The organism is Acinetobacter sp. ANC 4470, assembly GCF_002135335.1.
GTDB lineage: Bacteria > Pseudomonadota > Gammaproteobacteria > Pseudomonadales > Moraxellaceae > Acinetobacter.
On sequence record NZ_NEGC01000001.1, the window covers coordinates 346,030 to 696,939 of the forward strand.

Here is a 350,910-nt window from a genome sequence, read left to right on the forward strand (position 1 = left end):
AAACATATAGATCATCAACTCAATGATGATGATCTAAAAGGTTGGTCGGATATTGTCATCCGTGTAAAACAAAATTTAACCCCTGAGTCCATACTGTTCCGACATGCGATACGCTTATCGACCGTACTTTTTGTCGGTTATATCTTAGTTGAAATTACCGATATACCTTCAGGTTTTTGGGTATTACTCACTTCGGTATTTGTATGTTTACCTAATTTCAATGCCACGAAAAGACGTTTACATTTACGTATATTAGGAACATTTATTGGCGTTATTGTCGGTTATGCCATCCTGTATTTTATTCCATCTCTGGTCGGTCAATTATTAATTTTAACCGTCAGTGGCGCTTTGTTTCTGGTTATACGTAGCAAACAATATGCTCAAGCGACTGCTTTCATTACAATTTTAGCGCTCATTAATTTTAATTTCGATGGTGTTGGTTATGAAGCAGCACTGCCACGTTTATTTGATACGATTGTAGGCTGTGTTTTAGCATGGTTGGGGGTAACTTTTATTTTCCCTGATTGGAAATTTCGTAACCTACCTCGGAGTATTCAACGGTCATTACAATCTCAATGTGAATATCTTTCTGAAGTAATTAAGCAATACCGAGAAGGACGTAACAACAGCTTAAATTATCGCTTAGTGCGCCGCGCTGCGAATAATACCGATGCTGAAATTGCTTCACTTATTTCAACATTAGAAACTGAACCGAATTATGATCCAACACATAAAGCTTTAGCATTTGAATTTTTATGTTTGAATCATACTTTCTTAAGTTATATTGCAGCTTTAGGTGCACATCGGGAACAGATAGAAGACGCTGAAATTCTTAATCTACTTGATCGTACATTTGAAGATATTCAAGCCGTATTATTACGCGATGAAACACCAGATGAAACAGCACTCAATGTATTGAAAACAGTTCAGCAACGCTTAGCTCAATCTGAAGAAAACTCATCTAAATTACTTATTATTGTTCAACAAATTTCGCTGATGTTTAGTATTTTGCAACAATTCAACACATTAAAACAGACCTTAAGTGATGAGCAAAATCAAACAGCATAAGACTTATTTCAACTTCTATGCGTAACCATGCAGACAAGCATATTACGCCATAGTATTATTTCTAAGAATTGAGAGTGAAAAATCACATAATTTAACTTCATGATGCATAGATCACTTTGTGGTAAGGACATAATTTGAAATCTTGGCTCACACGTATTAAACAAGCGACCTATAACACCACCTTTATGTATAACCTGCGCATGGTCATTGCGTTTTCAGGCACCGCCTTTGTTCCTTATTTTATGGGATACCAACTTGCAACCATTCCGCTCACCCTTGGGGTCGTTGCTGCTGGTTTAAGTGATATTGATGACCGTTTTTCGGTCCGTATCATGAACCTGATTTATACCTATATTGGCTTTTTTATTACTGCTGCATCTGTTTATTTCTTATTTCCTTACCCGATTTTATTTGCTTTAGGCTTGATTATTTCCTGTGTTGGCTGGATCTTACTCGGCTCACTGGGTCGTCGTTATGCCACCATTTCCTATGGCTGCTTAGTCATTTCCGTATATTCGATGTTAGGTGTTGGATTATTTGATCATTGGTATACTCAACCCCTACTTTTGGTGGCTGGCGCAGCATGGTATGGTCTAATTTCAACCATTAGTTTTTTATTGTTCCCCGTTCGCCAAGTCCAAGACAAGTTATCGCAGTGTTATTCATCCTTAGGTGATTTTCTCTTTGCAAAATCGAACCTGTTTGATGTGGATATGACACCCAGCAGCTATCAACAAAGTATGATTGAACTGTCCTTAGAAAATGGCAAATTAGTTGGCATTTTTAATGAAATGAAAACCGCACTACTGACCCGTTTGAAAGGTGACCGCGGACAAAAAGATACCCGTCGTAGCTTACAATATTATTTTGTTGCCCAAGATATTCACGAGCGTGCCGATTCAGCGCATATTGATTACCAGAAACTGGTCAAGATTTTTGAACACAGTGATATTTTATTTCGCTTCCAACGAATTTTATTTATTCAGGCCAAAGCCTGTAAAGATTTAAGCCACAGTATTTTGCATCGTGAAACCTATCAACACAACAAACGCTTTAAACATGCTTTTGCCAATTTAAAGCTGTCTTTAGAAAAGTTACGTACAGAACAACAATATGATCAAGTCTGGGTCAATGCGCTATTTTCGCTCTATCAAAATTTAAAGGCGATTGATGCTCAACTGCGTAATGTAGAAACTGAACGTCATATTAAATTTGATAAAAGCAAACATATTGAAAACCAACTCAAAGATGATGACTTAAAAGGCTGGGATGATATTGTTATCCGAATCAAACAGCATTTAACCCCAGAATCGATACTGTTTCGCCACGCGATACGGGTCTCTATTGTCTTACTAATTGGTTATGTTTTTGTCCAAGTGAGCAATATTGAATATGGTTATTGGATTTTGCTGACCGCACTTTTTGTCAGCCAACCCAACTTTAATGCCACTAAACGTCGTTTACGTTTACGCATTGTCGGTACTTTGGTGGGTATTCTTTTAGGTTATGCCATTTTGTACTTTATCCCTTCCATTGAGGGGCAATTACTACTGCTCATTTTAAGTGGTGTGCTTTTTTTTGAATTACGCAGTAAACAATATGCTCAAGCCACTGCTTTTATTACTATCCTTGCACTGATTAACTTTAACCTCGATGGTGTAGGTTTTGCAGCAGCATTACCTCGTATGATAGATACATTAATTGGTTGTGCATTGGCATGGTTTGGAGTCAGTTTTATTTTTCCCGACTGGAAATTCCGTCGTCTGTCACGCACCATTAATCGCTCCCTCACTGCACAATGTGACTATTTAGCAGAAGTGACTGAACAATATAAACATGGGCGTAATAATGGTTTAAAATATCGTGTGGTACGTCGTGCTGCACATAATAATGATGCCGAAGTCGCATCACTCATTTCAACCTTAGCCACAGAACCTGATTTTGATCCAACTCAAAAAAGCTTAGCTTTTGAATTTTTATGTTTGAATCATACCCTATTAAGCTATATTGCAGCTTTAGGTGCACATCGTGAAAAGATAGAAGATCCAGAAGTGTTAACGCTTTTAGATCTCGCTTTAGAAAATATCCAAGGATCTTTATTAAAAGATGAAGTAGCTAACCTCAATGCGCAAAATATGTTGGATACAATACGTCAACGCTTAACCGCAAATAGCAATGATGATCAGAAAGCCCTGATTGTGTTACAACAATTATCTTTAATGTTAAGCATCCTGAATCAACTTAGCCGTTTGAAGCAAAGCTTGAGTCATGACCGTGATGATAACGCCACCGAATTAGCCTCATTATAAAGTAGGATAATTTTGGAACAATATACTCACTGAATCGCTATAAATAATGCTAAACTTTTTACAGTTCTAAATTTGTTATTTTCATTATGACCACGAAAAATTTATACGCTTATACCCTTCAACCTGTGAACTATGAAATTTCAGAGGCTGAACAACGTCAAGCTCAACTTACTATTTGGCGTAGTACCAACAAAATCAGCACTAAATCATGGATTATCATGGCTGTCGTTGCTGCGTTATCTATTGTCGGTATTATCTTATTAAAAAACTATTCGACTATTTTTTGTTGGGTCGCATTGGTCGGTATTGTTGCTTACCTATTGGTTCGTAAATTCGGTTTGGAATGGTACGTTAAACGTAAAATGAATGAATTTCCAGTTCAGGAAATCAAAGGGATTCGTTTAGGCGTACAACCACACGGTCTAATTATGCGCCAAAAGATGGGGGCTCAAGAAGGTATGGGCGCTATTGACTGGAAAGATATTTATGAATGGTATAACACCCCAGACTTTTTGTTGATTAACTTCAAAGTGAAAGGTCAACAAGGTGCTTATATTCTGCCAAAACGCATGGATTCAAGAAACTTTTCATTTAATACCATTCGTAAGCATTTAACTGAAACTGTTGGTGCAGCCAAACAAGTTTAATACATACCGTAATGCACATTTTTTGAATAAAAGACCTCCAAAACATTGGGGGTTTTTTAATGCAACAAACATAAATGAGAATGAGAATGTATATTAATTTCAAAATTCATAACATCTACTCAAAGTTCAGTTATAATTCGCGTTAATACTATTCACCGCTCACATCGTTTTTCAGCTATGTTAAAAAAAATCTTTTTTCAGATCCACTGGTTCCTCGGAATTACCGCTGGATTGATTCTCTCTATTATGGGCGTCACAGGTGCCATTTATTCATATGAACAACCGATTCAAAAATGGCTGAATCCAGATAGTTATACCGTACAAGCTGAAAATCGTGAAAAATTAACACCGGCAGAGCTGTATCAGCATTTCCATAATACTGACCCAAAAATCAAAATTAACAGTATTACCATTGCCAAAGATCCTACGACCTCTTCGAGTGTGAATATTGTCAAAGAAGGTGCGCGTAAAGGTCATAACATGATGATCAACCCCTACACTGCCGAAGTTTTACCCGAAATTAAAGGTCGTGAGTTCTTCCAATTTGCCCAACAATTGCACCGAAATTTGACTGTAGGTCCTGTTGGAAAGCAGATTACTGGTGCATCTACCCTTATCCTTATTCTCTTTGTTTTAAGTGGTCTATATCTACGCTGGCCTAAAAAACACTCTTTAAAACAATGGTTCATGATTAAACCTAAGCTCAAAGGTCGTAATTTTCTTTGGGATTTACATGCAGTAGTCGGCACTTGGGTGGTGATTTTCTATTTAATACTCGCTTGTACAGGCTTGTATTGGTCTTATGACTGGTGGCGTAATGGCATGTTTAAAGTATTGGGAGTGGAGCCTCCTCAAGCAGAAGTACAAAAAGACAAAGGCAACCGTCAAAATGCAGGTCAACAGCGCAATAAAAATGAAGTAACTCATGGTGAAGCTGATTCAAAGCATCAAGATGCGAAAAAAGCATTTTCACCAACGCAAATTAATCTCGCTTTAACCCAAACTTGGACAGGCTTCAATGCACAAGTCGGTCGTGACTATTCTACCCTGACAGTCAATTTACCGAAAAAACCTGATGGCAAAATTGAATTAAGTTTTGTTGATGCCATTCCGCAACATGAACGTGCACGTAACAAAGCTACATTTGATTATCAAACTTCAAGCATTGAAAAAATGGATCTCTATGAAGATCAAAAACTAAATGAAAAAATCATGGGCAGCATGTTACCTGTTCACCGTGGTAGTTTCTTTGGTCCTGTGTACCAATTTTTCGCCATGCTTGCTGCGCTGGTCATGCCATTGTTCTTTGTCACAGGTTGGATGCTTTATCTCAAACGTCGTAAACAAAAGAAACTAACTCGACAAGCTCGCCTTGCTGCCACTGCAGTCACGATCGATCCCAATGCAAAACCTTGGCTCATTGCTTATGCAACACAAACAGGTACGTCAGAACAACTTGCTTGGCGGACTGCAACCAGTTTACAAGAGGCTCGTCAGCCTGTAACAGTCAAAGCCTTACAACATCTAAGCTTGGATGATTTAAAAAATACTGAACAAGTCCTGTTTGTCGTCAGTACCTATGGTACGGGTGAAGCACCCGATTTAGCATCAAGTTTTGTGAAAAAAATACTTCCAATACAAGCTGATTTAAGCCATCTCAACTATGCTGTTTTAGCCTTAGGTTCTCAAGAATATCCTGAAACCTTCTGTAGTTTTGGCCATGCTATAGATGATTGGTTAAAACAAAATGCTGCGAAGCAATTGTTTGCTGCCATTGAAGTGGATAATGCCAATCATCAGCAGATCCAAGCATGGAATACGGCTTTAGCAAAAGTGACTCAACTTGAATTACAAGCCATGAATATTGAAAAAACATTCGATTCATGGACATTAACTCAACGTGATGTACTCAATCCTGACAGCCTAGGTGCAGCAGCATTTAATATTGAACTCAAACCAACTCATGAAGTACATTGGCAAGCAGGTGATATTGCTGAAGTTCAACCTGGTAATAGTGCTGAGCGTATTGCCCACTTTATGCAGCAATATCACATTGCTACGCACAGCCCAGTTGAATCACTGAATATCAAGATTGAACAAGCATTATGGGATAAAGATTTAACCACTGAAGTTGAACCTTTTGCCAATTTAGAACACTTGCTTGAGCAATTACAGACTCTACCTTCGCGTGAATATTCTATTGCCAGTATTCCATCGCAGCAGGTATTGCGTTTGGTGGTTCGCCAACAATCAGATGATCAAGGTCAACTCGGTTTAGGCTCTGGATGGCTAACTCAACATGCAGCATTAAAGAGTGAAATTGCACTGCGTATTCGCACCAATGAGTCATTCCATCTGATTGATGATAATCGTCCTATTATTTGTATTGGTAACGGTACAGGTCTGGCGGGCTTAATGAGCTTATTGCATGCACGTACACGTCAAAACTACACACAAAACTGGTTAATCTTTGGTGAGCGTCAACGTGAGCATGACTTCTTCTATCAAAGCACCATTGAAGCATGGCAAACCACAGGCATGCTACAATGCCTTGATTTGGCTTTTTCTCGTGATCAAGAAGCCAAAGTGTATGTGCATCATAAACTTCGTGAACAAGCACAAAAACTTAAAACATGGGTCAACAATGGTGCTGCGATTTACGTTTGCGGTAGTATTCAGGGTATGGCAAGCGATGTTGATCAAGCCCTGATTACTATTCTAGGTGAAGCAACGGTTGACCAGCTTCGCCAAGAAGGTCGTTACCGTCGTGATGTCTATTAACTCAAGAAGAAACCATTAATCAAATCAAAAACCGAGCCTCAATGCTCGGTTTTTTTAAATCAACACTAGAAAAATATCGAACTTCAGTTAGACTGCAAAATATCTCATCTACACTAAAACAGCCTTTATGTCTGAAAAAATAAAAAAAATCTTCAGTTTGATCTTGGGCTGTATTCTATTTGGTGACGGTTTATTTTTAATTTTACAAAATAAAATCCATCTAGGTACTTTATTACCGCTGCTGCTTGGTTTGATATTACTGATTCATGCTATTTTTTATCGTTCCATTCAGTGCTTTTTAGCGCAAAAAGTACAATTTAAAACTCTATATCAATGGGTCTGGAGTGGTTTTTTACTTTGGCTCATCACTTTGGCTATTTTTTTCGCTTATATTCACCAACACACCCAACAACAAAATACCGAACAAACAGTACAAGCCATTATTATTTTGGGTAGTGGCATCCAAAATGGTCAACCCTCTCCGACTTTAGCGAAACGTTTAGATCAGGGCGCTGAACTGGCACAACAACAGACAAAAGCCATTCTTATTGTCACAGGTGGCATTGGTTATACTGAAAAAGAGACTGAAGCTGAAATTATGGCCAAATATTTATATCAACAGTATAACATTCCGCTACAACGCATTTATTTGGAAGATAAAAGTACCAGTACTGAATTAAACTTATTCAATGCAAAGACCATTTTAAAGTATCAGAACATTCCACTCTCTGCGCCAATTGCCATTGTGACCAGTGACTTCCATACATTGCGAGCAGCCGCCATTGCCAAAAAATTGGGTTATCAAAACATCATCACGATTGGTGCAAAAACTCCCTTAACGACGCGTTATAACGCATGGCTAAGAGAATATTTTGCTTTTATCAGTGGTTGGATATTGCAAGAATACTAAAATTAATTTAAACGGATATTGCGCGGTAAAGGAAGTTTCGTGTCTTTAAATAATTCTGGTTTTTGCACATAAATTTGATAAAGATATTTTTTTAGGTCTAAGAGTAATTTTTCAGGTGCAACCAATACGTTTTGCCCTTCTGGAGTTAAATCCATCGATATACAGGTTTTTTCTTGACGTAAAAAAGGAATCACTTTCTCAACAAAATCTTTGAGTGAAATTTCCTGAATTTGATAATTTTGCCAGTTATCTTTGATCAGTAACTTGGCTAAGCTTTTATGCTGCCACACTGCAAAAGCACGCTGACCTGTTGGAGTTGCACATAAAGCCCATCCATCGTCAAATAAAGCACTCAAAGAGCCTTGAGCAACGATCGTTTCAATGAATTGTTTATAAATATCTTGAGCATTATAGCCCTTATTTTGATTTTTCGACGCAGCTTTGCGTTGATATTGATTTCTCATAGTTTTTCAATATTCAAAATTACTATAGACTTGAGATTCTATGGAAAAAACAGAATTTGAGCAAGAAGAATATATGGTGGGCGCTGACGGGATCGAACCGCCGACATTCTGCTTGTAAGGCAGACGCTCTACCAACTGAGCTAAGCACCCTGAAGAAAAAATCCAAGAATTGAACTTTTGATGCAAGACCAACGCTATGCTTAGTCTATGCTAATGTCACACATTTTTCAAAATTAAGATCTTTGAAAAATGGCGCAGCGGACGGGACTCGAACCCGCGACCCTCGGCGTGACAGGCCGATATTCTAACCAACTGAACTACCGCTGCATTGTAAACTTATCACTAAGTTTTATATCCGAAGATATGGTGGGCGCTGACGGGATCGAACCGCCGACATTCTGCTTGTAAGGCAGACGCTCTACCAACTGAGCTAAGCGCCCTTAAAGGGTCTAACATTTTCGATTTTAAGATGGCGCAGCGGACGGGACTCGAACCCGCGACCCTCGGCGTGACAGGCCGATATTCTAACCAACTGAACTACCGCTGCATCACAAAAAATCTGGTGGGCGCTGACGGGATCGAACCGCCGACATTCTGCTTGTAAGGCAGACGCTCTACCAACTGAGCTAAGCGCCCTTAAAAGGTCTATCATGTAAATGGCGCAGCGGACGGGACTCGAACCCGCGACCCTCGGCGTGACAGGCCGATATTCTAACCAACTGAACTACCGCTGCACTTACATAATATCGCTATTAAAGTACAAACAATTTATTAAGAACTAAAGTGGCGCAGCGGACGGGACTCGAACCCGCGACCCTCGGCGTGACAGGCCGATATTCTAACCAACTGAACTACCGCTGCACTTAAGTACCTAACGTAAAGACTTGGTGGGCGCTGACGGGATCGAACCGCCGACATTCTGCTTGTAAGGCAGACGCTCTACCAACTGAGCTAAGCGCCCTTTACGACTTCATCGTTTGTGTCGTGCATTATAGAGAATCTATACCGCCTGTCAAACGCTTTTCTGCCTGTTTTGAGTTTTTTATGTTTGAGTGATTAAAAAATAGATGATTCGCTATAAAAACAAACAATTTCTGCAACTTATTTAGGGTTTTACTAAAAAACCCCAGATCTATCGTACAGTTTTTATTCAAAAATATTTATGCTTTTGAATAAACTGTAAATCATCTTATTCTTAATCAACATTCATAGAACATTTTTTGTTTTTAATCGCGACAGGTATTGTTTTATCTATTGGTACTTATTTCCAAGTCCGCTAAATTTAATTTATGCTCTGAAATAAAAACCAAAGCATCTTCAGCAATCAGATCAAATAATTCAATCACATCCTGATTACGCATACGAATACAGCCATGCGACATAGGAATGCCCATCGGTTCAGTATCTGGCGTACCATGTATATAAATATAGCGTTTAAAGGTGTCACATCCCTCACCTTGATTAAAATTATCTTCTAAGCCACTTAACCAAAGAATACGAGATAAAATCCAATCTCGTTCAGGAAATTGTGCTTCTAGGGCTTCATCATAAACCTCACCCGTTTCTTGTCTGGCAATAAATACTGCATTTTGAGGCGCTGTTTGACCAAATTTCAGTGCAATCTTGTGCCAACCTCTGGGTGTCTTCCCTGTATTTTCTTGCTCACCGATGCCATTTTTACCTGAAGAAATGAGATAAAATTTATTATGCTTGGGTAAAGTTAAAGTTTGCTCAACCAAATCAATCCAGATATCTGCGTGTGCTAAAGAATATGACATTATGTGTATTACTCAGGCTCTTTAATCTGTGGTTCTTTGATCTGTATAGTCGAAGGTTCAGGACGTAGCCACAGCCAAATTGCTACGCTTAACATAATCAAATCTGTAAACACTTTGACCAAAACAGGCGCATTGGTCAATAACATCAACATAGCGCTGATCAACATCATGATACTGGCAAACCATTTCGCTTTGCGCGGCACAGTCCCGCTTTCACGCCATGCTCTTAAGGTTTGACCATACTTAGGATGATTGAGCAACCATTCATCCATTTGTGGCCAACCTTTTGAAGCTGACCAAGCTGCTAAAATAAGAAATACTGTTGTTGGCATACCCGGTAAAAGCGCTCCGATAAAGCCTAGAATGACAAAAATCACCACTAAACTCCGCCAAAACAACATTTTCATAGCACTGCCTTATACAACCAATTGCGGTAGTATAAAGTGTTTTATCTTTGATCCGTTGTAATTCTGCACTTTTTAATTTAGCGCTAGGTGTTTCTATGTTTGCTTTAAATCAAGCTTCTGATCTTCATGAACCTTGGCTACAATTTAAAAATCTATTGGTTAGACAGTTGGCATTTTGCGTATGCAGTCCAAATACTTTAAGTTCCATTCCTCCTGAACTGGAGCTAAAGCATGCCTTTGAATTGCATAACACTGAAACATGGACAACGCATTTTCAATATTATCACGCCAGACTACTTTATTTAGATCAACATCCTCAAGCGTTAGAAGTCTTTTTACAACAGCTAAAAAGTACCCGTTTAGGTCTACGTTTTGAAATGTTTATCTGGTTTTGGTTGCTCGATCACAGCTACCACCCCTATGAATTGCTGGGTCATAGTATTCAAAAAATTGCGGGTTCTAAAACCTTAGGTGAGCTCGACTTTCTATTACGAAATACAGAAACCAATAAAATTGAACACTGGGAAGTGGCTTTAAAATATTATTTAGCTGAACGAGATTTTTCTTTAGCCTATTGGTACGGCTTAAACCGTAGTGACACATTGCTGCGAAAGTTAAATCACTTTAGCCAAAAACAATTTCAATTTAAAGATGCACTTGAATATCAAATTGAACAACGCTTTGTGGTATTAAAAGGTCAACTTTATCTTCCTATTGAGCATTCACAAGATCCGATTCCAACTTGGGTTAATTCACAACGTCGCTTAGGCTGTTGGGGAAATATGATTCCTGCTCAAGACCCAACATTTTATCGCCTACAACGTCAAGAATGGATTTGCCCGCAAGCTGATTTGAGTAGTGAAACTGCACATTGGTGGATCAATGGTTTATATCAACAACAAAATCAACCCAATGTCTATATGTTTAGAAATGCACCGCTACTTTCTCAATGTTTTAAGAGATAACGTGATGAGAGATGAGTTTGGCTGTGTCGAGATTGAAAAAATGAATTGCGTTATCGCAATGACTGTAAAATACCAACGAATCCGAATGCATAACAATTAATTACTTTTCTACCATCAAAAACTCATACTTTTTACACTGAGCATTAATTAACCTAAAACCACATCAAAATAATGATTCATACTTGGAGATAATGATGAAAAAAATTCTAGCTGCGTCCCTCATTATGGCTTTTGTTTTAACGGGTTGTAATACGTTTAAAGGTTTTGGTAAAGATGTTTCAAAAGCTGGCGATGCAGTCACTAATACTGCTGAGAAAACGCAAGACAAAATGTAATGTGATCAATTTCAAAGAACCTTATCTCCAGATAAGGTTCTTTTATATTTAAAACGCCCCTTACCTTATCAACATGATTCCCCTATTATATTCGGCACATTTTCGATTGATTTAACCGGTATGAACCACTCAGAAACTTTAGAGCTTAGTTTACAGTTATTACGTCAACCTTCTGTAACGCCAGTCGATCATAGTTGCCAAAATATTATGGCGGATCGTTTAGAAAAGATTGGTTTCAATATTGAATCAATGCGGTTTGAAGATGTCGATAATTTATGGGCACGTAAAGGAACTGAGGCTCCAGTTTTATGTTTTGCAGGACATACCGATGTTGTTCCAACGGGCAGCTTAGATGATTGGAATTCTGATCCATTTGTACCAGAAATTCGTGATGGTAAGCTTTACGGTCGTGGTAGTGCAGATATGAAAACTGCACTTGCAGCTATGGTGGTTGCATCGGAACGTTTCGTCGCAAAACATCCAAATCATAAAGGCTCTATTGCCTTTCTGATCACTTCTGATGAAGAAGGCCCCTCAATTAACGGTACAGTGAAAGTGGTTGAAGCCTTAGAAGCACGTAATGAGAAAATGACGTGGTGTCTGGTCGGTGAACCATCAAGTACCAATCAATTGGGTGACATTGTTAAAAATGGTCGTCGTGGTTCGCTCAATGCCAAGCTTACAGTTAAAGGCAAACAGGGGCATGTTGCCTATCCTCACCTTGCCATTAACCCCATTCATACTGCCTCTAAAGCCTTAGCTGAACTATGCGATACCGTTTGGGATAATGGCAATGAATATTTCCCTGCAACGTCTTTTCAAATTTCGAATATTCAATCTGGTACAGGTGCAACCAATGTTGTACCAGGAACCATGCATACGCTGTTTAACTTCCGCTATTCCACTGAAGCGACCGCAGAAGAACTTAAAGCACGTACTTTAGAAATTCTTGATCGTCACAATGTAAATTATGATATTGAATGGACATTATCTGGCTTACCATTCCTCACTCCAGTCGGTGAACTGGTCAAAGCTGCCCAACATGCCATTCGTAATGTCACTGGAATTGAAACAGAACTTTCAACCAGTGGCGGTACTTCAGATGGTCGCTTTATTGCCCCTACAGGTGCACAAGTGCTTGAACTTGGTGTTTTAAATGCCAGCATTCATCAAATTGATGAACATGTAAATGTCGCTGACTTAGAACCACTTGCTGAAATTTATGAACAAATATTAGAAGGTTTATTGGCGAACTAAAATTCCCAAAAATAAAAAGGAACTGTAAACAGTTCCTTTTTTGTGTCTCGTATTTGCAATACGCAATAAAATTAAACGCCTAAAGATGACTGAATTTGGGCTAGATTGGGTATATGAAAAATTTGATCAGCCATACGCACATATTGAAATACAGCTGGATCATTTAAAGCATATTCTTCATCAATAACTTCAGAAATACGCAAACGAATGGTTTTTGGCATCTCATTACACATCAATGCAAAACGCTGACTCACATCATCGCCTTCAATAACCAAAGCGACCCCAGTTTTATGTTCAGGATTATTTACAGCATAGACAGGCAACTTGAGCTCATGCCATTCCACAAATGGAACGTCGGTAGCGCTATCGAGTGCTGACAAGACAATGTTTTGTGGTAATAACATTGACTTTTTACCATGACATTCAATAATATAAGAGTCAATAAAACCAGTCGATACAGTAATAAGATGATGTAACTCTTGTTGTGTCATTTTCTCAACAGCAGAGTTTGAAACACTATTTTGGCTCATTTAATTGCCCCATGATCGGCTGCTAACAAATTTTCAACATTGCTGAGCAATTCTGCTTCTTGGAATGGTTTACCCATATAGTCTGTTACCCCAAGACTGAAGGCACGCTCACGATGCTTTTCACCTGTTCTTGACGTAATCATAATAATTGGTAAATTTTGATGCACTTCGTGATGGCGAACCAAATTCGTGACTTCAAAACCATCCATACGCGGCATTTCAATATCGAGCAACATTAAATCAGGTTTCACATTTTCAAGTTGTTCAATCGCATCCACACCATCCTTAGCAGTCACGACATCATAACCTTGACGCTCAAGTAAACGTGATGTCACCTTACGAACTGTCACCGAATCATCGACAATCATAATTAAGCGACGTGCATTATTGTGTCGTGGCGAATCTCGTTGATCAGAGATATCCTTAATGCGTTGTGTGGCTTGAATTTGTCGAGCAATGTTTTGACCTTCTAAAATCAAACAAACTTGACCATCACCTAAAATTGTTGCTCCAGCAACAACACCAACACTTGAGAACTGTTGACCAATTGGTTTCACGACAATTTGTGCACGCGAACCAATCAATTGATCGACCAACAATGCAATGGTTTGATCATTATTACCCTTAATAAGCAATACAGGTAAAGAATGTGCAATATTGCTTAAACGTGGTAAGGGCTGGTTTGAAACAAACTCAGATAAATAACGCAGTTTATAACTGGTATTATCAATTTTAAAGAAGTCATCTTTACTGTTGAAATACTCTTCCAATGCCGATGGTGCAATTCGCACAATACGTTCAATTTGAGCAAGTGAAATTGCAAATTGTTGATCGCCTGCTTTCACCATCAAGGCATCACTCACAGATACCGTGGTTGGTACACGAATGGTAAACGTTGTCCCCTGACCAATATTGGAGTCAACAGAAACATGTCCCCCTAACGCTTTAATTTCACTTTGGACCACATCCAAACCAACACCACGACCAGAAATTTGGGTCACTTCTTTGGCAGTACTAAATCCAGGATGGAAAATAAATTGCAGAATTTCTTGTTTATCGAGGAATTGATCCGCTTTAATTAAACCCAAGTTAAGCGCTTTTTCTTGGATTTTAGACTCATCAATACCCTTACCATCATCACTAAACGATACCAGTACATCTGTACCTTGACGGCTAATATTCAGTTCAATATGACCGACTTCTGATTTCTTAGCATGCAGACGCTGTTCAATATCCTCAATACCATGGTCAATCGCATTACGCAGCATATGCTCAAATGGTGTGACCAAACGCTCAAGAATAGTACGGTCCAACTCACCTTCAGTATTATTCACAATCAATTCGGTCGGACGGTTTAAGGTCGATGAGGTCTGACGAACAATACGTTGTAAACGAGGCAATAGACGATCAAATGGTACCAGTCGGGTACGCATCAAGCTTTCTTGAATTTCCGCTTGAATACGTGATTGCTGCAACAGCAAGCCTTCTGTATCACGAATTTTTTCTGCCAAGGTCGTTTTAAAATCGACCAAGTCAGATGCAGATTCCGCCAAAGATTTCGATAACTGATTTAAAGATGAATATTGATCCATCTCTAATGGGTCAAAATCAGCATAACGTGAATTTTCTGAACCATGTTTAGCAATAATTTGTGATTCTAACTCACCCTCCATTCGACGTAATTGATCAGCTAAACGCTTCATCGCCAATTCCATCTCATTTAAGGTATTACCAAGTTGCCCCAAGTCCATTTCAATACGCGAACGGTTAATCGCATTTTCACCAGACAAATCGATCATTTTCTCCACCAAATCGGCAGAAATACGGATCATTTCATTACTATTGTCTTGTTGAGAGCTTAAGTCCCACTCCCCCAACATTGCTGGTGGTTCAGTACCATCACCTTGAATAAATTCAAAGATTTTAGGGGTAGATAAGCTATTCGCTTGAGTCACGCGATTTGGTAACTGAGCGGTGACATTCACCAACTCAATGGACTCCAAACTTAATCTTAAACTGTCGAAATTACTATAATCACGCTCAAAGATGGCTTGTTTCAACCATGAGAAGGTCGTTTGTAATAATAAATCGTAAGCATTCGAGTTAAAATGATGGACTGCAAACTGCTCGAACGTGGTTTCTAATTGATACGAAATTGCTGCGACAGGTTCATTTTCAACCATACGCGCACCACCTTTAAGGCTGTGGGCTGCACGTTGTAATTGAAGAAGTAAGCTACGATCGCTTCGTTGCTCAAACCATTTTGTTAAGAACTCATCTGTAGACGCTAGAATTTCTTCAGCTTCTTCCAAGAAAGTTTCTGCGGCAATTAAGCGAATACTTTCTTCTGGGTCTTCAAAATGCGCTACATTTGATACAACAGAGTCTTGCTCTGTCTCAATTTCTACCACAGCTGTTTCAACTGGCGCTGCTAATGTATCAACTTCAGCCGCATCCATTTCTATAATAGGTACGCCTGTAGACTTACCTTGTGCTATCTCTTGAATATTACGCAAAATTTCAATCGATTCACGACCAGCATAGTCAATATGATTGTCACGAATAATTTGAATTCGATCAGCAATATCATCTTGTACCAAACGAACTATACTAATGAGTTGTGGTGTTACCTCAATTTGTTGACGAATCACACGCTCATAAATTGACTCTAACTCATGTGAAATCAAACCAATATGCGTCGCTTGAATCATATTTGCACCACCTTTTAAGGTATGCAAATAACGCATTAAATTATTCAATGAAGCTGTGTTGGTTTGATCCTTCGCCCAAGTATTCAAATCTTGGTCAATCCCCACCAACAACTCTTCTGCTTCTTCTAAGAAGATATCCAGCAAATCAGTATCAAAATCATGATTCGCATCGGCTGCATGCATTTGAGCACGATCAGAACGGATTCTTTGTGAAATCTGCGCAAGATCGACAGCTGCTGACTCCGTACTGCTTGCTACAGATAATGTGTCAACCTCAGATTCATTCTCATCAAACTGTTCAACTTCTTGCTGAACGAAAGCAGAAAGGTCACTCAATACTTTCTGAACGTCCGCAGATAAAATGACGCGCTCTCCAGCAGCTAACGTGTCAAATAAATGGATGAATTCTTGATGAGCTTGTGCAAATAACTCATATGCATAATCAATATTTAAAAGTTCTGGCTTTAATGCCAATGTTTCATAACTTAACTTTAATTCATGGATAAATTGATGAATTCCAATCGCAGCACGATTATCGGTGTGATCTAATAATTGTTTTGCTTGTTCAGTTAAAGCCTGTATATATTCTGGGTATTCAACTTTTGCACGCTTCTCAAACTCGAACTCAGCATCCAATAACAAATCAATATTCAATGCGATAAGCTTAGAAACTAAGCCTTGAGGATTAACACCTTCATCTAATTCAGTTGAAGCAAAACCGTAATTATTCCATGCACTATTAAATGTGTCATAAATGGCATCTAGTTTTTGCGTTTGACCCTGTCTTAAGATATGTAAATAATCACGGACAAACTCGACATACTGAATTAACAATGCCGTTTGATTCGATGTAGAAACAATATCGTCTTGCAATAGGGTTTTAAATAAATTTTCTACTTTGGTGCTGGCTTCAAAAATCTGCTCAATTTGAGCCATTGATGAACTACCACGTAAGGTATGCAAGGCACGAATAAGCCCATTATAATCTTGAGTATGTGCTTCTTCATTTTTCAAGAACCGATCTATCGTTACCAAATGCTCTTCAGCTTCCTCAATAAAGATAGCAACCGTTTCTTCTATATAATTATTATCTTCTACTTGACTATCTTCTGCTTCAGAATCAACTACACTTGATTCTTGATCTTTAAATTCTAAACCGGTAATACCATCTTCTGCCGTCAAACGTGTAGAAAGCTCTAGTAACTCTTCTAATGCAGGCTCCAGACTTAATTTTTGTTGTATCTGCTGACCCAATAAAACCAAAGGTCGCAAATCGATATCAGCAAGCTGAACGGTCTTAAAAATAGGGTATAACTTATATTGATAAATCTTAAATACTGTTTGAGCAAAGTATTGAACTTTGTCATCTAAAGGAATTGCACCTGAAATAGCTCGATTTAAAGTGTCTTCAACAATCCAAGCCAACTCACCTGCAGATTTTGCTCCAACCATTCTCCCAGACCCTTTTAAAGTATGGAAATGACGGCGAATTGTGCTCAACGTTTCTTGATCACGTGGATTTTCAAACCATGTGGTAAATAAAGTACTTAATTCAACGAAGATCTCTTCTATTTCTTCAACAAAAATTTCTAAAATTTCTGCATCTTGATCAAGATAACTATCTTCAGGGAGCGTAGTCGTTTCAACTAAATTTTTTAATATTTCTTTCATAGCTTAGGCTTCTTACGTTTATCTGCCACCAATGAGGGCGCTCAAACTTAATTATCACCATCACACGAGACCTAACTCTGAAGCTAAGTTTATCTCGTCGATGTTTTATCTGTGATTTATTGATGTGCCTTACTCGAAAGTAAGGCACATTACCCCATAGCTTTAGCTTTACCTTAGTCCGGTAATTTAAAGTCAGTTACAGATTCACGTAATGATTCGGCCATATTTGCCAATTCAGATACTGAACGTGCTGTATCGAATGTTGCTGTTGTCGTTTGTGATGTAATTTCTTGTACAACATTCATCGTGGTTGCAATATGACCTGCAGAAGCAGACTGTAGTTTTGCAGCATCAGAAATGTTAGCAATCAATTTCGCCAAGTTACCAGATACGTTTTGAATTTCATCCAACGCTACGCCCGCATCTTTAGATAAGTTCGCACCACGAACAACCTCAGATGTAGTTTGTTCCATTGAAATTACAGCTTCGTTTGTATCTGTTTGAATGGTTTTTACCAGACCTTCAATCTGCTTGGTTGCTGATGCTGAACGTTCAGCTAGACGCTGTACCTCATCCGCTACCACCGCAAAACCACGTCCTGCTTCACCTGCCATAGACGCTTGAATTGCAGCGTTTAATGCCAAGATATTGGTTTGATCGGCAATATCGTTAATTAAGGCAACAATGTTACCAATTTCTTGAGAAGATTCACCCAAACGTTTAATACGTTTTGAGGTTTCTTGAATCTGTTCACGAATCGTATCCATACCTTCAATTGAACGGTTTACGACATCAGCACCGTTGGCAGCAATTTTTACCGAACGTTCTGCAACCACCGCAGACTCTGTTGCATTTGAAGATACTTGGTCAATAGATATTGCCATTTCATTAATTGCAGCAGATGCACCCGCAATTTCTTGCGCTTGGTGTTCAGATGCTTCAGCTAACTGGTTAGTAATGCCCTGCGTATTTGCAGTATATTGTGCAACTTCTTGAGAAGTATCGGTAATACGTGAAACGAGGTCACGTAATTGGTCAATCGCGAAGTTAATCGAATCGGCAATCGCACCCGTAAAATCTTCAGATACTGTTGCATATGAACGAAGGTCACCATCTGCTAAGTCAGCAATCTCATCGAGTAAACGTAAAATCGCATTCTGGTTACGGTCATACTCTTCTTGTAAACGTGCTACGCGCTGTTTATCAGATTCACCACGCAAACCAAGTAATTTGAATACACAGAATAAGAAACCGCCTAAACATAAAAGTAAAAACAGACCAGGAATTGCAATCGTTAAACTTGAACCAACCGATAATTTATACAAGTCTGCTAACAATTCATCTGATTGTGCAAAAATTGCAGAAGAGGCTTGGCGTACTTTAACAATCTGTGCTGAGTTTTTAAGAATAGTTGCAGACGCTGATTTCAATACATCATCATATTCAGCCTTAATACCTGTTAATGATTCAAGTAAAACTGGATCAGTAATACGCTCTACACCTAATTCAGCACTACCATTGAGCTGCGCATCAAGGTACGAACCAAATGTTTCAGTATCGGCACTAAAGTCATCTGCTGATTCACGAGAGTTATCACTACCTGTCAGTACCGAACTGATAGAACGAAGAATACGTTCCGCAATAAATACCTGATTTTTCGCAATAACCACCTGATTACTTGGCATGTTTTGACGTGCCATTTGGTCAACCATCAGGTTATATTCAGCCTGAATACCAGGAATCGTTTCCCCAATCGCAATATTCGTATCATAAAGTTGATTAATCATTTTCTGTTGCGCAGCAATTAAATCAATCTCTTCTGATACTTTTTTCCATTGCGTCTCTACATCAGCCAGTGGCTGAGTACGAGCATGAATATCTTTTACAATTACCAGATTCTTAGCAAATGATTCTTGAGATTTTTTTAATTTATCAATCGATTCTTTCGTACCTGATGCTGTTGCTTCAGTCGCTTGACGTGAAATCGTTTGTGATAACAAACGTAAATCACCAACACTACGCGTTAACTCATTATTGCGCGGCACACTATAGAATAAATACAATAATAGGAATATTGCTAAGACAAGAGAAAAAGCTGCACCCAAAATTAATGGTTTGGACTTTTCACTGTCTCCAAATACACGTGATAATTGATCTGTCTGTGATTGAATCTTAGCGAAAAAAGTATTACCAATCTTACGATTGCTGCCTTCACCTGTATTTTTCTTTTTAAGTTTAAAGCCCATCCAGCTTCTCCCCGACTTTCGCCATCATTCTTCAGCGCGCGACTATTAATTTATAAATTTTATAGATGCATTCATGTATTTTGGATTTTGCAATAAACGACTAAATAAGAAAACATGCCAGTGTTGATTATGTTGATAAAAATATCCCTGACAATACTCTTTTAAATTGCTGTCTAACTCACTATTTTTAGAAAAAAAACTTTTCTTATTAAAGTGCTGAATCCCTAAAACTTGATCTACAACTAAACCGACATAATGGTCATTATGACTAATACACAATACTTTCTGAGTAGGTGAAAACTGACTTCTATGCCCAGAAATATATTGAGCTAAATCAGCTACTGAAAGTAAACGCCCCCGAATATTAGCCAACCCCATCACCCATGATTGAGTATTTGGAACTGGCGTATATTTAGGTGGATAAATCACCTCAGTTACTTCACCTAAAGGGGCAACGAAATATTGCCCCATCATCTCAAAAGCAATACCTGACCATCGGTTTACTTCATTTTCAGTTGTAACGTAGTTTTTGTTACCACGTTTAGCAAGCCGAAGTAATTCGATAAATCCGTTAGCTGCCATAGAGCTTTATCCTGCATTGAGGTGGCTTTTAATCACATCAATTAATTGTTGTTCATCTACAGGCTTGGTTAAATAATCACTTGCCCCTTGACGTTTCCCCCAAACTCGGTCTGTTGCTTGATCCTTGGTACTAACAATCACAATTGGAATGTGTTTTGTCGTGTCTCCACGTGCAATTTGACGCGTTGCTTGAAAACCATTTACCCCTGGCATCACCACATCCATTAACACAAGATCTGGCAACTCTGCTTGTGCCATTGTGACACCATCAGCGCCATTTGCCGCTTCAATAACCTCAAACCCATGTTTGGTTAGAATTTCTTTAAAACGGAATGTTTCTGTTGGTGAATCATCAACTATAAGGATACGTGACATGCTTGTCCCCAAAAAAAATTAACTTATGCTGTTACGTGTGTTCGAATTGCGTTTAATAATTCATCTTTACTAAAGGGTTTGGTTAAATATTCATCCGACCCCACAACACGACCTTTTGCTTGATCAAATAAGCCATCTTTACTTGACAGCATAATGACCGGAATATTTTGATAATTTTGAGAATTTTTGATTAATGCGCAAGTTTGATAACCATCTAAACGAGGCATCATAATATCTACAAAGACAATATCAGGATTTGCTTCTGCAATTTTTGCTAAAGCTTCAAAACCATCTACCGCAGTTACGACTTCAAAACCTTCACGTTGCAATAATGTTTCTGCTGTACGACGAATGGTTTTTGAATCATCAATCACCATAACTTTTAGATTTTGGAATTTATCGTCCATTTAGTGACCCTTCCCATTTTTAGAATGTACCAACAATTTGAGTAGAAAGTTCTATTACAAGTTATAGACATTTTTAACATATCTTTACTTGCATTTTCAACGACCATTTTCCAAACAAAGACTCATTTTTTTGCTTTTACCACAACAGCTTCACACTTTCTATCGACCAACGACTTTTTTTTGACTCAGAATAGTTTTTTATTCTCAATTTTGAGTCTAATATAGCATTTTATTACTTCAAAATAAGTAATTTAGTTAACATACATATTGGGGGATACAGTGCAAAGTCAGTTTAAACAAAAACTCGCTTTCATTGCGCAAAAAACAATGACTAGAAAATTCATTTTTCTATTTTTAATGATTTTTCAATCTACATCTATGTATGCTCAAGCTCCACTTAAAGCAACATGGTATCGTTACTATGATAGTAAAGGCATAGCCAATATCAGTACAAATGTAACACCCAACCACATTCGCCATGGTTATGAAGCCTTAGATCAAAACATGCAATTGATTCAGCGTAATCGTGCGTACAATAGTGAAGCCGATGTAAAAAAAGCGCCGTTACGTGCCGCACAAGCACAACAAAAATCAGCAGACTTAAAACTTAAAAAAGCCTATACCAACAGTCAAGTTGCCATCAAAAAGCGAAATGACGCATTGCTGCATATTAAAAAACAACTAACCTTTCAACAAGATCAGTTAAAACAGCTGCAAAGTGATCGAATCTACTTTAAACGCCAGCAAATGGAACATTTACGCAAAGCTGAAAACATTCCTGTTACTTTAAAAAACAGCTTAGATTACAACCAAAAAAACATTGAAGAAAAAAAGAAAAATATTAATTCATTACAAGCGAACTATCTCAACACTCAAACAGAATACGACAACATTATCGCTCGTTTAAAAACACTTGATTAAATTTACGCCCATAATGTTTAAGCTTATTATTTTTAGCACCTTTTCGTTCGACTGCAATTACCGACTTAATCCTACTCACCCCCTACGTGATACATTAAGCTTTTTAGTTCCATCATCAACACGATGAAAGGCGTTAGCCCTCGCTCAGTATGGATATGCTGATTGATGATGCGATTGTGGTGCGTGAAAACATCACCCGATATACCACTATGAATAAAAATTAAATTACAGCGACACCAAATAAGTCTAAAAATGAACTTGCCGTATTAACCACCACACTGACCATTGTTGCGATGTTTTTCCTATGGCATTTATAAATAGCATTACTGGGTACTTTTTCTATCAATATTTTAGCAAGATTCCCCCCTTATGCTCTTTCTTCCCTTTCACTGACTAAGATATTCCTCACCTTAGTTTATGCTCTCCACTCACTTAGATGCCCTCAAAACTTGTATGATGCCTCAGTTTCACAAAGTGTCTCACCAGTTAATTTGCATGTAAGCGACATTATGAAATGTTTACCTCATTTTTTATCGTATAATCTGGCTTTCATGCTTATATTTCTAGGACAGTTTCCATGCGCGCGAGTCGCTTTTTGTTTGCTACGTTAAGAGAAACCCCAAACGATGCTGAAGTTATTTCACATCAGCTCATGTTACGTGCGGGGATGATTCGTAAATTGGCTTCGGGTTTATACACTTGGTTGCCAATGGGCGTACGTGTGCTAAATAAAGTGGAAGCGATTGTACGTGAAGAAATGAACCGTGCGGGATCTCTTGAAGTCTTCATGCCGGTGACTCAACCGTCAAGCCTTTGGGAAGAATCAGGTCGTTTTGTGCAATATGGCCCAGAACTATTACGTTTCAAAGACCGTCATAACAACGATTTTGTACTGGGTCCTACCCATGAAGAAGTGATTACCGATCTTGCACGTAACGAATTGAAAAGCTACAAACAACTTCCGATCAATTTTTACCAAATTCAAACCAAATTCCGTGATGAAATTCGTCCACGTTTTGGTGTGATGCGCTCACGCGAATTCATCATGAAAGATGCTTATTCATTCCATGTAGACCAAGCATCATTACAAGAAACCTATGACGTGATGTACGATACCTATTGCCGTATTTTCACCCGTTTAGGTTTGAACTTCCGCCCAGTACAAGCTGATACCGGTTCGATTGGCGGTTCTGGTTCACATGAATTCCATGTCTTAGCTTCAAGTGGTGAAGATGATATTGCGTTCTCAACAGACTCTGATTACGCAGCTAACGTCGAAATGGCTGAAGCAGTTCTTGTAGGTACACGTACTACAGCAACGCAAGAATTAAAACTGGTTGATACACCAAATCAAAAAACCATTGCTGATGTTTCTGCATTCCTAAAATCAGATGCCAAAGATTCAGTAAAAGCACTACTGGTTCAAGGCGTTGCTGATGAGCAAGGTCATGTTCCTGTCGTGGCATTGTTCCTTCGCGGCGACCACGAATTAAACGAAATTAAAGCTGAAAAACATGCTGCAATTGCCACACCTTTAACCTTTGCAACAGAAGAGCAAATTGCTGCACTTGGTTTAGTGACTGGCTTCATTGGACCACAAGGTCTCGTTGAAAAAGGCTTAACGGTGATCGTTGACCGTGCAGCATCTGTACTTTCAGACTTCGTTGCAGGTGCAAACCAAGCGGACAAACATGCAACTGGCGTAAACTGGGAGCGTGATGCAACATTCACTGAGGTTTATGACTTACGTAATGTGGTTGAAGGTGATCCATCTCCAGATGGCCAAGGCACACTTCAAATTAAACGTGGTATTGAAGTGGGTCACATTTTCCAATTGGGTCAAAAATATTCTGAAGCACTCAACTGTAAAGTGTTAGGTGAAGATGGTAAACCGCTTGTAGTCACAATGGGTTGCTACGGAATTGGGGTAACACGTGTGGTTGCTTCTTCTATTGAACAAAACTTTGATGACAAAGGCATTATTTGGCCGATAGCGATTGCACCTTTTGAAGTTGCGATTGTGCCGATGAATGCACATAAATCACCGCGTACCGTAGAAGCTGCTGAAGCACTGTATGCAGAATTACAAGCGGCTGGTTATGATGTACTTCTAGATGATCGTAACGAACGTCCAGGGGTTAAATTCTCTGATCTAGAATTGACAGGTATTCCACACCGCATTGTGATTGGTGAGAAAGGCTTGGATGCAGGCACTTTTGAATACAAAGGTCGTACTGATGCTGAGTCTGTAAATATCAGCAAAGAAGAACTTTTAGCTAAAATTGCCAAATAATCCCTCATAATCCTTCAATAAAAAATCCCGCTTAGTGCGGGATTTTTTACATCTATTTTAAGGCGGGACAGACTTAGCAGAATTTCACACCACCATAACAGTTTGGTCGAAAATTTTGCCCTTGCAGGGTCAAATTAGTTAAAGGAAAATCTAATGTCGTCGAATTCATTGGTACATTTCCTACAGCTAGATCTCCACCAAAAACACAACTACCCAAAATTCGCCCACAATCTCGAGGATTATCAGTCAAATCCTTATTAATCCCCGCAATGGTCTGTTTCAACACCTCATTGGTAATTGCAACCTGTGTGGTTGGACTTAAACTGCCTAGCTCAACTTCATCCTCCATTGCCAACCACCAACCCTTATTCGCTCCAACCGCTGCACCTGACCATAAAATACTTTGTGATTGTAATGATAATGATGCAGGGTTATTTAAATACAGCGCATGAATCAATCCTAAACTCTGATTGACGGTAATATCCGTTTTTAATCCTGTAATGTTTCCAGTTACCTTTTTCTCCAATGGTAACAATCCACCTAACACTTTTGCTGTCAAGTCCCCTGCAAAATCAATTTGTCCCACTGTTCCAGTTCCTTTAAGCTTCACATCTGTCATCCGAGATCCAGAAACAATGGTAGACCCAATGGTAAACGGGGCTGCGGTTGAACTGAGTTTTAAACTATAATTATTAGAAGTGTAGTCTAATGTTGTGGGAATACCCAAGATGGTTCCTTTTACCTTCCCCTTAATCTCAAGATTAGTATCTGCATAGGTCATTGTTCTCTCAGCCGTCTGGGCTATACCAGAAGCCGCTTTAGTTTTCATATAACCACTAAAACTATTTAAACCGTTCGGTGTCGCACTGTTTTCAGTACCCAGAGTCATTAAGCCTGAAATTTTTTCCGCGCTGAGCCTAAAGCCTAAAACCTCACGACTTGCAGCAGAAGTTGGATTTTTAATTGCAAATTGAATAAAAGGATTCGTAATTTTTGCTGAAGTTGCAGTCCGCTGATCTGCAGTATAATTTGGATCAGCAGGCAACCCGCTCAATGAAAGATTATCAATATCAAGATCGCATTTTCCCGCACCATTACTCCCCCCACAACCAAGCTGAAGCCTTTTAATATTTGCATTCAGCTCCATTTCGGCATTTAAACCCAACTTATAAAACCCAATATTGGTTTGGTTGTAATTTACACCTAAAGCATCCGTCTGATTGCTACCCTGCAAATATTCCAAATTCAATAAAGCTTGACCATCGACTTTCGATAATTCTTGATCGTCCAAACTCGTCATAGCATGGGTCATTGTAGTCAAACTTAAAGTAGAAGCTGCAATGCTTGCCATTATTGTTTTTTTCATTATATTTCCCTGTATTATAATGAGTTATCTAGGTGTAATCCCAAAAGTACTTCGCATTACCCCTCCTGTAATTGCAAATTCCGCCACTTTTTGCATACTACCTGATGGTGACATCGCCATTTCAGCTCGAAACACACGCCCTACATTTCCCGCATCGATTTGTGCTTTTGTTAATGCTGTAGATGGATGATTGAAATTTATTTTATTATCCAAAACAATCGTATCTTTTTTAACATGAATTGCTGATTCAAGACCAACGTGACCTTGCATTTTATTTAAATTGACACTTGTTGAAGTAACAGAACCATTGCTTTTCACATCATCTGTAACAAAGCTCACATAACTCCCTAATACAGATTGATTATTTTTTTCTGCTGTCGTTAAGGGATTAAATTCAAAATTTGCTTTTAGACTTAAAAAATTAGTATCAGGCGTTGCTGTTGAAGAATTCATACCTGGAATAATAAATAATTCCCCCTTACCATCGAGTTTAAAAGCGATTGAACTTAATACATCATCTTTACGGGCAAAGTTATCTATTGGAACAACTTGACCACACTTACTCGAACCACTTTGACAGTTATATAAAGAACCTGGTAGTTGTCCTATTGCAATTTCTGCTTTGGCTGCAAATAATAAATTATCCGCTTTAATATAAATTCCATCATTTTCAAAACCAATCACACCATCTGATTTTAAATATGAATCGATATTTCTTAGACCCGCATAATAGTTAACTTCTTCATTATGCAAACCTGTAGCTCCATCAACAATAATAATAGAAGTTGTACTTGGTGCATTGGTTTTTTTATCAATACCATATCCTTCTGTCGACATCGCCAAGTTATAACCCAAACCAGATTTTGTCGTATTGTTATAGCTATAATTTTTAGAAAATAATGCTAAATTTGCATTTAAATTAAAGATAGGTAAGCCAATTCCCCATTTACCAGAGGAACTTGTAATTTCCGCAATGGAGTTATCAGAAATAAAACGGGCTTTACGCGCAATCGCTTGAAAATCCATGCCACGAATGGCAATTAAAGCGATATTTTGCCCCTTATCTGCTGGTACCATATCATATTTTAAATCTGTGCTCGTTGCACCTAATACCTTTTTAACATTTTCATTAACAATAAAACTTAAGCTTTTCACTTGCGCTGTATTGATATAAAGATCACCAAAATCAATATATGCATTACGCGTATTCAAGTCTGACACAACGGTCGAATTACGAATGGTTAAAGGCGATAAATTCGAAAATTCAAGCGCATAACTTCCATGCCCTGTATGTCCAATTTCTAGAGTTGTAGGGCTATCACCAACACCTAATAAAGCATTTCCTTCTCGAGTGAAGTCGGCAGAAACCCCCATATGTAGACCACCTGCACCTGCAAACTCATAACCTGTCGCCGTCTTTGTGGTTTCAGTAAGATTTGCTGATGCCCGATCAACAGAATTAAACTCTGCTAGACCAGTCTGATTTGCATTAAAAAAGACCTTTCCATTGGTCACGGCACCTGATGCCCCCATACGAATTAAATTCTTCTGGTTACTTGGATCTGATCCATAACGTAAATCAATATTCACACCAGGATTCTTTGCCCCAGTTCGACTTGAATCAACATCCGTTAAGTCCGTCACTCGAGCTAAATTTACAATATGATCAGTTTGACCATCTTTACTTTTTGTGGTTATCGCTATCCCCTCATTCGAGTCTAGATATAAATAACCATCAGCAGAAAAATTAAAATTAAAATCCTTTAATGTTAGCGATTGCCCATTTAAACCATAACCGATACTGGCATTTTGTAATTGAAAATCTAAATGAGCTATTTCATCACGATTAAACAAACCAGCAGATGTTTGCAGATAAACTCGTAAAGGTGAAATAGTTGAAAGACTTAATGAGCCTAAATTTTGTGAAGCAGTGGTACAGTCAGCAGCCCCACACAGTAACATCAAATTTTCAACCGTTGCCTGAAAGGGTGAAATACTGGCTTGAATTTTTATACCTGCACCACGATCTGTTTTTCCGACATCAAAATCAAGGGTACTTTTAATTGTACTGTTATTTAAGCCTTTAATTTCAACATCATGAAGCCCTAACTTCATACTTCCTGTATTGGTATAATCCACCCAATTGGCTTGATCAACAGTAACCTTAGATACCTCATGAGTAATTGATATACCATCTTGCCCTGTAACAGTACTCAATGAAGAATCATTTAATCGCTCTAAAGCATAACTGTGTTGTGCTAAAAAAATACATACAGTCAGTAGTTTTAATTTTGTTATTTTTTTCATTCTAACATCCTTATTTTTCGAAAATTTTATTTAGCAACGGCTGCTTGTTGTTCCTGCACAGTTATAACTAAAGATTTTCAAATTACCTGACATATGCAAATTCCCATGCACATTTACGCCCATAAATCCTGTTTCAGCACCTTGATCGAAACTAGGCACTGCATTCCCATTATTATATGTGGTATAGGTACTTTTATTTAAATAGCCTTCTTCACCATTACTCTCAACAGCTAAACTCGCAAAACCTAAATTACGTATTTTTAATGGCTTATTATCATAAAATGTCAGGTTCATCGCAGTTTGCGGATTACCGTCTTTATTAATAATGGTAGAACCATCTAAAGAAAGTTTATCAATTTGAATCGTGCCTTGAATCTGTTTAAAAACCAACCATTTTTTATTATCTACCGCTCCTACTTTCTCAATCTGATTATTTGGAGAGAAAGCAAAACGACATAAAACATTGGCTACACAATCATACTGATAATATGCGCCAGTAGTATTTCCTGCATTAATAAGTGCAAGATTAGAAATATCTTTTTTACTCATGTCATTTGCATATTGATGATTTAAAGACAATGTCCAGCTTAAATCCGCACCACCCTGTCCAGTCACATCTAATAATTCTGTATTATCGAGACTGACCAATTCTGCATGAACCGTACAAGTAAGTAATAAAGCAACAGAAATAGCTATTTTATTTAACATTTCAATTTCCTATAAACCTGTAGTTTTAAACTTAAGATGTTGAATCAACACACCATCTATAGCCACAGAACCCAAATTAACTGCTGTTCCTGTAGGGTTTCTAAATACAACGCCTGTGGCATCTGCTCCAGTATTAGCTTTTAACAAATTAGTGGTGGGATCACGCGTTACACTACCAATAGAAATACTGCTGTGCGTCGCATTGTTTCCTTGATAGTTAATGGTATTTGAACCCGAGGTTAGTGTAGAAGTATTAAATCCGCACACATGGACATTACAAGTAGACCCCTGATACTCACTGGTCGCAGATAAACCACTATAAGGCACATCATAATTTGTATAAATTTTCTTATAAATATTAGGCACATTAGGTATGCGGGTAACTTCTAAAATAATATTGTTACCTTCAGAACCGACAACAAAGGGTTGATACATATTTCCTAGAACTAAATTAATATTCGGACTATACAAATACATCCCTTCTTTATCATTAAATAAAGGAGCCTCTGAATTTCGCTGTAATGCTGGAGTCGAATACGTTCCATCATCTGTCGTTGCTGTACTCAATCGAATGGCTTTTGCATCTAAACCTGCATCAGTAAATTTTAGGTTTGCAGGGTTATCATTGGTATTTAAGCGTAAAACACTGGCCATTCCCAGAGTTAGATTATGTTGAGCTGTTGGTGATGACATGGTTTGAAAAAGTCGTATTTGTGAACCACTCAAACTTAGTCCATTTGCGACATACTGTAATCTTAAACGCTGGTTTTTATCTAAATCGATATCGTTGCTAGGATCACCCGCTACCGGCTTTGCCACTGGCGCACCTGTAATCGGATTAATGGCATTACTTGAGTTCCAACTGCGTGAAAATGCATCTAACCAGAAACCTAACTTAATATTATTATCACTTTCATCTGCAGTGACTTGAGCTAAAGGTGCTTCCAAAGCTAAATAACTAATATCTCCAGCAACATTGGTACTTGAAAATTGTTGAATATTATTGGCTGTGCCAGCACGAAATAACCAAGGGTTAATAGAACTTCCCCAGTTAAAACCAACATTACTAAAACGCTGGTTTAAGTTACTATTACTCGCAGACAATGCTAAACCATAAATAAAAATGTCTGCTTTGGTTCTTTTAGCTGCGGCTTGAGCTGCTGTTAACGTGAGGTTGGCATAATTTTCACCAGTCGGAATAATCCGTATAAAACCGGTATCTTTTTTTGATGCTTGTAGTAAGGCTGCTGAATCGGTTAAAACACCATAACTTGATGCAGCCGACAAATCATTCGCCCCCTGAAAAACCATTTTGAAATTTTCAGGTAAGAGTGCCATGCCCTCACCCGTTGTGTCTGCAAGGTGATCATCTGACAAAGATTCAAGCGCATAAACTGATTGGCTAATCAAAACAGCAATTACACTTGCCAAACAAGACTTTTTAAATCCTGCATTCCAACTTTGAGTCATCACGACCTTCCTTTTTTATCAGATGCTCCGCATCATTATTTTCACATCATCCTAAGCTTGGTAGGTCAAATTTTTATTTATTTGTCATTACAACAATGTTCTTACCAAGTCTGTACAACTTTTTATTATGCTGAATATTTACCCAATTGCAAAAAAAACTGGGCAAATGTAAGTAGTTTCCGATGAATGAAGCCCACAAAAAATAAGCGGACCAAAATGATCCGCTTATTCAGTTATTTATACTATTTACGCTTTTGGTAAGGTTACACCTGTTTGACCTTGATATTTACCACCACGGTCTTTATATGAAGTTTCGCATACTTCATCAGATTCAAAAAACAACATTTGAGCAACACCTTCACCTGCATAAATACGTGCAGGTAAATTGGTTGTATTTGAAAACTCTAAGGTAACATGACCTTCCCACTCAGGCTCAAGTGGTGTCACATTCACAATAATACCGCAACGTGCATAGGTTGATTTACCTAAACACACCGTCAAAACATTACGTGGAATACGGAAATATTCTACAGTACGCGCTAAGGCAAATGAATTTGGCGGGATAATGCACACGTCAGATTCAATATCAATAAAGCTTTTATCATCAAAGTTTTTTGGATCGACAATTACTGAGTGAACATTGGTAAATACTTTAAATTCACGCGCACAACGTACATCATAACCATAGCTTGAAACACCATAAGAAATGAGTTTCTCACCTGCGTCATCATAGCGAACTTGGTTTTCTGCATACGGTTCAATCATGCCGTGATTTTCGCTCATTTCACGAATCCAACGATCAGACTTAATTGCCATTCTTTCTATCCAAAAATAGTTAAATCAATTATTGCGCTGTACTTTAACTGAAATCGGCTGTAATGGAAATGATGATCAGGCGATGATGTCATTTTTTACCAAATGTACATTTTCATCGCTGTATTTTAAAGACTTAAAATAGCAGAGTAACTTAGTGGAATAGAGAAACTAATCAAGACCAAAGATGCTGTTTTTTGCAAATTAGATTGGTTTAACCAACGCACATTATTGGAGGCTAAAATTGAACCAATAAAAGTCCAAAATAAAGCAATCGGCACAATCAAAAGCAAAAACAGCCCCATATGCACGAGGTAAGCCTGCATGGTCAGCCAAGCCGTACTTGGGAAAATAGCAGATGCAAAAAGCAATGCTTTAGGATTCAATAAAGTCGCACAAAACAGCTCACGTGCACGAATGGTGGGCTGGTTATAACTAGCTTCTATATCAGCCGTTTTCCAAAGTTTAATGGCAAGTACAATAATATATAGCGCACTCAACAGTTTGAGGAATGTCGGAATAATTGGAAATTTACTTGAAACTGTACCAATGATCATTCCCCAAGTGGTAATCGCAATTAAATAGCCAATTGATTCTGCTGGAATAAGTCGTAATGATTGGCGTACACCTACCTGTATACCAGAAGATGCAAGCAATGTATTTGTTGGGCCAGGTGTCAATAAAATAGTGACGACCAAACCAATGAACAGCCATGAAATCATATGCGACCTCTCTATAGAGTGCGCGAAGAGTAAATAAGTTTATTGTACTTAGCAAATACGAAATTTTGTATCTTTTCAAAAATACTAAAATCATTAATATAAATGCAGGACAATCATCAACTTAACAACAAACATCTAATATGAATTAAAAGTCATTTGTTAATAAAAATTTCAACCACCACATTTTAAGCCCCTATAGACTGAATTAACCAATCGTTAAAAGACTTATTTCATAAGTTCTTTTTGATTAATTCGTGTCGTTCGTAAAACCCAAATTAAAAATAAATTTTAGCAGGTGTTGGATTTATGGATGTAGCATGAATGCCACACATTCCTGTGCAAGTAAAAACAGCCCAACCAAAATTGAGCTGTTTGAAATAGTATTTTCGTGTCTTTTAGAAAATTCGGTTTTGAGGTTTTTCCGCTTTAGACAGTTGGTCAGCAATTTTTTGCGCTATAGCAATATAGCTTTCCGCTGCGTCATCACCTGCAATTACAGACGGTTTGCCTGCATCTGCATTTTCACGAATTTGAACATTCAAAGGTAAACGTCCAAGTAAAGGAATTTGGTACTGCTCTGATAATTTATCGCCCCCACCTGTACCAAAAACCTGTTCTTCATGACCGCAATTTGAACAAATATGGGTCGACATATTTTCCACCACACCCATGACTGGAATTTGAACTTTATTAAACAGTTCAATGCCTTTAATGGCATCCATTAATGCCACATTTTGCGGTGTTGTCACAATGACAGCACCTGTCACAGGAATACGTTGTGCAAGTGTCAATTGAATATCACCTGTCCCCGGTGGCATATCAATCATCAAAACATCTAGATCTGGCCATAAGGTTTGGTTGAACAATTGCATCAATGCACCTGTTGCCTTTGGACCACGCCAAGCCACAGGGGTATTGTTATCTCCAGTTAAATGCCCAATCGACAAAACAGCCATGCCGTAAGCATCAATCGGAACAAAATTTTCTGCTTCGATCATGGGGGTACGACCTGCATTTCCTAACATGGTTGGAATACTTGGCCCATAAATATCGGCATCTAAAACACCCACTTTTAAACCCAGTTTTTGCAATGCCAAAGCCAGATTTACTGTTGTCGTCGATTTACCTACACCGCCTTTACCCGATGAAACCAAGATGACATTTTGAATGCGTGGATGCTTAGGCACATCTCTTTGTTGTGGTGCTGGTTTTTGAATAGGCGGATTGTTTGGGTCTTCATCTTGCGGTTTTTTGATTTCAGCTTGGGTTGTTTGACCTGAAGCATCCACCACAGGTGGAAGTTTTACAGTTTGATGTACTATCGTTTCAGCTTGTGGTTTACTTGAACAACTATGCCCTGCTTTACCATGATCATGAGTAGCGCGATTTTCTCCGTGTACATGTTTTTGCTGAATCACATGCATATTGAGTTCTTGGATGCCGCATTTTTCAAGTGCATCAGCCAGATCATCATGAATTTTCTGCAGTTGATCTGCTTCATCAGGATAAGTATTAATAGTAATTTGTAATACTCGCCCCTCAACATTCACTTGGCTAATTCGGTCTTTCAGTGCGTTGTTTGAATCTGGCAATAAATAGCCTTCTAATACCGTTTGGATTTCATCTTCCTTCACTTCCTGCGAGGGCGAAAAAACAGATTTAAGCGAAGAAAGCCATGACATACGTTTACTCCAAGTGCGGACATACAACTGAATGTTATAGTTTAGCTTTAAATGCAGCGAAGGTTAAGCAAAGTTCTACCCAGCTTCGTGAATGTTGCTAAAAATCCAACCTAATTAGTCGGTTTTCATCATAAATACTTAAACTTGAATCAATTTCGACGATTAATTCAAAATATTTTATATAAAAAGTCTATTTTTTCATTTTTGATCATTACAGCTAAATGAAACCTGATGAAGTGGTAATATCCAATTGAATTTTGGCTAAACCAATCTTGATTATTTTTAAAATTTATAGCTTTGCTTTGAGGCTATTTTCTTTATCCAAACCATATTTTCCTATTTAACCTAACACTTTGATGTAACAAACCGTCATATTTTGATCAATTATGCTTACTTTTTTTATACGTTTAAATGATTGATAACACTTATAGTTTATTTTGTGCAGCACTTTAATTTTACGCACCATATATTTAATAGCAATACTCCGTACTGGTAAATATTTGGTGAGACCTATGTATCCATAACATGGTTTAGTTCCTATAAACTTCTTTTATTCGCACTTTCTGGTACTTACCATCAAGCATCTATCTAAAACAAAATAACTTGAAAATATAACGAGGTATTTCATGTCTAAACACTATGACTATATTGCAATTGGTGGTGGCAGTGGCGGAATTGCATCGGTGAATCGTGCTGCATCTTATGGCAAAAAATGTGCTTTGATTGAAGCCAGTGATCTGGGCGGCACATGTGTAAATGTCGGCTGTGTGCCTAAAAAAGTCATGTGGTACTCAGCTCAAATTGCTGATGCCATTCAAAAATATGGTTCTGATTATGGATTTGACACCAAACTCAAAAGCTTCGATTGGAAAAAACTCATAGAAAATAGACAAGCTTATATCAAAAGAATTCATGCTTCCTATCAATCTGGTCTGAGTAAAAATCAGGTCGATGTTATTCATGGTTTCGCGATGTTTGTTGATCACAAAACCATTGAAGTCAACGGTGAAAAATTTACAGCAGACCATATTTTAATCGCCACGGGAACGCAGCCTTCTCGCCCTGATATTGAAGGTGCAGAACACGGAATTGATTCAAATGGTTTCTTTGAATTACAAAAATTACCAAAACGTACCGCAATTATTGGCTCAGGTTATATAGCGGTTGAACTAGCGGGTGTTTTAAATTCTTTAGGTTCCGATGTTCAACTTTTTATACGTAAAAATTTGCCATTACGCAGTCTAGATCAATTTTTAGGTGAAACATTACTAGAAAGTATGCGCAGTGATCACATTCAAGTTCACACGCAAGCGACTCCCGTTAAAGTGTCCAAACTCGAAGATCAGTCTCTGCTTTTACATCTAGAGGATGGCACGCAGCATATTGTTGATTGTCTGATCTGGGCTGTAGGAAGGGAGCCCAACACGAAAGCACTTAAACTAGAGCGTACAGCTATTCAATTAAATGACTCAGGCTACATTCAAGTTGATCAATTTCAAAATACCTCTCAATCAGGTCTTTATGCTGTAGGAGATATTACTGGCAAAGCAGAATTAACGCCTGTTGCCGTTGCTGCTGGTCGTAAACTTTCAGAACGCTTGTTCAATGGCAAATCTGAAGAATATCTAAATTATGAGAATATACCGACGGTTGTATTTAGTCATCCCCCTATTGGGACTGTTGGTTTAACCGAAGCGCAAGCGATTGCTCAATTTGGTCAAGATCAGATCAAGGTATATAGCTCGTCCTTTACATCCATGTATACGGCGGTCACGGAACATCGACAAGTTTCAAAAATGAAATTGATTTGTTCTGGCGCAGAAGAAAAAATTATCGGTATTCATGGCATTGGTTATGGAATGGATGAAATTCTGCAAGGTTTTGCCGTAGCACTAAAAATGGGTGCCACCAAAAAAGATTTTGATGATACGGTCGCCATACATCCTACTTCAGCTGAAGAATTCGTCACTATGCGTTAGTTTATCTTGAGTCATATGGCTATCTCGTATAGCCAATATGAACATAACAATCACGACACACAACATCGGAAATAATAAGCTGATCACAAGCACTTGGCTTTTTGACAATTTACCCAAGCTTTTAGGCATCTTTTTCAACCACCGAACCTATAGCTGAACGATATAACAGACACCATAACAACGAAACGTGGTTATTCTTTTGCTGATGTAACAGAACCCTCTTTACCTAAAAACCTTAACCCCACGCCTGGTTCCGTCGCAATATACTTAGGATGAATTGCATCATCCTGTAATTTACTGCGTAATTTAGCCACTAAAATACGTAAATAATGCGTATCTTGCTGATGTGTAGGCCCCCATAATTCTTTTAAAATCTGCGGTTGGGTAATTAATTGTCCCCGATGTTGAGCAAGCAGCATCAAGAGTTGAAATTCTTTACGGGTTAAAGACAATAACGCATTTGATAAAAATACCTGCCGTTGGGCAAAATCAATTTTTAACACCCCATCATCAAAAATAGCGGACTCTGTTGTCTGTGCAACCTGATTCCTTAGCATGGCCCGTATACGTGCCATCAACTCTTGTACACTAAAAGGCTTGGTCACATAGTCATTCGCCCCTGCATCTAAAAGTGCAACTTTTTCAGTCTCATCCGCACGTACTGAAAGGATAATGACAGGTACTTGTGACCACGCCCGCAACTCTTTTAAAACCTCTTGCCCATCTAAATCAGGTAGACCTAAATCCAGAATCACCAAATCTGCACCTTGTAAGGCGAGCATTTCCAATCCCGTCTGCCCAGTTTCTGCCAAAAAAGTTTTATATCCTTGCGCGCGTAAGGCGATATCCAAAAACTTGCGGATTTGTGGTTCATCATCAATGATTAATACATTCACGGCATTGCTTGGAATATTTAAATCATTCATCTTCATTTATTTCTCATTTACGCCATGATCTACTGTATAGGCAATACAATGCGAATACAGGTTCCCCGATGATTTTTTGCTTCAGTTGCTGAAATCTGGCCCATATGTGCCCCAATAATGGCTTTTACAATGGTCAATCCCAAACCCGTGCCGTATTGTCCACGATCGCCACGTTGCATGGTATAGAACATATCAAAAATTCGATTGCGTTCGTCTTCAGGTATACCCAAACCCTGATCACTAATGGCGATTTGTACCTGTTCATCACTAACTTTTTTAACTTCAATTTCAACAGCTTCATCTTCAGGTGAAAACTTCGCTGCATTTTCCAATACATTAAAAATGGCTTGTTCAATTAAGGCAGCATGTACAAATAAACTGACCGCCTCTTCAGGCATGCTAATACGTACCTGAACTTTGGGTAAATATCGCTTTAAACGGCGCACTGCTGACCCGACCAATTCATCTATTCCAATCCAGTCCCGCTTTAAACTTAAGCCTTCATGTCCTAAACGAGTCATATCCAATAAATTTTGGATATAACGATCTAAACGCTCACCTTCCAAATGAATCGCTTCAAGTAAACTGTCTTGATCTGCCTCATCCATCGAGTGTCGATAATGACTTAAAGTATCTGCAGCTCCAATCATAGAGGCTAAAGGTGAACGTAAATCGTGTGAAACAGAGGATAATAATGCTGAACGTAATTTCTCAGTTTCAGACGTCACATTAGCAATTTCCAATTCTTTGGTCAGTTGTGTTCGTGAAATGGCCTGTGCGATATATTCAATTATGGTTTCAGCTAAACGTTTTTGTTCAACACTCAGCATTTTCATATCATTGGGGAACTTCAACCCAACCACACCCAAACATTGTTTCGATGCCAAAAGCGGCAAAAACCACCATTCATTTTCTGTCAAGGTTTGGGTAAAACGACCCGAAGGTTGCTGATTAGAGATGCTCCATTCGGCGGATATCTTCTCTTTATCTGAAAATGTGAAGTGATCTTTACCCATCAAGTCTTGGTTAGGGCAATAGAGTAGAACATCTGCTTGCAGATTTTTTTCTAAACTTTGTTTTGCAATTTCATTGACTTGTTCATCATTCACCGCAGTTGATAATTTCTGCCCTAAATCCTGCATGATGCTGTTATAGCTATTGGCTGCTTTTAACGCGGTCACTTGCTCACGTAAACGAGATGCCAAACGACTTGCGATGAGTGCCGCTGCAAAAAATGCCACAACGGTGATCACGCCCTGATGTGCCGAAATCTGAAAGGTATATCGAGGTGCGATAAAGAAAAAGTTATACACAAGGAAAAAAATGATTGCGGAACATGCTGCTGCGGTCATGCGTGTTTTGGATGCGACAAAGACTACAGCGGTAATAAAGATGATTGAAAATTCTTCAAGACCTAGATACTTTTCCCCCAAGCCGGCAATGATAATACTGATAATCGTCGTGAACAAAACCAATATTGATTCTTTAAAGCTTAGAAATAAACTGATTTGAGTTACAGAATGAAGCTTTTTTTGTCCTGCTGGAATTGGAACAATACTCAGCTCAAAATGTGGATGATGCTTTAAAAGCTGTTCAATTAAATTGGATTTAAAGTTGAAGCTATATTTTTTAGCTGGCGTCTGCGCCACCACTAAAGTTGAAATACCCCGTTCAAGCGCAAATTCTGACAGTGTTTTAGCATGTTGCTGACCGTATAAAATTTCGGTCATCCCGCCAAGCTGACGACATAAATTCAAGGCCCGCTCTATTTCCCTGCTTTGTGCATCTGCTTGATGGATCTGTTGATTATCTTTTTGCTGCTGATGCTGATCCATAAAAGCAACCACTGTCCAAGTGGCTAAACGGTTTTCAGCAAGACGACATCCTGCGCGTACTAAAGCTTCAGACTGCCCTAAACCATCGACCATAACGAGTAAATGATTTTTAAGGGGAATTGGGGGCAGCCCTTGTAAGGCAAAATTTTCACGGACATCGCTATCGACATGACTGGCAACCGTTTGCATGGCCAGTTCACGTAAAGCGGTTAAATTTGAACTATTAAAAAAGCCCTGCAATGCATGTTGAACTTGCTCGGGAATATACACTTTGCCCTGATTTAAACGCTCTAACAATTCATTAACAGGTAAGTCAATTAAGCGAATATCTCGAATTCGATCAAAGACTCGGTCTGGTACAGTTTCTTTGACTCGAATACCTGTAATTTGATAAATCACATCATTTAAACTTTCTAAATGTTGGATATTCATAGTGGTAAAAACATCAATACCAGCATCAAGCAGTTCATTAATATCCTGCCACCGTTTTTCATGTCGACTTCCGGGCATATTGGTATGGGCAAATTCATCGACCAAAACAATTTTAGCTTTCTTTTCAAGAACTGCATCTAAATCCATTTCTTCAAGATGATGCCCTTGATATTGCATCTTTTTTCGAGGAATACAGGGTAATCCCTCAATTAAACCTTCAGTTTCTACACGACCATGTGTCTCGATATAAGCAATAACAATATTTTGCCCTTGCTGAAATAATTCACGTGCTCGAACCAGCATGGCATAGGTTTTTCCTACCCCCGGGGCAGCACCTAAAAATATGGTTAAGCGCCCCGATTGATAGCGCTTGGCATGTTGCAATAAAACATCTACTTTATTCTTTCGATTTTCAGTCATAGATTAATCTTTAATTAATAAAATCATTAAATTTAATCAATACAATTCAATGATTTATTTTTATTTTTTATTGAAACGGCGAAATCCTACCATATAAAGTTTAATGGTAGGACTCCGTTGTGAAAAGATATGACAAACAATTTTTGTAAATATACAGCAATTATTCTTTTATCTGATCCAAAGCCAAATTTAACTCAAGTACATTAATACGCTCCTTCCCCAACATGCCAAATGTTGGCTTTAACGTATATTCCTGAATCAGTTCAATTACTTGCTGATCAGATAAATGTCTAGCTTCTGCAACACGTTTCACCTGAATCATGGCAGATTTCAGACTGATTTCAGGATCAATCCCACTGCCTGAAGCAGTCACCAAATCACTCGGAATCTGGCTACGATCAATATGATCCCTAGCTTCAATATCCGCTATACGTTGCTCAATAATTTTCGTCAATTCAGGATTGGTTCTTGCCATATTACTTCCTGCCATTGCCATAGGATCATAATTGGCTGCCGATGGACGAGCCTGAAAATACTTCGGATCAGTAAAGGGTTGCGCCACTAAACTGGAACCTAAAATCTTTCCATCTAATTCAATCAAGCTGCCATTGGCTTGAGCTGGAAATAAAAGCTGTCCAAGTCCTGTCGCGATTGCACTATATAAAAAACCACACAAACCTAAACTGACGATGGTCAGCCCGATTGAAGAACGAAGCAATGAGGCATATGAAGGTTGTAGCAAGTGTTCTGTATTTACAGTATTCATGTTCCGCTCCTTATACAACCAATATTTGACTGATGACCAGATCAATGGCTTTGATTGCAATGAATGGCAATATCACCCCACCTGCACCATAAATCAGCATGTTACGGCGTAATAATTGTGTTGATGTTGAAGGTTTAAATTTCACACCACGTAAAGCGATTGGAATGAGTAATGGAATAATGATGGCATTAAAAATCAGTGCAGAAAGGATGGCACTTTCAGAACTGCCCAATTGCATTACATTTAACACACTCATTTGTGGAATGGCAGCAACGAAAAGTGCAGGTAATATCGCAAAATATTTTGAAATATCATTGGCCAAAGAGAATGTAGTCAATGCACCACGGGTAATCAATTGTTGTTTTCCAATTTCAACCACAGCCAATAATTTGGTCGGATCAGAATCTAAATCCACCATATTGCCTGCTTCTTTGGCCGCTTGCGTACCTGAGTTCATCGCCAAGCCAATATCAGCCTGTGCAAGTGCTGGCGCATCGTTGGTGCCATCTCCAACCATTGCAACTAAAAGCCCTTTGTTTTGTTCAGCACGAATACAGTTCAATTTATCTTCAGGTCTGGCTTCCGCAATATAATCATCCACACCTGCTTCAGCGGCAATTGCAGCAGCAGTCAACGGATTATCCCCTGTCACCATGACTGTTTTAATACCCATTTCACGCAAACGTGCAAACTTTTCTTTGATGCCTGGTTTAATCACATCCGACAGTTCAATCACGCCCAGTAAGTTTTGACCACGAGCAACAACTAAAGGCGTTGCCCCTTTCGACGCGACTTGTTCAACACGAGTTTTGAGTTCGATATGTTGGGAAATGTCTTGTACTGTAAATTTTAAAATCGCATCCAGAGCACCCTTACGAATTTGCTGACCATCGACCAAATTCAAACCTGAAATACGGGTTGATGCATTAAATGGAATAAATTCAGCCTGTTCAGGTTCCTGAACCCTTTCACCCTGTTCTTTAGCCAGTGCAACAACAGATTTACCTTCAGGTGTAGGATCGGCAAGTGAAGTTAATACCGCAGCTTGGCGAAGTTCTGATTCAGAAATACCCGCTAATGGATAAAATACCGTCGCCTGACGATCACCATAGGTAATAGTTCCTGTTTTATCCAGAAGCAAAACATCAATATCACCTGCAACTTCAACCGCTTTACCTGATTTTGCAATCACATTGGCTTTTAAAGCACGGTTCATTCCCGCAATACCAATCGCAGGCAGTAAGCCGCCAATAGTGGTCGGAATAAGACACACCAATAAAGCCACCAACAGAATAGGATTGATAGAAATATTCAGAAAATGACCAATGATCGGCAAACTGATCACCACGATGACAAAAGTCGCAGTCATGACGGTCAGTAAAATACCAAGTGCAATTTCATTTGGTGTTTTTTGACGATTTGAACCTTCAACCAAAGCAATCATACGGTCTAAAAAGCTATTACCAACTTCTGCTGTGACTTGCACGATTATACGGTCGGTTAAAACTTTAGTACCGCCAATCACACCTGAACGATCTGTTCCTGCTTCACGTAGCACAGGTGCAGACTCACCTGTCACCGCTGCTTCATTAATGGTGGCAAAGCCATGAACAATTTCACCATCAGAGGGAATTAGTTCACCTGCACGAACTTCAATTAAATCATTCGGTTTTAATGCAGTCGCAGCAACTTGTATGCCATCAACATCTTGTAAATTTGCGATACGTCTTGCGGTTAAATTTTGACGCGCCTGTCTCAGCGATGATGCCTGACCACGCCCTTTGGCTTCGGCAATGGCTTCTGCATAATTGGCAAACAACACGGTAATAAATAAAATCAGCGTTACAAGAAAACCAAAAACAAGGTCTGCTTTGCCTAAAATCGTACTGATAAAAGTCACAATCGTGCCAAGCCACACAATTGACATCACTGGGTTTTTAAATGCATGTTGTGGTAACAGTTTAATAAATGCATTTTTCCATGCTTCAGCTTGAAAAAGCGTTGAAGTATTTTGTTCAGAATGTACTGAGTTTTTCATGAATTTCACTCCTTACCCTCGAACCAATAACAAATGATCAGCGATTGGTCCTAAGACTAAGACAGGCATAAATTGCAATAAGGTCAACATCACAACGATGGCGATTAAAGTTAAAGCAAAGGTAGGGGTTTCAACTTTTAAGCTACCATTACTTTCAGGTGCCTGACTCTTGGCAGCTAAACGTGTCGCAATAATCAGAGGAATAATTAAAGTTGGGAAACGTCCGAGCAGTAAGGCAATGCTACAGGTAACATTCCACCACACGGTGTTATCTGCTAAACCTTCAAAACCTGAACCGTTATTGGCAAATGCGGAAACATATTCATATAAAACTTGCGAAACGCCATGATATGCAGGATTGCTGTTACCTGTGAGTTCAGGGAAAAATAAGGCAATCGAGGTTAATCCTAAAATCACAATCGGTTGGATCAGAATAACCACGGCAAGCAGTTTAATTTCACCCGCTTCAATTTTTCGACCAAAAAGCTCAGGTGTACGCCCAGTCATTAAACCTGCAATAAACACAGCCAAAAATAAATAAATGATGAATTGCTGTAAGCCACAGCCGATACCACCCCAAATCGCATTAATCAACATATTTGAAAGTGTAACCAATCCTGTCAGTGGCGATGCAGAATCATGCATCATATTGACTGAACCATTATTCACTTGCGTGGTTAATGCTGCCCATAGCGCAGAAGATGATTCACCAAAACGCATCTCTTTACCTTCCATCGCAGAAATTTGCGATGCGGTTTGAGAAAGACTTTCTGACCAGATTGCACTTGATGCTGAAATTACCGACATTAACAACATTGAGCCAAAAACAAAGCCTGCAAACTTTGGACGTTTGGTGAAAAAACCCAACATGAAAATGACAGAAATAGGAATGAGTAAAATCGCCAACATTTCCATAAAATTGGAGAATGGTGTTGGATTTTCTAGAGGTACAGCACTGTTCGGGCCATACCATCCACCACCATTACTACCAAGTTGCTTAATCGCAACCATAGGTGCAACGGGTCCCAATGGAATTTTTTGTGTTTTTAATTCTGAAGTCTGATCAATGACCTGAACTTCTGGCCCACCCTGAAATGTCGCAGGTACACCCTGACTATTTAAAAATATTGCCCAGACCATACAAATGGGTAATAAGAAGCGGAATGTTGGACGAATGACATCTGCCCAATAGTTTCCGACATCGATGCTTTTAATTTTTTCACTAAAACTTTCGTCAGATAAATGTGATTCTGTCGCGGTTTGAGCATTTAAGCGATCAAAAAATAACGCACGAACGGTTGCAACCACCATTGCCAAGCCCATCATCGGGGTAATGACTTGTAAACCAACAATTCCAACCATTTGCGATAAATAGGAAAGCTGTGCCTGACCTGAATAATGTTGTTGATTGGTATTGGTCAAGAATGAAATCATGGTGTGTAAAGCCAAATCCCATGACATATTAGGTGCATTGTTTGGATTTAAGGGCAACCAAGCTTGCACCATAAATAGTCCCCAAACGACTAAAGCTATTACGATACAACTCAGTATAAAACTTAATATATAGGTCTTAACATGCATCCCTTGTTTAGGGTTTGTCCCCAAAATTGCATAAATCGGTTTTTCGATCCAATTGAACAGTGGATCAATCTTCATTGCACGATTGTGCATAATGGCAGCAAGATATTTTCCGAGTGGAAAAGCCAAAAGCGTGACAATGACTAGAAGTAGAATGAGCTCTAACATGGCAACTCCCCTTGAAATAAAGTCACCATGTTGATTTGCGTTATATTTTTAAATGTCTTGCATTGTAAGCATATGATTTGATGCTTTATTTGTTGATGAGCTATGAATTTAGCGTCCATCGTTTCCATCCTAAACATCGGGGATATTCCACGATGTAGTATGAAAAAAAATGGCGTAAACTCTCTATTGAATAAATGACATTAGGCGTAAAATTTACGTAAAATTCTGAATCAAAATAGCAACGTTATAATGCTCTGAACTTTTAGAATTTTGAACATCAAATCTGATTTTAAAAACTCCAGTATTCACATTCCATCCATACTTATCTCGCTAAAGTATTAAATATAAGCTTCCATCAGTGCTCCGCATTAAAACGATATCGTTATATCCAAACGATACTTACTATTAAATAGTGTGATAAAAGCAACAAATAAACATTCTAACTTTCACGCTAAATGATTATTTTATAATCAAACGAAAATCTAAACCCTCACCCATAAATTTTCATTTATTAAATTATTTTTCAAATACTTACAATAAATAAATTAACAAAATTTAGACAAAAAAACCAAATATATAAAATTTTATTCTTATTTATTTTTCTAGAGCATTTACTCTTTTTTTTATTGTGCTATTTTTGTCACATGGAGTAACAAATGATATCCGGTTAAAAGACTAATGTTACCAAAATGAATACTGAGCCTAAATAACATAAAGCAGTAGTAATAAAATTTGTATCTCAAGGAAAGACACAGAATGAAATTAAAAACACTTAGTACAGCTATTATCCTTGCAACCGTACCAATGACAGGTGTATTCGCAGCTGCTTTGGACCGTTCAGGTCAATCAATTGCTGCATTTTTACAGCCTGGCAACTACTTTGAAGCAGGCATTTCTATATTAGACCCATCTGTTTCAGGTAAGGCAAAAGCAGCTTATGGTGGCGGCAATCTTTCTGATATGGCTGGTGATTATTACTTTCCAAGTGCTGCTTTAAAAATTCAAGCAACTGACCACTTTTCTGTTGGTTTGCTTTACGATCAACCATTTGGTGCAGATGCTACATACTCAGTACACGACCCATTGGTTGCTCTAGGAACTGGATTATTCCATGCTAATGGCGAAGCCACAGCAGTTGATGTAACGACCCAAAACTTGTCACTTATTCTAGGTTTCCAACCAACAGAAAATTGGAATATCTATGGTGGTGCTGCTTATCAGACCATTAAAGGCGATGTACAATTACGTGGTGCAGCATATGGGACAGCCACTACCTTTGGTGGTTACAATGCTAATATTGATGAAGATGGTGCAGTAGGCTGGTTAGCTGGTGTTGCATATCAAATTCCAGAAATCGCCCTAAAAGCATCTCTAACATACCGTTCAGAAGTCGAACATACTGTTAATGCTAAAGAAAGTGCTATTCCTGCCGGTGCTATTCCTGCCATTATCAATAATCCTGCTCTAGCAGGTAAAGCAGCAACAGGCTCAACAGATATCACAACACCTCAATCTATCAACTTAGATTTACAAACTGGCATCATGGCAAACACTGTAGCATTTGCTAATGTTCGCTGGGTAAACTGGAAAGATTTCGCACTTCGCCCTTATGCTTTTGGTGTTGCTAGCGCTATTGCAGGCCCATCTGTTGGTCAACCAAATGGCTTTGACTTGGTTGCTTACACAGATGACCAAATCTCTGCAACAGTAGGTGTAGGACGTAAACTGAATGACAAATGGGCTGGTACCTTCTCTGTAGGTTGGGACTCTGGTGCGGGTAACCCAGTATCCACTCTTGGCCCAACTGAAGGCTATTGGAACCTTGGTTTAGGTCTACAATATAGCCCAACAGCGCAAACCTTCATTGCTGGTGGTGTAAAATACTTCTGGCTAGGTGATGCAGAAGCACAACCGGCATCTATGTTCGGCACATCAAATGCGATTGCTGATTTCGAAGACAATGATGCGCTTGCATATGGTCTAAAAATTGGTTACAAATTCTAATTTAAGCTATTAACTCTTTCAAAAAGATCATAGTTCGCTATGGTCTTTTTTACATTATGCATATTGTTTTCTAAACTTAATCTTCTATATGTTCTAAATTTAATCAAAAGGAATCACTTATATTCCTTTCATTTTTAAAACTATTACTCTATTTTTTTACTTATAAATCATTCATATATAAAATTATTCTTAGTACTTTTACTCTATTCAAGTTCATTTTTTGAATTACACAGTTCATTTCCCAGTCAGAGCTGAGCATTTACTCTTTTTTTATTTATGTTATTTTCCCGTAACTTTTGAAAAATATTAAGTGGCACAGGGGAAAAAATTTATGAAGCTTACAGCAATTCATTCAGCAATTTTACTTAGTTTAATTCCGACTACAGCAACTTTTGCTGCTGGACTTGATCGTTCTGGTCAATCCATTTCAGCATTTTTACAACCAGGAAACTATGCCGAAGCAGGTCTTTCAGTTTTAGATCCAGAAGTTCAAGGTAAAGACAATGCTGGCAATAAAGTCAGCGATATGGCTGATGATTACTACTTCCCAACAGCTGCTATAAAAGTACAAGCTACAGACAAAATTTCTTTGGGTTTGCTTTACGATCAACCTTATGGCGCAGATTCTCAATACGCAACTGATGCAGGTGCATTTGGTACTGGTACGGAAGGTACAAGTGTTAAAGTTCGTACCAATAACATTACAGCATTATTTGGTTATCAACCGACTGAAAACTGGAACATTTATGCAGGCCCTGTATATCAAACGGTAAAAGCGGATGTATCTCTACGTGGTGGTGCTTATTCACTACTTTCTGGTTACGATATTAATCTAAAAGAAGAAGAAGCTTATGGCTGGTTAGCAGGTTTTGCCTACCAAATTCCTGCAATTGCGCTAAAAGCAGCTGTGACCTATCGTTCTGAAATTAAACATGATTTAGAAACAACAGAAACTTCAAACGTCTATATTCCAAATCTAATTGACTTACGTTCAGTTACAAGTCAAACAGAAGTCGTAACACCACAATCTGTCAACGTTGACCTCCAATCAGGCATAGCTAAAGATACTTTAGCATTTGTGAATATCCGCTGGGTGCACTGGGATCAATTTGCTGTAAGCCCACAAGCTTTAGCTACTGCTAGTAAACTGGCTAAAGGTAAAGCACAAAACCTCATCGACTATACGGATGACCAATGGTCTGTAAATGCAGGGATTGGTCATAAATTTAACAACAAATGGTCTGGTACAGCTGCTATTGGCTATGACTCTGGTGCTGGCAATCCAGTAACGACTTTAGGTCCAACTGAAGGCTATTGGAGTATTGGCTTAGGCGGTCAATATAGCCCTGCTGAAAATTATTTCATCCAAGCGGGTGTTAAATACTTCTGGTTAGGCGATGCTGAGGCTCAAACGGGTGGAACAGTTGCTGGTAGCTTTGAAGACAATACTGCACTTGGTTATGGCATGAAAATCGGCTACCGTTTCTAATTGCGTTATGCGTTAAATTAGAATTCAATAAGAAGGGCACCATTGGTGCCCTTCTCTATTTCAACTTAATTAAAATTAAGCAGGAATATCACGTATCGAAGCATGACGAATAGCTTCTTTTAATGCCTCATAACCCTGAATAGATGGAAATTGTGGAAATTCAGCAATCACATTTTCAGGCGCATCAAATAAGAAACCATGATCAGCTTCACCCAACATAGTTGTATCATTGTATGAATCACCTGCCGCAATCACGCGGAAATTCAAACCATGTAGAGCTTTAACCGCTTGACGTTTTTGATCTGGTTGGCGAAGTTTGTACGCTGCAATCATACCATTTTCATCAGTTTCTAATTTATGACAAAAAATAGTTGGCCAATCCAGCTGTTTCATCAATGGATGAGCAAACTCATAAAATGTATCTGAAAGAATAATCAATTGAAAATGAGTACTGACCCATTTCACAAATTCTTTTGCCCCAGGGAAAGGCCCCATATCTGCAATAACATCCTGAATATCATTTAAGCCTAATCCGTGCTCTTTTAAAATATTCAAGCGTTGCGTCATCAACACATCATAGTCTGGGATATCACGTGTAGTCGCTTCTAATGCTTTGATACCGGTTTTTTTTGCGAAGTTAATCCAAATTTCTGGAACTAACACACCCTCAAGATCAAGACATACGATTTCCATGGGTTCTCCTAATGCCAGTGAAAAAATTTGCGTTATCATAGCTTAAAAAATGATTTGTTAGGTGCTGTTTTTTAAATCTATTTAATTCATAAGTATTTATTTTTTATTGCTAAGCAGATTATTTCAATTCTATTAAAATCATGGTGAATTAAATTAATATAGGTTTTTAAGTATCCAAGCCTATAGCCAGGAACTATCATGACTATTATCCCCACCATTGACCTTGTCGATGCACTTGCATCTGAATATACCGATAAATCTCCAAGTGAAATTTTAGCACTTGCTTTAAGCCAAGAAGGTGAAATTGCAATTTCATTTTCAGGTGCTGAAGATGTAGTTTTGATTGATATGGCGTCTCATCTCGGTAAACCTTTTCGTGTCTTTAGTTTAGATACGGGGCGTTTACATGCCGAGACCTATCAATTTATCGAAAAAGTACGTAAACATTATAATATTGATATCGAAATTTGCTTTCCTGAAGCTGAAGCGATCGAAAACTTGGTCAAACAAAAAGGTTTATTTAGCTTTTTTGAAGATGGTCATCAAGAATGTTGTGGTATTCGTAAAGTACAACCACTGCGTAAAAAACTTGCCACATTAGATGGCTGGATTACAGGTCAACGTAAAGATCAAAGTCCAGGCACACGCAACGAGATTCCAGTCATTCAAGCCGATACTGGCTTTTCAGGCCCAAACAAACAACTGATCAAATATAATCCTTTGGCAAACTGGAGCAGTAGCGACGTATGGAACTATATTCGTATGATGGAAATCCCTTATAATACACTACATGAACGTGGTTTTATCTCGATTGGCTGTGAACCTTGTACCCGCCCAGTTCTTCCAAGTCAGCATGAACGTGAAGGTCGCTGGTGGTGGGAAGAAGCAACTCATAAAGAGTGCGGTTTACATTCTGGCAACTTAAAAAAATAAAATTTTCAAAAAAACCACTGTATATCAGTGGTTTTCTACTACTCAGCATTACACAGAAATAAATTTCTTTATATTTGAAAAGCGATATACTAAAAAGAAGTTTTTTTATAATTCTAACAAACCTGTTCATAGTTCAAACATGAACAGCCAATAAAATTGCAGTGAGGCATCCAACGCTATGCGTCCTTTACACCCAATTGATTTTATTTTCCTGTCGCTAGAAAAGCGGCAACAACCGATGCATGTTGGTGGACTCTTTCTATTTCAAATCCCTGATCATGCACCTGAAACCTTTATTCAAGATCTTGTTGCAGATATTCGTAACTCAAAATCAAGCCCCATCGCACCTTTTAATAATAAACTGAATGGACTCTTTTGGGATGAAGACCAAGAATTCGATTTAGACCATCATTTCCGTCATATTTCACTCCCACACCCTGGTCGAATCCGTGAATTACTGACTTATATTTCACAAGAACATAGTGCCCTGATTGATCGTGCCAAGCCACTTTGGACATGTAATATTATTGAAGGGATTGAGGGTAATCGCTTTGCCATGTACTTTAAAATTCACCATGCCATGGTGGATGGTATTGCAGGCATGCGTTTAGTTGAAAAATCTCTCTCACTGGATCCAAATGCGAAAAGTATTGTGCCACCTTGGTGTGTTGAAGGTCCACGTGCTAAACGCCTAAAAGAACCAACGTCGAGTAGATTCAAAAAAATTATAAGTGGACTCAAACAACAATTTGAAGCGACCCCTACAGTGTTCCGCGAGTTATCTCAAACGATTATGAAAGATATGGGGCGTAATCCAGATTACGTCTCCAGCTTTCAAGCGCCTAGCAGTATTTTAAATCAACGGGTCAGTTCTTCTCGTCGTTTTGCTGCACAGTCATTTGAGTTACAACGCTTAAGTAAAATTGCTAAAGCCCTAGATGTCACTATTAACGACGTAGTATTGGCGATTTGTTCTGGTGCTTTACGTGAATACCTGATTAGTCAACAGGCTTTACCGAAAAAACCACTCATTGCAATGGTTCCTGCATCTATCCGTGATGATGATTCTGAAGTATCAAATCGTATTACTATGATTTTAGCCAATTTAGGGACGCATAAAGAAACACCTTTAGAACGCCTGCAAATTATTCGTCGTAGTGTTTTAAATGCAAAACAGCGTTTTAAGCGCATGAACTCAAGTCAGATTATGAATTATAGTGCGTTGGTTTATGGTGCAGCTGGCTTTAATATCGTTTCAGGCATTATGCCTAAGCGCCAAGCATTCAATATTGTGATTTCTAATGTACCTGGACCACGTGAGCCATTGTATTGGAATGGTGCCAAACTAGATGCACTCTACCCTGCCTCTATTGTCTTAGATGGGCAAGCACTCAATATTACCATGACGAGTTATTTAGACAAATTGGAAGTGGGTTTAACAGGTTGTCGAAATGCATTACCTAAAATACAGAACTTACTGACTCATTTAGAAGATGAAATTCAGCGATTTGAACAGATCATAGATCAAGAAAGCCCAAAGTTACAAGCAATGAGTTAATCACAATTTCCAAAAAATAAATCTTAAATAAATTAAGGGGCTCAACATTAGCCCCTTAATTTTTAATAGTTCGGCATCGATTTAATAATTGGTGGCAGACTGAACGAACCATAGCAGTCGTAATTTGAACTTCTTTACCTTGTTCATCCACAATATAACCACTATGGGTAGGTTTATGATCTAAAACTTTTGAACCTTGTTTAATAATTACTTGGCTTATACTCATGTCATACCTCTTTTTTTGCTAAGCCAAAAGGAAAAATTTGGCTTTGGCTACTGTGTATGACTAGTATTAAAAATTACACTTAGAAAGTAAAATTTCAGATGTAACAAGTGTTTAACGATATTCTGTTACAATTTCAACTCAGAATGATATCGTATTGCTCTTGCGTATATAAATTTTCCACCTGAAACTTGACCACACGCCCTATAAAGTGCTCTAAATCGGCTACTGCTGGTGCTTCGGTTGTTAACAATCGGTCAATCACTAACGGATGAGCAATAACAGTAAAGCCACTTTTTGATTCAAAAGCACGTGCATATCTTAAAATTTCTCGAAAAATTTCGTAACACACTGTCTCTGCCGTTTTCACATAACCGCGACCCTGACATGTTGAACAAGATTCACATAATAAATGTTCTAAAGATTCACGGGTACGCTTACGTGTCATTTCAACCAGACCCAGTTCCGAAACTTGCGTGATCTTGGTTTTTGCATGATCACGTTCAAGCATACGCTCGAACTGGTTCATTACTTCTTCACGATGCTGTGCTTCTTGCATATCAATGAAATCAATAATGATAATGCCACCCAAGTTACGCAAGCGCAGTTGCCGTGCTATGACTTGGGTCGCTTCCATATTGGTTTTAAATACCGTATCTTCTAGTGTTCGCCCCCCCACATATGAACCGGTATTAACATCAATAGTGGTCATGGCTTCGGTCTGGTCAATCATCAAATATCCACCAGACTTAAGCGCTACACGGGTTTGTAGTGCCTTTTGGATATCTTCTTCTACATTATATAGATCGAAAATAGGGCGTTCGCCCGGATAGTGAATCAGCCTAGTTTGCATACTCGGTACAAATTCAGCGACAAATTCTTGTAATTTGGCATGAATCTCACGTGAATCAACTGAAATTTTAGCGGTATCTTCGTTGGCTAAGTCTCGAATTACCCGTTGTGGTAATGGTAACTCTTCAAAAATCAATGAAGGCACCACAATACTTGTTTGTTTACGCTGAATAAACTCCCAAAGTTTCGCCAAATATGCCATATCTTGGGCAATATCCAATTCGGGAATACCTTCGGCAGCGGTACGAACAATCACACTACCCGGAAGCTGATGTGCCGTTTGAATAGGCTCAATCATCGAACGTAAGCGATTACGCTCCTCTTCAGACTCAATGCGTTGTGAAACACCAATATGATGACCATAAGGCATGAGCACTAAATAACGCGAAGGAATAGATAGGTCTGTACTTAAACGAGCGCCTTTTGTTCCCAGCATGTCTTTCATCACTTGAACAGTGAGAATTTGACCCGGTTGCAGCAATTCAAATACATCGGGTGTCGGCTGATTGCGTGGCCAAATCATATCATTGATATGTAAAAAGGCAGTGCGAGATAAACCAATATCGACAAATGCAGCTTGCATCCCTGGTAACACACGGACTACTTTGCCTTTATAAATATTTCCAACTAGACCACGTTTAACCGTGCGTTCTACAAATAGTTCATTGACCGTACCATTTTGAATTAAAGCCACCCGACATTCCATAGGGGTGACGTTAATTAGCAACTCGTCAGACATAATAAGACTCAAAACATTATAAAAATTCTTTTTTCAGCGGTTAATTTAGTGCCTTAACTGCTTTTAATAACTGTACTGTTTCGTACAAGGGTAAACCAACAACATTACTATAACTTCCTTCGATACGAGGAATATAACGTGCTGCAATCCCCTGAATGGCATAAGCGCCAGCTTTACCTATAGGTTCACCTGTTGCCCAATAATCTTCCATATCATTGTGGCTTAATGCTTCAAACTCGACCTGAGTTCGTACCACTATACTTGATTTTTTGCGACTTGTACGTACGCAAATACCTGAAAATACATCATGTTTACGCCCTGAAATGGATTGCCACATTTCAAAAGCATGTTGCTTAGATTCAGGCTTAGCTAAAATTTGATCATCAACCCCAACACTAGTATCAGCAGCAAGAATAATGGCTTCTGGGAACTGATCTAAAACCGCTTGAGCTTTCGCACATGCCAGTCGCTCAACATATGCGGCAACCTTCTCACCAGCTAAAACAGACTCATCAATTTCTGGACTAAAAACATCAAACTCTAGTCCAAGTTGTTGCAGAAGCTCGCGACGACGTGGAGAACTTGAAGCAAGAATTAAATCCGCCATTTTTTCAGTACAAAATAAATCAATGGAAAAACCAAAATGCTGCTCAACAAAGGTTGCCAGTGCCTTGCAATTGAAAACTGCAACCCACCCATAATTTGCGCAATCCAAGTGATGAATAAGTGTGCCAACACTGCTAAAAAGCTAATCACCCACAGATTAGCAAAAGTCAAAATACGTCGTTCACGGGTTAAAAACCTTGCGACAAAGGTAATGACAACAAAACTTAAAGCATTCATGCCTAAAGGCGCATCAACCAAAAGATCGGTAAAAATCCCTGTCCCAAAAGCAAACCAAATACCACACCATGTCGGCTGGCACATGGCCCAAAATAGAACGACCAACAGCATAAATAATGGCCGCGCACCCGAAACAGCATAAGACAATGGATAAACGATGAGTACTGAACAAATAATGACTGAAAGAATAATAGCAATTAACGGATCACGATTTTTTTCAGAACGTAGTTTAGCGATTAGCATAAGGTTGCTCCATCGCTAAAGAATCGGAAAATAGTACAGCCACATGATGACCACCGGCCAACTGTGCTGCTGGAATCACATCAATTTTGGAAAATTCACCTGAATTATGTCGATTCACCTTAGATACCGTTCCGACCAAATAACCCGCAGGAAAATGTGCACCCAGTCCAGAACTATAGACTTTCTCACCCACTTTAATATTGGCACTGGTTGGAACATATTCCATCTTCAAATAACCTAAATCACCAGTACCCGAAACAATGGCGCGCATTCCAGTATGTTCTAAACGCACAGATAAAGAATGCTCTTTATCCGACAACAACATAACCCGACTACTATGTGGATAGACATTAATGATCTGCCCCATAATGCCTTTGTCATCAAGTACGGTTTGACCCACTTTCAGCTGACTACTTGCACCACGGTTAATCACAATAATATGCCTGAGTGGATCTGCATCTGTACCAATCACTTCTGCGATTTCCATACGCCCATCAATAATTAGTGGCGTATCGAGTAAACCTCTTAGACGAGTATTTTCAGCAGAAAGTTCAGATAATTTTTGCAAACGAACTTGCGCCTGTAAAAGTTCAGCATGCATCGCGGTATTTTCACGACGTAACTGCGCCTCAGACTTGGTTTGTTGATTGAGCCATTCTCGCGATAACACTGGATAACTTGCTAAGGCATATATTGGATTATACGCCGCATACAAGACATCACGTGCGGGTTGAATCACATGTGGCATGTGCCAATTAAAAAAGAGCACAACCCAACATGTGATGACCGCAATGATAAATGAGCGAAAAGATGGCGGTTGTCTAGAAAACAGATTTGTTTGCACCCGCCGCGTCCTTTTCTTAGCCTACAAATAGCATGTCATGATTTGGATTATCAAAGAACTCTAAGACTTTACCACCACCACGAGTCACACACGTTAATGGATCTTCAGCAACAACCACTGGTAAGCCTGTTTCTTGTGCAAGGAGTTTGTCTAGATTACGCAATAATGCACCGCCACCCGTCAATACAATGCCACGTTCTGCAATGTCCGAAGACAATTCAGGCGGGGTTTGTTCAAGTGCCGATTTAACCGCAGAGACAATATTTTGTAATGGATCAGCAATCGCTTGAGCAATTTCAACAGAAGTTACAGTAATTGCACGAGGCACACCTTCTGCCAAATTACGACCACGCACTTCAATTTCAAGTACTTTTGAGTCAGGATCGATCAAAGCCATACCGACTTCTTTCTTAATCACTTCAGCAGTCGTTTCACCAATGACGCAACCATGCGCTTTACGTACGTAGTTAATGATTTGTTCATCAAATACATCACCGCCTATACGAAGCGAGTCTGCATAAACACAGCCTTGTAATGAAATAATGGCAATTTCAGTGGTACCACCACCAACATCAACCACCATCGAACCGCATGCTTGCTCAACAGGCATACCCGCACCAATTGCCGCAGCCATAGGTTCTTCAATTAAACGCACATCACGCGCACCTGCATTAAATACAGCTTCACGGATGGCACGGCGTTCAACCAAGGTCGATTTGCACGGTACACACACGACAACACGAGGTGCTGGTGGGAATAGACGTTTTTCATGCACTTTACTGATAAATTGATGCAACATGGTTTCGGTCACTTCAAAATCGGCAATCACACCATCTTTCATCGGACGAATTGCAGAAATATTCGCAGGCGTACGACCCAGCATTTGCTTTGCATCAAGACCTACCGCGGCAACAATTTTTTGTGAACCACTATGACGAATTGCCACAACAGTCGGTTCATTTAATATAATGCCTCGTCCTGGTGCATAAATAAGTGTATTTGCTGTACCTAAATCAATGGCTAGATCGGGCGAAAACAAGCCAATTAGTCTTTTTAGAATCACGGAGACGTTCTCGATTAAACTTTATGTGGACGCAAGGTGGCAACTTTAACTAAATGTGATGATTTGAACAAGTCAATCGCTTATTATAACGCACGATATTTTGATTTTTTTTAATACTGACTCAGGTGATGTTATGTCTACATCGGATGCACAGCATTCTGCGGATTTAAATGCACAAACAGTTTCAGCAATCGCCAATCTTGCTCGATTGTCGCTAGATGCTACGCAATCTACTGAATATGCTCAAAGTCTAAATAAAATTTTGGGCATGATGGAAACCTTAAAGAGTATCGACACTGATGGTGTTGAGCCACTTAAAAGCCCATTTGATCACCCACAACCCTTACGTGAAGACGTGGTTTCTGAACAGAATCATCGTGAAGAATATCAAGCTGTTGCACCTGCAACACAGGATGGCTTGTACTTAGTTCCTCGCGTGATTGAATAATTTTTATTCAGTTAAGCCCATTTAATCAAATTTAATGTAAAGAATTTTTTCTCATGACTGATTTACATCGCTTATCGATTCGTGAAATCACTGAGGGTTTAAGCCAAGCTAAATTCTCATCTCGCGAACTGACTGAACATTATTTAAAACGCATTGAAAAAATCGATGCTCAAGTGCAAAGTTTTGTAACCGTGACACCAGAACAAGCATTGGCTCAAGCAGATGCTGCTGATACCCTGCGCAAATCTGGCATGGCAAATGTACTGACAGGCGTACCTATTGCCCACAAAGATATTTTTTGTACCCAAGGCATTAAGACCACTGCGGGTTCTAAAATGTTGGATAACTTTATCTCTCCTTACGACGCCACTGTTGTAGCGAAAGGCAAAGTTGCTGGTCTGGTGACTTTGGGTAAAGTGAACATGGACGAATTCGCCATGGGTTCTACCTCGGAGTCATCTTACTTTGGCGCAACTAAAAACCCATGGGCACTGGATCATGTTCCGGGTGGTTCGTCGGGTGGTTCTGCGGCAGTCGTTGCTGCTGATCTTGCACCGTTTGCTACTGGTACTGACACAGGTGGCTCAATTCGTCAACCTGCGTCATTCTGTGGCCTTACAGGGCTTAAACCAACCTATGGTCGTGTATCACGTTTCGGTATCATCGCCTATGCATCTTCTTTAGATCAAGCGGGTCCAATGGCTCGCTCGGCTGAAGACTGTGCTTACCTGATGAACGTGATGGCAGGTCATGACGCAAAAGATTCAACGTCTATGGAAAAAGACGTTGATGATTATGTTGCAAACCTAAATGGCACAGCGGTAAAAGGTTTACGTATTGGTATTCCTAAACAATACTTTAATGTTGCTGGCTTAGATGCTGACGTTAAAGCACGCGTTGAAGAATCATTAAAAAAATTGCAAGACATGGGCGCGACGTTGGTTGAGATTGATCTCAACATGACTGAAGCTTATGTACCCACTTATTATTTGATTGCCCCTGCTGAAGCTTCATCTAACTTACAGCGCTATGATGGCGTGCGTTATGGCTACCGCTGTGAAAATCCGGTTGATTTAACCGATTTGTACAAACGTTCACGTTCAGAGGGTTTTGGCCCTGAAGTACAACGTCGTATCTTGATTGGTACTTATGCGTTGTCTGCTGGTTATTACGATGCATACTATGTCAAAGCACAAAAAGTACGTCGTCTGATCCAACAAGACTTCTTAAAAGCTTTTGAATCTGTTGATGTGATTGCCGCCCCTTCTGCGCCAACCACAGCGTATAAAATTGGTGCGTCTTTAGACCCTGTTGAAATGTACTTAGGTGACATTTACACCATCGCTGTGAACTTGGCGGGTCTTCCTGCAATCAACGCACCTGTTGGTTTTGACAAAGATCAATTGCCCGTTGGCTTACAACTGATTGGTAACTATTGGTCTGAATCGCAATTGTTGTCTGTGGTGCATCAGTATCAACAAGCGACTGATTGGCATACGCAACGTGCGGCAATTGCTGAGGAGAATGCATAAATGACCAATATCTCAAAAACAGCTCAAAAGAAAGCTAAATCACTGTTGATTGATGGTTGGGAAGTGGTGATCGGGATTGAGATTCATACTCAACTCGCAACAAACTCTAAAATTTTCTCAGGTTCATCAACCACGTTTGGTCAAGACCCAAATACACAAGCCAGCCTTGTTGATTTGGCCATGCCGGGTGTGTTGCCAGTATTGAACAAGGAAGTGGTTGATCTTGCCATTCGCTTTGGTTTGGGGATTGATGCTTATATCGACAAAGCGTCTGTATTTGCACGTAAAAACTATTTCTATCCAGATTCGCCTAAAGGCTACCAAATTAGCCAAATGGACAATCCAATTGTCGGCTTAGGTCACATCGACATTCAACTTGAAGATGGCAGCATTAAGCGCATTGGCGTGACGCGTGCGCATTTAGAGGAAGATGCTGGTAAATCAATCCACGACCTATTTGAAGGTATGTCAGGCATTGACTTAAACCGTGCTGGTACGCCTTTACTTGAAATTGTGTCTGAACCCGACATGCGTTCGGTTGAAGAAGCGCTTGCCTATATCAAATCGATTCACACTTTGGTGCGTTGGTTGGGTATTTCTGACGGCAACATGGCGGAAGGTTCATTCCGTTGTGACTGTAATGTGTCGTTGCGTCGTCCGAGCAATGAATTTGGTACACGTTGTGAACTTAAAAACCTCAACTCATTCCGTTTCATTGAACAAGCGATCAATGTTGAAATTGAACGTCAAATGGAAATTTTGGAAGATGGCGGTAAAATCGACCAAGAAACACGTCTTTTTGATCCTGTGAAAATGGAAACCCGTTCAATGCGCTCGAAAGAGGAAGCGAACGATTACCGCTATTTCCCTGATCCTGACTTGTTGCCTGTAATCATTTCTGATGCTCAGATTGAAGCTGCACGTGCGACTTTACCTGAATTGCCTACGACACGTCGTGAGCGTTTCGTGGCTGACTTTGCAGTGACTGAATACGATGCTCATGTATTGACACTTTCACGCGAAATGGCAGACTTTTATGAAGCTGTTGTGACGGCTTCTGGCGGTGCGGCTCAAGGTAAAGTGGCTGCAAATTGGGTAATGGGCGAATTCTCAGGCGCTTTAAACAAAGCCAGCCTAGACCTTGCTGAATCCCCTGTTTCGGCTGAACAGTTGGGCGGCATGATTGCGCGTATTGTGGACAACACCATCAGCGGTAAAATTGCCAAACAAGTCTTTGGCTTTATGTGGGATGAAGGCAAATCTGCCGATGCCATTATTAGCGAAAAAGGCTTAAAGCAAGAAACCGACACAGGTGCAATTGAAGCGATTATTAAAGACGTGCTTGCAGCCAATGAAAAGATGGTTGAAGAATTCAAAGCGGGTAAAGAGAAGGCCTTTAATGGTCTTGTTGGTCAAGTGATGAAAGCGTCTAAGGGTAAAGCGAACCCTGCTCAAGTGAATGATTTGATGAAGAAGTTGATTCGTTAAGCTAATCGTTCTTTAAAAGAAAACCCGCTTTAGAGCGGGTTTTCTTTTAATTCAATTTCTAAAAAATCTGCTTGATTAGTTTCATTTATACCTAAATTTCTACTTCTATTAGGTGTTGTCAAAAGAACACTAATTTCATCATAAATATAAAAATCTAGCTTCTCAAAACCTTCCATTTGAATTTGAAAACCATAATTTTTAAAAAGAATATGTTTTAGTTGAACTTTCTCACGACTTCTTGGGAATAGCTTTGGCTCTAAGCTATTACGAAAAACATCAATTACTTCTATTCTTAATTCCTCATTTTTCAAATTTATTAAATAGTACTGATAACAAATTTCTTTATCTAAATTAGATAAAGGTACAGAATTGAAAAAGCAAACTATGCTCTTAAAGTTAAAAAATTTGTTTTCAATAAATCCCCAAGCACTAAAAAATAAATCTTCAGATTTCATAAATTCTGAATAGCAACTTTCACTTAGTAACTTATCAAAATATATGGAATTACCGAATACCTGATAATCACCGTACAGATGGTTACTATCTAACTTATAAAATTTTGAAATTATTAATAAATCAATAAGTATTACATTATTTCTAACCAAATCTTTAAATGGCATATGTTCAAAGAAAGAGTAGTAAGATAAATACCATCTGTATTCATCAAACTCAGTATAAGTATTCAAAAAAAGGAGTTGTTGTAGTTTTGGTGGAATTAAAGATCTCAGGATATTTGTATACTGTTTTTCTAAAGTAAAATCGCCCCATTCCTCAATTTTATTACTTGTATTTGGTATTCTATTTATTTTCATATTTATCAGTTTAAACAATTGGAATAAACAAATGAAATATTGATTCAACTCTTGATGCTGTAATAGCTGATATCTTTTATCCTCTAATTCCAATTTATAACCATCAACAAAAATAGATCTATAAATTTTATCGACTTTACTTTTATCATTTTCATTTAAAGAGCATAAATTATCCTGCTGGTGCTTAAACTGATTTAACAAACTAAAAAATAGACTATCAAACTGCTGAAGATTTTGCGTTTTTTGGATTAATTGCTGAGACTTTGCAGAATCTTGTTGTGCCTTACGACTTAATGCAAGTTCTTCAGAGTTAAAGTCTAAAGATTTTTTATTTTGATAAAGTGTATATAAAAGAAGACAAACACTGATAAAAGTTAATAAAGGATTTAAAGTTCCTCCAACAAAATCACCAAATGCTCCCCAATTAGAAATATAGTCGTTAGTTATATAAGGTAAAGTTTGAATCTGCTCATTCACGAACTGAAATTGAGAATCCTTAGCTAAAGAAACTTCTTGATAAAATTTCCAGTAGATATCTTTAACTAATCTATAAATTCCATATATAGAAACAATCCCTATAACAATAGCAATAATCCACTTTACAATTTTAGAGCTCATATTATTCTTTATTTTCAACATAACTTATTAATTATACATAATTATTTGGTTCCCATTTCTTCTTTAATTAAATACACTCTTTTTACAAACACCCTACTCTAAAACAACATGACTATCAAAAAAGTATCTTCTATCATCAAACTCGAAGACTTCGGACGTATTCAACTTTCAAAGCCCTTCTTTATGCGTGATTTCTGAATCCCTCTAAATCTCCCTTTAAAAAAAAGGAGACTTTATCATGTGATTAATTTGATACGCGTAGTTCCCTCTCTTTTTTTAGAGGTTGAGCGTAATTACGCGCAAGAGGGAGAGGATTTAAACTAACGAATCACACCCAGTTTATTAAACAAATCAGGCGTTAAAAAAGTCATCACCAATTTATTCAAATCCAAATAACGCACCACACCTTTTAATTGCTGCTTTACTTCAGGGTTTTTAATAATTTCTTCACCTGTAATACTGCCTAACTCTTGGAAGCTATCACCGACCGCCTGTAAACCTTCCGCCTGAATCACCGCTTTAGTCTGCACAGAACATTGTTCAACTAAAATACGCTGTAATACTTGAGCCAAGTTTTTATCGAGTTGTTCTTTTTGTACATCCGTCACATTGCTAAAACTTTTTAAGTCAGGATGGGTCGATAGTGCTGCAAACGTCCATTGCAACACCGCAGTTTTATCCGTTGCAGTCGTCGCTTTCACTAAACAAGCACTGAGTTGATCGACTGTTTGTGCAGCCATCGCGATTTGTGTCGTACCGAACAGAGCCGCTGCCATCAACACAGAGCGGCTTAGAGAAGAAAATCTACGCTGGGCAGAAACATCAACATAACGTGACATAAACTCAATTCCAAATAACAATCAGCTTCTTTGTATCACAGAGCCTATGTATTCACCTGTTAGACTCTGTAACCTAAAGGCAGAGATCATCGAATCTTGTATCAACACAATTTCTTCTCGTATTTACGTTACTGGCGATAAAATTGGCAATTGACCATGTAGTGTCGGTTTCTTATTCCAATACCAGTAAAAATAACCATCCTTCTGCAACATCGTATGCGTGCTTAAGGTATTTTTATCTAACTGTCCCCAACAGGCTCGTGCAGAGTTACGATTATTATGCAAATCAATATACTTCTGCCTTTCCAATTTAGGTCTTGGCGGAATATATAAAGCATGCCCTCTAGGTACCCATAAATCTGCTAAATAAATTTTTCTTTTTTCTGGCCAGTAACGAGCCACCGAAATAACCAAAGGAAGCTCACGATCTGTAGAGGCAAAAATATGCGGAAAATTATGATGCTCTAAGTCAGTACAAACAAATGGAAATAAGGTCTTTCCTTCACCTGCTTGTTTACCACCCTCTAAATAAGGACACCAATGCCCTGCAAACACACCATATTCATATTCAATATCTGAAAGTATTGGCACTGGACTATGAATTTCAATGGCTTGCCCTTTTTCTATTAAAGTAATACCAAATGCAGCAGCATTGTCTCTCGTTACCCACATCGGCTCATATTCAAATTCTTGTATCTCAACATCAAACTCTAATTGCGTATGCTCCCCATAAGGTGGCTCAACCTTCGTCCCTAAAACATGAGGAACACTGTATTCACGCCCGACCTTATATTTAGGGCTAATCTTTGCGAGCTTTAATGGCACCACACCGTCAGGTAATTTTGTTAAATACGTTGGTCGCCCATCATCATTATAAAAATAAGGGGTTTGTATAATATTAATTTTGGTTTCCTCCTTCACCCGATCCAGTAAGGGAGATTCAAAATAAATTGAATGATTTACGACTTCCTCCATATTCATTGTCCTTATTATTTTATTTTTTCATCCAAGAAAAGATAATTTTTTCCTCAAAATATTACTTCAACTGTTTCAACATATGCTTCGCCCCAGCATGATTATGATTATTCGCCAAGTTCTGTAAAATACTTTTAGCTTGAACCTTGGAGCTTGAAAAACGACTGCTGTAACTCGGCACACTGGTTAAACAACGTGCAACCAGCATCCCCGATTCCGCATAGACATTTGTACCGCCAGCATTGGGTAACTTGCCAAAATTATACGCACGCTGCGCATTATTACAGGCATTCAACTGATTTTTCCCTTTGTTCAAATCACGACGTGCAACAACAAAAGCTTTAAGCTGCTGCTGTTGAAGCGTATCGACAACCTTCTCAACTTGTTTGACAGGAGCTTCAACTATAGGCTTCTCTTCTTTTTTAACTTCACTTTCTTTTTTAACTTCGCTTTCTTTTTTAACTTCATTTTCTTTTTGAATAGCAGCTTTACTGGTTGTGGTTTTCACAGTCTGATTATTCACAGCGCTCTTTTTTACCACAACATCGGTTGGTATATTTTTATAAAATCTTTGACTTTCTTGAACTGTCATCACTTTACTTTGTAAGCTAACCACACGCGTTTCACTGCCATCAGGTAACTTACGTTCAGCCGTTGGCTCAATTGAAACGATCCAGCTTTGCCCATTACTTTGCACACACTTATACGCGCCAATCCCTTGCTTAACATGAGCATTGCCAGATAGACGTTTTTTAGCCGCTGAGTCCTTGACTAAAGTCATGGCACTTTTATACAAAAGTGAAAAATCGCCACCTTTTGCGGAGCAATAATTGGTTAAATATTTTCTTGGATATAAGGATTGCACTTCATTATTGCTTTGCTTAGCTCCCCAATGATAAACATATTCCTTCGCTTGCCCATTTGAATGATTGATATTTTTTTGAGCAATTAATTCCTGAGGTGAAGTAAAATTCTTAACTGAATCTGAGCTTAGACGTTCAATGCTGGTACAACCATGTAAAGCGATGCCAACTCCACCCATCAAGATTAATGTTCTGAAATTCACGTATCAATGCCCAATTATGCTATATAAAAGAAAATATATGAAAAGACAAAAAATAACAAACACAAAACTTTGATTTTATTGTCAATTTAACTTAATTTTGTTTTTACTCTCCACTCAAAACAAACTACAAATAGCCAACGACTAAAGGTTTTAAACTTAAAATAACAACCAGATAACAATTAATTCACCCTTTTTAACCTTTCATCATTGGCTGAGCCTTCACGCCATTTAACATGTCTTTATGCACGAACTAAGCGATACATATTCATGATGAATAGATATTTACATCATTTAAAAATAGATATTTAACCAATTTTCTCAATGCTCTTAGGCGCGAACTAAAAATAGATTTAAAAAAACTCGCATTACGCGAGCTTTTGTATTCTTCAAATCTAATGATCTAAAGTCGACTCGAATGCTTTTAAACGCTTATAAATTGAAAGTAATTCAATAATCGTCGGCCAAGATTCAATTAAATATTGGAATGACTGACGTACATTGCCAAATACATTTAGAATTTGCATCATCAGACCGAGCGTAATTGCCCCTGCGGCAATACTGGGAAATAGCACAAACAAACCGTACAGATTATCCAATTGCATATACCAAATACGCACCATATTAAAATAAGCATAGTGAAAATATAAACGGAAATAGTTAAAACGAACTTTACTAAACAGCTCTTTTAAAGTGATTGGGTCAGCACGATCAGCATAATCTTCCCCATACACTAATTCTTTACGATAGGCAGCTTCAACTTTTTGATTATTAAACTCTAAGCCTGGTAATTTATAACCAACTAACATTAATACGACTGTACCTAATACAGCCCAACTAATAGCTGCCCAAACCAAAGCATACGGAATCTCACCAATCACAGGCAGTTCTTTCACATGTGAAGATAACTGTAATAGCACAGGTAAAAAAGCCATTAAAGTCATTAAGGCTTGAATTAAACTGACCCCTAAACTTTCAGTGGTTTTGGCAAAGCGCATGGTATCTTCCTGAATACGCTGCGATGCCCCTTCAATATGCCGTAATTGCTCCCAATATGCAGTGTAATAATCATTCATGGCTGTACGCCAACGAAAGATATAGTGACTGACAAAGAATAAATTAAACACGGCAATGGTCACATAAACCATAACCACATACAGAAATGTCATGGTTTCACTATAGAGCAGTTGGACGTTACCACCACCATTACCCAGCATCTTCTGAATTAAGTCATAAAATGGGCTATACCAAGCATTGACCACAACATTGACTTGTACTGAAAACCAAATATTAAACAGAATAAAGGCGGATCCCCAAACTGACCATCCTTGCCATGGGTTACTGGATTTAAAGCGCCAGAACAAAGCAAAAATAACAGTTGAAACAAAGAACCATAGATAAAACCATAAAAATGAAGGTGCCCAAAAACGACTTATACCAATAGGTAATTCAGCACTGCTATAGCCTGATGCAAAGCCTAAAAATGTTCCCCAAGCACTGCCACCGGAATACCATAAACTGATATTGATTAGAAACCACAGCAGCAGCGACAAAAAGAACCACTTCGGATTCGGAAAAAAAGATTTAAACATTCGGTTTGGGGATTCCTTTATTTTTTAATGAACAACTTTGCCCATTAATCAAAACTAAATAGGTTCTGAATCAAATAGTGCTATCAGCTATTATTCTAGTCTTTTCATCTTTGTAGCAACTTATTCACTGTTTGTGAAATGTTTTTTCGCGTGTAACATTTTCAATATAGCGGCACATCAAGCAACAAAACATATCTTTTAATTCACTCATTGTTAATTTTTCCACCACCACTCAGCATATAAACATTTTCTTGGATAAAAAAGCTACCTTGGTCGCATCCGAAAAAATCTTACTTATTATGTGGTACAGCAAAATATAATCACAAACTTAGAAAGCCTAGATTTGACTATTTTTTCTGAAATTGAATTTACATTTCAAACTCAAATAAATGATCTCTAGCCGCTAGTTCATATGCTATTCACCTTTAATTAAAAGGATCTTAAAATAAGATTCAGATTTAAACAGCTTAAAAAAGGATGAAAAAATCGATTTTTTAGAGTTAAGCCATACAATCGTATCATTCTATAAGCTGTATATTTATTGACAAATATTACTCTAATTTTTTGATTTATCTCTCAATGTTGGTAGAATTGGTTAAACAACCAACATATTATGTTATTATTGAAATACATTTTGGCCACCGCAGGGGACGCAATATGGAAAAAATCATTATTGAATTATTACAACCAATCATTCTAAAAAAAGAAAATTGTAACCCTTTGGTTTTTAAAGAAGGCACTATTTTAAAAGTACTCATGCACACACCTAAAGGCTTATTGGTCTGTGATGATTCAAATTTTAATTTTACAGTTTCTTTAACTGATAAAAATAAAGTATGGCGTGAGCTGTAAATTCAATTAGACCGTATCAAGTGTAGAGCGATATTGCATGATTTCAGTTTGGGTGCAATTCCCCCCAACGTTACTCATGTAATTTATTGCAATAAGTTAAAATACTTTTCAAAATATTTTTTTAACCGTGCTAAACATCGCTTGGATCATGCTTTCTTTCGCTTTTAAAATACAAAATGAGCAAAAGATTTAAAAATTTAGTTTGTGAACCCATAATAATGCAAAATCAGCTACGTGAAAAAATCATTCAAATCTGCAATGAAAAAATTGCAAAAAAAGGCAGTAATGTTGGACTGTCTTTTTATGCTTTTTTCGCCAATAAAAATGACAATCCTGAACTTCTAATGCAGGCTGCTGAATGGTGGATTAAAACCCATCAACTGGATCATTTTGAGAAAGCGACAAAAATCAAACAGATGATTGAAGAGGGAAAATAAGCTTTATACTGATTTGATCAACTCTTCAAAATTTTGCATATGAGTAAAAACACCCTCTTTGCGTTGATATTGATCAATTTGAGGAACAAGGCGCTGAAAGTGTTCAGATTGTACATGTGCATCTAAAGCAGCACGATCGACCCACTCTTCAACAAAGACAAAATGTCCTTGATCTCGCAGATCATGATAAAGGTCGTAAGCGATACAACCTTGCTCCAATTTGGTCTTTGCCACCAACTCTTGGTACAAAGGTAAAACCAAATCAATTTTATCAACTTGAATAAAGTCTTCTGCGAGGAGTTTGAGCATATTGGTTCCATTATAAATCGAAGCTTAGTATTTAAAGCCCACTCATTCATATTCCAATGATATTAAGACTTCAGCGTACTCATAAAACTAGTGACTGAGAACAACCAAATAAACAACATGAAACTACGCTCCTGCGTAAAGTGTGCGACATCTGTCCCATGTACAATATTATGACGGGTCATGGTTACAGTTGAACTGCTATCCATTTTATAAGCTTCTAATTCAGTAAAATAAACATTCAACTCGCAAGCAATTTTCGACTTATGCCACAAGCTTTTTATTTCATGCCCCTTTAAACCGGGAACGATTTTATAAACATCCATAAACTTGGTTTGGTTCTGTTTTAAATAACCTTTGGCAATAAGCACATCGGTCAACAAACCTTCCAATTGCGCATATAAAAGCGGAATACAGCCTGCAAAACATTGAATTTCATACAGTTTAAAGGCTTCTTTAATCACCAGACGACGTTGATCTTTATTGTCACCAATTTCAAGTGCATCAAAAGCCTCAAGCAATTCAACTTGGAAATATTCAGTTTTGATGACATCTAAAAGATTAAAGTCGACATCACTTTCATGCTGATTAATCAACGTCCAAATATGCACTAAATTCAACGCATCATTGGCAATTTTACTGTCAACAGGCTGATCTAATTGATTCGCCAAAACATCAAAATAAGGCTCATTGGCTGCAAGACCTTTTAACATCTGAATAAGGTGTTTATGTTCAGCAGCAGACATTGATTGTAGATATTGATCAGCATCTTTTAAAATGCTTTGCCCGAGTTGTTTACCCTTTTCATGTTGAGGAATTCGGGTGACTTCTTGTTGTTCAAAATCATCAAAACTATCTTCGAAATCGGCATCAATCATTTGCTTGCAACTCTTACGCTATCACTTTAAGACGCTATTATCGCTGTTATTCAGCTGGCAATATATAAAAATCTACTTTTGAATAGAATTCAGTTATTCCGTTGTGCATCTCGCACACAAGTCATGTAAAATCGATAGCCTTGCATTAACTACAACTACGAATGAGAGAGTTATATCCGTGCGTAATATTTTAGTCACTAACGCCCTTCCATACGCCAATGGTCCTATCCATATGGGTCACTTACTCGGTTATATCCAAGCAGATATTTGGGTTCGTGCCATGCGTGCAATGGGACACAACGTGACTTACGTTTGTGCGGATGATGCTCACGGTACTGCAATCATGCTACGTGCCGAAGCGAACGGTATTACCCCTGAAGCGCAAATTGCCAATGTTCAAAAAGAACATATCCGTGATTTTGATGGTTTTGGTGTGCATTTCGATCACTACGACTCTACAAATAGTGATGAAAATAAAAATCGCTCGGAAGAAATTTATATTAAAAACCGTGAAGCAGGCAACATTGCCGTTCGCCCTGTAACGCAATTGTTCGATCCTGAAAAAGGCATGTTCTTATCAGATCGTTTCATTAAAGGCACATGCCCGAAATGTAAAGCGGAAGATCAATACGGCGATGCCTGTGAAGTTTGCGGCACAACTTATAACGCAACTGAACTGGTTGATCCACGTTCGACTTTAAGTGGTGCGACACCTGTAGAAAAATCGTCAGATCATTACTTCTTTAAACTTCCAAATTTTGCTGAATACCTACAAAAATGGACGCGTGATGAAGGTCGTTTACCTGTTTCTATCGCCAACAAACTGGATGAATGGTTTGAAAATGGCTTGAATGACTGGGATATTTCCCGTGATGCACCGTATTTCGGTTTTGAAATTCCAGATGCACCAAACAAATATTTCTACGTTTGGGTCGATGCACCGATTGGTTATATGTCGAGTTTTGAAAACTATATTAAAGCTAAACGCCCTGACTTAAGTTTTGACGATTACTGGAAAAAAGATTCTAAAAATGAGGTCTACCACTTCATTGGTAAAGACATCGTTTATTTCCACGCATTGTTCTGGCCTGCAATGTTGGAAGGTGCAAACTACCGCACACCTACAGGTTTATTTGTAAATGGTTTCTTGACGGTCAATGGTCAAAAAATGTCGAAGTCACGTGGTACGTTCATTAAAGCTGAAACGTATTTAGAGCATTTAAATCCAGAACATTTACGTTATTACTTTGCCTCTAAACTGTCGGATAAAGTTGAAGATTCTGACTTAAATTTAGAAGATTTTGTACAAAAAGTGAATTCCGACTTGGTGGGTAAAGTGGTGAATATTGCCAGTCGTTGTGCAAAGTTCATTAACACAAGTTTTGATAATAAACTGTCTGCAACATGTGCAGAGCCTGAATTGGTGCAAAGCTTTATAGATGCAGGAAATTCGATTGCACAAGCGTATGAAGCGCGTGAATTCTCTGCGGCTATTCGTGAAATTATGACGCTTGCGGATAAAGCCAATCAATATATTGATGAGAAAAAACCGTGGGCATTGGCTAAACAAGAAGGTCAAGAACAACAAGTACATGATGTATGTTCTGTCGGGATTAACTTGTTCCGTCAATTGGCCGTTTACTTGTCCCCTGTACTGCCAACTTTGGCAGCGCAAGTTCAAGACTTCTTAAAACTTGAAAGCTTTGATTTTGCATCGGGTAAAGCAGTTTTAGTCGATCATGAAATTGCACAGTTCCAAGCCCTAATGCAGCGTGTAGACCCGAAAGCAGTTGCTGCAATGGTCGATGCCTCTAAAGACTCTTTAGCGGCTGCGGCTGAACCTGTGAAAGTTGAAAAGAAAAAAGAGAAGAAAGCTGCACCTGCCAAAGTTGAACCTAAAGTTGGCGAAGCAGAGATTATTGGCATTGAAGACTTTATGAAGGTTGACCTGCGTGTTGCTGAAGTTTTAGATGCGGCTCACGTTGAAGGCTCTGACAAGTTGCTTCAATTGACTTTAAATGTCGGTGAAGCTGAACCACGCAATGTATTTAGTGGTATTCGTGAATACTATGCACCTGAAGACCTTAAAGGCAAATTGGTGGTGATGGTGGCAAACCTTGCTCCACGTAAAATGCGTTTTGGTATTTCAAATGGTATGGTACTCGCTGCGGGTAATGGCGAAGGTGTTTGGGTGATTTCACCTGAATCTGGTGCTAAACCGGGTGATAAAGTGTCTTAAGGTTTGGATCTTAGATAAAAAAAGCCTCTACATTGTAGGGGCTTTTTTATTGGATATCAGTTTCCCCTCATCCCTTCAGAAACGGTACTTCTCATCTCCCAAAGGGAGAACGACTCTTCATTAGATAAATTCTACAGTCCTTAATCACATGACCTGCGACATGGATGTCGCCCGTTTACTAGGGGTACAAGGATGTACCCTCTAGTGAACAAAGGGGTTTTGTTACTTTTGCCCAGTCAAAAGTAAAGATCATCTAAATTTTATTTTATAAGGTAGTATCTAATACTATAAATATTAGATATTTAACATCAATCAATCATTCGAATGTTAATCCAAGGGGCTTCAAATGCAAATTGAACAATTAAATACGATAGCTACTTTTTTCGGTGCTTTAGTCGCTCTAATAATATTTATAAATTGGAAAAAACAAAAAGGAAGTGAGGTTATTTCTAATGAAGCAAAAGAGGCTTTTCATCTTGTAAAAAGTTTACCTCATCAAACCAATATTATATTAGAAAACATGCTTAAAATGGCTATTGAAAACGCAACACCAAATGTACCTAACGATTTTGAAAAATATAGATTTGAAAATTTTAAGGATTTAAACGTAGAGATCATTAAAAAATTAGACTTAATAACTTTCAACAATAAAGACCGAAAAACGCTAACCATTATAGAAAACTATATGAACAGTTATAAAAATTTTGGAATTTTATATTTTCGTCCAACGACAACTAAAATCGTGTTAGAACTTCACACACGATATAAAGACGACTTGAATTGTTTAAAAACCGAACTCTACAAATACATACTGTATAAAAAAACGATATAACACAGCCCTTTTGACCGTATTCATTTCATTTACATCCACTAAAAACTAGATGAAAAAAATTGGTTCACGTGCTAAAAAATAGACAATTCAACAAAATTTGTGAATCTTTATAAATGAATAAATTACTCGCTTCCGCTTTAATTAGCTCAAGTCTCATCAGTATTTCAGCCTTTGCAGTTTCCCCACCAGTCCAAATCCAACAACAAAAACAAGTTTCAGGCTATTACCAATATCAAGCTGGTGATGTACAAATCACTGCCCTGCTCGATGGCACCAATTTCATGTCGCCTAAACTATTTCAAAATATTCCCGAAAAAGAAGTACATGACATTTTAAAGAAATACGCTGCCGACCAAGCCAAAGGCATACAGACCTCTGTGAATGCCTTTTTAGTGAATACAGGTCATTCATTAGTTTTAGTGGATAGCGGTGCTGCGAGCTGTTTTGGCGCGCATTTGGGTTCAGTATTAAGCAACTTAAAAGCATCAGGCTACAAACCAGAACAAGTCGATACCATCTTGCTTACTCATCTGCACCCAGACCATGTGTGTGGTATTAGCCAAAATGGAATCGCTAACTTTCCAAATGCAACGGTTTATGTCTCGAACGATGAAGCGAACTATTGGCTAAATCCGAAACAAGTCGACAAACTTCCAAAAGACAAACAAGCAGGCTACTTAGGAACTGTTGAAAAAATTAAACAAGCCATAGCACCTTATCAAGCCAAACAACGATTTAAAACGTATCAATTGAACGATGAACTTCAGGGCTTTAAGGTAATTAATACTGCGGGGCATACTCCTGGGCACTTTAGTTATGAGCTAAAAACCAAAGATGAAACCGTGGTATTTATTGGCGATATCGTGCACTCACATACCGTACAATTCGACAAACCTGAAACAGCGATTGATTATGATATTAATCCGAAAAAAGCGGTTGAAACACGCTTAAAGCAGTTTGCTGAATATGCAAAAGGTGGACAAACCATTGCAGCTCCACACCTTCCTTTCCCTGCGATTGGACATATTTATTCGGCAGATGGTAAGCGTTATCAATGGATTCCTGTACATTTCAAAGACTAGTCTAAAACTCATACAACGTTATATACGTTTAGAAAATTATTTTAGATCAGTACAGAGTTATTTAAAATTAAATCGCAATATTTTTATCCTTTAAATACCCCACAACTATCCCTCGGCGGTTGTGGTTATAGGGAGAAATTATCCTGTTAAATTCTTTAAAGTATCAGTAACATCAGCTTGATAACAATTGCGTCCTTGTTGTTTAGCTTGATATAAATTTTTATCAACCAGATCTAAGAATTTCATTTGATTGCACTGTTCCGTTGGAACAATAGTTTTTACACCAATACTACAAGTCACAAAGTCTGAAATTGTAGATGCACAATGTGGTAATTTGGCATTTTTTAAAGCCTGCATTAAGTTTTCAGCAACTTGAATGGCAGCATCTGCATTGGTTTCTGGCAAAACAATCGCAAACTCTTCACCGCCAAAACGTGAAACCAAATCACGTGGACGACTACAGCAGGTTGACCATAATTGGGCAATCTCGCGTAAACAGTGGTCACCGTTAATATGACCATGTCCATCGTTATATTGTTTAAAATAATCTAAATCAATTAATAGCACTGACAGCGGCTTTTGTAACCGTATTGCACTTTGCCATTCGCGCGCAAAGAATTCATCAAATAAACGGCGATTGGCAATGCCTGTCAAGCCATCCTTATAGGAATATTCCTCCAACTGACGCTGTAATATTTCTAATTGCTCTTCTTGTTTTTTACGTGCGGAAATATCAAACATAAACCCCACCAAAGACTCAACCTCGCCATTTTCTTTACGGATCACATGAACCACATCTCGGATCCAAATATATGATCCATCTGCTTTTAAAGCGCGATAATCTGCTTCATGGTCAATACCCGCAAGCGATTGTGCAACACACATACTAAATGTTTTGTCACGGTCTAATTCATGCATACGATCGGCCCAATCTTGTACTGTTTTCCAAGACTCTTGTTTCCAACCCAATAATTTTTCAATTTGTGGACCAATATAACTGAACTGTTTACTTTCCCAGTCGATACTCCACGGAATAGCAAGGGTTGATTCAATTAAAGTTTTATAAACGACTTCATTATATAATTGATTATTTTTAAATGGACTATTTGACATAAGCTGGCTCATTTTGATTTCAATCAGCATAGTTGTGTAAGTCACTTTCACATCATACACACTACTGATTTTACATTTTGTAGATATACCTCAGCCTAGTTAGCATAAGATATCCTTACTTAAATCTGTACTACCGCCCCTGAGTACAGTTAATTTTACCACTCACATGTTAGTATATTTTTTAATCAAACAAATTAAAAGCGAAGCTTGATTTGTATCTTAAAATATTAAGCCCCAAATCATCATTCAGAGCATAAATTACAATTGAGCTAGCTTTACAGTTACATATTTGCCTATAGTATGGTGGGGCAATTTTTCATGAGTTTCAAAAAAACATGGCTGTTCATTTTTTTCATACATCAGACTGGCATTTAGGTCAGTTTTTCTACAATCACTCACGTCAGTATGAACATGAACAGTTTTTAACTTGGTTACTTGAGCAAATTAAACAAAAACAACCCAATGCCTTACTTATTGCAGGTGATATTTTTGATGTCATCAATCCTGCATCTGCTGCCCAAAAGCAACTGTATCAATTTTTAGCCGACGCGCACGAGCTTGCACCACATATGCAAACTCTGATGATTGCCGGAAATCATGATTCTGGTTATCGCATAGAGCAAGTTGAACCGTTACTTGAAAAATATAATGCCAGAACTGTCGGCGTGATTCGTTGGAATGAAGACAAAACCTTAGATCTAGATCGTTTACTGCAACCTATTTATGATGTAGATAAAAATATTGTCGCTTGGTGCTTAAGCCTGCCCTTTTTACGTAGTGCAGAAATTACCGGTTTTAATGAACACACCAGCAATAGTCAAAATGCCATTAGCTACCTACATCAACAACTCATTAGTGAAGCCAAAAAACGTAAAACCGATGATCAAGCGCTGATTTTAATGTCGCATGCTCACATGCAAGGCGGTGAAACGTCTGACTCTGAACGCCCGATTATTATTGGTAATGAAGAAGCACTTTCAACAACACTGTTTGATGAGGTGATTGATTACGTGGCGTTAGGACATTTGCATAAACCGCAAAAAGTTCAGCATTCACATATCCGTTATAGTGGCTCACCCATTCCTTTGTCTTTTAGTGAAATTAACTACAAACACCAAGTGGTTGAAGTCACCATTGACCCAACAAAGCCTGCTGAATCTCAACTTCAGTTTGAAGCGCTACACATCCCTCGCAGTATTCAATTACACCGCATTCGAGGTGAGTTGAATGAAGTTTTTGCCCAACTCAAAGCATTAAAAAGTGGAAAAATAGACAGTATTGATCAACGTGAATATATCGACATTGAATATCATACCGATACCCCACCACAACCCAATTTAAGACAACAGTTTGAAGATGTCTTGCCTAAAGAGCGTTATCGTCTGGTTAAAATTTCACGCCAGTATAAAAATAATGAGCTACAAAATAATGCTGCAAAAATTCAGCTTGAGCCGCCAACGCCAGAAAAATTATTTGAACAAATTTGGCAAAATAAAGGCTATACACAAGATGATGCAGTACTCAAAGATTTTCAGACTTTGATTCAAGAAGCGCGTCATTCAATTGAAGATAAAAACAGCATTTAAGGATCTGTCATGAAAATTTTATCAATACGTATAAAAAATCTGGCATCTCTTGCTGGCGAACATTTTATTGATTTTGAAAGTGAACCTTTAGCCAGTGCAGGCTTAATTGCCATTATTGGAAAAACAGGTGCAGGTAAATCGACGATTTTAGATGCCATGTGTCTTGCGTTGTTTAATCAAGTGCCGCGCCTCAAAGGCAGTGACGGTAAATTGGTTGATGTCGATGGTTCAGAACTGCTGAGCAACTCCCCTTTAACCGTGCTGCGTCGGGGTACAGGACATGGCTTTGCGGAACTTTGTTTTGTCGCGCAAGATCAAAAACATTATCTGGCACGTTGGGAAATTAAACGTGCACGTGAAAATGCCGCAGGTAAATTACAAAATGTGCAACGTTCTTTAACCTGTCTGACTGATGGCGTGGTGGTTGCCGATAAGACCAAAGCCGTCGAAAGCCATATTCAGCAGATTACACAGCTTAGTTTTGAACAATTTACCCGTGCAGTACTCTTGGCTCAGTCCGAAGTAACCGCATTTTTAAAAGCACGTGACAATGAACGTGGCGCTTTACTTGAATATTTAACCAACTCCAATATTTTTGCTAAAATTGGGCAATTGGCTTATGAAAAAACCAAAACTATCGCCAATCAACGTAAAGATTTAGAAAATGTGCTCGGTCATATCGAAATTCTATACGATGAAGCAATTGCGGAACTGAATCAGCAATTTACAATAGTCGATACTGAATATAAAAAATTAGAAACCGAAAAAAAGATTTTAGAACAGCAGCAACAATGGTTTGAACACAAGCAAAAATTAGACACGGATATACAATTTCGTCAGCAACAACTTTTAGTGCAACAACAGCAATTTGAACAACTTGCACCTCAGCGCATACAACTGAAACAGCTTGAAGCCTTTGCCTCTATTCGACCAAGTGTGATTCAACAACATAAAGTGCAGGCTGAATTACACACGCTGCACCCGCAAATTCAAAGCAGCGAACAACAATTCATTGTCATTGAATATGCTTTTCAGGCTGAAGAAAAACAGTTTAAACAGATTGATGAGCAACTCAAAACACAACAAGCTTTTGAACAAACCCATCATCAAGCCATTGAAAAAGTCAGAATCTGTATTCAAGAACGTGAATTTATTGGTCAGCAATTTAAAAAGATCCAAGCAAGTTTGCAACAGCTCAATCAAGAGCAACATCCCTTATTGCAACAACAAATTCAATTTCATACAGATATAGAAAAACTCAAAAATCAGCAACAAACGCAAGTTAAACAACTCAATCAGTCTGCACATTTCATCAGTTTGGATGCTGGTCTATCGGCACATTTGACCCAGCTACAACGTTTTATTCAACAGTACCAAAACGTTGAACAGCAATTTGGAAATATTGCCGCTGCAACAACTGCTTTAAATGAAAAACAGCAACAACTTCATGCACTACAACAGCAATTTGGTCATGAAGATCAAATCAGTATCAAACTTGCTGATCAACGTCAAAAGCGTGAGCAAACATTACAGCAAATACATCATATTGGTTTAATTCAAACTCAATTCAAACAATTCAGCCAAGTTTGTGTAGAACGGAAAAAAGTTAAAACCTCGAACAATGAGTTGACCCAAAAGCTTGAGCAAGCAACACAACAGCAACAACAGACTGAACAAAAATATCTAGCGCAGAAGCAAGAACGTGAAAGCTTACAACGTGTATTACAGCAACAACGATTGTTACATACAGAGAATATCGAAAAGCTCCGTGAGCAACTGATCGACGGTGAGGCTTGTTTGGTCTGTGGCAGTACACAACATCCATTTAAACAAGAACATTCTGCCCTTTCACAAGAACTTTTAAACTTACAAGAACAGCAAGAGCAACAAGCGACTCAACTTGAAAATCAGTCTTTTGATGTCTGGCAAAAAGCACAACAGCTTTTCACCCAACACAATACGGCTTTAACGCAAAATACAATGCGTTTGAATGAGTTACAACAGGAAATCTCGCAACTCGAACAACAATTAAAATCCGCTTTGGATACGATGCAAATCTCACTCGATTTCAATTCAATTCATGAAGATACGGCTCAACAATTGCTTCTATTATCAGAAAAAAGCCAGCAAGACATTCAACAGCTTGATCACACTGTAGAGCAACTCAATCAAGCACAAAAAAATCAACGTGAGCAATTACAAACGATTCAACACATTCAGCAACATTTATCGACTGTCCAACACGCTGAACAGAATATTCAACACCTCATTGATTTGCTCTTACCCGAGCAAAAACATACTTGGAAAACCCAGACATCCATCACAGCTAAAAACATTGAACAGCAACTGATTCAACGCTTACAACTGCTGCAAACTGCTGATACTCTAAACAAACAACTGGATGAAAAAATTCAAGTTCTCAAGCAAATTGAACAAAACATTGACTTTAAAAATGAGCAGATTCAAACCACTACAACAGAAAAATTAGACTTTGAACGCCAAGGGCAAAATAACAAAGAATTGGCAATGACACTTATTTTTGAGATGTCACAGATTCAGGTTGAAAAACCACATGAATGGTTAATTCAATATGACGAACAACGCAAAAACCTGCAAATGCAATTCAACCAAGTACGGCAAAATATCGACCAATCACGTCAACAGTTTGAAGAACAAAAACGCCAACGTGATCAACTCAAAATACAGCTGACACAACTTGAAATACAACAAACAGCCTTTGCACTTGAAATCCAACAATGGCTCAACCAGCATGCTGATTTTGATGCAATCTTGATTGAACAACTGCGCCAAATTCCCAACGAACAGCAACAACAGATTCGTTTAAATATTCAAACTGCCGAACGTAGCTTAAATGATATTCAATCTGCGCTAAAAACTATTAGGGAACAACTGCAACAGCATGCCATGCAACAGCCCAATATTGAATTTGAACAACTACAAACTAAAATGAGACACTTGTTCGAAAATCTGCAAGCAACCTTAGACATGCGAGATGGTTTCAAACTCAAACTGGAAGTTCATCAACGTAATATCGACAAACAAAAGCAATTTGCAGATCAGATTCAAGCGATTCAACAACAAGAACATCGTTGGGGTAAAATTTCTGGCTTAATTGGCGATGCTAAAGGCAAAGACTTCCGTGATTATGCTCAGCAATATAATTTAGATATTCTGCTTGAACATGCCAATCAACAACTCACCATGCTTTCTCAGCGTTACACTTTAAAGCGCTTGGAAAACTCATTGAGCTTAGCAATTGTCGATCATGACATGGATGGTGAAACCCGTTCCGTCTCTTCCCTTTCAGGTGGTGAATCGTTCCTGACTGCGCTTGCCTTATCGCTCGCGATTGCCAATATGGCATCGGGTTCAATGAAAATTGAATCGTTATTTATTGATGAAGGTTTTGGAACTTTAGATGCCTCATCGCTCTACATGGTGATGAATGCTTTAGATCAACTGCAAAACCAAGGGCGAAAAGTTGTACTAATCTCGCATATTCAAGAAATGCATGAACGCATTCCTGTACAAATTCAGGTCAAACCATTGGGTGCAGGCGCAAGTACCATTCAAGTGGTAGGTTAAGCAAAAACAAACAAGGCTGTAAAGTCGCAGCCTTGTTTATTCTTTATTTTATACTTTGTTAGAATAATCTCGCGCACCGAAAAGTGCCGTACCAACACGTACCATCGTTGAACCTGCTGCAATGGCCTCAACCATATCTCCAGACATGCCCATACTTAAAGTATCCCAGTCTTCAGGCTGTGCATGTTCCTGTTTAACCGCATCAAAAAGTTGCTTCGCCTCTGCAAAAGCATGGCTATTATTGGGTGCTGGAATCACCATTAAGCCACGCAATTTTAAATGCGGCAATTGGCTAATCTTTTTCACCAACTCTGCTACTTCATTGGGCTGACACCCATCTTTGCTTTCTTGGGCATCAATGTTGACTTGTAAACAAATATTCAGTGGTGCTTGATCGGCTTCGCGCTGACTGGATAAACGCTCAGCAATCACTAAACGATCCACGCCATGTACCCATGCAAAACTTGCAGCCAAATGTTTGGTTTTATTGCGCTGAACATGCCCAATAAAATGCCATTCAATGGCTAAATCATTTAGATTTTCAATCTTATCCAAGGCCTCTTGTAAATAATTTTCACCAAATGCGCGTTGCCCTGTTTGGTACATTTCACGTAAGGACTCACTGGGATGAGTCTTCGAAACAGCCAATAACTGTACGCTTTCTGGCTCGCGCTGGGCTTGTTTACAGGCATCTGCTATATGCTGTAAAACTTGATTTCGTGATGCTTGAAGACTATTCATTGACGAGGTTCTCATTTCATTCAGCTTTTTTTCACTTTCCTTTTAAACTAACTGTTGGTTAAGCTCTGGGAAAGCCTTATTATTCTAACAAAATAAATAACATTTAAATGATCTCGGGGAAATTATGGACATTACTGAACTGCTGGCCTTTTCTGCTAAAAATGGGGCATCAGACTTACACTTATCAGCGGGCATGCCGCCACTTATCCGTGTCGATGGTGAAGTCCGTCGTATCAATTTACCAGCTTTAGAACATAAAGAAGTACACAAATTGGTGTACGACATTATGAACGATAAACAGCGCCGCGATTTTGAAGAAAAACTTGAAACAGACTTTTCTTTTGAAGTTCCTGGCGTAGCTCGTTTCCGTGTCAACGCATTCAACCAAAACCGTGGTGCAGGTGCGGTATTTCGTACCATTCCATCAAAAGTTTTAACCATTGAAGATCTTGGTATGGGGCAAATCTTCAAAGATATTTGTAATTTCCCACGCGGTATCGTTTTGGTTACAGGACCAACAGGTTCGGGTAAATCAACTACTCTTGCCGCAATGGTCGATTATATTAACGATCAGCGTTACGACCATATTTTAACGGTCGAAGATCCTATCGAATTTGTACACGAATCGAAAAAATGTTTGGTCAACCAACGTGAAGTACATCGTGACACACATGGCTTTAACGAAGCTCTACGTTCAGCCCTGCGTGAAGACCCTGACATTATTCTGGTCGGTGAGATGCGTGACCTTGAAACCATTCGTTTGGCATTAACTGCTGCGGAAACGGGTCACTTAGTCTTTGGTACACTGCATACCACTTCTGCGGCAAAAACCATTGACCGTGTGATTGACGTATTCCCTGCTGAAGAAAAAGACATGGTACGTGCCATGCTTTCTGAATCATTACAAGCCGTTATTTCTCAAACACTACTCAAGAAAAATGGTGGTGGTCGTGTCGCAGCACATGAAATCATGATTGGTATTCCCGCGATTCGAAACCTCATTCGTGAAAACAAAGTCGCGCAAATGTATTCTGCCATTCAGACTGGTGCCAACTACGGCATGGTCACACTGGATCAAAGCTTAAAAAGCTTGGTCGCTAAAGGCATTATCAGCCCACAAACTGCGCGTACTATGGCGAAACAACCAGAAGCATTCTTATAAGTTTAAACGGATTTAGGATCTTATTATGGATTTTAACGACTTACTGAATTTGATGATCCAACAGAAAGCATCAGACTTATTTATTACTGCTGATGTTGAACCATCAATGAAAATCAATGGTCAAATTTTACCCATTGCTAAAACCAAGCTGACTGGCGAAATTACGGGGCAACTTTTAAACTCAATTATGAGTGAGAAACAGCGTAAAGAGTTTGCAGAAACCCGTGAGTGCAACTTTGCCATCAATAACCGTGACAAAACTGCGCGCTTTCGTGTCAGTGCTTTTCAACAACGTGATCAACCCGGTATGGTGTTACGTCGTATCGAAACCGTCATTCCCACCATGGATGAACTGAAGTTACCAGCGATTTTAAAAGAATTGGCAATGACCAAGCGTGGCATCATCATTTTTGTAGGCGCAACGGGTACGGGTAAATCAACCTCTTTAGCCTCGATTATTGGTTATCGTAACCATAATTCTAAAGGTCATATCATCACCATTGAAGACCCGATTGAATTTATCCACCAACACGCAGGTTGTATCATCACCCAGCGTGAAGTCGGGATTGACACCGATTCATTTGAAATCGCATTAAAGAACACCTTACGTCAAGCACCCGATGTGATTTTAATTGGTGAGATTCGCTCGCGTGAAACCATGGATTATGCGATTGCCTTTGCTGAAACGGGTCACTTAGTGTTTGCAACCCTGCATGCCAACAACGCCAACCAAGCGATTGATCGTATTATTCACTTCTTTGATGCTGACCGTCATAACCAGTTGTTTATGGACTTATCGCTTAACTTAAGAGCAATGGTGGCCCAACAACTGATTCCAAGCGTTGATGGTAAATCACGTCGTGCTGCGATTGAAATTCTAATCAATTCACCATTAATTTCTGACTTGATCCGCAAAGGTGAAGTACATGAAATTAAAGAATTGATGAAGCGTTCGCGTGAACTTGGCATGCAAACCTTTGACCAAGCTTTGTTTGACCTCTATAAAGCCAAACAAATTACCTATAAAGATGCATTGAAACATGCCGACTCACCAAACGACCTTCGTCTGCAAATTAAATTATCTGAAGAAGGTGCTGAGCGTTTATTGCATGCAAATTCAAATATCACCTTCGATGGTCAAGCTTAAAAACAAAAAAACAGGCTTCATTTGAAGCCTGTTTTTTTAACTAATTAGAAGTCAGTCTTATTTTTTACGATATGCGTCTTGGCATTCTTGTGAATCACAGTAACCGTAAAGATTTAATGAGTGACCCGTTAAAATAAAACCATATTTCTCAGCCACTTCATGCTGTTGATGTTCAATCACATCATTAGTGAATTCAACCACTTTGTTACAGTTTTGACAAACAATATGATCATGGTGATCTTCTTGCATAATTTCAAAAACTGAATGATTATTTTCAAAATGATGACGTTGGATAATACCAGCAGCTTCAAATTGTGTTAACACTCGATACACAGTTGCTAAACCGACATCTTCACCCTGTTCGAGTAAAGTTTTATAAATGTCTTCTGCGCTTAAATGGTGTTGTCTTGAATTTTCTAATAATTCCAATATTTTAATTCGTGGAAGCGTAACTTTAAGTCCAGCTTTGCGTAAATCTTGATTTGAAATAGCCATATAAAAAGGTCTCTCAACAAATTTAAAGTTGGAATATGCAACAAAGTTTAGATGCAGTATGATCTATCCGTGGATCAAATGCATCATAATTAATTTGGGATAGTGTAGCAAAATGCAAAAAATCATGTTGACGTTGTTCGTCACTTCACTGCTCGCAGGCTGTTCGACCTTGGGCGTTTATAAAGTTGATATTCCTCAAGGAACGCCCTTAACTCAAGCACAAGCTTCAAAAATTCAAGTCGGTATGAGTCACCAACAAGTTCGCTTTTTGCTCGGCAGCCCTACAGTGTCAGATCCAATGAATCCTTTACGTTGGGACTACATCTACAACTATATACCAGGAACGTATGCTAAAAAAGCCAAAATTCCTGCAGCACACGGTCAACATTTAAGAATTTACTTCGATCAAACAGGCACGGTACAAAAGATTGAAGGCTTGGAAACTATTCCAGAATCTCAACCCGGCTTACCAGGATCAAAAGAAGCGATTCTAAATGCGCCTCCACTATAGACGCTTTAAAATAAAAATAAACCCCTCAATGAGGGGTTTTTCTTATCACTTCAATTGTTTAAAGCGATTTCCGCGGCAATAACGTCCGACTGGATTTTCTGCAGCACGTTTTCGACGAATATCCTTTGGATTAATGGTCAGTGCTCGATAAATCTCGACACGATCACCCACCTGTAATACCTGATTTAGATCTTGCAATCGTACCCCAAAGATTCCCAATACAAGTGGTTCAGGTAAATCCGTCTGCGCCCGAATAGCACTTTGCTCAATGGCGTCTAATGCAGTCATCCCTTGTTGAAAAGGAACAGCCATCAGAAACTGCTGATCTTGAGCAGCGTATGCCACCCAAACCTGTTGTAGCTCACTCATTAGAGCAATTGTCCAATGATCGAGATCATCGCCAAGATAATCGATACAGGGAGCACCACACGCACCGCAATACGCCACAGGTTATAAAACAACTCATTACTGAAATTCATCGACTTACGTAGATGGCTAATTTTCATAATCCATCCTGCAAAAACAGCATAGATTAAACAAATGACCAATCCCCAAAGCATCAGTAATGTATTAAAAATCGGACTGATTACAGGAATCGCCCAAACAAATACCGCAGCTAATATAACCAGCCATTGAATTACGATATTTAATTGACGTTGTAAGAGTTGCTCACGTGCCATATTCAGTAACAGTGCCGATGTACTCACCACAGCAAGTACAAAGGTACAACTTGAAATTTCAGTCTTTGCGGCAAAGAAAGCAAATGCAATCACTGCACACAATTGCGCAATCCAGATGGGTAATGCGATTTGAGTGGCAGTATCTTGCTGCTTAAGTGCCGTCAAACTACTTTGCCAATACAAGCCTATGCCTAAACCACTGGCAACCAAGGCTAAGCCTGTAGCACTGCCCCATTCGCTAAATTCAACAGCGGTCACATGCCAATTAGGCAGTGCAGTTCCCAAAATATTCGCGAGGATGAGAGAAGCCAACACCGCAACAACACTTAACATGACAATAATTTTTCTAGGTGCAAAGGAAAGTGCAATGGCGACAATCGCTAAGCCCACGAACAAAAGATTTGGCGCCATCCCATTGAAGGCAAAATCCCCCAATAATTGGCTCGCATTAGACAGCATGCCCCCTGCTAAAAAAGGGATAAAAATAACGGCCAGCCAACCGACCAAACGCCATTTTTGCGACGCATCCGCATCACGCGTCAAACTAGACAATGCATTTAAAGCCGTAGTTTTTGAACGCTTAGCTAAGGCAATTTCTAAATAACAGATAGGTAACGCTAAAATAAGCATCGTTCCTAACCATAACAACCAAAAATCAAGTTGACGATCAACCTGAATTCCGACACTCGGTGCTAACGTGGCAATGATGATAAAAGATAAACAAAATGCCATCAGCGGCGATAGCCATCGTGACATAGCATTGTCCTGCATGATGCGTTCCTAAAAAAAGTCTTCCGCTATTTTGCCTTTGTCATGCGGGAAAATCAAAAAGAAAAAGCAAACCATTATTACTAATGATTTGCAGCGCAAAATTATGACTACTTTTAATTATTGTTATCTCGTTTATTTTTTATGAAAAGAAACGAGCAAACCAGTTTTTACCTTTCTTCTGTTCTTTTTCTTTGATAATTCCCATCATATTTTCTTTCACAGCTCCGACATAATCGGCATCATCGTGCTGAATATGGTTAATCAACCATTTTGACAGTACTTCATGTAACTCCCCCTCAATCGCCTGTCCCATTTCAAAACGATCACGGTAAGCTTCAATTTTCTTAATAAATAAATCATGCACACGTTTATGCGGTACGCGATATTTATAACCCGCTTCTTCTTGCAAAGACTCTTCAAAGGTAAAATGTGATTGAGTATAATCAATAATATCGTCAAAAATTTGTTTAATACGCGCACGATTTGCATGGTCAGCAAAATCATCAATCTCATTAATATAATCAAGAATTCGTTTGTGCTGATCGTCAATCACATCGATACCAGTATTATATTCTGGAACCCATTTCATTTTCATTACGACCACCTATAAAATATATACGACTAATCACATAAATTCATAATATATTGATTTTAAACAAATAAAAATAAACCAAAATGGTTGGTTTTAAACATTAAACTCTTAAAAACCTATAAACACATGATATATATTGTTTTTATAATTAATACCAATCAAAACGATAAAGTATTTTTTAACCAATATCGTTGCAAATAATCCAACAAACTTGATGTTATTATTTTACAAATCACCATATTTATTAAAATATATAAAAAATAATTAATTTAAGTATTCTTTTATAAAATTTTTCACAACCAATAAAAATATTATAAATAGCTCATATTTTAATAAAATAGTTTTAAAATATTTTACTCACTGAAAAAATCAATAAAGATATTTAATCAGTATTGCTACAAATCTATACTGATTATTTTTTATACTCTAATGTTGATCTGCTTTGGTTATTCTTTTTAATGCTGGATTTAATCTTTCACGTTCTAAGCGTTCAACATGAGTTTGTTGTTTTCGGATTGGAGACCCATACTGAAATAAAATCATCTCTCCAGGCTCAAAAGCTGTCCAAAGTTCATTTTGGGTTAAAGGCTCGGTGGTAATCACAGCGACTCGATCTTCAGGCGTAGTGACTTGACTAAAATCTACTTCTACATCGAGATCAATCAATTGCGCAGGTTTAAATGGATACTCTCGTACTAACCAATGCAATTTTGTAATCGCATAAGTAAATAAGGCCTGACCATTGGATAAACAAAAATTAAAAGTCCCATGCTCTGCTATTTTCGGAGAGACTTCTGCCAACAAATCAAAAATTTGATCAAGTTTCGGTTCATGATAACCAAATCTTGCAACAAACCGATCAAGTAAGAAACAGAAAGCACGCTCACTATCTGTATTACCAATGGGAGTAAAACGTCCTGATAGTAATGGATCAAAATTATGTAAATCACCATTATGGGCAAAAATCCACTGACGTCCCCACAGTTCGCGACTGAACGGATGTGAATTCTCTAAGTTAATTTTGCCCTGCGTCGCTTTACGAATATGTGCAATCACATTACGCGATTTAATTGGATAATTACGCACCAGTTCCGCAATCGGAGATTCGACTGCCGATTGATTATCGACAAAAAGTCGACAAGCTTTATCTTCAAAAAAGGCAATACCAAAACCATCACAATGGTCTGAGGTAATCCCCGCACGTTGAGAAAAACCACGAAATGAAAAAGTCACATCTGTTGGCGTAGCACAATTCATTCCGAGCAACTGGCACATAGTTTTAATCAAACGGCAAATATATGATTTTTCTATTCTGCATGACTCAAGATAACGTTGCAAATCTCAATTTAGAATCCCTATAACTATTTTATGTATTAATTCAATAATAACCGTCAGGATATACAGCTTTATTTTCAGGACAGGATACTACGTGCAAATAAAAAGCCTCATAAAGAGGCTTTTTAATCATCTATTTATTACTTGGCACGATTGGTAATTAAAGTACCTACACCATGATCAGTGAAAATTTCAAGCAAGGTTGCATGAGGGACACGTCCATCGACAATGTGCGCACTCACCACTCCACCTTTCACAGCATCCAGTGCACATCCTACTTTAGGAATCATGCCACCATAAATCACACCTGTTTCAATCAAGCGATCAACTTCTTGTGTGGTTAAGCCTGTAAGCAAATTTTTATTTTCATCCAGTACACCCGTGATATTGGTCAATAGAATCAGTTTTTCCGCACCAAGTGCTTCTGCAACTTTACCTGCAACCAAATCTGCATTGATGTTATAGGTATTACCTTCTTCATCTACGCCCAATGGTGCAATCACAGGGATAAAATCACTATTGGTAAACATTTCTAGAACGTCAGTTTTAACAGCAACCACTTCCCCCACTAAACCAAGGTCAATTTGTTGCACAGTGCCATCTTCGGTAACTTTTTCCATCAACAATTTTTGTGCACGAAGTAAGTTACCGTCTTTACCCGTTAAACCAATCGCGCGACCACCATGTTTATTGATGAGGTTGACGATCGATTTATTCACACTACCGCCCAAAACCATTTCAACGACTTCCATGGTCGCAGGATCAGTGACGCGCATCCCATCAATACGATCAGATTCACGACCGAGTTGTTTTAAAAAGGAATCGACTTGTGGACCACCACCATGCACCACAATTGGATTTAAACCCACAGTCTTTAGCAAGACAATGTCTCGTGCAAAAGAGCTTTCAAGCTCTGGATCGGTCATTGCGTTGCCACCATATTTCACTACTAGCGTCTTACCCGCAAAACGTTGAATATACGGCAAAGCTTCAGTCAAAATTTGTGCTTTGTCGATGCCAGTATGTTGATGTGGCATTCGCCTCTCCTTATTGAGCATCTAAAATGTCTTGTGCGATTTTCGGATATCTGTCACTTAACATGGAAACAAATGTATCTCGAATCGCATTTAATCTTACAGGATTGTCCGCATCAAAGCGCACTGTAAAATACTCACCCGTATTCGATGCTCGAATAATGCCAAATCCATCTTTAAAATCAAGTCGTACACCATCAATTTTACTTAATTGTGCGCCAAAATCATGACTTTTAATCTCAACATCGTGTAATACAGCGGCAGGTACTTCATTATGGGTACTAATATACATATCTTCAGTGCAACAACGTTCTGGATAAGCTTTCAGTGCTTTTGATAATGTCAAATCAGGTTGTTGACTTAAATATTCGAGTACACGTAAACCCGCATATAAACCATCATCATACCCAAAACCTCGCCCGTCATTAAATACATAATGACCAGCATATTCTCCTCCAAAAACTGCATTGCCTTTGGACTGTGACATATAGGTACGTAAGAAAGAACTTCCCGTACGAATCATTTTAGGCTGCCCACCTAATTTACGAACGGTGTTCGCGACCATGGTCGAGCATTTTACATCAAAGACAACTTCATGTTCTGGATGTATTTTTAAACACATTTCAGCAAATAAAGCCAATAAGCGATCTGCTGAGATAATCGTTCCACACTCATCAATCAAGACTAAACGGTCACCATCACCATCCAGTGCAATACCAATATCAGCCTGTTGCTCAAGTAGCGTTTTTCTTAATTCAACTAAATGCTTTTCGTGAGATGGATCTGGTGCATGATCTGGAAAATGACCATCCGCATTACAACGAATTGCGATGACGTCGCAGCCTATTTTTTTTAGCACTAAAGCCGCACAGCGCCCAGCCGAACCATTTAATCCATCTAACACCACTTTAAACGGACGTTTTAACTGGATATCTTGCAAAAGCATATGTTGATATTCAAGACAATACTCAATAACAATTTCATGTTGCACAGGCTGCATGGTTATTTTTTGCGTTGAATCAAAAACATGATTCGCACTAATCGCGACTTTTTGAATCATGTCTGGACTAGGTGGTTCATTCTGAATAATCCATTTAACCCCATTATCCGTTTTAGGGTTATGACTTGCTGTCAGCATAACGCCATTTCCGTCAAATTGACGGGCAATAAAATATAATAATGGCGTCGAACAACAACCTAGAATAGTTGCCTTGATTCCATTTTCTTCACAAACTTGTTTTATTATTTCTGCATATTGTGGGCTGGTTAAACGTGCATCATAACCAATGGCAAGTTGAGTCTGCCCAACCTTCTGATATTGAGCAACCAATCCATAGGCAATCGCTTTAACAAGTTCTGGTGTCAAAAGAGATATTTTTCCACGAATATCATAGGCACGAAAAATTTGTGATGGAAAATTTTTATTTTTAAAATTCATAATAATTTATTCGACTCACCATCACTCATAAGATGAAAAAATTATGGGATACTTTATTTAGGTCAGAATGCATAAGCAGTAAATCATTTTTAAACACAAGGCTAATATTTTAAAAGAAATATACATTTTTAAGCAATGGTAAAAAAGTTTTACAAAAAAAAATGATAATTATTTGAATTTTATTCTTTTATTATGAATTTAATAATTTTACCCAATAGACTTCTATTTAATAACCAATCACTTATGCAAAAAGCCAAATAATTTAAAAGCTCTCAAACCAAACGCAATTAGTACCATTAAATACAATTTTTTATTTTAAAATTTATATTTAACTCATTTGTAGTTAAGAAAAGTTAATTAAAATGAAGAATACCCCTGATAAATAAAACTTTATTTATCAGGGTTAAATTTTTTCTAAATAATTCTAGCCTTGACCCGTGTGACCAAAACCACCAGCACCACGTTCCGTTGCAGCAAACTCTTGTACTTGTTCAAATTCTGCATGTACCACAGGAACAAGAACATATTGAGCCAAACGCTCACCCGGTTCTAAAGTAAATGCTGTTTGACTACGGTTCCAAACCGATACCATTAATTCACCTTGATAATCTGAATCAATTAAGCCAACCAAATTACCTAAAACAATACCATGTTTATGACCTAAACCTGAACGCGGTAAAATTAAACCTGCAAAGCTAGTATCTTCAATATAAATGGCCAAACCTGTTTTAACCAATACCGTTTGACCTGGTTCAATGACAGTCACTTCATGTACACAAGCACGTAAGTCTAAACCTGCCGAACCCGAAGTCGCATAGGTTGGCATAGGCCATTCATTACCTAAACGTGTGTCGAGTACTTTCACTTGAACTTTCATCTGTTCTTTCCTAATTGCATGGTTTAAAGGGTGTATTAACGCTTGATCAGCGCACGTAAATTTTCGAGATAATGCTGTGCTTGCAATTTTGGATCAATATTGCCTGCCAATTTTTTCTTACGACCCAGCCAGTCCAAATCATCTTGTGGTAACTCATCAAGGAAGCGACTTGGTGTCATTTGCTTCATTTGACCACCATTTTTACGCTGTTCTGCCAGCGTCATGGTTAAGCCTTGTCGTGCACGCGTAATCCCCACGTACATTAAACGACGTTCTTCTTCAACTGTTTCTGCCGCAATTGAATTCTTATGCGGTAAGAGTTCTTCTTCCAAACCAATCATATACACATAAGGAAATTCAAGCCCTTTCGCTGCATGTAGCGTCAACAGATTGACCTTGTCAGTATCTTCTTCTTCTTGTTGTTGCTCCAACATATCCAGCAATACCATCTTGCGAATCACACTTTCAATGTTTTTTTCATCGACATCTTCAGCACGATTAATCAAACTTTGGATACTGCTATAGAGCACTTCAATGTTATCCAGTTTGGTTTTCTCTTGCGCGGGCGTTGCGGCTTGCTCTTTGATGTAATCGATATAGCCTGCTTCATGCATCATCTGACGAATGATCGGAACAGGTTCATCATCTTCCGTTAAATTACGGGTAAAATTACCAATAAAATCGGCAAATTCAGCGAGTTGAGTGGTGGCCTTTTTAGGCATCACCATCGTCAAGCGCTGATCACCCGCTGCGGTTAATAACGACAAATGATTTTCTTGTGCAAATAATCCTAACTTTTCTAAAGTCACGGGGCCAATCGCACGTTTTGGCGTATTGATAATCCGTAAAAATGCACTGTCATCTTCTGGATTAATGATAATGCGCAAATAACTCATGATATCTTTAATTTCAGCACGACCAAAGAACGATTGGCCGCCTGACAATTTATATGGAATTTGCATTTGACGTAGCTGGGTTTCTAAAACTCGTGCTTGGAAATTACCCCGATATAAAATCGCATAATCTTTCCAATTTTTACCATTCATCAGTTTATGGGTAATCAGATCCTTCACTACACGTTCAGCTTCATCATCGTCATTACGGCAGGTAATCACGCGAATCACATCGCCATGACCTTTATCTGACCACAGTTTTTTATCAAAAAGATGTGGATTATTACCAATGACCGTATTGGCAGCTTTAAGAATACGACTGGTTGAACGATAATTTTGCTCAAGCTTAACCACTTTTAAATTCGGAAAATCATCTTTTAAAAGAGCCATATTTTCAGGCTTCGCACCACGCCACGCATAAATGGATTGGTCATCATCACCTACAGCAGTGAATTGCCCCATCACACCGACCAGCAATTTCACCAAAATATACTGGGCCGTATTGGTATCTTGATATTCATCGACCAATAAATAACGCACACGGTTTTGCCATTTGTCACGTACTTCGGCATTTTCTTGTAATAAACGTGTAGGCATGACGATCAAATCGTCAAAATCGACCGCATTATAAGCACGTAAATTACGCTCATACAGTTGATACAAATGCGCAAATTTGACATCGTCCGCTGTTTCACACGTGGTATGTGCTTGTTCGGGTGGAATTAAATCATTCTTCCAATCCGAAATCATTTTCATTGCCTTGGCAATCAGTTCTTTGCTTTCTGCCCCAGATAAATTATCGCGGTGCATTAAGTCCATCAAAATGCGCTTACAATCATCGGCATCTAAAATGGAAAAATTATTTTTTAACGGCGTATGTTTGAGTTCTAAACGCAGTAAATTCAAACCAAAAGTATGAAAAGTCGAAACTGAAAGACCTTTAGCCTCTTCACGAGACAATAACTTCCCGACACGCTCTTTCATTTCACGTGCAGCTTTATTGGTAAAGGTCATGGCTGTAATACGATGCGCAGGAATACCGCAATTCTGAACCAAATGCGCAACCTTCCGTGTAATCACAGATGTTTTACCTGAACCAGCCCCTGCAAGTACTAACAAGGGTCCTTGAGTATATTTCATGGCTTCAAGTTGCTTGTCATTGAGTTGACTTGCCGACGACATAGTATTTCCTCGTTTTGATTCGAGCTAGATTATAGTCATCTATGTCAAACTTGCATAACCTAAAATACAAATTTGACATTCATAAAAAAACCACCCGAAGGTGGTTTTTTTATTCACGAACTAAACTTATTTAGTTTCGTAAACAGAAATCTCTACGCGGCGGTTTTGTTCACGACCAGCAGCTGTTGAATTATCAGCAATTGGAGAAGATGAACCATAACCACGTGCAGTTATACGTGAACTTGAAATACCTTGTGAAGCCAAGTAGTTTTTCACAGAGTTCGCACGGTTTTGAGACAATGGGTTATTGATTGCATCACTACCTGTATTGTCAGTATGACCATGAATAACCAAAGCAAGTTTACTTGAAGTACCATCTTCACGAAGAACTTTAGCAACGTCATTCAAGGCAGATTGGAACTGTGCTTGAATTGTAGAAGAGTTAGTCGCAAATGTTACGCTTGGCATAACAAGATTAATTGAACCATCTGGATTACGACCTACATCAACACCCGTACCAGCCAATTCTTGACGAAGACGTTTTTCTTTCTTATCAAGCAGTAAACCTGCACCGCCGCCCACAACTGCACCAATCGCTGCTGCTTGACCCATTTTGTCTTTGTCAGCATTAGAATATGCAAGTCCTGCACCCAATAAGGCACCTAAACCAGTACCAATGGCAGCTTTGTCATATTCCATATTTTGACAACCCGAAAGTGCCAAGGCCCCAACTACAGCTGAAATAACTAGTGCACGCATCGCATGCCTCCTTCTTGTGTTTTGTTGTATGGTGAAATCATGTATTAAAAAAAATCGGCATACCATTGATTTTTTGTAAATAAAACTATCAATAGTTACATTTTGTAATATTTTATATGAGTGTAGCTAGTTATTTAAGCACAATTTCTTCATAGTGGCATGAATAGACTTTTTTTATTTCAAATTCTACAATTATATTAAAAGCTGAAAAAAGATTAGGCGACTTCATCTTAGGACTGTTTTATATGTCATCGCAAATTAAGAAACAACCTCTACTAAAAAAAATATCTCGAGGACTAACAGTTGGGTCCGTCATTACTGGAAGCACTTTTTTTCATGGCCCCCCTGTTCTTGCACTCGGCTTAACAAAATTAGTCAAAAAATCACGTAAAGTCGATGAAACTAATATTCAGATTACCAACAGTTGGTTAAGTGTCAATAATTGGCTGATTGATCATGTGTTACCCCATTTGAAATGGGACATTAGTATTGATGATGATTTAGAATTGAACATGCAAGGGCGTTACCTGATGACCTGTAATCATCAAAGTTGGGTTGATACCACAGTTAATCAATATTTTGGCTTAACGCGTATGCCGCTAACGCGTTTCTTTACCAAGTGGGAACTAATCTTTATTCCTTTCGTTGGACCAGCCTTTAAAATTTTAGGTTTTCCAATGATGAAACGTCATTCGAAAGAACAGATTGCCGCCAATCCTGAACTTAAAACACGTGATCTTGAAGAATCTCGCAAAGCATGTGAACAGTTACTCAGTCAGCCCTTTACCTTACTGAATTATTTAGAAGGCACACGTTTTACTCCAGAAAAACAGGCCAAACAGCAATCACCTTATAAGCATTTACTTAAAGCTAAAGCAGGTGGTTTAGCGCTAGCTTTAAACATCTTAGGAGATAAAATTGATGCTTTGGTTGATATGACCATTATTTATCCTGATGGAGCACCAGGTTATGATGATTTTTGGTTAGGGGATGTCAATCGTATTGCCGTCAATTTGCGTAAAATTAACATTCCACCTTGGGTATTAGGTGGTAGTTATGAAGATGATATTGAATACCGTGAACGCTTTCAGCAATGGGTACATGAGTTATGGACTGAAAAAGATCAACTCATTGAACGCATGAAACAACAATATCAAACAACTCAGTCCTAAATTGATGAAGCTTTAACCTATGACGCAGAACACGATGAAAACCAAATCTAAATATCACCATTTAGATCCGAAGAGTTTGTCCTTCAAACTATTTCTGATTTACGACATCTTTATGGTGTTTATTATTATTTTCAACCTGTTCTGCTTATGCGCCAATCTGTTCCTGATGAGCAATATAGGCACTTGGTTTTTTCAAAGCATTCATTTAATTGATGTACTGAACTTTTATCGCACGTATTTACACCCTTGGGTCATCAATACAGAAGCTTGGTTTATAATATTTCTGATTGCCGAGCTACTGATTCGTTGGGGTATTGCTATTATACAGCGCCATCATCAGCGCTGGTTTTTCTTTCCTTTCATTCATTGGTATGAAGTTCTTGCGATTATTCCGTACCTGCGCTTTTTACGTTTATTCCGTGCTGGCATCATTGCCTACCGTTTACATGAAATGGGCTATAAGATAGTACCAAAATCACTACAGCTTAAGGGTCAGTTTTATTACAACGTGGTGATGGAAGAACTCTCGGATCGAATTGTGATTAATGTCCTTGATGGTATTAAAAATGAACTGGAAACCAGTTCGAGCCATAAAGTGATCATTCATGATCTGGTCGAACATCACCGTGTGTTATTTGCCACTGCCCTTGCCGATATTTTACAGGACACCCTGAGCACAGAATTACAGGCTCAGCGTCATTTCATTGCCAAAAATGTCGGTAGCATTGTCAATCAAGCGATTGAGGACACGCCTGAACTCACTCAGCTGCTTAGACTCATTCCTTTAGTCGGTGGTCGCATTGAACAGCAAATTCAGAGTATTGGACAACGCCTTGGGGAGAATATCACGCAAGGCTTGATTGATCCTTTTACACCCAGTGTTGCTCAGAAAGATAGTGAGCAAAAGAATGAGCAAAATATTTATCACTATATTGCGAACAAAATCAGCACACTTGAAATTGAAGATAATCCACACTTGGAAAAACTGGTCGAATCAGCCGTTTTTGAAAGTCTGACGGCAATCCGCAAACAAGTCAAAGTCAAACAGTGGTTAATCCAAATGCAGCAACAGGATCAAGTGAAAGAATGATCATGAGATAAAAATATTGAAAACACAGCTAGAGAAAACATTCAATTTGTTCTAGGATTTGCTCTATTTACAACATTACTTCGACATAAAATGAATAAGTCAGAAGTCTTAAGGAATAATTATGGCTGATATACGGATAAAAGGCAGAATGGTCAATGCGATTCGCATTAGCTTAGACACCAATGATCATAATGCAATCCGCCAGCAACTCGCGCCAATGCTACAAAAAGCATTTCCACCGGGTACATTAGTTGTGATTGAAAGTTCAGTTGAACAAGAACTTATTGCCTTAATTCAACTATTGCTCAGCCTAGAAGTACAACCTATGGCTGTGACTGAGGGTTTACTTGCTGACCAAGCTCGCGCAATTCAATTCCCTGTTCTACCAGCAGACCATAAACCATTGCAACAGATTAAAGCCACGAAAGAACAAGTGGTTGAGGTCAAACCTGAACTTTCTGATGAGCAAGCAGCGATTCCTGCAAAAGAAGAGCTAAAACCGACTCGTATCGTCAATCATGTGACCTCTTATCACGATGAAATTTTACGCACAGGTCAATGTCTGGTACAAGATCATGGTGATATCATTCTAAATGCAGGTATTAATAGTGGTTCCGAAGTAATTGCTTCAGGAAATATACATATTTATGGTAGCGTCCGTGGTAGAGTCATTGCCGGCGCAGGTGGAAACCATGCAGCACGCATTTTCTGCCACTCCCTAGAAGCAGAGTTGGTCTCTATTGCAGGCACATATTGTGTAGCAGATGACATTCCACAGCATGTCTTAAAAAAATCTGTACATATTTACCTGAATGACCAGCAAGAGCTTGTATTTGAAATTCTAGAATTTTAATGTATAAATAAACACCAAAAGCCCCATATCAAAAAGGGGATTTGAACCATAACAGGAGTGGATTCGGTGGCGAAAATTGTTGTCGTAACATCAGGCAAAGGTGGCGTAGGTAAAACTACGACTAGTGCATCTTTTGCAACAGGTTTAGCCCTTCGTGGTCACAAAACTGTTGTGATCGATTTTGACGTAGGTTTACGTAACCTAGACTTAATTATGGGGTGTGAACGTCGCGTTGTTTATGATTTTGTCAATGTTTTAAATAATGAAGCTCGACTTCAACAAGCACTTATTCGCGATAAAGATATTGAAAATTTATACATCTTACCTGCATCACAAACGCGTGATAAAGATGCCTTGACCGATGAAGGTGTTGCACGTGTGATGGATGAGCTTTCCCAAGAGTTTGACTACATCATTTGTGATTCACCAGCGGGGATTGAACGTGGTGCAATTCTTGCGATGTACCATGCTGATGAAGCCATCATTGTGACTAATCCTGAAATTTCTTCAGTACGTGATTCTGACCGTATTATTGGTATGCTTGATAGCAAAACCAGAAAAGTGGAACAAAACGAAGGACGTATCCGTAAGCATTTGTGTATTACACGATTCAATCCAGAACGTGCTGATAAACAAGAAATGTTAACTATTGACGATATTTCTAAAGATATTTTACGCGTACCAACTATGGGTGTAATTCCTGAATGTGAGATTGTGTTACAAGCCTCTAACGAAGGAAAACCTGTTATTTTGTTTCAAGAAACTCCCGCAGGTCAGGCATATGACGACTTAGTCGCACGCTTCTTGGGTGAGGAACGTGCTTACCGTCATATTGAAGTCAAACCTAAAGGTTGGTTAGCAAGATTATTTGGAGCGTAAGAAATGGCAGGATTCTGGAGTAAATTATTCAGCAACGATGATAAACCTTCAAGCGCTCAAACTGCTAAAGATCGCTTAAAAGTAATTGTTGCCTCAGAACAAGGTTTAGGTAAACGCTTAAGCCAAGATAAAATTGACCAAATGAAAAAAGAAATCATGCAAGTAGTCAATCGTTATGTCCGCGGTGTGGATGAACAACATATTCAAATGTCTGTTCGCTCTGAAGCAAATATCGAAATGTTAGAAATGAATATCAATTTGCCTGAAGAGCGATAATCTGAATTCTGATTAGTCAAGCAAATTGAATCAAGGCAAAATATGGGACTGGATAAGCAAAGTATTACTTTGCCCAGTCTCATATTTTGCCTTTTTATTTTATTCATACCAAGGAGATTGCGATGGCATTATCTCAGCCAGCAACGTTCAACGAAGAATGGTCAGACGAGCGTGTATTTGCCTATTTAGCTCAGCTTCCTCCTGCAGGCGTGAATGGTGATTTTCACGTGCTCTACCACGCATTCAAACATATGCGCCCAAATGACTACGAGCGTTTATTGACTCAATTCGTGGCCGATGGTCGTGATGTCAATGCCACCAATCCTGAAGGTCAACGCATTCATGATGTGATTGCTGAATATCCGCGTCAACGGGATGGATTTTTAGAAGTTCTTGCAAAATTTGCATAATATTTAAAAATAAAAAAGCCCATCAGTTTGAATAAAATAGATGGGCTTTTTTTATGGTGAAGTTTAAGCATCACATTAAGTCAGCAAGATCATCAACACAGGAAAGGTAAATGCAAAACATAAGGTTTGCAAACTAATAATCCCCGCCATGAGTTGACTATCTCCATTAAAATAGCGCGTTAAAATATAGGCTGCAGATGCCGTGGGCAAAGAACAGAACACCACTAGAATAATCGTTTCAAAATCATTTAAATTCAGCATAGAACAGATAAAATAAGCCAAACATGGCACCATAATTAAACGCCCTAAGGTATTCAATAACAACCGTATATAATCATGTTTAATCTGAGCAAACTGTAAAGCAGCGCCAACGGAAATCAATCCTAAAGGCAAACTCATACTGGCTAAAAATTTAAGCAATTGCTCCAACCCTGAAAATAAAGACAGGTGTAGTAAGTTAAAAATAATGCCCACCGCACAGCCTAAAATTAACGGATTTTTGATCACAGAAAATAAAATCTGCCTATGTTTTAGCCCTTGTCCTTGTGAAAAAGCCAACACTGAAATCACATTCACCAAAGGAATTGCCAAAGCGATCATCATGGCGAACATTTGCATGCCTTGAGCGCCAAACAGCAACGACATAATGGATAAACCAATATAAGTATTAAAGCGGATCTGGCTTTGTACATACACGCCAAAGCGTGCTACTGGAATATGAAAAAATGCCCTCGCCATCCATAAAATCAAACTGCTCATGATAATAATTATCACGAGTGCCAGTAACACTTGAGTAAGCGTTAACCATTGAAATTTCACATAAGCAAGGTTATTAAAAAGTAATACTGGAAACAAAATTAAATAATTGAGTTTTTCAGCACCCCGCCAAAATTCATCAGTTAAAAACTGAGTACGTTTAAAAATATAACCCATTGCAATTAAAATAATTAATGGAAATAAAGCCACTGCGACATTCATTATTAGCCTTCATCCCTGAATTATTGAGTCAATATTGTTGACTACAATAACTTCCCTAGTTTTCCATTAATATTGATTTAATTTTACCGTATATTTTTTTAATTTCCAGAAAAAGGCCTGCATAAGCAGGCCCTAAATTCAGCATGAAAATTTAAACTAAAATTTCACGTTTACCATTGGCACCCATACCACTAACGATACCATTTTCTTCCATTTGGTCAATGATACGTGCGGCACGGTTATAACCGAGACTAAACTTACGTTGTAACGATGAGGTTGAGGCCTTACGGGTTTCCAAAACAAAAGACACGCATTGATCATATAAAGCATCACGATCCGAACCACCATCACCATCTTCAAAACCACGTGAAGTCGGTTCTTCGTCGTATGGATTCAAAATTTCATCAACATAATTTGGAGCAGCACGTTCACGCCATGCATCACAGATGTTGTTCACTTCATCATCGGAAATAAATGCCCCATGCACACGCTCAGGCTCAATTTTACCCGGCGCAAGGAACAGCATATCACCATGACCTAAAAGGTCTTCTGCACCGCCCGCATCCAAAATGGTACGCGAGTCAATTTTACTGTTTACCCGTAACGCCACGCGGGTTGGAATATTGGCTTTAATCAAACCGGTAATCACATCGACCGATGGGCGCTGTGTAGCAAGCAATAAGTGAATCCCCGCAGCACGAGATTTTTGCGCCAAACGGGTAATCATTTCTTCAGCTTTTTTACCGACCTGCATAATCATGTCAGCAAATTCATCGGCCACAATCACGATTGAAGGTAATGGTGTTAAACGTGGCGCACGCTCTCCTATAACCGAGTCACTCGCTTTCCACGTTGGATCAATGAGATCCTCACCATTAGCAATGGCTTCCTCTACCTTACGATTGTAATCTGCAAGTTTACGAATTTTTAAGTAAGACATCAGCTTATAGCGACGTTCCATTTCATTGACACACCAATTCAAGGCATTGACGGCATCTTTCATGTCCGTGACCACAGGTGTGAGCAAATGTGGAATATCGTTATAGTTGGCAAGTTCGAGTTGTTTCGGGTCAATCAAAATTAAACGTAACTCATTCGGTGTATATTTCAACAACATCGATAAAATCATCGAGTTCACTGCCACCGATTTACCTGAACCTGTTGTGCCTGCGACCAGCATATGTGGCGCTTTACCTAAGTCAGCAATGACTGGATTACCCGAAATGTCTTTACCCATTGCCATCGAAAGAATGCTATTTGGATCGGTAAAAGCAGGAATGGTCAATAACTCGATCAGACGCACCATTTCACGTGTGCTGTTCGGCACTTCAATCCCAATATATGGTTTGCCCGGAATCACTTCAACCACACGTACAGATGCCATCGACATTGAACGCGCAAGGTCACGTGAAATATTGGTGACTTTGGATGCTTTAACGCCCGGTGCTAAATCCAGCTCAAAACGAGTAACCACTGGTCCCGGCTGTGCTTCTATAACTTTGGCTTTGACATTAAACTCTTGCAGTTTAATCTCCAAAAGTTCAGATAAACGTGCCAATTGTTCGGCAGTGAAGTTAACTTTTTTATTCGGATCAACTTTATCTAGTAAATCAAGTCCCGGAAGTGGCGACAAATCTTTACGACGTGCAACGACTTGCATAGCGAGTGACATTGGACGACCTGATGCATCGGTTAACGGTGCATCAAAATCGAAGTCATCTTCAACAGGTTTGTCAGCTTCAACTGGTTTACCTGCTGTCTCCTGCCAAACTTCACGGAACACATCTTTATTAGATGAAATTAATGCTTTTTCATCTTCTGAAATAATGGGTTGTGCTGGCTGAGTATTAATTTCTGCACGTACAAATGCGGATGATTGAGCATAACTGCTGCTTGTACGAACTGGAGCAGCGTGTTCTCTATCATCAATAACTAACTCATCCACCAACAAATCATCAAGTTCGTCAAATTCATCATCTAATGCCGTATTTTTAGGTGTGGTATGCAATAAAGGCGAAGCTGCGATTGCTGATGATGCAATCGCAATCTTTTCTGTTGTCATTGTTGGTGCAAATTCAGTCTCTACAGGATTAAATGGCGTGTGAACATCTATTGCCGTTTTTCCACTTGGCACTGCTGCAAGTAATTCATCAAAGATTTCATCATCATCCCAGTCTAAATTTTGCTTAGTATCAAATGCGACGGTTGATGAGGGCTGTTCATGCACAACCGCTTTAAAATGTTCATTCGGCGTATGTAGTTCAGATTCTGCTGCTGCTTTTAATAAAGCATCAATATCTTGTTTATGTGATTGGTTTTCATCTGAATTTAATGCACGCCAAACTTCACCCGTAGGTACAACACGTTGAGTATTCTGTTCTAAACGATGAGCTTTTTCTAAAACTTGGTTAAATTCCTCATCATCTTCATCATCAATAAGTTGTTGCTGAGTATATTGTTCTTTTTCAACCATATCATCGAACAAGCGCTCCGCAGCCTGATCTCGTACCATAGAGGATACAATTTGTACTTCACGGTGTTCTGGCGCAGCTGTAATGTTTTCTACTGCAACTTTTGCTTGAGTACTTGTCACTGAGTTTTTAACTTCAGGGGCTGTACGATCAAATGCAGATTCCGTTTCAGGAACATTTTTATAAAATAAATCTTGCAAATAAGCAGGTGTTACCTTGAGTGTCGCCCATGTTTTATTCCACTTCACACCAAATGCGAGGGTAAAAAGCACAAACCAAAAGACCACAAGGAAAGCGGTTGCCCCATAAATGGTTAAAATTTGTGAAAGACTTTCACCCAATTCATAACCAATAATGCCACCCGATGAATTATCTAAAGTATCGGCAGGAACTTGCCAATACAAATACAATAAACTCGAGGTTGCCAATAAAATAAAAAATTGCGCTGCATAGCGAAACGGTTTATTTAAAAAACTATAAGGCCACCAGACTTGAATAGCTTCAACGAATAGAAAGATTGGAATAAGTAAGCTTGCCCAGCCCAAGAATCCAAACAATAAATCTGCTATCCATGCGCCTGCGACACCACTGGCATTTGAAACCTGTAGAGTATCACTGGAAATATGCATCCAGCCTGGATCAAAAGGCGTATAAGTCACTGTTGCTAGGAATAAATAAATTCCAAATGAGACTAAAAATAATGTCATTATTAAGCGCTGTGCATAAACACTCGACACCGCAGTCATATACTGTCCTGTAACCAATTTTTCATTCATGTTTTTGTAAGAAACTAAGACAAAATAGTTTCGCAATTAGACTCGATATTATGCACCTGTTCCAATAAAAAAGATGCAACATTATGTAGAGGCTATGACTAACAAACTCTATGAATTGAGTATCAAGCACAGCACCCTTCTTGTATATAGCTCAAATCGATTTCAATGATCAATAATATCGACATTGAACTGCCACAACTTGTATCGAGTTTCACGTATAATTCCACAAATTTCTAAATAAAAAAAGGATGCCGCGAATGGGCGCTCGTCACTCACGTTTAATTATTCTAGGTTCAGGCCCTGCGGGTTATAGCGCAGCGGTCTATGCTGCACGTGCCAACTTAAAGCCAACACTGATTGCAGGCATACAATTGGGTGGTCAATTGACCACTACAACTGAAGTTGACAACTGGCCGGGCGACCCAGAAGGTTTAACAGGTCCAGCACTCATGGAACGCATGCAAGCGCATGCTGAACGCTTTGGCACAGAGATTGTATACGACCACATTAATGAAGTTGATTTAAGCGTTCGCCCATTCGTTCTTAAAGGCGATATGGAAGAGTTCACCTGTGATGCTCTCATTATTGCAACAGGCGCAACAGCGCAATACTTGGGTCTTGAATCTGAATCAAAATTCATGGGTCAAGGCGTAAGCGCATGTGCAACCTGTGATGGCTTCTTCTACAAAAACCAAAAAGTTATGGTTGTCGGCGGTGGTAATACTGCGGTTGAAGAAGCACTCTATTTATCCAATATTGCAGCTCACGTGACTTTAGTTCACCGCCGTGACACTTTACGTTCAGAAAAAATTATACAAGATCATTTATTTGAAAAAGTAAAAGAAGGCAAAATCAGCATTCTTTGGAATAACCAAGTCGATGAAGTTTTGGGTGATAAAACGGGCGTAACTGCGGTACGTTTAAAATCAACCACAGATGACACGACTCAAGATGTAGACGTTCAAGGCTTATTTGTTGCCATTGGTCATAAACCGAATAGCGGTATGTTTGAAGGTCAACTCAACCTCCGTGATGGTTATATTCAAGTACAAAGTGGTACATCAGGTAATGCAACCGCAGCTTCTATTGCTGGGGTATTTGCAGCGGGTGATATTGCGGATAGTATTTATCGTCAAGCCATTACTTCAGCAGGTTCAGGCTGTATGGCTGCATTGGATGCAGAAAAATATCTTGACGCTTTAGGCGGCTGATTAAAATAAATCAACTCGATTAAAGAAAAAACCGTCCTCTCTGGGCGGTTTTTTTATATGATAAAAATCTCAACGACTTTTACTGCACCTTAATTTTTCAATCAGGTTAAATTTATGCACACCTTAGCACCCTCAGAGTTTATTTTTCCAGACCCGATTGAGTCTGATCCCGATGAACAAGGGCTGATTTGCATAGGTGCCGACCTCTCCCCATCTACCCTGTTTGAAGCCTATACTCATGGTCTGTTTCCGTGGTTTTCTGAGGATGAGCCGATTTGTTGGTGGAGTCCTGAACCACGTTGCATTATTCGTCCTCAAGATTATCATCCAAGTAAATCCTTAGTCCGTAATATGAAAAAATTTGATTATAAAATCACGATTAATCATGCTTTTGAACACGTAGTTCGCTCCTGCTCCCTACCTCGTAGTTATGCTGAAGATACTTGGATTTCTGAAGACATTATTGAAGGTTATTGCCAGTTATTTGATGCAGGGTATGGTTATAGCATTGAAGTTTGGGATGAAAATAGAATCGTTGGCGGTTTATATGGCGTCACCATTGGTCATGGCTGTTTTGGCGAGTCGATGTTTAGCACTCAAACCGATGTTTCAAAAATGGCTTTTTATACATTAATGCGCATTGGTCAGGAAAATCATCTGCCTTGGATTGACTGTCAATTAGTCAATGATCACCTTTTAAGCTTGGGTGCTTGTACACTTTCTCGCCAAGCGTACCTTAATTCGTTACAAGATGTTGTTAAACAACCCCCTATCGATTGGAAAAAATATCAAGAAGGTGTATTTTCAAGTAAAACAATAGTGCAGCAAGCACGATTAATTGAATGACAATAATAGAGGGATCTTGCTATGAATTCGTATCACCCAAAGTCCCGATTAAATGATTTACAGTACTATATTACGCCACCACATAGCTGTAGCTACTTAGAAAACAAGTCCGCTCGGATGGTTTTTTTAGATCCTGCACATCGAATTGACGTGGTCACGCTATCCGAATTATCACGTACAGGCTTTCGTCGCAGTGGCGATTTTGTCTATCGTCCTGAATGCCACTTATGCCGACAATGCCTATCTTGTCGTGTACCTGTAGCTGAATTTCAGATGAGTAGTTCGCAAAAAAAAGCATGGAAACGCAATCAAGACCTCACAGTGAAAATCACACGTACTGCGGATGCCTCCAAAATTCATTACAATTTATATGAACGTTATATTAATGAGCGTCATGCAGATGGCGATATGTTTCCACCTAGTCTAGATCAATTTGAAAAATTTTTAGTGCATAGCTGTACAGACAGTTTTTTTCTAGAATTTTGGAAAGACGATAAGTTAATTAGCGTCTCCAGCTGCGATCCTTTAGACGATGGTATTTCCGCGGTCTATACTTTTTTCGATCCAGATGAAAGTCGCCGATCTTTAGGTGTTTTTGCGGTGCTTAAACAAATTGAACATGCAAAAACTCTAAGCCTACCCTATGTTTATTTAGGCTATTGGGTGCCTCATTCAGATAAAATGAATTATAAATCTCAATATGTGCCTTTAGAATTATTGATTGATGGGCAATGGCGACGTTTAAATCGCTTACTCAATCCAGAAGAAATTCAACAATTGGGAAACTCACTCATGACAACATTGCCTTCTGGCTGGAATAACCCAATTATTAAATAAGCATTTATTTATCATTTAAACAGTTGTGAAAAATCATCACTGCATGATTTGACCATAATAATGGCATGCTCACGAGTACCTTTCACATGAGGATAATAATTTTTACGTAAATCAATTTGATGAAAACCTGATTTTTCATACAGTGCGATAGCCGCTTGATTACTTTCGCGCACTTCTAGAAAAATTTGCAGCGGATCATTTTTCAATTGTGCAATCGAAGCTTCAAGTAATTGATAACCTAAACCTTTGCCTTGTTGACTCGGATCAATAGCCATCAGTAAAAGATTTGCTTCATCTAAGACAGGTTGTAAAATACAAAAACCAACCACCTGCCCTTGTTGCTCAATCACGGTACTATGATAAGAATCTATAGACTCTTCAAACTGTTTTGCTGTCCATGGATGGGTTTGTACCAATTGCTCAATTTGCGTAATGCGACTTACATCCGCTTTTTGCATCAAACGAATCATCTTCGTTCATCTTTTAAATAACAGAAACTTCGCATTATAGAAACTTTAACTAAAAAATCGAGTAAAAAAATGGGCAATATCGATTGCCCAAAAAGTCAACATAGACTAAAAACCTAATTTAGCTTTCCAAGTTGTTAATAAATCTACTGTATCCAAATCATTTGGGTGAAAACCCAGTTTAAAATAAGCCAACATTTCCTTACCCATACCATAAATAACACCTTTGGATGGACTATAAGCATACGTATAAATATCTTTTAAGGATGCAAGATTTAGCTGCTGATCTTGTTTTAATAAACGTGCAACAAAATAAGATTGGGTAATAAACAGAACCACCATTGCCATGGTTAAAGAGCTTGTACGTAAGGCATATGCTTTTAACCCTTGACCGAATACCCCTTCAAAAACATCATAAGCCACGGCTTTATGTTCATTTTCTTCTACTGCATGCCATGCCCACATGGTTGCCATGGTCTTATCTGTCATTAATTCTTGAATATACTCATTACGTAGTAATTCCGATGCAATGGTTGCAGTGAAATGCTCAAGTGCTGTCGTCGCTGTTAAATCAATCATTTCCTGCGTAATACCCACTGGTTTTGACAGTTTCACGAATATTTTACGGAATGTTTGAATAACAGTATCAGTCTTGGCTTCTAAAGTGGCGATATCGTGTCCATATTTTTGCGCTGAAGCATTAAAACCAATATGCTCATGCGTATGCATGGCTTCTTGACCAATAAAAGCACTAATTTCTTTTTGTAATTCTTGGTTTTCTTTAATCATAGGGTGATGACGAACAGTCCGAACACTATCAATAAAAAACTTTTCACCTGCTGGAAATAAAGCAGAAAGTGCCGTCATAAAATGAGTTAAACCAACTGAACCATTCATCCAGTATTCGGGTACGTTATTAAAATCAAAATTCATTCGGCGTACGGGAAAACTTGCGCCTGCACGATTTGAAATATTCACTTTAGCATTCATGACTCTTACTCCTATTTAGCAGAACAATATTGCTAAATTCATTTATGTTTGTTTTTCTTAATTCTTATATTACGTGTTTAAAAATTTGCTATAAGTGCAGATAAGGTCATGAAAATATCAGTTAGGGACAGCTTTAGTAAGTATTGTCTTACAATTTGTTTTATTCATTTTGCTTAAGTCTAAAATAAAAAAGCGCCCCAAAGGAGCGCTTTTTTATACTATAAAGCGATTATAGAGTTACTTTCGCAACAACACCAGCGCCTACAGTACGACCACCTTCACGAATCGCAAAACGTAGACCTGGGTCCATTGCGATTGGGTGAATTAATTCTACTGACATTTCTACGTTGTCACCAGGCATAACCATTTCAACGCCTTCTTGTAACTGAATAGCGCCAGTTACGTCAGTTGTACGGAAGTAGAACTGTGGACGGTAACCGTTAAGGAATGGAGTATGACGACCACCTTCTTCTTTAGAAAGTACGTATACTTCTGCATCGAATTTAGTGTGTGGCTTGATTGTACCTGGTTTAGCAAGTACTTGACCACGTTGAACGTCTTCACGCTTAGTACCACGTAGAAGAACACCACAGTTCTCGCCAGCACGACCTTCGTCAAGCAATTTACGGAACATTTCTACGCCAGTTACAGTAGTGACTACTGTATCTTTAATACCAACGATTTCAACTGATTCGCCAACTTTAACGATACCAGATTCAACACGACCAGTAACTACAGTACCACGACCAGAGATAGAGAATACATCTTCGATTGGCATCAAGAATGCTTTATCGATTGCACGTTCTGGTTCAGGAATGTAAGAGTCAAGAGCAGCAACCAATTCGATTACAGCAGATTCGCCATAAGGACCTTCGTTACCATTCAATGCTTGAAGCGCTGAACCACGGATGATTGGAGTATCATCACCTGGGAAGTCATAAGTAGAAAGAAGTTCACGAACTTCCATTTCTACTAATTCAAGTAATTCTTCATCATCAACAAGGTCACACTTGTTAAGAAATACAAGAATGTAAGGTACACCAACCTGACGAGACAAAAGGATGTGCTCACGAGTTTGTGGCATAGGACCATCAGTCGCAGCACATACAAGGATTGCACCGTCCATTTGAGCAGCACCAGTGATCATGTTTTTAACATAATCGGCGTGACCTGGGCAGTCTACGTGAGCGTAGTGACGAACTGCAGAATCGTATTCTACGTGTGAAGTATTAATGGTAATACCACGTGCTTTTTCTTCTGGTGCAGAGTCAATTGCTGCGTAGTCTTTAGCTTCACCGCCGTAGGTTTTTGCACAAATTGTTGCAATCGCAGCAGTTAAAGTTGTTTTACCATGGTCAACGTGACCAATTGTGCCCACGTTTACGTGTGGCTTATTACGTTCAAACTTAGCTTTAGCCATGATGATCTTCCTCGTTTACGTCGAACACGGTTTTAAACAACTCAGCATCGACCTATCGTCTAAAAAACTAGACACCTAAATACTTAAAAAGCAGACTAATAAGCCTGCTTTGGAAAATTGTGTGAACAAGTCACTAAACTGTATATTTGGAGCTCTTATCCAGATTTGAACTGGAGACCTCTCCCTTACCAAGGGAGTGCTCTACCACTGAGCTATAAGAGCAAATTTTTCGCTTCAATGGAGCGGGAGACGAGGGTCGAACTCGCGACATGCAGCTTGGAAGGCTGCCGCTCTACCAACTGAGCTACTCCCGCACGATGTTGGCACATCCACTTTTGAAGTCTTAAAATTGGTGGTGAGGGAAGGATTCGAACCTTCGAAACTTTCGTAGCGGAGTTACAGTCCGCCCCCTTTGACCGCTCGGGAACCTCACCATTTTACACTTACTATCAGTGCTATTCTTTTACTTACATCCTCAACATTAAGATGGTGCCGGCACCAAGAGTCGAACTCGGGACCTACTGATTACAAGTCAGTTGCTCTACCAACTGAGCTATGCCGGCGTTTCTTAGCGTTTCATACGTTTCGTATCGGAACGGTGTGCAGTTTAGCAAAACCCTGAATCCTTGCAAGTGTTTTTTTCAAAAAAAACATCAAAAACTTATAAAATCAAACCATTTGACGATAATTCAACCGCTTTGATCACTGCACGGGCTTTTATTTGCGTTTCATTCCATTCAGATTCAGGATTTGAGTCCACAACCAGCCCTGCTCCTGCCTGAACATAGACTTTATTTTCACGAATCACACAGGTACGAATGGCAATCGACATATCCATTTCACCATGCCAACCTAAATAACCCACTGCACCACCAAAAACGCCACGTTTTACGGGTTCAACTTCGTCAATAATCTCCATCGCACGGATTTTTGGTGCACCAGACAATGTTCCCGCAGGAAAAGTTGCCTTAAAAACATCCAATGCATCAACATCATCGCGCACTTCACCCTGCACATTCGAGACAATATGCATCACATGTGAATAACGCTCGACCACCATTTGATCAGTCACTTGTACTTTACCAATTTTAGATACACGACCTACATCATTTCGACCCAGATCAATTAGCATTAAATGTTCGGCAATTTCTTTTTTATCGGAAAGTAAATCTTTTTCAAGTGCCAAATCTTCTTCTTTGGTCTTACCCCGTGGGCGCGTCCCAGCCAATGGGCGTACCGTCGCAATACCATTTTCCAAACGCGATAAAATCTCTGGAGATGATCCGACAATATGAAAGGGTTTTTTATCGTCTAAAGTTTGCCCTTGCACCAAAAATAAATAAGGGGATGGGTTTAAATGACGCAGTGCACGATAAACCTGTAAAGCCTCACCATCAAAATCTGAGACCATCCGATGCCCCGGTACCACTTGCATTACATCACCGGCACGAATGTATTCTTTGACTGTTTCAATCGTTTCCAAATACTTGGCTTTACCTGTCAGCGACTCAAAATGTGGTGCGGTATGTTTTTTGGCTTGTAGGCTAACCGGTTGAGCCAAGCTCACTTCCAACGCATCTAATTGTTGTTGTGCCTGAGCATAAGCCCCTGGATTATTGACATCGGCATGCACAATGAGGAACAAAGTATCTTTTAAGTTATCAAATACGATGACCGTTTTCGACAACATCATCCAAATATCTGGCAATCCGACTGGGTCAGCTGCTGGAACATTGGTTAAACGCGGCTCAATATAACGCACAGCATCATAACCAAAGTAACCCACAAGCCCACCAGTAAAACTTGGCAAGGCAGGTAAATCTTGTTGCGTCGGCACATGAAATTGCGCTTGAAAATCACGAATGTACTGAAATGGGTCGCTACACACTTGTGTTTCAAGTGAACCATCTGCTTGTTGAATGGTTAATACACCCTCATTACAAGAAAAGACCGTCGATTCACCTAAGCCAATAATGGAATAGCGCGCCCAATTTTCCCCACCCTCAACCGATTCAAACAAATAAGCATGTTGGTGCTCTTTAAAACGTGCAAAAACTGAAAGTGGTGTTTCTGTATCTGCTAAACGCTGACGATAAACAGGAATAAGATTATAGCCAGCAGATTTTAACTGGTCGAATTGAATTTGCGTGGTCATGAGTATTCTCTATGTTTTCGATATGGCGTATTTAAGTTCGTTTTCATGCTATCTGACCTAGTCTCGCCATCGAAAAACCATACAATTTCTCATTCCAATATCCTTATTTTAAATTATTTCGCGAGCAACTCTCTTAAATCATCGACCACTTGCTGTGGTTGGCAATCATGAATATCTTCACCATGATTATAGCCATAGCTCACCACAATACAATCAACCCCCGCACGTCGTGCTGCTTCTACATCATTGCTTGAATCCCCAATCATTAATGTTTCTGCCGCAGTTACCCCATATTGATCCACACAAAAGAGCAGCTGACGTGGATGTGGTTTACGCTCTTCAAAACGATCACCACCAATCACATCAACAAAATAATGTGTTAAACCCAAATTTTCAACAATCATACGTGCCGGTTGTTCTGGCTTATTGGTCACACAGATCATTTGCTTGTTGTTCTTTAAACCCCATTCTAAAAAATCAATCACCCCATTAAACGGCGTGGTATCCACACAGGGCTCGGCATTATAAATTTTTAAAAAAGTTTCTAATAATTGCTGATGCTGAGCAGGATCGACCTGACCAGTTAAATACTGCAAAGTGCTCTGACAGAAGAGTGCGGTTCCCTTACCAATCCAAGTTCGCACTTGTGTTTCAGTGACATTGGGCAGTTGCAAAGCATTTAGACTCATATTCATAGCCCGATATAAATCGGATGCAGAGTCAACCAAGGTACCATCTAAGTCAAATAAAATAAGCTCACGACTTGCCAATTGTGCTACCGACATCTTATCCCTCTCATCATTTATTCACACAAAAATATCAACTCAAATAATGAAGGCATGCGATTGCATGCCTTCATTATTATTTTGCACAGGCTTATTTAAATAATAACCATGCAATGATTGCAAAAATAATCAATGCAATAATCGCAATTAAACCCAGTGATGCATTTTTTTGCTCCACTTTGGCTTGTTCAACCCGCGATACAGGTTCTTCAACCGCAATCGGTTGCGGTTCAGGCTGTGCCTTAATATCGATACCTGCTGGAATTGGTGCAGGCTTTGGTATAGCAACCTGTTGTGGCATGCCATCTCGACTAACTTGAACATCACTGTCACGCTCAGTTAAGCTTGGCATACCTTGCTCATTCATTTGCTGAGCCGCTGTTTTAGGTGCTTGTTCCACTTGTGGCACTTCAGTTCCAGATACAGCAACTGCTTCTGAAGGCTGTTCAATCGCAGAAATTTCTTCTGGTTGCGCAAGTACAGGATCAACCACAATCTCAGCCGACGCCATTGTTACAGCGACAATATCTTGTGCAGGTGCAAGTACTGAGAATTTCAAACTGGCAAATTGTACAATATCGCCTTCTTCTAACACGCTTTCCTGTTCAATGCGTAAATCATTGACGAATGTGCCATTGGATGAGTTTAAGTCTTGCACCCATAGGACTTGTTCTTTGAGCAAGAAAGCCGCGTGCTTGCGTGAAATTTCTGCGGCTTGCAATACAATGTCTGCGCTCTGATGACGACCAACCAACATATCACGGTCGATGCTAATTTCTTGTCCCGTTAATTCACCGGTAATTGCTTGTATTTTCCAGGCCATAAATTTTCACTCATCGTTTTTGATTATCATAACACAATGAATATCCACTGCCATTTAGGCAACCCAGCTGACTCGAAGGAGAAGCTCCGGCATGCTGATATGCATAAATATTATCTGGATTCAAATAAACCATTTCATTGGTTTTTACCACTGAAGTTAACTGATTTTTTTGCTCAGTATGCAACTTATTCTTGGTGACTGAAGCAGAGGACAACTGATTATTCTTCGCTATTGGTTTCGCGGGTTGCGCAGAAGGCGCCTGAACAGGCTTCGACTGCCGTGGTGGCTCAATCGCAACTGACTGCAATGGTGGCTCAATCGCGACCGGGGTAGTAACGACAGCAGACTTACTGCTGTTCTGCTCTGCGGAGGGCACCTGTTGATAATTTTGCGGTACTTTCGGTGCTGAAGGTGTCACAGGAAGACGTTGCTGATAAATATCGTCAATATTTTCTGGTAACTTGGCAAAAGTACCATCCTGATCCATCGCCAACTGTAAGCTATACAATTGACTATAGCGCTGCTGCGACAAACGATTCACATCTTGACTATCGCCAACAATCGTCGGATGGATAAACACCAACAGATTACGTTTTTCATTGGACTTTGCATCGGCACGGAATAAACGTCCAATACCAGGAATAGCACCCAACCCTGGCACTGACTGGCGACTGTAAATCGAATTATCGGAAATCAAACCACCCAACACGATGGTTTGACCATGTTCTGCTAAAATGGAAGTTTTAATGGCTCGTTTACTGGTAATTAAATCCTGAGCTTCGCCTTTTGGCTGTACCGCTGAAACTTCTTGTTCCACCTCTAAACGCACCGTACCATCGGCACCAATATGTGGTACCACTTTTAAGGTGACACCAACATCTTTACGTTCAATGGAGGTGTAAGGATTGACTGTCCCCCCTGTACCTGTACTGACCGATCCCGTCACAAAAGGTACATTCTGCCCCACCACAATATAAGCTTCTTCATTATCCATTGTGACAATAGATGGTGTAGAGAGTAAATTAGACTTGGTTTTACTCTTTAATGCCTGAATAAGTGCACCGTATAATTTACGCGAACCATCGGCACCTTCTTTATAATCACCCAAAATAAGTGACGTTCCTGTACCCAATGCCGATGCAGCACCTGCTGCTCCACCCGCAACATAACCCGCAGCAAGTTCAGCGATACTCGCACCCACATTGCTAAAATTGATTAAGCCAATACCACTATTTAAGTCACCCAATGCCCACTGCACACCCAGTTGATCGGCATCACTGCCCTCAACCTCAATAATCGCAGCTTCAATAAGAACCTGTTGACGACGTATATCCAATTGTTGAATGGCAGATTCAATTTCACGCATGAGTTGTGGATCTGCCTTCACCACTAGGGCATTTTGACTATCGTCCGCAATAATACTGACCCCATTGGCATTAAAGCTGGTGATTGAATTTTGATTATTATTGTTAGAGCCACCACCCAAATTAATGCTTGGCGTGGCAATACTTGATGAGCCACTGCTTGAATTACTTGAACTGTTATTGCCTGAATAATTCGTCGCATTATTATTGCTAGAAGATGATGAAGTATTGGAATTTGATGAGCTGGTCACCGCCTGACCCGTGACCAATCCTTGTAAAATTTCAGCCAGATTTTTTGCACTGGCATATTTTAACCGGAAGACTTTTAAGCCCCCCAAACGATCGGCTGTAGGCACATCCAACATTTCAATCATTTGACGAATGCGTTTACGCGTTACCGTATCACCTTTTAAGACTATACGATTGGTTCGCGTATCGGCAACAATTCGGATACGTGAGCCTTTTAAGTCTCTTGCCGCGCCCGTAGAACTCATTGACTCCAGCAAACCAATCATTTCTTCAGCTTGACTCGATTGCAACGCAACCGCCTCAATATCATTTTGCCCAGTTCCATCTAAATTACGGATAATGGTTTCAAGCTGATAAATATTGCTAGCACGGTCAGAAACAATCAGTGCATTGGTTCCTGCAACTGCAGACAAATGCGCAAACTGCGGCATTAAAGGCCGCAGCGCTGGAATTAAATCATTGGGATTGGTATTTTCCAGCCAGATCACCCGAGTGACAATTTGATCACCCGTTGCGCGTTGTTTGGCATCGTATGGAATACCAGAGCCTTTCACATTACTATCTGGAACAAGTTTGATGGTATTGCCTGAAGGAACAGCCACAACACCATTAACATTCAAGACCCCTAAAAATAAGTCATAGACTTCAGCTTTATTTAAAGGTTTATTGGAAATGACCGTCACATTGCCACGTACACGTGGATCGACAGCAAAGTTTTTCCCTGTAATATCGGCAACTTCATTAATAAATGCTGTTAGATCTGCGTCACGTAAATTAATTTTCCATGTTTGTGCATAGCTTGCCGTACTCACCATAGCCATAAGTGGTGCAGCAGCGAATAAAGCCCAAACTGGACGATGATGATTAAATAAAGCCATAAAATTTCGTGCTTCCTAATCCTATAATGTGACGATGCATCACTTAAAAATCCTGTTGTATGGTCATCACTTGATCACCACGCTTTATTTCTATTTTAACTTGACCTTCACGTCGAGCCTGTTCTAGCAATTGGGCATCACCTTGCCCCTGACCGACAGCCTGCCCATTTAAGGACATAATCCGATCACCTGGTTGTAAACCCAGTTTGCTGCGTAACGCTGCAGGTGTTCTTGAGGTCACTTCATAACCCTCGCCCGCAGCATTCACCCCCATATCTTTTAAATATTGTTCCCGATCTTGCTGTATTTTTTGTACGGCTTGTCCTAATGCGTTCTGCTCCTGACTCTGCGGCGTTTGAGTCACTTGATTATTAGCAGATGATGCATTTGCTACAGGCTGAACGATCGATTGATCCAAACCATTTTCAATACCTTTGAATTTTAACTCGCGAGTTGTCCCATTACTCTGACGCAACACCGCTCGATCCCAATACACTTCAGCAAGTTGGTAAGATGTGTTGGCAATATTTTCCCCCACCCGATAGCGATCAGCGACCTCATTGACCTTAATCACCGCAGAAGAAAACTGACTTGGGTAGCCCACCATCACTCCTTGCAATGCCAGATTAATACTTTCATCAGTAGCCGCTGCCCCGCCTACTTCTTGAAATAATGCAAATGAAGTAATATTCGGAACTTGCGGTTGTTGCGAACCCAATGCAATGCGTTCGACTTGCATCACCTGAGGCGGTGCCACGAACAACCAAAAAATACTCGCCAACTTCCAGCACAAATATAGAATAAGCAAAATTAAAAATACGGGTGCTGCTCGATCTGCTTGCTTCCAATTCAATTGTTGAATTTTTTCAATCCACTCATTCATTAGAAGCTACCTTTAAATAAAGGTTGACGCGAACTAATCACATACGTATCTAAGCCTGCTTTACCTTCATAAGAAGGAATGTTCATCAATAAGCGCTGAGTCAATTGAACATCCAGCATCAAATTTTGATCAACTGCCAATGCAATCAACTTTTGGTCGCGCTGATCACGAATATCAAACATCAGCTTGTTATTTTCATCTGACAGTTTTCCTTTCAATGATGGCATATTCATTCGATCTTGGCGCTGAGCATAGCTGTAAATCAGTTCACCACCCGCCCACTGTAACTGACCTTCAGCCTGTGCAAAGCCCTGCTCTTTTTTAAAATTAAAATCGATATTCTGTAATTGAATAGTATTTGTCGGCCATTGCCAATCCACCACATTCTTTAAGGTTTCAGGTGCAATTTCCCCATTCAAATCATGAATCATTATTTTTTTGCCAAAACCATAACCGACAATACCATCGAGTTGCGTATTCCCACTATGAACGTCTATCTGTGCCCCCAAACGTAACAAAAACAAATCTAAAGGTCGTGTTTTCCAACTCAACGATCCTGTTAAATTTCCTTTACGCCAATCTGCTTGCCCTTGCCAAATATTACCGCTTACATTTTGCAAGACCTGGTTGTTTTTATAAAATTTTGAAATGAGCCAAGCCGCTGGAATTTGGAGTAATACAAAAATAAAAAAAATGAGGATAGCAAAGATCCACCACGCCATATATTTGGGTTTTTTTATCATCCCACCACGACCAACATATCGATTATTCTTCCTTGAGCTACTATATTATCTTTCTACACACATTATGCATACTTTTTCCACAACGCCAATTCCAAGATATAAAAAAACCAAGCATAAATGCTTGGTTTTTTCAGTCTAATCTGATTGGATGACATTCTGATGAATTTTGCAATCAGATAAGAAAATCTTCCAGTTTTGCACCACTTTCTAATTCAGCAACCAACCAACGCGGTTGTTTACCACGACCCGTCCAAGTGTCAGAAGGATTCTGTTTGCTACGGTAACGTGGCTCTACAGACTTACGTGTGCTTTTCTTACGTTTCGTTGCACCAAACTCTAAAAGCTGTTCAATCGTTAAACCTACATTATCTGCAATCGCTAAAATTTGCTGATAAGCATCTTCAATCGCTTGATCCTTTTTAGAAGCAATTAATGCTTCTGCTTCAACCTGCAAGTGTTTTAACTCTTCAACAGATAAATTACTAATGTCTGGCATCATATTAACTCCAACTAGATTTTATATTTATTTATACAACGTGGCATAATATTTTTATTATCCAAGATATACAATATAAAATTTTAAATTACCAACAATATTTCAACAGATTTTACACTTCTATATATTACTATTGCTATATTTCTAGATATTTTTAAATTTGATGATTAACCATTAATTCAATTTCTATCACTTTCTGCCGAATTATTTCAGGGATTGGCATTTTAAGCATATTCTCTTTGTCCACACAAACAATAACCGCCTCGCCTAATGCAACAATAGCTTGCTGCTGTTCACTGTATAATAGATAACTCATTCGAAGTGCACTATTACGCATTTCTTCTACACGTACGCCAATTTTAAGTTGATCAGGATAAAATACTGGACGAATATATTTGCACTGATTTGATGCAACCACTGTATAAACATCATGTTGAAAAACATTGAGCTCATCCATATAACGAATGCGAGCACTTTCCATATAACGATAATACAAAACATTATTTACATGAGCAAAAGCATCCATATCCCCCCATGCGACTGGCTGTATATGAACAATGGGATAATCTGATAGCATCAACATTAATTTACTCGCTATATTTTAATTTCTACAAAATTTGCATTATTTTCAAAGATTGAATTTAACTGTTTAATCAATTCGTCCTGACCTTTTAAGGTAGATTTAACCCGCAAATAATTCATCATTACGTTATCTGGATATAATTCAAGCATTTTTTTCGCTTCTTCTTCTCGCGCTGTCGCCGTATATATATGCCATTTCGCAAAGGAAAATACGGGTAAAGAAGGATATTTATTTTCCCAATACTCAATCCGCTGCTCAACCTTTAGATAATCAGGGTTTTGCTTTAATAATTGCTGTTGGAACCACAAATAAAAAACGTCTTGATTAAATTGTTCATCTAATAAATGTAATGCCAAATCTTCATGTTGCCAACTAAAAGACGGCATACGAGATAATACTTTCAACCACAAGCTCTTTATCTCATAATTTCGATTATAAATTTGATCTGCTAAGTCTAAATAACGCCGTTGTAAATTTTGTAAACTTTCTATATCCGCTTGATCAAAAGCAAGTAATAACTGTTGTAGCCATGCTTGTTTGGTTTCTGTACCTAAATGTCCATATTTGGTTGAGCGTAAATATACCCACGGAAACTGTACAGCAAATTTTTCCCATAACGAGGTAATACGTAAATCATAGGCCACCTTTACATCACTTAACCAAGGTGAAAGCTCATGCTGATTTAAAAACTCAAGATGAGTGAGAGCTTGTTCACTGTCATTTTGGGCAAGGTAAATTTCAATCCGTTGAATTTCAGCCAATTCAAATGCCATGGCATTGGTTTGATTTAATTGTGCAAGTGCTTCTGGATAGTGTTGCTGCATCCAATAGAGTCGCGAATCAATAATCCCTTTTAATAAACCTGATTGAGAAAAAACACCTTGAATAAACGCATGTTGCTCTTGAGCTGCTTCTAATAACCAAACAACAGCCAACTGTTCATAAGGATGTAGATTTTTAAAATTAAAAACAGTTTCTAATTTACGTTGCTCTTTGGTTAAATAACGTTTAATCAACAACCAAAACAATTGCGTCATTAAACACAGCACAGCGAGAGAAATAAAAATGATCCAAATATTGGTTTGAATTTGCCATTCACGCCAATATAAATACACATAACCTGCACCATAACCGTAACTTAAAACACTCAGTACTGCGATTATAATTAAACTAATAAAAGCATATGCAAGTAGAACCTGTTTCATGAATGTCTTACCCCAATAATGCACGCGTATTTAAAATTGGCGTAGGAATAACCGTAAATCCTTTTATTTTTTGGATGTTTTGAATCAGTTGTCGCGATTTCTGATCGGGTATCTGATTCAGTAGTTCAATAATTTCCACCAGCGATTTTTGATATTCCAAATACTGACCTTGCTGCAAAGCTTGCTGTGCGAGCAATAGTCGCAATTGCGCTTCTTTTAATACTAAAGGTCTTTGCATTAAAGCCACAGCGGGCTGTTTCGCAGGCTCAATCACAATCCAACGCTGCCAAAAATATTTACTTTGTGGTTGGCTTGCATCTAATTGTGGCATATTAATTTCTTGTGTTAATGCTTGATCAAGCTGGCGTATCAATACATTTAGTTTTTCTTGCTGTGCAACTCTAGCACTAACAAATTGCTGAATCGCTTGTTGGTCTTTCTGAATGACCTGATGCAAACTTTGCTTCAATGACGGTGCCAAAGCATATTGCTCTAGATTACGATCAAGATGCATGAGTTTATCTAAGGCTTCATTAAACTGTTGTTGCTTTAGCATAAATTCAATTAAATCAAGTTGCTGCTTAACCACAAGAATCGGGTCTATACTCAAAGGTTCTATTGTTTTTAAATCATGCTCACCTGAACTGACTGACTCACCTTTAACATCGACATGACGTTGTAAGGCCACAAGCTGGTCATTTAAATTTGCATTGCTTTGTTCAATACGGTGCAGATTATTGGCTAATTCTGTCTGTTGTGCAGTGATTTTAAATACGTCATAACTTAATTTTAAAATCCAGAGCAGAGCTAAAACGAGTAATAAAATGAAAATTTTCTTCATGTGTTCCCTTACACAACTGCAATCTGCTGCAAAATTGAATCTGTTTTTAAATCAGATAATCGCGTGATATTAAAACATGCTTGATGATTTTTTTTATAATCTGAAACAACTTGATACAAGCGCTCCCCTAAAACCAAGTAATGCCCTTTTGCAACAACCTCATCTCCAGCTCGCACAAGATCAATCCAATTGATCCAGCTCGCTTCACTACTCACCACCATATAATATTGTTTCTCTTGTGCTAATTTAGCCAGTAAATGAGGAATCTTTTGCTCGGTCAAGACAGGACAACGGCGCTGATATAAAATAAAATTGAGAACATCTATGCCTTGTTGCTGCAAGCGATCCATCATAAACAGACGACCGCCTTCACCGCGCCAAAAAGCAATACATGTCCCCGCACTCAAAGCTTGTAAAATGGGCAGCTGTAACATTCCCTCTGATGTTTCCACCAAAGGAACTTTAGCAACAATCCCATACAGAGCTAACGCTTGAGCTGTAGCTTCCCCGACTGCAATCCACTGTATATGCTGAATAGCCTCAAGTGATAAAGAAGCTTTGGTTAAATAATCCATCCCAATTTCAACTGCTGTTGGACTGACCACAACAATCAACTGAGTAGAAGGCAATCGTTGATAGAGCTCAGATAGAGTGTTCGACCAAGGTCGAGCAACCAATTCCAATAAAGGCAAATCTAACACTTCAACTTGCGCCATGCGTAATGCATGACTCAAGTTTTCGGCACGAGTTTGGGGACGCGTATTAATAAACAACATCTTAATAAAACGCTTTAAGCAAATCACCTGCGCCTTGTTCAAGTAACTTCTGAGCCAGCGTTTCACCCAACTGTTCTGCTTGCTCAGGAGCCCCCTTAAGTTCAACTTTCAACAAGGTTGCACCATCGACACTGCCAACACGACCTTCAATATGGAGTTGACCTTGATTTAAAAAAGCATAACCTGCTATTGGAACTTGGCAACCGCCTTCCAAATATGCATTGAAAGCACGTTCTGCACGGACACAAATATCGGTCTCATCATGTAACAATGGTAAAATAAGATCTAATACAGCTTGATCCGCTGCACGACATTCCAAGCCCAATGCACCTTGTCCAACGGCAGGTAAACTAATTTCAAGTTGCAGGGTATGGCGAATGCGATCTGCTAGGCCTAGGCGCTTTAAACCGGCACTGGCCAAAATAATGGCATCGTACAAACCTGTATCTAATTTAGATAAACGCGTACCAACATTACCGCGTAAGTCAATAATGTTAAGATCTGGGCGCTGTTTTAAAATCTGGCATTTACGACGTAAGCTTGAAGTACCGACTTTGGCCCCATGCGGTAATTCAGCAAAACTGTTATATGTATTTGAGACAAAAGCATCCAACGGATCTTCTCGCTCACAGATCACCGCAAGCGTTAATCCTTTAGGTAATGCCATAGGCACATCTTTCATAGAGTGAACGGCTAAATCAGCACGACCATCAAGTAATGCTTCTTCCAACTCTTTCACAAATAAACCTTTGCCGCCAATTTTAGCCAAAGGCGTATCTAAGATTTTGTCACCTTGCGTCACGAAGGTCACCAACTCGACTTTAAGATCAGCATGCATTGCCTCTAAACGGGCACGAATATGTTCGGCTTGCCATAATGCAAGCGGGCTTTGTCGAGTTGCAATCTTCAAAATCTTCATAAATTTTAGAAACAGTCAATAAGTGCGTTGTTCTAAACTTAACGTGCTGACTTAAAAATGCAAGTAAATTTGCGCACTTGTTGTCAGCAAAATGATGAAAATCAGATCTACATTTTTTGTATTCGCTCTCTTAAATAAGGTAAATGACGCCTACTGACGGCCAAACGCTCCTCCAATTCACGACAACGGACTTGATACTGCCCTGAACTAATCACTTCGAGCCCATCCAAAAAATGTACTGAAACCAAGGCATTTCGATGAATTCGAATAAATTGATCACCAAATTCATTTTCTAAGTCTTTTAATGTTTCATCAATCAGTAAATTGCCATGCTTATGCCGTACTGTGACATATTTTTGATCTGCTAAAAAATAATAAATATTTTCCACAGGTACCAATTCTACGCCCCGGTAGGTTTTCGCCACGATTTGATGGCGTTTTATATTTAATTCGTCCATATCTTCTTTTTGTTTTAACGTACTCATTTGTGCTTGAGTCAGTTTTGTTAAATGATCTAAAACCTGTTGCAATTCCTGCTGCATCACGGGTTTTAATAAATAGCCCTCTGCATGTGATTTAAATGCATCTAAAGCATGTTCGTCATAGGCAGTACAAAAGATAATGGCAGGCATAAAATCAAGCTGACGCAAATATTGTGCACAGCTCAAACCATCCATTTCAGGCATTTGAATATCTAAAAGCACAACGTCTGGCTCGTGAAATTGCGCCAGATCAAGCGCCTGTTGACCATGTGTGGCTGTTGCAACGACTTGATGCCCCAGTTGAGTGACTAAACGTGATAAGCGCTCTACCGCGAGAGGTTCATCATCACAAATTAGGATGTCCATTTCTCCTCCTTTCCCAGTCAACATCATTTTTTTTATAGGTTAACTATGCTTTCTTATTTATATCGATATTGCACAACTGTGGTAAATATCCCCTTCCCTGCATATGTCTGAAAAACCACACCGCGTCCATAATAAGCTTGTAGACGTTGTTTTACATTATCAACTGCAATTCCATGTCCTTGTCGTAATGTTATTTTATCCTGTGTATAAGGATTAGTAATGACTATATTGACTTGATTTTGCAATATTTCGATCAATATACTTATCGTACTCTTTGTTAAAAATTTTTCAACTCCATGAAAAATACTATTTTCAACTAAAGGTTGTAAAGTTAATAACGGAATTTGTATGCAAGAAAAGAGAGCTTCATCATCACATTTCCATTCTACTTGCAGTCTATCACCCAATCGAATCTGTTCAATAGCTAAATAACGCTGACAAAGCTCAATCTCATCTTTTAATCGAACCAACTTAAGTTCTTGAAAACTTGCACGAAATAACCGCGATAAATTCAATAACATTTGTTCAGCTTTATCGGGGTCAATGCTAATTAAACTAATCACACTATTTAAACTATTAAACAGGAAATGTGGATGAATACGGGCTTGCATGGCTTGAATACGTGCATTGAGCTCACTATTTTGTTGCCGTGCCCATTGCTCTCGTAAATATAAATAGCGAAAACAAAATGTTCCAATCAGTATCCCATACCCCAGATGCAACATCACACCATCAAGTAAAATATCTGCCGTTAAATGATGGAAGTGAAAATTTTGTCCGAAATAGATCAAGCCATTGAGTGCCACAGTGGTCAGCAACAAAATAATTTGTAAAAGAATAAAACCGGCACATAACGCTTGTGCAAAACTTAAGGGCTGAAATTTTTGTTGAAATCGTTCAATCAATGCAACAAAACACAGTAAAACCCAATTGATAAACAACATATATTGCAGCAATCGGTCTACACTTAAAGCGCCCCATGATTGCGCTTCTGCTAAAGCTAAAATCATCGCTAAAATATTACTGGCAATAAATAATTCGATTAAATGTTGCCAACGCCCGATTTTCGTAAAAAAATAAGCATATGTCTTATTTCCCTGTGTATGAGCAAAAGTTTGGTCGTCTTGTCCTTCGGCAAGTGAACCTGAATTTGTTATACTGTTCTTAGTTCTAATGCTTTTTATCTTATTGAGCCGACATGACCACATCTTCTAATTCCTCAAATCCGTCACAAACCCAAACTTCGGGTATGTGGGGCGGTCGTTTCTCTGAAGCCACTGACGCTTTTGTTGCTGAATTTACAGCATCTGTACAATTTGACCAACGCTTTTATAAACAAGATATTGCAGGTTCTATTGCACATGCAACCATGCTCGCAAAAGTTGGCGTGCTAACTGAGCAAGAACGTGACGACATCATCACCGGCTTAATGGCAATTCAAGCGGACATTGAAGCAGGTAACTTTGAATGGCGCATTGACCTAGAAGATGTGCACATGAACATTGAGTCTCGTCTGACTCAACGTATTGGGATCACAGGCAAGAAATTACATACCGGTCGTAGCCGTAACGACCAAGTCGCAACCGATATTCGTTTATATGTACGTGACGAAATTGACGCGATTTTAAAATTACTGGAAAAATTACAAAAAGGCATTTTGGGCTTAGCGGCTAAAAATACCCAAACTATTATGCCAGGCTTCACACATTTACAAACGGCACAGCCTGTGACTTTTGGTCACCACTTAATGGCATGGTTTGAAATGTTAGTACGTGACAGCGAGCGCTTGATTGACTGTCGTAAACGTGTCAATCGCTTGCCATTAGGTTCTGCTGCACTTGCAGGGACAACCTATCCGATTGACCGTGCTTATACTGCGGAACTATTGGGTTTTGAAGATGTATGTGAAAACTCACTGGATGCTGTATCTGATCGTGACTTCGGCATTGAATTCAACGCTGCTGCATCACTGATCATGATGCACTTGTCGCGTATGTCGGAAGAAATGATTCTTTGGACTTCAGCGCAGTTCAAATTTGTCAACATTCCTGACCGTTTCTGTACTGGCTCTTCCATTATGCCGCAGAAGAAAAATCCTGATGTTCCGGAACTCATTCGTGGTAAAACGGGTCGTGTGTATGGCGACTTAATGAGTCTTTTGACCCTGATGAAAGGTCAACCGTTGGCTTATAACAAAGACAATCAAGAAGATAAAGAACCCCTGTTTGATGCGATTGATACCGTTCGTGGTTCACTGATGGCATTTGCAGACATGATTCCTGCGCTTGTACCTAACATTAAAATTATGCGCGAAGCTGCACTGCGTGGCTTCTCAACCGCAACGGATCTTGCTGACTATTTGGTTAAAAATGGCGTGGCATTCCGTGATGCCCATGAAATTGTCGGTAAAGCGGTCGCACTGGGTGTGGCTGAAGCTAAAGATTTATCTGAACTTACACTTGAGCAATTACAACAATTCTCAGACTTAATTTCTGAAGATGTCTTTGAAAAAGCACTGACGCTTGAAGCATCTGTGAATGCACGTAACCATATTGGGGGTACTGCACCTGCTCAAGTTGAAGCAGCAATCGTACGTGCTTACACCCGCTTAGAAAAACTTTACGCTTAAGGAAGAATGAGAGATGTCTCGACAGGTTTTTTGCCGTAAATATCAAACAGAAATGGAAGGCTTAGACTTTGCACCTTTTCCGGGTGCAAAGGGTCAAGAATTTTTTGAAACTGTATCTAAACAAGCTTGGCAAGAATGGCTAAAACACCAAACGACGTTGATTAATGAAAAACGTTTAAATGTGTTTGAAGCAGATGCGAAGAAGTTTTTAGAAGAACAACGTGAAAAATTCTTGAGCAATGATGAGTCTGTTGAAAAAGCCGAAGGTTGGACTGCCGAAAAATAAGGCAGTGCATTGATTTTGATTCGCAAAGTGCCTAGAAGCCAAGACTGAAAAGCAATGCTCATATCGCTTTGAATAAAAAAGCTCCATTTTAATGGGGCTTTTTTTGCTCTTTAAAAAGCGCTACAAAGCAAAATCACATCTCCAATAAAACGATACATTTCAATACAATAAGTTACATGATTCCAGAGATTTATTCTCCTATAATCAATTCCAAGAAGATGGTTAAACATCTTATAAAAATATAAGTATTTTCAATTTCAATCCTAGGTTTCCCCCAAAATCTAGGATTTTTTTTGTCTAACACGGCTACCTTTATTTTAAAAGCAATAAATTGAGGTGAAAAAAAACGCCCTGACATAGGCGTTTTAACTGAATTCTTCAAGCTTAACTTAAGGCTGTTTTAGATAAGGCCACGCGGCTTTTAAATAAATAAACATTGACCATAATGTTAGAATTACAGCGGTATACAGTAGCAGATAAGCTAAAGTTTCAAGCGGTTGCCAATTCAACAAGAACACTGAAATTGCAATCATCTGAAAAGCCGTTTTATATTTACCCACAGTTGATACTGCAACACTGGTACGCGCACCGAGCTCTGCCATCCATTCACGTAAAGCAGAAACCGTAATTTCACGTGAAATAATCACAATCGCGGCAAATGCCATCGACATACTGGGTTGCCATTGCACCAAAACAATCAGTGCAGCTGCGACCATAAGTTTATCTGCCACAGGGTCAAGAAAACGACCAAATGCGGATGTTTGATTGAGTGAACGCGCCAAATAACCGTCGAACCAATCCGTTATAGCAGCAATCACAAAAATAGCCGTTAAAATCATGTGACGAGTCATGTTACTGTCTTGCTCAGCGACACCGATTGTAGGTGGCCAATATGCCACCAACAAAAAAACGGGTATTAAAGCTATACGCGCCAAAGTCAAGATATTTGGAATATTCAGGATTCGACCTGTAGTCATAGACACCGCCAATTTTCCCCTTTATGTACGATGAAAAATCACACATATTCTGAGAATGGATTCATCGTTAATTCAGACTCACTTTATACGAATTGCTATAAAGTGTCACTAGGCAAACACGGTAACTGTCTGCCTAGAAATTGCAATCAGTCTATTTTCAGCATCCCACAGATGTGCATATTCTGTGGAGTAACCTTCTGTGGCATAGTCAGTAAATACTTTATATTTAAACCAATCATACAATTGATGCTGTACAGGATGCACATACGTCACATGCCATGTCAGCGAACTGGCAGGTGACAGCGTTTGAAACATCGGCAATACACCCGGTGGCCAAATATCCAGTAAGGTCATCAACGCTGCAACTGTTAGTTCATCATTTTCATGCTGAGCTGGGTTAAAACGGAACCAGCCACCAAAGTCAGGTTTCGCACTGGCGGTACACGGATAATTACCTTCAGCCCAACACACATCAAATTGCTGATAGCACTGCGGCATCGCGGCATGCTGAGGAAGTTTAGCTAAACTTTCAGGGTTCGGATAATCTGGAGCAATACGTTCTTGGTGTACCTGAATGCTCGATTCGCGCTGCATACCAAAACTGGCAATTAAAATACTTTGTACCGCATCATCTTGCCATAAACGCACTTCAATGGTGGTGACTGACTTGCCTTGCCTTAAAATTTCAGCCGTGAGTCGCACTTTACTTTCTTGCACTGGGCCGACAAAAGTGACACTGGTACTGAGTAAGCGTTTTGCTGGATCGGCTATGGTCACCAAAGCCTTTTGCATCATCATCCCTGCAACTAAACCACCATAAATGGTGCGTCCTTGTAGCCAACCCTGCGGAATATTGACCCATTCATCCTGTTCAATTTCTGTGAATAATTGGCGTAATGACATCCTTCATCCTCTATTGTTTTTGCTTTACGCTATCTTTCACTGATTTTGTATTGCTGTGAATGATCAATGACTCATGCGTCAGTGAGCATTTTTGCCAATCTGCCCTAAAGAGCTTCATGCAGAATTTTATAAATGGTTCTGGCCATGACTTCACCCAGTCCCGATACCAGCATGAGTTCTTTTTCTGAAGCTTTCAGCACACCTTGAATACCGCCAAAATGGGTCAATAAATCACGGCGACGTTTTGGCCCTAATCTTGGAATAACTTCTAAGACTGAACCACCGCGTTTTTTATCACGTTTAGCGCGGTGTTTGGTGATGGCAAAACGATGCGCTTCATCCCGCACCTGTTGAATCAAATGCAGTGCTTTATGGTCTTCGGGTAATTGAATTTTTGTACCATCGGTAAAATGTAGTGTTTCCAACCCCGGTTTACGCCCTTCACCTTTGGAGACACCCAGCATAAACGCATCTAATCCAAGTTCTTGCATGACTTGCATCGCCATGTGCAATTGACCTTTACCGCCATCAATCAAAAGTAAATCGGGTAACATGGCTTTTTTATAACGACGCGTCAGTGCTTGGCGCATGGCTGCATAGTCATCGCCACCAGTAATATCCTCAATGGAAAATTGACGATAATCACGTTTACGTGCACCGCCTGCATCGAACACGACACAAGAAGCAATGGTGGCTTCACCCATGGTATGCGAAATATCAAAACATTCTATTCGGTCAATCGGTCGCCCCACCACTTGCTCAAGTTGATGAAAACGTTCATTCAATTCAAAATGGTTAGCCAGTTGTCCTTTGATGGCATGCTGAACATTCATATTGGCCAGCTCAAGCCACTCAGCACGGGTTTCTCGCACCTTATGCTTAATCTGTATTTTCTTGGAGAATTCTTGTTGCAGTGCTTGTTCTAATTCTTTGCTGTTTGGCAATTCTGCATTAATAATCAACTCATTGGGAACTTCATCGGCCACCTGAAAATAAAAGTTCGCCATAAAATCAGACAACATTTGCCCTAAATCATCACCCAACATATCAGGGAAATAACTTTTTCCCCCCAACATTTTACCGTTGCGTACATGCATAATTTGTACACAAGTTACCCCTGCGTGATAAGCGATCGCCAAAATATCGGCTTCCCCTTTGACTTTATAAATCGCTTGTTGCGACTGTACATCACGTAGCAATGCCATACGATCACGATAAAATACCGCTTTTTCAAACTCCAAAGCATCTGCCGCAGCTTCCATTTTAGTAATCAGTTCTTGATTGAGTTCTTTAGTATCGCCCTGTAAAAAACGTATCGAATTTTGGACATCTTCTTGATAGTCTTCAGCCGAAATTAAACCTACACACGGCGCAGTACAGCGTTTAATTTGATATTGTAAACATGGACGTTTACGCTGCGAAAAATAGCTATTTTCACATTGGCGCACGTTAAAAAGTTTTTGTAACACCAACAAAGTATCGCGGGCATTATAGGCACTTGGATACGGTCCAAAAAATTTACCTTGTTGATGTTTGCCCTTACCGCGTCCACTGGCAATTCTGGGATAAGGTTTATCACTGGAGATAAAAATATAAACGTAGGATTTATCATCGCGCAACATAATGTTATAAGGTGGACGATGTAATTTAATTAGGTTTTGTTCAAGCAATAAGGCTTCAGTTTCCGAACGAACAATCAGCGTTTCAATATTATAAATACGTGCCACCAACGCCTGTGTTTTAGGATGTTCGATGGTCTTTACAAAGTAGGTCGACACGCGATTTTTTAGATTCTTGGCTTTACCGACATATAGTAACTCACCGTCTTTGCCGAGCATGCGATAAACACCGGGCAAAGTCGTCATATTGGCTAAAATTTTTTCTATATTTGCACGTGCATTTTCGTTCACGGTAGACTTTTTAATTTAAATGATCTTTCATGATGTAAGACTGATCCTGCAATTTTCAAGTCTACTGTTGCAAAAATGGCTTATTTATCGCTATTTTCAAAGGATGATCACAAATCAAATGTTTTATTGATGCTATTCAATGCACTTTCATTCAAAAAATCACATTGTAATGAGCCATCGGCAGTCATCACTAATGTTTCATTTTGAGTATGATAGATGGCTCCATAATCTCGATTTTCATAGCTAAACGTTGCATACTTTGTAGGATCTGCAATGAAAGGTTCATATTGTTTCCAAGGAATATTATTCCACACTCCTTGGTTGACCACTGTCCCGCTATAATGACTTAAAGAGTTCGGATTAAAATCCATATAATCCTGATTACTCAGCACTGCCAACTTTTGCCAACACACGGCATCCGATTTAAATGTGGCTGTATTTCCAGAATCAATCAAGCGATGCAAATGTTGTAAAGTTGCATCACTGACATTCGGTGTACTCTTCGCCTGACGCAGTAAATATTTTACATAATCAGTCATATAAAACCCCGATAAACCAATTTTTTTCAATTGATAGGTGAACTTTAATGGATGACTGGATGCCAAATTACTGGGTTGATAAGCTAAAGTCGTATCATTAAAACTGCTATTTTCACCTATCCAATAACTACCATCTGCTTTTTGAGGCGGCGAAATAGTAGATATTGCATCTTCAATCAAAAAATTCCGAATGGCTTCCGTTTGATAAAGTGGTTTTTCACTATAGTGAATAGATAAATGATTCATTTGATCAATGTGATATTTTTTTTGATTCAAATGAGTTACATCAACATCTGCTTGAACCTCATAACTATAAAAAGTTTTAGTCGCAGACTGCTCAACGACTCCTGATGAATCCCCCGATCCCCCACCGCCACAAGCGGTTAAAAATAATGTCGATAGCAATACAGCACTTATATTTTTCATCTTATGGCTTAACTTCATCTTATTTATCAGGATTATTAATGAAATTCTTTGCTAAAAACAAGCTGTGAAGCTATAAAAAATTAAATGACCGACTTTATTGGGTGATCTGCAACGCTTATTGATCACACCATTTCCTGAATCAATTTTAAATTTCAGTCAAATTGATCTTAAAAAGTGAAGCAAACGCCTAAAATAAAACGTTCAATCTTTGTCATGCGAGTTATTTTATTTACAAAAGCATGACTCACTTTTCTATCAATTGACTTTTCTGACCAAAACAAGCAAATAAAAAACTTGTAATTCAAGACTTATACCCGATATAAATAGTCACGAAATTATTAAAAAATCTTAATTTAAACAAAAAGTTCATCATATTTTTACAAAGCAAAGTAAAAATAAAGCCATCTACCACACAGGTTTGTTAAAGAAAAATTGATGACCCTTGCGTCACGGCTTGATACAACTTGTTATGTTCTTTTTAGATATAGTTATCGTAAGATTAGCGAAGTTCAATGTATGCAAAAACTGCGTACATACTTCAAAACATCAACTTAAAAGTCCTCCAAAATAAAGGAGATCAGGCATGATCCACGCTGGCAATGCCATTACCGTCCAAATGCTTTCGGACGGAATTGCAGAATTCCGCTTTGACTTACAAGGTGAGTCGGTCAACAAATTTAACCGTGCAACTATTGAAGATTTTAAAGCCGCTATTGATGCTGTAAAAGCAAATAGCGACATTAAAGGTTTAATCGTGACCAGCGGTAAATCAACATTCATCGTTGGTGCAGACATCACTGAGTTTGGTGAAAACTTTGCTCAGGGCGAAAAAGCAATTGTGGATTGGGCAATGCCTGTTCACGAAATTTTCAACAGCTTTGAAGATTTAGACATTCCTAAAGTTGCTGCAATCAATGGTATGGCATTGGGCGGTGGTTTTGAGATGTGCTTAGTCTGTGACTACCGTGTCATGTCTGAGCAAGCACAAGTCGGCTTACCTGAAATTAAACTTGGGATTTTCCCTGGTTTTGGTGGTACGGTGCGTTTAAGCCGTGTCATTGGTATCGACAATGCAGTTGAATGGATGGCGATGGCTAATCCTAAAAAAGCTGCTGCTGCTATTAAAGATGGTGCTGTTGATGCGGTGGTTGCTGCTGACAAACTTAAAGATGCTGCAATTGACTTGGTTAAACAAGCACTTACTGGTCGCGTAGACTGGAAAGCAAAACGTCAAGAAAAACTTGATCCTGTGAAATTAAGCCCAATCGAACAAATGATGGCGTTTAACTCTTCTAAAGGTATGGTGCTTGCAAAAGCAAACCCAGCTCAATACCCAGCGCCAAAATTATTATTGGATTCTTTACAAGCAGGTGCAAGCCTTCCACGTAACGAAGCATTAAAAATTGAAGCTGAAGGTTTCGCTAAAGCTGCGGTAACACCACAAGCAGGCGCATTGATTGGTTTATTCATCAATGACCAAATTGTGAAAAAAACCTCGAAAAAACATGAGAAAGGTGCGCATCCTGTAAACCTAGCGGCTGTATTGGGCGCGGGTATCATGGGTGGCGGTATTGCTTACCAAGCGGCAAGCAAAGGCACACCAATCATCATGAAAGATATTGGTAATCCACAACTTGCACTCGGTATGTCTGAAGCGAACAAATTGTTGACCAAACAAGTTGAACGCAAAAAAATGACTGCTGCAAAAATGGGTGAAACCCTTGCACGTATCCGTCCAACTTTAAGCTTAGATGAGTTTAAAGAAGTAGATATCGTGATTGAAGCGGTAACTGAAAATCCTAAGATTAAAGCTGCGGTACTTGCGGACACTGAAAAATCAGTTCGTGAAAATACCATCATTGCATCAAATACCTCTACAATTTCAATCACACGTTTGGCTGAATCACTACAACGTCCTGAAAACTTTGTTGGTATGCACTTCTTTAATCCAGTTCACATGATGCCTTTGGTTGAAGTGATCCGTGGTGAGAAGACTTCTGATGAAGCGATCGCGACCACTGTGGTTCTTGCGCAGAAAATGGGTAAAACACCTATCGTTGTCAATGACTGCCCGGGCTTCCTTGTAAACCGTGTATTGTTCCCTTACTTTGGCGCATTTGACCTTCTTCTTAAAGATGGTGCTGACTTCCAACAAGTCGACAAAGTCATGGAAAAATTCGGCTGGCCAATGGGCCCTGCTTATCTTATCGATGTTGTCGGTATTGATACAGGCGTTCACGGCGCAGAAGTGATGGCTGAAGGTTTCCCTGACCGCATGAAGCCAGACTTCAAAGGTGCGATTGAGTTAATGTACGAAGCGAAACGTCTAGGTCAAAAGAATGACGTTGGTTTCTACAAATACGAGCTTGATCGTAAAGGCAAGAAAGCAAAAACCATTGATCCAACAGCATATGAGCTTGTTGCATCTATGGCGACCACTGAAAAACATGAGTTTGATGCTCAAGAAATCATTGATCGCATGATGCTAACTTTCTGTAACGAAACCGTTCGTTGCCTAGAAGACAACATCGTTGCGACTGCTTCTGAAGCGGATATGGCAATGATCATGGGTGTTGGTTTCCCTCCATTCCGTGGTGGTCCATGTCGTTACATCGACCAAACGGGTGTAGCTGAATACGTAGCACTTTGCGACAAATATGCACACTTAGGTAAAGCATATGAAGCGCCACAAATGTTGCGTGACATGACTGCTAACAACAAAAAATTCTACGGTTAAGGAGCAACGTGAATGGCTACTTTAAATCCGCGTGACGTTGTCATCGTTGATGGCGTACGTTCAGCAATGGGTAAAACCAAAAACGGTATGTTCCGCAATGTACGTGCTGACAGCTTATCTGCTGAATTGGTTCGTGCTTTAGTTGCTCGTAACCAGTTTGATGTAAACGAAGTTGAAGACTTGATCTGGGGTTGTGTAAACCAAACTTTAGAACAAGGTATGAACATTGGTCGTAACATTGCGTTATTGGCTGACTTACCAAAAACTGTTGCAGGTCAAACTGTTAACCGTCTTTGTGGTTCATCTATGCAGTCTATTCATACTGCTGCGGCTCAAATTGCGACTAACCAAGGTGATGTGTTTATCATCGGTGGTGTAGAGCATATGGGTCACGTCAATATGATGCATGGTATCGACCTCAATCCTGAAGCATCTAAGCATTACGCGAAAGCATCGAACATGATGGGCTTAACCGCTGAAATGTTAGGTCGCATGAATGGCATTGGTCGTGAAGAACAAGATGCATTTGGTGTTGAATCACACCGCCGTGCTTGGGCTGCTACGCAAGAAGGTCGTTTCAAAAATGAAATCGTAGGTGTGGAAGGTCATGACCAAAATGGCTTCAAAATCCTATGCGACATCGACGAAGTGATTCGTCCAGATGCTAACCTTGAGTCATTCAAATCGTTACGTCCTGTATTTGATCCGAAAGGCGGCACAGTAACTGCGGCAACTTCATCAGCTTTGTCTGATGGTGCTTCTGCAATGTTGCTGATGTCTGCTGAACGTGCTCAAGCATTAGGTCTTAAGCCACGTGCTGTGATTCGCTCTATGGCGGTTGCAGGCTGTGATGCTGCGATCATGGGTTATGGTCCAGTACCAGCAACGCAAAAAGCACTTAAACGCGCTGGTTTGAGCATTAGCGACATTCAAACATTTGAATTGAATGAAGCATTTGCTGCACAAGGCTTGTCTGTGATGAAAGGCTTAGGCATTTATGACAAACAAGACCTGATCAACTTAAATGGTGGCGCAATTGCACTTGGTCACCCATTGGGTTGTTCTGGTGCACGTATCACCACGACATTGCTTAACGTAATGGAACAGCAAGATACACAAATTGGTCTTGCGACCATGTGTATCGGTCTTGGTCAAGGTATCGCGACTATTATCGAACGTGTTTAATATTTAGTTAAATACTGAGATAAAAAGAACCCCGCTTATTGCGGGGGTTTTTTTATCTTTTTTTAAAATTAAGATGCTGAAATATATTCATTTAAAGTAAAATTTTATTAAAGTTTAATATTATTTATGCATAATGCTCCAGCAAATTCATCAAAATCAAATCAGAGCACTTATGAAAAAAATGGTATTACCCCTTATTGCTAGTTTGGCATTTACTGGTTGTGCAACCACAAAAATCTCCCCTGAAGCGCGTCAACATTTAAATCAAACACAGTCTGAGATTCAAGTAAAACCCGTTGCAATTTTAGTCAACTCATGTTTGCTTACCAATGAGCTTGGTAAAGATTTAGTACTGAACGAACCATCCCAGCTCACAAGTGAAAAGTTTATTCAAACACTTACACAGCAATTAAACCAACACGGTGTAAAAGTAAGTGAAACAGCTGCTCCATTCATTTGCGGGGCAATGTCTGAAGATCAACTCAAAAAATATGAATTTCAAGCAACCCCAAATACAAAACGAGCATCAATCAACACATATCCTCTTCTAAATTTTGGCAATCCCAATATGACTGCAGAACAACGTGCAGCCGTTTTGGCATTAAATCAATTCATTGCTAAGTCAGATGAAGTTAACTTAGCAAATGCTCAAAATAAAAAGGCGAATCTAGCAAGCCCGAAATTAGATGATGCGATGATTAATACATTAAAAGATTGGTCACAATCTAATTACATTTTTGTTGCATCACTAGATGGACTAGATGCTTCAGTAGGCTCAAAATTCGCGTTTGGCGCGTTAAGTGTAGGCGTAACACTTGCAACAATGGGAGCAGGTGCAGGATTAGTGACAGCATATTTACCCAAAGAAGGTCAGCATTATTCTGTACGCCTTTTGGATTTAGATAAACAAGGATTTGTATGGAATAAATATGACATGCTTAAGGGCAGAATTTTTTCTGCTAAAAACCATACTGTACAAGCTGATGCAATTTTAAATCCGTTATTTGAAACTACAACAAATTAATAGCAATATCACCATTTAAAGCAGTATAAAAACTTTCAGCTAAATGAAATATAGCGAGTAGTAGAATATGCAAATCATCTATTCTACTTACTCACTTTATCATTAACTGAGTCTTCTATTTCGCATCAGTTGAACTTAACTCTAATTTTTGTGCCAACAACGTCGCAAAATGTTGTTTAATCCGATTGCCCTCTGCATCCACCCGATGTAACTCACCTACATTTTCATTGTATTTCACAATGTTCCAGCCCTCGTAAAGAGCACTTAACGCCCCTGCTTTAAACGCAAAAGGAAAGTCAGCCTGCACGGCTATATCTGACGTATCCATCGCACAGACAATCAAGTTAAAACCATTTACTCCAGTTGCTTGTTGCATCTGAGCAATCAGAGGTTTCACCGTTTTAGCTTCCAAAAACATCATCACCACAGTACAGCAAATAAAATCATAACTGCCTGTAATGCTTTGGTCAGCATTTAAATCCCGCTGTTGTATATGAATCTTTTGAATGCCTTCGGCATCAATAATCTGCTGCAACTTTTGCAAACTACTAGGATTGACATCCCAAGCATCCACCTCAAAGCTATGCTGACTCAACTGACTTAAATACAGCGCATTACGCCCCTGCCCGCAGCCCACATCTAAAGCACGACCACCTTGCAAATATGGCGTAGCAGCCAAAATTTCTGAGTGCGTGGGTGCAAGTTGATATTTCTTATAAAAATAATCTTGTGGCGTACAGTAAAATTGCAGCTGACATTCAATGTCATCACTGGTTGAAACAATTTTGTGCCATGCTTGAGGCGCAATAAAAGGCGGTTGTTGCTCAGCAGTAAAGATCAACTCAGATTGCACAACACCTGCCTCATCTAAAAAAGCAAACCTCAATTCACCTTGATAAATCTTTAACTTTGCCCAAGTGCCCGCTTTGGTATTGTGTTGATTTTTAAACCCTTGTGGAATGGTCTGGGCTGTCCACACAGGAAGTTCTTTATAACAAATCAATTCTTGCATAAGCTAATTTCCCACTTTGCGTTGCCCAATGCATATTTTTCATTGAAGCGATTTCATGATCATAGTCAGTTCATGCTCGGATTGAAATCCATTCACTCAACGTATTGAAATATCGAATCTGTATGCAACAAAACAAATATTGCCGTTTAATTTATGGATCAGCTCAACACACAACTATTCCATATATTTATCATCCATAAAAAATAAGATGCCAATTTTCAATCCTATTCTCAATACTATCTAGCTATTCATAAAAACCGCTCTACCCCATCTCTTCAAACTTTTTCATTTTGACGCCTTTTTGAACGTTTTAATGTTAGGCTTAAGGACAATTAAAAATTCAGTTTGCATAAATTTCAAATCATTAGGAGTAAATAGATGTTTTCATTACCAGTAAAAACAATAATCAGTTTAGGAATGATTGGAACAATACTCACAGGTTGTGCAACCAAAACCCTTATCACCAAAGACACGCAAACCTATACCAGAACTAGCAAAGTTACCCTAGTTGAAGACACTGTGGTTGCCTTTGGCAAACCTGCTCAAACAACAGCCAATTTACCGCAAAATAGTTTAGTGATTGCTGGACAAAAAAATAGCTATATTTTGACTCAAGGTGGCGCACAGTTTGTCAACTTAATCAGTAAACTTGATCCCAGCAATATCCAAATGACCAAAGAGCTGCAATTTTTCTCTGAAAAAAATGATGGTCATTTTTCAGGAATTTTGCCTTTATCTTATGTAAAGCTACAAGAAGATATTAGCAAAAAGGATTTAGCATTTTTTATCACCAATGGGGCTGAAGAATGTTCAACTTCAAGTGATAGACGCATGAATGCTCAACGTTTTTGCTTTAATTTAAAATTAGCAGGCGTGGTCTATCCTGTTGCGAATAATATTGCTTCGCTCAAAGCGTTAAGTAAACCTTATCAAGTAACGATCTATACCAATACTCAAGAAAGTTATAAATCAAGTTCAAAAATGAATCCCTTAGAAAAATTGGTTTTACTGCCATTTGCAGTCGCAATTGATGTTATTTCTTTACCTTTCCAAGCTGCTGAAAAAATTTTTGATTAATTAAATTTAGGGCAGAATATTTTAGATATGATCAAACATGTTGAATGCTTAAATATTTTGGAAAAATCCTCACTTTTTGAGGATTTTTTTAGGAAAAAATAAATTGCTTGTCATAAATTTTAAATCTGAATAGCATAAAAAATGTTATTTTCTTCTTTAGATCATGAAATGTAACCACTTCGAAACATTGTGTTATAACTCTGTAATTTTAGTGGAATATTCACACAAATAAATAACTATAATTCATTAAAAATCATAAAAATAACTTATATCAGGCTAATATAACCGCTACAAAAAATTCTTTTACTTTCTAATGGATATTCAACATGAATGCTATTAAAACTGCGATCGCAATCACTTTAGTTGCAGGTACTACATCAGCTATGGCGACTACAACTGTAGAAGCTATTCCAGCTACAAAACTTACCACTGTTAAAGCAGATGCGGTTCAAACTTTAACTATGGCAAAAGACCAAGTTAAAGCTACAACTGTTGCTGTTGCAAACCAAGCGACTGAAGTGAAAGATGCAACTGTTGCTAAAACAACTGAAGTAAAAGATGCTGCTGTAGTTAAAACTGTAGCGGCTAAAGACGCGACTGTTGCTAAAGCAATTGAAGCAAAAGATGCTGTGGTAGAAAAAACTACTGAAATAAAAGATGCTACTGTAGCGAAAGTAACTGAAGTAAAAGACAGCGTTACTGCTGAAACTACAGAAGTAAAAGAAGCTGTGACCGAACAAGTTGCTCAAGCTGAAGAAAAAGTTGCAGCTGTAAAAACTGAAGAGAAAAAATCATTCTTCTCTTGGTTTAAAAAGAAAGCTGCGTAATTTCAGCTTAAAATTAAAGTATTCATCAATACTTTATATAAAAAAGGATGCTATTTATAAGCATCCTTTTTTATTTCTACAAAATATTTATGTTTCTATCTTCATATTCAAACGAGCGAACTGCTCTATTTGGCATCGTTATCGTTTTTTGTTACATGCTGATTTCATCATTTTCCTAATTGGCGCTCAATTGTACCCAGTGAAAATTGCTCTCGGCTAATTTGTACATTGGTTGCATTACGGTCTATGCCAAAGGGCGCGAGCATAATATACAAACCTTCTCGGGGATCAGGAGATTGTAAGCCTCTTGCAATGGTTAAAACATATTGCTGCAATCCCAATGGTAAGCCGTTTAAATCTGGCATTGCTACCCCCTCAGGCATAAGATCTAACGTGGTCACAACTGCTGGATCAACCTCAAAATTTTGGGTATCCAACTGTATTTTCATGACTTTATGCTGTAAAGCTCTTACTTCTTGAGGATCTTCTTGATATTGAATAATCCCAGTTTCAGCTCTTAATTCAGGTTCTGCCAATGTTCTTAACATAGGTAATTCAACTGTATCAGCAAAAGTAGCAGATACAGGAGAACTTACAGCAAGTATGACAATAGCAAAAGATACATATTTTAGGAGACTCATGGCAGCTCTACTCAAAAAAATAAAAGTAAATAAACAACCTTCAACACCCATTATTGTACAATAAACGATCTAGCAAATAACCTGTACTCTGATCAATGGTCTTGGAGAAATTCTGAATTTTATGAAAAATAATATCATTCTACCTCTTTAAAGCGATCAAATTTTGCATCAAAAAATAGAAAAAATTTACAATTAAAACTCTAAAAATCATAATCTTATATTAAAAATACAATATAAGTACTAACCTATAAAATAACACACTAAAGCTTTATTTTTTCAGCGTTCCTATACGCAGAAGTACAGGAAATGTTACATCTAAGTTTTCGGGTGCAGCATTTAAAGTATTTGAAATCAGCTGAAGTGGATCATCAGAATTCTGCTCTTGATAATGTTTCAATGCTGACCATGTGTTTAAATAACTTAGCAATTGCTGCGCTGTCCATTGATATTGCAAAGAGAGCGTTGGCACAGCCTGTTCTTGAAAAGGAAATGGAATGGTTTGATATCCCTCATCAATATAACGGCGCTCACTGTCCCAATAGTCCTTTAATGTTTCAAAATACAACTGCTGAACCAGACTATTCAGGGTAGTATCTTTTAGCTGAATTAAGCCATAACCAATCACAGCCATCACACCTTGCGGTTTAAGCACGCGTTTTACTTCGGTGTAAAATGCCTCAAAATCAAACCAATGAATGGCTTGAGCAACGGTAACCAAATCTATAGATTGTGCAGGAATACTGGTCTGCTCTGCCGCTTGCACTTGATAGCTGACATTTTCAAAATAAGGCGCTTGTTGTAACTGTGCATCGCTAATATCGGTTGCCACCACATGATCAAAATATGGTGCTAATAATTGGGTAAATTGCCCAGAACCTGCCCCACAATCCCATGCGAACGTTCGCTCAGGCACATGCTGTAAAATTTCTTTTAGAATAGATATAGAATAATTTGGACGGGCTTGTTTATAGCGCAGACTATGCTGAGAAAAGAGATCTTTCATTGTTTTAATGTTCAAATCAATTTTTATAAAATGACTATACTCAGAAATATAACCAACTATCATGTAACTTGTCTAACAATTTTAAGCATAAAAAAGCCCCAAACAATGTTTAAGGCTTTTTTGAATATGGTGGCGAGACCCAGGTTCGAACTGGGGACACACGGATTTTCAATCCGTTGCTCTACCGACTGAGCTATCACGCCAATGCCGTGTATTAAGCCGTATCTCAGGACATTAGTCAATATAATTCATTACATTTTTGTTTGATTGAATATTTTTTGCCCAAAAAAAAATCCCTGATAGGATCAGGGATTGAAATCTTTAAATAGATTTTGAATATGGTGGCGAGACCCAGGTTCGAACTGGGGACACACGGATTTTCAATCCGTTGCTCTACCGACTGAGCTATCACGCCAATGCCGCGTATTAAACAGTTTAAGTGTTTTTCAGTCAAGTCGCTTTTGCGCTTTTTAAAACAAACGTTTATTTTTACAGCAAATCATAAGTTGTTTGATTATTTTTTGTTTAAAACTTGTCCCATGATTAAACGATTTGCCTTGCTTGAGCCATAAAAAAAGCAGCTCAATCGCTGCTTTTTTTATGGCTCAAGCTTAAATCTTTTCTAAATTTGCCAAGCAGCGATGAATTGCACCACATCCAGGTTCAAAAACTTTAACGTCTTTTACTTCTTCCATTCGGCAAACTTCACTCACCAGCCTTTCCGCAACACCACGCCCACGGTTGGCAGGATGAACCACTATATTTTCCAAGGTCTTACTCTCCCCTTGTCCAGTACACCAAATTGCCCCAATCACTTTAGTGTTAAATTCTGCTGTGTAAACTAAGGTATACTGAGCCAAGTTTTGCTCTAGTTGTTCAATGGCATCCTGCCCATCACTAAATTCTGGGCTGGTGTCATACAGTCGCTCAAGCTGGCTGCGCACTTCGTCATTTTCTAGTGAAGTATAAGCATGTATGGTAATAGGCATTGATTAACCCTCCTGAGCAATCTAATATGCGGTGATTTCGTCACCGCGAAAAACATTTTACATCATCATTTTTGACGTTTTTGAGGAACGTGTCTATGACGCAACGTATCAGTGAAGTGGTAAGAAACACCAACGAAACCAAAATTCGAGTTCGTGTGAATCTTGATGGTACGGGTCAAGGCACCCTCAATACAGGTGTTCCATTTTTAGATCATATGATTGATCAAATCAAGCGACACGGCTTATTCGATATTGATATTCACTGTGATGGTGATCTCGATATCGATGATCATCACACCGTAGAAGACTGTGGTATCACGCTTGGTCAAGCATTTGCACAAGCCTTGGGTGATAAAAAGGGCTTACGTCGTTATGGTCATTTTTATGCACCACTAGATGAAGCTTTAAGTCGTGTCGTAGTCGATTTATCTGGTCGTCCCGGCTTATGGATGGATATTCCATTCACTCGCGCACGTATTGGTACCTTTGATGTTGATCTATTCTCTGAATTTTTTCAAGGCTTTGTGAATCATGCGCTGATGACATTGCACATTGATAACTTGAAAGGTAAAAATAGTCATCACCAAATTGAATGTGTATTTAAAGCCTTTGCACGTGCACTGCGTATGGCCTGTGAAATTGATCCACGTGCAGCAAACACAGTTGCTTCAACCAAAGGAACGTTGTAATGACCCGTATTGCCCTTCTTGATTATGGCATGGGAAATTTACACTCTGCAGCCAAAGCCTTAGAACACGTTGGTGCAACGGTAGATGTGACCAATGATCCCAAACTGATTGCCCAAGCCGATAAAATTGTATTTCCCGGTGTCGGTGCAATGCGTGATTGCATACAAGGCATGCATGAAGCAGGCATTGATGACGTGGTACGCCATGCCGTATTTAATAAGCCTGTGCTGGCGATTTGTGTCGGTATGCAAGCATTAATGCAACACTCTGAAGAAAATGACGGTACAGATGCACTGGGTATTTTTGAAGGTGAAGTAAAACGTTTCCCTAATGTAGCAGGTTTAAAAGTGCCACATATGGGCTGGAATCAAGTACATCAAGCAGACCCAAGTCATCCGATGTGGAAAGACATTGAGCAAGATGCACGTTTCTACTTTGTGCATAGTTTCTATGTTGAACCGAAAAATGCAGATCTTGTGGCAGCAACTTGTGATTACGGTCTAGAATTCTGTACTGTAATTCATCAAGAAAACTTGTTTGCGACTCAGTTCCATCCAGAGAAAAGTCATACCGCAGGTTTGCAATTACTGAAAAATTTTGTGGAATGGAAAATCTAGACCAATATTTTTAAATATTTTGAAAGCTCAACTCTGGTTGGGCTTTTTTATTGCCGTAAATTACCGATATAGATTTGACTATTTTTATGCATTTGTGTTGTTATGCTATTCATATAAAGCATTATATTTAAATAATAATTCAGCTAATGGAAAATAAAAAATGAATACTCGTTTCAATCCAACCACAGATTCCGCCCTTAAAGCTGGTGGACGTTTTAGTCGCCTGTCTTACTTAGGCTGGAATATGCTAATGAGCTTTTCTGTTCTGAGCATTATTGGCCTTATTGCGGCTTTTTCACCCGACTTATTTACTGATTCTTCTACCCTAACAGGCTCGTCAATGGTTGCGGCTGCTCTCATCGGGATTGCCTACCTTGCCCTGTTATATTTTAGTTTCGTTTTTACTATTCGCCGCCTGCATGACCGTAATCACACTGGATGGTTATCTCTACTAATCTTAGTGCCCGCGGTCAATATCATTTTTATGCTGTACTTGATTTTTGCTAAAGGTGATGACAGAACCAATCAATATGGTGCTCCTCGCACTACACAAACATGGGAAAAAGTTTTAGGCTGGATTTACGTATTGATTTTCCCAATCGGCGTATTCGCTGCTATTTCTATACCCGCTTATCAAAACTATATGCAGCGCGCTCATCTAGGGCAAATGGAACAAAGCACCCATCAAGCTGATTAATCCTGTTAAATATTGAATAAAGCTAATCAATGATGAGCTTTATTTTTGCCTAATCGCTGAAAAGCGCTTAGGCTGAATTTAAAATAAATGGCTGTATCAATCCTTATGGAAGATCTTCTACTTCAAACGCTCCCCAGCAAAGAACAAATTCAGCAACTACCTGTATTTCAAAATCTTCCATTACAACAGATTCAGGTGATTCACTCGCTGCAACAATGCCATGCCATTGAACAAGAACTCAAAACTTGTGCCCTCTTCGGTTTTGACACCGAATCGAAACCGACCTTTAACAAAGGTGAAGTTTCAACTGGACCACACCTCATTCAGTTGGCAAGTCGCGATAAAGCCTATTTATTCCAAATTAGCCCCTCCATACTTGAGTTCCTAAAACCTATTTTTGAAAATAAAAATCAAATGAAAGTCGGCTTTGGTTTAAAAAATGATGCTCATTTATTCCGTAAAAAAGGTATTGAACTGCATAGCGTGGTTGAATTATCTAAATGTTTTTCAGTATTTGGCTTTAGTAATCCAATGGGACTGAAAAATGCTATGGCGCTTCTATTTCAGGTTAACTTTCCCAAAAGTAAAAAAATAAGCACCTCCAACTGGGCACGAAAAATATTGACCCCACATCAAATTGCATATGCGGCTGCCGATGCTTATGCGCCTATACTGGTTTTTGAAGAATTATTACGTTTGGACCTATTGCCCCAAAACATTCCCAGTCATTTATTCAAATTAAGCATGCAGCCAAACACAATAAAAGCTGAAACTGATGCTTAGAGATTTGGCAATATTTTGCTAAGATTGCCGCAATACATTCTTTATAAGATTTGGCTAGGAGCGCAAGCATGCTGATCATTCCAGCAATTGACCTGAAAGATGGTAAATGTGTCCGTTTAAAACAAGGTCGTATGGAAGACGATACCGTATTTTCTGATGATCCAGTTGCAACTGCACAGCATTGGGTCAATGAAGGCGCGCGTCGCTTACATTTGGTCGATTTAAACGGTGCTTTCGCAGGTACGCCAATTCACAAACCCGTGGTTGAAGCGATTGCGCGTGCGCAACCTGAATTGCCAATCCAAATTGGTGGTGGTATTCGCTCACTTGAAACCATTGAACACTATTTAGATGCTGGTGTATCTTTTGTGATCATTGGCACTAAAGCAGTCCAAGATCCTGCATTTGTTGAAGAAGCATGTAAGAAATTTGCCGGCCATATTATTGTTGGCATCGATGCCATGAACGGTATGGTTGCAACCGATGGTTGGGCCAATATCACCGATGTAAAAGCAACTGATTTAGCCAAACGTTTTGCTGATGCGGGCGTATCGAGCATTGTTTATACTGACATCGCGCGTGATGGCATGATGCAAGGCGTGAACATTGAGCAAACGGTGAATTTAGCGACGTATTCAGGCTTACCTGTGATTGCATCTGGTGGCGTAACCAATCTGGATGATGTACGCAACTTAAAAGGTCAACCGGGCATTTTAGGTGCAATTACTGGTCGTGCAATTTACGAAGGGACGTTGAATCTTCGTGAAGCGCAATCCTTGTGGGATGATCAGTCAATTTAATATTGCGATCCCCTTTTAAGAGGTCTTCGGACCTCTTTTTTATTTCAATAAATTTCTACTTTGTGTATACATGTCCAACGCTTCCTCGTGGTTTAAAGCCAAAGCACCACAAATTGCCCTGATCCTAATAACCCTCATTTGGGGTGGTACATTTTTAACGGTGCAATATGCTCTAAATTTCAGTTCTCCGATGTTTTTTGTCGGCTGTCGATTTTTAGCGGCAACCATCATTGTCGGATTACTCTCCCTGTCTGATTTAAAAGGCATGACCAAACAAGATCTGTATGCAGGTAGTTTAATTGGGTTAACCATTGTCCTCGGTTATGGTACTCAAACCATCGGCTTACAAAGCATCAGTAGTAGTGAATCTGCTTTTTTAACTGCACTCTATGTCCCTTTAGTTCCTGTTCTATTATGGATGCTTTTCCGTAAACGCCCCCATATCATGACTTGGATAGGGACAGTTTTTGCTTTTGTAGGTCTAATCTTTTTAACTGGTAATGGTTTTCATCAAATTTCTTTTAACTTTGGACAAATTCTGACACTTTTAGGCTCAATTGCCATTGCACTAGAAATCATCCTGATCAGTTATTTTGCAGGAAAGGTGAATATTCAACGTGTTACCGTTATTCAACTTGCAGTCGCATCATTACTCGCTTTTACATCAATGCCTTTAGCTGGTGAACATCATTTACCTCAGTTTTCTTGGATATTGGTTGCGGTCACTGTTGGATTAGGATTAGCCAGTGCACTTATCCAGTTCACCATGAACTGGGCGCAGCGTTCTGTTGCACCGTCACAAGCTGCTATTATTTATGCAGGTGAACCTGTTTGGGCAGCACTCTTTGGGCGGATTGCGGGTGAACGCTTGCCTTTAATTGCTTTATTGGGTGGGTTATTGGTGGTTTTAGGTGTAATTTTAAGCGAATGGAAACCGAAGTTTTTAAATAAAACCAAATAAAATATGTGATAAAAAAGAGTTCAAATAGAACTCTTTTTATTGTTTAAACTTTCAAATCAAACTACTGATACATTGCTTGATTATCATTCAATCGAATAATGCCGCGAATGGCACGATAGACAATCCAGACCCAAGAAATTCCAACCACTAAAATACAGAACGTGGTTGCAATAAGTGCCACACCTGCAAAAAGATCGGTATTTCCACCAGTAAAAAACAAAAATAAGAACGGAATAAAAGCGATAATATTCCAGAATAAATACCACCAAAAAGTACGAATTTGCCAAGTAAAGTGGCTTGCAAAAATAGAACCACGGACATCACTGCGTTTAACATAGTTAATGATTAAGGCAATTATCGCCAATAAACCACCTGAAAAAATAGCAATAATATAAAGAACATAGAGGACTAAAGTCAGCGTGCGATTGGAATCTTGATCTATAGAATAATTCATTGTTATACCTTTTAAAGTAATCGTTTTCCTTTAAAATGTCAGTATGTTTAAAGGAGAAATCAGCCATAGAATCAAAAGAATGTTTAAGGCTATGGTACAAAAATAAATCTTTCTAAACGGTTGTTTTTCTGTTTTATGTCGCAATTTTTCCTGTGCCAGCCAAGCTGTAGGCCAGCCGCCAAGAAAAGATAAAATATGTAAAGTTTGTTCAGGTACACGGCGATTACCCTGTAGCGCTGCTTCTTTATCTTGTGCATACATCCAATAAGTCATGGCGTTGATCATACTAATAAACAACAACACCATTCCATTGAGTAATCCAGCTATGGTAAAAACAGCCAGTGCCAAAATATAAGCAATACAAGCGATTTGCATCGCTTTTAGTTTATGTTGTTGCTGCCCATTTTCTTTTTTGGGTTTAGTGATTTTTTCTTGCATTTGTGATGCTTTAAGATACGTCGCTTGTTGCGCACGGAAACGTCCCTGTCCATCCAGTAAGACTTTGTATTCAAGTGCACAACCCACAATAGGCCGTGGTCCTTGACGCGCAAAATCTTTAATATGTAAGAATACGCGATCTTTCGCAACATCATTCGGTTGAATAAAGCCATAGCCTTTGTCATCGAACCATTCGACTAATCGCCCCTGATCACGCATTTTCACATCCTATTTAAGCAGTAACAAATTTAAGTCTTTCTATAAGCATATTACGCATCTCTTGCGGATTCTTCTGCAAAATATCGCCCCCAGTTCGTCCCTGTTGTATATTTTTTTGTGCCACTTGTAAGCGCATCAACCAGAAACGTGCTGCTGCCATCGCCAAATAAATTTCTAAACACGCTTTTTCATCATCCGTTAATGGACGAATAGTTTCATAGGCATGCAAAAAAGCTTGTGCTTTGACTTCATTTAAATGAACCTTAGGATATTCGGTACAGAAATCATTTAAAGTAATGGCAATATCAAACAAGAATTCATCTTTATTCAGTTCGTAAAAATCTAAAATACCATTGAGTTGATTACCATCAAACAAAGTATTGTCACGGAACAAATCGGAATGAATAAAACCTTTAGGACGATTTGGATAGACAGCAGTCAGTGCATCATACAAACCAAGCACTTCACTTAATAAAATAGCATCCGCAGGATTTAAAGTCGGTTTCAATTCTTTAGCGACTTGTAACCAATAATCATGATTACGATATTCTGTACGTTCAAGCGGAAAATCTTGTAAAGCCACATGTATTTTCGCCTGTGCAATTGCAATGGCTTCTGCCTGTTCCACAGTAGATGGCATCGGGTGTTGACCCATCATACGCGGCGCAATTTGAGCAGGCTTGTCTTTGAGGCTATGAATCGCTTTACCCGCGTAGTTTAAAGGTACGGGCACTGCCAAACCATGTTGAGCCAAGTGCTCAAGTACAGGAACCAACTCCGCTGCACCTTGCTCGTCCATCTCTTCAAATACAGTCAGTACATACTGCTTCGCATTTTTACAAACCAAAAAATAGTTTGTATTTTGAATACCGCCCTGAATGGGAATCAGATCAACAACCTCTAATCCATAAGGCACTGCAAAAGTCTGAACTTCCTGTAAAGTCAAAGTGGTATAAACCGACATAGAAAACCTGCAAAAAAACTTACATAATTTTGCTAGAATACCTCCTCCCACTACCAAGGTGTAGCACCTTCGTGGCGAAGTTTCATAATCGACTGTTATTTTTGGAAAAAATTATGCTTGCTAAACGTATTATTCCTTGCCTTGACGTAGATAATGGTCGAGTGGTGAAAGGTGTTCAATTCCTTGATATTCGTGATGCAGGTGACCCAGTTGAAGTTGCACGCCGTTATAATGAACAAGGTGCAGATGAAATTACCTTCTTAGACATTACGGCAACATCGGGTGGTCGTGACACCACTTACCGCACTGTTGAACGTATGGCTGAAAGCGTATTCGTTCCTTTAACCGTAGGTGGTGGTGTCCGTAAAGTAGAAGATATTCGCTTATTGTTAAATGCCGGTGCAGATAAAGTCAGCATTAACTCCGCGGCGGTGTTTAATCCAGAGTTTGTACAAGAAGCGTCACAACGTTTTGGCGCACAATGTATTGTTGTTGCCATTGATGCTAAAAAAACGGGCGATAATAAATGGGAAATTTTCACCCATGGCGGGCGTAGAGCAACAGGGATTGATGCGATTGAATGGGCTGTAAAAATGGCTGACTTTGGCGCAGGCGAACTACTCATTACCTCGATGGATGCTGATGGCACCAAAGCGGGTTATGATCTTAAATTGATGCGTCAAATTAATAACCGTGTCACCATTCCAACCATTGCCTCAGGTGGGGTCGGATGTTTACAGCATTTGGCCGATGGCATTTTAATCGGTGGTGCAGATGCCGTTTTAGCCGCATCTATTTTCCACTTTGGTCAACACACCATTCCTGAAGCGAAACAATATCTTGCAGCTCAAGGGATTGAAATGCGTCTGTAATGGGCACATCTGCCATCAAGCTATAAGAGAGTGTTTAAATAACACTCTTTTTTATTAACTGATGTTACGCACTCATTTAAAAAGCCTTATCACTTTAGTCATGAATAAAGATTAATTAGCTTTATATAATATACAAATGACCTAGCTGATGTTATTCAATGCGCAGCATTGCAAAGTTTAAATGCCCTTTGCGTCGGCATTATTTCTACTTTTGAAAGGTTAATGAGTAGCACTACTACTCAAGACAAAACCTTTTGTTGGTCTGAGCAAACATCCCTATACGCCAACCCAACGGATGGCATATATGCCATCCTAACGTGGAATTAATTTTTTCTATAATCTATTTGGCAGATTTAAGTCGCTGCGTAACATCCGTTATTAACAAAATTTTAAGATAAAAAAAAGGAGCCTTTAAGACTCCCTATAAACTAAGAAAACGACAGCGCGTGGTTTCTTACAATGTTTAAAGCATAAAATAATATACCCAGACCAAGATAAGACAACTTGATGGTGCAGCAAATATAGATCAAAAAATCCGCAGAATATTGACCATTCATGCCAAAAATATTGACAAATCACGACACTAAGGCAAAACGATATGAGTTTTTCACCTGACAGCAATGAATGAAATCAACGCGATTAAACTAAAAATGCGGGAAAAACCTATTTTTTATACCTTTACCTCTAATTTAGGCATCGTTTCTACCCATTTTGCCGGAAAGTAATTTTCTGCCACAAAATTCAGTACTTTTGAAATAGATTGTGGAAGTGCGATGCCCAATGGGTTTTGTTCTTGTAAATTTTGTGAAGAAATCACCCGTGTACCCAAAATATAATCAAACCACGGCTTGGTCACACACCAATTGGCATCCTGATTCGAATTCATATGATGGTCATAGTGCCACGGGATTTTTTTCATTGCCCAATCTGGCTCTAAATGGGCACGACGATGAATATAATAATAATTACACGCACTATAGACCGCAGCCGCAGCCATTCCCTTAGATATAGGATAAAACAGTACACTGGCTGCACCAGCCACCACAGCTAAAGAAATGATTTCATTTTTAGTTCGCCAATTCGAAATTCCTTCGACGTAGCCATGATCATGAAATGTTGTTTTACGCACTTCACGATGATGTTCCCAATGTGACTTCATACTGTCTGGTACTGGGCTATAACGTGGTTTCCCACTACGGTGTGTACCATGCAAAATATACTTATGTGCCACCCACTCAAAACCATTGGCGACCACCAATCCCACCAAAAAACCTTTTAACATGTTTATTCCTCCTCTTTAGTATTGAATATACTTAAGGAAATGTGCTAAATATTGACCGCAAAATAAAACTTCATTGACAAATTACGACAACAAAAAGAGCAGGATGCAACAATTTAAAGATTATACAGGCTCTGTTTATGGTGGTCTCGGACATTTACTTTATGCTTATAGCCAAGCGAAAGGCTTAGTTATTTCTGAAAAACTTGAACAAGTTCAAAACTTAGAACGCTTTGACTATAGCCTCTGGCGGGATTTACTCACAGATATTCAACAGCAGATTCACGTTCCAGCTCTTGGTCTTGAAATTGCCGAATACGTACAACCGAAACATCTGGGGATCATTGCTTATATTGCCTTATCTTGCACAACATTAGGTGAGGTTCTGCATCGTTATCATGACTTACATCGTTTAGTCTATGATGGAAGTAGCTTACAGGTGAATATGCTTGACGACTACCTAACCATTGGCTGGGGAGATATCCCCTTTCATTTGACGACTCAAGTCACCAATGAAATTGCCATTGCCTTAATGATGCAATTTCTTCATTTATTTATAGAGTTTGATGATATTTATGTGCATGAGGTTCATTTTACCCATCCAGCCCCAAAAAATATTGCGCTATATGAGCAATATTTTCACTGTAAAGTTCGATTTTCCCAAGCTACCGCTCAAATTATTTTGCCCATTCAAGAGCTGGCAAAACCTTTCCGTCAAGGTGACCAAACCTTACAGCAGTTGTTGATGCAACAAGCTCAAGCCTTATTAGACAAGTTGCCTCATTCCACACAATTAGATCAACGTATCCAACAAGCCATTTTAACAGGCTTACAAAAAAATCTTTATCAAATTGACCCCATTGCCAAGCAATTAAGAATGTCGGTACGTCAACTCCAGCGCCACTTACAACAACAAGGCACGACCTATCAACAACGTATGCAAGAAGTTCGCCATTTGCTGGCAGAACAATATTTAAAAGATCCACATTTAGGTCTACAAGAAATCGCATTATTGCTGAGTTATTCTGAACAAAGTGCCTTTCAACGTGCATTTAAACAATGGACTGGTTCGACACCACAACAATGGAGAAAGCAACAATATTCATAAATTTAAATGACGGTCATGCTCGTGTCATGTCTATTCATCATGTTGTGATTGAGCAATATTCAATTTATCGACAAATATAAAATATCACATTGAATCATTAAAAATTTATAACAAAGTCTGGAGAATCAAATGAATAAATATCTTGCCGAATTAATTGGAACATTTTGGTTAGTCTTTGGTGGATGCGGCAGTGCAATTTTTGCAGCAGCATTCCCAGAGCTCGGAATTGGCTTTGCAGGCGTGGCACTTGCCTTTGGCTTAACCGTCCTTACTGGTGCTTATGCTTTAGGTCATATTTCAGGTGGACACTTCAATCCTGCCGTGAGTGTCGGCTTATGGTTCGGTGGTCGTTTTGATGCCAAAGACCTCATTCCCTATATTATTTCCCAAGTCATTGGCGCAACTTTAGCAGCACTGGTTTTATATCTGATTGTGCAAGGTCAAGCTGGATTTACCAGTGCCGCTGGCTTCGCTAGCAATGGATTTGGTGAACTATCGCCAGGAAAATACTCCATGACTTCTGCTTTAATCATTGAAGTGGTATTAACAGCCTTTTTCCTCATTATTATTTTAGGTGCAACAGATAAACGAGCACCTGCAGGATTTGCACCTATCGCGATTGGTCTGGCTTTAACGCTGATTCACTTAATTAGTATTCCTATCACCAATACCTCGGTTAATCCAGCACGCAGTACAGGTGTAGCATTCTTTGCAGACACAGCGGCTTTAAGTCAACTTTGGCTATTCTGGGTCGCTCCTATTTTTGGTGCGATTCTTGGTGCGCTGATTTATCGCGTAGTTGCAACCGAGCAAGACTATGAAGCATCAAGCATAAAAAATCTCATATCTGATTAATACTGATCAGTTAAGGATTTTAGATATAAAGTCCTTAACTTTTTGCTTATTCATGACCGAGTCTTACCGTTTTAGATCAGGTATTTGGGGCTCACTCCGTCCTTGCGAAACAGTGTTTCTTATACGCCCAAATGAGAAGCCTCAAAATATATTTTGAGTTCGTACCGCAGAACTCACTAACTACCGAAAATTAACAAAAACAATATATTGCCAATGTCATTCTGCCTTGTGCTGCTAAGTAAAGCCATACTTTATTGATTGCTCTAGTTGCGGATGACGTTTTCGTGTATGAAATAATATTATGAATTTAAAAAATAAAATGCCAGTCAACTCTCTCACTGACTGGCATTACACTAAATGTAAGCTTTTTTATGTTCCACATGGAACATGATTAAAATCTAAAGTTTTATAAAAATGGATTTTCAACTTCGTGTTCATCTTGACGATCAATTTTTTCAGGCAGATGACTTTCTTGCTCAAGCTGAGCAACCACATCATTTAAAAAAGCCTGCAATACTTTTGCTGCCTGCAAGCCTGCCTGATCTTTGGTCAACTGCAAATTACCATAAATACTGACACAGTCTTCTTGGTTTTCCAAAGTTAAGTCATGAATCGCATGTGACGCTGTCGCATTTTCAAAAGGTTTAAACATTGTATGCTCACTGATTTTATTGTTTTAAAAAGTAGGATGTCCCACTTCATCCTACCGAAAAACAGCTTACTTCATCAACTGTAAAATGTAATGCAATAATCCTTCAATTAGTTGTTTCACAATGGCATCTTGAGTATTTGTATCAATCGTCGGCGCCTCATTCTGGCTTGCATGGGTGGGCTTGATATCCGATGTAGACCCCACAGATGAAGATTTAAAATCTTTTTGTACCGCAGTCAATTTATCGGAACTGACATCTTCAGCACATTGGCTTTCGGCATCCCAATGTAAATACGCAATTTTTTGAGTGGCTTTCACTGCTGTTGCTTTCAATGGCAAATTATAGGTATTACGTTTTTGTTCTTCGGTGAGTTGTGGGAACAAATTTATGCCCAATTGTTCTTCTAAATAACAAACACTAACGACTTTGACCTGCAATAAATTATTGTTAGGTGCATAGTACGCACCAATTGCACCCGTTTTAGGAATATAAACGGCTTTAAAAACTGCGGTTGGAACAATAACGCCTTTCCCAATGGTCTTTAATTTTTTTGCTGCAAAAATAGGTCCTGTAACCACATACACATCATATTTATGTTTGGTGACCAGCGCACGTGTGGCTTCTTCTAATTCACGCCAAACCTGTTGATTATTTTTTGGTGCTTGCGGCACCATATTGGCTAATGAAAAACTATCTGACTGAGCAGCCTTAGTTGGCATATCGGCATTCGGAGCCATATGCCCACGGTCATAACCTGAAGCTTTATAATCCGACAAGGTGGCACGATGTTCCACTTTTACTTTTGTTTCTTCATGAAAGCTATCTTCACGTGGAATTTTTTGACTTAAGCGCTGTGGAGTCAATGCTTCAGCAACCCATAATGGTGTTTTAGAAACACCCGAATACATCACATTAAAACCATTAAAACATAGTGGATAGGTATTTTTATTGAGGCTTTCTTTGGCTAAATAAGGTGGAATATCGCGATAAAACTGATCTAAACAAGCAGAATTTGATGCCGCTGGCAGTGAAACAAATTGTTGGATTTTTTCTTGTCCAAAAGCAATCGCAAAACTACTGGTTGCCACTAAACCCAAAACAATTTTTAAACTATTTTGATTTAAAAGTTGGACCCAAGATTTACTCGTTTTACGTTTCTTAATTGCCATTTCTAAATAAACACTGATTTTTCACGAGCTTAACAAGCAAGTAAATTGAAGTATATGTAACTGAATTTGTTTGCTTAACAATTAAGCAGAATATGATTAACAAAAGCACAATCACTGTAACAATATGTCTAATTTTCTAAAGCTTTTATAGAGACTCTTAATGGCTTTAAGTGTGTTTGATTGAAAAAGCGATCAAAATTATGACAAGGTAAAAACAAGCAAGATTTCAGAATGATTATTTCTACGGAGTATTTTATGCATGCTAAGCTTTTAGGTTTAAGCCTCATTACAGGCTTGATGAGTGCAACAGCATTTGCAGAACCTGCGATTCAACCAGGTGATTCTTTAGAAAGTTTATCTAAAGTGAAAGTGACCACGACTGTCAATGGTCAAGCAGGTTCAATTCAAGACCTAGTTGCCAGTGGTCAAATCCGTATTATTGATGCTAGCCAAGCCATTTCTGAGCCTACACAAGCTGGGGCTGAGACAAACGTACAAAATCATTCAGCCTCAGATTCAACCACACATATGGATACACCTGCTGTAGAACAAACCAACACTCCTGCTATTGAGCAAACTGCTCAAGTTACATCTGAAGAACCAATACAGCCAAATGCTGAATTAGCTATACAACAAGCAGAACAAGTCTTAAATCAAGAAGTGGCGGTACAACCCTCTACAAATAATAACAATGACAGTATTGCTGCTGCACCAATGGTTTCCTCTTCTGCTGATACTCCAGTCAATGCAGCAGATAGTGCTCAAATAGATGTCACCCATGAAGCGGTTAATGCGGCTGAAACAATGACGACGAATGAAGTCGCTGCAACACCAGAAGCCACTCAACCAACTGATGCTGTACAAGCTGCACCAGAAGCGGATCTTACAGATACGCCACTCAATGCATCTCCTGAAGCACCCATTGCGGAAACAACAGAGAACTGATCACGCTTTGTTGGGTTTTATCCTCCAATAAAAAAACCAAGGCATTCACCTTGGTTTTTTTATGTGTAATTCAATACATGACTAAATTTCGATTTGACTGCCCAGTTCTACCACGCGATTCGGCGGGATTTGATAAAAATCACTGACTGGACTGGTATTTCGTTGCATTGAAATAAATAGTTTTTCACGCCATGGAGATAACCCATCTCCAACCGTGTGAATTAATCGATCACGAGAAATAAAGAAGCTGATTTGCATCATGTCAAACTCAAGCCCTAATTGTTCATAAGCTTGTTTAAGTGCTTGTGGAATATTAGGCTGATCTTTAAAACCATAATACATCGAGATTCGATAGAAACGCTCATCCAATTTTTCAACTTGAATACGTTCCTCTGGTGCTACATAAGGAATATCGCGGGTAATTACAGTTACCATCATATTTAATTCATGTAACACTTTATTGTGCTTAATATTATGCAACATCGCATGCGGCACAATATTGGGTGTCCCCGTCAAAAATACTGCTGCACCGGGAACAAATTGTGTTTCAGCACTCATACCAATACTTTTGATAAACAGATCAATTGGCAAAGCATCCTTTTCTAAACGCGCCAAGACAATTTCTCGTCCCATTTTCCACGTCATTAAAATGGTATAGACCGCTGCACCAATTAAAATTGGCACCCATCCGCCCGAAATAATCTTTAAAGAGGTCGAAGCAACAAAAATCAAATCAATGAATAAGAATGGGATAGCAAAGAGTAAAACTTTCCATACAGGCCAACGCCAAAAACCATAAGCAAGGAACGAAATTAAAATCGTACCGCAGAGCATGGTCATGGTCACGGCAACCCCATAAGCACTGGCTAAGTTGGCACTATTTTCAAACAATAAAATCAGGATGACCACTGAAATAAACAGTACCCAATTGATGAATGGTAAATAGATTTGACCTTGTTCAACATCCGAAGTGTGGTGCACAGTTAAACGTGGTAAATAGCGCAGTTGAATGGCTTGATTGGTCATTGAAAACACACCGGTAATTACCGCTTGGGATGCAATGACTGCGGCAGCTGTCGCCAAGCCAATCATTGGATATAGCCCCCAGTCAGGAACCAGCATATAAAATGGATTCGAAATCGCCTCGGGGGTACGCAGTAATAATGCCCCCTGTCCCGCATAGTTAAACAGCAGACACGGTAAAACAATAATGAACCAAGCCAGACGAATAGGTAAACGACCAAAATGCCCCATATCGGCATATAAAGCTTCACCACCGGTCATGGTAAGGATGACAGCACCCATCGTCAGAAAAGCAACATAGGGTTGATGAACAATAAAATTAAAGGCCCAATGTGGACTGACCATCGTCAATACAAATGGAGTTTGAATAATACTCCACACCCCCACTGCACCAATGGAAAGAAACCAAGTCATGGTTAATGGACCAAAAAATTTGCCCATAGTGGCTGTACCGTGCCGCTGTACTAAAAATAATCCTGCCAAAATACCAATCGCCAAAGGCACGAGCCATTGATTAAACATAGGCGTCGCGATACTTAAGCCTTCAATTGCGGATAAAATAGAAATTGCCGGCGTAATAATACCATCACCAAAGAACAGGGATGCGCCAATAAAGCCTAATGCAATCAGATAAATCTTCTTGTTCTCAGCGATTCGAGTGGTTCGCAGATTCAATGCCAGCAAAGACATAATCCCGCCTTCGCCATTATTATCTGCACGCATGATAATGGTGACGTATTTAAAACTAATGGTCAGCATCATGCACCAAAAAATCAGCGACAGAATTCCAAGAACTGTCGCCTCAGTAATCGCGAGATGTGCGGTGAGGAAACATTGCCGTAGGGCATACAGTGGACTGGTTCCAATGTCTCCAAATACAACACCTAATGCAGCTAAGGTGATTGCAGGCAGTGCCGCTTTTTTTGCAGGACTTTGCATATACGCGTCTTCTAAATGTAGACATAATTTTTCCGAATAATATCACTGAGAAAAATTTTTTGCTCTAAATCAATTGTTTCACCTTGGCAGATTTCATTTTTTTCGTTATTATCGCGGCCGAATGGTGAGGTGTCCGAGTGGCTTAAGGAGCACGCCTGGAAAGTGTGTATACGTTTGCGCGTATCGAGGGTTCGAATCCCTCTCTCACCGCCATTCTCTATTCTTATAATATCTAATACCATCTTAAAAGGCTTAAATCTAAAGGGTTTAGGCTTTTTTTATGTCTAATGCAATCTACTTTATCTATTGCAATCTCGATATAGTTGGGGGTATAACTGGGGGTATAATAAATTACCCCAAAAATTATACCCCCAAATTTCTACGGGAATCGCTAAGATGCTTACAGATGCTTTTGTCAGAAGAATCAAACCTTCAGAAAAGAAAACTAAATATCCTGATGAAAAAAGCATGTATTTGGAGGTTACGCCTTCAGGTGGTATGCATTGGCGCATGAAGTTTCGTTTCAATAGTAAAGAAAATATTTTTAGTATTGGCACATATCCAGATACCTCTCTTGCTCAAGCGAGAAGGATTCGAGATGAAGCACGATTAAAATTAAAAGATGGGATTAATCCCAATGAAGCCAAAAAACAAAAGAAACAGCAAGCAGATGAAAATACTCTTTTTAAAGCGCTAGCTATGGAGTGGATGAACGACCGTAAAACTACCATCAAAGAAGTAACTTATTTACGTGACCTTTCAGTATTTGAAAAAGACTTATTCCCTACTCTAGGTAACATGCCCATTGATCAAATCAAAGGTAAGGATGTACTTGCTTGTGCTAAGAAAATTGAAGCACGTGGTGCACAGGAAATGGCTAAACGCTCTATCCCTTTAGCGGGACGTATTTTCCGTTTTGCGATACGCAAAGGGCTGATTGAGAATGACCCCACACCTCACTTACAAGAGGCTTTAAAACCGCGTAAAGTGAAGCATATGGCTCGCTTAGATATTTCTGAGTTTCCCCCCTTCCTTGAGCGTATGGATCGTTACCACGGCAATCCAATGATTAAGACCGCCATTCAGTTAATGACATTAACTTTTGTACGAACTGCTGAGCTAAGAATGATGGAGTGGAATGAAATTGATTATGATAATCATTTATGGCGTATACCTGCGGAAAAAATGAAAATGGCACAGCCTCACCTTGTCCCATTATCCACACAGGCGCTCGAATTGCTGGAAGGACTTAAACCACTCACTGGCAATAAGCAATATGTTTTCTATAATCACAGCACAGCTAAGCCTATGAGTAGTAATGCTCTGCTCTGCGTAATACGTACAATGGGTTATAACGGTAAAATGACTGGACATGGTTTCCGAGGACTTGCATCTACAACGCTTCATGAACAAGGTTATATGCACGATGCAATTGAAATACAGTTAGCGCATCAAGTTGGTAATGCAGTATCTCAGGCCTATAACCATGCACAGCATTTAGAATACCGAATCAAGATGATGCAGGAATGGTCAGATTTTATTGATAGTTTGAGGGATAAAATTGTACCTTTTCCTAAGTATAAGAAAGCTTGAAGTGGAAAACTTTTATTAAATGAAGAATCACCAATTTCTTTATATTTATAATAGGCATTATACAAAACACGGGCTATCCGACATAGACACTAACATATTAAACAGCCCGCTCATAAAATCTCTTGGTGACTATTCTAAAAGCGGACATTTCTATTTGGGTTCTAACAAAACCAATTTTGAATAATAAATTTTATGTTAAGTAGATGGCCAAAATACTCGTAAATCAGACCTTTTAACAACAAATATCATATTAATTTTAAAAATATTTAATCTTTTATGTCTGCTAAATTAATTAGAGCTTCATGATTACTAATTAAATTACTAGAAATATCAAATTCATCTCCTGCCAATAAATTTTCCTCAATAAAAATTTCTTCAAATCTATCTCGAATTTCACTAATAGGTTGGGTTTTTACTGCCGCAACAATAAATTGAACATCTTCTGGAATTTTAGCAAAGGCGTTTAATATAAGGCTATAGTTGTAATCATTAATATCTTGTTGGCGAGGAGAGTCTATGACAAAAGGTGGAATAGATGACTCCGCATAAGTACACATTGCATGTAATAGTGTTAAACGAATAGCTAGCATGAGTTTAATGCCATTTGCTCCGCCACTGGTGTGATTAAGAATTTGTGTAAAAGTTTTCTTTTTCCCAATGGCTATTTCAAGATCTTTGCATAGCTTTTCAAAATAATCCACAAACTCACTTTCTAAACCTTTCTGATTTTTACTTTGAATTAGCTTCCTTTCACTCTCAAATTCTTTGATAAGCGTTTCATTTTCTTTAATTAGAACCTCATTGTTTAGGATACTCTGTTGAATAGTAGGGGTCATTTTTTTTTGTAATACAGAATAGTTTAAGTATTCTTGAACGTCATTATTCTCCAAAAGTCCTGTTATTTTTTCTTCTTCAAACTGAATAAGTCTGGATATTTTACTTAGGTCTTGTCCATTGCTATTTTTTTCTTTGGTTAAACTATCAATTCTTTTTAGTAAAAGATCAGAATCTTTTACAATTGAGAATTTATTAACAATATCGTTCTGATGAATTACGCCACAAGTTGGGCAAATAACTTCAAATGGGTCTACATTGCGAACGCTATATTCATAATCTTGCTCTAGCTCACCAATTGCAATATTAACTAGTTCAATTTCATTTTTTAGTGAGGATAGATTCGATGCTTTTTCTAAATATTCATTTCTGAGGCTCAATAAGTTTTTTTCATATTTATCTAGCTCAATAGATTTCTGGATGACTTTATCTGAGTATTTTTCAGTTTCAAAGCTTTTTAAATAATCAAAATAGTAGGTGTCCCTTTCAATTATTTTCTCTAATTCTTTCTTTTCTTGTGTAATTTCATTTTCTTTATTTTTCTTTTCATAATAATTTTGATTTAGAACCCCACAAATATATTTAATTAATTCTGTGCGATTATTTTTATTAAAAGCATTCATATTTGGGAAGCATAACCAAAAATTTGCCCAACCAGTCATTTGCTCGATATAGGTTGTAGCAAAGTAATAGCTCGGTGGTACTTGAGAAAGTTTACTTGCATTAGCATATTTTAATAAAACATTAAAATTTAAAATTCCATTCAGCTTTTTAATAAAATCACTGCTAATTTTTTTAGATTTTATTGGGTATTTATAAGCTTCATTTGTATCGTTAAAGATGATAGAAATATATTCCTTATTTCTATAAACATCGTAATTTTTCTCTGCTACTGAAAAAGAAACAATAGTTTCTAAGTCATCACACCAAGTTTCTTCAAATTTGACTTCACAACCAAGCCCCCAAAACAGACTATTAATAAGAGTCGACTTTCCTTTAGTGTTGTCTTCTGAATCAATTAAAGTTCTGGGATAAAGTTTTAGAACTTTCCCGCCGCGTTCGTTGAGAGATCTCAGGACGATTCTCTGAAATTGGAAATAACTCTTTGTAGTTTGCATGACGTAAATTCCTAATTAAAAGCTTAAAATTTATTTGAGGATTTTTACTTTTAAAATTGCTCATAAATCATCCTGAAAACTTCGTATACAGCAACAGATTTTAAGTTATTGTATTCTTTTAAAAAAATAAGTTCATTCACTTTTTTATCAAGTAAATTTACAGATTTCCAGTATGTTGTTTCATCTTCTATATCTAGAGGTAATACTATATCATCTAGAAATTGATCTAATTCAGTTTGTACCACAGCAGGTTTAATACACATTTTAAATAAATAATATTCGCGTATTTTTCTTAATATTCTTGCGGTTTTAATGGTACTTTCACCATTCTCTTTAAGCTGAGATTCAATCAAATTTTTAAGTTCAGTTTCTATATTTTGATCTGTATTTTTTAAAATATTTTCAGAAATTGTTTTACTATCTAACCCTCTACGTTTAACGCAGTCTTCCCAGTATTCATAACGCTGTTTATGCTCAGATTTCGGCCTAAGATCATCTGCTAAAACACGATATATACTTATAGGGCGCATCCCAACATCTCCATAAGTATGTGCAATAAAATCTTGAATTTTATATCTTATTTGATAATCTGATTTATCTAGATTTAATGCTGTTTTTCGAAAAACAATGATGTCTTCATATTTAGAATTTATTGTAAAATTCAGCTCATTGAACATAGCATCTTTCAGAATTTTCTTATCATCTTCATGCAGTTCACTAAACCTACAGTCTTTGTCTATCTCTTGAATATTATGGCTAAAGTTAATATCTTCCAAGCAAAGTAAACACAACTTATCCACTTGATTTTCAAAAATTTTATCTTTTATTCCTAAAATCATTTTTCCTAAAGTAGAATTAGAGCCTTTTACTGTCGTAAGGCTTCTTGGAGTGTATGATTTATATGTTGTTTTAATTTGAAAAAGCTCAAACCTAGTAGATGGATTAAACGCACAACTATTGGCAAATAAAACATCTTCATGGAATTCGACAAAAACCACAAATTCTTCATTTTGGCTTAATTTATCTAAAGCGTGGTAAATTGCCCAATCAATTTGATATTCAAATCTTAATAAAGTATCTAATCCTTTATTTTCGCGCTCTTTATCATCTAGTATATTTAAGTTTTTCATATCTTTTGAATTAATATAAATATTTAATTATACTATAGCTTACAAATAGAACAAACTTAAAATAGATTAACATCAGATCTTCTTACCCAGTTTAAATATTGTTATAAGCAGCGATACCTTTTAATTACTGCTAAAAAATCAACAGATAGATTTATTTGAAGAGATTTTGAGTTAGTAGGATATACGTTTTTATAAGCTGTACCCTTACGATTGGTTTTTCTAAGCTTTAAGCTATCTTGAATTTGTTTAAAAATTGTCAAATGCCCTATCTTCTCACTAGTGTGTGAAATCAAATGAATAATTTTGATATGATGGTTATAAGGCGGTTGGTATTTCATAATAGACCTACTTTGGTAAATTTATTTTTGAATGAAGTTCACAGCTTTCACCCCAAGCAATTAAGCGTCCTTTAAACTCAGGAACTAAAAACTCAATAAACTGATTTAAATCATGTTTATAAATTTTAAACTCTTCTGGCTGTTGGATATATTTTTTATAACGTTCTTTCCATTTACCCGAACTATCCCTCTCATTTAATAAATTGGGTTTATCTGTTACCTTTAAAGTAAGCATGAAATGCTTAATGTACGCTGGATGATGTCCCATTAAGTTATGGGCTACACTCACCATATCGTTAATATGATTACCTACAACATAACCAAATTTTGCACTTAAAATTGAGTTGACTACTGTTTTATAGGGTGGGTGCAAAGTATATTTAGGTGTACTAATTCCGATTAAATCAAGCTCATTACGAATTGAAAACCACTGAATGTTGAATTGGCTATCGGTGAGATAATGAGTTTTTGCCCATAATTCAGTGAATTCGACCAATAATTCAGATTTAGTCTTTGATGGAGCTTTTGTTTCAACATCTGCCTGTTCCAGTGATTCGAGATACCTTTTAACTTTTAGCTTATCATTTTGATTTCTACTTTCCTGTAGAAAGTTCCGTTGTAACCCTAATTTTTGTTTTAGTTCACGATAAGAGGCTTCGTAATCGAAGTAATAAATTTGTTTTGTAGAATCATTACAGACCAAATTTTGGAACTTAACCAACTCTTTATGCCATTTATTAATAATCTGATTTTTCTCAATTTCAGGCTTCAAATAATGGCACTCTAAAATAAAGGCCTTCTCTTTAATTGACACAGCAATTGTAAGATCATTCACTACAAATGCATTTGCATTATTGTTATAGTAAATATCTTGCATTGATTGTTTCTTCGCTTTTTCCGTTGGCTCAAAATGATTAAAAATCCATAGTAAGCAGGCATTGTTATCTTGATAAAAAATCTTTCGATCGATAATAACATTCAAAAAAGTTGTAGAAAGTTGCCCTTCAAAAACGATTAACTGATTTTGGTATTGAGCAGATACATCTGGTCTACGCCATTGTTTTAGATCAATACTTTTACGAACTTGCTCAATATGAATATCACTAAAAGCTTCATCTACTTGCAGGCTTTTATATATATTTTCTTTCAGCAGTTTATGTTGTTGAGTTTCTTTAGCAATTTGATATTTTAGAGCTGTTTTTTCTTGTTCTGATAGCTGCTTAATATACTTTACAGGACATTTAAAGTTTGGATTATTTTCTAACTCAGGAATATGTTTAAAAAAGAATGTTGCAGAGGTATTTATCTGCATGTGGTCTGTTCGCCTGGCAAGGGTCACAGGTGATTGGCACCAAGCACAAGTAAAATGAGGCTTAGTTTTATCCCGTTTATATCGCTCTCTAATTTGACTACGCCATTGAGAAAGTTCCATTTCGGACTGTTGAAAGAATACATCCACATCAATCCACATATTTTGATCTGTATCAACAATATGAATTAACTTCATGTATTCTTCCCCCTCTGTTAACAAATTAAACTAACTGATAGTAAACTTTCAAAGCCTCGACCAATTCTGTTTTTAATCGAAGGGTATCTGTAAATCTAATTTGTTTAATATCGGTTAGATTAAAGCCAACTCGATTTGCATCAAATGGTGAACTATCACTTTTAACCAAAATAAAATTCTTTTGATCCAAACCTTTGCCTCGATTAAGCCCCATCAAATAACCAATTTCATGGTAAACATTACCATTTTGATGGCTAATATCAGCTATTAATAAACCACTATCTTCGATAAGTTCTAAAATTTCGTCATTAATATTGTGGGAATAGCCTTGATTAAATTGATCAATCCTAATTTCACGGAGCTGAATTTCCTGCTCGAACTCGAAATTGATCGTCCGTACTGCTTCTTTAATAGCATCATAATGTGGAGCTGTATCAGAAGAAAACTGCATTGAAATAAAAATTTGTTTACTCTTTACTTCTTTTATTTTTCTATAAATTCTTATGAGGGATGATGAATGTACTTGATCTAGTTCAAATATATGATTTCGCTTCAACCAATTGATAAAAATTTGCAATTTCATTTGTGAAAGTTGAATAAACACACAAGCCACAACAATATCGACCGATATATCAGTCAGATTTTCATTTCCTAAAATCTTGTTTACTTCTCTTAAAGATTGCTTGATTTTGAGTATTTCATCATTTGACTCTGTAATCACTTTTTCCGTAAGTGCTATATCAATAATCTTTTTCGAAAAAGTTAGCGGACAATTTATAAAATCATTTCCTAAATTTGGATACACATCCGCTAAATTTTGGATTGATGCAATACCTAACTCACGAACGGCATAAGTTGCCCAATCAAATTTTTCTTTTAATTCTTCATTATCAAAGCCTTCAATACCATCTTGAGAAATAATAGCCTTAAGATTTTGCTCTAAAGTTAAAGGTATAGCTTTACCGTTGATATTATTGAAAATCACACGTTCAGCTTTCTTATTTTCTCTTTGGATCGTTATACCATCTTGCTCATGAATAACAGAGCTCAAGACTATACAAAAAGGTGCATTTTTATCTGATACCGCTGTATTATCAAGATGCTCAACTGCGGAAAGACGATGATTTCCATCAATACGTTTAAATGGTTTTAATCCACCTCCAATTAAAGCATCATTTATAGTTAACTCAACTAATTGAACTTCACTGTTATTTCGAATATCAGCTACATTTTTAAATGGAACTGCTTTAACTTTTAATTCAATTCCATCAACATTAGATTTAAAAGATTTAGATTTCTGCAATGGATCCAATAGTTTTTGAAATGGTGGAATATCTCCATTTCCTGTAAAACGCTGTTGTACATCTAAACTTAAGATAATTTCAGAGAAAAATAAATATTCCTCATTTTGAAGATAGTGCTCTAGTTCTTGTTCACGTTCTTGAATATATGCTCGTTGATAACTTACATCTGGCTCAGACAATCGAGCAAGCTCACCCAATGGGGCAAAACCACGAATACACAGCTGACCACCCAATGAATATTCTAAAATCCCCCGAATAATCACACTACTTCTCCAAGAATCATTTGTTCAATTTCTTGCTTTGCATGTTCAAGAACTTGATTCGCTTCATCCTCTAGATTTTTAGCCTCGTCACGTATCTGTTTAATATGTGAAATTATTTCTTCTTGAACATTTAATGGAGGTACAATAATATCTTGACTAAAATACTCAGACATAATTAAGTTTCGAATACCATTAGTTTGGCTTTGCATACTTTCCGTAAGTTTTATTTTGTGCATTAGATTTAAATAATAGAATAAATATTCAGGAGTAATTTCATTTGATACAACAGTAAATTTATGTACAAAATTTGAATGAATAAGTGGTGAATATTTACATGCATGTCTATCTATAATAGCAATACGCCCTACTGGTTGATTTTCACTCCCACCAGATTTTTCTACAATCAAATCATTAAGTATCAACTCAGATTTTTCAAATATTCTTTTATCAATCAACCTTTGCTTAACCTTTCCATTTACAAATCTTAAATTACCTTTGTTATCAAATTCTGTAGCACGTATCACTGTACAACAAACAAATTTTTTATTATCAAAATCACTTGCAACATCAGCTCCCCAGTTTCCTCCAAAACCTTTAGAAACCAGTAGTTTTAATGGTTTCTTTATAAAAGCAGACTCAATTATACTTTTCTTTAAATTTTGTACATCAACTTTATAAGCATTTGGATCTAAACGCCTGCCGATTATATTTGTAAAATTAATTTTAAAAATTCTATCTCTAATTTTTTCTTTCTTATTAGACAAATGAATACCTAGTTTATCTAATAAGTAAGCATCAATAGATGTTAATTTTTCTCTAGCGCACTCTCTTTTTATTTTTTCTAAATTTTGAGAAATATTCCAAACATTAATAATTTTGCGTTGTACATCTTTAACAGGAACAACAATAGGTATAGAAGATAACTGCTGATAATTAATATTTTTTTGAGCTGCTTGTGGTGCCAAATCTTCAATATATTGACGAATTAGAGAAATATAGATATTGATATATTCTAATTCCAGCAAATCATTTTTTGAAGTTAAACCAATTAAACTATCTGGAAAACATGCTGGATAGTTCAGGATAGCTGTATAGCCAATATTTGCAGCAATAGTCAAAACAACAACTGGCTCAGAAAATAAACGACTGGTTTTCAAACCTTTATCATTTAAAGTCTGAGAGTAGGAAATATCTGAACCGAATTTAGCACGAACAACATCCCCTGTTTGAATAAATGGATATTTTCCATCATAGAAACTCGGATCATTGCGAGGTCGATGACCAAAACGCCCACGTTGCATATTTATAACTTCTTTGAGTTTATAAACGGGCAGAGATGTTTTATTAACTATATCTAAGTTACTATTTTTATAATAAAAAATAGGATCTAATCGTTTTTCAATTTCCGAATAATTCAATCGAAATGAAAGCTTATTAAGCATTCTCAATCTCCTGAATAAATTTAGCTAATTCAGTAGAAATAAGCTCTAACTCATTTAGTTGCGTTGGTTTACCCGTTGCGTCATAACCAATATCTTCAGCAATCGCCATAAAGATTGGATAATCTGGCAATTCATTCTGCTTGGTTTGTAAATACGAATCTTCTAGCTTTTCTTTTAACTCATTTATCTTTTCACGATATTCAGCATCAATCTCAGCTTTCCATGCTTTATATTCTTCGGTCTTTTTCAACTCCGTTAAGGTCATATCATCATACGGACTATCGAAACCTTCCATTTTTTTAATCACTAAAGCTTTGTCTTTATCCCATGCTTTTAATTGATTTTCATAAACATTTTTGGCCTTCAAGTTATTTTGAATATTCAATTTTCGTTGCTTTAAATCTTCTGTATGGTTTTCAGAGTATTTTTTCAAGAATAAAACTGAACTTTTAACCCCTGCACCTGTTGCAGAGAATGCGGTTTGAGGCATAGAGATTACCGCAACAATACGATACCAATCCTCTATTTGATCACGCACATATTGCAGACTACTATTGGTTAAAATCCCATCTGGAATAACAACAGCCAAATAACCACCTTCATTTAAGAAGTTATAAGCCTGCTCAATAAACAAAACTTCCGTACTTTGAGAGTCGCGGTTTTTAACACCAGCATTTTTTATATCTAACCAACCAGCCTCATTGTTACCTAAATTATAAGTTTTTAAATAAGCTTGCTCTGTCAGTTTTACAGCCGATCCAAATGGTGGATTGGTAATAATGAAATCAAATGTTCCGTATTTAAAACCTTTGTTATGTGTATTTTTCTGAATTGTTTGCTCATTTAGCAAACCATCTGATGAAATCACATTGGTATGCCCATCATCATGAATAATCATGTTCATTTTTGCTGTACGAGCAATTTGTTCGTTAATCTCTATTCCATAAAGATTTTTTTCTGCAAAATCATGCCAATATTCATGCCATGAACTATAGTCATCTTTATCTGTTTCAAATTCAGGATATTCTAAATCTGCTTGATGACGTACTTTATCTAAGGCATGCAATAAGAAACCACCACTACCACAAGAAGTATCTAACACTCGTGATGTATTTTTAATCGGTAAAACATCAACAATAAATTTAACAATTGGACGAGGTGTAAAGTATTGACCAAACTCACCACGGAAAAAACTTCCCATGAATGTCTCGAAAGCTCGTCCTTTACTATCAAGGTCAGTTTCGTTTAAATTGATTTCTTGTAGATAATTTACAATAGTACGAATACGTTCATTGGATAAACGAATATCATCTTTAAAGACCTCTTTATCGAAATCTTTACCCTTTTCATAAATATGTTTAATGCGATCAGCCAATGCCTGATTCGTCTTACGAATGGATTCCGCTTCATCTTTACCTTGAACAGTAATCACCTGAAATTTGTAAATTTCACCTTTCTTTCTTCTTTTTTTAGTTGCGCCTTCTAAATTGTAACGCTCATCCCAAATCTTGCAGAAAATTAATTTATCCAGTTCATCAAAAGCTTCAGATGGATTTAACTGACCGCCTGCCCAAAGCGCATCATGTGCTTGTTTAAAGCGACGAGTTAACTCATCTTCAGCAACTTTTTTAAGATCTTTAAATTCTTGCGTAATTTGTTTACCAGTCTTAGGATCTGTATATTCATGTTTACCACCACCTTTAACAAAGGTATAAGGAGCAACACTATCAGAACCAAAATGTGGTAGGTCAGTTAAAGCTTCACGTGTATTTTTTTCTTTGTTGAAGCGATAGATTTCACTAAGTAATGTTGAATATACCCAAATATACTTCACTGTACCTGAGAGTGCGTTTGCATAACTAAAGCATTGATTAATCGCTTGATTAAACTCTGCCTGAGTAACTTCTTGTTTTTTGGCTTCAATAATTATAATTGGTTTAGTGTGAGAAGAATCTTCAAAAACAATAATGTCAGCTTCACGCTTATCTGCCCCCATAGTCACAGGAACAAACTGTTTAATATTTTCAACAGGGTAACCAAACTCTAGTACTAGACGAATAAAAGCTTCTGCTTGGACTTTTTCTTCTGGATTATTAAAATTTCTAGATTTACCTTGCTTAACATAAGTAATCGTTGAGCCATCTACACTCACCTCAATTAGATTTGAATTTTCACCTTGTTTAATCCAATTGTCCATATTCATGTTTCTACTTGAAAATATTAAAAAATGATAGGTATTCTATCAAATATTCTAATAATCCCGTCAATAAATTGGCAACTTACACCCCCCACTAAAAAATGCTTTTTATACCAGCAATTTGTCACCCACCTTAAACTGAACTAAATAAGAAATGACGCATTAAGGTAAACAAAAAAATAAGGGAGCTTTCGCTCCCACACTTATCGACTTCGTATCTTGCCTTCAAGCCACTGATGAACTTCTAAAGCCACCCAACCAATACGTGATTCACTTAATCGTACTGGTTTTGGAAAATTGGGATCATAGTACTTTGAGTTCATATTTATCATCTCGTAAATTTTCGCACGACTAATGCTGGTAAATTGAATTACATCTTTAATATTAATAATTTGATTCATCTGAAATGTCTGGCCTGTGATCGCATTCATAATTCTTACTCCTGATCTTTAATGCGAGCGGCAATTCGCTCAAATGATTGAGCTATTCGTAAATAATAACTTTCGCCTTCTGTCCAAGTCTTAATTCACGACCCTGACAGACTGCTGTAAGCCTTTCTGAATATCCTGCACATGTGTAAGATCTTGCCCCTGTTCAAGTTTTTCACCTGCATCTACATAAAACTCCTCAACCGCATCCAACCCCTCTTCTGCATTCACCTCAAACCTCGCATTGCCATAACCCTGCCTTGCCACATGATCTAATGCTTCTTGATAAAAGCCAGCTGCCTTACTCTGTTCATCAATCTGCTTGGCTTGAACAATGGCATCATTCAAACTAACACCCTCGCGCAAAGTGAGATCGACGTAATACACCGGCTGACGATAACTTTGTGTTGTACTTTTCCCCCTGAGTGTCAGCTGTAAAGGCAAACATGAAAGTAAACCACCCGATGCTGCATGGTAATAGCTGAGTCTCGCAGCCAAAGTCCGAATACTATTAAAGCCCGTGGTTCTAAAAATGAATGTGCCCAGTTCATCCGATTCATCTAAGTTCACGTGCAGACGTCCATAGGGTTTGCAGTTACCGCCCTGTGCGAGTTGGCATAAGTCAGGTGATGGGCATGGATGTTGTTCAATGCCCTGTTGAGTCAGTCGCTGGCAAGTTTCACCATCCCCCACACAAACAGGTCTACCCGTTTGGCGGTCAAATAAACTGTACTCCGCGCGTAGATTGAGTTCGGGATCATTGAAGATCATGCGTACTGGAATAGTTCTCAGTTTCTGATTCGGTGCGTTGGCTCGAAGCTGCTCATCTAAGGGATGTTTGACCCAGCCATCTTTATTCTGGATTTGACTGGTAATCGTAAATTGGTCATCTTTTTCAGGCAGGCGTTTACTGTTCTTTTCAACCATTTTGCCAATGCTGATTCTGCCCAATATTGGCGGTGTAATTGCTAAACCTTTAATCATATTATTTTCCTCATTCAGTTATTTTTTACGTTTGTCTGGTTGATATGTAGAAATCATTTATTTCTTCGCAATTCAGTCCATTTAGTTCTCTGTAGGTACTTCGGTGCTTACAGGGAACGGGGGCTGTTTTGCGATTTTTTGCAGATATGCACTGGATTGGATTATGGTTAAGATGAAATTTTGTTTATTCGTCATCATGGCTGTAGATGTTAAAACGCCGTGTGCCCTGCTTGCTTTGTGGAAATTGATTCAACATTTCAGGATGCAGTTTAAGTAAGGCTTTGCTGTCGAGGCTGATCGAATCTTTGGCCTTTTTCCATGTCACTGAACCTGTCTTAAAGGTCGCTCGTTCTGCTTCCTGCATGTGGGCTTGCAATTGGTGCTTGAGTTGATCGAATTGCTGTTGATGCTTTTCGATCTGATTACGCGCTTGAATGAGTTGCTCAAACTGTTGATTGGCTGTTTCATCTTTAGATAAGTCTGTGGTACTGAGGGGCACGTGCTCGGGATACAGTTGTTGTAAGGCTTTGGCTGCTGATGCGCTGGCGTCTGCATCAGGTGGCGTGTCTTTTTCGACACAGTCCCAGAAGTGACGTTCGGCATTGATGATGTGCTGGATAACACTTTCACTGCGAGTAACTTTGAAGATCCGCGTTTCATGCCCACAGAGTAAGACACAGATATGGGCTGCTTTTTTACCTGTCACCGCGAGTTGATGCTGGACTTGGCAGAGCACGTATAAAGGCACACCATCGCGCCACAGTTTCGCCCCATATTCTCCCGCAGTTTTACATTCTAGAATTTGCACATCCGCATCACCCACCACGGAATAATCCAAGTTGGCAAGCATGAAATGCTTGTCTGGATCACGGTGTTGTAACACCGCATTCACCCGTCTCACTTTATAATTGGTGTGCATGCTATAGTATTCCGCCACCAACGGTTCTAAGCGTTTCCCCCAATACAAAGGCGCATGCCCTTCACTTTCATCTTCAATCGATTGTTTCACTCGGCCTGTTTTAATCATCCACAGTTCTAACATCGACATATACGGATTCAGACCACAGGCTGCGGCACAATCACTGCTGCCAATGCCTTGGCGACGCACTTCTAACCATTCGGCTTGACTTAAGTTTCGGGTATCGACAAAGCGTTTGGCCGTAAATAGTTTGGGTGCAATAAAAGCTGTGGCTGGTGAGTTAATGTTTGCTGTAGGTAATGTTGTTGCGGTGGTCAGGGCGATATTCATATTAAATTCCTATAGATGTTAAATTGGGGCATAAAAAAACCACATCCGAAGATGTGGCTATGCCTTTATTTATTAAGTTAAGATAATGAGATAGAGGGATCAATAAGGAGAGTAAGCTTGAGCGATATCCGTCTGCTTAGGCTAAGCTTGAGTATTCGCCCGATGCATTTAAGTCAACATGCGTAACGCCTGTTCTAAACTGCGTTGCTTTAAACCAGCCCCTGCACCAAACCATGCTGAATCCAAACGATGATCTCGACTCATTGCCCGACGCTCATGGTCAATAAACTCAGTCATGGAACAGAGTAAGCCATAAGCCGTTTCCTTGGCTGAGGATAGCTCTGCGCCCCGTCCATGACCATTGAACATGCGCATGACTTTCGACATTGATCGACCATTGGGTTCTGTTTTAGCACTATTGTTCTGTGCTTGTGTCGCCACATTGCGATAGAACTGAATAATGCTGTCATCCTGTTCTGTATTGCTTAAGCTGGTGTTATTAAACACCGCATCGAAATAAGCAGCAGCTTCGGTCTGGGTGACTTTGCGCTGACTGAGTTGTTTCATTTCATACATATGCTCCTCCCATGCACGCACCGAAATCCCCAATTGTTGTTTCACCTTGTCGGCATCGAACTTGGTGCTGTGCGGGACTTTGACCACACCTACACTTGATGCCTGCCCACGTAAGGCAATCGCTAAGGTGTTGTTACAGACCACACGAATACTGGTGAATTGCGCCGTGGTGGCAAGCGTTCCATCACAGGCTGTAGCCAGTAAAATATAACCATTACTGACATCTTTGCCTTTTAACGCTGTGCTTTGTCCTGTACGTGCCAAGGCCCAGAACTTCTTCCCGCCTTTCAGCACCCCTGCGGTTTCCAATTCAAAGCCTGCTTGTTCGGTCAGGTCTTTATAGAAATGTAGGATTTCTTTAGGTTGCACTTCTTGATAACGCTGACTGACCACCGATAAAGGTGCATGCGTGTCCGAACGGTACAACACCCGCTGTTCTTCAAACGGCATAATGATGTTTTGACCCCGTTGGTTTTGTGCCATGTAACTGACATCGGAGGATTCAATACGCCAGTCCATGCCTGCCTGCTGTGCCCAAACGTCAATCGGTTGATGATGGGTGAGTTGATTACCGAGACCATGCCAAGGGGTTTGTCCGACATAGGCCATTTGTTCAAGTTGATGTGCCATAAAATAAGTCCTTATTTTTAATAATGAATAAATTGAAATATCCGTCACTGCAAAATATGCAGCACTTTAATATAAAAGTTGAATGAAGCTCTATTTACGAAATGGCGGTCGCTGTGAAGACTGGGTTTGATCTGCAATCACTAGAATCACCCCACCGAGAATGGCGCCTGCAATCCCGCCAATAAAAGACGAGTAACCCAGTGACTTGGCTAAGGCAATGCCCAGTACCGCCAATGTGGTAGGTGAATTGGTTAAGCCTAAGCCCTGTACAATCGGCCTTAAGGCTTCACGCTGTGGATACGACTCTTCTTCTTGATCAAAATCGAGATAGGGCATAAAAAACTCCTGAAAAAATGTGCCTATGCATTCGCTCGATATTTACCATTGAATTGGTGAAACCTGAGCATCTGCTTCATTCAGGTGTTATGTATCTGAAATTATTTACAATCCTGTTTTGCTTATTTTTTAGGTCGTTGTAGCACAACCATCAATAAATGAAATTGACCCCAACAAGGCTTGGCATTATGATGAGCTTGCTGGCCTACATTGCCAGTCGGTTTTGACAGACCGTTGATCCAGCACGATATATAAAGTTCCTTTTATATGTCGTGGAACCCTCGTGTCCCCCTTTTTTTCTATGGTAGGACGGGAGGGGGACGCTTTATGCGTGCTGGTTCCTTGGATCCCAGTCTGTCAACCCCTTCTCGTTCTGCCACCATAATCAATTGACAGTGATTCGGTAGAACTTCTTATAATTCCAAGGAGTCAATCATGACTGTTTTCTTATCCGCTGTTTGTTGTATCCCCATCCCCTCTCGTCTGCCCAAACAATACGATCCATCCGCTTTGTTTCGGTAATGCAGATCATTGCTCGCCTGATTTTAATCATTGGGGTATTGGTCTGGCTTGGCCCTGCTGTCATTGGCTTTTTGTTGATGATGCTGCTGTTCTGGCTCTTGGTTGCACTGGCAGGTTGGAATAAACCACCGCACTCGTAAAACCATTTCATACCATCTACACCATTGAAATCAGACGTCGATCATCCTCTGTTTAGGACGAGAATTATGATGTCTCTTTTTTATCGCCTGCCCTTGCTGGGTATTGCGCTACTGACTGCTGTTGCCTTAACGGGTTGTGAAAGTAAATCTAAACGTGAATTTAATGCAGGATGCCAATCGGGTGGAACAGATCGCTCAACCTGTTCCTGTGTCTATGACCAATTAGAAGCGCATTATTCACCAACCGTCATGCAAAAACTCAGTGAGCAAAATGTCAGCCATCTTGATCTACCGACTGATTTCGGTGAACAAATGGTGCGTGCTGCTCAATACTGCCAATCTCGTTAGGGGGGAACGACCATGCAAATCAAACATTATCTGATTGGGGTTTATATCGTGATTGCCCTGCTGTTTTCAGCCTACTTAAAAGGTTGCAGTGCTACGGCAGATCGAAGCTACGCTTATAACTTAGGTAAAGCAGTGGTTTGGCCGATCTCAATGTTTAATTGATATCTCACTTTGAGTCTCATGCATAAAACATCCAACAATAACAATCTGGAACTTAACTTATGAATAATAGAATCAACGTATTTTTACAATGCAGTGCCATCACCGCCTGTCTGCTTGGGGCGACCAGCAGCTATGCTGATATTCGCACTGCCAGCAAAATCTATAACAATCCAGCCAGTGCAGTGAAAGTCACGCGCTGTCAGGGGGATCAGTACTGTAATGCTTTTTATGGCTTATCTAAAGAATGGCAGATCATCCCGAAAAACTACAAATTAAGTGGCTATAACCTCAGAAGCTTTATTGCTGAAAATGATGGTTATGGCTTAAATCGAGGCTTTTCACCGCCGTATAAAAAACATGCTTCAGAAATCTTGGATGCAGGTGATGTGACTTTTAACGAAAATGCACGCAATGATGCTGATCGTCTGGTCTTTGTCAAAGGCTTAGCAGTTTTACAGTATTTAGAACATCAAAAATAAGGACATCGCCATGAACAGCATCCAAAAAACAAACATGAAGAAAATTACCCAAGCACTTTTGCTCACTACGGCGCTTACAGGGATTAGCGTCAGTGCGATGGCGAAAAGCAATCAAGTTAGCGTCACTGTAAAGAAAATTGAAGGCTATGGTGAGTCAGGTGATGCATTCACCTTTAAAGCGGTCTCAGGCAAGCGCTATATGGTCTATAACGCAGGTGGCACTAGCCCAATCCAAGGTGAAGCCCTGATTCAACACTCGGCGAAATCCAAGCAGAAAATTTGCTTAGTGCTCGATAGCTATCCGAATGAACCGCGCATGGTGCAAGCCGTGAAAAAAGGTGCATGTAAATAAATCACGCCCTCTGTTCCAGTGTGTCTGCACGATGAATTGAATCAGCGCAAATAATTGTCACCCTAAAAGATGCACTGGGACAGCGGAACATATTTTGAGAAAACAACATGTCTAACATAAAACGTATGCTGCCGTTTGCTCTGTCGATGCTCATGCTCAGTGCGTGCAGTCCATCACAAGATACGGCTAAAAGCCCAGCAAAAGACAGCTCAACTGAACTTGATCCAGCAACCCAAAAGTTCATGCAAACCGATTTAAGTGAATCTACAGCCAATGATGAAATCCCCGTTTTATCAGAAGCTGAATTGAAACACTATGAAGAAACAGGCAGTTTGCCTGAAGATGGATCAGATGCTGAAACTAACGTACAGGCTGAAGTTGAAGCACAACCAGATGAACAGTTTGACATCCGAGTCTATCGTGCTGAATCTCAAGGTTCAATGACCGGTTATTCAGACAAGATCGATGTTGTTTCACTCAATGATCAACCCACCACGATTACAGGCATTCAAGTCAATCGGGGTAACTGTGCTATAACGAGCATGTATCATTTTAAAAATATGCGCTATGGTTCAGTGGCTTTGGCGTACCCACGCTGTAAAGTCGAACACATCCGTGAAGTCAGTATCAGCACAACCCATGGCACATATGCTTATCGGATTGGTTAATTTCTACATAAGATGTGTAATGCTGTAATACATTACACATCCACTTTACATTAGGAGTAGTAATCTTCACACAGTTTGAAGCCTTTAAATTCGGGTAAGACAGATACATTACAACCCCGTCGTGTATCAATAACGTACTGACCTTTACCAAAGCTTCGCATCCCCTGCACTTTAACCCGAAGATGCTGATGGTCTTTTTCAGGATTAACCAAATACATGGCAGCATTGATTGCATTCTGTACTTGTTCAGGCTTGTTACGATGGATCATACCGATGCCTAAACTGCCTTTTTGATTAAAGCGTTCTTTGTAATCAGGAGAGTTAGAGGTAAAGACATAACCTTTATTCTTTGTGATATTAGTCCAACATTGTCCAACCTGTATGGCCATACCGAAATCTTTTTGATGCTTATGTCCATCGTAGATCAGTAATACGTGACAGTGATAGCCTTTCCTTTCACCTTGTTCAATAGCCCATACATACCCCTGTAGGTCTTTGAAACAGGTATCTTGATTCTGTACTCGATTAAAAAAGGTACGCAGGTACTGATTAAATTGTTCAATACCAACCTCATGCTGATACTCTAATGCAATGCTTAAATCTACCCGTATAAACAGCAGTTTTGAATAATGCTGTGTCAGTTGTTTTATGTATTCTTCTAAACCATTTTTATTTTTATTTTCTTGACGCTTAAATAAGCTTAATTCATCTCGAACATCACGATAAACTGCTAGAGCAATAGTATTGAGATAATGCAATTGAAATTCTTTTAAATCCTCAATACTGCTTATTGATGGTAAGCATAACAACTCATCAAATGCACGTACTATTCTTCGAAATAGATCAATACTCTCACTGTACTTTAAATGAGCTTGATATATGGTTTTAAACAAAGGTATGAGTTCTTTTAATTCAGACCTAAACTGCTGTGGGTTAAATTTTTTAACGTAGATTGACTGTATAAATTGATCTATCGCAATCAGTACTTGTGACTCATTCAAGCTTGATGGTATTAAGCACATATAAATATCCTAGTGATTGTTGAACTCATATCACTAGGCATTAAGTTATCTTTTACCTAAGAACTCATAGTATGTAATCAATTGAGATTAATAGAATATTAATAAGATATAGATATTCAATACTAATTAGATATATATTCATTATATTAAAAACCCACTACGGTTCCTGTAGTAAAGCATCGTAGTTTACGAAAACCAGAAACTATTAAAATTCCTTACACCACATCAAATTTAAGATAACAGAGTAAGCTAAAGTTAAGTTACATATCACCAGTATTTTCTGGATTATCGACAGACGCTTTTGAAATTTTCTTATTGCTAGACTTTTGGATAGAAGCATTCTTTCTCTCTGCAACAACACTACTGCTTTTAATCAAAAACTCAGAGTCTGATTTTGCTTGTCTAGATCTCTGCGCTTTTATAGAACTTTTCATAAAAATACTATGACTTAAGAAAGTTGGAATAATTTTTTGTAAAAAATCCGATTTCCTTTGCTCATTGGTTGATTCAATCAGCAAACGATTTAGTGAATATTCTTCATTGGTCCGCATTATTGATTCACCTTGTATTTTACAGCTTTTGAAATTGGGCTTTTCATCCATCTCTAAAATTGACTGTGCTTTGTCTTTTACAAACTTAACCCACTTCATATTTAATGCTTGAATTATTGAGGTTGGGTCGGCAAATGCACGTTCATCAAGTACAATAAACACATCAGCGTAAAAATGCTGTTCTTCATTTTTACGCCATAACCCAAAGTAACCAGTCTTCCACGATAAAGGTTTAGCCGTTTGTGCTTGGTGTAAAAATTTGCTCCATAAAACTGCTAATTTTCCCTGAGGTATAGGTTCAGACTCAGGAATCAATTCAATTACAACTCTAAGAATTAAACCGTCTTTTTTCATCAAATGTGGAAACAACGTGGTGGCTGCTTCTAGGTGGTCGTTATATTTTTTATAAGCATCTATTCTAATCTCTTTAATTGATTTGTCGTTAGAGCCAAAAAAAGATTTAGTGAATATATTACGCAAGGCCAGAATATATAAATTAATATGATTAATGGATTCTGTAGAAACCTGCAAACTTGTTAGTTGTTTTAGTAAATCCCTGCTTTTTTCAAAAAGGTCATTTTCGTGTAATCGAAAACTTTGTATTGTTTTTATATCGTCAGTCTCTACTTGATTTTCACCTAACATAATAAATTGTTGACCAAGCCGAGTAATCGCTCCACGCAAAACCTGCCGTGTCAGCTGATCTGTATCACTGGATACACTGAGTTCAAATGCCATTAGTTGGGTTGTCACAAGTGTTTCAATAAAAATCTCAATCTGCATCATAGTTTGAACTTTTTTAGGATCAGACTCAATCTCACGATAGGAATGCATGACTGCTTCAATATAAGCTTGGCTGGTTTGAGAAAGACTGCGTGTACTCCAAACAGATTTTCGCTCTTTTTCAGACAAAAATGGCTGAAAAAGTTGATCTAAAGTGCTTTTGGCTTTTTCTATTTCCTTGAGAGAGTCCTTTATACTATCATTGTACTCATTCAGAACCTCACGCTGATCTACTCCAGCCAAGCCTATGTATGCACTTAACTTTTCGTTAATTGCTAAGGTATTTTTTAAATGATTTGGTAATTTAGGCTGAATGTACAAGTCAAGCGTGAAAAAAAAACTTAAAACCCAATACTTAAATGCTTCAATATTTTTTTGTTGTGAAATCTTGATTAGACCGACAGCAGTTTTTGAATAATTCCTTCTGATGAGTTCATTCCAATTCCGAATCTCAACATGATATAAATTACCCATTAAGTGCTGAATTTTTTGCTGTAACATTTCTATTGAGCCATTTTCAGAAAACTCTTTGGAATGTTTTAACATCAAAATGCAATGTAAATTTAAATCATCTTTAGTGCCATTTGTTTCAACTTTAGTTAATCCACTAAGGAGCTGAAAAAACCCAGCCAGAAGAAACTTGATGTTATATAAATTGTTGTAATGCATATCTCCTACTTGAGTCAGTAAGTTTGATTGTGGTTTAAAAAAGCCTTGAATGCGAATATCAATTGCGAGCACATAAACTGATGAATGTGTTCTTAATAAACCATTAAAATCTTCAGCCTGTTGGCTCAATTTATCTAATGCATATTTTTCTTGCTTACGATCTTCATCAATACCACGCTCAATTTGGTCTCTAACATAGGTGATCAGTTGAGATATATGCTGATAAGGAAACGTTTTACTTGTCCATGGTACCAATTGGGAATGGTCATCGAGAATAAATGCATCTTTGGCATATTCGAATTGCATATCTTCTGGTACTAGCTGGTATGAATCAATAGCGTATTTTTGCTTTAGGCTATATTTAACACTTTTATCAAACTGTACATATCCTTCATAAACACTTTTAAAAAAAAGATGATTAAAAATTTCAGGGTGTGGAAATAAATCTTTTTTCAAACGTAATTGATTGAACGAATCACAAAACTCAGCAAGCTGCTGTTGATCCTCTTGATGTCTGAATTTAAAAGTAAGCGAATCCGCATTCCAGATATCCTCTCTGATTTCTTGCGCAAAACTATCTAGCTGCTTCAAAGCATCGATAGTTTCTTTAAAAATTAATTTTTCACCAAAGCCTTCTTTATAACGTGTTGAGTATGACGTTGGAACGTCTATGCTTTAACAATCTAAAAAAATCATCTTTTAAAATTTTTATTGGTAAAATCATACTAAAATCAACTGATAACTAGCTATATCAACACATAATACCGGATTTAAAAGTTATTAAATCCTTATTAATCACATAAATTTTTAAATAAATCATCTTAAATACAATATAAAATCATCTATTTTTAATTAATTTATCACTCACTATTTTTATAAAAATCATATAAAAAATTGCACATGAATGCGCAATTTTCATACATACGATGTCAGTAATTGGGTTCAATAGACGGGAAAATTGATCAAGGCTTTAGTGGAGTTTTAATGATTTTTTAGAAATGCAGGTTTTTTCCTAAGCATCTTTTTTATTATTTTGGGTTGATATGCTGAATAACTTAGAGGAAAAATATTTGGGTTGTTCACGTAAAGTTAACAGCAAGAAATAGCCTGCTAACTAAGTTAAGCTGATATCAAGCCATATCTATTTTCAACCACTATTAAAGCCCTAAAACCACCTGATAAGGCTTAAATCCATCTAGCACAACAGTAGCAACTAAATTCATAAATGACTCGGTATTACCATAGGCCATCCATTGATCAAGAGCCTCATAGTAGGCTAGTCGATTATCCACAGTAATCACGCTAGGTGGGTAACCTGATTTAAGCAACTCAAGATTCATCAACAACCGTGATGTACGACCATTTCCATCAATAAAGGGATGAATGCCTACAAAATCAGCATGAACCTTGGCAGCTCGTTCAAGTGGATGTAGTTTATGGGCATCAGTGTTATACCAATCTATAAACTGAGCCATTTTGTCGTTTAGCAACGTATAGTCTGGTGGATTAGTCGCAGCACCTGAAATCAATACATTCTGCTGACGATATCGCCCCGCATTTTCATCATCAATATTTTTTAAAATCAATTGATGAATATTACGAATTTGCCATTCTGAAAAGGGCTCATCTTTTTTGATTATGTCTTCAACATACAAAATTGCATCACGATGATTGATCGCTTCAAAATGTTCATTCAAAGTCTTTCCAGCGACAGTAATTCCCTCTAACACGACTTTGGTTTCTAACAACGTTAAGGAGTTGCTTTCAATGGCATTAGAGTGATATGTCCAACGTAGAATAAGATCTTCTTGCAAATTCCTCGTTATTGAAGATGGAAATGGTCGATATTGATCTAATTTGGCCTTTAAATTATCAATGAGCTCAAACATGCCAAATCTCTGTAAAAACAATCAAAAGATCATACATTAAGCTTTTATGCTAAAATAGCCACAATACTTCAATGAGTAACGTAGTACCCAAATTCACTTGGGGGTATAAATGGGGGTATAAGAGATTTCATAAAAATATATTAATAATAAATATCAATTACTTATATCTATTAGTTTATTCCCTCTCTCGCCATTTTCTATTCTAATAATATCTTATGATGTCTTTAAAATCTTAAATCTAAAGGGTTTAGGCTTTTTATGTATTTATTGAACATATGAGACAGAAAGCTTCTTTTGATCAACTTATTTCGTTGGTAAATTATGCACGAATGTGCGGACTCAATTTAACAGTTAAACCATGAGGTTGAGATACTTGAAACTCAAGGCTATAGCCATATTTGCTCAGAATCATTTTAACTAAAGATAGCCCCAACCCATGCCCTGATTGTTGTGCAGATTTTCGCCAAAAACGTTGCCCCAAGTTTTTCACTTCATGTTCACTTAAAGTGTTCCCATTGTCCCGAATAAAAAGTGAATTGTCCTGCATACTGACAGAAATGACATTTGCCTGTGCATGTAAAACTGCATTCTCAATAAGGTTTTTGAGCACGGTATAAAGCGCAAAATACGGAAGATCAATCGTTGTTAAGCTTGTCCAATCGATCTCTAAACTGTGATCAAGCTCAGGATACGTGGGCCTTAAATCTGCAATAACGTGTTGCAGTACAGATGTCATATCTGTGGCTTCTAACTTCTGTGTGACCTCTTGATCTACCGCTGTCAGTGCTAAAAGTTGTTCTAATAATTGTGCATATCTGCGAATGCTGATATTGGCTTGTTGAAGACTATCCTGTAAATTTTGTGGAGTATGTTGTTGCTGTGCAATGAGTTGCGCAAGTTGCACATGGGTTTTAATCGCGGTTAAAGGGCTACGTAATTCATGCGCGGCGTATGCGGTAAAGACTTTCTCATTTTCTAAACTATGATGTAATTTTTGAATCAACTGTGTTGAATTATCAACAAAAGGTTGTACCTCTTGCGGAATATTTTTAGGGTCAAGATTACTTAAATATGTCGTTGCTTCACCAAGTGATAAATCTTTACGACTCAAATGTTGCGCAAGAATATCAAGACTTTTAAATTCTTTACGTACAATTAAAAGAATCAATGCCATACAAATAAGCAATGAGAAAATCAGTGGAATCAGCATAGATTGCAAAATCTGCTGTAATAGTGAATCGCGTAAGAACATCCGTTCCGCAGCCACGACCTGAATATCATTTTTACGTAGCACATAACTACGCCACTCCACCCCACCTTGTTGCCAAGTGCTAAACCCAAGCTGTTGCTGACTTAAGTTCAGCGGTGCACCGCGCGTTTTTGCGACCACATGCTGACCAATAGAAATATCTGAGCTGAATAAAGAAATTTCACAGGCAATGAGATTTTCAGCATCGGCTGGCTTATTGGGGTGTTGATTCAGTTCGTTATGCAGCGCTTGCATCGGGAGCTGCTGAATTAAACGTGCAACCATCTGTGCCGAAGCCAAAAGTCGTTGATCGAGCGTATCTTGTAAGCGTTTTTGCAGGTCAACATACAACCAAACAAATACAATACTCCATAGACAAAGAAAGACCAGCAATAAACTGGTGACCAAACGCCATTTCAAACTATAACTTCGCATCTATTCTGACTCGGGCACTTTAAACATATAACCAATTCCACGAATGGTCTGAATAAAATCGGCATGTAATTTTTGTCTTAAATGATAAATATGTACATTCAACGCATTACTTTCGATGCTGTCTTGATACCCATACAGTTTGTCGAGTAATTGCTCATTTTTCAGAACTTGATTGGGATGGCTCATCAGCGTCTCAAGCAAACTGTATTCACGCCTTGATAGCTGAACCGGTTGATGTTGATAAAAGACTTCTTGGGTGTCACGATTTAAACTCAAATTTTCAAACTGCAGAACATTCGATGAAAAACCACGGTGACGACGTGTGAGCGCATGAATACGAGCAATCAGCTCATCCAGTTCAAAGGGTTTTGTCAAATAATCATCTGCACCTAAGTTGAGTGCTTCAATACATTGCTGGGTCTGTATTCGTGCAGTCAGTACAAGTACGGGGGTATGAATCTGATCTTGTCGCCATTTTTTAAGTAAGTCCAAACCGTCCTGATCGGGCAATCCTAAATCAAGTAAGCACAGATCTACGGCGCTATGACGGATAAAATAATCTGCGGCACTGGCTGTACTGACATGCTCTACAGAAATATTTAAAAAATTCAAAGCCGCACAAATGCTTTGTGCAATATACGGATCATCTTCCACTAAAACGACAAACATACGGATTCCTATGAGTTGTGCATTTATTTTATAAGCGATTGTTGCTGTTAATGCTCTCTTAATTTTAGTTTTTGAATAATAGAGTCCCTAAAATGAAACACGATACTGAAATTGATGATGATAAGGTTGCTGAAAATATTTTTTATCACGCTCGCTGTTTTGATAAAAACAGCGCACGCAGATTTTCTTTCACCTGATCAAGCCTTTCAGTTTCAGGCTGTCTCAACCAGTCAAAATGGTGCTGAACTGACATGGAAAATTGCCGATGGCTATTATCTTTATCATGATCAAATTAAAGTGAGCCACAATCAGAAAGCACTCAAACTCAGTCTACCCACACCACAAGACAAAGATGACCCAACCTTTGGGATGACCCGAGTTCATTATGGTCAAGTCAATACACATATTCCTGTACAGCCGAATCAGCAGCTGAATATTCAGTGGCAAGGCTGTGCAGACAGCGGTTTATGCTATCCCGTACAACGTACAACGATTCAAAGCAATGAAGAAGGATTATTGCCTGCACAGAGACTCGACGAAAGAGCAAAACTATTAAATGTGATCGCAACCTCGACTTTGGCGCCAATCCCGCTCGCTGAACAAACTGAAACACCACAACAAAAAAAGGTGGCTTTAGCACCAGAAAATTTAGCAGATGATCACACCAAAGAAGCGTCTGAAGCTCAAATACAGGTCAATCAAAGTACTTTGCCGCAAGATGAAATAATGGTGCAATCATCAGATGAAGTGAGCGCTCAATCCGCATCTGAGGCACAGCCTGAGCAGAATACGACTTCAATCAAATTACAGTGGAATAATGACCAATTCTTTTTTAATTTGCTATCCGATCAAAACTTAATATTGAACGTGTTGGTATTTTTAGGGCTTGGGATTTTATTGGCATTTTTACCTTGTTCCCTGCCCTTAATTCCTATTTTATCGGGTATTTTAGTACAGCGTAATCGTGGTTATCGGGCTGCATTAATTGCAGGAGCTTTTGTTTTTGGCTTGGCAATGGTCTATGCAGGAATGGGATTAGCTGTTTCACAACTGGGTTCTAACTTTCAGCGATGGTTCCAAAGCCCTATTTTTATTGGTTTCTTTGCCCTACTCTTTATTGTATTTGCGTTTAATTTATTTGGTGCCTTCCAGTTGTCCTTACCACAAGGCGTGTTACATCGCCTTGATCAATGGCAACAAAAACAAAAAGGAGGCACCTTAATCGGTGCCCTACTCATGGGCATGATCGCGGCATTAATTGTTGGGCCATGTATGAGTGCGCCACTTGCTGGAGCCTTATTATTTGTTTCACAGCTGAATCATCCTTTAATGGGAGCCACCTACTTATTTGTACTGGGTTTAGGGATTGGTTTACCCATATTTATTGCCTCAGTATTTGGATCAAAATATTTACCTAAACCAGGCTTATGGATGGATCGTCTTAAGTTTAGCTTTGGCTTTGTCATGTTGATTCTTGCTATTTATTTTGTACGTCCTCTTGTTCCAAGTATGTTGTATTTCAGCTTGTTCGGTATCACTTTACTGTTCCTTGCAGGCTACTGCATGCTGAAAATCCTGCCAAATGTAACGCGAATCATCACCAAAGCAATGATCATTGTTCTTGGTCTAGTCATTGGTTCTGGAGGTATCTGGCATATCGACCAAGCCATTACCCAGATGAGTGTGACCCAAGCAGAGCAAACCTTGGCATGGCAACGGGTGAGCACTGCGGATGAACTAAGTACTGCACTCAATCACTCTGCTGGCCAAACCGTCATTATTGATGTATATGCGGACTGGTGCGTGGCCTGTCAGCCCATTGAGCATGAAGTTTTACCTCGTGAAGATGTGCAAGATGCTCTGCGCAATATCGTCAGGATTAAACTTGATATCACCCATTACCATCCAAGCCAAAATGATTTGTTAAAAGAATGGCAGATTCTTGGCCCCCCAACCATGATCATGTTGGATGCTTCACACCAAGAACAGCGCGAACTTCGACTGACAGGCACATTTAGTGCAACCCAGTTAATCTCACGATTAGCGCAACTTCAGATGAAGGAGGAGCAATGATTTCATCTGAAGCCTTACACCTTGGGCCATTTATATTGCCTTGGACACTGATCATTATTTTAGTATCCATGATTATGGTGAAAATCATTGGTCAGGTGCTTGGTCAAAAACAACGGTGGGATCAACCGGCAAACCAAGTTTTCTGGGATTCTTTATGGACCAGTTTTTGGATTGGCTTAATCGGGGCACGTATCACCTTCGTACTGTTACATTGGGATGTGTATTTCGCCTCCCCTATCGACATCGTCAAAATTCAGGATCAGGGTTTTCATTTAATAGGTGGTACTGTCGCAGGTAGTGCATGGTTCTTTTGGAAAAATAAAGGCTTATCTAGAAAATCTAGAGCCATGTTTATTTTCATTTTTACTGTGCTACTGAGTATAGGTATTGCGATTCAAACCAGTTTGAAACAGGAAGTACATTTTCCCAATTTAAATTTTTCTTCCTTAACTCAAAGTAGTGAAGCATCAGAAAAAATTTCACTCAAGCAATTTATTGGACAACCGACCATCGTCAATATGTGGGCAAGTTGGTGCCCACCCTGCCACCGCGAAATGCCTGTTTTACAACGGGCACATGATCAACACCCTGAGATGAATTTCATCATGCTGAATCAGGGAGAAAATCAGGTCGTGGTACACGACTATTTAAAACGTTATAGCCTTGATTTTAAATATGTACTGCTTGATCCATTTGGCGAAATGCCACAAAAAATGAATATGCATGGATTACCAAGCACTTTATTTTTTAATGCACAAGGCCAGTTGATAGCACGTCATATGGGCGAACTGACACCTGCAATGTTGCAGCAATATTTAAAAAAGATCTCAACACAACCGTAATTTTATAGTGAATTTTATGAATATATTGATACAACGTATCCTCATTGCCATGGTGTTTGCAGGCAGTGCAACTTTCGTTTCAGCCAAAACAGATATCAAAAAACATATTGAGCAAGAAGGGTTTCAGTTCGTTAAACAAATTCCTGCGCCAACAGGTCTGACTGGTTGGGTGGGACATAACAACCAACACCCTGCGACCGTATTTATTTCGAATGATGAGCAATATTACATTGTGGGTGACTTATACAATGCCAAAGCAACGAATCTCTCCCTTGATGCCATCAATGAACATGCCAAAGATGCCGTACTAGATGACGTGTGGAAAACCTTAGAAAAATCGACATGGATTCAAGATGGTCAAAAAGATGCGCCACGTATTGTGTATGTCTTTTCAGATCCAAACTGTCCGTACTGTCATAAATTTTGGCAACAAGCGCGTCCATGGGTCAACGCTGGCAAAGTACAACTACGTCACATTCAAGTTGGCGTAATACGTGAAGAAAGCCGTGCTCAAGTTGCGTCTTTACTCATGTCAAAAGATCCAGAAGCTGTGTTCACAGATATGAATATAAATAAAGGTAAAAAAAGCTTAAAACAGGCAGAAAAGATTCCAACAGAAATTGCAGAGAAAATTGATTTCAATCAGGGATTAATGGATAAATATGGGTTTTTCTCAACACCATCAATGGTATGGAGAGATAGTCATGGTGCTTTTAAATCTACTCAAGGTATGCCAAAAGATTTAAAAGAAATTTTTGAAAAATAAATTTCGTAAGCGTAAAATTATCTGTAGATACTCGTGAATTAAATGCTTATTAGACACATAAAAGCTTAAAATCTTTTTTGAAACTTAAGTTTTCCGAAAATTTAGATAATACGCATTATACGAAATCGAAAATGGGAACCTGATCTTCAAGATTAAAAGTTCACATTGTACTTAATCGTATATTTGCTACGAAACATGAAGCTTATACTAGCTTTGTGAACTGAGGGTAAAACTAAAATTTGTCATTTTTTTTATATTGTTTTCAATAATTTAAAATAGAAATGTGATTCCCTCTCTCGCCAAATTGTAAAGAACTGTACTCCAAAGCAGTAACAAAAGGCTTAAATCCAAAGGGTTTAAGCCTTTTGTTATCTGTAGCAATGATATTCCATATATTGCGATCGGGGTATATTTTGGGAAGACCCATACTAACCGATTCAAAGATAAAGCCTTTAAAGTCATCTAAAGATAAGAAGGCATTCAATGACACAAGAGGATATACATTAAAATTAAGAGGTGCCTTAGCCTTTATTAATCTCCTCTCTTAGATACATCTATGTCACGTCTTTGGCAAAAATTAGCATTCATACCATCAACATGACGGTTTTATCCGCAATAAAATAATTCATTCGATATCCTTACCTCCTCGCTCATTTAGCAAATATAAAAATGATTCGTCTTATATTTCTGATTACGAAATCCATATTTCAAATTTAGTATAGGCAAAACTAGTTTCTTTAGATTACGTTATAAGTGGTACAAAAAATGCTTGGATTGTACCGAACTTTTTATAAGGAAAAATGATGAAAAAGACACTTACGGCACTCACTTTAAGCCTCGGTTTACTATTACCCTTTTCAGTTTTTGCTAAAAATAATGTCGTGGTGGTTGCCACAGGTGGCACAATTGCAGGTGCAGGAGCCAGTTCCACCAACAGTGCAACGTACACTGCGGCCAAAGTGCCTGTTGATGATTTACTCAAGGCTGTTCCTCAAATTCAGAACCTTGCCAATGTCACTGGTGTACAAGCACTTCAAGTTGCATCCGAAAGCATAACTGACAAAGAGCTGCTAACCATTGCACGAAAAGTCAATGAATTGGTGAAAAAGCCAGATGTAAATGGCGTCGTGATCACGCATGGTACAGATACCTTAGAAGAAACCGCTTACTTTTTAAACTTAACCGTTCATACCGACAAACCTATTGTGGTCGTGGGTTCAATGCGTCCACCTTCAGCATTATCTGCTGATGGCCCTTTAAATTTGTATAGTGCTGTTGCTCTAGCAGCCAACGACAATGCAAAAGGCAAAGGTGTTTTTGTGCTCATGAATGATGATATTTTTGCAGCACGAGATGTCACCAAAACTATTAATATTCACACCAATGGCTTTGCTAGTCAGTGGGGCGCGTTGGGTACACTCGTCGAAGGTAAACCTTATTGGTTTAGAAATGTCGCAAAACGTTTTAATAATAGCTCTGAATTCAATATTGAAAATATTCAGGGCGATGCTTTGCCTTTGGTTCAAATTGTATATGGTTCTGGCAATATGATTCCCGATGCCTATACGGCATATGCAAAAGCAGGAGCGAAAGCCATTATTCATGCAGGTACGGGTAATGGATCTGTTGCAAAAAATATTGTACCCACTTTAAATGAGCTACAAAAACAAGGTGTGCAAATTATTCGCTCATCTCGTGTGCCGCAAGGTTTTGTATTAAGAAATGCTGAACAGCCAGATGATCAATACAATTGGGTCGTTGCACATGATTTAAATCCACAAAAAGCCAAACTACTGGCGGCACTTGCCCTCACCAAAACCAAAGATGCAAAAGAAATTCAGCGCATGTTTTGGGAATATTAAGATTTAACTCAAATGAAGAAAGTATTTACGGATACTTTCTTCATTCATCATTTTAAAAAGATTGATCGGCTGATCGAAAATTAAAAAATAACAGTCCACATCTTTTAAAATAAATTCAAGCATTGACTCAATCATGGCAAGAGACAATAAAAACTCAAAAAAATATCATAAAGCTGCAATATTTCCATGATAACAATTATATGACAGAGGCTTAAGTCGAATCATAGAAGCACATTGAATACATAGAAAACTGCTATTCGGGAGTAAATATGAATACCAGCAATAATTATGTCAAACAAATCAAGAATGCTAAACGTGGTGGCTACACCCCGACTCTTGCAAAAGATATCAACAAACATAAAATTCAAAAAGCCATTCGACTGATTGATCAATGGAGAAAACTGGCTAATGAACTAAAACCACAAATGCAAATTGATATGGCTTTAACATTAGAAGAATGTGCGCAAGACCTCGATCAAATCTTAAGGCGTAAATCCCTCTGATAAAATTAAAAGATTTCTGATTTAGGTTTATTTTTTAATGCTTAAAAATAGGTGGGCAATTCAATCGTTCACTTTTTGGCTTGCATTTTTAACCAGATTCGCTATTATTCACCCAACAACGCCGGCATAGCTCAGTTGGTAGAGCAACTGACTTGTAATCAGTAGGTCCACAGTTCGAATCCGTGTGCCGGCACCATGTTATACTTAGCCTCACTTTATCGTGGGGCTTTGTTGTTTTTGCAAGTTCATTTTAAAAAATTAAAATAGCATCATCATTACTGTGCGTTCTTTTTTGCACTAATTTGTACATATTGCACCAAACCATCAACATACAATTTATGACATAACTTTGCTGTCATCTGAATTTTAATAGCGTCCAAACCGAGCTGAGTTGGTTTCGATTGCTGAATATAACGTGAAAATCCATGTAAAACAGCTTTAGATAAATTAACAATTTCAATCTCATTAAAATCATCATCCTGCAAGGTTTGTGTCAAGGCGGATTCCGTCATTAAATCATCCAAATTCACATCAGCCGATTTTAACAACCACTTATATTTTTGCTTTTGTAGGGTAGTTAGACCCAACCATTTTTCAGACAAAATTAAATAATGAAAACCCAACCTCCCCTTTGAATTTAAAACATTCCCCACCGAAGCTAGAAATGAATTTAAATTTGAGTGATACGCAGCATCTATACAGAGCACCACATCAAAGCTGGCTTTGAATGGAATCTGTTTTAAATTTAAAAAGGAGTGTTGGTGAATTGCCACCAGTTGCGGCAGATGCTTTTGAATTTGAATCACACAATTGGCTTGTAATTCCACTGCTTCAATATATTGCAGCTGATATTGCTGTTGCCACAAAGCTAAACTCGCGCCCTGCCCACAACCTATATCAAGGAGTTTATCTGTTGATTTTAACTGCACGGCTTGCGCCAACTGATGAGCCAATTGACGGCAAGCTTTGGGATAGGATGACGTTGCATCATCCCAATAACCCAAATTGCTCCAAGCAAGCTCTGCGTCATCTCCTAACTGTTTTGCATTAATCGCATATTTATGTTGTGAAAAATCCTGACGAATCGCTTGAAGCCATTTCATGTGTTTTAGTAGCCAAGTTGTGGAGCAACCTCAACTTTAGGTTTTAATCCAACAAACGGCAATGGGGCATGAAAAATTTCTGCAATATGCATGGCTGAAGTCACGGCTGACTCTAAAAGGGGTAAACCATCACAAGACCATGAACCACAATAAAACACTTTACGGTTTGCGTCTTTATGGCGAACTTGCAGTTCTTTATTTAAAGCCACTGTTTCTGAGTCGACCACAGCACGGGTTAAAGTCACGGTTGAAATGATTTTTTTAGGATCAATGTCAATCACCGGTTGCCATGTTTGGAACACCGCTGTTTTACCCACTAAACTTGGTTCGACTGAATTCAACCACACTGTAAATTGTTGGCGGGTAAACTTACGATCCATCATATAACTGAGTACCGCCCAATCTTTACGCTTTGGCGGCATCACAGCTTGATCGGTATGAATCACCAATTTACCTTGTTCAAATTTGAATTTTTTTAACAAGGTAATGTCATCAGCAAACTGTTCAGCATTTAAGAAATTTTCAATTTTATTGGTCGGTGTTGCCACAATCACCCGATCAAAAACATATTGCTCACCCAAAGCATTTTCAACCAGTACGCCATTATCTTGTTCTTTGACTTGAGTAATTGTAGAACCCTTATGAATTTCAATCCCTGCAATCAATTTGTCCACCAATGCAGGTGTACCACCTTGGATACGCAATAAAGCATCGCCATCGGTCAATTGACGTAAAAAAATCAATAATGGTTTTGCCGGCCATTCACCAATGGTTTTAGAACTACAGGTGCAAATGGTATACAGCACTGGCATGACCACACCATGCCAAAATACCTCTTCTATATCATTGTTATTGATGAATTCAGCCAGCGTAATTTCTTGATCTTTTGATTTGAAAAATTTAGCGATGGCTGTTTTAAGTTGCAACATACCTTTGACTAAACGCCAACCGTACTGTTGAATCCCTTTACGATTGTTAATAATCGGAAAATTACCAATGCGACTACGTGTAGTGGTTAACCATGTTTCAGTACGGTCTTCAAATAACCAGCTACACGCCATATAGGTACGAACAGGGAAAGTTTTGATCCCCAAATAAGTTGCCAAACTTAAGGTGTTTTGCCACAAATGAGGATTCATTACTCGCAATGGCGCATCAATTAAGCCACCTTCGAATTCAATGCTATGGCTATCCATACCACGTCCAGGCAATGCTTCAAAAATCGTGATGCTATGCCCTGCATCTTTAAGAATTCTTGCGGTAGCTAGCCCAGCCATGCCACTACCAATAACTGCAATATCCAAAATTATTATCCGTCAGTTACATATAAGATTACTGAAATTATGAACCAAGCGCGATTAAAAGGCGGTATTAAAATATTCCAGAATCTATCTTTTTAACAAAAATCATCATGATGTATATCCATCCTATATTGACACTTACTCGTACAGAAAACCGCTTATAAAAAAATCTAAACACCCCTAATTACTGTTAATTATTTACCATAAAATCATATGTATAGATTAACCACATCGATAATGATTATTTTTCAAATCTTCAAAATCAGCTTATTCTATCTAGCAGAATCACTGGCTAACGGCATCACACTTGCATAGCAAATAACAATGTAAATGCTGTAAAAATAACAAAATACATTCCGCAACAAGCCCCTAAAAATTTAGGGGCTTGTTTATTTTTACAGCAACTGTTTGAAAGTCAGCATCAGCCTGTAACGGCGATTTCACCAAACTTACCACTGTTAAAATCATTAAATGCTTGCATGATTTCCTCTTTGCTATTCATAACAAAAGGACCATAGCCTTCAATTGGCTCATTCAGTGGTAAACCCGTTAACACCAAAAATTTAGTATCTTGCAGTGCTTCAAGTTGAATATTTGCTTCACCATCTTGAGCAAACAACACAATCGAGCTGTCCTGAACCTTTTGCGTTCCGTTCAAGAGCATTTCACCTGACAGCACCACAACCAAAACATTGTGATCAACAGGGACCTGAATATGATGGCGATGTTGTACTTTCAATTCACCATCCCACACATTCACAGGTGAAAAAGTTGAAGCTGGACCTGCATGTTCAGCATGATCCGCTATATAGCGACCTGCGATGACACGGATATGCCCTGCATTATCATCCAATTGAATCACGGGAATATCTTGTGCCTCAATCGCTTGATATCTTGGGGGTGTCATTTTGTCTGCTGCAGGTAAATTAACCCAAAGCTGTACCATTTCAAACAATCCACCGCTTTTCGCGAATTCCTCAGAATGAAATTCTTCATGCATTAAACCTGCACCTGCGGTCATCCACTGCACATCGCCCGTTTTAATCTGACCGCCACCACCACTAGAGTCTTTATGTGACACTTCACCTTGATACGCAATGGTCACAGTTTCAAAGCCACGATGTGGATGCGACCCGACACCATGTTGTGCCGTGGTTGGATTAAAATGATACGGTGCAGCATAATCCAATAATAAGAATGGGCTAATCGCTTGACCTAAACGATCATAAGAGAATAGATTTTTTACAGGAAAACCATCTCCGACCCAATGCATATTTTGGTTGCGATAAACACCAATAATTTTTTTCATCTGAATACTCCTATCTCTAAGTATTATATTGAGGTCAGTTTATGCGTTTTAAATATCTAAACCACAGTGATCAGCAGTACACTTCATTGTATTTTTAGAACGATAAAAATACAAAAAATCCAGAAGAAAAGTTCTGGATTTTTTGGAAGATGATCTTAACTTAAGATTAAATTTTACCAATCAAGTCAATTGAAGGAGCAAGCGTTGCATCGCCTTCTTTCCATTTTGCTGGGCAAACTTCACCAGGGTGAGTATGGACATATTGTGCTGCTTTCACTTTACGTAGAAGCTCTTGAGCGTCACGACCAATCCCCCCAGTATTAATTTCAACAATCTGGATCTTGCCATCTGGATCAATTACGAAAGTTCCACGATCCGCCAAACCTTCCGATTCAATCAGAACTTCAAAGTTTTTTGCCAAAGTCCAAGTTGGATCGCCAAGCATTGCATATTGGATTTTCTTAATTTCATCCGAGCTGTCATGCCAAGCTTTATGGGTAAAGTGAGTGTCTGTAGATACAGAATAAATTTCTACACCCATTTTTTGGAATTCAGCATAGTTATCGGCTAAATCACCGAGTTCTGTTGGGCAAACAAAAGTAAAGTCGGCAGGATAGAAAAATACCACTGACCATTTACCTTGAAAATCTTTTTCAGAGATTTCAACGAATTCACCACTTTTATACGCTGTTGCATTGAATGGTTTGATTTCAGTATTAATTAAACTCATGATAAATTCCTCTAGCTCGTTTCTGGGATTGCTTATGTTGTGAAGCTAGAATACAAAAACTTTAATAATTGGTAAAACCGTACTTTTTAATGAAAGTAATCGAAAAAATAGATTCGATATTTCTATCATTACTCTTTTTATAATCGTAAAACTCAATTCAATTTTAGGTTGACCAATACTCACTTGTTCTGTAGATTTTCTTTTTGAGTGGACAATTAAAATGATGTTTCAATCTCTTCTTGAACAATTCCAAGCCCTTCCTTCTGGCTCTGACAGCTTTAAACAACTCAAAAATAATTGCGAACTGCAAATCAAAACTGCTAACCTTTCTCTAGAACAAACAGCCCTCTTTCTAATTTATGGTTTTGCTAAAAATTATGTGTTGCTCTATGAAGATCAAGCCGTAACAGCTGATTTTTCCAATGCTGCCAAAACCCAGTTATTGACCTATATGCAACAATTGAATTCAGCCCTTCAAACGCAAGATAAAACACTCATTTTAAATAGCCTAAATCAGGTGACTCAAGACTATATGCACAGTTCCCGCGTGTTTTAATTCCATTTATTCATAGCTTATAACAGTATCTACAAGTCATAAAAAAACCCTTTGTTTTCACAAAGGGTTTGGATGATTCATAACCGCTTTTAGATCAGTTAAAACGGAAGATCATCATCTAAATCAGCAGGTGCAGTCGCAGGCGCTGAAGGTGTTGCTTGAGGTGCTTTAGGCTGGAAACCTGCTGGGTTATTATTGGCATAACCACTTTGCTGGTTGTTATTAAAACCACCTTGATTATTGCCATAACCGCTTTGGTTATTATTATTATTGTTGTTATAACCCGAGTTAGCGCCGCCTTGGTTATTATTGAAACGCGGTTGATTATAACTCGCGTTATCACCACCCGTGCTTTGCTCACCTTGCTGACGATTACCACTGTCTAACATTTGCATTTGTTCACCACGAATTTCTGTGGTGTAGCGTTCTTGACCACTTTGGTCTGTCCACTGACGCGTACGTAATGAACCTTCAATATAAACTTTAGAGCCTTTGCGTAGATACTGCTGCGCAATTTCACCTAAGCGGTTATGTAACACAATACGGTGCCATTCTGTTTGTTCTTTACGCTCACCAGTACTTTTATCCGTCCACGAATCGCTCGTTGCAATTGAGAACTGAGTAAGAGAACCACCATTTGGAAAAGTTTTGGTTTCAGGATCTTTGCCTAAAGTACCCACTAAAATTACTTTATTAACACCACGCATCAGACGTATTCTTCCTATTTATTACTATGTTTTACTTTATAAGAGTTATGCTTAAATGGCTACCTCTTTACCTAACAAGTGCGTTAAATCTTGTCGTGCAGCATCATCTATTTGCTGTTTATCGACTTTAATATAGGCAACCTGTTGATCGGGCATGACCACGACTTCTTCAATACCACGAATTGCCAAAAGTTGAGAAGTCCATTCATCCGTTTGTTTGCTTTCAGGCAAACGAATCACTAACGATGACAAATAACGTGGTTGAACCAAACCAAAGCTAATCAATAACCAAACCACGGCAATCGCGGTCAGAATCCCCCAACCCATTGCCGTATTGTTTAAAATTAACAGTTGCCCGCCAATCATACCGCCAAAAAATGCGCCTAAAAATTGACTACTGGCATTTACGCCCATGGCTGTTGCCTTGGATTGAATGGGTGCAGATTTGGACAACCAAGAAGGCAATAATGCTTCCATAACGTTAAAAGCAATAAAGAAAAATGCGAGGCCTAACAGTAAGATATATTTCGATTGATAGCCGAAAATCAGTACCAATAAACCTAAAACAATCCCACCAATCGCGGTTAAGAAAATACCGCGCATTTTGCGATATTTTTCCGCCAAAATAATACTGGGAAAAGCAAAAAACAGGCTGATCACCAGTAAAGGCAAATACACCAAACCATGACGAGAGAGTGGAATATCCGCAAATTCGATCAATTGGGATGGCATGTAAATGAACATCGCTGTGAGCAATAAATGCAGCGCAAAGACTGAAACATGCAGACGGTTTAAATCACCCATTTTCAAGACTTGTTTTAACTGTGTTACATAGCCTTGCTGATAATTTCGATGATGACGCGTCACTTTAGGCACTAAGAACAGCATTGAAATTGCGGCAAGACCCATAATTGTGGTCACCCAAAACAGTCCAGAAATACCGACCAAACTGGTTAACCAAGGCCCAAGACTGAAGGCGACCATAAAGGATACCCCAATACTCATGCCCATAACTGCCATGGCTTTACTGCGTTGTTCCTCACGTGTGACATCGGCAAGCAATGCCATCACCACCGCAGAAACAGCACCACCGCCTGCAATCGCACGACCAATAATCACGCCATAAATGCTCTCAGACATTGCCGCGACCGCACCACCAAGCGCAAACAACAATAAGCCTAAAACCACCAAAGGCTTCCGGCTAAAACGGTCTGCAAGTAAGCTAAATGGAATTTGTAAAATGGCTTGGGTTAAACCATACACCCCGACAGCTAAACCAATCAGCGCAGGCGTTGCACCTTGATATGACTGCCCTGCCACGGAAAACACAGGAATAATCATAAACAAGCCCAGCATACGCAGAGCAAAAATACTGCTTAAGGCAAAGGTTGAACGGCGTTCTAAAGCATTCATCATATCAATAAGCTTGGTTTTATGAGTTTAATTTCGATCGACTATCCTACAACATTCATATTACAGATGCTGCTTTATTCAAAGATAAGCCACCATAAAAAAAGGCGCATTTTCATGCGCCCTTATTGTAACCGTTTTTCTTAAACAACGATTAACCGATCTGTTCTTGACGCTTACGATATTGAATAGAAGCAAAGATTGCCCAAACAATAAATGCCACGCCAATTAAACCTGTGACCACTTCAGGAATATGTAAACCTGCACCACTTGCCAACATAATAAATGCCAAAGCACCGATGGCATAATGCGCACCATGTTCAAGGAATACATAGGCATCTAAGGTACCTTTTTCAACCAAGTAAATAGTCATTGAACGCACAAACATTGCACCAATCGCTAGCCCGAGCATGATGATTACCACGTCAGAAGTAATAGCAAATGCACCAATCACACCATCAAAACTAAACGATGCATCTAAGACTTCAAGGTAAATAAAACCACCAATACCTGCTTTAATGACACCTGTTGATGCACCACTTGCATCATGACTGACTGCATTACCGTCTTCATCAATTTCAGGTTCACCGCCTAACAAGTGACTGAGCACTTGCACACCGATGTAAACCACAATGCCCCAAATACCCGCCATGGTCACCACTAAACGCGCAGCTTCATCCACATTTGCCGCCATGATCAATAAGCCAATCAATGAAAGGAAAACTGACATTGCAGGAACATTGGCTAGATTAGATAACCGTGCTTCAAGCCATCTAAACCAGTGGGTATCTTTTTCACTATCAAAGAAGAAGTTTAGGAAAACCAACAATAGGAATGAGCCACCAAATGCTGCAATTTCAGCATGATGTGCCATCAATTTTGCAGAATAAAGCAGAGGATCATTGATCGCCATTTTCACAACGTCCAGCATACCCATGTCCGCAGTGACTGCAACAATCACAATCGGAAAGACTAGACGCATACCAAATACAGCAATCACAATACCGACGGTTAAAAAGATCATTTTCCAAAAATGATCCCAACCACGTAGTACCGAAGCATTCACCACGGCATTATCGAAAGAAAGCGACACTTCCATCACTGCTAAAATGGCAGTAATGGTCAATGCCGTGAACATGGTCTTTAAACCTGCTTCTGGACCATGGGTATAACCCCAATATGCAGAAATAGCCAGACACACGATCGTAAAAATGATTGAGAAACCAAAATGTTTCATCATGATAGATCGACCTATAGAAAAATATTTGTATCAATTAAATTCGGTAAAACTTAACAAGAGCGCTTAAGATTTTATGCGCACAATTATGACGACTTTTTCAGATTAATCCAAAGTTCTTCGTATGATTTTTTAGAGTAACCACACACTATTTATTTTGTCTCATATCCTCACATCATAACTCTTGCTATAGTCTCCGTCATCTGTAAATTCTTCTTTTCATTAGGATGACGACATGAGCTTTTCTCAAGATGTATGGCAACGAAATTTAGTGTTATATCAACAAACTTTAGCGCTGCCATTTAACCAAGAGCTTGCTCAAGGCACATTAAGCAAAGATGTGTTTAGCCATTATGTCATTCAAGATGCACATTATTTACTGGCTTACGGTCGTGCGCTTGCTGTCTGTGCTGCAAAAGCTTTTGACGCTGACGATGTAATCCAATTTTCTGAAGCGGCTAAGATTGCTATTGTGGTTGAACGCAGCCTACATGATAGCTTTATGCACGAATTTGATATTTCTAAAGTGCAATTTGAAACCACGCCACTCACTTTGGCTTGCCATCATTACACATCGTTCTTAACTGCAACGGCATGGTCTGAAAGCTACCCTGTGGTGTTGGCTTCGTTGCTGCCATGTTTCTGGATTTATGCGGAAGTAGGCAAAGACATTGTGAACCATTCAATTGCGAATAATCCATATCAAGCATGGATTGATACCTATTCAGGTGAAGACTTCCATCAAGCGGTACGTAATGTGATTACTACCATTGATAAAGTCGCTGCACGTTGTGATGCCGATACTCTGGAGAAAATGCATCACGCTTATACCACGGCTGCCAAACTGGAATGGTTATTCTGGGATAGTGCTTATGATCAAAGACAGTGGTTAGGCTTGGATGCTTAACTCTACTTTATCTCAGATCTGAATGCGTTGATGATCAATCCTCCCTCTTACGCCATAAATAGCGCAAAATTCGAGGGAGGGATTTTCTTTTATTGCTGAAACATCTGCCACCCATAAATCAATCCTGCCGCAGCCACAATCCAGCACACTGTAGCGATCCCTAGACATGACCACATCGACATTTTTGTTGCCAGCATATAAACCATCAACAAATAAATTGCATATGGAATCAGAGACCATAAACCAAATAATGCGGTTTTGCGTAAAGCTTCTGCGCCCTGTTGCTGTGACACAATCACATGCGCAATCAAGGCAAAAGTCGGAAAAAGTGGAACCAGACCTGCAATATAAAATGCCTTACTTTTAGAAAATATCGAAATCACCAGCACCGCAGCGGCACCTAACATACATTTCAAAAATAAAGCCCACATATTCACAGATCCAACAACAAAAACTTTGAGCCACTGAGTTTATGCCAATCGCGCTACCTAGAATATATTTAGCGCAATTAAAGCAATCAAAGCTGGCATCGCCTGAATATAAAGAATCTTTTTACTTGCCGTCATTGCACCATAAAGACCGGCAACCAAAACACAGCCTAAAAAGAAGTTAGCGAGCTGAATGGCAAATGGTGCAGATGCAAAGAGTGACCAAATCAATCCTGCGGCTAAGAAGCCATTATATAACCCCTGATTTTGCGCTAAAACTTTGGTCAGTTTTGCCTTTTCAGCCGTATTCCCAAAAGCTTTCATTCCTATAGGCTTATCCCACAGGAACATTTCTAAAATTAAAAAATAAAGATGTAAAATTGCAATAATAGCAATCAGAACCTGAGCAACAATCATGTGATTTCCTTTTTATTCTTCAGACGATATTGTGTATTTTAACGATGAATCTGTCGATATACTGAATTTTTACTTTTAAGTTTTTGACTTACAGGTACAAAGTAAGAGCATTACAATCTATTTATTTTAAATTCTTTACCGGTCCGACACAAAATGACGTTTAAATTCTTTTTAATACAGCTTGAACATTTTTCATGCGCTATCATATATAACCTTCAATTTGCACATTACCGAGATGTTTTATGAGCCAAAGTCATATCCGTATTCGAGGCGCACGTACCCATAACTTAAAAAATGTGTCACTCGATATTCCACGCGACAAGTTCGTGGTGATTACGGGACTCTCAGGCTCAGGCAAATCGTCCCTTGCCTTTGATACCTTATATGCCGAAGGTCAGCGTCGTTATGTGGAATCACTGTCTGCCTATGCGCGCCAATTCCTTTCGCAAATGGAAAAACCTGAAGTTGATTCTATTGAGGGTTTAAGCCCCGCGATTGCCATTGAGCAGAAATCAACCAGCCACAACCCACGTTCAACTGTGGGAACCATCACCGAAATTTACGACTATTTACGTTTACTCTATGCCCGTGTTGGGACACCGTACTGCCCTGAACATGATCTGCCGATGGTGGCACAAACCGTTTCAGAAATGGTCGATGCAGTCAAAAGCTTAGAAGAAGGCACAGCTCTCATGCTGCTTGCCCCTGTGGTACGTGATCGTAAAGGTGAATACACCAACTTATTTGAACAACTGCAAAGTCAAGGTTTTGTCCGTGCCCGTGTCGATGGCGAAGTGATGGATATTGATCCACCGCCCGAACTGGATAAAAAGAAAAAACATACCATTGAAGTGGTGGTCGATCGCTTTAAAGTCCGTGATGACCTCGGTAACCGTATTGCAGAAAGTTTCGAGACTGCGTTACGTTTGGGTGGTGATATTGTCATTTTGTCATGGATGAATGCCGAACATCCAGATCGCGTATTCTCTGCAAAACACTCTTGCCCAGAATGTGAACGTGCTGTTGGAGAACTCGAACCGCGTCTATTTTCGTTCAACAACCCCTTTGGCGCCTGCCCTGTTTGTGATGGTTTAGGTACGCGTAGTCATTTCAGCGCCGACAAACTGATTCCGAACAATGAAGTTTCGATTAGCCAAGGTGCGATTCGGGGTTGGGACAGACAGCGTCCGTATTACTACAGCATGATTGAAAAAGTTGCAGCGCATTTTGGCTTCTCTTTAGATACCCCTTGGAATGAACTGGATGCCGAAACCAAAAAGAAATTTCTTTATGGTACGGGCAAAGACAAAGTTAATCTCAGTTATATCGATGAACGTGGTCGCTCGCATAAACGCGTACAACCCTTTGAAGGTATTTTGCCACACCTTGAGCGTCGTTACCGTGAAACCGAATCGAATTATGTACGTGAAGATTTAGCACAATACTTGTCGAATGCAGCCTGCGATGCCTGTGATGGTTCACGTCTAAACGAGATTTCACGTAATGTTAAAATTTTAGACAAGACCATTGCCCAAATTACCAAGATGTCGATTGGTGATGCTGAACAGTATTATCAACATGTACATCTTGAAGGTGCAAAAGGTGAAATTGGCGATAAGATCTTTAAAGAAATTCGCGAGCGATTACACTTTTTGGTCTCTGTCGGTTTGAATTATTTAAGCCTGTCACGTTCTGCCGAAACCCTGTCAGGCGGTGAAGCACAGCGCATTCGTTTGGCTTCGCAAATTGGCGCAGGTCTCATGGGTGTCATGTATGTACTGGATGAGCCATCAATTGGTTTGCATCAACGAGATAACGATCGTTTGCTGGAAACTTTGGTGCGCTTACGCGACTTAGGTAACACCGTACTGGTGGTTGAGCACGATGAAGATGCCATTCGTGCTGCCGATCATATTATTGATATTGGGCCGGGTGCAGGTATCCATGGTGGGCATATTATTGCCGAAGGAACCTATGAAGAAATTTTGGCCAACCCGAACTCACTGACAGGACAATATTTATCAGGCAAGCTAAAAATTGCGATTCCTGAAGTTCGTACCCAACCACCAAAACCTGAAGAACAAATTAAGTTGATGGGTGCCTGTGGTCATAACCTACAACATGTCGATTTAACCATTCCTTTAGGCATTATGACGTGCGTCACGGGCGTTTCGGGTTCAGGTAAATCAACCCTGATTAACCGCACCCTGTTACCGCTTGCAGCAACCCAGCTCAATGGTGCAACCACGCTCACGGCTGAAAAGTTTGATTCAATTGATGGCTTACAATTCCTTGATAAAGTCGTCGATATTGACCAAAGTCCGATTGGACGTACCCCGCGCTCGAATCCTGCAACCTATACAGGTTTATTCACCCCAATTCGTGAACTGTTTGCACAAACGCCTGAAGCCAAAGCTCGTGGTTATGCTGCGGGTCGTTTCTCGTTTAACGTGAAAGGTGGTCGTTGTGAAGCCTGTGAAGGCGACGGTATGATTAAAGTGGCGATGCATTTCTTACCCGACATGTATGTGCCTTGCGATAACTGTCATGGCGACCGTTATAACCGTGAAACTTTGGAAGTCGGCTATAAAGGCAAAAACATTTCGGATGTTCTCGGCATGACCGTTGAAGATGCGATGCATTTCTTTGATGCCATTCCTGTGATTCACCGTCGTTTAGAAACGCTACATCAGGTTGGTTTGGGTTATATCCGTTTAGGTCAATCTGCGACTACGCTTTCGGGTGGTGAAGCACAACGGGTGAAATTGGCACGTGAACTGGCTAAACGGGATACAGGTAAAACCATTTATATATTAGATGAACCGACCACAGGTTTGCATTTCCATGACATTGCAAAACTACTGGATATTCTGCATGAGCTACGTAATAAAGGTAATACCATTGTGGTGATTGAGCATAATCTGGACGTGATTAAAACTGCCGACTGGGTGATTGATTTAGGACCTGAAGGTGGTGCAGGTGGCGGTATGATTATTGCCGAAGGTACACCTGAAGAAGTTGCTCAAAGTGAAGTTTCACATACCGCGAAGTTCTTAAAGACGATGTTGAAATAATTTGAAAGGGCTCATAAGAGCCCTTCCTTTTTAAAATTTTCTACTACAAATTCAATATTTTTCTTTTGAAATTGATCAGTACTCGCATTGTGTTTAGTCAATAAAATTGCTTTGATATTTTGCTTTATTAATGGGGTTAAATTTTTATCTATATTTTGCTTGAGGATTTTTGTCATCAATTCTCCTTTAGTTAGATTACTTAACAGAGTATCAGTTGATGATTGAACAAAAATAAAATCTTCCCAATCTTGTTGAGTAGCATGTTGTAATACTAATTCAGCCTTATTTTTTATACTTTTCTCTAAAACATATACTTTTAAGATATCAAATAAAGAAGGGAAACCTGCTGATGGATTATTTAATTTCCATCTCTTGATATACCAATGAAATATGTTTTCTTTTTTATAACCAAATGTTGTAGCCTCATCCCAAACATGCTCATAATCTGCGTACAATTCATTAATAAGCCACGCAAAAACAGCTCTCTTTAATTGTTTAGATAAATCATTTCGACCAAATTTTTTTAACAAAAAACAATGAAAATCCAAGCTTTCGAGATTATTAAAAGCTATTGATTCATAAGATTTTTGAAATAGATGATTGCAATAACTTGAATCAACTTCCAAATTTCGCCATTGATTCATTAAAATATCAAGCTGTTCTTTTATAAGATTATTATTTTCAGAAATTAACTCAGAATTAGCTAATTTACAAAGCATTAATATATCTGTACTATCTCTTTGCTCAAACCAATTCTTAAATTGAATAAACCAATAGTCATCTACATCAACAAAATCATAAGAAACATCCTTAAGTCTTTTTAAAATACCAGTAAGGTCTTCGTCCGAAAAGACTCTCTCTAATGTCTTTTCAATAGACATATCAACCCAACTTATTCCATAGGTTACTCCAAAATCCTCAATAAAATATCCTTGTAAAATCCTAATTAAAATTATTTTTTTGGTTGAATAAGTAACTATTTCAGGCAATTTCTCTCTAAAGTCTTTATATAACTTAATCACTTTCTGAAAAAATCTAAAATTATGAATTTCCAGCTTATCTGCGAATTCAACCATTAAATTAATAAGTTGATCATCCATTTCTTGAGAAAACTCTCGAATTAATGGCTCAACTGAATTAATAATGATAGTTTCATCAATCAATTTTTCTTTATATTCAGCATATTTGCTTTTGTTTTCACCCTCAGCTTTGTCTTCATCTAAAATCAAAATCACCTGACAATTTTTCTCTAATTTTAGTTGGTTCGCCAAACCCATAACATCTTTAATATCTAACTTATTCGACATCCGTTCAAAGTCATCAAAACAAATAATTGCATCTTTAACTTGAAGAAAAAGTAACGATTCTAAAATTTTTGCTGAAGCACTTACTCCATATTGAGAGACTTTCATATCTCTAAACTGAGCTACTGTGTTTTTGAAAAGCGTTGAAAACTCCCACTTATTACTATCCTTTTTTGCATAAGGATTAAGAGTTAACTTCGTACAAATGGCATTTTTTAAATCACTTAAATTTTCCATCCCAAAAAGCGAAATATATGCATATTTACGACAATCAAAAATGCTTTGATAATTCACCTTACTCGCTTCATAATAAAAATTGTTTTTATCTTCTATTTCTTTATTTGTTACGTCTTTTAAAAATTTATTCCAAAAATAAGTCTTCCCTACACCCCATGAACCTGTAATCGCTATTGCTGTGCCTACATTCTCATGCTTAATGTTATGCTCTAATCGTTCTTGAAGTCGTTTTCTTTTTTCTTGAATATTCATATTATATAGATTACAAAAATCATCGTGACCGCTATCAAAACAAATGCTGTCCAAATTTTCAATAAATTACTTTTCAAGAAAATTCAAAAACAATGAATAAAATACTTTTAACAATAATGATTAGCTTATGTTCACTTCACACCTTTGCCGAAGGCTATATCAATGAAAATATGGTGGTGTTTACATCCTCTATGGATGCAGAAGATAACCCATGGAAAGACCATCCTAAATGTATTCCAGTCATTCAAAATGGCGAATCCCCTAAAACATGGTATGTGCAATATACCTATCTAGATAACACCCCACTCACCTCAAAATACCTCACCACACAAAAACCTTCGACCCAACAAGTTGAATGCGAACATCAGATTCATTTTCCAGACAACATGCAAGGAACTGAAATTTTCGAAAGCTTTTATCCCAATGGAAAACCACGTAGCCTTATTGAATATACAGACGGTATATATAACGGCAAAATCAACTTCTGGTTTGCCAATGGTTTAAAAGAACAAGAATCAAATGTGAGCAATGGCATATCTAATGGTGAATACCGTATTTGGCATCCTAATGGTCAATTGGCTCTTTCAATGGGCTATAAAGATGGTCTGCAAAACGGTATAAAACAACGCTGGTATGAAAATGGTGAACCTTGGACTTATGTCCGCTTTGAAAATAGCAAAATGGTTGGTGAACTTAAACAATGGTACAGAAATGGCAAACTAGAACGCTTGGGAACATACAGAGATGGCTTACGTCATGGCACGTATAAATCTTGGTATGAAAACGGCAACTCTGAAGCGACTTTAAATTACCAAGCAGGAAAAATTATAGATGCCCAATGTTGGGATGAATCCGCTAAAACCATGAGTACAAAAACCTGTAGATCCAAATTTAGCGATGAAGAATAATCAAGGTTCAATCCATCATTAAATTTATACGTTGATGAAGAGGGAAACTATCATTTTTTATCTACATTTTTCCCTTTCACTTTTATCTTAAACAAAAACTAATCTACTTTTTCTCATAGAACTGTCAATGAAACGATAACGACACAAATATTTTAAATGCATATTTCTATAGTTTTGCTTTTAATAAAGATAAAAGAATAATTCCAACTTATCCAAGATATCTAAAGTCAGTTGCTTACGTTCACCGACATCATCACCATCCTGCATTTGCATATTTAAAGAAAATGCGGTGATTTTCCCATTCGGTTGCTCTACCCAACCTGTATACCAACCCACTTGAGGTTGCGACTTAGGACTACCCCAACCACTTTTTGCATACAGCTTTACATCACCCCGACGCTCTATATAAAGCATGTCCTTTACTTGTTGCTGCACAGTCGCATCAAAAGGAAGTTGCTTGGTTGCCAATTGATAGGCAAATTTCGCTTCTTGTTCAGGCGTTATCGTTAATGGGCCATCAAGCCAAAAACGATCAAACTGTTGACCAATCTTTTGATTGCCATATTGAACATTCTTAATTTCTTTACGCATCAAATCGAGCCCAATACGTCGAGCAAGTTGTTGATAAACAGGAACTGCTGAAAGCTGCATGGCTTGTGCCAAAGTCATATCCTTTTCCCATGCTGGAAATGAACGCTTTTCACCATTCCATTTAAATACTTCTGTATTGGTGACTTTTTTATGTTGTAAACCAATTAAAGCATTTAATATTTTAAAAGTTGATGCTGGAATATACGAATTCTTGGCACGTTGTAGATCATTGCCATAACTGTGATAATTTTGACCATCAAATGTCACAAAAACAGCATGCTTCCCTGCTTCATCAAACAGCTTTGGAATGTCGGCACTTCGGCTATTCGGTATTAAATTTTGGGCTTTGGCTTGTAAATCAGGTTGTGCAATTAAATTGCTGGTACTGCAAGATGCAACACCCACCGCGATAAATAATATTCCAAAAAATCTGAGCTTCATCATCATTATATGACCAAAATATTTTTTAATATCGTGCTTTCAATCCTATATAAAAACAGAGAACAATCCCAAAATAATTGTAATTTTTGAAAAAATATCATTGAGCACAACAAGTAAATATTTACACACGTAACAAACCTATGCTCAATACACCGTATTGGAGCAAATCAAAGTCATTCCTCAACAGAATTTTTGATCTTCTCGAAATTATTGGCTAAAAAACCAGTTTTCTTTAAAATTGGTTTTTTTATTCTTTCAAATGAGTCAACAATTCTAAAACCGAATAAATAAGCACCCAATTGGTGTGAAAGTGTTCTAGGGTTCATCTTTTTCATAAATCTTAGAATATTAAATCCAACAATAAACAATTCATTCACAAACCTAAAAGCAAAACTACAGCAACCCCACGATTTGATTAATCATGTTTATATTTGAATATTGTCTTGCTGAGTTTGAAGACAAGTGTAAAAAATGTGACAAAAAAAACCCAACTTTGGGGAAAGTTGGGCATATAAAACAAAAACTTTTCTATGGAGAATCAAATCACCATCACATTATTTCAATCTAATATGACTTGATCGCTCCATTATGTAAAAAATACCCAAATAAGTAAAGCCTATAAAAACAGTCGGTTTTCAAATTAGCCAGCAAAACAAAGTAAAAATGTGAAACATGTCGCAAAATCAAGACCAGCACGTTTATTTTTTAAGCAAGAACGAATTTCACAACTCAAATTCCTTACAAAAATTTACACTACATTAAAAATATGATAAATGCATCACGCTATAACCAGTAATATCAATTGTTTTTAGCTATCAAAAACAAAATATTAATCTAATTTAACGTTGTGAAAATTATCTTTATTTCATCAGTTTTGCAAAAAAACCAGTCCAGTTAATACACATATTCTTTTGTTCTGAAAAAAGTTTTTAGCGTTGACACGCAATCTTCTGTTTGCTTGTTTTTTTAAACACTTACAACATGTAGAGTAAAAACTCAATAAAATAATGTCTTTTTAGTTCATTGACTTAATGTTTTGTTACAATACAATGCCTACTGTTTAATCCATTTTTAACAGAACTGGTAATTATTATGAAAAAACTCGGTTTAGCCACTGCTTTATTATTAGCCATGACCGGCGCTCAAGCATATCAATTCGAAGTACAAGGTCAATCTGAGTACATCGATGCTACAGTAAATGACAAAGACTTTACTGGTGGACTACAGGGTACTTATTACCTTAAAAATGTTGATACCGCTAAAGGTCCATTGGCTGAAGCAGCTTTCTTAAACCAAGCATCTAATGTTTCTGTAGCATATAACTATGGCGAATTAGGTTCACAAGGTCTTGATGTTGTTGCACACAACTACGGCGTTAAAGCTGAAGCTTATGTACCAACCAAGATCGTACCTGTATACGCAAGTGCTTCTTATAGCCATACGCTTCTAGATGCAAAAAATGCTGCATCTACAGTACTTGAAGGTAACGGCGACCGTTATGCTTTAGAACTTGGTGCTGTTGTTGTACCTAACTTCTTGGTTGCTGTGGGTTATACCAGCGTTGCTGACCAAGCTGCTGTTGATGCCTTTAATGTTATGGGTAATGGCGTTGCTAAAGCTGTTGCTGAAACAGCTACAATTGGTCGTGACCAAGACGCTATCACTGCACGTACTAAATATGTTGGTGCAATTGACGGTACTAACATGGCAATTGGTTTTGAGACAGGTCTCATCTACGGTGAAGACACAGCTTACCAGTTAAAAACTGATCTTTTCGTAACACCAAAATTAAGCGTTGGCGCGTCTTACGCAGAATCTAGTTTTTCTGGTACTCCAGACTTAGCTTGGGGTGCGAACGTAAATTACTTCATCACTCCAGCTGTTGCTGTTGGCGCATCTTATGTAAATGCCAATGCAGAACAACTTGCGCTTGACACTCAAACTGTTGGTGTAAACGCTAAATTCCGCTTCTAATTCATTTTAGAAACTGAATAAAAAAAGGACTCCATGTGAGTCCTTTTTTATTTTTACCTTTTTATTCAGCTGTTCTGACTAAACTTAAGAAATGCAAATGACGTTCGTATTGATCAATAATATCTTGCAATAAATCATCTAAAGTCCAGTCCATCACATCATAGTTTTGACCACCTTCTCTTAAAAAGACTTCTGCTTGATAATACGTCACTTCATCCGAAATCATTTCTGCCATAAAGCTCGGTGGAACGGTTTCTCGTGCAACTACTTGGTAGACAAAATTAATTTCATTGCGATGATCAACTCTTAATTCCAATCCATTTTCGATGGGTTGAATTGCAACTTCCAGTTGACGACGCTGAAATTCTTTTTGAACATTTTTAAAAGCATTAAATACCTGAGATTCAATATACTTTTGAACCTCTTGCTGGCTATGCGGATAGTGCATAATTAAGCCCAACCGCTGTTGCCAACTGCGTGGATTTTGAATCGCTCGCGGAGTAATACGCGCCTCTTGCAAGGCATTCATTTTAGTCACATCTAAACGTAAAGCTTTTAATAGTCCCCAACAGATAAACAGTAGAATAAAAGTAAAGGGTAATGCGCTCATCATGGTTGCGGATTGCAATGCACTTAAGCCCCCCACAAGTAACAATACAATTGCTAAAACGGCCATAAGTACCGTCCAAAATAGCCTTTGCCATGTAGGAGAGTTTTCAGATTTAGCAGTTAAATAATCGGCAACCAAAGCACCTGAATCTGCTGATGTCACAAAAAATAGCATCACCAAAAAGGTTGCCAACAAACTCATTACACTTGAGAAAGGCAAACTATGCAAAAACTCAAACAGTGCGACAGACGAATCCCGTTGTACCGCTAAAACCAAAGGATGATTTGCCTCATGTAAAATGCTATATAACGCAGCATTTCCCATAAAGCCCATCCAAATCAGGGTAAAGCCTGTCGGTATGAGCAAGACACCCACAATAAATTCACGAATAGTACGGCCTTTGGAGACACGAGCAATAAACATTCCTACAAATGGCGACCATGAAATCCACCATGCCCAATACATAATCGTCCATCCACCAATCCAACCATTCGGTTGATAGGCATATAAATTAAAGGTCATGGTAAATAGATTGGAAATGTATTGACCTGTATTTTGAATGGTCGTTTGTAGTAAATAAATTGAAGAACTGGCAAAAAATACAAATACTAATAGAATCAGGGCAAGGCCTAAATTAAGTTCAGAGAGTCGCTTAATTCCTTTATCTAATCCTAGAAATACTGACATAGAAGCCATGGCGCTCACCACAATAATCAATATCACTTGAGTACTGGGTGCTTGCTCAATGCCAAATAGATAATTCAGCCCTGAATTGATTTGAGTAACACCAAAACCCAATGTGGTTGCAACACCAAAAACCGTACCAATCGTGGCAAAGGTATCAACCGCATCCCCTAGAGGGCCATAAATCTTTTTTCCAATAATGGGATATAAAGATGAACGAATTTTCAGTGGAAGATTATGCCGATAAGCAAAATAAGCCAGTGATAAACCAACCACGGTATAAATTGCCCATGCATGTAGTCCCCAATGGAAAAACGTCACGCGCATGGCGGTTTGAGCTGATTGAATCGTTTCCCCACCCCCTGTTGGAGGAGAAACATAATGCATCACTGGTTCAGCCACACCAAAGAACATAAGGCCAATCCCCATGCCTGCGGTAAATAACATGGCGAACCATGAGCCATTGCTGTAGCTAGGTTGGCTATGATCTGGGCCTAGCTTAATTTTACCCATATCTGACAATGCGATATAAATCAGTAAAATAAGAAATATCGCAACAGATAAGACATAAAACCAGCTAAAAGAGTCTGTGACCCACTGATTGAGTTGCTTTGTTAGCAGATCAAATGAATCGGGTGCTAGAACAACAATTGCAAGAAAAATAACAATTATAGCGACCGTACTTAAAAAAACATTTGGATTAACATTAGAAAACCAAGATGGATTTTTGGAAGGCATATATCCCCCATTTATTTTTAAATGAATGTGACAGACCTAAAGGTCAAATAGAGCATTTATCGAAGATAAATAAAAGACGAGTTCAGTAGATGTAAATAAAAACTCAAAGGCATCATAAATTAACCATAGAAATAAAGCAGTTACATTCATGTAACATCATTTAAACCAATTATTCTTTATTAGACTTATCTCGGTTAGGCAAATGAGCGATGTATTGCAAGGAAATCAGCCTTGAGACGATAAGCGCTAAATACATGACACCACAGAACATTTGCAGCATTGCTAAGACTCGTGCTGGTGCGCTCATCGGTATTAAGTCCGATAATCCAGTCGCCGATTGCAAACTAAAACTTAAAAATAATAAATTCAGCCACGTCTGTACACCGCTCATATTGGGGTTTTGAAAACTATCGGGTACTAAAATCTGGCAAATACTATATAAAAATGCAAACCCCCAAGCCAGCAGTGTAAATACGGCACCCGCAGCGAACATCTCATCTCGGGTTAAATAGTTATCTTCAAACATATAACGTAATAAACCATAGGCCGCACTAAAATAAGCTGCGGCTTCGAAGCCATGCGCAATGACTTGAATCATTGGCTGATTGAAGCCCAATAACATCAGCAAAGAAAAAAGCACCGCCCCACCGACAAAACCAAGTCCTAAAATGGTAAACATCGGGGTTTGTCGAATGACTTTAGCAATCACCAGTAAAACCAATACGCCTAAGATCCAAGTCAAAGTCCGATAAGTCAGACTGTAATTGACGGTAATGGATAAAATTAAAATAATAAATTGCAATAAAATTAGCCAAGCTGAAGGCAATAAGCGAAAGATCTTCCAAACATCAATAAACGCCTGCATTTACACCTCCAAGATACTTCAGTTTGTTTTTGTTTATTTCGGTATTTTCTTTCTTTTTAAATCTGATCAACTTAGCATGAATTGAGCACAAAATACGAGCGATCCGTTGGTCTGTAAATCACGGTCTGAAAATCACCGAAGAGATCCGTCTGCACAAAAGCGTTGATGTGATCAAAAATAAAATCCAATTTGAACTCAAATTAGCCTACTGAATCAGGACAATAGTATTTTAAACATCAATCCACTTTAAATATCCAGAGCATAAAAAAGTCCCCTTAGGGACTTTTTTATTACTTCTATTTTAAGTCTTAGTGATCAGATGCACCAGAAATACCAATACCCGTTTGAGAGCGTACATATTGCGCATCAAACGCTTTACGCTCTGCTTGTGCGCGTGGTGAGTTATCAGTCACAGAAAACAACCAACAGCAGAAGAATGACAATGGCATTGCGAAAATTGCAGGACCATTAAATGGGTTCACTGCTGTATCAGAAATACCCAATGTATCTACCCAAACTGCTTTCGCTAGAACAATCAACGTCACTGCTGTTACTAAACCAGCGAGACCGCCAATGACCGCACCACGTGTGGTTAAACCTTTCCAGAACATTGAAAGTACAAGTATTGGGAAGTTGGCACAAGCTGCTACCGAGAATGCTAAACCCACCATGAAGGCAACGTTTTGTTTCTCGAACAAAATACCCAAAATCATGGCAAAAATTGCTAAACCTAAAGTTGCAATTTTAGACATACGAAGTTCAGATTCAGGTGTTGTTTGACCTTTCTTGAATACGTTTGCATACAAGTCATGTGAAATTGCTGATGCACCTGACAGTGTCAAACCAGCAACGACTGCAAGAATCGTTGCAAATGCCACTGCTGAGATGAAGCCCATGAACAAGTCACCACCAACAGCATCACTTAAGTGAACTGCCGCCATGTTGTTACCACCAACAAGCTCTAACTTACCAGTTACAGCCATTTTAGCAACATCAATGAACTGCGGGTTGTTTGATACGTAAAGGATCGCACCAAAACCAATGATGAACGTTAAAAGATAGAAGTAACCAATGAAACCTGTTGCTACAACCACTGATTTACGTGCTTCTTTGGCATCTTTTACCGTAAAGAAACGCATTAAAATGTGCGGCAGACCTGCTGTACCAAACATTAATGCAAGACCCAATGAAATCGCATCAATTGGATTTGCCGCCAACTTACCAGGCCCCATGATGTTGCCTGCGTCCGCAAGGCTCATGTCATGAACTTTACTGAAGATTTGAATCGATTGTTCAAACATTGCCGTGAAGCTAAAACCTACACCTTTCATCACCATAAATGCCATGAAGGTCGCACCTGACAGTAACATCACCGCTTTGATGATCTGTACCCAAGTCGTTGCCAACATGCCACCGAAGATTACGTAAGCCATCATCAGTAAACCAACGATTACTACAGCAATGTTGTAGTTTAGACCGAAGAGTAATTTGATCAGCTGACCCGCACCCACCATCTGAGCAATCAGATAGAACGCAACCACAACCAATGAGCTAATTGCTGCCAATGTACGTACAGGTTTTTCTTCCAAGCGGAAAGATACGACATCAGACAGATTGTATTTACCCAAGTTACGCAAACGCTCTGCAACCAAGAATAATACAATTGGCCAACCCACCATGAAACCAAGTGAGTACAGTAGACCATCAAAACCTGAGCTAAATACCAGTGCTGAAATACCCAGGAAAGACGCTGCCGACATATAGTCACCGGCAATTGCCAAACCATTTTGGAAACCTGAAATACCGCCACCTGCGGTATAAAAATCCTGAGTACTTGTGGTTTGTTTTGCAGCCCATTTGGTAATGACCAAAGTGAAAGCAACAAAAATGACAAACATAATAATGGCATGCCAGTTAGTCGCTTGCTGTTGAGCCTCGCCTAAATCTGGGCCTGCCATTGCCATACCTGACATGAGCAGCGTTGACGCTGCAAGTGCTTGAGCCTTCAATGAATTCCATTTCATCTTAATGCTGTCCTTTTTCATTGGCAATTGCTTGAACTTCTCTCATTGCATCTGCTGTCAATGGATCAAGGGTCTTATTCGCAATATAGGAATACACACCGCAAAGTAAAAATGACAATACGATGATGCTTAAACCAAGTGGTATACCCCAAGTGGTCACGCCACCGCTAAAAGAACTCATTAAGAATTCTTTGTTATAACCTACGAGTAGCATGAAACCAACGTATACAAAAAGCATAATTGCAGTAAGTGTCCAACTGAGACGACTTTTTTTCGCAACCATTTCCTTAAACTTTGGATTCTGTAGAATTTGCTCTACCTGTCTCTCATCCATAACCAATGCTCCTATTCGCACCCAACCTTGGGCACTATTTTTAATTCGAATTATTACGTTGTCTAACTTAACAATCTTATTAGGTTCTTGTAATTAATACTTTGGTCGTTAAATTTTAACCAATTACGTTGGTCAGATTATCAGATAGGGTATCATTACGATATAGTTTTATACTGTAGGCAATATGAATAGCTGGCTTATCATCGGGGTTTTAGCCCTCTATATCGCATTACTTTTTATCTGTGCATTTTTTGGGGAAAAACACGCGAGTCGGTTAAGCACGCGTGGTCGCATGCTGCTCTTTAGTCTAACTTTAGGGGTGTATTGTTCATCTTGGACATTTTATGGTGCCACTGGTGCCGCTGTTCGTGAAGGTATTATCTTTCTGCCGATTTACCTTGGTCCACTGATCTTTGTTGGGGTGGGTTATGATATTTGGCGACGTTTAGGTCGAGTCCGTCAGCACCATGCTATTTCCTCGATTGCCGACTTTATCGCTGCGCGTTATGGCAAAAGCGGTTCATTGGCATCGTTAGTGACCATTCTTGCAGTCATTGCAATCATTCCCTATTTGGCTTTACAGCTCAGAGCAATTGCCTTAAGTGCTGCCGTAATTTTACAACAGGATACAGGCATAGAAAGTACCACTAATGGGGTCCTTTTTCTCACTGGTATTTTAGCTATTCTGGCCATGATTTTTGGTACACGGCAAATTGCCAATACCGAACAACATGGCGGTTTAATGCTGGCTGTGGCTTTTGAATCCTTTGTTAAGTTATTTGCTTTATTGTGTGTTGCCTTATTTTTTGTCTTTGAATCACCAGATAATCTGGGGCAAATTTCCAGTGATGTCGCCGATACCTTTAAAGAGGTTCAGCTTTTTGGTGTGCCAGATACTTTTTGGGTACAAACCATGCTGGCGGCATTGGCTATGATTTGCTTACCACGCCAGTTCCATGTGGCCGTGGTTGAATTACGCGATGAAAAACATATTCGCGGGGCACGTCGTTGGTTTGCCGTTTATCTGATTCTTACAACGATTGCCATTATTCCGATTGCCAGTTGGGCACTACATGCTGCTCCGCACTTTTTAGCAATTCCCGATGTCGCTGTGCTCTCCTTGCCGCTGAGTTATAACCAAGACTGGTTAACCCTATTGGCCTTTTTGGGTGGTTTTTCTGCCTCTACCGGTATGCTGTTAGTGTCTTCAGTTGCCTTGTCGATTATGCTCAGTAATGACCTGATTATGCCAGCATTATGGCGTACTAGCATACTTTCACGACATGACAAGCGCCTACCTTTAGTACTGAAATTTACCCGGCGCATCTGTATTTTAGCAGTGATGTTATTGGGTTTTCTGTTCTTCCATTTCTTCAATGATATTGACCAACTCTCCGTTTTTGGATTATTGGCATTTAGTGCAGTGGCCCAATTCTCCCCTGCTCTGATCGGTGGACTATATTGGCGTGGCGGAAGTAGACAAGGGGTATATGCTGGTCTACTTACTGGCTTTTTCATGTGGTCATACACTTTGCTGTTACCGACGGTACTGCGCAGCTTTCCTGCAGAATATAGCCAATTTACCCAACAGTTCCTCAACCTCGGTCCTTTAGGGATGAACTGGTTACGTCCAGAAGCCTTGCTAGGTTTTCAGTCTTTTGCCCCATTGACTCATGGTGTGGTGTGGTCTTTAGGTCTCAATATTCTGTTATATGTGTGGGTCTCGCGCATCTTCCGTCCCAGTATTGCTGAACAAATTCAAGCGGAAAGCTTTTTCTATTACGAAACCAAGCCCTTACCAACACCAACTAGTTCGAATGACATTACTTATCTCAATCATGACGTTGCGCGTCTAAAAGTGGGGGATTTAATTGCCTTGGCCAAACGGATTACTGGTGAAGGACCAGCCACACAAGCATTTCAACAATTCTGTACGCAAAATAATGTCGCATTGAATGAAAATAGCAGTGCCAATGGTATGTGGTGGCGTTTCACAGAACAATATCTGGCTGGAACCATTGGTTCAGCTTCCGCGCGAACCTTACTCACCACAGCCATGGTCAATAATGGTTTAGCCTTGGGTCAAGTCGCGAATATCTTAGACCAAGCCTCGCAATGGCAGCGTTTTAACCAAAATCTAATTATGACCATGATTGACCACATGACCCAAGGGGTGAGTGTGGTGGATGAAAATATGTGCTTGGTGGCATGGAATAATCAATATCTTAAGCTGTTCGATTATCCAAAAGACATTGTCTATGTCGGTTGCCCCATTGCCGATTTAATTCGCTATAACGCAGAACGTGGCGAATGTGGCCCTGGTTCAGTGGAAGAGCATGTGCGCAAACGGATTCATTGGATGGCAATGGGAAGTGCGCATGAATTTGAACGCATTCGTAAAGATGGTCGTGTCATTCAAATGCGGGGTAATCCCATTGAAGGTGGTGGTTTTGTTACGACCTTTGCCGATATTACCGCTTTCCGTGAAAATGAAGCCGTACTTGAAGGACGTGTACAGGATCGTACCCAACAGCTTGCCAATGCCCTTTCTGAACAACAATTAGCACGCGAACAAGCTGACCGCGCCAATATGTCAAAAAGCCGTTTTATTGCAGCAGCAAGCCATGACTTATTGCAACCGATGCATGCCGCGCGTTTATTTAGTACAGCTTTAGAGCAAAGTGTACAGTCGGATGAAGACCGTAAAACCCTGCAACAACTCGACCGCGCCTTACATGGTGCTGAAAGTATGTTATCGGCATTATTGGATATTGCGCGTTTAGAAGGTGGTACGATTCAGCCGAAACGTCAGCCTTATCCACTGCATGACTTACTCAGTGATTTAGAACTACAATTTAAGTCCATTGCAGCACAACGTAACATTCAATTTAGTGTACATGATGTACCGTTCTGGATTGATACCGATCCACAATGGATTCGCCGCATTATTCAAAATTTCGTCAGTAATGCCTTACGTTATACCGCCAAAGGTCGGGTGATTGTTGGGGTGCTGCGTTCTGCGGAAAAACCGCAGCATATTCGCATTGGTGTTTGGGATACAGGGCCAGGGATTGCTGAAGAACAACGCATTAAGTTATTCCAAGAGTTTGAACGCTGTGGGCACACTTCACCTTGGGGTGAACAAGGTCTGGGGCTTGGCTTAGCCATTGTGCAACGGATGACCAGCATGTTGGACTACCCTATGCATGTTTATTCTGAATATGGCAAAGGTTCTTGCTTCATGATTGAGGTGCCCCTTGTAGAAGCACCTCAAGTGGTAACAACCCCAACACAAGCTATTCCGCTGAAAAGCAAAGCCTATAAAATTTTATGCTTAGATAATGATGAAATTATTTTAGATGGTATGTCTACCCTACTAACAAAATGGGGCTATCAAGTCTTCAAAGCGACTGAACCTGAGCAAGCTTTAACCCTTATTCAGCAAGAAAATATTCAAGTGTGGTTAGTCGATCAACATTTGAATAACCATAAAATTGGTTTAGATTTCATTTTGGAAAATCGTCAAGAACAAGTTCCTGTAGCACTGATTACTGCAGATTCTGATCCTGAACTACCGCAACATTTAAAAGAGCTCAATATTGTATTGCTAAAAAAACCATTAAAACCTGCATCACTACGTTCATGGCTCTCTGGCTTAAAAATTTCCAATTCTTAATTCTAAACGGCAGAACCAAACGTCCATTTCAAATTGATGAAATGGACGTTTGAATACACAAATACATTTTTTATCACCTACACTGGCAATTTATTTTTCTGTTTAGGCAAAACTGCTCAAAAAATCACATTTTAAACGCTACTCGATTGACCAAAAATTTCAACTTCATATTTTCTATGGCAAAGAAGATCAAAATTTAAGTGAACACCTGTACACTTAGTTACAATTTTTCAATAACATGTTTTTAAACATTTTTTTATTCAAGAAAGTCCGTTCTAGAACTTTAGTCGTATTCCGTTCACCCCCTTACTCCCCCATATATAAAGCTAAGAAAAGATCAGTTTTATCTCGTGATAAGCACATCAAAAATGCTAGCTACTAGAAACTGATCATCAGACAAAATTACAGGAATTTGAAGATGAACATTTCGAAAGTTGGAAACCACGATTTAGATCAATCGCAACAATTTTACCGTCAATATGGTGCCAATGCCCTATTGCCTGAGATTCAATGGGATAAACTGTTCAAGAACAGCAAATTGAATGATACCCATATTCAAGCTTTAAACACCTTGTATCAAAGTGCTGTGCCACTTGCATTACAAGTATTTTCCGATTTAAATTTTGATGTATTCACACCTGCAGCACATAAACCGCAAGGCTTAGGTCTATTTGAACGACTGGCTGAACAAGAAGATAAACTGATTCAATCTTTAGAAGCTGAATCCAATGGCTTAAGTGCTGCTGTACGCCATCAAATTTGGAGCATGTTATTACGTGGCGGTGCCGTGCTGGTCTTTAAAGCATGGCTAGGCAAGGTCAAAACCGATGAAAATCGATTAGATACCATGCAATTTGACGAGCTATCAGATCTGTTATTTATTAAAACATCGCCTTTAGAATTGGCTCAGCACTTGGCTGTAAACACACATAATCGTGAAGATCATATTTTTCTCATATATGGCAATGACATTTACCTAGACCATTTTAACAGCTTAGAAACGGCTGCTTTATTTGTCGACTTAGGTGTCTATGATGCTGCCTTTTTAAGCCTACGCGATGATAGCGTCGCCGAATACCTGAAAGAAAAATCCTATGTTTCTCAAGAACAGATTGATGATCTGCAATGCGCACTCAATCCATTATTTTGCACAGACCTCACACCGAAAAAAAGCTGGGTTATTTAGTTTAAATATTTTCATTAGACTTCTTTCATAAGCCGTTTTTTTGATCAATACAAGTCGTGCGTAAAGCAAAGTTAAGAATAATTTTTAGTAATTAAATGAGGCAGTGCTGATTTTTAAAAACCGAATATTGAACTTTTTTTGATTTATGCAAGCTATCTATTATTTAAATTGCAAAAAATTTATCCTCATAAAAAAGGCACTTCAATGAAGTGCCTTTTTCCATTTCATGCTGTGCTCAGAACATCACATTTTCTTTTCTTCAATATTTAAAGCACTAATGGCCAAGACCGCTTGAGTACGATTTTGTACACCCAATTTACGGAAAATTGCCGTGACATGCGCTTTAATCGTTGCTTCAGAAACATCTAACTCGTAAGCAATCTGTTTATTCAACAAACCTTCCGCAACCATCATTAAGACGCGAAATTGTTGTGGAGTAAGCGATTGAATTCGTTCTGCCAGCGCAGTCTCATCTGCCGCACGTGGATCAAAATTCAAATTAGTGGGTAAATTCGGTGGTAACCAAATTTCACCTTCCAGTACTTGGCGAATTGCCTCACCAATATGGCTTGGATGAGCTGATTTTGGGATATAACCCATCGCACCATGCGCAATCGCACGTTGAATAATTGAAACTTCTTCGTGTGCAGAAACCACAATAATCGGAATCGAAGGATATTGTGCACGAACATGGACCAAGGCTGAAAAGCCCGAAGCCCCAGGTAAATTAAGATCCAATAAAACCAAATCTGGTTCTGGTCCGTTATCTAAACGTGCATAAAGCTCATTTACTGCAGCTGTTTCATTAATTTGAGCTTGTGGCAAGCTATAACGAACAGCTTGAATTAAAGCATGACGAAATAACGGATGATCATCAACGATTAAAATGTTCATAAGCGACATGAAAGATCTTGTGCACAGTGATGGCTATTCTAACCACACAATCATCGTTAAGGATATGCAGGAATCACTTTTTTTACTCGATATGCCATTATTTTATAAAAAAATTCCTTTTTTTAAAGTTTTTCTAAGAATCATCAAATCTAATCACATTTTGATATAAATTTTATTCATCTAATGAAAATACTTATTCAAATTAAATATAACTTTACTTTTCAAATAATTAAATCGCTATTTACAACACTATTATTTAAAAAAAAGTTATATCTTAAAAACAGATAACCTATCTTTTTTTCTTTATTTTACAGCATTTTCTGCAATGTAGATAAATGAACACAATTCCGAGATTCAACTTAGGCTCTACGTTCATGACTCTTCTTAATCAACAAAAACCGCTTAACATTGTCGCTGTATCGGGAGGCTTAAATCACCCGTCTAAAACAGAAGCTTTGGTACAAGAGATTCTGAATGAATTAGCTGAAGCCACCCCCATTCATGTGCATTTTATTAAATTCAGTGAAATTGGTCATTTACTGGGTGGCGCTATTTACCGTAATCAACTGCCACAACGGGTACAAGATGACTTGGCTGCGGTTGAAGCTGCCGATGCCCTAATTGTAGGAACTCCTGTTTACCGTGCATCTTTTACTGGTCTTTTTAAGCACTTTTTTGACTTTGTTGAACAAACAGCATTGGTTGATGTACCTGTTCTTTTAGCCGCATCTGGTGGTAGTGAACGTCATGCTTTGGTACTGGAGCATCAATTACGTCCATTGTTTAGCTTCTTCCAAGCACAAACTTTACCTATCGGTGTCTATGCAACAGATAAAGATTTTACCCCTGAATATACCATTCACAGTGAGTTCTTGCGCGACCGCATTACATTGGCTGTCGCACGTGCATTGCCTATTTTGGAATGGGCACCAGCGAAAGGTCAACGTGCAGAAGTGGTGAAAGAAAAAACTCAACTAGCAAACCAAAATTTGGGGATCAATAAACAAATTGAACAAGATGAGGTTTTACCTTCTGCTGCAGTGCCAAATTTAGATGCCGCGGAATCTCGCCTGCATCATAAAAAAGTACCCAAGCCTCAAGTGGCATAAATATAAAAACCTATCTAGAGGGCACAGATATGACGCAGCCAAATCAAAATATTGCTTTTGCTTATTTGGCTCCGAATGTCAGCGGTAGTTTGGTGGCGAGTTCGATCCCCTTACTGAAGAATGGCCTGAACATAACCAACGCTATGTACGTTCTGAGGAGTTTATCCGTTGTTGACAAGGTGTTTGGACCGAAAATCATTTTAGTTTTGAAGGTAAATATTACCAATTTAAAGATTACAGCTTAAAGCCAAAACCAAGAACAACGCCGCCACTTAGCGTAATAAAGAGCAACAATGAAACAATCTGAATGATTCACTCGGTTCCCCTAGAGTCTTCATGATGTATGTTTATTGCATTCTAATTTCCTGTGGGAAAACCATGAAACATCCACTGTATAGCAAATAAAATAAGCAGAATTAGTAGCATAAAGAAGATAATTTCTAATCGCTTCAAATTTTAAGTTCCCCGATCATTCATTTGAGAGCTCAAATAAAAATACCGCCTGAGCAATCAGACGGTATCCCTAAAAAATTTATCTATTGGGGTGCACGGTGAGGATTAAAGCTTCAACCACTTGTGGCTCAGCCAGTGTTGAGGTATCTCCCAAGCTATCCAACTCATTGGCGGCAATTTTTCTTAAAATTCGGCGCATGATTTTACCCGAACGGGTTTTTGGCAAAGCGGGTGCCCAATGCAGTGCATCTGGTGTGGCAATCGGCCCCAAAATTTTACGCACCCAATCGACCAATTCTTTGCGTAATTCTTCTGATTCCTCTGTGCCTGCTTGCAAGGTCACAAAAGAACAAATCCCTTGTCCTTTAATTTCATGCGGCATACCGACCACCGCTGCTTCTGCAACAGCTTCATGGGCAACCAAGGCACTCTCAACCTCTGCTGTGCCTAAACGATGCCCAGCAACATTCAGCACATCGTCCACGCGTCCTGTGATCCAGTAGTAACCGTCTTTGTCACGACGTGCACCATCTCCAGTGAAATAAACACCTGGATAAGTCGAAAAATAGGCTTCAATAAATCGCTCAGGATCGCCCCAAATAGTGCGCATTTGACCCGGCCAAGAATCCTTAATCACCAAGTTACCTTCGGCCTCACCTTCCAGCTCATGACCTTCCGCATCGACAATGGCGGGTTGTATGCCAAACAGTGGACGAGTTGCAGAACCCGGTTTTAAATCCGTGGCTCCCGGTAAAGGGGAAATTAAAATACCGCCTGTTTCGGTTTGCCACCATGTATCGACAACAGGACAACGACTTTCCCCTACCACGGTGTAGTACCAGTTCCATGCTTCTGGATTAATCGGCTCACCAACCGATCCAATCAAACGTAAACTACTCCGGTCACTTTCACGTACAAAGCTATCACCTTCACGCATCATGGCACGAATGGCTGTCGGTGCAGTATAAAGGATGGTGACATTGTGCTTATCGACAATATGACCAGTACGTGCCCACGTTGGATATTGCGGTACCCCTTCAAACATCACTGTGGTGGTACCATTCGACAATGGCCCATACAGTACATAAGAATGCCCCGTAATCCAGCCAACATCAGCCGTACACCAAAACACATCATCTTGTTTTAAATCAAACACTTCACGGAAGGTTGAATTTACATACGTCAGATAGCCACCCGTGGTATGTAACACCCCTTTCGGTTTACCCGTTGAACCAGAGGTATACAGAATAAATAATGGATCTTCTGCATTCATCGGCTCAGCTGGGCAAATTTCATTGACCGACATAATTTCCATGTGATACCACAGGTCTCGCCCTGCTTTTAACTCAATCGGATTGCCTGTGCGATGTACCACAATCACCTGCTGAACCGATTCAGTGCCCTGAACTTGCAGTGCAGCATCGACATTTTCTTTCAATGGAATGGGCTTACCACCACGCATACCTGAATCGGCAGTAATCACAATTTTTGCTTGGCTGTCTTCAATCCGACTCGCCAAAGCATCTGGCGAAAAGCCGCCAAAAACCACACAATGTACAGCCCCAATTCGGGCACAAGCCAACATTGCAATAGCCGCTTCAGAGACCATTGGCATATACAGCACCACACGGTCACCTTTGCCTACACCATATTTTTTTAATACATTGGCAAAACGACAGGTTTCATCATGCAGTTCTTTAAAAGAAATAATTTTATGCCGTGAAGGATGATCGCCCTCCCAAATAATGGCAGGTTTATGTGGATGTTCTTTTAAATGTCGATCTAAACAATTGGCACTGAGATTCAGCTGCCCATCAGCAAACCATTCGATTTTAAAGTTGTCTTGGTTAAAACTGGTATTTTTGACTTGAGTAAAAGGTTTAATCCAATCCAGCTTATTGGCTTGTTCTGCCCAAAACTCATTTGGCTGATCAATAGATTTCTGATAACGCTCGAAATATTCAGATTCTACAAGACGAGCTGTTTTTTTAAATTCTTCTGGTACAGGATAGATTTCTTTCATTATTTACTTCCTTGATCTTATCCATCTCATCACGAGATGCTATGCCACGTTATTGATTTTATTAATTGCATACCCACAGTATGGCGGTTATTTTTCAAGCACTTCAATGATGCTTTGGTCGTAGCTTATTTATACAATTTAAAACATAGATACTTCATCGTATTCAACAAAAATAATCGGCTTATTCGTATCAGATCTGTTCGTTTAATCTTATAATTTAACCAGAAGATCTAATGACTACTTTGTAAAATACAATATTTTCTTAGCTCAATCTTACTCGGGAAAGTGTATGAACTCACAAGAATCAGCTCCTTTTTTTTCCAGACCTCAACTGACAAATACAGATAATCCTTTGTCACCGCAAGGTCGTTTTGGTCGTTTGAGTTCGATCGGTTGGTATGCTTTTATCCATTTAATTACCTTTTTTGCCACGATTGCCTTAAGCCTAACGATGGGGATTTTTAATCTAAACAGCCTGTCTATGGACAATCAGTTTATCAATACATTAACAGGAATCACGGGGCTAGGCTTTGTGATCATTTTAGTGCTGTATCTCTATTTTTTAATGGTGATTACTGTGCGTCGTTTACATGATATGAACCGAAGTGGCTGGTTTGTTTTATTGTTTATGCTGCCATTGCTGAATATTTTGCTGGGCTTGTATTTACTGTTCGGTTCAGGCACAGCAGGCATCAACAGCTATGGTCCGCCACGTGCAACACCCGTTTGGGAAAAAATATTGGCGTGGCTGATGATTATTCTGATGTTACTCAGCTTTTTGGCTTCTAGTAGCATGCTGTCTTATATGGTCGGTGCAGGTGAATTAGAAGTGCCGCGACAAGTGATTCAAAAAGGCAGTGAATATTTTTAACATGCACTCAGCACTTTTTCACAAAACTACAGCAAAGCCACTGAGTTTAAGTTAAATTCCTCGTCAGTTTCAGGCAAAATACACAACAATCGACCCAAATTCGGAAGTCCTGTGGCTGAACAAAATAATACCTTGAGTGGAGTCACCCAAGGTACCTCTCAACTTTTACATGAAGCAACTGAGAAAACAGCAGAAACTGTGATCGCACATACCGCGAAATATAATGATGCCTATTCCACCATTGATAAATTTGTCGATGGATTTTGGGAGCGTATGCCTTATTTATTTATTGCAATCGTGGTCTTTAGCATTTTTTTACTCTTGGCAAGACTCTTTAAATTCTTTGTTCGCAAAACCTTGGCAGACCGCTCTTATACTCGACAAAATTTAGTCTTGGTCCTCAATCGTGTCGGTAGTTCTGCCATTATGTTCTTTGGCTTCTTGATTGCCATGGTGATTGCGATTCCAGGTTTCACACCCGGTCAGCTCATGAGTGCACTGGGGATTGGTTCGGTTGCGATTGGTTTTGCATTCAAAGACATCTTCCAAAATTTGCTTTCTGGTATTCTGATTTTATTGGGCGAACCGTTCAAAATTGGTGATGACATTATTGTGTCAGGTATGGAAGGCACCGTCGAAGATATTCAAATTCGTGCCACCTATTTACGCTCACCAGATGGTCGTCGTATCGTGATTCCAAATGCCACGGTCTATACCAGTCCAGTCACAGTAAATACAGCCTATCAGCGTCGTCGCTGTGAATTTGTGGTCGGTATTGGCTATGAAGATGATATTCAAAAAGCCAAAAATATTATCATGACCATTCTCGATAAAGATGTCAGCATCCTGAGCCAACCAGCATTTAGTGTTAATGTTAGTGCACTTGCCGATTTTTCGGTTAACCTGAATGTGCGCTGGTGGGTCGATACCACGGAAACCTCGACATCGACATCCATCAGTACCGTTCAAGAACAGGTGATTCAAGCCTTCGCTGAACAAAACATTTCGATTCCTTACCCAGTACAGGAAGTCAAAGTGTATCGTGGTGATGCAGCCATACAGGACGATGTATCAGCTCGCGCTAAATAAGCGACCTAGCACATAAGAAATGACGGTTTCAGTACGAATAATGCGGTTGCCTAAGCTGAACGCTTGGCAGCCGTTTTTTGTGAGTAAATCAATCTCATAAGGAATAAAACCACCTTCTGGTCCAATCACAATCGTACAGGCATGTTCAATGGCAAACGGCATCTTGCTCTCTGCATAAGGATGTGCCACATAAGCAGGTCTGTCCGCTGTAATTAAACTGGGTAAGACATCTTCAACAAAAGGCTTAAAGCGTTTATAGATGTCAATTTTCGGGGCAACCGTATCGCCTGCTTGTTCCAAACCGAGCGTCACATATTGATCTAATTGTTGCAAAAATGGTGTTTGCCAATAGCTTTTATCCACCCGATAACTGTGCAAAAGAATAATTTTTTCTACCCCCAAAGTCACACTGTCCATCATTAAACGGCGCAGCACTTTCGGACGCGGCATAGCTAAAATTAAAGTGACCGGTAACTTTGCTGGAACAGGTTCAATCTGAATAGGTTTAAGTTTAACCGCTTGTTCTGTCACTTCGACAATTTCAGTCAGGTAACGCTGCCCTTCTCGAATGCCGACTTTTAGACTGTCACCCACTTGCACATTCACATGTTGTGTTAAATGTTCAAGCTGACGTTTCGATGTAATTGACCAAAACTCAGATTCAGTTTGGCGTGGGTCGAGAAGGACAATATTCATAAGATACAGAAACTCTAAAAATTTCACAGCCGCAGATACACAGGACTTTTAAAGATACTGATCAATCACCGCAATATGCTTTGCTAACGAGCCTGTATTTTTCGCCATGATAATTTGCGCATTTTGACTTAATTCTTTTGCAGCTTCAGGCTGTTGTAAATAGTGCATCATTAACGCTGCCAACTGTTCAGCACTATCTCCCACTTTAACCCCATGCGCTGCAATAAACTCATCGACAATACTTTGGAAATTAAAATAATTCGGTCCTAAAATGGTCGCTACATTCAACGCAATTGGCTCTAAAATATTATGTCCACCACCCGGTTCGCTCAAGGAACCACCAACAAAACAAACTTGGCTTAAAGCATACCACAACCACATCTCGCCCATACTATCAGCCAAATAGACTTGAGTATCCGCTGCAATACTGTGCCCTAAACTACGACGCTGCGTTGTAAGTTCTAAGTCCTGTGCTATTTGAAAGACCTCATCAAAGCGTTCGGGATGACGTGGCACCACAATGACCAACAGCTCTGGAGATTGGCTTAAATAAAGCTTTAAAGCAGTCAGTAATTTTTGTTCTTCGGGTGCATGTGTACTGGCAAGGGTGATGATTTTACGTGATGCTAAATTCCACGCTTGTTTTAATTGCTCAGCTTGCTGTATGAAGCTTTCAGGAGCATGAATATCAAACTTAATACTGCCCAAGACCTGACTTTTCTTCGTAGACATACCTAAATTTAGGTAGCGTTCTAAAGTCGCTTGATCTTGCGCCAACAGGCGGTCTAATCCATTCAGCATACCTTGGGTTAAACTTGGTACTTTGGCATAGCCTTTGACTGATTTTTCCGAAAGTCGTGCATTGATCAATAAACAAGGCACGTTAAAGTGTTTGGCTTGATCAATTAAATTGGGCCAGATTTCAGTTTCAACCAAAACCAACAATTTAGGCTGATATTTTTCATAGAATGCTCGTACTAATTGTTTCTGATCGGCAGGCAAATATACTGCTTGGAACAAAGACGCATACGGTGCTTTTAAAAAAAGTGATTTAGCACGCGCTTGACCCGTCTTGGTAGTATTGGTCACCAAAACAGGATGACCCAATTTTAAATAGTGTTCAATTAACGGTTGTGCGGCATTGGTTTCCCCGACAGAAACCACATGAAACCACATTGCATTGCGGTTTTTAGGTGGTTGAAACGGACCAAAACGCTCAAGACATTCTTGCTGCAACTGCTCCATATTCAACGCACGTTTTTTTATCCGCCATTGATACAATGGTTTGATGATTGATAATGCTGCGTTATACCAAAAAGGAGTAGCCAAACAAGTTGCCTCAGATAATATTCAATCGGCAAAATATAACAGAGCAGCCTTCATATGTTAATGAATTCCGCCCTACCAAATGATTTATTCTGCTGTGTACAGCGATGAATTAGCCTTCAGCGAATTGCTTCTGTAAGAATGGATAATCAATATAGCCTTCTGCTACATCTGTTCCAATCATGTTTTCAAACTTCAATTCATTCAGCGGTTCATCTTCCACTAAACGTTCATACAAGTCAGGATTAGAAATATAATCTTTACCAAAAGACACCGCTTCGGCTTGACCTGATGCCAATAAATCCAAGGCGTCTTCACGGCTTAAACGCATATTGGCAATATAAGGCACGCCATTTGAACGCGCTTTTATATCAAGACTAATACTTGCAGCATCGATATATTCACGGGTAAAGAAGAAGGCGATGTGACGTTGACCCAATTCTTCCAACACATAACCAAAGGTTTCTTTAGGGTTCACATCGCCCATGTCATGCTCATCGCCGCGCGGTGCCAAATGTACACCCACACGACCTGCACCCCAAACTTCAATTAAAGCATCAACTACTTCAAGTAAAAAACGCGCACGGTTTTCAACAGAACCGCCATAGCTATCCTCACGCTGATTGGTCGAAGTTTGTAGGAACTGGTCAATCAAATAACCATTGGCTGCATGCAATTCTACTCCATCAAAACCAGCCGCTTTAGCACGAATAGCAGATTGTTTATATTGCTCAACAATCGTTTGAATTTCAGCAACTTCCAGTGGACGAGGCACAACATAGTCACGTTTAGGACGTAATAAACTGACTTGACCTTTTTGCTGCACATGACTTGCTGAAACAGGTGTCTCACCACCTAATAAATCAGGATGTGAAACACGCCCCACATGCCATAATTGTGCAACGATCAGACCATCTTTGGCATGTACTGCATCGGTCACCAATTTCCAACCAGCGACTTGAGCATCGGTAAATAAACCCGGTGTCTTTTCATAGCCATTGGCTGCTTCTGAAATAACAGTCGCTTCTGAAATGATCAGACCAGCACTTGCACGTTGTGCATAATATTCAGCCATCATCGCTGTAGGCACACGATCTGTCGTTGCACGGCTACGCGTTAAGGGTGCCATCACGACACGGTTTTTAAGTTTAAGTTCACCAAACTGAATCGGTGTTGAAAAATCTGTCATCAAGCAATCCTCTTACAGCTTGCTTGGACTTATTGAAGCCTAAAGCGCATGCTGTAAATGTTGTAAAAATTCTTTGATCAGTGCTTCATTACGTGAAAAATAAGACCATTGCCCATATTTCGTCACATGAATCAGCCCTGCTTGTTGCAGTACCGATAAATGATTAGACATGGTCGATTGAGAAATATCCGCGATCTTTTCCATGTGCCCTGCACACACCCCGCGACTAAAATCATTTCCACATTCTTCAGAGGAAATAAAACGTTTAGGTTCTTTTAAACATTGCAGAATCTGACGTCTAATCGGGTTAGCTAAGGCTTTATAAATCGCTTCTGTGTCCATCTCATTTCACTCATGTTCATGATCAGCACCTTACTAGAAATCATTATATCTATTTTTTACGATATTAATATCGTTATTTTTCGATACAAAGATTATTTTTGTAATTTGCTCAATTTTGTACAACTTGACCCTATTCTAACATTGTTCGACCAATGCCGTTGATCAACACTTTTAACCCAATTTTACAGTTAAAAAAACAGAGGACTAGCCTCTGTTTTAAGAATAAACTTAGAGACCTTGTTTTAAACTGGCTTCAATAAATTTATCCAAATCACCATCCAGTACTGCACCTGTATTGGAACTTTCCACACTGGTACGCAAGTCTTTAATGCGTGAATCATCTAAAACGTATGAACGAATTTGACTGCCCCAACCAATATCAGACTTAGAGTCTTCTAAGACTTTTGCCGCGTCATTACGGATTTGCATTTCACGTTCATAGAGTTTTGCACGTAACTGTTTCCACGCATGGTCACGGTTGGCATGTTGTGAACGCTGGTTCTGACACGCCACCACGATACCTGTTGGCGCATGGGTTAAACGCACCGCGGAGTCAGTTTTGTTAATGTGCTGACCACCCGCCCCTGATGCACGGTAAGTATCGGTACGAACATCAGCTGGATTGATATCAATCTCAATATTGTCATCGACTTCAGGCGACACAAACACCGCAGAGAATGACGTATGACGACGATTACCCGAGTCAAAAGGTGATTTACGCACTAAACGATGTACACCCGATTCGGTACGTAACCAACCATAGGCATACTCGCCTTCAACACGAATCGTTGCCGATTTAATCCCTGCCACATCACCGCCCGATTCTTCCATCAATTCGGCTTTAAAGCCATGACGTTCAATCCAACGCAAGTACATACGTAGTAGCATTGATGCCCAATCTTGCGCTTCTGTACCGCCAGAACCGGCCTGAATTTCCACGTAGCATGGATTTGGATCCATTGGATTACTGAACATACGGCGGAATTCAAGTTTTGCCAACTCTTCTTCAGCAGTCGTCAATTCAGCTTGTACATCTTCCAACAAACTTTCATCATCAGCTTCAACCGCCAAATCAAGCAGTGCTTGTGCATCATCCAGTTGAGTCGATAAGCCTTCTAATACATTCAGTACATTTTCAAGCTCGCCTTTTTCTTTGGCCATGGCTTGAGCACGAGCTTGGTCATTCCAAATAGTTGGATCTTCCAATTCACGGAGAACTTCTTCTAAACGCTCTTTTTTCAGATCGTAGTCAAAGATACCCCCGTAGTGTTTGACCACGGTCGTTTAAGTCTTTTAATTGGTTTAGATAAGGATTAATTTCCACGTGAATTACTCTCAATCAGAATACTAGGCTTAAATAGCCGCAAATTATATCACATAGCATTCACGGAATTTGAGACGGATTATTTTTGTATAAGTGATTGACCAAAATATCTTTTTTATGAACAATACGCATGTTTTTTAAACATTATTACAATTTCTTTACAACAATAACCTTTTGGGGGTTTTATGAAACGCAGTTTATTAGCGTTGGGTCTTGCTGCAATTGCTTCTTCAAGTTTTGCTTATAATGCTCAAGTCGATGGTGGCTTTAGCTACTTTGATAACGATGACAATATTACTGACAGTGAAGGACAATTTGATCTAAAAGGCACCTTCTATTTCGACTCTGTTTCGACTAAAAATACGCCATTAAATGAAGCTGCTTTCCTCGGCCATAATAGCAATGCCTATGCTCAATATTCTTATAACTATTTGGAAAGTAAAGAGCTTGAAGTTTTAGATGGACGTTTTTCAGGTGAGCTCAATGCACACCATCTTACTGGTGGAGTAGAATATTTTGTTGAACAATTCTATTTAAATGGTGAAATTGGTTTTGGTCAAGTTGAAGACAAACTCAAGCTTACAACACCTTTAGGCAGTGAGTCTTACTCAGAAAATTCTGACGTGATGACTTATCGTGCGCTTGTCGGTTATATGCCTTTATCTAACCTATTACTCGCTGCAGGTATTGATGGTTTTCAAGGCGATCATGATTTAGAAGATAACCGTTTCGCTGTACGTGCAAAATATGTTGCCCCTTTAGCTCAAGGTCAATTCATTAATCTAGAAGCCGATGGCACTTTTGGTGATACAGATTCAGTGACTGTTGCTGTCGACTATTACTTCGATCATGCCTTTAGCCTTGGTGCTGCGTATAACATTGAAGATAATGGCGAAGATGATGCTGATTTCTTCTCGATTCGTTCTAAATATTTCATTAATTCTAATTTTTCAGTCGGTGGTGCAGTTGGTTTTGGTGATGATGTTCAAGCATTTAACATCAATGCAACGTATCGTTTCTAAGCTTAAAAATATGCCGTAAAAACGTAGCTAAAAGCACGCTCAAAGGCGCGTGCTTTTTATTTTAAAAAAATTATTTTGCTACAAAATACTTAAATTTTTATAGAAAAATCCATTAAATCCACAAAATATCCACAATTTTAATAAAACAAAACATTTAAATAATTTATTAATTTTCAATATTTTAAAATAGAAAACTTACACGATATTACGTTTGCAACATTTCTGTAACCCGGCAATGATTGACCTCGGTTTATTTTGCTTTAGACTAAAAGTTGTAACAAAAAATGTATTAATTTTAACCATGAATTTAAGGGGGTAGTATCCATGAAAAAACTAGCTATCGCATCTGCTGTACTTTCAGCACTTGTTCTTACAGGTACAGCTCATGCATACCAAGCTGAAGTAGGTGCATCAGCAGCTTATCTTGACCCTGATAATGGTGGTTCAGGTAATGCTTTTGGTGTAAATGGTACGTATTACTTTAACCCTGTACAAACGCGTAATGCCCCACTTGCAGAGGCAGCATTCCTTGACCGTGCTAGCAACGTCAATGCACATGCAACATTTGCTGACCGTGGTGATGTAGATGACAATACTTATGGTATTGGCGCTGAATTCTATGTACCAAATTCTGACTTTTATGTAAGTGGTGATATTAGTCAAAATGAAGTTGAAGTGAGTACACCGCTCGGTAAATTTGATGCAGACACTACATATTATGCAGCTGAAGTCGGTTATCTTCCTGCACCAGGCTTATTAATTGCCGCGGGTGTAAAAGGTTATGACAACGACAATGAAGATGGCGTAGATCCTACTCTTCGTGCCAAATATGTGACTCAATTGAGTAATGGTAAAGACATTAACTTAGAAGCTGGTGCAGCATTTGGTGATCTAGACGAGTACAATCTCGCTGCAGATTACTTCATTGATAAAACACTCAGCATTGGTGCTGACTACTACAATAACGATCTACGTGATCAAAGCGAATTTGGGATTAATGCACGTAAATTCTTTAATCAACAAGTCAGCCTTGAAGGTCGTGTTGGTTTTGGTGAAGTCGGCAACAACGACTACAACTCATTTGGTGTCGCTGCTAAATACCGTTTCTAATCAAACAAAATATATCCATTTATTAAAAAACCGCTCAAATGAGCGGTTTTTTAATGTTCTAAATATATGACTCGTAATTGCAAACTGACCTTGCCATTAAATTCATTTTGATCGAGTTCATAGACCAATCGGACACGATCTTGCATGGCATCAAATTCAAATTTCTCACGGGCATTAAAAGCAATGGCTTCCACAACTTGTCCATTGTCTAAAGCCAAACGCAGTTTTAAATGGCTCTCTTTCAACCAACGAGAATCCAAAACTTTAAATATACCTTCAAAAATAGGTGATGGAAATTTTTGTCCCCAAGGGGTTAAGTTTTGTAGTAACTTCACCGTTTCAAGTTGAAAGTTTTCCGTTGCTAATTCACCATCCGTCCATACAGTGGCATGAAACAGTGACTCATCCATGGTCGAAATCAATTGTTCAAAAGCCTGTTTAAATGGTTCAAAATGCGCTTTCTGAATGGTTAAACCTGCCGCTGCGGCATGTCCACCAAAGTGACTAACCAAATGTGGATGTTGCTCTGCAATCATCTCGATGGCATCACGAATATGAACACCGTCTATCGACCGAGCAGAACCTTTGATATGAATCCCGTCATCATCCGCTGCAAATACAATACTCGGACGATGAAACTGTTCTTTCAAACGGCCTGCGACAATGCCAATCACACCCTGATGCCAGTGTTCATCAAACATAACCAATGTTGCAGGTAGATGCTGCTGATCTAAGTGTAATTTTTCCAGTTCAGCTAAAGCCTGTTGCTTCATTTGCATCTCGACTTGGCGGCGCTCAACATTTAAGTCATTGAGTTGCTGTGCCAGTGGATAAGCGTTTGGCATATCCTGAGCCAATAGACATTCAATGCCAATGTCCATGGTTTCCATGCGCCCTGCAGCATTCACCCGAGGCCCCAAAACAAAACCTAAATCTTGGGCTTTAAGCTGAGCAGGCTCGCGTCCTGCGATATCTAAAAGTGCGCTGATTCCTGCACGACATTGATTTTGCTGTATCCGTTTCACCCCCGCATCCACCAAAATACGGTTGTTATAATCTAAGCTTGCTACATCCGCATAAGTACCCAAAGCCACCAAGTCTAAATACTGTGCCACTTTACTGGTCGATTTACCCAATTGACTGCGATAACTCGACAGTCGCGCCAACAGATAAAATGCAACTCCAACCCCTGCCAAGGCCTTACTTGGAAATTCACAGCCCAATTGGTTTGGATTCACTACCGCTTCAGCTTTGGGTGTTTCTTTGGTAGTCAGATGGTGATCGGTAATAATCACTTGCATGCCATGTGCATGCGCTTGTTCAACACCAGCATGGCTGGAAATACCGTTATCGACTGTAATCAGCAGATCAGGCTGATAGCGCCTAAAAGCCAGATCTGCAATTTTTGGCGTTAAACCATAACCATATTTAAAACGATCAGGAACCAAATATTCAACCTTGGCACCCATATCTCGTAGTGCTAAAACCATCAAGGCGGTACTGGTCGCACCATCGGCATCATAGTCACCAACAATAATAATTTTCTTATTTTCATCAATCGCTTGGTCGATAATTTGAATAGCTTGCTCTAAACCCTTCATATTGGGCGCAAGTAAATGCTTCAGTTTAAACTCAAGTTCTTGTTCTGATTGCACCCCACGGCGCGCTAAAATTTGGGCAATAAATGGTGACACGCCCTGAATGTTTTCAGGGCGTGTAATCAAAGGGCGTTGCTGAATCAGTATTTTTGGCATTTAAGGCATGAGTCGTTGTAATGTCCATAGACCGTCGATTCTTTCATAACTTAAACGGTCATGTAAACGGTTTGGACGACCTTGCCAAAATTCATAATAATCGGGCACTAAACGATAGCCACCCCAGAATTCTGGCTTAGCCAATGCAGTTTTTTCTGCAACCCGATCTTGCAAGGCTTGGAAACGTGTTTGCAACTCTTCACGACTCACAATGACACCACTTTGCGGCGTACTAATATGTGCTGCAATTTGGCTATCACGTGGACGTTTATGATAATAGTCCGTCGACTCTGCTAAAGAGATCTTTTCGACCTTGCCACTAACACGAATTTGACGTTCCAATTCAGGCCAATAAAACAGCAATTCCGCATACGGATTAGCCATTAAATCTAGACCTTTTTGACTATCATAATTACTATAAAAGTCATAACCTTGAGGTGTTGCACCACGTAACAATACAGTACGTACATGCGGACGACCTTGCGCACTTGCCGTTGCCAAAGACATGGCATAGGGTTCATGCAATTTGGCTTCTAAGGATGCATTAAACCAATTTAAAAACTGCATATGTGGATTTTCATCCACCTGAGTTTCATGTAATTCATCCTTTTGGTAACTTAAGCGCAGTTCACTTAAGTCTTTAATCACATCATTCATATGCTTCCCTTAAGCAGCATTGGCGCGGACAGCATCTGCAAGATGATTAGCTAAAGCCGTTACTTCTTGAAGATCATTGCCTTCTACCATGACACGAATTACGGGCTCAGTGCCTGATTTACGAATTAATAAACGTCCACGACCTTTGAGCTGTGCTTCTGCTTTTTCAAACGCTGTAACCAAAGCAGGAACAGCATACGGGTCAAACATTACCTCTAAACGCACATTGACCAAGACATTCGGCAATAAATGGAAGTCCGCCACCAATTCATGCAATGCTTTTTTCTGTTCGACCATCACTGTCAACACTTGTAAAGCTGCAATAATCGCATCACCAGTGGTGCTTTTATCTAAGGTCAGAATATGTCCTGATGGCTCACCACCAATAACCCAACCTTTTTCATCCAATGCTTGTCGCACATAACGGTCACCCACGCTAGCACGAACAAATGGGACTTGTGCTTTTTCTAAAGCCAATTCAAGCGCCATATTACTCATCACTGTACCGACAACCCCTGCTGGTTTATGATTGGCTTGGGTGGCAAGAATATACAAAATGCTGTCGCCATCGACCAATTGACCATGCTGATCGACCAAAATCACCCGGTCAGCATCACCATCAAAAGCAATACCTAAATTTGCATGATGCTGAAGCACTGCTTGTTGCAGTTTTTCAGGATGGGTTGAGCCACACTGTTCGTTAATGTTTAAGCCATCAGGTTCATTATAGAGTGCTATAATTTTGGCACCTAATTCTTTAAATACTGCAGGGCCTACGTTATAGGCCGCACCATTGGCACAGTCCACCACAATTTTTAAATTGCTCAGATCGAAATTGTAAGGAAATGACGATTTACAAAATTCAATGTAACGACCATTGGCATCTTTGACACGAACGCTTTTACCCAAATTTGCGGTATCTTCAATCTTTAATTCTTTTTCAAGTTCTTGATTAATCGCTTCTTGAACATCATCTGGCAGTTTTTTGCCTTCGCTTGAGAAAAATTTAATCCCATTATCATAATAAGGGTTATGTGAAGCCGAAATCACAATACCTAAACTGGCATGCAAAGCACGGGTTAAATGTGCAATCGCAGGGGTAGGTAATGGCCCTAATAAATGGACATAAACACCAGCAGCATTTAAACCGGCCTGTAATGCTGCTTCTAAAATATAACCCGATAAACGGGTATCTTTGCCTAAAACAACAATCGGTTTCTTCTTTTGACTCATTTGTTTTAAAACTTTACCTGCTGCAAAACCCAGCTTAAGTGCAAATTCAGGCGTAATTGGAAGTTCCCCAAACTTCCCACGAATACCATCTGTTCCAAAATAACTCATTTTTTTACTCACTTCTTATACATCTATGATGAAATTCATCATCCAATTTTTTTTCCACAATTACTTTACACCAAAATCAAAAAAGCCGTCATATAAATGACGGCTTTTCCTGAAACGGATTACTAAAAATCAACCAACACGGTAGTTTGGCGCTTCTTTGGTAATGGTCACATCATGGACATGAGATTCAGACATCCCTGCCGATGTAATTTTGACAAACTTGGCATTTTGACGAAGATCTTCAATCACAGCAGAACCGGTATAACCCATCGATGAACGTAAACCACCCATCATTTGATGCACGATGTTCCCCATAGGGCCTTTATACGGCACGCGACCTTCAATCCCTTCTGGTACCAGTTTTTCTTGACCGGCTTTAGCATCTTGGAAATAACGGTCTGCAGAACCGGTTGCTCCTGCCATCGCACCCAATGAACCCATACCACGGTACGCTTTATAATAACGACCTTGGAAGAATTCAACTTCACCAGGCGCTTCTTCAGTCCCTGCCATCAGTGAACCCACCATAATGGTACTTGCACCAGCACCAATCGCTTTCGCGATATCGCCAGAGAAGCGAATACCACCGTCAGCAATTAAAGGAATCTGTTCTTTTAATGCATTGGCAACGCTATCAATCGCAGACATTTGTGGCATACCAATACCAGCAACAATACGTGTGGTACAGATTGAACCTGGGCCAATACCGACTTTAACCGCATCTGCACCAGCATCGAGTAAAGCCAATGCAGCATCACCAGTCGCAATGTTTCCGCCAATCACTTGAACTTGTGGGTAGTTTGCTTTCACCCAACGTACACGTTCAATTACACCCGCAGAGTGACCATGCGCTGTATCAACCACAATGGCATCTACACCCGCTTCAACCAATGCTTCAACACGTGCAGGCGTTTCAATGCCAGTACCAACTGCAGCACCGACACGTAAACGACCTAAATCATCTTTACAGCTATTTGGATAGAGTTCTGCTTTACGGAAATCTGTAACCGTAATTAAACCTTTCAGCTCGTTATGATCACCAACCACCAATACTTTTTCAATACGGTTTTTTTGTAATAATGCTTGGATATTTTCTTTAGATTCATTTTCACGAACTGTCACCAGACGGTCTTGACCAGTCATGATGTTACTTACAGGTTGTTCTAAATTGGTCACGAAACGTGTATCACGACCCGTCACAATACCCACCACTTTGCCATCTTTAACAACAGGCACACCGCTGATATTGTTAGCTTGAGTGATTACAATGAGTTCGCGAACCGTGGTTTCTGGGGTCACAGTGATCGGATCTTTCACCATCCCTGCTTCAAATTTTTTCACACGGCGTACTTCAGCTGCTTGAGCAGAAATATCCATGTTTTTATGCAGGATGCCGATACCACCGTTTTGTGCCATTGCAATTGCCATACGTGACTCTGTCACAGTATCCATTGCAGCTGAAACAAGGGGGATATTCAAATTAATGCCACGAGTTAGGCGCGTCTTTAAAGAGACATCTTTTGGGAGGACAGTTGAGTAGGCAGGGAGTAATAAGACATCATCGAAGGTTAGCGCTTCTTGAACGATGGTCAACATAACAGTCTCACTGGTAATTTCCGTGCGCTATTATAAACAAAAAAAACAGTTTTATTCATGTTAATTTCAAACAGCGAGGTAAAATAAATTTACATCGCTGAATATTCATCAATTTTTTTATAAAATTACGCTCAATATACTTTATCTATAATCGTCATCTTTTAAGCAGCACAGCGCAAGACCTTTTGTTTCCCGTATAGAACATCCCGAGTAAGTTTTAAAGCACTGCTTTAAAATGCAGTGCAAGGATGGAAAACCTATGCCATTGATTAAGTTGGACAGGTAAAAACCGACTCATCCATCAAATCTGTACCACACTCTAAAGTTTCAATCCAATCCAGAAATTGATTGACCTGCTCTTTGCCAATAAAGGGGATACCATGTTGCGGGACGATCATCTCAACATCCATCGTACGTACCATTTTCACCCATAAACGAATGATTTTATTGCAACACATATAGCGCTGATGAAAAGATTTCATTTTCGGAATGTGCGAAGCAAAACTTTCCAATGGCTTATTGGCATCATCCACCATAGATGCACCCATATCACCTGAAAATAAGATTTTTGCAATCGGATCGTAAAATTGGAAGTTGCCGACCGAGTGTAGAAAATGGGCAGGAATAACTATGATTCGTGACTCCCCTAAAGGAATAACCCCACCATGATCTGGCAATTCAATTAAGCGTTCCAGCCATCCACCTTTCATGCGATCACTCATAAATGCCGAGTTCAAATGTGGTAAGAAACGTGCCCAAAGTTTAGATGCCACCACTTTGGCTTCGGTATACACTAACCAACGTGGCATCGAAGTAATAATATCGGGGTCTTGATGAGATGCCATGACATAGTCAAGATTGGTCAAACGGGTATATTTATTCAGTTCCATGGTCAGAGGGACATAGGTTAAATCCCCCCCTGGATCAAGTACCGCTGCACGTTCATTATCCAAAATTAGAAATTGGTTCGCTTGTACACCTTCACCTTTGACTAGACTGGTAAAGCTAATGCATTTATGCGTGCCATTATCAAATAACACTTGTGATGTCGTGCGATCAAACGCCATAAGCTACTCCCCCAAATATTGTTTTAAAATTGCCTTTTTTAATCCCCTACAAAATATATGTAATTATATAAATTTACAACCAGCATCTGTTTAAATATTTTTAAATTTATCAATAAATTGTGTCACATTTAAGCCTAAAAAATCCCGACAAAAATGCAAGGATTTCTTAGGCTGACTCAGATTTAGAAGAAATAATGTTGTGCTAAAGTTGAAACACCAATCAGCAAGAATATGGTCGCACCAATTTTATGAATCAGTGAAATTGGCAACTTATCTGCCAACTTATCGCCAATAAAGACTGCGGGTGCATTGGCAATCATCATTCCAACAGTCGTCCCCAACATGACCCAAAATACACTGTCAAAACGTGCAGCGAGCGCTATGGTTGCCACTTGAGTTTTATCGCCTATCTCTGCAAGAAAAAACAGTACAAAGGTCGCACCAAACACGCCATATTTTTGCCATTGATTAATGCTGTCAGTTTCATCATCCAATTGGTCTGGAACCAGCATCCACAGTGCCATGGCAATAAAACCAAGCGATACAAGCCAAAGTAATATATCTGGGCTAACAACAGTAGTAATCCACTGACCGAGAAGCGCTGAAATGCCATGATTTAATAAGGTTGCGAGTAAAATCGCCAGTAAAATTGGAATCGGTTTGCGGAATCGTGCTGCGAGTAATAATGCCAATAGTTGGGTTTTATCACCCATTTCAGCAAGGGCAACAATCGCGGTCGAGATGAGGAACTCATACATAATAACTTTCTCTGGCTAGCAAAATTTGCCGATGACTTATCACTCCTGCTAGCCAAAATCTGCAGAGTAATAAATCAAAGGTCTTGCCAACAAAATAAAGCTTTTGAAAAGCTGAATTGGTGTTTTGCTATGATGACCATGTTCTGTTGAACAATTATGTTGACCATCACCTTTTTACATTGCGTAAAAAGCGGCTACTCCCCAATGAAGTAGTGCTAGTGTAAGTGACACAGCAGGTTTTTTCAAACGAGATTTTCCTTTCGTCCATGAAATACCAACAACCCACCAATTTTCCCCAATAAAAAAACCCTGCCTAAGCAGAGTTTCCGTGAATATTTATATACTAAAAAATTAGAGCAACAAAGTACGAATATCAGCCAAAAGCTTGGTCAATTTATGGGTGAAACGCGCAGCATCTGCACCATTAATCACACGGTGGTCATAAGACAATGACAACGGCAACATTAAGCGTGGGTCAAAACCTTCGCCATTCCAAACCGGTTGTATGGTCGCAGGTGAAATACCCAAAATTGCCACTTGAGGCCAGTTTACCAATGGTGTAAATGCTGTACCACCAATTGAACCGAGACTAGTAATGGTAAAGTTTGCACCCTGCAAGTCTTTCGGAGAAAGCTTTTTCTCACGTGCTTTCTTGCTTAATTCACCCAATTCAATCGCAATTTGCTTAATTGATTTTTGATCTGGATTACGCAGTACAGGAACGGTCAAACCATCAGGCGTTGCCACTGCAATCCCCATATGGATTTCATTACGTAGCAATACTGATTTTTGATCATCAGCCAAATGACCTGTAAAATAAGGCTCTTCTTTTAAAAGATGCGCCAACGCTTTGGCAATGAAAGCCAAAATCGTCAAGCTAATACCATCTTTCTTGAAGTTATCTTTTAATTCACCGCGCCATGCTTCAAGTTCAGTAATATCCGCCGAATCAAACTGTGTAACTTGTGGAATAAAATTATTCAATGACAATTGCGGAACAGAAACCTGTTGCAAACGTGTCATGGCTTTTTCTTCTGCCCCACCAAAAGCACTAAAATCAGGTAATTTTGGCAAGCCCGAAACTTGAGCAGTAGCTTGAGCTACAGGAGCAACTTGAGGCGTGGTCAAACGTGTTTTCACATAAGCAACCAAGTCTTGCTTCATCAAACGCGCATGTGGACCAGATGCTGTAACATCTGCCAGAACAACACCCAATTCACGCGCCAGTTTACGCACGGCAGGGCCTGCATAAACTTTAGAATTAGCAGCACTTTGCTCTTTCGTTAACTTATCCACGCCATTTATAGTAGCAACTACAGGTGCAGATTGTTGTACTTTAGCTGCGGCTTGAATAGGAGCTGTAGCTTTTGGTGTTTCGACCTTCGCAACAGGTGCAGGAGCTTGACCTTCAGCCTCAATCGTCACCAAAGCCACGCCTTGGCTAACACTTTGACCCAATGCAACATGAATCGCTTTGATCACACCCGCGGTCGAGCTTGGTACTTCTACCGTCGCTTTATCTGATTCAACTACAATAATACTTTGATCAGCTTCAACAGTATCGCCCACTTGCACTAAAATTTCAGCAACCAGTGCCTTATCTACACCTAAATCAGGTACAGTAATTTCAATTTTACCGCTAGCGACTGGAACAACTGCTGCTACAGGCTCAACTTTTGTTGCAACCGTTTCTACAGATGCTGCTTTTGCAGCTTCAACTGGTGCTTTTTCCTGAACTGTACCCGCAACTTTTACTTTAAGCAGCACCACGCCTTCTTTTATGGTGTCGCCTTCATGAATTTCAATGCTGACAACCGTTCCTGAAACTGAGCTTGGTACTTCAACTGTCGCTTTATCTGATTCAACTACAACAATGCTTTGCTCAACATCAATTTCATCGCCAACTTGTACCAAAATCTCAGCGACCAAAGCTTTTTCTACGCCAATATCAGGTACTTGTACTTCAACAATCATTGCTGTGTTCGTAGTAGGGGTTGAGGCTTTTTCTTCAAGCACTGGCGCTGTATTTGATTGAACAGCAGCAACCACAGCTTCAGGCTGCGTTGTTACAATGGCTTCAGATGCCGTAGCACCCTCAGCTTCTAATTCAATTAAAACTGCGCCTTCAGTGACCACATCACCAACCGTCACAGTAATACTTTTCACCACCCCTGCCGAAGTGCTTGGCACTTCAACAGAGGCTTTGTCAGATTCTAATAAAACAATACTTTCATCAACTGCAATGGTATCGCCAACTTTTACTAAGATTTCAGCAACCGTTGCTTTGTCTACGCCAATATCAGGAGTCGTAATTTGCATGCTTAGTTCTCCTCTTTGTAATCGGCAACAGCGTGAAGTTCAGGATGCGTTTGTGGCAACCAAGCCACTGGACGGTCTGTGTCCAATTCAAAGCTAGAAATCGCATCTTTCACTAAACGCGCATCAACTTCGCCTTCATCTGCCAGTTTTTTCAACGTTGCAACAACAATATGAGCAGCATCTACACCGAAGTAACTACGCAATTTCGCACGTGTATCTGAACGACCATAACCATCTGTACCTAATGCTACGAATGGACGGTTGTCTGGAAGATATGCACGAATCTGTTCGCTATACGCACGCATATGATCTGTTGCTGAAACCACAATACCTTTAGTACCGCGAAGCTGTTCAGATACCCACGCTTCTTTCGCTGTTTCAGCCACTGGGTGTAAACGGTTGTATTCTTCACATATCATACCGTCACGAGCTAATTCATTGAAGCTTGTTACGCTAAACACATTGGAATGAATTTGATACTCATCACGTAGAATTTGAGCTGCTTTAATGACTTCACGAAGAATTACACCTGAACCCATTAATTGCACAGTGGCTTTTTCATCTTCTTGAAGTAAATACATACCACGCTTAATGCCTTCCTCAACACCTTGTGGCATTTCAGGATGCTCGTAATTTTCATTCATTACGGTTAAGTAGTAGAACACACGCTCTTGGTTGACATACATACGTTGTAAACCGTCATGCACAATCACAGCAAGCTCGTAACCGAAACATGGGTCATACGACACGCAGTTTGGAATCGTGTTTGCAAGAATATGTGAATGACCGTCTTGATGCTGTAAGCCTTCGCCATTCAATGTAGTACGACCAGCCGTTGCACCCAACAAGAAACCTTGTGCTTGAGCATCGCCTGCTGCCCATGCAATGTCACCAATACGCTGGAAACCAAACATTGAGTAGTACATGTACATTGGAATCATTGGTAAGTTATTGGTTGAATAACTGGTTGCCAACGCTGCCCATGCACTCATTGCACCGGCTTCGTTAATCCCTTCCTGAAGCATGTGACCATCTTTTGCTTCACGGTAATGCATCAACTGTTCTTGGTCTTCAGGGGTATATTTTTGACCATGAGCGGCATAGATACCCAATTGACGGAACATTCCTTCTAAACCAAATGTACGCGCTTCATCTGGAACAATAGGTACAACACGGTCTTTAATGGCTTTTTCTTTCAATAATGCAGAAATTAAACGAACCATCACCATCGTGGTTGACTGTTCTTTCCCAGCACTACCTTTCAATACTGCATCAAATACAGATAATTCAGGAATGGCCAGTTGTTCACTTTCTTTACGACGTGCAGGTAAGTAACCACCCAACGCTTCGCGACGCGCTTTCATATATTTCAATTCAGGCGAGTTTTCGCTTGGACGATAGAAAGGTACTTCTTCTAATTGCTCATCGTTAAATGGTAAATTAAAACGATCACGTACATATTTTAAAGATTCAAGCTGCATCTTTTTAATTTGATGTGTTTTGTTGACCGCTTCAATTTCTTCAGATAAACCATAACCTTTGACTGTTTTCGCTAAAATAACAGTCGGTTGACCATTGGCTGTGCTCGCTGCCGCATAAGCAGCAAAGACTTTGTATGGGTCATGGCCACCACGGTTTAGATTATCAATATCTTCATCGCTTAAATCTTTGATCAGTTCCGCAGCTTCAGGATACTTACCAAAGAACTTCTCACGTGTATATGCGCCACCTTTCACTTGATAACGTTGGAAATCGCCATCAACGGCTTCTTCCATGATCGCTTGTAACGCGCCAGTTTCGTCTTTATCCAGTAGCGGATCCCAATGACGACCCCAAACCACTTTAATGACACGCCAACCAGCACCACGGAACAGTGATTCAAGTTCTTGAATGATTTTACCGTTACCACGTACAGGACCATCTAGACGCTGCAAGTTACAGTTCACCACCCAGATTAAGTTATCTAATTTTTCACGGCCTGCCAGTGAAATTGCACCCAAGCTTTCTGGCTCATCCATTTCACCATCGCCAAGATAAGCCCAAACTTTACGGTCTTCTTCCTTAATCAAACCACGGTTCATCAAGTATTTTTGAATGTGTGCTTGATAAATCGACATGATTGGACCAAGACCCATTGATACTGTAGGGAACTGCCAATAATCAGGCATCAAATATGGATGCGGGTAACTTGGAATACCAATACCGTCAACTTCACGACGAAAATTATTTAAATGTTCTTCAGTCAAACGACCTTCAAGGAATGAACGTGCATAAATACCCGGCGCACAGTGACCTTGGTAATAGATCATATCGCCGCCAAAGCTGTTGCTGTTAGCACGGAAGAAATGGTTAAAACCAACATCATACAAGGTTGCTGAAGAGGCAAAACTCGCTAAGTGGCCACCTAAATCATCACCTGTTTTGTTGGCACGAAGCACCATCGCCAAGGCATTCCAACGAATCAATGCACGAATACGGCGTTCCATATCTTGATCGCCTGGCATTGCTGGCGTTTCTTCAACTGAAATAGTATTACGGTAAGGCGTATTTAGGCGCTGAATAGGAACATGTGTAGCAATTGCACGCTGATAGAGTTTTTCGAGTAAAAATGCTGCTCGCTCCGTTCCCATATGTTGTAAAACTGAGTCGAAAGCATCTTGCCATTCTTGGGTTTCTTGCGCGTCAGTATCACCATAAAACGCCATATTGCACCTATTCCTTGAGCCTATTTATATTCTCTATATGTATCATACTTTGGCTAGTCTCAGTTATTGCTACAGCCGAATACGGAATAACACTATTATTTAGAAAATAAATATCTACTGACCATTCTTTACCCAATAAAACAAAAAACCGCTAATAAAGGCGGTTTTTTATACAATAAGTATTCTTTTGAATGATATCGTCTAGAGTTAAAAGCTATCGTGCTTTAGGCCACATTCTTTAAGACTATTGAGAGTAGACTTGTAACTCGTCATTGAAAAACTTACGGCAACATCGCTAAATAAGTTGACGGATTTTTACGTTGACCATCTTTTACTACTTCATAGTGTAAATGAGGACCAGTACAACGACCAGTACAACCCACATTGGCAATATGCTCGCCTGCTTGTACTTTATCACCAACACGGGAAATCAGACGAGAGGCATGTGCATAACGCGTTAAATAGCCATTACCATGGTTAATTTCCACATATTGACCATAACCTGTACCCCAACCAGATTTAGTAACCACACCTGGGCCCGTTGCATAAATGGCAGTACCACTTGGCGCTGACAGATCTAAGCCTGAATGATTTTCAGCACGGCCACCCATGGTACGACCACCATAGTTTGAACTGACACGTTTCATATCTGGCAATGGATGGGCTACCAACCAAGAGTAAGGATTGTTAGAATAGCTTTTTGAGGTGCTTGAGCCATATTTCTTTGCAAGCGATTCATTGTTCAATTCAACCGTTTTTTCACGTAACTGAACGCTCATTTTAGTTTCAGCAGGAAGATCAATATCATTTGATTCTGCATAAGAACCCTGAGCTAAAGTACGAGTCAGTTGTTCGATACGGTCTGTTGATCTGTCGTTAGAATTGAGTTCGACTAAATCAGCAAAAGCTACAGATGCGGCAGATGCTGCCAATGAAAACGCTAATAAAATACGGCGCGTATGCATAAAAAACCTCTTTTAACTGTTCTAAGTTAATGTCCTTGTGTGATCTCTTCCTTGATATCTACTGAACGAAGCGCATAAGATTAAGACATAAATATGGAGGAACAATGTATGTCTGAACCAGTGAAGCTTTTTCAACAAACAAGAAAACACTTAAAAACAGGAAACTTTACGTTTCTCTCTACACAAGTTACTGCATGGCAGAAACTTACAAAAATCATTCAACCTATCTTGCCCCAACCAGAGCAATGGCAAGTTGTTTGTTATCAAAATGGCGTTTTGACCATTACCGGTGAAAATCAAGCAATGATTAGTCAACTGGCATATCTTCAAACGCAATATATTGCTCAATTATCACAATTGGACGAATTCAAAGATTTGCAAAAGCTGCAAGTTCGTTTAAGAATTCAAACACTAACACCCTTAAAACCTGAAACTCTGACCAGATCCCTTAGCCCAGATACTCAAGATTTAATTCGTGGTGCTGCTGACTTTGTGAGCGACACCAAGCTTAGCCAAGCAATGCTACGTTTGGCAAGCAATAAAAAGTAACTGGCACTTTGATGTCGCTGAAATCAGTCAAAAATTATGTGATCTATTTAACAGTTATAGTTGTTATATTATAACGCACACATTAAAAGACAATGACTTATGTCACACTTACATAAGGAATTGGACATTGCGTTTCGTCATTAAATGTTACAATTTCGTAGTTGGTTGGATCACTTTTGACATTGCGTAATAACTGATTATTTAATGCATGTCCTGACTTATAACCATCAAATTTTGCAATAATTTGATGTCCAAGTAAGTATAAATCCCCAACAGCATCTAAAATTTTGTGTCGTACAAACTCATCAGAGAAACGAAGTCCCTCTTCATTTACCACACCTGTTTCATCCACACCAATCGCATTGTCTAAACTTGCACCTAAGGCTAAATTATTGGCTTTGAGGTAATCTAAATCTTTCATAAAACCAAAAGTCCGTGCGTCACTGACTTCATACACGAAGGTTTCAGTTGAAAAATCAATGGTCGCTGACTGATATTCTTTTTTAAATGCAGGATGGTCAAAATCAATGGTAAAGTTTAATTGAAAACCGTCATGTGGATGAAAAACAGCGCGTTTATCATCTATCAGTGCTTCCACTGTTTTTAAAATTTTGATAAATTTTTTCGGTGCATTTTGCTCAGCCAGACCACCCTGCATGAGCAAGTAAATAAATGGACCGGCACTACCATCCATAATTGGGACTTCAGAAGCAGAAACCTCGACAATGAGATTATCGATCCCTAATCCGGCAATCGCACTCATCACATGCTCAATAGTGCCCACCTTGGCATCTTCTTGAACCAAATTAGAACACATAAAAGCTTCTTGGATCAGCATCGCATTGGCTTGAATATCGACAGGTGGATCTAAATCAATACGTCGAAACACAATTCCCCCATCGACATGGTGCGGCACAAAGTTAATTAAGACTTTTTGCCCACTATGAAGACCAATACCGCTCGCTTTCACGACACGTTGTAGGGTTCGTTGTTTCAACATATTTTCTATCATCTGCTCATCAAACCGCTATACGTTAGCATATTTAGCCATTGATAAAAAACAAAAAGGTAGTATTGCTACTACCTTTTTTTAGTACACCAGTTAAAATTTTAAAAATAAAATTTATTTACGTTGTTGATTTTTCAAGTAATCTTGAATACTCATTGGCGTTGGACGCGCTGTCCCCATTGCTGGAGCAACAGTAGCACTCACCTCATTCTGTTGACGTTGAATTGCTGGCACGTCGTCATCTTCTACAGCAGCTTGGGTCACTGAACTTACTGGACGCGTTGCAGACTGCGTTGTTGGACGTTTTACTGCATCTATAGAATCCGCTGAATTACGCGTTAAACCCGTGGCAATCACTGTAACACTAATTTCATCACGCGCATCTGGATCAAATACTGTTCCGTAGAACACTTGACCTTCATCTAAATCCACAATCTGATTGACGACATCGGTAATTTCTTCAATTTCACCAAAAGTCACATCATCACCACCCGTAACGTTAATCAAAATACCTTTGGCATTCATAATCGTTACATTATCAAGTAGTGGGCTACGAATGGCTTGTTCAGCGGCTTGGCGTGCACGCGTTTCGCCACGACCAGAACCCACACCCATCATGGCATAACCACGAGTGCTCATTGCAGTTTTTAAATCGGCAAAGTCAAGGTTGATATGTCCTGGACGAACCACAAGATCAAAGATACTTCGTACCGCATTTAACAATACGTCATCTGCTTTTTTGTACGCATCTTTCATGGAAATATCACGGAAGACTTTAAGCAAGCGCTGATTTGGAATAATGATTAAAGAATCCACATGGGCTTCTAAAGCTTCAATACCTTTTTCAGCAGATTGCTGACGACGTTTGCCTTCAAAGTTAAACGGAGTCGTCACTACACCTACGGTCAAAATCCCCATTTCTTTGGCAATTTCAGCAACAACAGGGGCAGCACCCGTACCTGTACCACCACCCATACCGGCAGTGACAAAGACCATATCGGTCCCTTCAAGGTGTTGGCGAATGATTTCACGGCTCTCTTCAGCAGCAGTTTGACCTACTTGAGGATTCGCACCAGCACCCAAACCACGTGTGCTTTGTTCGCCTAACTGAATTTTGAATTGTGCATTCATACGATCTAAAGCTTGTTTATCCGTATTAGCACAAACAAATTTTACACCTTGAATGTCTGACTCAAGCATATGTTGTACAGCATTACCACCAGCACCACCTACACCAAATACAGTGAAACGGGCTTGACCGTTGCTATCGTTTTGATCATCTTCTAAAAATTCAAATGAGGCCATGACCTTTGGATTTCCTAATGCGTAATTGGCAGTCACTTAAGCCCGTATACTGCCTTGATCTTAATAAAATTGTTTTTTTAGAATGCTGCTCAACTGCACGCTTGTCAAGTGCAAGCCGTTAGACGTACAACTTCCTAACAATATTCCCAAAAAACTAAACTTAAAATATCGATTTTAACTGATTATTTAATGCTGACCATGCTCGTCCTACTCGTCTGAAAACAGACAATTTTTCAGGATCGGTAGATTCCACAATAGCATCCTGCGTGTCACTTTGACTAAACATTAATAATCCAGCAGCTGTTGCATATTGTGAACGACGCAAAGCAGCCTGATTTTGTTCTTCAGCATAGACCTGTACTGGTGGATTGCCCAAATGAGCAGAAACACCCAATATATGACGTACCAAATTCACCATTCCTTCAATTTGACTGGCATCACCTGTCAGTACTACGCCATGATATAAACCATGAATTGCACCATTACGTTGTAACTCTTGATGCACTTGATTCAAAATTTCTTCATAACGCGCAATAATAATTTCAGTTAATTCAATACGACTAATCGTTTGCGGCCCATCAATCCCTTGGAATTGAATCATATGGTCTGGTTTCACCACTTTCAGTTCAACACAACCATACAATAGCTTAATTCGCTCAGCTTCTTCTGTGGTGGTTTGCAGTACAGCCGCAATATCACGGGTAACATGCTCGCCGCCGCGTTGCAAAGTATGGGTTAAAGCAAGACGACCATCTAAATATACAGCGATATTGGTGGTACCCGCCCCAATATCGACCAAACATACACCATACTCTTTTTCATCTTTGAGCAAACTCGCTTCAGCTGTGGCTAAACAAGACACCACCATTTTTTCAACGCCAATATTGGCACCTTTAAGCGCACGATCCAAATTCTGCATGGTACTAATCGGCAACATCATTAACTGATAATGCCCCTTCATACTGTGCGCAGACATCCGAATCGGATTTTGCACCCATTCTGTTGAATCATCTAATTCAAAACCCAAAGGTACTGCACTGACTAAATAATGATCAGAAGTTAAATGACTGGCTTTGGCCAGCTCTAGTGCGCGTACCACTTCACTGGTGGTAATGGTGTGATCACTATTTTCAATAGGTGTACGACCTGATGCATAAAAGCTTTTTAATTCTGCACTTGGTATTGAAATCCAAGCGGAATGCACTCGGCATTCAGCCATATCTTCTGCTTCTTGTACGGCATTTTTGATTGCAGTAATGACTTTGTCGAGACTTACAATTTTTCCTTTATTCATGCCTCGGTTACGAGCGGTCGCCATACCAATTACTTGGATATTGTCTGGCGCATGTACCTTACCAATCAAAACTGAAACTTTGTGTGTCCCAATGTCAATCGCAACAACCGAGGGAACAGCTTCATTCATTATCTACTACTACCATGACGTGTTTAGTTAATTTTTGGCTTAAAGCCTCTATTTTATATAAAGCCGTTCAATTATGGCTTTACCGTTCTTGCATCTGCAATGCTTGTGTCATCAATCGTTACAACAAAGTGACCATTTACAATATTTGGTGCTGCTGAACTCTTCCATTGTAGCGCCAATCCATTTCTGTAACGTAAATCAACTGATGAAATTTTAGACCAAACAGGTTTTAAATCACTTTGTGCCAGATGACTCAAGCGTTGAAGTTTACTCATGGTCTGATCTTGATCCACAATGATGCGCAAACCAGAATCAAACTGCATAAACCAAGTCATACGCTCTGTTAAATATAATTCTTTTAAACGAACATTGATTGGCAAAAATAATTGATTAATTTCATTGTAGCGACGCATCATCATTTTTGACTGTGTGGTAGGTCCGTGCAGCAAGGGCAATTTCTCATTATTTTGCGGTATGACCTCTGCAAAAACATCACCACTATCACTTAATAATCGTCCCGTTCCCCAACGAGCAATGGCATGCCGCGGCATAACGCGTACTCGAATTGAGTTTGGCCATGCACGTGATACCACCACGCGATCAACCCAAGACAACGCTAATGCTTGATCTCGAACTTTTTCTAAATCAGACGTAAAATAATTCGCTGTTACTGCTGGCGCAACATGTGTCATGACCTGACGGTTTTCAGCATCTGATCGTGTTCCAACCACGTTAAGCTCAGCCACCTGCGCATCGGTCATGACCTTATATAAACCATACACCCCTACCGCCAATACTGCGAGTGCAACAAGCAATAACAACCAACCACCCACATTCGCAAGCTTTTCCTTACGCGTCGGTGGCTTGTCATGTATTGATGTGATTGCTGCTCGTTTACGGCGCATTGAAGCAGGAAGTTGAGCCATAGTTTAGTAAGCCACATCCGTCAATGTTTGTTCTAAAATAGCAACACACAGCTCATCAAAGCTATAACCCACCGCTTGCGCAGCTTTCGGTACCAAAGAGTGACTGGTCATGCCTGGCACAGTATTCACTTCTAACAACCAGAAGTTACCATGTTCATCTTGCATCGCATCAATACGACCCCAACCACTTGCACCAACGGCTTGGAATGCACGTAAACATAAAGTTTGCAGTTGTTTTTCTTCATCTTCGGTTAAACCACAAGGAATACCGTACTGCACATCATTACGTTTATATTTAGCGTCATAGTCATAAAATGCCACATCTTTTGGCGGTTCAAGACGAATCACTGGAAGTGCCTGACCATTCAGAATCACAATGGTAAATTCACGCCCTGTAATCCATTTTTCCGCCATAACGACAGCATCATGTTCGGTCGCTTTAGCAATAGCTGCCGCAAAGTCTTCAATACGCTCAACTTTACTCATACCAATACTTGAACCTTCATGTACTGGTTTAATAATGAACGGCAAACCAATACTCTCCACCACCGCGTTGAGATCCGAATCTTTGGTCACAATACGATACGGTGCGGTTGGAAGTTCTGAACCTTGCCACACTTGCTTGGTTTTGACTTTGTCCATACCAATGGCTGAACCCTGTACACCAGTACCGGTATAAGGGATATTTAGCCACTCTAGTGCACCTTGAATTTGACCATCTTCACCGCCACGACCGTGCAACACAATAAAGGCACGGTCATAACTCACCAACTCAGTCACACTGCGCTCTTGTGGGTCAAACGCTGCGGCATTTACCCCTGAACGTACCAATGCTTCAAGTACAGCTTGACCACTATTTAGAGAAACCTCGCGCTCAGCTGATTTCCCACCCAGCAACACGGCAACTTTGCCGAATTTTGAAGCATTTGCCACGTTTATATCCTTAAACTTTATAATTGAACGATCAAATTCAAAATCACACAAAGCGATTATTTTAAATACAATTTATTTTGTGCTAGCTCACTCGAGATAGCACCCACATTACCTGCGCCTTGTGTTAATAACAAGTCATTCGCTTGTAACACTTTATGCATCACATTTGCTAAATTGCCTTCTACAGGATCAATCAAAATCGGTTCAACTTCACCACGTAAACGAATGCTTCGTGCCAAGCTGCGGCTATCCGCACCGACAATTGGCTTTTCACCTGCAGGATACACTTCAAGCAATAATAATTGATCAACGTGTGACAATACATCGACAAAATCATCAAAGCAGTCACGGGTACGGCTAAAACGGTGTGGCTGGAACAACATGACTAAACGACGGTCAGGGTGACTTTGACGTGCCGCTTTAATGGTAGCTTCCACTTCTTTAGGATGGTGACCATAGTCATCCACCAATGTAACATTGCCACCATCCAGTTCAAATTCACCTTGCACTTGGAAACGACGACCCACACCACTAAAGCCCTCTAATGCACGGCAGATTGCGCCATCAGAAACGCCTTCATCGGTCGCAATACCAATCGCAGCCAAGGCATTTAATACATTATGTAAACCCGGTTGATTGACCGTAACACGAAGCGGTTCACGGTCTTTACGTAATACCGTTACATGCGTACGCATACCATCTTGATCAACATCGACAGCACGAATGTCATTATCTTCATCAAAACCATAGGTCAAAAGTGGACGACCGATACGCGGCATAATTTCACGAATATTGGCATCATCACCACATACCACAGCTAAACCGTAAAATGGCAGTTTATGCAGGAACTCGACAAAAGTATCTTTTAATACATCGAAGCTACCGCCATAGGTATCCATATGGTCAGCATCAATATTGGTCACAATGGTTGCCATAGGCTGTAAGTGTAAGAATGACGCATCAGACTCATCTGCTTCAGCCACAATATAACGACTCGCACCCAACGCAGCATTCACACCCGTGCGATTCAGTAAACCGCCAATCACATAGGTTGGATCCAGATTTTCTTCTGCCAACATACACGTCACAAGGCTTGTTGTGGTGGTTTTACCATGTGTTCCTGCAACAGCAATACCATGACGGTAACGCATCAACTCACCCAACATTTCGGCACGACGAACCACTGGGGTACGGGTTTCAATCGCGGCTTTAATTTCTGGATTTTCTTGATCAATTGCAGTCGACACCACAATCACATTGGCATCTTTAATATTTTCGGCACTATGACCAATGAAAACCTTAATACCATTTTCTTCGAGCTGTGCCGTGGTTTTAGAGGCTTTAATATCTGAACCAGACACTTTATAGCCTTGGTTTTTTAATACTTCCGCGATGCCACACATCCCTGCACCACCGATTCCCACAAAATGAATGTGTTTGATACGGCGCATTTCAGGCACTTTAATTAACTTTTTCGCTTGATCAGCAGGAGTAGATGGAGACATATATAACTCTAATTTACAATTCTTGAATTAAACGAACCACATGCTGGGTTGCATCAGGTTGTGCTTTTTGACGTGCTTTGACTGCCATTTCAGACAGCAATTGGCGATTCATCAGTGGTGTTAGTAATTCTTTTAAACTTTCTGCTGTCATGTTGCTTTGTGGGCAAATTTTCGCAGCATTGATATTGGCTAAAAATTTGGCATTTGCTGTTTGGTGGTCATCAACAGCACTTGGTAGTGGAACAAAAATTGCAGCCACACCCGCCGTGGCAATTTCAGTCACGGTTAAAGCACCCGCTCGGCAAATAATCAGATCTGCATTGGCATAAGCTTTTGCCATATCTTCAATAAAGGGTTGCACTTCGACCTGTAACGTTGCTGGCACATCATTATAACGTGCTTGCGTCGCATCTTGATGGTCTTGACCACACTGATGAAACACATGTATCGGCATATCCAATTGTTTCAATGCTTCTGGAACAATTTGATTTAATGCTTGTGCACCTAAAGAGCCACCGACAATTAAAATTTGTAAAGGCATCTCTGCTCTGGCACGCTCTTGATAACGCCAAGACGGATTCAAAATTTCAGTAATTTCTTTGCGTACAGGATTCCCTGTGGTCACAATTTTTGCACTTTCAGGAAAGGTATTTGGAAAAGCCTGACACACCGTTTTCGCAATACGCGATAATTGCGTATTGGTAAAACCTGCAATCGCATTTTGTTCATGAATGATGACTGGAATCCCTAAAGCACGTGCTGCCAAACCACCCGGCCCTGCAACATAGCCACCAAAACCAACGACAGCGCCAATATTAAGCTGTTTCATATAGCGCATCGCACTGAGCGTTGCTTTTAAAATTTTAAATGGTGCCAATAATTTACGCACAACACCGTTGCCACGTACACCCTGAATATCAATTTGATAAATTGGAATATTTTGATTTTTTAATAATCGGTTTTCCATGCCCGTTGGCGTTGCCAGCCAAGACACTTGTACGCCTTGTTGCTGTAATGCTGTAGCAACAGCTAATGCAGGGAAAACATGTCCACCTGTACCTGCAGCCATCATCATGACATGTTGGGGCTTTTTTTTCATTGCTTCAGTCACAGTCTAATTCTTCAATTCAAAATAAAGGCAATAGAAAATTCATTTTTAAGCATTCAATTGTAATCACAAACACTAAGTCGGGGAAGCGTATTTACTTTTTTTCACGAAGTGCTTGATTGTTTTTTTCTACGGATTTAAAAGTTTAAACTAGTTTTATTATGAATTGCTGGAAAATATACAATATTCCTCATTTATATCCAATTTTGTAGACTTGATTTTAACTAGACGATAAATTGAATTTTCTCGCATAGTTTTTGCTAAAAAAAGCCCGTATTGGACTCTTTTTTTAGCAACATATAATTTAAGCTTTCAAACCTGCTTCTAAAACAGCAAATAAGTCATCTGCAATAGAGGTTCCAAACTGGTCATCAATTTCACGAATACAAGTTGGACTGGTGACATTGATTTCTGTCACATAATTACCAATCACATCTAGCCCAACAAAAACCAGCCCTTTCTCTCTAAGATAAGGCCCGACTTTTGCCGCAATGGCTTTGTCATTTTCACTTAACGGACGTGCTTGCCCTAACCCACCTGCGGCCAAGTTACCACGAACTTCACCATTTTGTGGAATACGCGCAAGGCAGTAAGGTACAGCTTCGCCATTAATCATCAAAATACGTTTATCACCTTCGACAATTTCAGGAATATAGCGCTGTGCCATAATGGGCTGAGTCCCATTATTGGTCAACATTTCAATAGTAGACCCAATATTAATGCCATCTTGATATAAGCGGAAAATACCTGTTCCGCCCATCCCATCAAGTGGTTTGACAATCACATCCACCTGTTCTTTAATAAATTCACGAATCAAACTATTTTGTGAGGTCACCAAAGTCGGGACTTGTAGTTCTGGAAATTGAGTGGCAAAGAGTTTTTCGTTACAGTCACGCAGGCTTTGTGGTTTGTTAATAATCCACGCCCCTTCTCGCTCTGCTTGTTCCAAAATATAGGTGGTATAGACAAAGTTCATGTCGAATGGCGGGTCTTTACGCATGAGTACCACATCATAGGCCGCGATCGATTCTTTTTGTTTTTCACCTAATTCATAATAATGATCAGCATCTTCAAACACTTTCAGCGCTGAAATCAAACCAAATGCTTTGCCTTGTTCGATATACAAGTCTTGCTGTAATGCATATCCCAACGTATGTCCACGACGGCTGGCTGCCCACAGCATAGCCATAGATGAATCTTTTTTTAGATTTACATTTTCGATCGGATCCATCACCACAAGTACACGCATATCTTTTACTCTGATATTTTTAGATTAGGAAAAGTATAGCGGAGATTACTGAAATGTGTTTTTACATTCTTGCTAAAGCTTTATCTATAATTGCGAAGATGATTAAGGAGAAATCTATGCAACAAGCCATTATTGGTTTTCATTTGGATAATGAGCAAGATTGGATCGCCGACCTTGCTTGTGGTCATGCACAACATGTACGGCATAATCCACCGTGGCAAAACCGCCCTTGGGTAATGACAGCAGCAGGACAGCAAGAAAAATTAGGGATGATGTTGGAATGTAAGAAGTGTGCACTACAAAAAAAATAAGGAGCTTACACTCCCTATTTTTAAATCTTAAGCTACGCCAATTTTATGGCTCTCTTAAAGTATTCTTACTGGCAAATAAGTTTTCATCAAACTTAAATCTAAAACGCACATATGCGCCCTGAAGCGTGGTATCGCTATCTACAAGGTCATCATCTTTATAACCAGAGAAATTATAGCCACCTGAAACCCATAAATTTGCAGCCACTAAATAGCCCACTTCAGCACCCAACAAAATGCGCTGCCCCGAACTCATATTGGACCACAATGCGCCTGTATGCACACCGGCATCCCATCGTTCATTAATGTCATACATGGCACGCGCACTCAACATATGGGTCATACCGCTGGACTCTAATCCAGAGAAGGTGGTATTGACATTTTTTACTGCATATTGACCAGAAACAGTGAAATCCTGCGTTGGATGGTAATTCAGATGATTGGAGAAAATATAAACATGCTTTAAGTAAGCATTGCTTAAATCTGTTTGATTATTATCATAACGATATTCCACTTTCGCCAACGCATCAAAACGGTTGCGTTCAGTATCTCTGTATGCCAAACCAAGCTGGAAGCGATCAACCAAACGGTCTCCGCTATTTTGGCTCTTACTGTCTGTTTGGCTAATGACATTTTTTGCCAATAACGTCACATCATCCGAATATTTATAAGCCAGCCCTAAATTATTCAAAATCGTATCCGCTTGGTCTGCCCAACGCGCTTCAATACGCGCAACAGCTTTCCAGTTCGGATTTTTTAAATATTCCACCCCTAAGGATGCGGCTGTACTGTCTGAACTCAGGTTGTTGGCATTTGACAATGCTTTGGTTTGCTCAAAACTAGTGTTGGCATAAAAGCCCTTTTCAAGTTCCCAACGATTACGCAAACCAATGGCCGCTTCTGCTTCGCGCGCACTAATACCATCACGCACGCGATACTCACTAAATGCGGTGCCATTGTTGTTGTATTTACTGTCAACACCAAAAACTGTGACATTACGGCGCTGACTGCTATTTAAATCATACAAACCATTAATACTCGAGACCAGTTCATGACGACCATATGCTCTTAATTTTGCATTAATCTGATAATTTGCACCCAAAGCGAAAACACGACGATCTGCTTCCGATATATCCTGCTCGTATTCCGCGAAGACATTAGAACCTTGCCAAGGCAACTGACCCGTCAATTTTGTCCGAACCGACGTGCCGTGATAAGGGGCAATTTGCGTGGTATTCAACGTCGCTGGATCAGCCGATTCATCATAATATTTTAAGCCAAGCTCGACCGCCACGATCCGATTGATCGCCCGTTCAATGCTTGCCGAAACACCCTGATTAATGCCGCTCAACTGATCTTCGGTACGGATCGCTTCTAATTTGGCTAAACCAATTTTATCTAATTGTATGCGCCCTTTAATGCCACTTTCTTTACGCCCAGCAGTAATGGATGCAGCAGTGTTGTAGAATCCGCTATCCGCTTGGTTATGATAAAGCTTCATCTCCAAGTCTTTATAAGCATAATTTAATTCAATCCGCCCCGCATTGCCTGATAATTTTCCAGACGCATCCGGTTCAGCATTAATCTGCGTTAAAGTATCAAGACCATCATTCACATTTTCTGAACGGGCAAATTCAGCAATTAATTTACCTTTATCATTGGCAAATTTAACCACCGTATTCACACTGGCAAGTTGATCTTGAGCAAGCGGGTTATCGCTTTTGACATAAGCCGCTCCCACTTTAACCTGCTCAGTTATTTTCATCGAACCCGATACGCCGCCAACGGTGTATTCTTCACCGCCTTGGTCAGATTCCACGGTAATGCGTAAGTAAACTGGATTCAGATCTGCATCAACACTTGGCACAGGATCTTTTAAATAAATACTGTTGCTAAATGAATCCACTTCATAATCGGTAAAACGGGTTAATGTCGTGCGCGTAATGATGAGTCCGGGATTGTTACGATCACGGGTAATTACTTCGACTTTTTCACTATTATCACGAATGTCTTGCGCATTCACGCTGCCCAAACCATAAGGGCCAGAAATACCCATCGCGCGTTGTTCATTTACAACCTGCTGGGTATTGGTATTTGCTGCAAATGCAGTTACTTTGTATTGATCTGTCTCTACTGCACCACGGACACCGGTTAAAGAACGGTTATATTGCCCTAAAGATAATCCTTCATCATTTTCCGTACGGGTCACATAATCACCATACATGGCATATGAACGACCTTTGTCAACACGCACATACAACTTACTGGTCGATTGCGCATCAAAACCTTTCGCGGCTGAATCACCGTAAACTGGATAATATTCATCTGGACGAATATCACGGAACAGGCGCTGATTTTTATCTTTGTCAGAATCATAGGCCAGTGTGAGTAAATACTCTCCTTTAACTCTGCCTTTTAAGAATAATGCTGCCCGCCCAGTAGTACTGCGTTGACCATGATGAGAAGAAGAAATTTCACTGAGCTCTTCTTCAAAACCATCATCTGAATTGATGCCGCTCAATTTTTTCGGATCAAACTTTTTAAAATTAATTGAGCCTTCAAGCATACCCACTGCAATGATTGGTCGCAAATCAGGCAAGAAACGTACAGGAGTGCTGGCATGGAAAATACCGCTCTCAACCGATAACATCCCCTCACCCGCTTCAATCGGTGCTTGAATAGGCACAACCAATGTACCGCCTTCAACAAAGACCTGAATACCGGGCTGTTTCTGATCTAAGTCTAATAAGTCAATTTTACCAATTGAGCTATCTAAAGTAATTGGCGTACGGCTTGAAACTAAAGTGCCATGACGATCCGCAATTTTCAAAGCCACATTGAAGCGATCATAACCATTGGCTTGTGCTGCTGCCTTGCTCGGTTCAAGCTGCAACTTATCCAATTGGTCAGGCGCAATCACTTCAATACGTTTTGTGTCGCGGGTATTCCCCATCATATCCACTTGACGTACTTCAATCGCATTGCGACCTGCCTGAAGATCTACCCCAATAAAATCAAGACCTGAAACCTGCAAACTCGGTAAAACGGCTCGTTTACCGATACGTTTCTCTAGCACTTGCACGCCATTTACCCACAACTGTAGTTGTGTTCCAGCAGCGCCTTTCACCTGAACAGAAGTCTGAGGATAAGCCAAAACCTGCCCATCTGTTAAGTTCAAAATTTCTAATTGATTATTGGCAGCGCTTTCTAAAGCAGTTTCCAAATTAATCATCTTCACAGCATTCATTAATTCTGACGGCGAGCCATTCGGTATGGCTAAAGTTTCAGATATCGGTACAGTAACTGAAGGGTTTATTCCTGCTTTATCTGGTTCAAACTGGACTTGTTTTAACGCTTTAATCTGCTCTTTGGAAAAATCAAGATTACAATTTGCTTGAACACCTTGTGCAGAAATACAGCCGCTGGCTGGCTGGCCACGTACATCAGTAACTTTAGAAAAAATCGGATCGAGGGTTAAATCTGAACGTAGCACTTGTTCCAAATTGGTATTGTCTTGTTCAATCTGTTTTTTCCGATCAAGTATCCGCTGCATCAAAGGTTGTGAGCACTGCAAAGTATCATCGGTAATGGCAAAATCTGCCCGATGCAGCTCGCCGCGTTTTAAATCCACAAAACGGCTATTAGGATCCCCAGCTTGACGGTTGCTGATCAGAACCAATTCAGAAGCAAGCGGCAAACTGGTACGGTCAACTTTTAAAACATGGGTTTTGGCACTGATGCCATAAAAATCATATTTACCTTCACTGTCGGTAATAACATAACTGCCATCTTCAAGATAAATCCGTACTCCCGGCACGCCAATCTCACCCGGATCCTGTATACCATTGCGATTGCAGTCAGTGAACACCTTGCCGACAATGAAGCCATCCGAAATCATGGCACCTGGTATGACTTCAACTTTTGCAGAGGCTTCATTGGACTCAATACCTTGAGCATCTTTCGCACGAACACGGTTGATACCATCGCCATTGAGCGCATTGGGTCCAATGTAAACGCGGTATTGAACTTTAACTTCTTTATTTGGTGTGAGTGTGCCCAATCCAAGTTTTAAATAAGGCCCCTTACCACCAAGGGGGTCATCCACTTTCGTTCCATCTACGCGCATAGAACCTTGCACGTAGATAAAACCTCTCGGTAAGGTATCTGTAATGGCAACGTTGCTTGAGTCTGCCGTGCCACGGTTAGCCACGGTAACTGTATATTCTTCAAATTCGCCAATTTCTGCAGTCTTATTCGACGCAGCCTTTTTCACAAACAACGATGAGCTGTTGTTTGGTGCTTCTGGGTCAATTGGAATATCAATATTCAGTGCAGGATCACCATTATTTAAGGTGAACTGTCCTGCATATGACCATTTAAAATCAACCGCTTTATCTGCTGGGAAGCTTGGGTAAACAGATTGATCACTCACAAACGTATAGCGAGCATTTCCCGGAATAGTACTGGTATCCACAACGACACTATAAGTACCCGATTTTACCAACGGATAAATGAACTCGCCGGCACTATTGGTCACTTGCTTTGCCGGCAACGATATTAAATCGCCCGTTTGGGGGTTCACTTCAAATGCAATATTCGCCCCGATTGGCTGACCACTTTGATCTAAAAGCGTCACTGTGGCCCCAGCAACTGGCAATCCTGTTTTGGCATCAAATACAGTGCCATACGGATCCATCAATACGTTGGTACTAATATCTGTAATCGTACCTGTAGATTGCCCTTGAGCATCTAGACAATCGGTTAAGCTAATATTAACTTGATCACGCTTAAGCGTTTGCAGCACAGCGTCAAATGAAATACCTTTGTCTGAAAATGTGCTCGGTAAGGTATACTGGAATACGCCTGTATTCACCCCTGTTTCCACACCAATCACTTCTTCAATGTCACCTGTTTTGCTGGACTTAATTCGGATTTTGACCCGATCTGAGCTATAGCGGTCCGCATTGCAGCTGGCATTTTGAGCAGCAATATACAGCGGCTTATTCACACTACCAGTCGCTAAAATATTTTTAAAGTCGCCAGAGTTATTACTAATATTTGCTGAACCGCCCACGACAGTGGAAGCCGTGTTGGACAAAACCGTTTTTTGGCTATCCGTCACCGCATAGGACACTTGATAGGTATTATTCACCGTTGTTTTTGTAATATTACGGTTCATACTGACCACAAGATCAATCTGCTCGGTGGTATTGGCATCAATTTGCGGGAATCCAACCACCAATTGATTGATTTTACTTACATCATTAGGAATAACGGTACTGTAACGGTCATTTGCAAGCTTATACAAAATTTTAGCTTGAACATTTTTTGCCTGAGCCGCTTTAAACATTGTATTTGCAGGCAGCTCATCGACCAGTAACACCATTTTCTGTAGTTGACCATCAACCATAACATCCACAGGCTTCGCTGTTTTTTGACCTTGATTACTAATGCTTAAAGTATAGTTCAAGTCATAATTTGCTACAGCAGATGGTTCAAACGTCTTTTGTAATACCTCTTTCGTAGCCACCAATTTTGCGCCATAACTCACAGCGCTATCGGTCGCTGTAGCTGTCGTATTATTATCTTCAGTAACGGTTGCTTTTATAGGTAAGTTGAACTGTTTACCTTCAGTTAAATTAGACCCAGTCGTTGCTACAACCCATAAGTCAACGCTCTGACCCACTTGTAAAGATACAGTCGTTGTTAATTGCTGATCATTGGCATCAAATTGACCATTTTTGTTGCTATCTATATATATTTTTATATTACTGAGTTCATTTATGGTGACTGCTTCTAGCTGAACATTCACTGGTGCATTACTATTGTTCGATAAAGTATTCGCCCAGATCACGCGTACACTTGCTTCAACATCAAGTACTGGCGGTGATGTTAGAGTAATGGCGTATAATGCAGAGACACTAACGTCTACAGCATTTGAAACTGCCTGCTGCTGTATACCATTTGGTGCGATATACGTTGCATAAGCAATATTCTGAATAGTGCTTCCAACTTCAGGCATATTCGCCGCATGACTGTACTGCGCCGACAATATAGATATTGCCAACGTGGATAACATGAAACTCATGTTCTGACATACTTGAAATTGCTTCCGTCGCTGCACAGCGCTCTACCCTTTAACTAAAATAGTCTAAATAAAAAAAATTCTAAATTATGTGATGTGAGCACCCACATCTAGCCAGTGCTCACATGCTTAATCAACTCATTGCTGACGATCAAAAATCATCTAATGAGTCTTTAATTATTAACTTTAATGACAAACTCTAATACCGCACTTGTACTTGGTGCTAAAGGTGTTTTCTCAGCAGCAACTGTACCTGTTGAACCATCTATTAGAGCAGCAGTTGAAGTGTTCAATGTTGCATTTGTTGCAAATGGAGAAGCATTTGCAATCACTTTCAATGTGGTATAAGCAGGTGTTGCATCACTAATAACCACATTAGTGACATCAGCATTGCCTTCATTGGTTGCCGTAATCTTATACTTCACACACTCACCTGGTTTAGCAGATACAGTATTTTGAGTATAAGCACCCGTAGCAGCACCACTAGAACAGTTCGCTAAAGATTGTTCTTTCACCAAGCGTACTTGACCATTCGTCACCGTTGTTAAATCAGTATTCACGAGTGAAACAACTGACTGACCGCCAACAACTGTAGGTGAAATTGTAAATATAACTGAGCTCGGTGTTCCAGCGGTCGCATTTGTTGGCGCTTGAACTTTGATGAGTAAGTTAACAGCAGAGCCTCGAGCAATACTGCCAGTTAATGCAGCAAGATCATTACCTGTGACTAACTCATTTGCATCCGCAATTCCATCGTTATCCAAATCAACAAATAAGCTTGTTACCCAACCATTTGCAGCCTGATCGTTGGTAATTGTATATGGCAAACTACCAGCCGTAGCACCTTCAACAATGTTACCGTTGTTGGTCAGAGTGTGTTTGTAGACTATCGTACCACCTGGTGCAACTTGACCAGTGCGATCATTTTGCAGACTAAGCACGCGATTTGTTTCTACAGTTACACGATCAGACATTACATCACTTAAGCCAGTTGCAGGTGATGCAACTTTGAAGATCACTTCTTGGTTGCCCGCTGGAGCATTTGCTGGAGATGTTACAACCGCAACCAATTTAACTGCACCAGCAGCGGGAATATTACCCGTATTGGTAATTGCAGCACCTGTTGGGTTACCAGAACCATCTGCTAGGTAGTATTGAACCGTCCAGCCTGTAGGCAATGCTGGTGCTGTAGATAAATTAAAGTTATCTCCTGTTGCACCTTTGTTTTCTACCGTTAATGGGAAATTAACAGATATACCTGGCTTAGCTGATTTAGTTTCAACATATTGCCCAGTATCTTGACCCGATGCACCGGAAACAGGGACTGCTGTACTGTTGGTTGCATCACCATTATGTAAATCCACTGTAGAAGCGGTTACTTTATCAATGACTAGGGTCATGGTATCGGTAGCTGTCGGATTGGTAACAGGAACAGAGGTTAAGATTGTATTGATAGCGGATGCTGTAGAATAGCCAGATGGTAAAGTAATCTTAGCAACAACTTGGTATACCGCACTGCTTGCTACTGGTCCAGTATCAACAACACCGTCACCATTGGTATCGGTTAATGGCGTTACGCCATCTGCCTTAAAGAGCTCAACAATGCTACCTGACGGTAAAGCTGTTTTATTCACAGCAATGTTAAATATTTCTGTAACATTACCCGTGTTATGGATAACAATTGGCTCTACACCAGTACCCGTGCCACCAAAGATAACTGGCGTACCTTGAGTGGTAGACTTGGTAATCACGTCATCAACAGGTGCCGTAGCTATTGGTGTTACACCATCGGCGAAGGCATCTGTAGTACTATCATTGATTGTGCCTTTTTTAACGCCCAGTACCGTAATATCATTCGGGTTAGATGGTGTTTTACCTTCTGTGCCAGAACCATCTGGATCGACTTCTGCGGTGTTGGTAATTGTGCCTGCAGGCGTATTTTGATCTACTCTAACTTTGAATTTTAAAACACCACTGCTGTTCGCAACAACAGTAGGAATAACTAATGTTACGACACCACTAGTAACGTTATATTTATCTGCATCTGTAGCATCAGTTAATACTGTCCCATTGACCGTTGCTGAACCAGCAACATAAGTTAAGCCAGCAGGAAGTATGTCAGTAATGGTTACGTCTGTTGCCGTAGTGTTACCTGTATTTTGATAAGCTAAGCTATATTCAACTTCACGCGCTGTCGTACCTGCTTGAGTTGCATCTACATTTTTTACACTTGCAGATTTAACCAAGCTAATGACTGCACCATTGGTAATTTTAACGCTATCAACGTTTTTAGCAGTGACGCTTGTATCGACAGTACTACTTGCAGAAACAGTTAATTTACCCAAATCATTAACAACAGCATTGTTTGCTGTTGTTGCTTGTACAATTAAGTTAACCGACTCACCAGCAGCTAAAGTGATGCTGGTAACAGGCGTTTGACTGTCTGGAATACCATCTTTATTGGCATCAAGATAAACATTTAAACCACTAAAATCATAGCTATCTGTAGTGCTATCACGTGTATCGTTATTCACAACACCCACGTTAAAGGTATCACTACCATTACCTGTATTGGTTAAGGTATGAGATAAAGACACTTGACCATTAGCATTTGCAGTTTTGCTCTGGTCTGTAACCAAAGTAAAGCTTGCCACTTGTAAAACGGTTGTGGTAACCACGTTTGATGTAACAGTTTTACTCGCACCATTGTTATCAGTATAACTTGCAGATGCAATGTTACTGATATTTGTCCCCGCAGTTGGCGCCGCAGCATGCGCTGCTGAAACAAATGCAGCACCGCCGGCAACCAATGCAATAGATGCTGCTAATTGCGTGAACTTTAAACGTTGTGTTTGATTGGACATTTGGAACTTACCCCGATTGAATATTCAATATTTGTTTAGTTTTTGGTTTTTTCGCTATTAATACGTGTTTGAGCTGAAACTGTTACAGATTTCCCTGCTGGAAGCTCTGCAATCGTCCAACGCAATGCACGATAGTCCTTAAGCGGAACGTTCACTATTTGGTTACCCTCTTTGCGCTTTAAAGGCATCGGGGCGAAACTCATACCGTCTGTACTTGCTTGCGCATTTTCTGGCTTTGACTTGGCCAAAAATTGGGTTTCTACTGGTATTGGTAAAGTCGCAGCAAGATTTTTAATTTTTCCAGTCGTGTTATTGGTATACGTCGCACGATACTCAATCACATCATTCGGCTTTACTTTGGTCACTAACTTAACTGTCGGCTTTCCATCTGTACTTGTACTAACGAGATAGGTTTTTAATTCTACTGATACAGGATCTTTTACCACTTTAGTTTCAGCGCTTGCATTTACGGCTAAAATTAAAGCAACACATCCAAGCACCCCTGCTTTCCATTGACTTTTTACATACATATTTATTGCTCCAAAACTCGCTATTCCATTTTTGAACTGAGGTTTCTATTTTTTCAAAACTGAATTCAAACAAATCTTTATTGATTACAAAAATACATCATTTACATACATTTTTGTTGATAAATATCACACTTTATTACATTAAACACGAATTGATTCAAGCAAAGCAACTTTTATACCAACTTTTCTATTTAGGTATTCCAGTTGCCTTTGCTTATTTAAAGCTTGTTTGTTTTCACAATTATTGTTTTACGCAGAATCTTAGGGTACCTGTAGCTATAGGGTTTAACACACCCGTTAAATCCCATTGCAATGAACTACCAGAGTTACTTGAGCTACACGTGTTTCCGCTAGGCGTTGAGGCACAGCTGATACTGCCAAAAGCAGTACCAGTTGGTAAACTATCCTGAATTTTCACGTTCTGAAGTTTCTTGGTACTATTGTTTTTATAGATAATTTCGTACTCCAAATTATCTTTTTTTTGCGCTTGATTATTTATAACAAAAGGATTTTTATCATCCGCCGTGGATGGGCAGCTTACAACTGCACGGACTTTTTTTGTCAATGTTAAGCCAGCACTACCAATAAGTGTCACATCTTGACGTTTAACAGTCTGTGCCGTAATTGTCTGTACAGGATTAGCCAAAACCACAGCATAGCTCGCCTGTAGCGTTCCAATATGCTGTGTGCCTGCAACGACATTGGTTGGCACATGTACACGCTGAACTAAACAAATATCCGCATTTGGCTGTAACAAAAATGGGCTAGCTGTACTCGGATTAAAGACAGTTTCTCCCGCATCCACATTACCATTACAGTTGGTATCGCGATAAACCAAAGCTTGCCACGGCTGATCAATACTGGAATTAGGTTGTTGCGTTTGGGTTTGCAATAATTGAGTCAGTTGAACTGGTATTTGCGTTGTTAAACGATGAGGATAGTCTGTAACATCACCCGCAATCACGGTGTGTTGCCCATCTTCATTTAATACAACACTAACAATCACATCACCAAAGTTATTCGCGGTATAACTAGTGGTACTTGTTTTGGTTAATGTAATTGTATCGGCTGATCGACTATAGCCATTCGCACCACTTACTGAAATGTATTCAGGTAAATTCTGCTGAACAATACAAAAAGAGGAAGGTAATAAACCTTGTTCAATTGAAAATACATAATCACCATTTGCATTGGTTGCTGTGGTAGCTAATGGCATTGAACTACAGTTGGTTAAACGAATAGTGCTATTCGCTATTCCAACTTCACCAGCATCTTGAATAGCATTATATGCCTTAGTCGCATCAAGCGTTGTGCCACTATTATCAACAAAGACTCGCCCCCCAATATCGACATAAATAAGTTTAGTATTGGTAAAAGTACACGTAATATTTGCACCTTCTTTAATACGTGCTGCGGGAATAGTAACGACATTATTCACCAAGGTCCAAAAAGTACCAGTGTTACCAGTTACACTACTATTCGAGTCAATACAACTTACACCAGATAAAACATAACCAGATAAAGCACTTTCAGTCACTGTAACATCTGAATTTAATGTTTGAGCCCATAATTGCTGTGTTGACGTTACTGCAGATCCCGCTGTTGTTGTTGTTACAGAGTCCGTAGCTACGGTCGTTGTACTGTTCACTAAATTTGTCAAATTAATATAATTAAACGTTCCCGTGCCATTAACTGAGTTTTTAGCAATTTTAATTTTTGCGCCATCAATAATATTAATACTTACAGGAACACCACTACTTGTTGCATTGTCATAATTTGCTGTTGAACAACTACCACTAAGCGACAACCCAATTGCCCCATAACCACCTGGCGATAACTCACTACCACCAGAATAAGTATTACGGTTAGCAATACGATAAGTAATACGATGATAACCAACACTTAGAGCAGCAGATGTTGCTGCTGTCACCCCTCCAGATACGTAACCATTAACGCTTGTTACAGCAGCACCATCAACCATGATATAGGCACCATCATCCACACCAACACCAGCATTTCCAATACAAAAGGTGACAGCTTGGGACGTTGAAATGTATAAGCCTGTTGTAAACTCCCACGCCCTACGATTATCACCTATATCCGGAGTATTAATCGAATTGAGTTGAACAGTGGCATCAATATCTGAACCCATCGCAGTAATAATTTTTTGAATCATTGCTGAAGAAGTAGTACTCGATGCTGCATAAGTAGAGTCACTGGTTCCATTATTACCTGAAACCAAATATCCACCTGTAGGACTTGCTTGATTAACAGGCCATGGACTTAGTATCGAGGAGTTTTCATCTGCATAATTTCCCACTTTTGCAGTACCGCCCGTACCTTCATAACCCACCCAAAATGCACCATTTCTACGATATTCATTTTGTGCATTGGTCCCCCAAACTTTATAGAGTGTTTCACCAACACCACTACCAGGGTTAAATTCATTACTACCGACTTTGACCGTTGCCTGTTGCGCAATACCCAACGAAGAAGCACTGGTTGTACTATAAGTTACCAATAGTTGCGTGGTTGCTCCATTTACTAAACTCCCAATTGGACACGACCATTGAGAACCACTCAAACTACAGGCACTTCCACCAACAACACTGACAGAATTCACACTTACACCAGATTGAGGTGCGGCTATATATGTTGCGACAGTACTTGTTGCGTTATTAGGGCCTTCATTTTTAATATCAATTGTTTGAGTAGCTACCCGCCCTCGAACAATTGTGGGTAAATTTGGCGTAATATTAAAACGTGCTTCAAGAATAGTCGTATCTGCTGTGACTGGGGTTGGATCAACAATAATCGCATTGACTGAACTACTATCATTTGTCGTAGCTGAATCTGTTGATGTTGCTGCGATGGTTGCGGTATTGGTAATTGTTCCAGCAGTTTTAGCTGTTGCTTGAAGTGTAATCGTACAAGTAGCTGTACTCGCACCACTAAAGTTTCCACTTAATGTATATCCACTAGTATCATTACCTGACAAAGTTGGTGCGCATGTTGTCCCAGTAACTGTTGTACTTGGTGTCCCAACAATACTGACACCTTTAAGATTAGAAGGAATAATATCTGAAAAAGGCGCCAAGTAAGCTGAACCACCCACTGTTGCATTTGCTGGTTTATTATTCGTAATTAATAACTGATACTGCATGATAGAATTTACGGGAACATTATTTAATTGCGTTTGCACAAATGTTCCTGATGTTCCTATACGCTGACTTTTAACAATCGAAATATCACTATCAGCATCCATACTTGATATGCCAAAGAAAAAAGCATCAGCTCCATTAGCTGCCCATGCTCCGCGACCATCTCCGCGCACATAAATATCAAATGTTAAAGTGGTAATTCCTTTCCCTTTAATATAGACACTTCCACTCGCGCCCCCACTACCACTAGTAGAACTAATGGTAGAAGCATTATTGGCAATGTTATTCCCACTTACTGAGAGTTCTTTACTTCCCACAATACGGCTCATTGTTACAGGAACATTACTACTCGTAAGCGCAAACTCAGCACCGAACCCCAAACTTCCAACAGTCGCCCCCATCCCCGCAGCTTGCAAAACCGGATTCGTAACTGGGCGGTTAAAAGTAATGTGCACAGTCCCCATTTTTATTCTGTTGCTTGTAGAGGCGCTAGTATTAGTAAGCGCCTTAGTCATGATCAACATTGCTACACCATGATTATTAGATGCGCTAATCCCACCACTCGTGCTTGAGCATGCAGAGCCGCTTACACACCCAGTTGGCGCATTTTGTAAGCTTGCAGCAAACATATTATCCTGCGCCCCACCAATCGCATTTAATGGTTGTAAGATATTAGATGCTGTTGCGCTTGAAGCGCTTCCACCCGCACCAAAAGTTAACTCTGGTTTGTTCGCTGTTGAGCCCTGACCAGAATAGACTGCAGTGTTATAAGTTGAATTGGTAATCGCGTAACTCACCGTTGTAGTTGGTGCATAGGTCTCACTGGTATTATCGGAAGGGTTATTTCTGTTGAGTAAAAATGTATGTGTACCCGAGCTAGCCGTTGGACCTTGTCCTGAACCTGAGCCAGAAAGAATTTCAATCGTTGGCGGTGCTGCAAAGCTACTATTTATGAATATCAAATAGCTGAATAACATCAATATCCAAGAGAAAAATTTATTCATCATCATACTTGCTCTGTGAATGTTCAAGACTGCTTGTTGTTGTGTTCGTGGCTTACTGTCCAACATAGCGCACCCCAAAATTAAATTCGTAGCTTTGATTTGCCATCACACTATTTAACGTTCCAGTTAACGCCCCAACCTGCCCCATTGCAGGACTGGTGACACTGCTGCAAGATGTACACACTGGCGATTGCGACAAAACCGTATACGCAGGCGTCATATCTCTAAACGTAAAGACACGATTCAAATCCGCCACACTGGTGTTGGTTAAAGTCACTTTATATAGTACGCATTGACCTAAACCATTCGCTTGCTGACCAATGCTTAACGTACTAGTGCTATACGCTTCATCCGCCGTACCGTTGCAATCAAAATCACGTGCTTGCAATTTATTCAGCTTAAGCTGTGCCTGAGCCACTGTTGTGACATCAACAATGGAAGCTAAAACTTGGTTGTTGCTTGAATTGGTCAAATTCACCACAGTGCTGTTCGCTTGCGTGGCGTTATTCGCAGCCATATTCTGAACTTGTAATAGTAATTTTACCTGTTGGTACGCAGCCAGCTTGCCACTTGGCAAATCTGCCAAACTGCGTACAGTCAAATCACCACCATCAAATAATCCATTGCCATTGGTGTCATAAAAAAGTGTGCTATTAAAGGCTTCCTGATCATCACTAATAAGAAAACTATAGTTGCCACCAAAATCAGCATCGGTATTATTGGTTAATGTATGGCTGTAAATTACAGTCCCGAGCGGTGCCACCTGACCGCGAGAGTTCGGCATAAATTCTACTTGTGCAACAGCATTTACACTTTGAATCGTAATCGCATTTTTAATCGTATCTTGACTTGGATTACTGCCATTATTGCCACTGACAAAACTAGCTGAAAGAACACGGAAATAAATTGGCGTGGTCACACTATTATTGATTTTATCCACTTCAACAACGGCACAAATCAACTGGCTTTCGCCATCATTTAAGTAACGCGTTTTACCAATTTCAGCGGCTAAATCTGTACAATTTAAACCATCCTGTGCTACATAAAAGCGCACTCGATTCACGCCATTAGGCAAAATCAAATTCGTAAAATCGCTGCTCGCATTTGCACTAAGTAAATATTCTGTACCCACCCCTGTATGACTTACTTTTAATGGGAAAATAGCCTGTCCGCCAGCTATTGAATTACTGCTAGACGCTGTAACCAGCGTTTTCCACGCATTGCCTGCATTATCAACATTACCATTGCCTACCCCATTATTTTCAGGGCTATTGCTTAAATCGACCAACCGAGCTGCAGTTGTTGCAAGTAAGCTTCCTTGATCTTTAATCAAACTTGTTTTTGTTATATCACCCAATGACTGAGCTTGGGGTGAAACTTCAAATGGCGTGTTGCTTGTGACTGCATAGCTACTCGGTAAACGTACTTTAACCACAATCGGGAAATTGGTATTCGGTGACACTAAACTCGATGGCAATAAACCCGTATCAGCAATACCATCACCATTACTGTCTAATAGTGGCGTGACACCATCCGCACGATAAAATTCAATTTGGCTACCCGCAGGAAATGTACTTCCAGTCAACGTTAGATTGAATCTATCAACACTATTTCCCATGTTCCAAACATAGTTATTGAAAATCAACTCGCCGCCCTGCATGACTGACGCAGCAGTAATTGCAGCACTGTTATTTACATCGCTTGTGCTACCATTGATCTTGACCGCATAAATTGGCGCGACATTGACCACAGCGATATTACTTAAATCAGCAATTGCAGTGGTGGCCGTATTATTATCATGATCATATTGAAAGTTAACCGTATTATTGACTGACCCAGCCGCCACTTGATTTATTTTAACTTTAAACTCAATATAACCAACACTATTTGCTGCAACACTGCTTAATACAGCGCTCACCACATTGGACGTCACACTATAATTAATCCCTGCTGGATCATTATTTCCGGTATTCGAATTAACGGCTGCGCCATTCCAGTTTTCGCCAGTGCTTGGCTGATAAAGCAAACTGGCATCCAACGTGTCTGTTAAAGTCACACTGCCGGTCGCCACACTGCTTAGATTTTGATAGTCCAAACGAACAGTGATCACATCACCATTGGCCACAGTAGTTTGAGAAAACTTTTTACGTACCACCAAAGTAGACTGATCGGTGACCTTGGCTGCATCAATATTGCTTGTAATACCTGAAGCATTATTTAAAGAAGTTGCATTTAAAGTTAACAATCCATTTTGACTGACAGTCGCACTACTCGGCACACTCGCCGCAACAATTAATCCAACAGACTCATCCGCACTCAGCGCATAAGATGTAATTGCAGCACCATCTGGCACACCATCGTTATTTTTATCTAAAAAGACAGAAAAATTATTAAAATCATAATGATCATCGCTATTATTATTGCTGATAGTAAAACTATATTGATCTGTTTCATTACCTGTATTACTTAACGTATGGCTGAAATAAACAGTTTGCCCTGCAACAACAGTTTTTGTATTGTTTGCCGTTAAGTTGACTGAATAAACGGGCAGAATCGTGGTTTGAACTAAATTCGAGCGGCTAACCTGAACAACCGTAGAACCTTCCTCAGTATATTCACCAATCGCCATATTGCTGATAATTTGCCGAGTCGAAGCAGCAGCAAAACTGGACTGCTGCATCACCAGTACCGTACTAACTAAAACAACCAAAGAGATAATTTTGGTGCGAAAATTTTCCAATGTATTCACTATATTCATCTTCTATTATCCGCCCAACTTAAGGTGTTACTTGAATAGAAAAATACAGCGCAGCCTGCTCCTGCGGTGTAAGCGTTCCAATATTTCCTGAAATTTTATCGCCACTTACCGCTACTGTCCCTTTGCTGACTGATGGTGCTGGAGTACTGCGTAAAATGCTATATGCTGGCACCATGTCATTGATGACAACATTGGCAGCTGGCGTTGCCCCTTCATTTTTAATGGTTAGGCGGTAAGTCACGCACTGCTTAGGCTTAATAGTCAATGGAGTGCTGCTATAGCTTGCCAAGATGACATTCGTCAACACACATGCTTCATCTTTAGTCTGTTCTTTCGTTAACCGAAGCTGTGATGGGTCGACCGTGGTCAAATCGGTATTTTGGACTGATGTTAACGTCACACCTTGAATGGTATTGGTCGCTGAAACCACAATATTGGCAGCGCTCGACATACCGTTAGTCGCTGTAGCTGGCGCCTGAACTTTTAGAAGCAGCTGAATTGAATTCTGAGGTGCTAAGCCGCTGGAAATAAATAAATCCGTGGCAATTGGGTCTGTGCCATCTAGCATGCCATTATTATTTTCATCGTAATAGAGCGTATAGCTAAAGCCATCATTTGGCTTCTGCGGCACGACATTTAAGCTCACTTTGCCACTGGTATCACCTTCAACAAATGAACCCAGATTTTTTAAGCTATGTAAATAAACCACAGTACCGCCAATATTAATTCGGCCTTGCTGATCATTGGCTAAGATCAACTGTCTATGCGCAACATTAACCTGATCTTTAATGCTGTCCCCTTGCGCATTCATAGGAGATTTCATCGCAAACCAAATTGGAAAACTGGTTAAATTGGTATTTTCAGGAACACTGACCACAGCACAATATTGTTTAACCGTCCCAGCGGCCAAAGTTCCAGTATTGCTCATTTCACCTTGCAGGGATTGGCAAGAGGCATCACCATTATAAAATTTCACCTCCCAGTCTGCTGGCAAAATGGTACTCATGCTATTGATATCAATGCTCGTACTCGAAGCATATAAATTATAATTATTAGATACCGTACTATTATTTTTAATCACGAGCGGAAAGACTGCACCTACACCTTTTGCAGCATTTTTGATCAGTAACGCTTGCCCATTTGTATCCGCAACATTTCCAACACCTAGACCTGAATTATTACTGTTATATAAATCACTGTCGCCAATATTCACCGTATTGGTTAATCGATCACGAGTGCTATTTCTGACTGCTGTATCCGTGATTGATGCAGCAGTAATATCAAAATCCATGTTCGCGGTTGAAGTGCAATTCGCTGGAAAATAGATGCCCAGTTTAATGGCTTTGGATAAGCCTGCGGCTAAACCACCAGTATCGACAAGACCATCACCGTTGCTATCTGTAAGCAGCGTACGACCATCCGCATGGTAAAAACGAACCACCGCACAGCTTGGAACATTACTTTTGATTAAGCTTAAATTATAAGTATCAATTGCTTGACCAATATTCCAGACATAATGATCAAATTGAATTTCTTTGGCCGTTCCCGCAAATCTATTATTTTGAGTTTGTAAATTATTAGCCCCACCATTTGGCTCACCATCATCATTTGCATTGGCAGGACTATAGTTTAATACCACGCCTAATGTTTGCTGTACATTAAAGATCACGGTATTGGTTGTTGTACTTTTTAAAAGCGCATTTGATGCATTATATTGTTGATAGTCCCCAGTATTTGGAACTTTCTCTATCGCATTCGGATTCACCGTCACTTTAAAGCTGACTGTACCTTTGCTTAAAGCAGCAATGCTCGCTAATTCAACATCGATTTGACCATTACTTACTTTATATTTAATTGCAGCATTTGCACCCGTTTCAACATCATCAGTATCAGTCAACGAGCTAGAACCATTGCCCCAACTACCACTGCCCGCTTTATAGCTGAGATCTGTAGTCAAAGTATCTCGTAAAACCAATCGTGCTGCTGCTGTGCCCGTATTTGCATAAGTAAAAGTGTAGGCGATTTCTGTACCTGTTTTACCCGTACTCACGCTCTGAGCTTTAGTCACCTGAATAACGGCATCATCAACAACTTTTACTGTATCACTGACTATTCTTGTAATCGCATTATCATACTGGCTGATAGCAGTTAAAGTAAAATTTGCAACATTATTTGCTGATACATTCGTTGGAATACTTCCAACCACCACCAATGAAGCAAACTCACCTGCTTCTAATCGAATACTGTCGCTGGAATTAAGCAGATTATTGTTATCATCGGGCTCACCATTCTGATCACGATCAATATAAACAGCCATATTGTCTACATCAAATTGATCATTGCCCAGCTGGTTTAAATTTAATGTGTAATTATCTACAATATTGCCAGTATTGGTCAGTACATGTGGAAAATTGAGCTTACTACCAATAGTACCAATATTCTGTTGATTGCTTTGCAGATTGAGCGCATAAATGGCCTGAACTGTTAGAACAACAGCGTTAGAATTAATAACTTGCAGATTACCCTGTTCATCATAAAAATCACCGCTCGCAATATTGGTAATACTGCTTCCTGCTTTAGGCTGAGCAAGAACCACTGAACTTTGAAATCCAATAAATAAGCCAAGCAAAGTGATCAATGAAGTTTTTGAAATAGCACTTTTCTTGAATTGGCTTATCATGTGTATGAACCTACAAAATTTATTATAAAGACAAAGATTATTTACAATTCTTAACACATAATACTACATAAAACATGAACTAAAACACACAAAAAAACATTTTTGTTAAATCACCAACCGAAGTTAATTCCATATATTTTTAATTATTTTAAAAAATTTATACCTAACTCTATTTCACTCATCATATTTTAAGCCATTTAATCTTATAAAAACTCAAAAAATGCTTAAAAAGCATACCAATTTTACGACTGTATTATTGTCATCATTAACATGAAATGAAACACCACAGCATAAAATGAAAAGAAGTAGAAAAATAATATGTGACTCAAACTTAGCTCTTATTCAATCTTTACCAAGGGCAAGTATCATGTCTTTGAGAACAGTTTGATGTCAGGATTTTTACCCGATGAATAACGTAATCATGAGTTCGGTCAGCAAGCAAAATCAGAGCGCCACGCTTGCAGTGATGTATAATTTTTATTCTTCTATTCCATCCTGAAATATATAAAAAAATAAGGAGCATACGCTCCTTATTTTTAAATCCTAACAATATTGCAATTAGATGCCATATTTCACACGGTAATCTTCCATTTTCGCTAAAGCATCTTTCTCACCTTTCGCAGCTAAGAAGTCCATTAAATCTTTCATGGTAATTAAGGCATGAACTGGTATTTCTAACTCTTTTTGTACTTCTTGAATTGCAGAAAGTTCACCTTGACCTTTTTCTTGACGGTCAAGCGCGACCAACACGCCCGCAATTTGTGCACCAGCATTTTTAAGAATCGTCACCACTTCACGAATCGCAGTCCCTGCCGTGATCACATCATCAATGATCCAAACTTTTTTGCCTGCAACAGAAGCACCGACCAAAATACCACCTTCACCGTGATCTTTGGCTTCTTTACGGTTAAAACCCCAAGGTACACTTACACCATGATTTTGAGATAAAGCCACAGCCGTTGCAGCAACAAATGGAATCCCTTTATACGCAGGTCCAAAAATCACTTCAACATTATCACAAGCCGTTAATTGATTTGCATAGCCAGAAGCCAACAGTGTTAACGCTTCACCATCATTAAGCAAACCCGCATTAAAAAAATAAGGACTCACACGACCCGATTTTAAAGTAAACTCACCAAATTTAAGTACACCGCGTGAGAGTGCAAGTTCGATAAAAGCTTGAGGGTTAAAAGTCGCTTGCGAGGTCATGAGGTGCTCCGAAATTCATAATATAGAGGTTATGACTGCGCATGATACCAAAGAGTAGCTATCCAAGTGATCAAAAAATTCTAAGAGTCGTTTCAATTAATGTTAATGGCTTACGTGCATCTGTCACCAAGGGCTTGCTTGAGTGGATGGAACAATCTGATGCAGACGTGATTTGTATGCAGGAAAGTCGGATTACTCATGCTCAATGGACGGAAAAATTTAGACCAGAAGGCTGGTATACCCACCTCTTCCCCGCTGAACGTGCGGGTTATGCAGGCACGGCCATTTATAGTCGTCTACCTTTTGTTTCTATAACCGATGGTTTAGGTTTTGAACTGGCTGATTCTCAAGGACGCTTCATTGCTGCGGAATTTGATGTAGGTTTAGACAAACCTGTTTATATTTGCTCTTTATATCTACCCTCAGGTTCATCGGGTGAAGAAGCTCAAGCACGTAAGGACCACTTTTTAGATCAATATCAACATATCTTAAAGCAATGGCGTGATGAAGATAAATCTGTCATCGTCTGTGGTGACTATAATATCGTACATAAACGCATTGATATTAAAAATTGGTCAGGTAACCAAAAATCTTCTGGTTGTTTACCACATGAACGTGCTTGGCTGGATCATATTTATGATGATTTGGGTTATGTCGATACCTTCCGTGAAGTACGTAAAGAAGCTGAAATCTATTCATGGTGGTCAAATCGTGGGCAAGCCCGTGCCAATAATGTCGGTTGGCGGATTGATTACCAAGCCTGCTCCCCTGACTGGAAAGCACGTACCGTCAATGCTTGGGTGTATAAAGAGACTTGGTTTAGCGACCACGCTCCCGTGATTATTGATTATAAAATCTAAGCAAGAAAATCTATTTGAGTGAACATCAGTTCACTCAATACCATCCAAAATCCTACAACACTTGACGCGTTTGTGTATTTTTATACAGCTGTTTTAAGTGCATTATTGCTCCACGGCAAAGGGACATGTCAGGATGACAGCAAAAGGATAGGACGCCGTAGGATGAAACAAAATAAACCACTTCGGTAGCTTATTTTGCAAGGATGTGACAATGGACGTTATATTGAGACCCGCATGATCAGGATGATTAAATGCGGGTTTTCTCTTTCTAGTAATCTCTTTTTTAAATCGTAATGTTCTTCTGATCTATAGCGCTATATTGGCAAGCCTAAATGTCAATTTCATGACATTGTTCGCGATCTTTAAATATTTAACTGATGTTACGCACTCATTTAAAAAAGCCTGATAATTTCAGTCATGCATAAAGATTGATTAGATTTATATACAAATGACTTAGCTGATCTTAGGCAATGAGGAGATCTTGGTATTGCAAAGTTTAAATGATCTTTGCGTAGGCAATATTTCTACTTTTGAAAGGTTAATGAGTAGCACTGCTACGCAAGACAAAAACCTTTTGTTGGTCTGAGCGAACATCCGTGTAGCCCCCTAACGCGAAATTAATTTTTTCTATAATTTAATTTGGCAGATTTAAGCCGCCACGTGACATCAATATTTAACCCTGCTTATTTTCTCTAGAGCTTCTATCAGATTTTCGTTACGCTATCTCGTAATAGAAAATGGAATGACCTCTTATGCTTAAAATTTATGGTATTAAAAATTGCAGTTCAATGAAAAAAGCCTTCGACCTCTTAACTCAACTCGATTTAGCGTATGAGTTTCATGATTATAAAAAACAAGGTATTGATGCTGAAACGGTCAAAAAATGGCTGAATGACCTTGGGCAAAATGTGATTCTCAATAAAAAAGGCACCACATGGCGCAAATTAACCGAAGCAGAACAACAAGCCGCACTATCAAATGAAATCAATTTAATCCATGCCTTAACAACACATACGAGTTTAATCAAACGTCCTGTACTTGAAACAGGGCAAGGCTATATTGTGGGCTATGATGAAGCAGCCTATAACGCTTTAAAGTAAAAATTCTGCATCAATTTTCTGCAATAAAAAAACCTAGCTGACGACCAGCTAGGTTTTTTATTACTTTATTTTGAATTAGTTTGCACGAATCCAAACTTGGTTACGACCCAAAACAGAAACGCCAATAAAACCACGTAATTCTAATTTTTTACCACCATCCGTCATTTGACCTTTTAATTTGTAGGTTTTACCAGATTGAGGATCAAGAATTGTGCCGTTTTCATAGGTGTTACCACCTGCATTTTTAAGGCCTTGAACAATTCTTAAACCTTTTAAAGATTTATTATGGTATGGGCCTTCACATTTTTTACATGCATTTTCTTCACCCGGTGTCAAAACAGTTTGAATACTTGCAGAGAGTGAGCCATTTTTTTGCTCAGTAAACTTTACAATGGCTTTTGGTTGTTTTGTTTTGTCATCAATTGTTTTCCACACAGTACCATTTAATGGGTCAGCAGCATTCGCTAAAGCTGTTAATCCGAGCAATCCTAATGCAAATACAATTTTTTTCATTTTTGTTTATTTCCCTAGTCTGGTTTAGACGTGTTTATTATTAAAAAGTCACAACACTTTTGCAATTTTTGAATGTGACCATTTAGTGTAACTTTGTAACTTGTATTGGTAAATACTGCAACATCTCGTAAAAGCAATAATAAGATGGAAAAAACACGAAAATCAGTCCGTTATGGAAACAACTTATTACAGAAAGCATTTTAAAGATGACTCTCCGTAAACCGAGCCAATTTAACTTCTCTCTCGACATGCTACATTTTACATTAGAGCAAATATATGGTGTATTTTCAAGCAATAAACAGGTCGAAGCTTGACCGCTGGGCTTAAATACTGAGCAAAATAAAATCTCAAAATGAATCATCGCAATTTACTTTTTCATATTTATGCTGGAGCCTTCTTTTTCGGTGTACTCAACAGCCATCAGGCATTTTTACTGCATACACATAAATACAAGTGATTCACATTGAATATTCCTGATCACCTAAAAAATCCTTAGCCTGAAGTGATGGATTTAATTTTTGACATCTAGCACAGTTTGTTCGAGCAAGATTAAATCTAAATTGCGACAATCACGCCTATAAAAAAAGTCAGCCGAAGCTGACCAAAGAGGAATACTTAAGTTAAAACTTACAGCGCTTGCACTTGTGCTAAAGCTGTTGCAATCGCTTGCTCTTTTAACTCTGGCCCCATATTCACGCCTTCAGCACGAATAATTTCAACGTCCGTCACACCCGTAAAGTTAAAAACGGTTTTCAAAAAGCCTTCTTGGAAATCTGCTGGGCTATTTTCACCATAAACACCACCACGACTACTGGCGATATACGCTTTTTTCTCACCAGCCAAACCAACGGGACCTTTTTCAGTATATTGAAAAGTCTTACCTGCCACGCTAATACGGTCAATCCACGCTTTTAAAGTTGAAGGGAGCCCAAAGTTGTACATGGCAGCACCCACAACCACAACATCTGCATCCAGATATTGCTGAATAATTTTTTCGCCTAAAGCGGCTTGTTCAGCATCTTGTCCCATCAAAATTTCAGCAGTTAAATGTGGAATCATCTGAGTCGCTAAATCTAAATACTCCACGGTGGCATCACTATGTTTCGCGGTTAATTGCGAAACAATGGCTTGACTGAGTTGACGTGAAACAGAAGCATCAGCAAAGATACTTGAATCGATATGTAAAACTTTCATGCTTAAACCTTTAATCTGTATTTATTCAATAACAGTAGTTTAAGCGATCTATAAAAATAGAATAATATGGCTACACACAACACACTGTTTTATTTTTAGAACGACACCCATTGAAATGCAATCTATTTTTAAATTTTAATCAGTATAAAATATAGCCATTACCATTCACAAAAAAACGTGTTATGTTGTGAATTATTAAAAATAAAGTAGATCAATTTATCCTTAAACTATCATTTAAAGATCTAAAGGTCATATCTATCGAATGAAGAAAAAATTGACCCCCAATACCCTAAACTTATTCAAAGCAAAAATTACGAAATATTTGCTAGAAGATGAAGTCGTCATGAATTGGAGTGTCCTCAATAAATGCATCCTCATCCTTATTTTAGGCAGTTTGGTTCATGTCATCTGGATTATTTGGAAGATTTTCATCCTTCTTTCTCCCAATTTATGGCATTTTGTCAATTTACCTTTGCTCAAACTACAACTCGAGTTAAATACTTTATTCTTCTGCCTTTTTATTGCGATGATTTACCCGTGTGCCTACTGGTATAAAAAAGAGTGGGTACAACAATGGCTGCCCTATTTATCGGTGGGTATTGTTGTTATTTCTTTATGCAATGACGGCTATATGATCGGCGTACTCAGTCCAGCCACTACGATTACTTACGTCAGTTTAATCACTGTCGGTTTGGTATTGTTTAACCGTAAAATTGTTTACTATGCCCTCATTCCTGCCACCCTGTTTTTAATCTTATGTGGCTATTTAAGCTTACAAGGTCAAATCAACTACGCGCCTCTATTTAATCTGAGTACGACACCTCTTTACCAACACAAGTTTTGGGTCATCTCAATGTTATATTTCATTGCGCCTATTTTGATTACTTGTTTAATTCTATTTGAAATTTTACTGAGCCAATGGCGACATAGAGAACAACTGATTCAACATTTAAGTCAAATTGATCCACTCACCAATACACTGAATCGACGCAGTATTAACACTTGCTTAGAAAAATTAGAACGTAAATCAACAAAGTCTTACGCATTGGTCTTGATTGACTTGGATCATTTTAAACAAATTAATGACCAATATGGCCACGACAAAGGTGATGAAGCCCTGATTAAAGTCAGTGAAGTGCTCTCACAAATCATTCGTGATAGCGATGTAGTCGGTCGCTTTGGTGGAGAAGAGTTTATTCTGATTCTCAATCAGTCTTCTTTAGCACAAGCACAAAATATTGCTGAACGCTGTCGCCAAGCGATTCAAGCACTTCAGTTATTCAGCAATATAGGTGAAGCCATTAAAGTGACTGCAAGCTTTGGTATCGCATTATCAAATATAGAGATAAGCCCACAAAAATTATTAAGCCAAGCTGATAAAGCCCTGTATGAAGCAAAAGCCTGTGGTCGTAATCAAGTCAAATGCTATCGAGAAATCTTCATTGCAGCAAAACCATGCTAAAGCCCATATTGTTGATAAGACTCTAAATAATTCACCCAAGCCTTTTCTTGTAATGCCGCAGCAACCCAAGCTTTCATTGCAGGATGTTGTATCATGGTATCCATATACTGCTGCGTAGCATCGCTTAGGGGTAAAGCATAAGTGATTAAACGTGTCACAACAGGTGCATAAAATGCATCTGCAATTGAGAATTCACCACATAAAAAACCCTGTGCTTCTGGTCGTTCAGACCAAATTTGCTCTATGCGTGCAACATCTTGCTGCAGTTCTGCATTTTCCTGCCATAAACGCTTACCCACGTCAGCCAAATTCGCTCGAATATTCATCCCGCAGGCATTCCGTAAATGTGAAAATCCACTGTGCATTTCCGCAGATATACAGCGAGCACGGGCACGTTGCTGCGAATCTTTTGGCCATAAATTTTGCGCTGGATGTTGTTCTGCAAGATATTCACAAATGGCCAAGGAATCCCAAAGCAATAACCCATCATGAATTAGTGCAGGAACTTTACCATTGGGGTTAATGGCCAAGACATCCTGCTTAAAAGTTCCTGTATCACGTTCCGATGGAAATGGCAGCATGATTTCTTCAAAAGGAATATCAAAAGCTTTCAGCACCAACCACGGACGCATTGACCAACTGGAATAGTTTTTATTGGCAATATACAGCTGATACATTCTTTATTGTCCTAGATGTTTTTGAAATATGCTGACTTGTTTTATTAATTCAGCCTCGGTAAATGCACCAGTTAAACGTAAACCCCGAATTTCCTGCTGCTTAAGATCTAAAAATAAATAGGTCGGTGGGCCTAAAATATCCCATTGTTTCAATAAAGCCTGATGCGTTGCATCATAATCACTCAAATCCAGTTTAATTAAAAAATAGGGTGCTATTGCGTGCTGAACTTGAGCGGATTTTAAAACACGATGTTCAATCGGCTGACAGGCGATGCACCAATCTGCATAGACATCAATAATAATAGCTTGATTGGATGGGGCATTCGCTAATAAGGTCTGAAATTCAGTCGCAGTTTTCGCGATATGCCATGTCGCTTGCGTGTCGCTTTGTTCAATAAAAAAACGCTGACTTTGTTGATATTGACTATATGCCAAATAAGGAACCACGATCAGCAATGCTAAAATATACAGCCATTTGAACTGTGTTTTTTGTCCAATTAAACGAGTGAACACATAAACAATAAAACTTAATCCTAAAGCTAAACTTAACCATTGCATCCAAGCTTCAGACATTAAAGGACGAATAAAATACAGCGCTAAAGCCAACATAATAAAGGCAAACAACACCTTAATTTGGTTCATCCACAGTCCAGCTTTAGGCAGTACTTTTGCCCCCAAAACACTCGCCAACAGTAACGGTGTTCCCATACCAAAGCCCAGTGTGAACAGTAATAGTGCACCCTGCCACTGACTTTGTGTTTGAGAAATAAATAATAACGCTCCTGCCAATGGTGCCGTCATACAGGGACCGACCAACAAGGCAGAAATCATGCCCATGATGGCAGCGCCAATTAAGCTACCGCCTTTTTGTACTGACTGAGCCTGATCTAAACGATTCACCAAAGCTTGCGGTAATTTAATTTCAAACAGGCCAAATAAATTCAAGGCGAATAGGACAAAGAGCACACTAAAAGCAATCAACGTTGAAGGCTGTTGTAACCAACGCTGGAAATTCAGCCCAGCCGAGGATGCAACTAAGCCCAAAATGGCGTACACCATCGCCATACTACAAACAAAGACCAAAGCAATCATCCATGCTTTTAAGCCTTTACTATCCCGTACAATGAGTGAGGTCAAAATAGGTAACATAGGCAATGAACACGGCGTAAAGGCCAACAATATGCCTAAGCCAAAAAACAACACTAAGCCATAAAATAAAGAGCTTTCTGCTAATTTTTCTGACCACATTTGATCTTGAGCGGTATCAAGAGCCGCAGGTTGATCAGTTGTACTTAAAGGCGTATTTTCAGCGCTAAAATTCGGCTGACCACTTGTATTGCTATTAGATATTTGGGCAAGATCGAGTAAGCGTTTACTTGATTTAGCCTGATTTTGCAGTAGAACCAAACTATCGACATCGGTCTGAAATTCAATGGTTTGTGGTGGATAACAAATCCGGTCTTGGGCGCAGCCCTGCCAAGTCACCTGATACGTTTTTGATGCTTCGGTTGCAATATTAAATTGCACATGCTGAAAGTAAACTTGCGTATGACCATAATTTTCATCATACAAATCCGTTGCCAGAGGTAACTTTAAAGCCAGTTTTTGTGTACCTTGCTGGACTTCAAATTTGTGCTGATATAAATAATAACGCTCGGGCATGTTCCAACTAAGCTGTGCTTCATGCTCACGATTAGATTCAACCGTAAAAGAAAAAGCATCTTCTGCGGAAAGTAATTGATCTTGTGCTTGTAAGGTCATTGAAAACAATAAAATGACACTACAAATGAATCCACTGATTGCAGACTTGCCGAAAAACTCAAGATCTTGAAGATGCTTTTTCATAGGATTTTATATTTTTAATTAAAATAAGAAGGATACGCCCAAACCTGATTGATAGCTTTTATCGTTACCATTCAAGTCCACACCCACGCTCGCGTCTAGTTGCATACGCTCATTTAGTGCATAAACAACACCCGAACCCAATGAATATTGGTAAGGCTCACTTTCTGCTTTGCGATAAACCAACTCAGAAAAACCTGACCATTTGTCGGCAATTTTATATTCAATGGTCGGTACAGCAGTCACAGCCCAACTACTGTCTTGTACTTCGTAACGCATGGTAATGGACGTCGAAATTAAATCACTCAGCTCATAAGCAACCACAGAATTGAGACTGTAAATATCGTCATCATTACTAAAGCCATCATTGCCAGTCGCTAAAATTGCTTCTGCTAAAACAGCCATCGAGAGCTTATCATCATCTAAATTAATGGCTTTTTTCACACCAATGCTGATATCACCCAAACCATCTTCTTCAACCGACTGACCTGCACGTTTGACTTTTGTCCATGCTGGGCCTTGCCATCCCAATTGCAATTCAAGGTCTTTAGCCAAACCTGTACGCAACAACATATCACCATTTAAAGTGACCGTTTTTTGCTTTTCACCATCTACCATCGTTTCGTTGTAACTAGCACTGGGTAAAGCTTGTTCCCATGCCAACTTCCCGACGGGTGTAATCCCTGTGCCCATACCTGCGCCAGGGCGATCAAAGGAAAAGTCGGCAGCCATCGCATCCATGCTTAAAGCTGCTGCAAAAATAAAACCTGCTGTTTTTACTGCTGACATTTTTATCTCTCTATTCTGTTGGTTCTTTTATACGAGTTCTTTGCTCATTTTAGCCCCGTGGCTACGAAGCAATTCTAAAGTTTGCTTTTCTTCAGCCAATGCTTCTGACCAGTTAATTTCATCAAAATCACAATCAAAGAATAAATCACTAATTGAAGATAAAATGGTGAGACCTTCTTCATCTTTACTATTTGGATCAACATTTTCTACTAATAAACGCTGCACCGCAGGGACACACGCTGAACTTGCAGCATCCCATAATGGACCATACAGCTCTTCTGCATCCCATAAATGTAGATTTACTTTGGCTTGAATCAGTGCATCTAAAATTTCAATATGCACAGCCAAACGCTGTTGTTTTTCTTGTTCAGATAGTGGCGTACCCGCTTCATGTGCTTCACAAATGTGTTCCCACCATTTGAACAAACCATCTGACCAGACAGAAATAGCAGGACCTTTTTCAAGATCGATAAAGTTAGGATCAAGACCTTCTGCTAAAAGGCGTTGCACTTGAGCAAAGTCTAATTCTTCTATGGCTTGTACAAAGACTTGTTGTTGCGCTGTTAACATGGAGAAAGCTCTCTTCAATCAGTTTTAAACTATTATGCCGAATAAACGGTCATTTGTTTTGGGTAAATGGATAACAAGCATCTTTTTATTCTTTTTTCATGACATTGCTGTCTTGTTCCAAAATAAAAAAAGCTCCGAAGAGCTTTTTTTCTGTCTAATTTAAGCAAAATTTTGCTTAGTCGTCATCGACATCATCTGCACCATTTGCATTACTTGTTTCCGCAAATTCAAGTGCTCCACCACGTGGGTTCTCTTTCTTTTCAAAGAGATGTTCAAGACTTCGTTTTAAACGATCTATCGCACCATGAATAGCTGTATCGATATTATGACCACGATGATTCACAACCACAGGTTTCAAGCCTGCTGGACGTGCTTCAATCATACAGTTAATATCGTCTGCCCCACCTTTGGGACCATTTTCATCACTCAAATGCACGGAAAAATGGGTAATACGTTCACTGTGTCGCTGGAATTCTGCATTCAGTTCTGCACGAACATAAGTAATTAAACGTTCACTATTTTGAATGTTTTTATCAGTACGGATTTCAATGTTCATATAATATCATCCTCTTTATTCGAATCTTTTTTTGTGCAAAACTTCTTATCTTGGCACGTTTAAACTTGCTGTAAAAACAGCGCGAAACATCTTCAACTTAGTTTGGAACGAATTCCTCCACATTGAATGATGAACACTTTTGAGTCTGCAGAATCGTGTCCTTATGCCTTGAATATAAGGGGCTAAGCGAAGCATATGCAAGTAGTATTTTGATATTTTTTGCAATTCCATATAGTAAATATGTGATTCAACTTTATTGCTTAAATTATTTGATAAATCTCATATTATTTTTTTCTCACTTAAAACTGCACGGCACCTCGTTTTATGGATTTTATTCATATATGTTTTTAAGTATTTAAGCTGTACTGTCATTTTAATCATCGAATATTTTAGAAAGTATATTATTTTTAGGTCATTGATCAATTTTGGCTTTATTTTTGCTTAAGAATCTGTATGCTTTGTTTGCTTCTCGGGGGAGATATTTTTTAATGAAACTTACACAAATTTTTGCTACATGTGCGCTTGCTTCAACTGCTGCACTTACTCAAGCTGCACCAATCTGGCAAGATTTCAGCGTAACGGGGCTTTATGGTGAAAATTACAAATCACCATTTGTTACTGGTGATGAAGAAATTAAGCAAAGTACTGTAACATTTGAATATGGTGCAGGCTTTAAATATGGTGATTTCTTTGCCTTTGCTGACCGCTCAAATAACGATCCTGATGGTAACGAAACTTACTTCGAAGTATCGCCACGTTTAAGTCTTGGTGCTATTTCAGGTCAAAAGCTTGCCGTAGGTCCAATTAAAGATGTTTTAGTTGCAACCACTTGGGAAGGTGGTGAGGGTTTCAATAACTACCTATACGGTATTGGCTTAGACCTTGATATTCCATATTTCAAATATGCTCAGTTGAATTTCTATAAAGCAGACAACGACAAAAAAATGACCGAAGATGATTACCAAATGACATTTGTCTATGGTGTTCCATTTAAAGTCGGTGCTGAAGACTTTTTGGTTGATGGCTTCTTAGATTGGTCTACTGCTGAAGATGATCACGCTAGTGAATTGAACTGGACAACTCAGTACAAATGGAATGTAGGTAAACACATCTCTCCAGATACACGTTTATATGTCGGTATCGAGCACTCTGTTTGGAACAATAAATACGGCAATAAATCAGGCGTAGATCAAAATGACGTAAGTGCATTGGTTAAATACCACTTCTAATCCGTTATTTTCATGTCAAAAAAGCAAGACTTCGGTCTTGCTTTTTTATTGCCCTAAAATAGAATTATTCCTACAATAAAGCCTTTATTCATTCGGCATATGTCATGGACTTTCTCCTCCGTTCCGCTCAAGTATCAGATCTAGAACAAATTCTGGATATTTATAATGCTGAAATTCTAGATGGAACTGCGAATTGGAATAATACGAAAAAGTCTAGCGATGATTTTCAAACATGGTTTAGTCACTTAATGACGCAACAATTTCCACTCTTTGTCGCTGAACATATCGCATCGAAGAAAATTGCTGGCTACGCTGATTATTCTGCTTTCCGTCAAATTCATGGCTTTAAGCATACCGTTGAACATTCTGTCTTTATTCATCCAGACTTTACCCGTCAAGGTTTAGGCAAAGCCTTAATGCTGAAACTGATCGATCATGCACAGCAACATCATATCCATGTCATGGTGGCTGCAATTGATCATGACAATAAAGCCTCTATTGTATTGCATGAAAAGCTAGGTTTTATTCAAACGGGTTACTTGCCACAAGTGGGGAAAAAATTTGGACAATGGCGGGATTTGGTTTTGATGCAACTCACTTTTGATTAGCCTGCTACTACTCTAAAATTCGCTACTATCATGGTTAAATTTTTTTATTTACTACTAAATAAATGATATTTATATGTTTTAATAATAAATACTGTGAATAAACTTCATTATGGGAATTTTATGGCAAAGTTTTTAAACACCAGTGCGACTAATTTTTTCTTAGAAGAACTCATAAAAAATGCAAAAGAACGCCTTATTTTGATTAGTCCTTACTTAAGACTTAATGATCGAATTAAAGAATTACTCGAAGACAAAAATCGTTTGAAAATTGATATTCGTATCATTTACGGTAAAAGCGACTTACATCCTGATGAAATTAAATGGATGCAAAAACTTGATTATGTCCGTTTAAGTTTTTGTAAAAATTTACATGCAAAATGCTATATCAATGAAGACAGTTGCATTATTTCCAGTCTCAACTTATACGAATTCAGCCAAGTAAATAACAATGAAATGGGAGTATTAATTAAAAAAGAGGAGGATTCAGAAGTCTTTAAAGATGCTTATGAAGAAGCTCAACGTATTATTCGTATCAGTGATGAAGTCCGAATCTCTTTAGATGAAGTAAAAGCAGAAACTGTTGAGGAAAATTCTAATGAACTTTCTGAAAATGCAAGTAAATTGACTTCTTCAAAACTTGCAGCTAAATACAAATTAAAAACGGCAGAATTACTTGACCAGTTTGTAAAAAAAGGCTTTTTGGATACAAATGACACAGGTAAACATTATTTAACAGAACAAGGTAAAGCTGTTGGCGGTGAGTTCAAATCTAACCAATATGGCGGTTATTTCCTTTGGTCAGAAGAAATAGAATTCTAATAAAAAAGCCCTTTTCAGAGCTTTTTTATAATTGATATTCTAAACACTCAAATCGGCTAAATTACCTTTTTGTTCCAACCAATGTTTACGATCACCTGCGCGTTTTTTTGCTAACAACTTATCCAGTAAACTCGAAGTAAAATGCGCATCGTCTAAATCGAGCTGCACCAGACGGCGCGTATCTGGATCTAAAGTGGTTTCACGAAGCTGACTGGCATTCATTTCACCCAAACCTTTAAAGCGAGTGATTTGCGGAGACTTGGTCTTGGCTTTCTTTAAAGTTGCTTGTAATTCAGCCTCATCTAGCGCGTAATGCACATCTTTACCGTCATCTATACGGAATAAAGGCGGCATGGCAACATATAAATGCCCTGCTTCCACCAAGGTCGGAAAATGTTTCACAAACAAGGCGCACAATAATGTCGCAATATGTAAACCATCCGAGTCGGCATCGGCAAGAATACAAACTTTGCCATAGCGCAGTTCTGAAAGATCATCACTGCCTGGGTCTACACCAATGGCAATCGCAATATTATGTACTTCCTGCGAGGCAAGAACTTCATCAGATGCCACTTCCCAAGTATTTAAAATTTTGCCACGAATCGGCATAATCGCCTGAAAATTTTTGTCCCGTGCTTGTTTGGCTGAACCACCCGCAGAATCCCCTTCCACAATAAACAGTTCAGATTCTTCCAAGGTATGCCCAACACAATCGGATAATTTGCCCGGTAACGTAGGACCAGCAACAATCCTTTTACGCTCTACTTTTTTGGCAGCTTTTAAACGACGGCCAGCCTTCGCAATCATCAACTCAGCAAGCTGCATCGCAATATCAGAGTTTTGATTCAACCATAGTGCAAAAGCATCTTTGGCAATATTCAGTACTATACCCGATGCTTCACGACTGGAAAGACGTTCTTTGGTTTGCCCCGAAAATTGCGGCTCTTGGAATTTTAACGATAGAATATAATTCACTCCATCCCAAACATCTTCCGCAGACAATTTTAAATTACGCGGTAACAAATTACGCAGTTCACAAAATTCACGCATCGCATCGGTCACACCTGAACGCAAACCATTCACATGCGTACCGCCTTGTGCAGTTGGAATCAAATTAACATAGCTTTCCTGAACTTGCTCACCACCTTCAGCATTCCAGCAAATCGCAAATTCAGCACTGGCCCGTTCAGCTTCACCCGTTGCTACAAATGCAGGATACGGAATAATGTCGCGATCCTGCAATTCATCCATCAAGTAATCAACTAAACCATTTTCAAATTGCCATTCAATTTTTTCATGATTAATTTGATCGAAATAAATAATTTGTAAGCCTGCGGCTAACACGGCTTTGGCTTTTAAATTATGTTTTAACGCTTTTAAAGAAAATTTAGGTGAATCAAAATATTTGGCATCTGGCCAAAAATGAACCGTGGTTCCTGTAGCACGTTTCGGAGCTTTGCCTTCCAGCACTTCAAGCTGCGAAACAGGTTCACCATGCTCAAATGCCATTTGGTAAAGATTACCATGACGCTGTACTGCAACTTCGACTCGATTTGACAGTGCATTGACCACGGAAATACCCACACCATGTAAACCACCAGAAAATTGGTAATTATCGGTGCTAAATTTCCCGCCTGCATGGAGCTTAGTCAGAATAATCTCGATCCCACTTTGACCATATTCAGGATGAATATCCACGGGCATGCCACGACCATTATCTTCTACCGCCAAAGAACCATCTTTATAGACGGTTACGGTAATTTTATTGGCATGTCCTGCAAGTGCCTCATCCACTGCATTATCAATTACTTCTTGTGCCAAATGGTTTGGACGAGTGGTATCGGTATACATGCCGGGACGACGACGTACCGGATCTAAACCAGATAAAACTTCAAGTGATTGAGCCGTATATTGAGACACGTTGTACTGTTTCCTTATTTAATACAATCCGATAAAAACTGTAATGCCATCGGTATTTTGTCTGCGAAATTATCCATTGCATGATTGCCATTCGCTTCAGTAATGATCATCGACTGATGTGAGGCGTTGCTATAATAACGTTGTGCTTCACGATAATCCAAAACTTCGTCATCTTGTTGCAGTAACACTAAAATTTTGTCTGCATCTTGTACAAATGGCAACGCCATCTGCTCAAGTTGATCCAGTTGTGTCTGATCTAAAGTCCATTTGGTATTCACCACATAGGGCAACTCACCGCCAAATAAATCATGAAATAATTGCCATGGTCGCATAGCGGGATTAATTAAAACAGCAGGCACGGCATGTTTTGCGACCAACTGTGTCGCATAAAAACCGCCTAGACTACTCCCCATTAAGACCACTTGGTCTAAACATTCAATCATCTCTGAAACATGTGCCAACACCTGTTTTGGTGGCATATTTAAATTAGGCAAATGAACTTGAACATTGCGCTTATTTTGACAAAATGCTTGAATGCATTGCCCTTTAATCGATAAAGCGCTACTTTGAAATCCATGCAAATATATGATGTTCATTGCTTTTTATAATATATCGGTGGGTTTAATTTAAGCCATAAAAAATAAAATACCTATCGCAATTTTATTTTAATGTATATATAACAGGAATTGTCAGACAAAAAAATGGAAACTTAAGGTGCATCATCGTTATTGTAAAAACTATTCGAGATGAATCATATTAGATTAAAAGTAAAGAATTTATAACGTAAGCTTAAGAAAAAATAAAGTGCCTCAGATGCAGCGCCATAAAAGGATAGGATAAAATGCCAAGCTTAACACCATTGCATGAAACCTATTGTAAATGGGATCGTACACCACCAAGCCAAGCCGATGTATTGGAAGGACTTGCTCAATTGGTGACGACTCGTTTAGGAGATGTGGTGCAAGATCTTATACAAGCGATTCAACGCGAAATTTTGACCAGCTTATTTGGGATGAGTGAACAACGCTCGCAAAAATTACAAAAAATCCCCTATATTGACAAACTGTACCAGTTTGCCTATGACAGCTTACTCAATTATGGTCATTACTTACTTGCACCTAGTTTACGTCAAATTATTGAAAAATATCCCCAATTACATGAAAAACCACTCACACCTGCATTGCATGTTTTAATCGGGGCTTTAAACGGGGTGCTGGGTGATTATTTATTAAAATATCAAAACCCACTTGCACTTTCAATGGTGCTTTACGATCACTACGGTGCGCTTCAGCACGGTGAACTATCTGGTCGTATTGTCATTTTTACCCATGGCTTATGCATGAACCATTTGGACTGGTCAACCCGTCAATACGGCGGTATTGGTGAGAAGTTATTGGCTCAGCGTGACCATAACACCATGCTCTATTTAAGCTACAATACTGGACGTCGTATTTCTGCCAATGGTCGTAGCCTTGCCAATACCTTAGAAGATTTGGTTCAGCGTAATCCACTGATTACTAGCATTGATTTAATTGGACATAGTATGGGGGGCTTAGTGTTACGTAGTGCCTTATTTTATGGCAAACAAAATATACATCAATGGATACACCTAGCTGAAAATCTAGTCTGCTTAGGTTCACCACATCATGGTGCAGTTTTAGAACGTTTTGGGTTTATCTTACAGGATCGACTGGGGCACTTTCCCTTTGTAAAAATCATCCGGCATATTGTCAATATTCGCAGTAATGGCATTCTGGATTTACGTTATGGCAGCGTACGTGATGATGATTGGGAACATAACCCTGCCCGAATTGGCGGTATGGATGATAATCGTAAACCTGCGCCATTACCTTCGCATATCAATACCTTTTTGATTGCAGGATCGGTGACCGATGAAAATAGGAAAAATCGTCACTTCGGCATGTTAGGTGACTATTTAGTGAGTATTAAAAGTGCTTTGGGAGAACATCCCAATCCACGTTTTCAATTGAAACTGCCTGAATCGCATAAAGCTATTTTCTATGGTCTCAATCACTTTGAGATTCACTATCACTCAAATGTAGCTGAACAAATTGCGAAATGGTTTTATCCACCTCCTAATATGCCAATCAAAGAACAGGTTCATGAATATAGGATGCAGTTAGAAGATTTATCCAGCATCGCACCCACTTAAATGAATCATAAAAAACCACCTTTCGGTGGCTTTTTTTTATAAAAATTTTTACTTCTTCTTCATAGCTTTAGGCTTGGCCGAAGCATAGTTACGCAATAATTGCCACAAACTAATCAACACCAATACCGCAAAGAATAAGAATGACCAAACAGGCAATGATTGCCCTAAGAAGCTCCAATCAACCAGTGCACATTCACCAGAACCAGTTAAAACTTGTTGGAAAACCGATCTTAATGGCAAGGTATCTAACCAATAATCTAAACCCGGACCACAGCTTGGCACTTGATCAGGCGGCAAGTTTTGCAGCCAAACATGACGTGCTGCCACACCTGCTGACCAAAGAATAGAAAGCATGCCTAAAAAGGCATACACGCGTTTCGTAACATTTGAACTCGGATTATGAACAAAGGCAATAAAAGAAATAAGCCCTAAGCCAATCAATCCAACGCGCTGAAAGACACAGAGTGGACAAGGCTCAAGACCTTGTACATGTTCTAAATACAGCGCAAAAGCCATACCAATGACACTGGCTAGAAACAAAAAACCACTCACGAAGCGATAACCCCATTGCATGGCAAACCCTCTTAATTTTTATCGATAATCGGCAAGATATTGCTCAAAACTGAGGCTGCTATCTTGTTCAAGTTGCTGCTGTTGTTGCAATGACTGCACAGCTAAATCATCAAAATACGATAATGTATCTGGGCTTAATGTGTGCTGCTCATAGCTCATGGCATGTTGTAGTGCCATCACACTACCAAAGCCCCATGTACCGCCATTTTCTAAAGTATCGGCAATCACTTGTGCAGACAACGTTTCATCTACTTCATCAATACGTTTGAGCATCAACGCCAAGGCGGCTGAATACAGACCTGTGGTATAGGTTGTGTCTAGTAAATCAGCCAAAGGTTGCATTGCTGTGACTTGCATACAGCTCCATGCTTCAAGAGCATGTTCACCGCTCGCATCAATAATAGATGCATTTGGTGCACGACCACGATTGACGACCTCTATTTGATTACGCTCAATTTGTTCTTGTTCTTCATCTAATAAATCAGGGCTATCTTGTAATAAACAATGCAGCGCTAACACTTCCAAGAATGCAGCTGTGTTTTCATCTATGCCAATCGGACTATACGGATTCACATCTACTGCACGTAGCTCAACGTAGCCGACCCCACGATTTTCAAGCGCTTGCGATGGCGTTTCACCCGCTTTAGGCACTTGTTTCGGACGGACTAAACTATAGTATTCATTTTCAATTTGCAGCACATGATCATTAATTTGAATCGGCTCACCCTTTTCATCCGTTAAACCTAAATGGCTAAACGGTGCATAAGGTGTTTTTACCGCTTGCTGCAAACCGTCTAAATAACCCGACATGGTATTGTAGTGAATACCCAGTTGTTTCTGCGCTGAATTTTGATAGCCAAAGTTGCCCATGCGCAATGCTGTGGCATAAGGCAGAAATAGCGTGCCTTTGAGTAAAGGCAATAAATGATGCTCGCGTCCGGTCATAAAACACTGACACACGGAAGGACTAGCACCGACCAAGAACATCACCAAAGGCGTTAAACGAATAAAATTACGAATTAAAGCAAAATAACGATGACTACGATAATCCTGCAAACTCAAACTTTTTAAAGCGTCATCACTCTCATGCTGTTGTAGTGCTTCAAAGACTTGATCAGGGAAAGATAAATTATAATGCACCCCTGAAATGGTCTGCATACGGCGACCATAACGCACACCTAAACCATGACGATATAAGGTCTTAAAACGTCCAATATTGGATGTTCCGTATTGAGCCAAACGAATGTTTTCTTCTCTATCATCCAACATGCACGGCATCGACAACGGCCAGAGCTTTTCACCATTTTCTAAATGACGATGTGCAATCGCGTGAATATCTGCTAAATAATGTAATGCTTTTTTGATGCTGTCTTGTGGAGGGGTAATAAACTCCATCAAGGCTTCAGAATAGTCAGTGGTAATATGCGGATGTGTTAAAGCTGACCCGAGTGCTTTTGGATGCAATGCTTGCGATAAAAAACCATTACTTTGCATACGCAGGCTTTCACGTTCAATACCGCGCAACATGCCTTTAAATAGCGAAGAATCCACCCAAGTCGGTAATATCGCTTGAGAGGTCGATTCGGGTTGACTCATTACAATCTCGCTTATCGGAAGATAACTACTAAAATAAAATCATCAGTTTACAGCAGTATAACGTGATTTAAAGCAGTCACATTACACGCTGTACAGTTTTCAAGCAAAATCTCAATTTTATTTCTGGCAAATTTTTATCACAAAGTTACTCTACAAGACATCTAAATTTTGTGATTGTATTGAATAATAAATGCTAAAGAATTGTAAATATTATGAATTATTCAGATATTTTGGACTTTTGGTTTCATCCAGACACTCAACCATACTGGTTTGCAAAAAATGATGATTTTGATGGATTAATTCATCAAAAGTTTCATGACATACATCATCAAGCCACACAAGTTGAGCTATGGTCTTGGCGTAAAACCGCTGAAGGTCGCTTAGCTGAAATTATTGTACTCGACCAATTTTCGCGTAATTTATTTCGTGATCAGGCGCAAGCCTTTGCCCAAGATGCTTTAGCCTTGGCACTTGCCCAAGAAGCCATTGAGTTAAATTTAGATCAGCAATTAAGTCCAGAACAACGTTCTTTTTTATATATGCCCTTTATGCACAGTGAATCGAAATTGATCCATGAATTCGGGTTAAAATTGTTTCAACGACTGAGTAACCCCATGAATCTGGATTATGAGAAAAAGCATAAAATCATTATTGACCGCTTCGGACGCTATCCGCATCGTAACCAAATTTTAGCGCGGACCTCGACTATAGAAGAGCTGGAATTTTTAACTCAACCCAACAGTAGTTTTTAAGGATTTATTGTGTCTCCTCCCTTGCACAATAAGTTCAGTATGGAGGTTTAACATGAAGAAGAATATTATCGGTTTAACCATGGGGCTCGCCATTGCCCTATCTGGCTGTGCCATGTCGCCTTCAAAACCACTGACTTTCGACCAACTCGGTCAATTCAGTCAGACCCCTTTGAATGCACAATCTTATCGCATCAGTTTTCATGCACGTTCCAATATGAGTTTTGGTACAGCGGAAGAAATCACCTTGGTCAAAGCAGCGCAAACCACGCTACAAAATGGCTTCCGCTATTTCAAAGTGCTAAATGATCCGAGCAATGTCAACCAACCACCACGCAAAGCAGTGGTCTATTCAAACCCAATGCACTATCCATACAGTTATCATCGTCGTTATCCAGGTTACTGGTCTGATCCATTTTATAATATGCCACAAGTGGTCACAATTGACCCTGTACAAGTTTCCTATACCATTGAATGTTATAAAGATCAGAAAAAAGCACCGGACGACGCTTTTGATGCTACTTTAATTTTACAATCTTTGGGTCAAAAATACGGACTTAGCCCGACAGGACAAGTCTTAACACCGCAAACACCGACAACAACAAAATAATCATGTGCCACACATAAAACAGGAAACTTGCATGACCACAGCGGAAGTAGAAAACACTCAAAGTTTGCACCGCAGTAAACGCCTTGCCACCATTGCCTTAGTCATGGCTGTGATCACATGGTTAATCCTGATGGTGGTTGCCAAGTTTCTTCCTGAATATGTGTGGCTGATTCACATTTTGATGCTCTCTGCTGAAGCAGGAGTCGTGGGTGGCTTAGCAGATTGGTACGCCATTACCGTGTTGTTCCGCAACCCGTTTGGGAAAATGCCCATTCCTAAATTTTTACTTGATCACACCGAAATTATTCCACGCAATAAAGCACGTATTGCAGAATCGATGGGTCGCTTTGTGCAAGAAAACTTTTTATCTCCACAAGTGGTCGAAAGAAGCCTACAAAGTACCGATATCAGCCTTGCTGTGGGGCAATGGTTGGCAAAACCAGAAAATAATAGCCAAGTTACGCAGCTCATTCAGCAAACAGTACCAAAGATTTTTGAATTTATCGGACAAGAACAAATTGGACGCTTTATTCAAAACAATAGTGTGCAATGGGTACGTAATACCCAAATCAATACTCTCGCCAGTGAAATGCTACGTGCTGTTTTAGAAAATGATTTTCATCAAGATGTATTACAACGCGGACTCGACTTAGCTCATGAATGGATGCTTTCGCATCCAGAAGAAACCCGTGAACTGACCCGCAGATTATTCAAAGAGCTAGGCGTATTGAAATTAGCTAAAGGTGCCAGTTGGATCGGTATTGATGTGCAACAACGTACCATTGATTCATTGATAGAACGGGTGGAATCCATGCTGGCCGATGCCCAGCATCCTTGGCGACAACAGATTGAAAAAATGGGCCATCAACTCATGTTGGAGTTGGCAGATGATGAAAGTAGTGCCAGTTATCGCTTAAATAGCACCAAAGATGCCTTACTCGATAGTCCACAAGTGCTGAATTTTATCAGCGGTGCCGTGGTGATTTTATGTGATGCGATTAAAACTGACTTACTTAAAGCCGATTCAGGCATTGCACAAAATCTCCGTGTCGCCATTCAACAAGTCGGTGAAAATATTATTTCCAATCAAGCAGTGCGTGATCTGCTCAATGAAAAAATGAGTGGCATTGCCATCAATTTAAGTGACCAATATAGTGAAAAAGTCATTCGTTTTATTAGCGAGCGGATTCATGAATGGGATTCACGAGAAATGATCGACAAAATTGAAAATGAGGTCGGTGGTGACCTGCACATGATCCGTGTCAATGGTGTGGTCGTGGGTGCATTTATTGGTTTGGTGCTTGGGATTATTCGTGCCTTGGTTGATTTAGTGCTTTAAAATGTGTTGCAGATAAAGAACGTCATCTTCTACCCACACGCAACCTGCGCTATGAGTTGATTTACTTCGGTGCATTCGGATGAGGCATATCAACCAGTTTACTGGTTAATTTACGGACTAGTGGCAAAAGAGCCAGAACAATAGGGAAAGCAAAAGCCCAAGAAATCATCCAATTATGTAGCCATAAATTGATAAAACCATCAATCCAGCCCAAATTACGCAGCATATTAATAAAAGAAATAATACCACTCATTAGATAAGATAAAATAAACGGCATCACCACCGTGGCCCATTTTGCAGGCAGTTTAGGAATATTGCCGATAATCATAGGGCGTTCAGGTTGCATATGCTCGACTCGGGTCTTTTTTGAAGTCCTCTAATATGCCACAAATCATGCTTTTCTGAATATTTTCCTTGTTTTACCCCCTTCTGCTCTCTATAGACTGTCGGGCAAGTTTTATTCAATACAAATGGGTTTACCTAAAGACGGCAAAATTTGCTATATTCATTGTTTTTCCGCGACATTTATTTTTCGACTGATTATGAATACGGCAATCCAAGCAGCTCTCGAACATGCAGTGCAATCTCTTCAAGCTGAAGGTGTACTCCCATCCGACTTTAATAACAGTGGTAACTTAACGCGAACCAAAGACCGAAGCCACGGTGACTTCGCGTCAAACATTGCAATGATTGGTTCTAAAGCTGCGGGTATGAAGCCTCGTGATCTCGCGGAAAAAATCCTCGTAAACCTTCCCGAAGTTGCCGATATCAGCAAAGCAGAAATTGCAGGGCCTGGCTTTATTAATTTCTTTTTAAATGCCGACCAACGCTTTGCTGTACTGGATCAAATTCAAGCACAACAAGATCAATTCGGTCGCACTACAGCCAATGCTGAAAAACGCATCCAAGTAGAATTCGTTTCAGCTAACCCGACGTCAAGCCTACACGTAGGTCATGGTCGTGGCGCAGCTTACGGTATGACAGTCGCGACCTTGCTTGAAGCTACGGGTGCAAAAGTTGACCGTGAATATTATGTCAATGATGCAGGTCGTCAAATGGACATCCTCGCAACATCGACTTATTTGCGTTACCTTGAGTTGACGGGTCAAGAATTAGTATTCCCAAAAAATGCCTATCAAGGCGATTACGTTAAAGACATTGCACAAAGTATTATCGACAAAGATGCCGACACATACGTACGCCCTGTTGCTGAAGTCTATCAAGATGTGCCTGAAGATGTACAATATGAGGCAGAGCCTGATAGCGATGGCAACAAAGTTGTACTTTCAGGCGACAAAGAAAAACACATCGATGGTTTAATCTATAATTCACATCGTTTGATTGGCGAAGGCTATCGTGTTTTCCATCAAGCCGCTTTAAAAGCCATTCTTGATGACATTAAAGATGACCTTGGCAAATTCGGTGTCACTTTCAATCAATGGTTCAGTGAAGCAAGCTTGACTGAAAAAATTGATGAAGCACTGCAAATGCTAGATCAGCGTGGTTTCCTCTACGAAAAAGAAGGCAACATCTGGTTTAAATCGACTGAATTCGGCGATGAAAAAGACCGTGTGGTGAAACGTCGTAATGGTCAAACCACGTACTTTGCCTCTGACATTGCCTACCACCTGAATAAATTACAACGTGGTTATACCGACATTATTGATATTTGGGGTTCTGACCACCACGGCTATATTGCACGTGTCAAAGCAGCCATTGATGCGCTCGGTTATGATTCTAAAAAATTGACGGTTCTGCTTGTTCAGTTTGTTAGCCTATGGCGTAGCGGTGTGATGGTACAAATGTCATCGCGTTCAGGTCAGTTCGTGACTTTACGTGACCTGCGTAAAGAAGTCGGCAATGATGCTGCTCGTTTTTATTACGTGATGCGTAAATCTGAACAGCACATTGACTTTGACCTTGATCTTGCTGTCTCACAAAGCAAAGATAATGCGGTGTATTACATTCAATATGCCCATGCACGTATTTGCCGCATGCTAGAAAAAGCAGCAGCGACAGATGTGAATTTTGATGCCGTAAATGCACGTCAATTTGCAGCAAAACTTGATCTTGATGCTGAAACGGAAATTTTAGCCAAACTTGCCGCTTATCCTGAAATTGTGATTCGCGCAGCAAATAGCTATGAACCGCATCAAGTCGGTAATTATCTGAAAGAGTTAGCCGCATTATTCCACGGTTGGTATAATGAGCATAAAGTACTGGGTGATGATGCTGAACTTACGCAAGCGCGTTTATTGCTTTCAGTAAACGTACAACAAGTGCTACGTAATGGTTTAGAATTATTAGGTGTATCCGCGCCTAAGAGCATGTAATATTTTACATTGCTGTAAGATTAAGACAAAGTTCGGGTGAGCATACCAATATTGTTATGCTTACTAAATGATGGCTATTGTCGGCATCCATATGTGAAATCATACTTGGCATGGCTCCTATGTGAGCCATGCTTAAAGCACAACCAATTGAATATTAGAATAATGAGGTTCACAAGTGTTTGGAAAAACGCAGCGCGGTGTATCAGAGCGACCCAATAAGCCTAAAAAGCCATTGATTCCGACATGGCTCGGGACACTTGTGGTCATTTTACTCGTGTTGAGTTTTGCTGTGGCTTTAATGCTCTGGAAACCGTGGGAACCTGTTAAACCCAAAAATCAAATTAACTCTGAACATTACCAAGAAGACACCAATAAAGATTATCGTTTCTACGATTTATTGCCGCAACAACAAGTCACGCCTATTCCTGAACAAGCTGTACCTGAAAGTAAGAATACAGAAACTGTGGTCATTGTTGAAGCACCAAAAACAGAACCGACTATTAATAATCCAGCCACTGAACCTGGTCTTGAAGCATCGGAAGCGCCTGCACCTGTTGTGCATCAGCCCAGTTATATTCTTCAAGTCCGTAGCTATGCTGACCCAGACAGTGCCGATACTCGACGCGCTGAAATTATTTTAAATGGTCTCTCTGCCGATGTGGTTAAATCAGTTGAAAATGGTCAAACTTGGTATCGTGTAATCTCTGGTCCTTATGACTCACCTGAAGCTGCGATCATGGCCCAGCAAACTTTACAACGCAGCGGTATCGATTCTATTGTGGTCAAACGCTAATACAGAAAAAATTCTTATAGAATATAAAAAAGAGCCTGATATCAGGCTCTTTTTTATTCAGATCATCCCCCTCAATCCCCTTTGAAAAGATAAATTGAGAGGGATTTATTTGGAAGCATCCAACTTAAACCGTATGTCCTAAAGCTTCACCCATTACCACAGCTGAATTGGCTTTGAATGTGGCATCCCATGCTATTTTATCTTGTTCAAATAAAATGACTGCGGTAGAACCTAAATAGAAACGCCCCAATTCTGCACCTTTTTCAAGGAATAAGTCGTGTTGATTGAGTTCCAAACGCCCTGTAGGCTTCACCTTGCCTGTTGCTACTGTTTCAATTCCAGCCACAATCATCGCACCGACTAAAACCACAGCCATACGACCCAATTCAGTATCAAATAAACACACCATGCGTTCATTGCGCGCAAATAAACCCGGAATATTTTCCGCAGTGGTTTGATTGACCGAAAATAACTCACCCGGCACATAAAGCGTTTCAGTTAACGTCCCTGCAATAGGCATATGCACACGATGATAATCTTTAGGTGATAAATATACTGTTGCGAACTGACCATTTTTAAACGGTTCAGCCAATTGTGGATCGGCAATTAATTTTTCCACCGAAAAAGTTTGACCTTTCGCTTGGAAAATATCGCCATCTTCAATAGTACCCAATTGTGAAATGGCACCATCTGCTGGGGAAACGATGCTTTTGGGATCAGCATCAATCGCACGTACACCCTCTTTTAGTGAACGAGTGAAAAATTCATTAAATGATTTATATTTCAGTGCATTACTTTGTTCAGCAATCGACATATCAATACCATACTGAGCTTTAAAAGCCTGAATCACCGTATTTTTTACAATGGGGTTTTCACTGGCTGCAAGTTTGCCCACCACACGTGATAATTGATGTTGTGGCACAACACGTTGTGCTTGAATAAAAATTTGTTTTTTTAAACGTGATGTGAAGCTCAAGATGGTAACTCTCCGGTAATAATCGGACTATCGAGGCGGTTGCCCCATTCACTCCACGCACCATCATAAGCTTGAATATTCCAACCGAGTAATCGACCTAAAATATAGGCTAAACCTGAACGGTGATGTGACTGACAATACACCACGACAGGTTCATTTAAATTGAATCCCAATTGTTCTAAGCGTTGTTGAGTGCGTTCTAAGGGATGCAATTTTAAATGATTTTCACGGTTAAGGGCAGTACTCCACTCAAAATGTCGAGCATTTGGAATATGACCACCGCGTCGCGCTGCAAGTCTAAGCCCCGTGTATTCATCTTCGGTGCGGCAATCCCAAATTTGGATTTTATTGTTTTGCACCTTATCCAGCAGTTCTGGATATTCAATCCGATATTGATCAATGTTTATTTGATTAATTTCAAGCAAATTGTCGACAGGGGGTAATTTTTCCACTTCTGACGAGGTTGGGTAACCTGCAGCCAACCAAGCATGAATGCCACCATTGAGTAAGCTGGTATTTTTAAAACCTAAGCAATGTAAATTCCAAATTAAGCGCCCTGCCCATGCACCACCTTCATCGTCATAGACCACGACGTGATGCTCTGGAGAAATATTTAAATATTCAATCAGTGCTTTTAATTCAGCTAGATCTGGCAGTAAGCCAGAAGCCTGCTCTTCTTGTCGAACTAACTGCTTGGGCTTAACATGAATTGCATGCGGAATGTGCAATTGATCATAAACAGAACTTCGCGTTAAATCGACAATACGTAATTTATCATGACCCAAATAGGGTACAAGTTCTTCTGCTTCAATCAGCAGACCAAAATTAAATGTAGATACAGTCATATTTTTCGGGTTTTATTTAGATCAATATCCCTGATCTTAGCACAAGTCATTTTCACTATTATTCTGATTTTTTGCATTCACTTAGCAAAAAATCAGATATATAAAAATAACTTTTATTCAGTTTCAGTGATTTGGAACACCTGACGCAAATAAGCAAGGAAAGTGTCATTATCGGTCATGGTTTTTCCGGGACTATCGGAAATTTTAGCCACCGATTGACCATTGCACTCGACCAGTTTCAACACAATATTCAAGGGCGTTTGTCCCATATCGTTGGTTAAGTTGGTGCCAATACCAAAACTCACTTGGAAACGATTTTTAAAATATTGATGTAAAGCCCATGCTTTTTCTAAGTTCAGCCCATCACTAAAGGTCAGCATCTTACTTTTGCTGTCGACTTTGAGTTTTTTATAATGTGCATAGGCCTTATCGCCCCATTCATAGGGATCGCCACTGTCATGACGCAGACCATCAAATAACTTTGCAAAATACAAATCAAAATCGCGTAAAAAGGCATCCATACCGACCACATCGGTCAACGCGATGCCTAAATCGCCACGATATTCTTGCACCCATGTTTCCAACGCTGCTTTTTGAAAATCGCGTAACCGTACATCTAGAGCTTGGAAAGCTTGGAGGAATTCATGTGCCATGGTTCCAATCGGGGTTAGACCCAACTCTTTAGCAATCATGACATTACTTGTGCCACGGAAAATATCAGGCGCAGCTTGATTAAAGGCTTCAATCACATGTTTTTGCCAGTCATAGCTATAACGACGGCGTGTGCCAAAGTCGGACACTAAAAAGGGTGGATCATTCGGGTTTTGTTCTTGTTGATATTGATTCAACAGCACCATTTTAGCCTGTAAACGGCGTTCGCCTTCAGCCAAAACATCATCACTACGAATACGGCGGAAATACAACTCATTGACAATGGCGAGGACAAAAATTTCAAACATCATCGCTTGAACCATCGGGCCTTCAACCCAAATATCCAAACGACCTTCTGGATCAATACTGGCTTGAATAAAACGACGCTTCAGTTGGAATAATTCTAAATAATCAACAAAGTCACTTTTGATAAAACGTAAACTACGGAGATAAAGCAGCTCATCCTCTTTAAACTTCAACTGACATAAATAATCCAACTGCTCATTCAAATCATCCAAAATATCCGTCAGTGGATAAACTGTATCTTCCAAATTACGGCAACGGAAATGATAAACACTATGCGTTTGAGGAAACTTATGTAATACCACTTGCAGCATTGTGAATTTGTACAAGTCGGTATCAAGTAAAGATTGAATGATTGGTTGCATAGCAGACCCACTAAGAAGTTCTTTTATCACGATAAAAAGTTAATTTACCCTTGCAAACCCAAAAGATGTGAATTATCAGATTTTTATCATTTTAACAAAAAATGAGTGATTGAATCATAAACGGAGGATCTTTTTTGCCCAACTCAAAACATTAACATATTATTACCATATAATGATTATTAAATATTTTTTCATTCACTAGTATTGCAATAAAATTATTTATTCATTAACATAATTTACAATAAAAATAGTATCTTATTGGCAATCCACGCAATAAATTCGACTGTTTTATTTATGTTCAAATCCATAAATTATGTAAAAAGGAATTGCACCATGGCTAAAATAAGCCTAGACAAACTGAATGACATTGATGGTTTCGTGGTTGCCGCACTTGTAGACAGTTCAAGCGGTCTAGCACTTGCAACTATCGGTTCAAGTGTTGATTTAGAGCTTGCTGCTGCTGGAAATACAGAAGTTCTTCGCTCAAAACGTAAAGTGGCTAAAGCACTTAATCTGAATGATCGAATTGAAGATCTTTTAATTACACTGGGTAAACAATATCATTTGTTACGTCCATTAGATCGCAATGAAGACCTTTTCCTGTATTTGATTTTAGATCGTCAAAAAGCAAATCTAGCAATGGCACGTCATGAATTAAAAACATTTGAGAAAGAATTAGATTTTTCTTAAGTTAGACATAAAAAAACTGTCATAGCATAGTTCTAGGACAGTTTTTTTTCATTTCTCGATTAGCACTGCGCTGACTCAGCTCATTTAAAATAAAATCAATCTAGCGAAACCATTATAAAATGGCCTCATAAAATCTATTCATCTTTTGTTGATTTATCTAAATTGGACGAATTCATTTTTGTCGCATATTCCACGCCATATGTATTTAAATACTCACGAATCAGTTGTCGCACGACTTGTGATGGCTTTAAGTCTTGTCGATAACATAATTCTTCAAATGCTTGTTTTTTAACTGGATCAATCAAAATCGTCAATCTTGCGGTTTTATTTTCCATACGTTTTATCCACTGAAAAGTTATCATATTATTATCATATTATTATCATTAAATATTATCAAGCCATGCTCTTTTAAATCGCCGATTTTTAAACCTATTTATTTTAATGCATGTCTGCAAAGTTATCACGATCAGGAATACAGACAAATCCTTATTTAAAGTAAGCCTTTATTATCTCGATCACTTTAACATAAAATAGTGCGATCCAAGCTTTTTATAAGTCGCTTTGTTAAACTGATTCAAAGTTAAATTTAACATGTGAATACAGAATATGCGGGCATTATTACAAAGAGTTCTAGAAGCCAAAGTCGTGGTAGAAGGTGAAACTACAGGACAAATCGGCAAAGGGATTTTAGTTTTTTTGGGCTTAGGTAAAGATGATACTTTGGAAAAAGGCAAAAAGCTGATTGATAAAATTTTAAAATATCGTTTTTTTGATGATGAACAAGGCAAGATGGGCTGGAATGTCGCTCAAGCTGGTGGCGGATTATTATTGGTTTCTCAATTCACCTTAATGGCACAAACACAGAAAGGCTTACGTCCTGACTTTGGACCAGCAATGCTGCCCAGTGAAGCCAAAGCTTTATATGAGCAACTGGTTGCTTATACTCAAAGCCAATTTGAACATGTACAAACCGGTATTTTTGCAGCCGACATGAAAGTACATTTGGTCAATGATGGACCTGTGACTTTCAATTTAGAAGTTGAATAAACGGTCGAATCAATGAGAAATTAAAAAGCCCTGAAATGTGATCATTCAGAGCTTTTTAATTCATTTGAGAATCTAAGATTTAATTATTTACCCGTTTTTTCACGAATAAATGAACGCACCAATTTCACTTTTTCTTTGATTGGTTTTGGTAATTTAGGTGGAATCAATTTCGCGACCTTATTAAACCAAACCAAAAGGCCAAAATCGCCTTCCATTTTAATGCTGCCATTTTGCATACCAGTCATGAAAGCGGTCGGATCACCTTTCATTAAAGTTTTTACACCTTGTTCACTGTCTGCAAATTGCAAAACAAAGTCGGCTTTTTCAGCATCACCAGATACGGTGTCAATTTGCCCATTGTTTACGATAATTTGACGTGCAACACCCAAATCGGTACCAATTTGAATACGAAATTGACGTTCATGAACCAGCTCAATAAATTTTGGGCTTGTACGCGCCAGCTGCTTCATGCGCAAAGCTAAGCCCGCCACTAACAAATCAAGCGGATCCGTGCTGACATCGACCAGTGGTAATTTTACGACAGGAATCGAAGAAAGTTTCATGACATTTAAGCCTATTGTAATTGTTGGAAAATTGACGGCTTATCCTAACATAAGTTGTGTTTTTTGAAGTAAGGCTTTGTATAACAATAATGCACAAAAAAAGAGGTGCCTTCGACACCTCTTTTTTAATATTTTTTAGATCTGTCGCTTTAACGGCTCGAGCATTGCTGTTGGTCATCTTCGTACACGGGGGTATGTTCAATACAACGACGTTTGACTAAAGCACGTTCTGCACGGCGGTCTTCCCGCAATAACAACATCGTCACAATCAGCATCGCTGACATGATCGCGGTGAGATAACTATAAGTTATGGGTAATTCAAACACCATTTGTGTACTGAAGCGGACGATTTCAATCAACCCCCAAAACAGCATCCCTGCGAACATAAAGCTTAACAAACGACGATAAGGTGAGAAGAAAACAGCTATTAACGCAGCCGCAATAAAGCTTAAGCCCACAATGGTTGCTAAATTTGCTGTGACCATAAAAACCTCCGTCTAAGATCCAATTTGGACATTTAAGTTTTGCCTAAACCAGATCCCCGATGACCGTTAAATAAATGATGGAATATATTTATATCAATTTCTTATGCAGTCATTATGCGGAGTTTTTACAAGAAAAAAAGTCTTGTATTTTTATAAAGCGACACACCTTGTCGCAATATTATTTTGTCATTACATTTTTTTGTTTTTAACTTTTTCTAGAAGTGAGATAGGCTCGGACTTGCCGTGTCATTACAAAAAAACCATGCATTTAAAGTCTTAAAAAAATATTTTTTCAGAACGGATTGAACGGTGTTTTTATCAACAACCCAAATCAACCGTTCATCGTTTTTTAGCTATTTTTGTCACAAAAAAACGCGACATTGCTGTCGCGTTTTGTCAATAAATTTCAATATTTACGCACGATTAAGATCTTTATCATGTACACCAAGCAGATATAACACACCATCTAGTCCTACGCTTGAAATCGCTTGATTTGCATTTTGACGAACCAAAGGTTTAGCACGGAATGCGACCCCTAAACCAGCGATGGACAACATGGGTAAGTCATTTGCACCATCACCCACAGCAATGGTTTGTTCTAATGAAATACCCATGTTATCGGCAAGTTCACGCAGCAATAAAGCCTTGCGCGCGCCATCAACAATATGACCTTTGACTTCGCCTGTCACCCTACCATCTTGCACATCCAAAAAATTGGCATGCACTTCATCAATGCCTAATTTTGCTTGCAGATATTCAGCAAAGTATTGGAAACCACCTGAAAGAATCGCAGTTTTATAACCCAATGCTTTCAAGGTTGAAATCAGACGTTCCGCCCCTTCTGTGACCGTTAAACGTTCTGCAATTTTAGGTAAGACAGATGCATCCATCCCTTTTAACAAAGCAACACGAGCACGGAAGCTTTGTTGGAAATCCAGTTCGCCCTGCATCGCACGTTCGGTGATTTCAGCGACTTGCTCACCCACACCTGCTTCAATGGCGAGTTCATCAATCACTTCTTGTTCAATTAAAGTGGAGTCCATATCAAAACAGACCAGACGGCTGTTACGACGGAATGCATTGTCTTCTTGAACCGCGACATCCACATTCAGTTCAGTGGATAAACGTAAGCATGCCGCACGCATGGCGATAGCATCTAGCATTTGTCCTTTTAAACCAAATTGTACACAAGAACGTTTTGGTCCATCGGTTTGATTATTTAGATCTGGACGACCCGATAAGCGCGTCACGGTTTCAATATTAAAACCTTGATTCGAGACAATTTTGGTCACGGCTTGTAATTGTGAAGCCGTTAATTCGGGTGCCAGTGCCGTAACGATATAACGAGTCTGACCACCCTCACTGACCCATTGATCATATTCTGTTGTAGAGATTGGTTTAAAGCGCACTGTTAAGCCAATATCATGTGCTAGAATCAAGATCTCCTTCATGGCTAATGCTGTAGCAGTTTGGTCATCTGACGAAACAACAATACCTAAAGTCAGTTGGTTATGGATGACGGCTTGTCCAACATCCAAAATTTGTAAAGAATGTACGGACAACACCTGCATTAATCGTGTAAATTGATTAGGCTGGTCTTGTCCCAAAAATGATATAAGAATGATTTCTCGCATGAATTGACTCGGATCTGAGCTACAACTATTGTAAGAATCATAATCGAATTTGAACATAAATGCCTTGGAAGTTTACGTTGAATGCGCCTAGACAAGGGCTATTTGCTAGCCTACTAATTGTAAGTTTTGCTTTACACACGTTTTTACTGGTACTTGCAACGACACATCAACTCAATGCAAACCGTACCAGTCAGGGACAACTGATGACCTCTCAATTGGTCACAGACAGCTTATCTGAGCTTGAACCTGCCAATACGGTATCCTTAGCATTATTAGCTGACCGTTATGCAACCAACCCAAGTGTTGCTTCTATTCGTATTTTAGATGCAAATAATCAGGTACTTGCAACGGGTGGTTTAACTAAAACACGTCAAGGTGAAGTCTTTGTTCGTGACGCACTGCAAAATGAAAAGAAAGTCGGCAGTATTGAAATCACCCTAATTCAATCTAGTATTGGCGAAATTTTACGTACTCAATGGCTCGCGATTTTATTATCACTGATGATTCATGGCCTATTATGGTTAGCTTATCGTGCCATTGCCCGTCCAAGCCGGACCGAATATTTGGCACGGATTAATAATGAATCACGTCTAAAACATGAAATTCAAACTTTAACCCAAGCCTTAGAACAAGAACAACACAATGCCTCTGTAGCAGTTGCACAAGCACAGCACAACGCGCAAGCAAAAGCTAAAATCAAAGAGTCGAAACCTATCGTACTAAATGACAACTGCATTGCCTTAAATATTCAGTTCTATGATCCTAAGCAACTGATGGATTCAGTCAATAAAACAGTCTCTGTGCCTTATTTCAATTTATGTCAGATTTTCCTGCATAAAACAGCAGAATTGTGTGTACAGCACTACAAACTCAATAGTTCAGATATTTCTACAGTACATAAATTTGATGAACATGGTGCAACCATTAGCATGTCGGTAGAAACCCCGAATGCGGTGCAATGTTTGGTCATGATCAGTACCGTATTTCAATTATTGTCAGATGTATTATACAAACGCTATCGCGAAGAAAAGCGCTTTGTTTTACAAACCCGTAGTGCCATTTCTAGTCATGTCGATGCCATGCACCTAACACCAGTACAAGCTGCGGAACGTCTGGTTCAACAATTGGCTGCAAAAGAAAGTGCGATTCATTTGCCAAACGAATTACTCAAAGATATTTCAGATCGTTACCAATTGGTCAGCATACCCAATCCTACCAATGTGCTGACGCGTCATGCCTTTATGATGAATGGTATGGACAGCGAAGTGGCTGAGCTGGCACAAACCTTCAGAACTGAAATTTTAAAAGCCAAACAATCGAAAGCGTCTTAAAATAGAATAATAAAAAACCGAGCCTATGTGCTCGGTTTTTTTCGCTTAAAACAACAGGCTATTCGATGGAGTCTGTTTTTATTTTATTGGCTTTACTGGCCCAATACGTCGCTAGTGCTGGCCCCGAAATGTTGTGCCATAAACTAAAAATGGCACTCGGTACTGCGGTAACTGGCGATGCCGCAAAATGCACCGCTGCCAAAGCCACGCCTAAACCCGAATTTTGCATACCAACTTCAATGGCAATAGCTTTACTATCGGCATAGGGCAATTTAAAGAAGCGACTTGCCCAAAACCCAAGCAAATAGCCCAAACCATTATGTAATATCACTACCCCTAAAATTAGCAAACCCGATTCCAAAATTTGCGCCTTACTACCTGCAATAATCGCTGCGACAATCGCCACAATTGCAATCACCGAAATCAGCGGCATTACTTGTATATAAGCCTCTACTTTTTGTTTTAACAACGAACGAACAATCAGTCCCAAAATAATGGGAAACAACACCACTTGCAAAATTGAACCGAGCATCGACAGTGCATTGATTTCAATCCATTGACTGGCTAAAAGATAGAAAATCGCTGGGGTTAATACAGGGGCCAAAATGGTCGAAACGGAAGTACATGCCACCGATAAAGCGGTATTTCCTTTGGCCATATAGGTAATCACATTCGATGCTGTTCCTCCCGGACAACAACCGACAAGAATCACACCAATGGCAATTGCAGGTGGCAATTGAAATAACTGACACAATAGATAAGCCAGTCCTGGCATTACCATAAACTGTGCCACCACACCAATCGCTACCGCTTTGGGACTGTATAATACCCCTTTAAAATCATCTACAGTCATGGTCATGCCCATACCAAACATAATAATGCCCAGCACCCAGATAATATAGACTTTGAGCCAGACAAAAGCTTCAGGTACAATTAACGCAATACCCGCGAATAGCACCACCCACAGCGCAAAAGTTTTTTGAATAAATTGCGTAAAACGCAAAAAAGTAGACATAACCGTGACATCCCATATTTACTCTAGTATCGAATCTTGAGATCACTTTTTACAATCCCATCAGGCTAAAGTATTTCTTTTCTAGATATAATTGTGCATTTTTTATGCATACTGCTAAATAATATCTTTCACCAAAATCCGTTTCACTCCTTTAGCCAGCATTTCTTGCCATGCATGCTGCAATGAGCCATTTAAGTCTATGCCTTTGGTGGCATCGGAAATCACATAGGTTTTAAAACCAAACTTACATGCATCAATTGCCGTCCATGCCACACAAAAATCTGTGGCAATGCCGACAATAAACACCGTATCAATACTGCGTTCTTTTAAATAACCAGCCAAACCTGTGGTGGTCTTTTGATCAGATTCCATAAAGGCAGAATAACTGTCGATATGCGTATGGCAACCTTTGCGGATAATCAATTGAGCACTAGGCAAATGAAGATTAGGGTGGAGTTCTGCATCTGGCGTACCTTGCACACAATGTACAGGCCATAATACTTGCGTACCATAATCCAGTTCGATCGTTTCAAACGGCTGTTTAGCGGCATGATTTACAGCAAATGACACATGATTTTCAGGATGCCAATCTTGAGTAATCACAATAGTTTCAAAATACTGCGCCAATTGATTAATATTTGGAATAATCTGATCTGCATGTGCCACAGCTAAATTTCCACCTGGGGTAAAACCATTTTGTACATCCACGACAATCAGCACGGTATTGTTTTGCATCATTTTTAGTCCATTCTTGGTTTGTTGTCATTTTTGTTACTAAGCATATAACAAAATAAATTTCAGTATTCAGGCTTAATTATAAAAATAAAATAACGCGCACTACAAAGAATAGGAATACTTGGGCAAATCAACTGGCTAATACAAGATAAAAAATAGCCCGCAATATGCGAGCTATTTCACCAAACAACAACTTAAGCTGGTGTTTGTAAGCGACGAACTAAAATCAACATGAATATTGCTGAAATAATGATACAAGGAATAGCAGCTGAAATAACCCCTGCTGCCCCAAAACCTGCAGCAAGAAGTTGACCTGCAATTGCAGGACCCAGCATCGCGCCTACACGGCCTACAGCTGAAGCCATACCCACACCTGTTGCACGTATTTCAGTGGGGTAAACAATACTCCCAAACGCATACAGTACACCTTGGCAACCAATCACAAATGCACCCACCAATGCTGAAGCCCAATACATTTGCGTCAATGAGCTTGCTGCATTTAAGCAAAATAAACCAGCTAAAATACCACCGTACATTAAAATAATCACATAGGTTTTTTTCCAGCGGTCGGTTAACATGCCTAACATCACCGTACCAACTGTTGCACTCAGCATAAAGAAAAATTGTGCAGTACTGCCTTCTTTACGAGTAAAGCCCAGTTCCATAAACAGTGAAGGCAACCAACTTAACATGATGTAAACCACCATCAAGGTAAAGAAGTAGCTCACTGAAATTAAACAAGTACGTGCCACGTTATGGCTATTAAATAAATTTTTAAAAGAACCCTGAGTTATTACTGCTGTGGTTTCCGCTGTATTTTTCGCTTTTAAAAATTCACGTGATTCTGGTAAAAATTTCATCATAATTGGAATGACAAAAATAGGCAGTAAACCACCCAAATAAAAAATATTTTTCCAATTTGAACCAAAATCTAAACTTGCAATGTACGACAAAATTGCAGCGCCCACAGGCATACCACAATACATTAAACCAACAGCACGCCCTCGGTTTTCAAGTTTAACCGCTTCAGAAGCAAGCGTAATTAAATTTGGCATTGCCGCACCTAAACCTGCACCCGCTAAAAAACGAACCAATAAAAGACTGTTAAAACTATTGACCCATACCGTACATAAGGTAAATAAGGCAAAAACTGCAACCGACCAAATCAATACCTTTTTGCGACCAATACGGTCTGAATATCGCCCACCAATCAGCGCTCCAGGTAATAAACCTAAAATTCCTGCGCTAAAAAACACCCCCAATTGCGAACTGTCTAAACTAAAAGCCTCGCGAATACCCGCAGCTGCAATACCAGCTGCCTGAATATCTAAACCTTCAATAACCGCAATTAAAAAGCAGATTGCCACAGTAATTGCGGCATGCCTGTTATCTGATCTTTCCATTGGCAATTTCCCTATTCAATCAGTGTCCAAAATAGAACAGCATCATCCATGACTCAGGAAATTCAAATAACTACCAATAAGTGGAAGGATTTACAGTTTATTAACAAAAATAGTGGATATTTAACGTTTTATATGGACATAACAAATAGTCGTAAAAACACTTAATCCGACTATTCTCACCGTAAAAAACTGACGTCTTTCTCTATAATTACAACTTTATAGGCATATTTATAGATAAATAACAAAATGAGACTCATCGTTTTAACTGATTATTCTGCAACTTTTTAATGCTGTTTTGCATAGATTAAATTCTTGTTTTATATAGCTTAAAAGTCTATGCTAATCCATATTAAATCTTAAATTCTGATATTTTTACACGGAATTACTACTACTGTTGGCTTTTAAAATGCAGATATAACCTTTTTACTCATATTTTTTATGTGAAAATAGCGTGATACTTGTAATGATGTGAATTAAAATTTTAGAACTAAAGATTTTTTTAATGTAACTTTGCTATATTTATTTCAACAACTTTGCATAAAGTTTTTATATGCTTTGACTAAAGCATATTGTTCTTCATCGTTTGTTCGTTCATAATTTGCATAAGCATTATTCAATTCACTTCACTCGTATTGAAATTGCTATAAATCAAAATACGCACCCATTCAAATTTATGTTTTTCTACCTCTTCTGGATGGACAAATAGGATATTTTTTTAAAATGACTCAGCAAGCACAGATCATCCAAGGTTCAATTGTCGCAATCGTCACTCCGATGTTTGAAGATGGCAGCGTAGATTGGAAGGGTCTAGAAAAGCTCGTTGAGTGGCATATCGCACAAGGGACGAACAGTATTGTTGCGGTGGGTACGACAGGCGAAGCATCCACTTTAAGTATGGCTGAACATACACAAGTGATTAAAGAAATCGTTCGTGTAGCCAATAAACGTATTCCAATCATTGCGGGTACAGGCGCGAACTCGACCCATGAAGCGATCGAGTTAACTAAAGAAGCGAAAGAATTGGGTGCAGATGCCGCACTGTTAGTGACCCCTTACTATAATAAACCCACTCAAGAAGGGTTATATCAGCATTACAAAGCGATTGCTGAAGCAGTTGATTTACCTCAAATTCTTTATAATGTCCCTGGTCGTACTGGTGTAGACATGCTCAATGAAACGGTGATTCGTCTTGCTGACATCCCACAGATTATTGGCATTAAAGATGCCACAGGCGATGTACCTCGTGGTCAAGCGCTGATTGAAGGATTACACGGCAAAGAAATGACCGTTTACTCTGGTGATGATGCAACTGCATACCAATTAATAGGCTTAGGTGCACAAGGCAACATTTCTGTGACTGCGAATGTCGCACCGAAAGAAATGAGCGAAATTTGTGCTGCTGCCATTTCAGGTGATGTGGAACGTGCTGAAGCTTTAAATAACGAGATTGCAAATTTACACAATATTCTATTTTGTGAATCTAACCCAATTCCTGTGAAATGGGCGCTCCATGAAATGGGATTAATTGGTACAGGTATTCGTTTACCATTAACTCCTCTTGCAGAACAATATCGCACACCGTTGCGTGAAGCACTAAACGCTTCGGGTGTCATTCAATAAAGAGCACAACACTATGCAATTACGTTTTGGTTTAACCCTTGCACTTTCAGCATTCAGTTTAGTGGGTTGTAGTTCCATGGGAATCAACAATGGTTCTCTTGATTATAAAAATACAGCATCCCTTGAACCTCTGAAATATCCTGAAGGCTCAATGGTTCGACCTGCAACGCCATTGTATCCAGCTCCAGTGGTTGACCCTCTTGCCATTGAACACGCACCTAAGCTGGAAAATAAAAAGGGCAACCGTTTTGCGATTCCCCGTCCAGATAAAGCGCAGGAAAACACATCAATAAATAGCCAAAATGACAGTACAAATGTCAGTCGTCCACAGCTCGTTCGTGATGGAAATCAGAATCCATTACTTAAAATTGATGGAAATTCTGCTACAATTTGGCAGTATACACTTGCTACCCTCAGTAGCCTTAACCATACCGTGGTTGGTCAGAGCAAAAATAGTTACGAAGTAACCATTAAGGTCGATCAAAAGGTCTATGTATTAAGACTGACATCTGTAGGTTCAAGTCATAACCTAGCCGTGTTCAATGCCGATAATAGCTTTGCAGACCAAGAAAAAGCTGCAGAATTATTAACCCAGATTTACCAAAATTGGCCAGCCTAGTCGTACTAGGCATTTTTTTTTGAAAAAGGTTCCCCAATGTTGAAACAAACCTTGCTCTATACTGGTAAAGCGAAATCTGTTTATGAAACAGACAGTGAAGATCACCTGATTTTAGTCTTTCGTGATGATGCCTCTGCGTTTAATGGCGAAAAAATCGAACAACTAGATCGCAAAGGCAAGGTTAATAACCGTTTCAACGCCTTTATCATGGAAAAATTGGCTGCTGCTGGCATTGAAACTCACTTTGAGAAACTTCTTTCTCCGAATGAAGTTCTGGTGAAAAAATTAGCAATGGTTCCTGTCGAATGTGTAATTCGCAACTACGCAGCAGGTAGCTTGTGCCGTCGTTTAGGTGTTGAAGAAGGTAAAGAACTTACTCCTTCTACATTTGAATTGTTCTTCAAAGACGATGCGCTTGGCGATCCAATGGTCAACGAATCTCAAGCGATTGCTTTAGGTTGGGCGACTGCTGAACAACTTGCACAAATGCAAGTACTGACTTACAAAGTAAACGAAGTACTGAAAGATTTGTTCGACAAAGGCAATATGCTACTTGTTGACTTCAAACTTGAATTTGGTGTGTTCCACGACCGTATCGTTCTTGGTGATGAATTCTCTCCAGACGGTTGCCGCCTATGGGACAAAGATACTAAAAAGAAACTCGACAAAGACCGTTTCCGTCAAGGTTTAGGCGGTGTTGTTGAAGCGTATGAAGAAGTGGCTACACGTTTAGGTATCGATCTTTCTGATATCTAATTCGTATACCGATTGAAAAAACCGAGCCTGATAGCTCGGTTTTTTTATGACTCTAATATTGCCCATGATGATCGAATAAATCAATTTTCTTAATAAAAATGATCGTTTTTACAAAGTTTAGTTATGGCGCTAAAATGATCACATTCCAGACAAGATTAACTTTAATATTTTAAGCCAAATTTAGTTGTACTCATCCATTATTCCTGAAGGATGTCCTCTCCCAATCTCAGACATCCTTTTTAGCCCAACTCATTTCCAAGAGTTGGGCTTTTTTTATTTATTGCTGCTGTTGTTCTTGCTGCCACCGACGTTGCTGTAAACGCTCACCTTCCACTTCACGTTTATTGCGTGCTGACTCGTATAATTTTGTACCTTTTAATTCAGGTGGTAGATATTCTTGCAGAATAAAATGCTCAGGGTAATTGTGCGGATAAAGATAATCTACACCATAGCCCTGCTCTTTCATTAATTTGGTCGGGGCATTTCTTAAATGCAATGGCACTGGTAAGTTAGACGTTTTTTCAGCTAAATCCAAAGCCTTATTAATGGCTAAATAGGTGCTGTTACTCTTGGCACTGGTGGCCAAATACACGGCACATTGTCCCAAAATAATTCGGCATTCTGGCATGCCTACTGCTTGAACCGAACGGAAACATTCACCCGCCAACAACAAGGCATTTGGGTTGGAATTACCAATATCTTCCGAGGCAGAAATTAACATACGACGGGCGATAAAAACAGGATCTTCACCACCTTTAAGCATGCGTGCCATCCAATATAAGGTCGCATCTGGATCACTACCGCGAATAGACTTGATAAATGCAGAAACCAAATTATAATGCTGCTCACCCGATTTGTCATAACGGGCAATATTTTGCTGTGCGACTTTCACCACCACGGCATTGGTAATGATATTTTCCAGTTCTGGTTCAAAAGTACTGGCAATCAAATCCAAGAGATTTAATGCCTTACGTGCATCTCCAGCAGCGAATTGAATAAATGCTTCATATTCTTCAATTTGAATATAACGCTGTTTTAAAAAATCATCATTTTGTAATGCTTGATTCAACAAGGTCTGAATGGCATCGTCGGTTAATGCATTTAAGCTATAGACCTGACAACGCGATAACAGCGCATTATTGACTTCAAAAGAAGGGTTTTCAGTGGTCGCCCCAATTAAAGTAATTTTGCCTTTTTCGACGGCATTGAGTAATGCATCTTGTTGTGACTTGTTAAAACGATGAATTTCATCAATAAAGACCACGGGTGTCAGTAAATCACCACTTTCGGCAATCACTTCACGGAGTTCTTTCACCCCAGTATTCAGTGCCGATAGACTGACAAAAGGCCGATCTACAGCTTGGGCCAAAAGCAAAGCAATGGTGGTTTTTCCAACGCCTGGTGGGCCCCAAAAAATAATGGAGGGTAAATGCCCCTGATCAATCATTTGGCGTAAAGGTGCTTGAGCACCTAACAAATGGTCTTGACCCATAATTCCAGATAAATCATGTGGGCGGAGCCTTTCAGGAAGAGGAATGTTGCTGTCTGACATCTTGTTATTTCTTTACTGTGCTTAAAACAAGTCTACTATGTAATTTTGCGATCGCGTATTTCAATTTAAGTGTTTTACAAAAAAATCATATCTCTTTTTTTAAAGTTTATGCCATATTACTGTGGATGATCAAAATCTACATTGAAATAAAACACAGACTATTTACTGTGATTATAAATTAAGAAATCTATGCTTAATAATTCTACTTTTTATCAAAAAAGTATATAATTATTAAGCAAATAGCATCATATCCCCTCATTATTATGGTTGTTTTTAAATGGGTAAGCTGTATGAAATATACTTTCAAAAACAAGCTAGCGCCTCTTAGGCAGGAGTTTATTATTCAGCTTGACCATATCAATGAAGCAAGTAATGCTCAATTACATACAGAAAATTTAATGTCCCAAACCTTATTAGATCAATTACCGCAACTCATTTGGGTAAAAAACAAACAAAATCAGTATTATTATAATCAAGCAATTTGCCAATATATGGGTAAAAATCTCAACCACCATGACATCAATTTTTGGCAAAAATTTGTTCATCCAGAAGATTTTGAACATTTCATTGTTTTATGGCAACAATCATTACTCACACAACAAGATTTTGAAAAAGAATGTCGAATTAAGCATGCTCAAAAAGGATATCGATTTTGTCTAATTTGCGTACAACACCACAGTAAAAATTTAAACAATTTTGCCTGGATGGTCACTGTTACCGATATACATGAGCATCATTTAAAACAGCTTGAACTAACTCAACAAGTAACAACACAAACCCAAATGTTAGATGCAAGTATAGATTGCATTGAAGTGTTAACAGCCGATGGTCTGATCAGCCATATGAATCACTCCGCTTATCTGACGCTAGGTATATCTGTAAATGAAAAGAAATTGGGTATGCCTTGGTTAAACTTATTACCTAAATCTATGCAAAATTCAGGGCAACATGCGTTAAATCGTGCCATAAAAGGCGAAAATGCACATTTTGATGGTATACATGTTATTTCAGGTCAACCACCGCAGTATTGGGAGCATACTTTAACCCCTATACTGGATGAAGATGGCCTAACCCAAAGCATTCTCTGTGTTTCTCGTGATATCAGCTCACAAGCAGTTGCTGAAAAAAAATTAAAACAAGTCATTGAATTAGATGAATTAACGGGTTTATATAATCGTCGGACATTTAATAAGATCTTTAAAAAAACCATTCAAAATGCACGTCAGCAGCAACAATCGGTCGGCTTTTTACTGATTGATTTAGATTATTTCAAACATATTAATGACACTCTCGGACATATTGCAGGAGATTATTTACTGCAAATTTTAGGTCAACGTTTAAGTGATTGTGTTAAAAGTGGCGTCGTTGTTGCACGATTAGGCGGTGATGAATTCGCGATTATTGTTCCTAATCTTACCGATGAATCGGAATTGCTCCAGATTGCCAAAACAGCTCGATTACAACTCGACATCCCTATTTGTTATGCTGGACAATATATCAATGGTGGCATGAGTACTGGCTGTGCAATTTATCCTCGGGATGCGCAGAATAGTTCAACCTTACTACAATGTGCAGATGTCGCCTTAAATGATCTGAAAATCAGCGGGCGTGGTGGCATTCGTATGTTTAAGAACACTATGTTTAAAGCCATCGAGACGACAACAAAGCAACTGGCACTTGCTCGAGCAATCATTCAAAATGATAAAATCGTGCCGTTCTATCAACCTAAAGTCCGTCTGACTGATGCTAAAGTGGTTGGGTTTGAAGCTTTACTGCGATGGTACGATACGGACGATCACATACAACTGCCCTCGCATATTTTTTCATCTTTTCAAGATTATGAACTTGCAACGCGTATCAGCGAAATTATGCAATTAAAAGTCTTTCAAGATATGACGCAGTGGTTAGATTCAGGCATGCAACTTTTACCCATTTCAATTAATGCTGCACCTGTCGAATTCTTAAGAGATAATTATGCGGAAACGCTGTTAAATCGGCTGGCACAGTTTAATATTCCATATGAAATGGTGGAAATCGAAATTACCGAGCAAAGCCTTTCAGAACGCGGCTCGGACTATGTCATTCGTGCCCTTAACTTATTAAAAAAAGCGGGAATTCATATTTCATTAGATGATTTTGGTACAGGACATTCATCTTTAACTCGCTTAAAGAATTATCCTGTAGATTGTCTTAAAATCGACCGTAAATTTATAGAAAACATACATGATGATCCTTCCGCAATAGCAATTATTAAAGCCATTAGCCAAATTGGTGCCAGCATTTCCTTAAATATATTAGTTGAAGGCATTGAACATTTAGAACAATTAGACACACTTAAAGCATGTGATTGTCATATTGGACAAGGTTTTTATTTCTATCATCCTATGGCATTTGATCATATCACAGCACTATTACAGCCTATAGATGCGATTGGTTCTTGATCTTAAATCACTAGTCACTGATGCACCAATATATAGAAAAAGTAAAGATATGAGATCATTGTTTTATTGCAAAACTTTATTCAATTTAGATTACATAGGCTATAAACCTTGATGCTGCCATGTACTTAATCAGTGCTTATCTTGCAGGTCAGCCCTGAATTTTGAGTAAGACTGTCCATGCCACGTTAACTCGCAGAATGTTTTGGTAGTATTGGAGATTATTTCTTAGCCAATCGTGCACAAATTTTCCAATCAAAAAATCAGTGACGGACGTAACAACCGCCCTATTAAGACAGCATGGTTTTAACCTGATCTTGGAAGCAGCTTTTTTAAATGATTAAATCCATCCGATTAGCGTACCCAACGTACAATATAATCTTCAATGTCATCTTCATTGACTTCAACTTCAGAAATACAACGACCTGCTGCCGATTTTTTTGCTTGGATCACACTGCTGCGCGTACCTGTATTTAAATAATGCCAAGAGGGTAATTTTTTCTGTTCCTTTAAACGACGGTAAGCACAACTTGCTGGCAGCCAATGAATGGTTGCTAATTTGTCTGGTGTTAATTGAATACAATCAGGGACAAACTCAAGACGCTGTGCATAATTACTACAACGTGCCGTTTTGCAATCTAAAAGTTTACAGGCCACTTTGGTATAGGCCACTTCTTGAAGCTCTTCATCTTCTAATTTAATTAAACAACATAAACCACAGCCATCACATAACGCCTCCCATTCAGCAGGATTAAGTTCAGCTAAAGGATATTTTTTCCAGAATTGTGGACGTAATTGCTCGATCATAAAAGTGAAAGAATAGAGAATAATGCTTATTATAACGTGTTCAAGTTCACGATGTATGAAATGTTATTTTTACTTTTAATCATATACTTACAACCAAATTGAACATTTTTTAAACAGAAAAATAACAATCTTATAAATTTCTAAGCTCTATACTGAACCTACTTTTAAAATAACAATGTATGGAGAAAGCGTATGTTTCGTTGGGCAATTATTTTTGCAGTGATTGCATTGATCGCCAGTTTACTCGGCTTCGGTGGCGTCGCAGGCTTATCGAAGGACTTTGCGGTTATTTTACTTGTAATCGCAGTTATTTTAGCGATTGTCGGCTTCCTATCCCGAGGCAAAGTATAACGACCTCCAACATGTAAAATAGGAACTTAGTATTGTGAAAAGAGTCTAATTGGGGCTCTTTTTCATATTTAAATTTTATCAGCGACATCACATAAAAAACTTGAAGTTAATTGATGAAACATATGTTCTCTCTCAATTAACTTCAAGCCGATATTCATTTTTCTAAGCTGAAGGATACATTTTTAAACGATTGCTTAGTGTCTTAAATGGCGTGGTCTAAAACCTGTCGCAAGTAAACCAATGCTATAAGCCAACACCCCCACCACACACAGCCCGATCACTTCAAAAATACGAATCCATTGTGATACCTCGCCATTATACCAAGTCAAGGCATACCAAAGCACCGCAATCATGCTGATATTGGCGATAGCAAACTGAAGGAAAAGTTTTTTCCAATGTGCCTCAAAGCGGAAGATATTTTTTTTGTGCAGGTAGAAATACAACATCCCCGCATTGACCAAGGCAGAGCCTGAAGATGCCAATGCCAATGCCATGTGCTCTGCTTCCCAATGAATCAACTTAAAGAAACCAATAAAAATCACATTTAAAATCGCATTGGCTGCAACAGCCATTAAGCCCACACGTACAGGTGTTTTGGTGTCTTGTTGTGCATAAAAACCTGGCGCAAAAACTTTAATCAACATAAAGGAAATCACCCCAGCGCTCATACATTGTAATGCCAGTGCCGTCATTTGCGTGTCTTCTAGAGTAAACTGACCGCGTTGGAACAATGCTTGAATAATAGGGGTGGACAGCATAAATAAGGCGATGCTGGCTGGAATACCCACCAACATCACCACTTTTGCAGCCCAATCAATCATGCCACGGAACTTGGTCTGATCTTGCTCGGCATGGCGTGCCGACAAAGACGGTAAAATCACCGTACCAATCGCAACACCAATTAAGCCCAAAGGCAATTCAGTCATACGCTCCGCACTGTATAACCACGAAACTGAACCATCCTGCATAAATGATGCCCAAATGGTGTTCAATAGCAGATTAATTTGCGTCACCGACACACCAAATAATGCAGGAAGCATCAGTTTCATGATGCGATCAACACCTTCATGTTTAAAATCAACTTTAGGTGGAATCAGCAGCTTTTTATGCCATAACTCTGGGATTTGAATTGCCAGTTGCAGCACACCTGCGACCACGACAGCCCAACCCAATGCCATAATTGGTTCAGCCATATACGGTGTTAACCACCATGCCCCTGCAATCATGGTGATATTTAATAAAACGGGTGCAAAAGCGGGCGTTGAGAATGAACCGTAACTATTTAAGATACTGCTGGCAAAAGCAGTCAATGACATAAACAGTAAATAGGGAATGGTCAAACGGAACATGTCTGTTGCTAAAGTAAATTTTTCAGGGTCATCATGGAAACCTGGTGCATAGATATACAAGATCGCAGGTGCAGCAATCATCGCAATAAACGTCAAAGCAGTCATGAAAGTCGCTAAGCAACCAAACACTCGACTAATTAGAATTTGAACTTCGGCATGTGTTTTGGTGCTTTTATATTCAGTTAAGACTGGAATAAAGGCTTGTGAAAATGCCCCTTCGGCAAATAGCCGCCGAAAGAAATTCGGAATACGAAACGCCACTACAAAGGTATCGAAATCTTTACCTGCACCAAATACATTAAGCAAAACGATGTCTCGGACTAAACCCAAGACCCGAGACAACATCGTCATTGCACTAACAATAAAGGTCGATCGCCAAAGCGCCATCGTTTCCACCTAGTCTTAAAATAAGTCGCTATTGTAAAGAAACTCCATAGGAATTTCGTTGTTAAATCATAAACTCAAGTTGTTATTTATTTGCTTTACATTGTTGTATTAATGCTCTGGTTTTTGACCAATCAAAAAATGGCCCTGGATCGGTTTTACGTCCATGTGCAATATCGGAATGCCCTGCCAAATGCTGTAATATTTTAGGATATGCCGCCTGTAACACAGTAATCACTTCAGCTAAAACCGTGTACTGAATCTCTTCAAAAGGCATGTCATCACTGCCTTCGAGTTCAATGCCAATCGAATAATCATTACATTCTTTTTGGGCTAAATAACTTGAACGTCCTGCATGCCAAGCACGGTCATTAAAATTGACGAATTGCAAAACTTCACCAGTTCGCAAAATTAACAGATGGGTGGAAACCAGCATCCCTTCAATCGTTTGAAAATAAGGATGTACAGACCAATCGAGCTGATTTTGAAAAAATTGTTCAATATAGCCACCACCAAACTGCGAGGGTGGCAAACTAATATTATGCACCACCACCAATTGAATTTCGGTCTGTTCAGGACGTTGATTATAATTTGGGGATGCGATTTGCCTTGCACCGATTAACTGACCATCGATGACCTGAAAAGACGGTGCATGTTGCATATTTCTATCCTGAGTCTTATTGGTTTAAGCTGCTGATTTTAGCGCAATCCTTAAACTTTAAGCTTAAAATCTAAAATTACAAAGATAAAATCCATGGAAAAAACATTTCTTTTAAATGAACAATGCTAATATAACGCGCAATTTTCATGGGTTAAAAAAGATACGGACATACTTATGAGCATCTCTCCATCGCTGCTTGAACAATCGATTCAAATCAATATTCAACACGCATTACAAGAAGATATTGGTGCAGGTGATCTCACCGCTTTATTAACTCCTGAAGATGAGCAAGCCACAGCGACCATTATTAGCCGTGAAGAGATGATACTTGCAGGGCAACCTTGGGTGAATGCGTTAATTCAAGCCTATGATGCCAATGTACAAGTGACATGGCTTAAAAATGATGGCGACCGTGTTCAAGCCAATGAAGCTTTTTTAAAATTAGCCGGTTCGGCACGCAGCTTATTGACGGTTGAACGTCCTGCACTGAACTTTGTGCAAACTCTATCGGCAGTTGCGACAAAAACAGCTGAATATGTCAAACAACTTGATGGCTTAAATACTAAATTATTAGATACCCGTAAAACCCTACCAGGCTTACGTATTGCACAGAAATATGCAGTGGCGATTGGTGGTGGACAAAACCATCGTTTAGGTTTATTTGATGCATTTTTAATTAAAGAAAATCATATTATGGCGGCAGGCGGTATTGCACAAGCGATTGCCAAAGCCCGTCAGATTGCCCCAGGTAAACCCGTTGAAGTAGAAGTAGAAACGTGGGATGAACTGAACCAAGCTTTAGAAGCACATGCCGATATCGTGATGCTGGATAATTTTAGTCAGCAACAAATGGTTGATGCGGTTCAACATGTGGCAGGTCGTTGTAAATTAGAAGCTTCAGGCAACATTACCATTGAAAATTTACGTGAAGTAGCAACGTCTGGTGTAGATTATATTTCAATGGGTGTTTTAACCAAAGACGTAAAAGCGATCGATTTATCCATGCGTTTTAATGCTTAAGTTTGCTCGGTGTCATTCTCTGCTTTAGAAGCTAAATCTTGAATTTCAATGGATGGTTTTTGTTGTTGCCAAGCGGATTGCTGAGACTTTTGTGCTGATGTTCGAGGATCACTGGTCATTAGTGCCAATGTTACGATTGATATTAATACAATTAAGATATTCAGCATTTTAGACTCCTGAAAGTGAAAAGCTTAGTCTAAACAGCAAATATGAACATCGTCTTAAGCCTGTGTTTAAAAGGGTACAGTGATTGCTCCCTTTTTGTATCTGACTGTTTTTGTTTTTAAATTTTAAAAAGCCACAGATAGAATAAAACCCCATCCAGAACACTGTGATGGGGTTTTATTCTTCATCTAAAATACAGCTCATGGTGCATTTTAGAAATCAACAACTTACCAGCCTAAAGCTTCTTGTTGTTTTTTAATTAACGCTTGAATACCTTTTTCAGCCAATTCAAGCATTTCGTTGCACTGTGTACGGGTAAATGGTTTTTCTTCAGCTGTTCCTTGAACTTCAATAAACTCGCCAGATTGTGTCATCACCACGTTTAAATCTGTTTGACAGCTAGAATCTTCTTCATAACAAAGATCCAGCAAAGCTTCGTCCTGATATATACCCACAGACACTGCCGCAACCAAGCCTTTAAGTGGGTCTTGCTTAATTTTCTTTTTCTCAAGCAATACATTCATCGCATCAATTAAAGCCACTGCTGCGCCAGTAATTGCAGCGGTACGTGTACCACCATCAGCTTGAATCACATCACAGTCAATGGTAATGGTATTTTCACCCAGTTTTTTCAAATCAACCATGGCACGTAAGCTACGACCAATTAAACGCTGGATCTCTTGGGTACGACCACTTTGTTTACCACGCGCCGCTTCACGGTCGCTACGGGTATGGGTCGAACGTGGCAACATACCGTATTCTGCTGTCACCCAACCCTGCCCCTTACCTTTAAGGAAACGTGGCACTGAATTATCAATACTGGCAGTACAAAGAACTTTAGTATGACCAAATTCAATCAATACTGAACCTTCCGCATAACGCGTATAGTTACGGGTAATTTTTACATCACGTAATTGATCTAATGTACGTTGGTCGATACGCATAATGGGTCCTTATTGGGGCTAAAATTCATTGCGGCTGAGTATAACAGAAGCAGATCAGATGATTTTGCTACAACTTGACGGTTTTTAAATTATCGTCATTTATTCAAGAACCCATTATATAAAGATCAGACGCATTCCTATCCTTGGATATACGGAAACATCATTCACCGCTTCCCGATGTAAAATCACCTCTGCGGTAAAAACAAAAAGGGATTGATCAACACACTTTGATCAATCCCAAAAAAGCATTTAATAACAGGCTTAAGCAAATATGCCTTTCACCTTTTGCATAGACTGCGTCAGGCTAGATGACCATTGATTCGGTAATGAACATTTGGCTAAACGCACCCAGACACTACCAAACTGCTTCATAAAACTGGCTTCATTATAATGAATACCATATTCTGCACATAAAGCACGAATTTTAGGTGCTGCTTCTGCATAACGATTGGCAGGCATATCTGGAAATAAATGATGTTCAATTTGATGACTTAAATTGCCGCTTAAAATATGCAACCACTCTGTTCCGGTAAAATTACTTGAGCCACGAATTTGGCGTAAATACCACTCTGCACGCGTTTCATGTTCAGTATTATCTGCTTCAAAGGTTTCTGCATCTTCAGTGAAATGACCATTAAAAATCACCGCTGATGACCATAAGCTACGAATCACATTGGCGACAGCATTGCCCGTAAACACAGGAATCGCATTGGGTCCTGCAATCAGCGGGAAAAATACATAATCTTTGGCGACCTGACGCACTGCTTTCTTACGGAATTTCGCTGAATCTTTCCAGACTTCTTTCCATGTTTTGGTTTTATAAGCCACAACATCTTCTATATGCAAATTTTGTAAGCCTACATACCATTCAAAAAACACCATCAATTGAATGGCCAAAGGAATATTCAATAAAAAACGTGGTTCCCATTTTTGCGACTCGCTGACACGCAGCAAGCCATAGCCAACGTCATGGTCTTTGCCAACAATATTGGTATAGGTGTGATGGATATAATTATGTGTGTATTTCCAATCATCGCCTGCAGAGATGGTATCCCAATCATAATTGGCACCATTTAAGCTTGGGTCATTGAGCCAGTCAAACTGACCATGCATCACGTTATGCCCTAACTCCATATTTTCTACAATTTTAGAAATACCCAATAAACCGGTACCCAACAGCCAAATGGGTGGAATCCAGCCACCGAACATCAACATGCCACGTGATGCAATTTCACTATAGCGAACAAAATTACGAATTTTATAAATGTATTGGGCATCTTGCTCACCAATACTGTCCATAATTTCACGGCGGATGACATCGACTTGTTGACCAAATTCTGCAATTTGTTCAGCACTTAGATGTTTAGATTTACTGTTTTCTAGAAATTTAACTGACATATTCATTGTTTTTCTCCTCAGCTAAAATAAGTACGATGTATCGTTAAAGATTAATCACCACGGGACTTACCGCTTGACTGATACACAATTTAATTTGGATATTGCTAGTGTGGTCAATTTCACCGGTCAATAAGTTTTTGGTTGAACCACTCACTTTGGTACAGGTACAAGTATTACAAATACCCATACGACAACCATGTGTGGGTCTTAAACCCGCCTGTTCAGCACTGTCCAGTAAATTGCTCTTGGCCTCAAACTCTTGTTGCGCACGTAAAAATACCACAGGCTGTACAGATGCTGTTTCATCGACCAGCACTTGGAAATATTCTTGTTTCAGCTGCTGAGCAATACCCAACTGTTGATAAATTTGATTGAGACTTTGCATCATGCCCGCAGCACCACAGGCATAGCTTTGACGCTGCCCGAAATCTGCCACCGTGCTTTCCAGCAGTTGTAAAGTTAAATGTTGCTGCTGTGCCACGGTATTAAAATAATGATATTGCAGCTGTGGATGTTGCTCTGCCAGTTGCAACAATTCGGCATGAAAAGCCTCATCACGGCTAAAATAAATCAGATCAATCTGGCGCATCTTTTGGTTAAGTGCTTGTTGCAAAAGTGCATAAATTGCAGTGATGCCACTGCCTGAAGCCAACAATAAAATAGAGTCTGGAGATGAATTTAAGCTGAAATCACCTTGAGCCTGCGAAATTTCCACCACACTGCCGACTATCAAATGGGTTAACGCATGGGATACTTTACCCTGACGTTTCACCGCAATAATAATGTTGCCAGTATCGGTCATTTTCACAATCGAATAATGACGTTGCTGACGCACACCTGCGATCACCACGGTCACTAAAATACTTTGCCCTGCACAAAAAGCCTCGGCTTGAAAGTTATGATTCGGTTGCAGCTGAATTTGATAAAAATCAGTCGCAATGGCTTGAATATCAACAATCGTGGCTTTGACTTTTTTCCACGCCCACAGTGGATTTATTTTTTCAGCAATAAAATCGACGAAATCTTCTCGAATCCATTGCGGCTGATACTGCATCACATGACTCATATGACGTTCCTCTTTTATTGCTGGCTATTTATTTGAGTGAACAGATGTTCTTATAGTGAACACTTGTACACTATAATTATTTTTTAATTCAGTCAACACCTGTTCACTGACATTCGTCGTTTAATTGCTTTTTTTTTGATAGACTTCGCTCAGGATTTTTTTAGGGTAGTCGAATGTCGATACGGGATGAGCGCAAACAACAGAGCCGCCAAGCGCTTTTAGATGCTGCACTGGCTTTAAGCACGTCTGGACGTTCTTTCAGTAGCATTAGTTTGCGTGAAATCGCACGCCATGTCGGTTTAGTACCGACGGCTTTTTATCGCCATTTTCAAGACATGAATGAGCTTGGACTAGAACTGGTCGATCAAGTTGCGCTGCATTTAAAAGGCATTTTGCATCAACTGGGACAAGCCTATATTTATCAACCCAATACCAAAACAAAAATTAGCTTAGACCTATTTTTCCAAGCCGTTGAGCATAATCCTGAACCTTGGGTATTTTTGATTGCAGAGCGCTGGGGCGGCTCAGAAGTGATTCGGCATGCGATTGCACGTGAAATTAATTTTTTAATTGAAGATTTGGCCAATGATTTAGCGCAAATGGAAATGGTCAAGCACATCCGCAATGCACAAGACTTACAAGTGCTTGCCAATATTTTAATTAATTTATCCTTTACTTGGGCTATGACTTGGATGAACATTGGTCGTCAATATCAAGACCAAGCACGCTTAGAACAACAAAAACAATTTAAGCTACAGACCATTACCCAAGTTCATTTAATTTTTCGTGGTATTTCCAATTGGGATATGGTGCAAACGACAGCAGCGGAGTGATCCAAACGCTGGAATATCAGATATAAAAAACCCGCAATTTGCGGGTTTTTTAAAGCAGAAAAAAATTATTTTGCTTTACGCTCTTTTTCCACCAAGTAGCTCACCACTTGCGTTACTTTACTATCTTCACCTTGCACCACATATTTACCATTCACTACTACTGCAGGAACACCCGTCAGTTGATATTGCTGTGCCAACTGTTTTGCTTGTGCCACTTTTGAGGTAATGGCAAATGAATTAAACATGCTGTTAAATTTGGCTTCAGGTACGCCATATTTAACAAAGAATTTAGCTTGTGCTTTTTGATCAAAAATTTGTTGACCACCCTCATGAATCGCATGGAATAGCGGAAGATGGGTTTTTTTACGGATGCCTAAAGCCTCAGACACATAATAACCACGCGCGCCTTGCTCCCATACCGGATTCATTGCAGCCGGTGTACGGATAAAGTTTACATCTTTAGGAATCTGCTTTAACCATGCTTGCATATGCGGTTCTAATGTAAAGCAGTGCGGGCAGCCATACCAAAAGAATTCACGGACTTCAATTTTCCCCGGCACTTGAACTTTACCTGGATTGGCAACCACGGTGTAATCTTTACCCGCAACAAAATTGGCAGCCATTGCCGTACCTGAAAAGGCAAAAATAGCAGTAGCAACACTACTTAAAAGGAATTTTTTCATTGACCTTATTGTCCTCTAAATCATTATGCTGAGTTTATACGATCACTATAAATCAATTATCTCAAATTCGTTTTCATTCTGTGAACTTTTTTACAGCTTTTATCGCTTTTTTTAGAATTAACGCTACACTAATATAGATGAGATTTTTAAATGATAACGACTTAATTGAGGTGACACCGATGTCGCAATTGAATGTTGATCCACAAGAAATTGCCAAATTTGAAGCATTCGCAGCCATATGGTGGGATCAGCATTCTGAGTTCCGTCCACTGCATCAAATTAACCCTTTACGCTTAAATTGGATTGATGAACATTCAGGTGGTATTAGTGGCAAGAAAGTACTTGATGTCGGCTGTGGTGGCGGTATTTTATCTGAAAGTATGGCGCGTCGGGGTGCTCAGGTTTTGGGTATCGACATGGGTGCAGCCCCGTTAAATGTAGCGCGTATTCATGCCGAACAAGAAGGTGTGAGCAATATTGAATATCGTCAAGTTCCTGTAGAAGAATTAGCCCAAGAACAAGCAGGACAATATGACGTGGTGACGTGTATGGAAATGCTGGAGCATGTGCCCGATCCAGCATCGATTATTCAAGCTTGCCAAACATTGGTTAAACCGGGGGGTCATGTGTTTTTTTCGACCATTAACCGTAATCCAAAATCGTATTTATTCGCCATTATTGGTGCGGAATATGTATTACGCATGTTGGCAAAAGGTACTCACGATTATCATAAATTTATTAAACCGTCTGAACTTGCACATGATATTCGTAGTGCTGGCTTAACCCTCAAAGACATGACTGGATTACATTTCAATCCGTTGACGAAGCGTTATTGGTTGGCACCAAATGTTGACGTGAACTACATGGTGTATACCGTAAAAGCAGGTGCCGAATGAAAGCGGTCCTATTTGACCTAGATGGTACACTCATTGACACTGCTGCTGACTTTATTCGCATTATTCAAGACATGTGCCGCGATAAACAATGTGACGTGGTGGCTGCGGATCTGATTCGTACCCAAGTGTCGGAAGGCGCACGTGCCATGGTGAAATTGGTCTATCCAGAATTGGATGTCGAAGATCCGGTTTTTCTCGCCCATCGACAACGCTTTTTAGATGTCTATGGCGACGATATTGCGGTAGAAACTGACCTATTTGAAGGCATGTATCCGCTACTGGAAGCCTTAGAAAGCCAAAATATTCCGTGGGGTATTGTCACCAATAAGCCGCGCTGGTTAAGTGAAGCCTTACTTAAAGCGCTAAATTTGACCAATCGTTGTGCTGTTTTGGTCTGTCCTGAAGATGTCAGCAAGACCAAACCCGATCCTGAACCGATGTATTTGGCAGCCAAACAAATTCAGATTCCACCAGAACAATGTATTTATGTTGGTGACCACCCACGTGATATCGATGCCGGTCGTCATGCCCATATGTACACCATCTTAGCGGCTTATGGTTATTTACCATTACAGCACAAAGATGACTTAACAGCATGGCAAGCGGATTGTATAGTAAACACTGTTATTGAATTACAGCAAGTGATTCAGCAATTGGTCAAGCCAAAGCAACAGCACCATTCTCTGATTTAATAAACACATAAAAATACAATAAACGAGGAGATCTGCAATGAAATATTCAGAATACCAACCTCGCCCCGATCTGTTAAAAGATCGCATTATCCTGATTACAGGTGCGGGCGATGGGATTGGCCGTGCAGCAGCACTGAGCTATGCGCTACACGGTGCAACAGTGGTACTGCATGGACGTACCTTAAATAAGCTTGAAGTTATTTATGATGAAATTGAAAGTTTAGGTGCACCACAACCAGCTATTCTACCTTTGCAACTCTCCAGTGCCTCTCCTCGAGATTATGAATTACTGGTCGATACTTTAGACAAACAGTTTGGTCGCCTAGATGGCATTTTGCATAATGCCGGTATTCTGGGCGAACGCACAGAACTCGCCCATTATCCAATTGATGTTTGGGATGATGTGATGGCCGTGAATCTACGTGCGCCATTTATTATGACTCAAGAGCTGTTACCACTGTTACAAAAGTCTGATCATGCTTCTGTGGTTTTTGCCAGTTCAGGTGTAGGCCGCGAAGCACGTGAACGCTGGGGTGCATATTCAATTTCAAAAATTGCCATTGAAGCTGTAAGCCAACTCTTTGCCAAAGAAAATATCTACCCCAATGTACGTTTCAACTGTATTAATCCGGGGGCGACCCGTACAGCCATGCGTGCCAAAGCTTATCCAGATGAAGATCCTAAAATCTTAGCAACACCTGAAATGATTATGCCGGCTTACCTGTATTTAATGGGTGAGGACAGCTTAGAGATGAATGGTGAAAGTATTGATGCACAGGATTAGACTTTTTCATAAGTCATTTTTGATTAATACTAATGGTTCGTAAAGCCAAAATTAAATTTTTTTAGCAGGTATTAGCTTCATGAGTGTGGCATGGATGCCGCACGTTTCCCATCACGACAGGGATGTCGTGTATGGGAAACAAAAGGTTTTTTTTTTGCGGACTCAAAATATATTTTGAGGTTCTCATTTTGACCTTTCAAAAGTAGAGATAATGCCTACGCGAAGGCATAAAAATTGAATCAATCGAATGAGGCAATGCTGATTTTAAAAAATCGAATATTGAAAGTTTTTTGATTTATGCAATTTATCTATTAATCTTTAAAACTAAAAAGGAAGCAGTTTATGCTTCCTTTTTTATAGCTAATTTTTTAAAGCATTCCGCTGTCTATTACACAAATACGCCTTTAAATCGTATTTTTAAATAGATTTTATAAAGATATACGGTTTTCCAAATCAAACTTATCTAGCTATGCTAATCCTCAGGGCAAAACACCACATTTGAGGAATCTAAAATGACCGATCAAAAACGTAAAATTGACACTATTCGCTCGATTAAAAGCTTACAACTTTCAAATGCCTTAATTATTGGTCTAAATGATGCCAAACAAGCAGAAAGCATTGCTGAAGCCATTCGCTCCTTACAAAACTTAACCGAACAATGGAACTAAAAACATTCTCGCCTAAATAGGTGCAATCATCTGTTATTGCATTTTGACATAATCATTTTGAACCCATAAAATGAATTTCAAAAATGAGATACTATATTTTAATCAATATCCTGTTTTTATAGTATTTAATATAAACAATAAAATATATTAAGATTGTTAAAATGCAAGATATTGATGCAGAATATCCTTATTATCTCTGTATTTTTTAATAAATGAGTGATTTATCTTCACAGTTTCTCTGCAATTATTTTGTACATTAGTATTCGTGAAATTAATAATTTTTATGAGGGTTCAACATGAAAAAGATTTTGACAATTTTGGCAATTTCTTTCAGTGCATTGATGGCAAACAGTGTAACCACTGCTGCACCTCATGATAACGGTCGTGATTGGGATCAACCACGTCAGCACTCTTCTAATAAAGGTCGTGACTTTCGCGATAATGACGACGATGACCGTATGCAAGATAAACGCCGAGTTCGAGAAGAACGTGGGGTAAAACGTTTACAACAACATAAATGGCAAGCAGGTTACGTAATGCCACAGCATTATCGTGGTAATGGTTACAAAGTAGATTATAAAGAACATGATTTACCAAAACCGTCGCGTAATCAACAATGGTACAAAATTAATAATGATTATATTTTAGTCGACACTAATAGTAATAATATTATGCGTATTCAAGGGTTCTAAATCCTGTTCTGAACATCCTAAGCTCAAACTGAAGTTTGAGCTTTTTTTATGTGTCACATATTGTTCATTTTGTCGCCAGCCCTTTATCTATAAAGTTTTCAGTGTTTTTACCATCTTCTTTTTTTCTCCACGAATTTCACAATTCAACTATACAGCTCTCATTTTTTATCTCTAATTTTTCGTTAATTTGAATACAACGAAATAACCGTTCTATTTAAAATTAGGTGAAAGAAATGAAAAAAATTCTAACAACAATTGCGCTCTCTTTATCTGCATTAATGGCGACTTCTGCAATGGCAGCAACGGATCATCGTTATGACGATCAGCAACGCTATAACCATACTCAAGACAATCGTTGGGACAATAACAACCGTTATGACAACAAACGGGTAAACCCGAGTCGTGACTGGCGTGTGGGTCAAACCCTACCACGCCAATACAGTAGCTCACGCTTTCAAGTCAGTGACCGTGAAGCACGCCGCTTGGCTAAAACAGGCCGTTACCAGCAATGGTATAAAGTAAATGGTGACTATGTGCTGGTCAATGAACGCACTAATCGTATTATTCGCATTCAAAACTAAGTCATTTAACTTCAACCATTTTCATTTCTTAAAAACACTTTAACCACCGTTAAGGTGTTTTTTTTATTTTATTCTTCCGCTCAGCTTTTTTTTGATTAGAATCATGTATAGGATTTTATTCTTCATTTGAGATAGGTATGCACACGAATTCCTCTGAAACATCACAAAGCACAACTTTGCAATATGTGCATTGGTTTCGACATTCTGCGCCTTATATCAATGCACATCGGAATAAAACCTTTGTTATTATGTTTGATGGTGAAGCGGTACAACATGAAAATTTCCAACATATTATTCATGATATTGCCCTACTGCATTCGTTAGGCATTCACCTGATTTTAGTTCATGGTGCACGTTCGCAAATCAATCAAAATTTAAAAGCCAGTGGTATTGAAACGCCATTTCATAATCACCGCCGAATTACCACACGCGAATCCTTAAGTTGTGTCATGAACGCAGTCGGTTCTATTCGCTTGCAAATTGAAGCGTTACTTTCTATGGGGCTGGCCAATTCACCCATGTACGGCGCACGTATTGATGTGATTTCAGGCAATTTTGTCACCGCAAAACCGTATGGCATTCGTGATGGCATTGATTTTCAACTGACAGGTGAACTGCGTACCGTAGATACTCAGGCGATTCAGCGCCATCTTAAAAATCACAATATTGTCTTGCTTGGTCCAACAGGTTATTCCAACACAGGTGAAGTTTTTAACTTGGTCGCAGAAGAAGTGGCAACCAACACCGCGATATTACTTAAAGCAGATAAACTGATTTTCTTAGGTAAACAGCAAGGTTTAGTCAATGAATTAGGGCAATTACAACGTGAAATTGCTCCACATCAACTTGATCAGCATATTTTACAATATCAAGATTCAAATCCTGATATTGCCTTACAGCTCCGTGGTGCAAAAAATGCCTCGCTTCAAGGGGTCAATCGAGTTCATCTCATTTCTTATACTTACGATGGTGCATTACTGGAAGAACTTTTCACCCGTGATGGTTCAGGCACCATGATGACCGATGCCCATTATGAAGAGGTTCGCACTGCCAATATTCAAGATGTTGGTGGCTTGATGAATTTACTTCGTCCACTCGAAGCTGAAGGGATTTTGGTTTATCGCTCACGTGAACGACTAGAAAGTGAAATTGAGCAATTCGCGGTGATTGAACGTGACGGGATGATTTTAGCCTGTGCAGCGCTTTACCCCATTCCAACGTCCGCCAATGACATTAAATCAGCTGAGATTGCCTGTGTCGCGGTCGATCCAAGTTATCGAAAGTCTAATCGCGGTAGCCAAATTTTGCATTATTTGGAAGACAAAGCGAAACGCTTAGGCATTCAACAACTGTTTGTGTTGACCACACGTACCGCGCATTGGTTTGTGGAGCATGGCTTTGAGCCTGCCAGTGTCGATGATCTGCCGAATACACGTCAGGCGCTGTATAACTATCAACGTAATTCATTGGTGTTCAAAAAGTCACTTTAACGTGGCTTTTTTTATTTTTGCTATATCTTTATTTTTTATAACTTTATCTTGCATTTGAGTGAATCTAATGCATTTGACTTATGTTATTTTTTTCATAAGCTTATAATCGTGTCATATTTAGAATAAAATATAATAAATATCAATATGTTAAAAAATAAATCCGCATGTTTTATTGACAATAAAAATCATTTTTTTAGCAAAGCTTTGCTGTTTTTTATTTATCTTTTTTATTCATGATCAATCCCTATTTTTTTATTTTTTTCGAAAAAGAAAAGGCTTTAGCCTGTGTGCAATATTCAACACTTCCTGTTGCGGAGCATACTTTCATGAGCGTCATTCAAGCACCTTTTTTAGCGAAATTTCTGGTTCTTTCTTCAGTAATTGCCGGTGCAATGATGATGTCAGGTTGTGGCAAAAAACCGGCTGAAACGGTGACCTTAAATATTGGTTTTCAAAAATATGGTTTATTACCCATTATTAAGGCACAAGGTTCTTTAGAAACAGCCCTAAAAAAACAAGCCGTGACGGTAAAGTGGGTTGAATTCCCCGCGGGTCCGCAATTACTTGAAGGCTTAAACGTCGGTAGCGTCGTATTGGGTGAAGCAGGCGAAGCTCCACCCATTTTCGCTCAGGCAGCAAACTCAAACTTGGTTTACATTGCCAACCAACCCGCTGCACCTTTGGCAGAAGCATTGATTGTACAAAAAGATTCACCGATCAAAAGCATTCAAGATTTGAAAGGTAAACGTGTTGTGCTGAATAAAGGCTCAAACGTACATTATTTATTATTAAAACTGCTTGAAGCCAATAAGCTGACGTTGCAAGACATTCAAGTGGTCTACCTGCCACCCTCTGATGCACGTGCTGCCTTTGAACGTGGCTCTGTCGATGCTTGGGTCATTTGGGATCCCTTCTTTGCCGCAGCAGAACATCAAATTGGTGCACGTGTTTTGGCAACTGGTCAGAACCTCGTCAGCAACCACCAATTCTATTTAGCTGATCGCAAATTTGCTGAACAAAATCCAGAAATCTTAAAAACGCTGGTGAATGAGCTGAACATCACTACACAATGGGTTGCACAGCATCAAGATGAAGCAGCAAAACTGTTAGAAAAACCCACAGGTTTATCTTTAGACATCCTCAAAACCTCTATTTCTCGCATGGGTTTTGGTGTGCAGCCCATTTCTGATGAAATCGTAAAAAAACAACAATATGTAGCGGATGCATTTTATCAACAAAAACTCATCCCCAACAAAATCAATATTCAAGCTGCCATTTTAAATAATACAAGTAAATAAATAATAGGAGCATCACCATGAGTGTACTTAAATCTTTTAGCCTAATTGGGATTACCGCACTAAGCCTTGCACTTGCTGCATGCCAAAAACCTGAACAAAAAGAAACCAGCTCATCTGCAACCAATACAAGTACGCCAATCAAAACATTGTCTATTGGCTACCAAAAATCATCATTAAATTTATTGGTTGCTCGTCAACAAGCATTATTTGAACAGCAATTTCCTCAAACCAAAATTGAATGGCGTGAGTTCCCTGCTGGTCCGCAAATGCTTGAAGCATTAGCTGTCAATGCAGTCGATTTTGGTTATGTCGGAAATACCCCGCCTATCTTCGCCCAAGCGGCCAATAAAGATTTACGTTACATCGCTTATGAAGTGGTGCCGGAACAATCTCAAGCTTTAGTGATTCCAGCAAGTAGCAGCATTAAAACCCTTGCCGATTTAAAAGGTAAACGTATTGCGGTACAAAAAGGTTCCAGTGCCCATGAACTACTGGCTAAGGTATTACAAAAAGCGAATTTAAGCTGGATCGATATTCAGCCCATCTGGTTGCCACCCGCTGATGCTCGAGCTGCATTTGATAAACAATCTATAGATGCTTGGTCAATTTGGGAACCCTACTTGAGTGCAGCTGAATTGGACAGTAAAGCAAAAGTTCTGACCAGTGCTGCAGATTTTCCAAAAACCTATTCATTTTATATTGCCAATCCAAAGTTCATTACTGAACACCCTCAAGCGACCCAGCAATTCATTAATGGTTTAAATACCGCAGACCAATGGATTCTAAAAAATCAAACGGTGGCTTTAGATATTTATGCACAAAGTACTGGTCTAAATAAAACCATTGCACAACATGTTTTTGATCGACGCTTAAAACCATCACCAATTCAGCCCTTAACGCCTGAAGTGATCCAGACACAACAAAATATCGCTGATTTATTTCAACAGGTTCAACTCATTCCACAAAAAATTAATGTTCAAGACGCGATCTGGACACTTCCGAGCAAAGACTAATTTATTCAAAATTAACTCAGGACATCTGACATGAAAATTTTTTGGTTTATTCCAACCCATGGTGATAGTCGTTATTTAGGGACCAGTAAAGGTGCACGCCAAGTCGATCATGCTTATATGAAACAAATTGCGGTCGCGGCAGATCACTTGGGCTATGAAGGGGTACTCATTCCAACAGGTCGTTCATGTGAAGACCCGTGGATTACCGCAGCAAGTTTAATTGATGCTACTCAAAATTTGAAATTTCTGGTGGCATTACGTCCGGGAGTAACAACGCCTGCACTTGCGGCACGCATGACTGCAACTTTTGATCGTCTATCCAATGGTCGAGTGTTACTCAATCTGGTGACAGGCGGTGACGAGCAAGAATTAAAAGGTGATGGTGTCTATGAAGATCATGCAACGCGCTATCAAACCGCTGCTGAATACACCAAAATTTGGCGTGAAATTTTAACCCGTTCGCATACAGGTGAATCCTTTACTTTCCACGGCGAACGCTTACAAGTCGATGATGCAAAACTACTATACCCACCTGTACAAAAGCCGTATCCACCGCTTTGGTTCGGTGGTTCTTCTGATGCAGCTCTTGAACTTGCAGCAGAACAGGTCGACACATATCTGACTTGGGGTGAACCGTCTGCTGCGGTGAAAGAAAAAGTACAGACCATGCGTGCTAAAGCAGCAGCTCGTGGCCGAACGTTAAATTACGGTATTCGCTTACACGTCATTGTACGGGAAAGCAATGAACAAGCATGGGCAGCAGCTGAAGAACTGATCCAATATGTAGATGATGCCACCATTGCCGCAGCGCAGAAAAAATTCAAGCAAATGGACTCCGTTGGTCAACGTCGCATGGCTGAATTACATAATGGTGATCGGACTAAACTTGAAGTTTCACCTAACCTTTGGGCGGGTGTTGGCTTAGTTCGTGGTGGTGCGGGTACGGCACTGGTCGGAGACCCAGAAACTGTCGCTGCACGTATTCAGGAATATGCAGATTTGGGTATCAATACCTTCATCTTCTCAGGCTATCCTCATTTAGAAGAATCTATTCGCTTTGCCGAATTAGTTTTTCCCTTACTACCACTGGAAACACGTCAAAAATTAGCGCAACCGAATTTAACAGGGCCATTTGGTGAAATCGTAGCGAATCACTATGTGCCCGATGCAGCAAAAAAAACAGTCAAAACTAAGGAGCCGGCTTAATGAGCAAAATCATTTCTGCCGAAGCCTTGGTCAAAACCAAGGTTTCACGTGGAACATCCTTTGGGCAGCATTTTCTGCCTTGGTTGTTCCCCATCGCACTGATATTGATTTGGCAAACCGCGTCGAGCACTGGGCTTTTAGCAAGCCGTATTTTGCCGGCACCGAGTGCTGTCGTGACTGCATTTTGGCACCTATTGATCAGTGGTGAACTTTGGCAACATGTCAAGGTCAGTGCTGGACGTGCCCTACTGGGTTTATTGGTCGGTGGCGGTCTGGGTTTACTGCTGGGTCTACTCAATGGCTCATCTAAACTGGCATCGACGCTACTAGATACCACCTTGCAAATGATCCGTAACATTCCAGCATTGGCTTTAATTCCTTTGGTGATTTTATGGTTTGGAATTGATGAATCAGCAAAATTATTTCTCGTGGCTATTGGGGTGTTTTTTCCAATTTATATTAATACCTATCATGGGATTCGTTCAGTCGACCCACAATTGATTGAAATGGGTAAAAGCTACGGACTTACACGTTGGCAATTATATAAAGAAATTATTTTACCGGGTGCAATGCCATCCATTTTAGTGGGCTTACGCTTTTCATTGGGTCTGGTTTGGGTACTGCTCATTGTTGCAGAAACCATTTCGGCTCAATCAGGTATTGGCTATATGACCATGAATGCACGTGAGTTTTTACAAACAGATGTGGTACTGGTCGGGATTTTGTTATACGCCCTACTGGGAAAATTTGCCGATGTATTGGCAGTGGCTTTAGAAAGATATCTACTGCGCTGGCATGCTGGATACCAAAAATAAGGAACGTCATGACTGATTTAAGTATAGAGCGCCATGTCGCTGAAGATGCTGCGACACATAAATATCCTGTCACTACAGACATTAACCCAAGCGCTGTCGTCGGTGCAGAAATTTTGATTGAGCAATTATATAAATTTTATGGTGAAGTCAAAGTTTTAGAAGATTTAGACCTACATATTCAGCCGGGAGAATTCCTTGCCATTGTCGGGCGTAGTGGTTGTGGTAAAAGTACTTTATTGCGTCTAATTGCCGATTTAGAACAACCGAGCTACGGTGAAATTAAATTTAAATCAGCACGACATATACGCGAAGGTATCACCAGTGATGACATTCGCGTGATGTTCCAAGACCCACGACTTTTACCATGGCGTAGCATTGAAAAAAATGTACAACTGGGTTTAGCCAAAGAACAGCAAAGCAACGCCTCCACCCTTTTAGAGAAAGTCGGACTAAAAGATAAAGCCGCATTGTGGCCTTCACAACTTTCAGGTGGGCAACGTCAGCGTAGTGCTTTGGCACGTGCACTGTCACACAAACCGCGCATTTTATTACTGGATGAACCTTTAGGCGCGCTCGATGCACTGACTCGTTTAGACATGCAAGCACTGATTGAAAGACTGTGGCGTGAACAAGGTTTTACCGCTATTTTGGTCACGCATGATGTTAGTGAAGCAGTACAATTAGCCGATCGCATTATCTTGCTCGACAAGGGACATATTGCTAGACAATTTAAAGTAAATTTAGCGCGACCACGGAAAAAAGATTATGCTTTTACCGAACTAGAGCAACAGGTTTTAAATGCAGTATTGGCAACATAATTTTTTACATATGAAATGGGTACATCACCATGGTTCAATGTGGGCTCATTTCATTATCTGTTGTCTAAATGTAAGCTTATGCTTGAATAATTTTAAGCATTCATGGATCAGTAGCGTACTTAAATGCAAGGCATTGCAAAATAGAAAAGTTCAATCTTATTGAAACATTTAATAAATATTCATTCATCTATTCCATCTGGTCTTTTTCAAGATACTTTTGTATTGCCCAAAAATAGAGCAATTTAATCACCAATCTAAAAAATAAATCACCAATATTCATCAAATTAAAACTTTTGCCTGTGCACAAATCTGGTGATTTGCCGTACAATTTAAGATTCCAATTCTTATTATTTTCACATTGCCGATGGAACAAAAAAAGAGTACTCAAAAACGACATCAACTGCTGAATGCAGCACTCGATGTATTTTCCCTTTATGGTTTTAATGGGGCAAGCTTAGACGAAATTGCTCAAATTGCTGAAATGCACAAATCTAATATTTTCTATTACTATGAAAATAAAGAAGCACTGTACGTTGAAGTGCTGACGACGGTATTACAAAAGTGGCTTTCTCCACTGCAAGTGCTAGAAACAGAACTTGAACCTGAAGAAGCAATCACCAATTATTTATTGCAGAAAATTGAAGTTTCGCGTACCCAACCGAAAGCGTCTCGATTATTTGCTTTGGAAGTGATTCAAGGTGCGCCGCATATCTTGCCTATTTTAAAAGGCCCATTAAAGAAATTGGTAAAACGTAAAGCCAAAGTCATTACCTTATGGCAAGAACAAGGGAAAATTGCTAAGGAAATTGATCCTGAGCTTTTAATTCTCAATATTTGGGCAATCACACAAAACTATGCGGATTTTGCAATCCAAATGGAAATGGTGACTGGTAAAACTTTACGTAACCGTAGTATGCAGCAACGTATCATTCAACATACTGTCCATATGATGTTATATGGCGTGATTCCTCGTGCATAAACCTTAAATTATCGTCCGCGATAATTTTGGCATACGACCATAGACCGCTATGGTCGCCGAAGTTCCCAATAAATGACTTACTAATAATTTAACAATAAAAACAACCGATTTCGGTTTTAAACAAAATGCTTTTGATAAAGTGCCAATAATTTTTGTGCACCCAATAATAAATTTTCTTCCCAGTCCAAATGTGCCGTATCGTTTGCGCCATCGGTAATATATTTGACTGAAATTAAGCGTACATCTAACTTTTTACACACTTTGGCCAAGGCATAACCTTCCATATCGACAAGGTTACACGGCACTTTCGGTAGACCTGTTTCAAAGCTGTCTCCCGTTCCACAAACCCCTTGGGCTAAATGTCCAAAATGCACATCTAAGGCAATTTCAGCTGGATAATGATGATCCATCGGGGTCACGCCCACCTGAAAACCCAATGGTGAAACATCCATATCCCGTTGTACAAACGTCATGACTTCAACCAACGCATGCGCATCAAAATGTGAACTGCCTGCCGTGCCCAAATTTAATAGCGTTTTACAGCCAGTTTTTTGAATCACCTCAAAGGCTTTGAATGCTGCATTGACTTTACCAATACCGCTGTAATGCACATCAATCCCTGCTTGCTCAAATAAGCCTTTCGATTCATTCGGCAATGCCATAATTAAAGCCACGTCAGAAATCATGTGATCTACTCATGGATAAAGATAAAAGATGTGCTCATTAGAAAAGAAAATGCCATCAGGTGCAAATTTTAATCCGCTTTTTCAAAGCAGAATTGAATCACTGATTCTTCGCCTCCAAAAGAACATTAAAATTATTGCTGTTCCAAATAGCTTTTTAAACACGGTGAAAAGAACAAATTACCACGGTAAAAACCTTGTGCTGTTTTACTGACCACCAACAACCATAACATCACCAATATCACCGCCAAAGCATAAGCAATAGACTGGATAAAACTGACGTGGATCTGTTGCCCCAAATTCAAGACTGCAAGGGTTAATACCCCCCAATGGAAAAGTTAAACCCCACCATCCCAAGTTAAAGGGCAAATCTGTTTTAGCCTGTTTCAAAGTAGTTAAAACAGCTATACCTAACCACCACACTGCAAAAGCCAGTAACAGCATACTAGCCACGATACCTGCTTGCTGAAAAAATACACCTAAGCTTTGCATATTCACAGCTGCCAAAACTTGCGGTGCTTGTGCACCCAGTACCAACAAGGCTAATGCACCTGTAGCAATCGGTCCCAATGCCAACCAACTGCTAATCGCCAACTCTTTGCTTGGCAATTGATGCAGTGCCAAGCGCAGCATTAAAATGGTTAAAATTGCAAAAGCGGGCAATACTGAAATACCCCATAGCACATAGCTCCCAACCAAAATACCTACCGCTTGCTGACCCACCGCAATATGTGGCAGCAACAAACCACCAGAAGTTGCCGCAACCTCACAGGCCACAATCGGCAATAACCACACTGCTGTCATACTATGTAATTGATGCTCCTGCCGACTGAACATACAAAATGGCACAATCCAAGCAATAGCAACCGCAAGCAATACATCGACATACCACAACATCTGCGCCAACTGAATCACCCAATCACCATATAAGTGAATTCCAAACTTGAACAAGCCATTAATAATGGTCGCAAGTGCCATCGGAATGGCACCTAAAAACAGACTCATACTGGCATGAGAAAAAATCTGTTTGGCTTCAGTCGGATAAATCAGCCAACGTAGCCCATATAAAATACAAAAAGTCATAAACCATAAAATATTCAAATGCCATAATGACGCCCCCAATTGCGCCATCATGCTGTGAGCAAATGGCAGTTCAGGTAAAATTAAGGCCACAACACCTGTCCCCATGCTGGCTGTAAACCAGTTTGGAGTAAATTGGCGAACAATATCTTGTATTTGTTCAAGTTGATAAAATGGCTTTTTCATCACTGTTGCTCATTAATGGCTATATTTATATTTTACGAGCACTCAATAATAAGAAAAATTGATTTATTTTTATTTTTTCAATCAATTTAATTGATAACAAACTCGATCTTTAATTAATTTTTTTGAGTAAAAACACAACAACAAGACGAACGCTAAAGATTATGGCAATATATAGCCCTGATAATTTTTCATTTATTGATTCGCCCATGAAGCTGCTCCGCCTGAATGCTTTAGCGCCCAATTTTCAATTGCCAAAAACTGCCGTCACCATTGGTAATTTTGACGGTGTACATCTGGGTCATCAGGCGATGATTGCACAATTAAAAAACCTCGCAACAGCACAAAATTTAAAAACATTGGTGATGATTTTTGAACCGCAACCTTTAGAATTCTTTAAAGGCTATGAAGCACCGCCCAGAATTAGTTCATTACGTGAAAAAGTCGAATATCTAACTGAACTGGGGGTCGACTATATTGCCATCGCAAAATTTGATAATCATTTCCGTAGCTTAAGTGCTGAAGAATTTGCACAAATACTCAAACACAAACTCAATGCAGACAGTCTTGTTTTAGGTGATGACTTTCATTTTGGCAAAAACCGTCAGGGCAACAGCGAATTTCTTCGTCACTATGGTTTCCACGTCACCAACTTAAATACCGTCGAACAAGCGGGTGAACGAGTCAGTTCCACTCGCATTCGCCAAACTTTACAGGCGGGTAATTTAGCACTTGCAGCACAATTATTGGGTCGCCCTTATAGCATCACAGGTCGGGTGCAATATGGTGATCAAATTGGACGAACGATTAATTTCCCGACCATCAATGTGCGCCTAAACCGTCATAAACCCTGTTTAAACGGTATTTACGGCGTTGAAGTATTGTGTGAAACCGAATCTTTAAAAGATAAAGTGAAGACTGATAATCCTGAAAAACTCGGAATTTCAGCTTATGACCCCACTGCGCTGTTTGGTGCAGGACATGTTGGTACACGGCCAGCCATCAAACAGGAACATCCTGAATGGCGATTAGAAGTACATTTTCCTGATGTTTCTGCTAATCTGTATGGCCTATTAATGCGGGTGACGTTCTTAAACTATTTACATGGTGAAAAGGACTATCCTTCGCTTGAAGCATTAAAAGCTGGAATTGATGATGATGTGGAGAAACTGCTTGAGTTTCGACAAAACACGCCTCATTTCCCCTTTTAAATCCCTAATTTTTTACTGTAAAACGCGTCAGCCTAAGCCTGATTAAATTGGAAGACATCTTGCATGAGCGATAAGCAAACTCCTGAAAATGCAGTGGATTATAAAGCCACGCTAAACCTCCCAGGTACTGAATTTGCAATGAAAGCAAATCTCGCAGTACGTGAAGCAAAATGGTTAGAAGAGTGGTATGCCGACAACATTTATCAGCAGATTCGTGCATCGCGTATTGGCAAGAAAAAATATGTGCTTCATGACGGCCCTCCATATGCCAATGGTCAAATTCACCTCGGTCATGCAGTCAATAAAGTCCTGAAAGACATCATCATCAAAAGCCGCATTATGGATGGTTTTGATGCACCGTATGTACCGGGTTGGGACTGTCATGGTTTGCCAATTGAACTGAAAGTCGAAGAAAAAGTTGGTAAAGTCGGCGTTAAAGTCGATGCCGCAACGTTCCGTAAACATTGCCGTGAATATGCATATACACAAGTGGAATTACAAAAGAAAGACTTCGTGCGTATGGGTGTGTTCGGTGATTGGGACAATCCATACCTAACCATGAACTTTGTGCAAGAAGCCAACATTGTGCGTTCATTGGGCGAAATTCAAAAACAAGGTCATATCCAACCAGGTTTAAAACCAGTCAACTGGTGTTTAGACTGTGGTTCTGCACTGGCAGAAGCGGAAGTTGAATACGAAGATAAAAAATCAGATGCGATTGACGTGGGTTTTACGATTGTTGATTTAACCGATTTATCTGCACGTTTGGGTATCACTGTTGCAGATTCAACTGACATTGTGATCTGGACCACAACGCCTTGGACGATTCCAGCCAACCAAGCGGTTGCCTTACATGCGGATATTGAATACCAATTAGTCACCGCACGCGGGACAGAAAAAGCTGCTCAAAACTTTATTTTGGCAAAAGATTTAGTTGAATCTGCCACTGAACGCTATGGCTTTACTACAGTTGAAGTCATTGCGGACTTTACTGGTAGCGCACTTGAAAACCTACAATTACAACATCCATTAATTGCTGAACGCCAAGTGCCCGTCATTTTAGGTGAACACGTGATTGCAACCAGTGGTACAGGTGCAGTACATACTGCTCCCGGCCATGGTGTGGACGATTATAAAGTTGGCTTACTATATAACTTAAAAGTGGATAATCCTGTCGGTGGTAACGGGGTATATTTACCAACTTCACCCATTTTTGCAGGCGAACACATCTATAAAGCCAATCCACAGATTATTGCTACACTCAGTGAAGCTGGAAAACTTTGGGCACATGTGGCCATCAAACATAGCTACCCACATTGCTGGCGTCACAAAACACCAATCATCTTCCGTGCAACCCCACAGTGGTTTATCAGCATGGACGATCAAGGCTTACGTCAAGATGCGCTCAATGCCATCGAAAATGACATCAGCTTTGTCCCAGATTGGGGTAAAAACCGTATTCAATCCATGATCGAAGGTCGTCCCGACTGGTGTATCTCACGTCAGCGTACTTGGGGTGTACCAATTCCATTCTTCGTCCATAAAGACACCAATGAACTTCATCCACGTACACCTGAACTGATTGAAGAAGTTGCGAAACTGATCGAGCAAGAAGGCATTGACGGTTGGTATAACCGTGAAGCAAAAGATTTTATCGGTGCAGATGCGCAGCACTACAATGCCGTTCGTGACACCTTAGATGTCTGGTTTGACTCGGGTACAACGCATTTTGCCGTGCTTCGTGAACGTGAAGACTTAACGGATCCTGCTGATTTGTACCTTGAGGGTTCAGACCAACACCGTGGTTGGTTCCAGTCATCGTTATTAACGTCGGTTGCCATCAACAAACGCGCACCATATAAAGGTCTATTGACCCATGGTTTCGTGGTGGATGAAAAAGGTCGTAAGATGTCGAAGTCAATCGGCAACGTGATCACACCACAAGACATTATTAAAGATATGGGTGCAGACGGCTTACGTTTCTGGATTGCATCTTCAGACTATCGTTATGAAATGACCGCAGGTAAAGAAATCTTTAACCGTGCATCAGACGGCTACCGTCGTATTCGTAACACCTTGCGTTTCTTGTTGGCAAACCTGAATGGTTTCACACCTGCGACAGATGCCTTGCCAGTCGATCAATTGATTGCACTGGATCAATACATCTTGCAACGTGCGGCTGAAGTACAAAAAACCATTCAACAAGCGTATGAAGATATGAACTTCCATATCGTGGCAAGTTCATTGACCAACTTCTGTATCAATGACTTGGGTGGTTTCTACTTAGACATCATCAAAGACCGTCAGTACACCACCAAAGCAGATTCTCAAGCGCGTCATTCTGCACAAACTGCGTTGTATCACTTGGTACAAGCCTTTGTTCGTTGGATGGCACCTATTTTGACCTTTACTGCGCAAGAAGCTTGGCCGTTAATTCCGGGTCAAACCGAAAAATACGTGTTCACCACAGAATGGTATGACATTCCTGTTGCTTCAACTGCGAACCTGATTTCAGAAGCCGATTGGCAAACCATGATTGCGGTTAAATCTGCAGTGAACAAGCAAATTGAAGCTGCACGTAATGCCAAATTAATTGGTTCAAACCTATCTGCCAAAGTTGAACTTTGGGCCAGTGCTGAGCTCAAAACAGTACTGGATCAGTTAAATGATGAGCTTCGTTTCGTCCTGATTACTTCAACGGTCATGGTCAATACCTTTGATGAAGCACAAGGTGAAGCAACAGATCTTGAAAGTTTACGTGTGAAGGTATCTGCTGCGGAAGGTGAAAAATGTGCACGTTGCTGGCATGTTCTTCCAGATGTAAATACACATCTTGAACATCCAGGTCTTTGTTCTCGTTGTATTATCAACCTTCCTACAGGTCAAGGCGAAGAGAGAAAATATGCCTAATCCACAACCGAAAAAGGGCTTATTTCAGTTCTACCCACACAATTTAATATGGGTGGCTTTATCCATTGTCGCGATTATTCTCGACCAATGGACCAAGTGGATTGCAACGACACATCTGAATTATGCAGATCCTGTGCCGGTACTGCCCTTTTTAAATTGGACATTGCTACATAACTATGGCGCAGCTTTTAGTTTCTTGTCCGATGCAGGTGGATGGCAACGCTATTTCTTTACTTCATTGGCTGGTTTGGTGTCTGTTATTTTTGTATTTTGGCTGATGCGTATGCCGAAAAAAATCGTGATATTACCTCTGGCCATTGCCCTCATTTTGGGTGGTGCCATTGGTAATTTAATCGATCGTGTAGCTTTGGGTTACGTGGTCGATTTTATTCATGTGTACTACAACAACAGCCACTTCCCTGCTTTTAATATTGCAGATAGTGCCATTACTCTTGGTACTATCTTGCTGCTTATCGATACGTTTTTCCTTGAAAAACAACGTATTCAACGTGCTGAAGCGCAACAAAATGACTGAAATGATTAATCCAAATGAAGAAACCCGTATTGGTGAAGGTTCGAAAGTAGAGCTTCACTTTTCTGTTGCTATTGAAAATGGCGTAGAAATTGACAATACCCGTAGCCGTGAAGAACCTGTCAGCCTTGTCATGGGCGATGGCAGTTTACTTCCTGGTTTTGAAAAAGCACTGTTTGGTTTACGTGCTGGTGACCGTCGTACCGTAAGTCTTCCACCCGAAGATGCTTTTGGTCCATGGAATCCTGAAAACATACAAACATTTGATACGGTTAAATTTGAACAAACACCAATTGTCGGTCATATGATTGAATTTGAAGATAAAGCCAAACAAAGCTTATTTGGTGTGGTGAAATCAGTCGGTGAAGATATTACTGAAATTGATTTCAACCACCCCCTTGCTGGCAAAGATATTACTTTTGAAGTCGAAATCTTTAAAGTAACGCCTGCGGGTCAGCAAGGTGTCAAAATGATGTAATTTAGCATTCGCTGAAACAACATTAAAAAAGCTCCTTCAGGAGCTTTTTTAGGTTAGGTAAAATACAAAACCCTCATATTCAGCCCTGCATATTCATATTAATTTAGACCCTAACTGCATAAAAAGAATATAGGTTCAATATATGAAAATTCAAATTATTGTTGGTAGTGTTCGTGAAGGGCGTACCGCAATTAAAGTCGCACGTTGGGTACAGCGGAGTATTGAAAAAGCAAATTTTAGTACCGTTCAAACTGAACTGGTCGATTTAAAACAATGGGACTTGCCTATTTTTTCAGGTGCACATCCTCCAATCACGGGTATTTATGATCAACCGAAACAACAAGAATGGGCAGATAAAATTTCCCAAGCCGATGCCATTATTTTTATCAGTCCTGAATATAATCATGGCTACAGCCCAGCCTTAAAAAATGCTTTAGATTATTTAGGCAAAGAATGGCAAGGTAAACCCGCTGCCTATATTGGCTATGGTGCCACCAATGGATCACGTTCGATTGATCAAATCCGTCAAGTCGGAACACAACTGGGCTTAGTCGACAGTAATGCCGTGCTTGAAATTCGTGACATTTTCTCACGCAATAAAATGGAAGAATTTGAACCCAATGACTTTGATGAAAAAACGCTGACATCAATTTTAGATAAACTGATTCAATACGTCAGTGCCTGATATTTTTTCAGTCTTGTTGTCGGTTTTGGCTTACAACAGTTGCAGAAGATCTCCCCTTTTCACACATTCGTTATAGCGCTATATTGAATGCATACAGAGACAGGATGTCTCGAAGACATAAAACAATAACGATAAGACATAAACAGCAGGAAGCTGATGGGGTGCGACAGGAGTTATACCTTTAAAACGAATATGAAAAAGCCTCGACAGGATGTCGGGGCTTTTTTATTGAATACTTGGGACATTCAGAATTGATTAATTAAAGATTTACTTGAAATCCTAAATCAACATCACAAGCAGCTTGCCCACCCCGTATACCCCAATTTTCTAAAGCGCTTTCTCTTAAAATAATTTTGATGTGATCTGACGGAATTAAAAAATGATTTAGTTTTTCGACAATCAAGCGATATAAATAACGTTTAGTATCTAAAGATCGTCCGGTAAAACAATCAATACAGATCACAGTAAACAGTTCGGGTTGTAATAAATGTGACGGAACAGAAAATCGATGCGGTTCATGCACCACTAAACGAACATCGCGATCTGTTTCAGGGAGTTGAAATGCTTCTTTTAAAGCCTTATGCACAGCATCTATTATCCCTATTTCAATGACATGTGGATATTGCTGTCGTATATCAATTTGTACGTTGGGCATTTTATGATGGTCTTATTAGATTGTTATTTTTAAAATTTAAAAAGGCTTATACCTATCTTTATAGATATAAGCCTCTGTAAATCATCTATCAGTTACTTACCAGAAGCATCCATAATCAGACGTGTTGCCAAATATAATCGTGGCACAATACTATCCATTAAAATATATTCTGCATTGTTTGAATGCGCTCCATCACCTGACAATCCCATACCTTCAAGGACAGCAGCTTTCGATTTCAATCCAGCAAATGCCGCATCCGTTCCCCCACCTGTGGCAGTAGTCAGTACATTCATCGATAAATTTAACTCATTTTTATAAATAGACTGCGCTTTTTCAGCCAGCTTTTTGGCTTTTTCATTTGCAGCTAAAGGTGGTCTACGAACTTCAAATTTCACATCGACCTGACTGTCTGCTAATTTTTTATTTTTTACTTTTTCTTGTAATGTTTTCTCAATTTGATCAAAGTCTTCAACACGTAATGCACGTACATCAGCCTGAGCTGAAGCTGCATCTGGAATGACATTACGCGTTTTACCCGCAGTCGCTACAGTCCAATTTAACTTTAACCCTGTTTTAGCGTTAGATAAATCTTGCATCTGAGCAATTTGATGAGATAGCTCAGTAAGTGCATTGACTCCTTCTTCAGGCTTCACCCCTGCATGAGAAGATTTTCCTTTAATATCTAAATAAGCAGCTCCAATACCACTGGTCGCTAATCGTAAACTACCATCCTTACCACCCCCTTCGAAAGATAAAATAATATCTTGATCCTGCGCAGTTTCAGTAATCAATTTACGTGACCCTGGTGAACTGATTTCTTCATCTGAATTTACTAATACCGTAATGGTACCGTAATCTTGATATTTTAACGTTTTCAAAGTGTCTAATATATGAATAATAGCAGCAACACCTTGCTTATCATCCAAAATTCCTAAACCGTACACTTTGTTTCCATCAATATGGAACGGCTGATTTTTTAACATGCCTTTTTGATAAACTGTATCCAAATGAGCAATCAACATGATTTTGCTTTTCCCTTTGCCCTTCAGCACTCCTTTCACCATTGGACCTGTATGCTCAGGTGTATCATCCAATTTAAAAATATTGCTAGGCTGAATCACTAATACTTCTGCGCCGCTGCTTTTTAAACGCTCTGCAACAACTTTAGCAATTTGGTTTACCCCCTCAATATCTTTACTTCCCGACTCAATATTTACCAAGGTTTTTAATGTCTCAAGGTAACTCTGTTTTTGAGTTTCAGTGACTTTTTTAATTTCCTGCACAGAAGCAGCGTAACTTCCAGTTGCAGTTACCATGAGAGCCAAACTTAAAGCAACATTCAATGCTCTTGTTGGATGAGGCATTTTTTTCATTTTTAACATTTGGTGAATTCCTTGTACTTTTTCATAATAAATATTTAATAAATTAATTTACTATTCAACTAATTACCAGCACAAATTTATGTAACTTTAGTTTAAGCCTATCGTATAGGCTGAAGCATAAAATGAAAAAAATCAGCGACAAACACAGTGAAAAAATGAATAAAATAAACAACCTATTAAAAATTTAATACGTAAATTATTGAGCAATCAATTGCAGTAATTTGGCATTTTTTCCATCTTCAAGCACCCAGATTGATCCATCCTCAGCTTCGAGTAAATCACGTATACGTTGTCGCATATTTAAACGCTGTACTTCTTTAGCTGGTTTCAGCCCTGTATCCACCACCACTATAGACTCTGAGGATAAACCTCCGATAAGCGCTTTATTTTTCCATGCAGGAAATTGATTTCCTGTATAAAAAATCAAACTAGATGGAGAGATGACAGGTGTCCAACTGATTTCAGGTGCTTTAAATTCTGCACGAGTATCATGATCAGGTATGTCTATACCATCATAATGATCGCCATTAGAAACCACTGGATAGCCATAATTTTCACCTTTGACAATAATATTGAGTTCATCGCCACCTTTAGGCCCCATTTCAACACTCCAAAGCTGGCCTTGATGATCAAATGCCATACCTAATGGATTGCGATGTCCCAACGACCAGACTTGTTTGGCAATGTCGTCTCTGTCTATAAATGGATTACCTAAAGCAGGTGTACCATCATCATTTAAACGTAAAATCTTACCTAAGTTAGAGTTCATATCCTGTGCAGGGTCAAATCTCTGCCGCTCACCTGAACTCAGCCATAGCTTTCCATCTGTAGCAAATAAAATACGATGCGAATAATGTCCTTGTCCCTGTACTTTAGGCACTTGTGTCCAAATGGTCTTTAAGTGTTTTATCTGTGGATTTTGAGCATCCGACAAATCTAACTCACCGCGTGCAACTACAGCACCATAGCCACCTCGGCCTGCTTCGGCATAGCTGATATAAACCCAATGGTTACGCTGAAACTGAGGATGCAATACAATATCCCCCAAGCCACCTTGTCCGCCATAGGCCACTTTAGGTAGTCCTTTAATTTCAACTTGTTGCTTTGTTTTGGGATCAAATAACTTTAATTTTCCGTTACGCTCAGTCACCAATACGCGACCATCCTTTAAAAATGCCATTGCCCACGGCTCATTAAACTGTGCAATCGTTTTAACTTGATAGGTTTGATTGATCCGACTTGCAGATGTTGTTTTGGCTGTTTCAGCCGCTGTTTTTTGCTCAAATTTAGAGGAATTACTTTGTACATTACACGCCATTAAAATCAAAGAGCTTATTAAAGTCACGGTAGTAAGCATACTCAGTCGTAATATTTTCATTATGATTTCCACTTTTATGCAAGTTTCTATCATTATCATTCTAAGTAATTTATTCAAAATCACTATTTTTTATTGTTAATTGCTACAGCTTATTGATCCTAAACAAAATAATGAAGACAAATTACAGTGTAAGAAATAACGTACACAGACTGCTGCTTTTTGCGTATATACCAACGAATGAAGTTTTATTATTCTTAACTCATTAGGAAACAGGATGTTTCCCAAATGAAAACAATAATAATCAGTTTGAACATCAGGATGTGAGGTATGGCAGAAGTTATACCTAGCGAACCAATACAAAGAAACCCCTATCATTATGATGGGGGTTTCTTTTATATCTCTATTTAATAATTTTATTTAAAGTTTAAAAACTCTTCAAATACGCAATAACGTCTGTATTTTCAGCCATTTCGGCAAGTTCTAAAGCGCTATATTCACTTTTATAATGAACATTTGCACCTTTACTCACCAATAACTTAACCACCGCTAAATTGTCATTTTCAGCCGCAGCTTGTAAGGCACTATAACCTTCATCATCAGTGGTATTTACATCTGAACCATTGACTAGGCTTTGTTCTACTTGGTCGAGGTCACCTAAAGATGCCCAATAAACAAGTTCTGGAAGATGGAGTTCATCATCATTTTCAGGGATTGGGGAGATTGAGTTGAGTCTCATAATATATTCCTAAATTTGACCTATTTCTATTCTATAAACTTTGCACATTAGCTCAGTGAAATACTAAGTACAGAAAGAATATTTTTATCATAATATAAACGGAGAGATAATCCCCACAATAACACCAACAATTACAATAGCGCTCCATATCCAATGCTGAGTTATAAGTTCTACGAAAATTTTCGGATGAAAACCATATTTATCGCTCCAGCGAGCTTGTGTTATCAGAGTTCCATCCTGAACTCTTTCTAATAAATTAGACATAATATCCACTTTTCTCAGCGTGGATTGATGTAACTTTATAAAATCCTTCGTATTAAAAGCTAGTGCTTCTTCTTTACCATTAAGCATATCCTTTCCTTTAATTTTATTCAGTTCACAGATACTATGTAATCGACCGTGATCACCATGAGACGTATATCTAACACCATAAAAACTGATTAAAAGTCTCGCCAAGTCAATTTTTCTATCATCATCCACTAAATAAGGCTTTCCTCCTAAAACTTTAAACCGATGTTCAATTGCTTGAAATCCATAGTTAATGTCTCTCATATTCCAATGAATATAATAACTTCCTTTATTTGTAGTTAAATATTCGAAATACTCCTTTAACATACCCTTTTCTAACTCATCATAATATTCTGAGATTTTTTCAAATCCAATTTTCTTTTGCTCTGCTGTTTTATGAATCGAAAATGAATGTGTTTGGGCTGAATCAAAACTTCTAATTGCTATGGATGTAATTCTAGGTGTTCTACCATCTTTAATATCGTAAAAAGACTCACATGAATAATGAATTAAATAATAGTTTTCCCTTTTTTGATTTATTTCTTTAAGCTTACTTTTAGCATCTTTACGCCTTTTTAGTTTTACTAATTCTGAAGTCATATATCCCCCAAATTAAAAATATCATTGTATATTATTTAACAAACCTATAAAAAAGAAGCCCCCAATAACTGGAGGCTTCTTTATCACTTTAAATTTTTAAGCTTTCGCCACCACTGTCGAGCTTGCCCCAATCTTTTCAGGCTCATCATCATGCATAATCAATGCAACCGCAATTGCAGTAATTAGAACCGGTAAACCCACTGCCATAAAGTTAATGTAAGCAGGTAAATTCATACCTAGCAAAGCACCAATTAAAATTGGGCCGACAATCGCCCCCATACGACCAATTGCAGACGACCAACCAATCCCTGTTGAACGAATAGCAAGCGGATAGTACTGAGCCACATAGCTATAAAGTAGCATCTGCGAACCAATAGATGCAGCACCCGCCAAGAAGACTAAGATATATAATAGGAATTGATTTGATTGGAAGCCCATCAAGCTCATTACAATCGCACCTATCATCCCCAAGCACATAAGTACAGGTTTCAAGTGATAACGGTCAGCGAGAACACCACCGCCAACAATACCCACGACAGCACCCACATTCATGACCATCATGAACATTAAACTGTTATCCATTGAGTAGCCCGCAGCCATCATCAACTTCGGTAACCAGCTGCTCAATGCATACATCGTCAGTAAGCATGTAAAAAATGCTAACCAGAACAAGAGTGTATTAGTTGTACGGCCACGACGGAATAAACTCACAACATTTGCAGACTCAGGTTCATCGACCTTCGGCAAAGTAAACGTTGTGTTCTGATTGACCGTTAGATTTGGCGCCAAACAGCGAACAATACTGCGGGCCTTTTCCTGTTTATTTTCTTTTACAATAAATGCTAAAGATTCAGGTAAAAACTTCCACACTAAAGGCAATAAAAAAAGAGGAATACCAGCAATAAAGAACATAATCTGCCAGCCATAATCTGGTGTAAACCATGACCCTAATAGAGCAGCCATTACACCGCCCACAGCATAACCACTGAACATTGTGGTCACTAGTGTGCTGCGCATCTTTTGGGGTGCATATTCAGAAGTTAAGGCAACGAGGTTCGGCATTACACCGCCAATGCCTAAACCAGCTAAAAAGCGCAGAATACCGAATTCAGTCGGGTTCGATGCAAAACCACCAGCAAAGGTCAAACCGCTAAATAACACAATACAAATCATGATGACCTTTTTACGGCCAATTTTGTCTGCTAAAGAGCCAAAGAACATTGCGCCAAACATCATACCAGCCAATGCTGTACTCGCAAGCATTCCAGCTTGTACAGCGCTTAAGCCCCAGTCTTGCATTAAAAGCGGCAACACTACACCATTAATCGCTAAATCATAGCCATCAAATAAAATAATCAATAAGCACCAAGCCACGACATTGAAGTGGAACGGAGTAAATTTCGCTTTATCGACTACAGAATTAATATCTACGTTTTCTGTTGTCATCGTTCTCATCTCCCATGAGTGCTTGTTAGAAGTTTCACATAAACTTTTAAGTAAAATTCAATTTTGGCGCAATATACGCAAGTCAAATTTTATGAACAATTAGACCTAAGGATAAGCAACGATGTTATATTAAAATAAAACTACAAGTATTTGATTTTTAAAATTTTATATTTATTTTTTTATTTTCTCAAAATATAATTTTTATACTTTAACTATATTTATTTTATGCATGTTTTTAAAGAGTAATCTTTCTACTTTTATCCACTTTTGCTAAACAGTTAGCAATTTATTTTAAGTGTGTTTTTTATATATTTACTCTCACTTCACCAAGGAGCATCTACTATAAACCGAACTAAATTACCCTATTTTCACTTAATAATCATATTATCAGGGATAAAAAAACACCCCCAACGCTTGTTGGGGGTGTTTTAGGAATAATGAGCTGGCGATGACTTACTCTCACATGGGTAACCCCACACTACCATCAGCGCGAAGAGGTTTCACTTCTGAGTTCGGGAAGGGATCAGGTGGTTCACTCTTGCTAT

Annotated in this window: 299 protein-coding genes, 16 tRNA genes, 1 rRNA gene, 5 pseudogenes and 1 riboswitch (1 of these 322 only partly in view); of the genes and pseudogenes, 123 read left to right on the plus strand and 198 right to left on the minus strand. The window is 39.2% G+C overall.

All coding sequences use genetic code 11. From position 1 onward, the window contains the following. The 5 genes from yccS (B9T25_RS01585) to B9T25_RS01605 all read left to right on the plus strand — a co-directional run. Nucleotides 1–1,068 carry the 3' portion of a YccS family putative transporter gene (yccS, locus tag B9T25_RS01585; RefSeq protein ID WP_086186742.1) on the plus strand. The gene continues 1,089 nt to the left of window position 1, outside the view, so only the last 1,068 of its 2,157 coding nucleotides appear in the window; its start codon lies beyond the left edge, outside the window; the stop codon is at nt 1,066–1,068. Between the two features lie 134 nt (nt 1,069–1,202). After that, nucleotides 1,203–3,377 (plus strand): YccS family putative transporter, encoded by a 2,175-nt coding sequence (gene yccS, locus B9T25_RS01590; protein WP_086186743.1) that lies wholly within the window; start codon nt 1,203–1,205, stop codon nt 3,375–3,377. 86 nt (nt 3,378–3,463) lie between these two features. Further along, nucleotides 3,464–4,024, plus strand: coding sequence for a YcxB family protein (locus tag B9T25_RS01595; RefSeq protein WP_086186744.1), 561 nt, complete (start codon nt 3,464–3,466; stop codon nt 4,022–4,024). A 177-nt stretch (nt 4,025–4,201) separates the two neighbouring features. Further along, the gene (locus B9T25_RS01600) at nt 4,202–6,805 is read left to right on the plus strand and encodes a PepSY domain-containing protein (protein ID WP_086186745.1); all 2,604 of its coding nucleotides are present in this window, start codon (nt 4,202–4,204) and stop codon (nt 6,803–6,805) included. A 127-nt stretch (nt 6,806–6,932) separates the two neighbouring features. Beyond that, the gene (locus tag B9T25_RS01605) at nt 6,933–7,715 is read left to right on the plus strand and encodes a YdcF family protein (protein ID WP_086186746.1); all 783 of its coding nucleotides are present in this window, start codon (nt 6,933–6,935) and stop codon (nt 7,713–7,715) included. A gap of 2 nt (nt 7,716–7,717) precedes the next feature. Here the strand turns inward: B9T25_RS01605 and B9T25_RS01610 are convergent, their stop codons facing one another. From B9T25_RS01610 to B9T25_RS01660, 11 genes are all read right to left on the minus strand, one after another. After that, nucleotides 7,718–8,179, minus strand: a complete 462-nt coding sequence (locus B9T25_RS01610) for a DUF2750 domain-containing protein (protein WP_086186747.1) — start codon at nt 8,177–8,179, stop codon at nt 7,718–7,720. 74 nt (nt 8,180–8,253) lie between these two features. Next, nucleotides 8,254–8,329, minus strand: a tRNA-Val gene (locus B9T25_RS01615). Nucleotides 8,330–8,429: 100 nt separating this feature from the next. Further along, nucleotides 8,430–8,506 (minus strand) — tRNA-Asp (locus tag B9T25_RS01620). 37 nt (nt 8,507–8,543) lie between these two features. Next, nucleotides 8,544–8,619 (minus strand) — tRNA-Val (locus tag B9T25_RS01625). A 30-nt stretch (nt 8,620–8,649) separates the two neighbouring features. After that, nucleotides 8,650–8,726: transfer RNA gene (locus B9T25_RS01630), tRNA-Asp, on the minus strand. A 13-nt stretch (nt 8,727–8,739) separates the two neighbouring features. Further along, nucleotides 8,740–8,815: transfer RNA gene (locus B9T25_RS01635), tRNA-Val, on the minus strand. Between the two features lie 21 nt (nt 8,816–8,836). Further along, a tRNA-Asp gene (locus B9T25_RS01640) sits at nt 8,837–8,913 on the minus strand. Nucleotides 8,914–8,963: 50 nt separating this feature from the next. Further along, nucleotides 8,964–9,040: transfer RNA gene (locus B9T25_RS01645), tRNA-Asp, on the minus strand. A gap of 24 nt (nt 9,041–9,064) precedes the next feature. Continuing rightward, nucleotides 9,065–9,140: transfer RNA gene (locus B9T25_RS01650), tRNA-Val, on the minus strand. 286 nt (nt 9,141–9,426) lie between these two features. Continuing rightward, entirely contained in the window at nt 9,427–9,957 is a 531-nt protein-coding gene (elsL, locus tag B9T25_RS01655) for a cell wall-recycling L,D-carboxypeptidase ElsL (protein WP_086186748.1), read from the minus strand. 8 nt (nt 9,958–9,965) lie between these two features. Beyond that, on the minus strand, nt 9,966–10,364 hold the full coding sequence (locus tag B9T25_RS01660; RefSeq protein WP_086186749.1) for a YbaN family protein: 399 nt from the start codon (nt 10,362–10,364) through the stop codon (nt 9,966–9,968). 95 nt (nt 10,365–10,459) lie between these two features. Between B9T25_RS01660 and B9T25_RS01665 the strand changes: the two genes are divergently transcribed. From B9T25_RS01665 to dapE, 3 genes are all read left to right on the plus strand, one after another. Continuing rightward, entirely contained in the window at nt 10,460–11,329 is an 870-nt protein-coding gene (locus tag B9T25_RS01665) for a DUF1853 family protein (protein ID WP_086186750.1), read from the plus strand. A 191-nt stretch (nt 11,330–11,520) separates the two neighbouring features. After that, nucleotides 11,521–11,664, plus strand: coding sequence for an entericidin A/B family lipoprotein (locus B9T25_RS01670; protein ID WP_086165505.1), 144 nt, complete (start codon nt 11,521–11,523; stop codon nt 11,662–11,664). Nucleotides 11,665–11,784: 120 nt separating this feature from the next. Next, on the plus strand, nt 11,785–12,921 hold the full coding sequence (gene dapE, locus B9T25_RS01675; RefSeq protein ID WP_086186751.1) for a succinyl-diaminopimelate desuccinylase: 1,137 nt from the start codon (nt 11,785–11,787) through the stop codon (nt 12,919–12,921). A 71-nt stretch (nt 12,922–12,992) separates the two neighbouring features. Here the strand turns inward: dapE and B9T25_RS01680 are convergent, their stop codons facing one another. The 6 genes from B9T25_RS01680 to pilG all read right to left on the minus strand — a co-directional run bounded on the left by B9T25_RS01680 (nt 12,993) and on the right by pilG (nt 21,443). After that, a complete protein-coding gene (locus B9T25_RS01680; RefSeq protein WP_086186752.1) occupies nt 12,993–13,451 on the minus strand; it encodes a hypothetical protein in 459 nt (152 codons plus the stop codon). After that, the gene (locus tag B9T25_RS01685) at nt 13,448–17,833 is read right to left on the minus strand and encodes an Hpt domain-containing protein (protein ID WP_086186753.1); all 4,386 of its coding nucleotides are present in this window, start codon (nt 17,831–17,833) and stop codon (nt 13,448–13,450) included. The genes B9T25_RS01680 and B9T25_RS01685 overlap by 4 nt, the downstream gene beginning before the upstream one ends. A 173-nt stretch (nt 17,834–18,006) precedes the next feature. Further along, complete coding sequence (locus B9T25_RS01690) at nt 18,007–20,079, minus strand: methyl-accepting chemotaxis protein (protein WP_086186754.1); 2,073 nt, start codon at nt 20,077–20,079, stop codon at nt 18,007–18,009. A gap of 45 nt (nt 20,080–20,124) precedes the next feature. After that, on the minus strand, nt 20,125–20,661 hold the full coding sequence (locus B9T25_RS01695) for a chemotaxis protein CheW (RefSeq protein WP_004648140.1): 537 nt from the start codon (nt 20,659–20,661) through the stop codon (nt 20,125–20,127). A 6-nt stretch (nt 20,662–20,667) separates the two neighbouring features. Then, a complete protein-coding gene (locus B9T25_RS01700) occupies nt 20,668–21,036 on the minus strand; it encodes a response regulator (protein WP_086186755.1) in 369 nt (122 codons plus the stop codon). Nucleotides 21,037–21,059: 23 nt separating this feature from the next. After that, nucleotides 21,060–21,443: a twitching motility response regulator PilG gene (pilG, locus tag B9T25_RS01705; protein WP_086186756.1), complete on the minus strand. Its 384-nt coding sequence runs from the start codon at nt 21,441–21,443 to the stop codon at nt 21,060–21,062. 327 nt (nt 21,444–21,770) lie between these two features. On the opposite strand from pilG, the gene B9T25_RS01710 reads away from it, so the two are divergent. Continuing rightward, nucleotides 21,771–22,364, plus strand: a complete 594-nt coding sequence (locus B9T25_RS01710; protein ID WP_086187022.1) for a hypothetical protein — start codon at nt 21,771–21,773, stop codon at nt 22,362–22,364. A 577-nt stretch (nt 22,365–22,941) separates the two neighbouring features. Beyond that, entirely contained in the window at nt 22,942–24,657 is a 1,716-nt protein-coding gene (locus B9T25_RS01715) for a proline--tRNA ligase (RefSeq protein WP_086186757.1), read from the plus strand. Nucleotides 24,658–24,730: 73 nt separating this feature from the next. Here B9T25_RS01715 and B9T25_RS01720 read toward each other — a convergent pair whose 3' ends face one another. The 7 genes from B9T25_RS01720 to apbC form a co-directional block, all read right to left on the minus strand. Continuing rightward, nucleotides 24,731–26,023: a hypothetical protein gene (locus tag B9T25_RS01720; RefSeq protein WP_086186758.1), complete on the minus strand. Its 1,293-nt coding sequence runs from the start codon at nt 26,021–26,023 to the stop codon at nt 24,731–24,733. Nucleotides 26,024–26,047: 24 nt separating this feature from the next. Further along, nucleotides 26,048–28,330 carry a DUF6160 family protein gene (locus B9T25_RS01725; RefSeq protein WP_086186759.1) on the minus strand — a complete coding sequence of 761 codons (2,283 nt, stop codon included), beginning with the start codon at nt 28,328–28,330 and terminating at the stop codon, nt 26,048–26,050. Between the two features lie 30 nt (nt 28,331–28,360). Further along, nucleotides 28,361–29,038, minus strand: coding sequence for a hypothetical protein (locus tag B9T25_RS01730; protein WP_086186760.1), 678 nt, complete (start codon nt 29,036–29,038; stop codon nt 28,361–28,363). 9 nt (nt 29,039–29,047) lie between these two features. Further along, complete coding sequence (locus tag B9T25_RS01735) at nt 29,048–30,508, minus strand: hypothetical protein (protein WP_086186761.1); 1,461 nt, start codon at nt 30,506–30,508, stop codon at nt 29,048–29,050. 246 nt (nt 30,509–30,754) lie between these two features. Beyond that, nucleotides 30,755–31,324 carry a dCTP deaminase gene (gene dcd, locus B9T25_RS01740; RefSeq protein ID WP_004648130.1) on the minus strand — a complete coding sequence of 190 codons (570 nt, stop codon included), beginning with the start codon at nt 31,322–31,324 and terminating at the stop codon, nt 30,755–30,757. Between the two features lie 125 nt (nt 31,325–31,449). Beyond that, on the minus strand, nt 31,450–32,043 hold the full coding sequence (locus tag B9T25_RS01745) for a LysE family translocator (RefSeq protein ID WP_086186762.1): 594 nt from the start codon (nt 32,041–32,043) through the stop codon (nt 31,450–31,452). A gap of 395 nt (nt 32,044–32,438) precedes the next feature. Continuing rightward, nucleotides 32,439–33,725, minus strand: a complete 1,287-nt coding sequence (gene apbC, locus B9T25_RS01750; protein WP_086186763.1) for an iron-sulfur cluster carrier protein ApbC — start codon at nt 33,723–33,725, stop codon at nt 32,439–32,441. Between the two features lie 626 nt (nt 33,726–34,351). On the opposite strand from apbC, the gene gorA reads away from it, so the two are divergent. Further along, nucleotides 34,352–35,704, plus strand: a complete 1,353-nt coding sequence (gorA, locus tag B9T25_RS01755; RefSeq protein WP_086186764.1) for a glutathione-disulfide reductase — start codon at nt 34,352–34,354, stop codon at nt 35,702–35,704. Between the two features lie 191 nt (nt 35,705–35,895). On the opposite strand, the gene B9T25_RS01760 is transcribed toward gorA, so the two are convergent. From B9T25_RS01760 to kdpA, 5 genes are all read right to left on the minus strand, one after another. Continuing rightward, the gene (locus tag B9T25_RS01760; protein ID WP_086187023.1) at nt 35,896–36,630 is read right to left on the minus strand and encodes a response regulator; all 735 of its coding nucleotides are present in this window, start codon (nt 36,628–36,630) and stop codon (nt 35,896–35,898) included. A gap of 29 nt (nt 36,631–36,659) precedes the next feature. Continuing rightward, on the minus strand, nt 36,660–39,317 hold the full coding sequence (locus B9T25_RS01765) for a sensor histidine kinase (RefSeq protein WP_086186765.1): 2,658 nt from the start codon (nt 39,315–39,317) through the stop codon (nt 36,660–36,662). A 160-nt stretch (nt 39,318–39,477) separates the two neighbouring features. Beyond that, nucleotides 39,478–40,083 (minus strand): potassium-transporting ATPase subunit KdpC, encoded by a 606-nt coding sequence (gene kdpC / locus B9T25_RS01770; RefSeq protein WP_086186766.1) that lies wholly within the window; start codon nt 40,081–40,083, stop codon nt 39,478–39,480. A gap of 10 nt (nt 40,084–40,093) precedes the next feature. Next, nucleotides 40,094–42,121, minus strand: a complete 2,028-nt coding sequence (kdpB, locus tag B9T25_RS01775) for a potassium-transporting ATPase subunit KdpB (protein WP_086186767.1) — start codon at nt 42,119–42,121, stop codon at nt 40,094–40,096. A gap of 12 nt (nt 42,122–42,133) precedes the next feature. Beyond that, nucleotides 42,134–43,867 (minus strand): potassium-transporting ATPase subunit KdpA, encoded by a 1,734-nt coding sequence (kdpA, locus tag B9T25_RS01780; RefSeq protein ID WP_086186768.1) that lies wholly within the window; start codon nt 43,865–43,867, stop codon nt 42,134–42,136. Nucleotides 43,868–44,623: 756 nt separating this feature from the next. Between kdpA and B9T25_RS01785 the strand changes: the two genes are divergently transcribed. Both B9T25_RS01785 and B9T25_RS01790 read left to right on the plus strand, forming a co-directional pair. Next, nucleotides 44,624–45,871: an OmpP1/FadL family transporter gene (locus B9T25_RS01785; protein WP_086186769.1), complete on the plus strand. Its 1,248-nt coding sequence runs from the start codon at nt 44,624–44,626 to the stop codon at nt 45,869–45,871. A gap of 331 nt (nt 45,872–46,202) precedes the next feature. Next, complete coding sequence (locus B9T25_RS01790) at nt 46,203–47,360, plus strand: OmpP1/FadL family transporter (protein ID WP_086186770.1); 1,158 nt, start codon at nt 46,203–46,205, stop codon at nt 47,358–47,360. A gap of 75 nt (nt 47,361–47,435) precedes the next feature. Here B9T25_RS01790 and thrH read toward each other — a convergent pair whose 3' ends face one another. After that, nucleotides 47,436–48,053, minus strand: coding sequence for a bifunctional phosphoserine phosphatase/homoserine phosphotransferase ThrH (gene thrH, locus B9T25_RS01795; protein WP_086186771.1), 618 nt, complete (start codon nt 48,051–48,053; stop codon nt 47,436–47,438). Between the two features lie 198 nt (nt 48,054–48,251). On the opposite strand from thrH, the gene B9T25_RS01800 reads away from it, so the two are divergent. Both B9T25_RS01800 and B9T25_RS01805 read left to right on the plus strand, forming a co-directional pair. Beyond that, nucleotides 48,252–48,986, plus strand: coding sequence for a phosphoadenylyl-sulfate reductase (locus B9T25_RS01800; protein ID WP_086186772.1), 735 nt, complete (start codon nt 48,252–48,254; stop codon nt 48,984–48,986). 178 nt (nt 48,987–49,164) lie between these two features. Further along, nucleotides 49,165–50,544 (plus strand): WS/DGAT/MGAT family O-acyltransferase, encoded by a 1,380-nt coding sequence (locus B9T25_RS01805; protein ID WP_086186773.1) that lies wholly within the window; start codon nt 49,165–49,167, stop codon nt 50,542–50,544. A gap of 55 nt (nt 50,545–50,599) precedes the next feature. On the opposite strand, the gene B9T25_RS14510 is transcribed toward B9T25_RS01805, so the two are convergent. The 6 genes from B9T25_RS14510 to B9T25_RS01835 form a co-directional block, all read right to left on the minus strand. After that, nucleotides 50,600–50,770 carry a PA1571 family protein gene (locus B9T25_RS14510; RefSeq protein WP_086186774.1) on the minus strand — a complete coding sequence of 57 codons (171 nt, stop codon included), beginning with the start codon at nt 50,768–50,770 and terminating at the stop codon, nt 50,600–50,602. A 133-nt stretch (nt 50,771–50,903) separates the two neighbouring features. Further along, on the minus strand, nt 50,904–52,358 hold the full coding sequence (gene rng / locus B9T25_RS01815) for a ribonuclease G (protein WP_086186775.1): 1,455 nt from the start codon (nt 52,356–52,358) through the stop codon (nt 50,904–50,906). A gap of 40 nt (nt 52,359–52,398) precedes the next feature. Next, nucleotides 52,399–52,965: a Maf-like protein gene (locus B9T25_RS01820; RefSeq protein ID WP_086186776.1), complete on the minus strand. Its 567-nt coding sequence runs from the start codon at nt 52,963–52,965 to the stop codon at nt 52,399–52,401. Then, on the minus strand, nt 52,953–53,444 hold the full coding sequence (gene mreD / locus B9T25_RS01825; protein ID WP_086186777.1) for a rod shape-determining protein MreD: 492 nt from the start codon (nt 53,442–53,444) through the stop codon (nt 52,953–52,955). The genes B9T25_RS01820 and mreD overlap by 13 nt, the downstream gene beginning before the upstream one ends. Then, nucleotides 53,431–54,288, minus strand: a complete 858-nt coding sequence (gene mreC, locus B9T25_RS01830) for a rod shape-determining protein MreC (protein WP_086186778.1) — start codon at nt 54,286–54,288, stop codon at nt 53,431–53,433. The genes mreD and mreC overlap by 14 nt, the downstream gene beginning before the upstream one ends. Before the next feature lie 16 nt (nt 54,289–54,304). Next, complete coding sequence (locus B9T25_RS01835) at nt 54,305–55,351, minus strand: rod shape-determining protein (protein ID WP_086186779.1); 1,047 nt, start codon at nt 55,349–55,351, stop codon at nt 54,305–54,307. A gap of 133 nt (nt 55,352–55,484) precedes the next feature. Here B9T25_RS01835 and gatC point away from each other — a divergent pair, with 133 nt between their 5' ends. Genes gatC through gatB form a run of 3 tightly spaced genes read left to right on the plus strand, consistent with a single transcriptional unit; the run spans nt 55,485 to nt 58,819 of the window. Continuing rightward, on the plus strand, nt 55,485–55,799 hold the full coding sequence (gene gatC / locus B9T25_RS01840) for an Asp-tRNA(Asn)/Glu-tRNA(Gln) amidotransferase subunit GatC (RefSeq protein WP_086186780.1): 315 nt from the start codon (nt 55,485–55,487) through the stop codon (nt 55,797–55,799). A 53-nt stretch (nt 55,800–55,852) separates the two neighbouring features. Then, nucleotides 55,853–57,331, plus strand: a complete 1,479-nt coding sequence (gene gatA / locus B9T25_RS01845; RefSeq protein WP_086186781.1) for an Asp-tRNA(Asn)/Glu-tRNA(Gln) amidotransferase subunit GatA — start codon at nt 55,853–55,855, stop codon at nt 57,329–57,331. Then, nucleotides 57,332–58,819, plus strand: coding sequence for an Asp-tRNA(Asn)/Glu-tRNA(Gln) amidotransferase subunit GatB (gene gatB, locus B9T25_RS01850; RefSeq protein WP_086186782.1), 1,488 nt, complete (start codon nt 57,332–57,334; stop codon nt 58,817–58,819). It begins immediately after the preceding gene. 29 nt (nt 58,820–58,848) lie between these two features. On the opposite strand, the gene B9T25_RS01855 is transcribed toward gatB, so the two are convergent. The 5 genes from B9T25_RS01855 to sbmA all read right to left on the minus strand — a co-directional run bounded on the left by B9T25_RS01855 (nt 58,849) and on the right by sbmA (nt 64,718). Continuing rightward, entirely contained in the window at nt 58,849–60,249 is a 1,401-nt protein-coding gene (locus B9T25_RS01855; RefSeq protein ID WP_171262695.1) for a putative phage abortive infection protein, read from the minus strand. A gap of 320 nt (nt 60,250–60,569) precedes the next feature. Beyond that, nucleotides 60,570–61,088: a hypothetical protein gene (locus B9T25_RS01860; RefSeq protein WP_086186784.1), complete on the minus strand. Its 519-nt coding sequence runs from the start codon at nt 61,086–61,088 to the stop codon at nt 60,570–60,572. Nucleotides 61,089–61,211: 123 nt separating this feature from the next. Further along, nucleotides 61,212–62,063 (minus strand): hypothetical protein, encoded by an 852-nt coding sequence (locus tag B9T25_RS01865; RefSeq protein WP_171262696.1) that lies wholly within the window; start codon nt 62,061–62,063, stop codon nt 61,212–61,214. A gap of 61 nt (nt 62,064–62,124) precedes the next feature. Next, nucleotides 62,125–63,105: a hypothetical protein gene (locus B9T25_RS01870; protein ID WP_086186785.1), complete on the minus strand. Its 981-nt coding sequence runs from the start codon at nt 63,103–63,105 to the stop codon at nt 62,125–62,127. A 416-nt stretch (nt 63,106–63,521) separates the two neighbouring features. Continuing rightward, nucleotides 63,522–64,718: a peptide antibiotic transporter SbmA gene (gene sbmA, locus B9T25_RS01875; protein ID WP_086186786.1), complete on the minus strand. Its 1,197-nt coding sequence runs from the start codon at nt 64,716–64,718 to the stop codon at nt 63,522–63,524. Between the two features lie 657 nt (nt 64,719–65,375). Here sbmA and B9T25_RS01880 point away from each other — a divergent pair. Both B9T25_RS01880 and B9T25_RS01885 read left to right on the plus strand, forming a co-directional pair. After that, complete coding sequence (locus B9T25_RS01880; protein WP_086187025.1) at nt 65,376–65,570, plus strand: hypothetical protein; 195 nt, start codon at nt 65,376–65,378, stop codon at nt 65,568–65,570. Between the two features lie 218 nt (nt 65,571–65,788). Further along, entirely contained in the window at nt 65,789–66,007 is a 219-nt protein-coding gene (locus tag B9T25_RS01885) for a DUF6500 family protein (RefSeq protein ID WP_086186787.1), read from the plus strand. A 3-nt stretch (nt 66,008–66,010) separates the two neighbouring features. Here the strand turns inward: B9T25_RS01885 and B9T25_RS01890 are convergent, their stop codons facing one another. Both B9T25_RS01890 and B9T25_RS01895 read right to left on the minus strand, forming a co-directional pair. After that, on the minus strand, nt 66,011–66,316 hold the full coding sequence (locus B9T25_RS01890) for a putative quinol monooxygenase (protein ID WP_086186788.1): 306 nt from the start codon (nt 66,314–66,316) through the stop codon (nt 66,011–66,013). A gap of 62 nt (nt 66,317–66,378) precedes the next feature. After that, nucleotides 66,379–67,191 carry a hypothetical protein gene (locus tag B9T25_RS01895; protein WP_086186789.1) on the minus strand — a complete coding sequence of 271 codons (813 nt, stop codon included), beginning with the start codon at nt 67,189–67,191 and terminating at the stop codon, nt 66,379–66,381. A gap of 178 nt (nt 67,192–67,369) precedes the next feature. On the opposite strand from B9T25_RS01895, the gene metG reads away from it, so the two are divergent. From metG to B9T25_RS01910, 3 genes are all read left to right on the plus strand, one after another. After that, nucleotides 67,370–69,430 carry a methionine--tRNA ligase gene (gene metG / locus B9T25_RS01900; RefSeq protein ID WP_086186790.1) on the plus strand — a complete coding sequence of 687 codons (2,061 nt, stop codon included), beginning with the start codon at nt 67,370–67,372 and terminating at the stop codon, nt 69,428–69,430. A 346-nt stretch (nt 69,431–69,776) separates the two neighbouring features. Further along, nucleotides 69,777–70,262 (plus strand): hypothetical protein, encoded by a 486-nt coding sequence (locus B9T25_RS14625; protein ID WP_228146839.1) that lies wholly within the window; start codon nt 69,777–69,779, stop codon nt 70,260–70,262. A gap of 113 nt (nt 70,263–70,375) precedes the next feature. After that, the gene (locus B9T25_RS01910) at nt 70,376–71,344 is read left to right on the plus strand and encodes an MBL fold metallo-hydrolase (RefSeq protein WP_086186791.1); all 969 of its coding nucleotides are present in this window, start codon (nt 70,376–70,378) and stop codon (nt 71,342–71,344) included. Between the two features lie 138 nt (nt 71,345–71,482). Here B9T25_RS01910 and B9T25_RS01915 read toward each other — a convergent pair whose 3' ends face one another. Further along, a complete protein-coding gene (locus B9T25_RS01915; RefSeq protein WP_086186792.1) occupies nt 71,483–72,457 on the minus strand; it encodes a GGDEF domain-containing protein in 975 nt (324 codons plus the stop codon). A gap of 335 nt (nt 72,458–72,792) precedes the next feature. On the opposite strand from B9T25_RS01915, the gene B9T25_RS01920 reads away from it, so the two are divergent. Next, nucleotides 72,793–74,043, plus strand: a complete 1,251-nt coding sequence (locus B9T25_RS01920; RefSeq protein WP_086186793.1) for an exonuclease SbcCD subunit D C-terminal domain-containing protein — start codon at nt 72,793–72,795, stop codon at nt 74,041–74,043. A gap of 9 nt (nt 74,044–74,052) precedes the next feature. After that, a complete protein-coding gene (locus tag B9T25_RS01925; RefSeq protein ID WP_086186794.1) occupies nt 74,053–77,649 on the plus strand; it encodes an AAA family ATPase in 3,597 nt (1,198 codons plus the stop codon). Between the two features lie 48 nt (nt 77,650–77,697). Here B9T25_RS01925 and B9T25_RS01930 read toward each other — a convergent pair whose 3' ends face one another. Next, nucleotides 77,698–78,390: a YggS family pyridoxal phosphate-dependent enzyme gene (locus tag B9T25_RS01930; protein WP_086186795.1), complete on the minus strand. Its 693-nt coding sequence runs from the start codon at nt 78,388–78,390 to the stop codon at nt 77,698–77,700. A gap of 124 nt (nt 78,391–78,514) precedes the next feature. Between B9T25_RS01930 and B9T25_RS01935 the strand changes: the two genes are divergently transcribed. Next, nucleotides 78,515–79,552, plus strand: a complete 1,038-nt coding sequence (locus B9T25_RS01935) for a type IV pilus twitching motility protein PilT (RefSeq protein WP_086186796.1) — start codon at nt 78,515–78,517, stop codon at nt 79,550–79,552. 25 nt (nt 79,553–79,577) lie between these two features. After that, on the plus strand, nt 79,578–80,699 hold the full coding sequence (locus tag B9T25_RS01940; protein WP_086186797.1) for a PilT/PilU family type 4a pilus ATPase: 1,122 nt from the start codon (nt 79,578–79,580) through the stop codon (nt 80,697–80,699). A gap of 57 nt (nt 80,700–80,756) precedes the next feature. Here the strand turns inward: B9T25_RS01940 and fur are convergent, their stop codons facing one another. Then, nucleotides 80,757–81,194, minus strand: coding sequence for a ferric iron uptake transcriptional regulator (gene fur, locus B9T25_RS01945; RefSeq protein WP_086186798.1), 438 nt, complete (start codon nt 81,192–81,194; stop codon nt 80,757–80,759). 112 nt (nt 81,195–81,306) lie between these two features. Between fur and B9T25_RS01950 the strand changes: the two genes are divergently transcribed. Next, entirely contained in the window at nt 81,307–81,705 is a 399-nt protein-coding gene (locus B9T25_RS01950) for an outer membrane protein assembly factor BamE (RefSeq protein WP_004648045.1), read from the plus strand. 45 nt (nt 81,706–81,750) lie between these two features. Here B9T25_RS01950 and B9T25_RS01955 read toward each other — a convergent pair whose 3' ends face one another. From B9T25_RS01955 to B9T25_RS01995, 9 genes are all read right to left on the minus strand, one after another. Further along, a complete protein-coding gene (locus B9T25_RS01955; RefSeq protein ID WP_086186799.1) occupies nt 81,751–82,074 on the minus strand; it encodes an RnfH family protein in 324 nt (107 codons plus the stop codon). After that, on the minus strand, nt 82,074–83,156 hold the full coding sequence (locus tag B9T25_RS01960) for a hypothetical protein (protein ID WP_086186800.1): 1,083 nt from the start codon (nt 83,154–83,156) through the stop codon (nt 82,074–82,076). Before B9T25_RS01960 ends, B9T25_RS01955 begins: the two co-directional genes overlap by 1 nt. A 139-nt stretch (nt 83,157–83,295) precedes the next feature. Then, complete coding sequence (locus B9T25_RS01965; protein ID WP_086186801.1) at nt 83,296–83,751, minus strand: bacteriohemerythrin; 456 nt, start codon at nt 83,749–83,751, stop codon at nt 83,296–83,298. A 423-nt stretch (nt 83,752–84,174) separates the two neighbouring features. Further along, the gene (locus B9T25_RS01970) at nt 84,175–85,023 is read right to left on the minus strand and encodes a class II glutamine amidotransferase (protein ID WP_086186802.1); all 849 of its coding nucleotides are present in this window, start codon (nt 85,021–85,023) and stop codon (nt 84,175–84,177) included. A gap of 200 nt (nt 85,024–85,223) precedes the next feature. Next, complete coding sequence (gene argB, locus B9T25_RS01975) at nt 85,224–86,120, minus strand: acetylglutamate kinase (protein WP_086186803.1); 897 nt, start codon at nt 86,118–86,120, stop codon at nt 85,224–85,226. A gap of 10 nt (nt 86,121–86,130) precedes the next feature. After that, nucleotides 86,131–87,555, minus strand: coding sequence for a phosphomannomutase/phosphoglucomutase (locus tag B9T25_RS01980; RefSeq protein WP_086186804.1), 1,425 nt, complete (start codon nt 87,553–87,555; stop codon nt 86,131–86,133). 424 nt (nt 87,556–87,979) lie between these two features. Then, nucleotides 87,980–88,432: a dUTP diphosphatase gene (gene dut / locus B9T25_RS01985; RefSeq protein WP_086186805.1), complete on the minus strand. Its 453-nt coding sequence runs from the start codon at nt 88,430–88,432 to the stop codon at nt 87,980–87,982. A 35-nt stretch (nt 88,433–88,467) separates the two neighbouring features. Beyond that, nucleotides 88,468–90,507: a UvrD-helicase domain-containing protein gene (locus B9T25_RS01990; RefSeq protein ID WP_086186806.1), complete on the minus strand. Its 2,040-nt coding sequence runs from the start codon at nt 90,505–90,507 to the stop codon at nt 88,468–88,470. Nucleotides 90,508–90,633: 126 nt separating this feature from the next. Then, nucleotides 90,634–91,266: an OmpA family protein gene (locus tag B9T25_RS01995; RefSeq protein WP_086186807.1), complete on the minus strand. Its 633-nt coding sequence runs from the start codon at nt 91,264–91,266 to the stop codon at nt 90,634–90,636. 245 nt (nt 91,267–91,511) lie between these two features. Between B9T25_RS01995 and B9T25_RS02000 the strand changes: the two genes are divergently transcribed. From B9T25_RS02000 to B9T25_RS02025, 6 genes are all read left to right on the plus strand, one after another. Continuing rightward, a complete protein-coding gene (locus B9T25_RS02000) occupies nt 91,512–92,438 on the plus strand; it encodes an acyltransferase (RefSeq protein ID WP_086186808.1) in 927 nt (308 codons plus the stop codon). A 19-nt stretch (nt 92,439–92,457) separates the two neighbouring features. Beyond that, nucleotides 92,458–93,528, plus strand: a complete 1,071-nt coding sequence (locus B9T25_RS02005) for a hypothetical protein (RefSeq protein WP_086186809.1) — start codon at nt 92,458–92,460, stop codon at nt 93,526–93,528. A gap of 121 nt (nt 93,529–93,649) precedes the next feature. Then, the gene (minC, locus tag B9T25_RS02010) at nt 93,650–94,381 is read left to right on the plus strand and encodes a septum site-determining protein MinC (RefSeq protein ID WP_086186810.1); all 732 of its coding nucleotides are present in this window, start codon (nt 93,650–93,652) and stop codon (nt 94,379–94,381) included. A gap of 66 nt (nt 94,382–94,447) precedes the next feature. After that, nucleotides 94,448–95,260 carry a septum site-determining protein MinD gene (gene minD, locus B9T25_RS02015; protein WP_086186811.1) on the plus strand — a complete coding sequence of 271 codons (813 nt, stop codon included), beginning with the start codon at nt 94,448–94,450 and terminating at the stop codon, nt 95,258–95,260. Between the two features lie 3 nt (nt 95,261–95,263). Next, entirely contained in the window at nt 95,264–95,536 is a 273-nt protein-coding gene (gene minE / locus B9T25_RS02020; protein ID WP_004648029.1) for a cell division topological specificity factor MinE, read from the plus strand. Nucleotides 95,537–95,658: 122 nt separating this feature from the next. Next, complete coding sequence (locus B9T25_RS02025) at nt 95,659–95,946, plus strand: PA4642 family protein (protein ID WP_086186812.1); 288 nt, start codon at nt 95,659–95,661, stop codon at nt 95,944–95,946. A 75-nt stretch (nt 95,947–96,021) separates the two neighbouring features. Here the strand turns inward: B9T25_RS02025 and B9T25_RS02030 are convergent, their stop codons facing one another. Together B9T25_RS02030 and B9T25_RS02035 are read right to left on the minus strand one after the other, a co-directional pair. Continuing rightward, nucleotides 96,022–96,924: an AEC family transporter gene (locus B9T25_RS02030; RefSeq protein WP_086186813.1), complete on the minus strand. Its 903-nt coding sequence runs from the start codon at nt 96,922–96,924 to the stop codon at nt 96,022–96,024. Between the two features lie 151 nt (nt 96,925–97,075). Next, nucleotides 97,076–100,141 (minus strand): DNA translocase FtsK, encoded by a 3,066-nt coding sequence (locus tag B9T25_RS02035; protein WP_086187026.1) that lies wholly within the window; start codon nt 100,139–100,141, stop codon nt 97,076–97,078. A 287-nt stretch (nt 100,142–100,428) separates the two neighbouring features. On the opposite strand from B9T25_RS02035, the gene trxB reads away from it, so the two are divergent. The 3 genes from trxB (at nt 100,429) to B9T25_RS02050 (ending at nt 103,065) form a co-directional block, all read left to right on the plus strand. Next, on the plus strand, nt 100,429–101,382 hold the full coding sequence (gene trxB, locus B9T25_RS02040; protein WP_086186814.1) for a thioredoxin-disulfide reductase: 954 nt from the start codon (nt 100,429–100,431) through the stop codon (nt 101,380–101,382). A 114-nt stretch (nt 101,383–101,496) separates the two neighbouring features. Next, nucleotides 101,497–102,228, plus strand: a complete 732-nt coding sequence (gene aat / locus B9T25_RS02045; RefSeq protein WP_086186815.1) for a leucyl/phenylalanyl-tRNA--protein transferase — start codon at nt 101,497–101,499, stop codon at nt 102,226–102,228. A gap of 21 nt (nt 102,229–102,249) precedes the next feature. Then, nucleotides 102,250–103,065: an arginyltransferase gene (locus tag B9T25_RS02050; RefSeq protein WP_086186816.1), complete on the plus strand. Its 816-nt coding sequence runs from the start codon at nt 102,250–102,252 to the stop codon at nt 103,063–103,065. 11 nt (nt 103,066–103,076) lie between these two features. Here B9T25_RS02050 and rimI read toward each other — a convergent pair whose 3' ends face one another. The 21 genes and pseudogenes from rimI to B9T25_RS02155 all read right to left on the minus strand — a co-directional run bounded on the left by rimI (nt 103,077) and on the right by B9T25_RS02155 (nt 120,698). After that, nucleotides 103,077–103,535 carry a ribosomal protein S18-alanine N-acetyltransferase gene (gene rimI / locus B9T25_RS02055; protein WP_086186817.1) on the minus strand — a complete coding sequence of 153 codons (459 nt, stop codon included), beginning with the start codon at nt 103,533–103,535 and terminating at the stop codon, nt 103,077–103,079. Nucleotides 103,536–103,640: 105 nt separating this feature from the next. After that, nucleotides 103,641–104,522, minus strand: coding sequence for a metal-dependent hydrolase (locus B9T25_RS02060; protein WP_086186818.1), 882 nt, complete (start codon nt 104,520–104,522; stop codon nt 103,641–103,643). A gap of 229 nt (nt 104,523–104,751) precedes the next feature. Continuing rightward, the gene (gene tuf / locus B9T25_RS02065; RefSeq protein ID WP_086186819.1) at nt 104,752–105,942 is read right to left on the minus strand and encodes an elongation factor Tu; all 1,191 of its coding nucleotides are present in this window, start codon (nt 105,940–105,942) and stop codon (nt 104,752–104,754) included. A gap of 147 nt (nt 105,943–106,089) precedes the next feature. Continuing rightward, nucleotides 106,090–106,164, minus strand: a tRNA-Thr gene (locus B9T25_RS02070). Between the two features lie 16 nt (nt 106,165–106,180). Beyond that, nucleotides 106,181–106,256: transfer RNA gene (locus tag B9T25_RS02075), tRNA-Gly, on the minus strand. A gap of 36 nt (nt 106,257–106,292) precedes the next feature. Further along, a tRNA-Tyr gene (locus tag B9T25_RS02080) sits at nt 106,293–106,376 on the minus strand. A gap of 53 nt (nt 106,377–106,429) precedes the next feature. Next, nucleotides 106,430–106,505, minus strand: a tRNA-Thr gene (locus B9T25_RS02085). Nucleotides 106,506–106,603: 98 nt separating this feature from the next. Further along, nucleotides 106,604–108,097, minus strand: coding sequence for an anthranilate synthase component I (gene trpE / locus B9T25_RS02090; RefSeq protein ID WP_086186820.1), 1,494 nt, complete (start codon nt 108,095–108,097; stop codon nt 106,604–106,606). Nucleotides 108,098–108,210: 113 nt separating this feature from the next. Beyond that, entirely contained in the window at nt 108,211–108,882 is a 672-nt protein-coding gene (locus B9T25_RS02095; RefSeq protein ID WP_086186821.1) for a phosphoglycolate phosphatase, read from the minus strand. A gap of 91 nt (nt 108,883–108,973) precedes the next feature. Next, entirely contained in the window at nt 108,974–109,705 is a 732-nt protein-coding gene (locus tag B9T25_RS02100) for an FHA domain-containing protein (RefSeq protein ID WP_086186822.1), read from the minus strand. Between the two features lie 280 nt (nt 109,706–109,985). Further along, nucleotides 109,986–112,196, minus strand: a pseudogene (gspD, locus tag B9T25_RS02105) (type II secretion system secretin GspD); the annotation flags it as partial. A 43-nt stretch (nt 112,197–112,239) separates the two neighbouring features. Next, a complete protein-coding gene (locus B9T25_RS02110; RefSeq protein ID WP_086186823.1) occupies nt 112,240–113,079 on the minus strand; it encodes a type II secretion system protein N in 840 nt (279 codons plus the stop codon). Continuing rightward, nucleotides 113,079–113,822, minus strand: coding sequence for a type II secretion system protein N (gspN, locus tag B9T25_RS02115; RefSeq protein WP_086186824.1), 744 nt, complete (start codon nt 113,820–113,822; stop codon nt 113,079–113,081). The genes B9T25_RS02110 and gspN overlap by 1 nt, the downstream gene beginning before the upstream one ends. A 172-nt stretch (nt 113,823–113,994) precedes the next feature. Then, nucleotides 113,995–114,321, minus strand: coding sequence for an H-NS family nucleoid-associated regulatory protein (locus B9T25_RS02120; RefSeq protein ID WP_086186825.1), 327 nt, complete (start codon nt 114,319–114,321; stop codon nt 113,995–113,997). A gap of 151 nt (nt 114,322–114,472) precedes the next feature. Next, a complete protein-coding gene (locus B9T25_RS02125; protein WP_086186826.1) occupies nt 114,473–114,901 on the minus strand; it encodes an acyl-CoA thioesterase in 429 nt (142 codons plus the stop codon). Nucleotides 114,902–114,912: 11 nt separating this feature from the next. After that, complete coding sequence (locus B9T25_RS02130) at nt 114,913–116,106, minus strand: hypothetical protein (RefSeq protein WP_086186827.1); 1,194 nt, start codon at nt 116,104–116,106, stop codon at nt 114,913–114,915. A 7-nt stretch (nt 116,107–116,113) separates the two neighbouring features. After that, nucleotides 116,114–116,947 (minus strand): hypothetical protein, encoded by an 834-nt coding sequence (locus B9T25_RS02135; protein ID WP_086186828.1) that lies wholly within the window; start codon nt 116,945–116,947, stop codon nt 116,114–116,116. A gap of 8 nt (nt 116,948–116,955) precedes the next feature. Then, the gene (locus B9T25_RS02140; RefSeq protein ID WP_086186829.1) at nt 116,956–117,723 is read right to left on the minus strand and encodes a uroporphyrinogen-III synthase; all 768 of its coding nucleotides are present in this window, start codon (nt 117,721–117,723) and stop codon (nt 116,956–116,958) included. Between the two features lies 1 nt (nt 117,724). Then, entirely contained in the window at nt 117,725–118,642 is a 918-nt protein-coding gene (hemC, locus tag B9T25_RS02145) for a hydroxymethylbilane synthase (protein ID WP_086186830.1), read from the minus strand. Nucleotides 118,643–118,749: 107 nt separating this feature from the next. Then, nucleotides 118,750–119,490 carry a LytR/AlgR family response regulator transcription factor gene (locus B9T25_RS02150; RefSeq protein WP_086186831.1) on the minus strand — a complete coding sequence of 247 codons (741 nt, stop codon included), beginning with the start codon at nt 119,488–119,490 and terminating at the stop codon, nt 118,750–118,752. Nucleotides 119,491–119,543: 53 nt separating this feature from the next. After that, the gene (locus B9T25_RS02155; protein ID WP_086186832.1) at nt 119,544–120,698 is read right to left on the minus strand and encodes a sensor histidine kinase; all 1,155 of its coding nucleotides are present in this window, start codon (nt 120,696–120,698) and stop codon (nt 119,544–119,546) included. Between B9T25_RS02155 and argH the strand changes: the two genes are divergently transcribed. Together argH and B9T25_RS02165 are read left to right on the plus strand one after the other, a co-directional pair. After that, a complete protein-coding gene (gene argH, locus B9T25_RS02160) occupies nt 120,689–122,119 on the plus strand; it encodes an argininosuccinate lyase (protein ID WP_086186833.1) in 1,431 nt (476 codons plus the stop codon). The two genes, B9T25_RS02155 and argH, sit on opposite strands and share 10 nt — an antisense overlap. 13 nt (nt 122,120–122,132) lie before the next feature. After that, nucleotides 122,133–122,405, plus strand: a complete 273-nt coding sequence (locus tag B9T25_RS02165; protein ID WP_086186834.1) for an oxidative damage protection protein — start codon at nt 122,133–122,135, stop codon at nt 122,403–122,405. Nucleotides 122,406–122,794: 389 nt separating this feature from the next. Here the strand turns inward: B9T25_RS02165 and pgsA are convergent, their stop codons facing one another. The 4 genes from pgsA to B9T25_RS02185 form a co-directional block, all read right to left on the minus strand. Continuing rightward, nucleotides 122,795–123,382, minus strand: a complete 588-nt coding sequence (gene pgsA, locus B9T25_RS02170) for a CDP-diacylglycerol--glycerol-3-phosphate 3-phosphatidyltransferase (RefSeq protein WP_086186835.1) — start codon at nt 123,380–123,382, stop codon at nt 122,795–122,797. Nucleotides 123,383–123,490: 108 nt separating this feature from the next. Beyond that, nucleotides 123,491–124,285: a thioesterase family protein gene (locus B9T25_RS02175; RefSeq protein WP_086186836.1), complete on the minus strand. Its 795-nt coding sequence runs from the start codon at nt 124,283–124,285 to the stop codon at nt 123,491–123,493. Between the two features lie 104 nt (nt 124,286–124,389). Next, nucleotides 124,390–126,195 (minus strand): excinuclease ABC subunit UvrC, encoded by a 1,806-nt coding sequence (gene uvrC, locus B9T25_RS02180; RefSeq protein ID WP_086186837.1) that lies wholly within the window; start codon nt 126,193–126,195, stop codon nt 124,390–124,392. Nucleotides 126,196–126,302: 107 nt separating this feature from the next. After that, nucleotides 126,303–127,160: a hypothetical protein gene (locus tag B9T25_RS02185; protein ID WP_086186838.1), complete on the minus strand. Its 858-nt coding sequence runs from the start codon at nt 127,158–127,160 to the stop codon at nt 126,303–126,305. A gap of 583 nt (nt 127,161–127,743) precedes the next feature. Between B9T25_RS02185 and fadB the strand changes: the two genes are divergently transcribed. From fadB to B9T25_RS02200, 3 genes are all read left to right on the plus strand, one after another. After that, a complete protein-coding gene (gene fadB, locus B9T25_RS02190; protein WP_086186839.1) occupies nt 127,744–129,897 on the plus strand; it encodes a fatty acid oxidation complex subunit alpha FadB in 2,154 nt (717 codons plus the stop codon). 12 nt (nt 129,898–129,909) lie between these two features. Next, nucleotides 129,910–131,082: an acetyl-CoA C-acyltransferase FadA gene (gene fadA / locus B9T25_RS02195; RefSeq protein ID WP_086186840.1), complete on the plus strand. Its 1,173-nt coding sequence runs from the start codon at nt 129,910–129,912 to the stop codon at nt 131,080–131,082. Nucleotides 131,083–131,254: 172 nt separating this feature from the next. Beyond that, a complete protein-coding gene (locus B9T25_RS02200; RefSeq protein WP_086187027.1) occupies nt 131,255–132,106 on the plus strand; it encodes a hypothetical protein in 852 nt (283 codons plus the stop codon). 115 nt (nt 132,107–132,221) lie between these two features. Here B9T25_RS02200 and tehB read toward each other — a convergent pair whose 3' ends face one another. Next, entirely contained in the window at nt 132,222–133,118 is an 897-nt protein-coding gene (gene tehB / locus B9T25_RS02205) for an SAM-dependent methyltransferase TehB (protein WP_086186841.1), read from the minus strand. Nucleotides 133,119–133,496: 378 nt separating this feature from the next. Here tehB and B9T25_RS02210 point away from each other — a divergent pair, with 378 nt between their 5' ends. Next, complete coding sequence (locus B9T25_RS02210) at nt 133,497–134,195, plus strand: hypothetical protein (RefSeq protein WP_086186842.1); 699 nt, start codon at nt 133,497–133,499, stop codon at nt 134,193–134,195. Nucleotides 134,196–134,521: 326 nt separating this feature from the next. Beyond that, on the plus strand, nt 134,522–135,022 hold the full coding sequence (locus tag B9T25_RS02215; protein ID WP_086186843.1) for a hypothetical protein: 501 nt from the start codon (nt 134,522–134,524) through the stop codon (nt 135,020–135,022). A gap of 167 nt (nt 135,023–135,189) precedes the next feature. On the opposite strand, the gene B9T25_RS02220 is transcribed toward B9T25_RS02215, so the two are convergent. The 5 genes from B9T25_RS02220 to B9T25_RS02240 form a co-directional block, all read right to left on the minus strand. Beyond that, nucleotides 135,190–135,663 carry a hypothetical protein gene (locus tag B9T25_RS02220; protein WP_086187028.1) on the minus strand — a complete coding sequence of 158 codons (474 nt, stop codon included), beginning with the start codon at nt 135,661–135,663 and terminating at the stop codon, nt 135,190–135,192. Between the two features lie 268 nt (nt 135,664–135,931). Next, on the minus strand, nt 135,932–136,666 hold the full coding sequence (locus tag B9T25_RS02225) for a class I SAM-dependent methyltransferase (RefSeq protein ID WP_086187029.1): 735 nt from the start codon (nt 136,664–136,666) through the stop codon (nt 135,932–135,934). A gap of 127 nt (nt 136,667–136,793) precedes the next feature. Beyond that, nucleotides 136,794–136,869, minus strand: a tRNA-Phe gene (locus B9T25_RS02230). Between the two features lie 136 nt (nt 136,870–137,005). After that, a tRNA-Phe gene (locus B9T25_RS02235) sits at nt 137,006–137,081 on the minus strand. Between the two features lie 196 nt (nt 137,082–137,277). After that, complete coding sequence (locus B9T25_RS02240; protein ID WP_086186844.1) at nt 137,278–137,655, minus strand: GNAT family N-acetyltransferase; 378 nt, start codon at nt 137,653–137,655, stop codon at nt 137,278–137,280. A 95-nt stretch (nt 137,656–137,750) separates the two neighbouring features. Here B9T25_RS02240 and hisB point away from each other — a divergent pair, with 95 nt between their 5' ends. From hisB to B9T25_RS02270, 6 genes are all read left to right on the plus strand, one after another. Continuing rightward, nucleotides 137,751–138,344, plus strand: coding sequence for an imidazoleglycerol-phosphate dehydratase HisB (gene hisB / locus B9T25_RS02245; RefSeq protein WP_086186845.1), 594 nt, complete (start codon nt 137,751–137,753; stop codon nt 138,342–138,344). Further along, nucleotides 138,344–138,961, plus strand: coding sequence for an imidazole glycerol phosphate synthase subunit HisH (gene hisH, locus B9T25_RS02250; protein WP_086186846.1), 618 nt, complete (start codon nt 138,344–138,346; stop codon nt 138,959–138,961). Before hisB ends, hisH begins: the two co-directional genes overlap by 1 nt. A gap of 160 nt (nt 138,962–139,121) precedes the next feature. Beyond that, the gene (locus B9T25_RS02255) at nt 139,122–139,658 is read left to right on the plus strand and encodes a DUF805 domain-containing protein (protein WP_086186847.1); all 537 of its coding nucleotides are present in this window, start codon (nt 139,122–139,124) and stop codon (nt 139,656–139,658) included. A 105-nt stretch (nt 139,659–139,763) separates the two neighbouring features. Next, nucleotides 139,764–140,441: a 3'-5' exonuclease gene (locus tag B9T25_RS02260; RefSeq protein ID WP_086186848.1), complete on the plus strand. Its 678-nt coding sequence runs from the start codon at nt 139,764–139,766 to the stop codon at nt 140,439–140,441. A gap of 68 nt (nt 140,442–140,509) precedes the next feature. Beyond that, the gene (gene hisA / locus B9T25_RS02265) at nt 140,510–141,241 is read left to right on the plus strand and encodes a 1-(5-phosphoribosyl)-5-[(5-phosphoribosylamino)methylideneamino]imidazole-4-carboxamide isomerase (protein WP_086186849.1); all 732 of its coding nucleotides are present in this window, start codon (nt 140,510–140,512) and stop codon (nt 141,239–141,241) included. A gap of 70 nt (nt 141,242–141,311) precedes the next feature. Next, nucleotides 141,312–142,202 carry a DMT family transporter gene (locus B9T25_RS02270; RefSeq protein WP_086186850.1) on the plus strand — a complete coding sequence of 297 codons (891 nt, stop codon included), beginning with the start codon at nt 141,312–141,314 and terminating at the stop codon, nt 142,200–142,202. 61 nt (nt 142,203–142,263) lie between these two features. Here B9T25_RS02270 and B9T25_RS02275 read toward each other — a convergent pair whose 3' ends face one another. The 3 genes from B9T25_RS02275 to B9T25_RS02285 are packed head-to-tail and all read right to left on the minus strand — an operon-like array spanning nt 142,264 to nt 144,277. Then, complete coding sequence (locus B9T25_RS02275; RefSeq protein WP_086186851.1) at nt 142,264–142,656, minus strand: DUF4870 family protein; 393 nt, start codon at nt 142,654–142,656, stop codon at nt 142,264–142,266. Nucleotides 142,657–142,686: 30 nt separating this feature from the next. Further along, nucleotides 142,687–143,313, minus strand: a complete 627-nt coding sequence (locus B9T25_RS02280) for a DUF1294 domain-containing protein (protein ID WP_086186852.1) — start codon at nt 143,311–143,313, stop codon at nt 142,687–142,689. Between the two features lie 13 nt (nt 143,314–143,326). After that, nucleotides 143,327–144,277, minus strand: a complete 951-nt coding sequence (locus B9T25_RS02285; protein WP_086186853.1) for a homoserine kinase — start codon at nt 144,275–144,277, stop codon at nt 143,327–143,329. Between the two features lie 110 nt (nt 144,278–144,387). Here B9T25_RS02285 and hisF point away from each other — a divergent pair, with 110 nt between their 5' ends. Beyond that, nucleotides 144,388–145,149, plus strand: a complete 762-nt coding sequence (hisF, locus tag B9T25_RS02290; protein WP_416202347.1) for an imidazole glycerol phosphate synthase subunit HisF — start codon at nt 144,388–144,390, stop codon at nt 145,147–145,149. 670 nt (nt 145,150–145,819) lie between these two features. Here the strand turns inward: hisF and B9T25_RS02295 are convergent. Further along, a complete protein-coding gene (locus B9T25_RS02295) occupies nt 145,820–146,431 on the minus strand; it encodes a sterol desaturase family protein (RefSeq protein ID WP_086186855.1) in 612 nt (203 codons plus the stop codon). A gap of 103 nt (nt 146,432–146,534) precedes the next feature. Between B9T25_RS02295 and B9T25_RS02300 the strand changes: the two genes are divergently transcribed. Both B9T25_RS02300 and aqpZ read left to right on the plus strand, forming a co-directional pair. Then, a complete protein-coding gene (locus B9T25_RS02300; protein ID WP_086186856.1) occupies nt 146,535–147,536 on the plus strand; it encodes an AraC family transcriptional regulator in 1,002 nt (333 codons plus the stop codon). Nucleotides 147,537–147,665: 129 nt separating this feature from the next. Then, nucleotides 147,666–148,391 carry an aquaporin Z gene (gene aqpZ / locus B9T25_RS02305; protein WP_086186857.1) on the plus strand — a complete coding sequence of 242 codons (726 nt, stop codon included), beginning with the start codon at nt 147,666–147,668 and terminating at the stop codon, nt 148,389–148,391. A gap of 406 nt (nt 148,392–148,797) precedes the next feature. On the opposite strand, the gene B9T25_RS02310 is transcribed toward aqpZ, so the two are convergent. Together B9T25_RS02310 and B9T25_RS02315 are read right to left on the minus strand one after the other, a co-directional pair. After that, entirely contained in the window at nt 148,798–149,043 is a 246-nt protein-coding gene (locus B9T25_RS02310; protein WP_086186858.1) for a hypothetical protein, read from the minus strand. Between the two features lie 66 nt (nt 149,044–149,109). Next, the gene (locus B9T25_RS02315) at nt 149,110–150,213 is read right to left on the minus strand and encodes a DNA/RNA non-specific endonuclease (protein ID WP_086186859.1); all 1,104 of its coding nucleotides are present in this window, start codon (nt 150,211–150,213) and stop codon (nt 149,110–149,112) included. 255 nt (nt 150,214–150,468) lie between these two features. On the opposite strand from B9T25_RS02315, the pseudogene B9T25_RS14820 reads away from it, so the two are divergent. Further along, nucleotides 150,469–150,646, plus strand: a pseudogene (locus B9T25_RS14820) (hypothetical protein); the annotation flags it as partial. Between the two features lie 593 nt (nt 150,647–151,239). Here the strand turns inward: B9T25_RS14820 and B9T25_RS02325 are convergent. Next, the gene (locus B9T25_RS02325; protein ID WP_086186861.1) at nt 151,240–153,120 is read right to left on the minus strand and encodes a potassium transporter Kup; all 1,881 of its coding nucleotides are present in this window, start codon (nt 153,118–153,120) and stop codon (nt 151,240–151,242) included. Between the two features lie 123 nt (nt 153,121–153,243). On the opposite strand from B9T25_RS02325, the gene B9T25_RS02330 reads away from it, so the two are divergent. Both B9T25_RS02330 and B9T25_RS02335 read left to right on the plus strand, forming a co-directional pair. Continuing rightward, a tRNA-Ser gene (locus B9T25_RS02330) sits at nt 153,244–153,333 on the plus strand. 183 nt (nt 153,334–153,516) lie between these two features. Next, on the plus strand, nt 153,517–154,713 hold the full coding sequence (locus tag B9T25_RS02335) for a tyrosine-type recombinase/integrase (RefSeq protein ID WP_086187030.1): 1,197 nt from the start codon (nt 153,517–153,519) through the stop codon (nt 154,711–154,713). A 266-nt stretch (nt 154,714–154,979) separates the two neighbouring features. On the opposite strand, the gene B9T25_RS02340 is transcribed toward B9T25_RS02335, so the two are convergent. The 12 genes and pseudogenes from B9T25_RS02340 to B9T25_RS02395 all read right to left on the minus strand — a co-directional run bounded on the left by B9T25_RS02340 (nt 154,980) and on the right by B9T25_RS02395 (nt 169,049). Beyond that, nucleotides 154,980–156,665, minus strand: a complete 1,686-nt coding sequence (locus B9T25_RS02340; protein WP_086186862.1) for a hypothetical protein — start codon at nt 156,663–156,665, stop codon at nt 154,980–154,982. Between the two features lie 50 nt (nt 156,666–156,715). Then, the gene (locus B9T25_RS02345; protein ID WP_086186863.1) at nt 156,716–157,795 is read right to left on the minus strand and encodes a dsDNA nuclease domain-containing protein; all 1,080 of its coding nucleotides are present in this window, start codon (nt 157,793–157,795) and stop codon (nt 156,716–156,718) included. Between the two features lie 206 nt (nt 157,796–158,001). Beyond that, nucleotides 158,002–158,133 (minus strand): annotated as a pseudogene (locus B9T25_RS14630) (cell filamentation protein Fic); the annotation flags it as partial. Nucleotides 158,134–158,140: 7 nt separating this feature from the next. After that, the gene (locus B9T25_RS02355) at nt 158,141–159,640 is read right to left on the minus strand and encodes a DUF6035 family protein (RefSeq protein ID WP_086186865.1); all 1,500 of its coding nucleotides are present in this window, start codon (nt 159,638–159,640) and stop codon (nt 158,141–158,143) included. 25 nt (nt 159,641–159,665) lie between these two features. Then, nucleotides 159,666–161,207 (minus strand): hypothetical protein, encoded by a 1,542-nt coding sequence (locus B9T25_RS02360; RefSeq protein ID WP_086186866.1) that lies wholly within the window; start codon nt 161,205–161,207, stop codon nt 159,666–159,668. Then, entirely contained in the window at nt 161,204–162,649 is a 1,446-nt protein-coding gene (locus tag B9T25_RS02365) for a restriction endonuclease subunit S (RefSeq protein ID WP_086186867.1), read from the minus strand. Before B9T25_RS02365 ends, B9T25_RS02360 begins: the two co-directional genes overlap by 4 nt. Beyond that, nucleotides 162,642–164,846 (minus strand): restriction endonuclease subunit M, encoded by a 2,205-nt coding sequence (locus B9T25_RS02370; protein ID WP_086186868.1) that lies wholly within the window; start codon nt 164,844–164,846, stop codon nt 162,642–162,644. The genes B9T25_RS02365 and B9T25_RS02370 overlap by 8 nt, the downstream gene beginning before the upstream one ends. 203 nt (nt 164,847–165,049) lie before the next feature. After that, nucleotides 165,050–165,277, minus strand: a complete 228-nt coding sequence (locus tag B9T25_RS02375; RefSeq protein ID WP_086186869.1) for a helix-turn-helix transcriptional regulator — start codon at nt 165,275–165,277, stop codon at nt 165,050–165,052. Between the two features lie 90 nt (nt 165,278–165,367). After that, nucleotides 165,368–166,258 (minus strand): hydrolase or metal-binding protein, encoded by an 891-nt coding sequence (locus B9T25_RS02380; protein ID WP_086186870.1) that lies wholly within the window; start codon nt 166,256–166,258, stop codon nt 165,368–165,370. Between the two features lie 184 nt (nt 166,259–166,442). Further along, nucleotides 166,443–167,507, minus strand: a complete 1,065-nt coding sequence (locus B9T25_RS02385; protein ID WP_143222452.1) for a YqaJ viral recombinase family protein — start codon at nt 167,505–167,507, stop codon at nt 166,443–166,445. Nucleotides 167,508–167,675: 168 nt separating this feature from the next. After that, on the minus strand, nt 167,676–168,713 hold the full coding sequence (locus tag B9T25_RS02390; protein ID WP_086186871.1) for a DUF932 domain-containing protein: 1,038 nt from the start codon (nt 168,711–168,713) through the stop codon (nt 167,676–167,678). 90 nt (nt 168,714–168,803) lie between these two features. Then, complete coding sequence (locus B9T25_RS02395; protein WP_086186872.1) at nt 168,804–169,049, minus strand: hypothetical protein; 246 nt, start codon at nt 169,047–169,049, stop codon at nt 168,804–168,806. A 521-nt stretch (nt 169,050–169,570) separates the two neighbouring features. Here B9T25_RS02395 and B9T25_RS14515 point away from each other — a divergent pair. The 6 genes from B9T25_RS14515 (at nt 169,571) to B9T25_RS02420 (ending at nt 171,720) form a co-directional block, all read left to right on the plus strand. Next, on the plus strand, nt 169,571–169,711 hold the full coding sequence (locus B9T25_RS14515) for a hypothetical protein (protein WP_171262697.1): 141 nt from the start codon (nt 169,571–169,573) through the stop codon (nt 169,709–169,711). Nucleotides 169,712–169,780: 69 nt separating this feature from the next. Further along, a complete protein-coding gene (locus B9T25_RS02405) occupies nt 169,781–170,059 on the plus strand; it encodes a hypothetical protein (protein ID WP_086187032.1) in 279 nt (92 codons plus the stop codon). Between the two features lie 12 nt (nt 170,060–170,071). Further along, nucleotides 170,072–170,221, plus strand: a complete 150-nt coding sequence (locus tag B9T25_RS14520) for a hypothetical protein (RefSeq protein WP_171262698.1) — start codon at nt 170,072–170,074, stop codon at nt 170,219–170,221. A gap of 59 nt (nt 170,222–170,280) precedes the next feature. Then, a complete protein-coding gene (locus tag B9T25_RS02410) occupies nt 170,281–170,700 on the plus strand; it encodes a hypothetical protein (RefSeq protein WP_086186873.1) in 420 nt (139 codons plus the stop codon). Between the two features lie 10 nt (nt 170,701–170,710). Continuing rightward, nucleotides 170,711–171,052: a hypothetical protein gene (locus B9T25_RS02415; protein ID WP_228146842.1), complete on the plus strand. Its 342-nt coding sequence runs from the start codon at nt 170,711–170,713 to the stop codon at nt 171,050–171,052. 107 nt (nt 171,053–171,159) lie between these two features. Continuing rightward, nucleotides 171,160–171,720, plus strand: a complete 561-nt coding sequence (locus B9T25_RS02420; protein WP_171262699.1) for a hypothetical protein — start codon at nt 171,160–171,162, stop codon at nt 171,718–171,720. A gap of 50 nt (nt 171,721–171,770) precedes the next feature. Here B9T25_RS02420 and B9T25_RS02425 read toward each other — a convergent pair whose 3' ends face one another. From B9T25_RS02425 to B9T25_RS02445, 5 genes are all read right to left on the minus strand, one after another. Continuing rightward, a complete protein-coding gene (locus B9T25_RS02425) occupies nt 171,771–172,742 on the minus strand; it encodes a YagK/YfjJ domain-containing protein (RefSeq protein WP_086186874.1) in 972 nt (323 codons plus the stop codon). A 260-nt stretch (nt 172,743–173,002) separates the two neighbouring features. Further along, nucleotides 173,003–175,336, minus strand: coding sequence for a hypothetical protein (locus B9T25_RS02430; RefSeq protein WP_228146843.1), 2,334 nt, complete (start codon nt 175,334–175,336; stop codon nt 173,003–173,005). Between the two features lie 566 nt (nt 175,337–175,902). Next, complete coding sequence (locus tag B9T25_RS02435; protein ID WP_086186875.1) at nt 175,903–176,634, minus strand: Fic family protein; 732 nt, start codon at nt 176,632–176,634, stop codon at nt 175,903–175,905. A 319-nt stretch (nt 176,635–176,953) separates the two neighbouring features. After that, entirely contained in the window at nt 176,954–178,318 is a 1,365-nt protein-coding gene (locus B9T25_RS02440) for an ATP-binding protein (RefSeq protein WP_086186876.1), read from the minus strand. Next, entirely contained in the window at nt 178,319–178,987 is a 669-nt protein-coding gene (locus tag B9T25_RS02445) for a response regulator transcription factor (protein ID WP_086186877.1), read from the minus strand. A gap of 117 nt (nt 178,988–179,104) precedes the next feature. On the opposite strand from B9T25_RS02445, the gene dsbD (B9T25_RS02450) reads away from it, so the two are divergent. From dsbD (B9T25_RS02450) to B9T25_RS02475, 6 genes are all read left to right on the plus strand, one after another. After that, nucleotides 179,105–181,060, plus strand: coding sequence for a protein-disulfide reductase DsbD (gene dsbD / locus B9T25_RS02450; protein ID WP_086187035.1), 1,956 nt, complete (start codon nt 179,105–179,107; stop codon nt 181,058–181,060). After that, complete coding sequence (locus B9T25_RS02455) at nt 181,057–181,902, plus strand: TlpA disulfide reductase family protein (protein ID WP_086186878.1); 846 nt, start codon at nt 181,057–181,059, stop codon at nt 181,900–181,902. Before dsbD (B9T25_RS02450) ends, B9T25_RS02455 begins: the two co-directional genes overlap by 4 nt. Nucleotides 181,903–181,918: 16 nt before the next feature. Then, nucleotides 181,919–182,668, plus strand: coding sequence for a thiol:disulfide interchange protein DsbG (dsbG, locus tag B9T25_RS02460; protein WP_086186879.1), 750 nt, complete (start codon nt 181,919–181,921; stop codon nt 182,666–182,668). Between the two features lie 803 nt (nt 182,669–183,471). Next, nucleotides 183,472–184,530 carry an asparaginase gene (locus tag B9T25_RS02465; RefSeq protein ID WP_416202344.1) on the plus strand — a complete coding sequence of 353 codons (1,059 nt, stop codon included), beginning with the start codon at nt 183,472–183,474 and terminating at the stop codon, nt 184,528–184,530. Between the two features lie 269 nt (nt 184,531–184,799). Next, nucleotides 184,800–185,033: a hypothetical protein gene (locus B9T25_RS02470; RefSeq protein WP_086186881.1), complete on the plus strand. Its 234-nt coding sequence runs from the start codon at nt 184,800–184,802 to the stop codon at nt 185,031–185,033. Between the two features lie 120 nt (nt 185,034–185,153). Further along, a tRNA-Thr gene (locus B9T25_RS02475) sits at nt 185,154–185,229 on the plus strand. A gap of 79 nt (nt 185,230–185,308) precedes the next feature. On the opposite strand, the gene B9T25_RS02480 is transcribed toward B9T25_RS02475, so the two are convergent. The 4 genes from B9T25_RS02480 to ahpC all read right to left on the minus strand — a co-directional run bounded on the left by B9T25_RS02480 (nt 185,309) and on the right by ahpC (nt 189,476). Next, on the minus strand, nt 185,309–186,136 hold the full coding sequence (locus tag B9T25_RS02480) for an SAM-dependent methyltransferase (protein ID WP_086186882.1): 828 nt from the start codon (nt 186,134–186,136) through the stop codon (nt 185,309–185,311). A 5-nt stretch (nt 186,137–186,141) separates the two neighbouring features. Beyond that, entirely contained in the window at nt 186,142–187,440 is a 1,299-nt protein-coding gene (locus B9T25_RS02485; RefSeq protein ID WP_213032983.1) for an FAD-dependent oxidoreductase, read from the minus strand. Nucleotides 187,441–187,858: 418 nt separating this feature from the next. After that, complete coding sequence (locus tag B9T25_RS02490) at nt 187,859–188,746, minus strand: pirin family protein (protein ID WP_086186883.1); 888 nt, start codon at nt 188,744–188,746, stop codon at nt 187,859–187,861. Between the two features lie 166 nt (nt 188,747–188,912). Beyond that, complete coding sequence (ahpC, locus tag B9T25_RS02495; RefSeq protein ID WP_086186884.1) at nt 188,913–189,476, minus strand: alkyl hydroperoxide reductase subunit C; 564 nt, start codon at nt 189,474–189,476, stop codon at nt 188,913–188,915. Nucleotides 189,477–189,696: 220 nt separating this feature from the next. On the opposite strand from ahpC, the gene B9T25_RS02500 reads away from it, so the two are divergent. Next, nucleotides 189,697–190,032, plus strand: coding sequence for a hypothetical protein (locus B9T25_RS02500; RefSeq protein ID WP_086186885.1), 336 nt, complete (start codon nt 189,697–189,699; stop codon nt 190,030–190,032). Between the two features lie 98 nt (nt 190,033–190,130). On the opposite strand, the gene ssb is transcribed toward B9T25_RS02500, so the two are convergent. The 3 genes from ssb to B9T25_RS02515 all read right to left on the minus strand — a co-directional run bounded on the left by ssb (nt 190,131) and on the right by B9T25_RS02515 (nt 193,389). Then, complete coding sequence (gene ssb / locus B9T25_RS02505; RefSeq protein ID WP_086186886.1) at nt 190,131–190,739, minus strand: single-stranded DNA-binding protein; 609 nt, start codon at nt 190,737–190,739, stop codon at nt 190,131–190,133. 51 nt (nt 190,740–190,790) lie between these two features. Continuing rightward, nucleotides 190,791–192,155 carry an MFS transporter gene (locus B9T25_RS02510; RefSeq protein ID WP_086186887.1) on the minus strand — a complete coding sequence of 455 codons (1,365 nt, stop codon included), beginning with the start codon at nt 192,153–192,155 and terminating at the stop codon, nt 190,791–190,793. A 148-nt stretch (nt 192,156–192,303) separates the two neighbouring features. Next, nucleotides 192,304–193,389 carry a DUF475 domain-containing protein gene (locus tag B9T25_RS02515; protein ID WP_086186888.1) on the minus strand — a complete coding sequence of 362 codons (1,086 nt, stop codon included), beginning with the start codon at nt 193,387–193,389 and terminating at the stop codon, nt 192,304–192,306. 232 nt (nt 193,390–193,621) lie between these two features. Between B9T25_RS02515 and tenA the strand changes: the two genes are divergently transcribed. Further along, a complete protein-coding gene (gene tenA / locus B9T25_RS02520) occupies nt 193,622–194,293 on the plus strand; it encodes a thiaminase II (RefSeq protein ID WP_086186889.1) in 672 nt (223 codons plus the stop codon). Nucleotides 194,294–194,382: 89 nt separating this feature from the next. Here tenA and B9T25_RS02525 read toward each other — a convergent pair whose 3' ends face one another. Next, on the minus strand, nt 194,383–194,724 hold the full coding sequence (locus B9T25_RS02525; RefSeq protein WP_086186890.1) for a GlpM family protein: 342 nt from the start codon (nt 194,722–194,724) through the stop codon (nt 194,383–194,385). Nucleotides 194,725–194,781: 57 nt separating this feature from the next. Next, the gene (locus B9T25_RS02530; protein ID WP_086187037.1) at nt 194,782–195,135 is read right to left on the minus strand and encodes a DUF1304 domain-containing protein; all 354 of its coding nucleotides are present in this window, start codon (nt 195,133–195,135) and stop codon (nt 194,782–194,784) included. Nucleotides 195,136–195,380: 245 nt separating this feature from the next. Here B9T25_RS02530 and uvrA point away from each other — a divergent pair, with 245 nt between their 5' ends. After that, on the plus strand, nt 195,381–198,212 hold the full coding sequence (uvrA, locus tag B9T25_RS02535; RefSeq protein WP_086186891.1) for an excinuclease ABC subunit UvrA: 2,832 nt from the start codon (nt 195,381–195,383) through the stop codon (nt 198,210–198,212). An 11-nt stretch (nt 198,213–198,223) separates the two neighbouring features. Here uvrA and B9T25_RS02540 read toward each other — a convergent pair whose 3' ends face one another. Beyond that, nucleotides 198,224–200,005: a P-loop NTPase fold protein gene (locus tag B9T25_RS02540; protein WP_086186892.1), complete on the minus strand. Its 1,782-nt coding sequence runs from the start codon at nt 200,003–200,005 to the stop codon at nt 198,224–198,226. A gap of 92 nt (nt 200,006–200,097) precedes the next feature. On the opposite strand from B9T25_RS02540, the gene B9T25_RS02545 reads away from it, so the two are divergent. Then, nucleotides 200,098–200,913 (plus strand): toxin-antitoxin system YwqK family antitoxin, encoded by an 816-nt coding sequence (locus tag B9T25_RS02545; protein ID WP_086186893.1) that lies wholly within the window; start codon nt 200,098–200,100, stop codon nt 200,911–200,913. A gap of 180 nt (nt 200,914–201,093) precedes the next feature. Here the strand turns inward: B9T25_RS02545 and blaOXA are convergent, their stop codons facing one another. Then, nucleotides 201,094–201,948: a class D beta-lactamase gene (gene blaOXA / locus B9T25_RS02550; protein WP_416202345.1), complete on the minus strand. Its 855-nt coding sequence runs from the start codon at nt 201,946–201,948 to the stop codon at nt 201,094–201,096. Between the two features lie 1,089 nt (nt 201,949–203,037). Between blaOXA and omp33-36 the strand changes: the two genes are divergently transcribed. Then, on the plus strand, nt 203,038–203,919 hold the full coding sequence (gene omp33-36 / locus B9T25_RS02555; protein ID WP_086186894.1) for a porin Omp33-36: 882 nt from the start codon (nt 203,038–203,040) through the stop codon (nt 203,917–203,919). 61 nt (nt 203,920–203,980) lie between these two features. Here omp33-36 and B9T25_RS02560 read toward each other — a convergent pair whose 3' ends face one another. From B9T25_RS02560 to B9T25_RS02575, 4 genes are all read right to left on the minus strand, one after another. Further along, nucleotides 203,981–205,951, minus strand: a complete 1,971-nt coding sequence (locus tag B9T25_RS02560) for a BCCT family transporter (RefSeq protein WP_086186895.1) — start codon at nt 205,949–205,951, stop codon at nt 203,981–203,983. 169 nt (nt 205,952–206,120) lie between these two features. Beyond that, nucleotides 206,121–206,816: an ion channel gene (locus B9T25_RS02565; protein ID WP_086186896.1), complete on the minus strand. Its 696-nt coding sequence runs from the start codon at nt 206,814–206,816 to the stop codon at nt 206,121–206,123. Between the two features lie 308 nt (nt 206,817–207,124). Beyond that, nucleotides 207,125–208,840, minus strand: a complete 1,716-nt coding sequence (locus B9T25_RS02570) for a cation acetate symporter (RefSeq protein ID WP_086186897.1) — start codon at nt 208,838–208,840, stop codon at nt 207,125–207,127. A gap of 1 nt (nt 208,841) precedes the next feature. Continuing rightward, nucleotides 208,842–209,174 carry a DUF485 domain-containing protein gene (locus B9T25_RS02575; protein WP_086186898.1) on the minus strand — a complete coding sequence of 111 codons (333 nt, stop codon included), beginning with the start codon at nt 209,172–209,174 and terminating at the stop codon, nt 208,842–208,844. A gap of 184 nt (nt 209,175–209,358) precedes the next feature. Between B9T25_RS02575 and B9T25_RS02580 the strand changes: the two genes are divergently transcribed. After that, nucleotides 209,359–212,850 (plus strand): PAS domain-containing hybrid sensor histidine kinase/response regulator, encoded by a 3,492-nt coding sequence (locus B9T25_RS02580; protein ID WP_086186899.1) that lies wholly within the window; start codon nt 209,359–209,361, stop codon nt 212,848–212,850. A gap of 418 nt (nt 212,851–213,268) precedes the next feature. Further along, nucleotides 213,269–214,036, plus strand: coding sequence for a hypothetical protein (locus B9T25_RS02585; RefSeq protein ID WP_086186900.1), 768 nt, complete (start codon nt 213,269–213,271; stop codon nt 214,034–214,036). 243 nt (nt 214,037–214,279) lie between these two features. On the opposite strand, the gene B9T25_RS02590 is transcribed toward B9T25_RS02585, so the two are convergent. Continuing rightward, entirely contained in the window at nt 214,280–214,930 is a 651-nt protein-coding gene (locus B9T25_RS02590) for a response regulator (protein WP_086187039.1), read from the minus strand. 374 nt (nt 214,931–215,304) lie between these two features. On the opposite strand from B9T25_RS02590, the gene msuE reads away from it, so the two are divergent. Both msuE and B9T25_RS02600 read left to right on the plus strand, forming a co-directional pair. Next, the gene (gene msuE, locus B9T25_RS02595; RefSeq protein WP_086186901.1) at nt 215,305–216,039 is read left to right on the plus strand and encodes an FMN reductase; all 735 of its coding nucleotides are present in this window, start codon (nt 215,305–215,307) and stop codon (nt 216,037–216,039) included. 88 nt (nt 216,040–216,127) lie between these two features. Beyond that, nucleotides 216,128–216,334: pseudogene (locus tag B9T25_RS02600) on the plus strand (LLM class flavin-dependent oxidoreductase); the annotation flags it as partial. Nucleotides 216,335–216,571: 237 nt separating this feature from the next. Here the strand turns inward: B9T25_RS02600 and acs are convergent. After that, nucleotides 216,572–218,515 (minus strand): acetate--CoA ligase, encoded by a 1,944-nt coding sequence (acs, locus tag B9T25_RS02605; protein ID WP_086186903.1) that lies wholly within the window; start codon nt 218,513–218,515, stop codon nt 216,572–216,574. A gap of 289 nt (nt 218,516–218,804) precedes the next feature. On the opposite strand from acs, the gene B9T25_RS02610 reads away from it, so the two are divergent. Continuing rightward, nucleotides 218,805–219,386: a DUF805 domain-containing protein gene (locus B9T25_RS02610; RefSeq protein WP_086186904.1), complete on the plus strand. Its 582-nt coding sequence runs from the start codon at nt 218,805–218,807 to the stop codon at nt 219,384–219,386. A 111-nt stretch (nt 219,387–219,497) separates the two neighbouring features. Then, on the plus strand, nt 219,498–220,475 hold the full coding sequence (locus B9T25_RS02615) for a mechanosensitive ion channel family protein (protein ID WP_086186905.1): 978 nt from the start codon (nt 219,498–219,500) through the stop codon (nt 220,473–220,475). Here B9T25_RS02615 and B9T25_RS02620 read toward each other — a convergent pair. The 5 genes from B9T25_RS02620 to prfB form a co-directional block, all read right to left on the minus strand. Beyond that, nucleotides 220,458–221,171, minus strand: a complete 714-nt coding sequence (locus B9T25_RS02620) for a 16S rRNA (uracil(1498)-N(3))-methyltransferase (protein WP_086186906.1) — start codon at nt 221,169–221,171, stop codon at nt 220,458–220,460. The genes B9T25_RS02615 and B9T25_RS02620 overlap by 18 nt on opposite strands. Nucleotides 221,172–221,219: 48 nt before the next feature. Further along, nucleotides 221,220–222,500, minus strand: a complete 1,281-nt coding sequence (locus B9T25_RS02625) for a 3-deoxy-D-manno-octulosonic acid transferase (RefSeq protein ID WP_086186907.1) — start codon at nt 222,498–222,500, stop codon at nt 221,220–221,222. A 109-nt stretch (nt 222,501–222,609) separates the two neighbouring features. Continuing rightward, a complete protein-coding gene (locus B9T25_RS02630) occupies nt 222,610–223,686 on the minus strand; it encodes an alkene reductase (RefSeq protein WP_086186908.1) in 1,077 nt (358 codons plus the stop codon). 39 nt (nt 223,687–223,725) lie between these two features. Beyond that, nucleotides 223,726–224,028 carry an ArsR/SmtB family transcription factor gene (locus B9T25_RS02635; RefSeq protein WP_086186909.1) on the minus strand — a complete coding sequence of 101 codons (303 nt, stop codon included), beginning with the start codon at nt 224,026–224,028 and terminating at the stop codon, nt 223,726–223,728. 228 nt (nt 224,029–224,256) lie between these two features. Then, nucleotides 224,257–225,352, minus strand: a protein-coding gene (prfB, locus tag B9T25_RS02640) for a peptide chain release factor 2 (protein WP_143222455.1) whose coding sequence is annotated in 2 segments (ribosomal slippage) — nt 224,257–225,279 and nt 225,281–225,352 — 1,095 coding nt in all. Because the reading frame shifts where the segments join, the coding sequence is not laid out codon by codon here. Between the two features lie 185 nt (nt 225,353–225,537). Between prfB and B9T25_RS02645 the strand changes: the two genes are divergently transcribed. Next, nucleotides 225,538–226,374 (plus strand): putative porin, encoded by an 837-nt coding sequence (locus tag B9T25_RS02645; RefSeq protein ID WP_086186911.1) that lies wholly within the window; start codon nt 225,538–225,540, stop codon nt 226,372–226,374. A 324-nt stretch (nt 226,375–226,698) separates the two neighbouring features. Further along, nucleotides 226,699–227,484, plus strand: a complete 786-nt coding sequence (locus tag B9T25_RS02650; protein WP_086186912.1) for a putative porin — start codon at nt 226,699–226,701, stop codon at nt 227,482–227,484. A 50-nt stretch (nt 227,485–227,534) separates the two neighbouring features. Here B9T25_RS02650 and recJ read toward each other — a convergent pair whose 3' ends face one another. The 9 genes from recJ to B9T25_RS02695 form a co-directional block, all read right to left on the minus strand. After that, on the minus strand, nt 227,535–229,238 hold the full coding sequence (gene recJ / locus B9T25_RS02655; RefSeq protein ID WP_086186913.1) for a single-stranded-DNA-specific exonuclease RecJ: 1,704 nt from the start codon (nt 229,236–229,238) through the stop codon (nt 227,535–227,537). Further along, nucleotides 229,239–229,895, minus strand: coding sequence for a pyridoxamine 5'-phosphate oxidase (pdxH, locus tag B9T25_RS02660; protein WP_086186914.1), 657 nt, complete (start codon nt 229,893–229,895; stop codon nt 229,239–229,241). It lies immediately after the preceding gene. Nucleotides 229,896–229,904: 9 nt separating this feature from the next. Beyond that, nucleotides 229,905–231,236 carry a phosphoglucosamine mutase gene (glmM, locus tag B9T25_RS02665; protein ID WP_086186915.1) on the minus strand — a complete coding sequence of 444 codons (1,332 nt, stop codon included), beginning with the start codon at nt 231,234–231,236 and terminating at the stop codon, nt 229,905–229,907. Between the two features lie 129 nt (nt 231,237–231,365). After that, on the minus strand, nt 231,366–232,832 hold the full coding sequence (gene guaB, locus B9T25_RS02670; protein ID WP_086186916.1) for an IMP dehydrogenase: 1,467 nt from the start codon (nt 232,830–232,832) through the stop codon (nt 231,366–231,368). Nucleotides 232,833–233,101: 269 nt separating this feature from the next. Further along, a complete protein-coding gene (locus tag B9T25_RS02675; protein ID WP_086186917.1) occupies nt 233,102–233,899 on the minus strand; it encodes an MBL fold metallo-hydrolase in 798 nt (265 codons plus the stop codon). Nucleotides 233,900–234,081: 182 nt separating this feature from the next. Then, complete coding sequence (locus tag B9T25_RS02680; RefSeq protein ID WP_086186918.1) at nt 234,082–234,657, minus strand: TMEM165/GDT1 family protein; 576 nt, start codon at nt 234,655–234,657, stop codon at nt 234,082–234,084. A gap of 88 nt (nt 234,658–234,745) precedes the next feature. After that, nucleotides 234,746–234,872: riboswitch (yybP-ykoY riboswitch) on the minus strand. A 136-nt stretch (nt 234,873–235,008) separates the two neighbouring features. Further along, on the minus strand, nt 235,009–236,976 hold the full coding sequence (locus B9T25_RS02685) for a 2-oxo acid dehydrogenase subunit E2 (RefSeq protein WP_086186919.1): 1,968 nt from the start codon (nt 236,974–236,976) through the stop codon (nt 235,009–235,011). A gap of 2 nt (nt 236,977–236,978) precedes the next feature. After that, nucleotides 236,979–239,681, minus strand: coding sequence for a pyruvate dehydrogenase (acetyl-transferring), homodimeric type (gene aceE / locus B9T25_RS02690; protein ID WP_086186920.1), 2,703 nt, complete (start codon nt 239,679–239,681; stop codon nt 236,979–236,981). A gap of 281 nt (nt 239,682–239,962) precedes the next feature. Beyond that, a complete protein-coding gene (locus B9T25_RS02695; RefSeq protein WP_086186921.1) occupies nt 239,963–240,646 on the minus strand; it encodes a M23 family metallopeptidase in 684 nt (227 codons plus the stop codon). 108 nt (nt 240,647–240,754) lie between these two features. Between B9T25_RS02695 and B9T25_RS02700 the strand changes: the two genes are divergently transcribed. Beyond that, nucleotides 240,755–241,195 (plus strand): DciA family protein, encoded by a 441-nt coding sequence (locus B9T25_RS02700; RefSeq protein ID WP_086186922.1) that lies wholly within the window; start codon nt 240,755–240,757, stop codon nt 241,193–241,195. A gap of 97 nt (nt 241,196–241,292) precedes the next feature. On the opposite strand, the gene lpxC is transcribed toward B9T25_RS02700, so the two are convergent. The 8 genes from lpxC to gshB form a co-directional block, all read right to left on the minus strand. Then, nucleotides 241,293–242,195 carry a UDP-3-O-acyl-N-acetylglucosamine deacetylase gene (lpxC, locus tag B9T25_RS02705; RefSeq protein ID WP_086187040.1) on the minus strand — a complete coding sequence of 301 codons (903 nt, stop codon included), beginning with the start codon at nt 242,193–242,195 and terminating at the stop codon, nt 241,293–241,295. A gap of 123 nt (nt 242,196–242,318) precedes the next feature. Further along, nucleotides 242,319–243,509: a cell division protein FtsZ gene (ftsZ, locus tag B9T25_RS02710; RefSeq protein ID WP_086186923.1), complete on the minus strand. Its 1,191-nt coding sequence runs from the start codon at nt 243,507–243,509 to the stop codon at nt 242,319–242,321. 160 nt (nt 243,510–243,669) lie between these two features. Further along, complete coding sequence (gene ftsA / locus B9T25_RS02715) at nt 243,670–244,932, minus strand: cell division protein FtsA (protein ID WP_086186924.1); 1,263 nt, start codon at nt 244,930–244,932, stop codon at nt 243,670–243,672. A gap of 71 nt (nt 244,933–245,003) precedes the next feature. Further along, a complete protein-coding gene (locus B9T25_RS02720; RefSeq protein ID WP_086186925.1) occupies nt 245,004–245,858 on the minus strand; it encodes a cell division protein FtsQ/DivIB in 855 nt (284 codons plus the stop codon). Nucleotides 245,859–245,861: 3 nt separating this feature from the next. Continuing rightward, nucleotides 245,862–246,791, minus strand: coding sequence for a D-alanine--D-alanine ligase (locus B9T25_RS02725; protein WP_086186926.1), 930 nt, complete (start codon nt 246,789–246,791; stop codon nt 245,862–245,864). 56 nt (nt 246,792–246,847) lie between these two features. After that, nucleotides 246,848–248,296: a UDP-N-acetylmuramate--L-alanine ligase gene (gene murC / locus B9T25_RS02730; protein ID WP_086186927.1), complete on the minus strand. Its 1,449-nt coding sequence runs from the start codon at nt 248,294–248,296 to the stop codon at nt 246,848–246,850. Nucleotides 248,297–248,309: 13 nt separating this feature from the next. Next, nucleotides 248,310–249,395: an undecaprenyldiphospho-muramoylpentapeptide beta-N-acetylglucosaminyltransferase gene (gene murG, locus B9T25_RS02735; protein ID WP_416202346.1), complete on the minus strand. Its 1,086-nt coding sequence runs from the start codon at nt 249,393–249,395 to the stop codon at nt 248,310–248,312. A 313-nt stretch (nt 249,396–249,708) separates the two neighbouring features. After that, entirely contained in the window at nt 249,709–250,653 is a 945-nt protein-coding gene (gshB, locus tag B9T25_RS02740; RefSeq protein ID WP_086186929.1) for a glutathione synthase, read from the minus strand. A 116-nt stretch (nt 250,654–250,769) separates the two neighbouring features. Here gshB and B9T25_RS02745 point away from each other — a divergent pair, with 116 nt between their 5' ends. Further along, nucleotides 250,770–250,964: a DUF3565 domain-containing protein gene (locus B9T25_RS02745; protein ID WP_086186930.1), complete on the plus strand. Its 195-nt coding sequence runs from the start codon at nt 250,770–250,772 to the stop codon at nt 250,962–250,964. A 43-nt stretch (nt 250,965–251,007) separates the two neighbouring features. Here B9T25_RS02745 and B9T25_RS02750 read toward each other — a convergent pair whose 3' ends face one another. From B9T25_RS02750 to pyrE, 7 genes are all read right to left on the minus strand, one after another. Next, the gene (locus B9T25_RS02750; protein ID WP_228146850.1) at nt 251,008–257,040 is read right to left on the minus strand and encodes an SdrD B-like domain-containing protein; all 6,033 of its coding nucleotides are present in this window, start codon (nt 257,038–257,040) and stop codon (nt 251,008–251,010) included. A 179-nt stretch (nt 257,041–257,219) separates the two neighbouring features. Continuing rightward, a complete protein-coding gene (locus tag B9T25_RS02755) occupies nt 257,220–259,910 on the minus strand; it encodes a beta strand repeat-containing protein (RefSeq protein WP_086186932.1) in 2,691 nt (896 codons plus the stop codon). 35 nt (nt 259,911–259,945) lie between these two features. Next, a complete protein-coding gene (locus B9T25_RS02760) occupies nt 259,946–260,440 on the minus strand; it encodes a hypothetical protein (protein WP_086186933.1) in 495 nt (164 codons plus the stop codon). A gap of 241 nt (nt 260,441–260,681) precedes the next feature. After that, the gene (locus tag B9T25_RS02765) at nt 260,682–264,671 is read right to left on the minus strand and encodes a beta strand repeat-containing protein (protein ID WP_086186934.1); all 3,990 of its coding nucleotides are present in this window, start codon (nt 264,669–264,671) and stop codon (nt 260,682–260,684) included. Further along, a complete protein-coding gene (locus B9T25_RS02770; protein ID WP_086186935.1) occupies nt 264,658–267,363 on the minus strand; it encodes a hypothetical protein in 2,706 nt (901 codons plus the stop codon). The genes B9T25_RS02765 and B9T25_RS02770 overlap by 14 nt, the downstream gene beginning before the upstream one ends. A gap of 19 nt (nt 267,364–267,382) precedes the next feature. Beyond that, nucleotides 267,383–270,043, minus strand: a complete 2,661-nt coding sequence (locus B9T25_RS02775) for a DUF11 domain-containing protein (RefSeq protein ID WP_086186936.1) — start codon at nt 270,041–270,043, stop codon at nt 267,383–267,385. Nucleotides 270,044–270,601: 558 nt separating this feature from the next. Continuing rightward, nucleotides 270,602–271,252, minus strand: a complete 651-nt coding sequence (gene pyrE / locus B9T25_RS02780; protein ID WP_086186937.1) for an orotate phosphoribosyltransferase — start codon at nt 271,250–271,252, stop codon at nt 270,602–270,604. Between the two features lie 41 nt (nt 271,253–271,293). Between pyrE and B9T25_RS02785 the strand changes: the two genes are divergently transcribed. Continuing rightward, nucleotides 271,294–272,112: an exodeoxyribonuclease III gene (locus B9T25_RS02785; RefSeq protein WP_086186938.1), complete on the plus strand. Its 819-nt coding sequence runs from the start codon at nt 271,294–271,296 to the stop codon at nt 272,110–272,112. Nucleotides 272,113–272,864: 752 nt separating this feature from the next. After that, a complete protein-coding gene (locus B9T25_RS02790) occupies nt 272,865–273,212 on the plus strand; it encodes a Spx/MgsR family RNA polymerase-binding regulatory protein (protein ID WP_086186939.1) in 348 nt (115 codons plus the stop codon). A 75-nt stretch (nt 273,213–273,287) separates the two neighbouring features. On the opposite strand, the gene B9T25_RS02795 is transcribed toward B9T25_RS02790, so the two are convergent. Beyond that, nucleotides 273,288–273,725 carry a DUF2147 domain-containing protein gene (locus tag B9T25_RS02795; protein WP_086186940.1) on the minus strand — a complete coding sequence of 146 codons (438 nt, stop codon included), beginning with the start codon at nt 273,723–273,725 and terminating at the stop codon, nt 273,288–273,290. A 627-nt stretch (nt 273,726–274,352) separates the two neighbouring features. After that, the gene (locus B9T25_RS02800) at nt 274,353–274,919 is read right to left on the minus strand and encodes an FMN-dependent NADH-azoreductase (protein WP_086186941.1); all 567 of its coding nucleotides are present in this window, start codon (nt 274,917–274,919) and stop codon (nt 274,353–274,355) included. A 262-nt stretch (nt 274,920–275,181) separates the two neighbouring features. Here B9T25_RS02800 and B9T25_RS02805 point away from each other — a divergent pair, with 262 nt between their 5' ends. Continuing rightward, the gene (locus tag B9T25_RS02805; RefSeq protein ID WP_086186942.1) at nt 275,182–276,381 is read left to right on the plus strand and encodes a GGDEF domain-containing protein; all 1,200 of its coding nucleotides are present in this window, start codon (nt 275,182–275,184) and stop codon (nt 276,379–276,381) included. On the opposite strand, the gene B9T25_RS02810 is transcribed toward B9T25_RS02805, so the two are convergent. The 5 genes from B9T25_RS02810 to B9T25_RS02830 form a co-directional block, all read right to left on the minus strand. Beyond that, on the minus strand, nt 276,378–277,058 hold the full coding sequence (locus B9T25_RS02810; RefSeq protein ID WP_086186943.1) for a glutathione S-transferase family protein: 681 nt from the start codon (nt 277,056–277,058) through the stop codon (nt 276,378–276,380). The two genes, B9T25_RS02805 and B9T25_RS02810, sit on opposite strands and share 4 nt — an antisense overlap. Nucleotides 277,059–277,061: 3 nt before the next feature. After that, on the minus strand, nt 277,062–278,903 hold the full coding sequence (gene dsbD, locus B9T25_RS02815; protein ID WP_086186944.1) for a protein-disulfide reductase DsbD: 1,842 nt from the start codon (nt 278,901–278,903) through the stop codon (nt 277,062–277,064). An 18-nt stretch (nt 278,904–278,921) separates the two neighbouring features. Then, entirely contained in the window at nt 278,922–279,689 is a 768-nt protein-coding gene (locus B9T25_RS02820; protein ID WP_086186945.1) for a transporter, read from the minus strand. Nucleotides 279,690–279,716: 27 nt separating this feature from the next. Continuing rightward, nucleotides 279,717–280,259, minus strand: coding sequence for an ankyrin repeat domain-containing protein (locus tag B9T25_RS02825; protein WP_086186946.1), 543 nt, complete (start codon nt 280,257–280,259; stop codon nt 279,717–279,719). 175 nt (nt 280,260–280,434) lie between these two features. After that, nucleotides 280,435–280,815, minus strand: coding sequence for an HPF/RaiA family ribosome-associated protein (locus tag B9T25_RS02830; protein WP_086186947.1), 381 nt, complete (start codon nt 280,813–280,815; stop codon nt 280,435–280,437). Between the two features lie 488 nt (nt 280,816–281,303). Between B9T25_RS02830 and B9T25_RS02835 the strand changes: the two genes are divergently transcribed. The 3 genes from B9T25_RS02835 (at nt 281,304) to B9T25_RS02845 (ending at nt 283,471) form a co-directional block, all read left to right on the plus strand. Further along, complete coding sequence (locus B9T25_RS02835; RefSeq protein WP_086186948.1) at nt 281,304–282,044, plus strand: outer membrane protein OmpK; 741 nt, start codon at nt 281,304–281,306, stop codon at nt 282,042–282,044. A 104-nt stretch (nt 282,045–282,148) separates the two neighbouring features. After that, on the plus strand, nt 282,149–282,652 hold the full coding sequence (locus tag B9T25_RS02840) for a GNAT family N-acetyltransferase (protein ID WP_086186949.1): 504 nt from the start codon (nt 282,149–282,151) through the stop codon (nt 282,650–282,652). A gap of 120 nt (nt 282,653–282,772) precedes the next feature. After that, nucleotides 282,773–283,471, plus strand: coding sequence for a phospholipase D family protein (locus B9T25_RS02845; protein ID WP_086186950.1), 699 nt, complete (start codon nt 282,773–282,775; stop codon nt 283,469–283,471). Nucleotides 283,472–283,510: 39 nt separating this feature from the next. On the opposite strand, the gene parE is transcribed toward B9T25_RS02845, so the two are convergent. Both parE and B9T25_RS02855 read right to left on the minus strand, forming a co-directional pair. Beyond that, nucleotides 283,511–285,391, minus strand: coding sequence for a DNA topoisomerase IV subunit B (parE, locus tag B9T25_RS02850; protein WP_086186951.1), 1,881 nt, complete (start codon nt 285,389–285,391; stop codon nt 283,511–283,513). Between the two features lie 14 nt (nt 285,392–285,405). After that, the gene (locus B9T25_RS02855) at nt 285,406–285,987 is read right to left on the minus strand and encodes a YqiA/YcfP family alpha/beta fold hydrolase (protein ID WP_086186952.1); all 582 of its coding nucleotides are present in this window, start codon (nt 285,985–285,987) and stop codon (nt 285,406–285,408) included. 245 nt (nt 285,988–286,232) lie between these two features. Here B9T25_RS02855 and B9T25_RS02860 point away from each other — a divergent pair, with 245 nt between their 5' ends. Then, nucleotides 286,233–287,564, plus strand: a complete 1,332-nt coding sequence (locus B9T25_RS02860; RefSeq protein WP_086186953.1) for a hypothetical protein — start codon at nt 286,233–286,235, stop codon at nt 287,562–287,564. A 48-nt stretch (nt 287,565–287,612) separates the two neighbouring features. Here B9T25_RS02860 and B9T25_RS02865 read toward each other — a convergent pair whose 3' ends face one another. Both B9T25_RS02865 and gshA read right to left on the minus strand, forming a co-directional pair. Then, nucleotides 287,613–288,137 (minus strand): disulfide bond formation protein B, encoded by a 525-nt coding sequence (locus B9T25_RS02865; RefSeq protein ID WP_086186954.1) that lies wholly within the window; start codon nt 288,135–288,137, stop codon nt 287,613–287,615. Between the two features lie 18 nt (nt 288,138–288,155). Beyond that, entirely contained in the window at nt 288,156–289,733 is a 1,578-nt protein-coding gene (gshA, locus tag B9T25_RS02870) for a glutamate--cysteine ligase (RefSeq protein WP_086186955.1), read from the minus strand. Between the two features lie 212 nt (nt 289,734–289,945). Between gshA and B9T25_RS02875 the strand changes: the two genes are divergently transcribed. The 3 genes from B9T25_RS02875 to B9T25_RS02885 are packed head-to-tail and all read left to right on the plus strand — an operon-like array spanning nt 289,946 to nt 292,431. After that, on the plus strand, nt 289,946–290,485 hold the full coding sequence (locus tag B9T25_RS02875) for a DUF924 family protein (protein WP_086186956.1): 540 nt from the start codon (nt 289,946–289,948) through the stop codon (nt 290,483–290,485). 52 nt (nt 290,486–290,537) lie between these two features. After that, entirely contained in the window at nt 290,538–291,092 is a 555-nt protein-coding gene (locus B9T25_RS02880; RefSeq protein WP_086186957.1) for a CC0125/CC1285 family lipoprotein, read from the plus strand. Nucleotides 291,093–291,123: 31 nt separating this feature from the next. Further along, entirely contained in the window at nt 291,124–292,431 is a 1,308-nt protein-coding gene (locus tag B9T25_RS02885) for a DUF445 domain-containing protein (protein WP_086186958.1), read from the plus strand. Between the two features lie 61 nt (nt 292,432–292,492). Here the strand turns inward: B9T25_RS02885 and B9T25_RS02890 are convergent, their stop codons facing one another. Then, complete coding sequence (locus B9T25_RS02890) at nt 292,493–292,777, minus strand: DUF2798 domain-containing protein (RefSeq protein WP_086186959.1); 285 nt, start codon at nt 292,775–292,777, stop codon at nt 292,493–292,495. A 196-nt stretch (nt 292,778–292,973) separates the two neighbouring features. Between B9T25_RS02890 and argS the strand changes: the two genes are divergently transcribed. Continuing rightward, the gene (gene argS, locus B9T25_RS02895) at nt 292,974–294,764 is read left to right on the plus strand and encodes an arginine--tRNA ligase (RefSeq protein ID WP_086187041.1); all 1,791 of its coding nucleotides are present in this window, start codon (nt 292,974–292,976) and stop codon (nt 294,762–294,764) included. A 175-nt stretch (nt 294,765–294,939) separates the two neighbouring features. After that, nucleotides 294,940–295,557, plus strand: a complete 618-nt coding sequence (locus B9T25_RS02900; RefSeq protein ID WP_086186960.1) for an SPOR domain-containing protein — start codon at nt 294,940–294,942, stop codon at nt 295,555–295,557. A 124-nt stretch (nt 295,558–295,681) separates the two neighbouring features. Here B9T25_RS02900 and asd read toward each other — a convergent pair whose 3' ends face one another. The 3 genes from asd to pncB all read right to left on the minus strand — a co-directional run bounded on the left by asd (nt 295,682) and on the right by pncB (nt 298,697). Then, on the minus strand, nt 295,682–296,533 hold the full coding sequence (gene asd, locus B9T25_RS02905; protein WP_086186961.1) for an archaetidylserine decarboxylase: 852 nt from the start codon (nt 296,531–296,533) through the stop codon (nt 295,682–295,684). Continuing rightward, the gene (locus B9T25_RS02910) at nt 296,530–297,378 is read right to left on the minus strand and encodes a sulfurtransferase (protein ID WP_086186962.1); all 849 of its coding nucleotides are present in this window, start codon (nt 297,376–297,378) and stop codon (nt 296,530–296,532) included. The genes asd and B9T25_RS02910 overlap by 4 nt, the downstream gene beginning before the upstream one ends. 113 nt (nt 297,379–297,491) lie before the next feature. Next, the gene (pncB, locus tag B9T25_RS02915) at nt 297,492–298,697 is read right to left on the minus strand and encodes a nicotinate phosphoribosyltransferase (RefSeq protein ID WP_086186963.1); all 1,206 of its coding nucleotides are present in this window, start codon (nt 298,695–298,697) and stop codon (nt 297,492–297,494) included. A 333-nt stretch (nt 298,698–299,030) separates the two neighbouring features. Here pncB and B9T25_RS02920 point away from each other — a divergent pair, with 333 nt between their 5' ends. Next, nucleotides 299,031–299,387, plus strand: coding sequence for a hypothetical protein (locus B9T25_RS02920; protein ID WP_086186964.1), 357 nt, complete (start codon nt 299,031–299,033; stop codon nt 299,385–299,387). Between the two features lie 134 nt (nt 299,388–299,521). On the opposite strand, the gene B9T25_RS02925 is transcribed toward B9T25_RS02920, so the two are convergent. Next, nucleotides 299,522–299,722, minus strand: a complete 201-nt coding sequence (locus B9T25_RS02925; RefSeq protein WP_086186965.1) for a CopG family transcriptional regulator — start codon at nt 299,720–299,722, stop codon at nt 299,522–299,524. 271 nt (nt 299,723–299,993) lie between these two features. Here B9T25_RS02925 and dtd point away from each other — a divergent pair, with 271 nt between their 5' ends. Beyond that, the gene (gene dtd, locus B9T25_RS02930) at nt 299,994–300,434 is read left to right on the plus strand and encodes a D-aminoacyl-tRNA deacylase (protein WP_086186966.1); all 441 of its coding nucleotides are present in this window, start codon (nt 299,994–299,996) and stop codon (nt 300,432–300,434) included. 83 nt (nt 300,435–300,517) lie between these two features. Here dtd and B9T25_RS02935 read toward each other — a convergent pair whose 3' ends face one another. The 3 genes from B9T25_RS02935 to serB form a co-directional block, all read right to left on the minus strand. Continuing rightward, nucleotides 300,518–300,997 (minus strand): SCP2 sterol-binding domain-containing protein, encoded by a 480-nt coding sequence (locus B9T25_RS02935; protein ID WP_086186967.1) that lies wholly within the window; start codon nt 300,995–300,997, stop codon nt 300,518–300,520. Between the two features lie 149 nt (nt 300,998–301,146). Continuing rightward, nucleotides 301,147–301,482, minus strand: coding sequence for a ciprofloxacin tolerance protein AciT (gene aciT, locus B9T25_RS02940; RefSeq protein WP_086186968.1), 336 nt, complete (start codon nt 301,480–301,482; stop codon nt 301,147–301,149). A gap of 413 nt (nt 301,483–301,895) precedes the next feature. Further along, nucleotides 301,896–303,116 (minus strand): phosphoserine phosphatase SerB, encoded by a 1,221-nt coding sequence (gene serB / locus B9T25_RS02945; RefSeq protein WP_086187042.1) that lies wholly within the window; start codon nt 303,114–303,116, stop codon nt 301,896–301,898. Between the two features lie 77 nt (nt 303,117–303,193). Between serB and B9T25_RS02950 the strand changes: the two genes are divergently transcribed. Continuing rightward, nucleotides 303,194–304,447 carry a hypothetical protein gene (locus B9T25_RS02950; RefSeq protein ID WP_086187043.1) on the plus strand — a complete coding sequence of 418 codons (1,254 nt, stop codon included), beginning with the start codon at nt 303,194–303,196 and terminating at the stop codon, nt 304,445–304,447. Nucleotides 304,448–304,505: 58 nt separating this feature from the next. On the opposite strand, the gene B9T25_RS02955 is transcribed toward B9T25_RS02950, so the two are convergent. From B9T25_RS02955 to mhpT, 3 genes are all read right to left on the minus strand, one after another. Further along, a complete protein-coding gene (locus B9T25_RS02955; RefSeq protein ID WP_086186969.1) occupies nt 304,506–305,462 on the minus strand; it encodes a bile acid:sodium symporter family protein in 957 nt (318 codons plus the stop codon). A gap of 114 nt (nt 305,463–305,576) precedes the next feature. Next, nucleotides 305,577–306,197 (minus strand): bifunctional nicotinamidase/pyrazinamidase, encoded by a 621-nt coding sequence (gene pncA, locus B9T25_RS02960; protein WP_086187044.1) that lies wholly within the window; start codon nt 306,195–306,197, stop codon nt 305,577–305,579. A gap of 194 nt (nt 306,198–306,391) precedes the next feature. Continuing rightward, the gene (mhpT, locus tag B9T25_RS02965; RefSeq protein WP_086186970.1) at nt 306,392–307,600 is read right to left on the minus strand and encodes a 3-(3-hydroxy-phenyl)propionate transporter MhpT; all 1,209 of its coding nucleotides are present in this window, start codon (nt 307,598–307,600) and stop codon (nt 306,392–306,394) included. Nucleotides 307,601–308,320: 720 nt separating this feature from the next. On the opposite strand from mhpT, the gene dapA reads away from it, so the two are divergent. From dapA to purC, 3 genes are read left to right on the plus strand one after another with little or no spacing between them, the layout of a single operon-like run. Continuing rightward, nucleotides 308,321–309,220: a 4-hydroxy-tetrahydrodipicolinate synthase gene (gene dapA / locus B9T25_RS02970; RefSeq protein ID WP_086186971.1), complete on the plus strand. Its 900-nt coding sequence runs from the start codon at nt 308,321–308,323 to the stop codon at nt 309,218–309,220. A gap of 13 nt (nt 309,221–309,233) precedes the next feature. Then, entirely contained in the window at nt 309,234–309,839 is a 606-nt protein-coding gene (locus B9T25_RS02975; protein ID WP_086186972.1) for a lipoprotein-34 precursor (NlpB), read from the plus strand. Nucleotides 309,840–309,875: 36 nt separating this feature from the next. Beyond that, nucleotides 309,876–310,595: a phosphoribosylaminoimidazolesuccinocarboxamide synthase gene (gene purC, locus B9T25_RS02980; RefSeq protein WP_086186973.1), complete on the plus strand. Its 720-nt coding sequence runs from the start codon at nt 309,876–309,878 to the stop codon at nt 310,593–310,595. A 277-nt stretch (nt 310,596–310,872) separates the two neighbouring features. Here purC and B9T25_RS02985 read toward each other — a convergent pair whose 3' ends face one another. Continuing rightward, nucleotides 310,873–312,147 carry a replication-associated recombination protein A gene (locus B9T25_RS02985; RefSeq protein ID WP_086186974.1) on the minus strand — a complete coding sequence of 425 codons (1,275 nt, stop codon included), beginning with the start codon at nt 312,145–312,147 and terminating at the stop codon, nt 310,873–310,875. A gap of 290 nt (nt 312,148–312,437) precedes the next feature. Between B9T25_RS02985 and B9T25_RS02990 the strand changes: the two genes are divergently transcribed. Then, complete coding sequence (locus B9T25_RS02990; protein ID WP_228146845.1) at nt 312,438–314,588, plus strand: EAL domain-containing protein; 2,151 nt, start codon at nt 312,438–312,440, stop codon at nt 314,586–314,588. A 351-nt stretch (nt 314,589–314,939) separates the two neighbouring features. Here B9T25_RS02990 and B9T25_RS02995 read toward each other — a convergent pair whose 3' ends face one another. Then, the gene (locus B9T25_RS02995; RefSeq protein WP_086186976.1) at nt 314,940–315,392 is read right to left on the minus strand and encodes a YcgN family cysteine cluster protein; all 453 of its coding nucleotides are present in this window, start codon (nt 315,390–315,392) and stop codon (nt 314,940–314,942) included. 192 nt (nt 315,393–315,584) lie between these two features. On the opposite strand from B9T25_RS02995, the gene B9T25_RS03000 reads away from it, so the two are divergent. Further along, complete coding sequence (locus tag B9T25_RS03000; RefSeq protein ID WP_005006601.1) at nt 315,585–315,743, plus strand: DUF1328 domain-containing protein; 159 nt, start codon at nt 315,585–315,587, stop codon at nt 315,741–315,743. 194 nt (nt 315,744–315,937) lie between these two features. Here the strand turns inward: B9T25_RS03000 and murJ are convergent, their stop codons facing one another. Then, nucleotides 315,938–317,488, minus strand: coding sequence for a murein biosynthesis integral membrane protein MurJ (gene murJ / locus B9T25_RS03005; protein WP_171262700.1), 1,551 nt, complete (start codon nt 317,486–317,488; stop codon nt 315,938–315,940). Between the two features lie 73 nt (nt 317,489–317,561). Continuing rightward, on the minus strand, nt 317,562–318,137 hold the full coding sequence (ampD, locus tag B9T25_RS03010) for a 1,6-anhydro-N-acetylmuramyl-L-alanine amidase AmpD (protein ID WP_086186978.1): 576 nt from the start codon (nt 318,135–318,137) through the stop codon (nt 317,562–317,564). A gap of 174 nt (nt 318,138–318,311) precedes the next feature. Between ampD and nadC the strand changes: the two genes are divergently transcribed. Continuing rightward, nucleotides 318,312–319,157, plus strand: coding sequence for a carboxylating nicotinate-nucleotide diphosphorylase (nadC, locus tag B9T25_RS03015; protein WP_086186979.1), 846 nt, complete (start codon nt 318,312–318,314; stop codon nt 319,155–319,157). Here the strand turns inward: nadC and B9T25_RS14525 are convergent. The 4 genes from B9T25_RS14525 to B9T25_RS03030 form a co-directional block, all read right to left on the minus strand. Next, nucleotides 319,154–319,324, minus strand: a complete 171-nt coding sequence (locus B9T25_RS14525; RefSeq protein ID WP_171262685.1) for a hypothetical protein — start codon at nt 319,322–319,324, stop codon at nt 319,154–319,156. The two genes, nadC and B9T25_RS14525, sit on opposite strands and share 4 nt — an antisense overlap. Nucleotides 319,325–319,549: 225 nt before the next feature. Continuing rightward, complete coding sequence (gene rph / locus B9T25_RS03020) at nt 319,550–320,266, minus strand: ribonuclease PH (protein WP_086186980.1); 717 nt, start codon at nt 320,264–320,266, stop codon at nt 319,550–319,552. Nucleotides 320,267–320,527: 261 nt separating this feature from the next. After that, nucleotides 320,528–321,670, minus strand: coding sequence for a fatty acid desaturase family protein (locus B9T25_RS03025; protein WP_086186981.1), 1,143 nt, complete (start codon nt 321,668–321,670; stop codon nt 320,528–320,530). Between the two features lie 37 nt (nt 321,671–321,707). Next, nucleotides 321,708–322,730: a flavin reductase family protein gene (locus B9T25_RS03030; RefSeq protein WP_086186982.1), complete on the minus strand. Its 1,023-nt coding sequence runs from the start codon at nt 322,728–322,730 to the stop codon at nt 321,708–321,710. Between the two features lie 173 nt (nt 322,731–322,903). On the opposite strand from B9T25_RS03030, the gene B9T25_RS03035 reads away from it, so the two are divergent. After that, the gene (locus B9T25_RS03035; protein WP_086186983.1) at nt 322,904–323,563 is read left to right on the plus strand and encodes a TetR family transcriptional regulator; all 660 of its coding nucleotides are present in this window, start codon (nt 322,904–322,906) and stop codon (nt 323,561–323,563) included. Between the two features lie 65 nt (nt 323,564–323,628). Here B9T25_RS03035 and B9T25_RS03040 read toward each other — a convergent pair whose 3' ends face one another. Further along, on the minus strand, nt 323,629–324,246 hold the full coding sequence (locus B9T25_RS03040; protein WP_086186984.1) for a thiol:disulfide interchange protein DsbA/DsbL: 618 nt from the start codon (nt 324,244–324,246) through the stop codon (nt 323,629–323,631). 179 nt (nt 324,247–324,425) lie between these two features. On the opposite strand from B9T25_RS03040, the gene ubiG reads away from it, so the two are divergent. From ubiG to B9T25_RS03100, 13 genes are all read left to right on the plus strand, one after another. Further along, on the plus strand, nt 324,426–325,142 hold the full coding sequence (gene ubiG / locus B9T25_RS03045; RefSeq protein ID WP_086186985.1) for a bifunctional 2-polyprenyl-6-hydroxyphenol methylase/3-demethylubiquinol 3-O-methyltransferase UbiG: 717 nt from the start codon (nt 324,426–324,428) through the stop codon (nt 325,140–325,142). After that, nucleotides 325,139–325,834 carry an HAD family hydrolase gene (locus B9T25_RS03050; RefSeq protein ID WP_086186986.1) on the plus strand — a complete coding sequence of 232 codons (696 nt, stop codon included), beginning with the start codon at nt 325,139–325,141 and terminating at the stop codon, nt 325,832–325,834. The genes ubiG and B9T25_RS03050 overlap by 4 nt, the downstream gene beginning before the upstream one ends. Nucleotides 325,835–325,871: 37 nt before the next feature. Beyond that, nucleotides 325,872–326,618, plus strand: coding sequence for a YciK family oxidoreductase (locus B9T25_RS03055; protein WP_086186987.1), 747 nt, complete (start codon nt 325,872–325,874; stop codon nt 326,616–326,618). A 512-nt stretch (nt 326,619–327,130) separates the two neighbouring features. Further along, nucleotides 327,131–327,286: a hypothetical protein gene (locus B9T25_RS14530; RefSeq protein ID WP_171262701.1), complete on the plus strand. Its 156-nt coding sequence runs from the start codon at nt 327,131–327,133 to the stop codon at nt 327,284–327,286. Between the two features lie 296 nt (nt 327,287–327,582). Continuing rightward, nucleotides 327,583–327,978: an RcnB family protein gene (locus tag B9T25_RS03060; RefSeq protein ID WP_086186988.1), complete on the plus strand. Its 396-nt coding sequence runs from the start codon at nt 327,583–327,585 to the stop codon at nt 327,976–327,978. A gap of 233 nt (nt 327,979–328,211) precedes the next feature. Then, nucleotides 328,212–328,559, plus strand: a complete 348-nt coding sequence (locus B9T25_RS03065) for an RcnB family protein (protein ID WP_086186989.1) — start codon at nt 328,212–328,214, stop codon at nt 328,557–328,559. Between the two features lie 137 nt (nt 328,560–328,696). After that, on the plus strand, nt 328,697–330,049 hold the full coding sequence (argA, locus tag B9T25_RS03070) for an amino-acid N-acetyltransferase (protein ID WP_086186990.1): 1,353 nt from the start codon (nt 328,697–328,699) through the stop codon (nt 330,047–330,049). Between the two features lie 326 nt (nt 330,050–330,375). Then, the gene (locus B9T25_RS03075; protein ID WP_086187045.1) at nt 330,376–331,347 is read left to right on the plus strand and encodes a sulfonate ABC transporter substrate-binding protein; all 972 of its coding nucleotides are present in this window, start codon (nt 330,376–330,378) and stop codon (nt 331,345–331,347) included. A gap of 17 nt (nt 331,348–331,364) precedes the next feature. Further along, complete coding sequence (locus B9T25_RS03080; protein WP_086186991.1) at nt 331,365–332,360, plus strand: aliphatic sulfonate ABC transporter substrate-binding protein; 996 nt, start codon at nt 331,365–331,367, stop codon at nt 332,358–332,360. Nucleotides 332,361–332,390: 30 nt separating this feature from the next. Beyond that, the gene (gene ssuD / locus B9T25_RS03085; RefSeq protein WP_086186992.1) at nt 332,391–333,566 is read left to right on the plus strand and encodes an FMNH2-dependent alkanesulfonate monooxygenase; all 1,176 of its coding nucleotides are present in this window, start codon (nt 332,391–332,393) and stop codon (nt 333,564–333,566) included. Continuing rightward, nucleotides 333,566–334,381: an aliphatic sulfonate ABC transporter permease SsuC gene (ssuC, locus tag B9T25_RS03090; protein ID WP_086186993.1), complete on the plus strand. Its 816-nt coding sequence runs from the start codon at nt 333,566–333,568 to the stop codon at nt 334,379–334,381. The genes ssuD and ssuC overlap by 1 nt, the downstream gene beginning before the upstream one ends. A gap of 8 nt (nt 334,382–334,389) precedes the next feature. Next, on the plus strand, nt 334,390–335,199 hold the full coding sequence (locus B9T25_RS03095; protein ID WP_086186994.1) for an ABC transporter ATP-binding protein: 810 nt from the start codon (nt 334,390–334,392) through the stop codon (nt 335,197–335,199). Nucleotides 335,200–335,563: 364 nt separating this feature from the next. Further along, entirely contained in the window at nt 335,564–336,178 is a 615-nt protein-coding gene (locus B9T25_RS03100; protein WP_086186995.1) for a TetR family transcriptional regulator C-terminal domain-containing protein, read from the plus strand. A gap of 116 nt (nt 336,179–336,294) precedes the next feature. Here the strand turns inward: B9T25_RS03100 and B9T25_RS03105 are convergent, their stop codons facing one another. After that, nucleotides 336,295–336,864: a 5'-nucleosidase gene (locus B9T25_RS03105; RefSeq protein ID WP_086186996.1), complete on the minus strand. Its 570-nt coding sequence runs from the start codon at nt 336,862–336,864 to the stop codon at nt 336,295–336,297. Nucleotides 336,865–336,995: 131 nt separating this feature from the next. Continuing rightward, a pseudogene (locus tag B9T25_RS03110) lies at nt 336,996–338,127 on the minus strand (TDT family transporter). Between the two features lie 206 nt (nt 338,128–338,333). Between B9T25_RS03110 and ribF the strand changes: the two are divergent. The 5 genes from ribF (at nt 338,334) to B9T25_RS03135 (ending at nt 343,940) form a co-directional block, all read left to right on the plus strand. Further along, entirely contained in the window at nt 338,334–339,335 is a 1,002-nt protein-coding gene (gene ribF / locus B9T25_RS03115) for a riboflavin biosynthesis protein RibF (RefSeq protein WP_086187046.1), read from the plus strand. 63 nt (nt 339,336–339,398) lie between these two features. Further along, entirely contained in the window at nt 339,399–342,245 is a 2,847-nt protein-coding gene (gene ileS, locus B9T25_RS03120; protein ID WP_086186997.1) for an isoleucine--tRNA ligase, read from the plus strand. After that, nucleotides 342,238–342,780: a signal peptidase II gene (gene lspA / locus B9T25_RS03125; RefSeq protein ID WP_086186998.1), complete on the plus strand. Its 543-nt coding sequence runs from the start codon at nt 342,238–342,240 to the stop codon at nt 342,778–342,780. Before ileS ends, lspA begins: the two co-directional genes overlap by 8 nt. Then, a complete protein-coding gene (locus tag B9T25_RS03130; protein ID WP_086186999.1) occupies nt 342,773–343,255 on the plus strand; it encodes an FKBP-type peptidyl-prolyl cis-trans isomerase in 483 nt (160 codons plus the stop codon). Before lspA ends, B9T25_RS03130 begins: the two co-directional genes overlap by 8 nt. A gap of 142 nt (nt 343,256–343,397) precedes the next feature. Continuing rightward, entirely contained in the window at nt 343,398–343,940 is a 543-nt protein-coding gene (locus tag B9T25_RS03135) for an NADPH-dependent FMN reductase (protein ID WP_086187000.1), read from the plus strand. A 259-nt stretch (nt 343,941–344,199) separates the two neighbouring features. On the opposite strand, the gene B9T25_RS03140 is transcribed toward B9T25_RS03135, so the two are convergent. From B9T25_RS03140 to rrf, 7 genes are all read right to left on the minus strand, one after another. Next, nucleotides 344,200–344,595: a tautomerase family protein gene (locus tag B9T25_RS03140; protein WP_086187001.1), complete on the minus strand. Its 396-nt coding sequence runs from the start codon at nt 344,593–344,595 to the stop codon at nt 344,200–344,202. Between the two features lie 92 nt (nt 344,596–344,687). Continuing rightward, nucleotides 344,688–345,977 carry a M20/M25/M40 family metallo-hydrolase gene (locus B9T25_RS03145; protein ID WP_228146846.1) on the minus strand — a complete coding sequence of 430 codons (1,290 nt, stop codon included), beginning with the start codon at nt 345,975–345,977 and terminating at the stop codon, nt 344,688–344,690. Between the two features lie 196 nt (nt 345,978–346,173). Beyond that, nucleotides 346,174–347,355, minus strand: coding sequence for a PQQ-dependent sugar dehydrogenase (locus B9T25_RS03150; protein WP_086187002.1), 1,182 nt, complete (start codon nt 347,353–347,355; stop codon nt 346,174–346,176). A 364-nt stretch (nt 347,356–347,719) separates the two neighbouring features. Beyond that, nucleotides 347,720–348,031, minus strand: coding sequence for an ankyrin repeat domain-containing protein (locus tag B9T25_RS03155; RefSeq protein WP_086187003.1), 312 nt, complete (start codon nt 348,029–348,031; stop codon nt 347,720–347,722). An 87-nt stretch (nt 348,032–348,118) separates the two neighbouring features. After that, nucleotides 348,119–348,919 carry a hypothetical protein gene (locus B9T25_RS03160; RefSeq protein ID WP_086187004.1) on the minus strand — a complete coding sequence of 267 codons (801 nt, stop codon included), beginning with the start codon at nt 348,917–348,919 and terminating at the stop codon, nt 348,119–348,121. Between the two features lie 96 nt (nt 348,920–349,015). Beyond that, on the minus strand, nt 349,016–350,365 hold the full coding sequence (locus tag B9T25_RS03165; RefSeq protein WP_086187005.1) for an MFS transporter: 1,350 nt from the start codon (nt 350,363–350,365) through the stop codon (nt 349,016–349,018). Nucleotides 350,366–350,805: 440 nt separating this feature from the next. Next, nucleotides 350,806–350,910 (minus strand): 5S ribosomal RNA (gene rrf, locus B9T25_RS03170); the annotation flags it as partial.

Coding starts and splice junctions, on each gene's coding strand:
- B9T25_RS01595 (WP_086186744.1), top strand. CDS start 3,464: ATGACCACGAAAAATTTATACGCTTATACCCTTCAACCTGTGAACTAT.
- B9T25_RS01600 (WP_086186745.1), top strand. CDS start 4,202: ATGTTAAAAAAAATCTTTTTTCAGATCCACTGGTTCCTCGGAATTACC.
- B9T25_RS01605 (WP_086186746.1), top strand. CDS start 6,933: ATGTCTGAAAAAATAAAAAAAATCTTCAGTTTGATCTTGGGCTGTATT.
- B9T25_RS01610 (WP_086186747.1), bottom strand. CDS start 8,179: ATGAGAAATCAATATCAACGCAAAGCTGCGTCGAAAAATCAAAATAAG.
- elsL (WP_086186748.1), bottom strand. CDS start 9,957: ATGTCATATTCTTTAGCACACGCAGATATCTGGATTGATTTGGTTGAG.
- B9T25_RS01660 (WP_086186749.1), bottom strand. CDS start 10,364: ATGAAAATGTTGTTTTGGCGGAGTTTAGTGGTGATTTTTGTCATTCTA.
- B9T25_RS01665 (WP_086186750.1), top strand. CDS start 10,460: ATGTTTGCTTTAAATCAAGCTTCTGATCTTCATGAACCTTGGCTACAA.
- B9T25_RS01670 (WP_086165505.1), top strand. CDS start 11,521: ATGATGAAAAAAATTCTAGCTGCGTCCCTCATTATGGCTTTTGTTTTA.
- dapE (WP_086186751.1), top strand. CDS start 11,785: ATGAACCACTCAGAAACTTTAGAGCTTAGTTTACAGTTATTACGTCAA.
- B9T25_RS01680 (WP_086186752.1), bottom strand. CDS start 13,451: ATGAGCCAAAATAGTGTTTCAAACTCTGCTGTTGAGAAAATGACACAA.
- B9T25_RS01685 (WP_086186753.1), bottom strand. CDS start 17,833: ATGAAAGAAATATTAAAAAATTTAGTTGAAACGACTACGCTCCCTGAA.
- B9T25_RS01690 (WP_086186754.1), bottom strand. CDS start 20,079: ATGGGCTTTAAACTTAAAAAGAAAAATACAGGTGAAGGCAGCAATCGT.
- B9T25_RS01695 (WP_004648140.1), bottom strand. CDS start 20,661: ATGGCAGCTAACGGATTTATCGAATTACTTCGGCTTGCTAAACGTGGT.
- B9T25_RS01700 (WP_086186755.1), bottom strand. CDS start 21,036: ATGTCACGTATCCTTATAGTTGATGATTCACCAACAGAAACATTCCGT.
- pilG (WP_086186756.1), bottom strand. CDS start 21,443: ATGGACGATAAATTCCAAAATCTAAAAGTTATGGTGATTGATGATTCA.
- B9T25_RS01710 (WP_086187022.1), top strand. CDS start 21,771: ATGACTAGAAAATTCATTTTTCTATTTTTAATGATTTTTCAATCTACA.
- B9T25_RS01715 (WP_086186757.1), top strand. CDS start 22,942: ATGCGCGCGAGTCGCTTTTTGTTTGCTACGTTAAGAGAAACCCCAAAC.
- B9T25_RS01720 (WP_086186758.1), bottom strand. CDS start 26,023: ATGAAAAAAACAATAATGGCAAGCATTGCAGCTTCTACTTTAAGTTTG.
- B9T25_RS01725 (WP_086186759.1), bottom strand. CDS start 28,330: ATGAAAAAAATAACAAAATTAAAACTACTGACTGTATGTATTTTTTTA.
- B9T25_RS01730 (WP_086186760.1), bottom strand. CDS start 29,038: ATGTTAAATAAAATAGCTATTTCTGTTGCTTTATTACTTACTTGTACG.
- B9T25_RS01735 (WP_086186761.1), bottom strand. CDS start 30,508: ATGACTCAAAGTTGGAATGCAGGATTTAAAAAGTCTTGTTTGGCAAGT.
- dcd (WP_004648130.1), bottom strand. CDS start 31,324: ATGGCAATTAAGTCTGATCGTTGGATTCGTGAAATGAGCGAAAATCAC.
- B9T25_RS01745 (WP_086186762.1), bottom strand. CDS start 32,043: ATGATTTCATGGCTGTTCATTGGTTTGGTCGTCACTATTTTATTGACA.
- apbC (WP_086186763.1), bottom strand. CDS start 33,725: ATGTCATGGCTTTCTTCGCTTAAATCTGTTTTTTCGCCCTCGCAGGAA.
- gorA (WP_086186764.1), top strand. CDS start 34,352: ATGTCTAAACACTATGACTATATTGCAATTGGTGGTGGCAGTGGCGGA.
- B9T25_RS01760 (WP_086187023.1), bottom strand. CDS start 36,630: ATGAATGATTTAAATATTCCAAGCAATGCCGTGAATGTATTAATCATT.
- B9T25_RS01765 (WP_086186765.1), bottom strand. CDS start 39,317: ATGACTGAAAATCGAAAGAATAAAGTAGATGTTTTATTGCAACATGCC.
- kdpC (WP_086186766.1), bottom strand. CDS start 40,083: ATGAATACTGTAAATACAGAACACTTGCTACAACCTTCATATGCCTCA.
- kdpB (WP_086186767.1), bottom strand. CDS start 42,121: ATGAAAAACTCAGTACATTCTGAACAAAATACTTCAACGCTTTTTCAA.
- kdpA (WP_086186768.1), bottom strand. CDS start 43,867: ATGTTAGAGCTCATTCTACTTCTAGTCATTGTCACGCTTTTGGCTTTT.
- B9T25_RS01785 (WP_086186769.1), top strand. CDS start 44,624: ATGAAATTAAAAACACTTAGTACAGCTATTATCCTTGCAACCGTACCA.
- B9T25_RS01790 (WP_086186770.1), top strand. CDS start 46,203: ATGAAGCTTACAGCAATTCATTCAGCAATTTTACTTAGTTTAATTCCG.
- thrH (WP_086186771.1), bottom strand. CDS start 48,053: ATGGAAATCGTATGTCTTGATCTTGAGGGTGTGTTAGTTCCAGAAATT.
- B9T25_RS01800 (WP_086186772.1), top strand. CDS start 48,252: ATGACTATTATCCCCACCATTGACCTTGTCGATGCACTTGCATCTGAA.
- B9T25_RS01805 (WP_086186773.1), top strand. CDS start 49,165: ATGCGTCCTTTACACCCAATTGATTTTATTTTCCTGTCGCTAGAAAAG.
- B9T25_RS14510 (WP_086186774.1), bottom strand. CDS start 50,770: ATGAGTATAAGCCAAGTAATTATTAAACAAGGTTCAAAAGTTTTAGAT.
- rng (WP_086186775.1), bottom strand. CDS start 52,358: ATGTCTGACGAGTTGCTAATTAACGTCACCCCTATGGAATGTCGGGTG.
- B9T25_RS01820 (WP_086186776.1), bottom strand. CDS start 52,965: ATGGCGGATTTAATTCTTGCTTCAAGTTCTCCACGTCGTCGCGAGCTT.
- mreD (WP_086186777.1), bottom strand. CDS start 53,444: ATGCTAATCGCTAAACTACGTTCTGAAAAAAATCGTGATCCGTTAATT.
- gatC (WP_086186780.1), top strand. CDS start 55,485: ATGTCTACATCGGATGCACAGCATTCTGCGGATTTAAATGCACAAACA.
- gatA (WP_086186781.1), top strand. CDS start 55,853: ATGACTGATTTACATCGCTTATCGATTCGTGAAATCACTGAGGGTTTA.
- gatB (WP_086186782.1), top strand. CDS start 57,332: ATGACCAATATCTCAAAAACAGCTCAAAAGAAAGCTAAATCACTGTTG.
- B9T25_RS01855 (WP_171262695.1), bottom strand. CDS start 60,249: ATGAGCTCTAAAATTGTAAAGTGGATTATTGCTATTGTTATAGGGATT.
- B9T25_RS01860 (WP_086186784.1), bottom strand. CDS start 61,088: ATGTCACGTTATGTTGATGTTTCTGCCCAGCGTAGATTTTCTTCTCTA.
- B9T25_RS01865 (WP_171262696.1), bottom strand. CDS start 62,063: ATGGAGGAAGTCGTAAATCATTCAATTTATTTTGAATCTCCCTTACTG.
- B9T25_RS01870 (WP_086186785.1), bottom strand. CDS start 63,105: ATGGGTGGAGTTGGCATCGCTTTACATGGTTGTACCAGCATTGAACGT.
- sbmA (WP_086186786.1), bottom strand. CDS start 64,718: ATGTTTAAATCTTTTTTTCCGAATCCGAAGTGGTTCTTTTTGTCGCTG.
- B9T25_RS01880 (WP_086187025.1), top strand. CDS start 65,376: ATGGAAAAAATCATTATTGAATTATTACAACCAATCATTCTAAAAAAA.
- B9T25_RS01885 (WP_086186787.1), top strand. CDS start 65,789: ATGCAAAATCAGCTACGTGAAAAAATCATTCAAATCTGCAATGAAAAA.
- B9T25_RS01890 (WP_086186788.1), bottom strand. CDS start 66,316: ATGCTCAAACTCCTCGCAGAAGACTTTATTCAAGTTGATAAAATTGAT.
- B9T25_RS01895 (WP_086186789.1), bottom strand. CDS start 67,191: ATGATTGATGCCGATTTCGAAGATAGTTTTGATGATTTTGAACAACAA.
- B9T25_RS14625 (WP_228146839.1), top strand. CDS start 69,777: ATGCAAATTGAACAATTAAATACGATAGCTACTTTTTTCGGTGCTTTA.
- B9T25_RS01910 (WP_086186791.1), top strand. CDS start 70,376: ATGAATAAATTACTCGCTTCCGCTTTAATTAGCTCAAGTCTCATCAGT.
- B9T25_RS01915 (WP_086186792.1), bottom strand. CDS start 72,457: ATGTCAAATAGTCCATTTAAAAATAATCAATTATATAATGAAGTCGTT.
- B9T25_RS01920 (WP_086186793.1), top strand. CDS start 72,793: ATGGCTGTTCATTTTTTTCATACATCAGACTGGCATTTAGGTCAGTTT.
- B9T25_RS01925 (WP_086186794.1), top strand. CDS start 74,053: ATGAAAATTTTATCAATACGTATAAAAAATCTGGCATCTCTTGCTGGC.
- B9T25_RS01930 (WP_086186795.1), bottom strand. CDS start 78,390: ATGAATAGTCTTCAAGCATCACGAAATCAAGTTTTACAGCATATAGCA.
- B9T25_RS01935 (WP_086186796.1), top strand. CDS start 78,515: ATGGACATTACTGAACTGCTGGCCTTTTCTGCTAAAAATGGGGCATCA.
- B9T25_RS01940 (WP_086186797.1), top strand. CDS start 79,578: ATGGATTTTAACGACTTACTGAATTTGATGATCCAACAGAAAGCATCA.
- fur (WP_086186798.1), bottom strand. CDS start 81,194: ATGGCTATTTCAAATCAAGATTTACGCAAAGCTGGACTTAAAGTTACG.
- B9T25_RS01950 (WP_004648045.1), top strand. CDS start 81,307: ATGCAAAAAATCATGTTGACGTTGTTCGTCACTTCACTGCTCGCAGGC.
- B9T25_RS01955 (WP_086186799.1), bottom strand. CDS start 82,074: ATGAGTGAGCTACAACAGGTTTGGGTGGCATACGCTGCTCAAGATCAG.
- B9T25_RS01960 (WP_086186800.1), bottom strand. CDS start 83,156: ATGCAGGACAATGCTATGTCACGATGGCTATCGCCGCTGATGGCATTT.
- B9T25_RS01965 (WP_086186801.1), bottom strand. CDS start 83,751: ATGAAAATGAAATGGGTTCCAGAATATAATACTGGTATCGATGTGATT.
- B9T25_RS01970 (WP_086186802.1), bottom strand. CDS start 85,023: ATGTGCCAGTTGCTCGGAATGAATTGTGCTACGCCAACAGATGTGACT.
- argB (WP_086186803.1), bottom strand. CDS start 86,120: ATGCCACATCAACATACTGGCATCGACAAAGCACAAATTTTGACTGAA.
- B9T25_RS01980 (WP_086186804.1), bottom strand. CDS start 87,555: ATGAATTTTAAAAATAAAAATTTTCCATCACAAATTTTTCGTGCCTAT.
- dut (WP_086186805.1), bottom strand. CDS start 88,432: ATGAAAGTTCAAGTGAAAGTACTCGACACACGTTTAGGTAATGAATGG.
- B9T25_RS01990 (WP_086186806.1), bottom strand. CDS start 90,507: ATGTCGTCGGCAAGTCAACTCAATGACAAGCAACTTGAAGCCATGAAA.
- B9T25_RS01995 (WP_086186807.1), bottom strand. CDS start 91,266: ATGCGTGCACTAGTTATTTCAGCTGTAGTTGGGGCCTTGGCACTTTCG.
- B9T25_RS02000 (WP_086186808.1), top strand. CDS start 91,512: ATGTCATCGCAAATTAAGAAACAACCTCTACTAAAAAAAATATCTCGA.
- B9T25_RS02005 (WP_086186809.1), top strand. CDS start 92,458: ATGACGCAGAACACGATGAAAACCAAATCTAAATATCACCATTTAGAT.
- minC (WP_086186810.1), top strand. CDS start 93,650: ATGGCTGATATACGGATAAAAGGCAGAATGGTCAATGCGATTCGCATT.
- minE (WP_004648029.1), top strand. CDS start 95,264: ATGGCAGGATTCTGGAGTAAATTATTCAGCAACGATGATAAACCTTCA.
- B9T25_RS02025 (WP_086186812.1), top strand. CDS start 95,659: ATGGCATTATCTCAGCCAGCAACGTTCAACGAAGAATGGTCAGACGAG.
- B9T25_RS02030 (WP_086186813.1), bottom strand. CDS start 96,924: ATGAATGTCGCAGTGGCTTTATTTCCATTAATTATTTTAATTGCAATG.
- B9T25_RS02035 (WP_086187026.1), bottom strand. CDS start 100,141: ATGACTGCGGTGTCGAGTGTTTATGCACAGCGCTTAATAATGACATTA.
- trxB (WP_086186814.1), top strand. CDS start 100,429: ATGGGCGCTCGTCACTCACGTTTAATTATTCTAGGTTCAGGCCCTGCG.
- aat (WP_086186815.1), top strand. CDS start 101,497: ATGCACACCTTAGCACCCTCAGAGTTTATTTTTCCAGACCCGATTGAG.
- B9T25_RS02050 (WP_086186816.1), top strand. CDS start 102,250: ATGAATTCGTATCACCCAAAGTCCCGATTAAATGATTTACAGTACTAT.
- rimI (WP_086186817.1), bottom strand. CDS start 103,535: ATGATTCGTTTGATGCAAAAAGCGGATGTAAGTCGCATTACGCAAATT.
- B9T25_RS02060 (WP_086186818.1), bottom strand. CDS start 104,522: ATGAATGCTAAAGTGAATATTTCAAATCGTGCAGGCGCAAGTTTTCCC.
- tuf (WP_086186819.1), bottom strand. CDS start 105,942: ATGGCTAAAGCTAAGTTTGAACGTAATAAGCCACACGTAAACGTGGGC.
- trpE (WP_086186820.1), bottom strand. CDS start 108,097: ATGACCACGCAAATTCAATTCGACCAGTTAAAATCTGCTGGCTATAAT.
- B9T25_RS02095 (WP_086186821.1), bottom strand. CDS start 108,882: ATGTCGGTAGCACAATTGGCAAGTCGTGAGCTTATTTTATTTGACTTA.
- B9T25_RS02100 (WP_086186822.1), bottom strand. CDS start 109,705: ATGGCCTGGAAAATACAAGCAATTACCGGTGAATTAACGGGACAAGAA.
- B9T25_RS02110 (WP_086186823.1), bottom strand. CDS start 113,079: ATGAATGAGTGGATTGAAAAAATTCAACAATTGAATTGGAAGCAAGCA.
- gspN (WP_086186824.1), bottom strand. CDS start 113,822: ATGATAAAAAAACCCAAATATATGGCGTGGTGGATCTTTGCTATCCTC.
- B9T25_RS02120 (WP_086186825.1), bottom strand. CDS start 114,321: ATGATGCCAGACATTAGTAATTTATCTGTTGAAGAGTTAAAACACTTG.
- B9T25_RS02125 (WP_086186826.1), bottom strand. CDS start 114,901: ATGTTGATGCTATCAGATTATCCCATTGTTCATATACAGCCAGTCGCA.
- B9T25_RS02130 (WP_086186827.1), bottom strand. CDS start 116,106: ATGAAACAGGTTCTACTTGCATATGCTTTTATTAGTTTAATTATAATC.
- B9T25_RS02135 (WP_086186828.1), bottom strand. CDS start 116,947: ATGAAGAAAATTTTCATTTTATTACTCGTTTTAGCTCTGCTCTGGATT.
- B9T25_RS02140 (WP_086186829.1), bottom strand. CDS start 117,723: ATGTTGTTTATTAATACGCGTCCCCAAACTCGTGCCGAAAACTTGAGT.
- hemC (WP_086186830.1), bottom strand. CDS start 118,642: ATGAAGATTTTGAAGATTGCAACTCGACAAAGCCCGCTTGCATTATGG.
- B9T25_RS02150 (WP_086186831.1), bottom strand. CDS start 119,490: ATGGACATCCTAATTTGTGATGATGAACCTCTCGCGGTAGAGCGCTTA.
- argH (WP_086186833.1), top strand. CDS start 120,689: ATGACCACATCTTCTAATTCCTCAAATCCGTCACAAACCCAAACTTCG.
- B9T25_RS02155 (WP_086186832.1), bottom strand. CDS start 120,698: ATGTGGTCATGTCGGCTCAATAAGATAAAAAGCATTAGAACTAAGAAC.
- B9T25_RS02165 (WP_086186834.1), top strand. CDS start 122,133: ATGTCTCGACAGGTTTTTTGCCGTAAATATCAAACAGAAATGGAAGGC.
- pgsA (WP_086186835.1), bottom strand. CDS start 123,382: ATGACTACAGGTCGAATCCTGAATATTCCAAATATCTTGACTTTGGCG.
- B9T25_RS02175 (WP_086186836.1), bottom strand. CDS start 124,285: ATGTCATTACGCCAATTATTCACAGAAATTGAACAGGATGAATGGGTC.
- B9T25_RS02185 (WP_086186838.1), bottom strand. CDS start 127,160: ATGAAAAATATAAGTGCTGTATTGCTATCGACATTATTTTTAACCGCT.
- fadB (WP_086186839.1), top strand. CDS start 127,744: ATGATCCACGCTGGCAATGCCATTACCGTCCAAATGCTTTCGGACGGA.
- fadA (WP_086186840.1), top strand. CDS start 129,910: ATGGCTACTTTAAATCCGCGTGACGTTGTCATCGTTGATGGCGTACGT.
- B9T25_RS02200 (WP_086187027.1), top strand. CDS start 131,255: ATGAAAAAAATGGTATTACCCCTTATTGCTAGTTTGGCATTTACTGGT.
- tehB (WP_086186841.1), bottom strand. CDS start 133,118: ATGCAAGAATTGATTTGTTATAAAGAACTTCCTGTGTGGACAGCCCAG.
- B9T25_RS02210 (WP_086186842.1), top strand. CDS start 133,497: ATGTTTTCATTACCAGTAAAAACAATAATCAGTTTAGGAATGATTGGA.
- B9T25_RS02215 (WP_086186843.1), top strand. CDS start 134,522: ATGAATGCTATTAAAACTGCGATCGCAATCACTTTAGTTGCAGGTACT.
- B9T25_RS02220 (WP_086187028.1), bottom strand. CDS start 135,663: ATGAGTCTCCTAAAATATGTATCTTTTGCTATTGTCATACTTGCTGTA.
- B9T25_RS02225 (WP_086187029.1), bottom strand. CDS start 136,666: ATGAAAGATCTCTTTTCTCAGCATAGTCTGCGCTATAAACAAGCCCGT.
- B9T25_RS02240 (WP_086186844.1), bottom strand. CDS start 137,655: ATGCCTATTACCATACATGCTTATACTTCACTAGAAAATGACGAAGTG.
- hisB (WP_086186845.1), top strand. CDS start 137,751: ATGACGCAACGTATCAGTGAAGTGGTAAGAAACACCAACGAAACCAAA.
- hisH (WP_086186846.1), top strand. CDS start 138,344: ATGACCCGTATTGCCCTTCTTGATTATGGCATGGGAAATTTACACTCT.
- B9T25_RS02255 (WP_086186847.1), top strand. CDS start 139,122: ATGAATACTCGTTTCAATCCAACCACAGATTCCGCCCTTAAAGCTGGT.
- B9T25_RS02260 (WP_086186848.1), top strand. CDS start 139,764: ATGGAAGATCTTCTACTTCAAACGCTCCCCAGCAAAGAACAAATTCAG.
- hisA (WP_086186849.1), top strand. CDS start 140,510: ATGCTGATCATTCCAGCAATTGACCTGAAAGATGGTAAATGTGTCCGT.
- B9T25_RS02270 (WP_086186850.1), top strand. CDS start 141,312: ATGTCCAACGCTTCCTCGTGGTTTAAAGCCAAAGCACCACAAATTGCC.
- B9T25_RS02275 (WP_086186851.1), bottom strand. CDS start 142,656: ATGAATTATTCTATAGATCAAGATTCCAATCGCACGCTGACTTTAGTC.
- B9T25_RS02280 (WP_086186852.1), bottom strand. CDS start 143,313: ATGCGTGATCAGGGGCGATTAGTCGAATGGTTCGATGACAAAGGCTAT.
- B9T25_RS02285 (WP_086186853.1), bottom strand. CDS start 144,277: ATGTCGGTTTATACCACTTTGACTTTACAGGAAGTTCAGACTTTTGCA.
- B9T25_RS02295 (WP_086186855.1), bottom strand. CDS start 146,431: ATGTTAAAAGGTTTTTTGGTGGGATTGGTGGTCGCCAATGGTTTTGAG.
- B9T25_RS02300 (WP_086186856.1), top strand. CDS start 146,535: ATGCAACAATTTAAAGATTATACAGGCTCTGTTTATGGTGGTCTCGGA.
- aqpZ (WP_086186857.1), top strand. CDS start 147,666: ATGAATAAATATCTTGCCGAATTAATTGGAACATTTTGGTTAGTCTTT.
- B9T25_RS02310 (WP_086186858.1), bottom strand. CDS start 149,043: ATGTTTAAACCTTTTGAAAATGCGACAGCGTCACATGCGATTCATGAC.
- B9T25_RS02315 (WP_086186859.1), bottom strand. CDS start 150,213: ATGGCAATTAAGAAACGTAAAACGAGTAAATCTTGGGTCCAACTTTTA.
- B9T25_RS02325 (WP_086186861.1), bottom strand. CDS start 153,120: ATGCAAAGTCCTGCAAAAAAAGCGGCACTGCCTGCAATCACCTTAGCT.
- B9T25_RS02335 (WP_086187030.1), top strand. CDS start 153,517: ATGCTTACAGATGCTTTTGTCAGAAGAATCAAACCTTCAGAAAAGAAA.
- B9T25_RS02340 (WP_086186862.1), bottom strand. CDS start 156,665: ATGCAAACTACAAAGAGTTATTTCCAATTTCAGAGAATCGTCCTGAGA.
- B9T25_RS02345 (WP_086186863.1), bottom strand. CDS start 157,795: ATGAAAAACTTAAATATACTAGATGATAAAGAGCGCGAAAATAAAGGA.
- B9T25_RS02355 (WP_086186865.1), bottom strand. CDS start 159,640: ATGAAGTTAATTCATATTGTTGATACAGATCAAAATATGTGGATTGAT.
- B9T25_RS02365 (WP_086186867.1), bottom strand. CDS start 162,649: ATGCTTAATAAGCTTTCATTTCGATTGAATTATTCGGAAATTGAAAAA.
- B9T25_RS02370 (WP_086186868.1), bottom strand. CDS start 164,846: ATGGACAATTGGATTAAACAAGGTGAAAATTCAAATCTAATTGAGGTG.
- B9T25_RS02375 (WP_086186869.1), bottom strand. CDS start 165,277: ATGAATGCGATCACAGGCCAGACATTTCAGATGAATCAAATTATTAAT.
- B9T25_RS02380 (WP_086186870.1), bottom strand. CDS start 166,258: ATGATTAAAGGTTTAGCAATTACACCGCCAATATTGGGCAGAATCAGC.
- B9T25_RS02385 (WP_143222452.1), bottom strand. CDS start 167,507: ATGAATATCGCCCTGACCACCGCAACAACATTACCTACAGCAAACATT.
- B9T25_RS02390 (WP_086186871.1), bottom strand. CDS start 168,713: ATGGCACATCAACTTGAACAAATGGCCTATGTCGGACAAACCCCTTGG.
- B9T25_RS02395 (WP_086186872.1), bottom strand. CDS start 169,049: ATGCCCTATCTCGATTTTGATCAAGAAGAAGAGTCGTATCCACAGCGT.
- B9T25_RS14515 (WP_171262697.1), top strand. CDS start 169,571: ATGCAGATCATTGCTCGCCTGATTTTAATCATTGGGGTATTGGTCTGG.
- B9T25_RS02405 (WP_086187032.1), top strand. CDS start 169,781: ATGTCTCTTTTTTATCGCCTGCCCTTGCTGGGTATTGCGCTACTGACT.
- B9T25_RS14520 (WP_171262698.1), top strand. CDS start 170,072: ATGCAAATCAAACATTATCTGATTGGGGTTTATATCGTGATTGCCCTG.
- B9T25_RS02410 (WP_086186873.1), top strand. CDS start 170,281: ATGAATAATAGAATCAACGTATTTTTACAATGCAGTGCCATCACCGCC.
- B9T25_RS02415 (WP_228146842.1), top strand. CDS start 170,711: ATGAACAGCATCCAAAAAACAAACATGAAGAAAATTACCCAAGCACTT.
- B9T25_RS02420 (WP_171262699.1), top strand. CDS start 171,160: ATGTCTAACATAAAACGTATGCTGCCGTTTGCTCTGTCGATGCTCATG.
- B9T25_RS02425 (WP_086186874.1), bottom strand. CDS start 172,742: ATGTGCTTAATACCATCAAGCTTGAATGAGTCACAAGTACTGATTGCG.
- B9T25_RS02435 (WP_086186875.1), bottom strand. CDS start 176,634: ATGTTTGAGCTCATTGATAATTTAAAGGCCAAATTAGATCAATATCGA.
- B9T25_RS02440 (WP_086186876.1), bottom strand. CDS start 178,318: ATGCGAAGTTATAGTTTGAAATGGCGTTTGGTCACCAGTTTATTGCTG.
- B9T25_RS02445 (WP_086186877.1), bottom strand. CDS start 178,987: ATGTTTGTCGTTTTAGTGGAAGATGATCCGTATATTGCACAAAGCATT.
- dsbD (WP_086187035.1), top strand. CDS start 179,105: ATGATAAGGTTGCTGAAAATATTTTTTATCACGCTCGCTGTTTTGATA.
- B9T25_RS02455 (WP_086186878.1), top strand. CDS start 181,057: ATGATTTCATCTGAAGCCTTACACCTTGGGCCATTTATATTGCCTTGG.
- dsbG (WP_086186879.1), top strand. CDS start 181,919: ATGAATATATTGATACAACGTATCCTCATTGCCATGGTGTTTGCAGGC.
- B9T25_RS02465 (WP_416202344.1), top strand. CDS start 183,472: ATGAAAAAGACACTTACGGCACTCACTTTAAGCCTCGGTTTACTATTA.
- B9T25_RS02470 (WP_086186881.1), top strand. CDS start 184,800: ATGAATACCAGCAATAATTATGTCAAACAAATCAAGAATGCTAAACGT.
- B9T25_RS02480 (WP_086186882.1), bottom strand. CDS start 186,136: ATGAAATGGCTTCAAGCGATTCGTCAGGATTTTTCACAACATAAATAT.
- B9T25_RS02490 (WP_086186883.1), bottom strand. CDS start 188,746: ATGAAAAAAATTATTGGTGTTTATCGCAACCAAAATATGCATTGGGTC.
- ahpC (WP_086186884.1), bottom strand. CDS start 189,476: ATGAGTTTAATTAATACTGAAATCAAACCATTCAATGCAACAGCGTAT.
- B9T25_RS02500 (WP_086186885.1), top strand. CDS start 189,697: ATGATGTTTCAATCTCTTCTTGAACAATTCCAAGCCCTTCCTTCTGGC.
- ssb (WP_086186886.1), bottom strand. CDS start 190,739: ATGCGTGGTGTTAATAAAGTAATTTTAGTGGGTACTTTAGGCAAAGAT.
- B9T25_RS02510 (WP_086186887.1), bottom strand. CDS start 192,155: ATGATGAATGCTTTAGAACGCCGTTCAACCTTTGCCTTAAGCAGTATT.
- B9T25_RS02515 (WP_086186888.1), bottom strand. CDS start 193,389: ATGATGAAACATTTTGGTTTCTCAATCATTTTTACGATCGTGTGTCTG.
- tenA (WP_086186889.1), top strand. CDS start 193,622: ATGAGCTTTTCTCAAGATGTATGGCAACGAAATTTAGTGTTATATCAA.
- B9T25_RS02525 (WP_086186890.1), bottom strand. CDS start 194,724: ATGTGGGCTTTATTTTTGAAATGTATGTTAGGTGCCGCTGCGGTGCTG.
- uvrA (WP_086186891.1), top strand. CDS start 195,381: ATGAGCCAAAGTCATATCCGTATTCGAGGCGCACGTACCCATAACTTA.
- B9T25_RS02540 (WP_086186892.1), bottom strand. CDS start 200,005: ATGAATATTCAAGAAAAAAGAAAACGACTTCAAGAACGATTAGAGCAT.
- B9T25_RS02545 (WP_086186893.1), top strand. CDS start 200,098: ATGAATAAAATACTTTTAACAATAATGATTAGCTTATGTTCACTTCAC.
- blaOXA (WP_416202345.1), bottom strand. CDS start 201,948: ATGATGAAGCTCAGATTTTTTGGAATATTATTTATCGCGGTGGGTGTT.
- omp33-36 (WP_086186894.1), top strand. CDS start 203,038: ATGAAAAAACTCGGTTTAGCCACTGCTTTATTATTAGCCATGACCGGC.
- B9T25_RS02560 (WP_086186895.1), bottom strand. CDS start 205,951: ATGCCTTCCAAAAATCCATCTTGGTTTTCTAATGTTAATCCAAATGTT.
- B9T25_RS02565 (WP_086186896.1), bottom strand. CDS start 206,816: ATGCAGGCGTTTATTGATGTTTGGAAGATCTTTCGCTTATTGCCTTCA.
- B9T25_RS02570 (WP_086186897.1), bottom strand. CDS start 208,840: ATGAAATGGAATTCATTGAAGGCTCAAGCACTTGCAGCGTCAACGCTG.
- B9T25_RS02575 (WP_086186898.1), bottom strand. CDS start 209,174: ATGGATGAGAGACAGGTAGAGCAAATTCTACAGAATCCAAAGTTTAAG.
- B9T25_RS02580 (WP_086186899.1), top strand. CDS start 209,359: ATGAATAGCTGGCTTATCATCGGGGTTTTAGCCCTCTATATCGCATTA.
- B9T25_RS02585 (WP_086186900.1), top strand. CDS start 213,269: ATGAACATTTCGAAAGTTGGAAACCACGATTTAGATCAATCGCAACAA.
- B9T25_RS02590 (WP_086187039.1), bottom strand. CDS start 214,930: ATGAACATTTTAATCGTTGATGATCATCCGTTATTTCGTCATGCTTTA.
- msuE (WP_086186901.1), top strand. CDS start 215,305: ATGACTCTTCTTAATCAACAAAAACCGCTTAACATTGTCGCTGTATCG.
- acs (WP_086186903.1), bottom strand. CDS start 218,515: ATGAAAGAAATCTATCCTGTACCAGAAGAATTTAAAAAAACAGCTCGT.
- B9T25_RS02610 (WP_086186904.1), top strand. CDS start 218,805: ATGAACTCACAAGAATCAGCTCCTTTTTTTTCCAGACCTCAACTGACA.
- B9T25_RS02620 (WP_086186906.1), bottom strand. CDS start 221,171: ATGAATATTGTCCTTCTCGACCCACGCCAAACTGAATCTGAGTTTTGG.
- B9T25_RS02630 (WP_086186908.1), bottom strand. CDS start 223,686: ATGACAGATTTTTCAACACCGATTCAGTTTGGTGAACTTAAACTTAAA.
- B9T25_RS02635 (WP_086186909.1), bottom strand. CDS start 224,028: ATGGACACAGAAGCGATTTATAAAGCCTTAGCTAACCCGATTAGACGT.
- B9T25_RS02645 (WP_086186911.1), top strand. CDS start 225,538: ATGAAACGCAGTTTATTAGCGTTGGGTCTTGCTGCAATTGCTTCTTCA.
- B9T25_RS02650 (WP_086186912.1), top strand. CDS start 226,699: ATGAAAAAACTAGCTATCGCATCTGCTGTACTTTCAGCACTTGTTCTT.
- recJ (WP_086186913.1), bottom strand. CDS start 229,238: ATGCCAAAAATACTGATTCAGCAACGCCCTTTGATTACACGCCCTGAA.
- pdxH (WP_086186914.1), bottom strand. CDS start 229,895: ATGAATGATGTGATTAAAGACTTAAGTGAACTGCGCTTAAGTTACCAA.
- glmM (WP_086186915.1), bottom strand. CDS start 231,236: ATGAGTTATTTTGGAACAGATGGTATTCGTGGGAAGTTTGGGGAACTT.
- guaB (WP_086186916.1), bottom strand. CDS start 232,832: ATGTTGACCATCGTTCAAGAAGCGCTAACCTTCGATGATGTCTTATTA.
- B9T25_RS02675 (WP_086186917.1), bottom strand. CDS start 233,899: ATGGCGTTTGATCGCACGACATCACAAGTGTTATTTGATAATGGCACG.
- B9T25_RS02680 (WP_086186918.1), bottom strand. CDS start 234,657: ATGTATGAGTTCCTCATCTCGACCGCGATTGTTGCCCTTGCTGAAATG.
- B9T25_RS02685 (WP_086186919.1), bottom strand. CDS start 236,976: ATGCAAATTACGACTCCTGATATTGGCGTAGACAAAGCAACGGTTGCT.
- aceE (WP_086186920.1), bottom strand. CDS start 239,681: ATGGCGTTTTATGGTGATACTGACGCGCAAGAAACCCAAGAATGGCAA.
- B9T25_RS02695 (WP_086186921.1), bottom strand. CDS start 240,646: ATGCATACGCGCCGTATTTTATTAGCGTTTTCATTGGCAGCATCTGCC.
- B9T25_RS02700 (WP_086186922.1), top strand. CDS start 240,755: ATGTCTGAACCAGTGAAGCTTTTTCAACAAACAAGAAAACACTTAAAA.
- lpxC (WP_086187040.1), bottom strand. CDS start 242,195: ATGTTGAAACAACGAACCCTACAACGTGTCGTGAAAGCGAGCGGTATT.
- ftsZ (WP_086186923.1), bottom strand. CDS start 243,509: ATGGCCTCATTTGAATTTTTAGAAGATGATCAAAACGATAGCAACGGT.
- ftsA (WP_086186924.1), bottom strand. CDS start 244,932: ATGAATGAAGCTGTTCCCTCGGTTGTTGCGATTGACATTGGGACACAC.
- B9T25_RS02720 (WP_086186925.1), bottom strand. CDS start 245,858: ATGGCTCAACTTCCTGCTTCAATGCGCCGTAAACGAGCAGCAATCACA.
- murC (WP_086186927.1), bottom strand. CDS start 248,296: ATGTCTCCATCTACTCCTGCTGATCAAGCGAAAAAGTTAATTAAAGTG.
- murG (WP_416202346.1), bottom strand. CDS start 249,395: ATGAAAAAAAAGCCCCAACATGTCATGATGATGGCTGCAGGTACAGGT.
- gshB (WP_086186929.1), bottom strand. CDS start 250,653: ATGCGTGTACTTGTGGTGATGGATCCGATCGAAAATGTAAATCTAAAA.
- B9T25_RS02745 (WP_086186930.1), top strand. CDS start 250,770: ATGCAACAAGCCATTATTGGTTTTCATTTGGATAATGAGCAAGATTGG.
- B9T25_RS02750 (WP_228146850.1), bottom strand. CDS start 257,040: ATGTTATCCACGTTGGCAATATCTATATTGTCGGCGCAGTACAGTCAT.
- B9T25_RS02755 (WP_086186932.1), bottom strand. CDS start 259,910: ATGTCCAATCAAACACAACGTTTAAAGTTCACGCAATTAGCAGCATCT.
- B9T25_RS02760 (WP_086186933.1), bottom strand. CDS start 260,440: ATGTATGTAAAAAGTCAATGGAAAGCAGGGGTGCTTGGATGTGTTGCT.
- B9T25_RS02765 (WP_086186934.1), bottom strand. CDS start 264,671: ATGTTGGACAGTAAGCCACGAACACAACAACAAGCAGTCTTGAACATT.
- B9T25_RS02770 (WP_086186935.1), bottom strand. CDS start 267,363: ATGAATATAGTGAATACATTGGAAAATTTTCGCACCAAAATTATCTCT.
- B9T25_RS02775 (WP_086186936.1), bottom strand. CDS start 270,043: ATGATAAGCCAATTCAAGAAAAGTGCTATTTCAAAAACTTCATTGATC.
- pyrE (WP_086186937.1), bottom strand. CDS start 271,252: ATGACCTCGCAAGCGACTTTTAACCCTCAAGCTTTTATCGAACTTGCA.
- B9T25_RS02785 (WP_086186938.1), top strand. CDS start 271,294: ATGATACCAAAGAGTAGCTATCCAAGTGATCAAAAAATTCTAAGAGTC.
- B9T25_RS02790 (WP_086186939.1), top strand. CDS start 272,865: ATGCTTAAAATTTATGGTATTAAAAATTGCAGTTCAATGAAAAAAGCC.
- B9T25_RS02795 (WP_086186940.1), bottom strand. CDS start 273,725: ATGAAAAAAATTGTATTTGCATTAGGATTGCTCGGATTAACAGCTTTA.
- B9T25_RS02800 (WP_086186941.1), bottom strand. CDS start 274,919: ATGAAAGTTTTACATATCGATTCAAGTATCTTTGCTGATGCTTCTGTT.
- B9T25_RS02805 (WP_086186942.1), top strand. CDS start 275,182: ATGAAGAAAAAATTGACCCCCAATACCCTAAACTTATTCAAAGCAAAA.
- B9T25_RS02810 (WP_086186943.1), bottom strand. CDS start 277,058: ATGTATCAGCTGTATATTGCCAATAAAAACTATTCCAGTTGGTCAATG.
- dsbD (WP_086186944.1), bottom strand. CDS start 278,903: ATGAAAAAGCATCTTCAAGATCTTGAGTTTTTCGGCAAGTCTGCAATC.
- B9T25_RS02820 (WP_086186945.1), bottom strand. CDS start 279,689: ATGTCAGCAGTAAAAACAGCAGGTTTTATTTTTGCAGCAGCTTTAAGC.
- B9T25_RS02825 (WP_086186946.1), bottom strand. CDS start 280,259: ATGTTAACAGCGCAACAACAAGTCTTTGTACAAGCCATAGAAGAATTA.
- B9T25_RS02830 (WP_086186947.1), bottom strand. CDS start 280,815: ATGAACATTGAAATCCGTACTGATAAAAACATTCAAAATAGTGAACGT.
- B9T25_RS02835 (WP_086186948.1), top strand. CDS start 281,304: ATGAAACTTACACAAATTTTTGCTACATGTGCGCTTGCTTCAACTGCT.
- B9T25_RS02840 (WP_086186949.1), top strand. CDS start 282,149: ATGGACTTTCTCCTCCGTTCCGCTCAAGTATCAGATCTAGAACAAATT.
- B9T25_RS02845 (WP_086186950.1), top strand. CDS start 282,773: ATGGCAAAGTTTTTAAACACCAGTGCGACTAATTTTTTCTTAGAAGAA.
- B9T25_RS02855 (WP_086186952.1), bottom strand. CDS start 285,987: ATGAACATCATATATTTGCATGGATTTCAAAGTAGCGCTTTATCGATT.
- B9T25_RS02860 (WP_086186953.1), top strand. CDS start 286,233: ATGCCAAGCTTAACACCATTGCATGAAACCTATTGTAAATGGGATCGT.
- B9T25_RS02865 (WP_086186954.1), bottom strand. CDS start 288,137: ATGCAATGGGGTTATCGCTTCGTGAGTGGTTTTTTGTTTCTAGCCAGT.
- gshA (WP_086186955.1), bottom strand. CDS start 289,733: ATGAGTCAACCCGAATCGACCTCTCAAGCGATATTACCGACTTGGGTG.
- B9T25_RS02875 (WP_086186956.1), top strand. CDS start 289,946: ATGAATTATTCAGATATTTTGGACTTTTGGTTTCATCCAGACACTCAA.
- B9T25_RS02880 (WP_086186957.1), top strand. CDS start 290,538: ATGAAGAAGAATATTATCGGTTTAACCATGGGGCTCGCCATTGCCCTA.
- B9T25_RS02885 (WP_086186958.1), top strand. CDS start 291,124: ATGACCACAGCGGAAGTAGAAAACACTCAAAGTTTGCACCGCAGTAAA.
- B9T25_RS02890 (WP_086186959.1), bottom strand. CDS start 292,777: ATGCAACCTGAACGCCCTATGATTATCGGCAATATTCCTAAACTGCCT.
- argS (WP_086187041.1), top strand. CDS start 292,974: ATGAATACGGCAATCCAAGCAGCTCTCGAACATGCAGTGCAATCTCTT.
- B9T25_RS02910 (WP_086186962.1), bottom strand. CDS start 297,378: ATGACTGTATCTACATTTAATTTTGGTCTGCTGATTGAAGCAGAAGAA.
- pncB (WP_086186963.1), bottom strand. CDS start 298,697: ATGCAACCAATCATTCAATCTTTACTTGATACCGACTTGTACAAATTC.
- B9T25_RS02920 (WP_086186964.1), top strand. CDS start 299,031: ATGGCTAAAATAAGCCTAGACAAACTGAATGACATTGATGGTTTCGTG.
- B9T25_RS02925 (WP_086186965.1), bottom strand. CDS start 299,722: ATGGAAAATAAAACCGCAAGATTGACGATTTTGATTGATCCAGTTAAA.
- dtd (WP_086186966.1), top strand. CDS start 299,994: ATGCGGGCATTATTACAAAGAGTTCTAGAAGCCAAAGTCGTGGTAGAA.
- B9T25_RS02935 (WP_086186967.1), bottom strand. CDS start 300,997: ATGAAACTTTCTTCGATTCCTGTCGTAAAATTACCACTGGTCGATGTC.
- aciT (WP_086186968.1), bottom strand. CDS start 301,482: ATGGTCACAGCAAATTTAGCAACCATTGTGGGCTTAAGCTTTATTGCG.
- serB (WP_086187042.1), bottom strand. CDS start 303,116: ATGCGAGAAATCATTCTTATATCATTTTTGGGACAAGACCAGCCTAAT.
- B9T25_RS02955 (WP_086186969.1), bottom strand. CDS start 305,462: ATGTCTACTTTTTTGCGTTTTACGCAATTTATTCAAAAAACTTTTGCG.
- pncA (WP_086187044.1), bottom strand. CDS start 306,197: ATGCAAAACAATACCGTGCTGATTGTCGTGGATGTACAAAATGGTTTT.
- mhpT (WP_086186970.1), bottom strand. CDS start 307,600: ATGGAAAGATCAGATAACAGGCATGCCGCAATTACTGTGGCAATCTGC.
- dapA (WP_086186971.1), top strand. CDS start 308,321: ATGACTCAGCAAGCACAGATCATCCAAGGTTCAATTGTCGCAATCGTC.
- B9T25_RS02975 (WP_086186972.1), top strand. CDS start 309,234: ATGCAATTACGTTTTGGTTTAACCCTTGCACTTTCAGCATTCAGTTTA.
- purC (WP_086186973.1), top strand. CDS start 309,876: ATGTTGAAACAAACCTTGCTCTATACTGGTAAAGCGAAATCTGTTTAT.
- B9T25_RS02985 (WP_086186974.1), bottom strand. CDS start 312,147: ATGTCAGACAGCAACATTCCTCTTCCTGAAAGGCTCCGCCCACATGAT.
- B9T25_RS02990 (WP_228146845.1), top strand. CDS start 312,438: ATGAAATATACTTTCAAAAACAAGCTAGCGCCTCTTAGGCAGGAGTTT.
- B9T25_RS02995 (WP_086186976.1), bottom strand. CDS start 315,392: ATGATCGAGCAATTACGTCCACAATTCTGGAAAAAATATCCTTTAGCT.
- B9T25_RS03000 (WP_005006601.1), top strand. CDS start 315,585: ATGTTTCGTTGGGCAATTATTTTTGCAGTGATTGCATTGATCGCCAGT.
- ampD (WP_086186978.1), bottom strand. CDS start 318,137: ATGCAACATGCACCGTCTTTTCAGGTCATCGATGGTCAGTTAATCGGT.
- nadC (WP_086186979.1), top strand. CDS start 318,312: ATGAGCATCTCTCCATCGCTGCTTGAACAATCGATTCAAATCAATATT.
- B9T25_RS14525 (WP_171262685.1), bottom strand. CDS start 319,324: ATGCTGAATATCTTAATTGTATTAATATCAATCGTAACATTGGCACTA.
- rph (WP_086186980.1), bottom strand. CDS start 320,266: ATGCGTATCGACCAACGTACATTAGATCAATTACGTGATGTAAAAATT.
- B9T25_RS03025 (WP_086186981.1), bottom strand. CDS start 321,670: ATGAATATGTCAGTTAAATTTCTAGAAAACAGTAAATCTAAACATCTA.
- B9T25_RS03030 (WP_086186982.1), bottom strand. CDS start 322,730: ATGAGTCATGTGATGCAGTATCAGCCGCAATGGATTCGAGAAGATTTC.
- B9T25_RS03035 (WP_086186983.1), top strand. CDS start 322,904: ATGTCGATACGGGATGAGCGCAAACAACAGAGCCGCCAAGCGCTTTTA.
- B9T25_RS03040 (WP_086186984.1), bottom strand. CDS start 324,246: ATGAAAAAATTCCTTTTAAGTAGTGTTGCTACTGCTATTTTTGCCTTT.
- ubiG (WP_086186985.1), top strand. CDS start 324,426: ATGTCGCAATTGAATGTTGATCCACAAGAAATTGCCAAATTTGAAGCA.
- B9T25_RS03050 (WP_086186986.1), top strand. CDS start 325,139: ATGAAAGCGGTCCTATTTGACCTAGATGGTACACTCATTGACACTGCT.
- B9T25_RS03055 (WP_086186987.1), top strand. CDS start 325,872: ATGAAATATTCAGAATACCAACCTCGCCCCGATCTGTTAAAAGATCGC.
- B9T25_RS14530 (WP_171262701.1), top strand. CDS start 327,131: ATGACCGATCAAAAACGTAAAATTGACACTATTCGCTCGATTAAAAGC.
- B9T25_RS03060 (WP_086186988.1), top strand. CDS start 327,583: ATGAAAAAGATTTTGACAATTTTGGCAATTTCTTTCAGTGCATTGATG.
- B9T25_RS03065 (WP_086186989.1), top strand. CDS start 328,212: ATGAAAAAAATTCTAACAACAATTGCGCTCTCTTTATCTGCATTAATG.
- argA (WP_086186990.1), top strand. CDS start 328,697: ATGCACACGAATTCCTCTGAAACATCACAAAGCACAACTTTGCAATAT.
- B9T25_RS03075 (WP_086187045.1), top strand. CDS start 330,376: ATGAGCGTCATTCAAGCACCTTTTTTAGCGAAATTTCTGGTTCTTTCT.
- B9T25_RS03080 (WP_086186991.1), top strand. CDS start 331,365: ATGAGTGTACTTAAATCTTTTAGCCTAATTGGGATTACCGCACTAAGC.
- ssuD (WP_086186992.1), top strand. CDS start 332,391: ATGAAAATTTTTTGGTTTATTCCAACCCATGGTGATAGTCGTTATTTA.
- ssuC (WP_086186993.1), top strand. CDS start 333,566: ATGAGCAAAATCATTTCTGCCGAAGCCTTGGTCAAAACCAAGGTTTCA.
- B9T25_RS03095 (WP_086186994.1), top strand. CDS start 334,390: ATGACTGATTTAAGTATAGAGCGCCATGTCGCTGAAGATGCTGCGACA.
- B9T25_RS03100 (WP_086186995.1), top strand. CDS start 335,564: ATGGAACAAAAAAAGAGTACTCAAAAACGACATCAACTGCTGAATGCA.
- B9T25_RS03105 (WP_086186996.1), bottom strand. CDS start 336,864: ATGATTTCTGACGTGGCTTTAATTATGGCATTGCCGAATGAATCGAAA.
- ribF (WP_086187046.1), top strand. CDS start 338,334: ATGAAGCTGCTCCGCCTGAATGCTTTAGCGCCCAATTTTCAATTGCCA.
- ileS (WP_086186997.1), top strand. CDS start 339,399: ATGAGCGATAAGCAAACTCCTGAAAATGCAGTGGATTATAAAGCCACG.
- lspA (WP_086186998.1), top strand. CDS start 342,238: ATGCCTAATCCACAACCGAAAAAGGGCTTATTTCAGTTCTACCCACAC.
- B9T25_RS03130 (WP_086186999.1), top strand. CDS start 342,773: ATGACTGAAATGATTAATCCAAATGAAGAAACCCGTATTGGTGAAGGT.
- B9T25_RS03135 (WP_086187000.1), top strand. CDS start 343,398: ATGAAAATTCAAATTATTGTTGGTAGTGTTCGTGAAGGGCGTACCGCA.
- B9T25_RS03140 (WP_086187001.1), bottom strand. CDS start 344,595: ATGCCCAACGTACAAATTGATATACGACAGCAATATCCACATGTCATT.
- B9T25_RS03145 (WP_228146846.1), bottom strand. CDS start 345,977: ATGTTAAAAATGAAAAAAATGCCTCATCCAACAAGAGCATTGAATGTT.
- B9T25_RS03150 (WP_086187002.1), bottom strand. CDS start 347,355: ATGAAAATATTACGACTGAGTATGCTTACTACCGTGACTTTAATAAGC.
- B9T25_RS03155 (WP_086187003.1), bottom strand. CDS start 348,031: ATGAGACTCAACTCAATCTCCCCAATCCCTGAAAATGATGATGAACTC.
- B9T25_RS03160 (WP_086187004.1), bottom strand. CDS start 348,919: ATGACTTCAGAATTAGTAAAACTAAAAAGGCGTAAAGATGCTAAAAGT.
- B9T25_RS03165 (WP_086187005.1), bottom strand. CDS start 350,365: ATGACAACAGAAAACGTAGATATTAATTCTGTAGTCGATAAAGCGAAA.